The sequence below is a fragment of the Ruegeria arenilitoris genome (assembly GCF_013035425.1).
Taxonomy (GTDB): Bacteria; Pseudomonadota; Alphaproteobacteria; order Rhodobacterales; family Rhodobacteraceae; genus Ruegeria; species Ruegeria arenilitoris_A.
The window spans coordinates 244,438-689,452 of sequence record NZ_WQHX01000003.1 but is presented as its reverse complement, the minus strand read 5'-3'; the positions used below and the strand labels follow the sequence as shown (position 1 = coordinate 689,452).

The window sequence follows — 445,015 nt, the reverse complement described above, 5'->3', positions numbered from 1 at the left end:
TCCGAAGCTTGTCCGACCCGTACGGATCCGTGATCGCCGCAACAAGCGGATCGCGGTATCTGTGATTTTGATGTCTGTCAGAAGTTGCAACGGGATCATCGACAGGCTTGCGGAGAACCGGTCGCGGAGAACGCTCGATCGGTGCAACAGAAGCCGTTCGGTAGGCACGATTTGAGTTTCGCTTGGCTGACCGGGTAGGCTTCTTGCCAAACAGCTCTTCTACGTCCCGCTTGAACTCTTTGCCAATTTTAGCAAATGCCGATTCGTTTGCCTTTTTGGGCTTGCCACTATTGCCGTTGGAATTCTGTTTAGTAGCATTTCGACCACTGAGGAATTTAAAGCCACCTTGTCCATTAGACTTTGTTTTGCGCTTCCCTTGGTTTTTGGAATTTCCGGATCCGTTAAATAAGGCCTGCAAACCTTTGGAATTGTCAGATTTGCCCTTGGCGGACTTGCCCCCACCAGACTGGCCTTTATCAGAATTGCCTTTGCCAGAATTGCCCTTGCCGGATTTCCCTTTACCGGAGTTGCCTTTGCCGGAATTGCCTTTGCCAGCGTTTCCGTTGCCCCCTCCGTTGCTTTTTCCTTTTTCGCTTTTGGCGTATGCAGCGTCTGGAGAAAGTGTGAAGCTGGCAACCGTTCCGTACGTAAGACATATCGAAGTGGCTGTCAGAAGCGACGTGAAAGTGGTGCGGATGTTTTTGCGCGTCATGTTCTTCCCCCAGGTCATCCCACGGCAACCTAACATCAAACTCAAGGAGCAACCAATAATTCGGAAACTAGGTTTCCAACGTGGCCTCAGCGGAGGGTAATACTTTCATTGAAGGCTTATTGTTTTCAAATTGGATACAGTCAACTAAGTGAAATTGCACTGAGGCTACCTATCGCGTCAGTTCCCGCATTCCCTGTTCAAGCCCGGCCAAAGTCATAGGAACCATACGATTATCAAAAATTTCCCGAATCATTGCGATGGAGTGTGTGTATTCCCAGTATTTTTCCGGAACCGGATTTATCCAGAGGTTTGAACTCCACTGCTCGCGTGCGCGCTGCAGCCAAACCTGCCCAGCTTCTTTATTCCAATGCTCATTGGCCCCACCGGGATAAGCGATCTCATATGGGCTCATCGACGCATCCCCAACGAAGATACACTTGTAGTCCCCACCATAAGTTCGCAGAATTTCTTGGGTTGCGGTCTGGTGATCCCACCGGCGGCGGTTGTCACGCCAGACGCCTTCGTACAGACAGTTGTGGAAGTAGAAGTACTCCAAATGTTTGAACTCGGTACGCGCGGCCGAGAACAACTCTTCCACCACTTTGATGTGAGGGTCCATCGAGCCGCCAACGTCCAGGAACAGCAGTACTTTGACAGCGTTGTGACGTTCAGGGCGGGTTTTAACGTCCAGATATCCATGTTCGGCTGTCGCGCGAATGGTTCCGTCCAAATCCAGCTCTTCCGCAGCGCCCTCCCGCGCCCAACGTCGCAGGCGTTTCAAGGCTACTTTGATGTTGCGGGTCCCCAATTCAACTGTGTCGTCCAGATTCTTAAACTCGCGTTTATCCCAAACTTTGACAGCACGCTGGTGGCGGCTTGCTTTTTGACCGATGCGAACACCCTCAGGATTATAGCCATACGCTCCGAACGGCGAGGTTCCGGCAGTCCCTATCCATTTGTTGCCGCCTTGATGGCGATCTTGCTGATCTTTCAAACGTTCGCGTAGTGTTTCCATCAGCTTTTCGAAACCGCCAAGCGCTTCGATCTCAGCTTTCTCTTCGTCTGAAAGGTGCTTCTCGGCCATTTTAGCCAGCCACTCTGCGGGGATATCGACGGCATCCAGGACTTGTTCGAATGTTATTTCGGACAACCCTTCGAAACTGGCGGAAAAGGCCCGATCAAACTTGTCGATGTTGCGCTCATCTTTGACCATAGAAACCCGGGCCAAGTAATAGAAAGCTTCAATATCGTAGGTGGCTAATCCTTTTTTCATACCTTCAAGAAAGGTTAGGTATTCCCTTAGTGATACAGGGATGCCAGCCTTCCGAAGATTTTTGAAAAATGGCAGGAACATCCGGCTAGGCCACCATCCGAGCGATGACCAGGGAAAGGACCAGCCCAATCAATGCAAAGGCGATTCCGTACCCAGCTGCATATTGCGCAATATCCGCGCCGCTACCATTGCGCTTTCGCGCAGCCCGGACTCCCAGTAATGCGCCCGCAACAGCCAACCCAAACACAACCAGCATTTGTCGTCATCCATCTGAATTTCGTGATACGCTCTGGCCGATCTCCTGCGTTACCGACCGCACGACCACATCTGAACCAAAGCCGTACCTTGCCCACCCGATACTGTCCAGCCTGACAGTACGTGCCTGGTCGAAACGGCCGGCCTGACGAAGTGCTTCGGATTTCAACAACATTAGCGTGGCGAGCAATGCTGCGTTCTCTGCTTGCGTCATAACGTCAATTGCCCGGTTTATTTCCGGCAAAGCATCGGGGCCTCGTCCTTGCGCCAACGCATAAGCTGCCGTCTGGGCTGTTATGTGAGCGCGATGAACCTCGGTTCCGGGGGTCGCGTTGAGATATTGTAGCGCAATCGCGTATTGCCGTCGGGCGCCTTCAGGATCATCAAACTGACTCATCCTGCCCATAAGGTAATGCGGATAGGCGCGGCGTTGATCTGTCCAGCCCTTGCTCTGCCCGATCCGGGCGGCTTCTTGTGCCGATCTGACACGGCGGGGCGAAGGTGATCCTGGACCAAGCGCCCGTTGAACCGCATCAATCCACTCCCTAGGGGTGTCAGACTGTGGCTGCGGTCGGATGCTTTGGCCTTTTGGGTTGAGTCTGCGCAATAGGTTTGGAAGGGCCGAGGTTACCTGTTCTTTAGTCATACCACTGCGAAGTTCAGGAGAGTATGTTGCGCGTAAGATCAACATATCGAAGCCGGTCAGAATGGTGTGGAAATTGTCATCGTTGAAGACAGAGTCCGGCAAATGATAAAGGTCGTTCAACGGCCCTAACGCTTGCGCCACCTCTTCGTGCAAACAATCGCGCACCTCTTGAGGACTGACGTCGTAGGGTATGAAGACCCCGATCCGTTCGCGGCTACGCAGTTCGGTCCAGTTGCTTTTGTTTTTGCGTCGGTCGCGTCGGTATTCTTCGAGGCTGGAGGAGTTTGGCACCACAAAACAAGCCGCTTGCGGCAGAATGCGGCGAATTTGCCTTTGGCTCACGGCTTCGATTGTGATGTTGGCCTGTCCTTCAGACACTTGTTCTATTTGTATTCCGGCTTCACGCCGCAATCGGGACAGAAGGCGTGAAAGATCTGTTTGCATTGACGCCGTAGGGGTTCCTGTCAGACGTACAGTAATTGGCTGATCGAAACGCGTGAATACTGGTAATTCAGCGCCGCTTTCTAGTGCAAAATGCAGCGCAACGAAGTCGGACGCGATGTTCACGTTTGATCGCACTGGGGGGATTGGCCGCGTCGAGGAAAAAGTTCGGGTTGGCGGCAATGCGGCTTCAACTATTTTTTCCCGGGTGGGCGGTTCAATTGTGCTGACCTGGCTGCACCCCGCCAGAGCTGCCGTCGCCAATGCTGCGAACAAGCGCATCATGATCTTTGATACTTGATAAATGGTGTCAGTTTGCCAACGCGATCATAGAGTTTCCGCGCGGTGTGATTGAATTCCTGTGTAAGCCAATAAACCGTTGGAGCGCCTAGCCGGTCAGCTTCTTTGTAAACCGCCTCGATCAACGCACGACCAACACCTTGTCCACGCGACTGGGGTCGTGCGTATAAATCTTGCAGGTAGCAAACGCTTTCTTCTTTCCACGCATGGCGGTGAAACAGGTAATGCGTTAATCCCAGTAGGTTGCCATCGGACTCGGCCACAAAGCATGAAAAGTCGTTTGGGTCATCCCCCAGCAGACGTGAAAACGTCGTGTCGTAAGTCGAGTCAGGCACGGTCGTTTCGTAAAATGCCAGATAGTCACGCCACATCCCGGCCCAATCACTGCGATCTTCGGGGCGCAAAGGGCGGATCAAGGGTGTGTCGGGCAAAAGGCAAATCCTGTACTCAGAACAAATCCCCGACGTTGCCGGAGCAATTAATTTAGGATGCTGACATTCGGTTTGGTCCAGCGCAAGTCATGTTCATGAATTGATACGCGGATTGTTGCGTGGTCACCGCTTGCTGCGGGCCATAAAGGCCAGCCTTTCAAAAAGGTGCACGTCTTGTTCGTTCTTCAGCAATGCACCGTGCAATTTCGGCAACGCGTTGACACCGTCGCGTTTCAAGTCCTCGGACGTCAGATCTTCGGCAAGCAGCAGCTTGAGCCAATCCAGCACCTCTGAAGTTGAAGGTTTCTTCTTGAGGCCCTGGGTCTCACGAATTTCATAGAACTGGGTCAGGGCGGTAGTAAGCAGTGCGTCCTTGATTCCCGGATGGTGAACTTCGACGATCCTGCGCATTGTCGACTCGTCCGGGAAACGTATGTAGTGGAAGAAACAACGGCGCAAGAAAGCGTCGGGCAGTTCCTTTTCGTTGTTTGAAGTAATGATAACGATTGGGCGGTGCTTTGCTTGTACTGTGTCGCCAGTTTCGTAGACGTGAAACTCCATCTTATCGAGTTCTTGTAGTAGATCGTTTGGGAACTCAATATCGGCCTTGTCGATCTCGTCGATTAACAAAACAACCTTTTCTTCCGCTTCAAAAGCCTGCCACAGCTTGCCTTTGCGGATATAGTTCGAAACGTCATGCACGCGTTCTTCACCCAGCTGACTGTCGCGTAATCTGCTGACGGCGTCATATTCATAAAGGCCTTGTTGGGCGCGCGTTGTGGATTTCACATTCCATTCGATCATTTTCAAACCCAGTGCGCCGGCCACCTGTTTGGCAAGCTCAGTCTTTCCGGTACCCGGCTCGCCTTTGACAAGCAACGGACGTTCCAGCGTGACAGCGGCATTCACTGCGATGTTTAGATCGTCGGTGGCAACATATTCTGCTGTGCCTTGGAAACGTGCCGTCATAAGTGCCTCATTCGATTTCGCATCTATCGCCTGCTGGGTTACAGTTGGACGGTCTCTTTTACAAGCGGGCCGCAACGTAGGGTTGCCGCTGATGATCAGGTTGTGCGCGCATACAATTTGATTCGCCTGTGATTTGCTCTTCTTTCGTTTTCAGTTCGCCTTGAAAACGCCCCGTAGATTCCACAGAAAAACAGACTTTTGTGTATAAAAGTCTCACTATTAGATCGGTTTAGGAAACGACGTGGTAGTCCTACGTTTGTGTAGTGACATTCCTACGTCCGTCAGATAAACGCTGCGCAGAAGGGGGTGCCAAATGTCAGGTGAAACGACCGCGACCGACGTTTCTGGCCATACCGAAGGAGCCAATATGAAGCAGGAAGTTTTTCTGCCGGAAGATTACCGTCCGGCAGAAGATGAACCTTTCATGAATGATCGTCAGCTTGAGTATTTCCGCCGCAAGCTGTTGGATTGGAAGAATGAACTTTTGGCGGGCAGCCGCGACACGATCGAAGGGCTGCAGGACAACACCCGCAATATTCCGGACGTTGCCGACCGCGCGAGCGAGGAAACCGATCGCGCGCTGGAATTGCGAACCCGTGATCGCCAGCGCAAGCTGGTCGCCAAGATCGATGCAGCATTGCGTCGGATCGATGAGGGAGAATACGGATACTGTGAAAAAACAGGCGACCCGATTTCGTTGAAGCGTCTCGACGCGCGACCCATCGCGACCATGACGTTGGAAGCGCAGGAGCGTCATGAGCGCCGTGAGAAAGTTCACCGCGACGATTGATTGCTGTATTGCAGGAATTGAGAAACGCCGGAGCCTGTGGCTCCGGCGTTTTTTGTGGGATACTTCAAATTTATGAACGTAGCTGATTTGAAATTTGCCGTAGTCGGGGCTGGTATCGGTGGTCTTGCCGCGGCAATCGCACTGCGTATGTTGGGTGCGCAAGTTGTGGTTCTTGAGCAAGCGCCTGAATTAACGGAAGTCGGGGCCGGGCTGCAAATCAGCGCAAATGGCATGACCGTGCTTCGCGCCCTTGGTGTAGTCAAAGAGTCACCTGAGCAGGCCCAAATCTCACACGGTACAGTTCTGCGTGATTATAAAGACGGGAGATTCATTAGTCTGATTCCCCAACCCTTGGCCGGACCGACTTATTACTATCACAGGGCCGATCTTATAGATTTGCTTTTGAAGCGAGCATACAAGGAAGATGTTGAGATCCGGCTGAAAACCAAAGTTCAAAATATAAATGAAAGTTCGGGGCCGGTTGAAATTCGTCTGCCGAATAGTCAGCCGCTCAGAGTCGATTGCTTGATCGCCGCTGATGGTGGACGCAGCGAAATCCGCGCCACTTTGAACGATCAAGAGCGTCCGAGATTCACAAATCAGGTTGCTTGGCGAGCCACCATTCCTTGGGATCGCAATCTCAGTTCACCGAAGGCCCATCTCACTATGGGGCCAGGGCGTCATATAGTGACCTATCCGCTGCGTGATCAGAGCCTTCTGAACATCGTCGCGGTCGAAGAACGTTCAGACTGGCGAGAAGAAGGGTGGCGTTTGAAGGGTGACCCGGACGAACTGCGTGCTCGTTTTTCCGACTTTGGTGGAAATGTGCGCGAGGTTCTTCAAAAGGTGCAGGAAACCTATCTATGGGCACTGTTCTTGCGTCCAGTTGCCGGGAGTTGGCAGAATGGGCGGGTCGCCCTTTTAGGTGATTCTGCGCATCCGACATTACCGTTCATGGCGCAAGGGGCTTGCTTGGCACTCGAGGACGCTTGGGTCTTGGCGCGATCTTTTGAACGGACCACTTTGGCTGAAAGTCTTGAAAAATACGAACATGCTCGATCAGCAAGGGCGCGCCGGGTTGTCGACGTGGCATCGGCAAATGCACGAAACTTCCACCTGAGCGGCCCTATGCGCTTGGCTGCACAAATACTTCTGAAAGCGGTGGGCCCTAGAATGGGTCGCCGTTATGACTGGATTTACGACTACGACGCCACGGCATAGAACGTTAAAAGTCCAGATCGACCCATACCGGTACGTGGTCCGAAGGCTTTTCGTGTCCGCGAATCTCGGCATCGATTTGGCAGTCGCGCATCAGATCAGCTGCTTGAGGCGTGAGCAGGAAATGATCGATACGGATGCCATCGTTTCGGTTCCATGCACCGGCCTGATAGTCCCAAAATGAATAGTGTTCGGGTCCTTGCGTCACAGCGCGAAACGCCTCGGTGAACCCGAGGTTCAATATCTTGCGGAAGGCTTCGCGGCTCTCAAGGCGGAATAGTGCATCCTCGCGCCAAGCGTCGGGGCGTTTGGCGTCTTCTGCCTGAGGGATAATGTTGTAATCACCGGCCATAAGAGCAGGCTCTTCCGCAACCAAAAGGTCGCGGGCCCGATCATACAATCGGTCCATCCACGCGAGTTTGTAGTCATATTTCGGTCCCGGTGCAGGGTTGCCATTCGGCAGGTAAAGGCCGCAGATGCGCAAAGCTTTCTCTCCCACAATGGTGGCCTCAATCCACCGCGCTTGTTCATCTGCATCGTCTCCGGGAAGTCCACGGCGGACATCTTCAAGTGGAAGCTTTGAAAGGATTGCGACGCCGTTAAAGCTTTTTTGACCATGGGTTTCGACGTTATAGCCACGCCCTTCGAATATCTCTCGCGGAAAGTTTTCGTCAACTGATTTGATTTCCTGAAGCAAAACCACGTCAGGCTGTGCTTCGTCGAGCCAGCGGGGTAGAGCCTCGGCTCGCGCTTTTATGCCGTTAATGTTGAATGTGGCGATTTTCATGCGCAATCCTCCGGCTAGCTACCGGTTGATCTATCTCTCAACCAAACGGTCAGGGCAAGATCACATTGAAAATGATGTACCACATCCGCAGGACGAAGTTGCGTTGGGGTTTTCAATAACAAACCGTGCGCCGATCAGTTCCTGCGTGAAGTCGATTACCGCATTTTCCAGGAAGGGCAGAGAAATTGAGTCGACAATGACTTTCTGGCCGTTACCTTCCAGGATCAGATCATCTTCCGTCGGTTCGTCCAGCGCAATTTCGTATTGAAAACCGGAACATCCGCCGCCTTCTACCGCGACGCGCAATGCCTGCCCTTGATCGGCTGCGCCAATTTCGGCAAGGCGATCAAAAGCGCGATCTGTAACTGTAGGAGGCAGATTCATGCCGGACTCCAAAGGTTTATTTCCTCTACTTCTTCCAATATAGAAATTGCAAGGACAGGCGACAAGGACAAGACCTTTGGACAGAGCGGGTTTTGCCTCGGACCCGGGTCGTTCGCGAGGGCGACTTGTGGCCGAGGAAGAAAGCAGTTTCCGGTCATGCTTTCAGCGTGATCGTGACCGCATCATTCACGCGAGTGCTTTTCGGCGCCTCAAACACAAGACTCAGGTGTTTGTTGAGCACGAAGGCGACAGCTATCGCACACGTTTGACTCATTCCATCGAAGTTGCGCAAGTTGCTCGTACTATTGCCGGAGCTTTGGGTCTGAACGTTGAGTTGACCGAAGCAGTGGCTTTGGCGCATGACCTTGGCCACACACCGTTTGGGCACACGGGAGAGGATGCGCTGCACGTACTAATGGAGCCCTACGGTGGGTTTGATCACAACGCTCAAGCCATTAGAATCGTTACAAAGCTTGAGCGTCACTATGCGGATTTCGATGGGTGTAACCTGACATGGGAATGCCTGGAAGGTATCGCAAAACACAATGGCCCTGTATTGGGTCAATTGCCTTGGGCGCTGGCTGAATGCAATTCTGACTTCGATCTGGAGTTGCACACACACGCAAGCGCTGAAGCCCAAGTTGCGGCGTTGTCCGACGATATTGCGTACAACAACCACGATTTGCTGGACGGGTTACGGGCAGGGTTGTTCACTGACAAAGAAATTCAACAATTGCCGATCGTAGACGCTTGCTATGCTAACGTCGATCGAAAGTATCCCGGACTGGACGATTATCGCCGCAGGCACGAAGCGCTTAGGCGCGTTTTTGGTGTGATGGTTTCCGACGTGATCGAGACATCGCGCGAGTTGATCGCGTGTTCCGGCGCGCAGTCTGTCGAGGATATCCGAAATCTGGGATATCCAGTGATTCAGTTTTCGAGCAACTTGTGGGCCAAGCTCAAGGAAATCCGCGCGTTTCTGTTTACCCGCATGTACAGGGCACCCAGTGTCATGGGTGTGCGAGCTGAGGTCAGCAAGGTCGTCCAAGACCTGTTTCCAATTTACCTAAACGATCCCAAACAAATGCCGTCGCGCTGGCACGGAGATATCGAAGCCGCTGGTGATGAAACCGCCCTTGCGCGGATCGTTTCGGATTACATTGCTGGTATGACGGATCGATTTGCCCTGCAGGATCATGCAAGACTAACCGGAACTTGATCATTCGACTTCCATACTGGCCGAAGTTACGCGAAGTTTAGGCGCGCATTGACCTTGCCGTGATGCGTGTTAAACCGCCGGGCAAGTAAAAGGACACCCGAAATGAACCTGTTTTCCGAGATCCGCGGCTTGGTGTTGGACGCGCTGGCGCAGATGCAGTCCGAGGGAGCTCTGCCCGAAGGGTTGAGCTTTGATAACGTGACGGTCGAGCCTCCGCGCGATGCCGCCCATGGTGACATGGCGACCAACGCTGCCATGGTGTTGGCCAAATCGGCCCGGATGAAGCCACGGGACATTGCGGAGGCGTTGGCAGGAAAACTGGCAGATGATGATCGTATCAGCAGCGCAGAGGTGGCTGGACCGGGTTTTTTGAACCTGCGGCTGACTGTTTCAGTTTGGCAAGCCGTGCTGGCAGCAGTTCTTGAAAAAGGTGCGGATTACGGTCGCTCCGTCATGGGGCACGGGCAAAAGGTAAACGTCGAATATGTTTCGGCCAACCCAACTGGCCCACTGCATGTCGGTCATACGAGAGGTGCGGTTTTCGGTGACGCGTTAGCAAGTCTTTTGGCCTTCTCAGGCCATGATGTGACCCGCGAATACTACATCAACGATGGCGGTGCTCAGGTGGATGTGCTGGCGCGGTCCGCATATGAACGTTATCGCGAAGCAAATGGGTTAAGCCCAGAGATCGCCGAAGGGCTATACCCCGGAGATTATTTGATCCCAATCGGCAAGGCGTTGAAAGAGAAATACGGTGATAGCCTGATCGACAAGCCCGAAAGCGAATGGCTGGAGCATCTGCGCGCCTTCGCCACCGATGCGATGATGGATTTGATCCGCGAAGACCTGAAGGCGCTGGGTGTCGAGATGGACGTGTTTTTCTCAGAAAAGTCGCTCTATGGCACCGGCCGTATCGAGGCGGCGCTGCAATCGCTGACTGAAAAGGGGCTGATTTACGAGGGTGTATTAGAGCCGCCCAAGGGCAAAAAGCCGGAAGACTGGGAGCCGCGCGAGCAAACTCTATTCAAATCTACGGAACATGGAGACGATGTCGATCGCCCGGTGAAGAAATCGGACGGCAGCTGGACCTATTTCGCGCCTGATATCGCCTATCACTATGACAAGGTGTCACGCGGCTTTGATGCGCTGATCGATGTGTTTGGTGCTGACCATGGTGGCTACGTCAAGCGGATGAAGGCAGCTGTTTCAGCTCTTTCCGATGGGAAAGTTCCGCTGGATATCAAGCTTACTCAGTTGGTGAAACTGTGGAAAAACGGCGAGCCGTTCAAGATGTCTAAACGGGCAGGAACCTTTGTCACCCTCAGGGACGTGGTGGATCAGGTCGGCCCGGACGTGACACGCTTTGTCATGTTGACCCGTAAGAACGACGCACCATTGGACTTTGATTTCGACAAGGTGCTGGAGCAGAGCCGCGAAAACCCTGTGTTCTACGTTCAATACGCCCACGCCCGTGTGATGAGTGTGCTGCGTAGGGCGGCGGAAGCCGGCATTGCCGCGGACGACGCCACGCTGTCTGCTGCGGATTTGAGCAAAATTGACCACGTTGCAGAGCTGACTGTAGCCAAAAAACTGGCCGAATGGCCACGTTTAGTTGAAATCGCGGCGCGAACTAATGAACCACACAGGATTGCCTTCTATCTCTATGAACTCGCAGGAGATTTCCACGCGCTTTGGAACAGGGGCAATGACGAAACTCAGCTGCGCTTTATTCAAGATGGCGATGTGGCCACAAGTCAGTCAAAAATCGCATTGACCCGGGCAGTTTCTGTTGTGATTTCAGCGGGCTTGGGTATTCTTGGCGTTACTCCGGCGCAGGAGATGCGGTGACAAACATCGCCCGAACCGTCGGTCTGAGGTAGGCAAGAAATGACCCGCGCGCCAAATTTTGGGCGCGAAACGGGCAGTGAGGCGGACATGGCGAGTTACGATTCCTCGGGGCAATTGCGTCCTGAGCAAATGAATTACCCGAATCAGTTGTATTCGCGGGATGCTCCGAACTATCCCGACGACTTTGATGGCTATGAGGAAACGCCGCGCGGGACAGGCAGTTTGGCTCGAATGGCCAACTTTCTGGGTGCAATGGCGTCTCTGGCTTTGGTCGCCGGGGTCTCGGTTTGGGGATACCAATTAATTATGCGGGACGTCAGCGGAGTGCCCGTAGTGCGCGCGATCGAAGGACCGATGCGTATTCAACCCGAAAATCCCGGTGGGTCACCAGCTGATCATCAAGGGCTAGCGGTTAACACGGTGGCGGCCGTGGGTTCGGCTGCGGCTCCTGCAGATCGATTGATCCTTGCCCCACGCCCTGTATCACTGTCGGACGAGGATGCTCCGATGGGCGATTTAAAGCCGACGAAAGCTGTTCATGTTGTCGAACAGGAGATTTCCAAAGAAGAGGCCGCCAAGCTGAGGCAGAACGCTGTTGACGCGCTAGTTGCAGAACTGGCGGGGAAGGTAGCGAATTCCGAGCCGTCAGCAGAGCAGGGCGTTCAAGTTGCGTCTTTAGCGACGCCCGAAGAGGAACCGGCCATCGATCCTGCAGATCTGGCTGCTCAGCTGCCTGACCCGGCGATTGCAGCCTTGCCTGGAGTGCGTAGATCATTGCGACCTCACTCTCGACCAGCTCGTAGTACGACGCAAGGCGGGATATCACCTAGCAGTGGCACCGAAACCTCGATTAATGCCGCTGTAAAGGCAGCAGCAGGGTTGGATGTTGATCCCGAATCTCTTGCCAAGGGCACGCGTCTCGCTCAGCTTGGTGCATATGAAAGCGATAATGTGGCTCGGGAGGAATGGAATCAGGCCGCTGCAAAATTTGGCGAGTATATTAAGGGGAAGCAAAGAGTTATTCAGAAAACTTCAAGTGGAGGGCGGACGTTTTATCGCCTGCGGGTTCTTGGTTTCGATGATCTGAGTGAATCACGCCAGTTTTGCGCAGCGCTAGTGGCGCAAGGGGCGGATTGCATTCCGGTTGCCGTGCGGTGAAATTTGGCGCTGCTATCACGGATGCTGAAGGCACGCGGCTAACGCCTGAAGAAAAAAGATTGTTTCGTCGGATGAACCCTTTTGGGTTCATCCTATTTGCTCGCAACATCGAAACTGCAGATCAAGTTCGCTCTTTGTGCGGCGATTTTCGAGAAGCTGTGGGACGAGATTGTCTCATAACGATTGATCAAGAAGGCGGTCGTGTACAACGCTTGCGCGCGCCCTTGGGTCGTGAATGGATGCCGCCTTTGGAGCACGCTAAAATTGCCGGCGACATTGCAGAACGGGCGATGTATCTGCGATACCGCTTGATCTCGCAAGAGCTTTTGTCGCTTGGAATCGACAGCAACTGCGCGCCCATGGTGGATGTCGCGCGGGCGGAGACTCATGCATTTTTGCGTAATCGTTGTTATGCTGAGGATCCGAAGCGAGTTGCTCAAATTGGTCGCGCGGTGGCGCAAGCCCATTTGGATGCAGGTGTTTTACCGGTGTTGAAACATATGCCAGGCCATGGGCGCGCGACTTTGGATAGCCATCATGATCTACCGCATGTCGACTTGCCTCTGGAAGAACTGCAAACGGATGATTTTGCGCCGTTCCGAGCGCTCAAAGATTTACCTTTGGGCATGACTGCTCACTTGGTCTACGACCAAATAGACTCTCAGCCAGCCACGCTTTCTGCTCGGATGATGGCAGTTGTCCGCGAAGAAATCGGGTTTGATGGGCTGATTATGACCGACGACATTTCAATGAAAGCGTTGCGCGGTACGCCCGCAGAAATCGCTGCTCAGGCAATAAGCGCGGGATGCGACGTGGTTCTGCATTGTAACGCTTCGCTGGCTGATCGAGAAGCAGTACTGGAGGCTGCGGGGGAAATGACCGGTGAGGCGCAGGCGCGTGCAGAACGGGCGCTTGCAATGCGATCACTGCCGCAGGCGCTTGACATCCAGGCCGCCGAAGCGGAACTATCTCGCCTAATGGGCGGGCAGGTATATGTCAGATAACCTTATCAGCGAAGACCCGATTTCGGTCGCCGATCGTCTTGCGGCCGAAGCGCTGATTGTGGATGTTGACGGGTTTGAAGGCCCGTTGGACGTGCTTTTGATGTTGTCCCGTACACAAAAGGTCGACTTGCGGAAAATCTCGGTTCTGGCGTTGGCCCAGCAATACCTTGCCTTTGTTGAACGCGCTCGCGCACTACGGATCGAATTGGCCGCCGACTATCTTGTGATGGCGGCCTGGCTCGCATTCCTCAAATCCAGGCTGCTTTTGCCTCCCGATCCCGACGAAGACGGACCTACGGGTGAGGAGCTTGCCGCACATCTGGCCTTTCAGTTGGAGCGTCTTCAGGCGATGCGGGACGCTGCCGCACGGCTAATGGCGCGCGACCAACTGGGACGCGATTTTTTTAAGCGCGGGCAGGGTGAGGACGTCACGCGTATTCGAACTGTGACGTATTCTGCGACGCTGCTGGATCTGATGCAGGGGTATGCCCGCATTCGCACTCGGGATGAATTTCGTCCTTTCGTTATGGATCGCGACGCTGTCTTCACCATGGAGCAGGCGTTAGAGCGAATGCGGCCATTGATAGGTTTTGCCGGGACGTGGACTGATATGGAGACCTATTTGCCAGAAGGATGGGACACCGATCCCGTACGCCGAAGGTCGGCAACTGCTGCTACATTTGCGGCCTCGCTGGAATTGGTGAAGGAAGGACATATGGAAATGAAGCAAAGCGACACCTTTGCTCCGATCCAATTGCGCAAGAGGACTGAAACCCGTGACTGAAGCCCCGCAGGACGAAGGCACTGGCACTCTTTTCGAAGCGCCTCCGCTTGCTGAACAAGAGCGCATGGTCGAAGCTGTTCTGTTTGCCAGCTCTGAACCAGTGACAATTGCTGATTTAGAAGCACGTATGCCCCACGGCAGCGACGCGGCGCAAGCGATAGAAATGCTTCAGAAACGTTACGAAGGACGTGGCGTGCGTGTGGTCAAGGTTAGCGAAGCTTGGGCTATTCGTACTGCACCAGACTTGGGTTTCCTAATGCAAAAGGAAACCGTGGAAACCCGCAAACTTAGCCGCGCAGCAATCGAGACACTGGCTATTGTAGCCTACCATCAACCGTGTACCCGCGCCGAGATCGAAGAGATTCGCGGTGTTTCAGTTTCGCGCGGTACAATTGATCAATTGCTGGAGATGGAGTGGATCAGGTTGGGTCGTCGTCGAATGACTCCGGGTCGTCCGGTCACTTTTGTGGTGACGCCACAGTTTCTTGACCATTTCGGACTGGAAAACGCTCGTGACTTACCGGGGCTTAAGGAGCTGCGCGCAGCCGGGCTGCTTGAAAACCGACCACCGCCAGGTGCTGCGCCGTTGGGTACGCCAGAGGAAAGTGAAGATGACGATCAATCGGAATTGTTTGAGGAAGATTGATCAACTCGCACCTTTTGAGCCGCAAAATCGTCTTTCTTGAGGTAAGAAACGGGAAGAATAATGAATGCCAATAGAATTATCGATATGATTGTGCGCCAAGTTATGCGACGCATTGTCAAAAGCGGGGTCGATAAGGGGTTTGAATGGGCAAGTAGGGCAACAGATGCCCGCGCGCATTCTAATCAAGATCAAGCGTCGAATGCATCTCGCAATGGACCGCACAATTTAAAACGCCAGAAACAGGTCATGCGGCAAACACAACGTTTGTCCCGCAATGCGCGGCGTTTCATGAAATTCTAAGGGTTAATCGACGGACCTAAAGTGCTTGGATAGCTTTAGGCCCTGTCCCTGATAATTCGACGCGATCCCCGCTCCGTACAGCTGAGTAGGTAGTTCGGCCATTCTCTCGTAAACCAATCGGCCCACGACCTGACCATGTTCCAAAACAAACGGAGCTTCATGGCAGCGCACCTCAAGAACTCCACGTGATCCGGCTCCGCCAGCAGCCGCGTGACCGAAGCCCGGGTCAAAGAATCCAGCATAATGCACGCGGAACTCACCCACCATCGCCAGGTAGGGGGCCATTTCTGCGGCGTACATTGGCGGGATATGCACGGCCTCACGGCTGACGAGTATGTAGAAAGCACCGGGGTCTAGGATGATGCGGCCATCATTTGTGCGTACTTCTTCCCAATAGTCCTGCGGATCATATCCGCCGATGCGGTCGAGGTCGATTACCCCAGTGTGCGGCTTAGCGCGATAGCCAACCAAGTCGGTATCTGGCAATTGCAGGTCGACAGAAAACCCCAGCCCGTCTTGAATAACTGCAGGGCCGTCAACCAATGGGGACTCAGCATGCAAAGTGGTTAGCTCATCGTCGCTTAGTACCGCCTGTCCTTGCCGGAAACGAATTTGGTTAAGCCGCATTCCTGGACGAACAAGAACCGAAAATGATCTTGGGCAAATTTCGGCATAAAGCGGTCCGGCGTATCCCGCCGGAACGCGGTCGAATTCAGTTCCGCCATCGGTAATAGTACGGGTCAGCAAATCGAGGCGACCGGTAGAGCTTTTTGCGTTGGCGACAGCGTTGACGCCTGGCGGTAGCGCGAGCGACTCAATCAATGGAACAAGGTAGACGCATCCTTTTTCCAGTACCGCGCCGTCCGCGATATCGATTCGATGCATCTCAAATTCGCGAAGGCTGTCTTCGACCGTGCGGCCTTCGCCAGAGAGGAAAGAGGCTCGGACCCGATAAGCTATTGTTCCAAGTCGTAAATCCAGGCTGGCTGGTTGGATTTGTTCGGACATGACTGCGGGGTTAGCGGTAATTTCACCGCAGTCTATCATCGCTTGAATCTGCTGGTTCGCGCACACGCCTGTCATTCTGATCCCTCCTTACACCAGAGTGGGACCTGGCCTGTGTGCCGTATACGCCGGTGTGATTTGGTCGGGCTAGCAGGACTTGAACCTGCGACCTTCCGTCCCCCAGACGGACGCGCTACCAGGCTGCGCCATAGCCCGACGATGGGGTGTACATAAAGACTTTCCCGGCAGGGGCAAGAGGAAAACATCGCCGTTATTGTTATCCCGCTGCCCGGCCATCGACCCGATCCAGCCAAGCGCGGAGATCCCGTGCAATGGGGGCGATCCGATTCAAAAGATCATCGTCAAACTCTGATCGATTCCAAGCAAGTGCTGCAACTCCACTTACTACCGGCGGGGCGCCGTCAGCGTCTTCCATAGGCGATGTGGTTGCATCAGCGCCAGGGGAGGTCGTTTCCTGCGATACAGCTACATTCGCCTTTCGGGATGGCCGCTGGCTTTCTGTATCCTGCAGGTCCAGTCGGATTTGCTCTGCAGAGGGTGATGGTTTGGTGGCAAAGGGTACCACAGTCGTATCTGCCGTAACCTTTTCAACTGCGGCTTCGTCGATGTCGGGTGAAAGTGCAGCGACGTGGGCGACACCCTCTTCACGCAGAATACGCTGTACGCCTTTGATGGTAATACCATCATCATGCAACAACTTCTTTATTCCGCCTAATAACCGCATGTCATTGGGTCGATAGTATCGACGACCACCAGCTCGTTTGACAGGTTTGACCTGTGAAAAGCGGCTTTCCCAAAATCTTAGAACATGCGCCTGTACGCCGAGCCAGTCCGCAACCTCACTTATGGTGCGAAATGCGTCGGGTGACTTGCTCATCTCTTTGGAACCTCGGGCTTACTTGCGGTTCCCAGCGGCGACGCGATCCTTCATCAGGTGCGACGGGCGGAACGTAAGGACACGGCGTGGTTGGATAGGAACCTCTTCGCCGGTCTTAGGATTGCGACCGATGCGAGCAGTTTTATCCCGAACGCTGAAAGTACCAAAAGACGAAATCTTTACCTGCTCTCCACGCACTAATGCGTCGGACATGTGGTTCAATACGCTTTCGACGAGTTGAGCACTTTCATTGCGTGAAAGGCCAACCTCACGAAAGACGGCCTCGCTTAGATCCATTCGGGTTAGTGTTTTGTCACCCATGCCAATTCCCCTGTTGATAGCAAATCATACGGCGATGCAAAATTCGCTGTCAATATCAATGAATTGCAGGTGGCTGTGTAAGCTGGTTTGTGCCGGTTACCAACGCAGTGCGATTGCACCCCACGCCAGACCGCCGCCAATCGCCTCAGTCACGATCAAGTCGCCCGGTTTTATCTGGCCCCGTTCTTTGCCAACCGACAACGCCAGCGGAATTGAAGCCGCCGAAGTGTTTCCGTGGTCCTGAACCGTTACCACAACCCGATCCATGGGTACGCCCATCTTTTTAGCGGTACCCTGAATGATTCTAATATTGGCCTGATGGGGCACTATCCAGTCGACATCGTCATTATTCAATCCCGCGCGATCCAGCGCGGTTTCCGCAGTTTTCGAAAGCTTTTCAACGGCATGTCGGAAAACCTGATTGCCTTGCATGCGAAGATGTCCGGTAGATTGCGTCGAAACTCCACCATCCACGTAAAGCAGGTCTTTGTAGCGACCGTCTGAATTCAGATCGATCGCAAGTATGCCGCGATCCTGCGAAGTTCCTTCCCCCTCCTGCCGTTCGAGAACCAAAGCGCCTGCGCCGTCGCCGAACAGGACGCATGTGGATCGATCAGTCCAGTCCATAATTCGGGAAAATGTTTCCGCGCCGATTACTAGAACGCGTTCCGCCTGACCCGACAGAATCAGTGCGTTGGCATTACTAAGAGCAAAAACAAATCCAGCACATACCGCTTGCACGTCGAACGCAAAGCCCCTGGTCATGCCCAAACGAGCTTGTACCATCGTTGCGGCAGACGGAAAGGTTAGATCGGCAGTGGAAGTCGCCAAAACAATTGCATCGATGTCGTCTGCCACAAGCCCCGCATCCTTCAGGGCGTTCTGGGCCGCGAATGTCGCTAGGTCCGAAGTGGTTTCGTCATCTGCTGCAAAGTGTCGGCGTTCGATCCCAGAACGGGTTCTTATCCATTCATCCGTCGTGTCCAAGGTTTTTTCAAATTCAGCATTCGGGACAACACGTTTGGGCAGGTAATGCCCAACACCTACAACAACTGAACGGCCTGCCATGCTCGGGTACTGCCTTTTTGTTATTCTTCGAACTGCGATGCAGATTGCGCGGCATCTTGTGCAAGCGCGGCTGTGGATGCAACCCGTGCCGCCAATTTTTCAGAGAAGCCGGATTCGGCCAATGTAAAGGCCAGCTTGATCGCGGCGGAAACTCCGGTTGCGTCGGCGCCACCGTGCGACTTGATCACGGTACCGTTCAAACCCAGAAACACGCCTCCGTTTACACGACGCGGATCAATCCGTTTCTTCAGGCGGTTCAGTGAAGTGATCGCAAGGATCGAAGCCAGTCGCGATAGCGGGGAGTACTTAAATGCCTCGCGCAGCAAATCGCCGATCAGGCTAGCCGTGCCTTCGCCAGTTTTAATCGCAACGTTGCCAGTAAACCCATCAGTTACAATGACATCGGCCTTGTCACCCGGAATATCACTGCCCTCGACAAAGCCGACAAAATCGAAATTTGCCTGCTCTGCAAAATCCGAAATCATGGCGTGCGCTTCTTTCAGCTCTGCCCGACCTTTGTGCTCTTCAGTGCCGACGTTCAACAATCCGATCCGTGGACGAGCCAATGACATGCCGTTTCTTGAATAAGAGGCGCCCATCAACGCGTATTGCAACAGGTCCTTGGCATCAGCTCGGACATCTGCCCCAACATCGAGCATCACATTGAACCCCTGCGGGTTGCGCGAAGGCCACAGTATGGCGATGGCGGGGCGGTTGACACCCGGTAGTTTGCGAAGGCGCATCATCGATAACGCCATCAATGCGCCAGTATTTCCGCAAGATACGGCACCATGCGCTTCGCCTTGCCGTACAGACTCCAGCGCGGACCACATGGATGTTTCCTTACCGCTGCGGACGACCTGGCTGGGCTTGTCTTCCATCGTGACAACATCTGGGCAATCACGAAAAACGACGCGCCCATCAAGAACACGCCGTTTTGAAACCAGTTTGCGCAAAACGCTTTCGTGACCGTGAAGTACGAACCCGATCTTGGGGTTTATGCTTGCAGACTTGGCTATGCCTGCAACAACGACCGCCGGACCGGAATCTCCGCCCATAGCGTCAACCGAGATGACTGTCCTTTCGGTTTGCGTGGGCTGGTCCGTCATACCTTGGCCGATGCTCTGTCGGGCTTAGGCCGCGTCTTCATCCAAGTCAATTTCATCAGCCTGCGCAACGACTTCACGATCGTCATAGTGGCCGCAGGAAGCGCAGACATGGTGCGGGCGTTTCAGCTCGCCGCAGTTCGGGCATTCGTTCGGGTTAGCAGCAACCAGAGCGTCGTGTGCGCGGCGGTTGTTGCGACGCGACTTGGAAACTTTGTTCTGTTGGACGGCCATGGTCTCAACCTTTGTCTGACTGGGGCCTGCAGATTCGCTGCTGGCCGGGTTTCGTTCTTCGTTTTTCTCTTGGTTTGACGCGCGTTTAGGCGACGAGCGCCGCGATGTCCAACCTAAATTCCGATGAGCGCGCGAAAATACTGCGATTCTCGGCATGTTCAAGCGATTTTTCTGAGCGACTGCTATGACAGGAAATCAAGGCTCTGTCACTCGTCTTTTTTTAAAGCATCGCGCAGACTGGCCAACCCAGCAAAGGGTTTGACTTCCTCGTCCGACATGACCTGCTTCCCAGGTTCTGTAAAGGAGCTTTGGCCAAGGGCGGCATCTTCTTTCCTTGGATATTGGGGCAGCGCCAGAGACAAGGCCTCGGCCATAACTGTTGCAAGGTCAATGTAGGGACCAAGTGCCTCGGTGTCGTCATCTTCGGGCATTTCGAATTCAGGTTCGTCCGGCTCGTCCCATTCAGCAAGAAATACCCGGTGAACCGGGGTTTCGATACGAGTCGTCACCGGTTCAAGGGTGACAACACAAGGTTGGGTCACTGTTGCACCTAGTTTCGCATTCAAAACCCAATCCCGTTTACCCTGCGTCCGTACGTTGCCGACAAAGGAAAGCTTTCGTAAACCCAAAAGGTCCAGATCCCGTTTCAGCCTTTCCAATTCGGTGGTTCCCGGGCGCAATTCAAATGGCGTGGGGGCGTTCTGCGGCAGATCGGCGACACGCAATGGGTTGGTTTCGGTCATTTGTGACCCTTTCCTGTGTTGAACCACGGCAATGGTTTCTGTAATCGGATAGAAGCCGTGCGAAGCCAAGGCAAGAGGGTGTGAATGTTGAAGGTGACTAACAAAGCGAAACCGGTGATCAGGGCGCTGGCCGTTGGCAGCGTACTGTTGACGGTTGCCTGCACCCCGATTGTAAAGAAGCACGGTTATGTCCCGCCACCCGAAGATTTGGCAGAAATCAAGGTAGGCGTCGATACACGAGACACAGTTGTTGAGACGATCGGTGCACCCAGTTCGTCCGGTGTAGTGCGGGATTCAGATTATTATTATGTGTCGTCACGCATTCGCCACTATGGTCCAAAGCGCCCCGAGGTGGTGTCGCGCGAACTGGTAGCGATTAGCTTTGACCAGCGTGGGATAGTCCGCAACGTCGAACGTTTCGGTCTTGAGGACGGGGTGGTCGTTGTGCTCGATCGTCGGGTGACCGATTCCAGTGTCCAAAACAAAGGTTTCCTTCGGCAGCTGCTGGGCAATATCGGCAACTTCAACCCAGCGAATATTCCCGGGGCTAACAACTAATTTTGCCCACTGGCTTGTGATTTCACAGGGTCGTCACATTTTCTATGTTAGGGACGCGACAAGGACAAACAGGTCAGCAACCGTGGGGAATGCGACCATGGCCACAGCAGATGTCTTGAACAAAGGTCGGTATCTTGCAAGGCAAGCGCAGTCGCCGCAGGATATTGCGGCAGCTCAGGAGTTGAGGACGCTGGCCTTTGCGACCAAACAAACCGACAGCGACGTTTTTGACGAAATGTGCGATCACATCTTGGTCGAGGATACGCGATATGGCGGGTGTTTGGTTTGTTGCTTTCGCATGCTGACAATGCACGAAGGCACGGAAATCACGAATAGCTATTCTGCGCAATACTACGATTTAACAGCGCTTCAAAATTTTAGAGGCCGAATGGTCGAGATGGGGCGCTTTTGCATTCACCCTGAATGGACCGACCCAGATATTATACGAGTCGCGTGGGGTGCGATGACTACCTTTGTTGATCAGAACGATGTTCAATTGCTGTTCGGATGTTCGTCGTTTGAAGGCATCGAAACTGATGAGTATCTGGATGCGTTCGCAATGCTCAAACAAAAGCACCTTGCGCCCAAGCGCTGGTTGCCGCGGGTTAAGGCGCCTGATGTGTTTCGTTTTGCCGCACGTTTGCGTCGGCTCCCGGACGCGAAAAAAGCTATGCTTCGAATGCCCCCCTTATTGCGCACCTATCTGATGATGGGAGGTTGGGTGAGCGATCATGCCGTAGTGGATCGGCATATGAACACGTTGCATGTATTCACTGGTCTCGAAATTGGGGCCATTCCCCCGACTCGCAAGCGCTTGCTTAGGGCCGTATCAGGTTGAACCCAGAATTCGGGAAAACGAGCCGCTCGGGACGTTGACGCTTTCGCTTTGCCGTATTAGCTGGCAGGCATGGCGAGAATTCCTTTGTTGCAGATGTCCGGCATTTCGCTGACCTTTGGGGGCGAGCCGTTATTTTCCGGTCTGGATCTGGTTGTTCAGCCCGGTGACCGCGTTGCGTTGGTGGGCCGTAACGGATCAGGCAAGTCAACTTTGATGAAAGTGATGGCTGGGTTGGTCGAACCTGATCATGGGCAAATAGTGATCCCTCCAGGAAAATCCGCTGGCTACATGGAACAGGATCCGGAGATGCAGGGGTTCGCGACGTTGGGCGATTATGCTTCCAGCGGTTTGGAGCCGGGGGAACTTTACAAGGTCGAACGGGCTGGCGAAGGCTTGAAATTCGAACCTTCTCGCGCGGTTGAAACGGCTTCGGGTGGCGAACGGCGACGGGCAGCACTGGCAAAGCTTATGGCCGAAGCACCCGATTTGATGCTTCTGGACGAACCAACTAACCATCTGGATATTGAAGCGATTGCTTGGTTGGAACGCGAATTGGGCGCATCACGCGCGGCCTATGTACTGATTTCCCACGACCGCGCATTCTTGCGAGCACTTACCCGTGCAACCTTGTGGATTGACCGCAGTGTCGTGCGTCGAAAGGAACAGGGTTTTGAGGCATTTGAGGCCTGGCGGGACAAAACTTGGCAAGAAGAAGATCAGCAGCGGCACAAGTTGAACCGCCTGATCAAATCAGAAGCCCGCTGGGCGGTCGAAGGCATTAGTGCCCGTCGCAAGCGAAATCAGGGTCGTGTACGCGCATTGCAGGCTTTGCGCGCCGAAAAAGCCGCACAGATCAAGCGTCAAGGGGCGGCCGCTATGTCTCTGGAGGCGGGGCCCAAATCCGGTCGCAAAGTGATAGAGGCTAAAGGGTTGGCGAAGAGTTTCGGCGACAAAAAGCTCGTCCGAAACTTTGATCTGTTGGTTCAACGCGGTGACCGCGTGGCATTTGTCGGCCCTAACGGAGTGGGGAAAACAACGTTACTGAAAATGTTGCTTGGGCAAGAGGAGCCTGATTCTGGATCAGTCCTTCTGGGCACCAATCTGGAGATCGCGGTTTTCGATCAGGCAAGGGCCCAGCTGGATCCTGAAATGTCGCTTTGGGATTCCCTGACTGGTGATCCGGAAATGCGGGTCTCAGGCAAGGCTGATCAAGTCATGGTTCGAGGGCAACCAAAACACGTCGTCGGTTATCTCAAGGAATTTCTGTTTGACGATCAACAGGCAAGGGCTGCGGTCAAGTCTTTGTCCGGAGGTGAAAAAGCCCGGTTGCTGCTTGCAAAGTTGATGGCAAAGTCATCCAATCTGTTGGTGCTCGACGAGCCAACCAACGATCTGGATGTCGAGACGTTGGATTTGTTGCAAGAGCTGTTGGATGACTTTGACGGCACCGTCCTTTTGGTCAGTCACGACCGGGATTTTTTGGATCGCGTTGCGACTACTACTATTGCGATGGAAGGTGATGGCCGCGCTACGGTTTATGCCGGCGGGTGGTCAGACTATGTCGCGCAGCGGGGTGACATTTTTCAGAAAACCACAGTTAAGGCAAAGTCTTCGAAGCCAAAGGTTCAACAAGAATCTAAACCCAAAGCAGGCTTGTCGTTCTCAGAAAGGCACCGGCTTGAGAAACTACCTTCCGAAATTTCTCGGCTGGAGGCAGAAATTGCCAAGTTGGAGGAGTTGATGTCGGATCCAGACCTGTTCAATCGTGAACCTGTGAAGTTCGAGAAGGCAACTGACGCACTGGTTGCGAGGCAAGAAAGACTGCTTGCGGCCGAAGAGGAATGGTTGACGCTCGAAGAAAAGGCCGAGGGTGCGTGAGCTTTCGATCTTAATGTCAGGCGATCACTGAGACGTTCCTTTTTCTGTCGCGACCAACTGTTTGGCAGGCCTAAAAAGGCCGCAGCGCGTGCTTTTCGGTCGTACCTATAAATATTTCAAGCGCCCAGCACTCTGCACTTTCGCGCGTAGCCAGTTGTTGAACATTATCAACGCATTCGCAGTGCGCCGTCTATGCGGATTACCTCTCCATTCAGATAACCCATTTCAACAATGAAAGCGGCTAAACGCCCGTATTCACGCGGGTCCCCCAACCGAGCCGGATTTGGGACGTCAGCAGCAAGCTGGGCCTGAATATCTTCTGGTAATCCGGCCAACATGGGTGTCATGAAAATACCCGGTGCAATGGTCATAACCCGTATCCCGCTGGACGCCAGATCGCGTGCCATCGGAAGCGTCATGCCGACTACGCCACCTTTGGACGCTGCATAGGCAGCTTGCCCCTTTTGGCCGTCAAAAGCGGCGATGGAAGCAGTATTGATAATCACACCACGAGCGCCGTCCGGGTCAGGGCTGTTCTTGACCATTTCGGCCGCAGCAAGTCGCGAGACGTTGAAAGTGCCCGCGAGATTGATGTCAATCGTTCGCTGAAATGCGTCCAAAGGGTGTGGCCCATCTTTGCCCACTGTTTTGATCCCATATGCGATCCCGGCGCAGTTTACTGCAGCGGTAATCTTGCCCATGCTCTCCGCAGCCAACGAAACAGCTGCGGCAACCGAAGTCTCATCAGTGACGTCGGTTTCGGCAAAATAGCCACCGATCTCGGACGCGACACTACTGCCGCGTTCAGCATCCCGATCCAGAATTGTTACTTTCGCGCCGTGTTCCGAGAAGTAACGAGCTGTTGCTTCACCCAGGCCAGACGCGCCGCCGGTGATGATCACAGCTGTATCGGAAAGTTCCATGTTTCTCTCCTTGTTGGATATGAACAGATGTTCATTAAATGCATCTTTTGGGGCGTGTCCACAAAATTGAAGCAAGCTTATCTTGAAGGAATCTTCAGCGATCTTTCATGTTTGCTTCACGCTCGGTCACCACCTCGGCACAGAACAGCCTGTCCCAGTCGGGATTTTTCAGCCAAGAGGTATGGAAATGTCAGAGAGTTACCGAAAGGTTCTGGGCGCAGCTATCGCCGCGCCAGCACTTGGCGCAATGATGCTCGGCAGCGCAGAAGCTGCACAAGACGTTTGCGATTGGCGAACCGCTCGTAACATCGCAAGCAGTGGGAATTACGCCGCTTTGTGTGACTGCACGCACGTAACGCCCAGCTTTATTAAGCGGTTGCAAAACAGGGCGGACTTCAGTGACACTTTGCAAGCAACGTCAGCGCAATGCCCGGGGCTTACCGAATTGTTGACTGATCTTCCAACAGCCAATCTAACAAATGCTCAAGCCGCTGGAACCGGCGGTGAAAACCGGGACTCTGACAGAGATGATGTCGAGCTGAGCGCTAATGGAGAAACCGGTGATGGGCAATACGTTGGCAACTCTGGTGGAGAAAGCTTCGGTGAGGGCAATGGTGCTGGTCCAAGCGACGGCGGCGCTAATAGCGGCGGGAATTCCGAAAACGACGGAGAAAATGACGTTGGGGGAAGCAACGAACCGGGTAACGACGACGATGGAACCGGTGAAACTGGAGATGGCACCGACAATGGAAACGACGGCCCCAGCATTGGAAACGACGGACCTAGCAAGGGAAAAGATGGCCCCGGCCAGGGGAAAGACGGACCTGGAAAGGGGAAAGATAGCCCCGGGAAGGGCGCCGGAAAAGGTGGAAATGGTGACAAGGGCGGCAAAGGCAAAAAATAAGATTTGCGACCCTAAGAAAGCACGCGACTCGCAAGAAAACAAAAGTGACCACCTCATTAAGTGGTCACTTGCTGTTTTAACGCTCCGGCAAGAAGCTATCCCAGCTGAACCAGCGCATGCCGTTTTTTACCGGCGCTTAACTTAACGGGTGAGGACAGAATTCCTTGATCGATCATCAAGCCGGCGTCAGTTAATGGAGCATCGTCAAGTTTCGCTCCGTTTTCGGCAATCAGGCGCTTGGCTTCTTTCCCAGATTTGGCGAGCCCCGATTTGACTATCAATTGAACGACCGAAATCGGTAACTCTTCTCCGGATAACGTCAAAGTTGGCAAGTCGTCTCCAACACCACCTCGCTCAAATACTTCGCGGGCGGTGGCTTCAGCATTGATTGCGGCGTTGGTCCCGTGCAGTAGGCTAGTAACTTCATTCGCCAAACGGATCTTTGCCTCGTTTATTTCTGATCCCGCCAGTGCCGCTAGACGATCACACTCGTCAACTGGCAACTCGGTGAAGATTTTCAGGAACCGACCAACATCAGCATCTGTTGTATTTCGCCAGAACTGCCAGAACTCGTAGGCCGATAACATGTCTCCGTTTAGCCAAACAGCACCCCCCTGTGACTTACCCATCTTGCGGCCGTCACTAGTTGTAAGCAGTGGAGTGGTCAGTCCATAGATTTCATGATCCAACACACGGCGTGTCAGGTCTATGCCGTTTACGATGTTTCCCCATTGGTCCGACCCGCCCATTTGCAGCACACAGCCGTAGCGGCGATTTAGCTCAAGGAAGTCATACGCCTGCAAAATCATGTAGTTGAATTCGAGAAACGAGAGCGACTGTTCGCGGTCCAACCTAGATTTCACCGATTCAAACGAAAGCATCCGGTTGACCGAAAAATGCCGTCCAATGTCGCGCAGGAAATCAAGGTAATTCAGATCGTCCAACCACTCGGCATTGTTGAGCATCAAGGCTCCAGTTTCGCTGTCGTCATAGGACAGGTACTTTGAGAATACTTGCTTCATGCCCTCGATATTGGCGTCGATCTGATCAGGACCTAAAAGGGGGCGTTCGTCTGAACGGAATGAGGGATCACCCACCTTTGTTGTGCCCCCGCCCATCAACGTAATTGGTTTGTGTCCAGTTTTTTGTAACCAGCGCAGAACCATGATGTTCATCAGGTGGCCCACGTGAAGCGACTGCGCAGTGGCATCATAGCCGATATAGGCAGTCTGTACCCCGCTTATCAGTGCTTCATCCAGGCCTTGATAATCGGTGCAGTCGGCAAGAAAGCCGCGCTCGATCATCGTGGCGATGAAATCCGATTTGGGGTGGTAGTTCATGACGCTCAACAGGCCTTTTGTTTTGGCCCTTTCGGCAAGGGCAGGTGGAAGTTATAGGTCAGTGGAAATCAAACCAGACCCGCCTGTCCACACGAATAGGGCAAAGTTTCGTTGGACATTGTTTCCTAATTCCTTATGTCTTCACGAATGTCCAGTCACTACTCGAGACATGTTGTCCAGTGTCAGATCTGGGGCAAGGAAATACCTAAACATATTCTCAAAGAAATAGTGGCAGTCATCACCCCCTAACACCCTTCCCGATCCTCGCCTAGGTGATTTACCAGAGCTTGAAAGGAAATTTGGGTGCAGTGGCTATGCAGAATATCCAAAGGTCACTAAACCCAACGGGGATTTGGGTTCTGGTCATGTCTTTATTAACTAGACTAGCGTTTCGGATGGAGGTTCCTGCCGCAAAGTGGGCGTTCACCGAGATTGAGTGAGCAACCGCCTTGAGCCCAAAAGCTGAAATTATCGGTTTCAACGGATCGCGGACACAGCAGCATGTAGGGTGAAAAGGCCCGAAAACTGTCCCACCTGGGCAAATCAAGCGATACACACGAGGCGCAAAGTTACCTGCAGACCTAGACTGGACAGATATTGGTGATTTGGACAAGTGAAACCTTCCTGCTTCTGGCAAAGGAAACAGATACATTCGTGTCGACAATTAGATCCTCGAAGTTACAGATGATCTCAACACAGTGGTTGAAGCCATTGGTATAGTAGATAACTTACTGAAATACGTAAGGTGGTCGGACAAAAAGTGGACTTCACCGATTGACGTACTTGCAGCGCGATTTTAGTGGAGAATATTTGCAATCTCCGGGGCCTTGGGTTCAAGGTTACTAATCCTCTTGATGTCGCAGTATGTTATCATTGGGTTGATGCAGACGTTCGCAGCGCCTACGGGCGTTTGATCCGAACGAACGACTACTGTGCGGGCAAAGCTGACGTTATCAATGATCAGCCAAAAGTTCTGTGCGAAATATAAATTTTATCAATAAGTTGGCGCGGGTATCATCCAGACTGCCGACGTGGTTCATCTCCATATCTTAGTGGACCCAACGTTGGGAAGCGTCCTCGTCCGCTGCGCGGATAAAGTGAGCTTTAGCAGCGCTTGTTCGAACGACGTTTTTACGCACGCGGGATGGACATCGCCTCTGCGGAGGTATTGCGCAGATCGCCTGCAAGGCTGAAGGTGCGAGCATGGCAACGGAATTAAAATTCTCCTTCGCTGCGCTGACCTTTCCAGCTAGACGGCACATCCGGGTGTTTCAGGTCCACCAGTTTCTCGATCGTTTTGCGATGGGTTTGACGGTCGCCGTTGTTGCACTGGCGTTGACCGATCGAGGCATGAATCTCTTCCAGATTTCGCTTCTTTTTGGGGTTTACTCACTGACAACCATGGCGATGGAACTCCCGTTCGGCGGATTGGCCGACAACATTGGACGAAAGCCAGTCTTTCTGGCCGCGGTCGTCGCCAGCGTGGTTTCACTCGCTCTCTTTCTCTCGACAAGCGATTTCTATGTTCTAGCGCTCTCGTTTGTCTTCATCGGTTTTGGACGCGCATTGCGGTCGGGCACGCTCGACGCTTGGTTCGTCGAAACCTTCAAAGCCGCTGCGCCGAATGTGGATGTTCAACCTGCTCTTGCAAAGGCGCAATGGGCCAATGCCATGGGCTTGGCGGTGGGGTCTGTTTTAGGAGGCCTTTTGCCCGATCTCTTTGGCTCGGTGGCAAAGAGACTGGGTGTCAGCATCTATGATGTGTCTTACGCGGCGAGCCTAGCAGTGATGCTTGGGGTGTTCGTCTATACCCTGTTTTTTATTGTGGAAAAACCGCGCCCGTTGAATCCTCATGCTCTGAAACAGGGGTTTGCCACTGTGCCCCTGGTGATCAAAGATGCAACTCTTCTCGCATTGAGACATCCGGCGTTGTCGGTACTTTTGGCAGCGCTGGCGTTTTTCCTAATGGCGACCAATCCAGTCGAGGTGATCTGGCCGACCCATGCCAAGCCAATGTTGGAGGAAGGCTATGCAAACACTATCATTGGTATCCTGACCGCTGCCTATTTCTTCTCAATAGCTTTCGGCGCGTCGCTGTCCCCTTACATCAGTCGGATTTTCAGACGGCGGCACGCAATTGCACTTGCGGCGGCTTTTGCTTGCATGGCGGGCGTTCAGATCGCATTGGCTTTACAGGACAGTATCGTCGGCTTTGTGACGGTTTTTATCATCTATTCCGTAGTCCTTGGTGTTTCTGAAACGCCAGCCAGCAGTATTCTTCATAGATGCGTAGAAAACAGCCAGAGATCTACAATGCTGTCTCTTAGATCGCTGATACAACAACTTGGAGCAGCTTTGGGCCTGATTTTGGCCGGCGCTATTGCTGAGGTCTACTCCACACCCACGGCTTGGATGTTTGGCGCTGTGTTTCTCGTCATGTCCGTGTTCCTAATCGGCATCTTAGCCAAACGGCTTACCGCCAAGATTGAATAGCCGCCATTTGCGCGACTTGCAGCATTCGACAATTTGAGCCCAATGCCAACGTTCAGTGAATTCGCTCTATGTCATCTTTGCGGACTTTCCTGCCCTTGGTGATGATCGATCAAACGTCTGCCTTGTAGTGCTTCAGAAACATCGTGACACAATCGTCCAGTACGTCCTTCGGCGTCGGGTTCTCGCCGAGGAAGAACTCAGGCCAGAAGAAGAAATTTTTCACAAGCGCAAGAAGTTGGTTGGTTGCAAAGGCCGGATCGGCCTTACGGATCACACCAGAATCCATTGCTTCGCTTATCAGCCTCGTAATTGGGTAATCATGTGTGGCGGTTTCTTTGAAGAATTGCCGAGATCGATCAAGGTCACGGATCAATTCTGAGATGACCATCCGATTTAGTCCGATGGCCGTCTCTTCAGTGATTACCCCAATGTAGCGCCACAAGGCCTCCTTCAATTGCTCGACGAAGTCGCGGTCCGGGTCATAGGGCACGGGCTCCATGCTCCGGTTCTGTTCCACCATGATCTGTGAGATCGCCTCAAACAGTGCTTCTTTGCTCTCGAAGTGATTGTAGAGAGTGCGACTCGATACGTTGGCTCTTTTGGCAATTGAGGTCGTCTTCGCCCCCAGAAACCCCTGCTCTTTGAACTCATCAATGGCCGCATCAATGATATCTTTTCGTTTTTTTTCAGTGCGTTTCAAGATTTCTACCCCAAAAAGTAAAAAGATTTGTTTACAAATGCCATCTTCCAACCATAAGTAAACACAACAATTTACTTTAGCAAGGCGCAAAGCTGCCTGACCCCGAAAGGACCAAGACCATGACGACCCAAAACCTCACCGCGGGCAAAAACAAAGTCACCTTCAAATCCTTTGGCGTGGATCTGGCGGGCGATCTGTACCTGCCCGAAGGCTTTGATGAGGCCAAGACCTACAAGGCCATCGTGGGGGCCAGTCCGTTCCCGCAGGTTAAGGACCAAATCCCGGCAACCTACGGACCGGAAATGGCCGCACGGGGCTTCATCTACCTCGGTTTCGACTACCTCGGCATGGGCTCGTCCCCTGCGCTGCCCGGGGAGCACAAGCAATCCCGTTACATGTTCCGGCTGATCGAAAACACTTGGGACGCCGTGTCTTACCTCGGCACACTGCCGTTCGTTGAAGAAGTTTACGGTCTGGGCGTCTGCCAAGGCGGTTCAATCATCGCATCGGCTGCTGTGACTGATCACCGAATTAAGAAGATAGCTATGGTGTCCGGTATGATGGCGGCGGACGCCTTCCAGTGGGCCGACCGTGATGCAGCGAACCAATTGATCGCTTCCGCGAATGCGTCAACGCAGAAGATGTATGAAACTGGTGAGCCGGATTACGTTGCGCCGTTCGGACTGAACGACGAAATGTCCCGCGAAGAGTTCGTTGACGCGGCCGCCTACCCTGCGATGGCTGGCGAGACCTATGACTACTACGGCCGTGATGGTGCAAAAGGTCCAGTTGCGGTTGCAAACTTCACGAACATGCACATCGGCGATCAGCCCATGCAGTCGCTGATTTCCATCGGTGAAGCCTATGCAGACAAGATTGCGCAGCCCTCACTTACCATCTACGGCACAAATGCCTCCACAGCGTCCTGCTCAACTCAGTTTGTAGAAAAGCTAACGAATGAGCACGAGGAACTGGCGTTTGATGAATTCTCCCATGTGGACTTCTACTACAAGCCCGAGGCAGTGAAGCTTTCGACAGATGCCGTGGCGGAGTTCTTAAACAGGTAAACAGTTGAGGCAGAGGTCAAAGATTGGTCTCGGCATATTCTGCGATAAGCGGACAATGGGTTCATCGCGGCATTTGCGAAAAAGGCCTCAATACGGACGCTCGATGCATTCGGCGAGAACGACTGCTGCGCGGACAAAGCTGCCTGATGGTGATGCAACGCAACCTTTGCGAACCCAACTAGAATCTACATTCCTACCCAAGCGACACCAGTCAGAGGGCTGCGTTTCGGTCTCGACGGGCCGGCGGGTGTGCATGCGGGCAACGTTTCTCATGTCTGCACCCAGAGTTTGTAATCGTCGGCTTTGAGTTTCGGGTGCCGCCCCCAATTGTACAAATGGTCGAACAGGTCATCCAAAGACGGATCGGGAAGTGCAACCTCGTTCTCAATGCCGTGGTAGAGAACACCGTCTTTCCAGTATCCCAAATCGTAATAGTTGGGACCTTCGTCTTCTTCATCTATACGCGGGTCATCGTTGTCACGGAACAGACCGAACACAGCGCCTGCCACTATCCGTTCCAGCATGGTATCGGTGTCATTGTCCCAGTTGGTTGGATGAATTGAGAAACGGTCGTGTTCGCCATCTGCTGAGTCTAACCGATATACTGGGTCCAGCGAGTAGGGGTCTTCCTCGTTAATTTCTAGTTCCTCTCGCCGCTTTCTGCATTCGTGTTGCAGTTTAACTAAAAGATCGATGGCGTAGGTTGCGGCAGCGAAAGCCTTACCCACTTCATCATCGTCCATTTTGTCCCACTTTGCCTTGTCGCTTGCGTCTTCGATAAAATCTGAAGCGAATTGTAACTTTCCTTCGAGAGTCTTTAATTCTGCCGCTTCATCGCCATAGTTATGGACAAAACCTACCAAGCGAGGTTTCCCACGGGCCGTCAATCCTTCGGCGCGGCGTTTATCGCGCAATGCCTGCACACGACATTTGCTGCTGCAATAGATGGCGCGGGCGTTGGTAATGGCGTTTTCGCATTTAGGGCAGGTTTTACTCATTACCCTTTACCTTTCAAGCGTTACACATCACGTGAAACGGTACGTAGTTTCCGTTTTTCGTTACACAAGAGCGCGCAACACTTCTATCCAAAAATCTCTCAAACTCAAAAGCGCGGTTTCCGCGTTTTTCAATGAGGGCAACAAAGTTGGTTGCGGAAGTGATGCCGTCAATCTTTGCGTAACCTTGGCCTGATACGCAGTTGTCAGGCTTTTTTGCGTCGACGGTATCCGCTCGCTAGTTCCTCAACTAAAAAAACTCTCGGCGTTTGTGAATAAAAGCGGGTAGTGGCTGTTCGATACCACGCCATCAAGTAAACGCGCCGCAAGACACATTTGGTTTTAGGGTTCCATAGTTTTGCATAAATGACTTTGATGCTGCTGCGCCTAACCTGAATTGTTAGGCGCCTGGTGAAAGACAGCTCCCCTTTTTTGGTAGGGCTAGGTTTCAAAACGTTGTTCGGTTAATTTACCAAGTTTCAGATTGCTTGCGACATTCATCGTGTTTTCGCTCTTTTTGCAATGGGCTAAGAGGTCCGAGGCACACTTTAACAGCCTTGAGCGAATCGAAGAGACGGCCCAACCACATCATCGTGGCGATGGAGCCCCCCACTTGGGGTGTTAGGTCAAATTGTGCCTCGGGATTGGTGTTTCTGGGCACTGTATGTGCGGCGAAATCACCAAGCAAAAGGTCCCAATTCGCAAATTCGAGTTGGTCTTGCCGATGTTCGATTGTTTTTTACAAACCACCGATTGGTAAACTGCGAAACAAATCTGTTGAACCCAAGCCGCGATCGAGAAAATATGTGTGATATTTGAGTTTAATCGCCTTGCATCGTGATCCTGCCAACGTGCAGTTTGTAAGCGCCGCGTCGTAAGGTTGTGTGCGTTGACGGCCGACAAAGGATATTGTCACCAGACATGCAAAAAAAACACATCAGATGGAACACCAAAGGTTCGGGCCCGGTGCGAGCATTGGGGGCTATGTCCGGTACCTCGCTTGACGGAGTGGACGCTGCGGTTGTCGTGACGGATGGTGAGTCGATTTTTGGCTTTGGCCAAACCGGCTATCGGGCTTATTCGGACTCCGAGCGAGCAACTCTTAGGGCCGCTTTGGAACGTTGGCATGGACCTGAAGTTGATGCTGCAGCGCTAATGGTTACACAGGCCCATGCCGAGGTGCTTTCGGAATTCGAGGATGTCGAGTTGATTGGGTTTCACGGTCAGACGCTTGCACACGAACCGCGCGGTCGTGGAACATTGCAGGTTGGCGACGGGTTGGGGCTTGCCCAGGCTTTGGGTCTGCCAGTTGTTTGGGACTTTCGCAGCGACGACGTTGCTCTGGGTGGCGAGGGAGCACCTCTTGCACCGTTTTTCCATTTTGCTTGCGCGAAATGGATTGGTGCCGAGGAGCCATTGTGTTTCCTGAACCTTGGTGGAGTCGCAAATCTCACATTTGTAAACCCGTCATTCGATAACCCAGAAGAACCCGGCGCTTTGTTGGCATTTGACACAGGGCCAGCAAATGCGCCTGTGGACGACCTGATGCAGAAGCGCCTTGGATTGCCCATGGACAGAAACGGCGAGACGGCTCGTGGCGGCGATGTAGAAACCGGCGCTTTGGAATTATTTCTAGCTGAGCCCTATTTTTCTCGGATACCTCCTAAGTCTCTGGATCGGAACGATTTTTCAGAAATGATTGAATTGGTCAAAGAGCTTAGCAATTCCGATGCAGTGGCTACACTCACAGCAATGTGCGCAGCGGCCGTTGTTCAGGGGATGGAGCATTGCCCAAAGGCACCCAAACGCGTGCTGGTGACAGGCGGAGGGCGGCACAACCCGGTTCTAATGGAAATGTTACGCGTGTCGCTGGATTGTCCGGTGTTGCCGGTCGAAGCAGTGGGCCTGGATGGAGATATGCTTGAGGCTCAGGCCTTTGCCTATCTGGCAGTGCGCGTCGCCCGTGGTATGCCAACCTCATGCCCGGGCACTACAGGAGTTAAAGCTCTGGTTGGGGGTGGGACCGTCAGCGCTCCAGAGCGTGCATATAATCAGCGGTAAATTCCGAATACCCATTAGACGTGGACTTCAAATGCTGATGCGTCCATTTGTGAAGCTCAGGCAACTGATGGAATGGAACGTTTGGAAACGCGTGGTGTTCCGCATGATAGGGCATGTTCCAGGCAAGAAAACGGATCACCTGATTGGTGAATGTGGTTCGGGAATTTTCTAGCATGTTGGCAACTGGCGGGCATAGGCCATGCTCTGCTAAAAGATAAATGCGTAGAAACGGCTGGCCGAGAAGTACAGGCGCGAGCCACAAATAAAAGAGCGCCGGTGAGAAAAACAAGCTAAAGCCCGCAAACACGTATAAGACCAAGATTATTCGGGCCTCGATCCTGATTTCGCGATAGCGACGCTTTGGCAGGTATTCAGTTTCTATCTGGCCCAACGCGTTCTTGGCGAGCGTAATCATCATACCAGACCAGTAGTGCCACCCGCTGAGGTAGACGAACATATTGCGCCAATTGTCAGGTCTGGGCTTGCCGCCCAGTTCCGGATCCTTTTGCGGATGGTTCGTCCACTTATGGTGCGCAAGGTGGAAATACCGAAACCATGTAAAAGGCAGGCAGATTGGGAAAGAAACAAAATGCCCCACAACTTCGTTGAACCATTCCGATTTGAATGGGGTTTTATGGGTACACTCATGGCTGAGCGTGAACAGAAACACCAAGAGTATTCCTTGAGGCAACATAAGCAGAGGCCAAAATGGTATTTCTAGAAAAATGCCGGTACTGGTTAAGCTCAGTAGCGCAAGGTAGGCAGCAAGGTGCTTTAATCCAACAACGTTTGAACGTAGCTGCAGTTGATCTTTCGCTTCGGCAGGAATTGCGGCTATCAGGGCGCGATGATCCATGGATTTAAGCACGCGGAATGTCAAAATCTGGTTTGGCCAGTTCGAAGCCGCCGAATTCGAATCCAGGCGAAACCGCACAACTGACAAGCGTATATTTCCCGGTGCTGCGTGCGGCTTGCCAATGACTTTTTGGGACAATCAATTGGGGGAACCCTTGGTCAAGGTCTGGCGTTAAAACGTGGTCATGTGCGGGGCCTTGACCCGTTTCGCTAATTGACAAAATCAACGGCGCCCCTACGTGAAACAACCAGATTTCGGTGGCGTCGACCTTGTGCCAGTGGCTTCGCTCGCCCGCCTGCAGCAGAAAATAAATACATGTGCCAGTTGCGCGACCGGGATTATCAGCTCTCCATGTTTCGGAAAACCAGCCACCTTCGGGATGACGTTGCAGGTTCAGACGTTCGATGATTTCTTGTGCTGTCATTTCGGGCTCTTTAGCATGGTCGCGTTTATACACGAGGCTGCATTATCAGGTATGGCATTTGTAGCCCCGGACCATATGTTTACTGCATGACCCTAACGATCCCATTTGACAACAGTTATGCACGTTTGCCGAACGCATTTTACGCGCGCCAAGCACCTGTGCCTGTCCAGGCACCCCGCCTTATTGCCTTTAACGCCGATTTGGCGCGCATCATGGGGGTATCGCCCGGGGACGTTCAGGAAATGGCCGAGGCTTTTGGTGGAAACAAAATTCCTGATGGTGCCGAACCTTTGGCCCAGTTGTACTCAGGACATCAGTTTGGGCACTACAACCCACAATTAGGCGATGGTCGCGCCGTGTTGCTGGGTGAAACAGTTGGATCAGACGGGGTTCGACGGGACATCCAACTGAAGGGATCAGGACCCACTCCGTTTTCCCGACAAGGTGATGGTCGAGCGTGGCTGGGACCGGTTTTGCGTGAATATGTTGTGTCCGAAGCAATGCACGGATTGGGTATTCCGACGACGCGCGCATTGGCTGCGGTGGAAACAGGCGAATTTGTGCTGCGCGAACGCCCGCTACCCGGAGCTGTTCTGACCCGCGTGGCCCAAAGCCATCTTCGGGTTGGTACGTTTCAGGTTTTTGCGGCCCGCGGGCAATTGGACAGTCTGCAAAAACTGACGGAATATGCCGTATCGCGCCACTATCCTGATGCCGACGGACCAATGGGGTTGCTGCGGTCCGTCCGGGATGCGCAGGTAAACTTGATTACACTCTGGATGGGCGTTGGCTTTATTCACGGGGTAATGAACACCGACAACTGCTCGATAGCTGGTGAGACAATCGATTATGGCCCTTGCGCGTTCATGGACAGTTACCATCCAAACACCGTTTTCAGCTCGATTGACCAAATGGGGCGTTATGCCTACGCGAACCAGCCGGACATCGCCGTTTGGAACATAGCTCAACTGGCGACTGCTTTGATCCAGCAAATGCCAGACAAAGAGGCCGCTGTTGAGGAGGCGACAGGTATTGTTCACGCTATGCCAGATTTACTCCAGCAAAAGTGGCTTGATCGCTTTCGTGCAAAGATTGGTCTGACGAACCAAAAAGACGGGGATTTGGAACTTATTTCCGGCCTCTTGACCAGGATGGCAAACAATCAAGCCGACTTCACCAATACATTCCGGGCGCTTGGCACCGAGCAAGCGCGCGATCAGTTCACTGACCCTAATGTTTTCGATGACTGGTCTGAAAGCTGGAGGCAACGAATTCGTCACGAAGAAGGCCCATCAAGCGTGATGTTGAAGGTAAATCCAGCGTTCATACCGCGCAATCACCGTGTAGAAGAAATGATCGAAGCAGCAGTGCAAGGCGACTACACTCTGTTCCACCGGTTAAATTCAGTTCTGGCTCATCCATACAGCGATAACCCTGAGGCAGCTGATCTAAAACGCCCTCCTACCGAAAATGAAATTGTTCAGGCGACGTTTTGCGGAACTTAGTCAGGGCTTCGGTTGGTATTCACTGCGGGGGTAAAATCTGCGACATTTTGTGGAAACTATTCAGAACGGAACTTGTGCCCAAATGACGTCTGCGCCGACTTTGCGACTGGCCAGCTACAATATCCAAAAATGCGTTGGCCTTGATTTTCGCCGACAGCCGCAGCGTATCATGCAAGTGCTGGATGGATTGCAGGCGGATATTGTCGTTCTGCAAGAGGCTGATAAACGATTACCCCCGCGTCCGGCTGCCCTTCCGCATTTCATGCTGGACGAGGCGGGTTGGCAGATCGTTGACCTGGGCGGGGCAGGCAGCCTGGGTTGGCATGGCAATGCGGTCATTTGGAGAGGGCAGGGCATTGAGGTGAGGGAAACCGGCCATCATGAACTGCCGGGCTTCGAACCTCGCGGCGCCGTGAGGGTAGAGTTTGAAACCCAGATAGGACCGCTGCGGGTAATGGGAATGCACTTGGGCCTGCTTCACGCGTCGCGCCGACAGCAAATCACCCATATCCGACGCTTTGATGCCGATTTGGATCAGATGCCGACCGTTTGGGCCGGGGATTTTAATGAGTGGTCGCGTCAACCCGTTCTTGATCATTTGGCCCCAGATATGCAGTTTCTGCCACCCGTACCCAGCTTTCCTGCGGCTCAGCCGCTTGGCGCTTTGGACCGCATAGCCTTGGGGCAGGGCCTAGAGGCCAGCGGACATGGCGTGCATGATGCCCGACCCGCGCATATCGCTTCGGATCATCTGCCAGTATGGGCGGATCTAAAAAGAGGCCCATGAACTTCTGGTGGACGCGATCGAAATCGACTGTGGTGAAACCAGAACATACATATTAAGACAGAATCCCGAATAATCCCGAGGATCCGAATGTCCGACACGATCATCGCCCGTTGCGAAGCCAAAGGCCTTCGTATGACAGGTCAACGCCGAACCATTGCGCATGTGCTACAGCAGAGCGAGGATCACCCGGATGTCGAGGAACTTTACGCCCGTGCTTCTGCTGAGGATTCAGGAATATCCATCGCGACTGTTTATCGCACGGTTAAACTGTTTGAAGAGGCAGGGATTCTCGAGCGCTTGGAATTCGGCGACGGTCGCGCCCGGTACGAAGATGCGGAACGCGATCACCATGACCATTTGATTGACGTGCAGTCCGGCGAAGTGATCGAGTTCGTGGATCCTGAAATAGAAGCCTTGCAGGAAAAAATCGCAGCCAAGCTGGGGTATAAGTTAAAGGGCCATCGGTTGGAACTTTACGGTGTACCGCTGGACAAGGATTGATTCATTGAGAAAAGCGATGGGTAGCATCATTTTAATTCATTGAGCTCGCTGCAATACCGCTTGTCGCATTTTGCCATATAAGGTTCTTGTGCCCCTGAGATGTCGGATTCTAGGCATAACAACTTGGGCACTTTGATGGACAATGTAAAAGGCATATTGCTGATCGTCGCTTCTATGGCGGCCTTTTCGCTTGAAGACATGTTTATCAAGCGTTTGCTGGATAGCGTTTCAACAGGGCAGATCATGGTTGTTTTGGGCGTGGTCTGTGGGCTTTTATTGACGGCATTGTCCATTGCGACACGCAAGCGAATCTTCGACCCTATGGCGTGGCAAGTTTTGCCTTTGGCCCGGGCGGCTTCCGAAGGCCTCGGTGCTATTGCTTTCGTGACCGCGTTGGCGGTGGTCGAACTGTCAACCGTAGCGGCGGTGTTTCAGGCGACGCCTTTAGCGGTAACTATGGGTGCGGCTCTTTTTTTGGGCGAACAGGTTGGATGGCGTCGTTGGTGCGCGATTGGTGTCGGGTTTATTGGTGTCATGATAATCATCCGACCCGGACTGGCGGGCTTTCAGCCCGAGGCTCTTTTCGTTGTTGCGAGCGTGGTCGCCATTGCCGCACGCGACCTCATCACACGTAAACTGGATAGTCGCGTGGCTACGTCTGTTGTTGCTTTGCAAGCCTATGTTGCAGTCGGTGTAATTGGTGTGATTTTGGCGACATTCTCTGCTCAACCATTCACTCCGATCCAATCTGACCAGATCGGGTTCTACATTGGCGCAATCGGGTTCGGAGTATTGGGATATTGCGGAATCGTGGTTGCCATGCGGACAGGAGAGGCCTCGGCCTTGACACCCTTCCGCAACACCAGATTGGTTTTTTCGATCGCTGCAGGAATGCTCATGTTTGGTGAGCGTCCGGATTTTCTGACTTTGACCGGTGCGGTGTTGATTATTGGGTCTGGGATGTACACGTATTTTCGCGAGCGCAAGCTGGCGCAAGCGTTCTTGGTTTCGGGCTGACGGCTCGTTGCGGGAAAGAGCAATCGGCATGTTGCTACCGCAAACGGTCGGAATGTGTTGATGTTAGCGATAACAAAGCTGGTTTACTTTTCGCCCGGTGGTGCTATGAGGCATGCAACCGAAGGCATCTTTAGGGATCGGGATCATGAGCACAATTATCGACATCCACGCACGCGAAATTCTGGACAGCCGGGGAAACCCAACCGTCGAGGTCGACGTGATCTTGGAAGACGGCACCATGGGCCGCGCCGCCGTACCATCGGGTGCATCTACTGGAGCTTATGAGGCGGTCGAAAAACGCGATGGCGACAAGTCGCGCTATCTGGGCAAGGGCGTGCTAGAGGCGGTGGCTGCCGTAAATGGCGAGATTGCCGAGGAACTGGTTGGTGTCGACGCCACCGAACAAGTGGCAATCGATACCGCAATGATCGAGCTGGACGGAACAGGGAACAAAGGCCGTCTGGGCGCCAATGCAATTTTGGGCGTATCGCTTGCGACTGCCAAGGCTGCTGCGGACTTTACGACTCAGCCGCTGTACCGTTACGTCGGAGGCACTTCGGCGCGTATTTTGCCCGTACCCATGATGAACATCATCAATGGCGGTGAACACGCGGACAACCCAATCGACATTCAGGAATTTATGATTATGCCGGTTTCGGCCGCGAATATCCGCGAGGCCGTGCGCATGGGGTCCGAAGTCTTTCACACCCTAAAAAAAGAGTTGTCAGCGGCAGGACTGGCAACTGGTGTCGGGGATGAGGGTGGTTTCGCCCCAAATATCGCCTCTACCCGCGAGGCTTTGGATTTCATCCTTAAGTCCATTGAAAAGGCAGGATTTAAGCCGGGTGAAGAAATCCATCTGGCGCTGGATTGTGCCGCGACCGAGTACTACAAAAACGGGAAATATGTTCTGTCCGGTGAAGGCAAAAGCCTGACTTCAGAGGAAAATGCGGAATATCTTTCTGCATTGGTCAATGACTATCCGATTATCTCGATCGAAGATGGCATGTCCGAAGATGACTGGGATGGCTGGAAAGCTCTTACAGACGCTATTGGAGGACAAGTACAACTGGTGGGGGACGACTTGTTTGTCACCAATCCGACGCGTCTGGCCGAAGGGATTGAACGTGGGTGCGCAAACTCGATGCTGGTCAAGGTTAACCAGATCGGTTCGTTGACCGAGACACTGCGTGCAGTCGATATGGCCCACCGCGCGCGCTTTACGAACGTCATGTCGCATAGGTCCGGCGAAACTGAGGATGCAACGATTGCGGATTTGGCCGTTGCAACTAATTGTGGTCAGATCAAAACAGGTTCTCTGGCGAGGTCCGACCGACTGGCGAAGTACAACCAGCTGATTCGGATCGAGGAGTCATTGGGCGAAGTCGCTGAATACGCTGGTGCTTCTATTCTGAAACGCTGATCTAATTTATTTCTCATCGAGAAACCGGCCCGTGCACGTGCGGGGCCGGTTTTTTATTGTTCGCGTCTCAGCGGAAATGGACCTGCAATCCCGAAAACTTCTGAGAAGATTGGCTGCTGCGGAAATATTTCGGTACACTTGAAGTTAGCCGCTTTGATATAGGAACCATTCTTACCTGGAACACGATTAACAATTCATTTCGAGGACATTTAGATGACTACGATGAAGCGAATATTGGGGTTTACGGCCCTTTACCTTCTTCCCCAGGCAACTTTGGCCGGCCCCCCGCCCGAAGCAGTATGCGAGCGGATGGTTGCGGATGATCCCAGCGGCCAGATCACGATGGAGGAGTGCCTGTGTACCTACCAGGTTGCCGATCAGGTTCTGGACGACGACATTAAAGAACTGCTTTTTGATGCTTGGTACACAGGCAACAACAATACCGAAAAGTTAAAGCAGCTACCAAATCCGGATCGCGTCAGTAAGCAATTCAGCAGAATGGAGCGGGCAATGAAGCAGAATTGTTTGTGACTTAGGCCAAAGAGTACGAATTACCGGATTTGTTCAAAATATTCTTCCTATCGAGCGATTATGTGTGAACTTGTTCCTATTTGACTAAGCTTGGATCGTTTATTCTGAATGTATTGCAGAAAGGAGAACGCGATGTCTGCTTCAAGAATCCTTCTCGTAATTTCAATGCTTTCCGTTGGAATTCTGACCGCTTGTGCAGGTCCAGGCACCTATCCGATAACAGGCATGGAGGTGTCGCAAAATGATCCAGTTCAGGAAATGTACAATCCGGGTCTAATATTCCGCGGTGAATCTCGCTAAAACCTTTTGCTCATTAGCATATAACGGTCACGAGGTTTGAAACCCGAACGTAGATAAAGGCTTTGCGCAGTTTCGTTGGCGCGATCCACTTCCAGGTGCAAAGCCGTCAACCCGGCTCCTGACAGTGCTTTGGGGAGGTCGTGCAAAACTTCGGTGGCGATACCGCGTCCGCGGACAGCAGGCCGAATGTAAATCTCGTCGACAAATGCATCCATTCCGCCAAATTCTACTGACCAGCCGAAAGTTATGATTATGTACCCTAGAGGTGCGCGGCTTGGACCGATCAAGTAGATGCATCCATGCGGAATACCTTCCAGTAAGGGCAGAATCGCCTTTTGCTGTTTGTCTTGGTCCTGGTCGATGCCGTGCTCGGCGTGGAAAGCTGTTACCAGGTCCATCAAGCGATTTAAGTCTTCTGGGCGGGCAAGCTTCAACGCGGCGCTCATAGTCGCGCCAGCCGTTCTGTAAGCAGTGCAAAAAAACCCTCGGCATCCACTTCACCCATGAACATTGCGTTCGGTGGATGTTTGGTTACGCGCCACCAGTCGGCCACTGTCATTCCCATCGTCAATTCAGACTGGGTTTCGATCTGCACATTGATATGTCGGCCCGAAAAAAGGTCGGGCCGTATCAGATAGGCTGTGACACATGGGTCATGTAATGGCGCCCCTTCAGAGCCGTATTTTTCCTTGTCGAACCTCTCGAAAAAATCGGTCATCTCAGCCACAGCGTGCCCGACTTTTGAATTCAAGGCGCGAAAGGCCTCATTTCGTTGTTGTGTAACCAGCGCATCGTGGGTGACATCCAGCGGCATGACTACAATGTGCGCACCTGAATTGAACACAACTTCAGCCGCTTCTGGGTCAACGTAAATATTGAATTCGGCGGCAGGGGTAATGTTGCCAACTTCAAAATAAGCCCCTCCCATAAGTACGATTTCCTGAACGCGGTCGACGATATCCGGGGCCTTTTGAAAGGCCGTGGCGATATTCGTCAGTGGACCCAGCGGGCAAAGTGTAACAGTCCCCGACTCATGCACACGCAGTGTTTCGATAATAAAATCAACCGCATGTCCATCTACCAGCGGCATCTGCGGATCTGGTAGGACTGGTCCATCAAGGCCAGTTTTGCCATGAACATGCTCAGCCGTCACCAACTCACGGTTCAGGGGACGATCGCACCCTGCATAAACAGGAATGTGGGTATGATCAGCAAGTTCACAAACAATTCGCGCATTCTTAGCGGTAAGTTCCAGTGGCACATTACCTGCCACAGCGGTGATGCCGAGAACCTCGATTTCCTCCGGGCTTGCCAGCGCTAAAAGGATTGCGACGGCGTCGTCTTGTCCGGGGTCGGTATCTATGATGATTTTGCGCGGTGCCATGCTTTGTCTCCGGGGTCTTGAAGGGCGGACACTCGCAAGTGCCATCGTTCTTGTCCAGTCTGTTCAAGCGTCGGATATCGCCTGCACAGGCGGGAGTTTGCCGTTGGCGCGATGCTCTTCGGTTTTCACCTCATCCCAAAGCGCATCCATTTCTTCTAACGTGCTGTCTGAAGGCATCTTTCCGTGATCGGCCAGTCTCGCCTCGACCTGTTCGAACCTACGGGTGAACTTGGCATTGGTTCGGCGCAAGGCCGCTTCGGGTTCGATCCCCAGATGGCGGCCAAGGTTCACAATTACAAACAAAAGATCGCCGAATTCGTCTTCGAGAGCATCCGAATCCATGCTGTTCCGGGCTTCCTCGAGTTCGGCTGCCTCTTCGGTGATTTTGGCCAGCACATGGCTGGTGTCTGGCCAATCAAAGCCCACACGCGCCGCCCGTTTTTGCAGCTTATGCGCTCGAAGAAGGGCAGGCAGATTGGCGGCGACACCGTCCAACGCGCCCTTCTGTTCCTTGCCTGCACGCTCCGCCGCTTTAATGGTTTCCCAGTCGCGCGTCTGTTGATCGGCAGATTTTTCTCGAGACTCATGGCCGAACACATGCGGATGGCGCGTAACCATCTTGTCCGACATTGTGCGCACGACGTCTTGAAAGGTGAAATGTCCCGCTTCTTCAGCCATTTGGGCATGGAAAACCGATTGGAATAGCAAGTCACCCAGTTCACCTTTCAGTTCGTCCCAAGCCTGCCGGTCGATAGCGTCTGCTACCTCGTATGCTTCTTCGATCGTGTAAGGCGCAATAGTGGAAAAGTCTTGTTCAATGTCCCACGGACAACCGGTTTTCGGATCACGCAGGCGGCGCATAATTTCCAATAGACGCTCGATACCTGCTTCGCTGTCGTGGATCAGCGGATTTTCAACCATTGCGAACCCTTTCGTTCCGGTGTCAGATGCATCAATTCCGCAGTAAAGATCAGGAGTCCAGCTTTGATGCCCGTCTTGAGCCGAATTGCAAACAACGCGGCCGTTTGTAGGTCATCGACATACCAGGATAACTCGCTAAGTTGCGTCGCCCCGGGATGCAACTTTTTCGATGAGGTCGAAGCCGTCGGTTTCAGAAACCCAACGCAGCTGGGCAAAAGCGTACAGCCTTCGGGCTGATTTCACAGATGAATAGGACCCTAGGGAAATGTCACTAGAAGATTCTAAGAAATTCGTGGACGAGGCATTCACCAATCCCGAGCTAAAGGGGTTGTCTCATGAAAACACGTTCGGCGGGGCAACTTCGTTTCTACGCCGCCTTTACACCAAAGATCTGGCCGGGGTGGATATTGCAGTTACAGGTGTGCCTTTTGATCAGGCCGTTACCAATCGCCCAGGCACGCGGCTAGGTCCACGTGCGATCCGTGAGGCCAGTACATTGCAATCGCCTGATGAGCCTTATGGCTGGCCTTTCAATGCTTTGAGCGACTTGGCAATCGTTGACTATGGCGACATCGCTTTCGATTATGCAAATATTCCTGACTTTCCTGACACTTTGACAAACCATATCCGAACCATATTGGAGGCCAATGTCGCGTCCGTCACCTTGGGCGGTGATCACTACATCAGCTTCCCGATTTTGAAGGCTTATGCCGAGAAATTCGGACCGATGTCCTTGCTTCAATTCGACGCTCATACTGACACATGGGCAGATGACAACATGGAACGTGTGGATCATGGAACCATGTTTTACAAAGCAGTTAAGTCAGGGATTGTGGACCCAGCCCGGTCGGTTCAAGTCGGCATACGGACCAATAATGAAGATACGCTTGGGGTGAATATCATCGACGCGCGTGAAGTTTATGAGGCCGGACCAGCCGCAGTTGCAAAAAAGATCAAAGGCATTCTAGGTGGCCATCCAGTTTACCTCAGCTTTGACATTGACTGCCTTGATCCAGCCTTTGCACCAGGAACCGGCACCCCTGTTTGGGGAGGGCTCAGTTCCATTCAAGCCCAAATCATTCTTCGTGACGTCGCTGGCATTAATATAAAGGGTGGGGACGTTGTTGAAGTCTCGCCTCCGTTTGACACATCTGGTGCAACCGCGGTTGCAGGAGCACATGCTGCCACTCAGATTATTTGCCTTCTTGGTTGGAACAAGCTGACATAGCGGCATAAACATTGACAATTTATGCGCTTGTTCGACCAAGCCTTAACTATTGGTTAGCCATGAGTTGGGTATCGCTGATGAAAAGCGGTCAGCCCGGACAGGAGAGATTATGACAACGACCAAATTCAACCAACCGATCAGTGGAAACGATTTGGCACGGTTCTCCGGGCCGAACACGTTCATGCGTTTACCGCAGGCTTCCTCGCTTTCCGGGCTGGATGTTGCAATACTGGGTATCCCGATGGATATCGGTACTTCATGGCGGTCTGGCACTCGGTTCGGGCCGAAACAAATTCGCAGTGAAAGCGCAATGATCAGGCCGTACAACATGGCTACTTCTGCTGCCCCGTTTGAAAGTCTGCAAATTGCGGACATAGGGGATTTGGCGATCAACACATTTTCGCTAACCGACAGTCTGTCAATCATAAAGGAAAGCTATGAAGGGATTCTGGAACAGGGCGTAATCCCTGTGGCCATGGGCGGGGATCACTCAATTACCTTGCCGATCTTGCGAGCAATTGCAGCCAAGCACGGACCTGTCGCATTAGTTCATGTAGACGCACATGCGGATGTAAATGATGAGATGTTCGGTGAAAAAGAAGCTCATGGCACCGTTTTCAGACGCGCTTACGAGGAAAAGCTGATCGACCCGGACAAGACTTTTCAGATTGGGATTCGCGGTTCCGGTTACGCGGCCAGCGACTTTACCGAGGCGCAGGGGTGGGGATTCCGCCATTTTCCAGCGTGGGAGTTGTGGCAGCAGAACCTGACGGAGATTGGATCACAAATCCGTAAGACAATCGGAGACCATCCGGTTTATATCACCTACGACATCGACAGTCTGGACCCAGCATATGCGCCGGGAACTGGAACCCCAGAGATCGGAGGGTTAACGACACCTCAGGCGCTGCAACTGATCCATGCATTGGGCGGAGTAAACGTTGTTGGGTGCGATCTGGTCGAAGTATCGCCTCCCTATGATCCGTCTGGCAACACCGCATTGACTGCTGCGAACCTGCTTTTTGAGCTCTTGTGCATATTGCCGGGAGTAACGTTACGATAAGGGTTGGTATTACTCCTTGTTCCGACAGTAATTCCCAATAGTTTTTTACAAAGCGTGCGACAGGAATGTTCAAGTTGGGCCTTTTTTTATTTGTGGGGTTAGTAGTTTTGGCCGGCGCTTACGTACGGTTGGCGCCCTCGCATCCGGACCGCTGGCACGTGGCACCGTTGGGTAAGGCTGACCGAAACAATCGGGGAAGCGTATTCCGCGTGATTGAAACCGGACCGAACGGGCTTGCGCGCTTGGATGCAATCGCCCGCGAAACGCCGCGTACTCGAGTGCTTGCCGGGTCGGTGGACGATGGGATGGTTACCTACATAACTCGCACCAGAGTGATTGGATTTCCTGACTACACCACCGCTATGCAGGATGGAAACACCTTACGCATCCGTGCACGGTTGAGATTTGGAAGATCAGATTTTGGAGTTAACCAGGCTCGGGTCGACGGGTGGTTGGCTTTGCTGCAACCCTGAAGACAAACACCCTTCCTGAACCTCGCGCCACATTGGGACGTTCAACGACATCTGGCATTGAGCGGTAAACATACGGCCATCAACCTGCAGACATATCAGTTCACCCAATTCGATACGGCTGCCGGATTTGTCGGTGCAATAACAGTCCTGAACTTTACCCCCTGGACCGATAACATCGGCAACCGCAGACGTCGCGAAAAGGGTCAAAAAAAGGACAAATCGTTTCATACCGCGAACCTTAGCACACTGACGGCACTTGACCCAAGCCCCCGAATGATAGACACCGCCCGGATGATCCCCGAAGAACGTCTTGAGCAGATCACCCAACGTTTTCAATACCTCGAAGCAGCCATGGCCGATGGCGCATCGGGAGGGGATATTGCAGTGTTGGCCAAAGAATACTCAGACCTCAAGCCTGTGGTTGATCAGATCATGGCGTGGCGGCAACTGGTAGCAGATTTGGCCGAAGCCGAAGAGATGTTGTCCGATCCCGACATGAAGGAATTGGCAGAAGAAGAAATTCCAGGCCTTCAGACTCGTATCCCAGAAGCCGAGCATGCTCTACAACTTGCGCTTCTGCCTAAGGACGCTGCAGACGCGCGACCAGCTATGCTGGAAATCCGCCCCGGTACGGGTGGTGACGAGGCAGCATTGTTCGCCGCAGATTTACTGCGAATGTATCAACGCTATGCGGAAAATCACGGCTGGAAATTCGAGATCATCGAAGAGCAGGCGTCAGATCTTGGCGGAATCAAGGAAGTCGTAGCCCATATCAAGGGTGACAATGTCTTTGCGAGGATGAAATACGAATCAGGTGTCCACAGAGTGCAACGGGTGCCGGAGACTGAAAGTGGGGGCCGCATCCACACTTCCGCGGCCACGGTTGCAGTTTTGCCCGAGGCCGAGGATGTGGACATCCAGGTCGATGCCAATGACATTCGTATTGATACGATGCGTAGCTCAGGTGCCGGGGGTCAGCACGTAAACACAACCGACTCGGCAGTTCGGATAACCCATTTACCGACCGGTTTGGTTGTAACCAGCTCTGAGAAATCTCAACATCGCAACCGCGAAATCGCGATGCAGGTACTCAAAACCCGCCTGTACGATCTGGAACGCCAGCGAATTGACAGCGAACGCTCGGCTGATCGCGCTAGTCAAGTCGGGTCGGGGGATCGGTCCGAGAGGATTAGAACATACAACTTCCCCCAGGGCCGTATGACGGACCACCGGATTAACTTGACGCTGTATAAACTGGATCAGGTTTTGCAAGGTGATTTAGACGAAGTCATTGATGCGTTGACCGCGGACGATCAGGCGCGGTTATTGGCCGAGATGGCGCAATGATTGCCGCCCTGACAGCAGCTCAGGCGATGGTTGCGGCAACGGCACGTCTGCGCGCTGCAGGTGTGCCCGATCCGGCTCGGGATGCTCGGCTTCTGCTGGCACACGCAGCAAGGATTGAGGCCAGTCGGGTTACGCTGATCGCGCCCGAAGAGCTGGCTCCGGATATAGCTGAACGATACGACACGCTGGTTTCATTGCGCGCGGTTCGGGTCCCGGTATCACATTTATTGGGTGAGCGTGAGTTCTATGGCCGCGACTTTCGTGTCAGCCGCGACGTTCTGGATCCGCGCCCAGAAACCGAAACGCTGATAGAGGCCGCGTTGAGCGAACCGTTTGACTACCTGCTTGATTTGGGCGTCGGTTCGGGCTGTATCCTGATCACGTTGTTGGCAGAGCGTGCCAGCGCGGTAGGTGTTGGCGTCGATCTGAGTGAGGCGGCTTGTCTGCAGGCCAGTGCCAATGCAGTATTGCACAACGTTCAGGAACGGGTCGAAATTCATCAATCGGACTGGTTTGCCGATGTCGATGGGGTTTTCGACCTGATTGTAGCGAATCCACCTTATATTTCGTCGGATGGGATGCGGGAACTGTCCCCCGAAGTCCGAGAGCACGAGCCGCGCATGGCTTTGACAGACGAAGGTGACGGATTGGGCGCCTATCGCATAATCGCCGCGTCGGCCCCTGATTATCTATTGCCCGGCGGACGGATTCTTGTCGAGATTGGGCCCACACAGGGGGCTGCGGTTTCTGCCTTGTTTTACGCAGCGGGATTGGCGGATGTTCGCGTGATCCCCGATCTGGATGGTCGTGACCGGGTAGTTGGGGCAAGATTACCTCATTGAATCGCCAAAGTGAGGCTGAAAAGCGCCGGTTCATGTAAAAAAGCTGCGAAATTTTTCATAAACCCCTTGTCTGAAAGCTCAGGACATGCTTACTCAGTGTAGTCGGAGAGGCCGACGCTTTTGCAGCGAGCCCCTGACATCAAGCCCAAAAAAGTCGACCACACGTCACGGCAAATGCCTCAGAATGATGTGAGTTAAGGGTCGGCAGACAGCGAATTGATAAGGCTGACGTAAAGTAAGATGAGATCCTCTAAATCCCGCTCGCGGGCCAAGAACAACCGAAATCGTCCATCTGGTGGCAATGTCGTAAACCGTGTTTTCGACAGCTCTGGGCCAGAAGGTAAGGTACGTGGTACCCCGCAGCAAATCATCGACAAGTACAATCAGCTTGCGCGCGATGCCCAACTGTCGAATGACCGTGTTGCTGCGGAAAACTTTCAACAGCACGCCGAACATTACCTGCGCTTGCTAGGTGAGGCGCAGCGCGAAATCGAAGCGCGTCGAGAAGAGCAAGAACGGCAGAATCGTGAACGTCAGGCCGAGCGCGACCGCGAACGGGCGGAGCGCCAGGAACGTGAAGCTGCGCGCCAGGCTGACCTGGCCGAAGCGCCGCAACCAGATGTCATGGACTTCAACGCTGAGCAAGCGGTACCTGAAAGCGGTTTGGTTGAAACGCCTGAAAGTCAGGATGCGACCCCGGCGGCATCTGAGGAAAAAGAGCGTAAGGAAAAACCAGTACGGCGACCGCGCGCTCGAAAGCCAAAGGCTACGCCAGAGGAGACCCCTGCTGACAACGGAGATACTCCGGAAGCGGCAGAGTAAGCCCGACCAGTTTATATGCTCGAATGACCTTGGTTTCCGTTCCGAGGTCATTTTGATTCATGATTTGCGGATTTCTCGCGCCAGTGCGCAAAAAGACTCCAGCGGGATTTGTTCTGCGCGATCGGTAGGTTTAATCCCTGCGGCGATCAGGCGGTCCTCGATATCAGGGGCCACGCCTTTGAGGGACGCACGCAGCATTTTGCGTCGTTGATTAAATGCAGCGGCGACGACTCGCGAGAGTGTGGCCGCGTCAGAAGGAAAGCGAGGTTCCGGCAGCGCTTGAAGGTGAACGACTGCGCTTGAAACCTTCGGTGGTGGAGTAAACGCAGAAGGCGGCAATGACATTGCAATGCGGGCATCTGTCCGCCACTGCGAAAGAATCGCCAGTCGACCATACGCCTTGCTGCCGGGTTGCGCTACAATCCGATCTGCAACTTCGCGTTGGAACATTAGCGTTAAGCTCTGCCAAAATGGCGGCCATTTTGGTGGTGTCAACCAGCGGACCAAAAGTTCTGTCCCTACATTATATGGCAAGTTGGCCGCGATCCGGACCGGCGGCCTAAGATGCGCCAATGGATCAATTTCCAACGCGTCTCCATTGATGACCTTTAATCGACCCGGATATGCTTCGGCTATTTCGTTCAACGCAGGAATGCAGCGGGTGTCTTTTTCAACCGCGACTACTTTACGGGCACCCTCGGCCAATAACCCTCGGGTCAGTCCGCCCGGGCCGGGACCTATTTCCAAAACATCACATTCAGCGAGGTCCCCAGCCTGACGGGCAATTTTGGCCGTCAGATTTAGATCCAACAGGAAATTCTGGCCTAAAGATTTTCGAGCCGACAGCTGATAGGTCGCTATGACGTCTCGCAGCGGGGGTAGGGTGTCGATTGCGCTCATGTTCGACTTACCTTTGCGCTGGGCTGAGCCATTGCGCCAGAAAGTCTTTGTCGCAGTAAAAAGATTTTCTGACCGGACGTAAAATCATTGGGTTTGCGACATCTTTTGTGCAAGACGCAGAGCTTCAATCAAACTGGTGGGGTTAGCGACACCTTTCCCGGCAATGTCGAGTGCAGTTCCGTGATCCGGCGAAGTGCGAATAAACGGCAATCCCAGCGTGACGTTAACACCGCGGTCGAAATCCAGTGTTTTGATCGGGATTAAGGCTTGATCATGGTACATGGCAATCGCTGCATCATATTTCGCGCGAGCGGCGGCGTGGAACATGGTGTCTGCGGGATGTGGACCGCTCACGCTGTAGTCGCCGGGGGCCAGCTCTGCCAATAATGGGGCAATCCAGTCCAGCTCTTCAGTGCCCATTTTGCCGCCTTCGCCTGCGTGCGGGTTCAATCCAGTGACGGCTATACGAGGATTTGGAATGCCGAACTGAGACTGCAGGCCTTTGGCGGTGATTTCAATTGTGTCAAACAACACATCTGGGGTGAGGGCATTGGAAACTTGAGACAATGGGATGTGGATCGTGGCTGGGACGACGCGTAGTTGGTCACTGGTCAACATCATTACCACGCGGTCACGACTACCGAGGGCCGCCAGAAATTCTGTATGACCTGGATAAGAAAACCCCGCGCCGTCAATGAGAACTTGTTTGTTGATAGGCGCTGTGCATAGCGCAGAAGCGGATCCGGATTGCACCAATTCGACGCCTCTTTGTATTGCTTCCACCACTCGGGGTGCGTTTGTTGGGTTTGGGTGCCCCAGTACGTTAGGTGCTGGGAAATCCATCTGCAGTACAGGCACGGCGTGTGAACTTACTTGTTTTGCATCGGCAATGTTGTCTAGGCGAACAAACGGGGCACCTTCAGGTAGATGGTCTGCATCACCAATATAGACAAATGGGCAGCTGTCTTTTAGTTCGCCCCACGCTTTTGCCACAATCTCGGGCCCGATCCCAGCTGGTTCGCCGCAGCTAAGTGCAATGGGGCGTATCATTGTTCTACAATTGTGGCATCTGCGCGAAGCTGTTGCAGAAGGCTGTCGGCAAAAGCTTCCAACCGTTGTTGTGTTAATGCGTTTGCTACGTCAGTACGCGAGGTTTCCTCGCCCATGTCTCGGGTTCGACTGCACAACATCAGAAAAACCAGCGATTGACCGTTGTTGCGGGTCAGCGTCGTAGATACCTCGTTCGCGTCAAGTTTTGCCAGCTCCAAGGAAACGTCTCGCGGGATTTCAGAAGGACTGGCTGAGATTCGTTCAAGCACCCCGGCTGGTTGCCCTTTTGCAATTCCATAAAGATCGTCGCAGGTGTCGATGTTTTCTTTCAGCTCTGCGGCCCGGGCCAGGCCTTCCGCTGTGCGGCCACCAGGCATGAAATACATCGCATAATCGATCTTGGAGTACTGCGGAGTGCCCGTTGCCACCTCGCGAATGCCGCGAAGCTGAAACAAGGCGATTGCATTGGGCAACGTCAAAGGATCGGTAATCTCGCCGTTTTGAAGACCCAAAATGACAGGTTGTAACGCAGGCGGCAGGCTTGTGATCGCCAACCATTCCAAACGACCGCCGTTTTCCCGAGTTGCAGCTGCAGAATATTGTGTTGCAGCGGCGGAAAACGCGTCTTGCCCAGAAACCTGCGCAATTTCTTCTGCCAATGCTTCGACTTGCGGCAGCGTTTGTGGCGTCACAGGGATAATTATTTCTGACATCAGCACCTGAAGCCCGCCGCCGCCACCTTGTCCCATTGCGCGATCGATTTCCTCGTCGCTGGGACGCGCCTGAGAAATAAATCGAGAACTTATGAAATCCCGCCACGAAATTTGATCGGCAATGAAGTCCCGTACGGTTTCCTGTGCGATGCCAGCATCACTCAGTAACCGCAAGAACTGTTCCGATGAAAGATTTCCGCGTGCTGCGAATTCGTCAATCCCGTTTTGAACATCTTCTGGGGCGGCTTGAATGCCTGCCTCACGCATCGCCTGTTTGCGCAGACGGTCGTCGATCAGTGCTTGACGAACTTCGTCATCGCCACTGCCTGGCACGCCCAAAATCTCGAGAAACTGTTGCCGCTGGTCCAGTTCATACCAAGTCACGATGTCCTGATTAACCCGTATCGCCGGAGAGAACAGGCTTTGGCCTTGCACCGGGTTGGCCGCAAAAGGCACTAGCACGGCGGTAAGCATTGGCAATACCGGAATGCGGCACCAAAGGCGAAGCGCTTCTATGAAACTTGAGATCAACTGCATGTCTTCTTGTACTTCTTGCCACCGCTTTCAACAGAGTATCCGGTCATGGCTAGGGTAAAGCCGAATTCCGTCGTAGGCTCAATACTCGATGTTGAGGTGAAACGTCGAGTCAGGGTCACGCCAAATTGCACGCATTCGTTACGGTACGTTACGCCAAGCCCAGCTCGGATTGGTTCGGACTCGCTGAAATCATACCGAGCATAAGCCGTGGTCCGCCAGTTTTGATCGATACGGTACCCACCGTTCAGCCAAAGCTCAGAGATTTCATCGCCACCGGTTTCCACCGGATCCGGTTCCAGCCAAACATAACTTCCGCTCAAAGAGGTGCCACCCTTTGACCAAGCCGTTCGAAGCTCTGCCTTACTAAAGCTTAGATCTGAGTTGAGTAGTCCGCGGGCTGCAACGGTCAAACCCTTGCCGTTTCGCAACTGCCCAGCCAAAAGCAGATCAGATGTTGTACCCTGTAAGCCAGAGCTTAGAGTAAAATCTGGATCGGCTTCTGATCGGAAGACCTGCCCGACTGTGGCCAGAGCCTCCCATCCGTTCGAGCGGTACCTAGCCCAATTCAATCCCACAACGGCCGTTGCCGAATCTTCTCGCCGATCCACGGCCGGAAAACGCGAAAGAGACAACAGGTTTCCCTGATCGAATTCCTGAAATGTACTTTCGTCATTTGGCACATCTGAGTCCGACACATTAGCCCATCCCAATTGGACTATCGGTTCCAGAAATTGCCGCGCGCCGTTTTGTTCGCGCCGAACCATCGGATACCGCAAAGTCAAAGCCGCACGAGGGGCCGTGCGGGTGACGTTGCTGGGAAACGCGCTGTCATTTCGGATATCGAAGGTGTCGATCGCTGCGCCCAAGCGAACGTCGGTTCTTAGGCCCGTTACAAAAGTCCAACTGCGAACCCATTCTGCGTCAAATGTTGCTCTTGCAATATCACGGCCAATTACGTCCTCGGTGCTGGTGCGCTGGTGTGCGTGACCTATAAAGGCTAGCTGAACCTCGCCGCCAACCGACTTAGGAAAGTAGCGCTTTCGATAATTCAGATCGAATACGCGGGATGGGATCTCATCCTGTGGTTCGCGATCACGCAGCGATTCATAGTGAATAAATCCTGTTCGAAATGCCGTATCGCGCCTGATCCGTTCCACGGCTATTTCGCTGCGCAGTCGATCAGGGTTGAATGGGGTATAATCTGCAAGATATGCGTCGTCCGACGTGGTTCGGATATCGAATTTCAGCCGGTACCCCTTTCCAAGGCTGAACTGGCCATCTGCAAAAAAGTAACCGCGATTTTCATCCGGTCGTAAATCATCGCGCGTGAAAGCACCACGCAGGCGAATTCTGCCTCGCTTAAAGGCCTGTCGATATCGAAAATACACTGTACGCGTATTAGACGATATATACGGGGTCAGCGTCAGATCTTTGTGATCCCCTAGCCGGATGAAGTAGGGAACACGAATCCCGGTTCCCAATTGCGAAGTAGTCCGGATCGATGGGGTAAGAAAACCTGTTGCACGCTCTAGCGTCGGGTCGGGCAGGCGCAGGACCGGAAAATAAAATACCGGTAAGTCCATGATGCGAAGCTGAGCGCCTTCAAAATATAGCTGACGCTCGACCTGATCATGGGTAACTTTGCGAGCCCTGATTTGCCAAAGTGGTGATCGACCGTCGGCACATACATGGCAGGATGTTGCTGCGACTTTACTGAACTGAGTGTATCTGCCAGCAGCGCGTACGGCTTGTACAGAAGCGATCTGTATCTGCTGGTCAAATACCATCCGTGCGCCGGTTAGCAGCCCGTTTTGAATCTCGCTATCCAGCTCAGCCGAGTCCGCGAGAAGGGTTGTCTCTCCAGCCTCATCAAGGCGAATTGGGCCAGTCAGCGAAAGAGAACCTGCCTCACGGTCGTAGACAACACTTTCAGCAGTCAACTTAATGTCGCCTTGATAGGCTTCGACATTGCCTTCGGCGACCAGTTTGTTGTCTGGCGTGATGAATATTTTGTCAGCCACCAGCAGCGCGGGTGTGCCCGCCGCGGTATCGGAGGTTTCCGGGTTCCCACTGTCAGATTGAGCCGACCCCTCTGTAGGCTGGGACAGGATCAAAACACCGCTGAGAAGCAGCGACAGCAATGAACGCATCAGCCGTCCTCCACATGCAGCAGCAACCCGAGTGAAAGAAAAATTCCGGCAATGGGTGGCGCCCAAGCCGAAATCATGATCGGCAATTGTCCGTTTTCGCCCAAAATTTGCGCAAAATTTCGCACGAAATAGACGGAAAACCCCAGTAGTACTGCTGTAAGAACGGCGATGCCCGTGCCGCCAAAACGCACGTGGCGCATAGTAAACGCTGCTCCGATAAGAACCATCGAAACCAAAAACAACGGTCTGGCCAACTGCGCCTGTAGCCAGACCTCGTACTGTTTGGTCGAAAACCCAGCTTCGCGAAGATCGCGTATCAGTTGGGGCAGATCATAAATCGAAACAGAGTCTTGCCGCCCCAACCTGTCTATGATTTTGTCCCGCGTTAAAGTGGTAGGCAGGTTCAGTGTGTCATGGGTGACCGAGGCCGCTTCGGGATTCAGATCGTCCTGAATTGTCCACACCTTTGCTTGCTGCAAGGCCCAGTGGCCATCTTCCAATACTGCCTGATCTGCGGTAATCTGCTCGGTCGGAATTCCGTTGGGTCCAAATGCAATGACTGTCACATCTCGCAGGCCAAGTCTTTCGCCGTTTAGTGTGCCCCGGGCGTGAATGACGGATTGCCCCGTATTTGTACCCTGCCGCAGCCATAGCCCCTCTCGACTGATAGACAGGGTCGAATCACCGTTGTTGCGATATCCGTCCGATAGTCTTCGAAACTCTTCAGAAGTGGCAGATGCTATTGGGTTCAGCAAGGCAACAGCAACCGCGCCGATCAATAGTGCCAGTACTGCTGGCGCAACGAGCACTCGGAGACCAGACCTTCCAATAGCCCTCGTAACGACAAGCTCCGAGCTGCGTGCCAAACCGACGAACAACGCAATGGTGGTCAGAATTACTAAAAGCGGAAGCATCTCACTTATCGCGGCGGGTGTATTCAGCAATGTAAGCTGGAGTAATTGCCCAAAGGACAGATTTGCATCGTCGAAACGTCGTACCTGCTCCACCAAATCAATCAGGATAATCAACGTGAGAAAAATGCCGCCAATCACAAAAAAGTTTTGCATGAAGCGGCGGGCAAAGTAACGGTCGAGGATCACGCCTGCGCCCCCGATCCAGCTTGAACATTGGCAAACGCCCGGCTCGCGTCCCGGCATAAAGACATGCGCGACGGCCTATTGCTGCCGATTGGTCTCAACTTTGTTCCCCCGAGCCTGCCGGTTATTTTCCGGAGACCTTAATGCAATTGCCGGGCGGGGAAAACTGCTATCTGGTCAACCGGGGCGGCGCGAGCTAGGTCTTGGTCAACACATTCTTGAGGAGCATGATATGAGCAGTCTGGTACCGGTGCGTTTTCAACCCTTCGACTTGGATTTGATGGCAGAGGCAAACGGGCGAGTTGTGGTGATCATTCCGTCCGAGGGGAAATTGGGGCCAGCCGCACGCCGGGCCAACCGTTTAACCAAGGGCGCGGTTGCCCGGATGGTGGCAAGCGAGCGCTTTGAAAAGGTGAAAAACGGCGATGTAATCACGCTGGCATGGCCAGGTGGTATGCAGGCCGAAGCGCTTGATATCTTGGTGTTGCCGCGTCGTCCGGAGCAAGCCGAAGCGCGCAAAGCCGGCGCGAAAGTCGCCAAACTGGCGGGCGCAAAAAGTGTGTTGGTCATGGCAGGTAACCAGATGCAAACTGACCAACTTGCACTTGGCATTGTTCTGCGAAGCTATGATTTCGATGCGCACAAAACCAAGGTCACCGAACCGGTTAAGGAAATAACCATCAGCCACAATAAACCCGAAGAAGTAGAAGCCACGTTTGAACCTCTGTACGCGGTAGCGGACGGGGTGCGTATGACTCGCGATTTGACCAATGAGCCAGCGAATATCTTAACCACCTCCGAATTTGCAAATCGCTTGGCTGAAATGCAGGACTTAGGCCTTGAGGTCGAAGTTTTGGAAGAAGACAAATTGGCCGATCTTGGTATGCGCACGTTGCTAAGTGTCGGTCAGGGCTCGGTCAGTCCTTCAAAAGTTGTTGTGATGCAATGGAAGGGCGGAGACACCGATGATGCGCCGCTCGCTTTGGTGGGCAAAGGTGTTGTGTTCGATACGGGCGGAATTTCGCTAAAGCCTGCGGGTGGTATGGAGGACATGACCATGGATATGGGGGGTGCCGGCGTTGTTGCGGGCGCTATGCGAGCCCTTGCCAAACGAAAGGCCAAAGCCAACGTCGTGGGTCTGGTAGGTTTGGTGGAAAACATGCCGTCGGGCAACGCAACGCGCCCGGGTGACGTGGTCAAATCAATGAAAGGCGATACAGTTGAGATTATCAACACCGATGCAGAGGGCCGCTTGGTCCTTTGCGACGTAATGTGGTACGCGCAGGATCGGTTTAATCCTGTGGGAATGATCGATCTGGCCACTCTTACTGGGGCTATCATCATTGGTCTGGGGCACGAAAACGCGGGTGTGTTTTCAAACAATGATGTGTTCTGCGACGCCTTTCTAAAGGCAGCCAAGGACGAGGACGAAGGCGCGTGGCGGATGCCGTTGGGCAAAGCATATGACGATTTGTTGAAATCCCGCATAGCCGATATGAAAAACGTGGGTGGTCGTTCTGCAGGCTCGATCACTGCCGCACAATTTCTTCAGCGCTTTGTGAAAGAAGAAACTCCTTGGATACACTTGGATATTGCCGGAGTCGCGTCAGTCAGCACCGAGACATCTTACGCTCCGAAAGGTGCAACTGGTTGGGGTGTTCGTGCACTGAGCCGTTTTGTCCAAGACAACTTCGAGTAACACGATGGGCGCCGTCTATTTCTATCACCTGACCCGACACCCGCTGGAAAAAACGCTGTCGGTTCTTTTGAACAAGGCGCGGCAAGCGGGGTGGCGGATCGCAGTGCGAGGGACAGACCCTTCGCGTTTGGATTGGTTGGATGAAAAGCTGTGGCTGGGTCCCGAAGAGACATTTCTGCCGCACGGTCGGGCAGGGGGGCCACACGATGCTGATCAGCCGATTTTGCTGACTTCAGATCAGAAGGCTGTAAACGACCCAACCTGCGTCATGACGGTGGATGGGGTTGATGTTGATCCAGGGGAGGTCAATAAACTTGAACGGGTTTGCGTTTTGTTCGACGGAAACGACGACGCTGCGGTGCAAAAGGCGCGTGACCAATGGAAAGCTTTGACCGAGGCGGGGTGTTCCGCGCAGTATTGGTCCGAGGCTTCGGGTCGATGGGAAAAAAAAGCCGAAGCCTAATCTATTTAGCCAAAAGTGAATTTTAGGAGACATTCTGATGGAAATGAAACCTCTGGGTCGCACCGGTATTATGGTGTCGGATTTGTGCCTTGGCACAATGACGTTTGGAACACAGACCTCAGAGCCGGATGCGCACCGCCAAATGGATATGGCCTTGGCCGCTGGGATCAATTTTATCGACGCCGCCGAGATGTATCCGGTCAACCCGGTCGCGAAGGAAACCGTAGGACGCACGGAAGAGATTTTGGGTAACTGGAATGCCGCCAATCCTTCGCGAAGGGGCGAATGGGTTCTGGCCACCAAACACTCAGGCGAAGGATTTATGCATGCCCGAAATGGCGCGCCGATCTCGGCCGAGACCATTCCAGAAGCCATTGAAGGCTCTTTGAAGCGGTTACAGACCGACTACATCGATCTTTACCAGTTTCATTGGCCCAACCGGGGCAGCTACATGTTTCGCCAGAACTGGCATTACGATCCTTCCGGAGGCAACCGGGATGTAGTGCTTTCGGAAATGCGTGGATGTTTGGAGGCGCTTAAACAACAAGTGGAAAAGGGGAACATCAGGGCCTTTGGCTTGTCTAACGAAAGTGCGTGGGGCACGGCGCAATGGTTGCGGTTGGCGGATGAAACAGGAGGTCCCCGGGTAGCATCCATTCAAAACGAGTATTCGTTATTGTGCCGGCTATTTGATACCGATCTTGCGGAACTTTGTTTGTTTGAAGACGTTGGATTAATGGCTTTTTCACCTTTGGCCGCAGGTTTTTTGAGCGGTAAATACCAAAATGGATCGGTGCCGGACGGTTCTCGAATGTCCTTAGTGCCTCAAATGGGTGGTCGAAAGTCTGAGCGAGTGTTTGATGCAGTCTCAGCCTACCTTGAGATCGCTGATCGCCATGGTTTGGACCCGGTGCAAATGTCTTTGGCCTGGTGTCAGGCGCGGCCCTTCATGATGTCGGCGATTTTCGGAGCAACTACCGAAAACCAATTACAGCATATTCTTAACGGCGCGGATCTTAAATTGTCGGGCGAAGTACAAGCTGAAATTGCCGAGGCTCACAAAGCGCACCCAATGCCATATTGAACCAGGCGACATTGGTGAACCCGGCCGGGATTGATATGCCCAACAGCGCGATGTGTTGATTGCGTCTCAGTGAGGCATCGGTTGGTTGCTTTCTTGTCGCAGGTCCCTTGCTGAAACACCATGTGCGGTACGAAACGCCCGGGCAAAGCTGGATTGCGAAGAAAAACCAGTTGCTTGCGCCACATCCATCAACGGCATCTGACTGTCGGTTACAAGGCGCCGTGCCTCCGCTAACCGTAGCTGCAGATAATGGTCTTGTGGCGTAGTATTATAGCGTAATCGGAACTGTTGTTGCAACGAGCGAGGGCTCGTGCTCAAAGCCGTGGCAATTTCCGCCAATGGTAAAGGATCGCTCAGCGCAGATTGCATCAGAATATTCGCCCTTGCCGTTAAAGTCGTATTCAGATTTTCTGCACCGACCTGTGCCACCGCTTGTTTTGGGTTAATCGCGATGTCTTGCTGAAACACGGCGGACACTCGACTGGCGAAACCAGCACCCAATCGGGCGGCCAAAATTTTTACAACTAAATTTATGGTGGCTATCGACCCACTGGAGGTCAAACGGCCAGGTGAGATTGTGAATGGATCGGTACTGATTTCAACCAAAGGGAATCGAGCGGCGAAAGGTGCTTGATCTTCAAGCCGAGGGGTCGCTGCGTGGCCATCCAGTAATCCGGCTTCTGCCATTAGCCATTGCCCACCATCAATTCCGGCTATCGTTGCGCCGGTGTCGGCAATGCGTTGCAATCCGGCCAACAGACTTGGGTTGGCCTGCCGAGCAATTTGAAAACCAGCAATCACTATCAACAAGTCACATCGACGCAAACGCGCCAACGGAACCCCCTGAACAGGCAAGGCGCTTGTCAACATTACGACCTCCGGCGTGGGTGTTACATAATCCCAGTCAAATACCGGGTGGTCTGCTAGCCGGTTGGCAGCGCGCATTGGGTCGACGACTGAGGCAAAGCTAAGCGTATTGCACTCATCCAAGACGAAAACGGCTGTCTTCAGAGCGCGATGTTCGGGTTCAAGGATACTTTTAGCGGATTTCATCAAGTTCGATTCGCATTTTGCCAAATTCTGACACCAAGGCTGCGTCGGATTCGGACGGTAAAGCAAATCGGAATCGGGGGAGAAACCTGGGGATAAGGTGTAGCAGAACACTGTATGTTTTGGGGATAACTAAATCGTAGAACAGTCAAAGCAACACGAACCGCGCGACCCCTCGGTCGCGCCCACTCTTTCAGTTCAAAGTGGGTGCGCGTTACCCTTGGTTGGGTCCACGAATCTGGCGAATAGTTTGGCGAACTGCCTGCCAATCCTTCGCTTCTTGTTGGTTTCCGGCAGCCTCACATTCGCGCATCTTCTTTGCGGCCTCAGCTTCGGCACGGTCGCCATGAGCTGAATACAATGCTCGCGCATATTCGGCGGTTTTGAGTGCGTCCATTTCTGTCATCCTCCGTTACTTGGGCGGAATACCCGAATGTTCACGCATGGCGATTATACTACAGGTGTGAAAGGATCGCATCATTTGGGTTTTGCTTCGGTAAATATCTTCTGGCGCAGCCGCCTGAGGTGGGCTGGGAAGTCCCTGGCAGTCATATCAGCTTCACGCACTAACGTATCAAAATGATGGGTAAAAACCTCGATCCTGTTGCGATCGCGAAAGGCCATGTAATGACCGCCAGTGTAAAACGCGCATAACATCGGGCCAAAGATTGTCATGGGTGCTGAATAGAGACGTTTGGCGTCAAAGAGATAGACGCGCAGTCGCGGATAAAGTTGTTCGCAAAGTTCCAGCATGTGATCAATTTGATCCAGCCGGTTATCGAGTGACAACCCTTCGTAATAACCTGTGGCATGCACCAAGCTATGAATTTCATACAAAGGCATGGCGATTTCATAGTCTGACTGAGCGCTGCGCATCCACTCCAATCTGTCGGCGGAAGCTCCGATCGCCTGATCCGCTGTACGGCCTAAATGAGGCGCATATTCCCACTCCAAAACCGCACGCGTTTTGAGCATATCAGGCATGTTTGCGGGTACATACCTGACTTTGTATCCCGCGGCCTCGCGGTGCCACTCGAAAATCCGTTCGTCGACAAGCGCTCGCGGGGCCTTGGTCAGCGTTAATGAACTTGCCAGTAATTCAGCGGCACTTTCCGGTCGGTCGGACAAGCTAAGCAGCCAATCTGCCGAGACTCCTAAGGCTGACGCGCAGGACCCCACCACGTGAGCATTTGGTAACCGAGCGCCAGAGTCAGTAAGTAGTTGCGAAACGGTGGACCGATCCACAGCGATGCTGCGGGCCAGAGCGCTTTGGCTGACATGTCGATTCTCCATGGCCCGAGCCAGCCGCAGGCGAAACTGCGCAGCACGATCGCGTTTGTCCACTTTTTCCGTCATTCGCAGATAAATATCACATTTGATTAGTTATGTTAATCATATTCAGAATATTCAATTTTTAGGGCGATATGTAACGTTTTAATTAACAAAACAATAATGGGGTCCGGAATGGAAACGCGTCGAAGATCGGTCGTGAAAGCAATCGTTTGGAATGCGATGGGATTGGTGGTCATGACCATTGTCGGCTTGATCGCCACGGGTTCAGCCGCCGTTGGGGGCGCTGTTGCCGTGGTAAATACGGCCGTTGGGCTGACAATGTATGTGTTCTATGAACGCGTCTGGGCGAACATATCGTGGGGGCGCAATGGTTGAATCTTCGACTCCAAAATCGCCAGAGTGGGGCACATTCGTCCTAATAGTTGCATGTTATTTGTCTTGGATGGCAGTCGTGTTTTGGCTGGCAGATTGGTCTCTTTTGCTGGCGGTCCCGACGATGGGATTAGTGGCGGCTATGCATTCTTCACTGACACACGAGGCACTGCACGGACATCCATTTCGAGCCAAGTGGATGAATGAGACGCTGATGGCTCTGCCGCTGACATTATTCGTCCCATTCAACCGTTTCCGTGACCTGCACTTGGCTCATCACCAAGATGCAAATCTGACTGATCCATATGACGACCCAGAGTCGAACTATCTTGATCCAAAAGTCTGGGCTTCCTTGTCCCAATGGCAACAGCGATTGTTCAAGATAAACAATACTCTGTTAGGGCGCATTACTCTTGGCCCTGCGATCGGACAATCGGCTTTTTTACGCGAAGAATGGAAAGGGTTTTTAAACGGGGATCGTGCAGTTCTGTTGGCTTGGGCCTTGCATATTCCGGGCGTAGTCATAGTGCTATCGATCGTGGCGTATTCATCGATGCCAGTTTGGACTTTTGTCTTAGCGGCTTATCTCGGCCTTGGATTGGTAAAAATCCGGACGTTTCTAGAACACCGCGCACATGAGAAGTCCCGTGCAAGAACAGTCATCGTCGAGGATAGAGGGTTTCTTGCTTTTTTGTTTTTGAACAATAATTTACACGTCGTTCATCATATGAATCCGTCCGCTCCGTGGTACCGGTTGCCTGCGTTGTACCAAACAGGCAAAGAAAGGTATCTGGCTTGTAACGAGGCGTATGTCTACCGTTCATACGGGCAAATTTTTCGCGAATACTTTTTGCGGACAAAAGATCCTGTGTCGCATCCTCTCTGGCCAAAGCATTGATTTGAGGACAAAAGGGTCTCCATGAGCTTATGGATTCCCGTCACAATCGCTGCAGCAATATTCCAGACTGTGCGCTTCATGCTGCAAAAATCTCTGAGCAGCGTGAAACTGTCAGCCGCAGGTGCGACTTTTGCCCGATTTGCCTATTCCATGCCCGTCGTCGTTTTGGCACTGGGTATTGCTTTGCTGGCGACCGATCATAGCATACCTGCTCTCAATACGAGGTTTTGGCTCTTTGCAGTAATAGGTGGGACAACGCAAATTCTGGCGACGATCTGTGTCGTGGCTTTGTTCAAACAACGTAACTTTGCTGTCGGCATCACTTTCAAGAAGACCGAAGTCATCCAGACGGCAATTGTCGGATTTATCGTTCTTGGGGATGAGGTTTCAGCAGCAGCGCTGTTGGCAATATTGCTTGGCCTTTTGGCAGTTTTGCTACTGTCGAAATCACCGGGCGGCGATTTGGTTTGGTGGAGGAACCTTACAAACCGCGCCTCGCGACTCGGTCTGGGTTCGGGGGTTTTGTTTGCCTTTTCATCGGTCAGTTATCGCGGCGCCTCGCTGGAGCTAGGGGAAATTGATGCTTGGTTTCGCGCTCTGGTCACTCTTGCCGTGGTCGTGACCTTTCAGTTTATAAGCATGGCATTGTGGATGCTGTGGCGCGATCGGGCCGAATTGCATGCTGTTTGGCAAACCCGAAGAACTGGAGTCTTCGTGGGACTGACCAGCTTAGCTGGGTCATTTTGCTGGTTTCTGGCGTTTACGCTTCAAAACGCGGCTTACGTCAAGGCGCTTGGGCAGATCGAACTGATCTTCAGCCTGCTCGCATCCATTCTGTTTTTTCGGGAAACCGTCACCCAACGAGAAATCGCGGGTATGTCATTGTTGGGTTTATCGATACTCGCACTAGTGCTGGCAATTTAGCTTGCGCGACGCTCGTCAAAGCTCAGCGCGATAAAACTTGGCAGGTGATCGCCCATACCGATAACTGCGGGTCCACTTTCTTCGCGCCTACCACGTGGTTTAGCCTCTTTATCTCTTTTTCGGTCACTCTTTTTGCTGTCAGAAGCTCGCGACTTCTTTTCGGTTTTTTGCGTGTCTTCCTTGGGCTCTTCGATCTTAACCGGATTGTCGATATGTGGAATTTCTTTCTGGATCAGCTTTTCGATGGCATCCAGTGCCTTTTCATCACGTTTCGAACAGATTGTAACCGCCTTGCCCTCGCGCCCTGCGCGACCCGTACGGCCAATCCTGTGCACATAGTCTTCGGCATGGCTGGGAACGTCAAAGTTGAAGACATGGCTGACCGAAGGGATATCCAGCCCTCGTGCAGCCACGTCCGAGGCAACCAGAAGGCGCAATGAACCGTCGCGGAAGCCATCCAATGTCTTCATTCTTTGGGACTGGTCCAGATCACCATGAATGGCAGCAGCATTGTATCCGTGTTTTTTCAATGACTTTGCACAGATATCTACATCTGTTTTGCGGTTGCAAAAGATTATAGCGTTCGTGCAGCTTTCACCTTCGGCATCGATCAACGCGCGCAGAACTTTGCGTTTGGCACTTGCTTCGCGGTCCCGACGGCCGCCTTTAAACATCACGACGCCTTGTTCGATAGTCTCAGATGCGGTTGCCTGACGCGCAACCTCGACCCGGGCGGGGGCAGAAAGGAAAGTATCGGTAATCCGCTCGATCTCGGACGCCATGGTTGCAGAAAAGAACAGGGTTTGGCGCGTGAAAGGAGTCAGTGAGAAAATGCGCTCGATATCGGGAATGAACCCCATGTCCAGCATACGGTCGGCCTCATCCACCACCATGATCTGCACACCGGTCAGAAGAAGCTTCCCTCGTTCAAAGTGGTCCAGTAAACGTCCGGGAGTTGCAATAAGAACGTCTACACCGCGGTCGATCAGTGCATCCTGTTCCTTAAAGCTAACACCGCCAATCAACAGCGCCTTGGTCAGTTTAAGATGTTTGGAATAGGTATCAAAGTTCTCAGCTACTTGTGCTGCCAACTCCCGTGTCGGACAAAGCACAAGCGAACGTGGCATGCGCGCGCGTGCTCTTCCACGAGCCAGCAACGTGATCATCGGTAACGTGAAACTGGCGGTTTTTCCTGTACCAGTCTGTGCGATGCCCAACACATCTCGCCCTTCTAGTGCGGGCGGAATCGCACCTTCCTGGATTGGTGTAGGCGTTTCGTATCCGGCTTCCTCAACGGCTTTGAGGACCTTTGGGTTCAGGTTCAGTTCGTTAAATTTTGTCATCTATGTCCGGTTCATGCGGACACTATACCTGGCCCGCGCGTCTGTGAGTGTGCCGGGCCCGGATGGCCACGTGCATTTTGCACGGTTCGGCTTGGGCGGGACATAACAAAATCGTCAGGAAGGGTCAAATGAAGTCATTTTAACTTGGCCGTGGCGCGGCCAAAACAGGATTTTTTGCAACAATTCAGGCGGTTCCGGGAAAATGTTTCTTGGCTTCTGCAGGCAAAAGCCGTGTCGCCGCACGCCCAGCGGCGTTCTTACAAATGTGCCTAATTCTGCCTTTCAAGGATTCCGTCGTAGCAACTGCTAAAATTCGCTGACGTGATCCAGAATACTATTTCGGTTTTTGTAATGCTGTATTCGACCGAAGATGCTGCGTGGATCGTACATTACCAATTTCAACATTCGGAAACCCAATGGACGCAGCACAGGATCGTTTTCAGCATACCGCCACAACCGCGCAAGCAATGTTCTGTCCAGATCACCAGTACGCAGCGAGTATCCCGGCATATCGAAAGCCAGAGGAAGCTGGTCGTGTTCTTCTCTGCCGATATCGAATGCCTTGTCGCAGGGTTGCAGGGATACACGCCTCTCGCTGTCATGTAGCTTAATAAGATCGAAAAGAAGGCTTAGGCTTTGCCCTCCGAGCCGTTGTTCGATAGTTTGGCCGTGATCCGCGAAGGTTGTCGCGCTTGAAATTAGCCACCGAACGGGCAGGTCCCCAGCCAAAACCGCACCTTTTTCCGACCAAAGTCTAAGAAAAAGGTCCCGTGCCTGAGTTGGAGCTGGCGCACGGCGCAAAAGCGCGACGCAAATCGCATGAGTTAGTAAAAGTTGCGACTGGCCCACAAACTCCTGTTGCAAAGAATGCAGCTTTTTACTCGCGTCCCTGCGATTGTCGAATATCGCTTTCGGGTCTGGTTCGGCCACACGAAGCTCACTTAAATTATCCAAGTCGACGTCTGGGACGGGCAACACCTTTTCAGGAAAGAGATAAGGCGCCTCCCGTCGTTCCAGGTGATGCATTATCGTATAGAACCCGCCGGGATAGTTTTCCTGATCGATGTCTTGCATGACCGAAACCTATATTCGAGCGCGCTGCCCTTGCAAGGTGGTTCAGGTCATCATTTCCTTGGTCGCAGTGAGGCTCAGCAGCGGAAAATCACGTTCGACTCGGTCGATATCCCATTGTAACCGTGTAAGATAAACGATGTCGCCATCGTGATCATGCGCTATGTGCTGTTTGTTGGCATTCACGAACTTCTCAACCTCGGCCTTGTCACCACTTACCCACCGGGCCGAAGTGAACTGAGACGCTTCGAACCTGACTGGCAGGCCGTATTCCATCTCGATCCGGCTGGCCAGAACCTCGAACTGAAGGGCGCCGACAACTCCAACTATAAAGCCCGATCCGATGGAGGGCTTGAATACCTTTGCAGCACCTTCTTCAGCGAACTGCATCAAAGCTTTTTCTAGGTGCTTCGCTTTAAGTGGATCGCCCGCCCGGACGCCTTGAAGTAGCTCGGGCGCGAAGGATGGTATACCTGTGACACGCAGTGCCTCGCCTTCTGTCAGCGTGTCGCCGATGCGAAGCTGACCGTGGTTAGGTATTCCGATGATATCACCGGCCCAAGCTTCTTCTGCCAGTTCGCGGTCCGAAGCCAGAAATAGCACCGGATTTGAAATTGCCATCGGTTTTTTTGACCGTACATGCGTCAGCTTCATGCCGCGTTTGAAGTGGCCAGAGGCCATGCGGACAAAGGCGACCCTGTCGCGGTGCTTGGGATCCATATTGGCCTGAACCTTGAAAACAAACCCCGCAACCTTCTTTTCATCCGGTGCGATCTGGCGGGGTTCGGCTGACTGCACCTGGGGTTGCGGTCCATAAGTTCCAATGCCCTCCATAAGTTCCTTAACACCAAAGGAATTGATGGCTGAACCAAACCATATGGGCGTCATATGACCTTCGAGCACGGCCTGCGGGTCGAGCTTGGGCAACAGTTCCCGTGCCATTTCAACTTCTTCCAGCAGCTTTTCCAAAAGGTGCTCGGGCACATGCTTTGCAAGCATTGGATCGTCAAGCCCTTCGATCTGAATGCTTTCTGCCACTTTGTTGCGGTCGGCTCGGTCCATCAGCTCTAGCCGATCGCGCAATATGTCATAGCAACCGATGAAATCCCGGCCGACGCCGATGGGCCATGAGGCAGGCGTGACATCGATTGCCAACATCTCTTGGATTTCGTCAATAATCTCGAAGGTATCGCGGCTTTCACGATCCATCTTATTACAGAAAGTTAGAATAGGTAGGTCGCGCAAACGGCAAACCTCAAACAGTTTTTGCGTTTGGCTTTCTACGCCCTTAGCGCCGTCAATCACCATCACCGCCGCGTCAACTGCAGTCAGGGTGCGATAAGTGTCTTCGGAAAAGTCACTGTGGCCTGGGGTGTCAACCAGGTTGAAGCGGAAGTTGGCGTAATCGAAAGACATAGCCGAGGCAGACACTGAAATGCCCCGATCCTTTTCCATTTGCATAAAGTCGGACCGGGTGCGCCGTGCCTCGCCTTTGGCGCGTACCTGACCGGCCATCTGAATGGCGCCACCATACAGAAGGAATTTTTCGGTAAGCGTCGTCTTGCCCGCGTCAGGATGGGAGATGATCGCAAATGTTCGGCGTCGGGCGATCTCGGGCGGTAAGACGGGTTGGTTCGGGGCACTATCAAGCATGAGCGGGCATATAGGCGGGGAATCCTGCCGAAGCAAGACAAAGGGGGTGTTCCGAATCAGATGGCTATGCGAAAAAGAACATATAGTGAACAAATTTTGGAGTAGGCTGATGAATTTGAAGGAAATCGCAGATGAACTCGTTGCTGGATGCAGGGAAAACCGGGCGAAAGCAAATTTGGACAAGCTATATGCCGTGGACGCTGTGTCGGTAGAAGCAGCGGACATGCAGGGCATGGGACGTGAGGCGCATGGTCTGGACGCGATACGCGGAAAACACGATTGGTGGGAAAACTCGACCGAAGTGACGGGAGGTTCTGTAAGTGATCCGTTTTTACACTGTGATGATCGGTTTGCGGTGATTTTCGAAGTGCAAGGCTCGATGAAGGAAAGCGGTGAAGCTTTCGATATGCGCGAAGTAGCGATTTATTATGTTTCCGACGGCAAGATCGTGCGTGAGGAATTTTTCTACTGATTTTTGAACAACTAACAACTCGGCCATTCTGGTCTTCGTCGTCGGGCCGGTGCTAGTGTCCGGCAAACAATGATTGGGAGGATCAGAATGGATTTGGGTATTCGCGGAAAACGAGCACTGGTTTGTGCCAGCAGCAAAGGTCTTGGGCTTGGTTGCGCAGAAGCGTTGGCGGCGGCGGGTGTTGATCTTGTTATGAATGCGCGAGGGGCCGAAGCGTTAGAAGTATCGGCGGATCGGATCCGAAGTGAACATGGCGTTACAGTTAAGACAGTGGCCTGTGATGTGACTTCTGCAGATGGGCAGGAACAAGTTATCCAAGCGGCAGACGGCGTCGATATTCTGGTAACAAACGCTGGCGGTCCGCCGCCGGGAATGTGGTCTGACTGGGACCGCGAAGACTTCATCATGGCTCTCGACGCCAACATGTTGACACCGATAGCATTCATGAAAGCGTTGCTGCCAAATATGATGGAAAATGGTTGGGGTAGGGTCGTAAATATAACCTCGCAGTCGGTGCGGGCACCAATCGCTGTTTTGGGTCTTTCGAATGCGGCACGTACCGGGTTAACGGGCTATGTCGCAGGCACCTCACGTCAAGTGGCGCCCATGGGCGTCACTATCAATAACCTTTTGCCAGGTATTCACGATACTGACCGGGCGAATTCACTGGACAGTGGCGTTGCGGCGCAGAAGGGGATTTCGATCGACGAAGCACGTGCCGATCGCGCCGCTACGATACCAACTCGGCGTTACGGGACGCGACAGGAGTTCGGTGCCGCTTGCGCATTTCTTTGCTCCAAACATGCAGGTTTTATCGTTGGACAAAACATCCTGCTTGATGGCGGGGCGACCAATATTACGATGTAACCATGACACAGAATTTCTCTCTAAAAGATCAATTATTTAATGCCGATACCACTGGGTATCTGGCCGGGCTATTCGCGGCGGCGGACCCGGCCTTTGATGCGGCGACATTTGAAGCACGGGTTATGTCGCGGCTAACGGAACTCGAGTTGAAAGAGCGGATGGTCTGGATAGCCGAGTGTCTGGCGGAAGCAATTCCAGGTGATTTGCCCGATGTAGCGAAAGTGATTCTTAAGGCACTACCTCCGCCACTGGACCCAAACAAGACGGACGATGACTTTGGAGATTTTATCTTTGGCCCGATTGGCGACTGGGTCGTTGCCGTGGGTTCGGACCACCCCGAACTGGCGTTGGATGTTTTCGAGGAGGTAACCCAACGTTTTTCAATGGAGTTGGCAATCCGCCCTTTTTTGAACAATCATCCCGATCTTGTTTTGAGGCGCATGCAAGAATGGGCTCAGCATAACAGTTATCACGTTCGGCGACTGGTCAGCGAAGGTACCCGTCCGCGTTTGCCTTGGGGGCAAGCGGTTGGGCTGGGCCTCTCCGATCCGCTACCACTGCTGGATCGCCTCCACAGCGACAACGCGCGCTATGTGACACGATCTGTCGCCAACCATTTGAATGACATAACAAAAAAAGACCCTGATCTGGCGTTGGATCGGTTGCAGGAGTGGCGTGAAGCGGCACGGCAGGACGATGATGAACTACAGTGGATGACTTCTCATGCATTGCGCGGGCTAGTGAAATCTGGCCATCCTCGTGCCATGAAGATGTTGGGCTTCGATCCTGACGCGGACATTTCTGCGAAAGTTCAGGTCGACGGTGAAGCTCGGATTGGCGGAGCGTTAGAGTTCACTGTAGAGCTATCAGGGGATAAGGGCCAAGGGGTTCTTGTTGACTATATCATTCATTTTCAACGCCCTGGTGGGAAAATCTCGCCTAAAGTTCATAAGCTGAAGCAAGCGACTTTGACTGATGGAAATGTGACATTGCGGAAAGTCCACAAACTGAAAGGCAATGCCAGTACTTTCACGCTCATACCCGGTGCGCATCGGCTGGAAGTTCAGGTCAACGGACGTATTCTAACTGCGGTGGATTTTGAACTTTTGGACTGATCCACATTATTTTTTCTAAAGCTTCTAGCTGCTTAGCGAGTTTTCGACCCTTTGGGGATTGTCAAAATCTGCAAAGCTTTACTATCTATTTCGCCCGGACCTTAGCGATACCGATTGCCTGCTGCTGACAACTTGCACCTGCGGGGCGGTGTTGCTATCCCCGCTCAAGCCCGATTGATTTGATCGGTAAATGCAACGGGGTCCATCGGTGACAGAGAACGCAGCTCCTCCTCGGCTGGAAGTCCACAATCTTGTTGCCCGTTTCGGTGGGCGGACTGTAGTCGATGGTGTGTCTTTAAGCGTGCACGCCGGTCAGGTGACTTGCCTGTTGGGGCCATCAGGTTGCGGAAAATCTACGACGCTACGGATGATTGCCGGTGTCGAGATTCAAAGCTCGGGCGAAATCTACGTCGACGGCAAGCTGGTGTGCGATACAGTTTTTCGCGTCCCGCCTGAGCGCCGTGAAATCGGATTGATGTTTCAGGACTTTGCGCTATTCCCCCATCTTAGCGTCGGCGACAATGTAGCGTTTGGTCTTTCGGGCACCAAAGACGCCAAACGAGCCAGGGTCGAAGAATTGTTGTCCCGTGTAGACCTAATGCGTTTCGTGGACGGGTTTCCGCACCAGCTATCAGGAGGCGAGCAGCAGCGAGTGGCATTGGCGCGCGCCCTTGCGCCACGGCCGCGCATAATGCTGATGGACGAACCATTTTCGGGTTTGGATAATCGTTTACGCGACGGAATTCGGGACGAAACACTGGCGATCCTGAAAGAAGAAGACGCGGCCGTTTTGTTGGTGACGCACGAACCCGAAGAGGCCATGCGGATGGCGGATGAAATTGCCTTGATGCGGGGAGGCAAGATTGTCCAACAAGGGGCGCCATATAACGTCTACACCCGGCCGGTTGATAAGGCGGCGGTGTCATTTTTCAGTGATATCAATGTATTAATTTCGAAAGTTAACGGCGCTTTGGCACAAACCCCGTTCGGTCAATTCCTTGCACCCGGGGTGCCTGATCAAACAGATGTCGAGATTGTTTTTCGTCCCCAACACGTTCGACTGGATTTCGACCGCAACGGCAAGGGTCCGTCTCCTACGCCAACGGACGGGGTCGCCGCCCGAGGTGTGGTTCAGCGAGCGCGGTTTCTGGGTAATGAAAGTTTGGTTGAGTTTCGGATGGACTACGACGGCTCGATCTTAAAAGCGACCGTTCCGAATGTGTTTGTGCCAAATCCAGGCAGGGTCATGTGGCTTACAGTCCCACGAGATCGGTGTTTCGTCTTCCCGGTTTGACGCGGCAGAGCGATGATTTCCTTCCAAGTGGTGCTTGAAAGCCTCAGATTGCCTGTGCGGGTCGCTTGCCGCGACGCTGGGCCGCGTCTATCAAGAGGAAAATTCGAGGCTGAGGCAGACACCATGCGTATTCTTCTAACCAATGACGACGGCATCAACGCGCCGGGTCTGACTGTACTTGAGGCCATAGCTGGCAATCTGGCGGGGCCAGATGGCGAAGTCTGGGTTGTTGCTCCTGCCTTTGAGCAATCAGGAGTGGGTCATTGCATCAGTTACACTCATCCAATGATGGTGGCAGAACTGGCTGAACGTCGTTTTGCGGCCGAAGGGTCGCCTGCAGATTGTGTGCTGGCTGGTTTGCACGACGTAATGAAAGACTGCCCCCCGGATCTGGTATTGTCAGGAGTAAATCGAGGAAACAACTCAGCAGAAAACGCTTTATATTCCGGTACGTTGGGAGGCGCAATGGAAGCTGCCCTTCAGGGCGTTCCGGCAATTGCCTTGTCGCAATATCTTGGTCCCCGAAACCGCGAGTTAGAAAATCCGTTTCAAGCAGCATCTTCCTTTGGGGTTGAATTGATCCGTCGTATTTTGGAAGCCACCCCTGCAGGACAAGAGGATTACCGCTTGTTTTATAATGTAAACTTCCCACCTGTTCCCGCCGACGAAGTCGTAGGGACACGTGTCGTACCGCAGGGTTATCGCCGTGACACCAGATTTGGCGCCGAACCACACATGTCTCCATCGGGCAGGCGATTCTTATGGATCAAAGGCGGAAATCAGCACAATCCAACCGCGCCAGGCACGGATGCAGCGGTCAATTTAGATGGTTATATTTCTGTCACTCCGATGCGGGCAGATCTGACGGCCCACGATACACTTGAGGTGCTTAGGGCAATAGAATGAGCGGACTCGACCCGGAAAAGACTATGCAGTTTCTGTTTTCACTGCGATCTCGCGGTGTAACGGACGCCCGCGTGCTGGCGGCAATGGAACAGATTGACCGGGGATTGTTCGTGAGAGGTTTGTTTTCCGAGCGGGCTTATGACGACACACCTTTGCCAATTGCGTGCGGTCAGACAATCAGCCAACCATCGGTGGTGGGGCTTATGACGCAGGCATTGAAGGTGAATCCCCGCGATACGGTGCTCGAAGTCGGGACCGGGTCGGGATATCAAGCAGCTATTCTCTCAAAACTGGCTCGCCGGGTTTATACGGTCGAGCGTCACAAGCGTCTGGTTCGCGAAACAGCCCAGTTGTTTCGCGAGATGGGCCTCACAAATGTGACTGCAATGTTGTCTGATGGATCCTTCGGCCTTCCTGAACAGGCCCCATTCGACCGCATTATTGTTACCGCTGCTGCCGAAGATCCGCCGGGGCCACTCTTGGCGCAGCTGAAAATCGGCGGTATCATGGTTTTGCCCGTAGGCCAATCGGACGCGGTTCAAACCTTGATCCGGGTTACCCGCACCGAAGAAGGTCTTGACTATGACGAGTTGTTACCCGTTCGGTTCGTCCCCTTGCTTGAGGGGTTGGGAAAGGACGAAGCATAAAGTTTGTTGGGAAATTTTCGCCAGAACCCCGGACAAAATGGGGCAGGTGTTGAGGACAGAAAAATGAGAGCAGTTTCCAAATCAGCTATGTGTCGCTATGCGATGGGTACAGCCATTCTAGCCCTGTTGGCTGCGTGCGAGGGGCCTTTCGACTATGATCTGCGCGGAAATGTTGGCGGTTTTTCCACCGCAGATGCGGCATTGGCAGCAACGGCAAGCCGTCCCGCTCCGGATTCGCGGGGCGTAATCACCTATCCCAACTATCAGGTCGCAGTCGCCAGATCGGGGGACAGTGTGCGTGACGTCGCCGTACGTATTGGCTTACCTGAGGCGGAGTTAGCGCGCTACAACGGGCTTCAACCCAATGATCCCCTCCGCGACGGCGAGGTTCTAGCGCTTCCGCGGTCAGTTGGGGCCAGCAGTAATGTCGACATAGCTGCAGTTGCCGGCACAGCGATCGATGAGGCGCCAGAAACTGGCGGGGTTCGAACAACTACGCTTGAACCCGCGCAGCCGACACCTGCTCCTGCGCCAGTACCGGCTGCAGGCCCTGAACCAATCCAACACAAGGTTAAACGAGGCGAAACCGCCTACACAATCTCGCGCCTGTACCAGGTGCCTGTAGAGGCTTTAGCCGAATGGAACGGGCTGGGGTCCGATTTCATGGTGCGCGAGGGGCAGTTTCTCTTGATCCCAATTAAGGATCAACCTGCACCGCGACGCGAGGCGGCTGCTCCGGCAGCGACAGCGACAGCGATTACTCAGCCTGGTGAGGGATCGCCAACGCCGACGCCACCCAGTGCGACCCAACCGTTGCCGGAAGAAAAGGTGAAGCCACTGGCGGAATCCACGCCGGCCCCTGACGTTACTGCGGATGCTCCGACTAATAGTGGATCATCGGCATTGTCGCTGCCTGTAACAGGCCGGATCATTCGTACTTATGAAAAGGGTAAGAACGAAGGCATTGATATCGCTGCAGCACCCGGTACATCGGTTACTGCTGCCGAGGCCGGAACAGTGGCCGCAGTGACAGCCGATGCGGATCAGGTGCCCATCATTGTTGTTCGACACAAAAACGATCTCTTGACTGTCTACGCTAATGTCGAAGGTATCACTGTTAAAAAAGGCGATCGGGTTAAGCGAGGCCAGAAAGTTGCTGCGCTACGTGGCGGAGAAAACGCTTACGTACACTTCGAGGTGCGTAAAGGATTCGAATCTGTTGATCCAGAACCCTACCTAAAGTGAGGCGAATGATCTGATTTACCATTAAGTGTTAAGGTGTTGATCGCTGATATTAAAGCTCAAACATTTGGATCATAATCGTTCAGACGTTTTCCGGGTTCGTCGGCGAATACTTCCTGCAAAGGTGTTATCGTTTCTATTAAGTCTATACGAAACACTCGGAAATTAGTCCTCAACTCGCACCATGCGGTCAAAGTCCACACGCGGCCCCAGTATTCCATGTGTAACGGTCTAATGGTCCTGTCAGTCAAAGCTCCGTCTATGCGGCGGTAAGATAAGCGTAGTTTTTGTCGGGTTTTTATTGCAGAACGGATCGGTGCCATATGTGCTAACCCGCGTGCTGCGTCCGCAAAGGGATAGACCGCAAACTTCCACGCATCAGCTTCGGCCACAACCTGCGTCGGCAAAACCGCATCAACCTTTTCCGCCAACGACTCTGCCGCAGCTTTTAGGTCCGGGTCGGCCGCCTCAGCCACGATTGCCATGCCGAGGTTGAGCGCTTCAAGCTCGGCAGGTGTCAGGTTTAATGGTGGTAGGGTAATTTGCTCGCGCACCATGTATCCCAAACCGCGCTCGCCTTCTATTGGAACACCAGAAGCTACTAGGGTGTCCATATCTCGATAAATGGTGCGAACCGACACCTCTAGCCGGTCCGCGATATCTTGCGCGCGGTGGAGTTTCCCGTTGCGCATTATCTGGATAATATCAAAAAGACGGTCAGTTCGACGCATCAGGCGCCTTTCCGATCGACGTTATGCGTTCATTTTCCATAAAACGTGCTCGTGTCGCATTTCCATATTTTCCGGGTCAATCGCTGCCATCATCGCGGCAGCACAGTCCTGATGCATAAATTGCTCGGCGGCATCTTTTGCAGAATTCGCATCCGTCCAGACGACATAGTCGGTCCATCGACCATCTGAACCCATGCTCAACTGTCGATGCACAAATCCAGGTGCGGCTCGCACAAATGCTTCGGATGCCTGACTGAGTTTGACAAATTCTTCCTGTGAAGTGCCATTCGCAAGTGAAAAGGTGACGATTTCTGCAACATGGGTCATTTTATTCTCCTTGGACCAGGTTTCGATGCCCTGTTTCTAGCCACACCCAACTGACATAAACCTGTCAGTTGGAAAAATCGAGTCCGTTCAAAATGTGGAATCAGGTGAAATTTGAGTGAGGATTCGCTCCTGTTCTCTTTCTTGAGCGTGTTTAGCGGCGTAAATACATGCAGAAATAGAATTTCCGACGCATCTTGCGTCGTCTGACAGGAGAAGAAAAATGCTCAACAATATAGGTCTTCCCGGAATCTTACTAATAGCCGTTGTCGTGCTGGTACTTTTTGGCCGCGGTAAGATCAGTTCCCTTATGGGCGAAGTCGGTAAAGGCATCACCTCTTTCAAGAAAGGTGTCAAAGAAGGTGCGGAGGAGCTGGAGCAGGACGCATCCGAATTGGCGAAGGATGTCACTCCAGAGACAGACAAAGACAAGGTCTAAGAGCTTATGTTTGATCTGGGCTGGACCGAGCTTCTGGTCATCGGCATCGTTGCGCTGATCGTTGTGGGTCCTAAGGATCTGCCGGTTTTGTTCCGCAATGTCGGCCGTTGGATGGGTAAAGCCCGCGGAATGGCGCGCGAGTTCAGCAATGCGATGAACGAAGCAGCGGACGAGGCTGGGGTAAAGGACATCAAGAAGGGCCTCAACGCTGCCACTAACCCCGTTGGATCCGCTGTAAGCAGCGTCAATGAGGCTGCAAGAGACGTCGCAAAGAGCTTGGATCCGACTAAGTTCGATCCCGACAGCGAAACTGGAAAATTGGCTGCCGAACGGGCTGAGCAAGCAAAGAAAATTCAGGCATCCACCGCCCGAGCTGCTGCAGAACGCAAGGCCAAGGAAGCTGCGGAAGCTCTGGCCAAAGCTGAAGAGGCTGAAGCCGCACTTAACAGTGAAAGCAAGTCATGAGCAAAACTGACGAGATCGAAGACTCCTCGGCCCCATTGATTGAACATCTGGCTGAGCTGCGGACGAGATTGATTCACTGCGTGATCGCATTCCTGATTGGTATGGTGATATGTTTCTCGGTGGCGACACCGATTTTCAACTTCCTTACCAATCCGCTTTGCGAGGTTTTGGCCGAACGTGGGCAGGATTGCGGGCTGATTTTCATCTCGCCACAAGAAGGCTTTTTTGTAGCTATCAAGGTATCGCTTTTGGGCGGGTTCATCCTTGCATTCCCATATATTGGGATGCAGATGTGGCGGTTCGTGGCGCCCGGCCTGTATCGCTCGGAAAAGAATGCATTTCTGCCATTTATGCTGGCCTCACCATTCATGTTCCTTCTGGGTGCAAGTTTTGCCTTCTATGTCGTGACACCGCTGGCTTACGACTTTTTCTTGGGTTTCCAGCAGTTCGGAGCCGAAGGTGAAGTTGTTGCCGACGGAACGAATGCTGCACCGTTGAGCGTGGTTTTCCAGGGTTCAGCACAAGAATACCTTAACCTTACTATCAAGTTTATCGTTGCTTTCGGCCTTTGCTTTCAGCTGCCGGTTCTTCTGACATTGATGGGCAAGGCCGGCTTAGTAAGTGCTCAGGGCTTGGGTGAGGTACGCAAATACGCCGTGATTGGGATTCTTGTTCTGGCCGCGGTGGTGACGCCGCCCGACGTCATTACACAAATAATCCTATTTACCGTGGTTTACGGTTTGTATGAGGTCTCAATCTTTTTGGTCGCGCGTGTAGAGAAAAAGCGCGAAGAGCAACTGCGCGCTGATGGCTACTACGATGACGAAGAAGCCGAAGCTGATGCGGACCTCATGCATAGCGAAGAAGACACCAAGTAATCAGCGAATTGATTTTTTTGCTGGCGCGCCGAATGAGGCGCGCCTTTTTCTTTTGCAAGTCTTGTTGCCCCGTCTGGAACGTGGTTTGAACTTAGCAAGACTGGACCGGAGAAACCCATGGACAACAAAGCCTTGAATCGCATCGCCGACGCGCTCGAACGGATGGCACCCGCACCTTTGGCCGCCCCAAGTTTCGCTACTGCGCCAGCGTTTGTCTGGCACGTTGATCCGGACCGCTTGGAACCTGTGGCAGACGTTAACCGGGTCGATCTTGATTTGTTAGTCGGCATCAACCGTTCACGCGACACTCTGCTGGACAACACGCGCAGGTTTGCCGCAGGATTCAAGGCGAACAACGCGCTTCTTTGGGGCGCGCGTGGTATGGGAAAATCAAGCCTTGTCAAGGCTGTACATGGCACTTTGCAACCTGAGTATCCGAGCCTGAAACTGGTGGAGTTGCAGCGTGAAGACATGAGTTCGGTCGCCCGCCTGCTGAACCATCTGCGTAACGCAAAGTTCCGTTTCATTCTGTTCTGCGATGATCTGTCATTCAGCCATGACGACCAGCACTACAAGTCACTTAAGGCAGTGCTGGATGGCGGCATCGAAGGGCGCCCCGAAAATGTGGTTTTTTATGCTACTTCGAACCGCCGCCATTTGATGCCGCGCGATATGATCGAGAATGAACGCTCAAGCGCCATCAACCCATCCGAGGCAGTCGAGGAGAAAGTCTCACTCTCAGATCGATTCGGCTTGTGGCTTGGTTTTCATCCATGTGACCAAGACGAATACCTATCTATGATCGATCGATATTGTGCTGCATATGGCGTAGCCGTTGATGCGGAAACACTTCGTGCTGAAGCTATCGAGTGGCAGGCGACGCGCGGTGCCCGATCAGGCCGCGTCGCGTGGCAATTCTTCGTCGATCTCGCAGGTCGTCACGGCGTTCACTTAGATTGAACAGGAACGTCACTTTTATGAACGACCAGCAAGGCTATTGTGATCTAATTGAGTGTCTTCATAACAAAGACAAAAGCCGATTGGCTTCTTCTGCGGTGCTACTCAACACATCACGATCTTCGCCCGGATGAAACCGCGCACGAACTGCCGTAGGCATCGGCCTCGGCTCGACAATCGAAACTCGGGGGCCGGTGCGCTCAGTTTCTAATGACCAACTACGCGCAAGAGACATCTGAGCGGCTTTTGTGGCCCCGTAGATGCCGTAAAATTTCTCGCCTGCTTTGGGGTCGTCGAAGAAAACTGCGTGGCCGCTTTCACCCAGCAGCGGTGCTACGAAAGGAATCAACACTGATGTCGCGGTGGCGTTGGTATTCAAAGCCTTGAACCATTCCTTGGCGTCGATGAAATGCGCTGGCGTCAATGCCGAGGTGTGTATTGCCGTATGCAGCCACAAATCAACTTTGCCCCAACGATCGTGAATACTGCGGCAAAGCGTTGACATCGCGTCTGGGTCGGTGATGTCCATTGGTGCCAGCGTAGCCGAGCCGCCCTTGGCTTGAATACGGTCATCCAGTTCTTCCAGGCCGCCGGTGGTGCGGGCCACCGCGACAATGTGGTATTCGGGCGCCAACGCCTCGGCCAAGGCTGCGCCCAGTCCGCGTGATGCACCCGTAATAAGGGCGATTTTGGTCTGATCTGTCATGGGCGGGGTTTGAACGCCCGCGCGAGAAGCGTCAAGACCGGATCAGCCTCCTGGGATAGCAATACGCTTAGTTTGGCCGCTTTGTCGCAGCATTACACCGTGCTCATCGATCGCCATTACCGTGCCAGAGGCGATGCGACTGCCAGTTTCGACCTCTTTCACACGGCCCGACGACAGGCGCACTAATGCACGCATATTTCTTGCAGGCCCAAAGACGCCCAAGACTGAGACTGAATTCTTTTTCAACGCGCCCCGTTGCGTGGCCGCGCTTTTGACGGTTTTGTTTGCCATGAACTGCCATCGGGCGGTGCCCGAACCCTTGAGTGAGTGGTTTCGGCGCATGCCGTATCAAAGGGCAAGGTGAAACAAAAGCCGACGGTATGAGAACAGATGCCGACACTTCAGGATCTGTCCCGAACACGTTGCAATTGCGTCGAGTTCACCGGAAAGGCGTAAGCGGATTGTCACCAACTGTTTGGTTTCGCGATGTCACATGTTTAGGTGACACCGGATAACCAGTTCGATCGATTCGCAAATGCGCAGGGTTAAATAACCATTTTAGCCCGAGACGAGGTTGGCGGCATTCCAGGATCCACCGAGGACCTGCATATCCTTCTTCTTTTTGCTGACGCGTGTACTGTTTTCCAGGTTGTCCAGATAATCGTCGCTTACGCTACCAGTGACGTAATTTCCGTCAAAACAAGAACAATCAAACGCCTCGATTTCTGGGTTGCCCTCCTTGGCGGCCCAGATCAGATCATCGAGATTTTGATAGAAAAGAGCATCAGCCCCAAGTTCCCGGCGAATATCCTCGATCTCTTTGCCATTTGCGATCAGCTCATGCTTGGTCGGCATGTCGATGCCATAAACATTAGGGTACTTTACCGGCGGTGAAGCGCTGGCGACGTAAACCTTTTTTGCACCCGCTTCACGACACATCTGGACGATTTTCTTGATAGTATTTCCTCGCACGATCGAGTCGTCGATAAGCAGTACATTTTGATCTTTAAACTCCAAAGGAATGGCGTTCAGCTTGCGGCGAACGGATTTCTGCCGTTCTTCTTGACCGGGCATGATGAAGGTGCGCCCCACATAACGGTTCTTAACAAGACCCTCTCGGTATGAGATGCCGGTTGCCTTGGCCACTTCCAAGGCGACCGGCCTTGCGCTATCGGGGACTGGAATGATCCGGTCGATCTCTAATCCAGCCGCTTCGATCTGCCTTGCAAGGGTTTGCCCCATGCGCATCTGGGTTTTGTAAACGGATACCCCATCCAGCAATGAATCTGGTCGGGCGAGATAGACATATTCAAAAATACAGGGCGTCAGCCTGCCTTCGACCGCCTGGAACTCATGAATGTTTCCTTCAAGGTCGATCAGGATCGCCTCACCTGCGCGGAGATCGCGAAGTTTTTCAAAGCCATTAATTCCAAATGCCACGTCTTCAGATGCAAAAGCGTAATCATCGCCGTCGCCTTCTGCTTCGCGTTTTGCAACCGATAAAGGGCGTATTCCATAAGGATCACGAAAGGCCAACATCCCAACGCCGGCGATCAGACATATGACTGAATAGGCGCCCTGAATCCTCTCCATAGTCATTTTGACACCCGCAAAGATGTTGCGGATTGGGTCGGAATTTCCGTTTACCTTGATTGCGTCGGCCACCTTGTCAGCCAAAACGTTAAGCAGGATTTCTGAATCGGAAGTTGTCCGAAGATGGCGGCTATATTTGCCAGTCACTTTTTCGCGCTGTTCTGCGGTGTTGGTAATATTACCATTGTGGACCAAGTAGATGCCGTAAGGCGCGTTCACAAAAAATGGCTGAGCTTCGGCTGCACTAAGCGATCCCGCAGTGGGATAACGAACATGGCCAATCCCAACCTTGCCCAACAGAGTCTCGGCATCCGTTGCGTTAAACACATCCTTGACCAGTCCATTGGCTTTTTTCTCGCGGAAGAACTCACCGTTGTAAGTCACAATGCCAGAGGCATCCTGACCACGATGCTGCAACATCAGCAGCCCGTCATAGATTTCCGCAAAGACATCATGCGTCCGGCTTGCGATCCCCAATATCCCACACATATACGGGCTCCAATTAAAATGACGGCTTTACGTTGATTTGGTTTGGCCTTCGGGGCCAATAGGTCTGTGCTGCATTTGTCAAAGTTCCGTTGGGCAGTCGCAAGTCGCAACATTGTGTACGCACAAGGTCAATCGCTCCGATTCCGTGGCGGTTTCGGGTTTGACATAATGCCAATCGCACCCAATGTCATCAAAGGATCACAATCATCCGTCGCTACAGCTTGTTGGCCAAGTTTTTGCCTGCTGACCGGTGGAGGTGACAAAACTCACTTCTTGTGCTGTCATGTGCTTACAAGTGCCGAGCAGTAACAGCCTTTTATTTAGGTGGGACACGAAAATGTGGCAGCACAAACAAGGCGCAAAGAAAGAAGAAGCAGTGAAGCGACGCTGTCATCGATGCCGAGGCATGGGCCGGGCACCCTGTGAGATTTGTAAAGGCGCCGGCGAGGTGGCCAAGAGCAGGGATATTTATGGCAAGCCCATAATGACACGATGTAACGGCTGTTTCGGGTTAAAGAGCATCCGATGCGCGGTTTGTGGTGGCGACGGGTTCGTCTGAAAATATAAAAAGTCCAGCGAGAACTGGGCTTTATTGGCTTTATTTGAACTATCTTTACTCGCTGGGCGTGCTTTCAGTCGCGCCTTCCTGGGGCGTTTCAGCTGCGTCGCTTTTTAGTCCTCCATCAGAGGTGCAGCTAGCCACCAACTCTTCGTACTGAGCGGTAATCCAGCCCAACGCCGCCTCGGGGTTTTGCTCTTCTATCTGATCGCTGAATTGTTCGAAAACCTTGGCCGATCGGCTTTCATCGACGATCGTATATGACTGACCGGTCATCACCGTGTCGTAGACGAAAAACGCGATTGCAACCAACAGAATGCCCCGGGCGATACCAAAAAAGAACCCTAGAGCTTGGTCCAAACCGCCAATGGCAGATCGCTGCACCAGCGACGAGAATAGGGGTGTAAATATGCTAACTACGATTAGCGCCACCGCAAATACAGCAGCAAACCCTGTTATGACCGACAGTTCGCAACTGTCACGAAGGAAATCGCCGACAACTGGAATCTCTTTAACCAGGGGAACGACCTGCGGCGCAAAGATAAACGCCAATACAGCAGCGGCTACCCAGCCAGCAATGGCAAGAACCTCGCGCAGGAAGCCGCGAGAATAGGCCAAAAGGCCCGACACCACGACGATCAGGGCAACGACCCCGTCAATAATTGTAAAACCTTCCATGGCCCTCGCCTGTTCGTTTTCTGCCCCTCAAGGCGCGACTTTAACCTGCTCCGAAGGTTTCGCCAACAAACCCAACCAAATCAGACGGTCGGGTGAGTGTCAGACCTGCCACAGTACCAGCTTTCCCGCCAGCCGGAGCAATTGCTGCTGTGAAACCAAGTTTTTGCGCTTCTTTCAACCTGTTTTCGGTCTGAGGAGCTGGTCTAAGTGCCCCAGATAGCGAGATTTCTCCGAAAACGACAGTATCTGATGGCAGGGCCTTATCCTCGCGGGCGCTCAATAATGCGGCTGCCACCGCAAGATCCGCAGCAGGTTCCCCAATTTTCAACCCGCCAGCAACGTTTAGGTATACATCCAGGCCAGCAAACGGGATACCACAGCGCGCCTCTAACACTGCGAGGATCATCGCAAGACGCCCACTGTCCCACCCGACGACTGTGCGGCGTGGTTGCGAGTGAGGCGAAGGCGCAACGAGCGCCTGCAACTCTACCAGGACAGGACGTGTTCCTTCGATTCCCGCAAACACAGCCGACCCGGGGCTTGGTGTGCCGCGTTCGGATAGAAACAGGGCTGATGGATTAGTTACCTGTGCCAAGCCCTTGCCAGTCATTTCAAAAACACCGATTTCGTCAGCGGGACCAAAGCGGTTTTTTACCGCGCGAAGAATGCGGAATTGGTGGCCGCGTTCGCCTTCGAAATAGAGTACCGTGTCGACCATATGTTCCACTACACGTGGACCGGCAATTTGGCCTTCTTTCGTGACATGACCCACCATGACGACTGAAACGCCATGGCGTTTGGCAAAAGTGGTCAATTCATGCGCTGCAGCGCGCACCTGACTGACCGAACCCGGCGCGCTATCAACATTGTCGGCCCACATGGTTTGGATCGAGTCTATGATGGCGAGACCAGGCTTCTCTTTCTCAAGCGTGGTAAGGATGTCGCGCAGGTTGGTCTCTGCTGCCAATTGGACAGGTGCGTCTTCCAAGCCTAGCCTGCGTGCACGCATTCGGACTTGGGCGCTGGCTTCTTCTCCTGAGACATAGATCGTTTTTATGCCGGCGCGGGCAAATCGTGCGGCTGCCTGCAACAACAGCGTGGATTTGCCGATCCCAGGATCGCCACCGACCAACAGCGCCGAAGCCGGTACCAAACCACCGCCCAGAACCCGATCTAACTCGTCCACCCCGCAAAGAGTGCGAGGAGGCGGTGTTTCCTCAGTCGACAAATCCGTGAGTGCAATAGACTGACCGCGTTTACCACCGAGTGATTTTTTTGTAGGGCCAGCTGAAAGTGGGGTGTCTTGAGTAATTGTGTTCCATTCGCCGCAGGCGTCGCAGCGCCCGGACCAGCGGGTAGACGTAGCGCCGCAGGCCGAGCAGGAGAAAGAAGTCGTTTTTGCCATGCGGCCCTTGGTGCCCGAGGACGGTCAGTTCTTCAAGCCCTAGCAGGCTTTCATAAACAACCAGTGAATCGCTTTTTCATTGCACCATTGGGGCCGAAGCGGATGCATCTATTCCGCTGCCCGAGGCGGGGACATTGCAATAACACTGGATGCACCTGAGTCTTGGCTATCGGGCGACGACTGTAACTGAGCAGAAAGCTCCGGAAGCAACTCAAACAATTCGTCTCTCAGGCGTTTCAGTTGCGACTTAGCAATTGATTCCTCGATCTCAACGTCGTGGGTCCACTGTCGCAATTCATGTTGTATGGTCTGGGCGTCCTCGATCCGCCGTTGAAATTGCTCTATCTCTTCTTGCCGCTGCTGCAGGAACGTACGGGCACGAGACACCTTGGCATCGCCGTATGTTTCGGCCAACTCCTGACTGACTTGGCTCATCTGGGCCGCCAATTCCAGAATTTCAGGCTCAAGCGATTGAAGATCAGGATGATTTCGCAGGAAAGCCATGCGCTCTTTTACTGCGTCGAACTCTGATCGCAGAGAAAATGCACCGCTGCGGTCAGCAGCGTGAGCCATCTGATATGCACCTGCAATATCATACATGTTCATTGCAAACTTGCGATGGTTGTTCTCTAAAGCCATCATCCGAGCATTTGCCGGAAGATAGAAGGCCAGCATCAGAACCAAGCAGGTCAGTCCAATCTGAATATAAACACCAGCGTCGATGGCTGAACCGACCCCAAAACCTGCGTGCATTGACAGCCATGGCAACACACCAAGTGCAGACAGCATGGTGACGGAAATTGCGAAGAACGCCGCCGCGCAAATTAGGAAAAATGTGAATCTAATAAAGATATGCTGACAACTTAAAGTAATTGCGTGGAGGGCCGACATTGCCGCATCTCCCTTTTAAAACCGTTACAAAACAGGTCAAAGCGGAGGCGACTTCAAACGCGCAGTTGATCCGCCAAGGACCCTTTAGTTACTAAAAACACTGCTGCTCGAAGTGGTGGAAGAATACTCAGTTCAGTGTTTTCAATCAATTAGGTCTGCACATTTCGTGAATTGGATGTCATTTCCGTAACGTAACCGAGCGCGATTGATGCCAGAATACACCCGGTAAACAGATACAACCCCCAAGCTGTTTCGATTGTGGCGTAAGAAATGCCCTTGGCCAGCGTGATATAAAGCGCAATGAGAAAAATATCTGCCATAGCCAGTTTTCCTAGGATATTGAGAGCTGGCTGAACACGTGCATCTAATAAATCCCATTGGATAAGTGCAGTGCCTATCGTTTTGATATAAGGAGCGAAAAGGGCAAAGACAGTTACGACCAACGCTAGGAATATGTCCGATTTCCACAAGGACTGAAGGCCAGTTATGACGCTGATTTCGCTGAGGCCAAATATCGGCAAAAGCCCTGCGCGCATCAGTGGGGCGAACCATGCGATGGGATAAAGGATCAGGAGAGAGAGGGTGGCGATCTTTAGGATTCCGCTTCTCCAGTTTTGTCTTCGATTTGTTTCGGGGGTGCTGGAAGTCCAAGCGGTTCGTCAGGCTCTCCTTCGGCTACCAGGAAAATTCTCTTAAACAAATCCACTACGGGATTCAGGTTCTTGGCGCTTTGACCTGCCACGGCGGTCACTTCAGTTACACCTGCCAACATGACATCCAAATCACTAATCTTCTTGTTGATCTCGGATTGGAGTTTCTCAAGCCGGTTTAGAAGCCTTCGCTTATGCTTCTCTTCGAATGCACTTGAGGATCGAATTTTCTGTCGAGCCTCATTTATGTGCCCTTCAATTTCTTCGACTTGCTCTTTGGTTAAGCGAACAAGATGGTTCTCATAATCGACTGAAACGCTTCTGGACCCCTTAAAAATCTTAAAGGTCAATTCTAACTGTTGGATTTGAAAAAGGACCCTGTCACATGCTTGTTCAACGCTTTCGGCTTTAGACGGGTCTAGAATTTGAATTGGTTGCCCCATTTGTTTTGCGAGCTCAATGGCTTTTCCATATTGCTCAAACAATTTTCCCGCAATCTGCGAAGCATGGGCATAGTCTTTTGTGCCGCCCAAATGTCCGCCGTTAATCCTCTTGATCTCAAGAATAACATCTTCCAAGTCTTCAAACGGATCCATCTACTTCCCTTAATCTAGCGAACCGCCTCAATCGGCCCCTCAGCACTGCCGCTAATGAATTGCTCGACATAGGGGTCGCCCGAGGCATCCATCTTCCCGACGGGTCCTGTCCATTGAATAACTCCACCGTGCAGCATTGCCACGTTGTCGGCGATTGCGCGAACCGAGCTCATGTCATGGGTAATTGTCATCGCCGTAGCGCCCATCTCCGTGACAATTTCGCGGATCAAGTCGTTGATTACCCCGGCCATTATAGGATCCAAACCGGTCGTGGGCTCATCAAAAAAGATGATCTCGGGTTCGGCAGCGATTGCGCGGGCAAGACCAACACGTTTCTGCATCCCGCCGGACAATTCTGATGGGAACCGGTCTGCTACGTCAGATTTCAAACCTACGCGGCGCAATTTATCGATGGCGATCTCACGGGCGTAGTCGGCCGGGCGTTTAAGTGGACCACGCATTAGCCGGAAGGCGACGTTTTGCCAGACAGGAAGCGAGTCAAACAGGGCAGCCCCCTGAAACAACATGCCAAAACGGGCCAGAAACGCGTCCCTGTCGCCTTTTTTAGCATCCTTACCATCAACATAGATCATTCCGCTGTCGGGTTGGATAAGGCCAAGGATGCATTTCAATGCCACAGATTTACCTGTGCCTGATCCGCCAATAATAACCATCGATGTTCCTTTGGGGATATCTAGGTCCATGCCTTGTAAAACATGATTGTTACCAAAGGCTTTGTGTACGTTCTCCATCCGGATCATAGCGAGAAGAACACTCCTGTGAGAACAAAATTGGCTGCAAGTATCAGCACGGCTGCGGATTCGACCGAACCTTTGGTGGCCCGGCCTACACCTTGCGCACCTCGACCGGAAGTCATGCCGTAGTAACAGCCCATGATTGCAGCGATAAGACCAAACGCCGCGCCTTTGACCAAAGACGAGACAATGTCGCGTGTTTCTAGAAACTCCACCGTGTTTTTCAGGTAGGTCGCCGGGTTGAAACCCAGATTCTGCGTGGCTACCGTATAGCCCCCAGCTATTCCAATTACATCACCAACCGCGACCAACGCAGGCACAGTGATCAGGGCGGCAAGAATACGCGGCGCGGTCAGATATTTCATTGGGTGGGTTGATAGGGTGATCAGCGCGTCGATCTGCTCGGTTACTTTCATGGTTGCAATTTCAGCAGCGATCGAAGACGTCACCCGTGCCGCGATCATCAACCCGACCAATACAGGACCCAGTTCCCGTACCATTCCAATTGCGACGATCTGAGGAACCACCGCTTCAGCATTGAAGCGCGCCCCACCAGCGTAGATTTGCAGGGCCAGCGCCCCGCCTGTGAATATAGCGGTGAGCCCTACGACCGGCAGGGACAGCCAACCAATATTCAAAAGCGCGATTGCGAATTCACGAGGGTAAAAAGGGGGTCGGAAAATATGCGAGATCGATGCCAGAGCAAATATGGTAACGCGCCCGAAAGCGGCCATCATAGTCAGAATCGCTCGTCCCAAACCGCCCGGCAGGGAGAGAAGATTCATTCCACATAGCCTCTGGAATAGCGGCTGCCCATAGAGGTCAGGATTTCATAGCCAATGGTTCCGGCAGCTTCGGCCAGGTCATCAACGGTCTGATGTCCATTTAGAATTCGAAGGCGATCAGGATTGTAGGGCAAATCAGTAACATCCACGGTGATAAGGTCCATTGAAATACGTCCTACCACCGGGCAGGGCTGATCACCAGCAAAGGCGTCAATTCCGCCGCCAATGGCACGATGCAGCCCATCAGCATATCCTGCGGCGACTGTCGCTATTCGGGATGGGCGGCGCGCAGTCCATGTGTTGCCGTAACCCACCGTCTCACCAACATCCACCCGGCGGGTCTGAATCACTGGCAAGTCGACTGTTACAACAGGTTTGGCTGCGGCAAAGGGCATCCCCCCGTATAACCCAATTCCCGGGCGGCAAAAGTCAAAATGGAACTCTGGCCCCAACAAGATTCCACCAGTTGCCGCCAGTGACCGAGGTGCCTTCACTCCATCTGTCATCTGTTTGAAGGTCAGCAGTTGCTGTTTGTTCATTGGGTGATCCGGCTCGTCTGAGCATGCCAGATGTGACATCACGACCTCGGGGTTCATCGCTAACGCCTCGTATCGCAGTTCGGCCCAATCGGCCGGCTCAAGCCCCAAGCGGTTCATGCCGCTATCCAACTGAATACCGAAAGGATGACCAGGCAGTGCCCCGGTATGCCGTTTGAATTGCTCGGGCGAGTTGATCAACGGTGTGAGGCGGTGGTTGCGCAACAGATCAGTGTCACGTTCCATGTGGCCAGAGAACACGGCGACCATAGCATCAGGTCCTACCGCTTCTCTTACAATTGCACCTTCTTCTGCGGCGGCCACGAAAAACTTTCTAACACCTTCCTCAGCCAAAGCCCAAGCCACCGGTTCTGCACCCAATCCATAGGCATCAGCTTTGACCACGGCTGCGGTCTCAACACCAGTCTTGGCGTCGAGAGCACGCCAGTTGCTCGCCAATGCGTGAAGGTTGATCGTAAGATGTGCAGTACTCATGGCCTCGTTCATGACATCGGAGTTGCGTAGGTCAAGAGGAAAGGCGGCGAAAATACTGACGATTTTCGGGTGGAATTTGAACGTTAAGACCCGATGTTTAAATGAAATAAGGCGCTTGCTAGGACCATGCCAAAAACCAGCTGATTTGCCGATTGTGCAAGCTTAATGATCAAAGGTGGAAAGCCACCATAATCGTTCACGATTCTTCAATATCGATATATCACAATTTAAACGTGTATTGCCGTAGGTTGCGACAACAATGGCTTGTTGTTGAACGCGTGCCGCTCCACCAGCTTTTTCTGGCGGCTTCCGTCTGGAATGTAACTGGCCGCGACCATGACCGAGCGTTTGGCTATATCGGGAAACAACAGCACAAGTTCGTGCCGAGCTTCTTCCGACACCGCTGCCATCACTAGAGGCCCGAAAAACAGGCTTTCAGTGGGGGCACCTTCAGCAAAAAGTGTAACGTGTTGGTCGAAAACCAGATGGTAATAGATTACCTCGGTGGCGGTAACGTCTAAGTAGATACCCGGCAAGGTCGTCAAACGGATCGCTGAAACCAAAACTTTCCGTGTTCCGAACATGCGTTGCGCGATGGGCGAGTCGGTCAGCATTCGGTGCTGGCGCGACACACGTAGATCGCGATGGGGCAGCCCCTTACCCAGCGCGCCTGCGACTATGCATACAGGACGCAGTTTGGGCGTCCTGATCAATTCAGAATGTCGCAATGAACGTGAAAGGTTCAGCCGAAGTGTGTGCAACGTGCCATCCGTTGCTACTACACGGTCGCCTGGCGTCAGTCTTTCAACCGGTACCTCACCATTATCGGTTAGAATAGAAGTGCCTTTTGTAAAGCATGGCGCGCGGGGATTTGGATTGGGATCAACAAAAAAATTTGTACCGTCAAAAGAACTGAGGGACGAGGTCGAGTCGTTTCCATTTGTTCCAACCTGCGTCGAGGTCTGACCGTCCGCAGGACCCTCGGTGGCGGTAACCTCAGCGTCCAAGGAAACAAAACTGATTAACGACTCGTCATCGGATAAAGACATCGCTCCAAACCGATTTATGCGAGCGTTGACGACATAGTAGTCAAAGCTTCCGACAGTGGTCATCGTGCCGTCGCTGACATCGGTTGAACTGCGCAAGGACCCATTTTGGTTGTAAATACCTACCGATAAATCAGACACGTCGGTTCCAGTTGGAACGCGTATCTCGACGAAGTCCTCATTGGGATTGAATCCCGGACCGTTTCTGTACCTGATTTCCGAAATGATGGCTGGCAAGTCCGTTCCGCCTCAACGGTTTCCGCGGTCTACACCGCAATTCATCGGCAAGCCTAACACGACGAAAGTTAACCAAATATAAAGCGAATTGTGCGCGTTGCTTCGCGCAATAAGCCCGGAAGTAACGAAACTAGTATCCCTCGATCTCTCCGCCTTGTTGCCACGGTTTGACCAGGTTACCGAACCGCGTGAATTGAGCCTCAAATGATAGTTCAACCGTTCCGATGGGGCCGTGGCGCTGCTTGCCGACGATGACTTCGGCCTTACCATGCAAGCGCTCCATGGCCTGTTTCCACTCTTCCATTTTCTCCAGTTCGTGGTCGCCTGGCTTTTCGCGCTCTTTGTAATATTCCTCCCGGAACACAAACATCACCACGTCGGCATCTTGCTCGATCGAGCCCGATTCCCGAAGGTCGCTGAGTTGAGGGCGCTTGTCGTCACGGTTCTCAACCTGGCGGCTAAGCTGGGAAAGCGCGATTACAGGAATGTTGAGTTCTTTTGCAATCGCCTTCATACCCATAGAAATCTCGGCGATCTCGTTGACGCGATTGTCGGACATTCCCCGACAAAGTTGCAAATAGTCGATTACAAGTAAGTCCAGCCCATGCGTTCGCTTCAGCCTTCGAGCTCGAGCCGCAAGTTGTGCAATTGGCAGTGCAGGCGTGTCGTCAATAAAAAGCGGGCAAGCCTCGAGTTCTTTCGCGGCATCTACGAAGCGGCGAAATTCTGCTTCGGTCATGTCGCCCTGACGAATTTTGTGACTGGAAATTTCAGACGCTTCCGCCAGAACCCGGCCTGCAAGTTGCTCGGCGCTCATCTCCAACGAGAAAAATCCGACAACGCCGCCGTCGATCGCGCCTTCGCTGCCGTCTGGTTTCGTGCCACGCTTATAGGCTTTGGCCACATTGAACGCGACGTTTGTAGCTAACGATGTCTTGCCCATTGACGGCCGACCTGCCAAAATTATCAGGTCAGAGGGATGCAAACCGCCCAACTGCTTGTCCAAATCGGCCAGACCGGTGGATATCCCCGCCATGCCGCCACCGCGCTGATAAGCTTCGTTTGTGACGTTGACGGCTTCTGTGACCGCCTTGAGGAAGGATTGAAATCCCTGTTCGGTCTGGCCCTGCTCGGATAACTGATAAAGCTGCTGCTCTGCCTCAACGATTTGTTCTTTTGGCTCGCTCGATACATCGACCCGGGCCGCCTTGTCCGAGATATCGCGGCCCAACCGGATTAACTCTCGGCGGATCGCCAGGTCGTAGATCATTTGGGCATAGTCATGTACCGCAAATGCGCTGATAGAGGCGCCGGCCAGCTTTACAAGATAGGCGGGGCCACCCAGCTCATTTAGGCCTTCATCCTCAGCCATAAATGACTTCAGAGTTACAGGTGACGCCAAAGCATTCTTGGCGATGCGAGTGGCTGCAACTTCGTAAATACGAGAATGAACCGGGTCAAAAAAATGCTCAGCGCCGATAACCGAGGCGACCCGGTCATACAGGTCGTTATTCGTAAGGATTGCTCCCAGAAGCTGTTGCTCGGCTTCTATGGAATGCGGCATAGTTTCCGGGTTTTGAATTTGCGCTGCCGCTTGTTCGATACTGCTGATCTCGTTCATTTTGTCCCCGCTGCCCACGGTGTTCTTTACACGCTAACATGGCGCGTCGGCTATCTGGAAATACCTGTGGCTAACTACGGATAAAGCCTTGGGATAACTTTTGTAATACCAACGGTTCCAGATTAGCTGTCCACCATTATGTAGCATGTGAGCCATATGTCACTACATATTGTTCGTTCGGTATCGATTCTAACCGCATTATCCCCAAACAATTCACAACTGGCTTAAGTGGATTTTTGCGCCTCTTGCCACGCGCGAGGGTCGTTAAGAAAGGCCTCGACGCCGCCAAGTGTTTCTTCGTCAAAGGCTTTCTGCTCTTTGGCTTCGGCCAGAACGTCCCACCAAGTGCAAAGGCTATGTAGCTGTATGCCGTGATCACCCAGCGTTTTCTCGGTTTCCGGGAATATGCCATAATAAAAGATGACGGCAGTGTGGCCGCAGGTTGCGCCGGTTTCACGGATCGCATCCACAAATGACAACTTCGAACCCCCGTCAGTGGTCAGGTCTTCGACCAGCAGAACGCGCTCACCTTCATTCATCGCGCCTTCGATCCGGGCATTGCGTCCATAGCCTTTTGGCTTTTTGCGGACATAGGTCATTGGTAAGGCCAAGCGCTCGGCAACCATGGCGGCAAACGGGATGCCAGCAGTTTCGCCCCCGGCAATATTGTCAAACGCCTCAAAGCCCGCATCACGCATGACAGTGACCGTCAAGAAATCCATAAGGGTCGAGCGTATGCGCGGATACGATATCAATTTTCGGCAATCGATGTAGGTCGGGCTGGGCAGGCCAGAAGCAAGAGTGAACGGCTCGCGTGCATTGAAGTGAACCGCTTTGATCTCAAGCAGCATCCGAGCAGTCAGACGCGCGATTTCGGTGCTATCGGGGAATGAACTGGGGATCATTGAGAAACCTCGAGATAAAATGACGTTGCGGGCAGATAGCCTGCCAGTGGGTCCAGTGTCGAGAGGGGTTAGGCCTAAAAGAAAAGCGGACCTGCAAGAGGTCCGCTTTGCCCTAGCGGGCGGACAAGCAGCCAAGGTGGGCTTAGCTGCTCATGTCATAGGCGCGCTCTCCGTGTACAGAGAGGTCCAGCCCGTTTGTTTCGGTTTCCGCGTCTACGCGAAGCGGGGTGATCAGCGCAACCAGTTTGACCAGCACAAAAGTCGCAATCGCGGTATAAACACCCACTATGACCAATCCACCCAATTGTGCGGTCCATGCCCCAAGGCCGAAAAGTGCGATCATTAATGTTCCAAAGATGCCACCGACGCCATGCACCGCGAATACGTCCAGAGTGTCGTCGATTTTCAGCAAGTTGCGGACCACATAGACCGCCTCCTGACACAGAATGCCAGCGACACCGCCGATGATCAGGGCCTGAACCGGACCTACATACCCTGACGCCGGAGTGATCGAAGCAAGTCCAGCAATCGTTCCAGTAACGAGGCCGACCATTGACGCCTTGCCAAATCGGATTTTTTCCCAAAGCGCCCAAGTCAGCGAAGCTGTGGCAGCCGACAAATGAGTTACTGTCATGGCCATTGCCGCGCCACCATCTGCCGCTAATTGCGAGCCGCCGTTAAAACCAAACCAGCCTACCCAAAGCATTGCGGCCCCCACCATAACAAAGCCGGGGTTGTGCGGGGGGGTCGTGCGGTTTCGGCGCGGGCCCAAGACTACTGCGATGATTAACGCAGCCAAACCTGCAGTTTCATGAACTACGATGCCGCCAGCGAAGTCACGCACACCAATTTCGCCCAAAATGCCGCCATCAGTCAGCATTCCGCCACCCCAGATCCAATGAACAACTGGCGCGTAACACAACAACATCCAAAGGGCTGAAAAGGTCAGGACGAACCCAAATCCGACACGTTCGACGTAGGCGCCGACGATCAACGCAGGGGTTATGATGGCAAAGGTCATCTGGAACGCAAAAAACAGAACCTCGGGAAGGGTGCCCGAAAGGCTGTCAGCATCAACACCGTTTAGGAAGGCTTTTCCAAAACCGCCCCAAAATCCTGATTCCCCCGGCCCAAAGGCAATTGAGTATCCTGCTGCCAACCAAAGGATACTCATCAAGCAAGCAATCGAGAAACAATGCATGAATACACTCAGCACGTTTCGGGCGCGGACGAGACCGCCGTAGAAAAGGGCAAGCCCGGGTAAAGTCATGAATAGGACCAAGGCGGTTGCAACTATGATCCAGGCGGTATCGGCTCCGTTCATGGGCCGCTCTCCTTTCCTCGTAATCAGCGCCGTCGCGCAGAAAATCCGCACCTAAAAACGGCAAGTGAGTGATTGAGCGGCTTTGAAGCGGAGTGAAGCCGGGGAAAAAAGAGGCAACGGCCAAAAAAGTCGCCTAAATTGAATGCTTTTTGCAATGTGGTGATAAAATTTGCGTCAAAGTGAAGTGTCTGCACTAATTTTGAGCAAAATGGGAAAGTCCAATTAGTAGCAGTTCGAGGGCGTGATCGCGGGCGCCTTTTCGTACGGAGGCACGCCCCAACGCGCCAAATTCAATCGTCTCTGTGTGTGTTGATTGGCCCCTGCGAGACAAACCAAAACATACTCGGCCCTCGGGTTTGAATTCTGATCCGCCCGGGCCAGCGATACCAGTAACGGAAACCGCAAGCTGCGCCTTAGAGTTTTGCATGGTGCCTTCGGCCATTTCACGTGCGACTTGCTCTGAAACGGCGCCGAACTTTTCGAGCGTTTCTGGGCGAACGCCAAGCATTTCTTGTTTGGCGACGTTTGTGTAGGTGACAAAGCCTCGTTCAAACACTGCTGAACTACCGGGGATATCAGTTAGCGCCGCGGCAACCATGCCTCCGGTACAGCTTTCTGCAGTGGCAATCATGACACCTAGTGCGTTGGCTTGGTTTAGAATTTCAACTGCGATCATAAGCCCAAAACTCCGTGCGCAACACCCGCAAGAAGTGTTACCCCGATTGCCGCAAATATGCCGGCAATCACGTCGTCCAACATTACGCCTATTGCATCACTCCGACGGTCGGCCCATCCGACAGGGCCGGGTTTCGTAATGTCAAACAGCCGAAACAGGACAAATCCCGCAATCCATCCCGGCCAAAGTTGTGTGATTTCTATCCCATGGGTCCAAGCTGGAAAAGAGATAGCCCACACGGCGATCAGCTGACCGGCAACTTCATCGACAACGATTTCTGAAGGGTCGTGATTTTCTTGCCCAGCCGTCATCTCACGAGTGGCCCAAATACCTGCCGCAAAAACGATAAGTGTCACCAGAGCCAACAGCGGAAAACCGCCCAACTCATGCATGGCCCAAGCCAAAGGCAATGCGGCTAAAGACCCCCAAGTTCCTGGCGCCGGTCGCAGATATCCAATCCCGCAAACCGTCCCAACCAGACGCGCGACGTTCACGGTTTCACCACGCATACGGTGGCTAATGCTGCGATGCCTTCGCCGCGTCCGGTAAAACCCAAACGCTCGGACGTCGTTGCCTTTATAGAGATCTTGTCCAATTCCAAGCCCATAATTCTGGACATTTCTTTTTGCATCTCAGGGGCATGCGGGCCGATCTTGGGGTACTCGCAAACCAGCGTACAATCCACGTTGGATAGTCGAAATCCCATCTGACCTGCCAATTCTACTGCATGCCGCAAAAATATCTCGCTGGCTGCACCTTTCCACTGAGTGTCTGACGGGGGAAAGTGACGACCTATGTCACCCTGCGCTAACGCTCCATATATTGCATCGGTTACGGCATGCATTCCGACATCCGCGTCCGAGTGGCCCTGAAGTCCGCGATCATGCGGAAGTTTTACACCGCACAGAACCACGTGGTCGCCGTCACCAAAACGATGCACGTCAAACCCGTTGCCCAACCTTACGTCCATAGCTGCTCCTAAAATTTGCTCGGCCCGGGCGAAATCCTCGGGATACGTAATTTTGATATTATCGAGGTCACCCGGCAATATGGCGACTTCCAAGCCTGCTGCGCGTGCAACTTCAACATCGTCCGCAGCGCTTCCGGAATGAGAGGCATGAGCTGAAACGATGGCGTCGTAATGAAATCCCTGCGGCGTTTGAGCCGCGTACAATCCGGTCCGATCCTGAACTCCGGTTACGACAGACCCGTCACCAGTCCAGAGTGCATCCGTCACAGCCAACCCAGGTGCAACTGCAATATGGGTTTCCAATGATGACAGTATGTTTGTTATCGTGTCAGGGCCGACACAAGGGCGCGCTACATCGTGGATAAGTACACGCTGAACGCCCTTATCGGAAAGTGCGTGTAGTCCGCTTCGAACAGAATTCGCACGGTCGTCTCCGCCAGCGGCGAGAATAATGTCGCTGTCCCTGAATTCGTGCCACGCACTTTCATCATCAGGCGATAGTACAAGTACAATGTGATCGACAAGGTCGGTAAACCGCTCGATTGTCCAATCTGCGACGCGCCGACCTGCTAGGATACGCCATTGTTTTGGCGTGCCGTCTCCTGCGCGTCGACCGCGCCCTGCGGCGACAATTATTGCTGCAGTTTTCATGCGCTCGTGGCCTCCTGATCGTTGGGAATGTTTAGGGCGCGGTGAATGCAGAGGCAATCACCTGCGATAATGTGATTAAAAATTAAGCAACTGATGATTTTGCGGGCTTGTAGCGCGGGGATTTATTGTTCATATGCTCCGATTTCTATATCAAAACTCCAATTGCTCAAGGATTAGGCACGTTGACACTGCGTCTTGCTGAAAAGGACTTGGCCTTCCCGGTGCTTCTGGCGCCCATGGCTGGAATCACCGACCGACCTTTTCGCGATCTCGTAATGCGCTTTGGCGCTGGACTGGTGGTGAGCGAAATGGTTGCAAGCCAAGAAATGGTCCAAGCGAAACCCGGTGTCAGGGAAAGGGCCGAACTTTCAGCCGATGTTGAAAACACCGCTGTCCAATTGGCGGGGCGTGAAGCGTATTGGATGGCTGAGGCTGCCCGACAGGTTGCTGACCGCGGCGCCCGGGTAATTGATATCAACATGGGATGCCCCGCAAAGAAAGTCACCAACGGCTATTCCGGCTCGGCATTGTTGAAAACGCCGGACCATGCACTGACGCTTATCGAAGCTGTGGTTTCGGCGGTTCAGGTTCCAGTGACTTTGAAAACTCGTTTGGGGTGGGATGATAATCTTTTGAATGCTCCCGATGTTGCACGCCGCGCACAGGATGCCGGAGTCAAAATGGTAACAATACACGGACGCACCCGCTGCCAGTTTTATAAGGGACGCGCTGATTGGAAAGCCATACGTTCTGTGAAAGATGCAGTTTCAATTCCGGTCATTGCCAATGGTGACATCGTTGACGCGGCTGCTGCGCGCACCGCGCTTTCACTCTCAGGTGCAGACGGAGTGATGATCGGTCGTGGGGCGCAAGGTAGGCCATGGCTTTTGGCTCAGGTATGCAATGAACTTTTCGGTGCGCCCGAGCCTTACATTCCTTCAGGCATTGAACTTGTTGAAATGGTTCAAGAACATTATTTGGCGATGCTGACGTTTTATGGTACCGAACTCGGTCTGCGCGTCGCACGCAAACACCTCGGCTGGTACATGGATGAAGTGGCCACGCCCGCCGGTCTACGTCGCGCCGTTCTGACCTCACGAGATGAAAAAGAAGTACTGAGGCTTTTGGTTGACGCGTTATTGCCCGACCGAGAGGTCGCTGCATGACTTCGGATCAAAGCATTTGGGCATCTCTTCCCGTCCCGGCGTTCATAATAGATGCCGAGGATCGAATTTCTGATGTGAACTCTGCGGGTGAGGGTTTTCTGAACGCCTCACGCAAGTCCGTTCTGGGGCATCCCGTCTGGGATCAGGTCGCCGTGGACGCTCCGTTGGAGGCCGCTTTTCTGAGGGCACGGCAGCAAAGCTCACCACTCTTTGTCAACGATGTGGATGTTGGTTCGGGTAACCGGGCGCCCTTGCAATGCGCATTGCAAATCGCGCCCCTGATGGGACATCCGGGTTCAATGATAATGATAATCTCACCACGCGAACTTGCGGGTCAGATGACCAGAGGGAACACGGTAAAGTCGGCGGCTCAGTCCGCGATCGGCATGGCAGAAATGCTTGCGCATGAAATCAAGAACCCCCTGGCTGGAATCACAGGTGCGGCACAGTTGTTGAGCATGAATATATCGGCTCAAGACCTTGAATTAACGGATCTTATTGTTGCTGAGAGCCGCCGAATCGTAAAGCTTTTGGAACAAGTCGAGCAATTTGGCAATCTGTCCGAGCCGGATTTCAAGCCTGTGAACATACATGATGTACTGGACCGCGCCCGCCGATCCGCTTTGCTTGGATTTGGCGCTCACATGACCATTATCGAAGATTACGACCCTTCGCTGCCTTTGGCTTATGGTGACCCGGATCAATTTCTGCAGGTAATTTTGAACCTGCTGAAAAATGCATCCGAAGCAGCCGATCCAAAGGGCGGAAAAATCCGTCTTCGAACGTATTTCGAGCATTCCTTCCGACTGCGACGCAGCGACGGATCGGGACATTCATTACCGTTGCAGATCGAGATTATCGACGACGGTCCGGGTCTGCCTGATAAGATCCGAAGCGATATTTTTGATCCTTTCGTCTCGGGCAAGGAAAACGGGACAGGGCTTGGGTTGGCATTGGTCAGTAAGATCATTTCCGATCATGACGGCTGGATTACAGCGGACTCAGTTCCTGGGCGTACCGTTTTTCGGCTATCGCTGCGCCGGGCGCCGCGTGATGAAAAAATTATGGAGAATAACTGATGGATGGCACAGTACTGGTTGCCGATGACGACCGCACGATCCGAACAGTTCTAACACAAGCGCTGACCCGTGCAGGATGTAAGGTTCACGCGACGTCTTCGCTGACGACTTTGATGCGTTGGGTCGGTGAAGGCAAGGGCGATGTGGTGATTTCAGATGTGGTAATGCCGGACGGTAATGGTCTGGAAATGCTGCCTAAAATTGCAGAAGATAGGCCTGGTCTTCCAGTCATTGTGATTTCGGCGCAGAATACGATCATGACCGCCATTCAGGCCGCCGAGGCGGATGCATACGACTATCTTCCCAAGCCGTTCGATTTGCCGGACCTGATGAAGCGCACTGCGCGCGCGCTAGATCAGAAACAGCGTAGTCAGCCTGAGATCACACATGATGGCGAGGATCGGCCTGATGACCTGCCACTGGTCGGTCGAACCCCAGTCATGCAGGCGTTATATCGTCTGGTTGCGCGCGTCATGAATACAGATTTGTCGGTAATCATTTCTGGTGAAAGTGGAACCGGTAAATCTTTGATTGCGAAGGCTATTCATGACTTCTCGGATAGGCGTACTCTGCCTTTTGTCACGGCAACGGCTGCGGATCTGAGTGATCTTGAAGGACCTGCCCGGGTGATGGCGCGAGTGCGCGGCGGAACGCTGTTAATCGACGAAATCACGGATATTGGCGACGAAATTCAGGCGCGTATCGTCCGAATGATGGATACACCCGGAGATCACGTGCCTCGATTTATGGCTACCAGCCAGTCAGACTTGGCCGACGCGATGGAACAGGGGCGAGTTCGGCAGGATCTTTACTACCGCCTGAGCGGCGCCACGATTCATGTGCCCGCGCTTCGTGAACGAGTTGATGATGTTACGCTGTTGGCAGACCATTTTTTGGCTCGCGAAGAAAGGGACAGTGGGACAAAGCGTTGGCTCAGCCCTGAAGCGGTGGAACTCGTCCGGCGTTACTCTTGGCCAGGCAACGTAAGGCAATTGGAAAACGCCGTTCGCCGTTTGAGCTTGACCAGCCGTGCTGACGAAATCTCGAAGCTGGAGGTCGAGATGGTTTTGGGTTCACAGCCCGAAGCTGAGCCGGTTTTGGGCGACGGTGAGCGCGAAAAACTTTCTTCTTCTGTTGACCGTCATCTGCGTCGCTACTTTGATCTGCATGGAAACATTCTGCCCCCTCCGGGCCTGTATCAGCGGATTCTGCGCGAAGTCGAGGCGCCCTTGATCGAAATTGCGCTCGAGGCAACGGGTGGCAATCAGGCAAAATGTGCTGATTTGTTAGGTATTAACCGAAATACTCTTCGAAAAAAGATTACAGACCTCGATATTCAGGTGACACGCCGCCGCAAACTGATGTAATATGGCCACACAAACCGTGGCATCCGGGTCCGACCCGGGCAACGACCACGAGATATGGCGGTTAGCTGCGCAAGCGGCACATCAGAATGAGGGCAGAAGGTGGCAACCCGGGCACACAGCCGGTCAATCCTATCGATCAATCAGTGGCGTAAGTCACGGAGATTGCGAAATATTGGCAGCCTCGGCCTGGTTATTCTGGGTCCCATCCTTACACTTGCGACATACCTTGTTATCGGTCCATTTGATCTTGGCGCGACGGCCCCAACACTCCGTCTGATTCTGTTAGCCGACCTTGTGTATGTGCTGGTTGTCGCCGCGCTGGTTTTAAGCCAGCTGGGGAGTCTAATCGCGGCCCGTCGGGCAAAATCCGCGGGATCCCGCCTGCATCTTCGTCTGATCGGAGCTTTTACGCTCCTGGCATTGGTTCCCACAGTAACTGTGGCCATCTTCGCTGGTTTAACAGTCAACATCGGCCTCGAGGGCTGGTTCTCTGACCGGGTTCGTCAGGTTGTTGGTTCTTCTCTTACTGCCGCAGAGGCATACGAGCTGGAACACAGACAAGGCCTGACGCAGGACGCTTCTGTGCTGGCCCGGTTTTTGGACAATGCGAGGGCACTGGATTTCTACATTTCCGACGCAGAGCTGCGTGAGGTTTTGGCGCAAGGGCAAGCACAGATTCAACGCGGTTTAAGAGAGGCCTATGTTATCGACGGCAGTGGCGAAATCCGGGCGCGGGGTGATCGTTCCTATTTATTCAATTACGAAGAACCTACACCTGAACAGATTGCTGAAGCCGACAATCAAGGTCTTGCCATAATAGATGATTGGAATAACAGCGAGTTTCGCGCCCTTGTTCCCCTGAGAGCTTACGCTGATCGGTATCTATATGTAAGTCGCGAAGTTGACGGCCAGCTTCTGACTCTTCTGGATGACACAAAGGAAACAGCCCAGTTTTACCGACAACTTGAAAGTGAGCGAGGCAGGGTACTATTCGAATTTGGGCTTTTGTATCTTGGTTTTGCGGTCATCCTTATTCTCGCGGCGATGTCTCTGGGGATGTGGTTCGCCGAGCGGCTGTCGCGCCCTGTTGGGCGATTGACCACGGCTGCACAGCGCGTGGGTGCCGGCGACTTAAGTGTTCAGGTGATTGAAGAGGCCAGCGACGACGAGATTGCGATGCTGGGACGCTATTTTAATCAGATGACCCGGCAGTTGAAAGGTCAGCGGGACACGCTTCTGGAAAACACCAGACAGATCGAGCGTCGCCGTCGTCTGTTTGACTCGGTCCTGAGCTCCGTCACCTCCGGTGTTGTAGGAGTGGACTCAGATGGGTGCGTGACTTTTGTGAATCGCTCTGCCGAAAGACTGCTTGACTGGTCCAGAGGAGAGCAACATTTGGCCATCGGAATTGCAGTCCCCGAATTTTTGCCTTTGTTCGAAAGCTTAAAAGACAGCGGGCAAGAATCAATTCAGGGTGAGATTAAGGTAACTCGAAAGGGGCGCTTAGAGAATCTGCTGGTGCGGATGGCGACCAGACGCGGCGAAGATGGTCGTCTTGAAGGCTATGTCGTGGCCTTTGATGATGTCACTGATCTGGTAAGCGCACAACGAATGGCTGCTTGGGGTGATGTGGCGCGCAGGATCGCACACGAGATCAAGAACCCACTCACACCGATTCAATTGAGTGCCGAACGGATAAAACGCAAATTTTCCCGCAAACTCGACGAAGAAGACTGCAAGAGCCTTGAGGCGATGACTGACGTCATTGTGCGTCAAACAAATGATCTGCGACGTATTGTGGACGAGTTTTCCAAATTTGCACGTATGCCTGAACCCGACCGGAATAACGAAAATGTGGTCGACCTTGTTCGCGAAGCCGTCTTGCTGCAGCAGTCTGGTCAACCGGGCGTACAAATCAAAGCGGACCTTCCAGATCAACCGGTGCAGGCTGATGTTGATGCAACGATGTTGAACCAAGCATTGACCAACGTGATCAAAAACGCGGGTGAAGCGATTGAAACACTGAAAGAAAAAGGTGCGCCGGAAAATCTGCTGCCGCAAATCAAAATTGCGATGTCCGTTGACGATAACGGGACACTGATCACCATCGCGGACAACGGTATTGGTCTGCCAGAAGACCGGGCCCGGCTGTTTGAACCTTATGTAACTACCCGCGACGAGGGGACGGGTCTGGGCCTGCCCATTGTCAAAAAGATAATCGAAGAACACGGCGGTGCGCTGACACTTGAAGATGCGCCCGTCTTCGACGGACAGGACCATTTTGGCGCAATGGCTGTCATCCGTCTTCCCGGGGTCGGAGAGACCCCGACCAATGCGCCTCAGAAACAGGCGAAAAAAACCAAACCACTGAAAGCAGGCTAAAAGATGAGTGACATTCTGATCGTAGATGACGAACGCGATATTCGCGAACTGGTGTCCGACATTCTGGAGGACGAAGGCTATTCAACCCGGTTGGCCGGGAACTCGGACGAGTGCATGACGGCCATAAATTCCGAACCCCCGGGGCTGTTGATCCTGGACATTTGGTTGAAGGACAGCCGGATGGATGGCATTGACATCCTGAAGGCGGTGAAACGCGATAACCCTGATGTTCCGGTTGTTATCATTTCCGGCCATGGCAACATCGAGATCGCGGTCGCTGCCATCAAGCAAGGTGCTTACGATTTTATCGAAAAACCATTCAACATCGACCAGTTAATGGTAGTTATTCGGCGCGCGATGGAAACGTCTCGGCTGCGCAGAGAGAACGCTTCGCTCAAGCGTAAGGAAGTCAGTAGTTCGGACATGATCGGAAAATCCGCCGCCTTCCGAGCAATGCAGAGCCAATTGGACAAAGTGACAAAGTCGAACGGTCGCGTGATGCTGAGCGGGCCGGCGGGGTCAGGCAAAGAAATCGCTGCGCGCTATATTCACGCGCACTCCAATCGCGCGAATTCACCCTTTGTTACTGTCAACTGTGCTGGGGTCGAGCCGGAGCGGATGGAAGAGGTTCTTTTTGGACGTGAAACCGCAGAACGCGGTGTGGAGTCCGGCTTGTTGGAAGAAGCTCATGGAGGCGTAATCTATTTCGACGAAGTGGCCGATATGCCTTTGGGTACTCAGTCCAAGATTCTACGTGTTCTTGTCGACCAGCAGTTTCAACGGGTCGGCGGCACCGACAAAGTGCGGGTCGATCTTCGCGTCATATCGTCAACGAACCGCAATCTCGAAGAGGAAATAGCGGCTGAACGTTTCCGAGAAGAACTGTATCACCGCCTTAACGTCGTTCCAGTCGCCGTGCCTTCGTTGGAGGAGCGCCGCGAGGATATTCCTGTGCTAGCGCAGCACTTTATTGGGATCTGTAATGAAACACAGGGCTTGCCGATGCGAGAATTGTCGGATGAGGCTGTGGCCTTGCTGCAGACGATGACTTGGCCCGGCAATGTTCGACAGCTGAAGAACCTGATCGAGCGCGTTTTGATACTGGGCGATGGTACAGGTCCGGTAGAAGCACGGGAATTGCCAAGCGAAGAGGAAAAGTCCGACGAAACAGGGCGCGTTGTTTTATCCGGAGCGTTGGCGACTTTGCCGCTGCGAGACGCGCGCGAAGCCTTTGAACGCGAATATTTGCTGACTCAAATCAATCGGTTTGGCGGCAATATAAGCCGCACAGCCAGCTTTGTCGGTATGGAGCGGAGCGCATTGCATCGCAAACTGAAGTCTCTAGGCGTTGTTACGTCGAATAAATCCGGTGCAAGAGTGGCGCAAATTGACGAACCGGAACCAGCAGAATGATCTATCGAAATTAACAATAGAGATTTTTGACGGAGTTTTGCGTCGTGACTAAATCAACCAGTTGGATGTCTGGTCGGTACGGTGAAAGTGAAGATTTGGTCAGCGACCATCAATTATCAAAAGGCCTCGTGCTAGAAACACGCGGCTATCCCGCATTCGGCTTGCGTTTGAAGCGATTGCGCAGATCTATCGGGTTGAAGCAATCCGCCCTGGCCGACCGGTTGCAGGTGAACCAAACCACTGTGTCGCGATGGGAAAGTGGATCACAAACACCGTCCCCGAAGACTCAACAATCAGTGTTTTCTCAGTTCGAATCGAGAAAGACAGAAGACGAAGTTTTGAGGCGACTTGTGATGAATTCGAAAGAGTGCGTGCATCTGGTGGACGAAGCCAGCCACAAATGCCTCGCTTATTCCGCCAGCCGTGCGCAGGACTGGCGGACGAGCCAGCACGCTTTGTTGGGAGTGTCGCTCTGGCAATTCGCAACGGATGAAATCCGCTTGGCTGAGACTGAGTTGGCCAACGAAGGATGGTGGGAACTTCACGCGCCGCTACCTAAGGCTTTCATAACATCTGAGGCGGTGCACGACAGAATACGCATCTGGGCCGGCGAAATCGTGTGGGAGCGACTTTACCTTTCTGATGGCACTCCGGTGCGGTTGGTAACTAGTTCCCGTGCTGCGTCCGCATAATTTATGCGTTCCCGAGGCTGCGCCGTATCGATAGAACCGCCTTATGGCACGTTCATTTAAAGTTCTATTTCAGGTCGTTCTGCTTTGGATGGCAGGGTTGGGAGCGGCCACGCAATTTGCCAAAATCGCGGTTCCGTTTACCGAAGTTGCGTCGCTGTATCCCGAATTTGGCGACGCTATTGGTTGGCTGTTATCGATCGTGAGCTTGATAGGCGTCATTCTCGGTGCCCTCTCGGGCTCAATAACCACCTGGATTGGCCCCTCGCGGCTTTTGATTTTTGGCCTTGTCCTAGGAGGGCTAGTTTCTCTTTTTCAAGCGACGGAACCCGGTTTTTACGTCATGTTGGCCAGTCGTGTCATCGAGGGGATGTCTCACCTGGCAATTGTAGTTGCCGCGCCAACGATCATGGCACAAATCACGGTAGGACGTGCACGCAACGCGGCGATGGTATTGTGGAGTACTTTTTTTGGCGTCGCTTTCGCACTAAACGCATGGATCGGTCTACAAATTGTCGATCAATTTGGGCTGTCAGTATTTTTCGCGTTGCATGGCGGTTTGATGATTTTAACCGCAGCAATCCTGGCGTTGTGCCGCATTAGAATCGATTTGGGAGAACCGGGCGAATTCAATTGGGGCTGGCGCGCTTTGTTAAGAGCGCATGCGCGGATCTATAGCTCTCCTCGGGTGGCTGCTCCTCCGATCGGATGGTTTTTTTATACCCTGACTTTTGTCTCGCTTCTCGCAATCTTGCCCGGTCAGTTCCAAGGAAATACTGGTTCAATAGTGGCAGGTTTGATGCCGCTGGCCGGGATTGTTTTGTCTTGGCTGGCTGTGCCGTTGATGTTGACCTATCTGACCAGCGTAGCTGTGATCAATTTGGGCTTTGCCCTTGGGATCGCCATAATCGGTGCCGCTTTTTTGGGGTCTCCGTTAACTTATGTCGCCATCGGTTTGTTTGCGGTTCTGGGTTTGGTGCAAGGTGGCAGCTTCGCTGCTGTCCCTGAATTGAATGGCTCTGCAGAGACGCAGGCTTTGAGTTATGGGGCGATGGCCCAGATGGGTAATTCCGGTAACCTGCTGGGTACGCCTGTCCTGTTGGCTGTTTTAGGACTAACCGGAGTGGATGGAATGCTTGTTGCAGTTGTTGGGTTTTACCTGGCCGCGATTGGTGCCCATCTTTGGCTGGCGCGTCGACGGATGGCTGCTTAGAAAGAACGGCCGCTACCCAGTTTGCCCTGGCGTGATGATCTGAAATGACCCGTCATCAAATTTGACAAAACACGATGCCGAGTTGAGCGGAGGCAATGTCGTTGTTCGTACCGCTGCCACCCTAGATTTAACCGCTTGTTTGCAGGGTGGGAGGCTTACCGGACGAAAGCCTTTCTTTGCCATACATTGGGCCTCGACCGTGTCGCGAAGTCCTTTATTTACGTCCACCGTGTAAATTCTACCCGGCTCCCACCAACCGGGAGTTCGATAGCAGCGTCCTCTGCCGTCGCAATAAGACCGACCCGGCCAATAGACTGGTGGGCTTTGTCGTACTTGGTTTGCTACGGGCGCGTCTTTTAAGGCCTGAACCCGGCATTCCGTCGTCTCAGATTGCATGCGTGAAACGCTTTCCCCTTCGCGGTAATACAACGACAACGGTCCGCAGGCCGACAATGTCAGCAGGCAAACAAGTGTGGGCAGCATTGATTTCATACACTTACATTGCCTCATCAAAGTAGCCATGACAATTCAATTGACCGCTATGTGGGCATCTGTCATTCAAAGATTTCAGGCAGAAGGGCCAGAAACATGAAGGTCATCATTTGCGGCGCTGGTCAGGTGGGCTGGCAAATCGCGCGGCACCTTTCGGGTGAACTGAATGATGTGACGGTGGTGGATAACAATCCCGATTTGGTGCGCCGCGCGACCGAAACACTGGACGTTCAGGGGATAGCGGGTTTTGCCAGCTATCCCGATGTGCTGGAACGGGCAGGGGCTCGCGATGCAGACATGATTATCGCCGCTACCCATTCTGACGAGGTGAACATGGTCACCTGCCAGATGGCGCATTCCGTATTTTCGATTCAGCGTAAGATCGCCCGTTTGCGGTCGAAATCCTATCTTCAGGCCATCCATTCTGATCTTTACCGCCGCGATCACCTCCCGATAGATGTGGTGATCAGCCCTGAACGCGAAGTAGCCGCCGCTGCGATGCGCCGTTTGTCCGCGCCGTCCGCATTCGATACCGAAATTTTCATGGACGGTAAGGCCCAGTTGCTGGGTATTCGCGTTGATGAAGACTGTCCAATCGTGAACACACCCTTGAGGCAGTTGACGGACTTATTCTCTACGCTCAGCTCGATAGTTGTTGGGATCCGGCGCGAAGGCTCGCTCTTTGCGCCAGAATCCGAGGATCAATTGTTCGTAGGTGACGAATGCTATGTCTTCACAAGCGTTCAGGATGTGGAGCGCACGATGGAGGTGTTCGGAAAACTTCAGGGTAAACAAGACCGCGTCGTAATCGTTGGCGGCGGGAATGTTGGGCTTGAGGTCGCGCGAACGCTGGAAGAACGCGAAAGTCGTGTAAGGGCCAAGATTATCGAACGTGACCGTGCCTGCGCCGAAATCGCCGCCGAAGCATTGGAACGAACAATTGTTCTGCACGGCGATGGTCTTGACTCTGCGCTTCTGCGCGAGGCTGGTATCGGGCGGGCCGATGCGATGCTGGCGGTTACCGACGATGACCGGACCAATATGCTGGCGGCTGTGCGGGCAAAAGGCGAGGGCTGCGCACTTGCCATAGCGTTGATTAATGACCCGAGCATGGTTGCCCTGATGGGGCCACTGGGGATCGACGCCTATATTAACCCCAGGGCGACAACCGTAAGCTCAATCCTTCGTCACATTCGTCATGGTCGCGTGCGGCAGGTTTATTCTATAGGCGATGCCGAAGCCGAAGTTATTGAGGCCGAAGTTCTGTCAACTTCCCCTATGGCTGGTCAAAGGCTACGTGACATAGATTTTCCCGAGGGTGTTTTGGTCGGTGCTGTACACAAAGGAGACGAGGTTTTACGCCCTACTGGCGGTCTTCGCATTGAAGAAAAAGACGTGGTTGCCATCTTTGCTCTGGCCAAAGATGTGCCAGAGGTCGAGCGCCTGATGCAGGTTTCGATCGACTTTTTCTGATGATCCGGGTTCGACAGCAACGGCACGGTGTTTTGCGGCGGTTGCCTCTTTTGCTGATGATTTGGGGTATCGTATCCTTTGCAATGTGGATTCCGGCCATTTATGCGCTTGCTCTTGATGACCACGATACATCGCGTTCGTTTTTTTACTCCGGACTGCTGGGTTTATTCATCGTTAACCTGATCGCCCTGGCACAGATGAATCGCAGACCTCGCCGCGGCACGCTTGGGCAATTGGCTGTTCTGCTGGCCTCGTTTACGATCCTGCCCCTTTTCCTCGCCATCCCATTCCATGATGCGTTGGGCACCACCAGTTTTCTGAACGCATATTTCGATATGGTCAGTGCATTGACTACGACTGGGGCTGATTTGTTTGGCGACCCGACCCGATTAAATGCGCCGCTTCATTTATGGCGGGCACTTGTCGGCTGGTTAGGTGGGCTTTTGATGTGGGTCGCAGCGGCGGCGATTTTGGCTCCTCTTTCATTGGGCGGGTTTGAGGTGACGGCAAGGGGCCAACCGGGGCGTCCTGTATCGGGCGTCGCGCAAAGCGAGAAAACGGATCCGCGCGGTCACCTCATCCGTGTGACGCGTACATTGACTCCGGTATATGCTGGATTGACCGGAGTGATTTGGATTCTTTTGCTGATAGCAGGCGAACAAGGACTGACCGCGGTTTGTCATGCTATGTCAATCATGGCAACGTCAGGCATCTCTCCGGTCGGGGGCTTGGAAGGGTCTACTGCGGGCATAACCGGCGAGTTAATCTTGTTCCTGTTTTTGTTTTTTGCCTTGTCGCGCCTGACCTTTTCGGCAGATACGGCCACGACTGGTTATGCGCGCCTTGATAAAGACCCTGAACTTCGCATTGGTATCCTCATCGTACTTGTCGTCGCGATGCTGCTTTTCTTTCGCGTTTTGGCTGGTGTCACGGAGATTGGATTGCAGATTACGGCTGGTCAGGCCTTGCATGTGATCTGGGGAATGCTGTTCACAGTGATGTCATTTTTGACCACGGCAGGGTTTGAAAGCGCCAACTGGAACGATGCTCAACAGCTTTCCGGTCTGGGAACACCCGGCTTGGTCCTGATGGGTCTGGCATTGATCGGTGGTGGAGTAGCCACGACAGCGGGCGGGGTGAAGCTATTGCGGGTATTCGCGCTATATCTAAATGGCAAACGCGAAATAGACCGACTTATTTATCCTTCGTCGGTTAGTGGAGAGGGTGGCGGTAATCGCCGAATTCAAAGCGATGGCGCATTCATCGCCTGGATATTTCTTATGCTATTCGCGCTGAGCCTAGCTCTGTTTGACCTTTTATTGGCAATCACCGGAGTCGGCTTTGAACATGCTATGGTACTCAGCGTCGCCGCGCTGAGTACAACCGGACCGCTGATTGAGCTTGCTACTGACGTTCCCATCCGCCTCATCGATCTTTCAGCCGGGGCCAAACTGACGCTTTGCGCGGCTATGATTATTGGACGTCTGGAGACATTGGCGATCATTGCATTGATAACGCCGACACTGTGGCGCGATTGACAAGGATTAGTGCCGCAATCTTCTTGCACAATTTTTCGTCTGGAATATCTGTGCTTGCCACTCCATACTCAGCCAGAGGGAGCGCGTTGGTCCGCAGCGCGTAGCAAGAAAAATGGCGAGATTATAAAAATATGGCTTCGGACAGACAGAATCTGCAGGACGCGTTCCTGAATAACGTACGGAAAGCAAAAGTCCCGGTCACGATTTTCCTGATCAACGGTGTGAAATTGCAGGGCGTGATCACTTGGTTTGATAATTTCTGCGTATTATTGCGCCGCGACGGACAGTCGCAGCTTGTGTATAAACATGCGATTTCCACCATTATGCCATCGCAGCCGATCAGCTTGTATGAGGGCGAAGACGCCTCTTGATGGAACATGACCGGGCGCGCACCCGAGCTTGGGTGTTGCATCCCGAAATCAAAACAGATGAACAACGCCGCATTCCTGAGCCCGCGTTGGAAGAAGCGGTTTCGCTTGCTGCCGCTTTGCCCGATTTAGTTGTAATCGGGTCCGAAATCGTGCGCCTGCAACGTGCCCAACCCGGTTTGCTGTTCGGTAGCGGCAAGATTGAAGAATTGGGCGAAACGTTTCGTGAAAGTGAGATCGAGCTTGTATTGATCGACGGCCCGGTAACGCCTGTGCAGCAACGCAATTTGGAAAGAGCTTGGAAGGTCAAGATTCTTGATCGAACCGGCTTGATCCTGGAAATATTCTCTGATCGCGCAAGAACACGCGAAGGTGTGCTGCAGGTCGAAATGGCCGCGCTTAGCTATCAGCGTACGCGTTTGGTTCGCGCATGGACCCACTTGGAGCGGCAACGGGGCGGGTTGGGCTTTGTCGGTGGTCCGGGGGAAACCCAGATTGAGGCTGACCGCCGTGCAATTGATGAGCAGCTTGTGCGACTGCGCCGTCAGCTACAGAAGGTTGTTAAGACCCGAACATTGCACCGGGCTGCGAGGGCCAAGGTGCCTTACCCAATTGTCGCTCTAGTCGGTTACACCAACGCAGGCAAGTCCACATTGTTTAACCGCCTGACTGGTGCGGAAGTAATGGCAAAGGATATGTTGTTTGCCACTTTGGATCCGACCATGCGTCGGGTTGAGTTGCCGGATGGGCCCGAAGTTATCCTTTCGGATACTGTGGGATTTATTTCTAACCTACCGACCGAGTTGGTCGCTGCGTTCCGCGCTACTTTGGAAGAAGTGTTGGGTGCTGACCTGATCGTACACGTTCGGGACATTAGTCACGAAGAGAGTGACGCTCAGGCGCAGGACGTGGAGACTATTTTAGACTCATTGGGCGTGGATGAAGGGCGCCCGAGGCTTGAGGTTTGGAACAAAATAGATCTGCTGAGCGAGAACGAACGCGAAGCCGCTTTGGCGCGGGCGGAACGCGATCAAAAAATTTTTGCCATTTCGGCGATCACTGGAGAAGGTCTCGAAACTTTACTGGCGGAAATCGCTACGCAATTGCAGGGTACCAGACACGAGAAAACATTAAAGCTTAGCTTCGCAGAGGGAGACAAACGCGCCTGGCTTTTTCGGCAAGATGTTGTTCGCTCAGAAGAACAAACCGATGATGGGTTTGTTATTAACGTGCTTTGGACCGATAAACAGGCGGCGAAGTTCGACGGTCTTTGATCCAAGGTGCCATTTTGAATTTATTGAATGCGAATGAGGATGGAATGGCAAAAGTATACCTTCAAGGGTTCTTGGACGTACCTGAAGATAAATTGCAGCAGGTGCGGTCTGCTTTGCCGCGGCATATCGAGCTGACACGCGCTGAGCCTGGGTGCATTTCCTTTGAAGTTGTCGAAGATACCGTTCAACCAGGCCGTTTTAACGTTTCGGAAGTTTTTGAAAATCAGGAAGCTTTTGACGCTCATCAGAGCCGAACCAAAGCTTCGGATTGGTTTACAGTCACCCAGGGTGTCCCGCGCGACTACACAGTGAAAGTGGAAGAGGGCGAATAGGATGCAGTCCAGCGTCCACTAGCCATCAATCTGTCGCTGGTGATCATCCGAGTCGAACCATCCTAGCGATGATTGGACCTTGTGTTCGGCATCGAGTTCCCATTCTTCCCATCCACGGGTAACAACGCGGTTGCCGGTCTTGGCGTGGTGTCCCTCCAACGTCCAGACGAAAATAGCGTGTGTGCCCGCCCAGCGCATCATGTCGCATCGGACTTCTAGATCAGGAAACTCGCTGTAAAACCCGCTCGCCATGTCTGCAATAGCCGCACGGCCTTTAATGGGGTCACCGCGATTAATCGTAATGTGACCATCTTTAGCAAAGAACGAAGCTACGGCCTCGGGATCGCCAGAACTCCAAGCAATGGCATAGTCCCTTGCCAAATTGTTCAGCAGATCCCGCATGCTGGCCATGCTCATTCCCCCTATCCCTCGTTGCGGTTAGACTAGGCGATTGGATGCGCTTTCGTCCACGACATAAGCTAAAAGGGGCGGGGAATTGCCGATTTCTTCAGCGTGGAGTCAGCAACGTGATTCCAACGGCCGCAGCACGTGCCAGTCCGATGTCCAGTGACATTGGAATATACTCTCCTCGCCGCCACAATTGAGCCTGATCATCGTAATAGCGAGAAAGGAAATGGCCGGATTGGCCCGTAGCCGTAATGAAAACCGAACTGTCAGGATCAGCAAAGTCGTACACGCCCCGATAGCCTGCACCGTGCACATTTTGAAATGGATCCGGCCCTCCGCCAGAAGTACGCCCTCGCAGCAAGGTGTTGTCTCCGCCGCTTGTGGACTGACGAATGTTGACGAAATAGCGAAGCAGCGGAACCTTTCCCAAGACGGTGTGATCGTGGGTTGCCTGATGCGCGTCGCCCCAACGAAGAGATTCCAGGGCGCTGCCATAGCGTTCGGATATCCAGATAAGTGCATCGTCCAATGCCAACCGAGCCATGTCGGTGCAATTCTCGATCGGGGCGCTTTGCTCTACATCGCACCAGACGGAGGCACCTTCGATGTCGCGATAGACGCGCTCGATGAACAGCGGCTCGACATGCTTGAATTCGGTGGCCAAAGGACCGAGCTCATCCGAGATCAACCGGATTTGAAGCGCACGAAGCCACGCTGCATAGATCAAAGGTTCGGGAAGGTGCTCATTCATCTCACCATTCCAATTTGCCAGCAAATCCAAGGCAATCTGGCGCTGACGTTCCAGGGTACCTTCTGGCGCGGACTCACCAGTGAACCATAAATCGGCGCCAACCAACGGCAACAGAGAGCGGGCGGTGAAGCTTACAGTATCCAGCTGCGCCTCGATAAAGCTGTCGCGTGTGTGTACTTCGCGGGATTGCATTAGCCTTTCCCAACGGTGAACCCGTTGTGAATCGCCCCATTCATAAGAGACGTGCAATGGAAACGGTCGGTCGATTACTTTGTTGTTTGTATTTCCCAGAACGCCACCGACGGGCGCAACAAACTCGGGATTGTCCGCGTAGGGCAGGCGGCCTTGCCATCGATTTCTGGCTAGCCATCCAGGGGTCGGAATGCGCCCCCGACTTTGGTTGTTAAGATCGCGCCGGGGCATAGCGCCAATCACCTTCATTCCGATTGTCTCCTTGTCCACCAGCGACAAGTTCTGCGAAGGCGCAATGAAATCTTCGGCAATTACAATAGCCTGACGCACTGAATCTGCGTTCATTAATGCCATGGACGCTGTCATTGACGTGTCCCTGGCGCTAAGCGCGGTCCAGGATAGCGAAGCGACGTGACCCGGCGGGGTGATAGTCTCAAGATCGTAATGGGTTCCTGGCAGTACCGGACCGTTTTCGGTCCAGCGTAGCGTTAGAGTAATCGGGGATTCGTCTTTGATTTCTATGATTGATGGACGGGCTCGAAACCGTTGATGGCCATTGGGGGTCAGGTATTCTTCGGGATTTTCGGGGTTTAGTTTTTCAATATGTACATCCTGATCGTCCAGGTAGGACGATGTGAGACCCCATCCCAGCCGGTCACTGCGTCCAGCCATGACGGCCGGAACGCCGGGAATTGTGGCTCCGATAACGCCTCCTTTGGCCAGTTCCAGCCGGGCCAGATACCAAACGCCCGGTGCCGTGAAACCTAGATGCGGGTCATTGGCAAGAAGCGTGCCGCCGCTGGCCGATCGAGAGGGCGCAGCGGTCCAAGCGTTGGAAGCACCAGATAGACCCCGGCCGGAAATAGGAGAGAGAGGCGTTTCCGGCAGAACCGTACCTGAGGCGAAACGGGGCAAGTTAGGAAACAGATGGGCATATTCCGGCAATGCGGCGATGCCTGGGCCGGGGACATCCGGCAGAACATCTGTCAAACGCTGAGGATCATCCAACATAAGCGACGTGCGCGCGCGCAGTACTTCATTCTGCAAGTGACCCGATAATTGCAGCGCCATTAGCTTAATTACTGCAATACTGTCGCCCGGTTGCCATGGCGATACTGGAGCGTTGAACAGGAACATCTCAGGTGCTCCGCGCCCCAGTGCCATTTCGTTGATTTCATCCAACCTCGCGTTTACTCCGGCGGCATAGGCCTGTAACGCAGCCTTGGTATAGTCATCTTGGACATCGAAGGACCTGTGCGCCAGTCCATAAAGATCAAGCCTTCGCAATAACTTGTCGATGTGAACTGTGCGTGCGCCGAAAACCTCAGATAAACGCCCCTGAACTGTTCGGCGCAACATGGTCATCTGCCACAGCCGGTCCTGCGCATGTGCGTAACCCAAACCAAAGAACACGTCCGGATCGGTTTGCGCCAAAATATGGGGAACATTGGCGGTGTCACGCACAATTTCAGCGGGTGCGTTTATTCCCGCTACTTCAACAGTCTTGTTGTAGGTGGGTAGGGACTGGCTGGCCAAAAAATAAACAAGACCTACGGCCGCCAATATCAGCAAAATTAGACCTGTCGCAATCCGTACTAGCCAACGAAAAACAAGCCCCATTCCTGCCCCACATTCCCAATCCGTTTTCGGTGGGTCGAAGATTAGTAGAACCCCGACTGAACCGAAAGAGTTTTACCGTTCGCATCGAACTCTGGACCCAAAAATTTGATGAACCCCGCCAAATAGTCCGGCGAGGCTCATCAACGAGGGGTCTTGCTGCTTGGGGTTATGGAATAATACGCGTATATTTGGTGCCTTCGACTGTGGCCCCGAACAACAGTCCGGCCTGACCGAATATCGCCGCAATAACGGGTGTTCTTAATGTTGTTGTGGTCGCTGACAATGTGCTGCCTGTTGCATCAACGACATAACCAATGTCTGCGCCAGCGGTCCAACCGCTCGAGCGACGAAAATCATTCAGTGCATCTTCGGTCATGAAGAAAAGTACATGCGCATATTGCTGCGCGCCAATCTGTAGACCGGCAGTGCCTTTGACTGCGGAATAGTAATCGACAGTTGCCCCCTGAATACGCAACGCGCCCTGGCCAAAGCCGCCGCCAAAGAAGAATCCAGCTTCGGTTATCAGAGGCATAACCAGCATGCCGTTCGATTTGTCGGCAATTTCGATTGTGTTCGGGTACTTGGTATACATTTCGTTCAACGTCGCATCGACGCGAGCGTCAATTTTGGCCGCATTGGAATTTCCAACGCCATTGCCACATGCGGCCGTAAATGTCAGACCTGCAATGCCTAAGGCAAAGCCACGACGGTTCAGTCGAGGGAAATTGGAACTGCTCATATTTTTTCTCTGTGTAACTGCCTGATTTGCCGGGTGATCCCGATCTTATGTGCAAGAGTACGCCGAATACTGCGCCATGTCACGGAAAAGCTGCATCCAGCGCCCAGTGAATCGGCGAAAAGTTGCGTGGCAATGGTGATTTAGCCTTGCAAGGTTCTGGCCGCTTCAGGTGCGAAATAGGTCAAAATGCCGTCGCAACCGGCGCGTTTGAAAGCAAGAAGGCTTTCCAACATTATTTTTTCACCGTCGATCCACCCGTTTTGGGCGGCGGCCTGAATCATGGCAAATTCCCCTGACACTTGGTACGCGTATGTTGGCGCTCCGAAGGTTTCTTTGACCCTTTGGCAAATATCCAAATAGGGCATGCCGGGTTTTATCATGACCATGTCAGCGCCTTCTGTCAGGTCACGTTCGATCAGGCGCAGAGCTTCGTTGGAATTGGCAGGGTCCATCTGGTAGGTTTTTTTGTCACCCTTCAACGCGCCAGACGCGCCGACGGCATCACGAAACGGTCCGTAGAAAGAACTGGCGTATTTTGCTGCATAGCTGAGAATCATAACGTTATGATGCCCTGCAGCCTCAAGCGCGCGACGCATCTCGCCTATTCGCCCATCCATCATGTCAGAGGGACCGATGATATCAGCACCGGCCTCGGCCTGCGCCAACGTCATATTGACCAAAGCTTCGATAGTTTGGTCATTCACGATTTCACCGTCAACGACATACCCATCATGACCATTGATATTGTAGGGGTCCAGAGCAACATCCGTCATTACGGCAAGATCAGGCGCAGCTTTTTTAACGGCGCGAATGGCTCTGTTTGAAAGGTTGTCTGGGTTCCATGCCTCTGCGCAATCCTCGGTTTTCAGAGACGCATCGGTATAAGGAAAAATGCAGATTGCAGGTATACCTAAAGCCTGTGCTTCCACAGCTGCCTTTGCGACCAAATCAACAGACCGACGCTTGACGCCAGGCATAGAATGCACTGGCTCCTCTACGCCCTCTCCGTCACGAACGAAAACCGGCCAAATAAGGTCATCAGTAGTCAGCGTGTTTTCCCGGACCAGCCCTCGGATCGCTTGTGATTTGCGCGCGCGACGGAAACGGGCCAGAGGATACGGTGCGATGGTTGGTTTCATTGCGCAGTCTCCTTGAACATTTTTGCATTGGGTGGCATGAATTCCATGCAGTCTCAAGGGTGCCAATGATCGCGTCGGCAAGACAAACCCTACTGAAGGCCGTGAATAAAGGGCTGACGCTTGGACATATACTCTTCGATCTTTGAACTCATTGATATGCGCAGCTTTTCGAATCTGTGGTTTTGGATCGCATTGGCTGTGCTATGGTCTTCCGTTAGTCATTGGATCATGGGCGTGCCCTACGATCTGGTCGTACGCGCGCGACGTGTCAAAGGTCAATCCGAACAAGACTTGTTGGATATCGTGCGCATAAATTGCAATCGGTTACTTTATGTAATGGAAGTTTCGGGCCTTGTGATACTTGCGCTCGGTTGTTTTGTTTTCACTGGTCTGGCGATATTGGGTTTTTACTACGGCGTTGAATTTGCGCAGGCGCTCTTTTTACTTTTGTTTCCATTATGTTTCGTGGGCGCAATCAACCTTTCGGCTGCTCGTAAGTTGAAGACGCTGGAACCAACACTCGAAAATGTGTCCAAAACCCTGACACGCTGCAGGGTCTTCACACAGATGATTGGTGTGGTTTCGATACTGGTCACATCGCTTTGGGGTATGTATCAGAACTTTTCCATCGGCGTTCTGGGTTGGTAGAATCGGAAAGGCATGGCAATGAAGGCTCCGATCCATGTGACGGTCGGCGGCGCTCCCGAAGGGTTTGACGCGCAACTTGTTCTAAAGGAAATCCATCGGTCAGGCGGCCCGGTCCTCCACATTGCCCGCGATGATAAGCGTATGGAGGCAATGCGGGCCGCGCTTGCGTTTTTTGCGCCGGAGATGCCGGTTTTTCTGTTTCCCGGATGGGATTGCTTACCGTACGACAGGGTTTCTCCCAATGCGGACATTTCAGCCGCCCGCGTTGCCACACTTGCCGCGCTCGTTCACAAAATGCCCCGGCAATTTGTTCTGCTGACTACGCTAAATGCAGCGACACAGCGAGTTCCCGCCCGGGGCGTTTTGCGCGAAGCAGCCTTTACTGCCCGAGTTGATCACCGCATTGACGAAGATGGCCTTCGGAGTTTTTTGGTGCGTATGGGGTTCACTCAGAGCCCAACAGTCATGGAACCTGGAGATTACGCTATCCGCGGTGGAATCTTCGATATTTTCCCTCCGGGAGAGTCTGGTCCGGTGCGGCTGGACTTGTTTGGCGATGTACTGGACGGTGCGCGTCGGTTTGACCCCGTGTCCCAACGCACGACTGAAAAGCTAGACGTTGTTGAATTGGCTCCTGTTTCAGAGATTATTTTGGACGAGACGGCGATAACGCGGTTCCGGCAGAATTATCGCATCGAATTCGGCGCGGCAGGTACCGACGATCCGCTTTACGAGGCTGTCAGCGCCGGTCGCAAGCACCAAGGGATGGAGCACTGGCTGCCTTTTTTTCACGACGGGCTGGAAACTCTGTTTGACTATCTTCCAGGAGCGACTCTGACACTGGATGACCAGGTCACACCAGCACGGTTAGCAAGATGGGATAGTATAAAGGATCAGTACGAGACGCGACGTATGGCGTTGGAGAACCGGTCGCGAATGGACACTGTCTACAAGCCGGCACCTCCAAATCTGCTGTATTTGGATGACGCAGCGTGGGAGGAGGCGGTCGGGGACCGACGTGTCATGCAGTTCAGTCCTTTACCACAGGCCAGTGGGCCGGGTGTGATTGACGCAGGTGGACGAATTGGTCGCAACTTTGCACCCGAACGCCAACAAGAGAACATCAGTTTGTTCGCTGCGCTGGCAAGTCATATCAAAGACCGGATGGTCCATGGACCGGTATTGATTGCGTCATACTCAGACGGTGCACGCGAACGTTTAAGTGGATTGATCGAGGATGAGGGGCTGGCCGAAACAATTCTGGTTTCAGACGGTTCAGGTGTGGGGAAACGCGGCCTTCATTTGGCCGTTTGGGCTTTGGAACACGGGTTCGAATCTGATGATCTGACCGTAATTGCGGAACAGGATGTGCTGGGGGACCGCCTGATCCGAGCACCAAAAAAACGCCGCAAGGCTGAGAACTTCCTGACAGAAACGCAATCACTCAGTCCCGGCGATCTGGTCGTTCACGTAGACCACGGTATCGGTCGCTATAAGGGAATGGAGGTTGTTACTGCGGCAGGTGCGGCTCACGAATGCTTGTTATTGGAGTATGCCGAACAATCAAAGCTGTACTTACCTGTCGAAAATATCGAGCTGTTATCAAAGTATGGCCACGAAGAAGGATTGCTTGATCGCCTGGGCGGCGGGGCTTGGCAGGCCAAAAAAGCCAAACTAAAAGAACGCATTCGCGAGATGGCGGACAAGTTGATCCGCATTGCGGCTGAACGCGCGCTGCGCAAGGCGCCGGTTATGGACCCACCGCCACACGCATGGGAAGAATTCAGCGCGCGCTTCCCTTATCAGGAAACTGACGACCAACTTCGTGCTATTGCCGAAGTTATGGAGGATATGCATTCCGGCGCGCCGATGGATCGTCTGATCTGCGGCGATGTTGGCTTTGGAAAGACCGAGGTTGCCATGCGTGCCGCCTTTGTCGCAGCAATGTCAGGTGTGCAGGTGGCAGTTATTGCTCCAACAACGCTGTTGGCTCGGCAACATGCAGCCAGTTTCTCAGATCGTTTCCGGGGTTTTCCGTTGGAAGTTCGGCAATTGTCGCGCTTTGTTTCAGGCAAAGCGGCCCAACAGACCAGGGATGGTTTGACTCGCGGCACAGTCGATATTGTCATCGGTACGCACGCTCTGTTGGCCAAGGGTATTAAGTTCAACAACCTGGGTCTTCTTATTATCGATGAAGAACAGCACTTTGGCGTCGCCCACAAGGAAAGACTTAAGCAGCTGCGTAGTGATGTTCACGTGCTTACGCTTACTGCCACACCCATCCCTAGGACCCTGCAACTGTCGTTGACCGGGGTTCGGGATTTGTCAATCATTGGCACCCCGCCCATCGACCGACTTGCGATCCGGACATACGTCAGTGAATTCGACGCCGTAACAATTCGCGAAGCGTTGCTGCGCGAGCACTACCGCGGCGGGCAGAGCTTTTATGTCGTTCCGCGTATTTCAGACCTGCCTGAAATCGAAGATTTTCTTAAAGAACAACTCCCTGAACTCACTTTCGTAGTCGCGCATGGTCAGATGGCGGCGGGCGAGCTCGACGATCGAATGAACGCATTTTATGATGGAAAATTCGATGTGCTGTTGGCGACGACCATTGTCGAAAGCGGATTGGACATACCCACGGCAAACACAATGGTCGTGCATCGCGCGGATATGTTCGGGCTTGCCCAGCTCTATCAAATACGCGGCCGGGTAGGGCGATCAAAGACGCGAGCGTACGCATATTTGACCACCAAACCACGCACACGTTTAACACCAGCTGCCGAGAAACGCCTGCGGGTTTTAGGGTCGCTTGATACGTTAGGGGCCGGATTTACGTTGGCATCGCAGGATCTGGACATTCGCGGTGCGGGCAATTTGCTGGGAGAAGAGCAATCCGGCCAGATGCGCGATGTAGGGTATGAACTTTACCAGTCGATGTTGGAAGAAGCTATTGCCAAGATAAAAGCAGGCGAAATGGAAGGTTTAAGCGATGCTGATGACCAATGGGCTCCGCAGATCAATCTGGGCGTTCCGGTATTGATCCCAGAGGAATACGTGCCCGATCTGGATGTGCGCCTGGGCCTTTATCGCCGTCTGTCTTCTCTTTCCACAAAAGTTGAGCTCGAGGGGTTTGCAGCTGAACTGATCGACCGTTTTGGCGCACTGCCAAAAGAGGTTAACACGCTTATGTTAGTCGTACGCATCAAGGCGATGTGCAAACGCGCTGGAATCGCCAAGCTTGATGGCGGGCCAAAGGGTGCAACCATTCAGTTCCACAACGACAAGTTTGCATCCCCCCAAGGATTGGTCGAGTTTATCCAGAACCAACGTGGTTTGGCTAAGGTCAAGGATAACAAGATTGTTGTTCGTCGCGATTGGAAAAAGGATAGCGATAAGATCAAAGGCGCTTTCGCCATTGCACGAGATCTGGCGGAAAAAGCGAGAGCTGAGAAGAAAAAGACAAAGACCTAGTCGCCAGTGACAAAACTACAAAGCTGCCAGTCGCCATCTTCTGATTTAACAATTGCAGCACGATAGCCGATCATGGACCAAAGATAATCTTTGTGCATGAAACCTGTGGTCCCATCGGTCAAAAGAACTTGCTGATAATCTGAGTCAGGCTGAAATTGCGGTACGATTATAACTTCATGACTAATAAGAGCGCTGATCGACGCGCCTTGAAATGCACCTGTACGAAGTGAAACATTTTCACCAGTCACAAAATAGGTAATCGCAGGATCTAAGCGGGCGGGGAGCGTGATTTGCCATTGATGCGGCATCCAGAATTCTCCCTGATCGTCAAAGTATCCCGGTTGCGACAACGTGTTTTGCAATGCAGTCCAATACGCATCGATTTGTTCGCTGGCTTCAACGCCAACCAGTCGATCTGCCCCTTCAGAATTCATAATCAAATTGGCGCGTAACTCGTTGGGTCCACCTTCGCCACCGTGACTGAGGTAAATTTCAGGACATGCCGATGCAACGACTGCTTCGATGTCGCGAGCTTGTATCTTTGCCAGCAATTCGGCACGGAATGCGACCAGAGTTGCATCGCGGTCTGCCTGGTCCACTGGCGGGAATGTCTGACGATCTGCTATGGCTGAAGTGCAAATCAAAGCAATCGCCACGGCAAATTTCAGTTTCATTCTGCGGCCTTCATAGCGGCCTGAGCGCAAAAACAAGAGGCTGCGACAGCGCGATCCGCGCGGGCAAGAGCAAGGTCAAGACGCTGCTTGATTTGCTTAATTTCAAGGTCCTCTCCTCGCGCATTAAGGCAATCATGCAGACCCTTTAAGCTCCAAACGTTGTCCGGGTGGATCGATGCACGGCTTAGTTCGCCGCCCAGCCCCAAATCCTCGCGGTAGACGATTTCAGCTTCTGCAAGGTGCCCTTGTTCGAATAGGAGTGCGCCCAGAGCGTGACGCGTTGGCTGCATCCAGCCCCACGGCTCGTCATAGGGCAAAGTATCGTCCAGTTCGACAGAACGCCGTAAATGCGAAAATGCGGACTCGTAATTTCCCTTTCGATACTCGATTTCACCGCGAAGCATTTCCGTAGCGATTTCAAGAAGATCAATGACTCTGTTATTGTGAAGTCGTCGCGTTTCGGGCACCCGAACCTTGGCGGCAAGGAACCGTTCTTCTTCCTCTTCTGCATCAGCGATATGACCCGTAGCGGCAAAGGCTACCGCCCGGGCATAATGTGTTGTTGCAGTCAGAGTGCGGTACAAATCTGGATCCGACGGTAGTTTCAACGCCTTTGCTTCGTCCCATCGACCAAATCTAACTAAGATATGGGGACCCATTGACATGTAGCTTTCAAAGTAATCTGCCATGGGTGGGCTTTCGATCTGCAACATCTTTTCCGGTGTCGTTTCCCAAAGGCCTTCATTGGCCTGCCAAGCCGGTTCGATCTGACCCAGAAACAGCGCACCGTAAATTGCAAAATGGTAATTGTGTTGGCGATACCCGGTGTAGATGTTGAATGCACCTTCGCGCTCATAATACTTCAAATCTGCCACCGAAGCTTTTTCGTTCCAGTAGACAACATCGTGGTAATGGCCGCATAAAACATCAATGTGTGTGGGCATATGAACCAGATGGCCCGCATCAGGCACCAATGTGCGTAGGACATCGCCGGCTTTAAGAGCTTTTTCTGGGGTCGGGGACATCTCCATCAGGTGTACGTACAAATGCAAAAGTCCGGGATGGGTCATGGCGTCGGGGTCGTCCGACATGGCCTTTTCCAAAGCATCTTGGGCCTCCAACGTAGCTGCGCCATCAGCTGGTTGGCCGGTTTTCAGGTCCCACATTTTCCAAGGGGTCAGATTCAGCAAAGCCTCGACATAAATCGTTCGTAGGTCCAGATGATCAGGCTGGGCGGAAAACGCAGAGCGCATGGCATCTGCATATTCATAATCCCATTGATGCATGTTCTCGATTGGTTCGCGCTGAGGGTAGCGGGACGGCAACGCCTGAATAAGCGCTTGTTCAACCGGTGAACACTGGTCGATCAGCCTCAAGGCCTGTTGAGTCGCATCAAAAGCGATGGCCAGAGCCTTGGCGCGGCCCTGATCATCACGCAAATCCCATGGTAAGTTGTAATTTGGGCCAGCGGCGTACGCTACACCCCAATGAGCCATCGCGCAGTCCGGATCGGCGTCAACTGCGCGTTGAAAGCATGCGACTGCCTCATCGTGGTTATAGCCATAGGTCCAAACCAGGCCTCGGTCGAACCAAACCTGCGCCTCAGACGAAGAGGTCGTTACGGGACAAGTGTAAGTCCCCAGATCATAATCGTAACTCATTACAACTCCCTCCCCGGAAAACAGGGTCAGGATAACGCGATTCCGCGTTCATGCACAGATCAGGCCAACAATCTGTCTTCTATCCGACCCATATGCAGCATCAGCACAAAACCGAAAACACACATGGTAAGAATCGCAATTGCCAACGGAGCGATCGATCCGTCGAACAGCAAACCGACTGGCGCGGCAATAGCGGCGGCTAATACTGTTGAAACTGCTCCGATTACCGAGGCTGCCATGCCTGCGATATGTCCCATGGGTTCCATTGCGATGGCGTTCAAGTTGCCCAAGGTTACGCCCGCTAAAAAGAAGACAGTCGTCTGCCAAAACACGAACAACGCAAATGAGCCTTCTGGAGTTAGTGCAGATGAGTTCAGCAGGATCACAGCCAGTGTGATGACCGCTTGCGACCCCAAAGCCCACGTCACGATACGACGCATCCCAACCCTGATTACAATTGCTGCATTCAGCAGGCTGGCTGAACCAGAAATCAAAGCGACAAAGCCAAACCAAAAAGGAAAGCTGTCGGCACGGTCGTGTATCACGTCATAGATTGGCTGGACCATCGTTAGCATGGTAAACAAAGTACCCAAGCACAACGTTTGAACAAAAATCGACAACCGAACCGTCGGGTGCAGAAACATTTCTTTTACTGCCGCTATGATCAAAGGCAGGCGGAAAGGGCGGCGGTTCTCGGCAGCAAGTGATTCTGGCAACCGCATGGTCATCCAGATCAGTATGATTGTGGCAAATAAGATAAATGAGACGAATATAGAGCGCCATCCGAACAGCGCAATCACACCCGCGCCCAGCATTGGTGCAATTGCAGGGACCAACGTAAAGATCATCATTGCTATCGAAACGATGCGCGCCATTTCGCGTCCCGAATACAGATCGCGAATGATCGCCATCGCGACGATACGGGGGCCGGCGGCCCCTAGCCCTTGCAAAACCCGGGCTGCCAGTAAAACTTCCAGTGAAGAACTGGCCCACGCAATGACCGACGCAACAACATAAAGCGACGCACCTGCGTAAATCACCGGCTTGCGACCAAGAGCATCCGAGATCGGACCGGTAAAGAAAGTGCCAATACCCATTCCTAAAACGAATGATGTTAAGATCAGTTGTGCCTTATTCAAATCAGTGGGGCTGAGTTGCGCTCCGATTTCCGGCAGCGCAGGCAGCATCGAATCTATCGAAAAGGCAATCGTGGCGAACATCATTGCGATAAGCGCAATGAACTCACCCCGTGACATGCGGCTGGTCATCAAACACTCCTTCCGGTCCGCGCTATCATGGTGAGGCGGGTGGAACTAGGTCGGAAAATGCACAGTGATATGTGTTATTCTGCAGATGAAGCCTCAATTTGAGACATTATCTCATCAATCACTTTCCCCCATAACTCAGGAGGTTGCGCACCTGGTACGGCATGCTGGTTCGCGACAATGTAGGTGGGAACCGAGTTTACGCCCATCTGCCGCGAGTGCTTGTCGCGATCACTAATGTCTTCGCGGTCGGCGTCTGATTTCAGCAGTTTTTGCACAACCGCTGCATCCATACCAACGCTGTCTGCCACATCGGCCAGTACCTCGTGATCGCCAATATCTCGGGCCTCGACAAAGTAGGCCTTGAAAAGTGCATCGACGACAGCATCCTGTTTGCCCTCGATCCCGGCCCAGTGGATGAGCCGATGCGCGTCCAGCGTGTTCGGCGTACGTTTCATGCCCTCGAAATCGATAGACAGGCCGGCTTTTTCGGCATGTTCTACAACGGGTGCATATGCCTTCACAGCGCCATCCTTGCCGCCGAACTTTCGTTCAAGGTATTCCCGGCGATCCATACCTACGGTGGGCATGTCGGGATTAAGCTGAAATGGGTGCCATTCAATTACAAAGGGGTGGTTAGGCACGGCGGCCAAAGCCTTGTCCAAGTGCGTTTTGCCGATATAGCACCAAGGGCAGATCGGGTCGGACATGATGTCAAGTTTGACGGTCTGGCTCATTCAACAGATGCCTTAAAATAGGCCGGCAGGGCGCGGCGCAGGAGTTTGCCATTGCCCCCGGTGGGCATGGCTGAGAGGTGAACAAAGGCGCGCGGCTGTTTATAGCGCGCCAGCTTTTCGGAGACATAAGTGCGCAACGCGTTTTCGTCCAGCTTTTCTGGTCCAGTATAGAAGACAGCGATAATGGCCGAGTCCTGCTTGACCTCAACCGCGGCGGCTCCAACTTGGGTAATGCCGGGATAACGCGCCAGAACAGCTTCCACTTCGACCGGCGATACGCGGTACCCACCAGCGTTCATCATATCGTCATCTCGACCCAAATAAGTGATCTGTCCGTCCACGGCCATCGCACCCTGATCTCCGGTTAAAAACCACTCGCCTTGCATCTTTGCTTCGGCTTCGTTGGGGGCATTCAGGTATGTAAGCATCAAACCAGGGTCTTCACGGTGAATGGCAATGGTGCCCTCTTGTCCTTGTGGAACGGGACCGTTCGGACCAACGATTGCAATGCGACGACCCAGTTGCGGCCGTCCAAGCGCTTCATCCCGGGCGGGGTGTGATGGGCTGGATGAGATAAAAGTCGAACACTCGGACATCCCGTAAGCTTCGTAGAGCTCCGTCCCTGTAGATTTGCTCCAATGTTCATGAAGGTGACGGGACAGCTTTTCGCCCGCGCATAACCCATGACGCAAGTCGGGCATTTCAGGCAGATTAGGATTCTGCAGGAGTTTCCTGAAAACTCCGGGTGCAGCAGCAAATATTGTGGCGCGATGCGCCTGCAACAGCCTAGGCAGATTCGTTAGATCAGTACCTGGTTTGGGGATCAGGGCAGTCGCGCCGATAGTCCACGGGTCCATTAGCCCAGTACCTAAAGTGTATGTCCAGTTGAACGCTCCTGCATGGCACAAGCGGTCCGTTTCGCTAAGACCGTACCAACCATCAACCATCATCTGCCGTGCCCAGATCGCCCGATGCGCATGGGCAACCGCTCGGGGCTTGCCCGAAGTGCCAGAGGTGTAGATAACATAGCAAAGTCGGTTCGGATCACCCATTTCGAATTCTGCTGGCGACAGGTCACGCATACTTGCGAGTTCGTCTAGTGTAATCTGGTAGGTATGAGGTGCGCAGGCAATTTCCGGGTCGCGTAGAACAGCGGTAGGAGAAAGATCTTCGATAATCTGTCCGGTCTCTGTCTCCGTTAACTGAGACGATGTCGGGATCGGCACGATCCCCACCGCGATGGCCGCAAGGTAAGCGATTGGAAATTCGACGCTGTTGCCTAGGCGCAAGAGCACCAAGTCGCCCGGGCGCAGCCCAGCTTTTAGTAACCCTGTGCCTGTTCCCAAAATCGCCGACTTTAGTTCCCGATAACTCCAGTCTTCAGAGCCGTCATTTCGCAAAATAGAAAGGGCCTTTTTCTCGGCATGTTCTTCGGCTTTTCGCAATACATGCGCTGCCATGTTGAATGGAGCGGGGCAGGGCTTGGCAGGACCCTGATCAAAAACAGAAAGCATGAGGTCTGGCTAACTCGGTAGCTGGCGCGTTGCAAGCACGTCGCGCTGGCCCTATAGAGTTGGCTATGACGACAAGTGATCCGAAATCCCTAATTCGAATTGCGCGCGACAGTGGCGAGCCGGCGCACATTGAGCCGCTGGATCTTGGAGCGCGAGTCCGCGAGCTTCGCAAAGCCCGCAACTGGACGCTGGAACAGGCGGCCAGCCAGGCGGGCCTTGCGCGTTCGACGCTTAGCAAGATCGAAAACGGGCAGATGTCGCCGACATATGACGCCCTGAAAAAGCTTGCTACGGGTCTAGAGATTTCAGTGCCGCAGCTTTTTACTCCGCCGCAGCGCGATCAGGTATTGGGGCGAATGGCTGTCACCAAGATGGGCGACGGAACTGCCCATGCCACCACCACTTACGAGCATGAACTTTTGGCCGAAACTCTGACCAACAAGCAAATGCTGCCATACCGCGCTCGTGTTCGGGCGAGGTCAATGGAAGAATTCGATGGTTGGGTGCGCCACGACGGTGAAGAATTCCTTTACGTTCTGACAGGGGTCGTCAGGCTGTATACCGAGTTTTATGAATCGGTTGAGATGCGACGAGGGGACAGCGCATATTATGATGCCAGCATGGGCCATAATGTCGTTTCCGTCAGCGACGAAGATGCCACCATCCTTTGGGTAACGTCGCTGGCTTAGCGAGCCGTAATCTCTCGCTTCAATCCCTCGGTATATAGAAAGTCTTCAAGCTCTTCTCGGGCTTCGGTGACTGTTAGGTGGTGACGCTCAGCCAAGTATGCTTCGAATTGTTTGCGATCCTTGCGCATTGTCGCCATGTCTTTGTCACGCAGGTTCGGAAACCTGAGTTTCGCGCGTGAATACAAAGCGCTCCAGTCTTGCGTAAGATCAGCCCAATTCAGCATTTGCGAGCCTTCCTTATGGCGGTTTTCAGGACTGCTCTCCCCTCAACTAGCGTACGAATGCGCGGACACTCCTGCTGACATGACAAAATGTCGCAGCTCTTTTCGTCTGCTAGGTCGACGAAATACCCCCTCAACATGGATCAAAAAAGCCGTATAAGTCTGTTTTTAGGTGAGCGGGTGTAGACCCCTCAATCCGCGGGATTGAATAGCCAGTTCAGGACTATGTGTCCGATAAACACCGCAAAAATTTGCATTAAAATGAACATTGGAATGTGACCGGGATATATGCCAGCAAAGGTGTCTGTAAGGCCTCTTGCGATTGTTACGGCCGGATTAGCAAAACTTGTGGATGATGTGTACCAGTAGGCGCCCGTAATATAGAGACCCACAAGCGCTGGTACCGTATCCGGTTTGTGCCGAATTCCGCCGAAAATTACAAAAAGAAGGCCCAGAGTCGCGATAATTTCTGAAAACCATTGATGCGAACCAGTGCGATGCAGTGTCTCCGAGGTTTGTAGGATTGGCAGGTCAAACATGTAGTGACTGGCCCAGACGCCGATGATTCCACCTGCCAACTGAACTAGAATGTAGGGGGCAACCGCTTTCCACGGGTGTTCACCTCGCATGGCAAAGGCCAATGTCACGGCTGGGTTGAAATGGGCGCCAGACACGGGGCCAAGGGTGGCGATTATCACAAACAGGATACAACCCGTCGCAATCGCATTGGCTAAAAGGGCCAAGGCAACGTTCCCTTCCGACAAAGTCTGGGCCATGATTCCAGAGCCGACCACGCCGATCAGCAGAAAGGCAGTGCCAAGGAATTCAGCAAAATACTGTCGGGCTTGCATTACAGATTTCCTAGGATTGCGAGTGTATCAATCGGTCATCCGGCCGATATCGTCCACTTTGTGTTGTAAAGAAATACGATCAAGGGTCTCAAATGGCAGGCTGACAAACGCTGTGATCCGATTGCGCAATAATCCGTAAGTTTGCTGAAAGGCCAGTTTCTTTTGCGCATCTGTTCCTTGTGCTTTGACCGGATCGGCCAATCCCCAATGGGCGCTCATCGGTTGGCCGGGCCATGTGGGGCACGTTTCGTTCGCGGCGTGATCGCAGACCGTGAAAACAAAGTCCATCTTTGGCGCGTCAGGACCAGAGAATTCCTCCACCGATTTCGAGCGCAAACTGCTTGTATCGATATCCTTTTGCTCCAACAGGTCCAAAACCGTAGGGCTTGGGGCATTTGAAGGAGCAGTTCCTGCGGAATAAGCGCGGAATTTTCCGTCACCTTCCGAATTTAAAATAGCCTCAGCCATGATTGAGCGGGCAGAGTTTCCGGTGCAGATAAACAGCGCGTTTAGTATGCGATCCTTGCTGGTCATTACGGTGTCTTTAGTTGCTTGGAGGCAGAGATCTGGGCGGTTTTGGCAGCAATTGCCTAGTAGTTGATCGAACAGACCGCGAATTGCTGGCAGGTTTGCGCTGTACTGAAGCGATGTGCCGTCGCGGGCCTGCTGGATAAGATCTGCAGACTTCAGTGCGTTGAGATAGGTTGATGTCGTGTTTGGCTTGAATGATAGCGCCGCTGCGATTTCACCTGCCGGCACCGAGTCTGGATAGCGGCGCATCAGCAACTGAAACAGCTCCAGCCGCTTTGGATGCGCTAGGGCGCCTAACTTGTCCTGCAATTTTACTTCCATATTTCACGAATTATGGAAGTAAGAGGCCGCTGTCAATCCTCGTACCACCAGACCTGAGGCATATATTCCGGTCCATCGCCATAAATTGGAAGCGTATCTGGAAATTTAAGTTCTTTGGCGTGGGCGATCCGACCGACGTCGAAGCTCCAGATCGGTATCACATAACGGCCAGTTGTAAGAACACGATCCAATGCTCGTGTCGCGGCCACGAAGTCTTCGCGATCTTCCGACGCCAACATTTCGTCGATCAGCCCGTCAACGGCCGATGAGGTCACGCCCATCAAATTCCGCGTGCCCGGCGTATTCGCGTTTTCACTCCCCCAATACAAGCGTTGTTCGTTACCCGGCGATAGGGAAAGCGCACGGCGGAATACTGTTATTTCAAAATCATGCTCAGACGTTCGTCCTGCAAATTGCGCGCTGTCGACCAATTCCGTCGTTACTTTGATGCCAAGCCGCTCCAAGGCGCGCGCATAGATTTCCACAGCTGTTTGATTGTCCGTATCACCTTGTTGTAGCAGAACTGAAATCGATAACGGGTCGCCGTTTTGATTGCGCAAAACTCCGTCTTGAATTGTCCAACCTGCTTCTGCCAACAGCTGTGACGCTTTCCTGATATTGGCCCGGTTTCTTGCCGATCCATCGCCTTCAGGCAATGAGTAACCCTCCAACGCGCCCGGCGGCAGGTCGTCGGCATACGGTTCAAGCAGCTCCCTTACGCGACCTGTGGCCGGACCAGGTAGCATGGCAAGATCAGATCCCGAGAAATACGAGGTGATACGGGGCTGTGCGCCTCCAGTGATCGTGTCGTTTATGAATTCAAAGTTGAACGCGAGCATCAATGCCTCACGCACTCGCCAATCGTCAAACGGAGCTTTTCGGGTATTCATCACAAAACCAGTCATGCCTGATGGTTTGCCATGGGGAATTTCGGTTTTTACGATGTCTCCGCGTTGGGCCGCAGGGAAACCATACTGCGTTTCCCATTTGTCAGCGTTGAACTCGCGCACAGCCGACAGCTCTCCGGCTTTGAACGCCTCAAACAACACGGTGCCATCTCCGTAAAACTCGATGCGAATGTCATCAAGGTTCATGGTGCCGCGGCGAAAAGGAATGTCGGCGCCCCAATAATCGGGATTGCGACGCAAGTTGACGTAACGCCCGGCCTCGTAGTCATCGATAACATATGGGCCAGTCCCGATTGGGACGTCATGCAGCTGAGCGTCAGCGAATTCTTTACCGTCCCATTGTTCCTTTTTCAAAATCGGGCGCAGTCCAGCGATCAGGGCCAGTTCCCTGTCCGGTTCATTGAAAGTAATTCGAACACTGCGCGGTCCCGTTTGTTCGATGCTGTCGATCTTGCCCCATAACCCGCGATAGCGTAGATGGCCTTGTGTGCCTAGCGTTTCATATGACCAGATAACATCGTCAATTGTAACAGGGCTGCGGTCCGAAAAACGGGCTTCTTCCCGCAGTGTAAATTCCACCCAAGACCTATCGGGTGCAGTATCAACTGATTCGGCTAACAAACCGTAAAGAGTGAAGGGTTCGTCCCAAGATCGGCCCATCAGCCCCTCGTGCGTCCAAAATCGCAATTGCCAGGGAGAGGTGCCTTTCTGGACAAATGGATTCAAACTGTCATACCCGCCAGTATTGCCGAACACGACCCTACCGCCCTTAGGCGCATCGGGGTTCGCATAGGGTAGAGACACAAAATCCGGTGGTAGGGCAGGGTCTCCATACATAGCTATGCCATGGGCCGAATCTGCGTGCGCGAAAGTCGCGGAAAAAATCGGTGCGATTCCCACGATCATTGATCGGACGCGGCAGAGAATATTGGGGCTCATTTTGGAAACAATCCTGCTCTGGCCTTATTTTGTTTGAGATTCATCGTACCCATGATTTTTCATATTATCAAACTTTTAGCTTGGATGACGGCGCGGAATTGCTTATAAAGGATGCACTGCTCGATAGGTTTCTTGCCTGTATGAAACCTGCCTCAATAACTTAACGCCCGCTTCGTGCGGGCGTTTTTTTTGGCAATAGGGTTGGTGCTGCATGTGGCAAACTGCGGCGACGTTTCCCCGTTTTCTTTGCAGGTGCAGCATGGCACTGTGTTAGTGAATCGACTCTGTGGGAGAGGTGGCATGAGCCTGTCAGGAAAAACTGCAATCATCACCGGTTCGAATTCGGGTATCGGTCTGGGTGTTGCGCGGGAACTGGCCAAAGCCGGAGCGGACGTGATCCTGAATTCTTTTACTGATCGCGATGAAGACCACGCACTGGCTGCCGGCATCGCCCAAGAAACGGGCACCAACGCGCGGTACATAAAGGCAGACATGTCCAAGGGCGAGGAATGCCGTGCACTGATCGAGCAAGCAGGTTCCTGCGACATCTTGATCAACAATGCGGGTATTCAACACGTCGCGCCGATTGACCAATTTCCAGTCGATAAATGGGACGCGATCATAGCGATCAATATGAACTCTGCCTTTCACACGGTGGCAGCTGCTCTACCAATGATGCGAGAAGCGGGTTGGGGGCGCGTCGTCAATATTGCCTCGGCCCATGGTTTAACGGCATCTCCCTACAAGGCGGCCTATGTGGCGGCAAAACATGGCGTAGTCGGCATGACCAAGACAATTGCCTTGGAAACAGCGCAAGAGCCGATTACCTGTAACGCGATCTGCCCCGGTTACGTCCTGACTCCATTGGTCGAGGCTCAGATCCCTGACACAATGAAAGAATACAGCATGAGCCGGGAGGACGTGATTAAGAACATCATGCTAGAGCGGCAACCATCCAAAGAATTTGCAACGGTCGAACAACTTGGCGGCACGGCGGTTTTTCTATGCTCGGATGCAGCTGCACAGATCACGGGTACGACGATCTCGGTTGATGGGGGCTGGACAGCTTTGTGACGATCTAAAGTTGCTTCCTGTGATCACTGTTTTTGGTTCCGACGGCGTATCCACAATCGAGCTTCCAATGGAATTTGGAATTGTTACGGGGGCGCGAAGTTGAAACGAATAAATCTGGCATTGCAGGGCGGCGGAGCACATGGAGCCTTCACATGGGGTGTTTTGGACCGGCTGCTGGATGAAGAAGACATTGAGGTTGCGGCTATCACGGGAACCTCTGCCGGTGCCTTGAACGGTGCTGCCTTTAAATCCGGAATGGTTCATGCCGGGCGCCAAGGCGCACGGGACAATCTGGACGGTTTGTGGAAGCGTATGGGAGCCATTGGCGACATGCGAATTGCCCTTTGGATGCGCGGCTTGGAACCTGCGCATATTGCGCAAGCATTGGAATATTCAGTTCCATTCTCAATGGCCGACACGTGGTCCCGTCTCGTGTCGCCGTACGCCTACGGTCCATTTTACCGCAATCCTTTAGAGCCGGTAGTAGACCGATTCAATTTCGATGAAATATGTGCAGAAGATGGGCCTGGCCTGTTTGTTTGTGCGACCTGTGTCCGGAGCGGCAAGATTAGGGTGTTTACTGGGCAGGAAATCTCGACGGATGCAATATTGGCGTCGGCTTGTCTGCCGAACTTGTTCAAGGCAGTTGAAATTTTTGATCCGAAATCCGGTAGAACTGAGGCATATTGGGATGGCGGGTATACTGGAAATCCGGCTCTTTACCCGCTGTTCAACGGGGACTTGCCAGACGATGTTGTTATCGTGAATATCAATCCGCTAGAGCGGGACGAGGTGCCAAAGACGCCGCAGCAAATTCAAAACCGCATCAACGAAATCAGCTTTAACTCCTCACTGTTCAGAGAATTGCGGGCAATTAGTTTCGTGCAGCGCCTACTACAAGACGGTAAGTTGAAAGCCGGGGAAATGAGCCGTGTTCTCATCCACATGATCGCTGATGATGCCTTGATGAACGACCTTTCGGCGGCAACCAAAATTGTGCCGAACCCAGTTGTGTTGCACCGCCTGAAACACGCGGGTCAGTCCGCTGCCGACGCCTTTTTGCGCAACCACAAATCCGACTTGGGCGAGCGCAGCACTGTCGACCTTCCTGCCATGTTCGGCTGATTATTCAGGCGGTTGCGTGGGGTCCTTGTCGTTGGGATAGACAAGCCCAGCCGAGATTACGAGTTTTGCCGCGTCTTCAATCGACATATCTAGCAGGATAACGTCTTCAGCTGGGAAAAACAGCAAGAAGCCGGACGTTGGATTTGGGGTGGTCGGGACGAAGACGCTTAACAACTCTCCACTGGTTTCTGCGCGTGTACTGACTTCGCCGCGGGCTGTAGTCGAAACAAAGCCGATGGCCCAAATTCCCCGGCGTGGATATTGGATCAGGCAAGCTTTTTCGAATGATCTTTCGGTCTGCGCAAATACGGTTTCCGAGATTTGTTTGATCCCGGAATAAACAGACCGGACGACAGGCATGCGATCCACCACACTTTCGGCAAAGTGTATTAGCGACCGGCCCAAAATGCCCTTGGCGATCCATCCAACAATTATCGTGAAGAAAAGGAAAATAATGACGCCGACGCCGCGCAGATTAATGCCGACATATTCCTCGGGTTGGAAACGCTGCGGGACCAGTGGCAGAACAGCGCTGTCAATCCATCCCACAACAGACCAGATTAGCCAAATCGTCAGCCAAACCGGGGCGATCACGACGATACCCGTCAAAAAAGACGCGCGAAGACCGGCTAACAAACCGGGGCGGCGATGAGGCTCTTCGTCGAATGGTGTGTTCATTATGTTTCTGGCTATGTAGTCCTGAGTGATTTGAGAATTTAGTTAAGCAGTTCCGGGCATCGGTACAATAGGGCAGACTTATGCGTCGTGCGCTGACAAAGCTGTCGCTATTCTGGCGGCAAGCCGCGCGTTGTTGCGGACCAGCGCAATATTTGCGGTCAGTGAACGTCCCTCGGTCTGCTCGAAGATTCGCTGCAACAGATAGGGCGTAACTCCTTTTCCCGTGATCCTGTGAGCGTCAGCATCAGCTTGTGCCGCCGCGATGATTGGGGCCAATTCCTTGGCAGGAATCTGATCAGCATCGGGAATCGGGTTTGCCACCAGTTGCCCACCCGGAATGCCCAAGGCGCGGCGCATGGCATGTGCCTTGGCGATTTCCTCGGTGCTGTCCATACGCAGTGGAGCTGCGAGGGGAGATTTGGCGGACCAGAACGCGGGAAACTCGTCCTGACCGAACGCGATGACCGGCACGCCTAAAGTTTCGAGAACTTCCAGAGTTTTGGCCAAATCAAGGATCGCCTTTGCCCCAGCAGCGACAACCGTAACCGACGTTTGTGCCAGTTCATGCAGATCGGCGGAAATATCAAAGGTCGTTTCCGCCCCTTGATGAACACCACCTATACCTCCGGTGGCAAAAACTTCGATTCCAGCGAAACGGGCAGCAATCATCGTGGCGGCAACAGTCGTCGCACCAGTCCCCCCACCGGACATGCATGCCGCCATGTCCGCACGCGAAATTTTGGCAACTCCCTGAGCGCGACCCAATTCTTGCAACTGTTCGGACTCCAAGCCCACGTGCAACTTGCCATTGAGAACGGCCATCGTGGCAGGCACAGCACCTGCATCGCGGATGTCCTGTTCGACTTGTGCGGCCACCTCGATGTTCTGCGGGTGGGGCATGCCATGAGTAATAATGGTGCTTTCCAGCGCGACAATCGGTTGGCCAGCTTCTTTGGCGGCTCGGACTTCGGAGGAATATTGAATGTCGATCACAGTGGTGTTTCTCCGGAAACGTAAGTTGCGGCGGCTTTCAAGGCTCGGCTTAGCGCCATGGCCTCATCTGCTCCGCCGGATTCGGCGGCAATATGAGCAGCCATGAAAGTGTCGCCCGCGCCGGTAACGCGGGTCACCAAAACAGACGGAGGTGTTTGGGTTAAAACTCCCGATGCTGATGCGACCGTTGCCGAGTTGCCGCCATCGGTAACCAAAACGCGTAGAGCGCCACGATCCAACAGACCTTTGGCCGCGCTTTCTGAATCGGTGAAGTCCCGCTGACACAGTAATCCCGCTTCCTCGAGATTTACATATAGCGTCGCTCGGGCGTGCTTCAGAAAAGGAAGCAAGCGCTCAGCCTTTCCCGGAGAGGCCGGAGCCACGCGTAGATCGGCCCGGGCAAAAGCAGCGCCTTGAGCGATTTCTTCAAGCAAGTCCTGTGTCAGATTACCGTCCAGTGCGATTTGGCCTTCGAATGGAGCGTTCTCATGTCCCAATGGTCCACGGATTACAGGATGCAAAATCTTCCGCCCCGCAGCCTCGAGCGAGTGCGCATCAGCAATCGCAGCAATTAGGCCGTTGGCGCCTTCGACAGCCATGTAACGATCGGTTGGCAGGTCTTGTGAGCGGTAAATGTAATCCGTCACCATGCCGAGACGGGAACAGGCACGGACCAATTCATCGCCCTCGGGATCGCGGCCCACATTCGTCAGAAGCGTAGGGGTCATTCCAAACCGAACAAGCGTCATTGCGATATTCAACGCCACGCCACCGGGTAGGCGGGTGATCCGACCCGGCACGTCCGATCCATGGCGCATGGCGCTGGCTGAACGGCCAATTACGTCCCAGAGAACGGAGCCGATACACAGAATGTTTCTGTTCTGTCTCATGAAGTTGTCATGCCGCAGGCCTGGTTAAGGCGCAAGTCAGAATGGATAATTTCAGGCTTGGTTCAGCCGATTGCTGCGATAAGCGTGTTCAATTCGATCAGCGGATCATCTTTAGACCAAATTTCATCCCCGATACCAAAGAAATCTGTGCAGGGTGCCAGATCGCGCATCAGACTCGGTGTAAGGCCGCCTTCAGCCACAACAGGAACTTCGATCATTTCCGACCACCAATGAAACAAATCGCGTTCTGCACGCGTTCCGTCGCCCAAATTTTCGCCGCCAACCGGACCAAATGCAACATAGTCTGCCCCGGCCTCACCTGCCGTAATGCCATCATGGTTGGATACGCCGCAGAAACTACCGACGATTGCGTCCGGGCCCAGCTCTTTGCGTGCCGCGCGTACGGATCTTGCACCGTCATCCAGATGCACGCCGTCCAAGCCTAATCTTTGCGCCAGCAGTACATGGTTTGAAATCACCAGCGCGACATCGTGGGCGTGCGCAACCTCGCGACAAGCATCCGCCGCCCTTGCGATCGCCTCTTCGTCATTGCCCGCCAGCGCCAAACGTATACAGGCGATTTCAGCCCCGTCCAAAACGCGCGCCAACTGGTCCGGGAAATTGCTTAGCGTTATCGCCGGAGGCGTAATCAGGTAAATCTGCGGCTGCTCGGGGGGTTCCATCGGGGTCCTTTGCTTTTTAGTCTCTGGCGGGGTTTAGCGGATTGCAGCGGCGAAGCAAACTTTTATGGCGATGTGTTTGTGAATTGCACTCTAAACGCCTTGCTCTGTTGCGATGCGCCGACTACAGCAGGCGTGGTTTTAATTAGGTGAGCTATGCCCAGCGACAAATCCCAGCCTTCATTCGTCCTTGTACGCCCGCAGATGGGCGAGAATATCGGTGCCGCTGCGCGCGCGATGTGGAATTTCGGGCTGGACAGGATGCGGGTTGTTGCGCCTCGCGACGGCTGGCCCAACCCAAGGGCAGTGGCAATGTCCAGCGGCGCAGGTCGACTGCTGGACGAAGCTCAGTTGTTCGATGATCTTTCCGGAGCTCTTGGCGACCGCACTTATGTTTTTGCAACGACTGCACGACAACGTGGTCTGACCAAGCCCGTTTTCAGCCCAGAAAAAGCGATGCGGATCGCGGCAGAGAAAGTGGCAGACGGTGAGAAGGTTGCGGTATTGTTTGGTCCTGAACGGGCCGGTCTTGAAAACGAAGATATTGCCAAGGCCAACGCGATCATCTCAGTACCCGTTAATCCGGAATACGCTTCGCTGAACTTGGGGCAATGCGTATTGTTGACTGCTTATGAATGGATGCGTCAGACGGGCAACGTGGTGCATGAGTCGACTGATTTGGGCAAAGGCGACTGGGCAACAGGCATCGAGGTCGAAAAACTGGTTGAACACTACGAGGATCGGCTGGAGGAAGCAGGGTTTTTTTACCCGCCTGAAAAGGCCGAAGGTATGAAGGTCAATCTTCGCAACCTGTGGTCGCGCATGCGGATGACCCGCGCAGACGTTCAGATGCTACACGGGATCATGCGTCAGATGGTCCGGTGGAAGGACAAGGGCTGAGGCTGGACCTCAGGCACCCTTGGCCCTAGCTTGCACAAAAAATTGTGACAGATGAGGACGGCATGAGCGGCAAGCGCAGCATCTTCGAAGAAGTCTCGGAAACCGAAAAACAACAAGCCGTTCAACCTGGCATGATCGACAGGGGACGCGGCGGAGCTAGGCAAGCCATCCGGGTCTGGTTGATGATCCTGTTCGCATTGGTCGTAGTGATGATTGCCGTGGGCGGCCTTACCCGCCTGACTGACAGTGGCTTGTCGATAACCGAGTGGCACCCCATAACCGGAGCGATCCCGCCATTGAACGAAGCCGATTGGCAGGCGGAATTCGAAAAATACAAACAAATCGACCAATGGCGTATTCAAAACCAGTGGATGGAACTGGATGATTTCAAATTCATCTACTGGTGGGAATGGGGCCACCGACAGCTGGGTCGCGTTATCGGCTTGGTTTGGGCAATTGGTTTTTTCGGGTTCCTTTTTGCGCGGAAAATCCCAATAGGTTGGACTGGTAAACTTTTGATTCCAGGAGCTTTGGGTGGTTTTCAGGGTGCGGTCGGATGGTGGATGGTAGCATCTGGTGTGACGCAAGGCGAAGGAATGATCGCCGTCGCAAGCTATCGCCTTGCTGTGCATCTGGGTTTGGCGTTCGTCATTCTCGGCTTCCTGGCATGGTACATCTTTGAACTTGGGAGGGATGAACGTGACTTGATGCAAGCACGTCGATCGAAGGAAACAAAGTTGTTTTCATTGTCCACAGGGTTGATGCACTTCGCTTTCCTTCAGATTCTTGTCGGCGCTTTGGTCGCCGGTATAGATGCCGGGCGAAGCTATACAGACTGGCCCTTGATCGGCGGCCAATTATTGCCACCGGATGCAACCATTCTGGACCCGATGTGGCGAAATTTCTTCGAAAGCCCTGGGTTGGTTCAGTTTGTCCATCGATGCTTGGGATACCTGCTTATTATTTTCGCGTTTGTGGTTTGGCGCAAAGGTAGCGCAAGCGCACATCTCCAGACCCGATTTGCATTTAACGCAGCCTTTGCGGTTCTGTCCCTACAAGTCGTCGTTGGTATTATGACCGTTATCTATGCAGCGCCGTGGCAGATCGCTATCTTTCATCAATTTCTTGCTGTCGTTGTTTGGACGCTAATATTGCGAGCCCGTTTCCTAACAGCTTATCCAATAGCAACTTCGCTTCGTGGAGCATAACCCAATGACAGCTTTTGAAGACCTGATGGCCTATCAGCGTGAAACTTCTGCCTTGAACCAAATTGCAGGTCGATTGGGGTGGGATCAGGAAACGGTTATGCCTCGCGGCGCCGCTCCGCAACGGGCTGAAGAGATGGCGGCGATCGAAGCGGTCTTGCACGCGCGTCGATCTGATCCGCGCGTGGCAGAATGGTTGCACGAGGCCAGAGCGGAAAGCGAAGCAGGTAAGGCTCAACTGCGGGAAATCCAACGGGCATATGACCGTGCCGTAAAGGTGCCCGCAGATTTGGCAACGACGATCGCACGCGTTACATCCTCGGCTCAGGGCACATGGGCGCAAGCTCGGGCGGATGAGAACGTCGGAGCATTTCTGCCAGTTTTGGAGGAAGTAGTATCGTTAAAGCGTGAAGAGGGCGCGGCATTAGCGCAGGGCGGAGATATCTACGACGCGCTTGTCGAAGACTATGAGCCGTATACAACTGGAAGTCAGATTGCGACAATCTTTGATCAGATGAGGCCGCGCCTTGTCGCTTTGCGTTCGGCAGTTTTGGATCGTCCTGAACCGCAATCACTCAGCGGCGGTTTCGATGAACTGGATCAGATGCGTTTGTCACAGAAACTGGCAATTGCGTTCGGTTACGATCTGAACAGGGGGCGAATAGACAAGGCGGTGCATCCATTCAGCTCTGGCAGCGGTTCGGACGTTCGTATCACAACCCGCACCAGTAAAAGTGACCCTTTCAACTGTTTTTACTCGACCATTCATGAGGTTGGCCACGCAGCTTACGAACAGGGTATCGATCCGGCTTTTGCGTTGTCCCCGCTGGGCCGAGGTGTCTCGATGGGCGTTCACGAAAGCCAAAGCCGTATATATGAGAACCAACTAGGGCGGTCGCGGGCCTTCACAGGATGGCTTTACGGGCAAATGGTCGAAGTATTCGGAGATTTCGGAATTGAAGACGCTGACGCGTTTTATGCAACGGTAAACCGCGTACACAACGGATATATCCGAACGGAGGCGGACGAGGTTCAATACAATCTTCACATAATGCTTCGCTTTGACCTTGAGCGGGCCCTGATGGAGGGCGACTTGCAGGTTAGTGACCTTGAAGCCGCTTGGAACGAACGCTTTCTGGCAGATTTTGGTTACGCAGTGGACAAACCTTCAAACGGGTGCCTGCAGGATGTGCATTGGTCGGTTGGCCTGTTCGGCTACTTCCCGACTTATTCATTGGGGAACGTTTACGCCGGGTGCCTATATGAGGCGTTACGCAACGCGGTTCCCGATCTGGATCTGCAACTTGCCCAAGGTGACACATCGGGTGCTACCGACTGGCTGCGCCTGCATGTTCAACGACACGGTGGGCTTTATGCTCCACGTGAAGTCATAACCCGGGCGAGCGGCTTTGAGCCGGGTCCAGAGCCATTAATGAACTATCTCGAACAGAAATTCGGAGAAATTTACGGGCTTTGAATTCGCCAAAAATTTTCGGTTGCATGACATGGTCAGCGCGCGTTGTGCTTAACGAATTCATGTGGGTTTAAGAATTGAATACGCGCGAGATGACTTCTTCGCACAGCGACAAATACGCCTTGCTTGCATTACAGTTGCGCGCAGTCACTGTAACAGGCGCTCGGTAAATTCCCATTCGTTCTACCTCCGACGCAAATGGGATTTGCGTTTTGAGGAATCGCTTTCCGTAGGTTCTTTTCATATCTTCAATCGTGTGTCGGTGCAGTGTTTTCGTCTTTTGCACCATAGAAAAAAAGCAAAGAAGTTTTTTTATTGAAAGATCGTTTTTTTTAAAGAACTTCACCAATTGGTGGAAGGTGCGCTGTGACAGGATCGATGGAATAACCGGTACAAGGATCGCGTCGGCCGTGCGCAATATGTGTTCGGCAAAAAGCGACAAGTTCGGCGGGCAATCCAGCACGACGACTTCATAGTCGAATTGGACGCCCGACAAAGCTCTATCCAAAGGGGATTTTCGCTCGCACATCTGTGACAAAAGGATGTCAAAGCCACGATAGCTCTGGTTCGCCGGTAACACATCAAGATTTTCAAAATCGCTTTCTCGAATGGCTTGATTCAGCCGCTTTGTGTCATCAAAGAACCGTGCATTTGTAAGTGACTTCGACGGCTTGAGGCGAAAATAAAACCCCGAAGCCCCTTGAGGGTCGAGATCACACAGTAACGTCCGGACGCCAGCCAAGGACAACGAATAAGCCAAGTTGACCGCTGTCGCAGTTTTACCTACACCGCCTTTGTTGGAATAACAGGCAATGACCTTCATGTCGGATCGCCTCTCAAACACCCCAAAACGAAACATAAATTAACTTAATGCCAGAGTTTCGGTGCGTATCGCGCGATATGTCAACGTGGTGGTTGTAAAAATCCGGTGTTTCTTAGGTATTCGACAAAGGTTTGCGCCAATTAGGATAAACCAACGCACCAAAATCGAATTTGTTCTGCTTCTGTTGCTTTATTCTTCCGCGTCCTCTTCGCCTTGATCAGCAATCCACGCAACGCTGACGACTTCTTCGCCTTTGCCAGTGTTGAATACCTTGACACCGCCAGCCGAGCGCGAACGGAAGGAAATTCCTTCGACGGGCACTCGGATCGACTGTCCTTTTGACGTCGCCAACATGATTTGATCGTCGATTTCAACAGGGAACGACGCAACAAGCTCGCCGCCGCGCATTGCTTTGTCCATGGCTGCGACACCCACTCCGCCGCGCCCACGGACCGGATAGTCGTGGCTGGAGCTTAACTTGCCCGCGCCGCCAGCTGTGATCGTCAGTATCAAGTTTTCGGCTGCGGACATTTCGGCATAGCGGTCTTGCGGCAATACGCTGTCAGCATTGCCTTCATCTTCATCAGTTTCGGCCTCGTCTGTCACTCCGGCCATCAAACGGCGCATTTTCAAATAGGCGGCTCGCTCGTCCGAGGAGGCTTTGAAATGGCGGATCACCGACATCGACACAACACGGTCGCCGTTAGACAGTTTTATTCCTCGCACACCTGTGGATTTACGCCCTTTGAAGACACGCACCGCAGTAGTCTGGAACCGAATCGCGCGACCCGAATTGGTGACCAGCATCACGTCGTCATCTTCGGAACAGATACGCGCGTTCACCAGTTCGACGCCGTCAGGCAAATCCATAGCAATTTTGCCGTTACGTTTTACATTAGTGAAATCACTTAGCGCGTTCCTTCGCACGTCTCCGGCGCTGGTGGCAAAGACGATTTGCAGGTTATCCCATTCATTATCCGGTACATCCACAGGCATGATGGCGGCGATAGAAACACCCGTGGGGATTGGCAGAATATTTACGATAGCTTTGCCTTTGCCGGTGCGCCCAGATTGCGGCAGGCGCCAGGTCTTGAGCTTGTAGACCATCCCATCGGTGGTGAAGAACAACAGCTGTGTATGGGTATTAGCAACGAAGAGGGTGGTGACCACGTCTTCTTCCTTGGTCTGCATTCCCGATAGACCTTTGCCACCTCGCTTCTGAGCGCGGAAATCTGCGAGAGGGGTACGTTTGATGTATCCGCCCGATGTAACTGTCACGACCATGTCTTCGCGCTCGATCAGATCCTCGTCTTCCATGTCGCCAGACCAATCGACGATTTCGGTGCGTCGGTCGACGGCGAACTGATCGCGCACGTCGCGCAGTTCGTCTGCGATTATTGACATAATTCTTTCGCGCGACGACAAAATATCCAAGTATTCTTTGATCTTGGCAGCCAGTTCTTCCAGTTCGTCAGTAACCTCTTTGACACCCAGTTGCGTAAGGCGCTGAAGACGCAAGTCAAGGATGGCGCGAGCCTGAATTTCAGTCAGGTTATAAGTGCCGTCGTCGTTCATTTTGGACAAAGGATCGTCGATCAGACGTAGATAACCTTCGATGTCCGCAGCAGGCCAACGGCGTGTCATAAGCTTTTCTCGCGCTTCGGCCGCATCGGCGGAAGAGCGGATAGTGGCAACCACTTCGTCCACATTCGAAACGGCAACGGCAAGGCCACACAATATATGGCTCCGTTCACGTGCCTTGCGCAGATCATACGCGGTACGACGGGCGACTACATCCTCGCGGAAATCAATAAACGAAGTCAGGAACCGTCGTAGAGTTAGCTGCTCGGGACGCCCACCGTTCAGCGCCAACATGTTGCAACCAAAAGATGTTTGCATAGGCGAAAAGCGATACAGCTGGTTAAGCACGACCTCGGGGGTCGCGTCGCGTTTCAATTCGACAACTACGCGTACACCGTTGCGGTCGGATTCGTCCTGTACATGGCTTACGCCCTCGATTCGCTTTTCACGAACGGCTTCAGCGATCTTCTCTATCATTGCGGCTTTGTTCACCTGATAGGGAATTTCATCCACGACGATGGCGTAGCGATCTTTACGCAGTTCTTCGACCCGTGTTTTTGAGCGGATGATAACACTACCGCGCCCCTCCAGATACGCCTTACGTGCGCCGGACCGGCCTAGCATCACACCCCCGGTCGGAAAATCAGGCCCGGGGACATATTCGATCAATTGTTCAGACGTAAGATCCGGATTGTCGATAAGAGCCAACGTGGCATCTATCACTTCACCAAGATTGTGCGGTGGTATGTTCGTCGCCATACCCACGGCGATACCACCTGCGCCATTGACCAACATGTTCGGGAAACGCGCAGGAAGGACAGTCGGCTCTTTGTCCTTGCCGTCATAATTGTCCTGAAAATCGACTGTTTCTTTCTCGATATCCGCAAGTAGAGAGGCCGCCGGTTTGTCCATGCGCACTTCGGTATAGCGCATGGCTGCGGGGTTATCGCCATCCATCGAGCCAAAGTTGCCCTGACCATCCAACAGCGGTAGCGACATCGAGAAATCCTGCGCCATTCGCACTAGCGCGTCATAAATCGCGCTGTCGCCATGCGGGTGATATTTACCCATAACGTCGCCGACTGGGCGCGCGGACTTACGATAGGCCTTGTCGTGCGTGTTCCCGGTCTCGTGCATCGCATAAAGAATACGCCTGTGCACGGGCTTCAGTCCGTCACGCAGATCGGGGATCGCGCGGGACACGATAACGGACATCGCGTAATCCAGGTACGATGTACGCATCTCGGATTCGATTGATACCGTGGGACCGTCGTAAACAGGGCGTTCCGGCGGTGTTTCATCCATGTTTTCAGGAATTTCTGGCGTATCGCTCACGTAAACTGCCCGTTCTTTGTGCAGGGTCTATATCTTGTGGATGCACCTTATCAGACCTGGCACATAAGGTGCAAGCAAGCAACAGTTCTGTGTGCAAAAAACCCCGTAACATCAGAGTAACATATTGTTAAGTAAGAATTAGGTGGTCGAAGTGTTACGCTAAAGGGACCTGGCAAAAAAATCGGAGGTCTGCATGCAGCAAAGCGAAACCGAATTGATGCTCAAAGGCTATGGACTGACGACAGCTGAATTTTTCTACCATATGCCTGACTACATTCATGTCTTGAACACGTTTGTTTGGCAGGAATACGATCTGGCACCTGACCACCCAAAACTATTCGATTTCATCGATTTTTGGCAGAGAGAGATCGAAGGGCCGCTGCATTCAGTGCGGTTTACACATCGCAAAATGATTGCGCCAGGCGAATGGCGAAATGTAGTGGGCGAATTCAGGGTCAACTGAACGGTCAACAAATGATATTTAGCCTGTGCTTTGCAAGGCCTGTTACCTTTTCACGGATGTGGGTTATTGTGTCGATCAAACCGATGATCCAGTCAGGAATCGTATCATGTACAGAGTACTGTTTCTTATCTTCGCAGCCTGCATCAGTAGCCCTGCATCCGGACAAGGCCTGCTAGACAAAATCAAAAAAGGCGCCGAAAATTCAGCCGATGCTGTAGGCCGCGGGGCGGAAACAGTCGGAAACACAATCCAAAAAGGTGCCACCGCCGTCGACCAGACAATCGACTCCACCACTGAACTTTTGTCAAACGAGGCGACACCGGAAGAAACGCGCGTCAAGTTGGACGCTATGGCCGACCAAATACTGAACCAGCTGCTTGCTGAAAACCCAGAAGCGAGCTCGTTGTATGAAATTGCTGCGGGGTATGCCGTATTCGACTCTCGCAAGGTTACGGTGTTTCCGGTCTCGGCTGGCTATGGGCGCGGCGTAGCTGTTTCAAAGGTTACTGGACAGCACACGTATATGAACATGGGTTCTGGCGGTGTAGGTGCGGCCGTAGGCATCGGCGGATTCGAATCAAAATTCGTGATCATGTTCGAAACGCCTGCGGACCTCGAGAATTTTATTACTTATGGATATGACGCGACTGCTGAAACGGGTGCGATGTATGGCGATGAGCGCACGGCCGAAACCGTAAGGTTCACTGATGGACGCTCTTTCTTTGTTTTGAATAAGAAAGGGTGGAGGGTTTCAGCGGGTGCCTCCGGAACGAAATTCTGGAAATCTCCAGAATTGAACTGATCAGCCTGAGCAGCTGGCGCCGCCCAATACGCAGAATTTGGCGCAATGCGGGTGGTTCAGGTGCACATCTTCTTCGGCTTCGGCCAGGGTTGTTCCCATCTCGAACTCTGGGGAATAAGGAAGCAGAGTACAGGCCGAAACTGTTGGCTTTTTTGCGCCTTTGCGTTTTATTACCATTCGTGAACTGGCGCACATCACCGCTTCAGGCGATTTCCCTAAAATACTCCAGCACTTGGTGGTGATTTCAGGGACTTCTACAGTTTCGTCAATCTCGGGAAAAAGAACTGTCTTCGACGGATCATTGGCATCGATAGAAAATCCGTATTCAGAGAAAAATTTAGCGTATCCGATTCGACTGTCTTTTTCGGAATCGCCCCATACTGACCGTCCTGCAACCGCCATATTAAAACCGTTGTCGCGCAGCCATTTCATTCCGCTAACCGTTTTGGCAAAACTGCCGCAGCCGCGTTCCTCGTCGTGAAGATCCGGCCTGTAGTGATCGACCGAAATTCGAAGTGTAAGCTTGGGGCCGTATTCACGACGCAGCTCCAGAAGACCGGTGCGCATCTTTTTTCGCATCATGGGTGCCATAGCGTTTGTGAGGATCAGCACCTCGTACCCGCGTTCTAACGCGGCTCGAGCTATTTCTATCATCTCAGGGTTCATAAATGGCTCGCCACCAGTGAATCCGATCTCACGTACAGGCCAGTTTCTGGCTTCGATCTGGTTGAGGTAGTCATTCACTTCGGCAGCGGAGATATAAACCAACGCGTCATTGGTTGGGCTACTGGCAATGTAACAATTAACGCATTCGATGTTGCAAAGCGTTCCGGTGTTGAACCAAAGCGTTTTGGGATTGGTCAACGCAACTGACGCCCTAGTCTGACCATCTGCAGTTACCAATTTGTTGCGAAATTTGCCAATATTGGCAGTCTGAGTGGCAGTGTCTTTCATTATAGATTCCGGTTCGTTGCAACGGTTCGACAGGTCTAATCGTTTGCTGCCTAAGGTGAAAGACAACTGCGCCGGTTCTGACAGAGTTTTGATGAGTGGGAGCATTAAATATGATTGCGCTAACATTGGACATGGCCAAGGGGGTAAGGTAAGGAAAAGTCATGGTTTCTCGCGTCATACCTGTCGACCCGTTCGATCTGATCATATTCGGTGGCACCGGCGACCTGGCGCAGCGCAAGATATTGCCGGCAATGTTTCGTCGTTTTTGTGCGGGGCAATGGCCAACTGACGCCCGTATCATCGCGATTGCGCGACGAAATCTCGATACTGAAACGTTCCGCGATATGGTGGCGGAACAGTTGCGGGGTTTGGTGCCTGCAGACGATGCGTCAGCGCTTAGCAGGTTCTTCGAGTGCCTTGACTACCTTCGACTAGATGCACACCGCGAAGACGGCTGGGATCAGCTCGCTAAAATGGTTCAGAGTGATCGTATTAGGGCATTCTATTTTTCTGTGGGACCAGAACTTTTCGGCCCACTGGCAGAAAGACTTCACAAGAACGGCCTTACCAACGAAACGACAAGGATCGTTGTGGAAAAGCCATTTGGTCACGACTTAGCCAGCGCCAGAAGCCTGAATGCGACGCTGGCGACGCATTTCAAAGAAAGTCAAATTTACCGAATTGACCATTACCTGGGAAAAGAGACTGTTCAGAATCTGATGGCCGTTCGGTTTGGCAATATGCTTTTTGAACCACTATGGAACAGCCAGTATGTCGACCACATTCAGATTACTGTAGCAGAAACCGTCGGAATCGATGGGCGGGAAGAGTACTATGAACACGCAGGGGCAATGCGTGACATGGTCCAGAACCACTTGATGCAATTGTTGTGCCTGATCGCAATGGAGCCACCTGCCAAGTTTGACCCTGACGCAGTTCGGGATGAGAAACTGAAGGTGATCCGCGCGTTGGATTTGGTAGAACCGCATCACATTGTGCGCGGGCAGTTTTTGGCAGGACCACAGGGGCCGGGATACCGAGATGTGGTTGGAAATCCACGCTCAACCACTGAAAGCTATGTTGCTCTGCGCACTCATGTAAGCAACTGGCGGTGGGCCGGGACTCCGTTCTATTTGCGAACAGGCAAAAGACTGGTTGCACGGTCCTCAGTAATCAATGTGATGTTCAAGGATGCACCGCATTCGATTTTTGGCGAAGACGCAGGGCGCCACGCCAACGTATTATCGATCCGGCTGCAGCCAAACGAAGGCATCACACTCAAAGTGACGATCAAGGAACCGGGTCCGGGCGGGATGCGTTTGGTGGATGTCCCTTTGGACATGAGTTTCGCCGAAGCGTTGGGGCCGGAAAATCAAGATCCTCCGGGCGCGTATGAACGGTTGATCATGGACGTTATTAGGGGAAATCAAACACTTTTCATGCGCGGGGACGAGGTTGAGGCGGCGTGGGCTTGGACCGATCCGATAATCGCCGGATGGCAAGCACGTGGTGATGTCCCTAAACCTTATGACAGCGGCAGCACTGGGCCCGGCGACGCCGAGTTGCTGATGAAACGTGATGGTCGCCATTGGCAAGGAATAAAGCCATGAATTTTCAGGAATATCCCGACCGCGACATGCTGGCAATAGATGTTGCCAACGCGCTGGCCGGTGACATCGAGTCTGCGCTTTTGCACAATGAAAAAGTTGCCTTGGCGGTTCCCGGTGGAACCACGCCAGGGCCGATATTTGACGTTTTGTGTGCCGCTGATCTGGAATGGGAACGTGTACGGGTAATGCCCACAGACGAAAGATGTGTGCCAAACGACGATGCACGTTCAAACGAAAGGTTGATCCGTGAAAGGTTGCTGACCAACAGAGCATCGGTCGCGGAGTATGTCCCACTCTATGTATCCGGACGGAACCCCGAAGATGCACTGGCCGAGATTGAAACTCTGATTGCACCGGTTCTTCCGCTTTCGGTTTTGGTGCTTGGAATGGGAGAGGATATGCACACCGCTTCGCTTTTTCCGGGGATGCTGGGCTTGGAAGCTGCACTGGACAGCCACGCGCCCATCCTTTCGATCGCTCGAACCGAGGTGCAGCCGGAGCCGCGCATAACCCTTACGGCACCGGTGTTGGATGGGGCTTTGTCCAAACACCTGGTCATCTTCGGCGCATCCAAGCGCGAAGCGCTGGACCGAGCAATGGGCCTTCCGCCCGAGGAAGCACCAATCGCAGCTGTACTCAGCGGCATGACCGTACATTGGGCGGAGTAGTAAACATGCAATTGGAACCCTTGAAAACTTTGGCAGCAAAACATTCAAACCGACGCATTCTGGATCTGTTTGAAACCAACGGGGATCGCGCTCAGAAATTCTCGGCTTCGACTGGGGAACTGCTGTTTGACTACTCCAAAACCGGAGTTGACGACGAAATCCGGGCTTCGTTGATCCGTCTTTGCGATGAGGCTGAGCTTGCTGAACGCCGTGATGCCATGTTCGCGGGCGAAAAAATCAATGAAACTGAGGGTCGGGCGGTGCTTCACACCGCACTGCGTAACCTTGACGGAGGTCCCGTCAGAGTTGATGGGCAGGATGTGATGCCCGGCGTTCTTGAAACGTTGCAACGCATGCGCGTCTTTGCGGAAGAGGTCCGGGGTGGCACGACAAAAGGTGCAGGGGGCAGCTTTACCGACGTCGTTAATATTGGGATCGGGGGTTCTGATTTAGGTCCTGTGATGGCTACTAACGCGTTATCACCATATCATGACGGACCACAGTTGCATTACGTCTCGAATGTGGATGGCGCCCATATTGCGGATACTTTGCGAGCACTTGATCCAACACGAACACTGGTTATCGTCGCTTCAAAAACTTTTACAACAATTGAAACCATGACCAATGCGCGCACGGCGCGCGCCTGGATGGTTGATGGGGGTGGCGATCCGGCACGTCAATTCGCGGCAGTTTCCAGTGCCTTGGACAAAACAGAGGTTTTTGGGATCCCTTCAAAGCGTGTCTTCGGGTTTGCCGATTGGGTTGGTGGCCGATACTCGGTTTGGGGACCAGTAGGCTTGCCGGTAATGATCGCTGTGGGCTCAAACGCTTTCGACTCATTTTTGCGCGGCGGACAGGCCATGGACCTGCATTTTCAATCGGCGGAGTGGACAGAAAATTTGCCGGTCATGTTGGCTTTGGTTGGCGTCTGGCATCGACAGGTATTGGGCCACACAAGCCGGTCAGTCTTACCGTATGACCAGCGCTTGCTGCGCTTACCCGCCTATTTCCAGCAATTGGAGATGGAGTCGAACGGTAAATCTGTCGCTATGGATGGAAGTACGCTGACTATTCCTTCGGGGCCTGTCGTTTGGGGTGAGCCGGGCACCAATGGGCAACATGCGTTTTATCAACTGATTCATCAGGGTACCGACACGATTCCGTGTGAATTCATGGTCGCGGCTGAAGGGCACGAGCCGGAACTGGCGCATCATCATCGCCTTTTGCTGGCCAATTGCCTTGCGCAATCCGAAGCCTTGATGCGCGGTCGAACATTGGATGAAGCGCGCGCCCAAATGATGGAAAAAGGTTTGCAGGGCGACGAACTGGAAAGGCAGGCGCGTCATCGCGTGTTTTCGGGTAACCGACCTTCCACTACCCTGATCTATCCAAAGCTCACACCATTTGTTCTTGGTCAGATCATTGCACTTTATGAACACCGCGTGTTTGTCGAAGGCGTCTTGCTTGGCATCAACTCTTTTGATCAATGGGGCGTCGAATTGGGCAAGGATCTGGCGACTTCGCTTGGTCCGATTGTGGATGGACAGGTTAGTGCTGATGGCAAAGACAGCTCAACTGCAGCATTGGTTGCTTATGCCTTGCGGCACCGCGATTGAGCAAAAACTGCAAAAGTTGGCAGCGATCAAGTAATTGCGCATTCTCTTATTGTCAGACAATTAATTCCTTGGCAGGTTCAATGCCAAGGAAACGCCTGTTGGTAGCTCGGAAATATTCGTGAACTTCACAGGCATAAGGTGTAGCGCGTTCGAAAGGACAATTGCGCCAACAATGGGAGGACGTCCATGCTGGGACAGATGATGACGCAGCCATTGCTGATTTCGTCACTGATTGATCACGCCGAACGCTATCACGGTGGCACCGATATCTATTCGGTTGAAGGGGGCGGAAATGTCACTCAGACCAGTTGGGCGCGAGTTGCGGAAAACGCCCGACGGTTAGGGTCGGCCTTGACTGCGCTGGGCCTGCAACCACAGGATCGTGTCGGGACGTTAGCGTGGAACAACCGGCGGCATCTTGAGATTTACTTTGGTGTGTCGGGCGCTGGTTTCGTTTGCCACACGGTCAACCCAAGACTGTTTCCCGAACAACTGACATATATTATCAACCACGCACAGGATAAGGTGCTTTTTTTTGACGCAACATTTCTACCTCTTGTAGCTGCGTTACATGAACAACTGAGCGAAGTTCAACATTTCGTTTTGATGGGGCCACGAGATGAAGCGGTCCTTACTCAGGTGCCTGACGTGAAATTCTACGACGAGTTGATCAGTTCTGGGGACCCGGGCTTTGAGTGGCCCACTTTCGATGAGAACACTGCGTCGAGCCTTTGCTATACCTCAGGTACAACTGGCAACCCCAAAGGTGTGCTATATTCACACCGCTCGACCTTGTTACACAGCTTTGCCTCAAACACACGGGATGTTATCGGGTATTCGGCTATGGACACGGTTATGCCGGTCGTCCCAATGTTCCATGTCAATGCATGGGGATCGCCGTATGCATGCGCCATGTCGGGTTCGAGGATGGTTCTGCCGGGTCCCGATTTGCATGGTGAGGCGCTGGTAAACCTAATCGACACCTATGGTGTCACCTTAGCTATGGGCGTACCGACCATCTGGCAGGGGCTTTTGGCGTTTGCGGCCAAATCCGGCTCAAAGCTGACGACTCTTGAACGGACGGTTATCGGTGGTGCAGCTTGTCCGCCATCAATGATCGAAACATTCCGCGAGAGATACGGCGTCGATACGGTTCACGCTTGGGGTATGAGCGAAATGAGCCCGCTCGGTACCACAAACTATCCGATGGCAAAGCACGATGATTTACCTATCGAAGAGCAGCACAAGCTGCGCGAAAATCAGGGACGTCCGCCGTATGGCGTCGAGTTAAAAATCGTTGACGATGACGGCAACGATCTACCGCACGACGGAGCAACACAAGGTGACTTGATGGTCCGAGGTCATTGGGTGTTGAACAGTTACTTCCAAATGCAGGATCAGCAATTGCTGAGCGATGGTTGGTTCGCAACCGGTGACGTCGCCACATTGGATTCTGACGGATACATGACTATCCGGGACCGGTCTAAAGATATCATAAAATCAGGGGGGGAATGGATCAGTTCGGTGGAGTTGGAAAACATCGCCGTCGCACATCCTAAGTTGGCAACTGCGGCGGTCGTCGGCGTACCGCACCCGAAATGGGATGAAAGACCACTTCTAGTTGCCGTAAAGGCAGAAGGTGAAGAGCCCAGCGAGGGCGAGTTATTGGAATTCTTCGACGGCAAGATTGCCAAATGGCAAATACCGGACAAAGTTGTTTTCGTGGATGCGTTGCCCCTGAATGCAACCGGAAAAGTCCTAAAACGCAACTTGCGCGCCGACTTTGAGGATGCCCTGAACGGGTAAAGTTGAAAGATGGCTCCGGCGGTAGGGATCGAACCTACGACCAATTGATTAACAGTCAACTGCTCTACCGCTGAGCTACGCCGGAACGGTCCGCGCCGTATAGCAATCCGGTTTGCTCGCGTCCAGAGGGCGTAGAGAATTTTAAAAGAAAAAGCGGCGCTTTTTTTGGTAAGAGAAACAACGTGGTTTTTTGATACAAGCTTGAAAATTGGCTCCGGCGGTAGGGATCGAACCTACGACCAATTGATTAACAGTCAACTGCTCTACCGCTGAGCTACGCCGGAACTGACGCGCGTATAGCAATCCGGATTCTGGTCGTCCAGAGGGGAAGCGCCTCAAGCGAAAAAAAACTTTAGGTCACGTCAACCTGTTGAAAACAGCGTTGACTGACAGCTCGGGTTCCGGGTTGACGATGGATCTTTCCGTCAAATCGACCAAATGCGCAAAGACATTTCGTTCTGCGGCTGGCAGAAGGGCTGCAGGCGTATCCAAATAGATGCGCTGGGCCAGATCTTTGGCCGTCGCTGTATGATCTTCGAGCGCCGCCAGTATTTGTTTCTCTCGACCCAATCGATGTTCGATCAACCAGTCTAATCGGGCGGCTGGATCAGTGACAGGTGCTCCGTGACCTGGATGAAAAACGGACCAACTTCGTGCTCTCAGCTTATGACATGATGCCATAAAATCCGTTAGATCCCCATCCGGGGGCGAGACGAGTGAACTAGCCCAACCCATCACGTGGTCTGCAGTAAAGCACATATCATCCAGCGCCAAGGAAATATGATTGCCCAGATGGCCGGGCGTGTGGATTACCTCGAGCGCCCATCCGTCGCCTTTAACAATTTCTCCGTCAGTCAACTCTTTGTCCGGGCGAAAGCTTGCATCAATGCCTTCACCCCCGCCAGCAAGCCACTGTTTGGCAAGCTGGGTCATGATAGCGCTACGTCCGGCCTCTGCTCCGCCGAACGCCAGAATCGGGGCGCCGGAGTGCCGAGACAGCGGCGCGGCCAAGGGTGAATGGTCCATGTGGCTGTGCGTCACAATAATGTGGCTAATGTGCTGACCGGGCTTGAGTGCGCCCAGAATCGATTTCAGATGGGCTTCACTTGGCGGGCCCGGGTCTATTACCGCGATGTCTCTTTCGCCAACTAAGTAAGTGTTGGTGCCTCGATAGGTCATCGGAGAGGGATTGGGTGCCAAAATTCGTCTTACGCCATGCGTCAAGGTGACAACCTCGCCAGGTTGGGCGTTGAAATCATCGGGAGCCTGCATTCTGACCTCTTTCTCTTACCCAATCGGCTCGTTAGGTTTAGCGCATGTCTTCGCACTGGCTCAAACCATATATGCCGCGCAGCCTATATGCCCGGGCAGCACTAATCCTTGTTGTGCCCGTTGTTGTAGTGCTTCTGGTCGTCTCTATCGCGTTCATGCAAAAGCATCTTGAAGATGTGACCGCCCAGATGACGCGAAATGCTGTGCGAGAAGTGAACCTTGTAACAGATGTCATGCAAGGTGCTGAAACTCAGCAAGAAGCGCTGGCAGCGGCACAGCCGGATATGGAGGCCCTTCAAATGACGGCCAGGTTCTTGCGTCCCAACGAAGAGCCTGAGGTCGGAAAGCGCCGTTGGTATGATTTCATTGCTCCGCAACTTGTGAATGAGTTGCGCGGTGCATTGCCTGAATTCGTTGCAATAGCATTGCCCCGGGGGCAGCCGGTGCGACTGTATCTTGCAACGGACCTTGGAATTCTGGAATTGGCGTTTGAGCGCAGGCGATTGTCGCCTGTGGCGCCCCACCAACTCATCGTCACAATGGTGTTCTTTGCCGTTTTGATGACTTCGATTTCGTTCCTGTATATGCGAAATCAGTTGCGCCCTATTACCCGGCTGGCGGAGGCGGCCCAAGCCTTTGGCAGAGGACGAACCGTGCCGTATTCACCCAGTGGTGCAATCGAAGTACGGGCAGCGGGCAATGCATTTGTGGACATGCGAACTCGGATTGAACGACAGATGGAACAGCGCACTCTTATGCTGTCTGGTGTCAGTCACGATTTACGCACGCCACTTACGCGGCTCAAGCTGGGTCTGTCGCTTTTGCCTGAGGATGAATCAGCGCCGTTGATGAACGATGTAAATGAGATGCAATCCCTACTGGATGCGTTTCTTGAGTTTTCGCGCGGCACAGCCGAGGGTTCTCCCGAAAACGTGGACCCGGCAGTTTGGTTGCGTCAGATAACCGAAGACGCTTTGCGGGTGGGTCACAGTGTAAAATTGGTATCTGTTGAAGGGCAGGGGACAGTATCGTTCCGTCCCATGGCAATGCGTCGTGCAGTTGAAAACCTTATCGGGAACGCCGTCCGCTATGGTACGTGTGCAGAGGTCAGTTTGAAACTGACGCCAAAATCCATGCGCATCCGCGTCGAAGATGACGGCCCCGGAATTCCAGTCGGACAGCGGACCGAGGCCGTCAAGCCGTTTACACGGCTGGATCCTGCCCGAAACCAAAATCTGGGCAGTGGTGTGGGATTGGGACTTGCAATCGTCGCTGACATCGCAAGAGCACACGGAGGCGCATTGAGGCTAGGTAAAAGCGAAAACCTCGGCGGTTTGTGCGCCGATATCATTATTGGCAGGTGATTTTTGAATCTTAGTAATGTGGTAGGCCCGGAGGGACTCGAACCCCCAACCAAAGCGTTATGAGCGCTCTGCTCTAACCAATTGAGCTACAGGCCCGCCTGAGCGCCCTGCGTATCACGATCACGGCCCGCGTCAAGCCTGACCGTTGCAACAAGTCGCACAATCGAATAACTCGCGCCCAACGTAAAACAAAGGGATAGGCCATGACAGCGGGCAAGAACGGAATAACCTATGCCGACGCCGGCGTGGATATTGATGCGGGAAACGCGTTGGTTGATCGAATCAAGCCAGCAGCTAAACGCACCAACCGCCCTGGTGTAATTAGTGGGTTGGGTGGGTTTGGAGCGTTGTTCGACCTTAAGGCGGCAGGTTATTCAGACCCAATTCTCGTCGGCGCCACAGATGGCGTTGGCACTAAATTGCGGATCGCAATTGATACGGGCTTGGTCGACGGTGTTGGAATTGACTTGGTCGCAATGTGTGTCAATGACCTGATCTGTCAGGGCGCTGAGCCGCTGTTCTTTTTGGATTATTTTGCTACCGGAAAATTGGACGCCGACACTGCGGCACGAATCATCGAGGGTATCGCCGAAGGGTGCGCGCAATCAGGATGTGCCTTGATCGGTGGTGAGACGGCAGAGATGCCGGGTATGTATCCCGAGGGTGATTTTGATTTGGCCGGTTTCTCTGTTGGCGCGATGGAGCGGGGGGCTGCTTTGCCCGAGGGTGTGAAAAAGGGCGACGCGCTATTGGGCTTGGCCTCTGATGGGGTTCATTCCAACGGATACTCACTTGTTCGTAAATTGGTTGAGATGTCTGGGCTGGATTGGACCGACCTGTCGCCCTTTGGCAGCGGGACGTTGGGCGAAGCGCTGTTGACGCCAACCCGGTTGTACGTGAAGCCCGCACTTTCGGCGATCCGGGCGGGCGGAGTGCATGCCTTGGCGCATATAACAGGTGGCGGGCTAACCGAAAACTTGCCCCGCGTTCTGCCTGACACAACGGGTGCGGAGATCGACCTTAAGAGTTGGGATTTACCGCCGGTGTTTAAGTGGATGGCCAAAATAGGTAGTATTTCTGAATCAGAAATGCTCAAGACATTTAACTGCGGAATTGGCATGGTCGTCGTTTGCGCGGATGAACGGGCTGACGCGCTTTCTGAATTGTTGTCAAGTACGGGAGAGACTGTGGTTCGCATTGGAACAGTGACGGATGCTTCCGGTGTTACCTACTCAGGCAGCTTGTCGTGAAACATAAACGTGTTGCCATCTTGTTGTCTGGTGGCGGTTCAAACATGGTTGCGCTAGCAGACAGCATGACTGGCGAACATCCGGCGCGGCCTTGTTTGGTATTATCCAACGATCCCACCGCAGCTGGTTTAAAAAAGGCGGCAGATCGGGGGATCCCCACATCAGCGGTGGATCATCGCCCATTTAAAGGTGACCGCAGTGCTTTCGAAGCCGAATTGCGGAAACCATTGCAGGATGCTCGCCCGGATATCGTGTGCCTAGCGGGGTTCATGCGAGTTTTGACCGGCGATTTCGTTTCCGAGTTTCAGGGCAAAATGCTTAACATTCATCCGTCTTTGTTGCCAAAATACAAGGGCCTCAACACTCATGTTCGTGCAATTTCAGCAGGCGATGCCGAACATGGTTGCACAGTGCACGAAGTAACTGCCGCGCTGGATGACGGTCCGGTTTTGGGGCAGGCGCGGGTGCCGATCAATGTCGGAGATACTCCCGAAACGCTTGCAGCTCGAGTTTTGGTTTGGGAACACAAGCTTTATCCGGCTGTCCTGAGACGCTTTGCCGTCGGAGATAAGACGCCTGTTCAAATGCCCTGAGGTCGTTCGGGTGATTTACACGGCCCTACTGTTCGGCCTATGGTCGCCGTCAACGCTCGGAACGAGGATAAACAGACGGGCAGTCACTAATAACAAGAGCAAGAACAGAACCGCGCATGAGAACATTGAAAACGACGCAAGAGTTGGCCGATTTCTGTGCGGTCGCTTCCAAGCACCCATATCTGACACTCGATACCGAATTCCTGCGCGAGCGGACGTATTATTCCAAGTTATGCCTGGTACAGCTTGCCTATCCGTCGGAAGACGAGGACAGCGCAGTTCTTGTAGATCCATTGGCGGAGGGCATGTCGCTGGAACCTCTTTACGAACTTTTCAAGAATGAGAAGGTCGTCAAAGTCTTCCATGCCGCTCGTCAGGATCTTGAGATTTTTTGGTTCGAGGCTGGAGTTTTTCCGACGCCACTTTTCGACACCCAAGTAGCGGCGATGGTTTGTGGCTTTGGCGAGCAAGTCGGTTATGAGACACTGGTGCGGAAAATTTGCCGAGAAGGTGTCGATAAAACTTCGAGATTTACTGACTGGTCGCGTCGCCCGTTGTCTGACGCGCAAAAGACATATGCATTGGCCGATGTGACCCATCTGCGCAAAATTTATGAACATTTGGCAGCTGAATTAGAAAAATCCCGCCGCAGTCATTGGGTTGCAGAAGAGCTGCGGATACTGACACAACCGGAAACCTACAACGTTCGCCCTGAGGATGCATGGCGTCGTGTAAAGACACGAACAAACTCCGGTAAGTTTTTGGCGGTGGTGCGCGAACTTGCCCATTTCCGTGAAGGTTATGCGCAAGACAACAACGTTCCTCGAAGCCGTGTATTTAAAGATGATGCCTTGATTGAGATGGCGTCAATAAAGCCAAGGACACCTGCTGATCTGGGTGGATCGCGACTTCTCTTGCGAGAAGCCCGCAAAGGACCAATAGCAGATGGTATTCTTGCTGCCGTGAAGCGCGGTATGAACTGTCCTGCCGACGCCTTGCCCAAAGTGGATAACAGTCGCGACAAACTAAAGGTCAATCCGGCGTTGGCCGATCTGCTGCGAGTGTTATTAAAGTCGAAAACGGAAAGTTCGGGCGTGGCCGCAAAGTTGATCGCATCCAGCTCCGAATTGGATCAGATAGCTGCAGGAGAACGGTCGTTGCCAGCGATGTCAGGTTGGCGGTTCGAGGTCTTTGGAGAAGATGCGCTGAAGCTTTGTGAGGGCAAGATTGCCCTTGCTGCAAAAGGTCAGTCAGTTCGAGTGGTGTCACTTTAACTCGCGTCTCAACGACGGCGAGACTCCAGCGCGTTTTGCTGCCCCACCACTCGAATCAAGCGTACCCCTTCCAGATCGCGTCTGCCGAGCGTGATAGCGTCAGACACCATTCTTGAACGTGGGGTTCCTTGAGCCGTCGGGGAGATGGGGTAATTGACCCTGAACGCAAATTCCAGGATGCCGTTCTTGACGTTTTCATCGTTGTCAATTCGTGTCAAACGAGCGTCGTAAGCGCCCTGCCGCGAGGCAGTGCCAGCCGCGTAGACGATGGCACCTGTTGGGGTTTGATCGATCTGCATTTCATCAACAACAGCAATCAGAACGCTTCTGTCATCCGGGTCATTTCCGGTGATAAACTCCTCGCCGCTAGCGTTGTCCGGGATCAGAGCGTATTCCTCGCTTGGTTCCACTGGTGGTGAAGAGGTTGTGCTGCTGCCAAACCAGTTTGAAGGGTTTGCGCGCGAATTCCTCCAACCGCTGCAGGCGGAAAGAAAAAGGGCAGAGACCAAAAGAACAGAAATAGTTTTATGCATGGGTCCAACATTTTGCGCGACTTGATTTGAAACGGGTTAGCGCAAATTCCAATGCTTGAAAAGCCACGGCAGGGGCTGGACAGCGGGTCAAGCGGGGCATAGGTCACAAATGTTACCGCGACACGCAAGGATAGCCCAATCATGGCAACAGCAGCTTTTGAAGAGATCGTTGAAGATTTCGAGTTCTTGGACGATTGGGAGGATCGGTACCGGCACGTGATTGATCAGGGCAAGGCGATGGAACCTTTGGATGAGGCCTTTAAGGTACCTGCCACCAAAGTAAAAGGGTGCGCAAGTCAGGTGTGGTTACACCCGGTGATCAACGACGGGAAGTTTCACTTTGATGGTGATAGTGATGCAATGATAGTTCGCGGACTAATTGCAGTACTGCGTTCCCTTTATAATGGATTGCCTGTTTCCGATGTTGCTTCGGTGGATGCAGCTGCTGAATTGGCGCGGTTGGGGCTTAACGATCACCTATCAGCGCAACGTTCAAACGGCTTGCGTGCGATGATTGAGCGAATTCGTGAAGTCGCGCGAGCGTACGTTTAACATCTTGCGAACTACTTCGGCACAGAGCGTTTTGCCCAATCAGAAAGTGTGGTTTCCAGGTCGCCGTAACCAGTCATCCGACGCTCGAACGCCAAGCCCATTTTGTCGGCACATTCCATCGCACGCCGGGTAAGGTCAGGATCTTCGGTTTGGGCCTGAAAAACTAACTTAGTATAGTTCCCAAAATACATGTCGCGAAGTTCTGGGTGGCGGTCCAATCCTAATGGTTTCCATACAAATGCGTCGAATTGGCGAGCGAGGAAATCTGTTAAATAAAAGGCGGTTGCTTCATCTTCCTGATGCTTGGAAAAGGTGTCATTTCCCTCGAAAAAGGAATAACAATGCGGGCCTTTTACCATCTCGACCCCTAAACGATCACAGGCCTGTTGCAATAGACCACCTGTTCCGCAATCTGCGTAAACCACAAAAATCTGGTCGTAGCTGTCGCGGTGTTTGCTCACCGCGTCCTCAACGGCCTGTGTGATTTTTTCTGGATGAATGTGTAAAATCGCGGGAAGGCAGGTCAGTGACATGTGGTCCCAACCGTTGCGCTTTTTTAGATCAAGAATCTCCCGTGCAAGGGCACCGCATGCCAGCAGCAATATTCCGCCGGGCCGCCCGTTGTCGGTATAGCCTTGTGTTGTCAGGCTTACGTCATCGGGCGGGCAGTGATTTTGCATGGTCTAATCCGACAATTGCTACAGCTTCAAATTACATACGCCGAAACCAGGCACATCCGGTTTCGGCGTATTTCGTTCGTCGGGTAGTGCACGAATTACGGGCGCACTTCGCGATCGAACTCGGTTAACCGGCCAATTGGTTATGCCTGCGCGACACAAACTCTTTGGCGGTTTCTACGGCTACGGCTGCATCGCGGCAGTAAGCATCCGCTCCAATAGCCTTGCCGAACTCTTCGTTCAGCGGAGCGCCGCCGACCAGCACGATATAATCGTCGCGCAGGCCCTGTTCCACCATAGTGTCTATGACAACCTTCATGTAAGGCATCGTCGTCGTCAGCAGGGCTGACATTCCAAGGATGTCTGGTTTTTCCGTTTCCAGGGCTTCAAGATAGTTTTCAACAGGGTTGTTGATACCCAGATCGACCACTTCGAATCCTGCGCCTTCCATCATCATTGACACCAGATTCTTTCCGATGTCGTGGATATCGCCTTTGACCGTTCCGATAACCATTTTCCCCACACGGGGCGCGCCTGTTTCCGCGAGTAACGGCTTAAGGATCGCCATTCCGCCCTTCATAGCGTTTGCGGCCAGCAAAACCTCGGGCACAAACAGGATGCCGTCACGGAAGTCGTGTCCTACAATGGTCATTCCGCCAACCAGAGCCTTGGTGAGGATGTCGTATGGCACCCATCCACGCTCTAGCAGAATGTTAACGCCTTCTTCGATTTCTTCCTTCAGGCCATCGTAGAGATCGTCGAACATCTGTTCGACAAGCTCGTCGTCATTGAGTTCGGACAGAACGATGTCATCTTCATCGGACATGGGGCAATTCCCTGAGCTGAGCGGGCCGGAGGCCCAAAGTGGCAATTTTTACTGTTTTGGCCATTTCGCCGCATCTGTACTGTGACGATTGCGACCTAGGTCGATCTGAGACCGACCTATACGGTAAATTGTGAACCAATGCAGTGGAATTTTGTGCATGGTTTTCGTGCATAGATTTCAATTTCTTCCGGAATGACATGCGGTTGGAACGACGTTCTTTTTTGCGCGAACCCGTTCCGACCAGATACTTGCGTGGCATGTCAGAATCGTCTATCAAAAAGAACAAAGAAAGAACATATGACAGCCTTCGCAAAAACCAATGGGCGTGGGACTGCCTCGAACCAAGCGGGGCGTTTCGAGCGCTATACTACGACTGCAGTGCGTGAAGATTGCAGCATCGAGGAAGACTTGCCAACATTGCGGACCGAGGTTCGTGACGAAACCGCTCGAAGCCTGATCACTTACAACAGATCACCTGATCTTCCTTTCGATCGGTCAATCAATCCCTACCGAGGTTGCGAACACGGTTGTGTTTATTGCTTTGCACGGCCTTCACACGCTTATTTGGGCCTTTCGCCCGGGTTGGACTTTGAGACCCGCCTGATTGCTCGACCAAACGCTGCCAGCATTCTGAGGAAAGAGCTTTCCCGGCGCAGCTACAAAGTATCCACGATTGCCTTGGGCACCAACACTGATCCGTATCAACCGATCGAGAAATCTCGAGAAATAACAAGGAGGTGTTTGGAAGTTCTAAACGAATTTCGACACCCGATCGGAATTGTGACAAAAGGAACTCTTGTCGAACGGGACCTTGATATAATCGCGCCAATGGCGCAAAGCGGGTTGGTTCGCGTGGGAATATCATTGACAACGTTGGATTCAGATCTGTCTCGGCAAATGGAGCCGCGCGCTCCATCTCCGCAAAGGCGGTTGAAAATGATCGAGCGACTATCGCGAGCTGGTATTCCGGTGCGTGTTATGACATCACCGGTCATTCCAGGACTGACAGATCACGAACTGGAAAAATTGCTTGAAGCGGGGCGGGATGCGGGCGCGGATGCGGCCAGCTGGATTATGTTGCGCCTTCCTCGGGAAGTTTCCGAGCTATGGCAACAATGGTTGCAAGAGCACGTGCCGGGCAGCGCTTGCAAAGTTATGGCTCGGCTGCGGGAAATGCATGGCGGCAAAGACTATGATCCGCGTTGGGGCCATCGCATGAAAGGTGAAGGCGAGTATGCCGAGGTCATTTCCCAAAGATTTTCTATGACTTGCAAAAGGTTGGGGATAAAAGTTAAATCGTCACCGCTAAGATGTGATCTGTTTTCGGTTCCACCGCAGCCGGGTGACCAGATGGCTCTGTTTTAAGGGACCGATTTAGAAGATTATACCAACTCCGGCAGCGAACCCGTTCACTGTGTCACTTCCGTAATAGCGCACCATTAAGCGGGTGGTGGAAACCCACGGAACTAATCTGTACGACAGGTCAACTTCGATCCCGCCGCCGACACGCGCCAGCCAGTTTGTTCCTAACACCATGGATTGGTTGCCGATCAGGTAGAAATAAGAAAAATCGCCCACCAAACGCACAAGGCAATCAAACATGCGCACGCCCGTTGGAAAACGATGACGAGCCCAGAACACGGCATTAGATGCAGTTGATTGCACTAATAGATCTTCGTCATCGCCGATTGGCCATTATTCAATATCGGTATAGCGAAAGCTGGCCTCGAATTCGCGTTCATTTGAAAGTGGTCGGTCATAGTCGATCGTAAAAGATCCGCCTGCGCCGCCAGCCCAAAGTCCACCGATTTCGAGGAAATCACCCTCTATCCCCAACCTGTCTGCGACGACCTAAGTCACAATAGTTACATCCGATTGCGTTCGCCCGATTGTGATATGTGCCATTGGCACGAACCGCCAGCGTTCGCTCAGATCAAATTTGTAACCTGTGCCGCTCTTCGCAGCTGCGCTCGTCCATTTAAGAGGTAATGTCGTTGTTTCTCCCGCAACTGAAAAGAAACAGTACCGGATCATGCTTTGCGCAGCCGATATAACCCTCAAGATAAATTGTTACGCCCAAACTCAAACGAAAACCGCCCCCAATATGGACAGACTCAAAATCATAGTCACGGTTATCCATGTTGGACTGAAGTGAAATTGCGTTGGCAGAGTTGTCCAGAATGCCGGCCAGTCGCAAAATAGCTAAGGAGCCAGCAGTATTTTCCCGCGGAAACTCCTTAAATGCGCTCTCAATAATTTCCTGAGCACCCGCGATACGGGTTAACCCCAATGCGCCCATCACGGCAAATATCAATGTTTGATATTTCATTGCAACACGGGACTTGGCTAAGGCCGTTACCATGTGCAGGATGCATCGTTCGGCAAAGCGGCTGATTTGGCCGATCGCAAAAATTCAAGTCTCAGACTGCAATTTGGTGAATCAAGGCGTTGAAAAGAAAAAAAGACCTCGAGAAAATCGAGGTCTTTTTGGTGCCTAATCGGTTGGGCCAATCAGCGGTTTTCAATATCCACATAATCACGCAGCGTCTCGCCAAGATACAGCTGACGCGGGCGTCCGATCTTGTTCTGAGGGTCCGCAATCATTTCTTTCCACTGGCTGACCCAGCCAACTGTGCGAGACAGCGCAAAGATTGGCGTGAACATCGATGTGGGGAAACCCATCGCCTCTAGGATGATGCCTGAATAGAAATCCACATTCGGGAACAGTTTCTTTTCGGCAAAATACGGGTCCTGTAAAGCTTCTTTTTCAAGTTCCTTGGCGACCTGCAGCTTTGGATTATTTTCGACACCCAGCAGGTCAAGAACCTCGTCGGCGGATTGCTTCATAACTTTGGCACGCGGATCAAAGTTCTTGTAAACGCGGTGGCCAAAGCCCATCAGGCGGAATGGATCGTTCTTATCCTTAGCGCGGGCGATGTATTCGGGGATGCGGTCAACACTGCCGATTTCTTCCAGCATTTCCAAGCAAGCTTGGTTCGCGCCGCCGTGGGCCGGACCCCACAGGCATGCGATGCCCGCAGCGATACATGCGAACGGGTTCGCGCCGGACGAAGATGCAAGGCGGACAGTCGAAGTCGACGCATTTTGTTCGTGGTCTGCGTGCAACGTGAATATACGGTCCATTGCGCGGCTGAGGATTGGGTTGACCTCGTATTCCTCGGCCGGCACGCTGAAGCACATGCGCAGGAAGTTTGAAGCATAGTCCAGATCGTTCCTCGGATACACGAAAGGTTGCCCGGTGTGGTATTTGTACGCCCAAGCAGCAATCGTCGGCATCTTGGCGATCAACCGATGCGAGGCGACCTCACGCTGTCGCGGATCCGAGATATCAGTCGAATCGTGGTAAAAAGCCGACATGGCGCCGACCACACCAACCATAATAGCCATAGGGTGCGCATCCCGGCGGAAACCGCGGTAAAAATACTGCATCTGTTCGTGCAGCATTGTATGTCGCGTAATGGTGGTTTCGAACTGTTCCAGATCTTTTGCTGCTGGCAGTTCCCCATAAAGAAGGAGATAGCAGACTTCGAGGAAATGTGATTTTTCAGCTAGCTGGTCAATCGGGTACCCACGATGCAACAGCTCACCTTTTTCTCCGTCGATATAGGTAATTGTGCTGTCACAGCTTGCTGTAGAGGTAAAGCCCGGGTCGTAAGTAAACACCCCCGCCTGACCATATAGTTTGCGGATGTCGACAACATCTGGTCCTGCTGTGGGCGAGTGGACCGGAAGCTCGTATTCTTTGCCATGGACAGTCAGTGTGGCGGTGTTTTTGCTATCGGTCATAATGTCCCTTCCTCATTCATGCGCGGATCGGATCGCTGTCCGAACTTGCGGGCAACGGCTGCGCTTGGTCACGCAGTCCGGGTGTTAACGAGGCAGCGTTACCCGATTGTGAAGATCAGGTTTAATTTGCTGCGTCAGAAAGCCGTGCCAAGGTTTCTTCCTTCCCAAGCACGAGCATCATGTCAAAAACCGAAGGTGTAACAGTCCTCCCAGCTAGCGCAGCCCGCATGGGACCCGCCAGCTTGCCGAACTTTACCCCTTTCGCTTCGGCGAACGCGTTGAGGGCTTCCTCCAGTGTGTTCCGGCTCCAGCTAACATTTTGCAACTGCGGCGTCAATTCTTCCAGTATACCATCGGATACATTCACTAATGCCTTTGCCGCTTTTTCATCGGGAACAATCGGCCGCCCGGTTAAAACAAAATGCGCTTTTTCAATAAGTTCAGGAAAGGTGCGTGCGCGGTCTTTAAGGCAATACATTGCCCGTTCCAGATCACTCGATTGTGTCTGAGTAAGAGGCGTAAGCCCCGCGGCGGCAAGATAAACTTCCAATTCTTGCCGCAACGCAGCATCATCCGAAACGGCAATATGCTGACCGCAAAGATTTTCAAGCTTTTTCAGGTCGAACCGAGCAGGGCTTTTGCCGATTCCGTCCAGATCGAACCATTCAAGTGCTTGTTCGTCAGTGAAAAACTCATCATCGCCGTGGCTCCAACCTAACCGCGTGAGATAGTTGCGCATTCCGGCAGCCGGATACCCCATCGCCTGATATTCCTGCGCACCTAATGCGCCGTGCCTTTTACTAAGCTTTTTACCATCTGGACCGTGAATAAGTGGTATGTGCGCCCAGATCGGAACCGGCCAGCCCATCGCTTCATAAATCATCATTTGCCTTGCGGCATTGTTCAAATGGTCATCGCCGCGGATTACATGGGTAACGCCCATGTCATGGTCGTCTACAACGACCGCCAGCATATAAACCGGTGTCCCGTCAGAGCGCAGAATGATCATGTCATCCAGCTGATCGTTTCGGATGGATACATCGCCCTGAACCTGGTCTTGAATTACCGTTGTGCCTTCTTGTGTTGCCTTTATGCGGATCGCAAACGGCGCGTCAGGGTAGGTGGAAGGGTCTGCGTCCCGCCAAGGGCTGCGAAAGAGTGTAGATTTACCTTCAGCCCGTGCCTGTTCGCGAAATGCTGAGATTTCTTCCTGGGTAGAGAAACACTTGTAAGCCTTACCTTGTGCCAGCAGTTGATTGGCCACTTCGGCGTGGCGATCCGCACCTTCGAACTGACTTATGACATCTCCGTCGTGATCGAGTCCAAGCCATTCCATACCTTGTAAGATAGCCGCGGTTGCTTGTGGAGTTGAGCGTTCGCGGTCGGTGTCTTCAATCCGCAGCAGGAATTTACCGCCTCGGCCACGTGCATACAACCAGTTGAACAACGCGGTGCGTGCTCCGCCGATGTGTAGAAAGCCGGTGGGAGAGGGGGCAAAACGGGTGACGACCTGATCGGACATGGGGTGATTAACCTTTTGGTAACCGCAATTAGCGTAGAGTTTGCGCCTGTCTAACGAGCACGAAGGACGGGGGCAACCATGCGTGTTCTTGCACTGGTCGAGGCCGCAATGCTGCGCCAGCGCGGGCACTTGATTGTCTGGTCGCCAATATGCGTTGCGACGGGTATTGGGCTGTACTTTTCCCTCCGGTTCGAGCCTGATGTGCATGTCTATGCTCAGCTAGTATCAGCGATTTTTCTCGGGGCGTTTTGCAGTTGGAAATTGCCTACAGCTTGGTCACCCGTCGCGATTGGAGTGGCGCTGATTGCATTTGGATTTTTGTTGGCCGGTGGACGAGCCCATTTGGTATCAGAGCCGGTTTTGAAGTGGCGTTACTATGGCCCGATTGAAGGTCGAGTCGTATCTCTCGACCGTTCGGCGTCTGACGCTTTGAGAGTAACCTTGGATCAAGTTCGAATAGAAGGTGTGCCAGTCGACGAAAGGCCAAGGCGTGTTCGAATTTCTATGCATGGGCCAGCCACTAACTTGTTGCCCGGTCAAAGGATAATGACGACCGGTCATCTATCTGCACCACAAGGACCCGTCGAACCTGGCGGTTTTGACTTTCGTCGCCACGCTTGGTTTCAACGCCTTGGTGCTGTTGGTTACACCCGTGTTCCTGTTTTGACCATCGCCCCCGCGAGCGCGGCCAATGGTGGTGTTCCCGTTACATATTGGCGAATATCCATATCAAACCACGTGCAGAACCTTCTCCCCGGTGAGGTCGGTGGATTTGCCGCGGCTGTCACGACTGGAGACCGCAGCGGGCTGCGGAGTGATACGCTCCTGAGTCTTCGAGCGTCCAACTTGGCCCACCTTCTTGCCATATCCGGACTGCACATGGGGCTACTGACAGGCTTTGTATTCCTTGCATGCCGGGTTGGGTTTTCTGCTGTGCCGGCGGCGGCGCTTCGTTTGCCAGTAAAGAAACTGGCCGCTGTATGCGCGATGGTATCGGCAACGATCTATTTTCTACTGTCAGGGGGCAACATAGCCACCGAACGGGCGTTTGTTATGGTATTAGTCATGTTTGGGGCATTGCTGCTTGACCGCAGGGCAATATCTTTGCGCGCTGTGGCTGTCGCAGCCTTGATTGTGCTGGCGATGCGTCCGGAAAGCCTTCTCGGTCCGGGTTTTCAGATGTCATTCGCAGCCACCACAGCTTTGGTAGCGGTTTTTGGTGCTTTGCGAAACCAAGATCTGGTGTCCGGCCCGAAATGGTTAAAGCAGTTCATTGGCCTGATTTTGTCTTCGGCCATTGCTGGCTTTGCGACTGCTCCAATTGGAGCTGCTCATTTCAACACCATGTCGCACTTTGGTTTGTTGGCGAACCTGTTATCAGTCCCAGTTATGGGGGCGATTGTTGTTCCGGCAGCAGTACTTTCGGCCTTTTTGGCTCCGGTTGGGCTGGAATGGGTGGCGTTGACTGTTATGGGGATCGGTTTGAAGTGGATTCTTGGGGTGTCCGAATGGGTGTCGGGCTTGCACGGGGCTCAGGGCTATGTAATGAGCCCCCCGGACTTTGTCCTACCGGCACTTTCATTAAGCATTTTGTGGGTCATCCTTTGGCAAGGTCGCGCCCGTTGGGCAGGGCTGGTTCCGGCCATGGCGGTGATGACGCTCTGGGGGCAGGGGACCCGCCCAGATGTTTTGGTTGCGGGCAATGGTGGCTTGATTGGTGTCATGACAGAGAACGGACGCGCATTGAGTAAAAGCAAGGGCAATGGTTTTGTTGCGTCGGTCTGGTTGGAAAACGACGGAGATGGGGCGGATCAGAAACTTGCGGCAAAACGATGGCCTGGCGAACCGGGGCTTGTTCAAAGATACCAGACTGAAGGTTTGGAAATAGTTCACTTAACAGGCAAGCGGGCAGCTCAAGATTTCAACGAGTGCCGGCCGGATCAAATTGTGGTATCGCCTGTCGCTTTGCAATTAAGTGGCGGTTGTCGGCTGTACGACTCTGAAAAACTCGAGAACACAGGAAGCTTGGCCCTAAGCAAAGGACGCCTAGTCACCAGCAATGAAGCTTCTGGAAGGCGCCTTTGGTCTTTAGGGTATTCAGGTCAATAGCTACGGATTAACCCCACAAGACGGCCCTGAACTTTGACTTTATCCTCGGGTAGCACACGTGTTTCGTAAGCTGGATTGGCTGCTTCAAGCGCGATGGCTTGGCCACGTCTGAAGAAACGTTTCAACGTCGCTTCTTGATCGTCCACCAAAGCGACAACTATGTCGCCGTTGTCGGCTGCTGATGTTTCTCGGATCACCACAACATCGCCATCGTTGATGCCCGCATCGATCATAGAGTCTCCACGAACCTCCAATGCATAGTGTTCCCCATTACCGGAAACCATTGATCCGGGGACGGCTACACGGTGCGATACGTGGCTGATTGCTTCGATTGGAACACCTGCCGCAATGCGGCCCATGACGGGCAATTCCATTGCATCCACAGTTATTGGTTCAAAATTGGCTGGACGCATACCAGAAGGCCTGTCGCCATCAATAACACGCGGTTTGAACCCGACCGTGGGCTCACCCCCCAAACTTTCCGGCAGCTTAACAATCTCGATCGCGCGTGCCCGATGTGCGAGCCGCCTGATAAATCCGCGCTCTTCCAACGCTGTGATCAGGCGATGAATGCCGGATTTGGACCTGAGGTCCAATGCGGCTTTCATTTCGTCGAAACTGGGTGGAACACCATCCGCCTGTACGCGTTTATGGATGAATTCCAGCAAATCCAACTGCTTCTTGGTCAGCATCGCTCACACCTCGTCGCTCATGCGTTTTCTTTTGTTCTACGCATGTTCACGTTTTGTGTCAATATTTTTGAGAAATCCCTAAATCGGTAGATAGGAAACTTCTTCCCCTTTTGAGCGGGCAGGATCATGAGGCGCGCGGACCAAAAGAGCATTTGCTTCAGCCAAAACACTCAACAGCGAACTGTCCTGATCGGCGCACGCCTTGATGCCGGTTTTGTCCACAATGGCACGCATATAATGTTCGCGCGGACCGTTTTGGCCGACTGCCTCTGTAAGCGGAGCGGTTCGGAATGATTCCAGAACATCTTCAACACCCAGCATGCGTCGTATCATGGGCACAAGAAATAAGTACCCGCAAACCATCGCACTGACGGGATTTCCCGGTAGGCCAACCATGGCTGCACCGTTGATCCTGCCTGCCATCAATGGTTTTCCCGGTCGCATACGAATTTTGTAAAATGATCGCTCCATCCCGAGGTCCTGCGATACATCTGCTACCAGATCGTAATCACCGACCGAGGCACCGCCTATAGTGACGACCAGATCAGCACCTTGAGCCAGTGAAAACGCCGTCTCCAAAGAAGACTTTGTGTCTTGAGCGATTGGCAGTACCCTGACATGCGCGCCAACTTTCTCCAGTAACACCTTGAGACCAAATGTATTTGAAGCGATTATCTGATCAGGCCCGGGTGTTTCTCCTGGCATGACCAATTCATCTCCGGTGGAAATTAATGCCACAACGGGTTTGCGGGTCACTGGCACCAAGGCAATGTTCATCGCGGCCATTAGTGCGACGTCCTCTGCACGAATTTTACGAGGTGCCCTGATCGGCGTTCCGGCTTTAAAATCCACGCCGGCAGGACGAACATTGGTTTTTGCACCCGGACCATCAGTGATGGTGATCAGGTCGCCGCTCCGTGTTGTGTCTTCTTGAATGACTACGAAATCCGCGCCGTCAGGCATGGGCGCACCAGTAAAAATTCGCACAGCTTGACCCGCGCCAACCGAACTTGAATACCGTCGCCCTGCAGCGGCTTCGCCAACGACTTTGAAAATGGCATGCAGTTCCACTTCGACCGATTTGACGGCATAACCATCCATGGATGATGCGGGAAATGGAGGCTGATCGCGGGTTGCACGAACGTCTTGAGCCAACACTCTACCAGCGGCCTCTGACAGTGGCACCGTTTCTTCCGGTAGCCGGTCAACCAATTCAAACAACAGCGCGCGGGCCTCGTTGACTGTTATCATTCCGCCTCGTAACGTCCTGATTTTCCGCCGTCTTTCAAAAGCACGCGAACGCCGCCTATCTCCATGGCTTTGTCAACGGCCTTTGCCATGTCGTAAACGGTCAAGGCTGCGGTTGTGACTGCGGTTAATGCTTCCATCTCGACACCGGTCTGGCCAGTAGTTTTAACCGTCGCTTCGACCTGAACGCCTGGTAAAGACGGATCCAGCGTCAATTCAACTGCAACCCGAGTTATTGGCAGCGGATGACACAACGGGATTAGATCGGGCGTTTTCTTGGCCCCCATAATCCCGGCAAGACGAGCTACGCCCAGAACATCACCCTTTTTTGCTCGGCCTTCGGAAATTAAATCAAAGGTTTCTGGGGCCATTCTGATGTAACCAGCTGCGACAGCAACTCGGTCAGTTATTTGCTTTTCGGTCACATCAACCATATGTGCCTGACCCTTGGCGTCGAAATGGGTAAGCGCCATCACATCACCCCTGGAACAAGAGGGTTAGCTAGCAGAGTGCGGGTTGCCGATGCGACGTCATCCTGACGCATCAGACTTTCGCCAATCAAGAAGCACCTTGCGCCATAGCGCGCAATTTCTGCAAGATCAGCTGGTGTGCTCAGGCCACTTTCACAGACAATTGTTCGGTCGGCCGGAACCAATTTTGACAACCTGCGCGTCGTGTCCAGACTTGTTTCGAAAGTCTTTAGGTTTCGATTGTTTATTCCGATCAAAGGGCTTTTTAGGTTGGTTGCGCGGTGTAGCTCTGCCTCGTCATGCACTTCAATCAGAACATCCATACCCCAATCAAACGCAGTTTGTTCCAACTCAGACGCCTGAGAGTCACTGACAGACGCCATGATAATCAGAATACAATCGGCCTCAAGCGCACGTGCTTCGATCACCTGATAGGGGTCATACATGAAATCCTTGCGAAGCGCGGGCAAAGAACAAGCCTTGCGTGCAGCGGTTAGAAAGTTCTTGGCACCTTGAAAGCTGGGCGTGTCGGTCAAAACTGACAAACAGGCAGCACCTCCTTTTTCATATGCCTGGGCCAGAGCGGGTGGATTAAAGTCTTCTCGGATCAAGCCTTTGGAAGGGCTGGCTTTTTTGACCTCCGCAATCAAGCCATAACCGCGACGGGTCGCTGCCGAAAGCGCGTCGGCGAAACCGCGAGGCTCAGACGCGCTTTCCGCTTCGGATTCAAGCTCATCCAATGATTTTCGCGCTTTGTCTGCTGCGATCTCTTCCAGCTTGTAAGCCTTGATTTTGTCCAGAACTGTTTCGGTCATGCAGCTTCCTGTGTGATACGAGCCAACGCGGCTATCTTGTCTTTCGCTTTGCCGCTGTCGATGCTTTCGGCGGCCATTGCAACGCCTTCGCGTAACTCCGATGCAGCGTCGGCCACAACCAATGCTGCTGCCGCGTTCAGTAACACCGCGTCGCGATAGGCAGATGGTCTTCCATCGAGAAGTGCGCGGAATGCAACAGCGTTTTCTTCGGGTGTTCCACCGAGAATGTCCTCAAATGAATGTACGGGCAGTCCGGCGTCTTCGGGATGAATTTCTGCTTCCTTGACAGTTCCATCCTCGACCGAGGCAATCCAGCTTACCCCGGTGATGGTCAATTCGTCTGTTCCATCTGATCCGTGAACCAACCAAGCGTGTTCGGTGCCGAGCAGGCCAAGGGTTTCGGCCATTGGTCGTATCAGGTCTCGACTGAAAGCGCCCGTCAACTGGCGTTTAACACCAGCGGGATTGGTCAGGGGGCCGAGAATATTGAAAATCGTCCGTGTCCCTAGTTCCTGCCGTGTCGGCATCACATGAGCGATCGCGGGATGGTGCATAGGCGCCATCATGAAACCTATTCCCACATTTTTCAAAGCCTTTTCAACGGTTTCTGGTCCAACCATAACGTTGATTCCCAGCTGGCTCAGAGCATCTGCAGCCCCGGATTTTGAGCTTAAGTTTCGATTGCCATGTTTAGCAACGGCGACTCCAGCCCCGGCGACAACAAACGCTGTCGCCGTCGATATATTAAGAGTTCCTTTTCCATCTCCGCCCGTACCGACAATATCCATCGCTCCGACAGGTGCTGACACGGCATGGCACTTGGCTCGCATAACGGCAGCGGCGGCCGCATATTCGTCAACGGTTTCGCCACGCGTGCGCATGGCCATTAAAAGTCCACCGATTTGGCTGGGCGTTGCAGCACCTTCGAACAGTATTTGAAAGGCTTGCTCTGCTTCTGACCGCGTCAGTGGCCTATCCGCTGCGGCGCCGATCAACGGTTTCAGGACGTCGCTCATGCCGGGACTTTCATCTCATTCAAAAAATTCTTCAGCAGAGCATGACCGTGCTCGGACGCAATGGACTCGGGATGAAACTGCACACCATGAATGGGTAAATCCTTGTGCTGTAGTCCCATGATCGTTCCATCCTCGAGCTCTGCCGTTATTTCCAGACAGTCCGGTAGAGAGCCTCGATCTACAACTAGCGAATGGTAGCGCGTTGCTTCGAACGGAGTTGGAAGGCCTGCAAACAATCCTTTACCGGAGTGGTTAATCTTGCCCATCTTGCCATGCACGATCTCATGGCAACGTACGACCTTACCGCCAAATGTCTGACCAATCGCCTGGTGACCTAAGCACACTCCCATCAATGGTGTTTTGGTTTCTGCCGCCGCCTCGGTCAGCGCCAGACATATACCGGCTTGATCGGGGTCGCATGGTCCCGGGCTTAGCAGGATACCGGCCGGGTTCATCGCCATTGCTTCTTGAACATCCAAGGCATCATTGCGGCGAATGACCATTTCGGCGCCCAATTCACCCAAATAGTGGACAAGATTGTAAGTAAACGAGTCATAGTTGTCGATCAGCAGCAGCATTCCGGCACTTATCTTTGAATGAGGCAATTGGGGCTGGCGATGCAGGCCCAAGCCAAGGTATAATGTCGGAATATACATGCTCAGGCTTGTGCGCCAGCGTCAAGGGGACATCCGTTCCGGACCGGTTGTGCAAGTGAGCACCGCTACAGACGGTGCCCGAGCGATTGAGGCAATAAACAAGGCGAGAGGCATGTTAGCTATGCGGGGATTTTACGGTGGGATGTTCGCCGGGGCTGTCTCGGTTTTAGCCTTGGCGACTGTGGCGTCACTATATACGCCGCTTACAACAAAACCCGAGGTGTCAATCGTGGCGCCAAAAGCTTCTGAGGCACCAACCCCCTCAGAAGACGCGGATTTGCAGATTCAGGGAAAAGACGCCGATTTGGTTGAGCTGGCACCTAAAGCTCCAGATGACCCAGAAACGCAATCAGATACACTTGCCGGCCTTTCGGGTATAGAGTTGCAGCCTGATACTCGACCGACAACTGGGTCATCCCCTTCGAGTCCTCAAGCGCCTGATGCGCCTGCGGCGCAGCCTGTGACAGTCGACTCTGATACTCCGGCATCGATGCCGAACCCAGCTCCGACTCCAACTTCACCTGAGCTAGATACCGATCTTGAAATTGCTGCAGAAAACTTGCTGCCCCCGGAACAAAAGCCCGAAGTTGCAACAGAGCCAGACCTAACAACTTCCTCGGCTCAATTGACGCCTGAAGCGCAAATCCCGGTAATCGAAGAACCAGAAGAACAATCAGTTCAGGCGCCTTTGTCTAAAGAGCCAGAAGCCAGTGGTGAACAGGTTGCCGCCGTGCAACCTGATGACACTCCTCAGCCCGAAGCACAAACACCTAAAGTCGAGGAGGATATCGCGGTCGATGAAAACCCGATCGCGGTTGAGGGTGAAGAGGACACTCTGCCTCGCAATCAACCACGAATCATTTCCTTGCCGCAGATTTCACCAGAGCAACCGTCTGGCACGCGGGTGGGCAAGCGGATTGTGCCTTTGACAGAACGTGACCAAGCGACTGAGGAGCAGGCCGAAGTTCAAACTCTTGCGCCAGGAAAACCAATAGAAGAATACGCGGTGGCCTTTGAAAACCCAGAGGCCAAACCTTTGATGTCGATTATCTTGATCGATGACGAAGGCGCATTTGGGGCCGAAGCACTTAAGGATTTCCCATATCCGCTTAGCTTGGCAGTTAATCCATCCGACCCAAAGGCGGCGGAAAAAATGGCGCGTCACCGTGAGGCCGGGTTCGAGGTATTGGCTCTTATCGATATGCACACTGCAGCTAGCGCGCAGGACGCAGAGGTGTCTTTGGCAGTTTGGTTAGAGGCGCTGCCAGAAACTGTCGGTTTATTGGAAGGTGTTGGAACGGGAATTCAAGGTAACCGAAAATTGGCAGATCAGGTTGCTGCTATCGCCGGTGATACCGGTCGCGGGTTGGTCACACAGGATAGCGGGCTGAACACAGTTCAGAAATTAGCTGCGCGAAACGGTGTCCCGTCCAGTGTCGTTTTCAGAGACTTTGATGGTGCCAGTCAGGATGCTCAGGTTATACGCCGTTTTCTGGACCAGGCTGCATTTCGCGCCAGTCAGCAAGGTGCTGTTGTCATGTTGGGTCGATTGCGCCCCGAGACGATTTCAGCCCTGTTGCTTTGGGGACTCGAGGATCGCGGCAATCGGGTTGCTATGGCGCCGATATCTGCCGTCATGATGAGTGAAGTTCAGCGAAACTCGGGTTCGGCCGAATATTAAAGATTAGGTCAATCAATCTTATCTGTTGCCGTTCCCACTGAAACGCGCCGCTTCAGCCGCAGCATGGCGGATTGCATTTGATTTGTGCACGGTCTCCATATATTCCGCTTCCGGGTCGCTGTCATACACGACACCCCCACCAGCCTGAATATATAACTTACTATCCTTCACTATGGCTGTCCGTAGTGCGATGCACATATCCATGTCGCCGCCCGCACTGAAATAACCGACACCGCCGCCGTAGACGCCTCGTTTCTCTGGCTCAAGTTCGTCAATGATTTCCATAGCACGTACTTTGGGTGCCCCCGAAACAGTGCCGGCCGGCATTCCGGCAAAGAACGCGTCCAGCGCATCTTTGTCATCCGCAAGTTCACCAACGACATTGGAAACAATATGCATTACGTGGCTGTAGCGTTCGATAATAAATTCTTCGGTCGGGCGAACAGTTCCAATCTTGGCTACACGGCCCGTGTCGTTTCGACCAAGATCCAAAAGCATAAGATGTTCTGCGAGTTCCTTTTTGTCAGCCAACAGGTCAATTTCATTGGCTTTATCTTCTTCCGGGGTTGCACCGCGGGGGCGAGTGCCTGCGATCGGTCGAATTGTCACTTCGTTGCCAAATACACGCACCAGAATCTCTGGGCTGGCGCCGATCACCTGAAAGCCGCCAAAGTTAAAATAGAACATAAAGGGCGAAGGATTTGTTCGCCTAAGCGAGCGGTATAAGGCAAATGGGGGTTGCGGGAACTCTTGCGTCCAGCGTTGCGCTGGTACGACCTGAAAAATGTCTCCAGCCCGAATGTATTCTTTAGCCTTTTCAACTGCTTCCATATACCCTGATTTGGTAAAATTCGAAATTGGGGGCGCGATCTCGCGGGCTTCACCCAAATCTCGGGTTTCAGAGGGCATTGCGCGTTCCAAATCGCGGACCGCGTCCATTACCCGCTCGGCCGCCTGTGCGAAAGCCGCCTTGGCAGATTGTCCGTCACTTACCCAAGCGGGCGACACAACCGTAACTTCACCTTTTACGCCATCAAGAACCGCGACCACTGACGGTCGCAGCATGATGGCATCGGGCAGCCCTAGCGGATCAGGGTTAACGTCCGGCAGATATTCAACTAACCGGACCATATCGTACCCCAGATAACCGAACAGGCCTGCCGCCGCCTGAGGAAGGTCAGACGGTAAGGTAATGCGAGATTCGGCCAGCAGATCGCGCAGATTATCCATGGGATTCCCGGCCTGCTCCGAAAACGCCTCGGCGTCGAAGCGGGCGGATCGGTTAATGGAGGCGGTTTCCCCCTCGCATCGCCAGATCAAGTCAGGTTTCATACCAATGATCGAATATCGTCCGCGTACCTCTCCGCCAGTCACAGATTCCAGCATGAACGCGTCCTTTTGCGCGCCCGCCAGTTTGAGCATCAACGACACAGGAGTGTCTAGGTCAGCAGCAAGACGTGTGTATACTACTTGATTTTCGCCCGCTTCATAGGCGCGCGCGAAACTGTCGAAGTCGGGTGTCAGATCCATAGTCAACCCCGGTTAATAGCTTGCCTGAACGGCGTTCAGCGCTTGCTGGTCCACGACTGGGCGCGCACGTGTCTGAGCATCGCGCACATAGATGTCAAAGATATTTTGCGCCAAGGCCTGGTTCATTTGCGCTGATAGAGCATCTTGCATCTGGCGCTGCTCATCCGTCTCCGCGGGGGGCAACACGTCATCAAGACGTACAATCAAAGCAGTCCCAGCGCCTGGAATGACACGCAGTTCTCCAGGCTCCATTTCAAATACTTGCGTCATGAAATCAGCAGGAACATCATCCAAAAAGGCGGTACGTGTCAGGGCGTTCTCAACCCGGAACGGCAAGCCGGTGTTCGTAAAATCACCATCTGTTGCGAGCGCTGTAATAACTGAACCCGCCTGGGATTGCAGCTCTTTGGCGATCTCATCCTGCACCCAAGCTCCGGCTACTCGAGAGCGGGCGCTGTCCAGTGGTTCAGGTCGGGGTGGAAGAACTTCGTTCAAGCGCAGGGCAAAAATCGAGCCGTCTTCCAAAAACGCTACTTCGGGAAAATCCCCCTCTTGCACGGCTTCTGCAACAGAACGGAACCCGTCATACGCAGCTATTCCCTGATCGCTTTGCTGAGTCCAGTCGATTTCGCCGAGTTCCATTTCGGTTTCGTTGGTCAGCTCTTCCAGGGTCGCGCCGCCTGCCAGTAGGTCGTTAATATCTTCGGCTTGAGCTTCGATTTGGCGACGAGCTCTGTCAGCGGCAAGTTCCTCGCGCAACTCAGCTTCGGCCTCTGCAAATGTGACGATGTTTTCTGCCAATGATCCGTTGATACGGAATAACGCTGGTCCCAGTTCAGACGGCAATGGGCCAACTACATCATCGATTTCTGCAGCAAAGACGCCTTCGGCCGCCTCACCCAAATCATCACGGGTCACATCTCCCAAGTCGACATCGCTCAGTTCCAGTTCCCGGTCGCGGACCAGTTGTTCAAAGCTTGCCCCACCGACCTCAAGCTGCGCTAGAGCTTCTGTTGCAGAAGTTTCGTCCGAAAAAATCAGACGTTCGACCAACCGGCGTTCAGGTTGTTTGAATTGGTCGGATCTTTGATCGTACAGGCGTTTTACCGAGTCCGCGTCAACTTCTACTGAGTCCAACAGCATTTCCGGCGACAGGATTGCGTAGGTCAACTTCTTTGTGTGGGGCAGGGTAAAGCGGTCAGTGTTTTCATCATAATATGATTGTATCTGTGCATCCGTTGGTTCTGGCACAGGCGTTTCTAAAGTGTCGGACGAAAGAGTTGCGACTGTAAAGCTTCGGCGAGCAAGTACATAGTTCGACAATGCCTCGGTCATAGTACGCGGCATATCCACCCCGCCCATCACAGCACCCTGAACAATGGTACGCGCGGACTCTTTACGTAGGTCATTCTCGAATTCAGTGTCGGTCAACCCTACTTGCTCCAGTTGAAATCGATAAGCTTCTCGGTCGAAGGTCCCGTCGACACCTTGAAACGCTTGAATTTGAACGATTTCTTGTTGCAGATTTTCGTCACCAATTGAAATGCCCAGTTGCGCAACCTCATTGTCCAAAGCAGCGAGCGCAACAAGACGGGACAAAGCCTGCTGATCCAGTCCAAGTTGGTGGGCCTGTGAAATCTGCAGCGGTTGACCGGTTTGCGCTTCTACCGCGCGGATTTCACGCTGCAATTCGCGGACATATTCGTCGACTGAAACACTTTCGTCCCCGACTTGAGCCACGGTTCGAACGGTGCCGGTCAAGCTGGTCGCCCCAAAGCCTGCAAGTCCCAACATCAAAAGGCCCATGAGGATCCAAACAAAAGTTTTTGACAGATTTTTCATGCCTGCGGCCATGGTGCCCTCGTGTTTTGTGTTGGCAGTACTTGCTCGGGTCGGTTGCGGCCCTGAATACGACGCACGTCGCCGAGGAGCAAGCTTAGAAGGATAACGCCTCGAAACGATCAAAAAGTCTGGATATGCCTTCCTTGTCGAGATTGGCAAAAGCGATCCGCAACTGTCTTTTCCCGTCTGGATCGTCGACGGGCATGAACATTGTACCGGGCAGCAGTAGAACACCAGCCTCGACAACAAGTCGTTTGGCCAGAATGTCGGAACTCAGATCGAAAGGGTGTTCGAGATATGCAAAATAGGCGCCCAAACCTAAAAGGCGCCATTCTTTCGCAGACAAACGGGGCATCTGTTGCAAGATCAAAGCTCGTCGGTCCAGTATTTCGTTTCTCTCTTCAGAGACCCATCGGGACAGGTTTTGCATCCCCCAAAGCGCAGCGAACTGACCGATTTGACTTGGACAGATAGCGATCGTATCCAAAAACTTCTCTATCTCAGACAACAGAGCAGGGGCCGAGGCAACCGCTCCGACACGATGACCAGTTAACCTATAGGCCTTTGAAAACGAATACAAATGTACCAGAGTATTGTCCCAGCTTGGTTGCTGGAACAAATCATGAGGCGGGACGGAGCGACTGTCGAAATCGCGATACGTTTCATCAACAAGCAAGTGAATACCAGCCGACCGCGCCAGTTCAAAGAAATCCATCACCAGATCAGCTGGGTATTCCACGCCACCGGGATTATTCGGGGTAACCAAAACAATGGCTCGGGTTTTTTCAGTAATTAGTTCCCTTGCCTTGTCCGGATTCGGCAAAAGACTGTCGCCTGTAGCCAGAGTGACAGCCCCGACGCCAGCCATATCAAGCCACATTTTGTGGTTGAAATACCAAGGCGTTGGAAGGATTACTTCATCCCCTTGGTTCGAAATTGCCGAAATCACAGCGGAAAAGGCCTGATTGCATCCCGAAGTGATTGCGACCTGATTTTTTGAGATATCCGAGGCATAGTGGACGCTGATCTGAGAGGCCAGCTCAGCACGCAAGTCGTCATTACCTAAAACCGGTCCGTAAAGATGAGCGCTGTTATCACGCAACGCGAATTCGGCCATTGCCTGACGCAGAGCAAGCGGAGGCGGGTCAACTGGTGCAGCCTGACTGACATTGATCAACGGCCGATCAACCGTGAATGACACACCCTGCAACCATCGTGATGCTTCCATCACAGGTGGCGCAAATGTTGCCGCTGTGCGCGTGAGTTTCATTTGCTTCCCATGTCCAGAAACTCGTCCGAAGATTTCGTCGTTGACCGAATCTTAATCCGTTCCGCGATAGGGTTCGACATATTGCAGGGCCATATCCCAGGGCAAAAAGATCCATGTATCCTGGCTGACTTCGGTAATGAAAGTATCAACCATTGGGCGACCCTTGGGTTTGGCGTAAACCGTGGCAAAATGCGCGTTTGGATACATCTCACGCACCAATTCCAGAGTTTTTCCGCTGTCGACCAGATCGTCGATAATCAGAACGCCGGTGCCGTCACCCATCAAATTGGCATCAGGCGCCTTAAGAATTTCGGCCTCTCCACGAGTTTGGTGATGATAAGATTTGACGCTGATAGTGTCGACTGTGCGAATATCCAGTTCGCGGCTGACGATCATGGCTGGCGCCATTCCACCGCGAGTAATGGCGACCACGGCCCGCCATGCCCCGTTATCTGGGCCCTGTCCGTCTAGCCGCCAAGCAAGCGCACGAGAATCGCGATGCAGTTGGTCCCAGCTTATGTGAAAGCCTTTTTCGTGGGGTAGGCGGTCCTTTGCGCTCATTAATTTTTATCCCTTTTCAACATCCGGAGCATCAACGGCTTTCATGCCGACTATATGATACCCCGAATCCACGTGCAGGTTCTCGCCAGTTACGCCGCTGCTGAGGTCTGACAGCAGATACAACGCAGACTTTCCAACATCATCGATTGTTACATTCCGGCGAAGGGGCGAATTGTACTCATTCCACTTCATTATGTAGCGGAAATCACCGATTCCGCTGGCGGCCAGAGTCTTGATTGGGCCGGCGGAAATCGAGTTCACGCGGATGCCGTCCTTGCCCAAATCCTCGGCCAAGTATTTGACCGATGCCTCCAAAGCCGCCTTGGCGATACCCATTACGTTGTAATGCGGCATCACCTGCTCAGCTCCGTAATAGGTCAAGGTAATTGCGCTGCCGCCTTCACCCATCAGTTTTTCGGCTCGCTGCATTACAGCTGTGAACGAATAGACCGATACATCCATTGTCAGGTTAAAATTTGCGCGGCTGGTGTCGACGTAGCGACCGCGAAGTTCGTTCTTGTCCGAAAAACCAATCGCGTGAACAACAAAGTCCAACTTGCCCCAGGTTTTTTCAAGCGCATTGAAAAGGTCGTTGATCGAGCTTTCATCGCTGACGTCGCAGGGTAGGACGATTTCGCTTCCGAGCTGTGCCGCCAATGGATCAACCCGTTTTTTTAAAGCATCACCTTGATATGAGAAGGCAAGCTCGGCTCCAGCTTCGGACAGAGCCCGAGCTATTCCCCATGCGATTGATTTGTCATTGGCCAGTCCCATGATGAGGCCGCGTTTTCCGGCCATCAACTGATTTGACATGTTCGGTTCTCCGCCTGTCTTCGCGTTGTGTTGGATTGGTTTATGCCATTGATTGCCTTGCATCAAGGCCATGCACTCTTGCTCGTAGCGGGTTCTCGCCTTAGTGTCGGGAACAATTATTTCCAGGGGATGGAAATGAACGAGCAAAGTGGCATTTTCGCTGGCACCGATCCGTTTAGCATTGCGGGACGGTGGCTGGAGGAAGCTGAAAAGACCGAACCTAATGACCCAAATGCGATTGCGTTGGCAACCGTAGATTCAAGTGGCTTACCAAATGTTCGAATGGTTTTGTTGAAAGAAATCGAGGAAGATGCCTTTGTTTTCTATACAAATTACCATAGCACTAAGGCAGGCGAGCTTGATGAGTCTGGAAAGGCGGCATTCGTGATGCATTGGAAATCACTACGGCGTCAAATTCGGGTACGTGGCACAATCACGCGCGAAGACGGACCACAAGCAGACGAATATTACGCCTCGCGTTCTCTCAAAAGCCGTCTGGGTGCGTGGGCATCACGACAGTCTGCGCCGCTAACGAGCAGGGCCGCATTGATGGCGGAAGTGGCCAAAGTTACTACCAAATTCGGACCCAACCCGCCACGCCCGGACTTTTGGGGCGGGTACAGGCTGATTCCAGTGGAGATAGAGTTCTGGGCAGATGGCGCTTTCAGGTTGCACGACCGTTTTCAGTGGCGCAGAACTGCCCCCGGTTCCGAGTGGCAAGTGCAGAGGTTGAATCCATGACAGTCATGCGCAGCGAAATGCAAAAGCCCGAAATCATAGATTTTTTTCGACTTGAAATTGCAATTCATTTGCATCAACAACAGACCCCTGACGATTTGCTAAATTTCGTGATGGGAACACAGTGCCAGAAGATATGAGCAGCATGTACCGCGTTCGTGGACACGTCAAATGGTTCGACCCTGCTAAGGGTTACGGATTTGTTGTGTCCAATGAAGGTGGGCCCGACATTCTGCTGCATGTGAATGTTCTGCGTAATTTTGGGCAAAGCTCGGTTGCGGATGGCGCAGGCATCGAAATCATGACCCACCGTACGGACCGCGGTGTTCAGGCCGTTGAAGTTATTTCAGTGGATCCGCCGGATCGGGCTGAAACTTTAATGCTGGCTGATTTTGCCGAGTTGGATCCGGATTTGATTGCGCAAACCCCGCTAGAGGCGGCACGCGTCAAGTGGTTCGATAAGGGCAAAGGATTTGGGTTTGCCAATGTGTTTGGCAGTAATGAAGATGTATTTCTTCATATTGAGGTTTTGCGCCGGTCGGGGTTGGCGGACTTGCAACCGGGTGAAGCTCTTGCAATGCGAGTCATTGATGGCAAGCGTGGGCGTATGGCCGCTCAGGTTTTGGCTTGGGAGGCAGCCCTGAACGGCTGATCACCGGAATGAAGAAATTCCTCCCGGCTTTCGCGATGCTTCTTTCGATTATCGGTTCGATGGCCGTAGCGGAATGTCGCGCTGACCAGGTTGAACTGCGGAATTCTCAGGCCCAAGTGCGATTCGATGTCGAATTGGCCAAAACCCCTCAAGAGCGTTCACAAGGTTTGATGTTTCGAGAAAGTCTGCCCAATCGGGCAGGGATGTTGTTTGTATTCGATCCTCCGCAACCGGTTGCTTTTTGGATGAAAAACACGCTCATCCCGTTGGACATGATTTTTACGGATCGCGCTGGTAACGTCACTCATGTGCACGAAGGCGCAATTCCTGGTGACCTGACGCCCATTGAAGGTGGTGATTCGGTCTACACTGTGCTGGAAATCAATGCCGGGCTTGCTGCGCGGTATGCTATTCGCCCCGGAACCCAGATGCGGCATGAAGTTTTTTCGCAAGGTCCTGCAATTTGGCCTTGTTAGGGCTTTTCAAATCCGAATGGCATCGTTAGGAAGGCGCACGGTCCGGGGCGTGGCGCAGTCTGGTAGCGCACCTGTTTTGGGTACAGGGGGTCGTAGGTTCGAATCCTGCCGCCCCGACCACTTTCCAACTATATGTGCCTAAATGGGCATTCCGCCGAACCGCACATATAGTTGGCTAAAATCCTTATCTAATGTCTCGCTTTGAACCGGAACTCTAAGAGTAGTTCCATCTTTCTGTGGAACCAGAAAGAATAGATCCGCATCGACGCGATATCCCAGCTGGTTTTTGGTCGAACTTAATCGTGTAACGATTCTTGGCAAATCCCGAGGGTGACCGTCGAAGGACAGAATCAGATATGCAGTTGCCTCGGGTGGCAATTGTTCACGGCATTCAAAACTGCCTTTTCCCATCCGCAAATAGTCTTCTCCGGGACCGTCGCACTGCGTTTGGAACGAGCTGAACATTTGCTTTGGATAGTCAGTGAACTGCGCACTGCGTGTTCCAATTGGATTATCTTGTGTTGTACAGGACACGATCAGGGCCAGAGCGGGAAGTGTTCGCAATGTACGCATGTTGAAATCGGTCCCAAGGCACTTTTTATCTGTTCCTTTGACTATTGCATGTGTTTTGGATGCGCCGCGATGATTCTCTGTGACGTTCGTTAATTGTGCGTTAGGTGATCATTTGCTCGTAACCGTGGCACAAAAAACGAGAATTCCATTTGCCAATTCGGTAAGTCCTTGTCCGGCAGCCTTAGGAAGACCTGTGGAGGAATCGCGCGCCGGCAGGTTCCCGCCGATCTCTCTGAGTTGGTCAACAGAAAAGATTCCAAAAATCTCAAAAAAGTCCGTTGACCAACTATGGCAAGATACGTCAGATTGTATAGGCCGAAGCATGCGCCACTAAATCTAGTAGATAATGACTGGAAAAAGGCGACGGGCGAGGGACTAATGCATACCTATCTACGTGCAACCGTTTTTGCGGTTTTGCGCTGTTATGAACAGCGGTTGGTCTTTTGTGCCCAAAATTCTGACGGCAGCGGGCGGCACTCCGCAAAACTAATTAAAAGTGCCGGAAACTTAAAATAATTGCCCGGGGGCAGCGGACATGAAGATTGAGAGAAAATTCACCAAACCTGGTCAGGACGCATACGCAGAACTGGATTTTGTGTCTGCAACGTCCGAGATTCGGAATCCGGACGGGACAATCGTATTCCGTTTAGATGAGATTGAAGTTCCGTCAAGCTGGAGCCAGGTTGCCAGTGATGTCATCGCTCAGAAATATTTCCGTAAGGCCGGTGTGCCAAACCGTTTGAAGAAAGTAAAAGAAAAGGGCGTTCCCGAGTTTCTGTGGCGCTCTGTGCCAGCCGAAGATGCGGAATTCGACGGAGAGACGTCATCCAAGCAGGTTTTTGATCGTTTGGCGGGCGCTTGGGCCTATTGGGGCTGGAAAGGCGGCTACTTCACAGACGAAGAAGACGCTCGCGCCTACTTTGACGAAATGCGTTACATGCTGGCAACGCAGCGCGCCGCACCAAATTCTCCGCAGTGGTTCAACACTGGTCTTCACTGGGCATATGGAATCGATGGACCGGCGCAGGGGCACCACTATGTTGACTACAAAACTGGTAAACTGACCAAATCAAAATCTGCATACGAACATCCACAGCCCCATGCGTGCTTCATCCAGTCGGTCGATGATGACCTGGTGAACGAAGGGGGCATAATGGACCTGTGGGTGCGTGAAGCGCGCTTGTTCAAATATGGTTCTGGTACCGGTACCAACTTCAGTCACCTGCGTGCAGATGGCGAGGCTCTGTCGGGTGGTGGCAAATCTTCGGGTCTCATGGGTTTTCTCAAGATAGGCGACCGCGCCGCTGGCGCGATTAAATCAGGTGGTACGACCCGTCGAGCAGCAAAGATGGTGATCGTTGACGCAGATCACCCGGACATCGAGCAATTTATCGAATGGAAGGTGATTGAAGAGCAGAAGGTGGCCTCGATCGTTGCCGGATCAAAGATGCACGAGAAGATGCTGAACGGAATTTTCGAGGCCATTCGCTCTTGGGACGGCGCCCAAGAAGATGCCCATGATCCCAAGAAGAATATTTCCCTGAAGTCCGCGGTTCGCGCGGCAAAGAAGGTCGCCATTCCAGAGACATACATAAAGCGCGTTCTCGATTATGCCAAACAGGGGCATGACAGCATAGAATTTCCTACCTACGACACAGACTGGGATTCGGAGGCTTACAGTTCGGTTTCGGGCCAGAACTCAAACAACTCGATCCGAGTGACCAACGCGTTTTTGACTGCTGTGGAGAAAGACGCTGATTGGGAGCTGATCAATCGGACTGACGGCAAAGTCGCCAAAACAGTGAAGGCTCGCGATCTTTGGGAAAAAGTCGGTCACGCTGCATGGGCATGCGCCGATCCGGGCATTCAGTTCCACGATACTGTAAACGAATGGCACACTTGCCCCGAAGATGGCGAAATCCGCGGTTCGAACCCGTGTTCGGAATATATGTTCTTGGATGACACGGCATGTAACCTTGCATCAATGAACCTTCTGACCTTCCTCAAGGACGGAGAATTCCAATCAGCAGATTACATGCACGCAGCGCGGCTTTGGACGCTGACCTTGGAAATTTCCGTGACCATGGCGCAATTCCCATCGAAGGAAATAGCAAAACTCTCATACGATTTCAGAACCTTGGGTTTGGGTTATGCCAATATCGGTGGTCTGTTGATGAACATGGGATACAGTTATGACTCGGACGAGGGGCGGTCCATCTGTGGCGCTTTGACAGCAATCATGACCGGTGTTGCTTATGCGACCTCAGCCGAAATCGCAGGCGAACTTGGTCCTTTCAAAGGTTATGAGCGGAACGCAGACCACATGCTGCGCGTCATCCGCAATCACCGCCGAGCAGCACAGGGCGTGACCGAGGGTTACGAGAATCTGGCGGTGAAGCCGGTTGCGCTGGATCACCAAAACTGCCCAGACAAACGTCTGGTCGATTTGGCTATGTCGGCATGGGATGAAGCGCTTAGCTTGGGTGAAAAGAATGGGTATCGCAATGCGCAGGCGACGGTAATCGCGCCGACGGGCACTATCGGGCTGGTCATGGATTGCGACACAACGGGCATCGAACCTGACTTTGCTTTGGTGAAGTTCAAAAAGCTGGCCGGCGGTGGTTACTTCAAAATTATCAACCGCTCGGTACCCTCAGCGCTGGAAAAACTGGGCTACTCTTCGTCCCAGATCGAAGAGATCGTGTCTTACGCGGTCGGCCATGGCACCATTGGCAATGCTCCTGGGATCAACCATACCTCGCTAACGGGTCACGGTTTTGGACCGAATGAACTGGGTAAAGTGGATGCCGCACTGGAAAGCGCCTTTGACATTCGGTTTGTCTTTAACCAGTGGACGCTGGGCGAGGATTTCTGCACCGGTGTTTTGGGCATCCCGGCCACTAAGCTGAACGACCCGACGTTTGATTTGCTTCGGCATCTGGGCTTTTCTAAAGCTGATATCGACGCTGCCAACGACCATGTCTGTGGAACTATGACTCTGGAAGGCGCCCCGCATCTGAAAGAGGAACATTACGCGATCTTCGATTGTGCCAACCCGTGCGGCAAGAAAGGCAAGCGTTTCCTTGGGGTTGATAGCCACATCACCATGATGGCGGCAGCACAGAGCTTCATCTCGGGCGCGATCTCGAAGACGATTAACATGCCGAATGATGCGACCATCGAGGATTGCCAGAAAGCTTATGAACTCAGCTGGTCTCTGGGCGTAAAGGCCAATGCTTTGTATCGCGACGGTTCGAAACTCTCTCAGCCGTTGGCGGCAGCGCTGGTCGAGGATGACGATGAGGCGGCTGAAGTGCTGGAGAGCGGATCGACGCAGGAAAAAGCTGTCGTTTTAGCCGAGAAGGTGATCGAGAAGGTTGTCGTCAAGGAAATGATCCGCAGCCACCGGGAAAAGCTTCCTCATCGCCGTAAAGGATATACGCAAAAGGCTATTGTTGGTGGCCACAAGGTTTACCTGAGAACGGGTGAGTTCGAAGATGGTAAACTGGGCGAGATCTTCATCGACATGCACAAGGAAGGCGCTGGCTTTCGTGCAATGATGAACAACTTTGCCATCGCGGTTTCGGTCGGATTGCAATATGGCGTCCCGCTTGAGGAATTCGTTGACGCTTTCACATTTACCAAATTCGAACCGGCTGGAATGGTTCAGGGTAATGACTCAATTAAGAACGCGACCTCGATCTTGGATTACATATTCCGTGAATTGGCTGTGTCGTATTTGGATCGCACCGATTTGGCGCATGTGAAGCCTGAAGGCGCAACTTTTGACGATATCGGTAAGGGTGAAGAAGAAGGCGTTTCGAATATCTCTGAGATCAGTGACAGCGCTGCGTCTAAGTCCTTGGAAGTTCTAAAGCAAATCAGCTCAACCGGTTATCTGCGTAAGCGGTTGCCGCAGGACTTAATGGTTTTGAACGGCGGACAGGCTGGTGTTGAAGGCATAACAGAAACAGCTGTGCAATTCGAAGCAACGACTGAAACCACCGTAGCAAGCAATATGGATGCGCGGACCAAAGCCAAGATGCAAGGTTATGAGGGCGACCCATGCGGTGAGTGCGGAAACTACACTTTGGTTCGCAACGGCACATGCATGAAATGTAACACCTGCGGAGCAACCAGCGGGTGTAGCTGAGAATAGCACCCCGGCAATGGGGTGTAGGGACCGTGATTTTCCCCCCGGATATCCGGTCCCGACGAACACGGACTAAGGCGCCAAGACTTACCGTCATCGCCTTTGTCCACTCGGTCGGCATGCCCGTGTTGGCCGGGAACAGGGTGGGGCGGAATTTTGCTCCTTCCCACTCTTTCAGGGGCGGGTGCGCTCGCCCCATACGCTGTCCAGGCCGCAGGCAAAAAATACCGGGCGGTCAACGAGATGAGCCTGGAACGCGAAACTCTTTGGGGGCCCTCGGCCCCCATTTTTCTTTTTCCCAAATCGATTCGAATATTCTGGCAACACTTCGCCGGGTTTTGAAAATGGCGTAGGGCAGGAACCGCCGAAAGACCTACTGGCAATTTCGTCCAGCGGTTGATTGCAAACCCGACTCATTCAAACAGGCGGAGAATAGCGCGAAATCCGCTCTTTGGTATCGGTGGGGTGACTGATTGGTGTAAATCAAAATTCCTGTGTTTGTCCGGACGACGTCAAATTGGACTTCATATAGGAGGCAATATCATGAAACCGCATAATCTGGCTTTCATTTCAGCGATTGCTCTGTTGTTACCAGCGTGGTCTTTCGCTCAGTCAAGCGTCGACACGAACGGAGATGGCGTTCTAACACTCGAAGAAGTGCAAATCGTTATGCCCGAGATTGATACCGATAGCTTTGCAGCGATGGACGCAAACGGGGACGGAACGCTGGATGCTGATGAAATCTCAGTTGCGCAAGGGGCAGGTCTTCTTCCGCCAAGCAACGGCTGAAACCAGCAGGCGGCCTAATCGAATATAGGCCGCCTGTGATCAACGGGTCATACAGGTAAGTGAATGTTAAACTTGTCGCGCAGATCAGAATCCAGCGCCGGATCAAATCGTGCTGGCGACGGCGTTGACAAGATTTCGTTTTTGCGGGCTATGGCCTTCTCGACAAGATCGGGTTTTCCCAGTTCCGCCCATTCTTTTGGAGACGTGCGGTCACCAAAACTTGGATAAACATAATCCAATTGCATCCGGCCCAAAGTTTCGTCCGTGCCCAGGTAATGGCCAGGACCTTCCAGACAGACTTGAGCTATCTGATCCAGCGCAAGCGTGTCGTCGGAAACTTCTATCCCACGTACACAGCGCTGTGCTTGGCCGATTAGGTCATCGCTCAGTATCAGTGACTCGTGGCAGAATCCTAGCAACGAAGAATGCATACCAGCAGCCTCGTAGACCATGTTCAAACCAGCCAGTCCGGTCATCACGTTTGAACACATCTGCTCCCAACCAGCCTGCATATCAGGAAGTTTCGAATCCGAGGCACCAGCAGCGGCACCACCGGGCAGGTCATAGAATTTATGCATTTGGGCACAACCGGCGCTCAGCAGCGCTTGTTCTCCGGACCCTACGGACATGGCACCTGTGCGCAAATCCAAACCAAATGGCCAAGTCCCAAAAACCGCAGGAGCTCCTGGACTTATCGCATTTACGTAAACCAATCCGGCCAGGCATTCAGCGGTGGCCTGAACGATGGCGCCAGCGATAGTAGACGGCGCCGTCGCGCCTGCCATGCCAGCGGACAAAAGCAAAATCGGCATCCCTGCCTTTACGCACTCCTCCATCACTTGGCAGCTTTCCGTCGCGAATTTCATTGGCGGAACGACAAAGCAATTAGTGTTGGATACAAATGGGCGTTCCCGCCACTTTTCTTCTCCGCCCGCGATCATGTGAAGCATTTCGACAGCCGGCGCGACATAACCGGGATCAGTAAACGAGGTTCCGACATGCTTGAACGTGCCTGAACAACAAGCATAAATTGTGTTTAGGTCCATTTCCAAGTTGTCAGTAATGTCTCGGCAGACCATCGGGCGTTGAACGAAATGGATATTGTCCAGCTGTTCGCAAATACGGGCGGCATCGTGCAAATCCTGAACGGTGGAGTCCCTGTATTCCCGTCCTTCCACGTCTACCATGTGCACCGCCGCTCCTGCGGTGCCGTAGTGAACCCGGCTGCCTTTTAAAACCAAGTCTGTTTTGCCGTCCCGGCTGTACAGAGTTACAGTTCGGTTTGCCTTTGCAAGGACATCTTCGACGACCGAGGGTGGAAAGCGTACGCGGCCATCTTCGCCCAGTGTACAACCAGCATTGACGAGGTATTCGATCCCGCTTGCCGGGGCATCTGCCAATCCGATCGTTTCCAGGGCCTGAAGGGCGGCTTTGTGGATACGCTCAAGATCCTTCGAACCAAGGGGTTTGTATGTGCCACCTTCCATGCCGGGGCGAACTGGCCGCAGATGATCGGGCAATGCAGAGGCGCGAGCTGCGCGTCGTGCGGCGCGACCACCGCTGCGAGAGGTTGTGCGGGGCTGGTCGTTCATGTCGGTGTTCCGATAATTGGGTCAGGTAAAAATGATCAACAGGTTATAACCTGCCGAGGCCGTCCCCGCGCAGCGCGTCCCCGATCAGCACCGATGGTGCGACTGATCAGGTGAATTTTCGACGTATCGTTTTGCATCCGCTTCCTCAACAAGGTGCATAAACTATTCAAATTCATTTTGACAAAATCTGTTCTGTTTACGACCTGTATTCCAGAATCTTCAGTTGGCGAGCGAGTGAATGTGGTCCGCACCACACAGTCAGCATGTCGTGCTCAAAGTTTTTACCTGCAAAGTTAGAAATCTGTTACGATAGGAATAGTTATTAGTTCAAAGGCCATAATATTTGCGATTTTTTGGGCGCCCCGGCCAATGTTTGTCTAAGCGCCCGGCCCGGCACAGGATGTTCGGAGGTCTGCGTGAAGGCATTGAAGGCTACACTGACCGCGTTGATGTTGACGGGTGTTTCACCCGCTCTGGCCGAAGATTGGACGGGGCCGTTCGTTGGGTTCAGTTTTGGCTATGCGGATGCAGATGGACCCGGAGGCGTTGGGGGCAGTGATTCTGCATTTGGTCCGTTTATCGGGTACGATTACGACTTTGGCAGTTTCGTGTTAGGCGGTGAGTTAGAATACAATCGCTTAAATTTAGATCTCGGTGAAGGCGAAGGCAGCTTGGATGGCGTTTCTCGCCTAAAATTGCGCGGAGGTTATGACTTCGGTTCCGCGCTAGGCTACGTCGTGGTCGGGACGGCCCGAGCAGATACTTCGGGTGACAGTGACACTGCCGCTGTTTACGGTATCGGCGTTGCTTACCCGGTCAACGATCGGTTCGTCATCAGCGGAGAAGCACTGCGACAAGACTTCGATCTCGATTCCCAGCCTAGCGGAAGTGTCGATACCAATGTGTTTAATTTGCGCACGACATTTCGGTTCTGACCGTCAACCCGCACCCCTGTTTTCGGCCAATTGAGCGGCGAAATCACATATTGTTTGCAACGCACTGACAAGTTTCTCATCGGCAATCGTCATGGCAACGCGAATGTGGCCGGCTGCCGCCATGCCAAAGCTTTCGCCGGGCATAACAGCAATTTTATGGCTATCCAGCAAAGCGTTGGCAAAGGAATCACCGGTCAATCCAGTTGCTTGGATATCTAACATAAGATACATAGCCCCCTGCGCCGGGATTAAGCCGACGGTTTGCTGACCGCCAAGCACTTGCATAGCCAGTGACCGACGACGCCGAAAAGGCTCAGCGATCTTTTCTTCAAGCTTGTGACCAGAGTTCAGAGCGAAACTGGCTGCGTCCTGAATAAATCCGGGTACGCCATATGTTGTGTTCGTCGCCAGATTGATAAGGTGCTCTACGACTTCCTCCGGGCCTATGATCCAACCGCATCGTGAACCAGTCATTGCGTGAGATTTTGACATCGATCCGACGACTAGCGTGCGTTCAGCCATGTCAGGCAATGCCCGTGGCGAAAGGTGATTACCTTCCCAGACTTGGGTGTCATAGACTTCGTCTGAAACAAGCCACAAATCACGGTTTTTGCAAACGTTAGCAACTGCGTTGAGCGTGTCCTGTGAATAAACGACCCCTGTGGGGTTGTTGGGCGTGTTGATCAGTAACGAGACGGCGCCCCCTGCAAATCTTTCGATTTCGCTTTCTCGTGGTTGAAAGGCGTCCATCGCATGAGTTTGCACTGGTCTGGCTATCGCTCCCGCAGCGCGGATTGTCCCGGGATAAGTGGCATAGTAGGGGTCAAGAAACAGGCCGGTATCGCCTGGGTTACACACCGCTATATGAGCTGCGAATAATGCCGCCTGTCCACCTGGTGTAATGAGTACGTTATCCCGGGTTGTTTTTACGCCCGTTCGTATCTGGACGCGTGCCGCAACTGTATCACGTAGCAAATCCGTGCCTGGTACCATCGCGTATCCGGTGTGACCACCACGCGCAGATGCGTCCATTGCATCGAGAATCACAGGGTCTGTGCCGATGTCATGCTCGCCAATAGTCAATTCCGTGATGGCCTGACCTTCGGAAATCATCCGGCGAGCACGATAAAACACATCCCATCCGTCAGAGCCGCCTTCGGTCAGGTTAGTTATACGATGCGACAGCTTCATCACGTGCTCCGTTTGCCTTCTGACGCGAATGGGTCAGAGAGGCGAGGATTTGTCAATCAGCTGCGCGGCGACAACGTTGCTTGAAGCTTTTTCGTCAGCGAAGCCCGGACCAGATCATACGAAACCGTCAGCCGATGGCGCATCTCTTCGGCGTCCGTGTCCCACGACAAGCGAATCCAGCTACGGTGAAAATACGGGGCTTTAGTGGCTATACCGGCATCAATGAGCATTTGTGCGGTCTCAATATCTGGGGTCTTGACGGAAACCCCATCGCCCACAGTGCCAATACAGGCAAACATCTTGTCGCCAACTTTCCACGCATCGTGCCCGCCACCCCACGGATCGGACAGTTCGGCGCCGGGCAGTTCAGCGCAAATGGCATTTACGGTTTCGCGGCTCATTGCTTCCAAGTTGCCGACTTACGTTGCGGAACTCAAGCCTTGGCTCGGGGAAGTTGCCGTGGTATGCCGTGGGACATGAACCCGATGAAATGCATCATTATCTGCTGCATTACCCGCTGAAGTATCAAGCGGGTCGGTTTCTTTCGTTTTCATTTCTGAGACAAGTTGCTAAGCCCGCGCCAGCGTGATGCACGTACGCTGTTTTAGGAGCACGACCCGATGACCACGATTAAACTGCACAACACAAGGACGCGGGCAAAGGAAGAATTTGCGCCGATCGACCCTGATAACGTGCGGATGTATGTCTGCGGTCCGACGGTTTATGACCGGGCGCATCTGGGTAATGCTCGTCCAGTGGTGGTTTTTGACGTCCTTTACCGACTGCTGCGCCGTGTTTACGGAGCACATAAAGTAACTTACGTTCGAAACTTCACCGATGTGGATGACAAGATAAACGCGGCTGCGCTGTCCCGGCAAAAAGCTGGCGCCAAGGGATCGTTAGAGCAACTGGTTCAAGAACGTTCAGACGAAACAATCGGCTGGTATTTGAACGATATGGGTGCCTTGGGTGCGTTAGAACCCAACGAGATGCCTCGTGCGACCGAATACATCGATCAGATGATCGAGATGATCCAGGACCTGATTTTCAAAGGCCATGCTTATGCGGCTGAAGGGCATGTTCTGTTCGCCGTGGACAGCTGGAAGAAAAATTACGGCAAACTGTCGGGTCGATCCGTTGATGATATGATCGCCGGGGCGCGGGTTGAAGTTGCGCCTTATAAAAAGAACCCAATGGATTTCGTGCTTTGGAAACCCTCGACGGACGAACTACCGGGTTGGAATAGCCCTTGGGGTCGGGGCCGTCCGGGTTGGCATATAGAATGCTCGGCCATGGCTTACGAGTTGCTGGGAGAGAGCTTTGATATCCACGGTGGCGGTAACGACTTGATGTTCCCACATCACGAGAACGAGATCGCGCAGAGCTGCTGTGCGCACCCCGAAGGAGAGTTCGCTCGGATCTGGTTGCACAATGAAATGTTGCAGGTCGAAGGTAAGAAGATGTCAAAATCACTTGGCAATTTTTTCACCGTTCACGATCTGCTGGATCAGGGCATTCCTGGCGAGGTGATCCGTTTCGTTTTCCTACAGACGCATTATCGCAAACCAATGGACTGGACCGAGAAAAAGGCGCGTGAGGCCGAGTCGACACTGCGAAAATGGCGGGCGCTGACCGCAGGTATTGAACCCGCTTCCAGCGTTGCTCCTGCCGTAATCGATGCGCTGGCTGATGACCTGAATACAGCGGGTGCCATTGCGGAACTTCACCGTTTGGCTGCGGACGGGGAAGCGGCCAAGCTTTTGGCGAGTGGGCAACTTCTGGGTTTATTGACGATGGATTTGGGTGCATGGGCTAAGGCTGATGAAACCGATTTTACTTCTTACAAAGAAAAACTCGTCACTGCGCGGACAGCAGCGATGGCCAGCAAGGATTTCTCCGAAGTGGACAGGTTAAAGGCGCTTTTCATTGCAGCGGGATTGGAAGTTAGGATGAGCAAGGATAGCGTCGAATTGGTACCGGGTCCCGGGTTTGACGCGACCAAGCTGGAGGAGGTCTGATGTCTGAAAAAGATAACGGCAAAACCCGCCTTTACCTCTACGATACGACGCTGCGCGACGGTCAACAGACACAAGGTGTGCAGTTTTCCACTTCGGAAAAGACACAGATCGCCTCTGCACTGGATTCATTGGGTATCGACTATATCGAAGGCGGTTGGCCAGGGGCAAACCCGACTGACAGCGCCTTTTTTGATGCTGCACCTAAGACCGCGGCGCGACTTACTGCGTTTGGGATGACCAAACGTTCGGGTCGTTCAGCCGAGAATGATGAAGTGCTGGCAGCAGTAACGAATGCTGGCACGCAAGCTGTTTGTCTGGTCGGAAAGTCGCACGATTATCATGTGACAGATGCGCTTGGACTGTCGCTGGAAGAGAACTTGGAAAATGTCCGGGCCTCAATTGCGCATGTCGTGGCACAAGATCGTGAAGCGCTCTTTGATGCCGAGCATTTTTTTGACGGTTACAAAGACAACCCAGAATACGCGTTGCAAGTCTGTCACGCCGCGTTGGAGGCAGATGCGCGTTGGATCGTGCTTTGTGACACCAACGGTGGCGCTTTGCCATCTGAGGTGGGCCGGATCGTATCTGAAGTCATTGCATCCGGAATCCCAGGAGAAAAGTTAGGAATCCATACCCATAACGACACGGAAAACGCGGTTGCTTGCTCTCTGGCTGCTGTCGATGCAGGGGCAAGGCAGATTCAGGGAACACTGAATGGGTTAGGCGAACGCTGTGGCAACGCCAACCTGACCTCGCTGATACCGACTTTGTTGTTAAAAGAGCCGTATTCCACGACTTACGAGATTGGGGTGAGCTTAGATGCACTTGCTGGTCTGACCCGGATCAGCCGAATGCTGGACGACATTTTGAACCGGGTTCCAAGCAAGCAGTCGGCTTATGTCGGTGCTTCGGCTTTCGCGCACAAAGCAGGCCTTCACGCCAGTGCGATCCTCAAAGATCCTGCTACTTACGAGCATGTCGATCCTGCGAGCGTTGGAAATGCGCGAATCATTCCAATGTCTAACCAAGCCGGGCAGTCAAATTTACGAAAACGCCTTACCGAAGCGGGATTGTCGGTGGAATCTGGCGACCCTGCGCTGGGACGTATTTTGGAACGTATTAAGGTCAGGGAGGCAGAGGGGTATTCCTATGATACCGCGCAAGCCAGTTTTGAGTTGCTGGCGCGGGAAGAGTTGGGGCAATTACCGCAGTTTTTTGAAGTTAAGCGCTATAAGGTCACGGTAGAGCGTCGCAAGAATAAGTATAACAAAATGGTCAGCCTGTCCGAGGCGGTTGTCGTCGTGAAAGTGGATGGCGAGAAAAAGCTTTCCGTCAGTGAGTCATTGGATGACAGTGGCAGCGATCGAGGACCTGTGAACGCTCTCGCCAAGGCGCTCGCTAAAGATTTGGGGCAGTATTCGCGGATCTTGGATGACATGCATCTGGTTGATTTCAAGGTTCGTATCACGCAGGGCGGAACCGAGGCCGTGACACGTGTAATCATCGACAGCGAAGATGGGCAGGGGCGTCGTTGGTCGACCGTGGGTGTCAGCGCGAACATAGTCGACGCTTCGTTTGAGGCATTGCTGGAAGCGATTCAGTGGAAGTTGGTGCGCGATTGCGAGTCGCGAACGGCGGCTGCGGAGTAGCTGTGCAATTTGACAATGACACCAAGGCTTGTGCCGCTCTGGTACATCGCGCCGATCCCGACCGTTTCATGGCAGCAATGGCCGCCCCTGTAGCAGCGCGCTCCGTGCTATTTCCAATTTATGCTTTGAACGTGGAAGTCGCCCGCGCTCCGTGGGTGACGCAAGAGGCGATGATAGCAGAAATGCGTCTGCAATGGTGGCGGGATGCGTTGCGCGAGATAGCCGAAGGTCCAAGCGTACGAAGGCATGAGGTGGTTACACCTTTGTCACGAGTCCTTTCACCACACCTCGCGGAAAAACTGGACGAGTATGTCGCTGTAAGACGTTGGGATATATATCGGGATCCGTTTGAGGATGATGCGCATTTTGACGCGTACATCGATCACAGCGCGGGAACATTGATGGTCGTTTCCGCCCAAACGTTGGGCCCTGCAGACGAAAAAGTTTTGCGAGACTATGGTTATGCCGTTGGGGTTGCTAACTGGCTTCGTGCTATCCCTGAACTTGAGGCGCGTGGGCGAATTCCGTTGTTGGACGGAACCACTGACGGAGTCAGGGCTTTGGCAAAAAAGGGGTTAGAAAAACTAAGAAAGGCTAGGGCGGCACGAACTGCGATATCTGACTCTGCACGGCCAGCTTTGAATGCAGGTTGGCAAGCCGACTGGGTGCTCCGTCGGGCCTTTACCAAACCGCAAGTGGTTGCCGATGGCGGCTTGTCGCAAAGTGAGGCACGACGAAGGTTGTCCTTGATAAGACTTACATTAACAGGCCGATGGTAGAGTCGATCAGGCCGTCCTCGCACTTGAAGGCTTGAGTACGAGCCAGAGCAATGCTGCTCCGGCAAGGGTTAGCAATGGGATCATAGCCAGATTTACGGCCGTCCAACCCTCGATAGGCGATCCGCCTGAACAGTTCATCAACCCGCCCGACGCCAGTGAAGCGAACGTGACGCCCCCAAAAACCAGCAGGTCGTTTAACCCCTGCATCCGGCCGCGCTCATGCTCCGAGTGGGAATCAGCAAGCATGCTGGTGGCTCCAATGAACCCGAAGTTCCATCCAACGCCCAATAGGATGAGCGCAGCAAAGAAATTGCCCAACTCGACGCCCTGAAGTGCTACTGCACCCGCGCCAGCTAGAATGGCAAGGCCTAAAGCCATAACTTTCTCTACACCGAAGCGCGCGATCAGGTGGCCGGTAAAGAAACTGGGAATATACATGGCCAGTACGTGAGAAGAGACGATATCGGCGGCATTACCAGCAGTATATCCGCAGCCAACAACAGCCAAAGGAGTCGATGTCATTACAAGGTTCATCAATGCGTAAGAGACCATTGCGCAGATCACCGCCACCGCGATGCGCGGTGTTTTCAGAAGTTCAATTCTGCTGCGCCCCCTCGGCGCATTTGGTGCTGGTTGGTCTGGTGTCGGAATGTCGAGAAAGAAGAACAGAACTGCGCCAAATGCATTTATAGCAATCACGGCAACATATGTTCCCAGAAAAGGGATGACGTATGATTCAGAAGTCAACTTTACAATTTGAGGGCCTACCAACGCCGCCAAAAGACCACCAGCCATGACATAAGAAATTGCCTTGGGTCTAAAGGCGTCCGAAGCGGTATCGGCCGCGGCGAAGCGATAAAACCCGTGTGCGCTCATATAAATTCCGGTGAACAGGCTTCCCAACAAGAAAACTGGAAACGAGCCCAGATAAAGGCCGTATGCGCCGATCCCACCTCCGCAAGCGCCAGCAGTTGCCCCAATCAGGAATCCCGCCCGGCGTCCCCATCTTTGCATTATTGCCGAGATAGGAGTAGCTGCGAGCATCGAACCGAGAACAATGAGCGATATTGGCAATGTGGCCAAACAGGCATTGGTGGCCAGTGACTGCCCGGCCAACCCACCCACAATAAAGACCATTGGCATTTGGGCGCCAAGAACGGCCTGTGCAGCCACCAAAACCGTTACGTTGCGTTTGGCTTGATCATCGTTAGGGGGAGAGGTGGTAGTCATGCTCATGTGCCAATGCGTATCTGCGAAATCTGGCAGGCACAAGCCGCTTGCATCTGCGACACGGTGCCCTAACGTGCGTCGCAATTATTGGAGAATTGAAGCATGTCTGTCGGGCGAATAATCGAGACGCCGGATTGTGTCGCTGAGGGAGCCGATTGGCTGGCTGCAGCCTGTCCCCGCATGGCCTACGCCATGCGGCAAACAGGGCCATTGCCGCTTCGTCGTCGTCCTGATGGGTTCGCAGAATTGCTTAGCGCGATCGTAAGCCAACAGGTCAGCGTGGCCTCTGCAAATGCGATCTGGAAAAGGTTGCAGGACGCCAAGTTAACTGGGCCGCGCAAGATTATGTGGGCCACGGACGAAGACTTGCGAGCAGCAGGGTTGAGCCGACAAAAGATTCGATATGCTAAGGCTTTGGCGGAAGCCAATATAGATTTTAAGGCTTTGAGAAATGCGTCGGATGACGAGGTTGTCGATATACTTACCCAAGTGTCAGGCATAGGTGTTTGGACCGCCGAAATATATGCCATGTTCTCCTTAGGTCGTGCGGACGTTATTGCTCCGGGAGATCTGGCTTTGCAAGAAGCCGCCCGCATCCTTTATGACCTACCGGAAAGACCAAAGGATAAAGAGCTACGTAAAATGGCCGAAGCGTGGTCTCCGTGGCGGTCGGTTGCGGCGAGGGTTCTGTGGGCCTATTACCGAGTAGCCAAGAGCAGGGAAGGGATCAGATGACCAGGGTATTGAACGCGCTCAGAAAAGAGCCTGTTTCGGGCGACACTCGATCGGTTGTGGTGTTCGTGCATGGATATGGCGCGAATGGGGCCGATCTGCTGGGTTTGGCCGATGTTCTGGGAGAGCATCTACCGGAAACCATGTTCGTGGCCCCTGACGCGCCAGAACAAATCCCTGGTATGCCCAACGGGTATCAATGGTTTCCAATCCCATGGATTGATGGGTCATCAGAAGAAGAAGCGCGACGCGGCATGGATATGGCCGTTGATGACTTCAATGCATTTCTTGATGCGTTGATGGTGGACGAGGATGTGCTTCCAGAACAAGTTGTCCTGTTCGGGTTTTCGCAAGGGACAATGCTAAGCTTGCATGCCGCGCCTCGGCGAGAAGATCCTGTGGCCGGTATAGTGGCTTTCTCTGGCCGCTTATTGGAACCTGACATGCTGACCGACGAAGTCGCCAGCCGCATGCCAGTCTTGTTGATACATGGAGATATTGATGACGTGGTGCCGCCTCAATCCCTTCCGGAAGCTGCCGAAGCATTGCAAAGCGCAGGATTCAAAGAAGTTTACGCTCATGTGATGAAGGGTACCGGGCACGGTATTGCCCCTGATGGCCTAAGCGTGGCGCTGGCATTTATGCGCGACAAGCTCAGCTTGTAATGATAGCGATCCGTCCGATGATGTCAGAAGATCTGGCAGAGGCTCGCGGCGTTTGGAACAGGAACATCGTCTCAGGCAAAACGACGGCATATGAAGCCCCATTATCAATCGCGATGTCTCTAAAATTTTGTATTTGCGGATCAACTACTGTTTCTTGCCGAGCGGCGTTGGATGAGCGTGTGACCTTTGTTGGTTTTCAATGGCTAGGCGTTCCGTTGCGCGGCGGCAAACCCTTAGATCGGAAATCCAATCGATTCAAACTAAAGAAGGACAGGCAATGTTGATTGTAACCGGCGTAGTTGAAGTTGACCCAGACGGCATTGAAAATGCGAAAGCAGCAGTAAAGGAAATGGTTAGCGAAACCGTTAAAGAACCCGGTTGTATCCTCTATGAGTTCAGCCAGATTTTAGGACAGGACAATCGCTTTCGTGTATACGAGGAATGGCAGGACCAAGCAGCGCTGGACGAACATTTTGCCACGCAGCATATGCAGAATTTTCGCAAGGCTTTGAGTGAGGTGGGAGTGATCTCAAGGGAGATCTATCGCGTTGTTGGTGGAGAAAAACTGCCGCTGTAACGAGAATTAATTTCTTTACCGCTTTGGACGACGGTCGCGCTTTCTTACGCCTTGAATGGGTGACGCCTCTGGCGCCGGCAGAGTTTCCCAAGAGCCGGATTCCAACCCGTCAATTGTCCAATTGCCGATCCTCGAACGGATCAGTCGCAGGGTCGGGTGCCCAACTGCCGCGGTCATGCGCCGTACCTGCCGATTGCGTCCTTCACGCAATGTCAGTTCGATCCAGCAATCAGGTATTGACTTGCGCACACGAATTGGCGGTGTGCGCGGCCACAAACCGTCAGGCTCTTCAATCAAGCGAGCTTTAGCAGGGCGGGTAATCCCATCTTTCAACTCGACCCCGTTTCGTAATGCTATTAACGCGGCCGTGTCTGGTATGCCTTCGACTTGAACCCAATAGGTTTTTGACATCTTATGCTTGGGGTCTGAAATCTGCGCCTGAAGCCGTCCGTTGTCGGTTAATAGAATTAACCCTTCGCTGTCTCGGTCAAGCCGTCCGGCGGGGTACACGCCGGGAAGATCGATGAAATCAGAAAGTGTCTGGCGCGGTAGGCCCGCATTGGCGCGGTCCGTGAACTGAGGCAGAACGTCGAATGGTTTATTGAAACGGATGAACCAGGACATGATCTTCGCCATAGCCTGCGTTGAACCGGCTTGCAACCTGTGGATAACTGTCATGTTGGTGTTAGGGATTCGTCTTAACCAGTAACCGAGATGTTGTGGAAACTCAGGGCTTGTCAGAGTTTTAACACGATATATAGTTGAGAAAAGGCTGGGGCGGGTGTTCCCCGCTCTGACGTCTAAAACGGGCAGTACAGAGCGAGGAGCGATTCTGTTATGGACGGAGACTTCAGGACCGAATTTGTCAGGGAACCCGGCGCGCTCAGGCATCATCCGGCATTGGTTCTGAATGCAGACTACCGTCCACTATCCTATTACCCATTATCACTTTGGCCCTGGCAGGAGGCGATTAAAGCAGCTTGGCTGGACCGTGTTGATATTGTGGCCGAGTATGACGAAGTAGTCCGCAGCCCCAGTACCGAGATACGAATACCCTCGGTGGTAGTTCTAAAAGACTACGTAAAACCCAGAAAGCGCGTGGCCTTCACGCGCTTTAATTTATTTCTAAGGGACGAATTCAAATGCCAGTATTGCGGCAGCAGGGGTGAATTAACCTTTGACCATGTGGTTCCGCGTGCAGCAGGAGGGGTGACCAGTTGGCAGAACGTTGTGGCGGCCTGTAGCCCCTGTAACCTGCGTAAGGGATCTAAATCGTTGCGTCAGGCTGGAATGTCGCTCAACAGACCTCCTAGGCAGCCAGATGCCGAAGCATTACGGAATATTGGACGCAAATTCCCACCAAACCATTTGCACGAAAGCTGGATCGACTTCCTTTACTGGGATGCCGAACTGGATCAATTGTAAAGTCTATCGGGCTCGCCACGCTGCGATCCAAATCAATGCTAGTCCGGCGGATGTAACCGCGTTCCAACCAGCCATTGACAACCCCAAAAATTCCCAAGGAATCTCATCGCACCTCACCAGTGGCGCGTTCATGATTTGATCAAACAAATCCTGCTGTGACAGCGCTCCTACGTCTCCTGAAGTGCACGTGGATGGGCCTTGCCATAAACCCTGTTCAACTCCAGCATGGAAAATTCCTATCCCGGCGGTAGTCAGCGCGGCCAAAGCGCCCAAAAGGTAGGTCAAACTCAAACTGGGGACGGCGAAAGCGAGGACACCCAGAAGGACCGCAGCGCCATGCGGATAACGCTGCCAGATGCACATTTTGCAAGGTGACAATTCACCAATATATTGAAAACCCCAAGCAGCCAAAAGAAGAATGGCCGAACCACCGGAGGCTAATATCACCAGTATTCTTCTGCGACTCATAGATATTTCACCAAAATGAACCCACCGATCAAAAGCCCAATGAAAAGTGTAAAGACTAATCCAAGCCGCTTTTCGATGAAATCGCGTATGGGTTCGCCAAATTTCCATAACAGACCCGCGACGATAAAAAATCGCAACGCGCGCGCAAGTATAGAGGTCGCAATGAATGTGCCCAAAGGCATTCCTGTCCAGCCGGACATGATCGTAATAACCTTGTAGGGAAATGGAGTGACGCCAGCTGTTAATACAGCCCAGAAACCGAAATCATTAAAGCGGTTGTTGAACTCCTCCACGGCCTCAGCTTTGCCCATGGATTCAAGGATAGGCTGACCAATGCTTTCATAAAAAAATGCGCCAATTGCATAGCCAAGAAGACCACCGAGTACAGAAGCAACTAGTGCGACCGAGGCGATTAACCACGCGCGGGAGGGACGCGCCAGAACCATGGGAATCATCAGAACATCTGGTGGGATCGGAAAGAATGAGCTTTCGATAAAAGCAACGATTGCTAATGCCCAAAGGGCATGCGGATGTTCGGCCAGACGAATGGTCCAGTCATAAAGCGATCGCAACATAAGAATTAGAATTCCATAACCAACTTGGTGCAAGCCAAACCACGCACTTGCGAAACCGTCAACCTGCAGAGGAAAAACAATCTGCACATGGTTGATTTTTGCCTCTGGACCTTCCGGATTATGAAGGATAATCCAGTGTTCGTGGCCCAAGTGGCGGAATGGTAGACGCAGGGGATTCAAAATCCCCCGCCTTCACGGGCGTGAGAGTTCGAGTCTCTCCTTGGGCACCACTGATTTTTCTACCAAAATCCCAATAAAACATGGCGCTTAGGGCTTAACGCCCGGCGCGTCATGGGATTTACACCCCCCGACCAGTGACCCCCCACGACCCGTCGTGACCCCTGCAGTATCATGCCTCAACAGTGACTCATCAGTGACCCGCCCTTGTGGGGGCGGTGTGAATCACTATGTTTGGGGGGTGGCCCGGCGGCGTTGGAACCGCCAGCCGGGCGCGACATAACCGTCACTGCTTAAGGACAACGGCCATGCCACAACTTAAATCGGATACCCGCGCCCAAGTTGCAAGCCTCATCGAAAAGGCCATCGCACTGGGTCCGCGCAAGGAGCTGCGCACGACGCTGCTGCGCGCCCTTGAGATCGCCACCGGCGACGCACCCAAGGAACTGACGCAACTCCACTACGACCGCCTGGGGCGCGGCGCGCGGCTCACAGATCCGCAGCGCCCCGGCCTGATGATGAAGTCCAGCAAGACGGGCCTCAAGCGCTGGACGTACCGCGTACAGGCGGAAGGCAAACAGCGCGAGATCACCCTCGGCCACTACCCCGAGATGTCGGTCGCCGAGGCGCGTGAGAAATGGGCCGACATGCGCGCCCAGCGCAGTGGCGGCGAAACGTTGGACAACATGACGGACACCACCGTCGAACAACTGGTCGATCACTACACCACGTGGGCCAGCGAGAACCTGCGTTCATGGCAGGCCAACGACCGCCTGTTGCGGCAACACCTGCTGCCGGGCCGTGAGGCCATCACACTGGCCGAACTGGACATCGACCATCTGAGCGCCCCGATCACAGCTATTCAGGCCAAGACACCCCAGCAGGCGCGCAAGTTGCGTTCAGCCATCTCAGGCGTCCTCGCACAGGCGCGCAAGGCCGGCCTGCTGCCCAAGGGCTTCGGCATCACCCCCACCATGCTGCCCGAGGTGGACAGCGCCAAGGCGCGCACGTGGCACCCCGGCACCAAGGACCTGCGCGCCTTCCTCGCCGCAACCGCCGATATGGGCGACATCGGGCAGGCCCTGCGCCTCATTGCCCTGACGGGTACACGCCTGCGGGAGGCGGTCGAGATGCGCTGGGACGAGGTCGAGGGCAACCGCTGGACCATCCCGGCGGAGCGCATGAAGGCGAAAAGGCCCCACGTGGTCATACTGTCTGACGCGGCGATGGCTGTTCTGGACGCCCGGCGCGGCACCGACAGCCCGTTCGTGTTCCCCGCCGTCAACGACCCCCAGCGCACCCGCAGCGCGGACAATGTGAGCCACGCATGGGCGGATAAACGCGGCGAGGCGGGCCTGCCCAGCGCGTTCACGATCCACACCCTGCGCAAGGCTCTGGCGACGTGGGTGGCCGAGAGTGGTGGCACACGTGACATCCGCGACCGCCTGACGGCCCACACGCTCGCGACGGGCGTGGACGCCCACTACAACCAAGCGGAACTGACAGCGCCCGCCGCGGAGTGGTGGCAGCGCTGGGCGGATCACCTCGCCGTGATCGAAGGTCAGAACGTGTGCTGATCGGGGAGGGCCGGGCATGAGTGAGAAAAAGTCCCTCATTTATTCGGAAATGGAACTGGACCCTCAACATGAGTATTTTGTCCACTTGTATGAGGTGCCATTGGACGATGAGGAAGCGCTGCGCGAAGCCGTTGAGGCGATGCAGTTGAACCTCTACGAGATGACAGAAAAGGCTGTACAGCCGCAGCGCGCGTCGGCTCAGGCAGCGCGACGCAAGGCGGAGAATTTTGCCGCGCTCTGCGCAGTTGTCGACGCCCCGGAAAGGGCTGGTTGGCTGGAGAAAGACTTGCTGGACGCCGCCGCTGAGCAGGCCGTTTTATCAGTGCGGATGCAGGAGCGCCTGACCCGATACATACGGGCGCGGCGGCGGGGTGCGGCCCCCGAAACAGCGGTCTGGGTCAGTGAGAAGGGAAACTGGCGCAAGTTCATGGCAGTCCTGAAAGACCTACCCAAATAAAAAACGGCGCTACCGCGGAAGCGCCGTTTTATATTGTTGCTGAGCGCGATTTCGTGCGTAGCCTTCGGTGTCATCACTCGAACCGAGAGGTGACACATGAAAAAGAAAACAGGCCGACGCGGTGTTCCTGATCGCGAAGCCGCATACCCACTCCACCCAATGCCGGATTGTACGGTCCTCGAAGCGGCGGCGCTGATGCGTTGCTCGCCCAGCACAGTGTATCGCCTGATCAATGCCGGGGAGATCGACGCATATAAGCGCGGCGATCGGACGCTGATCGACGGCGAGAGTATTTTGGCCCTCAAAGAACGCAACCGCATCAAGCCGGGCGAATTCCCGGAGGCGGTGGCCTGATGACCGGTCGCCGCAAGACACCACCCCGACCGACAGAGAGAGACATCCTCGTCCGCATTGAATGCGCCCAGCGCCTGGGCTGCGCCGTGGCTGTCCACTCGGTGCAGGAAGAAAACGGACTCCGCAAGGTCGCGACAAAGCACGGCCTCCCGATCCCGGCGTTCAAGCATCGAATTTTGGAGGAAACGTAAAGAACGCCGCTCCAGCGGGACGGCGCTCACAAAAAAAAAAAAAATCAAATGGTCTGCCAGCGACCATTCGGATCCCACCGAATATTTAGCACGGGCAGACCCTCCGACCAAGAGGGCTGTAATGCAGTTCCACCGATCATGAATGACCATCGCTACAAACGCGCCCTGCGCGATCTGGCCGAACGGTTCGGCTGCGATCTCGTGGCCAGCACACGCGGCTATCGCTTCGAGAGGGGTCTGCGCGCCGTGGCTGCGTCGCGGAAACCCCGAAGGCGTCGGCAGCACCTCGAGACGCTGGAGCGGGTGCCACGGCTGGGCGAGACCCGAGAACTGGCCCGCGCTGTTGACGAGGCGCTGGGCGAGTTGAGCGCCGAGATAAATGCGGTTCTGAGGGGCGAGAAGTAACCCGATCAGTAACCGGTGGGCTTCAAGCCGCACAAAAACAGACAGAAGCGGAGGATCTGAGATCCCCCGGCCATAATTAGGAGACGGAAATGGCCCCTAAAGACATCGAGACGACAACCAACGCGCACGAGAGCCTGCGTGGCCGCTGTGAGGGCGATCAGAATGGTCCCGATGCGCTCGTCGTAATGCGTTGCACAGGAGGCAAAGCCGCGAACAAGGTCTTTGACGTCGTGGACGGTAAGGTCATCAAGCAGGCCGCAGCGAACGCGCCTCACTACAGGGGCCTGCAAATTCCGGTGCCGGATCAGGCGGCGATGGTGGAGGTGCTGGAGATAGTTGGGCGCGACCCGCAGGCCTGCCTCTGTGTGGGCCGATTTGTGGATGCGCCAGTGGGTCCATTTGACATCCTGAGTGCCAAGGCCATCGAGAAAGCAGGCGGCACGGGAGCGGGTTGGCATCAGCTTGATGATGGCCTGGCAATTAGCCGCGCGAAGGCCAACATGCGGCCCTCGTCGTGGCTGTTGTTCGATCGAGACTTTACCGATGATCAGCCCGAAGAGCTGACCTTTCACGACACCGAGGAATGGTGGAAGGCAATGTGTCGGATCGCACCGGGTTTGGAGGGCGTTGGACGTATTGACTTGCCCTCCTCATCGTCGCGCCTGATTGATGACGAAACGGGCGAGGCAGTGTTCACGTCGCCATCCAGCCACCATTACGTGCAGATGAAGGATCCCGACGACCTGCCGCGCTTTGGCGCGGCACTCCTCGCTCAGGCCATGCTGAGGGGCGTCGGCTTCAGGCGGCGGTGGGGCGATCATGCGCGGAGTTGGTCGATTTATGACCCAACCACGCTTTCGTGGGAGAGGGTCAGCTTCGATGGCGCGCCAGTGTCGAATGTGGAAGGCACGCACATAGGGCCGCCTTGCGTCGTGATCGGTGCCAAGGGTGGGCGCTTTGACAGCAGGACGGTTGAAACGCCAGAGGGCGAGGAGCGCACGACCTTGGCGCGAGACCACAGCCTGACGATTACCACCCGCGAAAACAAAGCCGGGCTGCGGGTTAGCGTCTTGGAAGATAACGACGCCCTCGCGCTGTCATCCAGCGTGACAGTCCAACTGCAAGGCAGGGAGGTGACGCACACACTGACGGATTTGTGGCTGAAATTAGCGGGCATGGATCCAGACACCAAGTTGCGGGCGCAATCACCCTTCAGGCCATCCGACAGTTGGGCGGCGCTGCTGCGCCTCGACAAGAGCGGGTCGCCGTTCGTGTATGACGTCGGGCCTCATGTGTTGTTTCGCCTGCGCAACGGCGATCGGGCTGGCCTCCCCGTGGCTGTGTTTCTTGCCGAAGCCCAGCGCCTGAAGGATGCGATCCGCGACGACGGCACTGGGCGAGAAAAAGCCTTTCGCCTAATCCAAGCCACTGCCTACGCCCTGGGCAGGCATGAAATGGAAGAGACCGACGAAGAGTGGACGCAACTCCTCAACCTGGCTGCTGGCGTCTTGAGCGGCGGCAAGCGAGATCACCGCGCCAAGATCAAGATGTGGGTAAAGCGAGCCTCTGCCCAGGTACGTGGGCGGGAGGCGGTCCAGAGCGACGGCTTGCCCATGCTGCATGACGCGCTGCATGACATAAACCAACGGCATGGCGTGGCAATGTTTGGCGGCAAGACGGCTATCGTTACTGAACGTCAGGATGAATTGGGAAACTGGCAGATGTCGCTCATCTCACCCAGTGACCTGAGAACGTACATGGCCAACCAGTATGCCATCGAGTTGACGCAAGATGGCCCACGGCGGGTGGAGATCCTGCCCAGATGGATGAGTTGGCCTCAGCGCAATACGTTTGATGCGGTCCAGTTCAAGCCAAGGGCGTCAGTACGCGAACATGGGCGCACCATCCAGCAGGGCGGAATTTACAACATGTGGCAAGGCTACTTGGCTGAGCCATTCGACCCTGAGGGGGATCAGGAGGTGGGTGATGCGTTGGAAACGATCCTCGACCACTTCTTTCAGGTTTGGGCCGATGACGATTTGGAGAAGTACGAGTACCAGTTGGATTGGATAGCCACAGCCATTCAGTTTCCCGAACGGACCAACCTGCCAGTGTTGGTGCTGAAGTCCATTGAAGGAACCGGCAAGGGCATGGTCGTTGACGGCCTGCTCATGCCGATCTTTGGTGTCCACGGAATGGTCGTCAGCAGGACGGAAGATCTGACGGGACGCTTCACCGGCCACCTGGGCCTGAACGTGCTGTTGAGCATGAATGAGGCGCTGTGGGGCGGTCAGAAGAAGGAGACGGGCGCGTACAAGGCCGTCATCACCGATGAAATGCGCGGGATGGAATTGAAGTACAAGGATCGGATCCAAGTCCCGAACTACACCAAGGTCATAATGTCATCGAACGATGTTTGGTTTGCGCCCCTTGGCCTGCAAGACCGGCGGCATGTCGTGTTTGAATGCTCCGCTAAGTTTGTGGGTGACGTGGAGTATTTCAAACGGCTGAGGCGGGCGATCGAAAAAGCCCGCGGTGCCTTCCTGCACATGATGCTGAACCGGGAGGTCGACGCGGATGAAATTCGCAAGCCGCCAAAGTGGAAATCCGAGGCGGCCGTGACGGCCACGTTCAAGTCATCCGACAACGTCGCAGCCTGGCTGTACTCATTCCTGAGCAGCGGTCAGACGTTCACGGATGTCCACAGCAGCAGCGGATACTACGCGGTGGACGCGGCCACGGGTGGCCTGCGGACGGATGCCAACTTGAACCGGGTTTACGTGGAACTATCACCCAATGAGCCTGTGCGCCTGCCTGTGGCCGTCATCCACGCGGCGTATTCGAAGTGGGTGCATGACCATCGCGTTCACGAGAAACCCTCAAGCAATGAAGCATTCTGGGCCAGCGTGGATGCCCTGCTCGGCGACGCAGTGTCGAAGCCAAAGACGATGCGCCTAGGCGGAGCTTCAAATCCAACGCGCGGCAGGAACTTCGAGGCACTGCCCAAGCTGAGGGCCGCGTTCCAGGAAAGTGTCGCTCAACCCCTCATCTGGGAGGAAACTGACGATGACGCCTAAAAGCCGCGCACTCACGCGGCCCTGTGATGCGGTGTGCCGGCTTGGCCCGGCAACCCGTCACCGATTTTTCTCTTACTTTCTAAACTCTTATTCTATTTGTAACGACTGTAACGAGGTAACGGGTAGTAATATAGAAATAAAAGAGGATGTGTGTTTTGGATTTATAGGGAGTAAAAAAGAAAGTGTTTCCTGTGAAAGTTTTTTGTCGTTTTTGGGCGTTACGGCGTTACACTCGTCTAAGTTGTTGTTTATAAAGGATTACTACCCATTACACGCCCGATACACCCCGCTACAGGCGATACACACCCAGAAACGGGTGCGCGCATGAACCGGCACGAGCGCAGAAAGGCCGCATCCAAGGCCCGCAGGAAAGGCGTCACGACGGTCGAGATCACGCCGCTCCTCGGCGAGGTTCTCAGCCTCAACCCGCACGGTCTGGAGGTCCTCGTCCAGAACCTCCGGTCCATTGAGACGGGCGAGCGCGACTGCATGACCTGCGGCGCGCCGTGGACCGAGGATCGGTTGCCCGTCCTGATGGCCCGCGTCCTGCCGGGCCGGAAACCCAAACACGTCATCGTCGGCGCCGCCTGCCAGTACTGCAGCGACCGCCTCGGCATCGAGGGGGTGGGCCGGGCAGTGGCGGACTATCTCGGCCTTGGTGTCGACTTCGTCACCCACTACGACCACGGAGGATCAGTCCAATGAACCGGCCCATTCTCACTCTGAGCATCCCCAAGCGCGACCTGCGACCCAAGGCCGTCCATGAAGCGTGAGAAATTAACCTAAGCACTCGTCGTCGCGGATCGTTTGGCTACTGCGCTGGGCGACCGGTAGTGGGTTGACTATTGCGGCGCCTATACGGGCTCTCCGGGGGACAAAGGTAGGTCTCTGGGCTGGGTTTTGTCAGACTAGAGAAATTTCCGAAAATGCCCCCCCACCTGAAAAGATCGCTGGGGCCAGTGGAGCTAGGCCTCCCCACAGCCCGTCACCCCTTCCTAAAAGTTTTTTCGATTTTTTTTTTTTTTTTTTTCGAATAAACAACCTCAGACAACGGCAGGCTGATCGCTCTCGCGTCTCCAAGAGCTGCCATTCATCTGAAGTTCAGTAGATTGACGTGTCGGCAAAGAAGCCACATCCGCACAATAATCCAAAATGAGGCCCAACTGATGCCAAATCTCTGTGGTGACTTCGCGATGCAGAGGTCAACTCTGCAACCTCCCTGTTGGACTGGCCGGCGCGTTTGCGCCGGTCTTTTTCTTCTCAGTCACGTGCCCTCAAAGTCGACGTATTTCTTAAGGCCACTTTGGGCTCGGTGTGGTCATTCGCTGAATTGCCGCGAGCGACCGCAATGCGGACTAAGCAGACCTTAGCAAGTCGATATTGAATGGTGGCTTTGTCATGCAGGCCGGCGCTGTCTCGGCTACTCGTATTGTACAATCACCGACAGAAAGTCTTCGTCACTTGTTACAACTGTATGGTGACCCTTGCCGTACTTGTCTTCCATATGCCAAACGTCGCCTGGCCCAATATCCCTGTAGTCGCCATCGCTCGCGGTCACTCGTACCGCGCCAGAAAGACAAATGAGCTTTTGAGCGACAGGTGTAGGATGAATTGGTTGATCCCAACCTTTCTTAAGCCTCAAAAACATGGTTTGCGTAGCCGCCTCGGGCTTTGAAATCTCGATTGCTTTTGCAGGCGGTGCGAATGTTTGCTCCTCAAGTTCAACTTCGATGTCTTTCCAATGGCTTTCGCCTTGGGCGTCTGAGTACAACTTTTTGAATTTCACTTTATTGCCCTTCCTATTTGAATTGCCTTAAATCAACACCGGACATTGTGACGAAAAGCAGCAAATCTCAATTTGGGCTCCGATGCTGACGATCGCCTGAATAGCGAGCGAACGCGCATAAGAATTTGCAATCCCATTGTTAGTGAATTGAGTGTTCTAAGACAAACCGAATGACACGAGCCTCCGGCTGTAACAAGATGGTGGCGGAGGTGTACGTCATGGCGGATGTTTTCGACCGCATTGCAGATTGGCTGCAAAAACTGGCTTTTTTTGATGCTGATCTTGGTGGACTAGTCGAGCAGTTAAGTAACAGGCTGATCGATGGTGGCGTGCCGGTCACGCGTGTTTCCTTGGGCCGCCTGATGATGCACCCTGTAATCGGATTGCTCGATGCAACGTGGGATGCCTCGAACCATCGTATTGAATGGACTGTTCTTCCACGCAGCTCAGTAACGGCTGATCTCTTCGACAAAGCACCCTTCGGAGAGAATTCGAAATTGGCAAATGAGATCGCGAAACAACACTTTAACAAGAAAGTATGGGAGTTGGCGGACGGACTTGCGAACGGAACAATCCAGTTTCCTTTCATGCGAGCAAATCTGACTGACCAAGCGACCCGTGACAAATTTCCGCTATTTCGAAAACTCGCTGAAGCAGGTGTCACCGATTACGTCGTATTCAGTGCACCATTCGGCAATCGTACTGTTGTCTTTGACGGAGAGATTGAGTGGGCTTTGGGCGCATCTGTTTCTTTTGCTACAAAGCGTCGTACTGGTTTCACGGACCGTGAGGTAGATGGTCTGTCGCGGCTATCTTTACCTTTGCTTGGTGCAGCGCGTGTATTGACGGAGCAGTTCTTGGCAGCTGAGTTGATGGAGGTCTATCTTGGCAAGGCGTCCGGTCGATCCGTACTTAACGGTCAAATAGCCCGAGGAGATGTCAGCAGAATTAACTGTGCTCTCTTGTTCAGTGATATGCGCGGCTCTACAGCTTTGAGCCAGCGCTTGTCATCGGAAAAATATGTCGCAACCGTTAACCAATTCTTCGATTGTGTCGGTGGGGCGGTACACGATCACGGGGGAGAAATTCTCAAGTTCGTTGGCGATGGGTTGCTTGCGATCTTTCCCTTTGATGGTCAACGAAGGCTACCCGAAGACATGTGCGAAGCAGCCCTTTCCGCGGCGCGCGAAGCGTTTCAGAGGAATGAAGAACTTGATCCATCAGACCGTGCTGAATTTGGCGTTGGGTTGCACACGGGCGCGGCTGTCTACGGCAATGTTGGCACTGAGAAGCGCTTGGATTTTACGGTAACTGGCACATCAGTCGCGATTGTCAGCAGGTTAGAGGGCCTGACGCGAAAACTGGAGGGGCGGCTTTTAGCAACGGGCGATTTTGTGAACTTGGTATCTGAAGAGCCGCAAAAATTGGGGGCGCATTCTTTGCGCGGTTTTGATGAAGACTTAGAGGTCTTTTCTTACGAAACTACCACGTAACACTCAATTGCATTAGGCTTTTGGCAAACATTCGTTTTGGCGCGTATTGAGGCGGCGGCACTAGAATGACAACGGTCTGCTTTTGGGCTCGAAGCACTCATTCGCAGCGCTAGCCGAATTGTCTGCTCTGCGGACGAATCTGACATTCGTTGCCAAGCAGAACTGCTTGAGCGTTTGAATAACTTCTCCACAAATAATGACACCTAAGTTGCGAGCAATTTTGAACGGTATCAAATTTCGGCGACGCGCAGTCAGTGGACCCTATTGACTCAGATCAACGCCATAGCTCTCATTCACACCAGAATGCTGGAATGCAAATTCGGGCCTTTGCGTTCCGAAGGTTTTTGCTGTCGGCATTTGACGGGAGGGAATTATGTACGTTTTACCTACACGGACAACCACGTTCTTAAGTTTAGCGCTATTAGCGGTACCTGTGGCAGCACATTCTAACGACTGGAACTTCGAGGCCACGCTTTATCTGTTCATGCCTGAAACAGAAACATCACTAGATACTTCACAAGGCAACATTGACGCCACGCTTAGTTTTTCAGACGCGCTCAGCAACCTAGATTTTGCTTTTATGGGTACAATCGCGGCCAGCAACGGTCGATGGAGCTTGCTAGCTGACTACAACTATACCGACATTTCGTTCGGAGACGACACTCCGGGCCCTGCCTTCTCTGGATTAGACACGTCACTCAAGACACAGTTTCTGAGCGGTTACTTGGGTTACCGTGTCTATGAAGATCCGACGGTACAGGTAGACATTGCCGGAGGTTTCAGGTGGTTTAGTACAGAAACCCAGTTCACGCTTTCACCCGGAGCTCTGCCAGGGCGTACAACCACTGTAGACGCGGACTGGACAGACCCCGTTATCGGAGCCCGCGCTCGATTTGAACTATCAGATAGGTGGACCGGCACTGCGTTTCTGGACTATGGCGGCTTCAGCAGCGACAGCGAGACCTGGCAGGTATTGCTGACCGCGGATTACTCAATAAACGACAGATGGATGATTAGAGGCGGATACCGTTACATCACGTTCGACCACGAGATCAACGGCAACGACTTTACATTCAGTCAGTCTGGGCCAGTCATCGGTGCGACATACCGCTTTTGATTAGTAGTGTTTTAGCGGGTGCTAGTTAAACGATGGCGTCTTTTCAAAGTGGTTCAGGTTTTCTGAGCATCGCTTAGTTGTCCTTGGTCAGCTTTTCCTTGGCAGCATTCAATGCTTTTGCAGATGTGAGTATTGACAGGTCGGTGCTTCCAATTGCGCACCCACCCGCGAAGAGCTTTGTGGAACTGGACGTGCGCAACACTGAGCCACCCGAACTTTTTGCGGTGACGCCCCCCGAAGGTGCTCCAAATGTTTTGATAGCACTGGTCGACGACTTGGGCTTTGCTCGCACGTCTACGTTCGGTGGACCGGTGACGACACCGACATTCGATCAACTCGCCGCGGAAGGAGTGCGTTTCGTAGATTTTCACACTACGGAGGATTATTCACCAACGGCTCCAAAAGTAGCGGACAGTCTTGTGACTTACTTTGGTGCTACGGTCGTGCAGCAGGTCTTCCACGTTTCGAAGCGAAACAGGAAAACAAATATACAGCATCACGGCTAGACGAATTACTCGGGAATGGTTTTGAAATACTCAGATGTCGATCATTTTTTCATGCGCCAAAGCCACGGGAAACCCCGCCTGCTTCAAGATAAGTTCTTCCGACAAGGCCTGGCGCTCAATTGTCAGAAAACTGAATCGTTAATGTCTGATCGGCTTCAAGAGACAAGCTGACTCCAGTCTCTATCACGCGCGCTACAATCGTCACACACTTGGAATTGACAAGCTGCACGTCATTCCGCCCAATTCCAGGCAGGAATCCACCAACTACACCTTGGTAGTGACCTATGAAGTCTTCCAGAGAATCTAGTCCGTAAACATCCCCAGTAATATAGCCGGTTCTGACCCCAGTTTCCCCAAACTTTATTCCACGAGCAGAAAAGGAGAACTCCTGACCATTACTGAGTGTAAGAACTCCCTCCCCCCAACGATATCCGACAAAAAACGACTGAGTTTGTCCGTCAAAGGTAAATGACGCAGTTTTTTCAAGATTTTCTGAGCACTTCGGTGGAGAGGCTTGAGCAAAAGCGGGTGCAGCGAATTGAAACTGAATGCAAACTGTCATCGCCGCCAAGGACGCCATTTTTGCCAACAATAGTTCTTTACACAGCATTATGCGCTCCGGTGCAGTTTCAAATTTTAATTCAGGTATAGTGAGTTTTAGTTTTGGCCGCCTGTCAATATTTTGATGGCGCCGTCAACGCCGACGCCAATGGTTTGTCCAACGGTCAAATTCGGACGATTATCGACGCTGCTCCCTTCCTTAAGGGCGTCGCCAAGAAGTTTCACTACTTCAGGTGAATCTTTGTACTTAGCGTGCGAATAGGTACTTTCGTCATCAACCTCACTTAAATCAATCGCAATTACTCCCAACCTGTCCAATTCTGTCGCCGGAACTTGCCCAAGACGTTTGATGCCTCCGGCTACTCTGCGGCTGGCTTTGAGCGCCTTATCGTCAGATGCAACCAATACCACCATATTGTATCTGCCGGTCGGAAAGCTTCTTACTTGAGACAAAAAAACATCCCAATCGATATCTGGTGCAGCCAGCACAACGTTTCTTACTTTTTGCGTTGGGTTCAAACCCGTAGTGATTGCTGCCTGACGCGCTGCCTCCATAACGAGCAAAGTACCCATGGAGTGAGCAACGACATCGTAGCTATCAATGCTCGGTAACTGCAGAACGGAAAACATGCTCGTCAGGTGATCTCGTGCAGCGAGAACACTGTTGATATCATAAACATACTTCAAAGTCTGTCCGCTCGACGCCCAGGAAAACAGTAACGGTACGCCGTCGTATCCGGAGTCTTCGACAAACTGCGAAATCTGAAGTATCGCAGAAGACATATCTGTGTTGTAGCCGTGTACGAAGAGCAAAATCTTTCGATCTTCAATTGCCCTAGAATTGAGATAGTTCGAAAGCGCATCTTGAAATTGCGATGTTTGAACAAAGCGCTCAGGTTGGCCGATTACAAAGTGTTGTCTGGGATCCGGTGGCAATTGTTTGGGCAATTCAATTTGACCCGGCTTATGCCCAGGCGGGACAAATACATCTACTGATGCAAAGCCAAGATTTTGGCTACGCTGGCCGGAAAAAAGCTCTCCCGGAACATCCGATGCCATCCTAGACGTCGCAATAAAAATTCGATGTTGACTTAAATCTGGTACTTCGGCGACTGGGACGCTCGTCTCAACGCCCACAAGGTTTTTAGGACCAGAGCAGGATGCAAGGAACAAGAATAAAATTCCGAACAAGACGAAGCGGGCGGCAACTTCCCTGGATGCGCTGAAACAGATGATAAAGAACCTGTATTGAACCAAGGTTAGGTCCTCAAATTAGTAGAATGCTGAACTCCCGAACCTTTATATCGCGGAGCGTTTCTTCGTCTATCTTATTGATTGCAAGGCATTCGCCTAATGCGATCATATAGTATTCTTATATGGTGTAACATTGGATGTTTTGCTTAGAGTTGGGCAGCCATGTCTGATTCATCCAAGTTCGTTTTGGATGCTTCAAGGCCCTCACTTTGTTTGCATTCGGGCGAGAAACTTCACCTACTTTAGCGAAATACGGAAAAACGAGACGTTCATCAGCGTTACATAAGGCGCAGCGCACGGCCTTTAGCAAATCGAATGATTCAGCGTGGCAATCATTGTAGACAGAGTAATCTGTGCTGTTAATCTTGTTTTAACCGCCTCAACTAAATCAATCATTGTCGGAGAAAATATGAAATACGATCGCATTCTCGCAATACTGGGGACAACTTGTTTTGCGGTTTTTGCGACTGCCACGTTCGCTCAAGACAGTCCAATTATACATGACGCAGAGCACATGATCTTGCTAGGGCAACACGGCGAGCGTTGGGCGGAAGAGGATGCGGCTATAACGGAGCGTCTAGCTAAAATCCGCGAGTCAAATGGTGGTAAGCCGCCGAATATTATTAACATCTTGCTAGACGATGTTGGCTTCGGTGAAATCGGAATGCCGGATATGGATGTGGTTCGCGGCTATTCTACACCACGAATTTCACAACTGGCGAACGAAGGCATGTCGCTGATGAGGATGTATACTGAGGCGTCCTGCACACCCACTCGCGTTGCCATGATGACTGGGCGCTATGCGGTTCGTACCGGAACAACGGAAGCAAAAGCAGTCGTAGCCGGTGATGGATTGTCTGCCTGGGAGGTCACGCTCGCTGAAGTATTAAGTCAGGCAGGTTATGAAACTGTCCATCTAGCAAAGTGGCATCTAGGTGACATTGAGGAGTCGTTCCCAATCAATCAGGGTTTCGACTACGCGGAGTTCCCGATCCACCAGCAGGGACAGATGGCTGTTATGAATGAAACAGCAGAGACCGAAGGGATGACAATGGGTCAGTCTCGTAAACTTCGGGCAGATACATTTGAACTGGACCGAACGTTCCGCACTAACCCAAATGCCATGGTATATGGGGTCGTTGGCTCGAAAGGAGGGCCTCTTAAAGAGGTGAATTTTAGAGAGGGAGAGGTTTTCACGCAAGACCATTACAACCGGATGGAAGAAGGTTATAAGGACAGCGCTCTGCGCGAACTCGAACGCCTCGCCGGTGGTGATGTGCCTTTCTTCCTACAATGGTGGCCACAAAAGCCGATTTCCTTAACTCGCAGCGACATTGAACAGGCTCAGACGCTGAACGGTGGACCGATGGCGGAATCCATTCATATGGTCGATGGTTGGATCGGTGAAATCTTGGACAAGATGGACGAGCTAGGAATTTCAGATAATACGATTGTCGTAGTCACCGGAGACAATGGCCCGTTCATGCAATATGCCGATAAGAGCGGGCAATCCGACAGAATTTACCGTGGCGGCAAGACTGATCACCTCGAAGGGGGTGTGCGGACAAACTCCTTCATTCGCTGGCCGGCCGGTATCAAGGCCGGCGTCCGTGTTCAGGACATTATTCATATCACAGATTTCTACACGACCTTGGCGCGCTTTGCTGGGGCGGACGAGTACATTCCGCGAGATCGTCTCGTAGACGGGTTGGATCAATCCGCAATGATGTTATTGGGCGAAACGCACGGACGGCGCGATTATGTTTTCGTGTACGAAGGACCACTTCTTAAATCGATCGTAAAACAACAATACAAATTTCATCTTCCAGAACCCGGCTCAAATCCCATCGCGGCACCAATTTTCGATCTGTATAAAAACCCACGAGAAGATCGACCGCTAGACGCTATTTACTATGGCGTTGGATTTGGTGTTCCGTTCGTAAACATGATTAAGCGACATCTGGGAATGAAGGTGCAATACCCCGACCGCGAACAGGCCACTGATACGCCGTATGGAGGTATCGAAAACCTTCGCCCGGAAACCCAAGCACTGGTCCAAAGAATGAATGCTTTGAAACCAAAATAACCTTATATCAATGGTGAAAATGCTTTGCCAAACGCTTGAACTCACTGCTATGGCGTTAGCCTTCGCCGCTTGGAGAGCGCCGGTGCACGGGCGTCGGCTTGGCATTGCAAAGACTTCTTTCATCGTTGATTCTTGGCAGCAAATGAGATCATTGAGTGTAGAAGTGTGGCTTGCATTCTCGGTTTCGACGCGAATTGATTATCTCGCAGTGGAAAAGGTGGTACCCGGTGGCCGCTGAGTATCTTTGGATCTGGCCGGTAGCATTTGCTCTCGTTTTTGGCGGAGGCCATTATTTAGTTCGTTCGATATACACAGAACCAATTTCAGGCGAACTGCGGGATTTTTTATCTACGGCCGGATTTCGTATAGGGACCTTACATGCTCTAGTTGCTTCTTTAGCGTTTAGTACGATCGCCGCAGAACAGCTTGAGTTTTCTAAAACAACAGAATCTGAGGCGCTTGCAATCGAGAGGATGTTTTTGATTTTGTTAGAAATTGATGGGTTAGAAGCGCATCAAGCACGCAAACATCTGACAACATACTTAGAAGAAGTCATCTCGGTGGAAATTCCATTTCTTGGAGGCGAAACTGTAAGTGCAAAGGCGTCGATTGCTTTACAAAAGTTCGAAGCTGCACTGCGAAACGTTGTCGCCATTAACGCTGATGATCCCTCTGCAGGATTCCTTTTCGAGGAATTGAGAGAAGTTAAGAAAGCAAGGGGGCAGCGTTCGTTCGACAACTTTCGACCTTTGCCTGCTGCAATAAAGTTCGTCGTGATTCTTGGCTTCCTAGGCACACTGGGTTGTTTTCTTGGATTTCAACGCAATTTCGCGACATCTACCGGTATCGCCGCATTTTCTGCAATAAATGGGGTCATAATCGGCGCTCTGTGGATGTCTCAGTATCCAAATTCGGTATATGAGCGCTCCATTTTATTGCCATTCGAAATAGTTAATCAGCGCACATTTATTGCGATATCCAACTAACAGGCCAAAATGTTCGCACTGTGAGCTGAACGGATGGCTTTCACCGTAGCCAAACGTTCAAGGATATTGGTGGTTCGGCTTCAAGGCGGTCACGCTGCGGCGGTGCAAAAGTAGTTCGTCCCTTTTTGAAGTGACTGCCTTGGGCTCGGTGCCGACATTCGTTGCACAAGGCATAAGTGACTGCTCTGCGGACGAAGCTGTCATCGCAGATATGTTGGGGCTCTTCACCGAGGATTAAGCGAGGCAAACTCCGCTAGAAATCCGTCGCGCAAAGATTAAAAAGCCACCCTTGCTTGGCTTGAACTAGCATCGCGATGACTTCCCGGCGCAGATGCTCCATCTGCTCCAAAGTGCCGCCTTCGTCTTTGTAAACCAAAGCTGCGAACCCAACCACGTCAGTTGCCAATATTGCGGCCTGTATTCATTCGATGTTACCTCAGGTTCTTGATCTGGGAGCACTTTATCGCTGATGAGTTCCTCCTCCTACCGGACGAGAAAGTTGGAGGGCTGACTTTGTCAGCTTTCGTTTACTGTGACAGCCAGGATTGAAATCTTGCATCAAGATCATCTCGGTAGTCCGCCCACCATTCGTAATTGTAAATGAGGGTATTCTCTCTGTTCCGCGGATCTGTCGGCATGTGCTGAGCCATTTCTATGCCTAGCTCAGCATGTTTACCGACCAGTGGCGCAGAGGATTTCCGCGCTGGGCCATAGGGGATATATTTTGCTTGATCGGCAAGGCGTTGCGTATCTGTCGCAAAGCCAACGAAGTCCAAGGCGTATTGTATCCGTTCTTCCGACAAGTTGGCTGGTATGATCCAGCCATCGAGGTCGAAGACCTGCGCGTCCCAAAGCATCGCAATTGGTTGGCCTTGCTCCTCGATTACTGAAAAAAGCCGCCCGTTATAACCCGACCCAAAGACCACTTCGGCATCGGCCAAAAGTTGCGGCGGCTCAGCTCCTGCTGTCCACCACACGACCTGGTCTTTGATCTCATCGAGCTTTGCGAACGCCCGGTCCTGTCCTTCTTCCGTCTCTAGGATCTCGTAGACTTCGTCCTTCGGAACTCCGGAGCACAAGAGTGCCCATTCAAGATTGTTAATGGGACGCCTCTCAAGAGTTCGCTTTCCAGGAAAGGCCTCAAGGTCGAAAAAATCGCAGACATCGTCTGGTTCCGCCCCATTCCAATCAGCCACGTCAGTTCGGTAGCCGAATGCGGTAGAGTAAACGACTTGTGGGATGAAGCAGTCTGACACAAGCAGACTTCCGAAATCCTCGGATGCTGGTGTGCCGTCTGGGGCAGGCGGAAGCATTTCATCGTGGACGATCTTAGTCGCTAGTCCTTCGTCGCAGAGACGGATCGCGTCGGATGCAACCACATCAACAAGGTCCCAAGTGGTGTTGCCCGCTTCCGCCATGGCGCGAAGCTTGGCAACCGCCGAGGCAGAGCTTTCGTCCCAGACGAAACTGACATTGGGATTTAGCGCCACGTAGGGCTCGGCATAGGCCTTCTGCTGGCTCATCTGGTAGGCGCCTCCCCAGGACACAAGGGTGAGCGCAATTGGACCTTCTGCAAAGGCTACACTAGCGGCGAAAGAGGTCGCGATTGCTGCTCCTAGTAAGAAGTTACTCTTCATGTCGCATTCCTCCTTTGGCTGGCCAGGGCATTGGTCTTTGTTGGCTCTCTAAAGGTACATGGTAGCCGAAATCAGTAAAAATTGGGAGATATGGTTCTGGAACAAGGAAGGGGCAATGCTGCCGATCAACTGAAATGAAGTCGAAATGAACGTCTTTTAGAGTCTGAGTAGGGCAACCAGCCTAATATTTGATGTCCGCTTTGGGCTCGAAGCAGACTTTCGTTGCAACTTGATTGAACGTCTACTTTGCGGACAAAGCTGTCATTCGTGAGAGACGTTCGAGTAACTGGTGAAGCTCATAATTGACTTAACTGCCTAGAGAACGGACTTTGTCTGGGGGTGAATTTGCGTGGCTTAAGAAAAATGGCGATCTCGATAAAACTACTATCTGACGACCTTGGCTATGAGGAAGCTCGCGATCTCTGCCGTGAATGGCTGGAATGGCATTGGGAAAACTACCCATCAGATTGGCCTGTCGAAGGAAATCCCATGGAACCCGAGCGCTTCAAAAAAGTGCTTGAAGACATGCCAAACTTGCACGCAAGGCCGCGAGGCGGCATCTTTGTGGCGTCCATTGCCGACCAACCGGTAGGCTGCGTTATGTACTCTGAACAATCCGCCCTTGTTGCCGAATTCAATCGCATGTTTGTTAGCGAAGCTGGCCGTGGGCACGGAGTTGGTCGCCGTCTGCTGGACGCGATGTTCAATCAAATGATTGAAGACGGTTACCAAATGGTTATGTTTACGTCCGCTAAATTTCTGACACACGCCAAAGCCATGTATGAGAATGTCGGTTTCACCAATAGGCCTCATCCTGAAGGTTTTCCCGACGAGTGGATACCTTACACTTACTGCATGGAACGTTCGCTCAGGGATTGATGCAGCAATTCGGGAAACGTGCAGTTCCCCCTGACTTTGGGCTAGGTGCCGACGTTCAGTGAGTTTCACTAAATGTCTGCTGTGGTGCGGACTTACCAGACGGTCAACTATCGCGCTGCTTCGAGGATGATTGAAACCACTTCACTTTCAAAAGACAGTGGTCTCGGTTAGCTTAAGCTAAGAAATTTGTTTCGATTGCTGGGTTGACCGGCCTCGCAAGAGCACACTGTGTTTTTAACGTCGGCAACTGGCGGGAGGAGACGCACGTGGGATTCGTATCAATGCGGTCAATCAGCCATAAACTTCTTCATTGGATGAGCGCGCTGATCGTGGCTTTGCCCAGCGGCGCAGTCGGTCAGTCTGACACAGCAACAATTCCTCGGATTGGTTTACTAACCTGGTCGGCGTGTGAAGAAGCGTGGCTATCGAACAGTTCCGGTCCTTTCTTGCGAGGGTTGGGCGAGTTTGGATACAAGCCTGGCGAGTCCGTTTTGATCGAGTGCCGTAGTGCAGGCAAAAGTTATGACGGACTATCGGAGGCGGCGGCCGACCTCGCAAAACTCCCATTAGATGTCATTGTCGGAGACTCGGAGCCGGTGGCCCACGCTGTGCGCACCGAAACGTCGACAATCCCGATGGTGATGATCATTAGTGGCGATCCGGTGGACGGGGGTCTAGCACAGAGCCTTGCAAAACCGGGGGGTAACGTCACGGGCGTCACCTACTATGCCACGGAACTCACCGCCAAGCGGCTGGAACTCCTGGCAGAGTTGCTTCCAGAACTGACAAATGTCGGCGTCCTCGCCAATCCGAATGTGGCTTACATGCCATTTGAAGAGGATGCCAAACGGGCCGCTTCCCGGCTAGGTATTACCGCAACAGTATACCAGGTTCGTGAACCTGACGATATAGTAGAAGCGTTCTTGCGGATGAAAGCCGACGGCGCTCAGGCCGTCTTCGTGCTGCCCGACTTGATGCTCGCTAATCAAGTTACAAAGATTGCCGAACTCTCTCTGGATCACGGTTTGCCGTCGATGGGTTGGGGTGGCTGGTTCACGCCAGCTGGCTTTTTGATGGCCTATTCTTCGGATTATTACACGATGATCCATCGGCTCGCCTTCTACGTGGACCAAATCTTGAGTGGTGCAAATCCGGGCGACTTGCCAATTGAGCAACCAACTACTTTCAGCCTGTCGATCAACATGAAAACGGCAGAGGCCCTTGGTGTGGAAGTGCCGCAAGGTTTGTTACTGTTGGCGGACGAGGTGATCGAATGAAACGCGACTGCAAGCCAATTGTTACGATTGGTGCCGCGTAGTCGTGAAAGGTGCAAGGGGAAAACCACGTCGGTCTTTGTTCCGAAAATATTTCCTGGTTTTGTTTATTGTCGTGAGCGTTCCGCTTCTGACCACTGGCCTAAGCGACGCATGGTTTGGCTATCGCGATCAACGCGCCTTGCTCAACTCTCTTTTGCGGTCGGAGGCGAATTCAGCAGCCTCACGGATTGAGACTTTTCTCGACACTATCAAAAACCAACTCAGTTGGACCGTTCGGCTAAACTGGTCAGCGGATACTCGGGATCAACACAGATTCGACGCTTTGGGAGTTCTTCGCCAGGTTCCGGCTGTTATCAGCATTACGCTGGTAGATGGCGACGGGGTCGAACAGCTCTTTTTGTCACGGATCGACCTGAACAGGATCGCGAGCGGAATTGATCGTTCCCGTGATCCAGCGGTGTCTGGAGCGCGATCCACACAGTTATGGTACGGCCCGGTCATCTATTACCAAGGTTCAGAGCCGCATATGACAATTGGCCTGTCTGGCAATCGCAAGGCCGCAGGCATCGTGGTCGCCGAGATCAATCTGAAACTCATCTGGGATGTGATATCGGCAATTAAAGTGGGAGAAAACGGCCAAGCTTTTATTTTGGATGAAACCAATAAGCTTTTCGCACATCCAGACATCAGTCGGGTGCTACGTGGCACTGATGATGAGACCTTGATAGCTATGCGCGATTTGCGAAGGGCAATTGATGAGGCTGAAGGTGAAGCGGTCGTCGCCAAAAACATTTCCAATGGAAATGTCGTAATTGCGATGTCGGCCGTCTCAGGAACGGGATGGGCAGTTTTTGTCGAGCAACCGCTGTCCGAAGCCTTTGCTCCAATCTATTCCGCCCTTTGGCGTACAGCAGGGCTGATGCTCGCGGCCGCCGCGTTCTCTGCATTGCTTGCCTTTTGGCTCGCTCGGCGCATGGCTGGTCCCATTGGTGAACTAGAAAAAGGCGCGGACCACATCGGCGCAGGCGACTTTGACTACCGGATCGAAATCGCCACGGGCGATGAACTCGAACTGCTTGCGAACCGGTTCAACCTAATGGCCCGAGGTCTCGCTGTATCTCAAGAGCGATCAGAAAGGATCTCTAGACTAAAGCGATTCCTGGCACCGCAAGTCGCCGAGTTAGTTGAAAAGTCAGGGGACGAAAGCGTGCTAGCGGGGCAGCGTGCGGAAGTTGTCGTGGTCTTTTGCGACCTTCGCGGCTTTACCGCATTCTCCGCCGGATCCGAACCCGACGAGATAATGCAGGTGTTATCTGACTACCATGAGGCACTCGGTTCCATCATCACGCGCTATGAGGCCACGTTGACGAACTTTTCAGGAGACGGGCTGATGATTCTTGTAAATGCGCCGGTACGGTGTGCAGAGCCAGCAATACGTGCAGTGGACATGGCAATTGAAATGCAGACGGAAATTCAAAAGCTCGTCACCCAGTGGCGTTCCCGAGGTTACGAACTCGGGTTCGGAGTTGGACTTGCGATCGGCGAGGCAACGGTCGGTCGAATTGGGTATGAAGGTCGCGTCGAATACACTGCCATTGGTAACGTCGTGAATTTGGCTTCGAGACTGTGTTCATCTGCTGACAATGATCAGATCCTCATTGATCCCGTATTGGCGGAGACCGCGCGTGGAAATTTTTCTTTGGTTTCACTCGGTCGCCGCAGATTCAAAGGTTACGAGAAACAACTAGCCGTATTTAGCGTTTCCCATAGTTAGTTTAAAATCCCGTCGGACTAGGAACTGGGTTTCTAGCGCTGACGCCGAGGGAATGGCAGGATGTTAACGCGACGCTGTTGTCATAAACCCCACGACCATGTGAAGCCAAGTCACTGGATCGTCTGATGACAGAGCATCAGAGTAAGCCTTAAGTGAATTCTATGGAATTGGTATTTGCATATGGTGCGGGTCTGCTGACCCTAATCAACCCCTGCGTCGTGCCGGTGTTGCCTATTGTGATCGCCACCGCGTTTCAGTCGAGTAGCTTTGGGCCCGTCGCCCTGTCCGCGGGGTTGAGTTTGTCGTTTGTGAGTTTGGGCGTCGGTATCACCGCATTTGGACAGGTGCTAGGGATCGACATCGACACGATTTCTAAGGTCGGGGCCGGACTGATGGTGCTGTTCGGTTTGGCGCTCTTAGTTCCGCAGGCCGGGGCGGTTCTGGCTGGAGCAACGGTTGGACTTTCCTCACAAGCTGATGCGCAAATCGAATCGCTCGACCGCAGCGGTCTGCGTGGGCAATTCCTTGGTGGGCTGCTGCTAGGCGCTGTCTGGAGCCCTTGCATCGGTCCGACACTGGGCGGAGCAATCTCGCTTGCGTCACAGGGCGAGGGACTTCTGCGCGCCACTGCTATCATGGTGTTCTTCGCCGCAGGCGTCTCGACGCTGATCCTTGGGCTTGCCTATGGCACTCGCGGCGCCTTCGGGCGCTACAATACACAACTTCGCGCGCTTGCGCACAGCAGCAGGCCTATCCTTGGAGTGGCCTTTGTCACCGTAGGCCTGGCATTATTGTTTAACCTTCACCACATGATCGAGGCCTGGCTGATCGGTGTTCTGCCTGCATGGTTGATCGATCTCTCAGTCTCTTTGTAACAACGATCAAAGGAGCCCACTCATGGATCGCCGTCACTTTCTCGTCTTGACCGTCGGTGCAGCGTCTTTGCCGTTTGCCGGCAAGGCAGCCCCGCTGGAATACGAAGCTGGACTATTGGAAAAACACCTGAAAACCGGAGATACTGTGTTTCTGGATTTCAAGGCCAGCTGGTGCAGTACTTGCGCTGCGCAAGAGCGGGTCATCAATACGCTGAAATCGGAAAACTCCGATTACGAGGCCAATATTACGTTTATCGACGTTGATTGGGACGACTATGGAAAATCGGAGCTGGTCAAACGCATGAAGATTCCGCGCCGTTCGACACTTGTCGTGCTGAAAGGGGATCAGGAACTGGGCCGCATAGTCGCCCAGACGGGTAGATCACAAATCAAGGCGCTGATGGATACTGCTTTGGAGGCCGCGACTGCTTGACTTTGAACTACTGGGAAGAACCGTTGGCAACCCAGGCCTATCGGTATCAGTGGCTATTTCTTCAGTAGAGCAAACTGGAGCTTCTGGCGCTAATCTTCGCCGTTACTTTCGGCCCTTTGCCGCACATTTGCTACTTAATCGGTTAAACTACCTCCCTCGTAAACCCATTTGATGGCGGCGGGGTCCGGGCAAATCCGGCTACCGACCTCGCGCAGGTGCCGGGAAATTTCGTCCGTCATTCCATCCATTCTTGCCTCGCCGACAGCGCCCTTGCGGATCATGGCTCCGGAATTTAGAATTGGGATCTCTGAGGCCGTACGCCCTTCAAACTTTTCCTCATTCGCTTTCATCCATGGGAAGGATGTAAATTCCAGTACATTAGCCCATTGTGCTTCGCTCAGCTCTTCACCAATGAATTCGGCAATTTTTCGAATTGATCCGTGGTGGTCGCTCTTCATGTCAGTAAAATGCAGGAACAAAACATTTGCCTCATTCCGGAGCGGCCACCACGCGGCGAGAAAGCCAAAGATCGCGCCTTGCATACCGTTGGCGTCAATCACATCAGAATAGAAGGATGGAAAGTCGGGTCGACAAAGGGCTTCTCTTGGCACGCCCCAGAGTTCATACCATGCGTCCGAGTGCTTGTTCAGGAATGGCCTGAATGAAACGAGGGCCTCCTCCGGATTTCGCATGATTACGACATATTTGACGTCGGTGCCCGACCCGACGCTCTGAAACGGCACCGCAGGTGGCGGCGAATGCGTCTTGAAAGCGCGGCGCGTGTTGGTTGGCATGGCTGTTACCCGTTCAACCACGACTTCCTGGGGCTGCCCGGGGAAGGCCAAAAATTCAATCCAAGGCACCTCTTCGTAGACGTCTCGAAAATCATCAGTCCCGCCCGTTAATAACTGATGAACGATGTTCATTGTCCAGGTTGTCCCGCTTTTAATTGGAACAGAAATCACCACATCACCGTCCCTCCAAGCGATCTTTTGTTGAATTTCCGGAACTATCCATGGTGGCCCTGAAGGTGGGGCGGCGTCTTCTGGGGCGGCGTTCATTATAATTGACCTCTCATTGGCCTCTCTTCGGTCGAGAGGACTAAACCACTAACTTACCCCGTAAGAGCAGACTTTTCCAAATCCCGCGCACTAGGACCACCAAGGTAGATGCGTCATGACAAAAAATGACGGGCAACGAACAGCTCCATTTTCACGCCACTCAGGTTCAATAATAAAAAAAACCGGAGCGGGCTGACAGCAGGCGGTCGCTGAGTTTTTTCGCATGTCTGCTTTGGGCTCGACTCGGTCATCTGAGTGATTTGGTCAGATGTCCCCTAATGGACGGATAGCAGACCCAACGTTGCAAAACGCCAACGTCTGCCTTGCGGACGGAGCAGCCGTTCGACCGCTTAGAGCACGACCCGGTCACCTGACCGCGGGAAGGCGTTACGATTTCGTCAAGCCCGCCAAACGTAATCCCTCGATCAAATGGTCGATGTACTCATCGCACTGAGCAAAAAACAGAGTGTTTCGAAAATCATCTTGAGTGAGGTTAGGCGCATCCGTTTTGAGCTGATCCACAGCCTCCTTGGCCTTTGGGTCGCCTAAATGACCTAGAGCAGATGTCCTATAGAGACTGGCCCATATCATCGCGTTCGGTTGAGCAAGCGCCGCTTCCGCGGACAAGACCGCGGAAGTGTAGTCTTTCAAACTCAGTTGAGCAAAGGCGCGTGCAAAGAAGAATGAGGTGAGCTGTGGATCCTGCGGTGACAATCGAATTGCAGTATCAAAGCAGGGAAGCGCGGCCGTCGCGTCGCCGCTGAATACAAGTGCAAAGCCAAGTCCATGATACATCTGTGCAAATGCAGGACTAAGTCCGATTCCAGTTGTGAACTCTCGGATCGCGCCGGGGTAATCGCGTTTTAACTGCAAGACCCGGCCGAAAGTGAATCGTGCTCGGACGTCCCTGTCGTCCAACGTGATGGCACGTCGCGCATACCGTTCGGCTTCAGAAATCGTTTCTTCAACGTCCCGGGCGTTCAAGTTCCAAGCATCGTAGCAAAGCTGATAAGCTAGACCCGCATGTGCGGCCGCGAATTCGGGGTCAGCGGCTATCGCGTTCCTGAAGCATTCACGTGCGATTGCAGCGTCTTTTGGAGTGAACTGATAAAGACGCCACATCCCGCGATGATATAAGTCCCAAGCGCCCAAATCATTGACCGGTTTTCGCTTTGAGCGCTCACGTTCGACATGTTCTAGTTCGGGCTGTATTCGGGCGGCGATGGTCTGCGAAATCTCGTCCTGCAGATCGAAAATATCATCGAGAATCCGATCGTACCGATCAGCCCAAATGTGTGTGCCCGCTGCAGCATCCATAAGTTGCACTGAAATCCGTACCCGAGCACCTGCTGTACGCACGCTACCTTCTAGCACATAGCGAACTCCTAGATCCCGGCCGATATCTTGCAAATCCATTTTGGCGTCGAGAAAGCCGGAGGTTGCATTCCGCCCTTTGACAGATAGCGACGTAAACCGCGTGAGTGATGCAACGACTTCCTCGGTGACACCATCTGCCAGGTAATCTGTTTCGTCGGTGCCAGACATGTTTCGAAACGGCATGACCGCAATGCTCGGCCGCGCAAGTTCGTTGACATGAGTTGTCCGCCCAACTTCGATTGAACCCATTTCCTGATCGTCTATGAGATGAGCGCAATAGACACGAACAGGCCGGAGAATGTTCTTGAATTCCTGTGGGCCCAGATCTTCAAACAACGTTTTAGAGCGGGAATTTACTTCAGCATGAACCTTCTCAGAAACGGCTATGCCTTCAGGTGGCGACAGCCCTTCTAAACGAGCCGCGATGTTCACGGTGTCACCATAAACGTCACCATCTTCGATGATGATCTCCCCTTGATTGACGCCGATCCGCAAACGAATGCGCTTCTCCTCTGGAAGATCAGTATTCCGCTCAGCCGTTTCCGCTTGGATTTTCCGCGCACAATCCAACGTCGCAGTCGCGCTGGTGAACTCGGCGATGAAGCCGTCTCCCATATACTTCACCAAGCGTCCCGAGTTCGCTACGATCGCCGGTTCGATGATACCGCTCTTTAGCTCGCGCAAAATACCCAAGGTACCGTCCTCATCAGCCCCCATCATGCGGCTGTAGCCAACAATGTCGGCAGCCATTACAGCTGCGAGCCGACGCTCCATGAAACGTATCCTCTCCTGTCATCGGGCTTACGAGCCTATGGATCGCGAAACCATTACATCAGCATCGAATTCGTTCAAGTCGAGGTGCTCAACATCTCGAGACAAAGTGCGGCTCGGAAAACCAAGTAAATGGTAGGTTTGCCTGTCCGCATTGGGCTCAGAGCGGTCATTCGCTCTACTTGGCAGGAGCGTCCGATATGCGGACGAAGCCGCCGTTCCTGCAAACTCAGCGCAAACTGTTTGTGTTCGAACAATAGAAAATTGTCGCCGCAAATTTTTCTCACTCTTTTCTCATTACAAACAAGTATTTTTTGCATCTATGAACCTCAGCCTTAACTCTGGCGGATCGTTTAGATGGCAAAGAAACACGAAGGAAATATTCTGGCAGGCTGCCTTGTGTGGTTTACTATCCTTGTTGGCATGCCGTGGGCAATTATTAAGACTGGCAGTATTCGGGACGCCTTTTTGCTTATTTTTTTGCTCTATGTGCTAGCGGGAATTGCCTATGGTGTCGTGGTCATCATTATATCAGGACAGGAACAAGCTATATTGGGTCGGCATCAAACTAAAGCCCGTGCCCAGATGAAAGATGAACTTCCTGCATTAATTGACAGGCACGCTGCTACTCTGGAACGCAACCTGAGAACCGCAATCGTAAAAAATGACTATGGTAAAGTACTTTCCGACGATCAGGAAAAGAAGATTGTCGAGTTCTTGGATAGCGTGCCGCTTTCATTCGACTGGGAGCAAATTGAAACGGAAGCCATTGAATTTACGAGAAGACACTTGCGAGATAAGAGAATTCGTCAAAAGTCTCAGGGTGTCGATTTTGAAGATTTGCCAACGGACGGCATAGACTTTGAGTTCTGGGTTGCAGACGTATTTCGAAAATTTGGCTGGGAAGCAAATGTCACTCAGTCTGGTGGCGATCAGGGGCTGGATATCATAGTCAAGAGAAATGGCGTTTCGGCGGGCATTCAAACCAAATTGTATAACTCACCCGTTGGCAATAAGGCCGTTCAAGAAGCCCATGCCGGAGCGAATTTTTACGGCCTTAAGAGAGCAGCTGTACTCACGAATGCTGGCTTCACAAAAAGCGCGAAGGAGCTTGCTGAAAGCACTGGTGTCATTCTGATGAGCCACTATGACATCCCCATAGCCCACGAATTGTTTCCGGCGCGGTAGGCTTCACTTTAGAATTTGTGCCAAATTTGTTGATGACCGCACCAAATTTGCCAATTAGCTGAGTGATTTTGTCAAACGACCGCTCAGGGCTCGGTGCAGACATCTGACAAAAAACGTCGGATGTCCAAGGCGAGATGGTAAGCGGACATTCAATGATCGGAACTCTCTCAAACACCGTGCCGTTCAAAGACTAGTATCAGACTTTTCTCCTACGCCCGATCTGACGATTTCCATCTCATCTGAGGCATAGGGCTTTAGCAGTTCAAAGGCCTGCGCTGCGCTGCCATCCAACTAGGCCTCATAGTCACTAGAACTGAGTATGACTGGCATTCTTTGCGGATGTATCGGACGCACAATGTCATTCGCCGAGGTGGTTATCACAGTATACGCAGGAACCTCTTCTGGGCCTTCTTTGCCTTCGTATTGCGATACTTGCCACATCCCGGCAAACGCAAATGGTGGGCGAGCCTCGGAGCCCTTGAGCGCGAACCAGTGGTATGTGGCTGGATTGCGCCCTTGCACCTCGCAGAACGAACTTGCAGGTACGAGACAACGGCGCTCTTCGAAGCTGTTCTTCCACAGCCCGCTCTTCAGGACCTTGTCGTCCCGCGCATTGTTCCAGGCATGAGGTTGCAGGATGGCGCCAGTCTTTTTTGATTTCTTGGTCGTTCGAAACCCCCAGAACAGAGACACGAGTTCACGCGCCCCGTCTTCGTCTTTCCTGACGATGGGCGCCATGTGCATTGGGTAGATTGCTGGAAGCGGTTCCGCATTTCCGAGCCTGTCTTTTTCTACAGCGACGTCGAATAGCTGCCGCATCGCATCTGCCGGGGTCGTATTCGAATAGAGGTTACACATCAGTCTGCCTCACTTACCTCAGCCTCTCGGATAAATAGGTGGCGAACAACAGTTCAGCCCACGATGCCGGAAGCCACGGCTACGCTAATCTTGAATGCATTTGTACAGCATCCCTAGGAGATTTGAGAGAGAGACACATAAATGCGGGCACCTATACGACCTTACCTGGTGCGTCTATAGAGTGCGCAAATGATCGCAATTTGGCATCCATTATGCTATAAAAATAGATACTTATCACTTGGCGCCTTCACTTTCTGAGAACAGAGGAGTCCACTGTGCCAACACCTCTCTTCAAGCCCGGTCATTCTGGTAATCCCGGCGGACGACCTAAACTGGATCCCGAGACAAGAAAGTTGATCCAGTCGAACGGCGAGATCGCTGTGAAACGCATGAACGATCTTTTGTCGATGGACGAACTCTTCAATCGCATAGATGGGAACGGCGAATTTGTATCGGGAAAACTCTCTGGCAAAGAACAAATCGCCTTGCTGGCCTTAGCTCAGGACCGAGCATTTGGACGCGCTGATGGCGTTAGCATCACCCATACCCACAGCGGAACAGTCGGCATGAGCGTCAATCCAACACAGCGGCTCAAAGACATCAGCGACCGCCTTCCAGAGAGATTGGCTCAACAGAAGGTGATTGAGTCAAAACTGGATGATGACGAATAGTCTCCAACCATCACGTAGCTACTGCCGGGTTTAGAGGTTTGGGTTTGTGCCTACAGGCCATGCGCCCGCGCACGTAAGCCCCCTCGAGTTGACGACCCCTTATTGTATTTGATAAAGAATGTGCCCTTTTCCAAAAAATTAGGAGGACCTGCATATGTGGGTAGCATTCTCGACGCCCGAGGGTTCGGGCTTTTTCTCTGCCGTCGCCAAGGATGAGCGCGGCAACATCAGCGGGCCGTACATGGGCTCTCGCGTCTGCCTGCGGTTCCGCCGCGCTCAGGACGCAGACCTACTGCGACCGTACGGCATGGACGGCCACGTTATCGAAACGCCGGGCGGCGACTATCGCTTCCGGACGTTCATCCCACGCAACCACCTCGCAACGACGATGCACAATCTCGCCGACACCATGAACTACCCGAACTTCAAGGACAGCATACCCTCAAGCGACACAGCCCTCTTGGACGCCTGCCACGATGTGTGGGGCATCATGGGCGACCTGCAACCCGGCGGGCCATACGGGATGGGGTGAATGAGGATATTATCTGCCGTAATGGGACCGGTTCAGTGACGCGAGTGGTAAAAAATAAATAAAATCGGTTATTAACGCAGGATTCAAAATCCCCCGCCTTCACGGGCGTGAGAGTTCGAGTCTCTCCTTGGGCACCACAATAATCCTTTAAGTTTATTAATATCAGTGGGTTGTGTTGTAGCAGTCCTTGTTAGACCCCCATATAGTCCCCCATACTATTTGTGGCGTATGAGTTACTTGATCTTATAGAATCGACAACAACGGATGTCCTAGATCGAATTAGTCCACCGTGAAGTTAACTGTGAGGCGGTCGGTACCCACCTCATCACCATCCTGTTTCCGCGGCAAGGCTTTGGCATGCCCAAATGGAATGAGAAACAGCGCAATCTTGATAGCCTTGTCATGATTGCCCTTATCAACCGCGCCTTTCAGCTGCCCAAACAAGTATTGCATCGGTTCAACGTAGTTTCGACGCAATGCTAAATCTTCATACCGTTTCATACGGTTACGCTTGAGTTTGTCCCGCTTTGACATGCGAGGATCATAACTATCCAACGCCTATTAGGAAAGAAAAGACATTCGTTCTGCCCGCAAAGCTGACGTTCGCGTTAAGTGCAGCGAAGGTCTGCACTGAGCCCATACTGGAAGTGCTCAGGTCTGAACCCTCGCAGGTGCAGCAATATCACCGACCTAAGACATCATCTGCGTCGCAGAGAGAAAAGCGGCCATTCGTTCACAGCACGAAGAAATTTGAGACTTTGATGTCTGAGTCGCGGACTTTGCCCTCATCTAACGCTCCAGAATCGATGTCGGTTGTTCTGAAAGCCCTTAGATCGAATTTAATTCAAGCATGATTGTTGAGCGCTTCGATTCCACTATTGATGTTCCCTGACATGCTAACGCAATGCCCGTCGGCTCTTCAGCGGTTCCTCGGCCACTGCAGCGCGTTGCAGAAAGAGCAGTTCGCCCAACATCTCGCGGACCGATGCTTTTGAAGGGGTAGGTTCCAGAAAGTCAAACAGACGCAACAAATTTGCCGGGTGTTTTACGACCAATGCTGCCAAACGCTCTTTCGCGGTATCGACCTCATAGGCCGCAATCATTTGCGCCGCGGCTTGCGTTGGGGTCAGCAGAGCATAATCTTGTGGCCGCATGGATGTTTCTCGCAGCGCGTCAAACGGCGATGCACCAAGCGCACGGAATTTCGGCATATGAATGCGTATGTCAGCAGCGCGGTTCTCAATCACCGAACCGGATCGCTGAAAATATTCGAAAGGGGCGAGTTTTTTCAATGCGCGTCTTCGCATCGGGGCGGACAAGATATCAAGATCTGCACGATCGTAATGCAAATCGTCAAAGACGGAGATCAACCGCAGTCCCGCGTCGGCTACCATCAAGTAAGGATCGGCGTTCAGTGCCGCGACCATGTCGGCAGAGTTTGCATGCTGCTGCGCGGCTTCATAAGGTACAACCGCGTAAGTCTTCCGGTCAAAAAGACGTTTAAGTTGATCTATCATCAAGTCGAATCCTTCATTCGCTTCGACGCGACGATCCTCCACTAGTAGTCGCAGGCAAACAGATAGGCTTTACGAGGTGCAAAAGAACCCTAATTGCTGAGTAGGAATCCTCAGGTAAAACTATCATGCTGCAAGACAAGAAATCAGAAACCGATGCCGAGCGGCGAAAGGCGCTGCTGCGGCGCTTGTTATCTGACCTGAGCCGGTCCAATCCCGAACTCTACTATCAGTCGACGAGCCAGATTTCTCGGTTGCTGAAAGATCATATTTCTGATGGCAAATCGCTAAACGGAGAAGATCGCAAACTTATGGAACCGCTCACCTGCCGCGACCTCGAAGTCCTCCTTAGTCTACATTAGCGACAGAAGTCCCAGTCTTTCATTTTAACGCGCAAATAACCACAAACGCGGAAAAACAGTCGTTCGTTTATCTTGCAGCATCAGTCAAGTTGAGCGCGAAACCGTAAAGCTGGAAATTTACGAAGGCATGCCTTGCAATACATGCTGGGCTGTTGCGACAATAAGCGGGTCTCGGCGTTGAACTTAAAGATGCTTTGACCATTGCTGAACAGATAGACATCTGACCACCCTGCGAGCGGTCGAAATGTCCGCTCGCAACCTCAAACTAGTCATCTGACCAAATCTCTCGGATGTCCGCGTTGAGCCCAAAGCGGTCACCTTATCTTTGGAGCTGTCGGCGGATTGGTTGACCGGAATCAGCCTCTATTCTGAGTTCACCATTCTCAACAACTAACGTGCCGTTTACGAGAACGGTTTGTACACCTACGGCGGGTTGGTTCGCGTTTTCGTAGGTGGCTAGATCCGCCACTGTCTTGGGGTCAAAGACGACAATGTCAGCATCCATTCCAACTTGCAGGCGCCCTTTCTTTCTCATTTGTGGAACGAAGTTCTCAAGCGTTTGAGCTGGCATCAAGGACATCTTGCCAATTGCTTCCTCGAGCGACAGCAAACCCCGTTCGCGCACATAAGACCGAAGGATTTTGGTAAACGCTCCAGCAGACCTTGGGTGACTGAAAACGTTGTCGGGAAGTGGCCAATCACTCCCCTCATAGTTCAGAACAGCGCCGCTTTCGTCTAAGTAGGACCAGAACACTGCATCCGACGCAATCATAACTGCTGGGTGGGTAACGGATGCGTCCAGTAGCGCGAGCGCATCAGGATCATTCTCGTCCAGAAAATGCCATGTGACAAAGGTGCCAGGCTCGTTGTTCTGATAATCGGCGAGTTCCTCTTCGGTCATGCGATCTGCGCCCAATTGAAAGTTCTGAGCCGTGGAGCTCATGCGTTCTCGCCATCCGTCGCCTGAGAACATCGCGGCTCCTACAACTGTGTTCGCGGCGCCATAAGGATAGGCCTCTACCGTGATGTTAATGCCTTGAGCCTGCGCACGTTCAACCAAATCAAGGGTGGCGTGAATGTCTTCCAATGAAGAACTGTTGATATGACAGATATGCATGTGTGCGCCTGTAAGCGCGGCGTTCGCAATCAATTCTTTTATTGCCTCAAAAGACCCCTGCGGTTCCAAATTCGATGCGTACCGCACGTGCGTATAGGTGGCCACGCCGTAGTCGGCGGCCATATTTGCCAAAGCAAAGTACTCTTTTTGACCGTATCCAGGCGCGTATCCTGCGTTAACGCCTATACCCAATGCCCCCTCTTTCAATCCTTGCTCGACTAAGTCCAACAACTCCAACATGCGAAGCGGATCGGCGATTTCTGTTTTCCAATCGTCGAACCTCTGCGCATCTTGAAAATAGGATAGTTCGGCAACAGGCCCTTCACCCGTGAAGGCAGCTATTCGGCCAAACGTCCAAGCCGCAGAAGCCCCATAGTTCAGCGGCGTCTGCTGCCGTTCCATTTCAGCATACCAATCTGCAATAGGGAGGATACCGGACTCCAACTCCAGAACAGTTGTTACGCCTTGCATCGCCTGCATGCGCATGTCGCCCAAGTTCATGCCGTGTGCATGCAAATCGATGAACCCCGGCGCGACAACATGATTAGTTGCATCGATCTCTATTGAACCGTCCATGGCGAACTCGGAGATCGCGGATATCTCGCCGCCGTTGATCCCGAGATTTCGGATGGCGTCCAATCCTGTCTCAGGATCGATGACACGCCCGTTCGTTATGACTATATCGTAATCCTGCGCCGAGCAGGTCGTGGCAATCGCCACAAAAATTGCAGAAACAAATGTGCGGTACATGACCTGATCCTCCGTGTCTCCAGCGTACGGCGATCAAGGAACAGATCAATTCAATACTTTGCCTAAGTCTGTTTAGTCCGCACAGCGGACGCTCATGCCGTTTGCGGCGAAAGGGTTGAAAACGCTGATCACACGAGTAATTGAGGGCACACTTGGGTCTAATGCGCAAAAAGAGACAATTCTAATCAGTTGATTTAAATCAGTGATGTCTTAAGAATTGGTTGCAGAGTTAAGCGCAAATCGAAGCTTTTGGGGAGGAATGGATGCCCAGACCGTTAAAACTTCGCGCTATGGCTACAGGACTTGTATGCACTGCATTAGCTGCATGTGGGGACAGCGATAGTTCTTCGGAACCAGCGGTAATACCGTTTTCGGGATTCTCTAACGTACCCGAAAACGGAACCGTCGAGATAGACGGGGAAGCGGTAACCGCAAGGTATGTCGCCGATCCTTCGACGGGTGGAGTGACAATTGAGGATCAAACAGGTCCGTCGCCAAGTACCACACTCGTAACGACGAGGAACGGTGTTGTGGTAGCATTGTCTTCGGCTGCATCAGGATCGTCCGTTTCATTTGACACTAGTAACGGCGACACAAGGGTAGATACTCCTTTAGTGACCTCTTTTGTAACAGCCGACGGTCAAGACTTAGCAACTTATGTAGACCCAGAAAGAGCCGGTTACGAATACCAGACATACGGTGCTTGGGTTACCGGAGCTGGCACCGGCTCAGGGACTGCGGGTGCCGGAAGTTACGGTTTGAAAACAGAAGCTTCGAACATTCCGGTTGGAGCTACAGCGACGTATAGAGGTGTAGGATTGGGTGTAGCCCGTCTTTCAGATGGTCAGCCTTACCAAACGGTGTCGTCCGTTACTGTAACAACTGATTTTAATACAGCAACAATCGGTAGTTCAGATACGTCAGCGGTGAACTTGAACACTGCAACTACAACTAATGCACCAGAATTGGACTTTAGTGGCTCAGGTTCGGTTAATGGGTCAGAGTTTACTGCCTTGGTGTCGGGAGCGGGTACCGCTGGTACGGCACAGGGACAGTTTTATGGACCTTCAGCTAACGAAGTCGGAGGTACTTTCGCTACCACTGGCCCTGGTGACGTTTGGCATATGGGAGCGTTCGGAGGAAACTGAGTATAGTGCCAGCCGAGCAGGCAGATAGGTAAAAAATAGATGCGGCTAACTTAATTGCATTGAAATATCGAAAATGGCTCAACTGATCGAGCTAATACGCGAAGGGAGCCTATCAGTTCGTCAATTAATTCGATACCGTCTTGAAACCGCAATGAAGTTATTCTGGTTTGCTGCGTGTACTATTGCATTTTTTGTTGCTGTCGCTTGCGAAGTTGATGCATCGGCGACTGAGCAGGCAGCAATTGAAGCCCAGTTTCAAGCAGGGCTCTCTGCCACTCGAAGTGGTGACTACAATACAGCTATCGCCATTTACCAAGGCATCCTGGCCGAAGACCCAAACCTGACACGCGTACGTTTGGAATTGGCGCTGGCTTATTTCCTCAGCGAACAATGGCGTCGATCACGATCTGAGTTCTTTAAGGTTCTTTCAGGCGACATTCCAGAACCTGTTCGTCAAAGGGTATTGGTTTTCATCGCCGAAATAGACGCACGGCGTGGATTTGAACTGAATTTTCAGTTTGGCCTCAAAAGACTCGGATCAACGCGAAATTATGACACCGACGAAATCGATCTGGATTTTTTCGGTTTTACGGTTCCGGCTACTCTGAACCGGCCCAGCGATTCTACCTATGGAGTCGGGTATTCCATTTCAGCATTGTGGCGCAAAGGTTTAAACGGCTATTCGACCGCTGATCGTCGCGCCGTCATAGGCTTCGGCGAGGTGTTCTCATTTGGAGACCTGTCTGATGAAAAGGCCTTCCGTGATATAACTATCGGTCTGCGCGGCGGAGCACGTTTTGTTTTCCCGCAAACAACGCTCGTCGTAAGCCCTGTAATTTCAACTCGTTACATCGCGGATGAGCACTTTGAAGATAGGTTGGGTTTGGAAGCAGGTTTTGAGACAAGGAACTTAAATGCATTTTCACTTTTTGGATCAATTTCTGGTTTCAAGCTGGAAAACAAGATTGATGATACATTTAGCGGTAGCTCCTTAAATGCAAGATTTGGAGCGCGTCGCTCTTTTGGGGGCAAAAGCACAATCGGAACGGCTGTTTTTGCTGAAAGTAAATCCACAGATCGCGATATAGACACCTACCGGCTTGTAGGTCTGGAAGCATTTGGGTCATTTGACTTGGGCGCCGGACTAGTCATAGAGCCGCAAGTCTACATTGCAAAAAAGTCGTTTTCAGAAAGCAATCCGCTCTTTGTGGGTGATCCAGACGAAAATCAGTATGGGGCGCGCATTAGGATCGAGAAGCGCGACATAATTATCGGCAACGGGGTGATACCATTTTTCGAAGCCAACTACAAAAGAGTAAACAGCGGAATCGCAGCATTTAGCTATGATGAAACCATAGTTGAAATTGGCTTAACTAACACATTCTGATACTTACAATAACGTTGACTTGGATTCAAAGAAGGGGCGCCTCCAAACGTGATGTCAAGGAATAGAATCCGGAAGGACCGCTGGTTGAGATCTAGGAAGGTGCTTACGCAAACATCCTTCTAGTCGAAGGCAATCCTTTAGACGATGTTTCGTTCACGGTTGGTGCAGCGAACATCCTTCTCGAAAGTAAGTTTGGACTGATTGCCAATGATTATCTTGTGTTACCAAAACGCTATTTTTGAACGTCAGCAACAATCGGCAGCTTTGTCCGCAAACCAGACTTTTAGCAGATTTCAGCGAACGTCCGCTGCCGTTCAATGCAGACCTTCAGGCGAAAATTCTCGGAATGACCACCAACAATGACCGCTGTCCGTTCCTAAGCCGTCATCTGACTGAAAAACTCAGATGACTGCCTCGAGCCCAAAGCAGCCGAAGTGCCGGCAATATCCTACGTCTCAACAAGGGTGGTTCTTCGGCAGCTACCTTGGAAGGAGTTTCGTCTGCGCTGCGCTAGTTCGCGGTATAGCGCAGGAGATGACACACCGATCTCTTCGGCAACACGCTTCCAATGGCCAACGGCCGGTTCGCCATGGAGCTCTAGCCACGCGTCAAGCCGGTCAGCTACACGTTGCAGCCTAAGGATTTCGACGCGTGCTCTTTGACTTTGCAGTTCGTGAGATTGTGCTTTGATAAATTCGAGCGCGGCGTCTGGCTGGTCTGCCAAACTTCGGAGGAGAACCTCTCGCTGCAAACAGGCAACGACGGTGTGCTCTTTTGCAATGGCATCGCAATGGTACTTATCGGCAAACAGAGAGGCTTCAGCGATAATCGTACCTTCAGAGGCTCTGTGAAGCGTCAACGCTGTGCCGTCCGCCAACGGTCTTTCCAATGCTACGGTCCCAACCCGGACCAAGAATATCGAGCGGATCGACTCGTCGCGCCTGAACAATACACCGCCCGGTTCGATGGTTCGTTCTCGCGCGTCACCAAATATGGACTGCAATGCTGACATGATAGGTATCATACAGAACTGAGTAGCATTCTGGTAAGGTGTTTCCAGAAACAACTCGGGAGCTTCCTATGCGAACTACGATACCGATTGCCATAACGATGCTCGCCGCAAGTACAATGATAAGCGTTGCAGAAACCAATCACGACACCAGTTCGAAGAAACACAAAATGCACATGCACGCGCAAATGCACGGCGGAACCGGACTGAAAGAACCGGGCCAAGGCGCATTTGCGGCCTTGTCAGAGGTTGTGCGTGTTCTTGAGGTAGACCCGGAAACGGATTGGTCAAAAATCGATTTGTCCGGGTTGCGCGAACACCTTGTTGACATGGATCTGCTCATAACCGGATCGGTCGTGGACGAGACCGTACTGCCAGACGGACTTCGTGCATTCGCCACAGGCGATGCCGACACGCTAGCCTCGTTGAAACGTATGGTACCAGCGCATGCCGGTCAGCTGGCGCGCGATGATCGATGGACCGTATCGGTTCAGGAAAGCGACGAGGGCGTTGAGCTGACAGTTACCAGCGAGGATGACGCCGTCGTAGCGCGGATCAAGGGTCTCGGTTTTTTCGGCTTGATGGCGAGCCAGGATCACCACCGCGAACACCATCTAATGATGGCACGTGGCGAGGATGCGCACGCGCATTAATCACCAAGAGACGTGCGCCGCCATAGTTACTTGCAATCAATCGCGTGCGGCGCGTAAGCGCAGTGTCTTCGCCCATGATAAGATGAAGACCCAATCGGCACGGTATCAAAGCTTGGATCTGTCTCCTTTTTATAAAACGGGCCACTCCTTCGCAGCTTTGCGCTAATACGCACCTTTGCCTCCAATGACAGCGAGAAATGTGCGAAAAAGAATCCGGACGTCCGTGCCAACGGAGCTTCTGCGAACGTAATCGAGATCAAGCGCAATCATTTCTTCGAAGCCAATGTCCGCTCGGCCAGATACTTGCCACAAACCGGTAATGCCAGGCAGAACTTCATGCCGTCCGTGCGCATAGTTCGGATAGGCAGCCACCTCGTCGACAAGTGCTGGGCGAGGTCCAACCAGTGACATGTCCCCACGCAATACATTGAATAGCTGTGGAAGCTCGTCCAAAGACCAGCGCCTGATAAAACGGCCGACATGCGTGATGCGAGGATCACATTTGACTTTTAAACAAAGCCCGTCACGGTCGCTCATGCTTGTAACTTCTGCGCGTCGTTTTTCCGCATCCTGGTACATCGAACGAAACTTCAGCATACGGAAAGTGCGACCGTCGCGACCCACCCGGGTTTGCACGAAGAACACCGGCCCGCGCGAAGTACTTGCCACAGCTACGGAGATCATCAAAAGGACAGGCCAAATGGCGAGGAGACCCAATGCCGTCAATGAAACGTCAAGAATGCGTTTCGCTCCGATTGAATGCTTTTTTTTGCGCTGCAAAGTCGGTTCGATGCTGATCATCGTCATTTCAAATCTCCAGTTCTCAAGAAATTCAGGTGTGGACGGCGACCCAAGGGTCCCCTCGCAGCGCGTTTCGCATCACGGCCACGCTGCCATTGCGCGGCAGTTCATAAAGGCGGTCTATTTGGGCGAACACATCTGCGCGCACGTCCGAAGGTGCCATTGCGAGTACGCCGACATCGGAGTTTGACAGGATGAGTTGTGCGGAGAGACGGTCTTTCAGGCTTCCCGCAGAAACGATAACGACGTCGAAGGAGTCTGAGGCTTGTTCAATCGCGGTCCTTACCATGGGCGCGGACACCATTCGATCTTCGAGTGTCCCTGGCGTTCCTTCGGCCAGCTCCCATAGCCCGTCAGTTTGAGCGTTGGCGCGCGGTTCAGATGCTTGTCCCAAAAGAACGTGTTGCCAGCCGGTGGCGGATATACTTGTTCCAAGTGTAACTGATCCGATCTCAGGACAGCCGGAAAGTAAGTCAACTGCGGTATCTGTACGGCGCATGCATGCCGCGTGGTACGGCTTTGCCGTTTCAGTTGCGGCAGGGTCCCCTGGGGCAGAATATTGGGCAACTGCCAAAACAACCAACGGCTACAGGATCGAGTTGGCAGGCAAGCAGATCATAGATGATTGGGAAAGTGCTGCCCGCGATTGGTTTGGGCTACCGGATGCCGAGGCCACCGTAGTAGAAGATCCAAAGAGGGGCTCGTACAGAATCGCGCTTTCAGACGGACAGAGCATATCGGCAGCGCTCTTCGTCTCCCGCCAACCTATCACACTAATGCGAGACTATTTGGCAAGCTTTCCCAAGGTGACTCCTCAGCAGATTTTGTCTGGCCGTTCCTCTGCGTCTTCAGAAGATTGTGGACCAATTGTCTGTTCCTGTTTCGAAGTCGGGCTAAAAACCATAAGCCGTGCCATTCATGACCAGCATATGATCAGTGTGGACGATATCGGAGATGCCCTTCAGGCTGGAACGAATTGCGGGTCTTGCCGGCCAGAGTTGGCTGACTTGCTCACCGAGCATTCGAAATCAAACCACAACAAACCGCAGAACTGCCCGCAAAAACAATCAGCGTAGATTCAAGGTTGTTTGTACGGGGAATGCGGTCCGCTTTGATTGGCTTTCAAAGCAAGCACGGATTTCATTCACTCTATAGAACAGATCCAATTGGACCTTTCTGACCGGTGCGAAAATTTGGTCCGACGGTAGCTTCGCCCTGCGCTCCGGATCTACACTCCTGTCCCAGTTTCGCGTTTGCGGCGAATGTCTCCTCTGACGCGCCGCACAATAGCTAAAACGATCGAAGTCGAATGGCAGGTTAGGGTTGTTTGTTGATGTAGAAGCTTGCGGCCAGATTGTCTGGTTCGTCCGCAAGCCGGTCGTAGCCAAGATTTGGGAGAGCGACCGCTTTTGGTGAGAGCGGTCGATCCTGGTCGAAACTCCGAATTTTCGGGGGTGAACGTCCGCTCAAAGCTGCCAATCGGTCATCTGAGTAAATCCGTCAGGTGAATGGGTTGAGCCCGAAGCGGGCATCAATTGAAGGAAGATTTTGAGTGCCGAAACACCAGCGGAGTGACGCCGAATTGCTTGCTAAAAGCACGAGAAAAGTGGCTTGCCGTGGAGTAATCAAGTTCAAACGCTATTGAAGATACTGTAGCTGAAGTCTCCACCAATAGTTTGGCTGCCTTCCGCATTTTGGCGTCCACGCAAACGGAGCGGAAACTGGCACCGGACCCTTCAATTTTCCGTTGTAGGGTTCGCCTGCTCATACCCATGATCCGTGCTATGTCATCCAGGTTGACATGCTGGCTTTTCCCAAACGGCAAATACGACGATCAGGTCGACAGCCTTTCCCAAGCGCTCTTTGCGATCAGCCTCCGGCTCCCACAGCTTCGGCATTGCTCAAGATATAAAGGGTAGACGTTGAATTATTATGTCCGCTTTTTCCACATAGCAGAAGCTCATGCCGAGTGCAGCGAATGACCGCTTCGAGCCCAATGCGGTCAATAATTTGAACAAAAATCTCACAACTCAAAAGCGACGACGGAGCCGCCAGTGCCCTTCAAACTGAAAGGGCCAGCCGGACGCAGGTCAAAATCAATCTGGTGGGCAGTCCCCTAAGAAATCAATATCTGATCATCTTTTGCTTCTTCACATAGGCGCGTAGCTAAATTCGACGCAGGTCCAATCGTCGAATAATCGCGACGAACCTGAAAACCGATTTGGCCTAATGTTGCTGTTCCCGTACCAATTGCGAATCTCTTAACGAGTTTGGCAGTCCGAAGGGTGGTATTGCCGTATAAAACATCTTGGTTTGTTAGAGTTTCTAGGTAGGTCTATTAGGATGCAGCCGGCAACGGTTCCTTCTTAGCGTGCTGTTCGCGCAGCACGTTTTTTTGAACCTTCCCCATAGTGTTTCGTGGTAATTCCGTGACGAGTTCGTAGCGACGTGGATGTTTGAAGCGCGAAAGCCTTTCCCTGATGGTTGCCGCAATCTGATCCGTGTCAAGTTTTACGCCTGGCTCAGCAACCAGAGTGGCGATGATCTTTTCCCCGAAGTCGTTGTCGGGGATCCCGAAAACCGCCGATTCCAGAACGCCATCGATGTCGTTTAAGACGTCTTCGATTTCTTTGGGGTAGACGTTGTAACCACCGGTAATGATAAGGTCCTTTGACCGGCCCACAATCGACAGGTAGCCATCCTCGCTGTATTGACCCAAATCACCGGTCATGAAAAAGCCGTTTTCACGTAGTTCCGCCGCCGTTTTCTCGGGCATCTGCCAATAGCCTTTGAATACATTGGGCCCACGTACTTCGATCATTCCTACGTCGCCCAGTGGCAATGGGTCCCCGGTTTCAGGGTTGGTCACAATCACTTCGGTGCCAGGCAGAGCCATGCCGACGGTTCCCGCGCGGCGTTCACCTCCATAGGGGTTCGAGGTGTTCATATTCGTTTCGGTCATGCCGTAGCGCTCTAGGATGCGGTGGCCTGTACGCATTTCAAACGCCAGATGGGTTTCTGCCAGCAATGGGGCTGAACCAGAAATGAACAGGCGCATGCCTCGTGTGATCTGTTTGGTGAAACCGTCATCTGCCAGTAATCTGGTGTAGAAAGTTGGGACCCCCATCAGAAGGGTCGACTTGGGCAATTCCTCCACGATAGCGCTTGCGTCGAACTTTTCCATCAGCCGAACTTTGGCACCGGCGAGCAGCGACGTATTCATCGCTACGAAAAGTCCGTGCGTGTGAAAGATCGGCAGCGCGTGAATCAAACGGTCGGTGTTGGTGATACCCCACAATTCCACGAGAGTTTGGGCATTAGACAAAAGATTCTGATGGCTCAGCATTGCGCCCTTGGAGCGACCCGTGGTTCCCGACGTATAAAGCAAAGCTGCAAGGTCATCCGGGGCGCGACCCACGGTTTCAAACTCACAGGGCTGTGCGTCAGCCTCGCGGCTCAGGCTCGAAGTATCGCGGCCGAGGGTCAGCAGCTTTGCGCCAAAGCGAGTCGCCAGTTTACCGATCTCAATTTCGTTGGTGCTGTCGCAAACGATCATGGAAGGTTGAGCATCGGCGGTGAAATATTTCAATTCTGCCAACGTGTAGGCATTATTAAGCGGCAGGTAGACAGCGCCTGCCTGAACCGCAGCAGCGTATAGCGCGATTGTATCAGCCAGCTTTGGGGCCTGCACAAGGATGCGGTCTCCTGGAGAAACTCCGCTGTTCTTCAAAACATGCGCGATCTGCGCGGCACGGTTCAGAAACGCGTCATATGACACCAACTGACCGTCATCGAGTTGAAGAAACGGAGCCTTGTTTCCCGCGTGGTTGGCAAACAAGCTGTCGTAGAGAGTGTTAGTCACGCTGTATTTTCCTTTGGTCTGACCGCAAGTGCTGCGGTTGAAGCCGCGCGCACGGAACGCGAGGTTTCGATGGTGGCGTGAGTCGCAAATTCTTCGTGGTGACGTTCTGTCTTGTTCAAATCGTAGAGGTAATTGACCATTGCGCCGCCGGATTGGGATCGTCCGTTCTGCGACAGATCGGCCTCGGCGTGCAGTTCATGAAGCTCGGCCCCATTACCCAGGTGGAAGCGAGCCACGGGATCCAGCGGCATCCCATCTTCGCGCTTGGCGAATAACAGGTATCGGGCGGCCATCGCCCGAACGTCCTGCGGAGGGGCTGTTCCCGCAAGTACGGCTTCAGCGGCATGGCCATGCTCGGGGTGCCCTGTTTCGCCAGCCAACCACCGGATCATCCCCGGTATCGGAGACAAGGTCACAAATGTGTCGAGGCCCGGAAGCTCGCGCGAGAGTTCCGTCACAACCTGTTTGATCAACAGGTTTCCAAAGCTGATACCCAATAGACCTCGTTGGCAGTTTGAAATTGAGTAGAACGCTGCGACTTTTGCCTGTTCGGGTTCGATCGGTTCTCGAACTTCGGACAAAAGTATATCAATCGCGTTCGGAATCTCAGCCGTCAAAGCAACTTCGACAAAAATCAGCGGCTCATCCGGCATTGCTGGATGAAAAAACGCGAAACAGCGACGGTCGGGCGGGTAAAGCCTGCGCCGCAAGTCGTCTAGATCGTTAATCTGATGAACCGCCTCATACGCAACGATCTTGTCCAGAACGCGGGCTGGTGTATCCCAACTGATTTGTTTGAGGACAAGAAAACCCCGGTTGAACCAACTTCGCAGCAAATGCACGAAATCTACATCTGTGCGTTTGAGTTCGGGGTTGGATCTGAGAAAACTCAACAGGGCGACGCGCATTGCCACAAGCTCATGCGTCGCGCCAGAAGGTTGATTCAGCCGGCGCAGCAGTTCTTGCCGTCGGGGTTCGGCGGCCTCGCTAAGCCTTTTATAAAGATCGACACTTCTATCTTTGGCATAGCGGCGCGCCATTTCAGAAAGCTGATCCGCGTCTAACTCAAGCTGGTCATTCAAATAGGTGAAGAAGTCCAGTTTTTCCGGGTCGTCTAAGGTTTGGTATCGATCTAGGATCGTGGATGCGAGTACGAAGCCCGATACTTCACCCTCTGCTGACAAGAGTGCTTCACACAGCTCTGATATGGATCGCTTGTCATCTTTTCCCCGCTTCTTGCCGGGGCGGTCGAACAATTGATCAAGCAGATCGCCCAGAAACCAGTTCCGCTGCATTTCATGACTCCATCTGACTGCTCAGATACTCACCGGTTCGACGGTAGTGATCGAGCAAATGCCGCTTAGCGCCTTCTGCGTCGCGATCCAGTGCCGCGTCTAGAATTTCCTGATGCTCTGCGTTGATATCGCGCTTTTTGTAACTCGACACACCAGCCGCCAGATAACGATAGCGGATGTTCAGGTCGTAGAGCTGCGAGCAATACCGTAACAATAAAGGAAGCCTCGCATTGTCCAACAAGGCCATATGAAAAGCCTTGTGTGCGTCTTCAAAGTCGTGCGCCCCTTTTTGGCCCGCCTTTTTCATGTGGTAGTGCCGCAAAACTAGCCTATCTTCCCAGGCTGAGTCTGCATTGGCGATGGACGCGCGCAACGCGGTTTCTTCAAGATTGCATCGCAACAGAAGGATTTCCTCGAAGTTGCATTTGCTTACCGGTGCCGCCCTGAAACCGCGCTGGTCAATTCTTTCCACCAACATGTCCGATGTCAAAAGGCTTAGTGCTTCGCGAACCGGGCTTGCGCCGGTGTCCAGCAGCCCGCGGAGCTGCTCGATCTTAAGCTTTTGACCGGGCGGCAGCTCGCCAGTCAGGATCATTGCTCTCAGCCTTCGATACGCACCATGAGTGGCGGATGTCTCTTTGCCCTCGGTATCAAGCATGGCGTCCATGTCTGACTTTCCCTTCTTCGTGGCGCAATCTCATGGGAGCTCTTAGCTAAGAGCGCTCATTCCAGTCGATAGTCCGACTGAGATGTTCAGTGAGCCTTCGTTTATCATCCATCGCCGAAGCACAAAGCTGCGCGCCCCGCTTTTGTGCATCGGGTCATCTTCTGCCAGCTTTCGGGCGGCTTCGAGACAGTCTGCCCTATAGATGATGAGACCCATCCCCTGCATATGCTCACCGGATTCATCTGACATTGGCCCAGCAAAAGCCAACTGCCCGGAACGCTCAAGCTGTGCCTGATATGCCAGATGATCTGGAAGAGATGTCTTTACGTCTTCCGGCGCTTTGGCAGGTGTGCTGTGCGCAACGTAAAGCTCCAAAGCAAGTGCGCCCCGGCCTTTCGCTTCTGATTTGTAGTCTGCCCAAGCAACCATTGGCGTCTCCTCAAAATATCGATATTATTTGACATATGACAAAATAGTCGGCAAAAATCAAGCGAACTGACATGGATGGTGAAAATGAAATACCTAGTGGGAGAGACTTCGGAAGGCACAGCGGTTTTTGTCGTGAGCGGTGAAAACGCTGTGAATTTAACGGCTTTGGATCCCGCCGTCGGTTTCGATTTGATGGGTTTGATAGCCAATCCGGAACTGGCCGACTCACTGGCCGATAAAATCGCCGAAGCAGACAGAGTGGCCGTGTCTTCTATTGTGCCAGCCTTGCCCGTGGCGGCACCTGGCACGATTATTTGCATGGGGTTGAACTACACCGACCACATCAAGGAGGGCGGCTACGATATACCGGAGTACCCGACACTTTTCATGCGAGGGAAAAACTCAATCATGGCGGCAGGGCAGCCTATGGTGAGGCCAGCCTGTTCCGAGAAACTCGACTACGAAGCCGAGCTTATGTTGATCGTTGGAAAACGTGGCCGCCATATCTCGGAAGCGGACGCGCTGGATTATGTTTTTGGCTACACCGTGTTTAACGATGGGTCGCTGCGGGATTATCAGCGTAAAACAGTTCAATGGACGCCCGGCAAAAACTTCGATGACACGGGTGCGATCGGCCCTTTCACCGTAACGCCTAAAGACTTGCCCGAAGGAGCATCCGGCCTGAAAATCGAAAGCCGTGTGGGGGACGAAATCCTGCAAAGCTCGAACACCGCCAACATGATCTGGGGGGTTCCTCAGGTCATCGCGACAATCTCGGAATATACCACTCTCGAGCCCGGTGATCTGATTGCGTTGGGTACGCCACCAGGTGTTGGTCACGCCAAAAAGCCTAATCCACGTTGGTTGAAGCCGGGTGAAACCGTCGAGGTCGAGATTGAGGGCATCGGCATATGCGCCAGCCCCGTCATCGACGAAAAGGACGCCAAGTCTAAAGTGGCCGCAGCATGAGCGCACCAACCGGGGCAGAATTGGATGCACTTCGCGCCAAAGCGCAGCAAGATCATCGCGATCTGCGCGAACGTATTCCCCGTTTGTCGGATGATGCGATCGCCCTGATCTTACGCGAGTCAAGGTCCCACTATGCATGGACTGACAAGCCAGTTTCTGACGAATTGCTTGAAGAGATATACGACATCGCGATCAACGGCGCGACCAGCATGAACACATTGCCTGCCCGCTTTGTTTTCGTGAAAAGTGCCAAGGGTAAAGAGCGGCTTGCCAAGTCGTTGAAACAGAAGAACGTGCCTAAAATGATGGACGCTCCGGTTACTGCCATCATTGCGTATGACATGGAGTTCTGGAAGGAACTGCCCTTTCTTTTCCCGCACGAAGATCGTCGGCCCCTGTTTGTGGACAATCCGGAATACGTGGCCGACACTGCGTTTCGCAATGGTACTCTGCAAGGTGCCTATTTCATGATCGCAGCCCGGGCCGTCGGGCTGGACGTTGGTGCCATGTCGGGTTTTTCAAACAAGATCGTCGACGAGGAATTCTTCGCGGGCACGACGCTCAGGTCGAACTTTCTTTGCAATCTGGGCTACGCCGATGAAACAGGTTTGTTCCACAAACTTCCACGATTTCCGTTTGAAAAGGTTTGTTCTTATGCATGAGGAAGCGCTGCCGTGGGTATGAAAGTGAAACCCGTCGTGACTTACCGCACGACAGCGCGGTGCCCGACACATGCGCGCACTGAGATACCAATACGCGATCTGGATATGGTTATCGACGAACCAGTCGAGCGGGGCGGGACAAATCTTGGTCCGTCTCCGACTGAAACCGCGATGGTAGCGCTGATCGCCTGCACCAACGTCATCGGGCATAAAAACGCGCGCCGTTTGGGAATTGATCTTGGCACTGTGACAATCGACGCGAAATGCAGGCTGGATCGGCGCGGTGTCCTGATGGAAGAAGAGATTGATGTTCCGTTTCCCGAAATTGAACTCACCGTGAATTGTGAGACGCCGAGCAGTCAGGATGAGCTGACACGTGTGGGCAACGAAACAACCAAGTATTGCGCCATCGCAAAACTGTTCGAAGCGGCAGGCACCGACCTGACCGTCAACTGGGTCAAAGCAAACTAGTGGAAATTGAAAGACCCATCTTTCTGGGAGGAGAGACAATGAAAAACTGGACCAAGCGCAATCTGCTGGGTGTTGCCGTGGCAAGCACTATGGCATTGTCAGTTGCGGCAGAAGAGACCATTTCAGCCGTCGTAATTGATGGTTACCCGGATCGGGCCTTGTGGGTGAAAGAATTCACAAACTTTTTTATTCCCGAAGTGGATAAGCGGTTGGCCGAGTCCGGCAACTACAAGATGAACTGGCAGGAGAACTATGGCGGTTCAATCGTGAAACCCAAAGGTGTTCTGGAAGGCATACAGCTGGGTTTGGGGGACATTGGCATCGTCACAACCATCTTCCATTCATCCAAGCTGCCTAGCCAGGGGATCTCGGGCTCGACACCATTCGTTGCGTCGGATGCCCGCGCAGTGGCCAAGGCAGTTGACGAGATCGCGCGAGAATACCCGGCTATGCAGAATGAGTTCGCTGCGCAAAATCAGGTCTATCTGGCGACGGGCGTTGTGCTCGACACATATCAGATGTTCTGCTCAGAGCCGGTCGAGAAAGTTGCAGACCTTGAAGGACGCAAGATCGCGGGTGCCGGCCTGAACCTGCGATATCTCGAGGGTATCAAGGACGCGGCTGGTGTTCGCGGAGGCCTCACTGATTTCTACAACATGGTTCAAACCGGCCTTGTCGATTGCGTGATGATTTGGCCGGAAGCTTCCAAGACGTTCAAAATCGTAGAAGTAGCCCCTTACATGTTGAAGGCAGACCTTGGCGCGGTGAATACAAAAACAGTCACCGTCAACGCCGATTACTGGGCAAATCTGCCCGACGAGGTCAAAGACGTACTCCAGGCCGTGGCTATCGATTACCGTGACCACGTGGCAGGCATTGCAATGGATCGAGCCGCAGCGTCACGAGATGCCTTTGTAGAAGCTGGCGGATCGATCATTGAAATCTCGGACGAAGACCGCGCTGCGTGGGCAAATTCGATGCCCAATGTTGCGCAGGAATGGGCAGCAACGCTGAATGAGAACGGCGAGCAGGGTACAGATATGCTGGCCGCTTATCTCGGCAAGCTTCAGGATGCCGGTTTCACTGGTGTGCGCGACTGGACGGCCGAATAATCGTTCGGCGACCCGAGAAAGGGACCAGACATGCTGAAGACCGCAGTTGCCGTCCTGTCGCGGGTCGCCAATTCGCTTGCAATCACTGCCAACGCCTTGGGCACGCTCGTCGTCCTTGCATTGGTGGTCATTCTGAATGTCGACGTCGTTGCGCGCGGGCTGTTTTCGGCTCCGCTTCGAGGCACTTACGAAATGGTGCAGTTTTCGGTCGTGATGATTGTTTTTCTGCAATTGGCCGACGTGGTCAGAGTGGACCGGCTGACACGTTCGGACGGTTTCCTGAACCTGATGCACCACCGCCGCCCCGGCCTGACAGCAAACCTGAGGCGCATCATAAACGCCATCTCAGCGATCTTCATGGCATTGATTGCCTATGTGACCTTCCCTGAATTTCTTCATATGTGGGAGACGCAGGACTACTTCGGAGTTCCGGGTCTTTTCACACTCCCATGGTGGCCGGTCAAATTGGTCATCGCGTGCGGCACTGCGCTTGCCTGCATGATTTTCCTGCTCAAGGTCGTCACGGCGCAGGACCGCCCGCAACTTGTCCGCACCCCTGAACATGATGAGGCTGCAGAATGACGCCGATTGAGATTGGCCTGATCTCGGTCGTCGCTATTGTCTTTCTGATTTACGCAGGCGTATACATTCCGATTGCTCTGGGCGTGGTTTCGTTCGTGTCGATCTGGCTGATGCGGGACAACTTCACGCTTGCGCTCAACCTGCTGAAAGTTGCGGTCGGCGACAGTGCGATGGAATACAGTTTCGCGACCATTCCCCTGTTTACCTTCATGGGGCTCATCGTCTCAAAGGCCGGGTTGGGCAGTGACATCTATGAAGTCATGACAATGCGGTTTCGCAAGGTCAAAGGCGGTATTGGAATGGCAACCGTTGGAGCCAACGCCGTCTTTGCCGCAGTTACAGGGTCGTCAATTGCGTCGGCATCCGTATTCACCAAAGTCTCGGTCCCTCAAATGATGGCGCAGTCTTACAATCCGCGCTTCGCCGTCGGCGTGGTGGCTGGGTCCTCAGTTTTAGGCATGATTATCCCGCCTTCTGCTATGCTGATTATCTATTCCTTCGTCGCTGAACAGTCCGTAGGGGATATGTTCCTGGCGGGGGTTATTCCAGGGATTATGCTGGCAATCGCTTATGTCGGCGCGATTTGGGTCATGGGGCGATTCACGCCGGCGTTCGTTGGAGGGCGGGTCGTCGACGACACCGAATGGATGTCCGGGCGCGAGGTCGCGTCCAAGACCCTGCCGACAGTGTTCATCATCACCATCGTGCTTGGCGGGATCTACACAGGATGGCTAACGGCGGTTGAGGCAGGTGCAGCCGGGGCGCTGGTTGCGCTGATCATCGCAGTATTGCGCAAGTCCATGTCTCCGAAGGCATTCTGGAACGCGCTCTTAGAGACCGGTCATATCACGGCTGCGATCCTGTTCCTAATCACGGCCGCGTCGATCTATAGCCGGATGCTGGGGCTGGCGGGGCTGCCCAATCAGTTGCAGGACTTGCTTGCGGGGAATTCGGCGTCCTTCTGGGCGATCATGCTGCTTTACGTACTGCTGATGTTGTTTCTGGGAACTTTGCTGGACACGGCATCAATCATTCTGATCGTTGTCCCGCTGTTCCTGCCCATGGCTGAAGCCCTTGATATGTCATTGATCTGGTTTGGCATCGTCACCGTTGTCGGCGCTGAAATTGGGCTTTTGACTCCACCTTTGGGCATATCGTGTTTTGTCATTAAATCCACGATCAACGACGACCGGATATCACTCAAGGACGTGTTCATGGGCGCACTTCCCTTTGCGTTTGTGATGCTGATCGTTCTGTTCATTCTGATCGAATTCCCCATCCTCAGCCTTGCCCTGATTTAAGGAGGCCAAGATGCGCTCTGTTACCAAAGACAATATCACCGACGTGTTCATGGGATACCTGTCCAAAGACACCGATCCGAGGATGCGTGAAATCATGGGATCTCTGGTCAAACACCTCCATGATTTTGCGCGAGAAACCAACCTGACGCATGAAGAATGGCGCGCCGGAATCGCGTTTCTGGAAGGATGTGCCGCAGTGGAAACAGAGGACCGGCATGAATTTGTGCTGGCCTCGGACGTTCTGGGCCTGTCGTCGCTGGTGGATATGCTGCACTCCAGCCCTGATGCGACCAGCTCATCCGTATTGGGGCCGTTTCACGTCTCTGGCGCGCCTGCTTTGCCTATCGGTGGCGACATGAAACGCGACTACGGTGGGACGGTGCTGCTTGCAGAAGGCGTCGTACGTGATACAGAGGGCAATCCGATTGCCGGAGCTGAGCTCGACATCTGGCAAACGGCACCGAATGGCCTTTACGCCAGTCAGGATGAAGAACAGGACACATATTCTTTTCATGGTCTGATGACCACTGGTGAAGATGGTCGGTACGCGTTCACCACTGTGAAACCAGTCGAGTATACCGTACCGTCAGATGGGCCCGTCGGGGATATTCTGCGGGCATGTGGCCGCCATCCGTGGCGACCCTCGCACCTGCATTATATCGTCAAGGCACCCGGCCACCGATCTTTGGTGACCGAGATTTTCCCCGACAACGATCCCTATCTGGATCAGGATACGGTGTTTGGCGTTCGGGACGATCTGGTGATGACCTATGTGGAACGACCAGCTTCAGAATTTCCCGATGGAATGGAACTTTCCGGAAAGATTGCCGAACCCTTCTTGCACGTGTCTTTCGACGTGAGGCTTGCCAAAATCTGACCGTTATTGTGGATGTTTGATGCGCTGAGACATACCTTCATCATAGGTGCAGCGCTGTTCTGCGGCGCAGCGATCGCTGACGAGCGAAAGTACAAGGATTGGCCATGTTTCTTCTTTTGCTAGTTACGTTCGTGACAGGACTCGTCGCTAACACGAGCGCTGCGCAGACGCCGCCTTCGGTTGATGAGGTCGCGAATTACGAAGGTCTCTTCTCAGCCGCTCACACCGGCAATGAAGAAGTGATCCGGCAGCTCGTAGCGGCGGGAGCAAACGTCAACGCGCGGGACTCGCGAGGACGCACGCCAGCTCATGTGGCAGCCTTTGCTTCAGAGGACGAAGCGTTACGTGCACTTGCTGAGGCCGGTGCCGACATGAATGCGCTTGAGGGTCAGGCCTACGACGTGGTCACTATTGCTGCCGTTGCAAACGATCCAGAATTGATGACGCTCGCAATCGAGTCAGGCAACGATCCCGGCCTAACAACCAGCCCCTATGACGGAACGGCTCTCATAGCGGCCGCACATCTCGGTCATGTAGAGATTGTCCGACGGCTAATCGCCGCTGGCGCGCCTTTGGACCATGTGAACAATCTGCACTGGACGGCAGTTATGGAAGCCGTTGTGCTTGGTGACGGCGGCTCGGATCATCTTGCAGTTCTGGATGCGTTGTTGGCAGCGGGTGCTGACCGATCGATTGCTGATCGAAACGGAACTACGCCACTCGAACATGCCGAACTGCGCGGATTTTCTGAGATGGCAGATCGGCTAAGAAAAAAGGACTGAAATCAATCAAGCAGGCTGAAGTAGCGAGTTTCACCTGAAACGCGCCAATGGCAGCTTGGATAGAACAGGCATGATTTCAATGTCTTCTCGTGGTAGGGTGGTGACAAAGATGAATACATCCCACGGATATTGGCAAGATGGACACGATTGGTGAAATTGCGCAGGACAGCCATAGTACATTCGTTTTCGCGAGGCGTGGTTTTCTTGCTGCGTCAGGCTTTGGCGCAGTGACAGTCGGACTGTGTGGCTCCTTCGTGGGTCAAACTTCTGCGAGTGAGGACGACTCGATACCACAACCTAGTGATCCCAACCATGCCAAATTCATGGAGCGCGCTTTCGAGATGCGTCAGTATGCAATTGACCACGGAGATCAGAAGTACGGTGCAGTTGTGGTGCGTGACAACGTTATTATTGGCCAATCATCGAGCAGGGTCGTCTTGGATCAAGACCCCACCGGCCATGCTGAAATGGCGGCGATCAGGGACGCGGCGCGCCGTCTCAACGACCGGGATTTGAGCCAAGCGGTCATGTACTCATCTTCCAGGCCATGCCCCATGTGTGAAGCAGCGGCCTTTTGGGCTGGGGTTCGTCACATGTTTTATGGCCGGGAAATAAGGAGCGCAGGTACTCCAACGCTCTGCAGTTTGTAAGGTTATAAGCAACCAGCGAAGTTTCTTGTCGCGTTCGCATACTACGGCGGGAAGTCTTGGACCCAATGCGGGCCTTTGTGCAATCTGCAATGAATGACCGGACCGAGAAAAAAGCGGACTAAAAACGCGCAACTTTTAAAGCTGAGGAGAACACATGAATAGCAAGTCAATTGCCACAACAACGTTATTGCTGGCTGTGGCATCTTCCGCCTCGGCGGAGTGGTCGTTCAGTTCCGGGTCCAACCCCAATGCATTTATTCAGACCGGAAACATGACACTGGAACTTCAGTGTGACCGTATCCGGTTTGCTCCGGCTGGATATGAGGACAGCCAGGACATTGTGGACAAACAAGGGCTTTCCATTCGTTTTTTGAAGAACGGCGCAACCGAAGTTGGTGCATTTCAGGTTGGCGCTGATAACGCTGCGTTACAGATCGTGGACAATTATCCTGTCGAGATCAATTTCAATAGTCAGCAGGACTATGATTTCGTACTGGACCAGCTCGCGGCCAATGCGTCGGTCAATCTGTCGATGATTGACCAAGACGTCAGCTATGGAATCATTGATTTACAAGGTTCTAGCGCGGCAATTCGGTCGCTTCGTTCTGCGTGTGATACGGATGCCAGCGACAGAGCTTCCTACGAGGTACCCGAAGGCATCGTCTATTGTGGTGGTGGAGCGATAAAACGCCAGATCGAATATGTAATTCTGGACAATCCGGATGGGGAGTGGGACGCGCGAGTGACGGTCAACGGCGATTCAATAAGAGCCATGACCGCCTACAGTTACTTCGGAAACTCTAAGCCGCCGGCCGGATTTGTCGTGGCGCTGCTTGGAGAGGACAGGTCCGAGTTTCTGATATTTAGCGAAGGCCCGGCAAATTGGCTGGAATATGGGGACTACAGATATGATAAGTGCAATTGATGCCGCCTTCCAACTGGCTTCCCAAAAAATGCGTCAACTGAAAGGCTTGTTTGCCAGCATTTTTCTGGTTTCGAGTCTTGTTTGGATTTCACCAGCTTTCGCGGCTGATATCTCGCGACTTCCCTCCGGTTTGCGGGCAAAGGTTGATCTGGCGGTAAAAGCCTGCACGAAGTTCAACGACGGTCAGTTTGACTTAGATTGGGGCGCGGTCGAAAGGGTCGACCTCGATGGAGATCTACATCACGACTGGGTTCTGAATGAGTCCGGTTTTGCATGTTCGAGCGCTGCATCTCTTTACTGCGGAACCGGCGGATGCATGTCGCACTTTTGGGTTAGTGAAGAGGTGCACTCCCTGCTCAATCAAGGCTGGAAGGTTGTTGACTTCGGAGACCAACGCGTTGTCGTTGCGGACATCCATGGATCCAATTGCGGCGGAATAAATCCGACGCCATGCGTCACGGCCAGCGTTTGGGATGCCGAAGCCAATACTTGGCGTTCGTCAGCTGGCAATTGGGAGTAGGCTTCAATTGGTGTGAGCCTAAGTCCCGTTTTCCGACCACAAGCCCCCACATTCAACCACACGGGCGTCTTTCACCGCTACGCCACCCAGCCTCGAAAGCGGACGTTCATGCACCCCGCAGCGAATGATTGCAACGAACCCCAGGCGGACGGGTACAAAAAGAGAATACCCTCGTCAGTGGTTTTAAAGCTTTGTCAGTGGAGTCGGTTATACAGAAATCGCACTTAAACAAATCAGGTGTTTGATGCAGCTATTTGATCTGTCTAAAGGTTAATCCGCCGCAAAACAGTAGAAATAGCCATTTCCACCGGTGGCCCGAAGCGCGTCAGGAGAACAACCGCGACTACCATGAGCTGCGTTCCAAGACGTATTTCCCCCGCCATGGCGATCGTGATGTCCTACGGTTGCCGAACCCTCGCCATTCGATGTCCAATTTGCGCATGTCTTGTCTCCTTCATGCCAGGGGAAGTAGGCGGTGCCATCTGCCTGAGTACCGGTCAGAATGTCGTGTTCGTTAGGACTATCGCCGCGACCTTTGATTGTGTTTCCATTCTCGTCAACCGCAGTCCGGTAGTAGATGTTTGGCAAGATGTGTAGCTGATCAAGGTCAGAAGCTATCAATTCACCATTTGCATTGTACCAAGGGCCTTGACCGATGCGACTTCTGGCGGAAATTCCGCGTTCTCCTTCTTCCTGTGTTGACAAATATGCACGCCATTGACGGTCACCGGCCCCGGCAGCCGCGGCGAGGCTCTGGCAATGGGTGTCTGCGCCTTCAAGGCCTCCAAGATTTCCACCGTCGCCAAGGCCAGTAGACGTAACAAAGAAACCCATCGGATGGGAAACATTTGTACCTTGGGCAAAGGCTGCTCCAATTGTGAGGCCAACGGCTGACGCCACCGTAGACAATACGCGTAAATTCATTGTTTTTACTCCTTGATTTAATCTATTGCGAATAATGGAGTCGGCATTGATCATACAGCCGAGTTTGTCACCACTAGTGGAAGCCAGCAAACCTCCTCGACAATTGACGAAGCGCTACTAGCGGAGTTTCAAGCTTCAGATTCGACATAAACCTAGACCTGTTTGTCCATAAAACGGTCATCGTCGAAAATTTGGCAAACGGTCTCACGGAGTCGCTGTCGGAGATAGTAAGACAAACATTTCTACTTCCGTTCCTTTAGTGTAGTTGAGATTTGGTCAAAAAAAGTTAGGGCATTACCTCTTGGCAGCGTAGTATGAAACTTTGCGTTCTAGGTAGGCGAGGAATTCTGAGATAGTAAAGGCCAGCGCGAAAAGCACGATAAGTACTGCCCAGAAATGTCCCATAAGGAAGTTGGCCGAATACAATTCGAAAAGGGCGCCGAAACCGACAATTGAAATTAGCAATTGTCCTATAATTACACCTTTCACGGCTCGGATTACTCCAATACGAACTCCTCCTAATATCTCAGGAAGTGCGGCCCAAAAATAAATTTTGAAGAACGCATCAAACGGCGAGGCTCCAAAACTTTGCGCCATTTCTACCAATGAGCGGTTTATCTGTTTTACCCCCGCGCGAGAGTTCAAGATAATGATCCAAACTGCAAAAAGTGCCGTTGTAATGATGATCGATTTCATTCCGAAACCGAAAAGTACCATAAGAACAGGCACAAGAGCTGTTAATGGAGCGCTAAGAAAAACGTTGACCCACGGGAGCAAGAGTTCATCCAACAATCGGCTTTTACCCATAAGTATTCCAACTGGTATGCCGATTAGAATGGCTGCACCTACCCCTACCAAAAACGCGTAGGCTGTTTGAGCCAAAGCGGTCTGAAATGCCGTAGTACCAATCATCGAAAACAGTGTCGTGACGACTTCGCTGAGCGGTGGGATAAAAAAGGTTAATCCAGATTGTCCGACAATTTCCCAAAGCAAGCCCCAGATTATAAGGGATGACATCCCTGGAAGCCGGTATCCTAAAACTATCATACTTGCCTCATTCCACGTAACTGCGCAGGGATGCCCAAATATTGTCTACAATATCAAGGTATTCTGGGTCCCTGCGGATGTTGTCGACGCCCTTGTCCCGGAAGTTCGATGGTCTGATCACTTCCGAAACGCGGCTTGGCCGGGGCAACAGAATTGCAATCTGATCCGACACATAAACTGCTTCTTCAATTGAGTGGGTCACGAAAATGAATGTCTTGTTTTCGTTTTGCACCAGACCCAAGAGGTCTTCTTGAAATTTACGACGGGTCTGTTCGTCAACTGCCGAAAATGGCTCGTCCATCAAAAGAACGTCGGCGTCAACGGCAAGTGCCCTTGCCAAACCCACACGTTGACGCATGCCCCCCGACAGTTCGTGAGGATAGCTGTGTTCAAAGCCCGCGAGTCCAACATCCTTGATGTACTTTTCTGCGATAGCCTCTCTTTCGGATGTCCCGACACCACGCATCTCCAGCCCGAATGTGACGTTTTTTAGAACCGATGCCCAAGGCAACAGGGCAAAGTCCTGAAACACAAAGGCACGGTCTGGACCAGGTGACGCAACGGGTTGGCCGTTTACAAACACTTCGCCTGAGGTTGGTTCCAATAATCCTGCGATTATTTTCAGCAATGTGGTTTTGCCACATCCTGATGGCCCCAAGAGGGATGTTAATTGTCCCTTTGGAAACTCAAGAGACAAATCTCGCAGCGCTTCTACGGCACCGTAGTTCTTTGAGATATTTCGAACTGAAACAGCGCTTTCGATGGATTCCGCCACCGGAAGAGGGGTTACTTCTTTAATCTGAGACATAGCCACGTTGGTTTCCTTTGAAGAGAACCGTTTCTGTTTTTTCCAACAAATTCAAAAACAGAACCGCAAGTAGGATGATCGAGAATATTGCCGCATACATGCTGGGGTAATCGGCAATGGAACGGCTATAAGTGATGATATCGCCAACGCCAGTTGGCGTGATTTTCAATTCAGCGAGTATGGCACCGATGAAGCCTGCTGAGACCCCCAAACGCAAACCAGCGAAGATGACTGGCGATGCAGCGGGTATAACAATACGCAGCAAAATCGAATGTTTCGGGGCAAGAAAGGAACGTCCCATCTCTTTGAATGACTCGGGTGTGTTTCGTACGGCGCTGCTGGTGTTCAAAACGATGACTGGCATTGCCATAATGCAGACGACAAGGACTTTTGAGGTCAGCCCGATTCCATAGGCAAGGACCAAAAGAGGTATCAATGCGGCAAGTGGCGCTGCCTGCATTACGATGAAGATTGGAGAAAACAACCAGTCAAAGAAATTGCTCAACCCAACCCAGAGGCCGACTGCTATTCCGATGAAAGCCGAAATTACAACGCCGACAACTAATGGCTGAAGGGTTTCAGCGTAGGCTTCAAAAAGTACACCGCTACGCGCCATATCGAACAATGCGCCCATAGTTTCTGTGAACGTCGGAAATGCGTAACTTACCGGGATTAGGCCTGCTATTTGCCAAGCGCCGCACAAGATCAGTGCAGAGAGAATTTTTAACTGCAGAGCACGATTTGGCATTTACTGATGCCTCTCAATAGTCAGAAACTTGTATGCACCACGCCCTGACTTGGGCGTGGTGCTATGTGACTGAATGTCAGTTCGTCGCCGCGTCCAGCGGGGCAAGGTACCAAAAGTCCTCGATGTTCAACTCGTCTGGCGTTCCCTCGAGCTGCCCAGCAGCGGAATACCACTCCATATCTGCCGTGGCAGCGGTTCGACCCCCGCCATCAGGATCGTAAAGACCGCCTTCGACTGCATCGGTGTAAAAGCCATCCAGTTCCGCAAGAATTTCCTCAGGCAGCTGACCAATTGGTCCATCTGGATTGGTTTCACGTCTGATAACCGTTGGATCTTCGTGCATATCGCGCCATGTGCTAACCAATGCGTTCACGAAAATCGCAACGTCTTCTTCGTTCTCTTTTATCCAGTCCAGATTGGCAAACAGGGCTTCGTCGCTGGCTTCAACTTCAAACATTTCGAGCACGTTGAAGTTTTCTGCGGCGTCGCTGCGCATGAGTTTGTTTTTATTGGACAGGTCGATAATCGTGGCATCTGCCCGACCACCAAGCAGTGCTGCAACTCGATTGGACGAACCCGGGACATAGGAACGTTCACCGAATTTGATGTTCATCCGATCCTCAATCACATTGGCAATTGAATCCGTGCCACCGCCTCGCGAGTGCAACAAAATCGGTTCGCCGTTTAAGTCCTCAAGCGATGAGTACTTTGTGGTTGTGACGGGGAAAAACTTTAGTTTGGACAACTGAAAGATTATGCGAAGCGGCGCCTTGGAGCGTTGCATCGCAGAATAAGGCGTGCCGAAACCAATATCCATCTGACCGCTTAGAACCGCTTGAATCGCAAGTTCCTCATCTGAGAACGCGGTCCATTCGTAGTCCAAGCCATTGGCTTTTGCTCGGTCAAGAGCAACAAAAAATGCAGCGAGCTCATCCGATGGAGTTTCGGCCAACGCGATCCTGATTTTGTCGGCATATGCAGTGCCGGACGAAATGCTCACCGCTAGCGGCAACGCCAATGCGGCTGAGGCTAACCTTTTCAGAAAACGTTTCATTTGTCTCCTCCCTGAGAATTAGTCGTAAATTCTGAACCGGCGTTTGATGTTATGCTCTTTTGCCGGCAGTTGTTTTTCGCTCACTCCTCTCCAAAAAGTCGGGTTGATACGGAGTTCAAATGCTCGCGCATGGCTGCATGAGCGGCAGAAGCGTTCCGTTCTTGAATGGCCGTCAATATCTGATTGTGTTCTTCGAAACTCGAATGGTTGTCAGGCGGGCGAACTGAAGTTCGAACAACCGTGTTCCATGCAACTGCCCTTCGGACTCCATTCAAATGATCAAACAAGGACAACAGCAGACCATTCCCCGTTGCCTCAGCAATGGCGCGGTGAAAGGCATCATCCTCGGCTTCATATTCATCCCAAGTTGCAGCGGCTGCAGCCCGATCGCGCGCTGCCTTGAGGCCAGTCACCGATTTCTCGGACGCATTGACCGCCGCTTCTCTCGCAAGCGCGGGTTCCAATGAAAGGCGCGCCCTCATCAATTGCACAGGCGTTACTGCTTCGCTTAAATGCTTTAGTTGGCTATTGCCGGTCTGAAGGCCACGGGCAGCAATAAACGTGCCTTTTCCGACATGACGCCAGATGGACCCTTCGTTTTCCAGCGTTCCGAGCGCCTTCCGGAGCGCCGACCTGCTTATGCCCAAGCGACCGATTAGATCTCTCTCAGATGGCAAACGATCACCTGGAGAATAATTGCCTTCTTCGATGAACTTGCGCAGGGCCGCGACCGTATCATTGATCTCGATCAATTCGAATTTCATGACTGGCGCATCTTCCATATTGGGCAACCAATTTTCCTAAATTGGTCTGAATTAACCAAACTTTTGACGATATAGCAATGAAAAATCGATATTTTTAGCAATGGTTGGAATTGATTTCAAGATTGGTCTACGTTAGATGCATACTTAAACCTGCTGCTATTCGGAGATATTTATGGCTAATTTTGTGATCGATGCACCCGAGAGTGTTGCCCTTCCAGTTGCTGGCACCGATGCACTCTTCCCGGTTCGGCGGGTTTACTGCATTGGAAGAAACTACGCGGCACACGCTATCGAAATGGGGCATGATCCAGACCGAGAACCGCCTTTTTTCTTCCAAAAAAATCCGAATAACCTCGATCCTTCGGGTAAATTCCCTTATCCACCGCACAGCTCGGACGTACACCATGAGGCTGAAATGTATGTCGCGCTAAGATCAGGCGGTACAAACATCTCTGTTGATCGGGCGTTGGACCATGTTTTTGGCTATGGGCTTTCCCTCGACATGACACGTCGTGATCTTCAGGGTCAGATGAAAAAAATGGGTCGTCCCTGGGAAATTGGTAAGGCCTTTGAGCGCTCCGCACCATGTGGACCAGTTCACAGGGCATCAGAAGTTGGTCACCTCGACAAAGGTGCATTGAAACTCACCGTAAACGGAGAAACCCGGCAAGAAGGAGACCTCAACCAAATGATATGGAAGGTCCCTGAAATGATTGCCTACCTGAGTGAATACTTCGAACTTGCGGCGGGCGACGTGATCCTTTCAGGAACGCCTTCCGGCGTTGGTCCAGTTACGCGCGGCGACGTAATGGTATTGACCATTGAAGAGCTCGACAGCCTGACGGTGACCGTAACTTAGCGAAGTACCTGCCGGACTTGTGCCAAAAACGAACTGAAAGTCTAGTACAACGGATCCAGGATGCCGCAACTAATTGCTGATTTGATCACGCCGCACGAAGATACTGCCAATTCCATTGGCGCTCCCGGTAGATCTTGGTTGAGCTATCGAGGATTAAGGGAACTAAGCAGCCGGATCGCCGAAGCTTTGCACCAAATTGGAGTGGGTCGAGGAGACCGCGTGGCAATCGTATTGCCAAACGGCCCGGAGATGGCCACCGCTTTCATAACCATCTCACAAGTGACTACGACGGCGCCACTTAACCCAGCCTACACCCAAGAAGAGTATGCCTTTTACCTTAAAGACCTGAATGCCAAGGTGCTCCTTGTAGACGAAAAGGAAGACGGTCCCGCTGTCTACGCCGCACAGGAACTTGGAATTGGTATCCTGCGGATCGCACATGACGTATCCGAGCCGGCCGGAGAGTTTTCCATATTGCCGAGCGATCCTATTGGAATCGCGGACACATCTTCGCCAAATGAAGACGATGTCGCGCTTATCCTTCACACTTCTGGAACAACCTCACGCCCGAAAATAGTGCCGCTGACACAGGCCAACATTTACGCTTCGGCGCGAAACGTAGCTTCATCCTTGGAGCTGAATTCTGACGATTGTTGCCTCAGTATTATGCCACTTTTTCATATACATGGGCTAATTGCAGCTGTCGCCGCTTCTGTTGGTTCTGGGGCTCAAATAAGTTGTACTAATGGCTTCAACGCGCTCACTTTTTTTTCACATGTAGCAGAGGTCAAACCGACTTGGTACACGGCAGTACCGACAATGCATCAAGCGATACTTGCTCGATCCAAACGCAACCAAAGTATCATTGAAAATTCGAGATTGCGCTTTTTGCGCTCTTCATCCGCTTCGTTACCGGCACCAGTGATGGAAGAGCTTGTTGAAACTTTTGGTGCGCCAGTAATCGAAGCTTATGGAATGACTGAGGCCGCGCATCAAATGTGCTGCAATCCGCTTCCCCCCCGGCTTCAAAAACCCGGATCAGTTGGAATACCAGCTGGCCCCGACGTCAGAATCGCGGATGAGGTCGAAGACATCCTGATTGCTTCAAACGAAATCGGAGAAATAGTAATAAGTGGCACGAACGTGACACTTGGTTACGAAAGCAACCCTAAGGCAAATTCAGAAAACTTCTTCGAAGCGGATGGAAAACAGTGGTTCCGTACTGGCGACCAAGGTTCATTTGATCAAGAAAACTACCTTTGGCTAACTGGTCGACTGAAGGAGATAATCAATCGAGGTGGCGAAAAAATCAGTCCACTTGAAGTTGATGCAGTACTACTAAGTCACCCCGATATTGTTCAGGCCGTTTGCTTTGTCGTTCCCCACGAAAAATTGGGTGAAGACATTGCTGCGGCAGTGGTTCTTGCCGAGGGTGCGATGGTAAAGGAAAAAGATATTCAAGATTTTGTTGGGTTTCACGTTGCTAAATTCAAAGTACCGGCAATCGTAATAGTGCTCGATGAAATTCCAAAAGGCGCAACCGGAAAAGTCCAAAGGATTGGTTTGGCTGAAAAACTTGGAATTGCAAAGGTTCAGATATGAAGATTTGTATCTTTGGTGCCGGTGCCATAGGAGGTTATGTAGCTGCAAAACTCGCTCAGACCGACGTTGATGTGAGCGTCGTAGCTCGCGGTGCACACTTGGCTGCGATACAAGAAAATGGGCTGACCCTTCTTGAGGAAGAGCACAATCCGATAAATGTAAAAGTGAACGCTTCCGAAAACGCAGAGGACTTCGGGCCACAAGACTATGTTTTTGTAACTTTGAAAGCGCATTCGGTTCCATCAGTTGTAGGGGCCATGCAGCCGCTGATATCAAACACCACGACCATTGTAAGCGGTGTAAACGGAATACCCTGGTGGTATTTCCACAAACTGGATGGCCCGTACGAAGGTACCAGGCTTAAGTCTGTCGATCCAAAAAATACCCAATGGGATGGTCTCGGGCCCGACCGGGTTTTGGGGTGCGTGGTGTATCCTGCGGCAGAGGTCATCTCTCCTGGCTTAATCAAGCATGTAGAAGGCAATCGCTTCTCTTTGGGCGAGCCCGATGGCTCCAAGTCCGAACGCTCCACTAGACTTTCGGCTGCGTTAGCTAGCGCAAAACTTCGCGCGCCAGTGCGCCCCCGCATAAGGGATGAAATTTGGTTAAAACTCTGGGGGAACTTATCGTTCAATCCCATTTCCGCGCTGACGAAAGCAACACTTGATGTTTTGTGTGCTGACCAAGGAACTCGAACAGTAGCGCGTCAGATGATGCTAGAGGCGCAGGAAATTGCGGAAACCCTAGGAGTTAAATTTCCGATTAGTGTGGAAAAACGTATTGATGGTGGCGCTGCCGTCGGTGCCCACAAGACATCAATGTGGCAGGATTTAGATTTGGGTCGGCCAATGGAAATCGACGCTTTGATCACCTCAGTGCAAGAACTAGGGCAGCTCACTGGCACACAAACTCCCACAATTGACACTGTTGCATCCCTTATAAAGCTAAGAGCACGAGTTGCTGATCTTTATTAATCCCCATTTCGGACGGTCTTGTCAGAAGAACTTCGCTTGAGCGGGTCAGGCCGGTTTGCGCCCAGTCGTCAACAAATAAAAGTACTCGGTAAAAGTTACACTGCCCATCAATTCGTGTGCTAGGTCATGGTTTCGTACCGTGATGGTGTCGTGAGTTGCTGTCGAAATGGATGTTATTGCCTTCCCGGCTTTAGGAGATGGAACGGCACCTCGCCAATCGAATGGCTTAAGAAATCAAGACACAAGTAAATCGAACAGCCCAAGTACAGTTATCCGAAGTGAAGGTTCTGGAAATCCAGTCGCTGAAAACGGAAATGACCGGCAACTTTGTCCGCGAAGCGGAACTTCCAGCAGTTTTCTTGAATGACCGCTTTCCGCAGAAGCAGACGTTCAAGCCTACGAAATCGCGGCGACGTTTTGCGATGTCTGCTTTCACCAAGACCGGACGTTCAAGATAACAGGGTCTATGTCCGAGTTGCGGACTTAGCTGCCGTTCGCCTCGGCGCAGCAATATTTCGACAAACACAAGGTTCATTTGGTGACAAAACCGATGCAGGTGAGCTCGTGGTCTGAGTGAGGCCGAGCTTTTCTATTCGCACATATTTTTGCTTAAGAAAGCAGCACTCTTGCTTCCAGACGTGAAACCATACCCCTTGAACCTGCTACAGTGCCGTATCGTGTGATGCCGATAGTCCAATGCTCGGAGCGCCTGAGACATACTATCGACCTGGTCATCATATTTTCCTTTCGGAAAAGCTGCCACTTCCGCTTTAAAGGCCTCCAACCAATGCGCGGCCTTGGGCAGGCGCACTTCACCCGCCTCGATTTTTGCGGATTGGGCGATCATCCGCTCCACCTTGCCTTTTTCCGGTGAGAGCCAGTTTGCCTCTGGGGCTCCCTTCTTCACAAGATCAGGCTTGAGGGACAGTCCGGTTACAGCTTTCTCGATAACGATCAGGTTCGGCTTCCATTTCTTGCGCAAAAGAACTGCGGCATCGACGATTTCCGGGTAGAGACACTGTTGGCGATGCACGTCTAGCAAGTCGACATAGTTGCCAATGATGCCCCAGGTTGTGCAGACGGTATAGTCGTTCGAATCGCCTGGAATGGCCGCTGTGTCCCAGCTTTGAATCACTGCCTCGTACTGCGCCCGAGGCAGCAGCTTTTCGTAGGTTTTGAACCATTCCAGTTTGACGAGATTACCGCCCGGCAGAACGGGATGCTGCTGATATTCGGCTTCAAAAGCCAACGTTCCGATCTCTGCTTTGATCGCGGCAAGCTCCTCCAGACCGACGCGATCCGGGTCCAGTGGTTCACCCGGAAACCGGGTGTATTGCATGTTATCGCCGAGGTCGAACGTTTGCTCTTCGATAGTGATCGCCGGCATGCTCACGACTTCCCAATTGCCGGTCTGCCGCAAACGTCCCAGAAGATCGTCTTCATGCAGGCGTTGACCGACCACGACAATTGCGCCGGTTTTGGGATCGTCCAATCGTGTTGCAATGGTCTCCTTGTAGACTTGCCAGGCCGAGTCTCGCGCTGTCTGAGAATGTGTGTCCTGGGCCTTCAGAACATCGTCAAGAATGACGATGTCGCCTCCTTTGCCAGTCAGCGTGCCGCCCATCGAGGTCGCAATCCGAAACCCTTTCTGCGTCGTGTGATACTCGGCAACAGCGTTTTTCCCGGGGTCCAGAGCAAGCCCCGGAAAGTTTGCCTGGTAAAATGGTTCCTGCATCAGACTACGGCACTTCAGACCGAACGATTGAGCCAGATCCTGCCCGTAGCTGATGCACACGATGCGTTTTGTCGGATCCCGCCCAAGGACCCACGCGGGAAACGCAACGCTGGCGATGGTTGATTTCAGATGTCGCGGCGGCAGTTCGATAATCAGACGGCGGACTTCGCCTCTGGCCACCCGCTCCAGAGTACAGCACAAGGCTCGGACGTAATGCGCGGAAGACAGCGATCGGCCCGGGTTCAAAGTTCGGAACGACCGGCCCAGAAACGACCTCAGCCGCGACCGGATTAGCACTCTGTGTACATCATTCGGAACCATCAGAGCCTCCTGCCGAATGTGCCCGACGGACCTCATCCAGCCAGTCGAGTTCTTCCATCAACGACGCGTAATCGTCGTCATCAAACGGAACCTCTGCCACCGCGGCGGTTGAGCACACGTTGAGCCTTGAGCGTCAGAGCTTGGTCATTTCGATCAAAGTCAGGATCAAGGTGGTGCCTTGCACGATACACAAACGGCTCGGCATCATTGAAGTCAGTTAAGACCAACACGATCTGATCTTGGGTTGGGTAACTGCCCTCCGCGATGATCTTTAACAAAGAGAGAACGCCTCGCGGAGAAAAGTAAATCAGCCTCAGCGTACTGATTAAATCACGAATCCTTTTTTGCTGGCGTTGATCACTTCGCTGAGCCGAATCGACCCGTGCGAGATCTGCAAGTTCCCTGGCGCCCTTAAGCAGTTCAACAAGTGATATGACTTCCGTTCGCGAGACCCGCCATTCAATTCTAGATTGCACGAAACCCAACAGGGAATCGCGCCGATTCCATGACTCAACCCTTCTCCACAAAGTTTCAAGCAACATGCTGTTATTAAAATATTTTCAATCCACCTCCAATCTTACCACCCTAGCAATAAAATCCATAAAACTTGCTGAAACTAAATAGCTAAAACCCCCGCGCGACTTTTCCTTCTCGAAATTCTTCCCACCAGCGCCCTTGAAATTACCTACATTCACGTCCTTAAAACAAACGTGACTTGATGATTGCAGGCTACAACATTCTTTGCACTACGCTGTTCCACCTAGTCTAGGCGCACAAATATCCGCTTGCGCCTTTGTCTGATTTACATTTCTGACGCGATATACAGAGGCGCGCGGCATTAAACTTTGTTTCGCGGCAACTCCCCAATTGAATACCGATCCGGGCCGTGCATGGGCTGCAATGCAACTAGATACCTTCCCTTAGATGCATGGCTCGGCGCATCTCGTTTTCGTTGAAAGTGCTTGAGAGAGCGCCGCAGTAAGTGCTGGCGACCTGATCGGCGATACTGCGTAGCGCGGCCTGACTGAGACGAACATGAAAGCCGTCTTGCAACTGGTTTCCGACGCTAGAACGAAGCAGGAAGTTGAAAGCGCACAGAGAATCATTGTGCAGAATGGGTAAAACAAATCTGCCATCGCATTCGGATATTGCGCGGTGCAGGGCCGCGACAAACTCGTACGCAGACCAAGAACCATTAGCATCTTTCAGCATAGACATGTCGTCAAACTCAGAAGGTCGTTCGAGTGGACGACGCGGGGTTCCATTTAGACTAAAGGCAACGTCAAACGGCGTTTCCGCGAGCCAAACAAGATATCTTTCGATGTACTCCAAGAGTTCGTTACTGCCGTGTCGGGCATGTAAGCTTTGATGGACTCGAATGATGATCGAAGAGAACAGCGTGAAGGTTTGCGTCAATTCGTAATCACGGCGCACGCTCGGGAGCATAGACCACATGCGTTCGACAACGGTAAACTCCAATTGGGCCGGCGTCATGTCGAATTCTCCTTTTGGATCTGATCAAGGCGACACTCAGTACCGCTATGCTTACCTCATGTTGTGGCGTCACTCAGACCAGCTTTAGCGGCTGTGAAGAGTTCGGATCGGAACGCTCGCAAGCGATCAGCCAATAAAATGGACTTTGCAATTATCGACTTCGCGTCGCTGATAGTGTGGACAAGTTGAATAGATATTAGGTTTTGTTTTTTTCGTGACGAAAGCAAACAAGAGAAGTCACAAACCGCAGGAATCAGAAGGTGCCCATCCACCGTATTTCCGCCGCGTGCGAGCTCGAACAGCCCAGCTTTTACCGCCAGTACCCGAGAGATCGCCACCATGTCGTCAGGAATTTTAGCAAACTTTCGCGAAGCATATGGGTTTCGAAGAGAGGTTTTCATTCTGGTTAGTTTAGTACCGAGATAGCGCCTATTGGAAGGGTAACCGCGATTGCTTTGGCATTCAATTCATCCATGACACCCCGCGGGCATCACTTTGGACCTGAAAGAGTGTCCATTCTGAACTCAACTGAGTCGTTTGACTATTTTTCCCTTGTGGCTGGTGAATGCCGCCGAATGGTCGTTTATCAAAGAAAACCTAATTCAGTCTTGAATAACCGCCTCGCGAGACTTCAGACGCTAGCCAAGAATTCGACAATTGCCAGCTTGCGGACAAAGCAGCCATTCGCTGCACAGCGGTGTCGCGAATGCGCTCGAACGTTAGCGAGCTCACCATATTTCTTTGTGGAGACCACCAATTTCTTCTTTTGTCGGAACACGAGGGTTGTTGTTCGGCGATCCTGTTTCAAGAGCTTGCTGCGCCATTATCTCCAACATGGCCTCATCGGCGTCATGCCCCAACGCTCTCGGCGACGGCACCGCTAGATCGGTGTTCAGGCTGCGTAATCCGTCGACCAATTTGGCGCAAGCGGTGGCATCTGTATCCCCATCTTCGGCCATGTCCATAATCCGCGCGCGGGCCGAATAGCGTGCAGGTGCAGCAGCTACTGAAAAAGATGTTACGGTCGGCAAAAGCATTGCATTTGAAAGTCCATGGGCCACATGAAAGTGGGCGCCTATCGGACGGCTCATTCCGTGCACCAAAGCAACTGAAGCGTTGGAAAATGCCATTCCCGCCTGAGCCGCCGACAGTGCAAAGGCATCGGTATAGGGAAAGGCACGGCGGCTGACATAGGCTTCAATTGCGTGGGTCAGACTATCGACCGCTGTGTTGGCTGTGATTCTTGCAGGTTTTGTCAGGCTGAAGCTCCAGTCGATGATTGCCGCTGTCGCGACGCAGGCTAGCCCTGAAAGGTAATAATTCTCCGGGCTCTCGGTGTCCGTGATGACACACCAACGCGTTAACACAGAACCGGTGCCACCCGTTGTAGGTATTAAGATGATGGGCACGCCGCAGCGGTCGATTTGAGCAGGCTCTTTATAATCCCGCACATGCTCTGAGTTCACGCTCATGAACGAAACCGCCTTCGCCGTTTCCATAGGACTGCCGCCCCCAAAACCGACTACACAGTCGTAGTCACCCGACTGTAGGGCGGCGAGCCCGGCGTCGACGCACACATCTGTCGGGTCTTCAACGACCTGATCAAAGAGACCCCACACCATGCCTGCGCCGTCCAAAACATCGGTAAGTGTCGACAGATGCAAGTTCGCCACCTTGGCGTCGGTAATAATCAACGGTCGCGACAACCCCAGTTGTTCAAGAACCTCTGCAGTTTCTTTGGCCGCGCCGCCAATCCGAATAATGCGAGGCGATTGCACTCGCCCGAGGGTACCGGTGACCATAAGAAGCTCCCCTGTAACCACAGAAACCTGAGCGTTCAAAGCGAACAAGAAAATTCGAGGCCGGGCAACGGCCATTCCTCCTTACGCATTTAGACCAAATTCTCCGACCTATTGCGCAATAGCCGGTTCAAAAAAGAAAGTTCTTGATCGGATTCGTAGCGGCTAAGCGTTATAGCGCGATAAATCCCGTTCAGCTGACTGTTTAAGAACGATTACAAGACCTTAATGCTGACAATGCCAACAACTGCCTTGCGGACGAAACGGACGTCGCCGACGAAGCGAAACCAGCCACTACTTCGACTTCAGAAAATAGATGGCGGGGTGCCGAGGTTGTTTCACCCCGCGCAACACTCAATCGAGTGTATTCTTGTAGACCACGCCATCTTTCATGATCAGACGGATGGTATCAAAGCCGCGATCTCGAGGAGCGGCATCAAACCATTGCGGGTTGGCGCCCAAGACTGACAAATCCTCTAGCGGGTTGCCATCTACAAGCAGAATATCTGCGTAGGCACCGGCTTCAATGACGCCCAACTTGTTTGGGTACGGATTGCGTCTTCCCGTCAGTTGCGCGAGTTCGCCGCCCGTCGAAGTCGCGGCAACGAGGAACCCATGATTTCCGAACAACTCGGCAAAATAGTATTTCTCGAAGTCTCGATGTGCCCGTCCAAACCCGATCGTCGACAAAACCGTGTCGACGTTATGCACGATCTTCGGATTGTACTTCTTGATGTAAGAGACGAGATTCTCCGATCCTTCAAGATACGCTTCAAGTTTCGGTTTTACTGTCGGCATCGCATAGTTTGGATGGCCCAAAAGTTGCGGGTCCATTCCCGCGACATTCAACGCCCAGAAAATACCTTCATCCGCGATCCGCTTCACGGTTTCCTCGGTAACCATCTGGCCGTGTTCCAGAGATTTGACCCCTGCGTCCAATGCCATGGACACGGTTTCATCCGTATAGGCATGCACTGTGACGTAGGTGTCAAAGAAAGACGCTGCTTCTACCGCTGCAGCAATCTCGTCGACGCCATAGGCAATTGACCACAACGGGTCGAGTTCAGAGGAAACCCCGCCACCTGCCATGAGTTTCAAAAAGCTAGCGCCATGAGCAAAATTCAGTCGCGAAGCCTTGCGTATTTCGTCAATCCCATCCGCAACGTATGACATGTTGAGCCTAGCGCCCATATCCTCAGGAATTGTTTCAAACGACCTTTGAACCGGGTTGCGCCAGTCGCCGTGTCCAGATGTCGGCCCAATCGCAGCACCCGCCGTGTAGATGCGAGGTCCCTCAACGACGCCTTGATCGATCAATTCACGCAGACCACTCCCCATTCCGCCCGTATCGCGTATCGTCGTGTACCCATCATACAGGTAGTCGGCAGCGTTCTCTGTCGCAACGGCACCGATTTGGTCCCATTTTGCAGCCTGCAGTCCGGCAAAAGTCTGAAAGACGCCAGTAGCATAGATATGCGTATGACTATCGATCAATCCCGGCATCAGCGTTCGACCGCCGCCGTCGATGATCCGCGCATTTGCGACCGCAAGCGGCTCAGCGGATACCTCCGCGATGAGGTTGTCCACAACAAGAACGTTGGCATTCTCGATCCGCTGCTCATTGACACCATCGAAGACGTGGACGTTCGTGAAAAGGATCGGAAAGTCTTCTTCTTGCGCAACGCCTTGTGACGCCGAAAGTCCCACAATGACAAACGCCGAGGCGGCCGCAACGGTCTTGAGTGATGCAGATGGATGGAATTGGACGCCCATCAATATATCTCCCTGATTTGTAAATTCTGACCTTGAGTGTAGGTTAGCAGAAAGTAGAGAATTCACGTGTTGTCATTTTTGGACAATTCCGAATTTCTCAGTCCAGTAAGGATAACTCATTGAACAAATCCAAGACTGCACTAACGACGCTTCCTGTGATGCAGTCGAAGTTTCTGGCCGAGGTCATTGACCGAGCCTGTAAGTTGGGTGCGGATCGCAATCAAATATTGAAGGGGTGTTTGCTGCGACCGACAGTCTTTGATGAGCCGAGCCAATCCATTCCGAGCGCCTGCGTCTATCTGGCCTCAACGCAGGCAGCGGTTCTGTCGGGAAATCCTTACCTTTGCGCGGAGATCGGACGAGAGTATGAGTGGAGCATCGGCTTCGTGCCTCCGACCACCATGAGCAACACGCCCAGCTTGGGTGATCTGCTGGTGGCCTGGATGCATTTTGTTGAGACAGTACAAGTCTCGATGCGCTACCAGCTCATAGTTGATGCAGAGCGCGCCAATTTAGTCGGCAAACGCTTCCTCAAGGCGTCGCAACCGCCCGGGCAAGCCGACGCTTGGGATGTTGTTGCATGGTCGGAAATGCTGAAAACGAGATTAGGAACAGTTTGGGATCAAAGCGACGTTGAAATTCATGTGTTTGATCCTCACGCTATCCCAGAAGAATTGGTGCCGTCATCCAATGTGAAGAAAGGCGATGCTTGGGGGCTGAGGATGTCATTCCCAGCAGCTTGGCTTATGCAACAATCCCCGTTTCCCAGAAACACTGAGCCGGATAATACTTCCATGCAGCAACAACCGCTGGACTTGGTTGCGCTGTTTCGGGTGTTTGACTATTCTGATTGGCCCGGTTTGGACGGGCTAGCCGAGTTCGCGGGGACGCATCCGAAGGCGCTGCAGAGAGAACTCGCCCAACACGGCACCAACGGCGCGGAACTCATTGATCGCGCAAAGGAGCATCTCGCTGATCTTTGGTTGAGAGAAGAAATACGCACCATCACTCAAATCGGACGGGACCTGGGGTACAAGAATGCCAGCGCATTCACGCGCGCCTGTCATCGCTGGTTTGGCGCCTCTCCTGAGAAACTGAGGCGGCGGTATGCTCCAGTGGCGCAGGAGCAGTTTGCACCTTTCTGAACTGGTTACTTAGGGTTCAACTCGGACACCTGTGTCATTTGGTCAGGTGTCCGGTTCCACACAGCGGGCAGACATTGAGGCCGTTCGGGGTGATCTAGTTATTGAGTTCTCACCCATGTCCGTTAGCATTAATGCAATACAAATAACACCAGAAACTTAATTCAAAGAATGATTGGCAATGAAACGTGACACCATTTATTCTGTAAATTACAGATTGATTAACGGAAATTATCTGTCGATCCCGAACTAGCTGCGAAATTCTTTCGCGCCAAGAACGACTCGAAGACGCCGGACGATTTCACTAGGAAAATTTAGGAAAGAGTTTTTGTATTTTTAAGAAAATCCATTGAGTAACTCAGCACCGCTCACAGAGTGTGAAATAGCCATAATTTTGAAAAATTTTGATATGTGTATTTTTTTAGCCACAAATAAAATAGGAATTTATTTTAAGCTTTGCTCCGCCCCATTTTTGACTATGATTTTAGAAAAACATAAAACAACAGCAGTTAGTACAGTAAAAGAGAAAACCATGAAAGCGCGTCTGCCAAACTATTTTTCATTTAGTCAAGCAAATGACTTGGTGAGAATTGGAAGGCAGAACGATGGAGGTTATCTGGTTTCAATGTCAGATATTGAAAAATCCGATTTATTAATTGGGTTAGGAATTTGTGATGACTGGAGCTTTGAAAATGATTTCATAAGACATAAAGATGTTGAAGTCATTGCCTACGACGCTTCCGTAAATTTTCGCTTTTGGCTCAAGCGTGTATTTGTCGAGACTATAAAAAACTCATTTAGCCTTTATGGCGTAAAAAAGTGATTTCATATAGGAAGTTTTTCAAGGAAAGCGTAGGCACATAAAGAAATTTTTTTGGCTATCAACACTTAATGAATCTCATTGCACATTTTTCGAAGTTTTAAATGAAGCAGGTAATAAAAACGTTTTTCTAAAAATTGATGTTGAAGGCTCTGAGTACCGATTCTTGAGTGACATCTTGAATAATGAAGACAGAGTTACCGGTATGGTTATAGAGTTGCATGATTGCGACATTCATCTGAATGAAATTCAAGAATTTATAAGAAAATGTGGACTAAGTTTAGTTCATATAAACGCAAATAATTACGCCCCAATTAGATTGGATGACAATTTACCATTAGTTCTCGAGCTAACTTTTAGTAAACACGCAGAACTTTCAAACTCTTGCACGTTGCCTCACAAATTAGACATACCAAACAATAAAAATTCACCAGAATACGAACTGCTAATAAGTGATAATATCTGATTCAGTTCGAAGTGGTCATTTAAAAGTTTTGTTGGCTCTCTAATTTGAGACAGAATTTTTTTGTTTATCAAGTCGCCGTAACACCCAGTACTTTTTTACGCAATTCAGAATTTGGCTTAGTAGTTAAAAGAAACATATTGAAAAACTATTGCGCGATAGAAAAAAACTGATACTGTTTAATTTTCAGAAGAGTTGCACATGCGACTACGCAACAAGCTTGAAAATGGTAAGAGATTATTTGCACCTACTCATGCAAAAAAATGCAACAAAACATCTCACATACTCCTGATGAAATCAAAGGCCAGTGGTTTGTAGGTCGCCGGTAAGTATACCCTAAAAATCCACACCAAGCGTGGACCAACTCGCCAAGCAATTTATCGGTTCCGCGCCGATACGACCGCAAAGGATATGACAAAACAGGCAGTATCACGCACCATAGCGGGCTACCGAGGCCAATCTATGCGTCGGCCAATTCAACAACGTCTGACAATTCGACGGCAACATCTTCTGTGCCCCAATCTGTCGCGTCGAAGGTTTCGGATGCGACGACCTTTAGATCAGTATCGACTTGAAACTTCCCCTTTACGTTCGGAAGTCCAAAGTCGTCGTTCTTTTGAACCTCAGCCAAGCCAATCTCGCGAGCCCTTTCTGGGCTGCTAGCTTCTACTTCAAGGATGGCTATGCAATCAACTGACAAGACTGCGCGGTAGTAAACTGGAACTGAGTATTTTTGCATCTGGATTACCTTTGAACTGAACCGAAGGTTCCGCACCCCTGCATGTTCTGTAATCTTGTATGGGCATAAAATTAGCTGACCGAGCCGCTAAACAAAAGCCTTTTTAAGCCAACCCAAAGATCAATGGATTTTTGAATTTTCGGACGATGCCGCCATTCGTTGCGCTACAGGAACCGCAAGTCGTTTCAACCACGGCAATCTTCATTTTAACCTGAAATCTCAGCCGGGCGCATTCGCGCTTGAGTCAGATCAGCATCGCGGTGGCAGTCGCGATTCTTCATAAACGAGCTCCTGTATCGGCCAACTTAGGCGTCGGACCATCTGGCGAAAAGTTCACGCTTCGCTGCGGCATATTCCACCCTGCTCGATCATAGCCATTTCCGCGTAACATTGGGCTTCGTTTTTGGGACCAAAGGCGAGTGACCGCTTTGCGAACTAAGCGGACCGTGTTTGCTGTCCAACAAGTAACTGCTTTGGACAGCAAGTACCGTACCGATATAGGTCAGTACATTGTCTGGCGGTACTCTCGCTCCAGATTTTCGTCCAACCTAAGTTGCTCCTCGGGATCGGAAGGCGCGACAGATGTTTGATCCAGTATGATCTTCATTAAAGAAGGAACGTCCTCACGATTCTGATGCTGACTTGGATCCCAAAGGTTTGATCGGCGAAGGGCTTTCGCACAATGAATAAAAACTTCATCAACATGCACCGCGATGGCAATTTGGGGAACACGTCCATTTACGGCCATCGTGGAAAGCAGGTCGGGATCACGCGTGAGTTCCGCGTGACCATTTACCCGCATAGTGTCATCAAATCCGGGCACTAAGAATAGCAGGCCAACTTTGGAATTGGTCAGAATATTTGAAAGCGTATCTAGCCGATTGTTACCCGGTCTGTCGGGGATCAAGAGGGTCTTGTCATCCAATATCTTTACGAATCCGCGGGGATCACCTCTGGGACTTACGTCTGCGGACCCATCCGGTGATTGCGTTCCGATGCAAACAAATGGAGATCTTTCAATAAACACCCGGGCGTGATCATCGATATGTTTTAAACACTTTTTGACAGCAATTTCCTGCGTTGCTGAGAATTGCGACCTCAGATCACTTTCACTACGAACTAGGAAGGCAGTATTGAGTTTGCTGTTTTTGGGCATCTTACCTCCAAATACTGCTCAGATAAAAACCAGGGAACAATGTGTTTCGGTGAAAAGCTTAAGGTGCGAGTGGGCAAGGAGGCAAGTTGCAGGACCGGTCAAATTGGGCTCGATGCGTTCATCCTCGCAATTTTGTTAGATGTCCGCTCAAGGGTGGATAGCAGACCTAGGTTTTCAAAGCGCCAAGGTCTACTCTTAGAACAAAGCGACCGTCTACTGCAGTGCGGTCCTTCCAATCCAACGACAGGGCTATCACTTCGAAATATCGATTATTGACCGCAAACGGCGAGTACCAGATTCTTAGATCTGGTCTTCTTCGAAAGGCCTTAATCTTTTTCTTGGCAATATTTGGCCCCCGGACTAACCGGGGACTTCAATTTCGCCCGATGCACGGTACCAACTAGGGAAGTAGTACCGTGTCGATTGCGTGGATTACGCCGTTGGAAGCTGTAATATCAGGAGAAATGACGTTTGCTCCATTAATTTTTACGCCGTCGGTTCCATCAGCTGTCAAGGAGCCACCCTGAGCGGTTGTAAGCGAACCCTTCTGCCCGGCCAGAGAACTTGAGGGGAAGTTACCGGGAACGACGTGATACGTTAGGACAGAAACAAGCTGGTCCTTGTTTTCCGGTTTCAAAAGGTCATCAACAGTACCGGCTGGAAGGGCAGCAAAGGCTTCATTGGTCGGAGCAAATACTGTAAATGGACCGTCACCTTGCAATGTTTCCACCAATCCTGCAGCTGAAACAGCCGCCACAAGTGTCGAGAACTGGTCGCTGGACGAGGCTACATCGACGATATCATCCCCTCCGGTGGAGCATCCTGCAACAAGGGCAATCAGGCCCGCAGCAACGGTTGATTTCAGAACAAATCTACGATTCATGGGTGTTTCTCCTTTTGTTCTCGAGTCGGTCCTACGAACCGATTGAGCCAGTAGATATCATTTCCGCGGCTAAACCATTTCTTACGGCACACTATAGGCCCGGTTGCCAAACAACGATCTTTTGGTTCTTGGTTTAACCCAATCAAGATTCGGACAGTCCTAGTTTTATGGTTTGTGTCTGAATTTCTGACGTGGAACTGTTTCGCTATGGGTAACATTGAAGACGCAAATTGTTGTTTTGTCCACTAAGACGATTCCAAATTCGCAGTAAATTCGACAAAATCCCAATTTCGTTTCCCCCATTTTAAACAAGCGCTAATTTGTTCTGGAAACGTTGTAATGAGTTTTGTGTTTTGACTGAGTGTTAGGGTGTTTGAGTTTCACACCCAACACCCCTCAAAAAGCCCCACGCCTCCTGTCCCACCCAAGCGAAGGCGTGGGGTTTTTATATTCAACGTTGACCGAGGCATCATCAGTTGAACATTTGCTATGCGCAAATGACCCCGAACAATCCCACACATCTAAATTGCAAGCCAGAACAGCAGCGGGATTATCTTTCCATGAACAGTTTGCAGTGTCAGTGGGCGTCGTTGCTTGAGTGGTTGGCGACGAATGGTGCGAAAGCACCTGCGCTTTCATTGCGTAGGGAACCACAATTGAATGGACTGCTCCGGAACATATAAAACCCGTGCTGCCAATTTTACAGGGGACAAGGCAACACGGGCTGTCTGCGGTAGTAACCGAACACATAGACCAGAAAAAAAGTCCGCGTTACCGAAGGACGGTTAAAAGCGGGTTCAAGTTGACAGTGCCGCCGATAGCGGCATGGGAAATGTCACATTTGGAGTGTGACTTAGGTCAGCTAGTTTAATCAGGTAATTAGACCAACACGTATTTTGGGCAATTCCCCAACACTGTGCGGTCAATCTAAAAACACGGCGTCATCCCCACCCAATGCCGTGCATGCGGCCAGTAGCCATGGGTAATGTGCGCAGCGTTCACCAGCCTGATGACACATAGATTTGGCAGGTATTCAAAAGACTTTGTCGTCTGAGAGCAAGCCGAACAAACGAAGGGCCAATAACTGGGGCCTGAACACGTTGAATTATATCGGATTTCCCGTGGGACGGTAACGCAACCTCAACAAGTGATGCCCCCGCCCGTTGAGATAGCCCACGGGAAAGGGTGTCGGGTCAGTTATTAAATGCACTGAATCCGGCACCCGCCAAAGCACCTGCTTCGGTTTCTCTGAAATGCGATCAACGTTTTCCTTTTCCAGCCGCACAAAGTTATTGATCGCCTTCCGCGTTTCTGCCCATTTTTTGACTGCATCCCATTCTTGTAAGCTGGATTAACTTTTTCTAAGTGGGCAGGACCTACTCTGGCAAACCCGTTGTAAACTAAAGGCAACTTTTTCTGCAGAGCAGACATTGGTGTTTCGAAACGCTAGGTCTAGTACCCGTTCCTTAGCGGACATTTGACAAAATCTATTGGAAGCCTGCGTTGAGCCCGAAACTGTCAGCCAAACAATATTCCTCGCTCTGAGAGCAGTTCGTCTATAGTTTCTAAGTTGAGGAAACCTTTATGGGAAAGTGGCTTATGCAAAAATGTGTGAAACTACGCCCCGGCGACACATATTCTGGCAAACAAGGCTTTAATTATTTCGAAGGAATCGCAAAGGAAACCGTCGGCAGTAATAAAATATGCATGCACCTGCTAACAGTTCCACCGGGTGGACGAGCTAAAGCCCATAAACACGAATTCCACGAAACCGCTATTTATGTCATTTCCGGCTCGGCAAAGATGTATTGGGGCGAAAAGTTGGAGCACGTGATGGAAACAAATGCAGGGGACCTAATCTACATACCCGCCGGCGCTCCGCATCTACCTTACAACGATGGCGCAGAGCCAGCCGTGGCGGTTATTGCGCGTACTGATCCGAATGAGCAGGAAAGCGTCGTACTGCTACCAGAACTTGAAAAACTGGTGCCTAATTAATGCAATCTTTCTTCTTATTTGAGCTTGATCACATTCCTGTCCGCACGTCGGCTTTTCAATCAGTACGCGATCGCCTCACCGGTGGGATCGAAGGTTCAAAGCCCTAAGCCACAACTGCCGTCCACGGCTCACGCTATCACAACGAACAAAAGTTATAGCCATCAATTATGATTGAATTATTAGAGGATTTCCAGCGAACCGTGCTGACCTCCCACCCAACTGCCTGGTGACAAATATGACGAGTGCGGGCGAAAGATCATGCTTGTATTTCCCTATATGTGGATCATGTCCCTGAATACATACTTGGGAATGTCATCTCGTTTGAGTTCTATTTCCGCCAACTCATGGTCCGAAAGATTGTTTAGCCTTTCAAATTCAGCGGCGCGAGACTGGACCATCAAGTAAGAGTTGAAACCTTGGCCTAGCTTCACAAAGAAGTCATCAAGGGTTCGCATCAGGCGGTCAGTGTTGGGTTTATTATTTGTGGCTGCGACAGAGTAATCAGTCATTTGGAAACCTTTCCACAGTTGAACTAGGTTTCCTCCCATATTGAAAAGGTAGCTTTGCTGCGGTGCAGAATCAAGTATTTTGGGCCACGTGGGGAATACGTTTACGCCAACAGCAGCGAAGCCATAACTTTAAATGTCCCGTAAAACAGTCACCATTTAACGACCGGGAAGAATAGCGGCTTTGTCCACAGGGCAGTCGTTCATACCACGTGCAGCCATGGTTCGTATCGAGTGTTTACTAGACCTTCACCGTTCTTGGTTGCTTTGCTCGCGCAGCAAGTTGCCATGCGCGCAAACCGGTGATTAAATTCCGTTAAGTCAAAGGCGCCGATGCGAAATTTTGCGCACATTTCAATTTGCGTCTTACGGTTTTCTATCTATCAGCCAGTAAGTTACGCCCAACGCAAGGCCAATCGCTGCGTAACCAAGAAAGTATTGGGGCTCCAAATTTTTGTCGTCAAGTGTGATGATTTTTCGAGCTACCGCCATTAAGGCTGTCGCGACAACAAGCTTGATGTGGATGACGTCGGCAGTCAAATAGAGAGTAATATTTGTATAAATCTCTATCGCGATAAGAACGACCAGCACAGCACTGAAAACCGCGAGAAGATCGCTGACCTCTAAGATATAAACAGGTGGTTCCAACAACTTCTGAAATGTTGTGAAACCAGCGTCAATAATAGCCAGCAGGATGATGCCGAGCATTAGCACTGACAATGCCCTAACGCCGTGACGGATCATGCGGTTACACCATCGAACGATGGCATCTTCGTGATCGGGGTCTAGTTCCACATGTGCCGGGGTGGGTTTGTTCTCTTCACCACTCACTGTCGTCTCCAATTCCGATTTAGATCGCCAGCGCGGCCAGATTCAACCGGATGCATCGCCCGCTTTGGCGTTTACGGAACTCTCTCATAAAAAGGGTGTAGTTTTCTAGGTCGATGTGTTGGTCGCTAAAACTCCCCGATGGACGCTAAGCAAACCTTCACAGTAACTTGCGAGGGCTGGTGGAAGTTCGTTTACAGAAATTGAACGTTGTCGAGGACGCGACAGGTTTAGAGAGTGGAAACGTGCGTTCGAGCAGAGCTGCCATAGCAAGTGACAAGTTTGACTCAGGGGAACCCGCAGGTAATGCTGCAGATTGGCCGAACATATTCGAATGGTTTCAAATAATGACTATAGTTTCAGTACTGGCATTTCTCCCAGCTATGCTTACAGCCTTGTTGGCTTTCGGAGCGTCCGCTCAAGACAGCCAGCCGCGAACCCTGTTTGTCAATGTCGACGTTTTTGATAGTGAAAATGCGGCGGTCATTGAGAACGCCAACGTCCTTGTCGAGGGCAATTTGATAGCCAAGGTCTCGACCGATCCAATGGAACCGAACAATGCGGTAGTCATTGACGGTCAAGGACGGACTTTGATCCCAGGCCTGATAGACGGTCACAACCACATCATGCTTCCGACCTCGCCCTTGGCCTTAGCATATAACCTTCACTGGTCATACACGGGCGCTCTGGTAACGCGCGAAGCGGAACGAATGCTGATGCGGGGCTTTACGACGTTGCGGGATGCGGGCGGCCCATCCTACGGCATAGCCCAGGCCATAGACGAGGGGATCGTTCCCGGACCGCGCATCTTTAGTTCAGGACACTGGATCGGTCAAACGTCCGGCCACTTCGATTTCCGTTTATACAATGACACCCACCACAGACAACGAAGTGATCGTACTGTTTTTGAGCGGGAGTGGTCGTTCATTGCCGACGGAGTATCTGAGGTACGGGCGGCCACTCGCGAGGTGCTGCGCCTCGGGGCAACTCAGGTTAAGATCAGTCTGGGTGGAGGCAACTCGACTCCATATGATCCTCTGGATACAACCCACTACAGTCCCGAAGAAATTCGCGCCGCTGTGGAAGCTGCTGAGGACTGGAACACATACGTCATCGTTCACGCTTACACTGATGAGTCTGTCATCCGGGCACTTGAAGGCGGGGTAAAAAGCATCGATCACGGCAACATGATTTTTGAGGAGGAGACCATTCGCGCCATACGCGACGCCGGGGCCATCCTCAATCCGCAGTTTCTGATCTTCACACCGGATGAGAACATGTTGGCTGCAGGCGATCCCGCTACTATCGAAAAGGGAGCGCCACTGCGCGATAATGTCGAAAACTATGTGGCTTTGATCAAAAAGTACGACCTTCCGATTGCTTTCGGTGTGGACCTGTTCGGAGCTCCGGAGTTGATGGCAATGCAAAACCTTGAGTTCGAGCGCCGTGGTCGTTGGTGGTCTGGGGCAGAAGTCTTGCAACAGGCCACATATAACACGGCAAAACTTGTGGAGATGTCAGGACCGCGAAACCCATATCAGCAAGGCCCGCTTGGCGTGATTAAAGCGGGAGCATATGCAGATTTGATACTTGTTGAAGGCAATCCGGTTGAGGACATCAATCTGTTGGTCGACCCAGAAGCGAACTTTCTGATTATCATGAAGGATGGCATTATTTACAAAAACGCGTTCGGAGGCTGATTCAATTCAAGATGCGATTGAATCTTCGGTGACCGCCCTGTGGACACTGCGGAAGTCCAATCCCATAGATCACATTTTCAACGTCTAAAGGTCCAACGCACAAGAGCCGTGATCGCAATGCCGACCCAAAGCACTTCAATCAAAATTGCTCCCGCATTAGGTCGATACCAGAGCGACAAAAGAATGAGCAGAGCTCCTGAAAGGTTGAGGAGATTGAACCCCGGCTTGCGCGCATCGACCCAGCCACGAGAGACAGCTAAATAAGCGCCTGCAATCAAAAGCGATCCAAGCACGCCAATCCAGTCGATTAGGGTAAGTTCGGCAATCATTATGTAAGTCTAAATCCAAAATAGGCTCTTGACATTCAAAAAATGCCGTTGGAAATAACGGGCCACCTTTAAATAATTGTTTTCCACCCAAAGCATTTAGCTGACTAGTTCGTTCGAGAATGCTCTTTTTTTCAGACCATTGAAGCAGCGGACCCTGGAGAAATCCGCGCGAGTTTATTGCAGGATCCATTCGTCGAGAGCTTACACAATGCCTCGCATTCTGAACTGACCCAACACGTGCCCGACCCGGAACCTTTACAACGGCTTATATCGAATGATCTAATGGTTTATGGTGAATTGTTTTGAAAGAATCCTTTAACAAGGCGGGCTTCCAGTGAAACATAAATCGCTTATCTATGGAGCTGTGGTATTTGCGGCAGTATTTTTTGTAGGCTGGATTACTGGAATGGGTGGTTCATTTCTGCCAAATCTGGGCTTCAGTATCCTAATGGGGGTTTTCGCCGCCATTTGCTTTTCACTGGTCACGAGGTTCGGGAAAAATCGTTGACCGCTGAGCCTTCGAACGGTGTAAGCGCAGCCTCTTAAACAGCTTGGAAAAACGCCTAAGCGGTTTTGGAGCTTTTATACTGCATTTCATTTTTGAAACAAACTAACGGACAGTCTTTGCTCGGCAGCGCTCGGTTTTCCAAAAATGGACGAGATACAGTTGCGTCGTCGCAAATCAGGCGCATTGCCCATCACGCTTTCGACTTATGTAACAAGCCATCCCATGATCGATCTTTGAAACTCCTAAAATCTTAATGACCTATCTACGAGTTCGCAAAGCAAGCCTTTCACGGTTCAGGGTGTACAAACCTGTTGCAACAATGATCGCTGCGCCCAGCCAGGTCCATGAGTCTGGCAGTTGCCCGAATACGAAGAAGCCATAAATGGTGCCCCAAATGAGCAAGCTGTATTGAACAGGAGCCACAACGACTGCCTGAGCAGCGTCCAGCGCCATAATGACGAGGACTTCGGCTGCGGCTGCTAGGACCGCCATGCCCAACAGCAAAACCAAATCCAACCCGCTCGATGGTGTTTGCCAGACAAAAGGTAATGGAAGGGTCAAAAGACCCCAAGATACGATGGCTGTATACGCAACCGTAGTTCGTGTTCTGTCTTCGCCAGCAAGTATTCGCGATAATACCTGTCTCATGGCAAAAGCGGACGCGGCAACTATTAATAAAATCGACGCTGGATGGATAACACCCATTCCGGGCCTGATAACGATTAAAGTTCCAAGAAAACCAATCACGACCGCAGACCATCTGCGGATACCCACTTGCTCACGCAGAATTAGCGCTCCCATTACCGTCACGATGAAAGGCGCAACGAAAGTAATCGCAACTGCGTCCGCAAGGGGAACATAGCTTACACCAACAATGAATAGCGTTGCAGAACATGCCGCCAAAGCGCCACGTCCGATTTGAAGTTTGGGGTTTTTCGAAGACAAAACCCCCGTGCCCTGAATTGAAATCAAAACGACAACCCCCAGAAACAACCCGAGTTGGCGGAACCACACGATCTGTATGGGGTGGACAGTTTCTGTAAGGAACTTTCCCATCGTATCAACGGCAGAGAACAGAAACATGCCAAAGGCCATTAAAGCGATGCCACGCACACTGTCCGTTTGCCGTTCAGGCAGAACCTCTTTTTTCTGAATAATGGGTGTGATCGCCATAACAGACTCCAATAGAGCAGCCTTTGAAAAGGAGCTATTGAATTCTACTGTCCCGAGGCCCGTTTACGTGTCAGTTGAACGCATCCAACGCGGATTTAACCAATTTCTCGACGCGTTCCATACTTTTCGGATAACCAAGCACTTCGCGCGCAACTGATAACAGGAAAGGCTGCACCGCAGCCTAACAACTTATGACAGCGGGGGTTCGATGCGAAACCTGAGTGGACGAAAGCTTTCTGCCAGTTCGACCGTAAAGTGCTCACCGTTAACCAAAATCGCATGCAGTAATCGAACTGAACACACTTCTTTGCATGCGCAAATTGCCATATGTTTGGGTTACGCCAACTTGGTATAGGAAACCAAAATCTTACTATGAAGTCAGGCTCTCCCTCTCAAATTAGATTTGATGGCCATGTTTTTTTTCACATCGGCCCGCATAAAACTGGAACCACCTCAATCCAGACATTCCTGCAGAAAAACTCAGGCTCTTTGAAAGAACAAGGAATATTGTATCCGACCGGCGGCAGAAGGTTTTTGAACGGACCTGAACTTAGCGATCGAAGTCGTTTGTTAATTTTTCATCATCCCTTGGTAATGGACCTCTTCGACAAGAATACGGATAAAGTCACTGCTCACGTCCAGGCGATTCAGAGCGAGATAGATGAACATCAACCCAATCTGGTGGTAATATCCTCTGAAGTGCTTGCGCGACCGGCCGTAACAGGCTCGTTCGTGTACCAGGACTTGCGCCGCATATTTGTCAATGCCGATCGGTCTTGGGTTCTATACCTTCGGCGGCAAGATGATCTGCTAGTTTCACTTTTTACCGAGGGCTTGAAGCGCGGGGGGAATCCTTGGCCTAAATCAATACTAGATTCTGAAAGTGTTGATGCTCTGGATCATAAAGCCAGGCTACAAAAATTAGAATCTGTAATAGAATCTGACCGCCTCATTGTTAAATCGTTCGAGAGAGAAAAACCAAGCATCGTTGAGTCCTTTCTTGATGAACTAGGTGTGGATTTTACTGATGACTTCAGCTTTGCAGAAAAAGAAAGGCAATCCGCATCGGCGCGAGCAATTAACCTTCAACGCCTCGCAAATTGTTTGCCGTTCGGATCAGCGCGATTTCGTAGCTGGGCCTTGCGACTTGATCGTTCAATGACAAAACTTGGCTTTGAAAGTAGCAGTGCGCACAGTTTGCTGAATGACCACGATAGGGTCAAACTTCGGCATAAGTATCAAGCTACAAACTTGTACGTCGAGAACAGGTACTTTGTTGAAAAGGAATCTGGTCTTTTGATTGATGACTAGGAGAAGCAGTTCGATGTGACCTCCATCCATGGTGCCATCGATTATAGAGATGCTTCCAAATGAGTTTTTCGGAATTTGCATAATGCTTTGGATGTATTTTTTTGTTCAGAACTTCTTTTAAAAGTTCTTGTTTGTAGGCGCATATTGCGTCGCAGGCGGCATATCTATGCATCCGCTGAATTCAATTCGATCCATTGACTAGCATTAACTGCTTGCCGGCTTGCTGATAACGCGAGCAGGAATTTCAACGCGCTTTAGAAACAAGCCCAGCGAAGTCGATCATTCAGTATTGGCGAACGCAAGATTCGTAAAAAGAGAAGGCAATGTTAAGATTCTATTTTCGCCAAAACTTATCGGTTTTCCCAAAGCTCAGATTCCGACAACTTGGTCCTTGAGGCTATACAGAATATACAAAACCTCTTCTTGTTCCCGCTGACCAACATTGTTTTCTTTCAGGGCGTTCATAGCGTCGTCTAGAACCGCGACAAACTCATCTCCGCTAATGTTCATATGTTGATGCGCCGTGATCATGTCTTTTCCTGAATAAATCTCAGGTCCGCCAGAACCAGCTATGAAGAAGTCTCCTGCCATTTGTTTGAGATGTACCATATCGGTTCCTGCAAATCGCGCTGCGACAACCGGGTTTCTGGAGTGATTGTCGACCAGAACGTCGGCTATTCGTCGTATACCGTCCGTTCCACCCAGTCGATCGTATAACGTGGCAGTCATAGTGCACCTCTTGTATCCAGCGTACTTTGAACAATCCTTTTCAAGGACGCTAGCATGGTATGCTGATAGAGGCCAAATCTCTTGAATTTTGGCTGCGCCAATGATCGTAGCTCACCTCCAAATTTGATGCGCAATTTGGACCTCAAGAGGATGGTTGCTGGACGTGCTCCCAACGACTGCTGTGCGGACAAGCTGATCAGTTGTTTAACTAGTGCGAGTAACGGTGCCTTCCTAATATCAACCGCGGCCATACTTCTTGGCGATTTGCAGTGCTTTGCTGGGTTAATCAATCAACACTTGTTCGAATTTGCTGTTGGGCCCGACGACCGGGTCCAGGACAAGCACAAGCCGGGTTTCTCCGGAACCTTCAATCGGTGGCGAACGGTGCAAAAGTCCCGACTTCGGCTGCTCAGGCCAGCGCGTTCCGCGCAACAGAATTGGAGTGGCAGTAGGAACAGTGAAGACGCGACTCGGATCTGCTCCGTTGCTGGAGACACCATATTGTGTGCCCGTCCCGCGGTATGTACAAACGAGACGCGCAGTTACGGCATCAATGTGAAACCTGCGACAGGCGTTCGTGGTCACGACATCTAAGCGCAGGCGCAGCCATTCCGTAACCATTACATTTGCGAAGATGTCCGATAGTGCATCCACATCCTCAATCAGGCGATCACATTTGGTTCCCTTTGGAGTTTCCGCTGCTTCGCATATCTCAGAAACTGCCTGCCGAACCGCTTTCGGGCGCAGGATCAATCGTGCTTGGGGCAGGTATTCTGATGGCAAGCCGTCAATCCAAGATTGAAAGCGGTTCAAAGGCTTTCGACGCCAAAGCACAGCGGCACAACCTGGATGATGAATCGTTGTCAGACCCTCTGGCGTTTCTGCGACTCCAGCTCCGATTGCCGCGTCCTTAACGGCTTCTCGAGCATAAATCATGCTGCCACCTCGGCGCGACGCCACATTGGAAAGGGATCGGGCAGGTCCGGTAAATCATCTGGTCGACCCGCAACAAGCGCAGGAAGCAATGCCGCGTCCAGCCGGGCTTTCAACGCGGGCCAATCGATACCGGTCCCGATAAACACGATTTCCTGGCGCTGGTCACCACAGGGTTCTTGCCAATGTACTTGCATGTACGCCCGTGCGCTTTCGTGATCAGGGCGTCGATCCTCTGGAACAGTGGCCCACCAAGTGCCAAGCGGTTTGACCGAGGACAGAGCGCCGGCAAGTGAAAATTCCGCTACCCAATCTGGGCGGGTGGCAATCCAGAAATGCCCCTTGGCCCGGATCACGCCGGGCAATTCACCGTTGAGTACGGCCATAATCTTCTCGGGCACGAAAGGTTGCCGTGCTCGATAGACGAAGCTTTTCACCCCGTATTCCTCGGTTTCCGGAACATGGTCCGCAAACCCGTAGAGTTCTTTGGCCCACATCGGATAGCCGCATATAGCCAAACTGATAGACATATAATCTACGGTGTGAGCTCTCTCGGAAGATTAATCTGACAAGTTCCAACAAACTCGGCAGATGTCGCTATGGCTAGAGCAGAAACACAATCAATCCGCGCTAGTTTATGCCGATCCCGATATCAAAGGTAACCGGTTGAGAACCCTCGTTAACAACCTCAATTACGTGCTCGCCCGATTGCCATAGCTGGCCTTGATATGGAGTGTCCGAAGAAATCAGGTCTAACAGCAAAGAGCCGTCGGGATTAAATATTTTATAGTCCAAAGCTCCGCCGCGTGATCCGACGTTTACGTTCAGAAATTGACCATCGCTTGCGCCCAGGACGTAGCGAACCGTGGTATCCGCTTGTAGTGTCGCACTTATGGTGGTGCCGCTTGTGCCTGCGTCGAACTTTACAACCTGATCCCCAGATACTGTCAGCGCTGACGCAGGCGCTCCGTCCATCGCGCCTTCTCCATCGTCGCCCTTTTCGGCGTTTTCATCAACGCGCCGCAGATCAGCAACTTCGGGCCCAGACCAAACGATGCATTCGTATTCAAAACCATTTCCATCGCGAAGCCGCACCATAATGGCGGCTTCGCTGAATTCTTGACCAAGAACCTCTCCACCGACATTCCCGAAGCGGGATATTAACTCATCAATACAAGCGTTCGCCTCGTCAGAGATATCTGAAAGAGCCGGCATGGGGAGTACGGCAAATACCAATAAGCATTTCCTCAACATCGTAAATTTCCTTTCGGTCAGTGGCCGGATTACCTCGGCGTGTCGACTAATTGTCCGAGCTTGAAATTAACTGAGAGGTGGCTTTGTTCAAAAAGCGGCCCCAGATGAATCTCGTTCTAAGCTTCCGGATCCGCCGAAGATCGGTTGAGCTCTGCCAGTTCTTCCCAAACAGCTGCGGGGATTGGCCATTCCGCCCATTCCATTGCCTGTTGTACGTGCTGAGGCCACGTGACTCCGCAAACGGTCGAGGCAATATCTTCGTCTTGCAAGGAATATTGCAGGGCCACTGCGCCGGCTGGAATATCATGGCGCGCACAAATCTCTTCAACCGCGCGAATTGGTTCAAGAATTTCGTCATTCGCCGGTCGATAAACGTAAAACCGATGCAGCGCACTCCCCCGTGCCAAAGCACCGCCAGAGAAAGGTGCGGCATTTATGACTGAAACACCCCGGGATCTTGCGAGTTTGATCAATGGTTCCGCGTTATCGTTTACGAGAGTGTGCCTATTGTGTGTTAAGACAACGTCGAAATCCCTGTCCTTCAAAATTGGCATCATGACATCGATCCGCCCCGCAGCGATCCCAACCGCTGTTGCCAAGCCTTCCTCTTTGATACGGAATAACTCGTCGATAGCGCCACCGCTTGCCGTAACCTCGGATAGATCGTTGGAATACTCGATATCGTGAATGTGAAGAATATCAACGCGGTTGACACCCAGCGCCTCCAGACTCTCCTCGAATGATCTCCGAGCTTGAGATGCATCGAAAGCACCTGTTTCCATATTCCTATCCAATTTGGTGGAAAGAACTCGACCATCCGGCCACCCACCAAGTTCGCGAATGACTTTTCCAATACGCTCCTCACTGCGCCCCATCGCATAGCATCGCGATGTGTCCAGAAATGCATTGGGTACAGAAAGTATTGCCCGAATTGTATCAATCGCGCGATCTTCATCGACTTCGTAGCCGTATATTTCGGGAATACTTCCCAGGCCGGTCGACCCAAACCCTATGCGAGGAATTTTTATTCCTGTCGTTCCAATTTCACGCAACTGTGCCATGCCAACCTCCCCAACGGCTCAGGACATTCATCAATGTTGCTCGAGCAACTTCTGATAAACAAGTCCAATTTACTGCACGACATTCGACGAATGACCAAGCTGGCGTGACGCGAATTTCTGCGTTCGCCAGCTTCAAACCGTACAAGCTCTGTCTCAAAGCTCTCGGTGCCCACATACTGTCAACGAGCAGCGGATCGCAGACTTTTCAAATCTCAGCATCAATGGCTTGCGCAGTCATCTGGCAAGCGGTCCACGTTCGGTAATCTTGTCTCCCACGAGGGCGATATGGTTGCAGCCAATCCCAAATTTACCTTTATGGAGTTGCAAAATTCGAACAATCCCAAGAAGCTTTTATTGGCTCCGCGCCCTGTAAAAACGGAGTTGACGGCGCGACAAGATTACTGTGCCGCTTAGGAGTTACGCGCGCCCCACTCCTACATTTTGACCTGCTTCGGAGCGCCATTTCTTACCCGTAAGCCGGAAGTATATGCCGATATGTTCGCATCTCGGCTGAAGAAAAGCGGGGCGCGCGCATGGCTGATAAACACGGGCTGGACCGGTGGTGGAGCCGATACTGGGCACTGGATGCCTATCGCGGCGACACGGGCATTGTTGCAGGCCGCCATGGACGGCACGCTGTCAGATGGTCCTTTTGTCAATGGCAGCGTCTGGACCACTCGAATTCCGTCGAATGGTCCAGACGAGGCAGCACGATTTCTTCACCCAGAGAATACTTGGGCCGACAAACAGGCATTTGAGATCGCAGCTAAGTCCTCGAGGGACAAGATAACAGATCAATTGGATAAACTTGGGTTGGAAAATACCCTGATCCGCGAAACTTGCTCAGTTTGAAGGGACATAAATCAGTCAGAGCTGGCTTGGATCGCGGAACAAGTGTGCTTGGCAATCCTGATAGTAAGCAAAGAAGATGGGTTCTTCTGTCCCAAAGGCTCTGACTGGTTTGTGACATCAAAGAGAAACCGGGTAAGTTGGTTGATCTTTCAGCCAAAGGTTTGATCCACGAAATCTATTGCCCACAACTGCATCATCCGCAGCAACTTTTACCCTCTTGGATAGGTGGACAAGCAACAGTTCCATAGGAACAGTAAACACAGCAGTCTCCGGTCAATGGCTTCAAAATAGTCTTGCAAGACTTACACTCGTAAAACCACTGACACGCATTTGTCGGCATTGCTTCGACTGCCGAGTGGCCGCACTTTGGGCAAGTAATTTTACTTTCCAAGATCATATTCAAATCGTTCTTTTTCGCACATCATTGCAGATGAGAAGTTATTTTGACTGTTTCGCTTTTTACCGCAAGCGTTGAAGGTAACACGCGACCTTGGATCGCCGCTGTTATCGGCAAGGCCCACAGTTATGGGTGCCTTCGGAATTCATAAATTTCTCGTGCAGGAATTTTGTTAAGGTGTTCTAAAAAGCCGCGTGTCGGTCCGATTTGGAACACCAAGGACCATTTGCCCGCGGACCTATCATATTGAAAGATAATGCGATGCAAATTCAGAAAGACGCTGAAATCCTACAACCTCAGGACTGGACCTTTCCCGTGCCGATCGCCTACGGCCCAGGTCGATTAGCGGAGATTGGCGAAAGGTGCGTCGCGCTTGGTGTCGCAAGGCCGTTGATTGTCACCGATCGCGGAAGCCAGACCTTACCCTTTCTTTCTAAGTTACAAGGCTCACTGACTGACTCCGGCATATCTTCGGATGTGTTCTTCGACATTTCGCCTAACCCACGCGATGACGAAATCGGTGCTGGTCGTGATTTGTTCAGGAACGGCGGTCACGACGCGATTATTGCGATTGGAGGCGGCAGCGCAATGGACGGCGGAAAGTCCATATGCCTGACTGCAAACAACGAGATTGATCTATGGGCTTTCGAGTTTGAACAACCTGTTCCCGAGATTGCATCAAGCAAGCCCTTCCCGACCCTAATAACCGTTCCGACAACGGCAGGGACTGGTGCCGAGACCGAAAGCACCGCAATGGTCACGCATGTCAAAAAAGGTATGAAGTTCTGCGTCTGGCACCCGGACTTAAAACCGTCTCTTGCACTTCTGGATCCAGAATTGACAATCAGCCTTCCACCAGATTTGACGGCTTGGACGGGCGCAGACGCGATGACACATGCGATAGAGGCTTATCTGGTCCCCGGGTTCCATCCACTGTGCGATGGACTTGCATTGGAGGGTTTGGCGCTTGTGTCCGCCTGGCTTCCGATTGCCGTACGTGAACCCGAGAACATGGCCGCCCGTGGAGGAATGCTCATGGGTTCATGCCTGGCCGGGATTTCGTTTTTAAAAGGTCTCGGCCTTGTCCATGCCATTTCGCACATGGTTGGGGCAGAATTTAACACGCAACATGGGCTGACAAATGCGATCATCCTGCCAGTCGTGTTGCGGTTTAATCTCCCCGGCATGGAACCAAAAGTGAAAAGGATGGCATATGCGATGGGGCTTAACGACCACTCCATAGAAGCCTTCATAGCGGAGGTTGAACGCATATTGGATGACATTGGAATACCAAAGTCTCTGAGTGCTATTAACGTTCCCTTGGATTGTTCCCAGCGCATTGCGGGAAAAGCAAAAATGGACAGCGCGGCAGCGACAAATCCCCGAACAGCCAGCGTGGATGAGATCCGCGCCCTCACCGAGACCGCAATATTGCAAGCGCGCTAGACCCTCGACTTGGGTCAAAATCTAACGACACCCCAGACCTGCAACCGGGCATAGGAATGAAGCGATATCGAACCCAGCGCAGCGCTGTATTTCAGATAGCGAAGCATAAGAACGGCAGATCACCTACACTCACCGAGATGGCAATTTTGACATTTGAAAATACCTTCAAGCAATGTTCCGCCATTAGATGCGATAAAAGCGTTTCGAAGTTTTTCGGAAAACATCGTCCTGTAAAGAGCTTGGGGTCAGTTCAAAATGCCTTGAAACAACTTCTTCATAAGTGGAACTGAGGCTATCGACAGGAAAATTCGATCCAAACATGCAGCGATCGGCGCCGAACTGCGATAAGCAAGTTGAAAAGATTGGCGAAACACTTTTGGCGTTCCAGTTTTGGTCGAACATTCCGAGGCCAGAAAGCTTGCAGTAGACCTGCGGCAAGTCAGACAAAGATTTCAAAGCTTCGGCCCACTTAAGAAGCCCAGATGATGTCCGGTCATATGGGGATCCGGCATGGCAAAGCGCGACCTGAGTATCAGGAGCATTCGCAAGAACGTCCGCCGTTTGATCCATGAGTTCAGGCAACAATTGAAGGTCAAATGAAAGACCGCGTGAACCCAATTGTCTAAGGCCGGACAAAAACTTTGGATTGTGGAGCAGCGCGTTCGTACCTGTTTTTGCATCTTCACCCGGAGCGCGACCGATAATCTGGCGAACGCCGCGTACCGACGATAAGGTTTGAAGACGATCGAGTTGTTCCTCCGAATCATCAGCGGTCAAATCGCAATACGCAACTTGAACTAACGGCCAATCCTGGAACTGTTCGGCTATGGACTGCACCCATTGAGCTTCGGCCCATGGATCGACTGCGCCGACTTGGATATGCACCGATGCCGCGACGCCTTGAGCTTCGGCGTCAACCCGGAATTCCGGCAGCAAGTAGTCCCGTTGGATCGAAGAGGGGTCGCCAAAAAAGCGAATGACACCTTTCTCCATTAGCCAAGGATAATTCACTGCAGACAAATCCCATAAGTGGTGATGTGCATCTATCCGCATGGCGTTTCGATCCCAGTGGTGCGTGCCAGAATATCGACGCCTTGCCCCTTCCAGAAGTGTAGAAGATCTATGAAAATCCAATTTTCGGCAAGTTTGTCACCGGCGCGACGATAGATGTCGATCACTCTGAATTCACTTGCTTTACCCGTCGCTGGCATACCCATGAACCCACCGGTGGGAACGGCCGTGAAGTTAGGCCATCCGAAAAAGCCGCCATAGCGACCCTCGGCAAGGCGGCAGACATGTTTTGTCTTTGTCCGGTCTTTGAAAGAGGCGCGAAAAGGGCCGGAATGTTGCATGGAATAGCGTTCAATCGTGTAAGTCGCGCCAATTCCTTCTGGCCCCCACCAGATCATGTCATCATGCCAGCTTCGGGCTAACTCGTCTTCAAGCGACAACCCACTGTCCCACTGACCCAGATCTGCGATCATCGCATTTATTACGGCCATGGTCTTCTTGCCCTCTTCAACGGGTTGCTCACTAAATAACAAGCCGTCGTGGGTTCTCGGGCCGGGTTGCAGCAAATGCGCTGCGGTCTGAGGGGGAAACGGGTTTTGCCCTGCTTGCACCATCAGGTGTGGTATATCGAAGTACATCGCCGTCTCAACGATCCGTTCTTCGACTATTTTGTAGAATGCGCAATAGCGCAGGAATGCCAATTTGCCTGTTGGACGAATATCCAACCACGGTTGGTCGAACAGCCCCATTAAATTCCCCATGGACACGACCCAGATGTCAGCATCATCGCTCAGCGAGTTTTGTCCGGCGAACATGATATCTATACGGTTCTGGAGATTCGTAATACTGCTTTTGAGCGGCTGCCAGAATTGCAGAGCCACCTGTTCCGCCCCGTTGATTTGGTTGAATGGCTGAAAGCCATGCCACACCAAATCAGAAGCGCAGAATTGTGACATTACAAATTGAACTTCCTGCTCTTTGGCAGAGTCCAAGGCGGCGTGAAACGCCGAAACCAGTTTTTTTTCCGATTGAAAACTCACGGTATTTACCATTTTAATCAGCGCTTTACGAACGGCGGGCTATCGAATTGAGTCGGCCACAAACAACATTCTTGCATACGTATGCAAAAATGTCTTGCCAGAAATGATGAGGCAATATTACAGTTTTGCAAACGTATGCAAAACGAATCCTTCCCGGGAGTAGGCACTATGGCAGAAATTCAACTGCGCAATGTCGGTAAACGCTGGGGCTCTTTTGTCGGGGTCCACAATTTCGACCTGACAATTGCGGATAGAGAGTTTCTGGTTCTTCTGGGTCCCTCCGGTTGCGGCAAGACTACTACCATGCGGATGATAGCCGGCTTGGAAGATGTGACCGAAGGCGACATCATGATTGACGGCAATGTAGTTAACGATCTGGAACCCAAGGACAGAGACGTAGCGATGGTGTTTCAGAGTTACGCTCTTTACCCAAACATGAACGTTTATGAAAACATCCGCTTCCCGTTGAAGGTTCGCGGTATCGACCCTTCGACCCACGATGAAAAGGTGCGCCGCGCCAGCGCTATGGTCGAGTTAGACGACTTCCTCCACCGCAAGCCTGCGGAGTTGTCGGGTGGTCAGCGGCAGCGTGTGGCACTGGCCCGCGCAATTGTCCGCGAACCTAACGTGTTCCTGATGGATGAGCCGTTGTCCAACCTGGACGCCAAGTTAAGGGTATCTACCCGGGCGCAAATCAAAAATCTCAGCCATGAACTGGCAGTGACAACGATCTACGTGACCCATGATCAAATCGAGGCCATGACCCTTGCTGATCGCGTAGTAGTCATGAAGCAGGGGGTGGTGCAACAGGTCGGAAGCCCGACCGAGATTTACGACCGCCCTGCAAACACTTTTGTGGCCAGCTTCATCGGGTCGCCTGCGATGAACCTGATGGAGGGCGAGGTAAGCGGCAGTGTGTTCCGTACCGAACATGTCGAAATTCCGGTAAATGCTCCGGACGGACCGCTGACGCTCGGATTTCGCGCCGAAGATGCAAGCCTTGCCGATAGTCAAGGTCAGATCACGGCTCCGATCTATACACTGGAGTTACTGGGCGATGCGACCATGATCTCGGTGCGTGTTGGCGGCGCGCTGGTTTCAGTCAAGGCTGACAAAGCATTTCGCGCCGAGATTGGCGAAACAGTCTCTTTCTCGGTGCCGACAGAAATCTGTCACCTCTTCAAAGCTGGAAGCGGTGCGCGGATCGGGGACTAGCCCCATAAACTGTCCTCACGGGCAAAACACCGGTCCGGACGTCGACGACGGACCGATCCTGACAGGGAGAAACGCATGAAAATCAAGACGATCCTATTGGCAGGTGCTGTGTCCATCGCCGCTGGTGGTGCATGGGCCGATTGCACCTTTGAAAACGAAGTGCCGCTGAAATCGCTTTCGGCTGGCTTTGAAGCGTGGAAAGCCGTCACAGATGCGATGGCAGAGTGTGGTAATTTCAGCGCCTCGCTGGACCAGGAATTCCGCGAAAAACAACCCGAAGCTTTTGCGGCTGACCCAGCACTTTACCAGATCGGCGGCGTATCGAACGCCACTCTGGTGCCTTTGCTGAACGCGGGAACGATCCGGCCGCTGGATGATCTGGTTGAGAAATACGGCCAGGACTTGCTGCCAAACCAGCTGATCAAAGTGGATGGCAAAACCATGGCGATAGCCATGATGGTGAACGCGCAGCACCTGATGTACCGGGACGATGTTCTGGCAGAATTGGGCATAGAGGAACCCAAAACCTACGCTGACGTTCTGGCCGCAGCAGCCAAGATCAAAGATGCTGGAGTGATGGAATACCCAATCGGCGGAACCTTCAAGACCGGTTGGAACTTGGGCCAGGAATTCGTCAACATGTACTTGGGTGAAGGTGGTTCGTTCTTTGGGGATGGCAATATGCCGGCTATCAACAACGAACAGGGAGTTGCGGCCCTTGAGACGCTTAAATCGATGACCGAGTACATGGACCCGGAATATCTAGTCTCCGACTCAACCTACGTGCAGCAGCAGTTTCAGCAGGGCAAGATTGCCATTGCAAATCTTTGGGCCAGCCGCGCGGCTGCCATGAATGATGAGGCTGAAAGCCAGGTCGTTGGCAAGGTGACTATGTCAGCGGCCCCTATGGGTTCTGCAGTACCAGCGACCACAATTTGGTGGGACGGTATCGTCCTGGCATCGAACATGAGCGATGAAGAGGCTGACGCTGCCTTCCGCGTAGCTATGGAAGGTATCGACGGTGATATGGTCAGCGCCAACAATGATGCGGCGGTGTGGCTTAACCCGGCTTACGCGGCTGGTCCGCTGGCAGCAGGAGCTGCAGCATCTGCTGAAGCCGGTGCCAAGCCATATCCGGCATCTGGTCCGATGGGCATAATGCACACAGCGTTGGGTAACGGTCTGGCCGATTATCTCACTGGCGCAAAGGACGCGCAGACTACATTGGCCGATATCGAGGCGGATTATGTTACCGCTGCAAAGGAAGCTGGCTTGATCAGCAACTGATCCTTCCACGGGGAGGGCTTCGGTCCTCCCTCGCCCTGTTCCTGAGAACCATGAGAAAGGCAGAGCCATGAATTTCCGGACATTTGCCGCCTTTGTCGGCCCTTCTGTCTTTATGATGCTTCTCTTTATCGCTTTCCCACTGGTCAGCGTGTTCAAACAAAGTTTCTATGTCACTCAACCAATCTACGAGACGGTCGAAAAGGAAACCTGTACACCCGGTTTTCTGAAACAAACTTGCGTGACGGAACAAGTTTCGCAGCCGAAATTGGATGAGCATGGTGAGGTGATCACGCAAACCCAATATGTCGGGCTGCAAAGCTATCGCAATGTTCTGGAACCGGAACGGGCATGGCGCGCGATAAGCGACGGTAATTGGCACGTTTTGTCGACGATAAACTTTTGGAAAGCGCTGCGTTTCACTCTGACCTTCACCTTGATCACACTGCCTTTGGTTGTTGGTTGTGGGCTGGGGATAGCAATTTTGATCAACAACGCGGCCAAATCAATACGTGGACCGGTGATATTCATTTCGCTCTTGCCCTTCATCATCACGCCTGTGATCGGTGTGCTGTCGATCAATTGGCTGTTCCGTGGTGATGGCATTCTGACCGCACTGATTGAATGGTGGCTAAACCGCGATATCGCTCTGTTTGCGCAGGCTTGGACAATCGAAATTCTGATGATGCTTTATCGCGTTTGGCACGTGGCGCCTTTCGCCGCCATCGTTTTCTATGCGGGTCTACAAACCGTCAATCAGGACAGTCTGGAAAGCGCGGTGATCGACGGCGCAACCCGTTGGCAGCGTTTGAAATACATAGTCATCCCCCACCTGATGCCTTTGATTATCTTCGTGTCGATGATCCATTTGATGGACAGCTACCGCGTTTTCGAAGAAATCGTAGGTTTCTCGAGCCAAGGCTATGTCATCTCATTGCAGTGGCTGACTTTCGACTACCTGACCCCGGATCAGGCAGGCAACCGGTCGATCAGCCGGGCTTCGGCCAACTCGATGCTAACCATGATCGGTGTTGTTATCCTACTTATCCTACCGCTGCGCCGCACTTGGCGTGATCATAAAGGGGGTCATTAATATGTCCTCTCGCGCACTTCGCCAGCCATTCAGCTTACGCCTGACTTCGAACGTTTGTCTGGCGCTTTGGTGTCTGATTGCGTCCTTCCCGATCTTTTGGATCGTTGTGATGAGCTTCAAGTCACCAGTGGACGCCTTCGATAGTAATGCGCTGAACGTTATTTTCGGCCCGGCAACCTTGGGTGTCGGCAAAGGTCTGTCACTTTTGGACATTATTTTTGGTGTGGCGGTTATTTGGGCAACGATCATTGTCGCAACCAGGACCCTTCCATCTTTGGTGAAATCCTACACTAAACCTGGGCAAGAATGGTTTGGTTGGCTGATTGGTGTGCTGACTTTGCTATTGGGTTTTCTACTGGTTTTCTTTGTTATTTTGCCAACGTTTCTTGCCTTGCTCAATCCGTTGTTTGGCCCGCTTGGACGCGACATTCTTGGCCTAACAACCGAGCACTACAAAACTGTCTGGATAGACCGAGGGTTCTCGAACAACTTTAAGAATTCACTTATTGTCACCACTGGAGTTGTAACGGTTTCACTGACTGTTGGAACTTTGGCGGGTTATGGTCTGGCCCGGTCTGGGTCCACGCTAGCTTTCTGGATTCTTATCGTCGCTCTGGTGTTCCGCGCACTGCCCCATTCCGTGCTTGTCGCAGGTTATCTTCCGGTCTTTATCAACTCTGCCGAATGGCTTAGCCCGATACTGGGCGACAATGCGCCAACCCTATATGGCAAGCCGTTCGCCGTGATCGCCGTGCTTGTCGCCATCAACCAACCGTTTACGATTTGGATGCTGAGGTCATTCTTCCAGAACATTCCGGCTGAATTGGACGAGGCCGCCCGTGTTGATGGTTGCAGCCACTTTCAGGCCTTTCGCAGGGTCATCATGCCTGTGATGTGGCCTGGCGTTATTACGACCGGTTTGTTTAGCTTTCTGCTGGCTTATAACGATTTTCTTGTAACCGCGCTTCTACTGGACGCACAAAACCAAACCATGGTTCCGGCAATTGTGGGAATGTTCAACCGTGAGACGACTACAACAGATCAGGTTGTTGCTGTGGCCGCTGCGGTATCGATCACCGCGCCACTGATCTTCCTTGTACTGATATTCCAGCGCCAGATCGTGAGCGGCCTGACGGCTGGGGCGGTCAAAGGTTGATGAGCAAGAATGCAAGACATAACGCTATGTCGCGCCATCCGGCGCTGAACAGGATGCCGAGGGATTTTCTGAGATTTGGGGTCAAACATCCCAATCCCTCCTACTGGCAACCTGAAAGGACAAAGACATGAAAGGTTCCCGTCCTGAACAAGCGGTTCTGACCCGCGAAACGGACATGAGCAAAACCGAAGACACGCGCCGCGTTATTGAAACCATGGTCGACGGTTTAAACGACCACCGCATTGACGACATCGGAGAATTCTTCGCCCAAGGCTTCCGCTGGATGGGCAATCAGGGCTGCGGCACAAAGGTGGGCCTGCAGGAATTTCAGGACAACTGGCAGCGCCCGTTTCAGGCCGCATTCTCTGACAAGACCTGCATTGACGAGGCACGCCTGTACATGGGCGAGTGGGCGGCAGCCTTTGGCCGTCAGGAAGCCACTCATTCCGGCGAGTTCCTAGGCATCGCGCCCACCGGCAAGCGGGTCGAGATCCGATATATGGACTTTTGGAAAGTCGTCGACGGCAAGATCGTCGACAACTGGGTGAATGTGGATTTCGCCCATGTCGCCGCGCAGCTAGGCGTGGATGTATTCAAAGGTGAAGGCTGGGAAGCATTTGACCGGGGAGAGAAAGCTCCGCCCCGGCCCGACAACTGAGGATTAGCACCATGGCAATCGAATATTTGAAACGCGGCAAATCCGACGAGGACCGGGCAGAAGATGACGCCAAGACCCGCGCTGTGGTTGAAGCAACGCTGAAAGACATCGAAGCCCGCGGCGACGCAGCCGTGCGTGAGTTGAGCGAGAAGTTTGACAACTATTCGCCGGTGTCATTCCGTCTCAGCCAGAAGGAAATCGATAGTCTTATTGGACAACTGACGGATCGTGAAATTGCCGATATCAAATTCGCGCAAGAACAGGTACGTAATTTTGCGCAGGCGCAGCGGGATTCAATGTTGGACATCGAGGTTGAAACTCTGCCTGGCGTCATATTGGGTCATAAGAACATCCCTGTACAATCTGTTGGATGTTATGTGCCTGGTGGAAAGTTTCCAATGGTGGCCTCTGCCCACATGTCCGTGGCTACCGCCTCAGTTGCTGGTGTTCCTCGGATCATCGCTTGTACACCTCCCTTCCAAGGCAAGCCAAACCCGGCGGTGATTGCAGCCATGCATCTCGGCGGTGCGCATGAAATCTACGTTATGGGCGGCATTCAGGCGATCGGCGCAATGGCTTTGGGAACCGAGACCATTAATCCCGTTCACATGCTGGTGGGTCCCGGCAACGCTTTTGTCGCAGAGGCCAAACGCCAATTGTTTGGTCGCGTCGGTATAGACCTGTTCGCGGGGCCAACCGAGACAATGGTTATTGCGGATGAGACAGCAGCTGATGCGGAACTCTGCGCGACCGATCTGCTTGGTCAGGCTGAGCATGGCTATAACAGCCCCTGCGTTCTGCTGACCAACTCACGCAAATTGGCCGAAGATACCATGTCCGAAGTCGACCGTTTGCTGGGTATCCTGCCTACAGCTGGCACCGCGAAAGTGTCATGGGACGAGTATGGCGAAGTGATCGTCTGCGACACGTATGACGAGATGCTGAAGGTCGCCGATGACATCGCCTCGGAACATGTTCAGGTAATGACCGACCGCGACGACTGGTTCCTTGAGAACATGACTTGCTACGGTGCTCTGTTTCTTGGTCCGCGTACAAATGTTTCAAATGGCGACAAAGTGATCGGAACAAACCATACATTGCCAACAAAAAAAGCCGGGCGCTATACCGGTGGGCTTTGGGTGGGAAAGTATCTGAAAACTCACAGCTATCAGAAAGTACTGACCGATGAAGCGGCGACGCTTATTGGTGAGTATGGCTCGCGCTTGTGCATGCTGGAAGGTTTTGTTGGCCATGCCGAACAGTGCAACGTTCGCGTGCGTCGCTATGGCGGTATCAACGTACCCTACGGCGAACCCGCCCCCTACCGGGACGCCGCAGAATGAGTGACAAGCACACACAACACAAAGCCCTGATCGCACCACTCAGGGCGGCGATGTACGACTTTTCCGAGGCCGGTGTACGCAAAGCGTTGGCCGAAGTGACAAGCTCAGACGCCGCGTTCCACCTGTGCCATCCTTTTGGCGACAGCACAGGCAGTGATGCTTTTTTCGATTGCGCCTATAAGAACCTTTTGGATGCCTGGCCTGATTTAGAACGTCGTGACTACATTGTCATGGCCGGACCGGACGACGGTGGAGCTGACTGGGTCGGCTGTGGTGGCTACTATACGGGTACCTTCATCGGGCCTTGGCTGGATATCCCGCCCACCGGTCATCAGGCAACCATGCGGTTTCACGAATTCTACCGTTTTGTAGATGGCAAAGTCGTTGAGTTTCAGGCACTTTGGGACATCCCCGAAGTAATGATACAGGCCAAAGCCTGGCCAATGTCCCCGAGCCTGGGTCTCGAATGGCATGTGCCCGGTCCAGCCACTCAAGACGGTTTTGTTCCGGGGCCCTACGATGAAGCTAAGGGCACCAAGACCTGTCAACACATAATAGAAATGCTTGAATTTCTAAAAAGACATCCATCCCAAGGTGGCCCCGAGGTGATGGAGATGGAACGGTTCTGGCACCCTCGCATGAACTGGTACGGCCCTTCGGGTATAGGGACCGGCCGTGGTTACGCTGGCTTTCGAAACTGGCACCAAATTCCATTCTTGAATGGCATGCCGGACCGCGGGCAGTACGTTGATGACATAATCTACCATTTCTTCGGTGATGGCGAATATGCCGCTGTGACCGGCTGGCCTAACATGATTCAGACGGTTACTGGTGACGGCTGGATGGGGATTGTTCCTTCAGGAAAAATGATCACCATGCGGAGTCTCGATTTCTGGCGACTTGAAAACGGCAAGATCCGCGAGAATTGGGTTCTGGTCGACCTTCTTGACGCCTACCGACAGCTTGGTGTCGACGTCTTTGCCCGATTGCGAGAATTCAACAAGGCTCGCAACATAGGTCGCATCGATGTTCCCGATGGAATGCACTGATGACCGAATTGCCACGTACCCCTTCGTTTTCCCTTAGCGGAAAGACCGCCTTAGTAACCGGCGCTTCGTCGGGCATCGGTCAGGGCTGCGCGGTAGCTCTTGCCGAAGCAGGTGCTCACGTCGTTTGCGCCGCCAGAGGCAAGGAGCGATTAGATGAAACCGTTGCGGCATTGCAAAGGCAGGGCTGGTCGTCCGAGGCTGCGGTCGTAGATCAGGGTGATCTTATTGCCCTAAATCGGATTTTTGAGGGCCGTGTATTCGACGTGGTAGTGAACTCTGCTGGTATCGCACGACATAGTCCGGCGATTGAGACTACGCCCGAGGATTTTGACGCCGTCGCGGACGTTAATCTGCGATCAGCCTATTTCCTGTCGGCTTATGCCGCCAAGGCCTTGATGGCAGCAGAAAAGCCAGGGTCAATCATTCACATCTCAAGTCAGATGGGCCATGTGGGCGGGGTTGACCGGGCGCTTTATTGCGCAACCAAGCATGGCCTCGAAGGTATGGTCAAAGCTATGGCCATTGAATGGGGCAAGCAGCGAATTCGCATCAACACAATTTGCCCGACATTTATTCGCACACCCTTGACGCAATCCACGTTTGAAAATCCTGAACGCGCTGCGTGGATTATGGAGAAGATCAAGCTGGATCGCGTGGGCGAGGTCGAAGATATCATGGGTGCAGTCACTTATCTTGCTTCCGACGCTTCTGCTTTGGTTACAGGCACTTCGATGCTGATCGACGGAGGTTGGACGGCGGACTGATGGTTGAAAAGGTGACATCACTTCAAGTTGCCCAACTTGCCGGCGTCAGCCAATCCGCCGTCAGCAGGGTGTTCACACCCGGTGCTTCGGTCAGTAAAAAAACCGAAGATAAAGTGCGGAAGGCGGCCGCTAAGTTGGGGTATCGCCCCAATGTTTTAGCCCGCGCGATGGTATCCGGCAAAAGCCGTATCATCGGATTGGTTGTCGGCTATCTGGACAACTACTTCTATCCCGAAGCGCTCGAAAAACTGTCGAACGCGCTGCAGGAACAAGGCTATCACGTTTTGATCTTCATGGCTTCTCGCTCGGCTGGGAATATCGACAATGTGATGGACGAAATCCTCGATTATCAGGTCGACGGGGTTATTTTGGCGTCGGTCCCGATGTCGTCGGACATAGCGATGCGCTGCCAGCAGGCTGGGGTTCCGGTTGTGTTGTTTAACCGCAGTCAGGATATCGAAGGCATCACCACTGTTACTTCCGACAACTACGCTGGGGGTCGCAAAGTGGCCGAGTTCCTTATTGATGGGGGGCATGAAAGGATAGCCTATATCGCGGGTTGGCAAGGTGCTTCGACCCAACGCGACCGCGAAGCTGGTTTCCGAGCCGCGCTTACAGAGGCCGGGCGAGACCTTTTCGCTCATGAGGTCGGTGATTTTCACACCGAAAACGCCCGCGCTGCGACCCGACGAATGTTTGATGTTGCACCAGACAAACGACCCGATGCCGTCTTCGTCGCCAACGATCACATGGCACTGGCTGTGATGGACGTCATACGTTTTGAACTTGGCCTAAACGTACCCGAGGATATCTCAGTCGTGGGTTATGACGATGTACCGCCTGCCGGGTGGCCCGCCTACAATCTGACTACAATCCGACAGCGGGCCAATCTAATGGTGACCGAAACTGTTGACGCGCTTTTTGAACATATCGACACCCCGGAAATGGCCGAGCCTCGCAAGGTGGCCATTGATGGGCCACTGGTCGTGCGAACCTCGGCCCGTTTGCCAAAAGGGTGGGCCCCACAAAGGACAGAAACATGAAAGGCTTTGATCCCAAATTTCGGGATTTTCCCGACTATATCATTGGTATCACAAAGGTGATCTGGGAAGACCGGGGTATCTCGACCCTGCATGAGTATTACAGTGACGATATCGTCGTTCGTTCACCCGGGTCGGTTGTTCTGGGTAATCAGAACGTTATCGGCGCAACAATGGCGACGCTGGCCGAGTTTCCGGACCGGCAGCTTTTGGGCGAGGATGTAATCTGGTCAGGTACACCGGAACAGGGCATGCTAAGCTCGCACCGGATCATTTCAACCGCTACGCATCTGGCCGAAGGCGTATACGGTAAGCCAACGGGTACCAAGCTGCGGTACCGGATTCTTGCCGATTGTCACGCAATCAACAATCAGATCAACGACGAATGGCTGATCCGCGATCAAGGTGCAATTGTGCGTCAGATGGGTTGGGACCCAAAGGAATATGCGGCCGACCTCATTGAACGTGAGGGCGGGGCGGATAACTGCGTCAGGCCACTGACCCCGGAAACCGATCAGCCCGGACCTTATGAAGGACGAGGCAACGACAACGATTGGGGACAACGTTACGCCGACATTCTGACCCGGATCATGAACGCCGATATGGGTGCGATCGAAGCAGAGTATGACCGCGCCGTGCAATCCGAATATGTGGGCGGTGTCACTGGCCACGGTTGGGGTGCAGTAGACCGGTTTTGGATGGGACTTCGGGCCTCTTTCCCGAATGCGGAGTTCAAGATCGAACACCAGATTGGCCGCGATGACACGAACATGGCCCCTCGTGCTGCTTTGCGCTGGAGCCTTTGGGGTAAGCATGACGGCTGGGGGGTTTTTGGCGTACCGACTGGCGCACAGGTCTATGTGCTTGGCATCAGCCACGCCGAATTTGGCGAGTTGATCGCCGGCCACCCGCTGCTGCGTCGCGAATATACGCTGTTCGACGAAACTTCGGTCTGGAAACAAATTCTGCTGCAGGGTGGAGAAAGCTGAGTGACCGTAATCGTTTCATCTCTGAATAACAGTCGAGCGGCGCGGCGATTTCATACGCATCGCGCATCACTGCGTGCACGTCGGCTGAACAATCGTCCTCCGGGAGGGGCGGGAGTTGATCCCATCGCCCCAATTTCCAAGGAGACAATCTAATGAGCACCATCACACAACGTATCGTCCGCTATGGCGAACTCCAGCCCTGCAAAACGGCGTTTATTGACGCCCACACACCGGGCAGCGATCAAAAGGAAAACTTCACCATCATCGGCGGTGGCGTTTCCGAGTCGCCAGACCAGCATGTGCACATCACCGATAAGATAGGCTTCAACATTGGGGCAGCTGGGCAACCTCCGAAATGTCGCAACTCTTTGCACAGCCACACAACTGCCGAAGTTTTCTTTGTCGCCAAAGGGCGATGGCGGTTTTTTTGGGGCCGTTATGGCACAGCCGGCGAGTTCATTGCCGAAGAGGGCGATATCTTCAATATCCCAACCGGCATTTTCCGAGGGTTCGAAAATGTCGGCCAAGACTATGGAATGATCATGGCGATCCTGGGCGGCGACGATGCGGGGGGCGGCGTCACCTGGGCGCCGCAGGTAATCGAAGACGCGCAGGAGCATGGGCTGATGCTTGGTGACAATGGCGTTTTGTATGACAAAAAAAAGGGTCAGGAATTGCCGCACAACGTACGACCGATGCCTCTTCTGACCGAAGAGCAACTAAAAGAGTACCCAGAGGTGCCGGTCGAGGATGTAGTCGGAAAGTATGTTGCGCGTTATTGGGACCTGATGGCGCTGTCGGCGAACAAACCCGCTCGGGTGATCGGCGAAAATGCTCTGATCAAAGACAAACCGGGGTTCGAAGTCGATTTCCTTGGTCGGGGTTCCTCGGTAACCGAACCAGTCACGGCCGAAAAACCAGTAGTTCTGATGCCCGCGAGTGGCCACTGGCGTATTTCGGTGGATGGTTACGAGACAACGTTGTCCACTGGTGATACCGCTTTGGTCTTGCCCGGTGAGTCTTATAGCGTTCAACCGTCAATGACGGGACAGGCAGGTTTGTACCGGATTTCGGCTACTGACGACCCGGCTGGAGCTACTTGGACAGAATGAATGTAAACCCGAAAGACACGCACGCCGTGTACGAACGGCAAGCCACAGAATTCGACAAGCGACGTTCCAAAGCTCTGTTCGAAGCGCGTTGGCTGGCGCGTTTCACCGCCAGCCTGAAACCGGGTGATCACGTATTGGACCTTGGCTGTGGCTCGGGAGATCCGATCGCGCGCTGGTTCATGGCAGAGGGTTTTGCTGTCACAGGCGTCGACTTCTCAGAGGCGATGCTAGCCATAGCTCGGGAACGTTGGCCTGATGGCGATTGGCGACATGCAGATATGCGTGAGTTTGAGTTGGAACAGCAGTTCGACGGCATCATCGCATGGGACAGCTTTTTCCACCTGACGGCAGATGAACAAAAGAACTGCATAGCTCGTATGGCGCACCATTTGCGGCCGGGTGGGATGCTGATGCTGACGGTTGGTCCTCGTGCTGGAGAGGTAAGCGGCACTGTTGGGGAAGAGCTTGTATATCATGCGTCTTTGTCACCAGCAGACTACGCCATTTGTTTGGAAGAAAACGAATTACGAATGACCGGTTTTCTGGCCGAGGACCCTGAAACCCAAAGCCGTACTGTTCTTATGGCGTGCAAAATTTAAGGAGACTCTTATGACCATAAAGACCACACATGTAGGGTCCCTGCCCCGAACTCAAGAGGTGGTGGATTTCATCTTCGCCCGGGAAAATGAGGAGTCCTACGATATTGATGCCTTTGACGGTTGCATGGCTGATGCAGTTTCAGAGACGGTGCGCAAACAGGTTGAAGCCGGGATCGATATCGTTAGCGACGGTGAAACTTCAAAGATTTCATACGCTACGTATGTCAAAGATCGTTACACCGGTTTCTCGGGAGATAGCCCGCGCAACGCGCCCGCAGATCTGAAGATGTTTCCAGGCTTCCTTCAGCGGTTGGCAAACGATGGAGGCACTCCTCAGTATGCTCGACCTATGTGCACCGGTGAGGTGCGTTCAAAGGGGCAAGGTGAGTTGCAGAAGGACATCGCCAACCTCAAGGCCGCAATGGCACAACATGGGGCAGATCGAGGTTTCATGAATGCAGCCTCGCCAGGTGTGATTTCCCTGTTCCTGCAAAATGACTTTTATCCGACACGGGACTCCTATTTGTCCGCTTTGGCCGACGCCATGAAAGAAGAATATGAAACCATAGTAGCAGCTGGGCTGGACCTTCAATTGGATTGCCCCGATCTGGCATTATCGCGCCACATGCTCTTTACAGATCTGTCGGATGACGAGTTTGTCACGATTGCCAATTTGCACGTCGAGGCCTTGAACCACGCACTTCAAAATGTACCTCAGGATCGCGTTCGTGTGCACATTTGCTGGGGCAACTACGAAGGTCCGCATTGCTGTGACATCGCAATGGATAAGGTTTTCAACACTCTGATGTCGACGAAATCCCGATATGTCCTTTTCGAAACCTCGAACCCGCGCCACGCGCACGAATGGACTGTATTCCGCGACCGGAGGGGCGAAATACCTGAAGACAAGATTCTAGTGCCTGGGGTGGTCGACACCACCACAAATTTCGTGGAGCATCCAGAACTGGTAGCCCAGAGGATCACTCGTTTTACCGACATCGTGGGCTCAGACCGGGTAATCGCAGGCAGCGATTGCGGATTTGGAACATTTGCAGGTTTTGGTGCCGTCGACCCTGAAATTGCCTACGCCAAACTGGCGACGCTGGTCGAGGGGGCAAAGCTGGCTTCGTAATGACACCGCTGATCTGCTTACCCGGCATGATGTGCGATGCTCGCCTTTTCGGTCCTCAGATCGAAGCGTTGTCCAGCAGAATGCCAATAATGACCTTTCCGCTGAGCCAGCAAAATAGTGTCGAGGCGTTGGCAGCAGATATCCTGAACAATGCACCGCCCTTGTTCGCTCTGGCAGGTTTATCGATGGGCGGTATCGTAGCCATGGAGATTGTGCGTCAAGCCCCGGAACGAGTGTTGCGACTTGCGCTTCTTGATACAAATCCGCTGGCTGAATCACCTGAGGTGGCTGCGCGCCGTGGACCCCAGATGGCAGCAGTGCGCAAGGGTCGCTTGTGGAATGTGATGCGCGATGAGATGAAACCGAAGTACTTGGCTGACGGTCCCCGCCAGGGGTCGATCCTTGATCTGTGTATGGTTATGGCTACAGATCTTGGTCCGGACGTCTTCCTGCGTCAATCGCAGGCGCTGATGGATCGTTCGGACCAAAGCGAAACCCTTTCCGCTTATTCTGGAAAAGCCTTGGTCCTATGTGGCCAAGAAGACGGGCTTTGCCCTGTCGAGCGGCATCAGTTGATGCATGATCTTATGCCACGCAGCACTTTTACAATTATTGATGGCGCGGGCCATCTGCCCACACTGGAACAACCAAACGAAACAACAGCGGCGCTGGTACGCTGGTTGGAGAACACATGACACCGTCCCTTTTATCTTTGCTCCGTAAGATCGACACGCCAACTGTCTGCAATGCCATTGAGGTGGCGCAAGGCAAGCGTGGGTTCAATAGCTTCACCCGCCGTACCATGTTGTGTTCCGCGCCTGAAGAACCCGCAATAGTCGGATACGCCCGCACTGCAAAAATCGCAGCGGTCTATCCCCCGAAAGAAGCTCCGGACGTCATCAAGAATCGCCGAATGGATTACTACAAATATATGTCTGAGGCACCCGGCCCCAGCGTCGCAGTTATCGAGGATGCGGATTATCCAGATTGTATCGGTGCCTTTTGGGGTGAGATCAATACCTCGGTCCACAAGGGATTCGGTATGTCAGGTGTAGTGACCAACGGCGTTATGCGCGATCTGGGCGATTTACCCGAGGGGTTCCCAGTTGTCGCCGGTTCCGTCGGGCCAAGCCACGGTTTCGTCCATGTTCGTGAGATAGACACACAGGTATCAGTTTTTGGCCTAACGGTACGTCCAGGCGAACTTATTCATGCCGATCGTCATGGTGCATTGGTGATACCTACTGATATCGTCGATCAATTAGAAACCGCAATCCAAAAGCTGTTGACGACGGAACGCATTGTCTTGGACGCCGCCCGCCGGGCTGAGTTCAATTTTGAAGCATTCGAAACCGCGTGGTCGGCTTTCGAGAAAGCCAGGGTCTGAGTTCGGTTGTTAAAAGAGCGCGCCGCATTAGTCGAAGGTCTCCGCCAGTGTGGATTTGGGATCAACGGCATTTGCCCGTATTGCTGACACCCTTTGTAACAAACTGAACAATTTACTTTATGGACTATGCCTTTGCTCAGTTTTTGGGCGGTTCATAGGGATCAGGTGTTCCTGGTGGAATTGGAGGGTACTCCTGAAATGTCGCAAGGTGTTCCTGCAGTTGTGGTAGTGCCTGTTCCACCGCCCACGTATGCGGAAAAAGCACGCTTTCGCGCTCATGCGGATCATTCAGAAGGTTATACACCCTGGGGGTATCGTAGGACTCGGTTGCGCCGAATGCTGTTGTGTTTTCTTTGAACAGGACCTTCCAATCCTTCCATTTGACACCGAATATCTGCTCGCCCATGTAGACGATCACGCCTTCTCGGTTGGAATTCGGCTGGGCCCCAAGAAAGAACTCAGATTGGTCAATGCCATCAAAGGCCCGGTCTTCCGGCACCTTGCCGCCTGCAAATGCTGCAAGCGTAGGAAACAGATCCATCGAATGGACGACATCGTTACTAGCTGAACCAGCAGGAATCTTCCCGGGCCACTTGATAGCGAAGGGAACGCGCATGCTTCCTTCGAGGCTTGTAAAAAGAGTACCGCGCCACGGTCCTGCGGTACCGTGTACTGCTGGGACAGGCGAGACGTTGGCATTTCCAACCGGAAGCGCTTCGGGGCCGTTGTCAGCAGTAAAAATAACCACCGTGTCGTCGGCGATGTCCGCCGCCTCAAGCGCATCAACTATACGTCCGATATAGGAGTCTGTCTGGCGAAGAATATCTGCCCAAACCCCGTTTCCAGTTGCTCCTTCGAACTCTTCGGAAACGATGTTTGGATAGTGGGTCTGCGTATAAGCAAGATAAATGAAAAACGGCGCGTCTGCCTCGCTCTTGGCTTCGATGAAATCGATGGCTTTCTTTGTCAGGTCGCCGTCAATTTCGCCGCGATAGTCCAGATCATAGTCGCGTGCTACTGTCGCTGGTTCGCCCGCAACGCCCTGCATCACAACAGGCTCTTCCATGTTTGCTTCGGCAAAGCCCGGTAGCGATCGCCAGACTGTGACATCAGTGGTCTCAACACCGTAAAACTCGTCGAAGCCCTGGTTCGTCGGAAAGCGTCCTTCGGTCCAGCCGAGGTGCCACTTGCCAAACATGGCGGTACTATACCCCGCATCCTTGAGCATCTCAGCCATCGTTATCTCCCATTGAGTCAAGCCGTAGACGCCGCCTCCCAGTGGGACTGTATGATTACCGCTGCGGATGCCGTAACGCACCGTCATAGTTGCCGCGCGGGAGGGAGTACACTGGCTTTCCACGTTGAAGTTCGTAAGCCTCAGTCCTTCAGCCGCCAGCGCATCCATTTCAGGAGTGGCTGTGCCACGGATTATGCCGCCGCCGTTGAACCCCGGTTCACCCCAGCCAAAATTATCCAAAAAAATAAAGACGATATTGGGCCTGTCCTGAGCCAAAACAGCAGTGCCCAGATGAAGAGACAGAAACAGTGAAAATATTCGCAAAAACCACTTCATGACGACGCCCCCAAAACACACAACAACCCTGAGACTGACGAATAAGGTGACTGACCGTCAAGAATGAACTTCCGGTTTAGGTCCGATACGGTCATTCACCGTCGTTTCCCGGGTAAAGTTTGACGCATCATCACCAGCTCAACTTGTCCAACTTCCACAAGAATTTGACTAGGCGCCAAAAGAAATGAAGTGGCGGGTCGCCAATTTCAGACTCACAAAACCGGCAAATAGGGCCGCCCTCTCTAAACAACACTCGAGGTTACGATGCTATCTCGTCAAAAATTCCTACTATCGCGGTTCAATCAGATTGTACCAGACGCAACCGCAACCCTCGTCCGGCAAAGCCGCAACGGCAATGTGGTCCCGCGCCAAGCGCTGAAGGTGTTATTTGGTTTCCTTACCGCAGGGTTGGTCACGTTTGTTCTGTCCCCGTTCATCTCAGCATTTGCTGGCTTTGTTTCGAGTGACCTGACTTCCTACGCGGAATCGTTCCTCGCTCTTTTCACCGGACTTGGCGTATTCTGGGTCACAGCAGCGATCGTGCTTAAAGGGTCGACGCCTCGCGCGTGGTTTGGACGGGGACTTATCTGTATTGGAACCGCGCTTATAACGACACCGATCGGGCTGTCGGTCCTGTTCGCAATATACTTGCAAGACTGGATATCAGTCATATCCGGGACCGCTATTCAAAATGCAGGTACAACTGTGGCATCACTGTTTGGCGGTGTCGTCGTCGCGAATGCCCTCGCCTTGGGACTGGTCTTAGGATGTGTGTCAATGCTGTTTGGGCGATTGCTGGTGCAAGAGCACACTGAATCACCTGTCCGATACTGCAAACCCCAGTCATTCGCCTTATCCGATAAAGGATCGGCACGTGGGCTTTCATTGGAGCAGTCACAATGAACCTGGCCATCAATAACCATTTTCACAGTAATGAATCAGAGCCTTTAACCATGGACCCAATTCGCATCCTTATCGTTGCACCGGACGAAGCGCGTTCAGCAATTCAAGAGCTTGCAACACAGCTTGTAGGAGCTGAGATAGTTGGTGTTGCCTACAATCTAAGAACGGCAAAACAGATATTGGATCGCACGCAACCCGATTTGCTTCTGGCCGACGTAATGCTTCAAGGACTGCGTAGTATTGACGTAATTTCATATGCTTCTGCGACATTGCCAGATCTCAAGATCCTGGCGCTTAGCCCAAGCGACCCACCTCATGATCGCATTATCCTCGCCATTCAAGCCGGCGCACTTGGATATATTTGCCGTGCCGCTGGAGGCGATGAAATGCAAAGTGCAATAAACGAAGTGCTTGAAGGAAACTATTACCTGCCAACTGACACAACTATCGACGTTCTCAAGGACGCAGCTCCCGAGCTTGCCGCTTCTGCAAAGGAACGACTGAGCTTCATGTTTCAGGCCTTGCTCGGGTTCATTCCCGCAGCAGGTCTAATCGCGGCAGTCACAGGTTTTTTGTGGCGCGAGTATTGGGGTCAAATTGGCGTTCGCGTGGTTGATATAGGCGTTGATGCAAGTACGCGAGTCACCGAATTCGTACTAACTTTTCTGGTGCTTCTGGGAATTCTCGGCCCACTTCACTTTGTTGATAATTGGCGAGAAGCATTGAAGTCATGGGCAAACCGTCGCCCGCGACTTCGAAAGATAACCAAAGACTTTAAACCAGTGAAAATTGGAAAAACCACGATTGGAGAGATCGCGGCAAATGAAAAAGTTCAATGGCTAGCGGTGGCTGCGATCGTTCTGTCGGTCACGATTCCATTGGATTTCTCAGGTGGCAGAATTCTGACAATTATAATTGGCGCGGTGGTTGCGCTGGTGATGCTCGCAAATTTGTTCTCGTTGGAGGACTATCTGCCAGATCTGTTGCGCCCATCCAAACAACAAATAGGGAAAGCGTTGGTAATCGATGGTATGTTATTCTTGGTCCTGTTGCTTGTATTGAGCGCCGAAGTTTTCCTTTTGGGGCCCGACCTTCGCGAGGACGGATTGCATGGGTTTCTTGCACCCAAGGTTCTTGACCTTTCTGCCCGGCCGGTAACACTCATAGACCTGAATGAAAAATTCGAACCCATGCAAGCTCTTTACCTTGGTGGCAACGCAGATCTGTATGTTCTCTATGACCCCTGCGAAAAAGTTGTTCGAATGATCCCGGTTGGTTCTTCGCGGGTGGAACATATCCCTCAGGTCCAGTGCTAGTTCGCGTAGATGATCATATGCTTGGGTTCGAAATAATAACTCGGAACCTCTAATTCCAACATTGCGGTTGAAGCATAGCTTGTGAGGCAGACCGTCGGATCGAGCGACGATCGGACTGACTATTTGACACGCTGCGGCAATCCCGGATTATAGGTGAATGTCGAAAGTACAGCGCCCTCCGAAACCTCAACCTCGCCCCTACCTTCCAAGCTCCGAACGCTATGACCAAATGGTCTATCGCCGTTGTGGACAATCTGGCCTCAGATTACCCGCGGTCAGCCTCGGGCTTTGGCACAACTTCGGTGGAGACACGCCGCATGAGTTAAAGCGCGATTTGTGCCGGACTGCATTTGATCTTGGGATCACACATTTTGATTTGGCCAACAACTATGGCCCACCGCCGGGATCCGCCGAAGAAGCTTTTGGTGAAATCCTGAAGACCGACTTCGCAGGCTATCGAGACGAACTTATTGTGTCCACAAAGGCGGGATATGAAATGTGGCCGGGCCCTTACGGCGAGTGGGGCTCGCGAAAGTATCTTGTGGCGTCGTGTGACCAATCGCTCAAGCGTATGGGCCTCGATTATGCAGACATTTTTTATTCCCACCGATTTGACCCGGAAACCCCTTTAGAGGAAACCATGGGAGCCCTGGATTACATCGTGCGGTCAGGGCGGGCGCTTTATGTCGGTATCTCAAGTTACAATTCCGTTCGAACACGCGAAGCACTTGCAATTCTGGAAGAACTCGGAACGCCGTGCCTGATCCATCAACCATCTTACAACCTTCTCAATCGGTGGGTCGAGCATGACGGGCTTTTAGACACATTGAAGGAAAGGGGCGTGGGATCGATTGCATTTACGCCTTTGGCGCAGGGAATATTGACGTCGAAGTATTTAAAAAGCATTCCGGCTGGCAGCCGGGCCACACAGGGCAAATCCCTTTTGGACGGAATGATCAACGATCGATCTTTGGCGAGCGTTAAGGCGCTAAACGAAATAGCACAAGCACGCGGACAATCTTTGGCTCAGATGGCGATTGCTTGGGTTCTTCGAGGTGGTCAGGTGACAAGTGCACTGATTGGAGCATCACGGCCCGAGCAAATCGCGGATTGCGTTGGCGCAGTCCACAATTTGGACTTCACCGAAGAAGAACTCTCCATGATTGACGAAGTCAGTTCGGAAGAGGAAATTAATCTATGGGCCCGATCCTCTGAAACTGAATAGATATTAACAAGTAGACACCGTGAAATCCCGTATTTGAGACACAGCACCGCTTGAGATTTTGCTGCGGTTTCCAAGCTAACCCAAACTCGCTTTACCGTACTAAACTCTGGCTGAGCGGTTACAATTCTTTTCTGAAGAAATGATTCAAGGTTTAATTGGCCTGCATAGCCACAACGAACCTATTGGCCGAATAGCTGATCCGATTCAGGAAAAGATCGAAACGAAATTAGCGTTTAGGCTACTTTTGACTCGAATTTGAAGGGATGTGGAACAATGACTACACCGGAAGACAGATTAAGGGAAATCGGTCTCGAATTACCCGCGCCCACCAAGGTACCTGACGGGCTGCATCTCCCCTTCTCGTTCGTGAACATAAGGGCCGAGAGAGTTCTTTTTTCTGGGCACCCCAAAAATGCGAAGGACGGAAGTATCGCCGGACCGTTCGGATTGCTGGGTAGCGATCTGTCGACAGAACAAGGGTACTTGGAGGCTCGGGAGGTCGCGCTCACGGTTCTGTCGAACATAAAGGCCGAGATCCGTGATCTTTCCCGAATTGTCGGTTGGTCCCGCGTGTTCGGGATGGTGGCCTCTGCACCCGGCTATACCGAGCAACATCTCGTCGTGAACGGATTTAGCGACTTGGTCGTCGATGTATTCGGTTCAACCGTAGGTCGGCATGCGCGATCCGCCATCGGGGTTCCTTCGCTGCCTCTTGGTTTTGCGATGGAGATTGAGGGCGAGTTATTGATCTCTCCCTGACTTTCGCCGGTCAAAATGACAGCCCGTATCTCCAACCGCTCATGATGAGGCTAGCGAAGTTGTCCGGATTGGGGTTGAAAAATAGACTTCCGTTGCCAACAACGAACTTGCAAGCGATTGTTTCGTAACACTCACAAGTCTTCTTTTAGGAACTCGTGGGGCGGCACGCTGAACCGACAACCCCCACTTAAGCCAGTTTAAAAGCTAGTACCTTCTCAAATCTGAAGCGTGCCGCCCACATCGTCAGAATGACATTGTGGCAAAAATGTGTCCACAGTACACTTAGAAACATACTGTTCGCCATGTGGAAACCAGCGGCAGTTTTGAGGATACTCTTCTTGGGTGTGACGAAGCTTTTCGACCGCCTCGCTGCAAGCAGATGGCTAATTCCAGCTTGGGCGAAAGTTATCCGCACCTAAGCTGACAATCCGCGAAGTTTGAACGTAATCAGGGTTTGTTCAGCCAAAGGGGTCTTCGTCACGGACTTATCAAATGAACCGCACTATCCGTATTGCAAAATCCGGAGAACGCTTCCGGAGAATACAAAATTGCCAAGCTAACCTTTGCCGGCAAGCAACTGAACCGCCAAGGTCGCGATCGTTCGGGCGAACTTGGCGGAACCGTCGGTACATTAGTCGATAGTAATGTCACCTGTGATCGTATTCGCAAACTTTCCGGTGTCCGGATCCGTCAGGGAAGAGAATGTACCGCCGCCACTGGCGCTGGTCCACTTTCCCGAACCACCGGAAACCGACCAATTACCCGTCAAAGCCCCGTCGGCCCCCAAGCCTGTTGCTTCCCAGGCCATGACCGCTTTTTCACCGGAAGCGGTGTCGAAGACGCAGTTGCCCCCACCGGAAACTTCAGTCCCCATAATTTCGACTGCACCGAAGCAAGGGCCGCTGGCTCCCTCAAGTGGATGTCCGGGCTCAACCTCGAACATTTCGTAACTTCCACTGGTGCGCATTACCATGTGTCCATCGGCGATAGGCATCGGTTCGTTTGAGCTGGTGCCTATTCCGACCGCGCCGCTGCTGAACGTTTCGGCATAAGCTGGACTGATCGACACAATTGCCGCAATGACGAGAAAACGCATAACAAATACCTCCCTAAACGGTCCGCCTTAAGCCAATGAAGTGAGGCGGATAGGACAGTTTAGCACAGGCAAGGCTTAATCCCTAAAAACGACCACTCACCTAAAGTCCGGGCGCGATCGGAAGTCCCAATTAGTCTGCATAGCGATCGCTTGTTAGAGCGAAATAATCATTATTGGGTCAGCCGTTGTTCGTCACCCAGCATATTCAGATCAGTCAATGACTCTGATCTGATCTTGGTCGCCTCAAAAAGAAGAAAAGTAGCAATAATTAGCTCTAGCCCATCCTCCAACGTCGCCAGAGCAGGCTCGATGAATGGATGCGCAGTGTTACTGGCGTTTTCAAATACCGCATGCAAGAAATCGAGCCCCACTCCGACCGCGCCAAGCGCTATTACGAAACAGGTAAATTGAAAGATCGCTTTGCGAAGTTCCCCTGACGCACGACGGAACGCAAACCAAAGGGAGCCGAAGACAGGAATAGCGATACATACTGCTGCAAATAATTCACCGACGTCATCGGCCTCGACGCCAGCGAATTGAGGAAACACGTTCAGCCCTGCAACAATGTCGCCAATAGCCTCATGAATCTCCAGAGCATCATCCAGAAACAGAAGGCTGATGGCCAGCGCGACCCATCTGGCTGGCCCCTTCGTCCGCCAAAGTACAAAGCTTGCCAGACCCAGCTTTAAGATCATCCAAAGACCGGCAAAGCTTGCTTCATCGGTGAGGTCGGCCATCGATGGGATACCGGTCCGATATCCTGCAAGCACAGCAGCGGCGAAAAACACGTGAGTACCAATAAGCACGCCATCAGCGATTAACGAGCGATACAGTGTGGTCATAATCAAGACAACCTCGATGGCTGCGTTGACCTAACTTACCACAGTGTCATAAAATTTTCACCTAAATGTTACAATCGCCTTCAAAGCCAAATTATGCGAAATGCATAAAGAGATGGTTAGACTTCGCCTAACGGAACACCGAACGCAGTAATTTACACACACGAATATGCACTAATGATCTAGTTGCCTTCGTTTTCACTCACGTTGGCTGCCGCTCGGCCCAACCTGCAAAGATTTTCTCAAGCGCTACAACTACGTAATAAAGAACGATGCCCATAAAAGCGAGAGCTATGAGAACGGCAAACATCAAAGGATAATCTGAATTCGTTTTACCGCTGTCGAAGAGGGCTCCAAGACCACGTCCGTGCGGCGACACTATCTCCATAAGATTCGTGCCGATGAACGCCAGCGTTACCGCCACTTTGAGCGCTCCAAAGAACTCTGGCAAAGTCTTTGGAAGCGCAATCTTCCAAAAGACCGTTGCCTGACTAGCCCCAAGAGAGCGCAAGATATCGCGATACTCGGGCTCCAGCGTGGACAAGCCTATCGAAACCGAGACGGCGATCGGGAAGAACGAGATCATGAAGGCGATCAGAATTGTGTTGAAGTCATGTGCGCCCACGAAAAGAAGCGCCACAATTGGCACTACCGTCGCCTTCGGAATGGCATTAAAGCCGACCAGGAGTGGATAGAGCGCGTCGCGCATAGTTCGTGAAAAGCCCATAACCATGCCAACAAAAATACCGAAAGCAACAGCGATCAAAAGCCCGACAACTGTACGCCAAAGCGTCTGCCAACCCATGACAAGGAAAAGTTCCCAATACCGCGAATAAGCAGCTGGCAGATCCGAGGGAGCCGCCATGATGTAGTTTGGCCACCCATTGACCCAGACCAAAAGCTCCCAAAGCGCCAGAAAGACGACCATTGCAATTACCGGGACGGCGATTTTGCGGAGTGTCATGCCCCGACCTCTTCAGAGGGTGCACGACCCTGTGCGATCTCGATCTGATGCCGTAGGATATTGAGCCTGTCAGCAGCTTCAGGCGTGTACAAATCATCAAGCTCAGGTGGGCCATTGCGTGGGATGTTCATTACGTATTGTGTCTTTGCAGGACGGCCTGAAAGCACCACGACTTGATCAGCAAGAAAGATCGACTCGCGCAGGTCATGTGTAATCAGGACGCCAGTAAAGGGTTCTTCCGCTTTGAGTGAATGCATCGTCTGCCAGAGATCTTCGCGTGTAAAAGCATCCAAAGCGCCAAAGGGCTCATCCAAAATCAGAACTTCGGGCTTGTGGATTAGAGAGCGGCAGAGCGAGGCCCGCTGGCGCATGCCTCCCGAAAGCTCCGACGGACGTTTGTCTTCGAAGCCCTTCAACCCAACAAGGTCGAGAAGGTGCAATGCCCTTTGTTCCTGCTCGGTTTTCGACATTTTTGTGGGGACGATTTCAAGGGGTAACATAACGTTTTTCAGGATCGTCCGCCATTCCAGAAGCACTGGGTTTTGAAATGCCATACCCACGGTGGAACGGGGGGACTGCACGCGCTCTCCGTGGAGCCAAACTTCGCCTCTGTCCGGTTTCATGAGGCCGGCAATCAGGCGGGTGAGGGTAGACTTCCCACAGCCGGAGGGCCCGACTACGGCGACGAAGCCGCCCTCGGGTACAGACACGTTCAGGCCATCTAGGACCGGAAGCGGGCCCGCGTCCGTCGCATAGGCGTGATGAACGTCTGTAATGTGGATAAGTGGTTTTGTCATGAGAATTGATTGCGCGGTCCGCTGAGCGGACCGCGCCCGTAAAACTTACTTCAAAGCAAATCCACCTTCAGGGAGATAGGCGTCAGTGAAGTATAGCGATGCATCAGGTGTGTTCTGAAACTCATAAGTCTCGCCCAGCTGTTCGATTGCCTTCTTCATACGGGCGGCGTCGATTCCGCCCATCCCGTTTGCTTTAACGTAATCGGTCGCAACGTTCTGTTCGATCGCCATCTGAAGACGCTCTTGCTCTAACCCCTTATCGGCCGCAGGGTTCCGCTGCACCAGTGAATCAATGCCTGCGGCCGGGTCGTCGATAACGTCTTGCCAGCCGGCTGCTACCGCGCGCAGGAAGCCACGAACCTGTTCGCTGTTCTCGGCAGCCCAGTCGGTGTTCACCAAGATAGCGTTGCCATAAAGCTCAAGCCCATGGTCAGCCATCAGGATATTCGAGATATCGTCATCGGCAACACCCAGACGTTTCAGGTTCACGACCGACGAGAAAGAGAAGCCTGTAATTGCGTCGACATTTCCTTCGGCAAGCATTGGCTCTCGGGTTGGAAAGCCGACGGGTTCCACCGTCACGGAAGAGGGATCAATGCCTGTTTCCTGGGCAAACACGGGAAATTGCGCCCACGCGCCATCTGGTGGAGGAGCTCCAAGAACCCTACCTTCAAGGTCCTTCGGTTCCGAGACGCCCAGACTTTTTCGTCCAACGATTGCGAATGGCGGCTTGTCATAGATCATCATTACAGCGGTTACAGGCGCACCGGGGTTTTGATCCAAAAACTTGATGACCGAGTTTATGTCACCAAAACCCATCGGGAAGGCACCAGTGGCGATTTTTGGGATTGTCTGAACAGAACCCGAGCCCGCCTCAATGTTAACCGAAAGGTTTTCTTCAGCGAAGTGACCGTTGTCTATAGCTGCGAAATAAGCGGCCGAGGGTCCCTCGAATTTCCAGTCCAAGGCGAAAGGTACTTCTGTCTGGGCATTTACGACGGTTGCAGCAAAAAAACCGCTCGCGATGACAATAGCGCGGTGAAACATAGGGCAGCATCCTCCTGTTGGTGGTGTTTGGATTAAACGAACACCTTCTCGCATCGAAGGCTCAAATACACTAGTACGCACGCGCTTACCATGGCTTAGGCATCGAGCATTGTTCCAGAAATGGGCAAGAAGACATTGGATTGCCTGCCGTTTGAGCGGCAGAGAGTAAGCTTCATCTTCTGACATAGGCATCAGAGCGCAGAGTAAAGTGTCAGTCGACATTACCAACAATGTATTCGTGGCTCTTTATGGTCCAATTAAGTGAAACGCCGCGCATGGTGAATACCAACGATCAGGACTTCAACTACTTTGGCAACGATTAAGGGCCTGTTTTTGATCCAACTCAATCCTGTCAGATTTCGGCGGTGATAAATCCAGTCCGTGAAATGAGAAAGGATTTTAAGTTGGCCACGACATCATACCCAGAACTGACGAATGCGATTTCAACGCAAGTCGGTCAATTGCGAAAGAACATTCCCAACACAATGAAGGGCTTTTCTGCGATGGCGCAGGGTGCAACATCTGATGGCTCCCTGGATGAAAAAACCAAGGAACTGGTTGCAATGGGGATCGCAATTGCTTTGCGTTGCGACGGGTGCATCGGTTTTCACACTAAAAGCCTCATCCGTCTTGGTGCCTCTCGCCAAGAATTTGAAGAACTTCTGGGCGTCGCAATCTATATGGGAGGCGGTCCATCCCTTATGTATGCGGCGCAAGCGCTGGACGCTTGGGAACAGTTTGGAGGCCTGAGGAAATAGACAGATCGTTCGTTAGTCAACGCCAAAGTGCCAGGTTTTGGGACTTCAAATGCGTCCGGTCGGTTCACCCAATAAGCGCAATGGGTAGTCGGTTTGTTGGATGCGCGACCCTTAGGTTAAATCAAAATCATGCGCGTTTGCAGTGCGTTAGATGATATTCTCCTGAAAGTCGCTGTGAAGGAATCGAACCGAAACTCGAAATTTCTGAATCTTTCTTCAAAGTCCGCTTTGGCAAAACTGGGAGGATAGCACCTTGTCCGCAATTCCGCTAGAAAGGCCAATCAAACCCCGTTGCCTTTTCAGACACGTCCCACAGCTTCGTCATGACAACCTTGTCATAGGCGTAAGGTTCCAGAGTGCCCTTACCCACAGGGCCGACAAATTCCATGCGGCCCGTGGGACCGTAAAGAGCGCGCTCTTCCAAACCGTCTTCGGTCGCGCACATAACTTCCGGATAGGCACCTTTTTCGGCGGTTTGAACCATTGGCGACTTGGTCATCAGCCACCAAATAACCCGCGTTAAAAACCCACCGCTGGTGCTGATCAATGATGTCACGGAAGATCCTGGTTGACAAACATAGACCTCCACAGACTTGTTCGCGGCCTTAAGACGATCTTGCAGTTCATAGGCGAACATCATTTGCGCTAACTTGCTTTGGCTGTAGGCGGAATTAGCGCTGTAGTTCTGGTTCCAGTTCAAGTCGTCAAACTTTATTGTCTGCAGACCCATCTTATATCCAAGGCTTGCGACGACCACGATCCTGCCCCGAGATTCTTCTATACGCTCGAACAGCATGCCGCACAGTACAAAATGGCCGTAGTGGTTGGTTCCAAGCTGGCTTTCGAACCCGTCTTTGGTGAACTGCTGTTTCGGCACCTGAGCAATGGCCGCATTGCAGATTAACGCATCGACTCGGGGAACGGTCTTCAGCACTTCTTTTGCCGCTTCGCGTACGCTTGCCAAGTCTGCAAGGTCCATTCGGATAAAGCGCACATCGGCCTCTTCGCCGAACTCCTGTTTAAGCTCCTTAATAGCGGCGGTCGATTTCTCTTCGTTGCGATTCAGCATTACGACCTTCGCGCCTTTGGACAGCAGAATTCGCGAAGCCTGGAAACCCGTACCAGCATTGGAGCCGGTGATGATAAAGGTCTCGCCTGCAAGCGATCCCAATCGCTCCTTGGTCCAGCCGTCAGGTCCGAAATGGGTGTCTTTCAATATCTTATCCTTTCAGCAGAAGCTGATGGCCGCAATTGCGTGTTTTACGCTTAGAGAAAGAAATTAAATCTCAGGGGCCACCAAAAACAGGGCAGATCGTCGCGAATACTTGCCTGATTGTCTCAGGGTGGTTGCTGGGACCAAACTCGCAGCACTAGATTGTTCAAATGAGCAAACAAAAGATCAAACGCCTCATTGAAAGACTGATACCTGAGGACGGTCTAACAGAAACAGGAGTGAAAGGTGTAAAGCTGTTCCGGGCCAGCACCCCGGTCCCTTGCGCCCCAGCGATCTATGAGCCTTGCGTGATTGCCATAGTGAATGGAGCCAAGGAAGCTGTTCTGGATGGCGAACGACATGTCTACGACGATAGTCAGTATCTGTGCTGCCCGATGTCTATTCCAGTGCAAGCGGGGACGCCAGCCGCATCGCCGGACAACCCACTTTACGGCTCTTACATACCCCTGGATCAACGCATTATGACCGAACTGACGATGGAGATGGACAATGCCGGAGGCAGCATTCCGATCGCGAAGGGAAACCTGCCAACACGGGCAGTCAGGTTTGCGAACTGGGACGACATGTTTTCAGATGCGCTGTTCCGGCTACTTCAACTGGGACAGAACGAAGTGGACGCCGCGGTTTTAGGGGACGCGCGGCTGCGAGAACTATATTATGCTATTCTGCTAGGCGACGCCGGAGTTTTCGCAAGGCAGGCTTTCGGTGCTGGCAATGCCATAGCACGATCCATTACGCATGTGGCATCGAACATCGACTCAGCGATCTCGATAGACGATTTGGCGGCTCGCGCGGGAATGAGCCGGGCCGTGTTCCATCGGAAATTCAAACAAGTCACGACAATGTCCCCTATCCAATTTGTTAAGTCCATGCGCCTCAACAATGCAGCGATGAAGATTGCCGGAGGCATGACCGTGAACGAAGCTGCAATGAGTGTCGGCTACGTAAGTCCCTCTCAGTTCAGCCGAGAGTTTAAACGTGCGTACGGGCAGTCTCCCAAACAGTGGAGCAACGCCCAACAACTCCCCTTGGGGGTTGCGTAACGCCTGCATCGACTGGTCCGATTTAACAAAATGCGGATTTCATGCGATACAAAATGTCCAGCGGTCTTGTCCCCGGCGCATTCATTCAAAGGCTACCCTTGCACGGCATGTTCTAGCGATGTCAACACCCGGCCAAACCGCTCCTTCTTCCCCAAGTTGCAAGTAGACTGTTGAGTAGTTTGTGCAGGAAGTGGGTACCGGGATCCTTCAATCGGCCTTAAATTGTGGGAACATTTGGATAATTCGCTCGGCGGCAAGAGAGTTAGTGGCCGCCGACCAATGGCAGTTGTCTCCGAAATCTTCGACATTGGTTTTGTCGCTGAAGTCAATGCAATTCAATCCCAGTTCCGAGCAATCAGTTTTTGTACGGCTGAGCACCCAATCTCCGTACGCACCATCCTGCGGATGAGCGCAATGCGGAATCAACAGAACAACCAAAGACGCCCCTTCAGCAGCAACCGAGTCACGCAGTTCCGAAAGCACCGCGCGGCTGAGGTCTCGACGTTGCTCGAGCATTTGAACCGGATAACCCGAGGCTTTATCCAAGAACTTTCTCAAAGACCATTGAATTAGGGTCGGCAATCGCCACAAACTGACGCCTTCAACAAGATCATCGCAATTGCCCACTGCAAACGCCTCAAGACTACCATCCGGCAAAAGATCATATCCCGGTTTGGGCAAACCGCGAATTCGATGAGCGTTGCGGTGAAAATTGTCCGAAAAATAACCTAAAACAACGAGATCCGGTTTAAATGCGCGCGCCTCGCTCTCCCAATACATCAAGGCTTGATCTACAGCAAACCCGTTCACGCCAAAATTTAAGACGCGACGCCCGGTCAACTCCTGAAGGCGCGACGAATAGGTCGCACTGTCCGGCAAACCCAGACCATAAGTAAATGAATCCCCAATTGCCACTATCGGTCTGGAAGCGGGGAATAAGACGCGCCCAGTCGAATTGCGGTAACCGTTCTCGTCATGCGAGGTTGCACCATTCGAGTACCCGCGTCGCATCCGCCACCCAAGATTCTTGTCGATTTCGAGATCTCCATGCTCGGGCGCAGAGCAACCTTCAGTCTTTCGCAAAGCTCGCCAGTAATCTGCCTCCCAGCCGTAACGGAACGTTTCCGCTCCGAACGATAACCGCAACAGACCTTCGGCGATGGCTGTTGCAAAGCAGACACTTATCAAGACGAGAGCAAGGTTCTTAGCAAAATTTCGCATTTGGAATTCCCTTGTTAGGGCAGCACTTCAAATTCTTTCCGGGCCAATACACAATTGAGGCTCGATCACCATTTTAAGTAAATTTCGAAATATGGCCATTAGGAACAGAGGGATAGGTAGAGTGATCAGACTGAAGATACGGGGGATAGTGTTTTGCACTGAGTGATCAGTTACCATTCTTAATGTTTGCCACAATCAGTTTCGCACAAAACTATGACCAGGTCCCATTGGGCGGGTGAGTTATCGATCCCGATGCTTTTGCGTCTTTGGATGCTTCCATCACGCACCGTTCAGTAATGATCTCGCCTTTGACCCGGTATTTTGGTCTTCCTTTGACGAGACCGGCGCAGTTCGAAGTTACGAAAGTGAAGACTGTATTTCGGGATGTGCGCCGGCATTGTCGTATTTGGTCCTGCAGCCCGGGAAAATCTGGCTAAATTTTAGAACGCAAACCGACCTGCTGATGGCGTGCAGACAGTCCTTGTGAATGGAATTCGAGTCATAAATGCAGGCAGTCTGGTGATTGGCGCCAGCTCGGGAAAACCATTCCGCCGAAGTCTCGAATAAGGAGACGCCCGCCCTGACGACAAACCATTCCACCATTGCTGGAATATCATGAACTGTATCTGAGTATTTTTGAGCAGGTCGCCGTCATGCATGCATTGGTTTGCAAGATACGCTTGTAAAGGGCACAGTGGTTTTGATGTCGGCACAATGGTCACGTGAACGACTATTGTCATACCACTGTCGTGCAAGACATCCACAAATCGCGTCGCCCAACACTCTTGAAAGGTGTCAGATGTCCTTTTCCAACCTCAGTGCAATTTCTCGTCGTAAGTTTCTCGTAACAACCAGCGCCAGCGCCGCTGCGATCTCGTTACATCCTTTTTCCGCGTCAGCAGCCAACAATCAGGCTCATTTAAGGATCATGGAGACAACGGATATCCATGTGCACGTTTTCCCGTACGACTACTACGCGGATAAACCGCGTGACACAGTGGGCCTTTCGCGAACAGCCTCAATCATCAATGAAATTCGCGCGGAGGCGACGAATTCCTTGCTAGTCGACAACGGAGACTTTTTGCAGGGTAATCCTATGGGCGATTATATTGCCTACGAGCGCGGCATGAAAGAAGGCGACAGCCACCCAATTATCAACGCATTCAACACCGTGGGGTATGACGCTGCAACGCTGGGCAACCACGAATTCAACTATGGGCTGGATTTCTTGGATAAATCTTTGGCCGGAGCCGACTTCCCCGTTGTTCTGGCAAATATTGTAAAGGAAAAGGGTGGAAATCCCCGCGACGACAAAACGCTTGTTAAACCTTACGCCATACTAGATCGGGAAATCGAAATGGGTGACGGGGCCAGACATCCGATCAAGATCGGCGTGATCGGGTTTACCCCTCCGCAGGTCATGAACTGGGATCGCAAGCATCTTGAAAGCAACGTTCAAGCCCGTGACATTATCGAAACGGCACAGGCCTACATGCCCGAGATGAAGGAGCAAGGCTGCGACCTGGTCATTGCCTTGTCTCATTCGGGAATTGGTGCCGCTGAACATTCTGATGGAATGGAGAATGCATCGGTTGTTTTGGCCGGTGTTGACGGGATTGATGCGTTGGTAACTGGCCACAACCACCTTGTATTTCCGTCAGAGACATTTGCCGATCGTCCCGGTATTGATGTCGAAAAGGGAACCCTCATGGGCAAACCTGCTGTAATGGGTGGATTTTGGGGTTCGCACCTTGGTCTTTTAGACCTGCTGCTTGAGCGCGACGGGAATGAATGGCGCGTCGTTACAACAACTTCAGAGGCACGCCCGATCTCGAAGCGCAATGAGGATCGTTCAATCACCCCCTTGGTCGGTGATGATCAAAACGTGCTGAATTCGGTAGCCGACGATCACGATCAAACGCTGGCATATGTCCGGCGGGCGGTCGGAAAGACGTCGGCCCCGTTGCATAGTTACTTTGCGCTTGTCGCAGATGACCCCTCTGTCCAAATCGTGTCGATCGCACAAAAATGGTACGTTGAGCAGATGCTTAAAGGGACAGAACATGAGGGGCTACCCATTTTGTCAGCCGCAGCGCCGTTCAAAGCAGGTGGCCGCGGTGGACCAGATTACTATACTGATGTTCCGGTGGGTGACGTCGCAATAAAAAATGTGGCGGACCTCTATCTGTACCCGAATACAGTGCGGGCAGTTCGCATAAACGGGGCGCAGGTTCGCGGTTGGTTGGAACGTTCGGCAGGTATGTTCAATCAGGTTGAACCGGGCTCGAAAGACGCCATTCTGCTCAACCCGTCTTTTCCGTCATACAACTTTGATGTGATGGACGGCGTTACTTATCAGATCGACTTGTCGCAACCATCCCGCTTTGGACCAAAAGGTGAAGAGGCAAACCCCGAGGCTGCTCGGATCGTGAACCTGCAGTTTAACGGAACGCCAGTTACAGACGATATGGAGTTCATCATTGCGACCAATAATTATCGTGCTTCAGGGGGGGGCTCTTTCCCAGGTGCGAAAGGCGACACAATCGTCTTTGAAGCCCCAGACACAAATCGAGATGTGATTGTCCGCTATATTGTCGAAAAAGGCACGATAGACCCCAAGGCAGATGCCAACTGGTCATTCGCCCCGATTGAAGACACCACGGTCCTGTTTGAAACCGGACCAAAGGCGCGCGATTACATAAATGACGTCAAAGGTGTCTCAATCGAAGATGCCGGTGACGGTGCCGATGGCTTCGCTGCATTCCGTATCAAGCTGTAGCTACTCCAGGACAAACTCCCGTCGTTGACGGCTAATTTAAATACGGCAATTAAAGTCGGCAGCTTTCATTGAACTCACCAACTTGGTTCATAAAGCTGTCGATATTCATGTTTGTGAGTCTTTAAAAATTACGTATTTGATAAATTCATTTAAATAAATCCATTCAATTTATTGTCAAAATTAATTACCAAGCAAAAAAGGTACGTTAAAAACATTAAACCCAGACATAAGCGTCAAACGCGTTGAATCTTTTCAAATTCCTTTATTCGATCAATTAAATTAGTAGAATAGAGGAATTAGGACAGAGATTACGGGTTTTCTAGTTATGATTCAGGAGAATAATTTATGTCTGAGTATTCTGATGCTCAATCACGCTGGATAGGTACATGGCAAAACCAAAAGGGTTCTGTCATGAGAATTCGGGGCGTCGTAACAGAGAAAACTGGTACGCCTGACGATACCGAGCATTTTCGGATAACCGGGACTTATCAAACGGCAAAGGGCAGCATTCCCTTTAATGTCAAAAGCCCGCTCAGCGGGTATGTAACGCTGGATCAAATCACATTTAGTGTAAGTTTCAGGTACTTTGCCGGAGACAGGGACATTCACTCGCTTACAGCATGGGCGGGACAAATTTTACCTAACCCAGACAACCCGGCCAGAGAATCTTTGCAGACGCTTTGGAATTTGGTGCCCAATCTTGCAGACGGAGAACATGAGGACCAGTATGGGTGGGTAATTGCCTGGTCGGGAACCGACCGTTTCACGCGACTAAGCAGCGACCCTGATCACATTGTTGTTGAGCCGAGTTGACCAGACAATTATTGCAAACGTCCGAGCTAATCCATGGGCTGGATAGGGTTTGAGAAACTTGAAACGGAACCGATCCAGCGTTTTAATGAAGTGTTGGATCGCATTTCCCGAGCCAACCTTCGGCCACTTGATTTGTTGCCAGCTAAGCGGCTGCTCAATTCATCAAGTCCAATATGTGAATAATGCTGCCACTCTCTTCGTGAACTCACGAGCCATGTCTACTGGAGAAGGCGACGAGTCTCACACGATAACTGACTTTATGCCCGATATCGTTGTCACGTTTAGGTCCAGAAAGATTGCTATCTTGTTCAAAATAATCACAGCGCATAAGCAATATAAAGAATGCGATAGCCGAAACAGCGCCTCAGCTCCCTGGATGAAAACGTGGCGATAATTTACCATTTCGGCCAATGGAAGTGCGTCTTAGTGCATTCAAATCAGTTGCACGATTCGGTTATTGAGAAACATGGTGCCCGGGGGCGGAATCGAACCACCGACACGAGGATTTTCAGTCCACTGCTCTACCCCTGAGCTACCCGGGCACCGGAACGGCTTCCGCCGTTGGGTGGAGGCGTTCTATGACTTGGCACTGGCAGTGTCCAGAGGCTTTTTCACATTTTTTCAATGTGGCTTGGGTACCCCAGGCACGTTGGCCTCAACGTCTGCTTCCATGTCCTCTTCGCGCTGCGAAGGAACAGCGTAGGACCCGTTTAGCCATTTTGCCAAATCTATGTCCGCACAGCGTTTTGAACAAAATGGGCGGAACTTTTTCAATGTGTCCTCTCCACAGATCGGGCAACTCATTTCAGCGTCTCCGAAACTGGTACGCGACCACGTTTTCGCTGCAATTCAAAATGACCAAGAGGTGTCCACCCGGCAAGGATCGTTTCCTCGGGATCGGATTTAAACGCCTTGCGCAATGCGGCCTCAAAGCCTCGGCGATCTTTTTTTGGCATAGGTGCAAGATCCAAAGTAACCTGACCACCCAAACCCCGAACTCGCAGTGCGCGAGGCAAGGTTTTGGCGCATGCAAAATTGGCTTTCGTGCCTGCGGCCAGCGAAGTGTCACGGCCTGTGTTCACGTCAATCGCGACCAAAGCCCGTGTGGGTTGGATAAAGAGCGAACCGCCGCCCGGCAATGGTTCAAAAACGCCCAAAGCAGCGTCCAAGGCGTCCAGAACCCCATATGCTTCGAAACCTCCAGGTCGCGTCACGACTTCGGCCGGATCAGTCCAATCGCGCCAAGCCAATATATGTGGGTCGTCGCCATCGCTGAGTGTTTCACATTCACTTCCGATGTCAGACATGACTTGCTCAGCCTGCGCGCGCATGGCTGAAATGTCTTCCGCAATCTCTTCTGGATCAGATGTCAGGCAGCAAGAACGAAGGATCAAACCGTAGGGGCTGTCCGCCATCTGAGTATGTGCGATTTCCAACAATTGGTCGCGAAGCTCTTCATCTTGAATGCGGCGCGAGATGTTCAAACCTGGCGCATCTGGCGTCACTATCGCATATCGGCTTTTGAACAAAAGGCGGTTGGTAACCGGGATTGCCTTTCCTGGCTCTGCATACCCCGTGACCTGCACGAGGATGTGGGAGCCCGGTGCCAGTCCTTTGACCTGACGCAGAAAAACTGAACCGTCAGGTGTCGTCAGGAACATGCCGCCCTGCCCTTTCACAGGTCGGTCTGCCCGCGCACGATAGATTGTACCGACGGGCGGAGCGTCCGCAGCGATCAGAAAGTCCTCCAGAACGCCATCCACCATCAAAGCGGCGGCTTTGCGTCCTTGAATCTCGTCCAGAACGATTGTGCGACCCTTCATGGCGCCTCTCGGTACAACGGATATCCAACACCTTGCAACAACGCAGCGGTTTCAGCCAGAGGCAGCCCAACGATGCCGGTGAAAGATCCGGAAATCCATGGAATGAGTGCCCCAGCTGGCCCCTGAATCGCATAGGCACCTGCCTTGCCCTTCCAGTCGCCAGTCGCGAGATAGGCATTAATCTCTTTATCCGAAAGGCGTTTGACTTTTACTTGGCTGATCACATCCCTTTGCAAAACCTTATCGCCGCGCCGCACAGCAACTGAGGTGATCACCCTGTGCCGACGCCCAGACAAAGAATGCAGAAATTCCGCGGCTTTCCCGGCATCTTCTGGCTTTCCCAAAATGCGGCGACCCAAAGCAACAGTAGTGTCCGCGCAAAGGGTTATGTCATCATGGTCTGCGGGGACAGCAGTGACTTTGGCCCGAGTAATTCGGTGGCAATAGCGAACAGGTAATTCCCCTTTCATCGGCGTTTCATCAATGTCGGGCGCAACGATGATATCGGGTATTACACCAAGCTGAGACAGCAGGTCCAGCCGCCGTGGGCTGCCCGATCCAAGAATGAACGCCATTGAAAACTGCGTTACTTAAAGCGGTAGTTGATCCGACCCTTAGTCAGATCATAGGGGGTCATCTCGACCTGTACTTTGTCACCAGCCAGAACTCGGATGCGGTTTTTGCGCATCTTACCTGCTGTATGTGCGATAATCTCATGGCCGTTTTCCAGCTCGACCCGAAACGTCGCATTAGGCAGGAGTTCCTTCACGACACCGGGAAATTCGAGCGTATCTTCCTTGGCCATGTTATCTCCATCATTACGTTGCACCCGCAGAATCTGCGGAGGTGTGCGCCTAAATGAGCGTATTTGGGCGCTAATTCAAGGGCGGAATCACTTAAAGAGCACAGATTGTGACCGAATCGACTCGGGGCTGCTGTTCGATCCAATGTGCCCTGTTCAGCACTCTTCCATCCGCTCGGACGTTGGAAATGGCAGTCAGATCAACCTCGGCATATGTCCAGCCGGGTTGGTTCATTGTGCCCTCTGCCAAGACACCGTTTGAAGGGAACCCAACGTCAGGCGGCCCAAACACGCCGCCCATCCCTGTATTCACATCGACCGACTCCGACCACGCATATTCGCCGACCAAAGAAGACATCACCGAAACACATTGGTTTTCCAACGCGCGGGACATCGCCCCTATGCGAACGCGCCAATATCCGGAAAGAGCTTCGGTACAGGACGGTACAAGGATCAGATCCGCGTCCTGCAGGGCACGTCCCAGCAAAGGGAACTCGCTGTCGTAACAGATCAGAATGCCGATTTTACCCAATGCAGTATCGAACAGCTTAAGTGGCCCGCCCGCTGCAATGTTCCACGTTTCACGTTCGAAACGGGTCATGATCTGCTTGTCTTGGTGCTCGTGAACACCGTCAGGTGCGTAGAAAATGGCCCTGTTGACCGGGCGGCCCGAACCATCCAAGACCGGAGCGGAACTGCCCAGAATATAAACGTTTTGCTCCTGGGCGAGGCGTCTGTGCAGTTCGATGGTTTCTTCGACTCGTTCTGACACAGCATGGATGGAGCGTTCCAAGTCGCGGGCAACGTCAATCCCTTCCAACGTGGACAACTCCATTGCACCATATTCGGGAAACACCAACAGCTGTGCGCCGTGTTCGACGGCGTCGTCGACCCAGTGCGCCAGCTTATCTTCGTACTGCGCCCAGCTTTCAAGCCAGTCAAGCGGATATGCGGCGGTGGCGACTATCATCACAGTTCCCGTAACCAGAATTGGAGTGGCTTTGCGGTCTCGTTCCTATTGCCAATATCCTTCCACGAAAACTGAGCGACAACCCCCTGGATTGGCTGATACCCTCTCGCACGCCAAAACGAATCCAACGGTCGGTAATTCTTAGGGCGCATTGGGTGCTCCTCAGGCCGTTGAACGCTGCAAAACGCCGATTTGGAGAATCCCAGATGGCGGGCATGTGCTTCGCGTAGATCAAAGAATTTGTGACCGACTCTCTTGCCACGATAATCCTTCAACAACACAGATTCCGCGCAGTAGAAAATCTCGCTCAAATCAAACGCTGTTCCTTCAAATGCGGCTGAAAAATCCTCTGAATGGTCGACCAGCGGGGACCCTGTTGACGCACCAACCAAATTTTCTCCATCAAACGCGCCAACAATAATGGCTTCTTTGCTATCGCGATAAGATTGCAAATATATTCGTTCATATTCCAAGTCGCCGTCATAAAGGTATGGCCAGTCGCGAAAAACCTCGATCCGCAACTGCGCAACTTCGACCAATGCATCCTTCAATGCAGAACCGGTCAATGGCCGAACTTCGATCACTTCAACCATTGGAAACCTGCCTGATCCAATCAGACAAGTTGTAATAGGTCGTTACGCGGGTAATCTTTCCCTTGCTGAGGTCAAAAAAAGATCCTGCGGGCAAGCGATAGGGCTGGCCATTCGCCGCGGGCAACCCATCATCTGTTTCCAGATATTTGCCGTTAACGACGAACTCTGCGGCTCCGCGTGAACCGCCTGCGGCCTCGAATATCACAATATCAGTCAGGTTTTCGCTGTAACAGCGGTTCATATGAGCGCAGAACGCTGCAAATTTTTCTTTTCCGACACGTATCTCACCTTCATTGACATGGTGTGCGATATCTTCCGTAAGGCAATCCAACATGCCTTCGACATCACCGGCATTGAAGGCTTCAAAGTAGGTCTTGATAGTCGCGCTCATTGTAGCTCCGTCGGGTCGCCCCATTTTTCCTTTAGGTGATGGATGATCTGATCCCGGGTCTGACGATAGTGATGCAGTTTTTGTTCGCGTGTGTCACCCATTCCGGTTGGGTCCATGATTGGCCAGTACTCGACGTCCAAATGAAAAATCCGGGTTAATTCCAATGCTTTTCGTTGGCTCGCTGGTGAAAGTGCGACGATCAGGTCAAAAGAGCTCAGATCGTCGCCCCAATCTTGCATCTCATCAAATGAACGGGACCTGTGGCGGGACAACTCAACATCGATTTCCTGACAGGCCGCGATGCAGAAACCGTCGATCTCCATGTCGTTGTAGACACCGGCGGATTGAACATACGTCCCGGTGCCATAAAACTTTTTCATGATACCCTCAGCCATGGGAGAACGAACCGCGTTGTGGTCACAACAAAACAGGACCGACTGCGGCAAGGGTTTCACGTGTCAGCCCCCAAAATGCAATACGCAGATTAGCGTGAACAACCGGCGCGCAGTGTCGGTATCGACCTCTGCCTTTCCTTCAAGTCGTTCCTGCAAAACCCGGCTACCTTCATTGTGGATGCCACGGCGCGCCATGTCGATCGTTTCGATCTGGCTGGGCGGCAGTGATTTGACCGCGTCAAAATAGCTTTCGCAGATTTGGAAATAGTCTTTGACAACCTGCCTGAACGGGCCAAGCGACAAATGAAACTCAGCCGCCTTTTCTTCCTGTTCGGTGGAAATATCGAAAACCAGCCGCTTATCCCGTATTGACAACTGAACATGATATGGACCTTGGGGCACGGCCCGATCATCCCGTGCTGGCAAAGAGAATGAGTTTTCTTCTAGCAGATCGTAGATCGCTACCTTGCGCTCTTGCTCGATCTCCGGCGTCGGAGGCGGAAGGTTTCTGTCGTCCAGTTCGATTTGTGAAATGCGGGTCATTTTCAGGTTGGTCCAGTCAGTTCGGATCAGAAGTATATCAACCGTTCCGGCGGGGCAATGGACTGCCGCGACGTCTTAGCCGTTCAGTCGATCTAACCTTGCTTGCACCGACAAACCGTGCGCCTCGAGACTTTCGGATCGGGCCAATTGAGCGGCTGCAGGGCCGATGGCGCGTAACGCCTCGGGCGTCATCTGGCTGAGCGTCGTGCGCTTGAGAAAGTCCATCACGCTAAGTCCTGAGGAAAACCGGGCCGATCGAGCCGTTGGCAAAACGTGGTTCGGGCCGCCAACATAGTCTCCGATCGCTTCCGGCGTGTATTGACCCAGAAAAATAGCCCCTGCGTGAATAGTCTTGGCGCTTAGCGTATTTGGATCTGAGACACACAGTTCTAAGTGTTCCGGCGCGATGCGGTTCGAAAGGTTGGCGGCCTCATCCAGATCACGCGCTACTATCACGGCGCCAAAGTCACGCCAGCTGGCACCGGCGATTGTGCGGCGCTCCAGCGTTTCCAATCGCCTCTCAACAGCTTGGGCAACGGCCCTTGCGAAATCCGCATTATCGGTAATTAAGATGGACTGGGCGCTCTCATCGTGCTCCGCTTGGCTCAGTAGGTCCAACGCTATCCAATCTGGATCATTGTCTTTATCGGCTATGACAAGAATCTCGGAAGGCCCGGCAATCATGTCGATTCCAACCTTGCCGAAAACCCGCCGTTTCGCAGCGGCAACAAAAGCATTTCCCGGGCCTGTAATCTTATCCACTGGAGCAACGGTTTCAGTCCCGTAGGCCAACGCTGCGATAGCCTGAGCGCCGCCAATTCGATAAATCGTGTCCACCCCAGCCAGCTTTGCCGCAAGCAAAACCATCGGATTGACCTGCCCATCTGGCGTTGGAACGGTTATAGCCAACTTCTGAACGCCAGCCACTTTCGCTGGGATCGCGTTCATCAAGACCGAAGACGGGTACGAAGCCAGACCGCCCGGCACATACAAGCCGGCAGCAGATACAGCAGACCACCGCCAGCCAAGCGTCGCACCATTAGAGTCAGTCCATTGTTGGTCTTCCGGCATCTGCTTCGAGTGATAATCCCGAATTCGCTCGGCAGCCATTTCAAGTGCGTTGTAATCATCGTCTGATACAAGATTTGTAGCAGAGCTGATCTCATCTGCACTGAATGCCAGGGTCTCTGGCGTCAACTCTAGCCGGTCAAACTTGGCAGTGAATTCGATCACCGCTTGGTCACCCCGATTACGCACATCTTCAATGATCTGCGCAACAACTGCATCAACGTCCGGGCTGTCTTCGCGTTTAGCAGTCATCAGCGCCTGAAACGAAGCTTCAAACTCAGGTGAACCGGTGTCGAGAAAGGCAGGCATGGCATATACTCTCAAGCGTTTAGTCGGGTCTTAAAGCCCGAATTGGCCACCCTCAACCCTCGGTTGGGCAAGTGCTGCAATTTGCCTTCCGAAGATAATGAAAAATGCGAGATCTATTCCGGATGGCGCGGCACATGGCCAGAGGGAGCCTGATAAGGGCGGGTTACGTCCTTCAGTGTGGCATCCACCGCTTCGACACGCAGTTTTATCGCTCCGTCGCCCGCCAATGTCAGTAGTATTTGACCAGCTCCATCTTCACCCGGCTCGAAATCGATCGACAACAAGGACAGGATCATATCCTTGTCGTTTCGATCGATACCCTGACTGGCGACTGAAAGGACTGAGGCGAACATCAATACCGATTGAACACGCTCGAAAGAACGGCCACGTTGGGCTGCGGCATCCTTATCTTCCCACCGGAAACGGTTCAGCAGCAGTGCAAATTGACGGTCTGCAGGCCGCCACTTCATCTCTGTTACTGGAAATACAGCATCCTGCGAAAGTGTCGAAATGACCTGCAAATCATCCGCGTCTTCCGCACCCAAATTCAGCGGGGCTTCGCGCCCGTCTTCAAAACTCGCATCGGTCATTGGCTCTTTATCCGTTCAATCTTTGCGCCCACGCCTTCCAGCTTTCCCACGACATGTTCGTATCCGCGGTCCAAATGATATACTCGGCTGACCGTCGTTTCACCTTCGGCTGCCAAACCAGCCAAAATCAAAGAGACCGAGGCCCGCAAGTCGGTCGCCATTACAGGTGCACCTTTTAGCTGATCGACGCCAGTGACCTTCGCCGTGCCGCCGTGAACTTCGATCTGTGCGCCCATGCGAACAAGTTCCGGGGCATGCATGAAGCGGTTTTCGAAAATGCGTTCCTCTAAAACAGAAACTCCTTGGGCTGTGCACATAAGCGCCATCATTTGTGCCTGCAGGTCGGTCGGAAACCCCGGAAACGGTTCGGTAATGACGTCTACCGATGTCACTGGCCCATTCTTGCGCGACACCTTTAGACCTTTGGCGGTCTCCGTAATACTCACGCCAGCCTCTTCCAACTTGGACGCAAAAGATTCCACCAGCGATTTCCGCCCCCCTAACAATTCGACCTCACCGCCGCAAATTGCGGGAACCAGCATATAGGTGCCAAGTTCGATCCGATCAGAAACAACCTGATGCGTGGCGCCATGCAAACGGTCGACGCCTTGAATCTCGATGGTTGATGTCCCCTCACCCGCAATCTGGGCTCCCATTTTGCGCAGACAATTGACTAAATCCACGATTTCAGGCTCGCGAGCTGCATTCTTCAGAACAGTCGTGCCCTTGGCCAGAGTTGCGGCCATGACAATGTTCTCAGTCGCTCCAACGGAAGCAAAACGCATCTCGTGCACGGCTCCCTTCAGTCCCCCCAAGGCCTTGGCGTGCAGATACCCGTCTTTCAACTCAATCTCAGCACCCAAAGCTTCCAGCCCTTCGACATGCAAATCCATGGGCCGAGCACCAATCGCACATCCACCCGGCAAAGAAACCACAGCCTGCCCAAGGCGCGCCAGCATAGGGCCCAGAACAAGATTGGAAGCCCGCATTTTCCGCACGATGTCGTAGTCTGCCGTATGGCTTGTCAAATCATGGCTGGACATCGCCAAGACCTGTCCATCCTGCAATGACGAGACCTCTGCACCAAGCGACTGCAGTAGTTGCGTCATTGTTTTGATGTCGCTCAGCCTTGGCGCGTTTGTCAGCGTGAGTGGGTCTTCGCTCAGTAAGGTCGCAGGCATAAGGGTCAGGCAGGCATTTTTTGCACCCGCAATCGGTATCTGACCACTGAGCGGCCCATTGCCCGTAACCAATATCGAATCCATTTGCTCTTATTCCTCATTCTGATCCGGCTTAGCCTCTGCCGCCGCACGCGCCTTTGCCTGCGCTTTTCGCCGTGCAAGGTTGGCTTTCAGCGCTGCTTTCAGCCGATCTTCACGCGCACCGTCTGACTTGCCGAGTTTTTTTTGTGAAGTTTTGTCTGCCATTACCTTTCTCTACAGCAGAGACAAAAAACCGTCCAGACACCCTTGCGCGACGTTTCTTTTGAGTCTAATCACCCGCCCACAGTGCTGCTGTAGCTCAGAGGTAGAGCACTCCCTTGGTAAGGGAGAGGTCGAGAGTTCAATTCTCTCCAGCAGCACCATGAAAATATCACTTATCTGATCGCCCTTTCCACGCCCCCGTTCGCAGCAGCGCGCTTATGCATTGCGCACATCATCGCTCAGCAAAAGTGCGGCAAGTCTTAGGCTGGTTTAAGGTTGGATTTATCGTCATTACAGTAGACGGGTTTTCGGCTGAATGTATGACCAAAGATTGCAGAAATGTTGTGCACTTTCCTACACGACAAAAGTGTTAGCCTCTGTTATCGATCAGCAATTTCAGCGCTTGCGGCATCTCCAACAGGTTAGTTTGGAATGCTCAACCGCAATTCACAGATTTTTGGACAATCGTTGATTGTAATACATTATTCTGGGTTGGCGGCACCGATAAAACGCTGCCGCCATACAAATCTTAACGCCCTTCGAACTTATCTAGAGCATCAGGATAATTCCTGTCATTCCGATCTGTACCGTTTGTACTCTTTGATGACGCTGTGCCTCCGGAAAAGCTTCCAGCGTTGGTGCTGTCGGGTCCGTTACCCCAACCGTTATCGCCTCTTATAGTTGGTTCCGGATCCGGATCTGGCTCTTCTATAACTGCGAAAGCAGGTGCCGCTAGGATCATTGATGCCGTAAATGCGCTTATGATAGCTATTTTAGTCTTTTTCATAATTTCCCCCAAAACTGGTTAAAACACGGCAACTATGTAATCTAAGTTGCCAAGGTTAAATGTACTCAATAATTCGTTTTTGTCTATTTTTATTGTAAGAAGTTGGTCTGCAAACAATATTTGAAGACATTAACGAAGTAGCTTCTTAGTCGAATTGATCATCGCGATTTACGGTATCTAATAAGACTAGTAGGTTTTGCTGAGAAAAACCAAAGTCACCGTTTTTTCAGCATTGAAAGCCAATTGCATATTCTTTGAATAGTTGAACGAAGACAATGGCCTAAAAGCAAAATGCCTTTTTGTTTTTTACCTTATTAAGGCGGTATATATCTGTGCTGCGATGCCCCGCGTCAGCCCCCTCTTAAGCGTTGCATCAGATAAACCTCACTGCCCTCCGGAATTGGTTCGGTCAAACCCGTGGCAATGACGCGGCCATCGACGGCGATTGACACACCAGCGTCAATCGGGCCCTTCAGCTGAGGATGGATACGCACGAGTTCGCGCAACAATTCTCCGGTCGTGCGCGCTTGCACCTCAACAACTTGCTGGCCTCCGGTCAATGAGCGGAGACCAGACCAGAGATGAACTTCAACCATTGCCCTTCAGCGCGGCCAAGATGCGCGGCGGTGACATAGGCAGTTGCCGCATCCGCACACCGGCTGCATTTGAAACGGCATTGGCGATAGCCGCAAGAGGCGGAACAATCCCGGTTTCACCGACCCCACGAACGCCAAACGGATGGCCAGGGTTGGGTACCTCGACAATAACTGTATCGATCATTGGAAGGTCACTGGCTACCGGAACGCGATAGTCAAGGAATATCGAATTTTGCAATCGACCGTCTTCGCCATAAACATATTCTTCGTTCAGCGCCCAACCGATGCCTTGTGCCGCACCACCTTGAAATTGACCTTCAACATAGGAAGGGTGGATGGCTTTGCCCGCGTCCTGAATAACCGTGTAACGCGTGATGCTGGTCTTTCCGGTTTCAGGGTCGACCTCGGCGTCCACAATGTGAGTTCCAAAAGAAACACCGGCGCCTTCTGGAGTGGCTTCGAAATGGCCCGAGATAGGACCCCCTGTCGAGCCCATGTCTGCGGTAATATCTGCCAATGGCATCGGATCGAAGTCACCTGCGTTGGAACCCGAGGGTACTGCGCAGCCGTTTTCCCATTTTACAGCATCGACAGGAATACCCCACTTTGCCGCCGCCCGCTCACACAGCTTTTCGACGGCATGATGGGCGGCCTTGATCGTAGCCAAACCTGACGCATAAGTCACGCGGGAGCCGTGGCTCACGTCGTTGTACCCAAGCGTCGCTGTATCGGCGATAGTGACCCGAATATTCTCATAAGGAATGCCCAGAACTTCAGCGGCCATCAATGCCATCGAGGCCCGAGAGCCGCCGATATCCGGCGTTCCGACCATCAACTGGGCCGATCCATCCTCGGACAGCGCCAATGAGACCGAGGTTTCGCCGCCGTGGTTAAACCAGAACCCGCAGGATATTCCACGACCTTGCCCCGGTTTAAGCGGCGCTGAATAGTGAGGATGCGCCTTCGCAGCTTCGAGCGTTTCGACCAAACCAATACGTTCGTATCTGGGGCCAAAGCTGGCTTTGGTACCTTCGTGTGCAGCGTTTTTCAGTCGTACTTCGACGGGGTCAAGACCCAGTTCATTACACATCTCGTCAATCACCGATTCAACGGCAAAAGCCGCCATTGGCGCACCCGGCGCGCGATAGGCGGCTTGCTTTGGACGGTTTGACATCACGTCGTAACCGGTCTGTTTGACGTTGGTCAGATTGTAAGGGGCGAAGGCGCACATCGCCGTTAAGTCGCCCGGTGCGCCGGGGAAAGCCCCACCCTGAAGACGGAATACGCCCTGAGCGGCTGAAATTGTGCCATCCTTCTTCATACCGATCTTTACATCCATTGAGGCAGATGAGGTCGGACCAGTAGCTCTGAAGACTTCGGACCGCGTCATCACGATCTTCACAGGGCGATTGGCCTTGCGGCTCAACGCAAGTGCGACGGGTTCGATGAAAACGGTGGTTTTACCGCCAAACCCGCCGCCTATCTCGGATGCCGAAACGCGCAGTTGCGCGGTTTCAATCCCTAACAGTGCAGCGCAGGTTTTTTGGGCGATCCAGTGACCTTGCGTCGTGCACCACAGCTCACCTTTCCCATCGTTGCCGAGCGATGCCAGACACGCGTGAGGTTCGATATAACCCTGATGGGTCGCTTCTGTTACAAATCTATCCTCGATCACAAGATCGGCTTCGGCAAAGCCGGCCTCGACATCGCCATGTCCACTTTCATGATAACGAACGACGTTTGGGTGCATCCCTTCAGGAACAGAATAATCAGCGGCGCCCTCCCGAATGACCGGAGCATCCGGGGCCATTGCCTTGTCTACGTCGGTAACATGTGGCAGCACTTCGTATTCGACGTCGATCAGCTTTAGTGCATCACGCGCCGACAGTGCTGAAGTCGCAGCGACCGCCGCAACTGCGTGACCGTCGTACAGCGCCTTATCTCCCGCCATAACATTTTCTAGAACATTCCAGAATTCGCCCTCAAGCCCCGGTTTAAACGGTACTTTGGCAAAATCAGCGCGGGTTACTACCGCCTTTACGTCCTTATGCGCCTCGGCCTTTGAGGTGTCTATCTTCACGATCCTGGCATGCGCATGCGGTGAACGAAGTATCGCTCCATGCAACATCCCTGGTGCATAAGCGTCTGCCCCATATTTGGCGCGTCCGGTAACTTTGTCCAAACCATCCGGTCGATCCGGGCTTGTGCCAACAAAAGTGAATTGAGATTTGCGATCGTCGAGTGCCATTACGAAGCCTCCCGCATTTCAGCCGCCGTCTCCATAACGGCGCGAATGATCTTGTCGTAACCCGTGCAACGGCAAAGATTGCCTGCCAGCCAGTAACGAGTTTCTTCCTCGGTCGGGTCCGGGTTCTTTTCCAGCAGCGCTTTGGCTGCAACCAGTATACCCGGCGTGCATATACCGCATTGCAGCGCCGCGCGTTCGATGAATTTTTGCTGCAGCGGATGCAAAACTTCACCATCGGCAAGGCCTTCGACGGTTTCTATTGTCTTCCCTTCGGCCTCGACGCCAAGCATCAGACAGGAACAGACAAGACGGCCATCGACCGAAACCGAACAAGCGCCACAGTCACCGGTACCGCAGCCCTCTTTGGCGCCGGTAAGGTTCAGCTTGTCCCGCAGACAATCAAGTAGGGTTTCGCGTGGGTCGCAAAGGAATTCAACTTCATCCCCATTGACCTGAGTAGTTACGTGAAACTTGCTCATGCTTGTTCTCCCTTCGCACGGGCATAGGCGATTTTAGCGGCACGCTTTGCGAGAACACCCGCGACTTCGGTACGGAACTCAATCGTGCCCCGTTTGTCATCAATCGGGTTACACGCTGCTGTGGCCCCAGCGGCCAGTGCTTCCAAAGCTTCACCATCAAGCGAGGTGCCGATGATCGCGTTGGCGCAATCTTCAACCAGTAAAACGGTCGGCGCAACTGCACCGAGCGAAACGCGCGCCTCGGTGATCTCATCACCTTCCAAACGCAGATTAACCCCGACACCGACGACGGCAATGTCCATCTCGGTGCGTGGGATAAAACGCAGGTACGCGTCACCACCACTCTCTCCTCGGGACGGAATGTTTACTGCAGAAACTACCTCACCCTTGGTCAACGCAGTTTTCCCAGGACCAGTTGGGATGTCTTCCACTGCTACCTCTCGGTCGCCTTTCGGTCCGGTTACGGTCACCGTCGCCCCAGCAGCGATCATGGCTGGAACGGAATCAGCGGCCGGAGAGCCATTGCACAAGTTGCCAGTAAGCGTTGCGCGACCTTGCACTTGGGTCGAACCGATCAGGTCCATTGCTTCGACCAATCCGGGCCAGTCGTTACCCAAATCGGGATGTTCGCTCATCTCGGCGCCTGTCACTGCGACACCAAGCGTCCAGCTACCGTCAGCGTTTCGTGTAATGTCCCGCACGCCATCTATTTTCTTGATGTCGATCAGCGTGTCAGGCGTCACAAGTTCCGAACGCAGCTGTACCAGAACATCTGTACCACCTGCTAAAAACCGAGTGATTCCCGTCGCCTTGGATGCCAGAGCCGAAGCTTCTGCAAAGTTGGCGGGGCTGTGATAATCCATGAATTTACCTCGCACCTGTGGATCAGGGTCTACTTGGGTTCGGAGGGGACGTTAGTGCAGCATTCGACCAACGTCCATGGCAGGAGCGACCTATTTTTTACCGCAGCGACCCCTGACCGAAAAGGGCTCTAAAGATCGATCTCGATAACACCTTCGTTTAGGGCAGCTCGGCTTTGGCAAAGGATGATTGCGCCTTCACGTTGTTTGTTGGAAAGAACGAAATCTCGATGCTGGACATCGCCAGAAATTAAACCGCATTTGCAGACACCGCATATTCCATCCGAGCACTTTACGTCCACATGGATACCCGCTTCGTTCAGCACTTGTGCCGCATTCTTGTCTGCCGGAACAACCAGTTCTCGTCCTGAACGCACCAAACGCAGCTTGAACGGGTGATTTTCATATTCAGGTTGCTCAGGAACTGAAAAATACTCAAGATGTCGGGCTTCCTCGGGAAAACCCTGGCGTTCCGCAGCCTGAATGACTCCATCCATGTAGCGATCTGGTCCGCACGTATAAACGTGCCAACCTTCTCGGTAACTGCCCAGAATAACATCCAGGTCGGCGCGCGTGCCTTCATCAGAAAAGTGATAATAAACCTGATCCGCCCAAGGCATTGCGGCCAAGTCCTCCAGATACCCTGCCGCATCCCTCTTGCTGGCCGAATAGTGTAATTCAAACGGAAGCTGCAACGCATGCAAACGATGGGCAAATGCAATCATCGGCGTGATCCCGATTCCACCACCCATCAAAAAAGTTTTTGATGCGGTTTCCTCAAGTTCGAAATGGTTGATCGGTTTTGAAATGAAAACCTTTCGGCCCTCCTGAAAAATTCGGTGTAAAAGCGCGGACCCGCCCCGCCCTTCATCCTCGCGAAGGACGCCGATCTGATAGATGCTTCGGTCGGACGGGTCACCAGACATGGAATATTGCCGCAGGAATTCTGGGGCCACCAAAACATCCAAATGCGCCCCCGCTGTCCATTTGGGTAATGGTTTGCCATCCAAGGCAGAGAACTCAAATTTAGTCACATCTGCAGTCATTTTGTCCGCCAGGGTCAGCTCGACCCTCATGACCGGTGCATCCCCTGCAATTCGATAGTGATGGACAACCGAAAGATCACCATCCGACTTTCGAGCCTTATATTCCTTGGCCGAGACCATGTCCCGATACGCGGCGATACCTGCTTCGCGGTCCATTGCAAAAGGGTACGGCCATGGGTGCGGTGCCAGATTCGCGGGATAGACGGCCAAGGTCTGATCCTCGTATTTCAGGTCCAAATCCCTTTGCAGGTCCCGCCGATTTAGCGGATTAGCCGATGGGCGATAGGCCCCGTCAGCTTGCAGTTCGTTATCCCACCACCACTTCTTGATATCATTCAAGCCACCATTTCCGACGGCGTCATCCAATTTGGCCAGCACAGGTGCGGCGGCAGGGACATTCATTGCCGCCCATCTAAAGGGACGTTCTTTGAAAATACCTTCAAGGTTCCACGGGCAGGTTTTCATGCACCGCCCGCACATGGCGCCGCCCGGCGTCGTGATCCTATACGTGGCACATTTTTGACTGTCGGACTTCCAGATCTCATAGCCGTTGAACATAAGTTTTGGTCCTGCCGTAATTGCCCCAGAAGGGCATTCACGGGCGCATTTGTTGCAACTTTCGCAAAACGATTGCAGGCCAAAGTCGATAGGTTTGTCATGATTCATCGGCATATCGGTCGTAACCACACCCGATTTCAGGCGAGGGCCCAAATAGGGGTTTAGAATAACCTCACCGATCCGGCTGACTTCGCCCAATCCTGACAGCAGCAGCAACGGAGGTTGCAGAACCTCACCATCCATCACCGTGTGGGCTTTGGCCTTATATCCAAGGTTGCGGATTTGTTGGGCTATCACCCCACCGAGCAGCGAAAACCTCAAATACGCGCGCATAGACTGGGCAACGCTTATCCAATCGTCGCCGCTTGCGCCTTCCATTGTCTCATAACCCTGGTCAATGATCATACTGACCGCCTGATCATGGGGCGGCTTAATCTCTTCTCCGGTTGCGTCGTGAGAATACCAAGTCCACTCGGGGCATCTGCTAAGGCCTACGGCATCGGCACCCAGGAAATAACTGGCGGCCTTGATGTTTTCGGCATTTCTGACCGGATCTGAGGGTCTTACGTCATTGGCGCTTTCGCCGTCCTGTAAGAGAACAAAAGCACCCAATGCCCGACGCTGCGCAAAACTCGGCGCCGACTTGCGAACATAGTAACCACCTTTCGCACTGTCCTGCAGCGCCTTGCCCATATCACCAAATTGGGCGCGCGCGAACATGTCTGCCCGCTTGGGTACGCGCGCAACATTCTCTTCGTCGATATACGTTGTCGGGTTGTCGACTCGTTTGAGTTTTTCAAAAGGATGCGCGCCGTCCACATACCTCCGCTTGGCATAAGCGTCTCGGTTCAACGCGTTCTTGGCAAATCCGACACCCAGCCACCAAGCCGGTCCTTGCGTACGAAACCAAGGCTGCTGTGCCAGCGGACACAAAGGTTGATCATGGGAGAGTTCCAGTTCTGTCGTTACGGCGGCGAGGCCAAAGCTTCGGCCCAACCAAGGCGCAACTAGCTCGCCGTTTTCGACCGAAGCCAGCCCTGCAGCTACTGCCAACTTGCCTAAATCAACTTCTGACGACATGGATGTATGAGCCCGCGCGTCAAATCCCAAAAGTCGGATGTAATTTGCTATGACGACTGCATTTTCCGTGGCCCTCAGGCAGGCTCGGTGATCCTGAGCATCCAATATCCAGTCAGAGCCAGGTTCAGACGGTTCCGGGTCCCGGTGATGTTCATAAAGAAAAACGATTGAATGCCTGTGGTTCTCTATCGAGCCAGGTGCAGCTTCCATGCTCTCTTTTAGATCAGCCATTATGACATCGATGCCCGAAGCCAACGTTTTTGTCTGACGAGTTTTTAACGCATTAGCCAAACGGTCGATATCGGGATTTCGTCGCGGCTCGGGTAGGAACGCATCAGATGGCAATGGACCGCACCCCATCATCGATGCATCATTGAAGTAACCAAAGGCTTTTAAATGATTTGTTCGCTCGACCGGATCGGTTGGGATTTCTGAAATCACTGGATTAACAATTCCGTCTCGGATGGCATCCATCATGGCCTGAAACTCACCCATCGCGTTTACGATGTTTTCAGGACGCTCAGGTCGATGAAAGTTGAGACGCCGCATGGGTTTAACCTGCGACAGATCCGGCATCCGAGATTGCCGCGCCAACCGTTCCAACGGATACGGCCCCATGTGAACGGGGCGGTTTTTGTCCGAGAAAAAACGGATACCCATCGCGTGCCTCCTGATTGTTATCGTGACGTATCCCGCCGTAGACAGCAAAACCATTCATAGATAATCATAGATGGTATGAGGAAAATTGATTTTACTGAATTGGATGGAAAGGTTTTACGGGTCTTTCTGACAATTTTACAGGAAAGTTCGGTTTCAAAAGCAGCGGATCGGCTTGGGGTCACGCAGTCGGCGATCAGTCACACACTATCAAAGTTGCGACAAATTTTGGGAGATCCATTGTTCGTACGTTCGGGACAAGGCTTGACCCCGACCGAACGCGCGTTGGCGTTGAAAGACCCGGCGCAGCTTGTTCTGGATGGAATGCGTGCACTGACCCAAGAGCGACCTTTTGATCCTTTGTCTGAACAAATCAATATTCAGATCGCTGCTAACGACATGCCACGTGAGTTAATTTTTCCCGATCTCCTGCGTTCTGTCCGCGCCGAGAACGTCCGATTGAGATTGGAGTTTATATCTTCCGGAGTACCAGACCCTGAATTGCTACGAAGTGACCGGTGTCAGATGATGCTGACGCCGCTGCCGCCAGATGGTCCAGATATCTTTCAAAAGCGGCTCTTGACCAGCCCTTTGATGATATTTTTTGACGCCAGCAGACGCGATCCGCCGGACAGTTGGGAAACTTATTGCCAAAGCGAGCATGTCGACGTTCGTTTTGCCGATGGTCGCAGCGCCCGCAGCGTTATGCGCGGCGTCGACCAGAGCCAGATTAACCCTGCAACGGTGACACTGCCCCATTTCAACGCGATCCCATCGTTTGTAAAAGGCAGCGATTTGATCTCGACGGACACAGCACTGATGAAGAAGGGACCCCTGGCAGGTTTGGATTGCGCAGAACTCCCGTTCGATTGCGAACCTGTGAACATATACATGGTTTGGCATCAGAGATCCGCGAATGATCCTGCGCATCGCTGGTTGCGCACGCGGGTCGAAGCGATTGCCGCCAACCTTCAAGCCTGAGAAAGAAGCCAGTCGCGCATAAGCGAAACAAGTTCGGGTTGGCGGGGCTTTAGGGGGGCAACGACGAAAAAAACAAGATCGTCGAACAAGGTTTCATTCAGTGGTTGAACAAGCTCGCCTGAAGCGAGCTCAGATGCGACTAACGCAGCGTTCGCCAAAGCCACTCCCTGCCCCGATACTGCCGCATCAATCGCGAGGCTTGTTTGACTAAAGCTCATCGTCCTAGCCCGACCCGCCACTTCGACCCGTTCAAGGAACAGCGGCCACAGACCATGTGAGTCGGTTAGTAAGGTAAAACGCATCAGGTCATTTGGAACGGAAATTTGGTCGCCCAGCGAGGGGTTGCACACGGGAATGAACTCGTTCGAAAACAACGGCTTTGCATTGAAGCCGTCGCCAATTGGCCCGCGGCTTTGCCGAACAGCAATGTCCACACCATCTGTTCTGAAATCCGCCAAACGCTCACGCGCATCTACTTGCACCGCTATTTCCGGGTTCTTTCTTATAAAGTCGTTAAGGCGCGGAACGAGCCATTTCGACGCAAAGCTTGGCGTGACGGAGATAGTTATTTGGCGATGGCCCGATAGGTCGTCCACAGCTTCTTCGATCAACCTAAATGCCCGTCGCAACGGAGAATGAAAACGACGACCAGCCTCGGTCAATCTCAGTCCGCGGGGCAACCGTTCGAACAGGGCCTGCCCTAGTCGGGCCTTCAGCCCACGAACGTGCTGTGCAACTGCACCCTGAGTGACACCTAGCTCAGCAGCGGCCAAACGGAAATTCAGATGCCTTGCCGAAGCTTCAAAGGCGCGAATGGAATTGAGTGGGGGTAGTGCCGAGATGACCTTTAACAGTAGTTTTTCTACAGCATAAAGTCAGAAGAACTGATTGGTCAAACGCCCGCGCAGATTGCAAAATGCCGACAAACAAGGAACGGAGAAAAACAAATGACGAAAGTGGCATTGATCACCGCAGGCGGCAGTGGAATGGGCGCTGACGCGGCACGTAGGTTGGCGACAGACGGTTTCAAAGTTGGAATTTTGTCATCCTCGGGCAAAGGCGAGGCATTGGCCGCACAATTGGGGGGCGTGGGGATTACGGGGTCGAACCAATCCAACGATGATCTGAGAAAACTGGTCGACGCGGCAATGTCACATTGGGGACGTGTAGATGTTTTGGTCAATTCAGCTGGCCACGGCCCAAGAGCGCCCATTTTGGAACTGTCGGATGAAGACTGGCATGCCGGTATGGAAGTATACTTTCTGAACGCGGTTCGTCCGACCCGGCTGGTGACGCCAATAATGCAAGAACAGGGTGGCGGTTCAATCATCAATATCTCGACCTTTGCCGTCTTCGAACCCGACCCGGTATTTCCGACATCCGGCGTGTTTCGAGCAGGACTTGCGGCCTTTACCAAGCTTTTTTCTGACAAGTATGCGGCTGAGAACATCCGAATGAACAACGTCCTGCCCGGGTTCATCGACAGCCTTCCGGAAAAGGAAGAATTCCGCGCCCGCATTCCGATGGGTCGTTATGGCCGCAGTTATGATGAGATTGCCTCGGTTGTTTCCCTGCTGGCCTCTGAAGGCGGTGGATACATCACCGGCCAGAATATTCGGGTGGACGGTGGCATAACGCGATCAGTGTAATCCGCTAAGAACGTGCCTTGAACAGGTGAGTAAGCGCTGCGCCGGTCTCAAAAAAAGTCCGGCGCGTCCGCGTCCATGACTCATTGTATTGAGCCACTGGTGCAATTGGCAACCGGGCCAGGTCATCCTTCAACAGGCTTTCGGCCATCATCCTGCCGAAAACCGTGCCCGGCCCGATCCCGCGCCCAGAAAACCCGTGCACAGCCAAAACATTTGGGCCGAGTTTTATAATCTTTGGTAAATGATCAGAGGTCATAGCAATTCTGCCGTGCCATTCGTCAACCAAGGGCTGATCCGCAAGCGAAGGAAAAAGCGCGGAAAGTTTGCGCCTAACCCAACCACGATGAAAAGAGCGCCCAAAACTGCTCAAATCACCCATTCCGCCTATAATAAATCGACCATCCCGATCCATACGGAACGATGTCATAATCAACTCGGTATCCCAGCATCCTTCACCACCTGACAGTATGCAGGCACGAAGATTTTCGGCTAGTGGGGCTGTCGCGTATTGAAAAAAGTACATCGGAACATACTGCGGTCGCGTCAGATTTAGGTTTTGATGATAAGCGTTTGTGGCCTGAATAACGGCCTTGGCGTGTACTGTACCATTCGACGTGGCCAAAACCCAATGGTTATCCAGATAATCAAGCGACAGCACCGCGCTTTGTTCAAATATCTGTGCACCTGCCTGCGACGCTGCTCGGGCCAGTCCCACACAATAAGCCAATGGCTGGATCGTCCCCGCACGCGGGTCAAACAGCGCCGCTTGAAACTGGTCGCTGCCTGTTTTGGATTTCGTATCTTCTGCGGAAATCAATTCTACTGGCGCTCCGGATTCTTTTAATTGGGCATACCGTGACTTGAGATCCATCTCGCCCACCTTTGAATGGGCGCAATGCAATGTTCCATTTTGAAGCGGATCGCAATCGATTTGATGACGTTCGATCAACTTAAAAACCTCGGCAGGGGCTGCCGCCAAAAGCTGAATTAGCCGATTCCCAACCTGTTCTCCCAGGCGTTCGCGGATTTTCTTCGGAGGCAGCCAAAGCCCCGCGTTTACCAACCCTACGTTGCGACCAGAACCGCCATGACCGATCTCTTCCGCTTCAAGTAGGCAAACCTCAGCACCCGCCTTTGCGGCTGTAAGGGCTGCAGAACAGCCCGTGTAACCGCCGCCTATTACTGCCAAATCAACCGAAACACTCCCGGTTAATGAATTCGTTTCGACCTTTTCAGCACAGGTCTTCCGCCACAACGAATGATCAACAGAATTCACAGACAGATAGTTCCCTGCATTTCGCGCCGACAATTGAAACAAATTCAACCGACTACAAGTGCTCTTTGGTCTTCCCGGCCCATCGCCACAAGCAGGTTTTGACTTTCCTGCACTGCCAAGAACGCTGCTTTATCTTTCATTCCTCGCCAATTTGCCAGAACCAATGATTGGGCGACTGCTCCACCCAGCGTTGTTCCGGGACCTGTTACGATGAAAAGATCCGGTGCAAATTCCCGGGCCGCTGTTTGTACAGCGCGCGTGAAATCATAGGCTTCAGTCACCTGATACCCCAAGGTGTAGTCCCTCAGCTTTTGCGTATCGACCGCGCCGGGCCACCAAATTTTGCCACGCCCATCAATGATCGGACGATTGGGTTGGGTAAATTTTATCTCACTGAGAACCGCCTGTCCTTCCGCCGCGACGGGACTTTGTAGCTGAGTATGGAAGGCCGCGTGGTTGTGAAGACGCAGGGGAAATCTTTCCTGAACAACAGGTTGCGATTCCGCAAAGTCTGTCAAGCCTGCATCATTTCCGGCCAGAACCAACATTCCACCCAGATCAATTGATAATGCCAGTGTATGTCCCTGCACATTATTTATTCGAGCGACTTCCTTCAAAATTGATGCTTTGCGAATGGGGTCATTCACCCAATCATCACCTACAAGCGGATAAACTAACTGGCCCCCAATCAAATTGGCCTGCATTAACGTGCCCATTGTATTAGCGACGCGGAAACCTTCCGCTGCGCTCAGTGCTCCCGCCGCGGTCAGCGCACTGTACCATCCCATGGAATTCCCGGTAACGGCGACTACTTCGATGTCGCTAGCCAAATTCTGCGAATCCGCCAACGAGGCTGAGAATATCAGTGCGGAGGCGACATCTCCGCGTGAATATTTAGCGGCAGAGAACCTATCTGCACCGTCCAAGCCCGTTATTGTTTCTTGCCCGTTCTCGGCTCGTATGGCGTCAAAGCCTTTAAACAGAGCCATCCGGCTTGGGTGATTGCGACGAAGATAGCCCAGTTCGGCCTTGTTATATGTCCCCCGTCCAGGACAAATCACGACGGCGGTTCGGGTCATATAGCTTCTCCCGTCAATTCCAAAGCTGCTTTCACTATGCCTTTGCGTGAGGGCAGGGTCGCCGCATAGGCTGGCCCTGTTGCGATAAAGCTGTCTTCGGCAACTACGCGTCCAATCGGAATATGAGACTGTTCCTCGCAGAATAAGGTCATCAAGCCTTCTGATTGACTTCCAGTTCTGCGGCATTCATCGACGATCAACACGTGTCGACAATCCTTGGTGGCTGTTAAAATTCCTTTAGTAGGCAATGGCGCTAGCCAACGCATGTCGATAACACGTGTCTTAACACCAGCGGTCTGTAATTCCGGTAAAGCCTGTTGCGACAAGTAGTTCCCGTTGCCATAGGTCACAATCGCCAGGTCGGTACCGTTTCCATGCACACCAACCTGGCCCAGTGCGATCCGTTGTTCCGACGACGGATAAATGGTCATCCACCCCCCGTCCTGAGGCTGGTGAAGATCACGCATTGGGTAGAGCGCTATTGGTTCCACAAACGCCACGACGCGCTGTTCTTCGCGGGCGAGCCGCACGCATTCCCGCAGCATTTTTGCCGCGTCTGCGCCGGTCGACGGACACGCTAAAATGACCCCAGGAATATCCCGCAAAACAGCAAGTGAATTGTCATTGTGAAAGTGTCCGCCGAAACCTTTCTGATAACCGAGTCCGGCAATACGAACCACCATTGGATTGGTAAATTGTCCATTCGAGAAGAATGGAAGCGTGGCCGCTTCACCTCTGATTTGATCCTCAGCATTGTGCAAGTAAGCGAGGAACTGAATTTCTGGGATCGGGATAAATCCATTATGCCCCATTCCAATTGCCAATCCCAAAATGGCCTGTTCATCCAACAAAGTATCGATCACTCTATCAGCGCCGAAACGTTGCTGCAGTTTTTGCGTAACACCATACACTCCGCCTTTGCGTCCCACATCTTCGCCCATACACACGATCTCAGAATGTTCCAGCATCAGATCAGTCAGCGCCCAGTTGATCAGGCGGCTCATGGGTTGCGGTTCGTCCAAAGCGCGCAGGTCGTTTCCAAAAGCGTCGGCTCGCGCCTTGGCGCCCGGTCCATTAGTGGGCTTGCATGGACGTTTAGGAGGAATCAAACTTTTCATGACCTCCTGTGCATCGGCCAAGTGCGGGCGCGAGGATGCTTCAGCCGCGATCCGTTTGGCTCGCGCACATGTGTCTGTATAGATTCTCAACGCGTCATCGGGAGAGAGAGCCTCGGCTTGATCCATTAATCGGACCGAGTGCAAAAGCGGGTCATTGGCCTCGTCCGCTTCGACTTCGGATTTGCTTAGGTACGTTGTTGGCATATCTGCGCCTGCGTGACCATAAAGACGAACAGTCTTTAAGTGCAGGAATGCAGGCTTTCGCCTGGTGCGTACGTATTCTGCAGCCTCTTTGGCGACGGCATAAGTCTCATAGATATCCAACCCGTTGGCCTGAAAATACTTGATGCCAGGTCGATGCTGCATAGAAATCTGAATCCAGCCTTTAGGCGTTTTTACCGATATTCCAATTCCATTATCCTCACACACGAACAACAATGGCAGAGGTGTCGACTGCACGCTTGTCCACCCGGCGGTGTTGATCGCCCCTTGCGCAGTTGAGTGATTTGCAGAAGCGTCCCCAAACGAACACATGGCAATACCGTCTTCAGGCAACTGCCTATGCTCGGGAGCGTTTCGCCGAGCCGCGCCCAGCGCATAGGCCGCACCGACCGCCTTTGGGAGATGGCTGGCTATTGTCGACGTCTGTGGCGGTATCATCAACGCCTTGGACCCAAGAACCTTGTGGCGGCCGCCGGATGTCGGATCTTCGCATGAGCAGGCAAAACTCAATAGCATATCCCAGGCGATCTGCTGGCCCGGCAATTGTTCGGCACGCGCTATCTGAAACGCCGCATCCCTATAGTGCAAAAAGGCGATATCGGTCGGTCGCAATGCATGGGCTACGGCGGCCATCCCCTCGTGACCCGATGAACCGATCGTGTAGAAGCCCTTACCTTCTTTCTGCATAGTCCGGCTTGTTTGATCCAACGCACGACTAAGAACCTGCGACCGGAATAGAGAAACCGCATCTTCTTTGGATAATCCTGATACAGGGGCGTTCCCGTGCGGAAATTCACGGTTGGCGACCCGGTTCAGGAAGTTCTGGTGAACGATCTGGGCGCGATCCATGGCATACCTCAATTTCAGCAGTGCATCGTTAGCCTTAATAACGCCTGCAACAATTCGTCATTGGTTTTTCCCTGCCAGTCTAAGCAGTTTGAGTGATCTGCACAGTTACCACCATACAGATACTGACGGCACGACAAGCAAGGTCGCATGTTTGTCATGGCTCTGGCCGACGTCAAACACCAGTGATATTGCATTCAAAAGGTATGAGGATTTGTCATATGATAGCGCCCCGTCGTTTCCTTCCATCAATTTCATCCCTGCTGGCCTTGGAGGCCGTGGACAGATTGGGCAGCGCTTCTGCAGCCGCGCACGAGCTTTCGCTCACGCAAAGCGCCATCAGCAGGCAACTTAAGGCTGCTGAAGACCAGTTGGGGATCGATTTGATCGAGCGCAGTCAAATGCGCCTGCAACTGACACCCGCCGCAAAAGACTATGTTGAAACCGCCCGGTCCTCATTGAAGGATCTTGCGCAGGCTGCCTTACGCCTTACGGCGAACCCGGCTGGTGGTTCTTTAAACCTGTCGATCCTGCCTGCATTTGGAATGCACTGGCTTGCCCCACGATTACTTGACTTTGCGCAAAGTCATCCAGAGGTGACCGTGAATTTGGGTACAAGGCTAAAACCTTTTGATTTCTCAAATGAGCATTTTCACGCAGCAATACATTTCGGACGTAAAGACTGGACCGGTGTGAGTTACCTGAAAATCATGCGAGAAGAGGTTTTACCCGTCTGTTCACCCGCCTTGGCCTTGCAAGGCTTGAACACCTTGGAAATGTTGCGTGATGCGCCACTTTTGCATTTGGATACGCGCGCTGACGCCTGGGAGCAGTGGTTTTCAACACAAGGCCAAGCGGTCCAAGGCTTACAGGGAATGCTGTTTGATCAATTTTCAACCATGGTTCAAGCAACCATCCACGGCCTCGGTGTTGCGCTGCTTCCTACATTTTTAGTCAAGAATGATCTGTCTGAAGGGCGGTTAAAGCTAGCGTGGAATGCACCCGCCATCAGTCTGGGAGACTACTATCTTGTATGGCCTAAGGATCGAGCCTTGCCCGAACCAGTCAAGTCGTTTCGTATTTGGCTGGAAGGACAATTGTCAGATAAATCACACCAGTGACAGACTATTGGCCTACCGATCGATCAACTAGTTTTGCCTATGTCGTACCGGCACCTTAGCGTTCAGTTCAGACATCTAATGATCGGGCAATTAGCTCTTTCATCACTTCATTTGTCCCGCCGTATATCATCTGAACTCGCGCATCGGCGTAAAGTCTGGCAATCGGATATTCCATCATGAACCCGTATCCGCCAAACAGTTGCAAACACTCGTGCATGATTTCGTTTTGCACTTCGGATCCCCAGTATTTGACCATTGACGCCGTAGCGGCATCCAACTTTCCGGTTTCAAGCTTGGCAATACACTCATTCACGAAACTGCGTAGAACTTCCGCTTTCGTTTTGCATTCCGCCAATTTGAACCGTGTATTCTGAAAGTCCATTACGCGCTGACCAAAAGCCTTCCGCTCCTGCACGTATTTCACTGTTTCGGCGATGGCAAAATCGATTGCACCCAAGGCCATTATGCCAATCGTCAATCGCTCCCACGGCAATTGGGTCATCAATTGATAGAACCCCTGACCCTCTTCCGGACCGAGCAGATTGGTCATAGGAACTTTCACGTCCTCAAAGAACAGTTCAGCAGTATCGTTGCCTTTCATTCCTAGTTTTTTAAGGTTCCTGCCCCGGCGAAAGCCATCTGCTCCATCCGTTTCGACAACTATCAAAGACACTCCTTTGGCGCCCAAAGCCTTGTCGGTTTTGGCCGTAACAATAATCAAGTCGGCAGACTGACCGTTCGTTATGAATATCTTCGACCCGTTTATACAATAAGAGTTGCCATCCTTGTCCGCCGAAGTGCGCACAGCCTGCACATCCGATCCTGTACCAGGTTCAGTCATTGCTAACGCACCGATCATTTCGCCGGAGGCCAGTTTAGGCAGCCACTTCTGCTTTTGTTCCTCGCTGCCGTAAGCGTCGATGTAGTGTATCACGATAGATTGGATGCCATAGCCCCAACCTGCGTCGCCGCGCGCGCTTTGTTCATAAAGGGTTACCGCATCAAAACCCATTCCCCCGCCAACGCCGCCATATTCCTCGGCAATAGCACCAGCCATCAATCCGGCCTGCCCGGCTTTTTCCCAAAAGGCGCGATCGACCACTCCCTGCTCGATCCAAGCCTCGACATTGGGCACAAGCTCGTCGTCCAGAAATCGGCCGGCCATGTCAGCATACATCCGATGTTCTTCAGTAACCCAAGCGGCGGAACTGGTGAAAAGTGGCATCGCAACCTCGTTCATTGGCGTCAACCAAAGCTAACCTCACCTGCGATTCCTTCCAATCCGTATGACGTCGTGTCGGAGGATTGCAACGTAACGTTTTTTAAATCAGACGGTTAAGTGATCACGAAAACAGTCTTGTCGATGACAATACCGTGGGATTCGGCTTGATTGCGGAGCAACGCACGCCTTATTCGAGTTACGTATCCGAGCACTCTAGTCTGCAAAGGAAAATGATCATGCCCCGCGCCTTTTCAGAACTGACATTCACGCCTTCTGTCCGCGCCCATCAAGAGCGCATGGGATCGGCGGAAACTTATAGCAAATTCTTGGAAACTGGCCCGCAACAGGGTCATGAAATCGGTCCGGCAGAGCAGGCGTTTATTCAGGCCCGGGATGGGTTCTATCAAGCCACCGTATCAGAAACTGGCTGGCCGTATGTTCAGTTTCGTGGCGGACCGGTTGGTTTTCTAAGAGTCCTGGATTCAAAAACGCTCGGCTACGCAGATTTCTCTGGGAACAGACAATATATTTCACGCGGCAATTTGGACGGCAATGACCGCGTTGCCCTGATCCTAATGGATTATGCCAACAAAAAGCGGCTCAAGGTTTTAGGGCGCATGACATTTACAGAAGGTCCTGGCGCTGCCGCCTCCCTTTACCCAAATGAGGCAGAGGCTAAAGCGGAACGTTCGGCTATCATCCATGTAGAAGCCTTAGACTGGAACTGTCCGCGCCATATCACACCGCGCTTTACCGAGGCCGAACTGCGCCCGCACTTGAACGAGTTAGGTAAGCAATTGGCCCAACTTCAGTCAGAGAATGAAAAGTTGAAGGCTGAGCTCGCAGAGCTGAAGGGCCCGAACGACATTTAAGTTACAAAAATATGCCATTGACCCTTGACCTTCCCGTCACTGGAAGCCCCATTTGAGGCAAAAACCTAGTGTCAGGACGACTCGGATGGTTGATCAAAACCAAACTCAATTGAAAGTTTCAGGGATGAGCTGCGCGTCGTGCGTTGCGCGTGTGGAAACAGCGCTATGTAACGCTCCCGGTGTAAAGGCGGCGTCTGTAAATTTTGCCAATGGAGTCGCGCAGGTCACATACGATGGAGCATTCTCGGCTATCACGAATGCTTTGGATGAAGCCGGTTATCCCGCGAAGTCACAGAAAATCGATTTAAAAATCGATGGTATGAGCTGTGCGTCATGCGTTGGTCGGCTCGAAAACGCTCTGAAAGACAGACCCGGAGTTTTGAGCGCCAGTGTGAACCTGGCCACTCAGCGTGCAACTGTGACCTTTGTTGAAGGAGCCTGTGACCCAGCATCTTTGGTGCGGGTCGTTAAGGAAACCGGGTATTCAGCGTATCAAGCGCAGGACGTCAAACCAGATCAAGGTTTTGATACGCAATCGGATGAAATACAAACGCTAACTAGGACCACGGTGATTGCCGCAGCGCTTGCTTTGCCGGTCTTCGTATTGGAAATGGGTGGCCATATGGTCCCCGCCTTTCATCATTGGATTCAAGCCACGATTGGCGCCCAAAACAGCCATCTGATCCAGTTTGCCTTGACATCCGTGCTGATGACCGGTCCCGGGCATGTGTTTTTTGCCAAGGGTTTACCCTCATTGTTGCGCGGCACACCTGACATGAATGCGCTGGTCGCATTAGGTACCGGAGCAGCCTATCTATATTCGATAGTCGCGACTTTCTTGCCGCAAGCTCTGCCGAAAGGCACTGCTAATGTTTACTTCGAAGCTGCCGCGGTAATCATTGTTCTGATCCTGCTTGGACGACTGATGGAAGCCCGAGCCAAAGGAAAAACCGGTGCCGCAATCCGAAAGCTGGTTGGCCTTCAACCGAACACTGCCCGTGTTCTTCAGGACGGTTTATGGGTGGATAAACCCATTGAAAAGGTGGCAGAGAACGATGAGTTGATTATCCGCCCCGGCGAACGAGTTCCCGTCGACGGAGAGGTCTTGGACGGAAACTCTTACATCGACGAAAGCATGATTACGGGCGAACCAGTTCCCGTCGGGAAAACCGTCGGGGAACAAGTGGTTGGCGGGACAGTGAACGGTACTGGTGCGCTGCAAATTCGGGCCACGCGCGTTGGCCAAGACACAGTTTTGGCGCAAGTAATTCGTATGGTTGAACAGGCTCAGGGTGCCAAGCTGCCTATCCAAGGGCTGGTCGACAAAATCACGCATCGTTTCGTTCCCGTCGTAATTGCGGTTGCTGTTCTTACGGTCCTGGCATGGATGATACTTGGACCGACCCCTGCGTTACCGCTTGCGCTTGTTGCCGGAGTGTCGGTGTTAATCATCGCCTGTCCTTGCGCGATGGGTCTTGCGACGCCGACATCGATCATGGTCGGAACGGGGCGAGCAGCGGAATTGGGTGTCCTTTTTCGAAAGGGCGACGCACTACAGACCCTTCAGCAGGCCCAAGTAATTGCCATGGACAAAACCGGGACGCTGACGCTTGGCCGACCAGAACTTACCGAGTTTGTCGCTGCAGATGGTTTTGAACGAACACACGTGCTGCGGCTGGCCGCCGCGGTCGAAGCGCAATCCGAACATCCGGTCGCGAATGCTATCACTCGAGCTGCCCCAGCAGAGCTACCGGAAGTTACCGAGTTTCGCTCAATCACTGGGCAAGGCGTCAGTGCCCGCGTCGAAGGACAGTCTGTTTTGGTCGGATCCGGGCGCTTTATGGCGCAGAACGGGGTGGACCTAGCTGCTCTTAACCATGTCGCAGAGGTGCACTCCAAGACTGGTGCAACGCCACTATTTGTCGCAATTGACGGCAGCGCAGCTGCCGCTTTAGCGGTTTCAGACCCGATCAAACCCGGCACACCGGAGGCGTTGAAGGCACTGCGCGCAATGGGATTGAAGCTTGTAATGATTACCGGGGACAACACCCTGACAGCAAAAGCGTTGGCCCAAACTTTGGGAATCGATGATGTAACGGCCGAGGTTCTGCCAGGAGGTAAACAAAAAGCCATAGCAGAGCTGCAAGGCCGGTATGGAACAACGGCTTTTGTCGGAGACGGAATTAATGACGCGCCCGCATTAGCGGCCGCAGACATCGGTATTGCGATCGGCACAGGAACCGACGTAGCTATTGAAACCGCTGATGTAGTATTGATGTCCGGCGATTTGCGCGGGGTCGCAAATGCATTGGATATCAGTCATCGCACAATGCGAAATATTCGGCAAAATTTGGGGTGGGCATTTGGCTACAATATCCTGCTTATCCCAGTAGCCGCAGGTGTGTTGTACCCGTTTGGCGGACATTTGCTATCACCCGCATTGGCCGCTGGCGCCATGGCGCTGTCTAGTGTGTTCGTTGTTTCCAACTCCCTGCGTTTGCGCCGGGCGCAAGTTCAATTGCCGGAGCCTGATTCACCACTTGCAACGCAGGAGGTTACATCATGAACATCGGAGACGTATCGCAACTGACAGGATTGCCCGCAAAGACGATCAGGTACTACGAGGATATCGGACTGATCAAACCTTTGCGTGACGACAACGGCTATCGACGGTTCCGTAATCAGGATGTCCACAAGCTGAATTTTCTTGGGCGCGCTCGCGCGTTGGGCTTTACCATTGAAGATTGCCGGACCCTGCTGGCCCTTTACGAGGATGAAACCCGTGCCAGTGCAGATGTAAAGCGCATTGCCCGCCAGCATCTCGGACAGATCGAGGCCAAAATTACTGATCTCAATGCAATGCGTGACACGCTAAGCCACCTAATAGAGGCCTGCGCCGGCGACGACCGACCAGATTGCCCGATACTTCAAGATTTAGGAGGTAAACCCTGAAGCGGGGTTGCCCTTTGTACCACCGTTTGATTTGTCGGTTCCGGATTCCGCAATCGGGTTTTCTTAGTCAGGAAACCACTGCTCACTCGGAAGGATAATCAAGTGGCAAAAATCGCGTTCTTGGGCCTTGGGGTCATGGGTTATCCAATGGCCGGTCATCTGCAGGCGGTTGGCCATGAAGTTACCGTTTTCAACCGTACTTTGGCGAAGGCAGAGGCTTGGGTCGAACAGCACGGCGGCTCTGCGGCAGCCACACCAAAGGAAGCCGCACGCGGGGCAGAATTTGTCATTGCCTGCGTAGGAAATGACAACGATCTGCGCGTTGTTTGCGCCGGCGAGAATGGCGCTTCTCTGCCGCTGACAAAGCTGGTGGATCAGTTTTATAAGGATGTTCAAATGCTGGGGGGCGGACGCTGGGACACCTCGGCGCTGCTCAAACGTTTAAGGGCAATGGATTAGCACATGAATGGAACGGAAGATCATTGGGCGAAAGCCCTGCGGAGCCACTGGGGGCTTGACGCTCGGTTAACCCGTTTGGACGGGGAATATGACCTAAACTTTTTGGTACACGCCAAGAACGGTCAAGATTATGTGCTTAAAGTCATGCGCGTCGACTGCCAACCAGAATTGGTAGACCTACAAATCAAAGCGCTGGACCATTTGGCAACATCTGCACCGGGCCTACCATTTCCCAAGGTTTTTCCGTCACTAGACGGCTTAGAACTGCCGTCAATTGGGGATGAGCAAGGTCAACCGCGCCTTGTTTGGTTGCTCGAATATCTTTCAGGGCGTTGTTACGCTGACGCTAAACCTAAGACCACGGACCTGATCCTGAAACTCGGCCGGGTTTTGGGGGCAACGGATCGTGCTTTAGAACAATTTTCGCACAATGGTTTAAATAGATCGGATTTCAAATGGGATCTTGTACAAGCAAGCTGGATTAGGCGCAAATTGGATATAATAACCAACGCTGATCGACGCGAAATACTTCAAGACATTGTGCGGGACTTCACCAGAATATCCGGCCAGTTGAACCGCCTGCCGAAACAGGCCATTCACAACGACGCAAATGACTACAACATTCTGGTCCAAGGAGAGTTGAGCGAACGCCGCAGCGTCTCGGGTTTGATCGACCTGGGCGACATGTGCGCCGCACCACGTGTTTGCGAGCTGGCCATCGCCGGGGCATATGTGGTCCTTGACCATCCAAAACCGGAACGTGCTCTTGCCTCTCTGGTTCAAGGCTATCATGCAGCCAACCGCCTGTGCGCCGAGGAGATTGATCTGGTTTGGCCGCTACTACGGATGCGACTGGCTGTCTCGATTGTCAATTCAACATTGATGGCAGCTGAGCACCCGGATGATCCCTATGTAACGATCAGTCAGGCACCGGCGTGGCGCTTTCTCGAAAGCGACAATGTCAATGAGGGGCTTATGTCAGCCCGCCTTCGCGCAGCTTGCGGTTTACCTGTGGTCGACGGTGCAGAACGCATACTAGCCTATCTGAACGCGCATCGCGGACATTTTGCAAAGATGTTCGAAGTGGACTTGAACGAAGCTCCCATGGGGTCACTCTCGGTCGAAAACTCCACCTGGCCGCAAAATCCGTTTCATATGCCTTTGGATGAGGCAGCCCGTGTAGGTGAAGAGTTTGGTGAAGGTTTCTGGCTGGGCTATTACAATGAACCCCGATTAATTTATACCGAACCCGGATTTCGCAAGGGGCCATGGAAGGCCTCTGACCGTAGGACTGTTCATCTGGCTGTTGATGTTTTTGCACCGGCAGGTACCGTCTTGCACGCACCGGTCAGTGGGCGCGTCGAAGCTGTTGAGAACCGGACGGCACATTTGGACTATGGCGGCGTTGTGATCCTGCACCATGAAACGCCAGAAGGTGATCCATTCTATACACTTTACGGTCATTTGGACTCCGAAGCTTGCGCGCGCCTGAAGCCAGGTGATCCTGTTGCGCAAGGCGCAGCATTTGCACGCTTGGGCAATCCCTCCCAAAACGGCGGCTGGGCGCCGCACGTTCATTTCCAGCTCGCCCTGACAACGGATGGTATGCAAACCGATTGGCCCGGTGTGGGTGATCCGGACGAGTTGGATCTGTGGCACGCCGTTTGCCCCAACCCGGCTGCCCTGTTGAACTTGTCAGACGAGAAGGTTTTTTACCGCCCGACCGACAAGTTGTCCGTTCTTCAGAATCGGCAAGCACATTTCGGCGGCAACCTGTCTTTGACTTACGACGACCCTGTAATGCTGGTTCGCGGTTGGAAACATCACCTTTTCGACGAGTGGGGGCGACCATATCTGGACGCTTACAATAACGTTCCGCATGTTGGACACGCGCATCCCCGCATTCAATTGGTCGCGGCGGATCAGCTGAAAAGGATGAATTCAAACACCCGATATCTGCATCCTGCGCAAACCGCATTTGCCGAAAAACTGCTTTCAAAACTGCCGGATCAATTCGAAGTCTGTTATTTCGTCAATTCCGGTTCTGAGGCGAACGAGCTGGCTCTGCGACTGGCACGAGCACATACCGGCGCCAAAGGAATTGTTACGCCTGACCATGGATATCATGGCAACACCAATGCTGCGGTCGCGATATCGGCTTACAAGTTCAACAAACCCCGCGGAGTAGGAAAGGCCAACTGGGTAGAGCTCGTCGAAGTGGCCGACGACTATCGCGGCTCGTTCCGCCGCGACGATCCCGTACGTGCCGCCAAGTTCGCGGATTTGGTAGACCCTGCAATTGCATCCCTTAAACAGAAGGGACACGGGCTGTCAGCATTTATTGCTGAAACTTTCCCTTCAGTTGGGGGCCAGATCATTCCTCCCTCTGGTTATCTGTCTGCAGTATACGAAAAAGTCCGAGTTGCTGGCGGTGTTTGCATAGCCGACGAAGTTCAGACCGGGTTGGGACGACTGGGAGAGTTTTACTTTGGCTTTGAACATCAACAGGCGCTGCCGGATGTCGTGGTGATGGGTAAGCCTATCGGCAACGGCCACCCTTTAGGAGTCGTGGTCACGACCCGTGAAATCGCCGAAAGCTTTGACAATGGTATTGAGTTCTTTTCCACATTTGGTGGATCAACGTTGTCGTGCCGTATCGGAAAGGAAGTTCTGGACATCGTCGATGACGAAGGACTGCAGGAAAACGCCAGCTTAATGGGGGCTCGACTGAAGGACGGGCTAATCAATTTGCAAGATGGGTTCTCGCAGATCGGTGATGTTCGCGGTATGGGTCTGTTTCTGGGGGTTGAACTAGTCAACCTTGATGGAACCGAGGGGACCGAGATTTGTGGCTATGTAAAAAACCGTATGCGCGACCATCGAATTTTGATCGGAAGCGAGGGACCAAAGGACAATATTCTCAAAATTCGCCCGCCTCTGACCATAGGAGCCGAAGACGTCGACATGATCCTTTGGGCCATGCGCAATGTGTTGTCTGAGATCGGAGACTATGTGCCAGCAGCTACCTGCGATCACGATCATCATCATGCTGGATGCAGTTGTTGCTAGAACGCAAATCCCCGGAGCGAGGGCCGGTGATTTTCCCTGTATTCCAATGTGCTGTGATTGACAAAGGTTTCTGGCCGATCTTCAATACCCGGAGCGTGGATGTTATTCACCGCAGCGCTATCCCAAATTCCTCGGCCAACGAGGAAAGAGCTGGAGAATAATCAAGCCGAACGACGAGGGACGCCATCGTCATGGCGTCCTCGCGTTCACCTTCTGCACCTGCCGCGATCATCGGAGCAAAACAATTTTCTTCTGCGCCTAGACATCCGCATTCCGTACCATGCTGAACGAAAGTTCTTCGGCCATGTTGGGCACACAACGGTAACATATGGTCCAAGGTCGAAATCGCGGCACGCCCTCGACTGGTACTTAACGCGATGGCGAAATCTCTTACTGCATTTGCACAGCTCTTAGCGCATTGGCTCCAAAGGCGCAGATACAGGACAGCTCCAGCCTCGATAGGCGTCAAATCTGACAGTCGACCAACAACGGTACCACCGCAGGAGAATTTAGCGCTCACTTTGTAAGGATCAGTTTGCCCGCGCGCGTTATGCGCAAGGTATAAAGCTGTTCGCCTAACTCGATATGGGCCAATTTGCCGCCATTGGTCAATTCTTCGGCTTTGTGGGCTGGCAGCATTGAGACAGCGTAACTTTTTGAAGGGTTTGGGTTTTGCGCGTTCATGGGTGACATCTCCGGATGCATGGTTGGCGAAACGCCGAGTCCAATCTTTTTCCCGATCTGGCTAACCCTGAACTGGGCTGGCTAATTGCTCATGATTTATTTCTGATAAAAACAGTAAGATATGTCAAGAGCCCGATTTGTTAAATGTGAATTGCATGGTTGTAACCAGCTTGGTCAGCAAATAGTCAATTTGAGGCTGGTTGTTACAAGGGGGTTTTCTATGTCCGCGCGGGTGGTTTTCGATCTTGATGGAACGCTGGTCGACAGCGTTGCTGACCTAACCGCCGCAGTGAATCAAATGTTGACCGACGAAGGTGTTGATCCCTTGCCGCTGGCAACGGTAAAGCGGTTTGTAGGAAATGGATTACCTAAACTGGTCGAACGCGTTATGGTCCACCGGGGATTACCCAGTCAAAAACATCCCGAACTCAGCCGAGCTACGTTAACCCATTACAATGCGGCACCGACTCAAAGAACAACAGTTTATCCCGGTGTTACAAAAGCCCTAAGCAGATTGGGCAATATGGGCTGTGCCTTGGGTGTCTGCACCAACAAACCCGAAGCGCCGGCGCGTCACATACTTGAAGCGTTGGAACTGTTACCGCATTTTGACTCGGTGGTTGGCGGAGATACAGTGAACAAGTGCAAACCTGATCCGGAACATCTAAACGCCTGCTTCAAAGCGATGCCAAATATTGGCCCGAGTATCTTTGTGGGCGATAGTGAAGTGGACGCCGAAACCGCAAAACGGGCCGATGTGCCCTTTCTTCTTTTCACAGAAGGATACCGTAAGTCCTCAATTGCGGAGCTACCACATCTGTTGGCCTTTGATCATTATGCGGACATGCCGGATTTGTTGTCACAGATCATAAAAGAAGGAAACTTTAACCCGTAACTTCAATGTATAAGAGGGGCCGGCCAAGGGGGTTTAGAACCAGCCCCTCATCGGGGAAATCCAGTGAAAGTGGTTAAGCCCACCGGGATTCTTCGATATCTAAGTCATTACTACACCAAAGCGATTTTCGAAATTAGGGAATTCCCGTAGAGGTAGTTTTTGTTTGACCCTGATATAAGGAAGTGCGGTCGAACGAACGTTATGTATCGACACATCCGGCTATTTTCCGAAAGTGCCCGTTTAACCGCGAGAGCAGTGCGAAAGTGATATTTCAGTTATGTTGGTTGCAGGTTCCAACCTGATCCAACAATTGACCAAACCCCTGAACCGGCTCAAAGATTTCCAACATTTGCATCGCTTGAAACACCATCGCCTGGTTCGAACAGATCACCGGTTTTCCCAACTCTTGTTCAAGTTGGGACAGCACTTCGACGCTCCGCATGTCAGTGCATGACATAACGACGGCATCGGCTTCAGGGTGATCAGCCCGCAACCCTAACTCAAGTACGCGGCTTGTTCCAAGAGCGCCCTGCCCCTCATTGTCCAAGGTCTCGTCAACTTCGGAACGGGCTACGGTCCGGATTCCTGCTTCGTCAAGGAATTTCACGGCCATATCATTGATTGCCTTTACATACGGCGATGCGAATCCGATACGCCGCGTACCTAGCGTTTTCAGGGCATTCACCAGTGCGCCAGCAGCTGTCACCGTTTTAGCCCCGCTGCTGGATCTGATCCGCTCCGCCAAGGCGCTGTCGAATTGCAACCCATGGGTCAAGGTCGCAGAGGTACAACCATAAATAACAACATCCGGTTTGACCCCCATCAAAAGCCGTAGTGGTTCATCCAGGTCAGCGGCTCCCAACCCGTGCATTTGTTTTTCATCCGGGATTTTATCCTCGTCGTAGCCGCCCATCCGACCAAAGTGTAGCGATACTCCCTCAGGGCACATCATCGCCATGTCCGGTTCAAGATTGGAGTTTGTAAACGGAACTAAAACGCCAAAACGCGCGCGGCCTCGTGAGCTTTTCATCGGGCGTGTTCCTTTTTGCATTGAGCAAGAATGGAAATGGCCGCTTCGTTGTCCTGTTTGGCCCCAATGGTCATTCGCAACGCATGGGGCAATCCGACGCCGCCTTGTGGCCTGACAAGGATGCCATTGCGTCTCAACGCAGCTTCCGCATTTTGCGCAGTTTCCGGATCGCCCATATCGATAAGGACAAAGTTTGTGAAACTCGGAAACAAGTCGAATCCAGCGTCCTTGAGTTTCGTGGTCGCCTCTTCGCGAAGTTGCGTTGTAATCTCGCAGGTTTCACGCATGTACTTTTCGTCTTGGACGGCTGCTATCGCCGCGGCCTGCGAGACGGCGCTTACATTGTTCGGATTCATGACCTTTCGCATTTCGGCTGCGACGGCAGGCGGAAACAGCCCCCACCCGACACGAAAACCGGCCATTCCATAAGCTTTAGAAAATGTACGTAAAATAACCGTATTTCCAGAATTCACCATATCGAAACATGATTCACCCAGGTGATCGGCAAACTCGCCATAGGCTTCATCGACAACCAACAAAATGTCTGGGCGCAGGCCAGCGCGTAATCGTTCCAACTCCCCACCGGATATCCGGGTTCCCGTTGGATTACCCGGATTCGCGACAAAAACGATACCTGTGTCTGCTACGACCGAGTCAAGAATAGCTTTGACGTTTACCGTCAAGAACGACTCTCTCGCGATGTCAAAACGGGCATTTGCCATTTGCGTTGCTGATCGAAAGAATGGGTAAGCATATTCAGGCGCCAATATAGAACGGTCGGGTCCTGCAAACACGCGCGCGATACAACCGATCAGGTCCAAGGACCCGTTGCCGCACAAAATATACTCTGCGTTGAGTTCATGATGCTGCGCCAATGCAAGCCGCAATTCCGTCCAATCAGGATCCGGGTAAAGCATTGACCTTGTCAAAACCGACGATGCTGCTTTGACCACTTTTGGGCTTGGTGGGCGCAGGCTTTCGTTCTGAGAAAGCGAGATCAACGTATGATCATCCCCAGCAGGGACTTTTACCAGAGTATATGGCGCCATGCGCGCGACGTGGGGCATAGGCTGGGTCATGGCGTATCACCATAGCTGGATTTGGCCGCATCTGCGCTGACAAGCCCGGCTTCGATATCCCAACTCAACGCGTTACGACACCTGTCTTGCGGCGCCCCATAACCCCCGCCCCCGGGAGTTTCGAAAACCAACGTTTCACCCGCCTTAACCCGCAATTCTCCTTTGCCGGGCAATTCTTCACCACTGCGGCCTATCCGAACACGTCCTGCGGCACCATCCTGACCGCCATACCGCCCTTTGGCCGGGTTCAGAATGCGCTCTACCGACAAAAACACCAGAAAGTCCTGATCAGACGACGCGCTAATTTCTATGTGTTGCCCCAAACCGCCACGAAAGCGGCCTGCGCCACCGGAATCCGGCCGAAATTCACGACGATGAAATAACACTGGCGCTACCGACTCGGTGGTTTCTATCTGGCTTCCCCAGACACCACTGGGAAATGCCGTCGCGGACAGTCCATCCAGTGTGGGTCTTGCCCCAGTACCGCCGTTAAAAACAAGCTCAAGCGCAAACTGCTTATCACCAAGGTCCGGGGCCTCGGGGACATTGCGCAACGGCAGATCATACATGCAGGACGCCCCCTCGGCAGGGACAAGTTCAGGCAACGCCTGTGACAAACATCCAAAAACAAGATCGGGCGTCATCTGACCCAGCGTATGCCGCATAGCAACAGGAGCAGGAGGCTGGGCATTCAGAATACAGCCCTTCGGGCCGGTCACTTGAAAGGGCGCAAGCGAACCTGCGTTGTTCGGGATATCCGGCCCGATGATGCAACGAAGTGCGAACACAGAATAAGCTGCAGCATAATTCAAAGGCACGTTGATACCCTTGTCTGAACACCCTGACGTACCGGAAAAATCAAGCAACAGGTGGTCCTTTGCAATCGTCAGAGAGGCATGCAATTCGATCTCGGCACCGTAACCGTCTACTTTGAGCACGTGTCTCCACGTGCCGCTTGGCAACTCCGAGATGGCTTCGATGGTACCACGGCGCGAAGTTTCGATGACGTAGTCAGACAACTCGTACAGATCCTTCAAACCAAACTCGACCATCATCTGGTGCAGCCGGGCTGCGCCAGCCTCGCAACAAGCTATCAGCGCGTATATATCTCCTTCGTTGGCAATCGGCTCGCGTGAGTTCGCCTTGACGATCTCAAGCAACAGATTGTTTACCTTGCCCTCATCCACCAATTTGCACGGCGGAATCAGCAGACCTTCGTCATAAATGTCCGAACCTTCCGGCCCCATGCCTAAACCACCCAGATCCACCAGATGCGATGTGCAAGAAGTAAAACCCACAACCTTGTCATCGAAAAATACAGGCATCATGAGCAAGAAATCGTTCAGATGTCCCGACGCGATCCATGGATCGTTCGTCATGTAAATATCGCCGGGTTTCATATCCTGAATCGGGAACCGGGTTCGCAATGTTTTGACCGCTTCGGCCATCGTGTTTATATGCCCTGGCGTCCCGGTCACGGCCTGCGCAACCATTCGACCGTGAAAGTCAAATATTCCGGCCGAAATATCACCACACTCTCGTACAATAGGGCTGAAGGCGGCACGGACCAACGCCTGTCCTTGTTCTTCCACAACGGCCAGCAACCGGTTCCACATCACCTGCAATCGCGTCTGCGAAGTTCTCATGTGCGTATCTCCTGGGTTCCCGTTAGCCAAATGTTTCCGACTGTATCTATCTGCGCCGTAAAATCCGCGCTAACAAAGGTGGTGGTTTGTGGTTCGACAATCAGCGCCGGACCCGAGACAATGTCGCCTGGCTTGAGTGCTGATCGTTCGAAAACACCGGCTTTGCACCAAACCCCGGAAATGTCGCAAAGGATATCGCGCGTTTCCCAAGCGTCGACAGGTTGACCTTCGATCATGTTGGTATGTTTTAAAGGCGCTGGAACCGGAGCGGAAACGGTAAGCCCCCAGTTTAACACCTCTATCGTCATACCCGGTACGATGCGCTTGAATTGCCCAATATATTCTGACTCAAAGTCGCTACGCAGATTTTCGAGGTCGTCAAAGGTCAGCGTCCTGTTTGGCAACTCGACCTCAATTTCGTGACCCTGACCGTGATACCGCATAAACGCCACCCGCCGGGTTCGCAAAGTTGCGTCCGGCGCGCCCGCGCGCACGACCTCTTCTGCTTCGTCATAAAGGTCCGCGAAGAAACTGTTCAGCTTAAATAAATCAAGCGAATCTATGGTTGTGTAAAAAGATCTGACGATTTCAAAGGAAACTGGCGCAAACAAAAATCCAACTGCGGACCCAACCCCGGGATCACGCGGTATCAAAATGCGCCTAACCTGCGATCGCCTTGCGACACGGGTCGCGTGCAACGGTCCGTTGCCACCAAACGCAATCATCAAACGAGCGCTCAGATCCTTGCCTGACTCTACTGCATGCATACGCCCAGCGCTTGCCATGTTCTCGTCTACGATCTCGCTGATCGCAAAAGCTGCGTCATCTGTTTCCATTGACAGCCTCGAACCTATATGGGCCGACACAGAGCGATCTGAGGCAGCGCGATCAACTTGCAGCCGTCCCTCAGCGAAACGATCCGGATCAATATAACCTTGAGATATATCTGCGTCGGTCACAGTTGGGTTAATGCCCCCTTTGCCAAAACCGGCCGGGCCCGGATCGGAGCCTGCGCTTTGCGGGCCGACGCAAAGCCGGTTCAGCCTGTCCAAACTGGCAATTGACCCACCACCTGCACCGATTTCTATCATTTCGATTACAGGAATTCGGACTGGCATCCCTGAACCCTTGATAAATCGTTCGGCGCGCGATATTTCGAATTTCCTCGCTGTTTGGGGGCGGAAATCATCAATTAGACAAAGCTTGGCGGTTGTGCCCCCCATATCGAAGGACAGGACTTTTCTCACGTCGACTTCTTCGGCAATTTGTGATGCAAGGATGGCCCCGCCCGCTGGCCCGGATTCAACCAAACGAATTGGCAGACGAGCCGCCGTTTCGACTGTTGTCATCCCTCCACCCGCAGTCATCATCAAAATTGGGCATTTCAAACCCTCAGCGGCAAAGCGCGCCTTAAAGTCAGCCAAATACTTGCCCATCAACGGCTGAATGTAGGCATTCGCAACAGTCGTGCAGAGCCGGTCGAATTCACGTGCCTCTGGGCTTACTTCGTGACTTAGTGAAACCACAAGGTCCGGCACGTTTTCAGTCAACAGCGCGCGCAATCGCAACTCTTGCGCAGGGTTTGCGTAAGAGTGCATGAGGCAAATGGCTACAGCCTTGCAATTCAATCTTTGCAGATCAGCGACCAGCCTTAACACTGCACCTTCGTCAAGTTGCGTCAGTTCCTTTCCATGGGCATCCACGCGTCCTCCGATTGTCAGTGCCCGAGTACGCGGCACAAGCAAATCTGGTTTGACCAAATTGATTGCGTATTGAGAGTAACGTCGCTCGTATCCAATCTCGAGGATGTCCCTGAAGCCCTCGGTCGTAACTGTGGCTACCCTTGCCCCGCGACGTTCAATTAGCGCGTTGGTTGCCAGCGTCGTGCCGTGGATCATACCGTTGATCTGGCTCCAATCACGACCTGCCTCTTTCAGAACCGAACGCGCACCTTCAATGGCACCCACGGCTGGCTGATCAGGTGTCGTCGGAGTTTTGGTTGTCGCCAAAATCTGCGAGGGTCCTTGAATTAGAACGGTGTCGGTGAACGTTCCACCGATATCGATTGCCAAACGCAATCCGGAATCATTGCTCATTAGAAAGACTGCTAGCTAAAACTGAAAAGCGGCTCAAAGACCGATTGCCCAACGGGTGTCTAAGCCGCCAGGTTAAGTAACAAGGTCGGATCCGGTATCCCGGCGCATCATTGGATGTTGAATAAAGATCATAACGGCCATGATCCTGTTACTTTTTCCGTAACAAGCATTGCACGAGATATGGTTGGATCGTCAACAAAATCCTTTACGCCACGGCGCAATCCGCGATTCGCGTGGAAAATCCGATGCTCCATCAACTTCTAACCCGCTGGACAGCACATGCAGGCAGAATTACCGTAATACAATCAGTCCAACAGGAGGTTTGCGCCCATGTCCAAGATGCTTTCGCTTACCGCGGCTTCGTTCGCATTGTTTTCCACGACCGCATTTGCAGACGGTCATTGCGCGGCGGGTAAAACGCTTACCGACGGCAAATTCACCATAGCAACAGGAAACCCCGCCTACTTCCCCTGGGTTCTGGACGATGCGCCCGAAAGTGGCGAAGGGTTCGAGGCAGCTGTAGCTTATGCCGTAGCCGAAGAAATGGGGTTTGCTGCGGAGGATGTCGTTTGGGTCAGGTCTTCTTTCGACGAGGCAATTCAACCGGGCGCTAAAGAGTTTGATGTGAACATGCAACAATACTCAATCACGCCGGAACGGGATCAGGTCGTCGATTTTTCATCTCCTTATTACACGGCGCCAATGGCCGTGCTGGTTGGTTCCAATGCGACGGACACGGAGCCCACGTTGGAGGCCCTGAAAGGATTGCAATGGGGGGCAGTCGGTTCGACGACGGCGGTGCCAAAACTGGCCGCAGTCATCGAACCAGACAATGAGCCGCTGCTTTATGGCGACAACGCTGACGTCAATGCGGCCATGACGGCCAATCAGATTGACGCGGCACTGTTTGACTTGCCGACTGCGTTGTTTCTCAGCGCCGTCATGATCGAAGGCTCCAAAGTCATCGGTCAGTTCCCTGCTGACGAAGGCGACAACCCTGATCATTTCGGGATGCTGATGGAGGAAGGTAATCCGCTGAAGGCCTGTGTTGACGAAGCTATTGCCGCCATCGCCTCAAACGGAAAATTGGCAGAGATCGAGGCAAAATGGCTGCAGGACACCACTGGTGTTCCCCTAATCAAATAAGATGGCAAGATCAAAGGCGGCGGGGATAACTCGCCGTGAACTCTACGAAGCGCAGCAACGACGGCGTTCTATTTTGGTTGCTGCGACAAGCACCATAATCGTCGTCGTTGCCTTAGTCGTTCTGGTTCCGATGGCACCAGGATGGGGAAAGGTACAGCAGAGCTTTTTTAACGGCGAAGTGCTGGCAAAAACTTTTCCCAAACTGCTGGAAGCGTTTCGTATTAATGTAATGATCTTTGCGTGGTCGGCTCCTGCGATTGCTGTACTTGGTTTGTTGATAGCTTTAGCCCGCGACGCGAAATCCCCGGCACTTTTTCCTTTGCGTATATTTGGCGCTGCATTTACGGACATCTTCCGCGGTGTGCCAGTCATTTTGACTGTATATCTCATCGGCTTCGGCATACCGGGCCTTGGCCTGCCAAGGCCGTGGAATTCACCTTACATCTGGGGTTCGTTGGCTCTGATACTCACTTATTCAGCCTACGTGGCAGAGATTTTCAGATCCGGCATTGACAGCGTTCACCACAGTCAGCGCGCAGCTGCTCTGTCGCTGGGCCTTTCCGAGAGGCAGGTTATGCGGGATGTGGTTCTACCGCAGGCCATCCGCAATGTCGTTCCTTCGCAAATGAACATGCTTATCGCATTGCAAAAAGACGTGTCATTGCTTAGTTTCATTGGCCCCGTGGAAATTTTCCGTCAGGCCGGCGTGTTCAAGTCTTTGCTCGCAAACTTCACTCCTTACGTTGGTGCCGCCATCATTTTCCTAATCGTAACGATCCCGGCTACGCGTTACGCCGACCATCTAATGGCACGCCAGATGCGAGAGAGACGCTGATGGCAAAACTTGAGCTACGAGGCGTCGTGAAACGGTTTGGCGACGATACAGTTTGCGATGGGATTGATCTGGATGTGGAAGAGGGACAAATGGTTTGTCTCATCGGTGCATCCGGGGCTGGAAAGTCCACGCTTCTGCGCTGTATAAACCTGTTGGAACCTATCGAAGACGGCGCCATTTTCCTGGATGGCACAGACATTTCCGTTCCAGGGCTTGACCCTCAGTCGGTACGAGCAAGGATCGGAATTGTTTTTCAGAGTTTCAATCTGTTCCCTCACATGACGGCGATTGAAAATGTTATGCTCGCGCCGCGTCGGGTGCATGGAAAATCACGCGCTGAATTGTTACCAGAAGCCGAGGCGCTTTTTGCCAGATTTGGCCTTGCCGACCGGATGCATAACTACCCGGATCAATTGTCAGGTGGACAACAACAAAGAGTGGCCATTGTTCGGGCCCTGGCCATGCAACCTGAAGTGATGTTGTTTGACGAAATCACCTCGGCCTTGGATCCGCAACTGGTTGGTGAAGTTCTTGACGTGTTGCTAATGCTGAAAAAGCAGGGAATGACAATGGTGATGGCCACCCATGAAATGGGATTTGCCCGCGAAGCGGCGGACAAAGTGGGTTTCTTGCAAAACGGGCGTATAGTTGAAGAGGGCCCGCCAGAAGTACTATTTGAAGCGCCTCAACAGGAAGCTACCCGCACTTTTCTTGCCCGTGCATTGAAGTGACTACCATTGGCTGAGCCGCTTTAATCTTGCTACTGGGCCGGGGAAAAGCTCTCCGTAAAATCCAGCACAGATATCTTGTGATCAAACCGCTGTTCAATCGCCGTTCATTTATTCTGTTTTATATGCGGGCAGTTTGGACAACGCTGATTTTAGAGCGTCACCCCACCCGTCCGAAATGGTTCGGAAATATGCGTCATCTGCCTCGAACCTAGTTCGCTTGCCAGCAGCAAAACTGTCTTCGTCGTAGAAGGACAGATCAAGCGGTGCGCCAACGGACAAGTTGGCTTTGATGGTTGAATCAAAACTAACCAGTAATAACTTTACGGTTTCGGCAAAGCTCATTTCCGGATCGAAAGCCCGGACCAAAATCGGTCGACCGTACTTGGTCTCCCCGATTTGGAAAAACGGGGTATCTTCACTTGCTTCTATAAAGTTTCCTTCGGGATAGATCAGAAACAACCGCGATGGTCCGCCTTTGATCTGACCGCCCAAAATCATGGTGGCGTGGAACGCGCTATCGGCCTGCTGGCCCGCGCAGCCGTGCTGTTCAATAACGTCTTTGAGTGTGTCTGCAACCAACTGAGCGACCTGAAACATTGTTTCCGCCTCAAGAATTGACGGCGAACGATCAGCAGGCGCCTTTGTCCTTTCTTCCAGTAGACTTACAGTTGCCTGCGTTGTGGCCAGATTGCCGGCCGTCAACAAAGTAATGAATCGCTCGCCCTCGATCGTCCAGTTGAACATCTTGTTAAAGGTGGAAATGTTGTCTACACCAGCGTTGGTGCGCGTGTCAGACATGAAAACCAACCCGCGGTTCAGCCGCATCCCCACAGCATAGGTCATTCTTTGTCTCCGTTACTGCTGTGCGACTTGCAGCTGTACCGTCAACTGCTCACCCGCTGCCCCAATTCTACTTCCTATTATCGGTGCAGCCTGTGAGTAGTCTAGCCCCGTTGCAACACGAACATATCTGTTGTCGGGGGATATCCCGTTGGAGACGTCAAATCCAACCCAACCTAGTCCTTCAATATGCACTTCCGCCCAAGCGTGGGTCGCATCTTGTAGCTCGGTTTCATTCATCATCAGATAGCCTGACACGTAGCGCGCAGGCAAACCGAGTTGGCGTGCGCCGCTAACAAAAATATGCGCGTGGTCCTGACAAACTCCGCTGCCCGCTTCGATTGCGTCCTCAGCGCTCCAGTCCGGATGTGAACTTCCGACCTTGTATTCAACACGATCCCTGATGGCATCTGACAGTGCATGAAGCTGCTGGACAAGTTCGCCCTGCGGTAGCGATCTGACCATTTCAGCGACACCTTTGCCCGGTTTTGTCTGGCGTGTGCTGCGTTTGAAAAGCCAAAGCGGTGTTGACCCTTCGTGAGGCCCAAGAATACCGTGCGTATCTTCAACCTCGACTACACCTTCCGAAATCAAAGACACACTCTTTGTGTTTGGTTCAAAACAAACCAGCTCGACAGTATTTCGATGATAGTCCTCGAAAGTCAGTTCCTTGCGCCCGCCCTCGACGCGGGTATCCCAACTTTGGATAGTTTGATTGCGGAAAGACTTAGGGGTTTTTCTAAGTTGCTGCAGACCAAACGGAACTGGCGCATCAAAGTCATATCTGGTTTCGTGTTTGATATGCAGTTTCATGCTCTACTCATAAAAGCGATAGTCGATTTCAACTTGGCGACTTAACATCGAAAGGTCGTTCAAAAATTCTTGTATGAACTCATGAAGCCCGAACTCAAAAATTTCGGAGATATCCTTGTCCATATACTTTTGGAAAAGCGCATCGGAGCCTTCGCAGGACGGACCAGAAAATCCGTAGTCCTTTTTTAGATAAAAAAGGTTTTCCTGAATTTTGCGGCAACAGAAATGAAGACTGCGTGGCATTCGCTGATCGAGGATCAGAAAAGCGGCTATGTCCGAAGGCGTCGTCTTTTGGCCATGCGTCATCCGGTATCCACCCCCTGCACCGACTGATCGCAGGATGCTTTCCCACTGGATGTTATCCAAAGAGGATCCGACTGAAAATGCTGTAGGCAAAAGGACATAATACTTGACGTCCAGGATGCGCCCTGTGTTGTCGGCGCGTTCAACGAACGTACCCAACCTTGTAAAGTCAAAGATGTCATTGCGCAGCATTGTACCAAGATTCGCTCCTCGGACCAAAGCTGCCTGATGACGAACCAGTTCCAAGACACCGGGCAAATCCCGCTCGTTTACTCGGCGTTTCATGACCGCGTCGATCTTCATCCAAGTGGCATTGACCGCGCTCCAAACGTCGTGCGTTAAGGCGGTTCGCACAAGGCGCGCGTTGTCCCTTGCCTGTTTGATGACGGACCGAACCGATGAAGGGTTTTCAGCGTCCCGCAAAACCCAATCAACAGCATTGTCTTTGGTTACCTCGTCATACTTTGAATGATAGCTGTCCAGAACACCCGCGGTTTTCAGAACCGACGCCCACTCTTCGATCGAGTTTTGGGCTCGGGTCAAAGCCATACGTTGCCCGGTTTCAAGTAATCTGGCGGTGTTTTCAGCTCTTTCCAGATAGCGGGACATCCAGAACAACCCGCCTGCGGTTTTTCCCAGCATGGCTTAGTCCTCCAGAACCCAGGTATCTTTGGTGCCGCCACCCTGGGAGGAGTTCACGACCAAAGAACCTTTCTTCAGAGCCACCCTCGTCAACCCACCAGGTGTAATTTTGATGCCTTCGGGTGAAACAAGAACAAACGGGCGTAGATCAACATGTCTGGGTGCCAAACCTGATCTGGCAAAGATTGGGACGGTCGACAACGACAACGTTGGCTGTGCTATGTAGTTGGACGGCCGCGCCCTGAGCTTGTCGCGGAAAGTCGCAATCTCTTTCTTGCTGGCAGTGGGGCCAATCAACATACCATAACCACCAGAACCATGTACTTCCTTGACCACCAGATCTGCCAAGTTGTCCAGAACATAGGCAAGCGAGTCGGGTTCGCTGCATCTCCACGTTGGAACGTTCTTCAAAACTGGCTTTTCGCCTGTATAAAACTCCACGATTTCAGGCATGTAGGAATAGATCGCCTTATCGTCAGAAATTCCGGTTCCCGGCGCATTTGCTATTGTTATTCCCCCAGCGCGATAAACGTCCAAAATACCAGGTACACCCAGAGCACTTTCTGGGTTAAAATTCAAAGGATCAAGAAACTCATCATCTACCCGACGATACAGAACATCTATTGGACGATACCCTCGCGTGGTGCGCATGCAAACGCGCCCTTTAACGACGCGCAGGTCGTGCCCCTCAACCAATTCCACTGCCATCTGGTCTGCAAGAAACGCATGCTCGAAATATGCAGAATTGTAGATACCCGGTGTAAGAACTGCTACAGTCGGCTCCCCTTCGGCGCAATCTGGTGCGCAAGCCGCAAGGGACCGTCGCAAGTTTAGCGGATAATCTGAGACATTCCGGACATTCGTCGCGCTGAACAACTCGGGGAACATCTTGAGCATCGTTTCCCGGTTTTCGAGCATGTAACTTACGCCAGACGGGGTTCTGGCATTGTCCTCCAATACGAAAAATTCGTCGGGTCCCGTGCGGACCAGATCAATCCCTACAATATGCGTGTATATTTGCCCGGGCGGTGAAACACCCAGCATTTGCGGAAGAAATGCCTCGTTTTCAGCTATCATTGCAGCGGGAACTCGCCCTGCCCGAACAATTTCCTGACGATGGTAGATATCATAAAGAAACGCATTGATGGCTCGAACACGCTGTTCAATACCACGTTCCAACCGCTGCCATTCGCGACCGGAAATTACCCTGGGAACGATATCGAAAGGAATTAAACGCTCTTCAGCTTCTGACTTGCCGTAAACGTTAAACGTAATGCCCGTCAGTCTGAAAACCTCTTCCGCTTCGCGTTGTTTTGCCCGCAACCGCGAAACATCTTCGGCATCAAACCAACGGCCTATCTCTTCATATGGTCCGCGGAGTGATCCGTCACTGTTGTACATCTCATCAAAATATTCACTCATTCGAGAAGTTTGACGAACACAACGCAGTTTTCAAGTAAAACGGACTGAAAAACAGAATTGCTTTCTGAGTTGCGTCTATTTTTGAGGCTGTCGGCCAAGGCGTAAAGCGAAGAAAAATCGAGCTGAACTGCAACGCTGTGTATAGTCCTAAAAAACTGTTGGAGGATACGAATGAACCATTGGAAATTACTGGTTCAAATAGTTTGTGCGCTTGCTCTTGTCGCATGTGCCCCAAAAGTTCGCACTTACGAAAAGACAGTGACAAGCTCTGTTCCCACAAATTCGAACAGCGCTTTAAGTCAAGCCGCCAACAGACTTGGAGACCCAAAGGACGGGCGATCCGGAGTAAAGCTGATTAATGATGGAGAACAAGCACTGGTCTCAAGACTTTTGTTGGCCGCCGCTGCAGAACGATCGATCGATGCGCAATACTACCTTTTGCACAATGACCCAACGGGGCACCTTTTTGCGGCCAGCCTTTTGCAGGCGGCTGACCGAGGTGTTCGCATTCGGCTGTTGCTGGATGATATGGATACCTCCAGCTATGACGCTATGACAGCTGCTCTGGACTATCACAAGAATATCGAGATCAGGCTGTTCAACCCCTTTTGGCGGGATCAGAGCCTTCTTGTAGCCGGGCTGACGGACTTTAAACGCATAAACCGCAGGATGCACAACAAGTCGATGACTGCCGACAATGTATTCACCATCGTGGGTGGGCGAAACATAGGTGCCGAGTATTTCCTGGCCCAGGAAGAAATGAACTATGCTGATCTCGATGTATTGGCAGCCGGGCCCGTGGTTGAAGAGGTCTCTAAAAGTTTTGACGCCTATTGGAATAGCGAGTTCGCCGTACCCGCGCGTGTGGTTGTTGGAGAGCCTGAAACATTTGGTCTTAGCGAAGCCCGTGAAAGGCTCCATGCCCTTGTAGAAGAGGCAAAGCAAACCCAATACGGAGAAGCTTTGAGAAAATCCGCCAAGGAAAACTTCGCAGATGGCGCATTGGCTTTGGATTGGGTTCCGGCGCGGTTATACGCGGACCCGCCTTCCAAGGCTGCGGGCGTTGACAACTCTGACCCAATTCTCGCGTCTCAACTGCTCCCGTATTTTGAAGATGCGCGGGATGAGGTGAATATAGTCTCCGCATATTTCGTGCCCCGCAACAACGGCGTCAGATGGATGACCGAACTGGAAAACCGTGGGGTCGACGTAACGGTCGTAACCAATTCGTTGCGCTCTAACGATGTCGCGCCAGTCTATGCCCATTACGCCAAGAAACGCCGGGCACTGCTGCGCGGTGGGGTGGATTTATATGAATTGAGACCCGATGCTTATCAGGTTCAACGGCGCGGAATTAATTGGGCGCAATCCCGCTCGGGTTTGCATTCCAAGGCCTTCGCGATTGATGACCGTTATCTATTCGTAGGATCGTTCAACTGGGACCCACGCTCGGTAAATATCAACACTGAAATGGGCATCCTGATAGACTCGCCTTCATTGACCGCTCAAACCATGGGTGCGCTGAACGAAGTACTGCCTGCTTACACTTATCGGGTGACTTTGGAGAATGCCGGTCAGCTTAAGTGGCAAACTCGCGATGAAGACGGCACAATCTTGGAATACGACTCGGAACCGACAGGCTCGGCCTGGGATCACATCGTTTCCGGTTTACTCGCAATTTTACCCATCGGATCGCAGCTTTGATCTAGCGCGAAAAAAGAGAATTGGACCTTTGTCGACAGCCGCACGCGTGCCATTCGGTATTTTGGAAGGGACAATGATTTTGAAGTATTTCAGACTCTATGCCGACTTATCGGGCGAAAGCCGAGAAAAACGTGTGGGCGACGTATGGCACATGGAAGACAGAGGTGGGCACGGTCACCATACCAAAGTTACAAGCGAAAGTGACTTTGAGGCCGCCATCATCCAGTACGAATGACAATTGAAACCCAGTGCAATCTCGATCGGTGTTTTTGTGTAAATAGCCTCTAAATTCTCTCGCTATTTTGCTGTCGTTACTAGCAAGCGATTTCCGGGTATACTGTCCTCGGAATATGCGACCGAACACGATGAAGCCTGACTGAAGTTCTTGAAACAACAGGCGCGGGGGAAACGGATATGGAACAACGACTTTCGGCGATACTGGCAGCCGACATGGTTGGCTACTCGCGCTTGATGGAAGCGGACGAATTGGGGGTCTTGTCCCGACAAAAAAAGTATCGCCGCGAGTTGATCGACCCAGAGATATCTCGAAGCCGTGGGAATATCGTCAAGACGACCGGAGACGGTATGCTGGCCACATTTGAATCGGTTCAAGATGCCGTTCAATGCGCGGTTAAAATTCAGCAATCCATGAACCTTAACGAGACAGATCTTGACGACGATCAAAGAATCCGTTTTCGCGTTGGTATCAATTTAGGCGATGTAATTTTCGACGAGGGCGATATTTTTGGCGACGGTGTTAACGTTGCAGCGCGCCTGGAAGGATTGGCTGAACCGGGTGGCGTTTGCGTTTCTGATGTCGTGCACCAGGCTGTTCAAGACAGAGTAGACGCCGCATTCCGCGATATGGGTGGGCAAAGGGTAAAGAATATAAGCCGCCCAATTCGAGTTTGGCATTGGTCCCCGCAAGCAAAACCATTGCGAAAGGCTCCGGATGTATCTCTTCAGCAAAGAGTAAAGTTCTGCAAATCGAGCGACGGCGTGAATCTCGCGTGGGCCTCCACCGGACAGGACACCCCCGTTTTGAAAGCACCAAACTGGTTGAATCATATTGAATATGAGTGGACTAGTCCGGTTTGGGGGGATTTCCTTTCAGAAATGTCCAAACTTTGCCGGCTGGTTCGATTTGATCAGCGGGGCAATGGTCTTTCAGACTGGGATGTCGACGACATTTCAGAGGATCGAATGATCGACGACATGCTTGCGGTTGCCGACGCCGCAGGTCTTGAACGTTTCGGACTGCTGGGTATCAGCCAAGGTTCGGCCTTTTCCGTCAGATTTGCAGCAAGATTTCCCGAGCGTGTTAAGTTTCTTATTTTGCTGGGCGGTTATGTCCGCGGCCGAATGATGCGCGGCGATGTCGAAGCTGAACAATTCTACAACGCTTCCCGGGCGATGGTATCAGCTGGTTGGGGTTCCCCCAACCCAGTTTATCGCCATTTTTTTACCTCGAGCTATATTCCGGATGCCACACCGGAAGAGGGTGCCAGTTTTGACGAAATGCAAAGAATCTCTGCAAGTCCGGAAACCGCCCTGCGGATCATGGAAATGAACGCTTACACCGATGCACGCGTGGACGCCCGAAGCCTGAAGGTTCCGACGCTGGTGCTACATGCAAAGGGCGATATGGCAGCACCAATCAGCGAAGGGCGTGAAACCGCTCGGGAAATACCAACCGCCGAGTTTGTTGAGCTACCCGGAGCTAACCACTGCATGATACGCGGGCATTCCGGGTTCGATGAGTTTTTTCATGAGATTGGCCCATTCCTAAAAGACCACTCTGATTAAGCAACAAAGTTGCCATTCAGACAAAACAAGGCATTTCTAAATTTAGACATTGAACCAGCGATTATCAGAAAACCGGGACGTGATCAGCGACCTCACTTTTTAAGGAGAAAACAATGTCATACTTTCCCAGAAGACACTTCTTGAAAATGGCGCTTACCGGTTCGACCGCGATGGTTCTTGCCAATCGCGCAATAGCGCAGGCTATTTCACTTTCGGATGTTGGGGCCGCGATCATCGGCATCGATACGGCTACGATTTTTGTCGCTCGAGAAATTGTCACACTCGATCCTGATCAACCTACTGCGCAGGCCGTTGCGATCGTCAATGATCGTGTTCTTGCCTCAGGTACTCTTGAAGAAGTGCAGGTCTTAATTGGAGATCGGCCGCATGACCTTGACAGAACCTTCGAGGATCATGTCATCGTTCCCGGTTTCATTGCACAGCATGATCACCCCATCTTGGCAGGCTTAACTATGTCATCGTTGATCCTCTCTATTGAAGATTGGGATCTTCCCGACGGGAATGCGACCGCCCTAGAAGACAAAGATGATTTTATGACCCGGCTGGCGAAGGCGGAATCTGAACTAAGCGATCCTTCTGAGCCATTACTCACATGGGGGTACCACGCGGCGTTCTACGGTCCGCTCACACGCTCTGACCTCGATAGCATTAGCGGTGAGCGGCCGATTTTTGCTTGGGCCAGGTCTTGTCACGAGTTCGTTCTGAATTCTGCGGCATTGTCCAAGGCTGGTGTGACGAAGGAGCTGGTTGGATCCTGGTCGGAAAGCGAACAGTCGCAATCCAACTTTGAAGACGGCCATTTCTGGGAACAAGGATTGTTTGCGGTCCTTCCGAACATCGCACCTATGATCGCAAATCCGGACAAGTTTCGTTCAGGCTTGCTGACGATGCGTGACTATATGCACGCAAAGGGCGTCACATTCGGAAATGAACCCGGCGGTATATTGGCGAAACCTATTCAAGACGCGGTCAATGCTGTGATGTCCGCCCCGTCGATGCCGTTTAGATGGACGTTTATCCCTGATGGCAAAAGCTTGGTGGCAACCTACGAAAACGACGCTGACGTGATCCAACAAACCAAGGCGCTGGTTGATTGGTATGGTGGCATGACAAGCATGGTTCCAGACAGCGTCAAACTGTTTTCTGACGGAGCAATATACTCTCTTGCGATCCAGCTTCGGGATCCTCCCATCGGCGATTATCACGGAGAGTGGATGATGGACAAAGACGCCTTTGAGCGTGCTTTTAGCGTCTATTGGGACGCAGGTTATCAAATACATGTGCACGTCAACGGAGACGCCGGTCTCGACCGAGTTCTGAACACATTGGAAGACAACCTGTTGCGCAACCCGCGATTTGATCATCGTACAGTGATTGTGCACTTCGCAGTAAGCGCACCGGATCAGGTCGATCGGATTAGAAGGCTTGGCGCCATCGTCAGTGCAAACCCTTACTACGTCACAGCACTGTCGGACCGCTATGGTGAAACAGGTCTGGGATCCGACCGCGCCGATCAGATGGTTCGGCTGGGGGATTTGGATAGGGCAGGAGTATCATGGTCCTTACACTCAGACATGCCTATGGCACCGGGCGATCCGCTGTTCTTGATGTGGAGTGCGGTAAACCGGGTCACCAGCTCGGGCCGGGTCGCAGGCGGGAACCAAAAGGTTTCAGCAGAAGAGGCGTTGCGTGGGGTGACAATAAATGCCGCTTATTCGCACCATCTGGAAGATGAGCTTGGCAGTATCGAACCGGGAAAGCTGGCTAACTTCACCATTCTGGAGGAAAATCCGTTGGCCGTGGATCCAATGGCAATAAAAGATATTGTGGTTTGGGGCACAGTTATGGAAGGGCGTGTACAGAAAGTTGGTGAAGTTTCCGTCGACGAAGCACGCTTGAACAACGGTGTAATTCCCAGCCAATCAGAGTTTGCGAAACAGGCGCTAAACCACGCCCTTTCCGTGGTTCATAATCATCTTTGATGTGAAGCAGTGTTTTCGCCAGAATTGAGACTTTCAGTGGGTGGTGCTGTTTGGACGCCCCGGATAACTCAACGGACTAGACCCGCGATGGTCAAGTCAACCTCGGAAGCTAGGCGTTTTCTAAGCTGCCACAAAATCCAGAGCATTTTTGAACTCATCGGCGATATCCAAACTAGGCAAAAGCCTGAGTCTACACCGAAACGCACAATCTAAGCTGCTTTTCACTCACTTCCGATTTTGTCCCCTGAAGAATTGGGCTTCCACGCGCTAGGACAAGAAAGCTGTCGCCTAGCGCGTACGCGAAGTCAAAATATTGCTCGACCAGAACGATTGCCATTTCCCCACGGTCGCGAAGCAGGCGGATAACCTCACCGATCTGCTTGATAATATTTGGCTGTATCCCTTCGGTCGGCTCGTCCAGCAATAAAAGCTTGGGCTTGGTAATAAGTGCTCGTGCAATTGCTAGTTGCTGTTGTTGTCCGCCAGATAAATCGCCGCCTCGACGTGCTAGAAAATCCTTTAGGATCGGAAATAGCTCGAAAACAAAATCCGGGAGCCGACGATCGCTGCGCGGCAAACACGCAAACCCGGTTTCCAGATTTTCTTGTACCGTCAGAAATGGAAATATCTCGCGCCCCTGAGGAACATAGGCCACGCCTTTCTTTGCAAGGTCATAGGCGGTCGTCTTTTCTACGGGTTCACCGTCAAGAGAATAGGTGCCGCCACTTCGCGGGTGCGTTCCAGATACGGCTTTCAGCAGGCTGGTTTTACCAACGCCATTGGTGCCCATGACGCAGGTCACTTGCCCTCGGCGCGCAACTAAGTCTACGCCATTTAGGATTTGGCTACCCCCATAGTGAAGAGACAGATCCGAAACATTCAACAAATCAGCGCCCAAGGTACACCTCAATAACTTTTTCGTTGCGGGTTACATGATCCAGTGAACCTTCGGCCAGAACCGAACCCTCATGGAGCACGGTGACTTTACAATTGAGCCTGCGCACGAACTCCATGTCATGTTCAACGACTACGACCGCTCGGGTTTTCGCTGCCTCGACCAAAATTTCAGTCGTGTGCTCCCTTTCCGCTGGTGTCATTCCCGCAGCTGGTTCATCCACCAAAAGCAGCCTAGGGTCTTGCGCAAGCAACATCCCGATTTCCAACCACTGCTTTTGCCCATGGCTCAGCTCGCCTGCCTTACGGCTCATTACCTTTGCCAAACCGATTTCATCGGCCAGTTTAGCAACTTGTTCGTGATCTCTTCGGCTCGGATGAAACCGCAGAACGGCAAGCGGCCCGCGATTGTTCTTGAGCGCCAGCATCAAGTTTTCCTGAACGCTCTGATCTTCAAAAACAGTTGGGCGTTGAAACTTGCGCCCAACACCGGCCCGGGCGATCTGACTTTCGCTCATCGACAATAAAGAGACGGGTTTGTCACCCCAATAAACATGCCCCTCATCCGGCTTTGTTTTGCCGGTTAAGATGTCCATGAAAGTTGTCTTTCCAGCACCGTTAGGGCCAATAACGGCGCGCATTTCCGTCGAGCCAATCTGGAACGTGAGATTATTGATAGCCTTAAAACCATCAAATGAAACGGAAACACCCGACACTTCAAGAAGGTTGCTCATTCCAACGCTTCCTTTTCCCGCAAAGCACCTGCGTCCGGACCCAAATCGGCCCCATGGCGTTCCGGCGACCGGTGTTCAGTGAATCTGTCTATCAACCCACCTATGCCCTTTGGCGCAAAAAGTGTGACTGCGACAAACGATAAGCCCAGAAGGATAGTCCACCAATCGACCCATTGGATCGTGAAGAAACCAAGGGAAACATCCGGCGCCTGGCCGCCTGTGAACCACGTCGAAAGAAGCGAGACGAATGCAGCCCCGATCACGGCGCCGTAAAGCCGCCCGCGCCCGCCTATAGCAACCCAGACAGCGAGGTATATGGACGCGATCGGCGCGACCTCGGCCGGATTGATAATCCCGGCCTGTGGGTAATACAGCGCCCCGGCAATGCCACAAATCACGGCAGTGAAGGAAAAAACAAACAGCTTGTAGGCTTCGACTGAATATCCAAGAAAACGCACACGGCTTTCGTCGTCTCTGATCGCGCGCATGACTGAACCGAACTTACCTGACACGACCCATGCACAAAGCAGATACCCAAGGCCAAGAGCAAGCGCCGAAGCCCAAAAGAACAGAATTGAGATTTGCGATTGGGGAACCGCCTCCAGCCCTGGTAAATTTTGTAAACCGGAAAGACCGTTATTGCCCCGCAATCCGCTGTCGTTCTGGAACAAGTACAGGGACAATGCCAAAGTCATCGCTTGGGTCAAAATAGACAGGTACACGCCAGTCACTCGACTGCGGAAGGCCAGCCAGCCAAATACCAGCGCCAAAAGCCCGGGTACGATCACGATTGCTGCCATCTGCAGGGGTAGTGAGTGCGCAAGGGCCCAAACGGGCGGAAACTCGGACGCACCAACTACACCAAATATTTGGGTGGCTATACCATCTGAAATTTCCTGCGGCGTCGGAGGTAACGCCGCTGCTGAAAGACTTTCGCGCACAATAACTTCGGTGCGCGCATACATCAGCCACATTCCGATCGCATAGCCGCCGATGCCGAAAAACGCCATATGACCAAGAGAAAGGATACCCGTGTATCCCCAAACAAGATCCATTGCTAATGCAGCTAGACACAGGCAAAGGGTTTTGCCCAGGGTTTTTATGAAACTAGTCGAAACGACACCAATGCCAAATCCTTCACCAAGAACTGTCACGCAAATCGTGAATAAGGAAAGGATCGCCAAAAAAATCGCAACCGAAGGATATCGCATCACGAATGGTTTTCGGGTTGGGGCGCCAGCGGAGGTGATGTCTACCATGTTACACCTCCGCCGCCCGACCCTTGAGCGCGATGATACCGCGAGGTCGGAACTGTATGAACAGTATTATGAACAGGATCATGTATGTCTGAGCCGCCAAGGTGTTCGAAGGATTCAACCACTCGATCCCCTTCTGCAATGTGCCAACCATAGTCGCGCCTAATAGTGTGCCCCAAATGTTGCCTACCCCGCCTACGACAACAGTCATGAAGCTTTGCACAATGTAGTCCGACCCCATTTCCGAGGTGACTTTTGCGTAAAGTCCAATTGCCACCCCAGCGATACCTGCGATCCCGGATCCAAACCCAAAGGTAAGCATGTTGATTTTGTCAGGGTTGATACCCATCGAAGCCGCCATCCGTGGGTTTTGTGTGACCGCGCGAACTTCCAGCCCCATACGGGTGCGGTTCATCACAAACAGGAACAGCGCCAGAAAGATTAGAGCCAGCACGAAAATCGCAATCCGGATATAACTGATTGAAACAATGTCATTGATGACAAATGACCCATCCAGCCAAGCGGGCGCAGTAAGCGGACGGGCCTGAGTTCCAAAGATGTTTTTTGCCAGTTGCTGCAGCGCTATCGATACACCAAATGTTGCCAACAAGGTTTCTAACGGGCGATGATACAGCCAGCGGATTACCAGCCGTTCCATTGCAACTCCCGCTGAAAACGTCACCAGGAATGCACTGGGAATGGCCACAAGAATAGATATCGTAAAATCCGGTATGAATAGCTGAACGACATAGCCAGTGTAAGCACCCATCATTATGAATTCGCCATGGGCCATGTTGATAACTCCCATGACGCCAAAGGTGATCGCCAGGCCGATTGCGGCAAGAAAGTAAATCGATCCGAGTGAAAGAGCGTCAAGGATCAGGTCGGCCGTTCTATTCAGGGCCACTTGTGTTTCGATATTGTCCAATGCCGCTTGCGCGGCCAACGCCACGGGAAGACTTGCACCCACATAGGTTCTAAAGAATTGGTGCTTTTCTATCTCGGCTGCCTTCTGCGCATTTGTCACCAAAGGATCGGCGAGCCCTTGCTGGGCCAGTAGCTTATAAGCGGTTTCCCTTGCTGCAACGTCATCCAAAGTGGCGACCTGAATGCCTGCAACAGCAGTGCCTTCAATATTTGCAATCAGCGTTTCCTTGACAGCTTGTGGGCTGACTGTTGCAGGGGCCAGTTCGTTTTCAACCAGAAAAGAATAAGCTTGTGATTCTGTCAGTTCATCCGAACCAACTTCAACAGGAATGCTGCCTTCGGGAACAACTTCCCCAACTTGTATTTCAGTCGCGATTAAAGGGTTTAGCGCTGCGCGGACTTCGACACTTAGGTCGCCATCAAAACCTTCGATCGCTGAAATTCGCGCTGCTTCGTCCTCGTCGAAACGGATGGTCAACAAACGTTCCAGCCGCGTTTTACGCAGTCTTATTGCTGGATCTTCTTCGCCTTCCAAAGACCCGCGCAATGCGATCAAGTGGCTTGGTTGAGCATCACGTTCAATCGCGGTCAAAGCAGTTTGCCGGTTTTCCGGGATTGGGTCATTCAACTGAAACTGAACCAAGGCGGCAGCGATCATACTGCGAATGCCGGAGTTCGGCTTTAGCTGCTTGAAAGTTTTCTTGTCTGCTATCCCAGTTTCTGAATTGTCAGAGACATCAAAGGTCTGCAGCCCACCGTTTGCCTTAACCGCAAAAACAAACAGACCACTCTCTTTGTTGACCCACATTTCTTTCGCTTGCCAACGTTCAAGAACCACCTGAGCTTCGGGAAGTCCGCTTTGGGCCAATGCATCAATTGCGGGGCCGATCGTTTTGCGCGAAGACTTCACGATCGCCTCGGAGTGGGACTGAAGAATAAGCTGAATCGGGGCGTCTGCGGATTGGGCCGACACCAGGGTCGGAGCCATCAAAATGATTAGCAGAAGCAAAGCCCGCTGGATCATAAACAGCATGGAAAGTGACCTCAGAGTGGTGCCCCAAGGCGCAATGCAAACGCCTTGGGGAATAGGTTTCAGATCTTAGTAGTTGGACTTGATCTGCACGCAGCTCTCAGTTTCTGTGTTGTACATTCCGCAGCCCAATTCTTTCCAATCGGACTTTAGAACGGCGGATTCCGGCAGGTAATCGGTCCACGCGTCGCCAGGCACCTCTTCGGTCTGGCTAATGATATCGAACTGGCCGTCTTCCTGAATTTCACCGATCAACACCGGTTTGGCCAAGTGATGGTTCGGCAGCATTACGGCAGTACCTCCGGTAAGGTTCGGAAATTCCTGACCATACATCGCCTCGCGCACGGCATCGACCTCGGTCGTTCCGGCCTCGGTTGCCGCGTTCACCCACATGTTGAATCCAATGAAATGGGCCTCCATCGGGTCATTTGTCACGCGGTCCTCACCCATACGCGCTTTCCAAGCTTCTACCCACGCTTCATTTGCTTCGCTGTCCGCCGACTGAAAGTAGTTCCACGCCGCCAGGTGACCGACTAGGTTTGTTGTATCAAGTCCTGCCAGTTCTTCTTCGCCAACCGAGAATGCAACGACAGGAATGTCGTCAGCCGAGATACCTGCGGCCGCAAGCTCCTTATAAAAGCCGACGTTTGCATCGCCGTTGATTGTCGAAATAACGCCAACTTTCTTTCCGTCTGCGCCCAGCGCAACCACATCAGCCACAATCTTGGACCAGTCAGAATGTCCGAACGGAGTGTAGTTCACAAAGATATCTTCAGCGGCAATACCTTTTTGCTGAAGATAACTTTCAAGAATGTTGTTTGTGGTTCGCGGGTACACGTAGTCGGTACCCAAAAGCGCAAATTTTTCAACTTCGAGCTCTTCTAAAAAGTAATCAGTCGCCGGAATGGCCTGCTGGTTCGGTGCCGCGCCGGTATAAAAGACGTTCTTCGAGCTTTCTTCACCTTCATATTGAACCGGATAGAAAAGAAGGCCGTTCAATTCTTCGATGACTGGCAACACAGATTTGCGCGAAACGGAAGTCCAGTTGCCAAAGATTACGTCCACTTCGTGAACAGTAAGCAATTCACGTGCCTTTTCAGCGAACAGTGGCCAATCCGAAGCTGGATCGACAACGACCGCTTCCAATTCGCATTCCAAAAGCCCACCGGCTTCGTTTTGCTGTTCTACCAGCATCTCCATCGTGTCTTTCAGCGTGGTTTCCGAGATCGCCATCGTACCAGACAATGAATGCAGAACGCCGACCTTGATCGGACAATCCGCCAAAGCTGGCAAAGCAGAAGCCAACAGAACGGCAGCGGTAGTTTTAAGAGTATTGTGCATCAGCATTTCCTTGTTTGCGATGCGCAGCAGGGTTGCTCGGAACGCGAAAACACCCCATATACCCCCTACGCATATTTGCGGAGTGCGAGGGTGTCATCAGGTTCCTAGGCCGGGCACCTTCGCACAATTCCAAAGCCGAATTTCGGCGCAACTCTGTCGTATTCACTTACGCGACTACGAGTAAGCCACGTAAGCGAGGATTTCCGGAAGTTTCAGGTGATCGCTTAATTTTACAGCATTGCCGCAACGCAGGCCTAATAATGCGGCATCGCAGCAACGGTTTGGTTCAGGTTCCACCAAGCAGCAACAAATTGCACTGATACAAGAGACGAGCCGCAGTTCTCCGCGCCGCTGTCGACGTTGCCGCATCCGAACCAAAGGTCCCAGTTTGTAAAAGAGCCGAATGCGCATGTTTCGCATTCACGCGATGGCTCAAAACGTGTTGCGCATTATCGGACTCGATTGTCGCATTCAGCAGGGAAACAAATCCCTTTCTTTTCATTTCATACTGTTTTGCGTTGGGATCATCCAAAAGCCAGGCGTGCTCAATTTCCGCTGAATACCTGCCAGCGCAGCTTGCAAAGGATTTCACCAGCTCATCGTCAGCATAAAGATTTGCAGCTGACACGCAGAGGAACACCGACGACGCAATCAAAGTTTTCAAAACGCCCATGAATTCAGCATTGCGCCTGAAAATCTGATCGTCAAGAAGGCATTTGTGAAACCGCATGGCTGGATGACCGCCCATTGCAGAGCGTGATCAGTCCCCCCAGTGGCGCTCAACGAAAGCCGTGAGTTTCGACGGCCTTTGTCCGTTTAAATCGCCAAGTACTCTTCTCGAAGCTGACTGTTTTCCAGAACTTCATTCGCGGTTCCATCAAACACGATGCTGCCTGTATCCAGAATTATCGCACGATCGGCCAGTTCCAGTGCACGGATGGCGTTTTGTTCGACAATAATGGTTGTCATCCCCTGCTGCTTCACGTGAATGAGTGTCTTTTCGATCTCGTCGACGATCACCGGCGCCAAACCTTCATACGGTTCATCCAAGAGCAAAACCTTAATATCTCTTGCCAATGCCCTTGCAATCGAAAGCATCTGCTGTTCACCGCCTGACAGCGTTATTCCTTCTTGCTTTCGGCGTTCGCCAAGACGGGGGAACAGTTCGTAAAGTCGCTCCAGCGACCATCCGACAGGAGGCGCTATTTGCGCAAGTTGCAAGTTTTCTTCCACGGTCAAACCGGGAATAATCCGTCTGTCTTCTGGCACCAGACCAAGACCGGCCGCCGCTGCTTCATAGCTGGTCATTTTGTGCAATGGCTGGTGGTCCAGCCAGATTTCCCCGTGCTTGACCTCTGGTTCACCGACCCGCGCAATCGAGCGAAGCGTCGATGTTTTTCCAGCACCATTTCGCCCCAACAACGCAAGTATTTCGCCTTCGTGCACGTTAAAGTTCACACCCTGAACGATGTAGCTCTCACCGTAGTAAGAGTGCATGTCCCACACTGAAAGAAACGCGGGCGCGGTGCTGGCCATGTTGGCGTCTTTTGAAAAGTCAGGTTTTTCGTTCATTGCTTTTCCTCACGCTGCTTCGCCCAGGTAAGCTTCTCGAACTTTCGGGTTTCCGCGGATATTTTCAGGAGTGTCTTCGACCAGCGGTGTTCCCTGCGCTAGAACGGTGATCCGTTCAGCGAGGCTGAAAACCACGTGCATGTCGTGTTCAATAATCGCGATTGTTATGTCACGTTCATCTTTGATCTGCTTTAGCAAATCAATTGTATTGTTGGTGTCTGCCCGAGCCATACCTGCCGTGGGTTCATCCAACAAAAGCAGGCGGGGGTTTTGGCTCAGGCACATGCCGATTTCCAAACGCCTCTTGTCCCCACGCGACAGTGCAGCGGCGTGCATCTGCCGTTTGTCCGCCATATTCATTTCTTCAAGAACAGATTCAGCTTGTTCTACAATGGTTTTCTCGTTGGCGATTGTCTCATAAGCGTGCATCCGAAACGCGCCATCCCGCATCGCAAAGATTGGAATAAGCATGTTTTCCATAACAGTGAGTTCACCGAAAATCTCAGGCGTCTGAAACACGCGGCTGATGCCCATTTGGTTAATCTGATACGGCTCAAGTCCAAGGACGGAAGCATTGTCAAACAGAACTGTCCCGGTATCGGGCATCAGCTTGCCCACGAGGCAATTCAGCAAGGTGGATTTACCTGCTCCGTTCGGGCCGATAATCGCATGAACTGAGTTTTCTTCGACGCTCAGGTTCACGTCCGTCAAGGCTTTTAACCCACCGAAACGTTTGCTGACGTCTTTGACTCTTAAGATTGCCATTGTCGTACCCCTTATTCCGCTGGTTCGGTTTTGCCCGACTTAGTGTCGTCGGTTGCAGTTTTTTTGTTTTTGAACCAGTTGAGCATGCGCTGGCCGCCTTCCACGAGACCGCCGGGTAGATAAATGACCACCAGCATGAACAGGATGCCAAGGGTCAAGTGCCACCCCTTACCGATAAACGGATGGATGAGGAAAACAACCGCATCCTCCAATCCATCAGGTAAGAACGCAAACCAGCTGTGCAGGACGTTGTCGTTGATTTTCGAGAAAATGTTCTCGAAATACTTAATAAAACCTGCACCCAAAATCGGGCCTATCAAAGTGCCGGTGCCGCCCAGAATGGTCATGAGCACAACCTCACCCGAGGCAGTCCACTGCATCCGTTCTGCACCAGCCAACGGGTCCATCGCCGCCATAAGACCACCGGCCAAACCCGCGTACATTCCCGAAATCACAAAAGCCGCAAGCGTATAGGGTTTGGAATTCAAACCGGTGTAGTTCATCCGCTGTTGGTTCGATTTCACCGCACGCAGCATCATTCCAAATGGCGACCGGAAGATACGGATGGCCAGATAAAACACCACCATCATGACAACTGCGCACAGGTAGTAACCCGCGTTAAAGTCAAAGCTCCAAGCGCCAACATCCATAGTGTAGGTGGCACGCATAGGCAGACCGAACAAATGCGGCAGGTCGGGTGAATTGGCCCCCTGCAAGATTTGCGGATCGTCCGCGTAAACCTGCAAACCGGTTTCGCCGTTTGTCAGATTAAACTTTGGGTTCGACAGGACTGAATATGCCAGAGCAAAGCTCATTTGCGCAAAGGCCAGAGTCAGGATCGAAAAGTAAATCCCCGACCGGCGAAGGCTGACAAAGCCGATCAGCAAAGAAAACAGCCCAGCGACGACAACACTAAGCGCAATAGCAGGAATAACGTTGTAGCTGAGCAGCTTGAACATCCAAACTGCCGAATATGAGCCGACCCCCAAAAAGGCCGCGTGACCGAAGGACAAATAGCCAGTCAGGCCAAAAAGGATGTTGAAGCCAATTGCAAAGATTCCGAAGATCACAAATCTCTGCATCAGGTCCGGATAGCCCGCGTTGAACTGCGCCATCGCGCTGCCTTCTGGGAACGGGTTCAGGATGAAAGGGGCCAGCAATGTCAGGAGGCCGACAATAATCAGGAGGCTTGTGTCTTTTTTGTTTAGTCCCAACATATCTTATTCCTCCATCACGCCTTTGCGGCCCATCAGCCCGCGCGGCCGCGTGAGCAACACGATGATGGCAACAAGGTAGATGATGATCTGGTTGATGCCTGGGATTGTAGTTGTAGCCCACGTAGTCGATGCAAAACTTTCCAGGATGCCCAGCAGAAATCCGGCGAGAACCGCTCCGGGCAGCGATCCCATGCCGCCAACAACAACAACGACAAAGCTAAGAACCAGAAAATCCATACCCATGTGATAATTTGGCGGATTAAGAGGTCCGTACATGACCCCCGCCAGCCCTGCGACGGCAGCGGCAATCCCGAACATGATTGTGAAACGACGGTCGATATTGATCCCCAGCAATCCTACTGTTTCACGGTCCGCCATCCCGGCCCGCACCACCATCCCAAAGGTTGTAAATTGAAGGAAAGAGAATACCGCGCCAATAATCGCAACGGCAAAGCCAAAATAAACGAGTCGCCATATTGGGTATATTATCGCGTTCGGGTCAAAACCTACCATAACGCCAAGGTCGATCGACCCACTCAGCGCATCTGGCGGAGGTGTCTGAATTGGGTTTGCGCCAAAGAAGTACTTCACGATTTCCTGCAACACGATCGCCAAGCCGAAAGTCACAAGAATTTGGTCCGCATGAGGACGTTTGTAGAAATACTTAATCAGGCCCCTTTCCATTACGTAGCCGACCAACAGCATGATGGGAATCGCAAAAAGGATGGCCAACGGAACGGACCAATCAATGATTGCAGCGCCGACTTCTGGTCCGAACCAAGCTTCAACATAGGGCGTTTCCACTTTCAGCGGATTACCAAGAAAATCCTGCTGAGATTCATCAACGACTTCGAAACTCAGGTTCATAAGCTTTTGCAAGGTCACTGCGCAGAACGCACCGATCATAAACAAGGCCCCGTGGGCAAAGTTCACGACCCCAAGCGTGCCGAAAATCAGTGTCAGACCCAACGCGATAAGCGCATAAGCCGAACCCTTGTCCAGCCCGTTCAGAATTTGCAATAGGATGGCGTCCATTGCCCCACCTCAAGGTTGGTCAGCGTTATTTGAGTGGTCAGCACGAGGAAAAGTCACCCGGCTGAGAGTGTCTGGCCGCCTATCAGCGACCAGACGAAGGCCAAAGACCTTATGCACCCGGGTTGCACTCGCCGAGATCGCCACCGGCGAACATCGGATGCTCCGGATCGTACTCAACCTGTGCACGCGGAGTGATCTCAACGATTTCCAGTGTGTCGTACTCGTTTGTTGGGTTCTGGTTACCCCGCACCACAAGAACGTCCTTGAAGCACTGGTGATCCGCACCACGGTACCATGTGGGTCCGTTGCCCAGCCCGTCGAATTCAAAGTCTTCCAATGCTTCGACAACACCGCACGGGTTGAAAGTACCTGCGCGTTCAACCGCATCTGCATAAAGCAGCGTCTGTGCATAGCAGGTCTGAGCCGAGTTCGACGGAGGCTTACCATATTTCTCGCCGAAGGATTTTACAAAGGCCTTGGTACCCTCATCCTGCAGCTGCCAGTTCCAGTTCATCGAACCCAGCACACCCTTGATGTTTTCGCCTGCACCAGCAGCCATCAATTCAGAGTAAAGCGGCACAACGATTTTGAAGTCTTTTCCGTTGGCCACCTTGTCCAGCAGACCGAACTGGATCGCGTTGGTCAGCGAATTCACCATGTTGCCGCCGTAGTGGTTCAAAACCAAAACATCCGCACCCGAGTTCAGAACCGGCGCAATGTAGGACGAGAAATCCGTTGATGCGAGTGGTGTCTTAACCGTGTTGACCGTTTCCCATCCCAGAGCTTCGGTCGAAGCAACAATCGACTCTTCCTGGGTCCATCCCCAGTTGTAGTCTGCCGTTAAATGGTAAGCGCGACGCTCATTGCCCATTTCTGCCGCCAGAACCGGCGCCAGTGCGGCACCCGACATATAAGCGTTAAAGAAATGGCGGAAGCCATTTGCCTTCTTGTCCTTGCCAGTGGTGTCGTTGGCATGGGTCAGGCCGGCCATAAAGATCACGCCCGCCTCTTGGCATAGGCCCTGCACAGCAACGGCCACACCCGAGGATGAACCACCGTTGATCATAATTGCGCCGTCTTTTTCGATCATCGACTTGGCGGATGCACGCGCGGCGTCTGATTTGGTTTGAGTGTCTCCGGTTACGAACTCAACTTTCTTTCCAAGGATTCCGTTGCCCTGAAGGACCTTGGACGAGAACGTGTTCAGGCACCCACCGTCGCCTTCACCGTTCAAGTGCTCAACGGCCAACTGCTGCGCAAGCAATTCATCGTTGCCCTCTTCGGCATATGGGCCGGTCTGCGGGACGTTGAAGCCCAGTACAACCGACGATCCGGTTGGCTCGTTCGTGAAGGCTGCCGCTGATGAGGCGGTAAAAATTGTTGGCAGGGCCAATCCGGTACTTGCGACCGCACCAGATTTCAACACGCCGCGGCGTGTGACATTTTTGTTAGTCATAAATTCCTCCCATTTCCATTCCCCACCTTCTGGCTCCTCTTCCAGCTGGTGAGAGCGCACACTTGTGCAAGCCGATTATGGAAACGGGTCAGAAAATTTCACAATAACTGATTAGTTTTGATGGAAAGTTTTGTAAACGAATAAACAAAACTTCTGATATTTTGTAAATTTTTTTTGAGTTCGTCACTCAATGCACTGAAAAGCATTCGTTTACTTGCTAACCACTGTTGTTGAGATATGGCACCCTGGACAATCAAGTACGCGTAGGCAGTCTCGCGCGAACTCGGAGGACATACGATTTTCAATCTTCCCACCGACGAGCAGCCTGCCATCCCTCCACGGGGAACTAAAACATTTTGAACTTTTCCTGCTGTCTCAGGCAACCGCAAAGCCCAAGAGAAGGCCAGCAATCCTAAATCTGATCGGCTTATTGAACGTATTCGTCGTAGTCTTGTTTCAATAAGATATCGGCTTCTTCGCTTGCACTAAGAACGAGCTCTGCATTAGGCAAATCGTTCTTTAATGTCTTTTTCAAAGCCGTTTCAGCGTCCAGTCCATGATTTATCCACCGTTGCACGAGTCGCTCCTGTAGAACCTCCATTGTCGGCCCAACAAAAACGCTTGCACTAAACCGGTCTTTCATGAACCTCCATGGTTCGGCCTTTAACAAAAGATAATTCCCTTCGACGACTACAATTGGAGTATCCGGCGAGATTGCAACGGCATTTGCAATTGAAAGGTCCATTTGACGATCAAATTTAGGATGGAACGTTTCTCGGTCAGCCGCCTCAAGTCTCCGAACGGTTTCGGCGAAACCGGCTGCATCAAATGTCTCGGGCGAACCTTTTCTTGCCAATAGCCCACGCGACTCAAGCAGCCGATTGTCTAAATGATATCCATCCATCTCTAACAAGGCTGCGAAAGGCGCACTCTCATTGCGCTCGCAATTGAGCGCCCGAACCACCGCTTGGGCCAAAGTCGATTTACCGGAGGCTGGAGGACCAGCGATCGCGACGACGGTTCTTGTTCCGGTTCGCAGCTTACTCTTGACCAAATCGCAGACTATTTTCGTATCACGTTCAATCAAGCTGCATCCTCGCTTGGCGGCTCTTTAGCACCTGTCATGAACGCAACTGCGTCAGACATCGTATAGTCCTTTGGATCAATGGTGCAGAGCCGCTTGCCCAGCCGATGCACATGAATACGGTCTGCAACCTCAAAAACATGTGGCATGTTGTGGCTTATAAGGATAATCGGAATTCCCCGCGCTCTTACATCTTGAATCAGTTCAAGAACTTTCCGGCTTTCCTTAACTCCGAGAGCTGCAGTCGGTTCATCCATGATTATGAACTTGGAAGCAAAAGCCGCGGCGCGTGCGACGGCAACACCTTGGCGTTGCCCGCCAGATAGGGTTTCGACCGCCTGATTGATAGACTGCACGGTCATCAACCCTAGTTCGGTCAACTTTTCCCGGGCAAACTTTTCCATCGCGGGGCGATCCAACTGCCGCAGAAATTTACCCATGAAACCGGTTTTTCGGATTTCCCGACCCATAAACATGTTGTCAGAGATTGATAACGCCGGCGACATCGCGAGCTGTTGATAGACGATTTCGATCCCCATATTTCGGGCGTCAATCGGAGAGGTGAAGTTGACTTTTTTACCCTCGATCAGGATTTCCCCCTCGTCTGGGATAGTAGCACCGCAAATCGCCTTTACGATTGACGATTTGCCAGCGCCGTTATCCCCGATGACAGCCAGAATTTCGCCTTGTCTCAATTCGAAATCAGAGTGGTCTATTGCGGTCACGTGGCCATAACGCTTAACGATTCCGCGGCCCTGTACGACAGGAGTGTTGTCCGACATCAGCCCGATACCTTTCTGATCCATTGGTCCACCGCGACTGCGGAAATGATGAGAAGCCCGATTAGCAGGTAGGTCCACTGCGCGTCTGCGCCAAGAAGCCTGAGCCCCAGAGTGAACACTCCGACAATGAGTGCGCCAAACAATGAGCCGAGAATTGAACCACGCCCGCCGAATAGTGAAATACCACCAATCACAACCGCAGTGATGCTTTCGATGTTGGCTAATTGCCCGGATGTTGGAGAGACCGAACCGATCCTCCCGATCAGTGCCCAACCTGCAAACGCGCAGATCAACCCGGAAAGCATATATACAGACATCAAAGTTTTGTGGACGTTAACACCCGAAAGTTCTGCCGCCTCTGGGTCGTCGCCAACCGCGTAAACATGGCGCCCCCAAGCCGTGTGCCTTAGCGCATAGGCGAGCACAGCAATCAAAACGAGCATAAAAATCACACCGACGGTGAATGTCGCTCCGCCAATGCTGAACTTGGTTCCAAAGAATTGCAGGAATGGCGCGCTAGCTTCGATGTCCTGACTACGGATCGTCTCGTTCGCTGAATACAGAAAATTTGTGGCCAAAACGATCTGCCACATTCCGAGTGTAACGATAAACGGAGGCAGCTTAACCCGACTTACAAGCCAGCCATTTATCGCGCCTATTGCCGTGCCAATTGCAAGCCCGCACAACACGGCAACCGGAACCGGAATACCGTAGCGGAAAGAAAACTGACCCATAATTACGGAAGAGAAGACCATTATTGCGCCGACGCTGAGATCAATTCCCGCGGTCAGAATAACAAGGCTTTGTGCGGCGGCAACAATGCCTACGATTTGAACCTGCTGCAGGATCAATGTCATCGCGAACGGAGAGAAGAACTTCGAACCTAGAAGCACGCCGAAAATCACAATTGCACCAACCAGGACAATCAACGGAACAAAGGATGGATTGACGTGGAGGATGTGCTGCAACTTCCCGACGAAGCCTACACGATGGCTCTCAAACTCTGCGATCGCTTCTTTACCGCTGGCAGCAGATTCAAATTCCTGGGCGCCTTGGTTTGCTTCTGACATATCTCCCCCTTTTCGCGGCGGGCTTTGCGGCCGACGAACTCATCTTACAGGAAGTTTCAATTATTGTGTGATGCGAATAGCGGGGTGCTTTTAAGCACCCCACCCAAAGACTAGGCAATTAACCCCAGCAGAGGTCCAAACCTTCGGATACAGAGATAGACTCCACACCATCAACCGGTTGATCGGTGATGAGGGCAACTCCGGTATCATAAAAGTCTTTTCCAGGAGTATTTTCAGGCTTAACGCCTTCCTCAGCCCACTTTTTGACCGCTTCAACGCCCAATGAAGCCATCAACAACGGGTATTGCTGGCTGGTGGCACCAATTACGCCTGCTTCTACGTTCTGAACGCCGGGACAACCGCCATCAACAGATACGATCAACACATCGTTTTCACGGCCAATGGATTTCAGAGCCTCATAAGCACCTGCAGCCGCCGGTTCATTAATTGTGTGAACAACGTTGATTGTCGGGTCCTTTGCAAGGAGGTTCTCCATAGCGCGGCGGCCACCTTCTTCGTTGCCATCGGTCACGTCACTGCCAACCAGTCGTGGGTCAGTTTCATCGCCAATAACATTCGGGTCAGCCAAGTCTACGCCAAAACCATCCAAGAATCCTTGGTTGCGTAATACATCCACGGTCGGCTGGCTGACGTTCAGATCCAAGGTCGCGATTTTCGCGTCCGCTGCCGCGTCGCCCATTTTGGCCTTTGCCCACTGTCCGATCAACAAACCAGCCTTGTAGTTGTCAGTCGCGAAGGTCGCGTCAGCAGAGTCAATTGGGCTCAGAGGTGTATCAAGGGCAATAACGAGCAGACCTGCATCTCTGGCTTGTTGTACTGCAGGGACAATTGAGCTGGTGTCTGAAGCAGTCAAAAGGATACCCTTGGCCCCATCAAGAATACAGGTTTCGATGGCCTGCACCTGAGTTTCATGGTCACCGTCAATTTTTCCTGCGAACGCCTTCAGAGTCATTCCAAGCTCTTCAGCTTTGGCAGTGGCACCTTCCTTCATTTTCACAAAGAATGGGTTCGTGTCAGTTTTCGTAATCAGGCAAACAGTTTCACCCGCGGCCTGAACGGATGACGTTCCAATCGCAAGAGCAGCAGCTGACGCGGCAAAATAAAGTAGCTTTTTCATGGTTTCCTCCCGGGTAATGTCCTTGAATGCACCGAAGTCTCCGGCAATGACCCACTTTTATACGTTACGCGGGTCTGAGCATAGGAAAGGTGATTCTGGCGCGCCTGTCAATAAATAAATAAACTTGATTTATTAATTAGAGGTGTCATCTTTCCAAAGGGATAGGAGCTGATTATGGTCGGTTTCATGGAGAAAGAGACGCTTGTAAAATTAACTGGTGGGGTGAACCAAAGCGGTGTTCGCGACCACAACGAGCGTCTGATTCTCACAGTTTTACAAAGGCATGGACCCACCCCGGGCGCTGACGTTGCGCGTCTGACCGGCCTGTCCCCTCAGACCGTTTCCATAATTCTACGAAAGTTGGAGAAAGACGAGATTCTCAGGCGCGGCACGCCAATCCGAGGAAAAGTAGGCAAACCATCGATACCCATGGAGCTTAATCCAGATGGGGTTTTGTCTGTTGGAATGAAGATCGGACGGCGGAGTGCTGATCTTCTTTTAATCGATTTTGCTGGCAATCCGCGTCGGCAGTTCTCGATTTCCTACGACTACCCCTTTCCCGAAACAGTGTTCGGATTTCTTAAAAGCGGGCTAACTGATTTGCTGGCGGATGAACCTGACAGGCTCCGCCGCCGCGTTTGTGGTATCGGGATAGGGACACCATTTGAACTTTGGCGGTGGCATGACTTAACAGGCATCGCTGCTGAAAAGTTCCGGTCTTGGAAAGACGTCAATTTCTTTTCAGAAGTCGCCAAGTTCAGCGATCTTCCGGTGTTCGTGGTCAATGACGCAACGGCCGCTTGTCACGCGGAACATCTTTACGGACGTGGAGGCGAATACCGTGACTACTTTTATTTCTTTATTGGATCGATGATCGGTGGAGGTGTTGCGCTGAACGGTACAGTATTCGAGGGAAATCAGGGAAACGCTGGCGCATTAGGAGCTATGCGCACGACGAGCCCGTTGGGTGAAAGCCAACAACTCATTGATGTCGCATCGCTGCACCTACTTGAAGATCGCCTGATCCAAGCGAATGTCGACCCCGCAATCCTTTGGGTCAAACCTCAAGACTGGAGCAGCATAGCACGGTACGTGGACCCGTGGATCGGTAGCACTGCGCAAGAGCTTGCAAAGGCTGCGCTTTCGATCTGCGCAGTCATAGATTTCGAGGCCATTTTCATAGATGGCGCCTTCCCAACGGATGTTCGCGAGGAACTGGTTGCAAGGGTTAAGCGTTATTTGGCCAACCAAGACAAACGAGGGCTGATACCTCCGCGTGTGGAGGCCGGTTCAGTCGGCGAAAACGCTCGGGGCATTGGCGCTGCAAGCAGTCCAATTTTCCGCCAATTCTTGCTGAACACAAATGCTGGCTTATCAGTATCCTGAACCACAATACGGTCATCACTGCTGTTTGCAAATTCGCACTCATCCGCCTGAACGTGAAAAAGAATTAACCCTTCACGTCAGCGAAATACGCCTTTACGTATTAACCGTACAAAAGAATAACTACCCTTTGGGCAACGGTGGGAGTCATCCCGCCGCAGGGTTCTTTGAATTTCGGTTTTTTTAGGGAGCGACCATGCTAAAAACTGTCGACGGGTTTGACCGTATCGGAGAAGAGAATGCGTTTGCAGTACTTGCCCGAGCAGGCGCGCTTGCAGCTTCCGGAAAGGACGTTATTAACCTCGGCATCGGTCAGCCAGATTTCCCCACTCCGCCAAATATTGTCGACGCTGCCATCAAAGCGCTTCGCGATGGGCACCACGGGTATACCGACGCAACTGGTATTCTCCCGTTACGTGAGGCTGTTGCTGCTGATCTGCATCGCCGTTTTTCCGTCGACGTAAACCCCGGAAATATTTTGATCGTACCTGGTGGAAAAGTAACCATGTTCTCTGCCATTTTGATGTTCGGAGAGCCAGGCGTTGACATTTTGTACCCAGACCCCGGTTTTCCGATTTACCGATCGATGATTGAGTTTACTGGCGCGCGTCCTATCCCGGTGCCCATACGCGAGGAAAACGGTTTCGCATTCTCAGCAGAAGAGACGCTTTCCCTTATCACGCCCCAAACGCGCTTAATTGTCCTCAATTCGCCAGCAAACCCCTGCGGTGGTGTCACGCCCAAGGCAGAGGTGGACAACCTGGTCGCTGGGTTGATGGATCGACCGGATATCGCGATCTTGAGTGACGAAATATATGACCAAATGCTTTATGACGGCGAAGAACACGTAACCCTGCTTAGCTATCCGGAAATCCGGGACAGGGTAATATTGCTAAACGGGTGGTCCAAGACCTATGCAATGACCGGATGGCGTTTGGGTTATTCGGTTTGGCCGGACGAGCTTTACCAAAAAGCCAGAAAACTTGCAGTGAACGCATGGTCTTGCGTCAACACTCCAGCTCAGTTTGCGGCCCTCGAAGCGTTGACGGGCCCTCAAGACGCTGTGGGCGAGATGTTGTCTGAGTTTAATGCGCGGAGAAAGCTGGTTGTCAGACTTTTGAACGATATTCCAGGTGTCAGTTGCATCACGCCGAAGGGCGCGTTTTACGCGTTTCCCAATATCTCTTCGACCGGTTTCAAAGCCAAGGAATTGGCTTCGGCACTTTTGGAGGGGCCCGGGGTTGCAACTATCGGCGGACCAGATTTTGGTATTCTTGGCGAAGGTTACATCCGCTTGAGTTACGCAAACAGCCAAGAGAATATTCGCGAGGCTCTGAACAGGATGAAAACTTTCATATCGAGCGCATAGAGGCTGGTTTCCCTGCCTTTAAATGTTTGTACATTGAGAATTCCAAGGGTTGCGTTCGATTTAGCCCGTTTTCCAAACGCCCAAATTCCAAGGCTATTTATTTACCCCATTACGTTGTGCAACAAAGTCAACCAGATGCGGCACGTAATCCTCAGCTCCATCTCCGCCAGCAGAGCACGCCATCGCAAAACTGTTCTTGATTGCATTGCCGATTGGGTTTGCCATTGCAGCCTCATCCGCCATCGCCTCAAGATATCGCAAGTCTTTTAGCGCGTTTTTCATCGTGAACTTGTGCGAGTCTCTGTTGCCCTCTACAGCGTAACCCATGAAAGTCTGATAAAATCCGCAATCCATACGGCTGCCGCGAATAACCGAGTCGAATTGCTCTGTCGAAATCCCAACTTTCTCTGAAAGAGCCAGCGCTTCTGAATACAATGCCGCATAGCCCAACGACAGGAAGTTGTTGAGCAGTTTCATTTTGTGGCCTGAACCGATCTGACCCAAATGCACGACTGACTTGGCCCAAGTCTGAAAAACAGGCAGCAATCGCTCAAATACATGTTCGTCCGCCCCGACCATGGTCGCAAGTTCCCCGGCTTCGGCTTGAACCGGAGTGCCACCCAATGGCGCGTCTGCCATATGGCAACCCCTGGTCTTTAATTGCTTAGCTAAGGCGACCGTTGAATTTGGGTTTGATGTCGAACAATCGACCACCACCGCTTCTTCACTAAGAGTTGGGAGCAGCTCTTCCACGATCGCTTCAACCTGCGGTGAGCCGGGCGCGCAAATGTGAATTACGGTGGATTGTATTGCGAGGTCGGAGAGCGATTTTGCCTCTTGTGCGCCTTGCGCTAACAAGTCTTCCATGGGTGCGCGGTTTTTGTGCGCGATCAACGTCAACGGGTAGCCGTTTTTTAACAAGTTTTTTGCGATGCCGTGCCCCATTAAACCGACACCGACAAAACCTATCCGCTCTTTGCTCATACTATTCTCCCCCCGAGACTTGTGATTAATACTTTAAGCTCACGCCCCACTTTCACAATAACCGAAGAAACAGCTATACGGATTTCTCGCGCCGCCATCATCCACTGAATGGATGGAACCAAATCAAAAATTTGACTTCCTCATTCGTCCAAGGAATCTCCAAAAATCTGCTTCAGGGTTGAGACGTTAATCCGCAAATCCGGAATAGCGACCGATATTACCACGTGACGCTCTAAGCCAAATGAGGCGCTTTGACCTTATAGCTTCGGTTTTTCGCGGAATCATGCGATCCTGACCGCACTATTCAAATAATTTTTCAGGGAGTGAAAGATCTGCAGTTTCTGCGTTCCATTGCAGTACTTTCCTCATTTGCTATTGGCGCCTCAGGCGCCAGTGCACAGGAGAAACCACTGAATTTTCTTATGATATGGGGCGATGACATCGGATATTGGAATGTCAGCGCCTACAACCAAGGTATGATGGGTTATGAAACACCCAACATTGACCGAATTGCCAAAGATGGAATGCTGTTTACGCATTCCTATGGCGAACAGTCATGTACTGCAGGCCGTGCGTCTTTCATCACCGGGCAGTCTGGTTTTCGGACTGGTTTATTGAAAGTTGGCCTTCCCGGGGCAGCTGAAGGCATGGATGCGCGGGATCCGACTATCGCCGAGTACCTGAAATCCAAGGGCTATATGACAGGTCAGTTCGGTAAGAACCACCTTGGTGATCGGGACGAACATCTACCAACAGCACATGGTTTCGACGAGTTTTTTGGGAACCTCTATCACCTCAATGCAGAGGAAGAGCCAGAGAACCCGGATTACCCCAAAAACCCGGAATTCCGGGAACGCTTTGGTCCGCGTGGGGTTTTGAAAGCCACTGCAGACGGGCAAATCGAAGACACAGGACCTCTGACGCGTAAGCGAATGGAGACCATCGACGAAGAAGTCACCGCTGGCGCGCTAGACTTCATGGACCGGGCTGTTGAACAAGACACCCCATTCTTTCTTTGGTGGAACTCAACTCGAATGCATGTCTGGACCCATCTCAAAGAAGAAAGTGAGGGAGTTACCGGTCTTGGAATTTACCCTGACGGGATGGTTGAACACGACGGTATGGTCGGGCAATTGCTCGACAAGCTGGATGAGTTGGGCATCGCTGACAACACGGTCGTGATGTATACAACCGACAACGGCGCAGAGGTGTTTACTTGGCCCGATGGGGGCACGACGCCGTTCCGCGGTGAAAAAAACGATAACTGGGAAGGCGGTTTCCGGGTGCCATTGATTATCAAATGGCCGGGCGTGATCGAACCTGGACGCAAATCCAGTGACATCATCAGCCATCTCGACTGGTTCCCAACAATAATGGCAGCATTGGGCGATGCCGATATGAAGGATCGAATGCTGACTGAAGCGCCGTTTGGCGATGGGAACGAGCCGGTCCACCTCGATGGCTACAACTTTTTGCCTTATCTCAGCGGCGAAGTCGAAGATGGTCCGCGGAAGGAATTTTTCTACTTCTCGGACGGAGGCGATTTAATGAATCTGAGATACAACCGCTTCAAAGTTGTTTTTGCCGAACAGCGCGCGCATGGATTTGATGTTTGGCAGGACCCACTTGTTCAGCTGCGGTTTCCAAAATTGATTGATCTTTATGCGGACCCGTTTGAGAGGGCAGAGCACGAGTCAATCGGTTACGGTCGTTGGCGTGCAGAGCGAATGTTTGCGTTGGCTCCGGCACAAGCATTTGTGGCGCAATTCCTTCAGACCTTTGAGGATTACCCACCACGTCAAGAACCAGCCAGCTTCTCAATCGATCAAGTTTTGCAAAGCCTTCAGCGAAACCAAGGCGGTTAAATTGACCATGCAAAAACATAGTGGGCGGCGGCATTTTGCTGTCGCCCGTCAATTATGACAATCCAATGCGGCTAGGGGGCACTCCATGTATAGAGATCACCAAGTGTCAGCGTATGCGCGAAACAAGATGGTCGAAATTAAACCAAGGTCAGACCAACCCCGGAAATCAACCAAGAGATCAAGATAAAATTGGATTGCGTGCCAATCCTGATTTTGCAGGATAAATTAAGCGTTTTCTTCCGAAATAATTTCGTCAGCAACACGAAGTACATCGTTCAAAAAGTCGTCGATGTCCTCGCGTTTTGTGCGGTGGTTGTTGAAAGCGCAACGAAGGCCATGCTTGCCGTTTACCGTTGTGTCAGAGGGTACTGCAAGTCCGCGCTCTTGAAGGCGTAGCATGATCTCCGTGTTCAGGGTCTTTGCCGCTCCTTCGTCGGCTGCAACGTGTCTAAAACACACAATGTTTAAATTTACCGGAGCGACCAATTCAAGCTGAGCATGCTGCTCAACGCGGTTGGCCATATACCGCGCATGGGAAATATCCTGCGATATGATTCTTCCGAACTTCGCGGCGCCTTGTTCCTTGAACGCCATCCAGATTTTCAGCGCGCGGAAGCCGCGACTAAGTTCTAAGCCATAATCTGCAAGGAATTTTCCGGCAATCATACCCCGCTCTTGAAGTTGCAGGTACGGACCGTGCATTTCAAATGTGGCAAAATGGGCTTTGGGCTCTTTGATCAGTACGGCCCCTGCCTCGAACGGAGTATGAAGCCACTTATGAGGGTCGATGGCAACGGAGCTCGCCCGCTCGATCCCGGCTACCAGATCGGCATACTCTGGGGCCAGTCTCAGAACGCCCCCAATGCAACCATCCACGTGAAACCAAAGGCCTTCGTGATCGCACAGATCCGCGATTGAAGCCAGATCATCTATTGCTCCGGTATTTGTAGTACCAGCCGTCCCGATCACACAAGCTGGCTGCAATCCCTTCGCCCTGTCTTCGACAATCGCGGCTTGCAGCGCGTCGATCTGCAGCCTCTGATGCGCATCTGTCGGAACTTCCACCAGCGCTTTTGACCCAAGGCCCAAAATCTCCAAAGCTTTCTGATGGCAACTGTGTACTTGATCCGAAGCATAAAAACGCAAAGGTCTACTCAATTCGGCGACGCCTTTTTTGCGGACATCGTAACCGGCAGAGAGATTCCGGATTACCGTATGCGCGACGAGGTTCGCCACCGACCCACCGCTGGTTAAAGTGCCGCTGGCGCTTTTGGGAAAACCCGCAATCTCTTTTAGCCAATCTAAGACTTGCTGCTCAACCTGGGCGGCGCCGGTATTTCCGCCTCCAAGATTGGTGCCCTCAACAGCCGCAAGAAAATCACCTAAAGCCCCTGTGAAGTTGCTGGACCCCATGTACCAACCCCAAAAACGAGGGTGAATATTGCCCATTGGGTAAGAGCGCACAGTCTCCTTATATTCCTTGTAAACAGTTTCCAAAGGGCTGGGGTTGAGCGGCAACTCATCTTGGAAAGTGGCCCTGACTTCTTCTGGCATGGCCTGCCATACAGGGCGTTCTCGGACACGCGCTAAGTGGTCGATGGCCTCGTCCACCATTTTGTGGGCAAGAGCACGGCTAAACTCCCATTCATCCGGATCGAGACTTTCTTCTTTGTTATCCCGCATATGCCGCCGCTCCCTAACTGAATTTGAACGTGCTGGAAGAACGTGCTCAGTGCAAGAAAATCGTTGTCTGACAAACATCCTGCCGAAGGCCAAGTTTGGCCCTTATACTTGAAAGCAGCTTTTAGTCGGACATCCCAGCGTACATTAAAAGCCGCTAAGGTGCCGGCGGAATCAACTCCTGACGTTGAAGAACCGTAAGAATGTCCAGAATTGTTGAAGGGCTCACATCCACGGATCCTTCAAGAACAACACCAAGGCCACCATCACCGATCTCTCGCGGGCCACCTTTGTCGTAAGTCGGATCCAACGACGCAAGTTCTGGTGGAAGCTCCGGGCAAAGCGGGCTTTCATTCAAAACAAGATCAACTGCTGCCAACATCAGTTCCTTAACCGACTCAAGCGTATCTTCCTCCAGAACCTGCTCGCGATTTAACTCGGGGGCCGCGAGAGTAAGATCAAGAAGCTTGAAATAGGCGCAGTTATCCCGCAATTCGACGGTTGCGGCAGTGGACATGTTTGCTGACAATGCGTTTTTCTCTTCGCCTCGCTGAAAGTCTCGGTCACCGGTGCGGCTGCATTCGAAGATTGTTATGGTGACGTCCCCATCTAAATCAATTGCATCGCCTTCAGCCAAAAAGCTTAGACCATCCAGCCTTACCTGCAGGCCGCAATTGTCGATTATTGCGTTATCGGCCAAGCGCTCCGGTACAATCTTTTGGATTTCACGAAGATCGAGAAGAGCATCCACCCCTACCCTTGTCGGGCCTACCGCACTTAAGCCCAGATCAAGTTTATATGGCAGTTCCGTTTCCCGCACTGGAACTGAAGCATCAAAGACAAAATTCACCTGCTGCGCGCTCGATGCGCCTGCACCAAATACGAGAGTCACCAAGACCGGAACGACAAACCAAAGTCTCATTCAGCAAACTCCAATACACCAAGCTCTTTGAGCTCTCCAAGCAACTTAACTATCGTATCGGCACTGACATCGGCAGATCCAACAATAGCTGCGCCCATCCCGCCAGGAGCAATTTCGCGAGTACCGCCCGACTCGTAATTCGGATCGAGAACCGAAAATTCTTCGGGTAACGGCGGACAGACAGGGTTTTCGGCCAAAAATTCGCCACCCTTTTCCAGGACCGCGTTATTGATACGTTCAGTCAAACCGAAAAGATTGGAAATACCGCCGATCAAGCCGCGCGGATCAAGGTCAATATCTTCGATGCTGAATGTCAGGCATTGGCCTTTAACCTCTGCCTTGCCGATCGCGACTGCATCCACGGTTGCACCGAAATAGCGCCATCCCGGTTCCTCGCGACGGTTGCACGTTGAAAATTGGGCGCGGGCAGAACCTTTGACCTGCACAGTGTCACCCTTGGCGGTGACATCTTGAATTTCGAGGTAAATTTGGCGTTTACAGGTCTCTTCCAATGGGCCCTTCAGTATTTCGGGTGCCTTGTCCTGCAATCCACGCAAATCCATGAAGGCCTTCAAACGCAATCTGGTAGGACTGGATTCTTCGAGACCACCATAGACAGTGAAGGGCACTGGAATGTCACGCAGAGGTACCTCTTTGCTCAGCTTTATCTGGAAATCGCCAGCGTAGGTGGCAGGATCGATCCCAGCCAAAGCATTCGCAGAGTTCCTTGTAGTAGCGTTGGTTTGTGAACTGGTTTCAGCCAAGTTGCTCTGATCTTGGGCCTTGCTACTGCACCCCGGTAACAAGGCGAACAGAGCAACAATAAGCAACCCTCTGTTCAGTCGAGACGATGCCATCTGCGTTCCCCCTATCCCGATCATGCTGCCCCCAATTGCCTCAGGTCGTGCCGGACGCACGGCATGAATCTCTGTCGAAATTAACCGCTTGACTAACGAAGGCCAACACTGGACTTCGATTCAGCTCCAATTTTCATCGGTTTAGCGTCGCATTTTATTCAAATTTCCAGTAGCGGACACAGCGCGCTGAGCGGCCAAACTGTTCCCAAACGCCTCCTACTTGGTTTTTTAAGTTGGCAATGCCGCCTAAGCAGAGAGTCTGAAAGTCTGGTTGGGTAGCTCTCTTCTCGCAGCGGTCGGGTGGGCAAGTCTACTTGGTTTAGCGGAACTGAATTGACTTAAGTATCGATTTTCATGGGGTCGATCTTCTAAACGGCATTGGGCTGGACTGATCTTGTCATCGCACCTGAAAGAACGGAAATGCCAAGTACTGGCCGATAGGCTGTATCGTTCTCTCGCTCAACTTGATAACAGAGAAACGACCCGATCAGTTTCGGGCCTTCGTCGTGACTGCCGCGGCAACTGGATTACAAGAGAAAGACCTGTTGGGCAGGATTGCGTATTTACCGCTGTCAGTGACCCTGATGCAATGTCATCTTCGATCAAACACAAGTGCCCCATCAAAATGCCGGCGCCCGCCTTTGCCTCTTCGACCGCGAGGCTATAGAGCGAAAACTGAGGGCCGCTATTTTCGTCGCGCATATGAAAACCATTGCTTTGCAACCACTTGGGCCAATCACCTTTCCAAGTCTGATCGTGTAGCAGTGGAACATCTTGAAAACCATTTGGGCGTTGCGCGCGCAACAAAACTGTAGGCGCGCAAACTGGGGTAATCTCATCTTCACAGACGACAATTTGATTTGGTGACCCGTCAGGCAAAGCAAAGAATATCGACAGGTCGAAAAGTTCGCGCGAGAGGCTTGGTGGTGTTTCCAATGCGGTGACAGAAAAATTGATGTTCGGAAGTTGCGCTCTTATCCGGCGAAGCCGTTTGGGTAGCCAAAGTTGAGCAACTGCGGGCAGAGCTGCGATGTGAAATTCCGCCTTGGGCTGGAGGTTCCGCAAAGCTCGTGCGGCATCGGCCAAGCGATCAAACGCCTCGTTAAAGTCAGCAATAAGCAACTGCCCTTCTCGCGTGAGTTCAACTCCTTGGGCATTACGGCGGAATAGCGGCGTTCCAGCCCAACCCTCCAAGGCTTTGACATGTTGAGAGATCGCCCCTGGTGTGACGTTCAACTCTTCGGCCGCTGCAACAAAGCTGACATGACGCGCCGCTGCCTCAAAGGCGCGCATTGCGTTCAGAGGAGGCCCCTTGGGGCGTTTCGGAGCAACGCTCATCTTACTAGCCATAGTTTTTCTACGCCAAGAAATAGCAAATCTGCTTTGCGATGTCACGCGACAGCCGTCAATGTGGGAAAAACAGGAGAACGTCAGATGACACTTGCACAAAGAGATTGGGTGCCTGCCGCAAGCGAAACCTTGATTCAGGACATCGCTACAAAGTCCGCGTCGACAACGTCGGGCGATCTTTTGGCCCGGCTTGCGCATCTGGCAGAAGAAAACCTCCGCATTCACGAACAAGAGTGCTTTAACCTCAACCCGGCAACGAATGTGATGAACCCCAAGGCCGAGGCGCTTTTGTCATCGGGAATTGGGTCACGGCCTTCGTTGGGCTACCCCGGTGACAAATATGAAATGGGTTTGGAAGCGATTGAAGAAATCGAAGTCATCGCAGCTGAGCTTTGCGCCGAGGTTTTTGATGCCCAGTTTGCCGAAGTTCGAGTGCCCTCAGGTGCAATTGCCAACTTGTATGGCTTTATGGCGACTTGCCAACCCGGTGACACTATTATTGCTCCGCCCGCATCAATCGGTGGGCATGTGACCCATCATTCGTCCGGCTGTGCTGGGCTATTTGGTTTGCGCACCATCGAGGCTCCGGTCAACGCTGATGGCTACACCGTTGATCTGGACCATTTGCGTGACCTGGCCAGAGCCGAGCGACCCAAATTGATCACGATTGGCGGTAGTTTGAACCTTTTTGAACATCCAGTGGCCGAAGTGCGCGCAATTGCGGATGACACCGGCGCCAAGGTCATGTTCGATGCCGCCCATCAGTGCGGCATCATTGCTGGGCGCGCGTGGTCCAACCCATTGAACGAAGGTGCCCACTTCATGACGATGAGCACCTACAAGAGCCTTGGTGGTCCGGCTGGTGGACTGATCGTATCCAATGACGCCGAAATAGCGAAAGCGCTGGATGCCATTGCCTTCCCGGGTATGACAGCCAATTTCGATGCCGCCAAAACAGCCGCGCTTGCGGTAACCATGCTGGATTGGAAAGACTTTGGGCAGGCCTACGCAAACGAGATGATCGCAATGTCTAAATCACTTGCCAAAGCACTTGATGCGCATGGCGTACCAGTTTTCGCCGGGACAAATGGCTTTACCAACTCGCACCAATTTGCAGTTTTGGCATCACCTTTCGGCGGCGGTCAGACGGCATCCAAACAGTTGCGAAAAAGCGGATTCCTCGCATGCGGTATCGGATTGCCCACGAAACCCGTTGAGGGCGATATGAACGGTCTTCGGATCGGTACACCCGAATTGGTTCGCTGGGGTATGACTTCGGATGATGCAGAGCGTTTAGCTTATTTGATCAAGCGAGGCCTGAACGCAGAGCAAATTCTGCCTGAGGTCTCCGCCTGGCGTGGTGAGTTTAACAGGCTGCACTTCGTGAACTGATCAGAACGCAACCACATGAAGCATGCCTCCGTATGACTGCGCTTTCTGCAAGCCGATAAGTCAAATGTATTCGGTCGGTGGCTGCTGTGACCCAGAGCGAACACGTTAACTAGGGTAATTGGACGAACGCTGCCAATGCGTAGCGACACTGGGTATTTCGTTCGGAAACCCAGTTGCGCGGACTGCCGACCCACTGACTAGGACCCAAAACACGAGGCCATTCGCTTAGTCCGGAAGCCCGGCATCTCGAAGCACGTTCATCACACGGTCGAGCGCTGCCGGATCCTTATACGGCTGGCTCTTGGCATAGTCGGACAAACGAAACGTAGGATCAATCGTGATGACTTCATCGGCAATTCGCCGTGCCGCGTCCCGATCCGATGCTAGCCCATAATCGCTGCAGAGAATGACGCGAGCGTCATTGTTCCTAGGATTTATCCTCAATGACTCTTTTGCCGCCGGAATCGAAAGCGCAACATCCCCGCAGTCCCGGTAAGCGGCAGCGAGAATGTCAATCAGCCATGCAGGATACACTTTCTCAAGATTAAGGGCTTCTTTCACACTCTGAACCGCTGAATGCGCGTCACCGCAGTAGTTCAACACAAGCCCATGCAAAGCGTGAGCCAAAGGGCAGCTGGCCCGAAGCCTTGCTCCGGTTTTACACAGCGCCAAAGCCTCTTCATACCTGCCTTCAAGCAGCAGCAGATGTCCAAATACGGCATGGCCAATACCATTATTGTCTTCGTATTCCATTGCTTTTTGCGCCCAACTGGCCGCCAATTTCATGGATCTGGCCCCGGGGTCGGTCCAGAAAAAGAAACCGTCCATCCAGTGTGTAACCGAAACGTAGCTCGGACCGACGACCGAGTCCGGCTGAACGCGGTATAGTTCTTCAAACAAACCACGAGCAATTGCATTGTCTTCCCGGTTCAATTCATAGAAGTGGCTTGCGCCTCGGTAATAGTACTCCACCGCTTCCGGACTGTTGAGTTTCCCGAACCAAATTCGGTTCCGTTCGTTTGTCGCCAGTTCAATGTTAAGCGCAGAGATAATCTGACGGGTGATTTCATCCTGAACCTGAAAAATGTCATCAAGAACTTGATCATAGCGTTGTGCGAAAATCGTTTGCCCTATTTCGACATCAGTGAGTTGAACCGTGACCCGAATACGGTTCCCGGCCTGCTGAACAGCACCCTCTAGGATGTAGCGTGCACCAAACTCGGCACCCACCGTTGGCGCAGACACGTCCTTTCCACGATAAGAATTCAGGGCCGGCGCGTGAACCAGAAAGAGCCCCGAAAGCTGCGTCAATGTAGCCGAAATACCGAATCTGAGGCCATCCGCCAGATAGTCTTTGTTTGGTTCGGACCCCATGAATTTGAAAGGGATAATCGCGATGCAAGGTCGCTCTGGCGGGTCAAATTCAAGGCCGGTTGAATTTCTCTGAGACGTTTCCCCATTCGTCTCTTCGACGGACACGCGGTAGGTACGTATGTGGCCTTCGATATTCTTAAGAGTTTTCTCCCCGTCAAACTCCACTGTATTCGTAATTTTTCCGGCAATCTGGTCGTATATCGTCCCGGAGATCAAAATACCCCCGGCATCAGCTAGTGCTTCGAGCCGCGACGCGATGTTTACGGCATCGCCTAAAAGGTTTTCACCTTCCACCATCACGTCACCCAGATTTATGCCAATACGAAAACGCATGACGCGTTCTTCCGGAAAGCCGGAGTTGCTCTTCTGAATGCCGCTTTGGATTTCAACAGCGCAGCGTACTGCCTCTACCGGACTTGGGAACTCAACTATCACGCTGTCGCCAGCCGATCCAAACACGCGCCCATTGTGGCTAGAAACTAAAAAATCGATAATCTCGCGGTGATCCCTAAGCGTTCGAAGGGTCGCTTCCTCGTCCGCATCCATTAGACGGCTGAAACCAACTGCGTCAGCTGCAAGTATTGTCGTGAGCCTTCGTTGAACTTGGTCGTCTGTCATCTTCCGGATTCCCCCGGACAAGATCCTGTATCGCCATTTTATGTTTCGACGGCCTTTGAGTCCATTGATGTGGGGCCGAACCGATTTCTGCCTTCCTATGAAGCGCTCAACGAGGAAACGTCGGTGAAACCGCGTTCTGCAGACGTGATTGGGTCAACAATGCACCGTTTGCCGCTGCGAATGTACACTGTCGTTGTTCAATAAAGCGAATTTGTCATGAAAACTGCGATAAAATTATGCAGCTTGGGTGATGGATGATAATTTTAGCCAGTTGTTATTTTTTACGAGTTGAAGATGGTAAGTCTAGGCAAATGGAAACAGTTCCCATCAGAAGGGCTTCTAGCGAAGCCTTTCTCGATTGGGCTTTTATCTCCGATATCTTTCAAAGCTGTTGTTGAAATAGTGGGACCAATATGCGTCCTGGCAGTTTTGCTTGCCTATGGCCTTCAAAGAGCGTCTGCCGCTAACTACGCATCTGTTCTTATGTGAAACTGACCAGTTTCATTATTTACACGAAATCAAAAAGACCACCGAGCCGGAGATGACGCCGTCTAGCTTCAACATAGACTGTTGTTGTAAAGTAAACTCGACGCAGAAACGCAACTGCGCCGAGCCTGTTTAACACTATTAATTGATCCAGCCGTTCACGACATCCATATTTTCGGCCACCCAGTTTTCGGCGACATCCCTTGGATCTTCTTCATCACGACCGATTTGCAGGATCCACTGGTTTACGACAGCGGGATCAAGCTGCATTTGGCTGAGGAACTTTGCGACCGGGGGGTTCCGTTCTTCAAGCGACTTGGAATACGCAACATAGATCATCGCGTCTGAACTCGCGCAGTCAAACTTTGACGTCTCCAGCCAGTCTTCGGCATCGAGATTGTGGTCTTCGCAGCCCTCGTAGCGCTCGGGTTCTCCGATAGGTGAAATTTCGTAAGCCGCGTGCACCCATTCTGGGGTCCAGTAGTAAAACAGGATCGGCTGTTCGCGTTGGATTGCGGTCTTTAACTGAGCCTTGAAAGTCGCATCAGGCAAGATTTCCGGCTCCCACAGCTCGTCAAGGCCATAGTCCTTAAACTTCACCTGCCACATGCGGGTGGATTTCCAACCGGCATCTCCGGCCCAGTACTCGCCCTTCCCGTTACCATCCTTATCGAACATCGCGGCAATCTCGGGCTTTTTGAGGTCATCGACCGTAGCAACCTGGTCAGCAAGGTACGACGGCACATACATCATCTGCGTTCCAAGGTAGGGTAGGTTTACACCAACTGTTTTCGCGCCGTCGACGTACTGGTCCCAGATACCCTGACGGTTTGGCATCCATAGATCAGTATAAACGTCAACCGAGCCGTCGCCCTTGTCCATACCAGCAGCGATGACCGAGCCGTCACTAAGACCTTCGACAATCTCGGCCTCGCTGCCAAGAGGCCCCTCGATTACGGCTTGGATGACATGGCCGATTGCGGTTGCACCAGTCCAGGTTAAATCGCCAATCTTGACTGTCTCTTGCGCCGAGGCTCCTCCGGCTGTGCAGAGCGCCACGGCGGCGACAAGGTTTGTCATTGGTTTCATGCTTCTCCCTTTCGATATGTCGCGCATTGGGCGCGGTTTACTGGCGAGTTGTATTCGCCTTTTGCACCACCCGGTCGATCATCATCGCGAGTAGGGCAATTCCAACGCCAGCCAGAATGCCCCGGCCGGTTTCAGTGTTCTCAAGCGCCTCGGTAACGATGTAGCCCATGCCGCCCGCACCAATCAGAGCAGCGACCACCACCATTGACAAAGACATCATCACCACTTGGTTGATGCCGGTCATGATAGAGGGCAATGCCAGCGGCAACTCGACTTTCGTTAAAAGCTGTCTGGGGTTAGCCCCAAAGGCCAGCGCGGCCTCCTTCGTGCTTTCGCCAACTTGCCGGATGCCAAGCGCAGTCAGGCGCACCATGGGTGGCATCGCGAATATGACAGTTGCTAGAATTCCAGGAGGCTTGCCAATGGAAAAGAATGCGATGGCCGGAAGCAAATAGACGAAGGATGGAATTGTTTGCATCACATCAAGTATGGGCGTCATGATCGCGTGGCCTCTTTGAGATTTGCCGACCCAAATACCAAGCGGCAGACCCACGACGACGCAGATGATCGATGCCGCAAGAACCAGTGACAGTGTATCCATCGCCGTCTGCCAGAACCCAAATAAAGCCAGATAGACAAGTGATGCAGCCACGAAAATTGTTACCCGCAGACCGGCCATCTTGTAAGCCATCCAAAGGAGCACACCCATGGTGATCGGCCAGGGCGTACCGACAGTGACCGAAGAAATCGCGCTGAGCATACCGCGCAGAAACTTGGTGATACCGTCAAAAAGGAAACCGTAAAAAATGGTCAAATATGCGATGCCGTCGTCGATTATCTGACTGACATAGGTGTTCAAGTTGATCGGTGGTGCGTCTTCGCGTGCTGGTTCGCGCAGAACGATACGATCTCCGTTTTCGTCGCGTGGAAAGGTGATCTTATCTGGTCGTTCTATCCAAAGAAGCGTCGGGAATTCGCCAATCACAGCGCAATCGAATTTGTTCTTGAAGCTAACCTCTTCTCCCCCAGCGATGGCGCGGGTTTGCTTGATACAGGTCCGTTCATCCGGCGCGAACTGGGTTGAACGCTAGAGCATTAGCGGCACGACCAACAGCACGATCAGGCCAGCAAGGACAAGGCGGCTTTTTTCAACGCCATTGTTGACAGTGTGATCGACCCGCCAGCGCTCATACTGCCGTGCATAAAAACGGTCAGCTATCCAACCAAATAGCAACCGGCCTAGGAAAAAGACCAGAATTGCGCCGATCAGGCTGGATTGGCTCCAGCCTTCGTAACGTTCAACCAGAAAGTCCTTGTCTGCGTTGTCTGCGGCGGCTTTGGAGTATTTAAAGACAAGCGCCAGGTTAACCGCGACGATCAGGTCGATTACGAAACCGATGACGAAAAGCAACCAATTGCCACGCAAAGCGGCCCAGACAAAGCTTCCAAGCATTGCTGCTTTGTTGACGTGCCAGCGGCCCAACACGTTTTTTTGGATTTTCAAAAAGGTGTCGGCATAGTACGCGCCGTTTGGGCCGGCAAATTCCAGGAAGGGTTTGCGAAGCTCCTGTTCGGTTGCCATAATCTTAGACCTCTCCCTTAATTCCGTGCAAAAGCGAGTCCTTCGTGACAACGCCTACTGGCTTGCTATCGTCCATGATGATGATTGGGTTTTCCTGATCGACGGCCAGCGACACCAAAATATCAAGGTTGTCTTCGGGCCCGGCTGTTGGACAATCCGATACGGGTGGCAGTTCCCGCCCATTCGTCTCGTATGCTGCGACCGGTTGCATCACTGTATGGGCGAAAACCAACTTCAATTTTGAGATTCCAGCCACGAAGTCAGCGACATAGTCATCCGCTGGTTTGGTCACGATCTCTTCAGGAGATCCGGTCTGTACAATCTCGCCATCTTTCATGATGGCAATACGGCTGCCCATGCGGATCGCTTCGTCCAGATCGTGAGTGATAAAAAGCGTGGTCTTTTTCATCGTCTTTGACAGTTCGAGGAATTCGTCCTGCAGACCGCGCCGGATCAGCGGGTCCAGCGCGCTGAACGGCTCATCCATTAAAAGGATATCCGGGTCCGCAGCCATGGCGTGGGCTAACCCTACTCGTTGCTGCATTCCGCCTGACAGCTCGCTTGGAAGGCGATCGCCGTAGCCTTCGAGATGCACAAGCTCGATGACCCGTTCTGCATGCTGTGCGCGGGTGAAGGCATCAACATTTCGCAGCTCAAGCGCAAAAGCCACGTTGTCGCGCACGGTACGATGCGGCAGAAGCGCCATGTTCTGGAACACCATTCCGATCTTGTCGGCACGCAGGATTCGAAGCTGTTCTGCGTCAAGCTCACCGACGTTCACACCGTTTATCAGTATCTCGCCGCCGGTTGGTTCGATAAGCCGGTTTATGTGCCGGACGAGAGTTGATTTGCCCGAACCTGAAAGGCCCATTATGCAGAAAATCTCTCCTTCTCCGACCGAGATTGAGACATCTTTCACACCGACAACGGCCTGATATCGCTCTAGCACTTCGGCTTTCGAAAGGTTTTCCCGGCGCACCGCTTCCATAGCCTCTGCTGCCCGGTCGCCAAAGATTTTCCAGACATTCCGCGTGACGACCACGCCTTCATTTTTCATGTTGTTCACGCGCGCGCCTTTTCTCGTTTGGGATCAAGAAACGGGATGTCGACGACCTGCGCCGGTAGCCGTTTCATGTGACCGTCAAGCTTCCCGACCTCCAACTCCGTTCCGATGTCGGCAGTTTCAACAGCCACCCGTGCCATCGCGATGGCATGCCCTAACTGGGGAGAGAAACAACCACTGGTTATTATGCCAACCTGCTCTCGCCCGATGAAAACGGCATCGCCATGCAAAGGTGGTTCATTACCCGTAAGGTGAAGTCCGACAAGCTTTCGCCGCACGGCGCCGGCATTCCGTTCCAGCGCAGCGCGACCAATAAATTCGGGCTTCTTGAAGTCCACCGCAAAGCCTAGCCCGGATTCCATCGCGTCGGCATCGGGCCCAAACTCGGCACCCGCGATCATCAGGCCGGCTTCTATGCGGAGCATTTCAAGGGCCTGCCCGCCCATCGGGACCAACCCGTGCGGCGAACCGGCTTCCATTAATCCGTCCCAAATCTCTACAGCGTCGTTTCGGTCGCAAAACAGCTCATAGCCAAGCTCTCCGGTGAATCCCGTCCGGCAAAGCATGAACATCGGCCCGTCACGGTCACGAAGCCGCGCTACCGTGAAACCGAACCATTTGAGATTCTCGAGCGAAGGGCGTGAAGGTTGGGTAAAGACGATATCCTTTAGGATATCGCGGGATTTCGGCCCCTGAATGGCAAGATTCACCATGCGATCACCGGGTGAGAGAACGCGCGCATTCAAACCCAGGTGTTTTGCTTTCTCCCGCAGGTGCAAAGCGGAATTGTCCGACCCACAGCACCAGCGAAAGGCGGTGTCCTCAAGCCGGAAAAGTGTACCGTCATCCAATACTGATCCGCGCTCGTCGCACATCAGGGCATAGCATCCGCGATGAACCGACAGCTTTGATACATCTCGCGTCAGGCATGCTTGCAAAAGGTCAAGTGCGTCTGGCCCTACTATGTCGAACTTGCGCAAACCTGACATATCCTGAAGAGTCGCTGCGCGTTTGCAGGCCCAGTATTCTTCAACTGCGCCGGTGGCGTCGTATTGCGTTGGCATCCAAAGATCGCGAGAGACGTGAAAAGACGACGTCAGCTTCGACGTCCGTGGATGAAACGCGGAATGTGCTGTCTTTTTCACTGCGTCCTCGGGGTTGGCACGCCAAGCAACAGAGTGCGTGATCGTGCTGTTTTCCTCATAAACTCGAACGTGCACGTCGGTTGGGTTCCACCCGTTGATGGGGTCGACATCGTCCGGACACGCCGTCGAAACGCAGACGAGATCAGTCAGGGCTTGCATCGCAACGTAGTCGCCAGGGCGTGACCATGCTTCGTCACTGGCGATCGCGTTATCTGCCCAGTCAATCCACGAGTTGAAGAAGAAGTTTATTGCCGGCCATGCTCGTCTACGCCCTATACCGAAGGGCTCGAAAGCGTCGCTAATGTTGTCTGAACAATTCAGGTGTCCCGGAAAACCACGCTCTTCGTACCCGCGCGCAGTACACGCAAGCGCAAACGTGTCATGCCGCCCGACGGTGTCCTGCCTAACCGCCAGAAGTGGCTTGATATCCTGATCGAAGAATTTGTCGTGCAAACCCGGAAGCGGATAAGCGCTGCGGGCCATGGTTCGAGAGACTGTCGAGTCGATATATCGTTCTATACCGGCATCAAGCGTATCAGCTCTCATCGCCATAAAGTCGGAACATTGCTGGCCCTCAACATCGATCACCTGTATGAACTGCCCTTTATTGACAGAATACGCTCTTGCCGTACCTCGTGTGACCCGCCATTCATCGACGATTTTACCAAGTGGTTCCGGCAGAGATGCTCTTTCAATTTGGTTTTCGGGCAGTTTGACCTCGACACGAAATGCGCCACCACCACCGGTTTCAATAAAACCCGGCGTCACCGGAGCTATTATGAAAACTCTGGCAGACCGCCGCATCCTGAAGATGTAATTTTCACCTGCTTCCGTCGAAGATTCGAAGATTTGGATGCCGCGCGACGTGTCAAGGCTTCCGCCCCGTGAAGTGACGAGCTCGCTCATCATTCGATTGTCATAGCTCTCGGTTTCCAATGGTTCCGACAATTCGCCCGGCACATCCAACGACGAAATGCCAAAGATCGGCTCGTCATCAGAAAGTGCGGTCAACCATGCCCGAGCGCCACCATCGACTTGAGTGATCGACACAACGGCGTCTTTTGGAACACGCAGTGTCCCGGCCTCACCAAAACCAATGTCGAGCCGCATGGTGCCTGGCTGCTTAAGCCCGGAATACCGGCGTCTTAGGACTTGCTGATCCGCTGGAACATTCAGCATGTTTCTTGCAGTGTTGGAGACATATCTCTTTGTACCTTCACTAGAGCTCCGCTTTGTAACCGGTTACATTTTTGGGTAAAACTTTAACGCGAGCATCTTGAATTCTTTAGAAATTGACATGTAACCGGTTTCAATGAACATAATTTGAAAGGATTCGTCAAATTAATTTGGAACTGGGCGTCAGCAAGATGAGAAAACCGCCGGGCAGGATCAGAGACGTAGCCAAAGAAACAGGTCTTTCGATTGCCACGATCTCTCGGGTGATGAACGGTTCGAAAAGCGTAAGTCCTAAAACCCGAAAGCGTGTACTTGAAGCATGCGAGCGGCTGGATTACCTCCCGAATCCCGCAGCTCGCGCACTTTCAACAAACAAGTCCAATACGATCGCAGCCATTATCCCAACAATTGAGCATTCCGTCTTTGCGAAGTTTATAGCCGGAATCGAACAAGCGCTTGGTACACGGGGCTATTCACTGGTCCTAGCCATATCAAACGGCGAAGACGAAGAAGAGTTGAAGGCAGCCCGCAAGCTTCTTGGCATGGGTGCCGAGGCATTTATCCTAAGCGGTGCAGCTCACAGCAAAGAGTTGCTGGATATGTTCCTAAGAAGGCAGGTGCCAATCGCGTTCACCTCAGTTTGGGACCCGAACCTCAAAATTCCAACTATTGGCTACGACAACAGCAAACTTGCCGCCGAGGCGGTCCGCTATCTGGCATCTCTTGGTCACCAAAGGATTGCAGTTTTTCATGGCCCGCTGAAAACCAGCGACCGAACGTTGGCGCGGCGTCAAGGAGCAGAAACAGTAAATACACCTTTAGTCGAGCTGGAGTTCCACGAGACCGAACTCAGCGTATCGGGTGGCCGCGTAGCGGTACGCGAGGTGTTACATGGCAAGGTAAGGCCTACAGCCATATTGTGTTTCTCTGATGTTTTGGCGCTCGGAGTTTATTTTGGGTTGAGAGAAGCCGGGCTAGAGGTTCCTGACGATATGTCCGTCATGGGGTTCGACAATCTGGACTGGGCAAAGGAAACACACCCCCCGTTGACCACCATCAACCTTCCCGCAGCCGAAATGGGTAAGGCAGTTGCCACGCAGATCATGGACCACCTTGAGACAGGCGTTCCGCTGCATCGAGAAAATCTGGATGCAGAAATTGTCAGACGGTCTTCGGTGAAAGAAATAAAATGACCTATTTCGACAGCGCGAATTGAGCGCCTAAAGCCTCGAATGACTGCCGTTGAGGCGTAGAAGCGTTATTTGAAGTTGAGGGATCACATCCGGTGACGCGTCCTCACAGAAATGAGGGGCACTACTAAGTGGCCTTTTTCTTCCTTTCCCGCGCAATCGAGCAGCTCGATTTTTTCAGCTCTGAAAACTACATGGGGTATCAGCGCGATGCCCACTTGATCGACGTCTGCAATCAACGCTCACATCTCGAGATTTGGTCATACCCAGTTTGCCAAAATCTTGGGGAACCGTCGGACGATGGCGACGGCAGTTTCACCACCAAAATCTTTATGACACTACGGCAACTTTAGGTGATTTCCGTTCCCAGTTTGGATAATTCAAAGAAATCAATAGCCATCCACTTTGTGACCAAAAAAAACCTTGGTCACTTCCTCGATTATATCCCATTCCAACCGCGTTCCGTCACGTACGAACAAACTTTCTCCTGCTCGCAGGACACATACTTCGCCGCTAATTTTGTTCGTCAACTGGCATCGTCCAGATAATATCGTCATAAGCTCATCGCCCTGCTCTGTGCATTCGAACACGCCCCTGGAGCAGCGCCAGATACCGGCCCGTGTCGTATCTCCGGGCCCACCAGCGTCAAGCCGACCTGACGCATATGGATTGCCAGAAACGATACGGTAGGCACTTTTAGGGTTGTCAAACGGCCAAGGTTCAAGAGCGCCAACATTATCGCCAAGTATGTATTTAATCATTTGTCTTCCGCCGAGCCATCACGTGGTGCATGACAAGATTAAGCACCTCGACGTCGTTCTGGTTGTACGTCTGATAGCGGAACCGGACAGTTCCCCGATCTGGCTTTGAGCGAGATGGGGTGAGCAACTCGACCGTGATACGCGCGCGAAGCGTGTCGCCCGGAAGTACGGGTGCGAGCCACCGCACCTCGTCCATGCCGTGGCCTCCCAGGTTGGTGCCGGTTAGCACACCAGTGTCACGAAACAGTCGGAAGGTGAGAGCTATTGTTTGAAAGCCACTTGCAACGACGCCACCGAAAATCGAATCCGTCGCCGCTACTTTGTTCACGTGGAATGGTTGAGGGTCATACGTGAGTGCGAAGTCGATTATAGAGCCTTCGGTAAGCGTAATCCCACCGGTATCAAAAACATCACCAACTGATAGATCGTCAAAGTATTTGCCGCTAATCATCTCGAAATAATAGGTAAATAGCAACTTGCTCGTCAATGCGGAACCTTATGAGTCGTCCGAGGGCCAGACGATGTAACAACCGCAGCGAACGTTTGGTCCGCGCCAAAATCAGACAGTAGACGAAAATAGGGTCGATTATTCGTGGTGGGTGCTGCAAACGAAACCGGGTGTAACGATAACGCGGCTGGTATTTAGCAAAGCCCAATACCCACTTTCGACCAGGCTGCCGTCTGGAAACATTCGAAAAACTATAACGCTGCTGCCGCTTTCCCCAAAGCGCTCTGATCTGTGACACGTTGCGGAGCCTTCTTTATGCTCGTTGCACTCTAGCCTCCATGATCGTTCGACCTCGTGGTCATCCCAAGTGTAGACACCTTGGTCACCAGCAACCGAGTATGTTTGGTTAGGACGGTCAGGGTGGATGCAACTCATTTCTAAAGCTTTTGCAGGAGCATACGGCGGCACCATCAGGGTTAATGCAAAAATCCAATTTCCCGTCTTTGTCATGTCGACAGATTGTGCCGATCATTCCAAGTACTGCAAGCCCATTAGGGCGTGATAAAGTTATTATTCATTAGTCTTTCTATTCGATTGGCCGCTTTCAAAATAACAACAGGAGATTTGGAAGTCGCTTATTCCTAAAGTTCTTGCGTACTTGGGGGTTGTTGCTTGCGTCAATCAAGATACCAGCCTTTCGCCAAGAATGCCCCGCAAGTGCGCTTCAAAGAAAAGAAGCAATATGGCTGTTCGCAATAAAGATGACATTCCTTGGCCCGAAAATTCTCGGGCATTGGTTGTCTAATTTAAATCTAGTCAGCAACAACCGCAAAAACTTCTACAGGCTCCCTGATACCCTTCATTTCCACCTCTCCCCGGCTTTCCGCTTGGATAGCGCCCTCAACTGCGGCCCAAGTGCGTGGAGAGATCAGAATCTCATCGTTCGCAGCCATGTCGCATAGCCGGGCAGCAGTATTGATAGATGTTCCGGAAGCGGTGTAGTCATAGCGCCCGGCCGAACCTACGATGCCGACCGTGGCGTAGCCAAAGGAAATACCGACACCAAAGCCCAATCGATGGCCCAGTTTTCTCCATTTGGCGCAGAGCTCTCGCATTTTTGCACGCATTGCCAGCGCGAGCTGCACTGCGCAGCCCGCGGGATCATCACAAGGGATAGGGTCATTGAAAATAATCATGATGCCGTCGCCGGCCCGCTGATCGACGCCGCCGCCATACTGGTCGATCAACTCACTCATTTCCTGATGATAGGTTTGGAGGATTTCGATGGTTTCCTCGGGTTCTGCGGCCTCACAGAACGCCGTGAAGCCGCGCATATCGCAAAACAAGGTCGCGATCAGAGCACGATGGGAGGACAGCATGCTATCGTCGCCCGCGCTCACTACAGCGTCAGCGACAGCAGAAGGTAGAAAACGTTTAAGGCGTCCCAAGCGTTCAAGTTCACCGACTTGGGATTTAACGCGGTCGCCCAATTCAGCGTTCAGGTTCTCGAGTTCTTTGAACTGCCTCACATTGTCAATCGCGATCACTGCTTGGGCAGCGAAAAGCTTTAGAATCTCAATATCGTCGTTGCTGAATTCTTCGACATGAAGTCGATAAAGAGCTATTACACCAATTGCGCGGTCGCCCTTGATCAGCGGAACGTATAGCAATGTGCGCATACGCTCCAGTTTCCAAGTGTTCTTCAATTGATTTGAAATCGCGGTGCCTTCCGCCAACGCTTCGATATCTGGATACTGGCGTACCTCCATGGAGCGAACTGCTTCTACCGAAAGCGAGGTTTCATCCTTCATCGAATGTGGATTCGCCCGAAGAAAGTCCACATACCCAGACTGCTCGACATTCGCGGCCGCTAAAATAAGGTGCCGGTCGTCAGCATCACGAAGCAGCAGTCCGGCATGCGGTGCACGACAGAGTTTGGCAGCGCGATTGATGATCGCATCGAAGACTGGTTGCTCATTGTCAGGGTTAAGGCTGATAACCTCCAATATCTCGCGGTTGGCCTTTTCCCGCATGAGCCGCTCTTGCACTTCGCGGAACTGGCGCACATTTTCAACGGCGATGACCGCCTGAGCGGCAAAGGTTACCACCAATTCAATTTCATCTTGTGTAAAGGCCTTCACCTCGCGTCGGAATAATGTGATGCACCCTATTGCTTCACCATCGAGCAGAAGTGGAACACCCAGGATGGTCCGCATGCCTTCGACTTCAACCATTGCGACCCGACCGGGATCACCTTGGCGGTAAAGGTCGGTATCCACCAAGTCTTCAACCTGTACGATTGAGGCTGTCCGCATTGAAACAGCGGGTACAAGTTTACTGTCCAAAAGACGCGTGGTCTTTCCCACGGTTAAATGACGCAATCCCTCTCCAAAATGTGCTTCCAGCGTCCAATGACTGCGCATGTCGTTCAGGATGACGAGATTGGCCAAGGGCGCTCCTGAAAGACGTGCTGCATTTTTCAGTATCGTTTCGAAAACAGGCCCGGAATCTGTTCGCGACGCGCTGATCGCTTGCAGTATTTCGCGCATTGCCGCTTCCCTTTCACGCAAGATCGCGACTTCGGCATTCACGCTTTCCAAATCTGTAGTCACCATAACCTCTGCTCAAAACCCGACCGGTTCGTTTCCAATGGGTACCACACTAACCACCACAGCTCATGCTACCAAGCTACCAGTCATCAGATTTCTATTAACATCAATGACCCGACCACCACGGCCGTGGCATAGGTGACCGGTTTGTCCGCAAGGCAGACATTGAGCGGGATTCACTGAACGTTCGCATTGAGCCCAATGCGGTCTTTCCGTTTTTCATCAGAACGCCTTACTTGCTGAATTCTCAGTAGCTGAAGCTCGTTTTGCAATTTCAATATCCTCAGTTAACCTTGCAAAAAACTGGCACGGGATCGGAGGGACACTCGTCATGAACAGTTTCAAGAAAGTTTGTGCTTTAGGGCTTCTGACTTTTTCTCAACCGATCCAAGCATTGGCACAAGAGCAGCCAACCCCGGAGATGCAGAAAGCAATCGAATTCTTCAGCCAAGCAGGAAATCCGGAAGGCCGATGGATTGAAGGCGAAACGATGGTTCCTCACGTCGAAGCCGCGTCCCACTTTAACGCAGCCATGCTTTACTACCCAGGAACTGAGGAATTGCAGGACAACGAGATCCGCGTAAGCTTCATGGGTTCGACATATTACCCATCACAGGATCAATCTGGGATGAGTATCTACGTCGAACTCGGAAATGGTGATCGTTTCGTTTTTGACATGGGGATTGGGTCATTGAGAAACTACAACAGCTTCTCCGTTCCCTTCAATACGATCAATCACGTATTCATTTCCCATCTTCATATGGATCATGTAAGCGACTTGCCTTACTTTACGATGTTCCGCCCTATTCAAGGCGGTTACACACCATTGAATATTTACGGCCCGAGCGGGTCAGAACCTCAATATGGGACGCAGCATTTCGTCGATAGCATGATGGCGATGACAGCGTGGCACCAGGATAGCTTTAATGCCTGGCCCATTGGTGAGGGCTATAACCCCAACGTGGTGGAATTCGACTACATGAATGAGGGTGGAACAGTTTATGAAGCAAATGGCGTCAAAATTACCCATTGGCCGACATCACACACCAAAGATGGTGCGACGAGCTATAGATTGGACTGGAACGGCAAAAGCCTTTGCTACACCGGCGATAACCGCCCGAACAGCCTGACCATAAAGTATTGCGAAGGTGTGGATATGTTGATCAGCGAAGTTCAAACAGCCACAGTGTCCGTTACATCTCGCGCACTTGGAATGCCAGCTGCAATGGCAGCATACACAATCGATACATCGCACACGCCAGCTTATGGCCTAGGTTATATTTGCCAGCAAACGCAGCCTAAAGTCTGTGTCGCCTCTCACTACAGCTATGATGATGTTTTCAACAACGAAACGGTCGCCGAAGTACGCTACCACTACCAAGGAGCGTTTGCGTTCGGAGCGCCTGATCTCGTTGTTTTCAACTTGCATGGTGACGGAAAAGTATGGTGGCGCGAGGGGGTAACGGGAGAATCCAATCAGGTTCCGCGTCCAGTATATACAGGCGACGAGATCACGTTCCCGGCTCCAAAACACCAAGTCTATGATGTGATAAATGAAACGATTGAGGCCAACGAGATCGACCCTGAACTCTGGTATCCACCTGAGAAGAAGCCAGAGCTTGTCCGTGAGTGGCCGTTGACCGAAGACATCACAATACCTAATCCGTTTGCCAATTGACGCGTAGCACATGCGTATCTTGGTAGCCCTGTTTGTTCTAAACTTCATGTCCTCGACTGGTTTCGCAGGTTCTGCTCGACCTGTGGATTGGAGTGACCTCGGAGACAGATTGTCGTCTAAAGACAACCCGTATTATGGGCTAACCGCGGATGAAGCCAGGTTAGTTGGGGTTCTCGTTCATACCAAGAACGCACGAACGGCAGGCAAAGTGTTATCTCCTAGAGCGCTGCAAGGAGAAACTCTCGCGATCTCAGCCTTGGAAAGTGTTGGAATAGACGGTCCTGCCAAAGTCGCTGATTTAGCTGCGTTTGGCGAAAAATTGAAAGCTAGTCGCAGCGAACTTAATGAAAGCCTTCTGAACCAATTCATAAAAATTCCAGGGTTCGTGTTGCCCCTGGACTTCGATGGCAGCACGATTACCGAGTTTGTTTTGGTTCCATTTGCAGGAGCTTGTGTTCACACACCGCCTCCGCCCCGAAACCAGATGATAGTAGTCAACTACCCTGAAGGTTTTTCGATAAATGGATTGTTCGAGGCTGTGGTTATTTCCGGACTACTGACCAGGGGTGACGCAACGCGATCCGTTGGGTTTTCCGATGGCGTTTCTTCACTCGATATTGGGTATCAGATGCAGGCCGTTTCTGTTGATCCATTGTGAAAATGGATGGTCTGCTCCAGTAAAATTTCGCTTATTCAAGCTGCATAAGCTTCGGATTCGCTTTCGGCCATTGTCAGTGGTTCGCCCTCCTTCCAAAGAGCCAACTCGCACTCCATTCCGTCAGGGTCTTGGAAAGACAAAACTTGTACTATCCCAAAATCCCGGACGCGCCCTTCGCTGGCGCCGCATTCAACGAGACGTTTACGAAGCAAGTCGAACGAACTCTCATCTGAGATGTTTAGGGCAAAATGATCGACATGCCCACGGGCAAAAATCTCGGAAAGCCCTTCTTCATGTTCGCTTTGCCAATTCACCTGAAACGGGTGCAGGCAAAAGTCGCAACCCATATCAATCAAAGCATGTCGCAGCATGCCTTCGTCCAGATCCAAACGCACTTCGGCTTCAAAGATGGTTGTGTAGAACTCGATAAATCGATCTACGTCTTTTGTTACGATTGTGACGTGATTGCATCCGTTTGAAAGTGTCATCGCGAATCTCCTTTAGTCAGGTTGCCTGACTAAATATAATCAGGCAACCTGACGATATGTCAAGGGGAAACGACTTGTCCGATTTTTCTGGTTCCGAAGAACAGCTCACCGAGCTGCAGGCCGATGGTATCGCGATGCTCCGCCAAGGCAGACCCGGCGATCCACCTCTTCAATTTTTGCTGTTTCATATGGCCGAGTGGATTGACTATCGGCACATAGCCAAGATCCAAGAGACCTTTCCCGATGGCCGCCGCACGTTCAACCCGGTTTTCATTCACTTGCCAGCGGACGGGTGTCGACTGACCGAACTGGCCCGCACGGCCAATATGACGAAACAGGCTATGGCCGAAATCGTCGATGAAATGATCGCTTTGGGCTATTTGGCCCGATTCCCGGACCCCAGCGATCGCCGGGCAAAGATCATCGTTCGGTCCCAAAAGGGACTAAGGGCGCACAAAGTGGCGATGGATGCCTTTGCAGAGATAGATCGTGAACTATCAAAACGAATGGGAAATGATCGCTTCAAGCAGCTGCGCATCGAATTGAAAAACGCCCTTGCTGCCATTACAGCCGCGGACAATGAGACCGATGAAATTTAGACGGATCGAGAGTGTTGTTTGCCTACGAAACTAGTGTTTGCCGTAAACTTTCGTTCCAACCGGTTTTCGAATCTCTGCCAGAAATTTTCATGCGACGACCCTATCGCCTTTTCATTCACTAAACGATATGCTGCACCGCAGAAAAACTCTTTGGAGGCTTAGCATATGAACGGTCGTATCATCTGTGTAGCACAGCAGAAGGGGGGCGCAGGCAAGACGACGCTAGTGACCAACTTGGCAATCACGTATTTATCCGAAGGCAAAAGCGTGGCTCTATTGGACACTGATCCCCAAGGCAGTCTTGGCAAATGGATGGATATTCGCGAAGAGACGCTGGGGGAAAATACAAACCTCCAGTTCGCAACCGCGACATCATACGGGATTTCACGCGCCATTCGTGGAGTTGGTAGCGAAGTCGATGTTATTTTGATTGATACCCCGCCCAAGGCTGACAGTGACGTTCGTTGGGTGTTGCGAGATTCGGATTTGGTGCTGGTGCCCGTCTCAGCCAGCCAGGCTGATGTCTGGGCAACCCATGATATCTTAGATTTGGCCGACCGGACTGGGAAACCAACGCATATCGTGATGAACCGAACACGTGTTGGTACCCGGGTAGGTGAACATGTCGCCAAATCAGTTGCCGAGCTTGAGGCAATGCAGCTGAAGTCATCACTGGCAAACAGAGTGATCTATGCAGAAGCTCTGGGCCGCGGTTTGGGTGCAATCGAAGTTAAGAAAACCGGAGCTGCCTCGGACGAAATACGTTCGCTCGCTCGTGAGGTGTCAGAAATTCTGGAATTGTAAGTTTGAGTTAAAATGACACATATTGTTGGCGGGTCAGCACTTCGGCGCTTGGTAGAAAACTCGAAGACAACCTAGGTAGATTGAGAACAACGTTGACGAGTGTCAATTACAATACACTTCCGGTACTGGCTCAATGCAACCGTTCACGGATTTTTCGTGATCACCCGTTACGCGAACAAACCCGTCTTTTGCATAGTAGTTGCTGCTTCGGGGTGAAAACGGCCTAAACGCGCATGAATTTGCATTTTCGGGTCACGGCTCGGCTTCGACTCCGCCGACAACCAAAGAAATTCAGCGAACACACCTAGCGAGGCGACAATCCAGCAATTCGAAGGTCGGTTCATGTTTTTGTGAGTTTAGCTGACAAACTGCGTCTATGTTTTTACTCCGGTTGCGAGACATCATTTCCGAATAGCCTACGATGTTGGCCACCATAAAAATTGCAATTCGTGAACCCTAAAATGTCATCCACATTCCACCTTAGCCAAGATGTTAGCAGGACAACCGAGTTGTCCTGACAATCGATATCTGCTTGGGGCTAGAAACTGATTTTTGAGCATTCCGGTCGAGCGTCGACTACATGCACGTGAAAGTCAAAGCGTCGATCCTTCGGCTGAAGTGAGCCAATGCATCGCATGCCAGCCCACATTTCGCTACTTTCCAATAGCCTTATTTTATAGTTAACGAACCAACCCGAGCTGCCGGGCTATAGTTGCGCTGTCATAATAGTCGCGACCCTCAACAACTTTCCCGTCTTTAACGCGCATAACCGAACAGTATCGAACTTCGGCTCGTTTACCTGTCGGCTGAAAATCTCCTAGGCTTGATCGAAGAATTCCTGTGTGGGTGCCCGTATTGCGAAACTCAACCGTGGCCCATTGTCCATCATCGCTGACGATGACGTTTTCCACTTTGCAAAGCCCATCCGGGAAAGCTTCACGCCAGCGATAGTAGTCGGCTTTGTATGCATCTTTTCCTGGAAGCATTTCGCCGCGGGCGACATCTTCGAACGCACAATCTTCGGCGATAACCTCCGCACCACGATCAGGGTCACGCATGTCCCATGACTCGTGGAATTGCCGGACAACCATTTCGGTAGGATGCATCGCTTAGACCCCTTTTTGATTTACTGCCTCAAATCTAACCCTCAACACCGCCAATTTATATGGTCCGCTTTGGGCTCGCCACATTCATCAGAAGATTTGGTAAGATGGCTGATTTGAGACGGATGGCAAACCCAACGTTGCGAGGTGTCCAACTCTGCCTTTCGGACAGAGCCGCCTTTGGACGAAAGCTCTTGATGTCCCGCACAAGGTGACAAAATATGGGTCGTATGGATAGTAATTTGGTTCTTACTGAACTCGACAAGACGATGCGCAAATGGCGGCACCATTTGCATCGGAACCCAGAGTTTGGCTTCGAGGAAAAAGAAACTGCGCGCTTCGTGGCCCAGAGGCTACGAGAGTTTGGAATCGAGGACATTGAGACAGCCGTTGGAAACACAGGCATTGTAGCAACGCTGCGTCTTGGGAACGGCGACCGTACAGTCGCACTTCGCGCTGACATGGACTGCTTGAAAATCCACGAAACGACCAACCTAAGCTATTCTTCGGAAAAACCGGGGCTGATGCACGCATGCGGTCATGATGGGCATACCACCATATTGTTGGGGACAGCAGCAATTCTGGCAAGTGAAGGTGGTTTCGACGGTACGGTAAAGTTTGTTTTTCAACCTGCCGAGGAATGGGGCCAGGGAATGAAGGCGATGATCCGTGATGGACTTGGGTCGCGTATACCGTTTGACGAGATTTACGGGTTGCACAACAAACCCGGTTTGCCAGTGGGATCGTTCGAAGTCCGACCCGGACCGTTCATGGGTGCGGAAGATGGTTTTCGGATTGTTGTGCGCGGAAATGGTGGGCACGCGTCGCGTCCCCACGATTGCAGGGATGCGATCTTATGTGCGTGTTCGATTGTGAGCGAGCTTCAGACAATCGTAGCTCGGGCGATTGATCCTGCTGAACTTGCTGTAGTTTCAGTGACGTCGATACAGGGTGACAATATCAAGAACGCTATCGCCAGTGAAGCCATCGTCGAAGGCGATTGCCGGCATTTCGATGACAATGTCAGTTTGCGGATAGAAGAAACCATGAGCCGCATCGCTGAAGGAATTGCTAATGCTCATGGCTGCTCTGTTGAGATCAAGTACGACCGTGTGTTCATCCCCTTAGTTAACGACGATCGTGCGACTGAGCATGCCTTGAAAGCTGCAGAAGCGGTATTCGGTTCCGCTAAAACAAACCCGGATGCCCCACGAATGGGAGCCTCCGAGGATTTTGCCTGGGCTTTGCGGATAGCTCCAGGCGCGTTTGTCAATATTGGAAACGGGGATAGCGCCCCCTTGCACAACCCCGAGTACGACTTCAACGACGATGCGTTAGCGCAGGGCGTCAAATGGTTTGTCGAGTTGGTACGACAACGCCTGCCCGTCACGTCATCCCGAAATTGAACCGTAGAAACTGCGAGGAAGGAAGACAACGGGTCATATCCGCTTTGGACTCGATGATGCCAACCGTAAAACTTCTTCAATGACCGCTTTGCGCAACAACCTGCCAGTCGTTGGATTTTAATCAAAGCTTCACGAACGCGCGATCCCTGTTGCAATGGCGACGTATACAAACAACTTACCTATCAGTTGGTAAGCAAAACCAAACTGCTCGTACACAGCGACACTAAAAGGAGACCAAACCATGCGCGTGAATGCTGACTTCAACAAACGTACCCTTGTGCGCTTCAACGAGAACGAATGGGTTGCTTCCCCTATGCCCGGAGTTGAGCGCAAAATGCTTGACCGGATTGGAGAGGAAGTCGCTCGCGCTACCACCATAGTCCGTTTCGCGCCAGGCAGCGCCTTCTCTGCCCATACGCACGACGGAGGCGAAGAATACTTGGTGCTTGACGGCACCTTTCAGGACGAGGACGGAGATTTTCCGGCTGGCTCCTACGTGCGGAACCCGCCGACTTCGTCTCATACACCCGCAGCACAGGACGGCGCGACGATCTTGGTAAAACTCCACCAATTCGATCCGACCGACCGTACTCAGGTGCAGATCGACACCGGTAATGCGGGCTGGATTGAAACGGAAGAAGGTGTTTCCAAGTTACCCCTTCACACAGATGTGCGTGAAACTGTTGCAATGGAACACTGGGATGCTGGTACGGTACGCACGCTTGATGCCTCTGGCGGGCTCGAGATTTTTGTGATCGATGGAAGCCTGAACGAGGGTGGCGATACCCTGTCCCGCTGGGATTGGTTGCGCCTGCCCGTCGGGGCGAGTTTCGAGGCGACCACAGGTGCAGAAGGGGCGCGCGTTTGGGTTAAGACAGGCCACCTAAATCACGTCGCCGAGCGCGTGGCATGAAGCCAGATGTAGAAATTGCCATCGTCGGCGCGGGGTTGTCGGGCCTCGCGCTGGCGCACATGCTGAAGCCTGAAGGACGCGACGTGCTATTGCTGGAAACGCGCGACCGCGCGGGCGGTCGCGTTCTCTCACAGGACGGTTATGATCTTGGCCCTTCGTGGATCTGGCCACACAACCACCGAATGCTGGCCCTGCTTAACAAGCTTGGGCTACGGGTATTTCCGCAACATAGCGATGGTCGATTGGTCTTCGAAGATGCGCAGGGGAATGTGCGCCGCGATCTCGACTTGGCCACGATGGGTGGCGCGCTGCGCGTTGCCGGCGGGCTCGCCCAGATAACCGACGCGCTCGCCCAGAGGCTTGGCGACAAGCTGCGCCTTGAACACCCGGTTCGGCGTGTGATCGAAGAAGACGGATGCGTCACCCTGAGCGGAGACGGGTTTTCATTGCGCGCCGACCGCGTGGTTTTGGCATTGCCGCCGCGTCTTGCTGCGCAGATGGGGGTGGTCGTTCCAGATGTGCCAACTTGGATGGCCGGGCATACCAAATTCCTTGCCGTCTACAACACCCCATTCTGGCGGGGTGCGGGCCTGAATGGTGACGCAATCTCGCATCAAGGTCCGCTGGCGGAAATACATGACGCTTCACCCCTGGACGGAACCGAGGGCGCTCTGTTCGGCTTTGCCGTGCCCGGCGCGGCTCGGCAATCCGGGTTCGAAGCGCTCGCGGTGACGCAACTGGGTCGCCTGTTTGGCCCCGAAGCAGCCGATCCTCGCGCCGTATTCTTCAAGGATTGGAGCGCCGACACGGCAACCGCCACTTCTGCCGACCTCAAACCGCCAACCTCCCATCCAGAGTATGGTGCACTCACTCCTTCCCAGAGGGTGATCTTTGCGGGAACTGAAACGGCGCCGTCGCACGGAGGGTTCCTCGAAGGCGCCCTTGAAGCGGTGGATACAGCGCACAGGGAATTATCGAGGACGATGGCATGACATCAGAAGAGAAGATCCTTGCCGCCGCCGAGGCGCGGGTCCGCACCGGCGGCTACAACGGCTTTTCGTTCCGAGACGTTGCACGCGACACCGGGCTGACCAGCGCAGGTATACATCATTACTTCCCTACCAAGGCGGACCTGGTCGCTCGACTTGCCAGGGATTACACGTCCCGTTTCCTTGAAACGCTGGATGAATGCCCGTTGGATACACGGGTCGGACGCCTGCGCACGCTATTCGCGGAAAGCCTGCGGCAGGACGGAAAGATGTGCCTTTGTGGTTTGCTTGCAGCCGAAAGCGGAGGTCTGCCTGAGCCGGTCACGGAGGCGGCCAAAAGGTTCTTTCAGGCATTGGCCGATCGACTTACCGGGGCATTTCCGGAAAGCGACGATCCGCATTCTGACGCATTAGCGGTGCTCGCTAAGTTGGAAGGTGCCGCATTGCTCGCGACTGTGCAGGATGATCCTGACATTTTCGAGAAAGCAACTTACGCTTTGACCCTTCGATGAGACCTTTTGCGATGACTGGAAGTTGGGCGCAGGAATGTCCTGGTCTGATTTGCGGACGATCCAGCCGCTAGTTACAGTGCGGTACTCAAAGGCCTTTGGAGTGGCCAACAGGCACCTTATGATTGAGTACTTTCGCACTATTCGTCAAAGCTTACACATCAGGTTGGAACAAACTGCGTTAAGACCTGAACAATACGCGTGGTTGCAGGCTTCCTGCTTTCGGCCTTTCAAGCTCCAGGCGGACGCCAACGTTTTTCGGCCTGTCGAGTTCGCGAATGGCTGTCTGTATAGCTTTGAACTCGGAAGTCGATGTACAGCGAATAGTTACGCGCGCGCCGATTGACTTGGCTGCGCGTACGCGTGCGATGGCTCCCTCCGGTGAGATATCTGCCATAGTATTAATTCGAGATACGAGCGAAGTTTACCCCGTTGCGCGTGGCGCTACCGAGGCAATAGATGGCAAAACGTCGGCTAAATTCCGGTTTCTCGATTTTGCTGATCAGAAACGGACGGCCAGCGACATCTTCGATCAGTCTTGGTGACATAACGCGTCCTAACCTTTAACTTTACCTATTAACAAATGCTGACACAGTTTGGCACGTATTCAAAAAAAGTTTAGGTCAGGTCAGCTTTTGCCAATTGATGTAGAACCAAAGGGTTCGATTGGACATCATTGTTGCTATTTTGCAGAATTTACTGCTTAAAACCAAAGCTTGCCTGCAATTCTCGAAACTTCAGAAAAACAGACTTTCCCTTCATCCCGCGCGGCATTTTTGTCCATAGTATTTTCGTTCTTGGTCGGTCGTGACCGGACGACAACTGTCGGGTTATCGAAACAGGCGGTAACATCAATGGATTGACTATCTGCTTAGGGCTCGATGCTGACAATGCTTCCGTTGGTTAGCGGATAACCGATAACTGCTTGTTGGTATTTTCAGCCACCAAATCGACTTCTTCCGCCGAGAAGCCAAAAGATGCGACCATCTTTCGATGTGCCCCCGACCCAAGGAACTCTGCAAGGAAGTCATCAACGTCTTTTCTCTTCGACGGAACGGCAGGTGCGAGTTTTCAACTCGATTGTTGAGCCACCTGCCCGTCAGTTCACCCAAATCTCTGAGCGCCGCCTTGTAGGATGCGAAACGATCTGTAACTACTTCTTCAGCGCAACAGTGCCGCTTCTTCAATTTCCTGAGGAACTTCAATGCTGCAGCTTTGTTTCAGCGTTTCGTGACAACGACCTACAGCACTGCACCTTCGTGATCGACTGCACGCCAAAGATAATGTCGCCGGCCATTCGCCTTCACGAATACTTCGTCTACGTGCCACTTCCATTTTGAGAAGGCTCGAAGTTGCTGGACCCGTTTGCGTCTAATCTCAGAGGCAAACATTGGGCCGAACCTGTTCCACCAGTAGCGGACGGTTTCGTGGCTGACATCGATCCCGCGTTCGTGCAGTAGGTCTTCAACATTGCGGAGTGACAGCGGAAATCGGATGTACAGCATCACCGCCAGGCGGATGATCTATGGGCTAGTTTTAAAGTACTTGAAGGAGGAAGGTTTGGTCATTCCTAAATGCTATGCAATCGACCTGCACGCCTCAAGACAAGTTCCTCTGACAAGACCATATACCGTATCAGCAGCAGTCCGGAGGATGCGCGTTGAGGCATACCGTGGCAGAGATCGAGACCATGGACCATGGGGCGCTGATCGCTGGCTGAGATTAAGCCTTCGGCACACCCGTCCCGAAACGACTCAGCACCGCGTTCCTGCGCCGGTTCCCGGCCTTCGAAATGCAGGCGCGCGAGCGAGGCGGCCTGCCCAAAGGGTTTGTCGCCAGGCTTGCCAAGGCGGCACTAGATGACCTGTCCCCCCCGAGCCCCGCACTCAAGCCCGGCTGTCGGTTGATCCGGGAATGGAATGGCCTGGCCCATGTGGTCGATGTTGTCGACGGCGGCTTTCTCTGGAACGGAAAGTGCTACACCTCACTGTCACCTATTACCCGGACCATCACCGGCGCTCGGTGGTCGGGGCCGCGGTTCTTAGGCCTGAAGAGGTCAGCCTGACCATGGGCAAACCTCGGATCCGCTGCGCCATCTACACCAGGAAGTCTTCCGACGAAGGGCTCGATCAGGACTTCAACTCTCTCGACGCCCAACACCAGGCCTGCGCCGCCTATATCGCCAGCCAGCGGCACGAAGGGTGGGTTGCTTGTAGGGCCAGATACGACGATGGCGGTATATCTGGGGGGGTGCGATTGAGAAGTCCGCTCCGTAGCAGCTCTTGGCCTATTTCAACACAGGTCTCGTGCAGATGGTGGTTGTTTAAAAAATCGGCCGCCTGACCCAATCCCTTGCCGTCTTCGTCAGGCTGGTTGTTCCTTTGTCTCCCCCACACAAGCCTTCAACACGGCCTCGTCCATGGGCCGGTTGACGCTCAACGTGCTCTTGTCCTTCGTCCAGTACGAGCGGGAGGTGACGGCCGAGCGGATCCGCGACAAAATCGCAGCTTCCAAGAAAAGGGGCCTTTGGATGGGCGGGCTACCGCCATTGGGATACGACCCACATTCAGATCCGAAGACCCAGGGCCTCACTCTCAACGCAAAGGAAGCGGACACTGTCCGGGCGATATCCACGCTTTACGCCAAGCTTGGCTGCCTGAACGCGGTCATGCGTCGCACCAACGAGATGGGCCTGAGCTCCAAGCTCCACCACTTTAAATCCAGTCGTGTTCAGGGCGGCACCCCGTTCTCTCGCGCGGCCAGATCTACGCGCTGCTTCGAAACCCGATCTACATTGGCAAGATCCGCCACAAGACGAAAGTCTAGGACGGGCAGCATGACCCCATTGTCGACGACGTGATCTGGGAACGGGTCCAGGCAAAGCTACAGGCTGCAAGCGCGCGACTGCGGGGTCGCAAACAAGCGTCCCTGCAATCTGGCGCGTTGCTCTCCGGAAAACTGCAAGATGAGACCGGTGATCGTCTAACCCCGATGCACACCCGGCGTCGTGGACGGCAGATCCGCTACTACGTCTCGAACCGGTTGATCTCGGGCGGAACCGATCCCCAAGGCTGGCGGTTGCCTGCGATGGCTCTGGAGCGAGAAGTAGCGTCTGCCATCGCGCGACATATTGATAAGCAAGCAAGCGACCATCGGATCTGCGCGACACCTGACCTACACCGAAACAATGCCTTCGGGGCAAAGGCACGGCCCCTCGCCCGTCGGCTGTCCCAGGGCGTGCCGGATCTTCTGCATGAGATACTGGACAAAGGGCGCATCCGGAAGAATGGCATAGTCCAAACGCCCTAAAAAAGCTAGAAAACAGGGAAAGAAGGATTGCGCTGACAGAGATGGGGGTAGGTGGCGGACCGAGGAGGGTTGAAATATTCTCTATTATTCAATTATTTACACTGCAACGATGCCCTCATGGGCCATTAAACAAATCAATGAGTTAGTACGGGTGGTGCAACATTATTCCGGGTCTCGGCTCGACGAAATTCAAAGTAACCCCCTTCGAGTGAACTTAAGTTCACAACAATTTTTACTACTTCGAACACCAGTTTTGCGCCGATAAGTCTCAAGACCAGTGCTGAAACGGCCCGACCAATCGAACTCTGCCACTGCCACATTCGCCGACTACGGTCTTCCTCCACGCCAACCTGACGTGGGCGCCGCTGATGTTTGCGCTCTAAAGCTGCCGTTCGAAAGAATGGATACGAACGGCTGCTACGCGGACTTTGCAGACATCCGCAGTATTGCTCCATAGGACCGCAGTCAGCCCGAAGCGGACCTACAAAATCCGACTTTGCAATTCTCGTGTTGCGGACAAGTTAGGCCGCGTACCGCCAAGGTCTCAGCGTCGCTAGCCACTGAACTCTGACAGTGGCTCCGCAACTACAATTGCTTAACACAAACTTTGCGCCAAAGACTGTTGCCAAGCTCTGTTTCAGTTCACTTTGCCTGACAACGTTTGTGTCGGCAGTTGTCCAAAGAGTGCTCTGTAGTCTCGCGCGAACTGACCCATGTGCCAAAATCCGTAAGCGTTTGCGATGTCCGATATACTCTCCTCTGGCGAGCAGGACACCAGTTCATGGCGCACAGCACCGAGACGGGCTCTTAGATAAAACTGCTTGGGGCTCACCCCATATGTTTCCTGAAACGCGCGACGAAGAGTGCATGCAGATACCTGAATATCTGCACATACTTCACCGATTGAAACGTTATCCATCAAATGGGCCCGCATGAACTCAACGGCTTGTTGTGCTAAACGGGTTCTATTTTTACTGTTTCGCCGATCACTCCATTCTTCGCCTACCACCAGCATTTCCAGAAGCTCAAAGATCATATCACTCTCTTCACTATCAGAGCTTGGTCCGGCCGCTGATCCAATTAGAAAGCGCGCTTTGTTTTTGACTAAGGAATGAAGCTTTCCAGCGTCGCTAACGAAAGATCTTAAAGCGTCATTTCGCACGGTGCTGATATCAAGACCGCAATCGTCGGCGATCCGTTGAGCCCTTCGGATGTTGATGCCAAAGGTCAGGCCTGTGAGCGTTGAATTGCTCACGCCTTCAAAAGGGTCTCCGCTACCAAAATTCATCAGAGCGGTGTCTGAGGGTGAGCCGTTAAGCCAAGTCCGTACACTCCCTTTGTCTGGTAAGCCAAACGCTAGAATGTCAGGGCGAGAAACACCAGTTTGGTACACAGCCTTATCAAACGACAAATCAATCATTTGAAGGTCAAGACCTGCCCAAACGGATACCGAAGAGTTCATAGTTCCCTCCTCAATTTGGCGTAGCTCAACATCCCATTGGGACAGCTCGCGGAATTGCGAAGGGTCCTGCAAAAAAAGTGTGTTTGGGGCGCAAGTTTTTTTGGGGGCTGATCGTTTTTTGATGTCGTCCATTCCGCCCCGCAGGTAGTTTTCATGAAATGTTATTCGAATATGTAGGCTTGGACAATTGCAAGACAAAGCAGACAAATCGAGAGGGAAGAGGTTCGGACGCCCATCGTTGCCTGACGATACTGCGCGAACCGAACGCGTCGTAACGCTGCTAACCAAAAGCGAAAAAGAGTTGTTGCGCTCACAGGCTGAAGACAGCGAACTCTCCCTTTCAACCTTTTGCCATCATCTGATCCTTGAAGGTCTGAAAACAAGTAAATCATGAAACAGGGGTATCTCATGAAATCAAAACTGTTCCTCTCAGCGCTGGTCTTTACCGGCTCCGCTATCACGGCGGCAGCTCAGGACAGCAATATCGTGCATGATGCGGAATACTATGTCCTGAAGCAGCAAAACGAAGCCGTTTGGGTCGAGAACGACGCACAGGTTGACCAACTGCTGGCCGATTTTCGTGAGAAAAACGGAGGGAACCCTCCAAACATCTTCTACATCCTTATTGACGATATGGGTTTTGGCGACATGGGTATGCCCGAGATGAACGCGATACGCGGGTATTCGACGCCCAATATCAACGCGCTCGCAGAGGAAAGCATGCGGTTTGCGCGCATGTATACCGAGCCGTCCTGCACACCGTCGCGGGTCGCCTTCATGACGGGTCGCCAGCCGTATCGCAATGGGATGGGCGATACCGCCGTCGATATTTCAGGTTTTGGCCTTGCCGATGAAGAAGTCACAATTGCCGAAGTTCTGAAATCCGTAGGCTACAACACCTCGCATGTTGGCAAATGGCACATGGGCGACATTCAGGAATCCTGGCCTACTTATCAGGGCTTTGACTACGCCGCGTTCCCCATCCATCAGCAGGGCCAGTTGGCCATCTTCAACGAAGATGCAGCCAAGGAAGAAATCACCATGGCCATAGGGGAAGACAACTACAACTCCAAATACACGCTGGATGATTGGTTTCGCCCTGATCCGGGACACATGATTACCGGCCTCGAAGCTGTTATTGGCGGGGAGGTCCGCGAAGTCCATATGGAACCGGGTGAGAAATGGACCCAGGACAAATATAATGAAATGAACATCCGCTATCAGGCACAGGCGATGGAACAGTTGCGCCTGCTAGCAGAACGGGATGAACCGTTCTTCCTGCAATACTGGCCGCTTGTCCCTCTGTCGACAACGCGCACGACGAGAGAGGCGTTCACGACACCCAACGGCGGTACATTCGTTGAAAGCATGGAAGAGCTGGATGAATGGATCGGGGTCATTCTGAACGAAGTCGATGCGCTGGGGCTTAGGGACAATACCCTGATCGTTTTGATGGGCGACAACGGTCACTTCACCAAATATGCCCCCGGCAGTGGGTTTTCGCCGCTGGTCTTCCGGGGCGGCAAGGCCGATACGTCTGAAGGAGGCGTTCGGGTGGATGCGTTCGCCCGCCTGCCCGGCTTGATCGAGGGAGACTCGATTGTATCTGACATTATTCATATCTCTGATTTGTTCACGTCAATTGCGCGTATCGGCGGAGCGATGGATGCCATCCCCCGCGACCGGATCATTGACGGTGTCGATCAGACGTCCCTGATGTTTATTGGCGATACGCATGGGCGCAGGGATCATGTACTGATCTACTCGATCAATTCGCTGAAAGAGGTGGTAAAGGAACACATCAAACTCAAAGTTCCGGCCAAAGGTGAAAATGCTATCGTGGCCAAGTTCTACAACCTGTTCCGCGACCCCCGCGAAGAACAGAGCGTATCGACCGAGATCGGAGCATGGGCTGGACATGAGTTTAACCGCATTATTGCCCGCCACCTGAAATTTAAGGAAATGTACCCCGATCAACCGGCCGCGACTGGACGTCCCTATGAAGGTATCGTGAACCTTCGTCCTGAAACCGTCGCAGCGGTGGATGCCTTTGTCGCCAAGCGGGACATTCAGCCCGACTAAAGGGTGAAGCTGATAAGAGTAATGCAAGCCCCGCATCAGATAATGATATGCTTGATGTGGGGCTTGGCATCCACAACAAAAATTCTGGAAACAATATGAAAATCCAAGCGCTTGTCCTTGCATTGGCGACTGGCATTGTTGCGGCCCCAGCAATCGCCGATGAAAACGCTTCAAACCCTTTGGCCGCAGTTAATAACACGGACATCCGGTATCAGTATTTTGATTTGGGCAACGGTGCTGACAAGCAGGACGCCTTTATAGATGGCGCATACATGCTGCGGCCTGATCTGAAACTGAAATATGAGTTGCACTACAACTCAACGGATGTGACTGGAACTCGGTTCACTGACTTCGAGAAATTGAGCCTCAAAGCGATCTATTTCCCTTCTCAGAGACCGCTCAACGAAACGTGGGCCATCAAGTCGGCCATTGGTCTGGAGTGGATTCTGGACTTTGGCGACCCGGAAAAAGGGATCGGAACCGGGTCCGATCAAATTGCGCCTTTTGGCGGGTTCGCCTTTGCAAACACAAAATCAGGGCTGACGCTGATCCCACTGCTCCAGCATTTTGCTTCATACAATGGCCCGACGGACATAAACCAAACCGCGATGCGGTTGATTGCGCTACAACCGTTTGGCGATGGGTACTGGGCCAAGGCTGACATCAAAGCACCATATGACTGGGAGAACGATGCTTGGCCAGCGACCGCTGAGTTCCAGATTGGCAAGAACCTCAGTCCTGGCATCGCAATTTATGCTGATTTCCTAATCGGTATAGGTTCCGACCGCCCCTACGATAAAGGTGCCGGCTTGGGTTTGCGTTTCAACTACTAGTCCACCCACACCCAACCTCGGCGAAGATCATCTATGTCACAGTCCAGAACTCTGTTCAGCCATTTGTATTCTGCGCCTATCTTGACCCTTCCTGGAACTGCCTTGAGCCAATCCCTGCCCGCGCCGGGTTGGTAGGAAATAAATTGGCGTCACTCGCGCCGCATCATTCTATCTGGTCGCTCCGCTCTGAACTCGGGGAAGATCAATAGTCTCTAGGCGATCCGCTGAGATGGATTTGAACCTTGAAACTGAATCCGTTGTTCGCGCTTCTAATCCCCAACCAGCGATGCTTAGGCCCAGAGTTCTGAGAAAAGAGACTTCTATTACGATCTGTACCCAAGACTTTGCAAAGTCCGCTGTCTGCGCATTGCTGTCATTGGGGCATCGAGCAGCATCGGTCAAAGTGGGCTCGATGCGGCCATTCTTTGCGGCAAGCATGGTTGGCTGGTCGCAGCCCAAACCGGACATTCCAAACTAAACTTTGCAAATCCCGAGATGCGGACAAACTGCCGTTCGCTTTCATCCGCTCAATACCTGTATCCGGTATTCGAGCAAAACTGCTGATAGTATCGGCGGTATTGGATGAACAAGGAATCATAAGTCGGACCCATGGTTCAGTGCTCCCTTACCCGGCGGCGGAACACCGCTACTTTGAGGAATGATGGCCGATTGGAGCAATTATTCTTAAAAAATGGGATTTTGCCACCTTGGTCTCGCGCTAGAGGCAGAAATTGTCTACCTTTGATTTGAGGTGCCTATCGGATGAGTACAAAAAACTTGCTCGTGGATCAGGAGTTTTCTTTTCTTCAGGAAACTGATGCAGCAATGAGTGGTTGGAACATTGAGGCCGTCCAACTCAAACCCGGAATAACACACTCCAAGTTGCAGATCGTTCGCGTAGCGGACCTTCAAGTCATGCTAAATGAAGAATCTCATCCTTGCCATGTAAACTGGACCCATGACGGCGAAACAACAAGCTTTGCGTTCTATCGCCCGAATAGCGAAAACGAGATTTGGTGTGGCCTACCTGTAATAGCGGATGATGTTTTGATTACGTCCTCCGGTCGCGACCATGCAAGCCTGACACCAGCTGGCCTTAGTTCGGTTTTTGTGACCTTCGAGACCAACCTGCTAGACCGCTACGGGGTCCATGAACTTTGTCGAATTGACACGGCTCAGAATACGACAAACGGAATTGCAAAGCTTGGGACGACTGGACGGCGTTTACGGAAGTTACTGTTCAGCTTATTTGACCAACCGCATCTTTGGGATCAATTTTCACCCGATGATCTCCAAGATCACATCATGTTTTCGCTAGGTGACATGCTTTGTAGAAACAGCGAGAAGTCAAAGGATTTCGCAAACCTGAAAAGCGCCGCCACTTGGAAGACTGTTGCACGAGCCTTGGAAGCCATAAGTAGTTCCCAGCAGTTTTTTAGCTCTCGACAGCTTGCGGATGCGATTTGCGTTAGCCCTAGACTTTTATACCTGTCTTTCCGACAAGAGCTTGGAGTTTCCCCGGCAAAATTTATACGCTTTCGAAGGCTTCAAAACGCCCGGTTCGAATTGGCGATGGGCAACAGTCAGAGCACTTTGATCAAGCAAGTGGCAAGCAAACATGGGTTTCGCGATTTTGGGCGTTTCTCTGAGTATTACAAACGACAATATGGCGAGTTGCCGAGCGATACACTGAGAAAGCAGTAAGTTATTGGACGGCTATTCCGTCCTGGGTTCTCCACGCCCTTACTCGCCCAAAACCACGGTCAAAACTGGAAGAGCAAATTGAGCGAGAATTGCACAATTTGCGTATCCAAACCGTTCGATATCTTGAAAGCGACACGGCATAGTTAAACGAAAATGAATGTTAATACCTGATAGAGGACTTGTGCGCTGGCGGATCGCATTGCAGCCTTGAGACAGAAGACTTGTGGTAAATCAGTGTTCTAGGGACGGGGAATTGAAGATGAAAAAGAAGTTGTCACATCTCGTTATTGGTGCGCTGGCATACAGCTTTCTGCCTACGATTGCGCAAGCACAAGACGCCGGATGCGATGCAGCATGCGAAGCTGCCCGAAAAGCCGCCAACCCCCTCGCTGACATTCGCGCGATCATGACTGACAACACGGTAGCATTCAGAACGGGCACGGATGAGGAAGACAGTTATAACTTCCAGATTCAACCAGTCTACGCAGTTCCACTTGACGGCGCCAACCTGGTGCTAAGGGGCATTATCCCAATTCAGGGTGTTGCGCCGGGTGCAGTTCTACCGCCCGGTATAGGTGAACCCACCCAAAACTCCGATCTCGAATGGGGAATAGGTGATTCAACGGTTCAAGCGTTTTACGCACCGACACCTTCGGGCAATATTTCTCTCGGCTATGGGCTACAAGTATCTTTACCGACCCACACCGACGACGCGCTTCAGGGCGCGGGTTGGGGCGCGGGTCCGGCCTTCGTGATATTTGGCCAGGCAGGAGATTTGTCCTGGGGTGGTGTTCTTGCTCATATGTGGGGAGAAAGCGACTTCAGCACGACTATACTACAGCCGATCCTGATCTACGGCCTTGGTGGAGGTTGGTACTTTGGATATAACAATGTGATATCATATAATTGGAATGCCTCTAGCAGTGATGACGCCTGGTTAGTGCCATTGGGCCTAACGGTCGGCAAAACTATCATAACCAACGAGGAGAAGGGTACGGCACTGGACCTGAGCGCTGGATACTACGACGTTAACCAGTCTCCGACAGGCGGACCAAACAGACAGTTCAAATTTGGCATCTCTTTTTTCTTCTAAACAAAAAAAGAGAACAATTTGGAGCTAAAAAAGCCGTGCGCAATACGATTTCGGATAACGAAGTTACCACGACAGTGAACGTCTTAGTTTCAGGTTGGCGGCACGACCTCATTTTCGACGCAATGGCAGAAAACGAACTCTTAGTAATTTCACATTCTCGATCTGGTGAAACTTCGACCCGGATGTTTGGGGGTCGACAGCCACACTCAAACCCCAATTTTCGTAAAAATTGGATGGGAACCGTAAGATGAGTTTATTGCACGAAAGACTATTGGAACGCTGCAAGTATTGGGCTGCCTCGCTACACACCGAAATCGATAGAGGGCCACAGGGCAGTAGATCATCCTTCCCACTAGGCTCCTCTGAAAGCTAAGTTGAGGACATGAGAGGATGTCTAGGAAACCTAAAAACTTGCGTGTTCGGTGCCCGGAATGAGTAGTATTTGGGCGGTAGGAATACCTATTTTATTGGTTGATGTAGCAAACCCAGTTCTACTCGTGGCGATTGCATATGCTCTCACAAGGAGCCGTCCGATTGCAAAAAGCTACGCACTAATCCTGGGCCATACACTTGCCTACTTTCTGATGGGCATTTTAATCGTTTACGGATACTTTTTCCGCAGGTGCATCGTTGCAGTATCTGAATACCGTAGTTTCAGGTGTAGACGGTATCGCGTTGCCTCCTGAAGTTGCCGAACTCTCAGACACTGCGATAGCGACAGTAGGCCTCGTAGCGAAATGGGATACTCGCGACGATACGTTTTACCCGGTTAGCGGGAACAAAGTGGATCTGGCGCTGACCTACTCAAACGATGTTCAAAACGGGGATCTGTCCTACTACGGACTGAAGCTAAGCTACGACAAGTTTTGGCCCGTTAGCAATGAATCAGCTATCGCCTTCAGAGCAACGGCTTGCGAAAAAAGCGACCGCACTCCTTTCTTCGACAGTTGCCTTCTAGGTTCTGAAATAAGGGGTTTTCCATTGTTTGATGTTTATGGAAATTCAATGCTTACAGCGCAAGCTGAATACCGAGGACGACTTTCTAAGCGATTTGGATACGTCGCATTTGCTGGTGGCGGCGAAGTGCAAAAGAACAGTATTTCCGTCGATAGTGGCTTCCGCTACGCTGGTGGTGTTGGTTTGCGCTACCGAGTAACAAAAAAACACAAACTGGATTTTTCCATAGACGCGGCAGTTAACGACGACGGCGATGATTTTCTGTATTTTTATGTTGGCCAAAGATTTTAAGTCACCTTTTTTAGAAACCGGACAATGAAGGAAAACCCATGCGCTTGCTATCTGTACTTATTGCAACGGCTCTTTTCTCAACCGGAGCGGTCGCTCAGACAATCGAAAGGATAACAAAAAACAACGAAATCCGGTTTGGTTTTCGAGCAGACGCTGCGCCACTATCTTACCTCAACGACCAAGGTCGACCGTTTGGCTTGTCACCGTTGATCTGCGATCAGGTCGCGCAGAGGCTTGCGAAGAAACTTGAATTAAAGGAATTAAACGTCCAGTTCATTCCTGTCGACGCCAAGGATCGTTTCGACAAAATTGCCTCCGGAGAGGTCGATGTGCTTTGTGGGGCTGCGACCATAACACTTTCCCGTCGCGAAGTTGTTGATTTTTCGATTCCAATTTATGTCGACGGCACGTCCATATTGTTGCCAATCGAGGCTGAGGGCACCATGAGTGCGCTAGCGGGTAAGAGGGTTGGCATGAGAAGCAACACAACAACAGAGGCATCCGTTCTCAATTCCTTCGAAGCGGCAAGTATCGATGCAAATATGGTAAGGTTCGCCTCACACCCAGACGGCATCAAGGCTCTGCGAGACGGCGAAATCGATGCGTATTTTGCAGATCAGTCGATTTTATTAGTCAACTACATTGCTGCCGGGCTAAAGGGTAAATTCAAGTTATCCCAAGAAATATTGACGATAGAAAAGCAAGGATTAGCGATACCGAAAGGAGACTATGATTTTCGATTGCTTGTAGATCGTATTTTGTCAGAGATGTATGCTCAAGGTTCAATGGAGGAGATTTTCCGTATTGCCTTGCCGGGGATTGAGCCCAGCGAAGCATTGAAAGCTCTGTATGTAATCGCCCCTACCAATCCATGAGACGTATCGCATAAGAAAGTTTTTTTTTGCGTGTTAGTTTCGCACTGCGACTTAGGCTAATTTATCCCGCAGAGCGAACGTTGGACAAAGTTAAATCAAGGTCTGCTCTTGGAAATTGAGAACCCCCTAGAAGAAATCTTCGAAGGGACCGCAGTCGCAAGAGCCCACCAGATTAGGGGTCGGGCCGTATTCTATTCAACACTTTCGGCTTGGTCTGTATGCGACGGTCTACCGGTATTAGTGTCTACGCGTACAGAAGACCGAAAGTTATGGGTCACTGGGGCCTAAAGATCAGGGCGCGAACACTTCAACTAAATTCGCGTTTAGTTTGTAAGCGGATTCCACGTTTGACTGGCCGTCGTAGAACACAACGTCGCTAACCCTGCTTTCTGCTAAAAGTTCCCCTTCGATCCAAAACGCTTCGAAAATCGACTTGAATTCAACGCCACCGGGGTAATCAACATGAATGATCTGGTTCGGCGGCTGCGAAGGTGTGTGAACGCAAGATCCAGCGACCGGGACAAATAGGAACTCAGTGACAACTCGTCCGCTGAGTGCAAGCGGTACTATGTACCCAGGTAGCTTGATCGCCGTACCCAGCTTTTCTAAGTTTGGACCGCGCCCGATTGAGTTGTTATGCGCAATGATCTTTCGGCGTTCGAGCATCAGCTTTTCTACGTCGACTTCATTCGCCGCCAGAACACCTGTGGCTGCATTGTATTCTTTGATAAAATCAGGATCAGAGCGCGTAGCGGTTCCGGACGTTCGCCAACGAACTTGCGTTCTCATTGCGTTCAACAACGGATCCGGCAGGGTTTCAAATGGGGCTTCCAGAGACTTCAGGGTTGGCTTCAAGTCAAGCCAGCTATCCGCTACTTGTTTCTGAATAAATCCATCCATCACAGTGGAGTTAGAAGCATAAGTAAAATCATGCGCGCGCCGAGACATGTCAAAACGCTTCGCCCCTGAAGGAGACGTTTGGGCAGCAGGTTCTGGTGAACCTTGGGCAACCTCCGCCTGAGCAGCATTCACATCCGCGAACGCGAAAAAAATAACTACCAGAGCGATCAAGTTGCTTGTCATTTCAGAGCTCTAAAGTTTCCTATTTTAGTAGCGTTGCAGCCTAGTTCATCGCACTGGCCCACTTTCCAAAGGCACGTTCATTCCCGCGTTTCAAAGACCATCTTCATGTGTGAATACTCCGCCCTTCATCGTGGCTACTATCTTCACATCCGCGATATCAGAAGGAAGCACCGAGAAAAGGTCATCTTCTAGAATAACCAGGTCGGCATACTTGCCAAACTCCAAGCTTCCGATCTTGTCCTCCATCCTCGCTTCATACGCACCACCAAGCGTTGCGGCGTATATACATTGGTCGAGCGTGAGAGCCTGATATACTGGTGGGAAGATACGATCATCGTCCGGATTAGACGGATCGCGCCGTGTAACGGCTGCTTCGCATAAGGTTAGTACACCCATGAGGCTAGGATCGGTGCTGGGAACGTCTGCGCCTATACTGACGGGTGCGCCTGCGTCCATCAAAGTACGGATGCGTTGAAATTCGGAAACGGTCCTTTCGAGGCCCATAATTTCCATGGCACCGTCAAGCCCACCGCCCCAAGTCGTGCCCCAAATCGGGGTGATATTGGACAGGATATTGTGCTGTATGATGCGTTCAATATCATCTGGATGCGCAAAAGCTAAGTGTTGAAGCGAATTGCGGGCTTCGGTGTATCCAGCTTTCTGAGCGTTGACATATGAGTCAACAGTTTCGCGAACGGTTTTTGAGCCATCAACATGCACAGAGACGTCAAGTCCGGCTGCGTTTGCTTTGAGGACAATTTCATCTGTTAGGGCAGCCGATACACCTCGCACTGCCGTTTTTTCAGGCAGGTCCAGCCACGGCTCAAGCATGACCGATGCATGGCTTGTGTGAACCCCTTCCGGGTGTATCTTAATTCCAAGCACGCGAACGTCATCGTTGTCGAATGAAGACTTCAGCTCCAAAGTATTGGCAACCGCCTCGTCCGCATCGAAATCGTCGCCTTTGACAAGGGTCATCATCAAGGTACGAAGCTTGAGTGTGCCTTCGTCAGCTTGTGCTTGCAGGATGTCCAGCGCCACTCGGGTGTCATCGTAGTGTTTCGCCTGAGACTTGATATTTGGTGTAACCAATCCTTGGTTGATGTAGGTGGTGTAGCCAAATCTCGCGGCCAAATCATAAAGCTCTGTTTGGCTCTCTGGGATCATCGTATCTGGCTGCCATGCACCAGATTCCACATAGGCCCCCATCCACGCAAATTCTTTCGCGTAGCCTGTTGGGTTACCCTCGTCATCTCTTACAAAATAGATCAAACCCGGAACTGGGTCGGGAGTGTCTTTGTTCACGCCTCCCATTTCCATAGCTTTGGTGTTCAGCCATGCGTCATGAATGGTGTAATCTTGCAGGAACACGGGTCTGTCAGGTACAATCGCATCCAAATCGGCAGCCGTGAACTCACCGCCCATCAGAGTCGCATTCCATCCAATGCCACGGATAAACTCCTCTTCGGGATTGGCGTCCGCGTACTCTTTAATTAAAGTGAGATAATCCTCTTTGGATTGACCAGAGCCCAATTGGACACCCAATTGCGTCCACCCTGATGCGACAAGGTGTTCGTGGCCGCTGACAAAGCCCGGCAGCACCGTTTGTCCCTGAAGGTCGATGACTTTTGTTTCTTCTCCAATCAGGGATTGGACTCCATCATCGGAACCAACGTAGAAGATTTGCGTTCCCATAATAGCAACTGCTTCAGCCTCAGGCCGTGATGCATCCATAGTGTAGATGTTGCCATTCAATAAGACGGTATCAGCGGTTTGGGCTACAGAGTTTGTGGCGAAAGAGGTCAATAGACCGACTGCTATCATCATCCACTTCATCATTCGCACTCCCAACCCGAAGAAAAGACTAATCAAAGCATGAAACATAATGTCTGCATGTCAAATAAATTTTCTTCGCCTCACTCCTTGTCAGAGGGCTCAGCAGC

Annotated in this window: 425 protein-coding genes, 8 tRNA genes and 8 pseudogenes; 205 read left to right on the top strand and 236 right to left on the bottom strand. The window is 52.5% G+C overall.

The genetic code is table 11. The features are described 5' to 3' along the window. From GOV45_RS12455 to GOV45_RS12430, 6 genes and pseudogenes are all read right to left on the bottom strand, one after another. Positions 1-712, bottom strand: a pseudogene (locus GOV45_RS12455) (hypothetical protein); the annotation flags it as partial. A 169-nt stretch (positions 713-881) separates the two neighbouring features. Next, a complete protein-coding gene (locus tag GOV45_RS12450; RefSeq protein ID WP_170478015.1) occupies positions 882-2,066 on the bottom strand; it encodes a vWA domain-containing protein in 1,185 nt (394 codons plus the stop codon). A 4-nt stretch (positions 2,067-2,070) separates the two neighbouring features. Further along, positions 2,071-2,241, bottom strand: a complete 171-nt coding sequence (locus tag GOV45_RS12445; RefSeq protein ID WP_170478012.1) for a hypothetical protein — start codon at positions 2,239-2,241, stop codon at positions 2,071-2,073. A gap of 6 nt (positions 2,242-2,247) precedes the next feature. Continuing rightward, positions 2,248-3,612, bottom strand: a complete 1,365-nt coding sequence (locus GOV45_RS12440) for a DUF2927 domain-containing protein (RefSeq protein WP_170478009.1) — start codon at positions 3,610-3,612, stop codon at positions 2,248-2,250. Continuing rightward, positions 3,609-4,058: a GNAT family N-acetyltransferase gene (locus GOV45_RS12435; RefSeq protein WP_170478006.1), complete on the bottom strand. Its 450-nt coding sequence runs from the start codon at positions 4,056-4,058 to the stop codon at positions 3,609-3,611. The genes GOV45_RS12440 and GOV45_RS12435 overlap by 4 nt, the downstream gene beginning before the upstream one ends. A gap of 123 nt (positions 4,059-4,181) precedes the next feature. Next, a complete protein-coding gene (locus GOV45_RS12430) occupies positions 4,182-5,027 on the bottom strand; it encodes an AAA family ATPase (protein ID WP_170478003.1) in 846 nt (281 codons plus the stop codon). Between the two features lie 367 nt (positions 5,028-5,394). Between GOV45_RS12430 and dksA the strand changes: the two genes are divergently transcribed. Beyond that, the gene (dksA, locus tag GOV45_RS12425; RefSeq protein WP_170478164.1) at positions 5,395-5,817 is read left to right on the top strand and encodes an RNA polymerase-binding protein DksA; all 423 of its coding nucleotides are present in this window, start codon (positions 5,395-5,397) and stop codon (positions 5,815-5,817) included. A 72-nt stretch (positions 5,818-5,889) separates the two neighbouring features. Further along, positions 5,890-7,038: an FAD-dependent monooxygenase gene (locus GOV45_RS12420; protein ID WP_170478001.1), complete on the top strand. Its 1,149-nt coding sequence runs from the start codon at positions 5,890-5,892 to the stop codon at positions 7,036-7,038. Between the two features lie 4 nt (positions 7,039-7,042). On the opposite strand, the gene xth is transcribed toward GOV45_RS12420, so the two are convergent. After that, positions 7,043-7,822, bottom strand: a complete 780-nt coding sequence (gene xth / locus GOV45_RS12415) for an exodeoxyribonuclease III (protein ID WP_170477999.1) — start codon at positions 7,820-7,822, stop codon at positions 7,043-7,045. 60 nt (positions 7,823-7,882) lie between these two features. After that, a complete protein-coding gene (locus tag GOV45_RS12410) occupies positions 7,883-8,206 on the bottom strand; it encodes a HesB/IscA family protein (protein ID WP_170477997.1) in 324 nt (107 codons plus the stop codon). A gap of 76 nt (positions 8,207-8,282) precedes the next feature. Here GOV45_RS12410 and GOV45_RS12405 point away from each other — a divergent pair, with 76 nt between their 5' ends. From GOV45_RS12405 to scpB, 6 genes are all read left to right on the top strand, one after another. Continuing rightward, the gene (locus GOV45_RS12405; protein WP_170477995.1) at positions 8,283-9,425 is read left to right on the top strand and encodes a deoxyguanosinetriphosphate triphosphohydrolase; all 1,143 of its coding nucleotides are present in this window, start codon (positions 8,283-8,285) and stop codon (positions 9,423-9,425) included. 102 nt (positions 9,426-9,527) lie between these two features. Beyond that, the gene (argS, locus tag GOV45_RS12400; protein ID WP_170477994.1) at positions 9,528-11,273 is read left to right on the top strand and encodes an arginine--tRNA ligase; all 1,746 of its coding nucleotides are present in this window, start codon (positions 9,528-9,530) and stop codon (positions 11,271-11,273) included. A 39-nt stretch (positions 11,274-11,312) separates the two neighbouring features. Beyond that, positions 11,313-12,431: an SPOR domain-containing protein gene (locus tag GOV45_RS12395; protein ID WP_254447989.1), complete on the top strand. Its 1,119-nt coding sequence runs from the start codon at positions 11,313-11,315 to the stop codon at positions 12,429-12,431. Next, positions 12,428-13,435, top strand: coding sequence for a beta-N-acetylhexosaminidase (nagZ, locus tag GOV45_RS12390; protein WP_170477991.1), 1,008 nt, complete (start codon positions 12,428-12,430; stop codon positions 13,433-13,435). Before GOV45_RS12395 ends, nagZ begins: the two co-directional genes overlap by 4 nt. Then, complete coding sequence (locus tag GOV45_RS12385) at positions 13,425-14,219, top strand: segregation and condensation protein A (protein ID WP_170477989.1); 795 nt, start codon at positions 13,425-13,427, stop codon at positions 14,217-14,219. The genes nagZ and GOV45_RS12385 overlap by 11 nt, the downstream gene beginning before the upstream one ends. Beyond that, positions 14,212-14,865, top strand: coding sequence for an SMC-Scp complex subunit ScpB (gene scpB / locus GOV45_RS12380; RefSeq protein ID WP_170477986.1), 654 nt, complete (start codon positions 14,212-14,214; stop codon positions 14,863-14,865). Before GOV45_RS12385 ends, scpB begins: the two co-directional genes overlap by 8 nt. Positions 14,866-15,168: 303 nt before the next feature. Here scpB and GOV45_RS12375 read toward each other — a convergent pair whose 3' ends face one another. The 8 genes from GOV45_RS12375 to GOV45_RS12340 all read right to left on the bottom strand — a co-directional run bounded on the left by GOV45_RS12375 (position 15,169) and on the right by GOV45_RS12340 (position 20,540). Further along, on the bottom strand, positions 15,169-16,248 hold the full coding sequence (locus tag GOV45_RS12375; RefSeq protein ID WP_170477983.1) for a 2'-deoxycytidine 5'-triphosphate deaminase: 1,080 nt from the start codon (positions 16,246-16,248) through the stop codon (positions 15,169-15,171). Positions 16,249-16,309: 61 nt separating this feature from the next. Next, positions 16,310-16,386: transfer RNA gene (locus tag GOV45_RS12370), tRNA-Pro, on the bottom strand. A gap of 61 nt (positions 16,387-16,447) precedes the next feature. Continuing rightward, positions 16,448-17,068: a MerR family transcriptional regulator gene (locus tag GOV45_RS12365; RefSeq protein WP_170477980.1), complete on the bottom strand. Its 621-nt coding sequence runs from the start codon at positions 17,066-17,068 to the stop codon at positions 16,448-16,450. 18 nt (positions 17,069-17,086) lie between these two features. Further along, positions 17,087-17,389 (bottom strand): integration host factor subunit alpha, encoded by a 303-nt coding sequence (gene ihfA / locus GOV45_RS12360; RefSeq protein ID WP_008755922.1) that lies wholly within the window; start codon positions 17,387-17,389, stop codon positions 17,087-17,089. Between the two features lie 96 nt (positions 17,390-17,485). Then, positions 17,486-18,457, bottom strand: coding sequence for a beta-ketoacyl-ACP synthase III (locus tag GOV45_RS12355; RefSeq protein WP_170477977.1), 972 nt, complete (start codon positions 18,455-18,457; stop codon positions 17,486-17,488). A 20-nt stretch (positions 18,458-18,477) separates the two neighbouring features. Then, positions 18,478-19,566, bottom strand: coding sequence for a phosphate acyltransferase PlsX (gene plsX / locus GOV45_RS12350; RefSeq protein WP_170477974.1), 1,089 nt, complete (start codon positions 19,564-19,566; stop codon positions 18,478-18,480). Between the two features lie 24 nt (positions 19,567-19,590). Then, positions 19,591-19,797: a 50S ribosomal protein L32 gene (rpmF, locus tag GOV45_RS12345; RefSeq protein WP_008756996.1), complete on the bottom strand. Its 207-nt coding sequence runs from the start codon at positions 19,795-19,797 to the stop codon at positions 19,591-19,593. 206 nt (positions 19,798-20,003) lie between these two features. Beyond that, on the bottom strand, positions 20,004-20,540 hold the full coding sequence (locus GOV45_RS12340; RefSeq protein ID WP_170477971.1) for a YceD family protein: 537 nt from the start codon (positions 20,538-20,540) through the stop codon (positions 20,004-20,006). A gap of 84 nt (positions 20,541-20,624) precedes the next feature. On the opposite strand from GOV45_RS12340, the gene GOV45_RS12335 reads away from it, so the two are divergent. The 3 genes from GOV45_RS12335 (at position 20,625) to GOV45_RS12325 (ending at position 23,814) form a co-directional block, all read left to right on the top strand. Beyond that, positions 20,625-21,098, top strand: coding sequence for an outer membrane protein assembly factor BamE (locus GOV45_RS12335; RefSeq protein WP_170477968.1), 474 nt, complete (start codon positions 20,625-20,627; stop codon positions 21,096-21,098). Positions 21,099-21,195: 97 nt separating this feature from the next. Then, on the top strand, positions 21,196-21,936 hold the full coding sequence (locus tag GOV45_RS12330) for a GNAT family N-acetyltransferase (RefSeq protein WP_170477966.1): 741 nt from the start codon (positions 21,196-21,198) through the stop codon (positions 21,934-21,936). A 69-nt stretch (positions 21,937-22,005) separates the two neighbouring features. Further along, complete coding sequence (locus tag GOV45_RS12325) at positions 22,006-23,814, top strand: ABC-F family ATP-binding cassette domain-containing protein (protein ID WP_170477963.1); 1,809 nt, start codon at positions 22,006-22,008, stop codon at positions 23,812-23,814. A 167-nt stretch (positions 23,815-23,981) separates the two neighbouring features. Here the strand turns inward: GOV45_RS12325 and GOV45_RS12320 are convergent, their stop codons facing one another. Continuing rightward, on the bottom strand, positions 23,982-24,737 hold the full coding sequence (locus tag GOV45_RS12320; RefSeq protein ID WP_170477960.1) for an SDR family NAD(P)-dependent oxidoreductase: 756 nt from the start codon (positions 24,735-24,737) through the stop codon (positions 23,982-23,984). Positions 24,738-24,924: 187 nt separating this feature from the next. Between GOV45_RS12320 and GOV45_RS12315 the strand changes: the two genes are divergently transcribed. Next, positions 24,925-25,641 carry a hypothetical protein gene (locus GOV45_RS12315; protein ID WP_170476637.1) on the top strand — a complete coding sequence of 239 codons (717 nt, stop codon included), beginning with the start codon at positions 24,925-24,927 and terminating at the stop codon, positions 25,639-25,641. 95 nt (positions 25,642-25,736) lie between these two features. On the opposite strand, the gene tyrS is transcribed toward GOV45_RS12315, so the two are convergent. After that, entirely contained in the window at positions 25,737-26,981 is a 1,245-nt protein-coding gene (gene tyrS / locus GOV45_RS12310; protein ID WP_170477958.1) for a tyrosine--tRNA ligase, read from the bottom strand. Positions 26,982-28,184: 1,203 nt separating this feature from the next. Here tyrS and GOV45_RS12305 point away from each other — a divergent pair. Then, a complete protein-coding gene (locus tag GOV45_RS12305) occupies positions 28,185-29,474 on the top strand; it encodes an MFS transporter (RefSeq protein ID WP_170477954.1) in 1,290 nt (429 codons plus the stop codon). Between the two features lie 109 nt (positions 29,475-29,583). Here GOV45_RS12305 and GOV45_RS12300 read toward each other — a convergent pair whose 3' ends face one another. Beyond that, the gene (locus GOV45_RS12300) at positions 29,584-30,225 is read right to left on the bottom strand and encodes a TetR/AcrR family transcriptional regulator (RefSeq protein ID WP_170477952.1); all 642 of its coding nucleotides are present in this window, start codon (positions 30,223-30,225) and stop codon (positions 29,584-29,586) included. A gap of 68 nt (positions 30,226-30,293) precedes the next feature. On the opposite strand from GOV45_RS12300, the gene GOV45_RS12295 reads away from it, so the two are divergent. Next, positions 30,294-31,241: an alpha/beta hydrolase gene (locus tag GOV45_RS12295; RefSeq protein ID WP_217362457.1), complete on the top strand. Its 948-nt coding sequence runs from the start codon at positions 30,294-30,296 to the stop codon at positions 31,239-31,241. Between the two features lie 269 nt (positions 31,242-31,510). Here GOV45_RS12295 and GOV45_RS12290 read toward each other — a convergent pair whose 3' ends face one another. Beyond that, a complete protein-coding gene (locus GOV45_RS12290) occupies positions 31,511-32,239 on the bottom strand; it encodes a hypothetical protein (RefSeq protein WP_170477949.1) in 729 nt (242 codons plus the stop codon). Between the two features lie 918 nt (positions 32,240-33,157). Between GOV45_RS12290 and GOV45_RS12285 the strand changes: the two genes are divergently transcribed. Further along, positions 33,158-34,297, top strand: coding sequence for an anhydro-N-acetylmuramic acid kinase (locus GOV45_RS12285; protein ID WP_170477946.1), 1,140 nt, complete (start codon positions 33,158-33,160; stop codon positions 34,295-34,297). Here the strand turns inward: GOV45_RS12285 and GOV45_RS12280 are convergent. Beyond that, entirely contained in the window at positions 34,263-35,153 is an 891-nt protein-coding gene (locus GOV45_RS12280) for a fatty acid desaturase (protein WP_170477943.1), read from the bottom strand. The two genes, GOV45_RS12285 and GOV45_RS12280, sit on opposite strands and share 35 nt — an antisense overlap. Positions 35,154-35,157: 4 nt before the next feature. Next, entirely contained in the window at positions 35,158-35,577 is a 420-nt protein-coding gene (locus tag GOV45_RS12275; protein WP_170477940.1) for a cupin domain-containing protein, read from the bottom strand. Positions 35,578-35,663: 86 nt separating this feature from the next. On the opposite strand from GOV45_RS12275, the gene GOV45_RS12270 reads away from it, so the two are divergent. The 7 genes from GOV45_RS12270 to GOV45_RS12240 all read left to right on the top strand — a co-directional run bounded on the left by GOV45_RS12270 (position 35,664) and on the right by GOV45_RS12240 (position 41,641). Continuing rightward, positions 35,664-37,082 (top strand): protein adenylyltransferase SelO, encoded by a 1,419-nt coding sequence (locus GOV45_RS12270; protein WP_170477937.1) that lies wholly within the window; start codon positions 35,664-35,666, stop codon positions 37,080-37,082. An 82-nt stretch (positions 37,083-37,164) separates the two neighbouring features. Continuing rightward, positions 37,165-37,869 (top strand): endonuclease/exonuclease/phosphatase family protein, encoded by a 705-nt coding sequence (locus GOV45_RS12265; protein ID WP_170477934.1) that lies wholly within the window; start codon positions 37,165-37,167, stop codon positions 37,867-37,869. Positions 37,870-37,956: 87 nt separating this feature from the next. Next, positions 37,957-38,370 carry a Fur family transcriptional regulator gene (locus GOV45_RS12260; protein ID WP_170477931.1) on the top strand — a complete coding sequence of 138 codons (414 nt, stop codon included), beginning with the start codon at positions 37,957-37,959 and terminating at the stop codon, positions 38,368-38,370. A 135-nt stretch (positions 38,371-38,505) separates the two neighbouring features. Then, entirely contained in the window at positions 38,506-39,387 is an 882-nt protein-coding gene (locus GOV45_RS12255; RefSeq protein WP_170478156.1) for a DMT family transporter, read from the top strand. A 145-nt stretch (positions 39,388-39,532) separates the two neighbouring features. Continuing rightward, the gene (gene eno, locus GOV45_RS12250) at positions 39,533-40,810 is read left to right on the top strand and encodes a phosphopyruvate hydratase (RefSeq protein ID WP_170477928.1); all 1,278 of its coding nucleotides are present in this window, start codon (positions 39,533-39,535) and stop codon (positions 40,808-40,810) included. Positions 40,811-41,023: 213 nt separating this feature from the next. After that, positions 41,024-41,341 carry a hypothetical protein gene (locus GOV45_RS12245; protein WP_170477925.1) on the top strand — a complete coding sequence of 106 codons (318 nt, stop codon included), beginning with the start codon at positions 41,024-41,026 and terminating at the stop codon, positions 41,339-41,341. A gap of 132 nt (positions 41,342-41,473) precedes the next feature. Continuing rightward, complete coding sequence (locus tag GOV45_RS12240; RefSeq protein ID WP_170477922.1) at positions 41,474-41,641, top strand: hypothetical protein; 168 nt, start codon at positions 41,474-41,476, stop codon at positions 41,639-41,641. Here the strand turns inward: GOV45_RS12240 and GOV45_RS12235 are convergent. The 3 genes from GOV45_RS12235 to mazG all read right to left on the bottom strand — a co-directional run bounded on the left by GOV45_RS12235 (position 41,638) and on the right by mazG (position 43,946). After that, the gene (locus GOV45_RS12235) at positions 41,638-42,087 is read right to left on the bottom strand and encodes a GNAT family N-acetyltransferase (protein ID WP_170477920.1); all 450 of its coding nucleotides are present in this window, start codon (positions 42,085-42,087) and stop codon (positions 41,638-41,640) included. The two genes, GOV45_RS12240 and GOV45_RS12235, sit on opposite strands and share 4 nt — an antisense overlap. Then, positions 42,084-43,025, bottom strand: a complete 942-nt coding sequence (locus tag GOV45_RS12230) for a nucleoside hydrolase (protein ID WP_170477917.1) — start codon at positions 43,023-43,025, stop codon at positions 42,084-42,086. The genes GOV45_RS12235 and GOV45_RS12230 overlap by 4 nt, the downstream gene beginning before the upstream one ends. Positions 43,026-43,088: 63 nt before the next feature. Then, positions 43,089-43,946, bottom strand: coding sequence for a nucleoside triphosphate pyrophosphohydrolase (gene mazG / locus GOV45_RS12225; RefSeq protein WP_170477914.1), 858 nt, complete (start codon positions 43,944-43,946; stop codon positions 43,089-43,091). A gap of 265 nt (positions 43,947-44,211) precedes the next feature. On the opposite strand from mazG, the gene speB (GOV45_RS12220) reads away from it, so the two are divergent. The 3 genes from speB (GOV45_RS12220) to GOV45_RS12210 all read left to right on the top strand — a co-directional run bounded on the left by speB (GOV45_RS12220) (position 44,212) and on the right by GOV45_RS12210 (position 46,710). After that, positions 44,212-45,174, top strand: a complete 963-nt coding sequence (gene speB / locus GOV45_RS12220) for an agmatinase (protein ID WP_170477911.1) — start codon at positions 44,212-44,214, stop codon at positions 45,172-45,174. Positions 45,175-45,283: 109 nt separating this feature from the next. Beyond that, positions 45,284-46,237 carry an agmatinase gene (gene speB / locus GOV45_RS12215; RefSeq protein WP_170477909.1) on the top strand — a complete coding sequence of 318 codons (954 nt, stop codon included), beginning with the start codon at positions 45,284-45,286 and terminating at the stop codon, positions 46,235-46,237. A gap of 65 nt (positions 46,238-46,302) precedes the next feature. Beyond that, complete coding sequence (locus GOV45_RS12210; RefSeq protein WP_170477906.1) at positions 46,303-46,710, top strand: DUF1499 domain-containing protein; 408 nt, start codon at positions 46,303-46,305, stop codon at positions 46,708-46,710. Here GOV45_RS12210 and GOV45_RS23315 read toward each other — a convergent pair. Further along, positions 46,651-46,938 carry a hypothetical protein gene (locus GOV45_RS23315; RefSeq protein ID WP_254447988.1) on the bottom strand — a complete coding sequence of 96 codons (288 nt, stop codon included), beginning with the start codon at positions 46,936-46,938 and terminating at the stop codon, positions 46,651-46,653. The two genes, GOV45_RS12210 and GOV45_RS23315, sit on opposite strands and share 60 nt — an antisense overlap. Positions 46,939-47,001: 63 nt before the next feature. On the opposite strand from GOV45_RS23315, the gene prfA reads away from it, so the two are divergent. The 3 genes from prfA to GOV45_RS12195 all read left to right on the top strand — a co-directional run bounded on the left by prfA (position 47,002) and on the right by GOV45_RS12195 (position 49,721). Next, positions 47,002-48,057, top strand: a complete 1,056-nt coding sequence (gene prfA / locus GOV45_RS12205) for a peptide chain release factor 1 (protein ID WP_170478154.1) — start codon at positions 47,002-47,004, stop codon at positions 48,055-48,057. Beyond that, positions 48,054-48,899, top strand: a complete 846-nt coding sequence (gene prmC / locus GOV45_RS12200) for a peptide chain release factor N(5)-glutamine methyltransferase (protein ID WP_170477905.1) — start codon at positions 48,054-48,056, stop codon at positions 48,897-48,899. The genes prfA and prmC overlap by 4 nt, the downstream gene beginning before the upstream one ends. Positions 48,900-49,139: 240 nt before the next feature. After that, complete coding sequence (locus GOV45_RS12195; protein ID WP_170477902.1) at positions 49,140-49,721, top strand: DUF4167 domain-containing protein; 582 nt, start codon at positions 49,140-49,142, stop codon at positions 49,719-49,721. A gap of 57 nt (positions 49,722-49,778) precedes the next feature. Here GOV45_RS12195 and rsmA read toward each other — a convergent pair whose 3' ends face one another. From rsmA to lptG, 5 genes are all read right to left on the bottom strand, one after another. Beyond that, positions 49,779-50,621: a 16S rRNA (adenine(1518)-N(6)/adenine(1519)-N(6))-dimethyltransferase RsmA gene (gene rsmA, locus GOV45_RS12190; RefSeq protein WP_170477900.1), complete on the bottom strand. Its 843-nt coding sequence runs from the start codon at positions 50,619-50,621 to the stop codon at positions 49,779-49,781. 84 nt (positions 50,622-50,705) lie between these two features. After that, on the bottom strand, positions 50,706-51,671 hold the full coding sequence (gene pdxA, locus GOV45_RS12185; protein ID WP_170477897.1) for a 4-hydroxythreonine-4-phosphate dehydrogenase PdxA: 966 nt from the start codon (positions 51,669-51,671) through the stop codon (positions 50,706-50,708). Further along, positions 51,668-52,921: a peptidylprolyl isomerase gene (locus GOV45_RS12180; protein WP_170477894.1), complete on the bottom strand. Its 1,254-nt coding sequence runs from the start codon at positions 52,919-52,921 to the stop codon at positions 51,668-51,670. The genes pdxA and GOV45_RS12180 overlap by 4 nt, the downstream gene beginning before the upstream one ends. Further along, positions 52,912-55,071, bottom strand: coding sequence for an LPS-assembly protein LptD (locus GOV45_RS12175; protein ID WP_170477891.1), 2,160 nt, complete (start codon positions 55,069-55,071; stop codon positions 52,912-52,914). The genes GOV45_RS12180 and GOV45_RS12175 overlap by 10 nt, the downstream gene beginning before the upstream one ends. After that, a complete protein-coding gene (gene lptG / locus GOV45_RS12170; RefSeq protein WP_170478151.1) occupies positions 55,071-56,171 on the bottom strand; it encodes an LPS export ABC transporter permease LptG in 1,101 nt (366 codons plus the stop codon). The genes GOV45_RS12175 and lptG overlap by 1 nt, the downstream gene beginning before the upstream one ends. A gap of 229 nt (positions 56,172-56,400) precedes the next feature. Between lptG and GOV45_RS12165 the strand changes: the two genes are divergently transcribed. The 3 genes from GOV45_RS12165 to GOV45_RS12155 are packed head-to-tail and all read left to right on the top strand — an operon-like array spanning position 56,401 to position 59,414. After that, on the top strand, positions 56,401-57,867 hold the full coding sequence (locus GOV45_RS12165) for a leucyl aminopeptidase (protein WP_170477887.1): 1,467 nt from the start codon (positions 56,401-56,403) through the stop codon (positions 57,865-57,867). A 4-nt stretch (positions 57,868-57,871) separates the two neighbouring features. Beyond that, positions 57,872-58,330 carry a DNA polymerase III subunit chi gene (locus GOV45_RS12160; protein ID WP_170477884.1) on the top strand — a complete coding sequence of 153 codons (459 nt, stop codon included), beginning with the start codon at positions 57,872-57,874 and terminating at the stop codon, positions 58,328-58,330. Positions 58,331-58,367: 37 nt separating this feature from the next. Continuing rightward, the gene (locus GOV45_RS12155) at positions 58,368-59,414 is read left to right on the top strand and encodes an aldo/keto reductase (RefSeq protein ID WP_170477882.1); all 1,047 of its coding nucleotides are present in this window, start codon (positions 58,368-58,370) and stop codon (positions 59,412-59,414) included. A gap of 66 nt (positions 59,415-59,480) precedes the next feature. On the opposite strand, the gene GOV45_RS12150 is transcribed toward GOV45_RS12155, so the two are convergent. The 3 genes from GOV45_RS12150 to GOV45_RS12140 form a co-directional block, all read right to left on the bottom strand. Beyond that, the gene (locus tag GOV45_RS12150; RefSeq protein ID WP_170477878.1) at positions 59,481-60,467 is read right to left on the bottom strand and encodes a GlxA family transcriptional regulator; all 987 of its coding nucleotides are present in this window, start codon (positions 60,465-60,467) and stop codon (positions 59,481-59,483) included. A gap of 211 nt (positions 60,468-60,678) precedes the next feature. Beyond that, positions 60,679-60,861, bottom strand: coding sequence for a hypothetical protein (locus GOV45_RS12145; protein ID WP_170477875.1), 183 nt, complete (start codon positions 60,859-60,861; stop codon positions 60,679-60,681). A gap of 80 nt (positions 60,862-60,941) precedes the next feature. Next, positions 60,942-61,820: a helix-turn-helix domain-containing protein gene (locus GOV45_RS12140; protein ID WP_170477872.1), complete on the bottom strand. Its 879-nt coding sequence runs from the start codon at positions 61,818-61,820 to the stop codon at positions 60,942-60,944. Between the two features lie 108 nt (positions 61,821-61,928). Here GOV45_RS12140 and GOV45_RS12135 point away from each other — a divergent pair, with 108 nt between their 5' ends. Genes GOV45_RS12135 through GOV45_RS12125 form a run of 3 tightly spaced genes read left to right on the top strand, consistent with a single transcriptional unit; the run spans position 61,929 to position 63,951 of the window. Then, positions 61,929-62,132 (top strand): DUF2061 domain-containing protein, encoded by a 204-nt coding sequence (locus GOV45_RS12135; RefSeq protein WP_170477869.1) that lies wholly within the window; start codon positions 61,929-61,931, stop codon positions 62,130-62,132. Next, positions 62,125-63,027: a fatty acid desaturase gene (locus tag GOV45_RS12130; RefSeq protein ID WP_170477866.1), complete on the top strand. Its 903-nt coding sequence runs from the start codon at positions 62,125-62,127 to the stop codon at positions 63,025-63,027. Before GOV45_RS12135 ends, GOV45_RS12130 begins: the two co-directional genes overlap by 8 nt. Positions 63,028-63,048: 21 nt before the next feature. Beyond that, on the top strand, positions 63,049-63,951 hold the full coding sequence (locus GOV45_RS12125; RefSeq protein ID WP_170477863.1) for an EamA/RhaT family transporter: 903 nt from the start codon (positions 63,049-63,051) through the stop codon (positions 63,949-63,951). Here the strand turns inward: GOV45_RS12125 and GOV45_RS12120 are convergent. The 3 genes from GOV45_RS12120 to GOV45_RS12110 form a co-directional block, all read right to left on the bottom strand. Beyond that, positions 63,948-65,294, bottom strand: coding sequence for a DEAD/DEAH box helicase (locus tag GOV45_RS12120; RefSeq protein WP_170477860.1), 1,347 nt, complete (start codon positions 65,292-65,294; stop codon positions 63,948-63,950). The genes GOV45_RS12125 and GOV45_RS12120 overlap by 4 nt on opposite strands. A gap of 306 nt (positions 65,295-65,600) precedes the next feature. Continuing rightward, the gene (locus tag GOV45_RS12115; protein WP_170477858.1) at positions 65,601-66,368 is read right to left on the bottom strand and encodes a hypothetical protein; all 768 of its coding nucleotides are present in this window, start codon (positions 66,366-66,368) and stop codon (positions 65,601-65,603) included. A 42-nt stretch (positions 66,369-66,410) separates the two neighbouring features. Continuing rightward, positions 66,411-68,018 (bottom strand): peptide chain release factor 3, encoded by a 1,608-nt coding sequence (locus GOV45_RS12110; RefSeq protein ID WP_170477855.1) that lies wholly within the window; start codon positions 68,016-68,018, stop codon positions 66,411-66,413. A 109-nt stretch (positions 68,019-68,127) separates the two neighbouring features. Between GOV45_RS12110 and GOV45_RS12105 the strand changes: the two genes are divergently transcribed. The 7 genes from GOV45_RS12105 to GOV45_RS12075 all read left to right on the top strand — a co-directional run bounded on the left by GOV45_RS12105 (position 68,128) and on the right by GOV45_RS12075 (position 74,564). Then, complete coding sequence (locus GOV45_RS12105; protein WP_170477852.1) at positions 68,128-68,490, top strand: nuclear transport factor 2 family protein; 363 nt, start codon at positions 68,128-68,130, stop codon at positions 68,488-68,490. Positions 68,491-68,577: 87 nt separating this feature from the next. Continuing rightward, on the top strand, positions 68,578-69,357 hold the full coding sequence (locus tag GOV45_RS12100; RefSeq protein ID WP_170477849.1) for an SDR family oxidoreductase: 780 nt from the start codon (positions 68,578-68,580) through the stop codon (positions 69,355-69,357). Between the two features lie 2 nt (positions 69,358-69,359). Beyond that, entirely contained in the window at positions 69,360-70,472 is a 1,113-nt protein-coding gene (locus GOV45_RS12095) for a hypothetical protein (RefSeq protein WP_170477847.1), read from the top strand. 208 nt (positions 70,473-70,680) lie between these two features. Beyond that, on the top strand, positions 70,681-71,766 hold the full coding sequence (locus GOV45_RS12090) for an ABC transporter ATP-binding protein (RefSeq protein WP_437436520.1): 1,086 nt from the start codon (positions 70,681-70,683) through the stop codon (positions 71,764-71,766). A gap of 123 nt (positions 71,767-71,889) precedes the next feature. Then, complete coding sequence (surE, locus tag GOV45_RS12085) at positions 71,890-72,672, top strand: 5'/3'-nucleotidase SurE (RefSeq protein ID WP_170478148.1); 783 nt, start codon at positions 71,890-71,892, stop codon at positions 72,670-72,672. Continuing rightward, positions 72,669-73,319 carry a protein-L-isoaspartate(D-aspartate) O-methyltransferase gene (locus tag GOV45_RS12080; protein WP_170477842.1) on the top strand — a complete coding sequence of 217 codons (651 nt, stop codon included), beginning with the start codon at positions 72,669-72,671 and terminating at the stop codon, positions 73,317-73,319. The genes surE and GOV45_RS12080 overlap by 4 nt, the downstream gene beginning before the upstream one ends. A gap of 63 nt (positions 73,320-73,382) precedes the next feature. Further along, positions 73,383-74,564 carry a M23 family metallopeptidase gene (locus tag GOV45_RS12075; protein ID WP_170477838.1) on the top strand — a complete coding sequence of 394 codons (1,182 nt, stop codon included), beginning with the start codon at positions 73,383-73,385 and terminating at the stop codon, positions 74,562-74,564. Positions 74,565-74,620: 56 nt separating this feature from the next. On the opposite strand, the gene GOV45_RS12070 is transcribed toward GOV45_RS12075, so the two are convergent. Then, positions 74,621-75,292, bottom strand: coding sequence for a helix-turn-helix transcriptional regulator (locus GOV45_RS12070; RefSeq protein WP_170477835.1), 672 nt, complete (start codon positions 75,290-75,292; stop codon positions 74,621-74,623). A gap of 21 nt (positions 75,293-75,313) precedes the next feature. Further along, a complete protein-coding gene (locus tag GOV45_RS12065) occupies positions 75,314-75,619 on the bottom strand; it encodes a hypothetical protein (RefSeq protein WP_170477832.1) in 306 nt (101 codons plus the stop codon). A gap of 220 nt (positions 75,620-75,839) precedes the next feature. Here GOV45_RS12065 and GOV45_RS12060 point away from each other — a divergent pair, with 220 nt between their 5' ends. The 4 genes from GOV45_RS12060 to GOV45_RS12045 all read left to right on the top strand — a co-directional run bounded on the left by GOV45_RS12060 (position 75,840) and on the right by GOV45_RS12045 (position 78,358). Then, on the top strand, positions 75,840-76,055 hold the full coding sequence (locus GOV45_RS12060; RefSeq protein ID WP_170477829.1) for a twin-arginine translocase TatA/TatE family subunit: 216 nt from the start codon (positions 75,840-75,842) through the stop codon (positions 76,053-76,055). 6 nt (positions 76,056-76,061) lie between these two features. Beyond that, on the top strand, positions 76,062-76,520 hold the full coding sequence (gene tatB, locus GOV45_RS12055; RefSeq protein WP_170477826.1) for a Sec-independent protein translocase protein TatB: 459 nt from the start codon (positions 76,062-76,064) through the stop codon (positions 76,518-76,520). Then, the gene (tatC, locus tag GOV45_RS12050; RefSeq protein ID WP_170477823.1) at positions 76,517-77,398 is read left to right on the top strand and encodes a twin-arginine translocase subunit TatC; all 882 of its coding nucleotides are present in this window, start codon (positions 76,517-76,519) and stop codon (positions 77,396-77,398) included. The genes tatB and tatC overlap by 4 nt, the downstream gene beginning before the upstream one ends. Before the next feature lie 117 nt (positions 77,399-77,515). Continuing rightward, the gene (locus GOV45_RS12045; protein ID WP_170477820.1) at positions 77,516-78,358 is read left to right on the top strand and encodes an ATP-binding protein; all 843 of its coding nucleotides are present in this window, start codon (positions 77,516-77,518) and stop codon (positions 78,356-78,358) included. Between the two features lie 58 nt (positions 78,359-78,416). Here GOV45_RS12045 and GOV45_RS12040 read toward each other — a convergent pair whose 3' ends face one another. From GOV45_RS12040 to GOV45_RS11955, 18 genes are all read right to left on the bottom strand, one after another. After that, positions 78,417-79,061 carry an SDR family NAD(P)-dependent oxidoreductase gene (locus tag GOV45_RS12040; RefSeq protein WP_170477818.1) on the bottom strand — a complete coding sequence of 215 codons (645 nt, stop codon included), beginning with the start codon at positions 79,059-79,061 and terminating at the stop codon, positions 78,417-78,419. Between the two features lie 42 nt (positions 79,062-79,103). Next, positions 79,104-79,403: a hypothetical protein gene (locus GOV45_RS12035; RefSeq protein WP_254447987.1), complete on the bottom strand. Its 300-nt coding sequence runs from the start codon at positions 79,401-79,403 to the stop codon at positions 79,104-79,106. Positions 79,404-79,619: 216 nt separating this feature from the next. After that, positions 79,620-81,143: an amidophosphoribosyltransferase gene (purF, locus tag GOV45_RS12030; RefSeq protein ID WP_170477816.1), complete on the bottom strand. Its 1,524-nt coding sequence runs from the start codon at positions 81,141-81,143 to the stop codon at positions 79,620-79,622. 613 nt (positions 81,144-81,756) lie between these two features. Then, positions 81,757-82,380 carry a CvpA family protein gene (locus GOV45_RS12025; RefSeq protein ID WP_170477813.1) on the bottom strand — a complete coding sequence of 208 codons (624 nt, stop codon included), beginning with the start codon at positions 82,378-82,380 and terminating at the stop codon, positions 81,757-81,759. A 40-nt stretch (positions 82,381-82,420) separates the two neighbouring features. Beyond that, entirely contained in the window at positions 82,421-83,785 is a 1,365-nt protein-coding gene (gene radA / locus GOV45_RS12020) for a DNA repair protein RadA (protein ID WP_170477810.1), read from the bottom strand. A gap of 108 nt (positions 83,786-83,893) precedes the next feature. Then, positions 83,894-84,574 (bottom strand): DNA repair protein, encoded by a 681-nt coding sequence (locus GOV45_RS12015; RefSeq protein WP_254444625.1) that lies wholly within the window; start codon positions 84,572-84,574, stop codon positions 83,894-83,896. A 251-nt stretch (positions 84,575-84,825) separates the two neighbouring features. Then, the gene (locus GOV45_RS12010; protein WP_170478142.1) at positions 84,826-85,275 is read right to left on the bottom strand and encodes a paraquat-inducible protein A; all 450 of its coding nucleotides are present in this window, start codon (positions 85,273-85,275) and stop codon (positions 84,826-84,828) included. Further along, the gene (locus GOV45_RS12005; RefSeq protein ID WP_170477805.1) at positions 85,269-85,922 is read right to left on the bottom strand and encodes a hypothetical protein; all 654 of its coding nucleotides are present in this window, start codon (positions 85,920-85,922) and stop codon (positions 85,269-85,271) included. Before GOV45_RS12005 ends, GOV45_RS12010 begins: the two co-directional genes overlap by 7 nt. Before the next feature lie 14 nt (positions 85,923-85,936). After that, on the bottom strand, positions 85,937-86,683 hold the full coding sequence (locus tag GOV45_RS12000; protein ID WP_170477802.1) for an ABC transporter ATP-binding protein: 747 nt from the start codon (positions 86,681-86,683) through the stop codon (positions 85,937-85,939). Further along, on the bottom strand, positions 86,680-87,462 hold the full coding sequence (locus GOV45_RS11995) for an MlaE family ABC transporter permease (protein WP_170477801.1): 783 nt from the start codon (positions 87,460-87,462) through the stop codon (positions 86,680-86,682). Before GOV45_RS11995 ends, GOV45_RS12000 begins: the two co-directional genes overlap by 4 nt. Then, positions 87,459-88,493, bottom strand: a complete 1,035-nt coding sequence (gene alr / locus GOV45_RS11990; protein ID WP_170477798.1) for an alanine racemase — start codon at positions 88,491-88,493, stop codon at positions 87,459-87,461. Before alr ends, GOV45_RS11995 begins: the two co-directional genes overlap by 4 nt. A 227-nt stretch (positions 88,494-88,720) precedes the next feature. Further along, a complete protein-coding gene (locus tag GOV45_RS11985) occupies positions 88,721-89,776 on the bottom strand; it encodes a Hint domain-containing protein (protein ID WP_170477796.1) in 1,056 nt (351 codons plus the stop codon). 130 nt (positions 89,777-89,906) lie between these two features. Beyond that, entirely contained in the window at positions 89,907-91,397 is a 1,491-nt protein-coding gene (locus GOV45_RS11980; RefSeq protein ID WP_170477793.1) for a replicative DNA helicase, read from the bottom strand. 224 nt (positions 91,398-91,621) lie between these two features. Beyond that, positions 91,622-92,302, bottom strand: a complete 681-nt coding sequence (locus GOV45_RS11975) for an orotate phosphoribosyltransferase (RefSeq protein ID WP_170477791.1) — start codon at positions 92,300-92,302, stop codon at positions 91,622-91,624. A 142-nt stretch (positions 92,303-92,444) separates the two neighbouring features. Next, the gene (locus tag GOV45_RS11970) at positions 92,445-93,626 is read right to left on the bottom strand and encodes an ammonium transporter (RefSeq protein WP_170477788.1); all 1,182 of its coding nucleotides are present in this window, start codon (positions 93,624-93,626) and stop codon (positions 92,445-92,447) included. Between the two features lie 193 nt (positions 93,627-93,819). Then, entirely contained in the window at positions 93,820-94,302 is a 483-nt protein-coding gene (locus tag GOV45_RS11965) for a CinA family protein (RefSeq protein ID WP_170477786.1), read from the bottom strand. Continuing rightward, positions 94,299-94,811 carry a phosphatidylglycerophosphatase A family protein gene (locus GOV45_RS11960; RefSeq protein ID WP_174823640.1) on the bottom strand — a complete coding sequence of 171 codons (513 nt, stop codon included), beginning with the start codon at positions 94,809-94,811 and terminating at the stop codon, positions 94,299-94,301. Before GOV45_RS11960 ends, GOV45_RS11965 begins: the two co-directional genes overlap by 4 nt. Continuing rightward, positions 94,793-95,923, bottom strand: coding sequence for a bifunctional 2-C-methyl-D-erythritol 4-phosphate cytidylyltransferase/2-C-methyl-D-erythritol 2,4-cyclodiphosphate synthase (locus tag GOV45_RS11955; protein WP_170477783.1), 1,131 nt, complete (start codon positions 95,921-95,923; stop codon positions 94,793-94,795). Before GOV45_RS11955 ends, GOV45_RS11960 begins: the two co-directional genes overlap by 19 nt. A gap of 182 nt (positions 95,924-96,105) precedes the next feature. Between GOV45_RS11955 and dusB the strand changes: the two genes are divergently transcribed. From dusB to GOV45_RS11920, 8 genes and pseudogenes are all read left to right on the top strand, one after another. Next, positions 96,106-97,089, top strand: a complete 984-nt coding sequence (dusB, locus tag GOV45_RS11950) for a tRNA dihydrouridine synthase DusB (protein WP_170477781.1) — start codon at positions 96,106-96,108, stop codon at positions 97,087-97,089. Further along, positions 97,086-98,168 (top strand): two-component system sensor histidine kinase NtrB, encoded by a 1,083-nt coding sequence (locus tag GOV45_RS11945; RefSeq protein ID WP_170477778.1) that lies wholly within the window; start codon positions 97,086-97,088, stop codon positions 98,166-98,168. Before dusB ends, GOV45_RS11945 begins: the two co-directional genes overlap by 4 nt. Continuing rightward, on the top strand, positions 98,168-99,535 hold the full coding sequence (locus tag GOV45_RS11940; RefSeq protein ID WP_170477776.1) for a response regulator: 1,368 nt from the start codon (positions 98,168-98,170) through the stop codon (positions 99,533-99,535). The genes GOV45_RS11945 and GOV45_RS11940 overlap by 1 nt, the downstream gene beginning before the upstream one ends. A 99-nt stretch (positions 99,536-99,634) precedes the next feature. Next, complete coding sequence (locus GOV45_RS11935; protein ID WP_170477773.1) at positions 99,635-101,917, top strand: sensor histidine kinase NtrY-like; 2,283 nt, start codon at positions 99,635-99,637, stop codon at positions 101,915-101,917. Between the two features lie 3 nt (positions 101,918-101,920). Beyond that, a complete protein-coding gene (gene ntrX / locus GOV45_RS11930; protein ID WP_170477771.1) occupies positions 101,921-103,330 on the top strand; it encodes a nitrogen assimilation response regulator NtrX in 1,410 nt (469 codons plus the stop codon). A gap of 65 nt (positions 103,331-103,395) precedes the next feature. Beyond that, positions 103,396-103,605, top strand: a pseudogene (locus GOV45_RS23310) (helix-turn-helix domain-containing protein); the annotation flags it as partial. Between the two features lie 78 nt (positions 103,606-103,683). Then, positions 103,684-104,022, top strand: coding sequence for a hypothetical protein (locus tag GOV45_RS23305; protein ID WP_254448001.1), 339 nt, complete (start codon positions 103,684-103,686; stop codon positions 104,020-104,022). Between the two features lie 43 nt (positions 104,023-104,065). Beyond that, positions 104,066-105,232, top strand: coding sequence for an MFS transporter (locus GOV45_RS11920; protein ID WP_170477767.1), 1,167 nt, complete (start codon positions 104,066-104,068; stop codon positions 105,230-105,232). Positions 105,233-105,244: 12 nt separating this feature from the next. Here the strand turns inward: GOV45_RS11920 and GOV45_RS11915 are convergent, their stop codons facing one another. Further along, positions 105,245-105,724, bottom strand: coding sequence for a hypothetical protein (locus tag GOV45_RS11915; protein ID WP_170477765.1), 480 nt, complete (start codon positions 105,722-105,724; stop codon positions 105,245-105,247). A 96-nt stretch (positions 105,725-105,820) separates the two neighbouring features. On the opposite strand from GOV45_RS11915, the gene trkA reads away from it, so the two are divergent. The 5 genes from trkA (at position 105,821) to GOV45_RS11890 (ending at position 110,709) form a co-directional block, all read left to right on the top strand. Further along, entirely contained in the window at positions 105,821-107,197 is a 1,377-nt protein-coding gene (gene trkA / locus GOV45_RS11910; protein WP_170477762.1) for a Trk system potassium transporter TrkA, read from the top strand. After that, the gene (locus tag GOV45_RS11905; RefSeq protein WP_170477759.1) at positions 107,197-108,735 is read left to right on the top strand and encodes a TrkH family potassium uptake protein; all 1,539 of its coding nucleotides are present in this window, start codon (positions 107,197-107,199) and stop codon (positions 108,733-108,735) included. The genes trkA and GOV45_RS11905 overlap by 1 nt, the downstream gene beginning before the upstream one ends. 131 nt (positions 108,736-108,866) lie before the next feature. Next, positions 108,867-109,106, top strand: coding sequence for an RNA chaperone Hfq (gene hfq / locus GOV45_RS11900; RefSeq protein WP_010440340.1), 240 nt, complete (start codon positions 108,867-108,869; stop codon positions 109,104-109,106). Continuing rightward, complete coding sequence (gene hflX / locus GOV45_RS11895; RefSeq protein ID WP_170477757.1) at positions 109,106-110,377, top strand: GTPase HflX; 1,272 nt, start codon at positions 109,106-109,108, stop codon at positions 110,375-110,377. Before hfq ends, hflX begins: the two co-directional genes overlap by 1 nt. 44 nt (positions 110,378-110,421) lie before the next feature. After that, complete coding sequence (locus GOV45_RS11890; RefSeq protein ID WP_170477755.1) at positions 110,422-110,709, top strand: putative quinol monooxygenase; 288 nt, start codon at positions 110,422-110,424, stop codon at positions 110,707-110,709. 18 nt (positions 110,710-110,727) lie between these two features. Here the strand turns inward: GOV45_RS11890 and GOV45_RS11885 are convergent, their stop codons facing one another. The 4 genes from GOV45_RS11885 to hemB form a co-directional block, all read right to left on the bottom strand. Next, positions 110,728-111,126 (bottom strand): nuclear transport factor 2 family protein, encoded by a 399-nt coding sequence (locus GOV45_RS11885; RefSeq protein WP_254447985.1) that lies wholly within the window; start codon positions 111,124-111,126, stop codon positions 110,728-110,730. Positions 111,127-111,217: 91 nt separating this feature from the next. Then, positions 111,218-113,680, bottom strand: coding sequence for a penicillin acylase family protein (locus tag GOV45_RS11880; RefSeq protein ID WP_170477752.1), 2,463 nt, complete (start codon positions 113,678-113,680; stop codon positions 111,218-111,220). A 166-nt stretch (positions 113,681-113,846) separates the two neighbouring features. After that, positions 113,847-114,419, bottom strand: a complete 573-nt coding sequence (locus GOV45_RS11875; protein ID WP_170477751.1) for a YSC84-related protein — start codon at positions 114,417-114,419, stop codon at positions 113,847-113,849. 140 nt (positions 114,420-114,559) lie between these two features. Then, on the bottom strand, positions 114,560-115,558 hold the full coding sequence (gene hemB / locus GOV45_RS11870; RefSeq protein WP_170477748.1) for a porphobilinogen synthase: 999 nt from the start codon (positions 115,556-115,558) through the stop codon (positions 114,560-114,562). A 120-nt stretch (positions 115,559-115,678) separates the two neighbouring features. Here hemB and GOV45_RS11865 point away from each other — a divergent pair, with 120 nt between their 5' ends. Both GOV45_RS11865 and mfd read left to right on the top strand, forming a co-directional pair. Beyond that, positions 115,679-116,206 carry a component of SufBCD complex gene (locus GOV45_RS11865; protein ID WP_170477746.1) on the top strand — a complete coding sequence of 176 codons (528 nt, stop codon included), beginning with the start codon at positions 115,679-115,681 and terminating at the stop codon, positions 116,204-116,206. Between the two features lie 18 nt (positions 116,207-116,224). Beyond that, entirely contained in the window at positions 116,225-119,680 is a 3,456-nt protein-coding gene (gene mfd, locus GOV45_RS11860) for a transcription-repair coupling factor (RefSeq protein WP_437436521.1), read from the top strand. Here mfd and GOV45_RS11855 read toward each other — a convergent pair. The 5 genes from GOV45_RS11855 to GOV45_RS11835 form a co-directional block, all read right to left on the bottom strand. Next, positions 119,677-120,354, bottom strand: coding sequence for an SH3 domain-containing protein (locus GOV45_RS11855; protein WP_170477741.1), 678 nt, complete (start codon positions 120,352-120,354; stop codon positions 119,677-119,679). The two genes, mfd and GOV45_RS11855, sit on opposite strands and share 4 nt — an antisense overlap. Beyond that, positions 120,351-122,015 (bottom strand): tetratricopeptide repeat protein, encoded by a 1,665-nt coding sequence (locus tag GOV45_RS11850; protein WP_170477738.1) that lies wholly within the window; start codon positions 122,013-122,015, stop codon positions 120,351-120,353. The genes GOV45_RS11855 and GOV45_RS11850 overlap by 4 nt, the downstream gene beginning before the upstream one ends. 59 nt (positions 122,016-122,074) lie before the next feature. Next, on the bottom strand, positions 122,075-123,283 hold the full coding sequence (locus GOV45_RS11845) for a multidrug effflux MFS transporter (protein WP_170477736.1): 1,209 nt from the start codon (positions 123,281-123,283) through the stop codon (positions 122,075-122,077). A gap of 74 nt (positions 123,284-123,357) precedes the next feature. Continuing rightward, positions 123,358-124,017: a DsbA family oxidoreductase gene (locus GOV45_RS11840; protein ID WP_170477733.1), complete on the bottom strand. Its 660-nt coding sequence runs from the start codon at positions 124,015-124,017 to the stop codon at positions 123,358-123,360. Beyond that, positions 124,014-125,531: a class I adenylate-forming enzyme family protein gene (locus tag GOV45_RS11835; RefSeq protein ID WP_170477732.1), complete on the bottom strand. Its 1,518-nt coding sequence runs from the start codon at positions 125,529-125,531 to the stop codon at positions 124,014-124,016. The genes GOV45_RS11840 and GOV45_RS11835 overlap by 4 nt, the downstream gene beginning before the upstream one ends. Before the next feature lie 65 nt (positions 125,532-125,596). Between GOV45_RS11835 and GOV45_RS11830 the strand changes: the two genes are divergently transcribed. Beyond that, positions 125,597-126,220: a helix-turn-helix domain-containing protein gene (locus GOV45_RS11830; protein WP_170477731.1), complete on the top strand. Its 624-nt coding sequence runs from the start codon at positions 125,597-125,599 to the stop codon at positions 126,218-126,220. On the opposite strand, the gene GOV45_RS11825 is transcribed toward GOV45_RS11830, so the two are convergent. From GOV45_RS11825 to GOV45_RS11810, 4 genes are all read right to left on the bottom strand, one after another. Beyond that, positions 126,217-126,444 carry a hypothetical protein gene (locus tag GOV45_RS11825; RefSeq protein WP_170477728.1) on the bottom strand — a complete coding sequence of 76 codons (228 nt, stop codon included), beginning with the start codon at positions 126,442-126,444 and terminating at the stop codon, positions 126,217-126,219. The two genes, GOV45_RS11830 and GOV45_RS11825, sit on opposite strands and share 4 nt — an antisense overlap. A 188-nt stretch (positions 126,445-126,632) precedes the next feature. Further along, positions 126,633-127,292 (bottom strand): aquaporin, encoded by a 660-nt coding sequence (locus GOV45_RS11820; RefSeq protein ID WP_170477726.1) that lies wholly within the window; start codon positions 127,290-127,292, stop codon positions 126,633-126,635. A 27-nt stretch (positions 127,293-127,319) separates the two neighbouring features. After that, the gene (locus tag GOV45_RS11815; RefSeq protein ID WP_170477724.1) at positions 127,320-128,144 is read right to left on the bottom strand and encodes a helix-turn-helix domain-containing protein; all 825 of its coding nucleotides are present in this window, start codon (positions 128,142-128,144) and stop codon (positions 127,320-127,322) included. Between the two features lie 32 nt (positions 128,145-128,176). Further along, a complete protein-coding gene (locus GOV45_RS11810; protein ID WP_170477722.1) occupies positions 128,177-129,991 on the bottom strand; it encodes an extracellular solute-binding protein in 1,815 nt (604 codons plus the stop codon). Between the two features lie 300 nt (positions 129,992-130,291). On the opposite strand from GOV45_RS11810, the gene GOV45_RS11805 reads away from it, so the two are divergent. Both GOV45_RS11805 and GOV45_RS11800 read left to right on the top strand, forming a co-directional pair. Continuing rightward, positions 130,292-131,065, top strand: a complete 774-nt coding sequence (locus GOV45_RS11805; RefSeq protein WP_170477718.1) for a 3-hydroxybutyrate dehydrogenase — start codon at positions 130,292-130,294, stop codon at positions 131,063-131,065. A 99-nt stretch (positions 131,066-131,164) separates the two neighbouring features. Beyond that, on the top strand, positions 131,165-132,190 hold the full coding sequence (locus GOV45_RS11800) for a patatin-like phospholipase family protein (RefSeq protein WP_170477715.1): 1,026 nt from the start codon (positions 131,165-131,167) through the stop codon (positions 132,188-132,190). On the opposite strand, the gene GOV45_RS11795 is transcribed toward GOV45_RS11800, so the two are convergent. The 4 genes from GOV45_RS11795 to GOV45_RS11780 all read right to left on the bottom strand — a co-directional run bounded on the left by GOV45_RS11795 (position 132,191) and on the right by GOV45_RS11780 (position 135,434). Further along, a complete protein-coding gene (locus tag GOV45_RS11795) occupies positions 132,191-132,868 on the bottom strand; it encodes a DUF502 domain-containing protein (RefSeq protein WP_170477710.1) in 678 nt (225 codons plus the stop codon). Between the two features lie 78 nt (positions 132,869-132,946). Further along, positions 132,947-133,861 carry a pseudouridine-5'-phosphate glycosidase gene (locus GOV45_RS11790; RefSeq protein ID WP_170477707.1) on the bottom strand — a complete coding sequence of 305 codons (915 nt, stop codon included), beginning with the start codon at positions 133,859-133,861 and terminating at the stop codon, positions 132,947-132,949. Next, positions 133,858-134,751, bottom strand: coding sequence for a PfkB family carbohydrate kinase (locus tag GOV45_RS11785; protein ID WP_170477704.1), 894 nt, complete (start codon positions 134,749-134,751; stop codon positions 133,858-133,860). The genes GOV45_RS11790 and GOV45_RS11785 overlap by 4 nt, the downstream gene beginning before the upstream one ends. Positions 134,752-134,813: 62 nt before the next feature. Continuing rightward, positions 134,814-135,434, bottom strand: a complete 621-nt coding sequence (locus GOV45_RS11780; protein ID WP_170477701.1) for a thiamine phosphate synthase — start codon at positions 135,432-135,434, stop codon at positions 134,814-134,816. Positions 135,435-135,587: 153 nt separating this feature from the next. On the opposite strand from GOV45_RS11780, the gene GOV45_RS11775 reads away from it, so the two are divergent. The 3 genes from GOV45_RS11775 to GOV45_RS11765 all read left to right on the top strand — a co-directional run bounded on the left by GOV45_RS11775 (position 135,588) and on the right by GOV45_RS11765 (position 139,013). Then, entirely contained in the window at positions 135,588-136,331 is a 744-nt protein-coding gene (locus GOV45_RS11775) for an RNA methyltransferase (RefSeq protein WP_170477698.1), read from the top strand. Positions 136,332-136,393: 62 nt separating this feature from the next. Then, a complete protein-coding gene (ctaA, locus tag GOV45_RS11770; protein ID WP_170478130.1) occupies positions 136,394-137,539 on the top strand; it encodes a heme A synthase in 1,146 nt (381 codons plus the stop codon). A gap of 4 nt (positions 137,540-137,543) precedes the next feature. Next, positions 137,544-139,013, top strand: a complete 1,470-nt coding sequence (locus GOV45_RS11765) for a carboxypeptidase M32 (RefSeq protein WP_170477696.1) — start codon at positions 137,544-137,546, stop codon at positions 139,011-139,013. Positions 139,014-139,080: 67 nt separating this feature from the next. On the opposite strand, the gene GOV45_RS11760 is transcribed toward GOV45_RS11765, so the two are convergent. Together GOV45_RS11760 and gyrA are read right to left on the bottom strand one after the other, a co-directional pair. After that, positions 139,081-139,833, bottom strand: a complete 753-nt coding sequence (locus tag GOV45_RS11760) for a ParA family protein (protein WP_170477693.1) — start codon at positions 139,831-139,833, stop codon at positions 139,081-139,083. A gap of 189 nt (positions 139,834-140,022) precedes the next feature. Next, a complete protein-coding gene (gyrA, locus tag GOV45_RS11755; protein ID WP_170478127.1) occupies positions 140,023-142,719 on the bottom strand; it encodes a DNA gyrase subunit A in 2,697 nt (898 codons plus the stop codon). A 223-nt stretch (positions 142,720-142,942) separates the two neighbouring features. On the opposite strand from gyrA, the gene GOV45_RS11750 reads away from it, so the two are divergent. After that, positions 142,943-143,212 carry an usg protein gene (locus tag GOV45_RS11750; protein ID WP_170477691.1) on the top strand — a complete coding sequence of 90 codons (270 nt, stop codon included), beginning with the start codon at positions 142,943-142,945 and terminating at the stop codon, positions 143,210-143,212. A gap of 106 nt (positions 143,213-143,318) precedes the next feature. Next, positions 143,319-144,014, top strand: coding sequence for a hypothetical protein (locus tag GOV45_RS11745; protein ID WP_170477688.1), 696 nt, complete (start codon positions 143,319-143,321; stop codon positions 144,012-144,014). Here the strand turns inward: GOV45_RS11745 and GOV45_RS11740 are convergent, their stop codons facing one another. Beyond that, the gene (locus GOV45_RS11740) at positions 144,015-144,968 is read right to left on the bottom strand and encodes a radical SAM protein (protein WP_170477686.1); all 954 of its coding nucleotides are present in this window, start codon (positions 144,966-144,968) and stop codon (positions 144,015-144,017) included. Between the two features lie 161 nt (positions 144,969-145,129). Between GOV45_RS11740 and zwf the strand changes: the two genes are divergently transcribed. The 4 genes from zwf to GOV45_RS11720 all read left to right on the top strand — a co-directional run bounded on the left by zwf (position 145,130) and on the right by GOV45_RS11720 (position 150,668). Beyond that, positions 145,130-146,578: a glucose-6-phosphate dehydrogenase gene (zwf, locus tag GOV45_RS11735; RefSeq protein WP_170477683.1), complete on the top strand. Its 1,449-nt coding sequence runs from the start codon at positions 145,130-145,132 to the stop codon at positions 146,576-146,578. Continuing rightward, the gene (pgl, locus tag GOV45_RS11730) at positions 146,575-147,246 is read left to right on the top strand and encodes a 6-phosphogluconolactonase (protein ID WP_170477680.1); all 672 of its coding nucleotides are present in this window, start codon (positions 146,575-146,577) and stop codon (positions 147,244-147,246) included. Before zwf ends, pgl begins: the two co-directional genes overlap by 4 nt. Before the next feature lie 5 nt (positions 147,247-147,251). After that, entirely contained in the window at positions 147,252-148,862 is a 1,611-nt protein-coding gene (pgi, locus tag GOV45_RS11725; protein WP_170477677.1) for a glucose-6-phosphate isomerase, read from the top strand. A 186-nt stretch (positions 148,863-149,048) separates the two neighbouring features. Beyond that, positions 149,049-150,668 (top strand): long-chain-fatty-acid--CoA ligase, encoded by a 1,620-nt coding sequence (locus tag GOV45_RS11720; RefSeq protein ID WP_170477674.1) that lies wholly within the window; start codon positions 149,049-149,051, stop codon positions 150,666-150,668. 10 nt (positions 150,669-150,678) lie between these two features. Here the strand turns inward: GOV45_RS11720 and GOV45_RS11715 are convergent. From GOV45_RS11715 to GOV45_RS11705, 3 genes are all read right to left on the bottom strand, one after another. Further along, positions 150,679-150,753, bottom strand: a tRNA-Asn gene (locus GOV45_RS11715). A 124-nt stretch (positions 150,754-150,877) separates the two neighbouring features. After that, positions 150,878-150,952: transfer RNA gene (locus tag GOV45_RS11710), tRNA-Asn, on the bottom strand. Between the two features lie 73 nt (positions 150,953-151,025). Then, complete coding sequence (locus GOV45_RS11705; RefSeq protein ID WP_170477671.1) at positions 151,026-151,940, bottom strand: MBL fold metallo-hydrolase; 915 nt, start codon at positions 151,938-151,940, stop codon at positions 151,026-151,028. 44 nt (positions 151,941-151,984) lie between these two features. Between GOV45_RS11705 and GOV45_RS11700 the strand changes: the two genes are divergently transcribed. Next, positions 151,985-153,304 carry an ATP-binding protein gene (locus tag GOV45_RS11700; protein ID WP_170477670.1) on the top strand — a complete coding sequence of 440 codons (1,320 nt, stop codon included), beginning with the start codon at positions 151,985-151,987 and terminating at the stop codon, positions 153,302-153,304. Positions 153,305-153,323: 19 nt separating this feature from the next. On the opposite strand, the gene GOV45_RS11695 is transcribed toward GOV45_RS11700, so the two are convergent. Further along, a tRNA-Ile gene (locus GOV45_RS11695) sits at positions 153,324-153,400 on the bottom strand. Positions 153,401-153,507: 107 nt separating this feature from the next. Here GOV45_RS11695 and purM point away from each other — a divergent pair. The 3 genes from purM (at position 153,508) to rnd (ending at position 156,421) form a co-directional block, all read left to right on the top strand. Further along, positions 153,508-154,554, top strand: coding sequence for a phosphoribosylformylglycinamidine cyclo-ligase (gene purM / locus GOV45_RS11690; protein ID WP_170477667.1), 1,047 nt, complete (start codon positions 153,508-153,510; stop codon positions 154,552-154,554). Continuing rightward, on the top strand, positions 154,551-155,147 hold the full coding sequence (gene purN / locus GOV45_RS11685; protein WP_170477666.1) for a phosphoribosylglycinamide formyltransferase: 597 nt from the start codon (positions 154,551-154,553) through the stop codon (positions 155,145-155,147). The genes purM and purN overlap by 4 nt, the downstream gene beginning before the upstream one ends. A gap of 116 nt (positions 155,148-155,263) precedes the next feature. Continuing rightward, on the top strand, positions 155,264-156,421 hold the full coding sequence (gene rnd, locus GOV45_RS11680; protein ID WP_170477663.1) for a ribonuclease D: 1,158 nt from the start codon (positions 155,264-155,266) through the stop codon (positions 156,419-156,421). Between the two features lie 8 nt (positions 156,422-156,429). On the opposite strand, the gene GOV45_RS11675 is transcribed toward rnd, so the two are convergent. Further along, positions 156,430-156,831: a hypothetical protein gene (locus GOV45_RS11675; RefSeq protein WP_367648670.1), complete on the bottom strand. Its 402-nt coding sequence runs from the start codon at positions 156,829-156,831 to the stop codon at positions 156,430-156,432. 264 nt (positions 156,832-157,095) lie between these two features. On the opposite strand from GOV45_RS11675, the gene GOV45_RS11670 reads away from it, so the two are divergent. After that, positions 157,096-157,506, top strand: coding sequence for a SufE family protein (locus tag GOV45_RS11670; RefSeq protein ID WP_170477657.1), 411 nt, complete (start codon positions 157,096-157,098; stop codon positions 157,504-157,506). 11 nt (positions 157,507-157,517) lie between these two features. Here GOV45_RS11670 and GOV45_RS11665 read toward each other — a convergent pair whose 3' ends face one another. Both GOV45_RS11665 and GOV45_RS11660 read right to left on the bottom strand, forming a co-directional pair. Further along, the gene (locus tag GOV45_RS11665) at positions 157,518-158,186 is read right to left on the bottom strand and encodes a DUF1638 domain-containing protein (RefSeq protein ID WP_170477655.1); all 669 of its coding nucleotides are present in this window, start codon (positions 158,184-158,186) and stop codon (positions 157,518-157,520) included. Positions 158,187-158,310: 124 nt separating this feature from the next. Beyond that, on the bottom strand, positions 158,311-159,009 hold the full coding sequence (locus tag GOV45_RS11660) for a corrinoid protein (RefSeq protein WP_170477652.1): 699 nt from the start codon (positions 159,007-159,009) through the stop codon (positions 158,311-158,313). 297 nt (positions 159,010-159,306) lie between these two features. Here GOV45_RS11660 and GOV45_RS11655 point away from each other — a divergent pair, with 297 nt between their 5' ends. Next, positions 159,307-160,374, top strand: a complete 1,068-nt coding sequence (locus tag GOV45_RS11655) for a PA0069 family radical SAM protein (protein WP_170477649.1) — start codon at positions 159,307-159,309, stop codon at positions 160,372-160,374. Positions 160,375-160,383: 9 nt separating this feature from the next. On the opposite strand, the gene GOV45_RS23300 is transcribed toward GOV45_RS11655, so the two are convergent. The 4 genes from GOV45_RS23300 to gltX form a co-directional block, all read right to left on the bottom strand. Beyond that, positions 160,384-160,674, bottom strand: coding sequence for a hypothetical protein (locus GOV45_RS23300; protein ID WP_254447984.1), 291 nt, complete (start codon positions 160,672-160,674; stop codon positions 160,384-160,386). 313 nt (positions 160,675-160,987) lie between these two features. Next, positions 160,988-161,371, bottom strand: coding sequence for a hypothetical protein (locus GOV45_RS23295; RefSeq protein ID WP_254447983.1), 384 nt, complete (start codon positions 161,369-161,371; stop codon positions 160,988-160,990). A 149-nt stretch (positions 161,372-161,520) separates the two neighbouring features. After that, on the bottom strand, positions 161,521-162,816 hold the full coding sequence (gene gltA / locus GOV45_RS11645) for a citrate synthase (protein ID WP_170477646.1): 1,296 nt from the start codon (positions 162,814-162,816) through the stop codon (positions 161,521-161,523). Positions 162,817-162,937: 121 nt separating this feature from the next. Next, positions 162,938-164,338, bottom strand: a complete 1,401-nt coding sequence (gene gltX / locus GOV45_RS11640) for a glutamate--tRNA ligase (protein WP_170477643.1) — start codon at positions 164,336-164,338, stop codon at positions 162,938-162,940. 78 nt (positions 164,339-164,416) lie between these two features. Here gltX and GOV45_RS11635 point away from each other — a divergent pair, with 78 nt between their 5' ends. Beyond that, positions 164,417-166,447: a ComEC/Rec2 family competence protein gene (locus GOV45_RS11635; protein ID WP_170477640.1), complete on the top strand. Its 2,031-nt coding sequence runs from the start codon at positions 164,417-164,419 to the stop codon at positions 166,445-166,447. Here the strand turns inward: GOV45_RS11635 and lexA are convergent. The 6 genes from lexA to GOV45_RS11605 all read right to left on the bottom strand — a co-directional run bounded on the left by lexA (position 166,441) and on the right by GOV45_RS11605 (position 171,266). Next, positions 166,441-167,139 carry a transcriptional repressor LexA gene (gene lexA / locus GOV45_RS11630; protein WP_170477637.1) on the bottom strand — a complete coding sequence of 233 codons (699 nt, stop codon included), beginning with the start codon at positions 167,137-167,139 and terminating at the stop codon, positions 166,441-166,443. The genes GOV45_RS11635 and lexA overlap by 7 nt on opposite strands. A gap of 78 nt (positions 167,140-167,217) precedes the next feature. Then, positions 167,218-168,390, bottom strand: a complete 1,173-nt coding sequence (locus GOV45_RS11625; RefSeq protein WP_170477634.1) for a molybdopterin molybdotransferase MoeA — start codon at positions 168,388-168,390, stop codon at positions 167,218-167,220. Further along, positions 168,387-168,860, bottom strand: coding sequence for a cyclic pyranopterin monophosphate synthase MoaC (gene moaC / locus GOV45_RS11620; protein ID WP_170477630.1), 474 nt, complete (start codon positions 168,858-168,860; stop codon positions 168,387-168,389). Before moaC ends, GOV45_RS11625 begins: the two co-directional genes overlap by 4 nt. Beyond that, positions 168,860-169,672 (bottom strand): indole-3-glycerol phosphate synthase TrpC, encoded by an 813-nt coding sequence (trpC, locus tag GOV45_RS11615; RefSeq protein ID WP_170477627.1) that lies wholly within the window; start codon positions 169,670-169,672, stop codon positions 168,860-168,862. Before trpC ends, moaC begins: the two co-directional genes overlap by 1 nt. Then, complete coding sequence (gene trpD, locus GOV45_RS11610; RefSeq protein ID WP_170477625.1) at positions 169,669-170,688, bottom strand: anthranilate phosphoribosyltransferase; 1,020 nt, start codon at positions 170,686-170,688, stop codon at positions 169,669-169,671. Before trpD ends, trpC begins: the two co-directional genes overlap by 4 nt. Continuing rightward, positions 170,685-171,266 (bottom strand): anthranilate synthase component II, encoded by a 582-nt coding sequence (locus GOV45_RS11605; protein ID WP_170478124.1) that lies wholly within the window; start codon positions 171,264-171,266, stop codon positions 170,685-170,687. Before GOV45_RS11605 ends, trpD begins: the two co-directional genes overlap by 4 nt. 133 nt (positions 171,267-171,399) lie before the next feature. Between GOV45_RS11605 and GOV45_RS11600 the strand changes: the two genes are divergently transcribed. Then, complete coding sequence (locus GOV45_RS11600; protein WP_170477623.1) at positions 171,400-173,025, top strand: divergent polysaccharide deacetylase family protein; 1,626 nt, start codon at positions 171,400-171,402, stop codon at positions 173,023-173,025. 18 nt (positions 173,026-173,043) lie between these two features. On the opposite strand, the gene trpE is transcribed toward GOV45_RS11600, so the two are convergent. From trpE to fabI, 5 genes are all read right to left on the bottom strand, one after another. Further along, a complete protein-coding gene (gene trpE, locus GOV45_RS11595; protein ID WP_170477621.1) occupies positions 173,044-174,555 on the bottom strand; it encodes an anthranilate synthase component I in 1,512 nt (503 codons plus the stop codon). Between the two features lie 12 nt (positions 174,556-174,567). Next, positions 174,568-176,409 carry a peptidyl-prolyl cis-trans isomerase gene (locus tag GOV45_RS11590; RefSeq protein WP_170477618.1) on the bottom strand — a complete coding sequence of 614 codons (1,842 nt, stop codon included), beginning with the start codon at positions 176,407-176,409 and terminating at the stop codon, positions 174,568-174,570. Between the two features lie 82 nt (positions 176,410-176,491). After that, positions 176,492-177,667, bottom strand: a complete 1,176-nt coding sequence (locus tag GOV45_RS11585) for an aminotransferase (protein WP_170477614.1) — start codon at positions 177,665-177,667, stop codon at positions 176,492-176,494. A 51-nt stretch (positions 177,668-177,718) separates the two neighbouring features. Then, positions 177,719-178,228 (bottom strand): xanthine phosphoribosyltransferase, encoded by a 510-nt coding sequence (gpt, locus tag GOV45_RS11580; RefSeq protein ID WP_170477611.1) that lies wholly within the window; start codon positions 178,226-178,228, stop codon positions 177,719-177,721. A gap of 6 nt (positions 178,229-178,234) precedes the next feature. Continuing rightward, positions 178,235-179,041, bottom strand: coding sequence for an enoyl-ACP reductase FabI (gene fabI, locus GOV45_RS11575; protein ID WP_170477608.1), 807 nt, complete (start codon positions 179,039-179,041; stop codon positions 178,235-178,237). Positions 179,042-179,176: 135 nt separating this feature from the next. Here fabI and pdxH point away from each other — a divergent pair, with 135 nt between their 5' ends. The 4 genes from pdxH to GOV45_RS11555 all read left to right on the top strand — a co-directional run bounded on the left by pdxH (position 179,177) and on the right by GOV45_RS11555 (position 181,027). Next, on the top strand, positions 179,177-179,782 hold the full coding sequence (gene pdxH / locus GOV45_RS11570) for a pyridoxamine 5'-phosphate oxidase (protein WP_170477605.1): 606 nt from the start codon (positions 179,177-179,179) through the stop codon (positions 179,780-179,782). Positions 179,783-179,903: 121 nt separating this feature from the next. After that, positions 179,904-180,431: a cold-shock protein gene (locus tag GOV45_RS11565; RefSeq protein WP_170477604.1), complete on the top strand. Its 528-nt coding sequence runs from the start codon at positions 179,904-179,906 to the stop codon at positions 180,429-180,431. 8 nt (positions 180,432-180,439) lie between these two features. Continuing rightward, positions 180,440-180,907, top strand: coding sequence for a DUF192 domain-containing protein (locus GOV45_RS11560; protein WP_254442616.1), 468 nt, complete (start codon positions 180,440-180,442; stop codon positions 180,905-180,907). A 43-nt stretch (positions 180,908-180,950) separates the two neighbouring features. Further along, a tRNA-Pro gene (locus GOV45_RS11555) sits at positions 180,951-181,027 on the top strand. 18 nt (positions 181,028-181,045) lie between these two features. Here the strand turns inward: GOV45_RS11555 and GOV45_RS11550 are convergent. Next, positions 181,046-181,480 (bottom strand): hypothetical protein, encoded by a 435-nt coding sequence (locus tag GOV45_RS11550; RefSeq protein ID WP_170477601.1) that lies wholly within the window; start codon positions 181,478-181,480, stop codon positions 181,046-181,048. Positions 181,481-182,015: 535 nt separating this feature from the next. Here GOV45_RS11550 and GOV45_RS11545 point away from each other — a divergent pair. Beyond that, the gene (locus tag GOV45_RS11545) at positions 182,016-185,633 is read left to right on the top strand and encodes a vitamin B12-dependent ribonucleotide reductase (protein ID WP_170477598.1); all 3,618 of its coding nucleotides are present in this window, start codon (positions 182,016-182,018) and stop codon (positions 185,631-185,633) included. 543 nt (positions 185,634-186,176) lie between these two features. After that, complete coding sequence (locus GOV45_RS11540) at positions 186,177-186,422, top strand: EF-hand domain-containing protein (RefSeq protein WP_170477595.1); 246 nt, start codon at positions 186,177-186,179, stop codon at positions 186,420-186,422. A gap of 47 nt (positions 186,423-186,469) precedes the next feature. Here the strand turns inward: GOV45_RS11540 and GOV45_RS11535 are convergent, their stop codons facing one another. Beyond that, on the bottom strand, positions 186,470-188,014 hold the full coding sequence (locus tag GOV45_RS11535) for a trimethylamine methyltransferase family protein (RefSeq protein ID WP_170477591.1): 1,545 nt from the start codon (positions 188,012-188,014) through the stop codon (positions 186,470-186,472). Between the two features lie 416 nt (positions 188,015-188,430). On the opposite strand from GOV45_RS11535, the gene GOV45_RS11530 reads away from it, so the two are divergent. Further along, positions 188,431-188,949, top strand: a complete 519-nt coding sequence (locus GOV45_RS11530; RefSeq protein ID WP_170477587.1) for an outer membrane protein — start codon at positions 188,431-188,433, stop codon at positions 188,947-188,949. Between the two features lie 3 nt (positions 188,950-188,952). Here the strand turns inward: GOV45_RS11530 and GOV45_RS11525 are convergent, their stop codons facing one another. Both GOV45_RS11525 and GOV45_RS11520 read right to left on the bottom strand, forming a co-directional pair. Continuing rightward, positions 188,953-190,140: a pyridoxal phosphate-dependent aminotransferase gene (locus tag GOV45_RS11525; RefSeq protein WP_170477584.1), complete on the bottom strand. Its 1,188-nt coding sequence runs from the start codon at positions 190,138-190,140 to the stop codon at positions 188,953-188,955. Between the two features lie 56 nt (positions 190,141-190,196). After that, a complete protein-coding gene (locus tag GOV45_RS11520; RefSeq protein ID WP_170477582.1) occupies positions 190,197-190,541 on the bottom strand; it encodes an MmcQ/YjbR family DNA-binding protein in 345 nt (114 codons plus the stop codon). 219 nt (positions 190,542-190,760) lie between these two features. Between GOV45_RS11520 and cysS the strand changes: the two genes are divergently transcribed. Genes cysS through GOV45_RS11505 form a run of 3 tightly spaced genes read left to right on the top strand, consistent with a single transcriptional unit; the run spans position 190,761 to position 194,586 of the window. After that, on the top strand, positions 190,761-192,158 hold the full coding sequence (gene cysS / locus GOV45_RS11515) for a cysteine--tRNA ligase (protein ID WP_170477579.1): 1,398 nt from the start codon (positions 190,761-190,763) through the stop codon (positions 192,156-192,158). After that, positions 192,158-193,807, top strand: coding sequence for a citramalate synthase (gene cimA, locus GOV45_RS11510; protein ID WP_170477576.1), 1,650 nt, complete (start codon positions 192,158-192,160; stop codon positions 193,805-193,807). The genes cysS and cimA overlap by 1 nt, the downstream gene beginning before the upstream one ends. 2 nt (positions 193,808-193,809) lie before the next feature. Further along, positions 193,810-194,586: a squalene/phytoene synthase family protein gene (locus GOV45_RS11505; protein ID WP_170477573.1), complete on the top strand. Its 777-nt coding sequence runs from the start codon at positions 193,810-193,812 to the stop codon at positions 194,584-194,586. A gap of 6 nt (positions 194,587-194,592) precedes the next feature. On the opposite strand, the gene GOV45_RS11500 is transcribed toward GOV45_RS11505, so the two are convergent. Further along, complete coding sequence (locus GOV45_RS11500) at positions 194,593-195,822, bottom strand: MFS transporter (RefSeq protein WP_437436519.1); 1,230 nt, start codon at positions 195,820-195,822, stop codon at positions 194,593-194,595. Positions 195,823-195,918: 96 nt separating this feature from the next. Between GOV45_RS11500 and GOV45_RS11495 the strand changes: the two genes are divergently transcribed. The 3 genes from GOV45_RS11495 (at position 195,919) to GOV45_RS11485 (ending at position 197,790) form a co-directional block, all read left to right on the top strand. After that, the gene (locus GOV45_RS11495; protein ID WP_170477566.1) at positions 195,919-196,551 is read left to right on the top strand and encodes a DNA-3-methyladenine glycosylase family protein; all 633 of its coding nucleotides are present in this window, start codon (positions 195,919-195,921) and stop codon (positions 196,549-196,551) included. Beyond that, positions 196,548-197,213: an alpha/beta hydrolase gene (locus GOV45_RS11490; RefSeq protein ID WP_170477563.1), complete on the top strand. Its 666-nt coding sequence runs from the start codon at positions 196,548-196,550 to the stop codon at positions 197,211-197,213. The genes GOV45_RS11495 and GOV45_RS11490 overlap by 4 nt, the downstream gene beginning before the upstream one ends. Positions 197,214-197,490: 277 nt before the next feature. Then, entirely contained in the window at positions 197,491-197,790 is a 300-nt protein-coding gene (locus tag GOV45_RS11485) for a putative quinol monooxygenase (protein ID WP_170477560.1), read from the top strand. 15 nt (positions 197,791-197,805) lie between these two features. On the opposite strand, the gene GOV45_RS11480 is transcribed toward GOV45_RS11485, so the two are convergent. After that, positions 197,806-198,414: a pseudouridine synthase gene (locus GOV45_RS11480; protein ID WP_170477557.1), complete on the bottom strand. Its 609-nt coding sequence runs from the start codon at positions 198,412-198,414 to the stop codon at positions 197,806-197,808. Positions 198,415-198,627: 213 nt separating this feature from the next. Between GOV45_RS11480 and GOV45_RS11475 the strand changes: the two genes are divergently transcribed. Next, positions 198,628-199,215 (top strand): HNH endonuclease, encoded by a 588-nt coding sequence (locus tag GOV45_RS11475; RefSeq protein WP_170477554.1) that lies wholly within the window; start codon positions 198,628-198,630, stop codon positions 199,213-199,215. Between the two features lie 3 nt (positions 199,216-199,218). Here GOV45_RS11475 and GOV45_RS11470 read toward each other — a convergent pair whose 3' ends face one another. Next, positions 199,219-199,683, bottom strand: a complete 465-nt coding sequence (locus GOV45_RS11470) for a disulfide bond formation protein B (protein WP_170477552.1) — start codon at positions 199,681-199,683, stop codon at positions 199,219-199,221. Continuing rightward, a complete protein-coding gene (locus GOV45_RS11465; RefSeq protein WP_170478118.1) occupies positions 199,680-200,258 on the bottom strand; it encodes a YqaA family protein in 579 nt (192 codons plus the stop codon). Before GOV45_RS11465 ends, GOV45_RS11470 begins: the two co-directional genes overlap by 4 nt. A 144-nt stretch (positions 200,259-200,402) precedes the next feature. On the opposite strand from GOV45_RS11465, the gene GOV45_RS11460 reads away from it, so the two are divergent. The 7 genes from GOV45_RS11460 to GOV45_RS11430 all read left to right on the top strand — a co-directional run bounded on the left by GOV45_RS11460 (position 200,403) and on the right by GOV45_RS11430 (position 207,201). After that, positions 200,403-200,488, top strand: a tRNA-Leu gene (locus GOV45_RS11460). A gap of 255 nt (positions 200,489-200,743) precedes the next feature. Beyond that, positions 200,744-202,012: a tyrosine-type recombinase/integrase gene (locus tag GOV45_RS11455; protein ID WP_170477550.1), complete on the top strand. Its 1,269-nt coding sequence runs from the start codon at positions 200,744-200,746 to the stop codon at positions 202,010-202,012. Between the two features lie 16 nt (positions 202,013-202,028). Continuing rightward, the gene (locus tag GOV45_RS11450; RefSeq protein ID WP_170477548.1) at positions 202,029-202,469 is read left to right on the top strand and encodes a hypothetical protein; all 441 of its coding nucleotides are present in this window, start codon (positions 202,029-202,031) and stop codon (positions 202,467-202,469) included. A gap of 96 nt (positions 202,470-202,565) precedes the next feature. After that, the gene (locus GOV45_RS11445; protein WP_170477546.1) at positions 202,566-202,823 is read left to right on the top strand and encodes a helix-turn-helix domain-containing protein; all 258 of its coding nucleotides are present in this window, start codon (positions 202,566-202,568) and stop codon (positions 202,821-202,823) included. A 329-nt stretch (positions 202,824-203,152) separates the two neighbouring features. Then, complete coding sequence (locus GOV45_RS11440; RefSeq protein ID WP_170477544.1) at positions 203,153-203,419, top strand: hypothetical protein; 267 nt, start codon at positions 203,153-203,155, stop codon at positions 203,417-203,419. A gap of 89 nt (positions 203,420-203,508) precedes the next feature. Continuing rightward, on the top strand, positions 203,509-206,496 hold the full coding sequence (locus GOV45_RS11435) for a DUF5906 domain-containing protein (protein WP_170477542.1): 2,988 nt from the start codon (positions 203,509-203,511) through the stop codon (positions 206,494-206,496). A 324-nt stretch (positions 206,497-206,820) separates the two neighbouring features. After that, the gene (locus GOV45_RS11430; RefSeq protein ID WP_170477540.1) at positions 206,821-207,201 is read left to right on the top strand and encodes a hypothetical protein; all 381 of its coding nucleotides are present in this window, start codon (positions 206,821-206,823) and stop codon (positions 207,199-207,201) included. 715 nt (positions 207,202-207,916) lie between these two features. On the opposite strand, the gene GOV45_RS11425 is transcribed toward GOV45_RS11430, so the two are convergent. Continuing rightward, a complete protein-coding gene (locus tag GOV45_RS11425; RefSeq protein WP_170477538.1) occupies positions 207,917-208,282 on the bottom strand; it encodes a cupin in 366 nt (121 codons plus the stop codon). Between the two features lie 170 nt (positions 208,283-208,452). On the opposite strand from GOV45_RS11425, the gene GOV45_RS11420 reads away from it, so the two are divergent. From GOV45_RS11420 to GOV45_RS23620, 3 genes and pseudogenes are all read left to right on the top strand, one after another. Beyond that, positions 208,453-209,775 (top strand): adenylate/guanylate cyclase domain-containing protein, encoded by a 1,323-nt coding sequence (locus GOV45_RS11420; RefSeq protein ID WP_170477535.1) that lies wholly within the window; start codon positions 208,453-208,455, stop codon positions 209,773-209,775. A gap of 373 nt (positions 209,776-210,148) precedes the next feature. After that, positions 210,149-210,892 carry an outer membrane beta-barrel protein gene (locus GOV45_RS11415; protein WP_170477532.1) on the top strand — a complete coding sequence of 248 codons (744 nt, stop codon included), beginning with the start codon at positions 210,149-210,151 and terminating at the stop codon, positions 210,890-210,892. Positions 210,893-211,017: 125 nt separating this feature from the next. Then, positions 211,018-211,263, top strand: a pseudogene (locus tag GOV45_RS23620) (arylsulfatase); the annotation flags it as partial. 18 nt (positions 211,264-211,281) lie between these two features. On the opposite strand, the pseudogene GOV45_RS23615 reads toward GOV45_RS23620, so the two are convergent. The 3 genes and pseudogenes from GOV45_RS23615 to GOV45_RS11400 all read right to left on the bottom strand — a co-directional run. Next, a pseudogene (locus GOV45_RS23615) lies at positions 211,282-211,415 on the bottom strand (IS6 family transposase); the annotation flags it as partial. Between the two features lie 98 nt (positions 211,416-211,513). Further along, the gene (locus tag GOV45_RS11405) at positions 211,514-211,969 is read right to left on the bottom strand and encodes a hypothetical protein (protein ID WP_170477526.1); all 456 of its coding nucleotides are present in this window, start codon (positions 211,967-211,969) and stop codon (positions 211,514-211,516) included. A gap of 86 nt (positions 211,970-212,055) precedes the next feature. After that, entirely contained in the window at positions 212,056-213,018 is a 963-nt protein-coding gene (locus tag GOV45_RS11400) for an alpha/beta hydrolase (RefSeq protein ID WP_170477524.1), read from the bottom strand. Positions 213,019-213,622: 604 nt separating this feature from the next. Here GOV45_RS11400 and GOV45_RS11395 point away from each other — a divergent pair. Together GOV45_RS11395 and GOV45_RS11390 are read left to right on the top strand one after the other, a co-directional pair. Beyond that, a complete protein-coding gene (locus GOV45_RS11395; RefSeq protein WP_170477521.1) occupies positions 213,623-215,299 on the top strand; it encodes a sulfatase-like hydrolase/transferase in 1,677 nt (558 codons plus the stop codon). 227 nt (positions 215,300-215,526) lie between these two features. Beyond that, positions 215,527-216,285, top strand: coding sequence for a hypothetical protein (locus GOV45_RS11390; protein WP_170477519.1), 759 nt, complete (start codon positions 215,527-215,529; stop codon positions 216,283-216,285). A 253-nt stretch (positions 216,286-216,538) separates the two neighbouring features. On the opposite strand, the gene GOV45_RS11385 is transcribed toward GOV45_RS11390, so the two are convergent. Both GOV45_RS11385 and GOV45_RS11380 read right to left on the bottom strand, forming a co-directional pair. Then, positions 216,539-216,691, bottom strand: coding sequence for a hypothetical protein (locus tag GOV45_RS11385; RefSeq protein ID WP_170477516.1), 153 nt, complete (start codon positions 216,689-216,691; stop codon positions 216,539-216,541). A gap of 121 nt (positions 216,692-216,812) precedes the next feature. After that, complete coding sequence (locus GOV45_RS11380) at positions 216,813-217,922, bottom strand: extracellular solute-binding protein (RefSeq protein WP_170477513.1); 1,110 nt, start codon at positions 217,920-217,922, stop codon at positions 216,813-216,815. Between the two features lie 363 nt (positions 217,923-218,285). Between GOV45_RS11380 and GOV45_RS11375 the strand changes: the two genes are divergently transcribed. The 5 genes from GOV45_RS11375 to GOV45_RS11355 all read left to right on the top strand — a co-directional run bounded on the left by GOV45_RS11375 (position 218,286) and on the right by GOV45_RS11355 (position 223,160). Further along, on the top strand, positions 218,286-218,801 hold the full coding sequence (locus GOV45_RS11375; RefSeq protein ID WP_170477511.1) for a GNAT family N-acetyltransferase: 516 nt from the start codon (positions 218,286-218,288) through the stop codon (positions 218,799-218,801). Positions 218,802-219,067: 266 nt separating this feature from the next. Continuing rightward, positions 219,068-220,078: an ABC transporter substrate-binding protein gene (locus GOV45_RS11370; protein ID WP_217362456.1), complete on the top strand. Its 1,011-nt coding sequence runs from the start codon at positions 219,068-219,070 to the stop codon at positions 220,076-220,078. Positions 220,079-220,190: 112 nt separating this feature from the next. After that, positions 220,191-221,852: a cache domain-containing protein gene (locus GOV45_RS11365; RefSeq protein ID WP_217362455.1), complete on the top strand. Its 1,662-nt coding sequence runs from the start codon at positions 220,191-220,193 to the stop codon at positions 221,850-221,852. Positions 221,853-222,013: 161 nt separating this feature from the next. Next, positions 222,014-222,727: a cytochrome c biogenesis CcdA family protein gene (locus GOV45_RS11360; RefSeq protein ID WP_170477505.1), complete on the top strand. Its 714-nt coding sequence runs from the start codon at positions 222,014-222,016 to the stop codon at positions 222,725-222,727. Between the two features lie 22 nt (positions 222,728-222,749). Further along, a complete protein-coding gene (locus GOV45_RS11355) occupies positions 222,750-223,160 on the top strand; it encodes a thioredoxin family protein (RefSeq protein ID WP_170477503.1) in 411 nt (136 codons plus the stop codon). Positions 223,161-223,294: 134 nt separating this feature from the next. Here the strand turns inward: GOV45_RS11355 and GOV45_RS11350 are convergent, their stop codons facing one another. After that, positions 223,295-224,221 (bottom strand): sulfotransferase domain-containing protein, encoded by a 927-nt coding sequence (locus GOV45_RS11350; RefSeq protein ID WP_170477500.1) that lies wholly within the window; start codon positions 224,219-224,221, stop codon positions 223,295-223,297. Between the two features lie 387 nt (positions 224,222-224,608). After that, positions 224,609-226,372, bottom strand: coding sequence for an adenylate/guanylate cyclase domain-containing protein (locus GOV45_RS11345; protein ID WP_170477498.1), 1,764 nt, complete (start codon positions 226,370-226,372; stop codon positions 224,609-224,611). A gap of 354 nt (positions 226,373-226,726) precedes the next feature. Between GOV45_RS11345 and GOV45_RS11340 the strand changes: the two genes are divergently transcribed. Continuing rightward, complete coding sequence (locus GOV45_RS11340; protein ID WP_170477495.1) at positions 226,727-227,557, top strand: restriction endonuclease; 831 nt, start codon at positions 226,727-226,729, stop codon at positions 227,555-227,557. A gap of 291 nt (positions 227,558-227,848) precedes the next feature. Here GOV45_RS11340 and GOV45_RS11335 read toward each other — a convergent pair whose 3' ends face one another. Beyond that, positions 227,849-228,415 carry an SOS response-associated peptidase gene (locus tag GOV45_RS11335; protein ID WP_254447982.1) on the bottom strand — a complete coding sequence of 189 codons (567 nt, stop codon included), beginning with the start codon at positions 228,413-228,415 and terminating at the stop codon, positions 227,849-227,851. Positions 228,416-228,690: 275 nt separating this feature from the next. Here GOV45_RS11335 and GOV45_RS11330 point away from each other — a divergent pair, with 275 nt between their 5' ends. Continuing rightward, entirely contained in the window at positions 228,691-229,086 is a 396-nt protein-coding gene (locus GOV45_RS11330; protein ID WP_170477491.1) for a hypothetical protein, read from the top strand. Between the two features lie 154 nt (positions 229,087-229,240). Further along, a complete protein-coding gene (locus tag GOV45_RS11325; RefSeq protein ID WP_170477488.1) occupies positions 229,241-229,618 on the top strand; it encodes a hypothetical protein in 378 nt (125 codons plus the stop codon). Between the two features lie 279 nt (positions 229,619-229,897). On the opposite strand, the gene GOV45_RS11320 is transcribed toward GOV45_RS11325, so the two are convergent. Both GOV45_RS11320 and GOV45_RS11315 read right to left on the bottom strand, forming a co-directional pair. Continuing rightward, complete coding sequence (locus tag GOV45_RS11320; protein WP_170477485.1) at positions 229,898-230,152, bottom strand: hypothetical protein; 255 nt, start codon at positions 230,150-230,152, stop codon at positions 229,898-229,900. Between the two features lie 362 nt (positions 230,153-230,514). Next, entirely contained in the window at positions 230,515-231,135 is a 621-nt protein-coding gene (locus GOV45_RS11315; RefSeq protein WP_170477484.1) for a hypothetical protein, read from the bottom strand. A gap of 125 nt (positions 231,136-231,260) precedes the next feature. On the opposite strand from GOV45_RS11315, the gene GOV45_RS11310 reads away from it, so the two are divergent. Continuing rightward, on the top strand, positions 231,261-231,494 hold the full coding sequence (locus tag GOV45_RS11310) for a hypothetical protein (RefSeq protein ID WP_170477481.1): 234 nt from the start codon (positions 231,261-231,263) through the stop codon (positions 231,492-231,494). Between the two features lie 319 nt (positions 231,495-231,813). Here GOV45_RS11310 and GOV45_RS11305 read toward each other — a convergent pair whose 3' ends face one another. After that, positions 231,814-233,361, bottom strand: a complete 1,548-nt coding sequence (locus GOV45_RS11305) for an amidohydrolase family protein (RefSeq protein WP_170477478.1) — start codon at positions 233,359-233,361, stop codon at positions 231,814-231,816. 263 nt (positions 233,362-233,624) lie between these two features. Here GOV45_RS11305 and GOV45_RS11300 point away from each other — a divergent pair, with 263 nt between their 5' ends. Further along, positions 233,625-234,509: a transferrin-binding protein-like solute binding protein gene (locus GOV45_RS11300; protein WP_170477475.1), complete on the top strand. Its 885-nt coding sequence runs from the start codon at positions 233,625-233,627 to the stop codon at positions 234,507-234,509. Positions 234,510-234,582: 73 nt separating this feature from the next. Then, a complete protein-coding gene (locus tag GOV45_RS11295; protein ID WP_170477473.1) occupies positions 234,583-235,896 on the top strand; it encodes a tetratricopeptide repeat protein in 1,314 nt (437 codons plus the stop codon). Positions 235,897-236,344: 448 nt separating this feature from the next. Here the strand turns inward: GOV45_RS11295 and GOV45_RS11290 are convergent, their stop codons facing one another. Then, entirely contained in the window at positions 236,345-236,920 is a 576-nt protein-coding gene (locus GOV45_RS11290; RefSeq protein ID WP_170477471.1) for a Crp/Fnr family transcriptional regulator, read from the bottom strand. A 56-nt stretch (positions 236,921-236,976) separates the two neighbouring features. Between GOV45_RS11290 and GOV45_RS11285 the strand changes: the two genes are divergently transcribed. After that, on the top strand, positions 236,977-237,558 hold the full coding sequence (locus tag GOV45_RS11285; RefSeq protein WP_170477468.1) for a hypothetical protein: 582 nt from the start codon (positions 236,977-236,979) through the stop codon (positions 237,556-237,558). A gap of 162 nt (positions 237,559-237,720) precedes the next feature. On the opposite strand, the gene GOV45_RS11280 is transcribed toward GOV45_RS11285, so the two are convergent. Beyond that, positions 237,721-238,365, bottom strand: a complete 645-nt coding sequence (locus GOV45_RS11280) for a sugar transferase (protein WP_170477465.1) — start codon at positions 238,363-238,365, stop codon at positions 237,721-237,723. A 25-nt stretch (positions 238,366-238,390) separates the two neighbouring features. Next, on the bottom strand, positions 238,391-238,858 hold the full coding sequence (locus tag GOV45_RS11275; RefSeq protein ID WP_170477463.1) for a hypothetical protein: 468 nt from the start codon (positions 238,856-238,858) through the stop codon (positions 238,391-238,393). On the opposite strand from GOV45_RS11275, the gene GOV45_RS11270 reads away from it, so the two are divergent. Beyond that, positions 238,857-239,435 carry a (2Fe-2S)-binding protein gene (locus GOV45_RS11270; protein WP_170477462.1) on the top strand — a complete coding sequence of 193 codons (579 nt, stop codon included), beginning with the start codon at positions 238,857-238,859 and terminating at the stop codon, positions 239,433-239,435. The genes GOV45_RS11275 and GOV45_RS11270 overlap by 2 nt on opposite strands. Before the next feature lie 455 nt (positions 239,436-239,890). Here GOV45_RS11270 and GOV45_RS23610 read toward each other — a convergent pair whose 3' ends face one another. The 5 genes from GOV45_RS23610 to GOV45_RS11245 all read right to left on the bottom strand — a co-directional run bounded on the left by GOV45_RS23610 (position 239,891) and on the right by GOV45_RS11245 (position 244,612). After that, positions 239,891-240,133: a helix-turn-helix domain-containing protein gene (locus GOV45_RS23610; RefSeq protein WP_367648674.1), complete on the bottom strand. Its 243-nt coding sequence runs from the start codon at positions 240,131-240,133 to the stop codon at positions 239,891-239,893. A 564-nt stretch (positions 240,134-240,697) separates the two neighbouring features. Next, positions 240,698-242,221: a malonate--CoA ligase gene (locus tag GOV45_RS11260; protein WP_170477458.1), complete on the bottom strand. Its 1,524-nt coding sequence runs from the start codon at positions 242,219-242,221 to the stop codon at positions 240,698-240,700. After that, positions 242,218-243,516, bottom strand: a complete 1,299-nt coding sequence (locus GOV45_RS11255) for a malonyl-CoA decarboxylase domain-containing protein (protein ID WP_170477456.1) — start codon at positions 243,514-243,516, stop codon at positions 242,218-242,220. Before GOV45_RS11255 ends, GOV45_RS11260 begins: the two co-directional genes overlap by 4 nt. Position 243,517: 1 nt before the next feature. Further along, complete coding sequence (locus tag GOV45_RS11250) at positions 243,518-244,183, bottom strand: GntR family transcriptional regulator (protein WP_170477453.1); 666 nt, start codon at positions 244,181-244,183, stop codon at positions 243,518-243,520. A 42-nt stretch (positions 244,184-244,225) separates the two neighbouring features. After that, a complete protein-coding gene (locus GOV45_RS11245) occupies positions 244,226-244,612 on the bottom strand; it encodes a YciI family protein (RefSeq protein WP_170477450.1) in 387 nt (128 codons plus the stop codon). Positions 244,613-244,696: 84 nt separating this feature from the next. On the opposite strand from GOV45_RS11245, the gene GOV45_RS11240 reads away from it, so the two are divergent. The 11 genes from GOV45_RS11240 to GOV45_RS11190 all read left to right on the top strand — a co-directional run bounded on the left by GOV45_RS11240 (position 244,697) and on the right by GOV45_RS11190 (position 253,463). Then, positions 244,697-245,581, top strand: a complete 885-nt coding sequence (locus GOV45_RS11240; RefSeq protein WP_170477447.1) for a fumarylacetoacetate hydrolase family protein — start codon at positions 244,697-244,699, stop codon at positions 245,579-245,581. Then, positions 245,578-246,243 (top strand): malonic semialdehyde reductase, encoded by a 666-nt coding sequence (locus tag GOV45_RS11235; RefSeq protein ID WP_170477444.1) that lies wholly within the window; start codon positions 245,578-245,580, stop codon positions 246,241-246,243. Before GOV45_RS11240 ends, GOV45_RS11235 begins: the two co-directional genes overlap by 4 nt. A gap of 18 nt (positions 246,244-246,261) precedes the next feature. Next, positions 246,262-246,714: an OsmC family protein gene (locus tag GOV45_RS11230; protein ID WP_170477441.1), complete on the top strand. Its 453-nt coding sequence runs from the start codon at positions 246,262-246,264 to the stop codon at positions 246,712-246,714. A gap of 38 nt (positions 246,715-246,752) precedes the next feature. Beyond that, positions 246,753-247,826, top strand: a complete 1,074-nt coding sequence (locus GOV45_RS11225; RefSeq protein WP_170477439.1) for a C4-dicarboxylate TRAP transporter substrate-binding protein — start codon at positions 246,753-246,755, stop codon at positions 247,824-247,826. 30 nt (positions 247,827-247,856) lie between these two features. Beyond that, on the top strand, positions 247,857-248,408 hold the full coding sequence (locus tag GOV45_RS11220) for a TRAP transporter small permease subunit (RefSeq protein WP_170477436.1): 552 nt from the start codon (positions 247,857-247,859) through the stop codon (positions 248,406-248,408). Further along, complete coding sequence (locus GOV45_RS11215; protein WP_170477433.1) at positions 248,405-249,709, top strand: TRAP transporter large permease; 1,305 nt, start codon at positions 248,405-248,407, stop codon at positions 249,707-249,709. Before GOV45_RS11220 ends, GOV45_RS11215 begins: the two co-directional genes overlap by 4 nt. Before the next feature lie 10 nt (positions 249,710-249,719). After that, a complete protein-coding gene (locus tag GOV45_RS11210; RefSeq protein WP_170477431.1) occupies positions 249,720-250,586 on the top strand; it encodes a dioxygenase in 867 nt (288 codons plus the stop codon). A gap of 104 nt (positions 250,587-250,690) precedes the next feature. Further along, positions 250,691-251,368 (top strand): ankyrin repeat domain-containing protein, encoded by a 678-nt coding sequence (locus GOV45_RS11205; RefSeq protein WP_170477428.1) that lies wholly within the window; start codon positions 250,691-250,693, stop codon positions 251,366-251,368. Positions 251,369-251,505: 137 nt separating this feature from the next. Further along, positions 251,506-252,018 carry a nucleoside deaminase gene (locus GOV45_RS11200; protein WP_170477425.1) on the top strand — a complete coding sequence of 171 codons (513 nt, stop codon included), beginning with the start codon at positions 251,506-251,508 and terminating at the stop codon, positions 252,016-252,018. 154 nt (positions 252,019-252,172) lie between these two features. Next, positions 252,173-252,943 carry a hypothetical protein gene (locus GOV45_RS11195; RefSeq protein WP_170477422.1) on the top strand — a complete coding sequence of 257 codons (771 nt, stop codon included), beginning with the start codon at positions 252,173-252,175 and terminating at the stop codon, positions 252,941-252,943. A 28-nt stretch (positions 252,944-252,971) separates the two neighbouring features. After that, a complete protein-coding gene (locus GOV45_RS11190) occupies positions 252,972-253,463 on the top strand; it encodes a hypothetical protein (RefSeq protein WP_254447981.1) in 492 nt (163 codons plus the stop codon). A gap of 270 nt (positions 253,464-253,733) precedes the next feature. Here the strand turns inward: GOV45_RS11190 and GOV45_RS11185 are convergent, their stop codons facing one another. From GOV45_RS11185 to GOV45_RS11160, 6 genes are all read right to left on the bottom strand, one after another. After that, positions 253,734-254,387 (bottom strand): hypothetical protein, encoded by a 654-nt coding sequence (locus tag GOV45_RS11185; RefSeq protein ID WP_170477417.1) that lies wholly within the window; start codon positions 254,385-254,387, stop codon positions 253,734-253,736. Between the two features lie 294 nt (positions 254,388-254,681). Further along, positions 254,682-255,404 (bottom strand): ABC transporter permease, encoded by a 723-nt coding sequence (locus GOV45_RS11180; RefSeq protein WP_254447980.1) that lies wholly within the window; start codon positions 255,402-255,404, stop codon positions 254,682-254,684. A gap of 37 nt (positions 255,405-255,441) precedes the next feature. Further along, the gene (locus GOV45_RS11175) at positions 255,442-256,242 is read right to left on the bottom strand and encodes an ABC transporter ATP-binding protein (protein WP_170477411.1); all 801 of its coding nucleotides are present in this window, start codon (positions 256,240-256,242) and stop codon (positions 255,442-255,444) included. Continuing rightward, positions 256,229-256,990, bottom strand: a complete 762-nt coding sequence (locus GOV45_RS11170) for an ABC transporter permease (protein WP_170477408.1) — start codon at positions 256,988-256,990, stop codon at positions 256,229-256,231. The genes GOV45_RS11175 and GOV45_RS11170 overlap by 14 nt, the downstream gene beginning before the upstream one ends. 76 nt (positions 256,991-257,066) lie before the next feature. Further along, positions 257,067-258,044: an ABC transporter substrate-binding protein gene (locus GOV45_RS11165; protein ID WP_170477406.1), complete on the bottom strand. Its 978-nt coding sequence runs from the start codon at positions 258,042-258,044 to the stop codon at positions 257,067-257,069. Positions 258,045-258,124: 80 nt separating this feature from the next. Then, on the bottom strand, positions 258,125-258,808 hold the full coding sequence (locus tag GOV45_RS11160) for a FadR/GntR family transcriptional regulator (RefSeq protein WP_254447979.1): 684 nt from the start codon (positions 258,806-258,808) through the stop codon (positions 258,125-258,127). 172 nt (positions 258,809-258,980) lie between these two features. Here GOV45_RS11160 and GOV45_RS11155 point away from each other — a divergent pair, with 172 nt between their 5' ends. From GOV45_RS11155 to GOV45_RS11145, 3 genes are read left to right on the top strand one after another with little or no spacing between them, the layout of a single operon-like run. Further along, on the top strand, positions 258,981-259,667 hold the full coding sequence (locus tag GOV45_RS11155) for a fumarylacetoacetate hydrolase family protein (protein ID WP_170477403.1): 687 nt from the start codon (positions 258,981-258,983) through the stop codon (positions 259,665-259,667). Between the two features lie 60 nt (positions 259,668-259,727). Continuing rightward, positions 259,728-261,269, top strand: coding sequence for an acyl--CoA ligase (locus tag GOV45_RS11150; protein ID WP_170477400.1), 1,542 nt, complete (start codon positions 259,728-259,730; stop codon positions 261,267-261,269). Further along, positions 261,266-262,243 (top strand): 2-dehydropantoate 2-reductase, encoded by a 978-nt coding sequence (locus GOV45_RS11145; RefSeq protein WP_170477397.1) that lies wholly within the window; start codon positions 261,266-261,268, stop codon positions 262,241-262,243. The genes GOV45_RS11150 and GOV45_RS11145 overlap by 4 nt, the downstream gene beginning before the upstream one ends. A gap of 589 nt (positions 262,244-262,832) precedes the next feature. Here GOV45_RS11145 and terL read toward each other — a convergent pair. The 6 genes from terL to GOV45_RS11115 all read right to left on the bottom strand — a co-directional run bounded on the left by terL (position 262,833) and on the right by GOV45_RS11115 (position 269,365). Continuing rightward, positions 262,833-264,299 (bottom strand): phage terminase large subunit, encoded by a 1,467-nt coding sequence (gene terL, locus GOV45_RS11140; RefSeq protein ID WP_170477394.1) that lies wholly within the window; start codon positions 264,297-264,299, stop codon positions 262,833-262,835. 80 nt (positions 264,300-264,379) lie between these two features. Next, the gene (locus tag GOV45_RS11135) at positions 264,380-264,841 is read right to left on the bottom strand and encodes a hypothetical protein (protein WP_170477392.1); all 462 of its coding nucleotides are present in this window, start codon (positions 264,839-264,841) and stop codon (positions 264,380-264,382) included. 364 nt (positions 264,842-265,205) lie between these two features. Beyond that, a complete protein-coding gene (locus GOV45_RS11130; protein ID WP_170477389.1) occupies positions 265,206-265,793 on the bottom strand; it encodes a hypothetical protein in 588 nt (195 codons plus the stop codon). A gap of 56 nt (positions 265,794-265,849) precedes the next feature. Then, a complete protein-coding gene (locus GOV45_RS11125; RefSeq protein ID WP_170477387.1) occupies positions 265,850-266,194 on the bottom strand; it encodes a hypothetical protein in 345 nt (114 codons plus the stop codon). Between the two features lie 327 nt (positions 266,195-266,521). Then, complete coding sequence (locus GOV45_RS11120; RefSeq protein ID WP_254447978.1) at positions 266,522-267,670, bottom strand: iron-containing alcohol dehydrogenase; 1,149 nt, start codon at positions 267,668-267,670, stop codon at positions 266,522-266,524. 276 nt (positions 267,671-267,946) lie between these two features. Then, positions 267,947-269,365: a metal-dependent hydrolase family protein gene (locus GOV45_RS11115; protein WP_170477384.1), complete on the bottom strand. Its 1,419-nt coding sequence runs from the start codon at positions 269,363-269,365 to the stop codon at positions 267,947-267,949. Between the two features lie 119 nt (positions 269,366-269,484). Here GOV45_RS11115 and GOV45_RS11110 point away from each other — a divergent pair, with 119 nt between their 5' ends. The 3 genes from GOV45_RS11110 (at position 269,485) to GOV45_RS23605 (ending at position 271,793) form a co-directional block, all read left to right on the top strand. Continuing rightward, a complete protein-coding gene (locus tag GOV45_RS11110) occupies positions 269,485-270,510 on the top strand; it encodes an AraC family transcriptional regulator (protein ID WP_170477381.1) in 1,026 nt (341 codons plus the stop codon). A 346-nt stretch (positions 270,511-270,856) separates the two neighbouring features. Beyond that, the gene (locus GOV45_RS11105; protein ID WP_170477374.1) at positions 270,857-271,330 is read left to right on the top strand and encodes a hypothetical protein; all 474 of its coding nucleotides are present in this window, start codon (positions 270,857-270,859) and stop codon (positions 271,328-271,330) included. Positions 271,331-271,367: 37 nt separating this feature from the next. After that, entirely contained in the window at positions 271,368-271,793 is a 426-nt protein-coding gene (locus GOV45_RS23605) for an FkbM family methyltransferase (RefSeq protein ID WP_170478108.1), read from the top strand. A 457-nt stretch (positions 271,794-272,250) separates the two neighbouring features. Here GOV45_RS23605 and GOV45_RS11095 read toward each other — a convergent pair whose 3' ends face one another. The 3 genes from GOV45_RS11095 to GOV45_RS11085 all read right to left on the bottom strand — a co-directional run bounded on the left by GOV45_RS11095 (position 272,251) and on the right by GOV45_RS11085 (position 274,568). After that, positions 272,251-272,529 carry a hypothetical protein gene (locus tag GOV45_RS11095; protein ID WP_170477373.1) on the bottom strand — a complete coding sequence of 93 codons (279 nt, stop codon included), beginning with the start codon at positions 272,527-272,529 and terminating at the stop codon, positions 272,251-272,253. 502 nt (positions 272,530-273,031) lie between these two features. Beyond that, positions 273,032-273,685: a pyridoxamine 5'-phosphate oxidase family protein gene (locus GOV45_RS11090; protein WP_170477370.1), complete on the bottom strand. Its 654-nt coding sequence runs from the start codon at positions 273,683-273,685 to the stop codon at positions 273,032-273,034. A 400-nt stretch (positions 273,686-274,085) separates the two neighbouring features. Then, positions 274,086-274,568 (bottom strand): fasciclin domain-containing protein, encoded by a 483-nt coding sequence (locus GOV45_RS11085; protein ID WP_170477367.1) that lies wholly within the window; start codon positions 274,566-274,568, stop codon positions 274,086-274,088. A gap of 1,599 nt (positions 274,569-276,167) precedes the next feature. Between GOV45_RS11085 and GOV45_RS11080 the strand changes: the two genes are divergently transcribed. Beyond that, on the top strand, positions 276,168-276,566 hold the full coding sequence (locus tag GOV45_RS11080) for a cupin domain-containing protein (protein WP_170478105.1): 399 nt from the start codon (positions 276,168-276,170) through the stop codon (positions 276,564-276,566). Positions 276,567-276,838: 272 nt separating this feature from the next. On the opposite strand, the gene GOV45_RS11075 is transcribed toward GOV45_RS11080, so the two are convergent. Both GOV45_RS11075 and GOV45_RS11070 read right to left on the bottom strand, forming a co-directional pair. Continuing rightward, positions 276,839-277,075 (bottom strand): DUF1127 domain-containing protein, encoded by a 237-nt coding sequence (locus GOV45_RS11075; protein ID WP_170477366.1) that lies wholly within the window; start codon positions 277,073-277,075, stop codon positions 276,839-276,841. Between the two features lie 363 nt (positions 277,076-277,438). Continuing rightward, positions 277,439-277,903 carry a phosphate-starvation-inducible PsiE family protein gene (locus GOV45_RS11070; protein ID WP_217362454.1) on the bottom strand — a complete coding sequence of 155 codons (465 nt, stop codon included), beginning with the start codon at positions 277,901-277,903 and terminating at the stop codon, positions 277,439-277,441. 344 nt (positions 277,904-278,247) lie between these two features. On the opposite strand from GOV45_RS11070, the gene GOV45_RS11065 reads away from it, so the two are divergent. Further along, positions 278,248-279,600, top strand: a complete 1,353-nt coding sequence (locus tag GOV45_RS11065; protein ID WP_170477363.1) for a metal-dependent hydrolase family protein — start codon at positions 278,248-278,250, stop codon at positions 279,598-279,600. A 77-nt stretch (positions 279,601-279,677) separates the two neighbouring features. Here the strand turns inward: GOV45_RS11065 and GOV45_RS11060 are convergent, their stop codons facing one another. Then, the gene (locus tag GOV45_RS11060) at positions 279,678-279,929 is read right to left on the bottom strand and encodes a CBU_0592 family membrane protein (RefSeq protein WP_170477360.1); all 252 of its coding nucleotides are present in this window, start codon (positions 279,927-279,929) and stop codon (positions 279,678-279,680) included. Between the two features lie 334 nt (positions 279,930-280,263). On the opposite strand from GOV45_RS11060, the gene GOV45_RS11055 reads away from it, so the two are divergent. Next, a complete protein-coding gene (locus tag GOV45_RS11055) occupies positions 280,264-280,437 on the top strand; it encodes a hypothetical protein (protein WP_170477357.1) in 174 nt (57 codons plus the stop codon). A 258-nt stretch (positions 280,438-280,695) separates the two neighbouring features. Here GOV45_RS11055 and GOV45_RS11050 read toward each other — a convergent pair whose 3' ends face one another. Then, positions 280,696-281,610, bottom strand: a complete 915-nt coding sequence (locus GOV45_RS11050; protein WP_254447976.1) for a DMT family transporter — start codon at positions 281,608-281,610, stop codon at positions 280,696-280,698. A 327-nt stretch (positions 281,611-281,937) separates the two neighbouring features. On the opposite strand from GOV45_RS11050, the gene GOV45_RS11045 reads away from it, so the two are divergent. Further along, positions 281,938-282,921: a hypothetical protein gene (locus GOV45_RS11045; protein WP_170477354.1), complete on the top strand. Its 984-nt coding sequence runs from the start codon at positions 281,938-281,940 to the stop codon at positions 282,919-282,921. A 369-nt stretch (positions 282,922-283,290) separates the two neighbouring features. On the opposite strand, the gene GOV45_RS11040 is transcribed toward GOV45_RS11045, so the two are convergent. From GOV45_RS11040 to GOV45_RS11020, 5 genes and pseudogenes are all read right to left on the bottom strand, one after another. Further along, positions 283,291-283,650, bottom strand: a complete 360-nt coding sequence (locus tag GOV45_RS11040; protein WP_170477352.1) for a group I truncated hemoglobin — start codon at positions 283,648-283,650, stop codon at positions 283,291-283,293. A gap of 282 nt (positions 283,651-283,932) precedes the next feature. Beyond that, positions 283,933-284,586, bottom strand: coding sequence for a DUF1826 domain-containing protein (locus GOV45_RS11035; protein ID WP_170477349.1), 654 nt, complete (start codon positions 284,584-284,586; stop codon positions 283,933-283,935). Continuing rightward, a pseudogene (locus tag GOV45_RS11030) lies at positions 284,583-285,086 on the bottom strand (GTP-binding protein); the annotation flags it as partial. The pseudogene GOV45_RS11030 and the gene GOV45_RS11035, both read right to left, overlap by 4 nt. Positions 285,087-285,213: 127 nt before the next feature. Beyond that, the gene (locus GOV45_RS11025) at positions 285,214-285,798 is read right to left on the bottom strand and encodes a hypothetical protein (protein WP_170477344.1); all 585 of its coding nucleotides are present in this window, start codon (positions 285,796-285,798) and stop codon (positions 285,214-285,216) included. A gap of 155 nt (positions 285,799-285,953) precedes the next feature. Beyond that, positions 285,954-286,898 carry an aldo/keto reductase gene (locus tag GOV45_RS11020; protein ID WP_170477342.1) on the bottom strand — a complete coding sequence of 315 codons (945 nt, stop codon included), beginning with the start codon at positions 286,896-286,898 and terminating at the stop codon, positions 285,954-285,956. A 438-nt stretch (positions 286,899-287,336) separates the two neighbouring features. Here GOV45_RS11020 and GOV45_RS11015 point away from each other — a divergent pair, with 438 nt between their 5' ends. After that, positions 287,337-287,750 carry a phosphoenolpyruvate carboxykinase (ATP) gene (locus GOV45_RS11015; RefSeq protein WP_170478094.1) on the top strand — a complete coding sequence of 138 codons (414 nt, stop codon included), beginning with the start codon at positions 287,337-287,339 and terminating at the stop codon, positions 287,748-287,750. 193 nt (positions 287,751-287,943) lie between these two features. Here the strand turns inward: GOV45_RS11015 and GOV45_RS23285 are convergent, their stop codons facing one another. Next, positions 287,944-288,147, bottom strand: coding sequence for a GDCCVxC domain-containing (seleno)protein (locus GOV45_RS23285; RefSeq protein WP_254442549.1), 204 nt, complete (start codon positions 288,145-288,147; stop codon positions 287,944-287,946). Positions 288,148-288,408: 261 nt separating this feature from the next. Here GOV45_RS23285 and GOV45_RS11010 point away from each other — a divergent pair, with 261 nt between their 5' ends. After that, positions 288,409-289,593 carry an iron-containing alcohol dehydrogenase gene (locus tag GOV45_RS11010; protein WP_170477339.1) on the top strand — a complete coding sequence of 395 codons (1,185 nt, stop codon included), beginning with the start codon at positions 288,409-288,411 and terminating at the stop codon, positions 289,591-289,593. Positions 289,594-289,776: 183 nt separating this feature from the next. On the opposite strand, the gene GOV45_RS11005 is transcribed toward GOV45_RS11010, so the two are convergent. Both GOV45_RS11005 and GOV45_RS11000 read right to left on the bottom strand, forming a co-directional pair. Continuing rightward, the gene (locus tag GOV45_RS11005; RefSeq protein WP_170477336.1) at positions 289,777-290,646 is read right to left on the bottom strand and encodes an amidohydrolase family protein; all 870 of its coding nucleotides are present in this window, start codon (positions 290,644-290,646) and stop codon (positions 289,777-289,779) included. Further along, positions 290,637-291,656, bottom strand: a complete 1,020-nt coding sequence (locus GOV45_RS11000) for an ester cyclase (protein WP_170477334.1) — start codon at positions 291,654-291,656, stop codon at positions 290,637-290,639. The genes GOV45_RS11005 and GOV45_RS11000 overlap by 10 nt, the downstream gene beginning before the upstream one ends. A gap of 156 nt (positions 291,657-291,812) precedes the next feature. Here GOV45_RS11000 and GOV45_RS10995 point away from each other — a divergent pair, with 156 nt between their 5' ends. From GOV45_RS10995 to GOV45_RS10925, 15 genes are all read left to right on the top strand, one after another. Then, positions 291,813-292,859 (top strand): ABC transporter ATP-binding protein, encoded by a 1,047-nt coding sequence (locus GOV45_RS10995; RefSeq protein WP_170477332.1) that lies wholly within the window; start codon positions 291,813-291,815, stop codon positions 292,857-292,859. Between the two features lie 75 nt (positions 292,860-292,934). Beyond that, entirely contained in the window at positions 292,935-294,146 is a 1,212-nt protein-coding gene (locus GOV45_RS10990; protein ID WP_170477330.1) for an ABC transporter substrate-binding protein, read from the top strand. Between the two features lie 67 nt (positions 294,147-294,213). Continuing rightward, a complete protein-coding gene (locus GOV45_RS10985; protein ID WP_170477327.1) occupies positions 294,214-295,236 on the top strand; it encodes a carbohydrate ABC transporter permease in 1,023 nt (340 codons plus the stop codon). 1 nt (position 295,237) lies between these two features. Next, entirely contained in the window at positions 295,238-296,392 is a 1,155-nt protein-coding gene (locus tag GOV45_RS10980; protein WP_170477324.1) for a carbohydrate ABC transporter permease, read from the top strand. A gap of 127 nt (positions 296,393-296,519) precedes the next feature. After that, positions 296,520-297,050 carry an ester cyclase gene (locus GOV45_RS10975; RefSeq protein WP_170477321.1) on the top strand — a complete coding sequence of 177 codons (531 nt, stop codon included), beginning with the start codon at positions 296,520-296,522 and terminating at the stop codon, positions 297,048-297,050. Between the two features lie 11 nt (positions 297,051-297,061). Continuing rightward, entirely contained in the window at positions 297,062-298,393 is a 1,332-nt protein-coding gene (hisD, locus tag GOV45_RS10970) for a histidinol dehydrogenase (protein ID WP_170477318.1), read from the top strand. Continuing rightward, positions 298,390-299,442 carry an ester cyclase gene (locus GOV45_RS10965; RefSeq protein ID WP_170477316.1) on the top strand — a complete coding sequence of 351 codons (1,053 nt, stop codon included), beginning with the start codon at positions 298,390-298,392 and terminating at the stop codon, positions 299,440-299,442. The genes hisD (GOV45_RS10970) and GOV45_RS10965 overlap by 4 nt, the downstream gene beginning before the upstream one ends. Next, complete coding sequence (locus tag GOV45_RS10960) at positions 299,442-300,206, top strand: SDR family NAD(P)-dependent oxidoreductase (protein WP_170477312.1); 765 nt, start codon at positions 299,442-299,444, stop codon at positions 300,204-300,206. Before GOV45_RS10965 ends, GOV45_RS10960 begins: the two co-directional genes overlap by 1 nt. Continuing rightward, positions 300,206-301,249 carry a LacI family DNA-binding transcriptional regulator gene (locus GOV45_RS10955; RefSeq protein ID WP_170477310.1) on the top strand — a complete coding sequence of 348 codons (1,044 nt, stop codon included), beginning with the start codon at positions 300,206-300,208 and terminating at the stop codon, positions 301,247-301,249. Before GOV45_RS10960 ends, GOV45_RS10955 begins: the two co-directional genes overlap by 1 nt. Then, positions 301,246-302,235 (top strand): nuclear transport factor 2 family protein, encoded by a 990-nt coding sequence (locus tag GOV45_RS10950; RefSeq protein ID WP_170477308.1) that lies wholly within the window; start codon positions 301,246-301,248, stop codon positions 302,233-302,235. The genes GOV45_RS10955 and GOV45_RS10950 overlap by 4 nt, the downstream gene beginning before the upstream one ends. A 152-nt stretch (positions 302,236-302,387) precedes the next feature. Next, positions 302,388-303,347, top strand: a complete 960-nt coding sequence (locus GOV45_RS10945; protein WP_170477305.1) for a cupin — start codon at positions 302,388-302,390, stop codon at positions 303,345-303,347. After that, positions 303,344-303,946, top strand: coding sequence for a class I SAM-dependent methyltransferase (locus tag GOV45_RS10940; protein WP_170477303.1), 603 nt, complete (start codon positions 303,344-303,346; stop codon positions 303,944-303,946). Before GOV45_RS10945 ends, GOV45_RS10940 begins: the two co-directional genes overlap by 4 nt. A gap of 10 nt (positions 303,947-303,956) precedes the next feature. Next, complete coding sequence (locus GOV45_RS10935) at positions 303,957-305,078, top strand: cobalamin-independent methionine synthase II family protein (protein WP_170477298.1); 1,122 nt, start codon at positions 303,957-303,959, stop codon at positions 305,076-305,078. Beyond that, a complete protein-coding gene (locus GOV45_RS10930; protein ID WP_170477295.1) occupies positions 305,078-305,773 on the top strand; it encodes an alpha/beta fold hydrolase in 696 nt (231 codons plus the stop codon). The genes GOV45_RS10935 and GOV45_RS10930 overlap by 1 nt, the downstream gene beginning before the upstream one ends. Next, entirely contained in the window at positions 305,770-306,465 is a 696-nt protein-coding gene (locus tag GOV45_RS10925; RefSeq protein WP_170477293.1) for an RraA family protein, read from the top strand. Before GOV45_RS10930 ends, GOV45_RS10925 begins: the two co-directional genes overlap by 4 nt. 136 nt (positions 306,466-306,601) lie before the next feature. Here GOV45_RS10925 and GOV45_RS10920 read toward each other — a convergent pair whose 3' ends face one another. Further along, a complete protein-coding gene (locus tag GOV45_RS10920) occupies positions 306,602-308,038 on the bottom strand; it encodes an arylsulfatase (RefSeq protein ID WP_170477290.1) in 1,437 nt (478 codons plus the stop codon). A 264-nt stretch (positions 308,039-308,302) separates the two neighbouring features. Between GOV45_RS10920 and GOV45_RS10915 the strand changes: the two genes are divergently transcribed. The 4 genes from GOV45_RS10915 to GOV45_RS10900 all read left to right on the top strand — a co-directional run bounded on the left by GOV45_RS10915 (position 308,303) and on the right by GOV45_RS10900 (position 312,241). Next, a complete protein-coding gene (locus tag GOV45_RS10915) occupies positions 308,303-308,941 on the top strand; it encodes a hypothetical protein (protein ID WP_170477287.1) in 639 nt (212 codons plus the stop codon). Then, positions 308,938-310,257 (top strand): response regulator, encoded by a 1,320-nt coding sequence (locus GOV45_RS10910; RefSeq protein WP_170477284.1) that lies wholly within the window; start codon positions 308,938-308,940, stop codon positions 310,255-310,257. Before GOV45_RS10915 ends, GOV45_RS10910 begins: the two co-directional genes overlap by 4 nt. 157 nt (positions 310,258-310,414) lie before the next feature. Continuing rightward, on the top strand, positions 310,415-311,482 hold the full coding sequence (gene mgrA, locus GOV45_RS10905) for an L-glyceraldehyde 3-phosphate reductase (protein ID WP_170477280.1): 1,068 nt from the start codon (positions 310,415-310,417) through the stop codon (positions 311,480-311,482). Between the two features lie 273 nt (positions 311,483-311,755). Next, positions 311,756-312,241: a RidA family protein gene (locus GOV45_RS10900; RefSeq protein WP_170477277.1), complete on the top strand. Its 486-nt coding sequence runs from the start codon at positions 311,756-311,758 to the stop codon at positions 312,239-312,241. A gap of 631 nt (positions 312,242-312,872) precedes the next feature. On the opposite strand, the gene GOV45_RS10895 is transcribed toward GOV45_RS10900, so the two are convergent. From GOV45_RS10895 to GOV45_RS10875, 5 genes are all read right to left on the bottom strand, one after another. Further along, positions 312,873-313,337, bottom strand: coding sequence for a hypothetical protein (locus GOV45_RS10895; protein WP_170477274.1), 465 nt, complete (start codon positions 313,335-313,337; stop codon positions 312,873-312,875). A gap of 170 nt (positions 313,338-313,507) precedes the next feature. Further along, on the bottom strand, positions 313,508-314,179 hold the full coding sequence (locus tag GOV45_RS10890; RefSeq protein WP_170477272.1) for a hypothetical protein: 672 nt from the start codon (positions 314,177-314,179) through the stop codon (positions 313,508-313,510). Between the two features lie 199 nt (positions 314,180-314,378). After that, the gene (locus GOV45_RS10885; RefSeq protein WP_170477268.1) at positions 314,379-315,140 is read right to left on the bottom strand and encodes an ABC transporter permease; all 762 of its coding nucleotides are present in this window, start codon (positions 315,138-315,140) and stop codon (positions 314,379-314,381) included. After that, positions 315,137-315,937: an ABC transporter ATP-binding protein gene (locus tag GOV45_RS10880; RefSeq protein ID WP_170477265.1), complete on the bottom strand. Its 801-nt coding sequence runs from the start codon at positions 315,935-315,937 to the stop codon at positions 315,137-315,139. Before GOV45_RS10880 ends, GOV45_RS10885 begins: the two co-directional genes overlap by 4 nt. A gap of 45 nt (positions 315,938-315,982) precedes the next feature. Continuing rightward, positions 315,983-316,984, bottom strand: coding sequence for an ABC transporter substrate-binding protein (locus tag GOV45_RS10875; RefSeq protein ID WP_170478091.1), 1,002 nt, complete (start codon positions 316,982-316,984; stop codon positions 315,983-315,985). Between the two features lie 386 nt (positions 316,985-317,370). On the opposite strand from GOV45_RS10875, the gene GOV45_RS10870 reads away from it, so the two are divergent. Further along, entirely contained in the window at positions 317,371-317,742 is a 372-nt protein-coding gene (locus GOV45_RS10870) for a carboxymuconolactone decarboxylase family protein (protein WP_170477263.1), read from the top strand. Between the two features lie 268 nt (positions 317,743-318,010). On the opposite strand, the gene GOV45_RS10865 is transcribed toward GOV45_RS10870, so the two are convergent. Further along, positions 318,011-318,958 carry an SDR family oxidoreductase gene (locus tag GOV45_RS10865; protein ID WP_170477261.1) on the bottom strand — a complete coding sequence of 316 codons (948 nt, stop codon included), beginning with the start codon at positions 318,956-318,958 and terminating at the stop codon, positions 318,011-318,013. 167 nt (positions 318,959-319,125) lie between these two features. On the opposite strand from GOV45_RS10865, the gene GOV45_RS10860 reads away from it, so the two are divergent. Next, the gene (locus GOV45_RS10860; RefSeq protein ID WP_170477258.1) at positions 319,126-320,019 is read left to right on the top strand and encodes an AraC family transcriptional regulator; all 894 of its coding nucleotides are present in this window, start codon (positions 319,126-319,128) and stop codon (positions 320,017-320,019) included. Positions 320,020-320,226: 207 nt separating this feature from the next. On the opposite strand, the gene GOV45_RS10855 is transcribed toward GOV45_RS10860, so the two are convergent. Further along, a complete protein-coding gene (locus GOV45_RS10855) occupies positions 320,227-321,240 on the bottom strand; it encodes an SGNH/GDSL hydrolase family protein (RefSeq protein WP_170477256.1) in 1,014 nt (337 codons plus the stop codon). Positions 321,241-322,039: 799 nt separating this feature from the next. On the opposite strand from GOV45_RS10855, the gene GOV45_RS10850 reads away from it, so the two are divergent. Then, positions 322,040-324,019, top strand: a complete 1,980-nt coding sequence (locus tag GOV45_RS10850) for a bifunctional 2',3'-cyclic-nucleotide 2'-phosphodiesterase/3'-nucleotidase (protein WP_170477253.1) — start codon at positions 322,040-322,042, stop codon at positions 324,017-324,019. 345 nt (positions 324,020-324,364) lie between these two features. After that, positions 324,365-324,832 (top strand): avidin/streptavidin family protein, encoded by a 468-nt coding sequence (locus GOV45_RS10845; protein WP_170477250.1) that lies wholly within the window; start codon positions 324,365-324,367, stop codon positions 324,830-324,832. Positions 324,833-325,299: 467 nt separating this feature from the next. Here GOV45_RS10845 and GOV45_RS10840 read toward each other — a convergent pair. The 14 genes from GOV45_RS10840 to GOV45_RS10775 form a co-directional block, all read right to left on the bottom strand. Continuing rightward, positions 325,300-325,374 (bottom strand) — tRNA-Phe (locus GOV45_RS10840). A gap of 79 nt (positions 325,375-325,453) precedes the next feature. Then, positions 325,454-325,636 carry a DNA gyrase inhibitor YacG gene (locus GOV45_RS10835; protein ID WP_170477247.1) on the bottom strand — a complete coding sequence of 61 codons (183 nt, stop codon included), beginning with the start codon at positions 325,634-325,636 and terminating at the stop codon, positions 325,454-325,456. Beyond that, a complete protein-coding gene (locus tag GOV45_RS10830; protein ID WP_170477244.1) occupies positions 325,633-326,655 on the bottom strand; it encodes a ribonuclease E/G in 1,023 nt (340 codons plus the stop codon). Before GOV45_RS10830 ends, GOV45_RS10835 begins: the two co-directional genes overlap by 4 nt. After that, positions 326,652-327,230: a Maf family protein gene (locus GOV45_RS10825; protein WP_170477242.1), complete on the bottom strand. Its 579-nt coding sequence runs from the start codon at positions 327,228-327,230 to the stop codon at positions 326,652-326,654. Before GOV45_RS10825 ends, GOV45_RS10830 begins: the two co-directional genes overlap by 4 nt. 11 nt (positions 327,231-327,241) lie before the next feature. Beyond that, positions 327,242-327,460 (bottom strand): translation initiation factor IF-1, encoded by a 219-nt coding sequence (infA, locus tag GOV45_RS10820; protein ID WP_005978431.1) that lies wholly within the window; start codon positions 327,458-327,460, stop codon positions 327,242-327,244. Positions 327,461-327,551: 91 nt separating this feature from the next. Beyond that, positions 327,552-328,427 (bottom strand): carbon-nitrogen hydrolase family protein, encoded by an 876-nt coding sequence (locus GOV45_RS10815; RefSeq protein WP_170477239.1) that lies wholly within the window; start codon positions 328,425-328,427, stop codon positions 327,552-327,554. Further along, on the bottom strand, positions 328,427-329,020 hold the full coding sequence (locus GOV45_RS10810) for a GNAT family N-acetyltransferase (RefSeq protein ID WP_170477237.1): 594 nt from the start codon (positions 329,018-329,020) through the stop codon (positions 328,427-328,429). The genes GOV45_RS10815 and GOV45_RS10810 overlap by 1 nt, the downstream gene beginning before the upstream one ends. Continuing rightward, positions 329,013-329,411 (bottom strand): ketosteroid isomerase-related protein, encoded by a 399-nt coding sequence (locus tag GOV45_RS10805; protein ID WP_170477234.1) that lies wholly within the window; start codon positions 329,409-329,411, stop codon positions 329,013-329,015. Before GOV45_RS10805 ends, GOV45_RS10810 begins: the two co-directional genes overlap by 8 nt. Further along, a complete protein-coding gene (locus tag GOV45_RS10800; RefSeq protein WP_170477231.1) occupies positions 329,408-329,866 on the bottom strand; it encodes a low molecular weight phosphatase family protein in 459 nt (152 codons plus the stop codon). Before GOV45_RS10800 ends, GOV45_RS10805 begins: the two co-directional genes overlap by 4 nt. A 3-nt stretch (positions 329,867-329,869) precedes the next feature. Further along, a complete protein-coding gene (locus GOV45_RS10795; protein ID WP_170477228.1) occupies positions 329,870-330,349 on the bottom strand; it encodes a UPF0262 family protein in 480 nt (159 codons plus the stop codon). Between the two features lie 75 nt (positions 330,350-330,424). Next, a complete protein-coding gene (gene hisD / locus GOV45_RS10790) occupies positions 330,425-331,726 on the bottom strand; it encodes a histidinol dehydrogenase (RefSeq protein ID WP_170477226.1) in 1,302 nt (433 codons plus the stop codon). A 113-nt stretch (positions 331,727-331,839) separates the two neighbouring features. Beyond that, positions 331,840-332,316 (bottom strand): DUF2948 family protein, encoded by a 477-nt coding sequence (locus GOV45_RS10785; RefSeq protein WP_170477223.1) that lies wholly within the window; start codon positions 332,314-332,316, stop codon positions 331,840-331,842. Beyond that, positions 332,313-333,581, bottom strand: a complete 1,269-nt coding sequence (gene murA / locus GOV45_RS10780; protein ID WP_170477221.1) for a UDP-N-acetylglucosamine 1-carboxyvinyltransferase — start codon at positions 333,579-333,581, stop codon at positions 332,313-332,315. The genes GOV45_RS10785 and murA overlap by 4 nt, the downstream gene beginning before the upstream one ends. A gap of 6 nt (positions 333,582-333,587) precedes the next feature. After that, complete coding sequence (locus GOV45_RS10775) at positions 333,588-333,743, bottom strand: hypothetical protein (protein ID WP_170477219.1); 156 nt, start codon at positions 333,741-333,743, stop codon at positions 333,588-333,590. A gap of 83 nt (positions 333,744-333,826) precedes the next feature. On the opposite strand from GOV45_RS10775, the gene GOV45_RS10770 reads away from it, so the two are divergent. Continuing rightward, positions 333,827-333,901, top strand: a tRNA-Thr gene (locus GOV45_RS10770). 368 nt (positions 333,902-334,269) lie between these two features. Here GOV45_RS10770 and GOV45_RS10765 read toward each other — a convergent pair. The 6 genes from GOV45_RS10765 to GOV45_RS10740 all read right to left on the bottom strand — a co-directional run bounded on the left by GOV45_RS10765 (position 334,270) and on the right by GOV45_RS10740 (position 342,054). Beyond that, positions 334,270-334,527: a hypothetical protein gene (locus tag GOV45_RS10765; protein WP_170477216.1), complete on the bottom strand. Its 258-nt coding sequence runs from the start codon at positions 334,525-334,527 to the stop codon at positions 334,270-334,272. A gap of 350 nt (positions 334,528-334,877) precedes the next feature. Beyond that, a complete protein-coding gene (locus GOV45_RS10760; protein ID WP_170477213.1) occupies positions 334,878-335,123 on the bottom strand; it encodes a MoaD/ThiS family protein in 246 nt (81 codons plus the stop codon). Then, on the bottom strand, positions 335,116-337,371 hold the full coding sequence (locus GOV45_RS10755) for a xanthine dehydrogenase family protein molybdopterin-binding subunit (RefSeq protein WP_170477210.1): 2,256 nt from the start codon (positions 337,369-337,371) through the stop codon (positions 335,116-335,118). The genes GOV45_RS10760 and GOV45_RS10755 overlap by 8 nt, the downstream gene beginning before the upstream one ends. Next, on the bottom strand, positions 337,371-337,850 hold the full coding sequence (locus tag GOV45_RS10750; RefSeq protein WP_170477207.1) for a (2Fe-2S)-binding protein: 480 nt from the start codon (positions 337,848-337,850) through the stop codon (positions 337,371-337,373). The genes GOV45_RS10755 and GOV45_RS10750 overlap by 1 nt, the downstream gene beginning before the upstream one ends. Beyond that, the gene (locus GOV45_RS10745; RefSeq protein ID WP_170477204.1) at positions 337,847-338,713 is read right to left on the bottom strand and encodes an FAD binding domain-containing protein; all 867 of its coding nucleotides are present in this window, start codon (positions 338,711-338,713) and stop codon (positions 337,847-337,849) included. Before GOV45_RS10745 ends, GOV45_RS10750 begins: the two co-directional genes overlap by 4 nt. Positions 338,714-338,841: 128 nt before the next feature. Continuing rightward, positions 338,842-342,054 (bottom strand): reductive dehalogenase, encoded by a 3,213-nt coding sequence (locus GOV45_RS10740; RefSeq protein WP_170477201.1) that lies wholly within the window; start codon positions 342,052-342,054, stop codon positions 338,842-338,844. 75 nt (positions 342,055-342,129) lie between these two features. On the opposite strand from GOV45_RS10740, the gene GOV45_RS10735 reads away from it, so the two are divergent. After that, entirely contained in the window at positions 342,130-343,032 is a 903-nt protein-coding gene (locus tag GOV45_RS10735) for a LysR family transcriptional regulator (RefSeq protein WP_170477198.1), read from the top strand. On the opposite strand, the gene GOV45_RS10730 is transcribed toward GOV45_RS10735, so the two are convergent. After that, positions 343,023-343,847 carry a LysR substrate-binding domain-containing protein gene (locus GOV45_RS10730; RefSeq protein WP_367648673.1) on the bottom strand — a complete coding sequence of 275 codons (825 nt, stop codon included), beginning with the start codon at positions 343,845-343,847 and terminating at the stop codon, positions 343,023-343,025. The two genes, GOV45_RS10735 and GOV45_RS10730, sit on opposite strands and share 10 nt — an antisense overlap. Positions 343,848-343,979: 132 nt before the next feature. Between GOV45_RS10730 and GOV45_RS10725 the strand changes: the two genes are divergently transcribed. Beyond that, positions 343,980-344,681, top strand: a complete 702-nt coding sequence (locus tag GOV45_RS10725; protein WP_170477195.1) for an SDR family oxidoreductase — start codon at positions 343,980-343,982, stop codon at positions 344,679-344,681. Positions 344,682-344,685: 4 nt separating this feature from the next. Here the strand turns inward: GOV45_RS10725 and GOV45_RS10720 are convergent, their stop codons facing one another. From GOV45_RS10720 to GOV45_RS10710, 3 genes are read right to left on the bottom strand one after another with little or no spacing between them, the layout of a single operon-like run. Beyond that, the gene (locus GOV45_RS10720) at positions 344,686-345,957 is read right to left on the bottom strand and encodes an NAD(P)/FAD-dependent oxidoreductase (protein WP_170477192.1); all 1,272 of its coding nucleotides are present in this window, start codon (positions 345,955-345,957) and stop codon (positions 344,686-344,688) included. A 44-nt stretch (positions 345,958-346,001) separates the two neighbouring features. Continuing rightward, positions 346,002-347,036 carry an ACP S-malonyltransferase gene (locus GOV45_RS10715; protein ID WP_170477189.1) on the bottom strand — a complete coding sequence of 345 codons (1,035 nt, stop codon included), beginning with the start codon at positions 347,034-347,036 and terminating at the stop codon, positions 346,002-346,004. After that, a complete protein-coding gene (locus GOV45_RS10710; protein WP_170477186.1) occupies positions 347,033-349,225 on the bottom strand; it encodes a dehydrogenase E1 component subunit alpha/beta in 2,193 nt (730 codons plus the stop codon). Before GOV45_RS10710 ends, GOV45_RS10715 begins: the two co-directional genes overlap by 4 nt. A gap of 218 nt (positions 349,226-349,443) precedes the next feature. On the opposite strand from GOV45_RS10710, the gene GOV45_RS10705 reads away from it, so the two are divergent. Next, positions 349,444-350,343, top strand: a complete 900-nt coding sequence (locus GOV45_RS10705) for a LysR family transcriptional regulator (protein WP_170477183.1) — start codon at positions 349,444-349,446, stop codon at positions 350,341-350,343. A gap of 67 nt (positions 350,344-350,410) precedes the next feature. Here the strand turns inward: GOV45_RS10705 and GOV45_RS10700 are convergent, their stop codons facing one another. Beyond that, positions 350,411-351,568: an acyl-CoA dehydrogenase family protein gene (locus GOV45_RS10700; RefSeq protein WP_170477180.1), complete on the bottom strand. Its 1,158-nt coding sequence runs from the start codon at positions 351,566-351,568 to the stop codon at positions 350,411-350,413. A 233-nt stretch (positions 351,569-351,801) separates the two neighbouring features. On the opposite strand from GOV45_RS10700, the gene GOV45_RS10695 reads away from it, so the two are divergent. The 5 genes and pseudogenes from GOV45_RS10695 (at position 351,802) to GOV45_RS10675 (ending at position 358,917) form a co-directional block, all read left to right on the top strand. Further along, positions 351,802-352,437 (top strand): pyridoxamine 5'-phosphate oxidase family protein, encoded by a 636-nt coding sequence (locus tag GOV45_RS10695; protein ID WP_170477178.1) that lies wholly within the window; start codon positions 351,802-351,804, stop codon positions 352,435-352,437. Between the two features lie 85 nt (positions 352,438-352,522). Then, positions 352,523-355,003, top strand: a complete 2,481-nt coding sequence (locus GOV45_RS10690) for a heavy metal translocating P-type ATPase (protein WP_170477175.1) — start codon at positions 352,523-352,525, stop codon at positions 355,001-355,003. Continuing rightward, complete coding sequence (gene cueR / locus GOV45_RS10685) at positions 355,000-355,389, top strand: Cu(I)-responsive transcriptional regulator (RefSeq protein WP_170477172.1); 390 nt, start codon at positions 355,000-355,002, stop codon at positions 355,387-355,389. Before GOV45_RS10690 ends, cueR begins: the two co-directional genes overlap by 4 nt. Positions 355,390-355,491: 102 nt before the next feature. Continuing rightward, positions 355,492-355,737, top strand: a pseudogene (locus GOV45_RS10680) (NAD(P)-binding domain-containing protein); the annotation flags it as partial. Between the two features lie 114 nt (positions 355,738-355,851). Continuing rightward, entirely contained in the window at positions 355,852-358,917 is a 3,066-nt protein-coding gene (locus tag GOV45_RS10675; RefSeq protein ID WP_170477165.1) for an aminotransferase class III-fold pyridoxal phosphate-dependent enzyme, read from the top strand. Positions 358,918-359,023: 106 nt separating this feature from the next. Here GOV45_RS10675 and GOV45_RS10670 read toward each other — a convergent pair whose 3' ends face one another. Together GOV45_RS10670 and hemP are read right to left on the bottom strand one after the other, a co-directional pair. Continuing rightward, positions 359,024-359,437 (bottom strand): hypothetical protein, encoded by a 414-nt coding sequence (locus GOV45_RS10670; RefSeq protein WP_170477162.1) that lies wholly within the window; start codon positions 359,435-359,437, stop codon positions 359,024-359,026. Then, positions 359,434-359,601 (bottom strand): hemin uptake protein HemP, encoded by a 168-nt coding sequence (hemP, locus tag GOV45_RS10665; RefSeq protein WP_170477159.1) that lies wholly within the window; start codon positions 359,599-359,601, stop codon positions 359,434-359,436. Before hemP ends, GOV45_RS10670 begins: the two co-directional genes overlap by 4 nt. A 220-nt stretch (positions 359,602-359,821) precedes the next feature. Here hemP and gph point away from each other — a divergent pair, with 220 nt between their 5' ends. Next, entirely contained in the window at positions 359,822-360,496 is a 675-nt protein-coding gene (gene gph / locus GOV45_RS10660; RefSeq protein WP_170477156.1) for a phosphoglycolate phosphatase, read from the top strand. A 271-nt stretch (positions 360,497-360,767) separates the two neighbouring features. Here the strand turns inward: gph and GOV45_RS10655 are convergent, their stop codons facing one another. The 4 genes from GOV45_RS10655 to GOV45_RS10640 are packed head-to-tail and all read right to left on the bottom strand — an operon-like array spanning position 360,768 to position 366,347. After that, complete coding sequence (locus GOV45_RS10655; RefSeq protein ID WP_170477153.1) at positions 360,768-361,526, bottom strand: maleate cis-trans isomerase family protein; 759 nt, start codon at positions 361,524-361,526, stop codon at positions 360,768-360,770. Further along, the gene (locus GOV45_RS10650; RefSeq protein WP_217362453.1) at positions 361,523-362,605 is read right to left on the bottom strand and encodes a pyridoxal phosphate-dependent aminotransferase; all 1,083 of its coding nucleotides are present in this window, start codon (positions 362,603-362,605) and stop codon (positions 361,523-361,525) included. Before GOV45_RS10650 ends, GOV45_RS10655 begins: the two co-directional genes overlap by 4 nt. Continuing rightward, positions 362,602-364,251, bottom strand: a complete 1,650-nt coding sequence (locus GOV45_RS10645; RefSeq protein ID WP_170477151.1) for a hydantoinase B/oxoprolinase family protein — start codon at positions 364,249-364,251, stop codon at positions 362,602-362,604. Before GOV45_RS10645 ends, GOV45_RS10650 begins: the two co-directional genes overlap by 4 nt. Further along, a complete protein-coding gene (locus tag GOV45_RS10640) occupies positions 364,248-366,347 on the bottom strand; it encodes a hydantoinase/oxoprolinase family protein (protein ID WP_170477149.1) in 2,100 nt (699 codons plus the stop codon). Before GOV45_RS10640 ends, GOV45_RS10645 begins: the two co-directional genes overlap by 4 nt. A 330-nt stretch (positions 366,348-366,677) precedes the next feature. On the opposite strand from GOV45_RS10640, the gene GOV45_RS10635 reads away from it, so the two are divergent. Genes GOV45_RS10635 through GOV45_RS10625 form a run of 3 tightly spaced genes read left to right on the top strand, consistent with a single transcriptional unit; the run spans position 366,678 to position 369,059 of the window. Next, complete coding sequence (locus GOV45_RS10635) at positions 366,678-367,493, top strand: ABC transporter substrate-binding protein (protein WP_170477147.1); 816 nt, start codon at positions 366,678-366,680, stop codon at positions 367,491-367,493. 1 nt (position 367,494) lies between these two features. Next, a complete protein-coding gene (locus GOV45_RS10630; protein ID WP_170477146.1) occupies positions 367,495-368,328 on the top strand; it encodes an amino acid ABC transporter permease in 834 nt (277 codons plus the stop codon). Continuing rightward, positions 368,328-369,059: an amino acid ABC transporter ATP-binding protein gene (locus tag GOV45_RS10625; RefSeq protein ID WP_170477145.1), complete on the top strand. Its 732-nt coding sequence runs from the start codon at positions 368,328-368,330 to the stop codon at positions 369,057-369,059. Before GOV45_RS10630 ends, GOV45_RS10625 begins: the two co-directional genes overlap by 1 nt. Positions 369,060-369,167: 108 nt before the next feature. On the opposite strand, the gene GOV45_RS10620 is transcribed toward GOV45_RS10625, so the two are convergent. From GOV45_RS10620 to GOV45_RS10605, 4 genes are read right to left on the bottom strand one after another with little or no spacing between them, the layout of a single operon-like run. Then, the gene (locus tag GOV45_RS10620; RefSeq protein WP_170477144.1) at positions 369,168-369,902 is read right to left on the bottom strand and encodes a proteasome-type protease; all 735 of its coding nucleotides are present in this window, start codon (positions 369,900-369,902) and stop codon (positions 369,168-369,170) included. A 12-nt stretch (positions 369,903-369,914) separates the two neighbouring features. Beyond that, positions 369,915-370,712: a transglutaminase family protein gene (locus tag GOV45_RS10615; RefSeq protein ID WP_170477143.1), complete on the bottom strand. Its 798-nt coding sequence runs from the start codon at positions 370,710-370,712 to the stop codon at positions 369,915-369,917. Between the two features lie 3 nt (positions 370,713-370,715). Continuing rightward, the gene (locus GOV45_RS10610) at positions 370,716-371,657 is read right to left on the bottom strand and encodes an alpha-E domain-containing protein (protein ID WP_170477142.1); all 942 of its coding nucleotides are present in this window, start codon (positions 371,655-371,657) and stop codon (positions 370,716-370,718) included. 3 nt (positions 371,658-371,660) lie between these two features. Further along, a complete protein-coding gene (locus GOV45_RS10605) occupies positions 371,661-373,079 on the bottom strand; it encodes a circularly permuted type 2 ATP-grasp protein (RefSeq protein ID WP_170477140.1) in 1,419 nt (472 codons plus the stop codon). 171 nt (positions 373,080-373,250) lie between these two features. Here GOV45_RS10605 and GOV45_RS10600 point away from each other — a divergent pair, with 171 nt between their 5' ends. The 4 genes from GOV45_RS10600 (at position 373,251) to GOV45_RS10585 (ending at position 378,592) form a co-directional block, all read left to right on the top strand. Then, on the top strand, positions 373,251-374,783 hold the full coding sequence (locus tag GOV45_RS10600) for a phospholipase D family protein (protein ID WP_170477137.1): 1,533 nt from the start codon (positions 373,251-373,253) through the stop codon (positions 374,781-374,783). Positions 374,784-374,856: 73 nt separating this feature from the next. Next, positions 374,857-375,018 carry a hypothetical protein gene (locus GOV45_RS23165; protein ID WP_174823638.1) on the top strand — a complete coding sequence of 54 codons (162 nt, stop codon included), beginning with the start codon at positions 374,857-374,859 and terminating at the stop codon, positions 375,016-375,018. A 179-nt stretch (positions 375,019-375,197) separates the two neighbouring features. Continuing rightward, positions 375,198-376,589 (top strand): alpha/beta fold hydrolase, encoded by a 1,392-nt coding sequence (locus tag GOV45_RS10590; RefSeq protein ID WP_170477135.1) that lies wholly within the window; start codon positions 375,198-375,200, stop codon positions 376,587-376,589. Positions 376,590-376,702: 113 nt separating this feature from the next. After that, positions 376,703-378,592, top strand: a complete 1,890-nt coding sequence (locus GOV45_RS10585) for an amidohydrolase (RefSeq protein ID WP_170477131.1) — start codon at positions 376,703-376,705, stop codon at positions 378,590-378,592. A gap of 190 nt (positions 378,593-378,782) precedes the next feature. On the opposite strand, the gene urtE is transcribed toward GOV45_RS10585, so the two are convergent. From urtE to GOV45_RS10510, 15 genes are all read right to left on the bottom strand, one after another. Continuing rightward, entirely contained in the window at positions 378,783-379,478 is a 696-nt protein-coding gene (urtE, locus tag GOV45_RS10580) for an urea ABC transporter ATP-binding subunit UrtE (protein WP_170478085.1), read from the bottom strand. A 1-nt stretch (position 379,479) separates the two neighbouring features. Next, positions 379,480-380,220 (bottom strand): urea ABC transporter ATP-binding protein UrtD, encoded by a 741-nt coding sequence (gene urtD / locus GOV45_RS10575; protein WP_170477128.1) that lies wholly within the window; start codon positions 380,218-380,220, stop codon positions 379,480-379,482. After that, a complete protein-coding gene (urtC, locus tag GOV45_RS10570) occupies positions 380,217-381,479 on the bottom strand; it encodes an urea ABC transporter permease subunit UrtC (protein WP_170477125.1) in 1,263 nt (420 codons plus the stop codon). Before urtC ends, urtD begins: the two co-directional genes overlap by 4 nt. Before the next feature lies 1 nt (position 381,480). Continuing rightward, positions 381,481-383,436 (bottom strand): urea ABC transporter permease subunit UrtB, encoded by a 1,956-nt coding sequence (gene urtB, locus GOV45_RS10565; protein ID WP_437436518.1) that lies wholly within the window; start codon positions 383,434-383,436, stop codon positions 381,481-381,483. A gap of 66 nt (positions 383,437-383,502) precedes the next feature. Then, positions 383,503-384,774 carry an urea ABC transporter substrate-binding protein gene (gene urtA / locus GOV45_RS10560; protein WP_170477123.1) on the bottom strand — a complete coding sequence of 424 codons (1,272 nt, stop codon included), beginning with the start codon at positions 384,772-384,774 and terminating at the stop codon, positions 383,503-383,505. Between the two features lie 286 nt (positions 384,775-385,060). Next, positions 385,061-385,447, bottom strand: a complete 387-nt coding sequence (locus GOV45_RS10555; protein ID WP_170477120.1) for a hypothetical protein — start codon at positions 385,445-385,447, stop codon at positions 385,061-385,063. Between the two features lie 143 nt (positions 385,448-385,590). Beyond that, positions 385,591-386,346: an ABC transporter ATP-binding protein gene (locus tag GOV45_RS10550; protein ID WP_170477117.1), complete on the bottom strand. Its 756-nt coding sequence runs from the start codon at positions 386,344-386,346 to the stop codon at positions 385,591-385,593. Positions 386,347-386,355: 9 nt separating this feature from the next. Further along, positions 386,356-387,111 carry an ABC transporter ATP-binding protein gene (locus GOV45_RS10545; RefSeq protein ID WP_170477114.1) on the bottom strand — a complete coding sequence of 252 codons (756 nt, stop codon included), beginning with the start codon at positions 387,109-387,111 and terminating at the stop codon, positions 386,356-386,358. A gap of 11 nt (positions 387,112-387,122) precedes the next feature. Continuing rightward, entirely contained in the window at positions 387,123-388,328 is a 1,206-nt protein-coding gene (locus GOV45_RS10540; RefSeq protein WP_170477112.1) for a branched-chain amino acid ABC transporter permease, read from the bottom strand. Between the two features lie 3 nt (positions 388,329-388,331). Beyond that, entirely contained in the window at positions 388,332-389,363 is a 1,032-nt protein-coding gene (locus GOV45_RS10535) for a branched-chain amino acid ABC transporter permease (RefSeq protein WP_170477109.1), read from the bottom strand. A 109-nt stretch (positions 389,364-389,472) separates the two neighbouring features. After that, on the bottom strand, positions 389,473-390,819 hold the full coding sequence (locus GOV45_RS10530) for a substrate-binding protein (RefSeq protein ID WP_170477107.1): 1,347 nt from the start codon (positions 390,817-390,819) through the stop codon (positions 389,473-389,475). Positions 390,820-391,246: 427 nt separating this feature from the next. After that, a complete protein-coding gene (locus tag GOV45_RS10525) occupies positions 391,247-391,906 on the bottom strand; it encodes a hypothetical protein (RefSeq protein WP_174823637.1) in 660 nt (219 codons plus the stop codon). Beyond that, entirely contained in the window at positions 391,903-392,709 is an 807-nt protein-coding gene (locus GOV45_RS10520) for an ATP-binding cassette domain-containing protein (RefSeq protein ID WP_170477105.1), read from the bottom strand. Before GOV45_RS10520 ends, GOV45_RS10525 begins: the two co-directional genes overlap by 4 nt. Next, a complete protein-coding gene (locus GOV45_RS10515) occupies positions 392,685-393,755 on the bottom strand; it encodes an ABC transporter permease (protein ID WP_170477103.1) in 1,071 nt (356 codons plus the stop codon). The genes GOV45_RS10520 and GOV45_RS10515 overlap by 25 nt, the downstream gene beginning before the upstream one ends. A 118-nt stretch (positions 393,756-393,873) precedes the next feature. Then, a complete protein-coding gene (locus GOV45_RS10510) occupies positions 393,874-394,893 on the bottom strand; it encodes a sugar ABC transporter substrate-binding protein (protein ID WP_170477101.1) in 1,020 nt (339 codons plus the stop codon). 186 nt (positions 394,894-395,079) lie between these two features. On the opposite strand from GOV45_RS10510, the gene GOV45_RS10505 reads away from it, so the two are divergent. After that, on the top strand, positions 395,080-396,279 hold the full coding sequence (locus GOV45_RS10505; RefSeq protein ID WP_170478076.1) for an ROK family transcriptional regulator: 1,200 nt from the start codon (positions 395,080-395,082) through the stop codon (positions 396,277-396,279). 193 nt (positions 396,280-396,472) lie between these two features. Then, complete coding sequence (locus GOV45_RS10500; RefSeq protein ID WP_170477099.1) at positions 396,473-397,645, top strand: pyridoxal phosphate-dependent aminotransferase; 1,173 nt, start codon at positions 396,473-396,475, stop codon at positions 397,643-397,645. A gap of 93 nt (positions 397,646-397,738) precedes the next feature. On the opposite strand, the gene GOV45_RS23600 is transcribed toward GOV45_RS10500, so the two are convergent. Then, positions 397,739-398,659 (bottom strand): NAD(P)-dependent oxidoreductase, encoded by a 921-nt coding sequence (locus GOV45_RS23600; protein ID WP_367648672.1) that lies wholly within the window; start codon positions 398,657-398,659, stop codon positions 397,739-397,741. A 293-nt stretch (positions 398,660-398,952) separates the two neighbouring features. Between GOV45_RS23600 and GOV45_RS10490 the strand changes: the two genes are divergently transcribed. After that, positions 398,953-400,494, top strand: a complete 1,542-nt coding sequence (locus GOV45_RS10490; RefSeq protein ID WP_367648669.1) for an arylsulfatase — start codon at positions 398,953-398,955, stop codon at positions 400,492-400,494. A gap of 225 nt (positions 400,495-400,719) precedes the next feature. On the opposite strand, the gene GOV45_RS10485 is transcribed toward GOV45_RS10490, so the two are convergent. From GOV45_RS10485 to GOV45_RS10470, 4 genes are all read right to left on the bottom strand, one after another. Continuing rightward, positions 400,720-402,177: a pyridoxal phosphate-dependent decarboxylase family protein gene (locus GOV45_RS10485; protein ID WP_170477095.1), complete on the bottom strand. Its 1,458-nt coding sequence runs from the start codon at positions 402,175-402,177 to the stop codon at positions 400,720-400,722. Positions 402,178-402,331: 154 nt separating this feature from the next. Then, entirely contained in the window at positions 402,332-403,096 is a 765-nt protein-coding gene (locus GOV45_RS10480; protein ID WP_170477093.1) for a hypothetical protein, read from the bottom strand. Then, on the bottom strand, positions 403,093-403,953 hold the full coding sequence (locus GOV45_RS10475) for a hypothetical protein (protein WP_170477092.1): 861 nt from the start codon (positions 403,951-403,953) through the stop codon (positions 403,093-403,095). The genes GOV45_RS10480 and GOV45_RS10475 overlap by 4 nt, the downstream gene beginning before the upstream one ends. Positions 403,954-404,412: 459 nt before the next feature. Then, positions 404,413-405,291 carry a LysR family transcriptional regulator gene (locus GOV45_RS10470; protein ID WP_170477090.1) on the bottom strand — a complete coding sequence of 293 codons (879 nt, stop codon included), beginning with the start codon at positions 405,289-405,291 and terminating at the stop codon, positions 404,413-404,415. A gap of 96 nt (positions 405,292-405,387) precedes the next feature. On the opposite strand from GOV45_RS10470, the gene glyA reads away from it, so the two are divergent. After that, positions 405,388-406,695 carry a serine hydroxymethyltransferase gene (gene glyA / locus GOV45_RS10465; protein WP_170477088.1) on the top strand — a complete coding sequence of 436 codons (1,308 nt, stop codon included), beginning with the start codon at positions 405,388-405,390 and terminating at the stop codon, positions 406,693-406,695. A gap of 225 nt (positions 406,696-406,920) precedes the next feature. Here the strand turns inward: glyA and GOV45_RS10460 are convergent, their stop codons facing one another. The 6 genes from GOV45_RS10460 to GOV45_RS10435 form a co-directional block, all read right to left on the bottom strand. Beyond that, positions 406,921-408,687: an adenylate/guanylate cyclase domain-containing protein gene (locus tag GOV45_RS10460; RefSeq protein ID WP_170477086.1), complete on the bottom strand. Its 1,767-nt coding sequence runs from the start codon at positions 408,685-408,687 to the stop codon at positions 406,921-406,923. A gap of 627 nt (positions 408,688-409,314) precedes the next feature. After that, entirely contained in the window at positions 409,315-410,262 is a 948-nt protein-coding gene (locus tag GOV45_RS10455; RefSeq protein ID WP_170477084.1) for an ABC transporter substrate-binding protein, read from the bottom strand. A gap of 37 nt (positions 410,263-410,299) precedes the next feature. Further along, a complete protein-coding gene (locus GOV45_RS23595; RefSeq protein WP_170477082.1) occupies positions 410,300-411,247 on the bottom strand; it encodes an ABC transporter permease in 948 nt (315 codons plus the stop codon). Between the two features lie 102 nt (positions 411,248-411,349). Next, positions 411,350-411,844, bottom strand: coding sequence for a hypothetical protein (locus GOV45_RS10445; RefSeq protein ID WP_170477080.1), 495 nt, complete (start codon positions 411,842-411,844; stop codon positions 411,350-411,352). A gap of 4 nt (positions 411,845-411,848) precedes the next feature. After that, positions 411,849-412,901 carry a quaternary amine ABC transporter ATP-binding protein gene (locus tag GOV45_RS10440; protein WP_170478070.1) on the bottom strand — a complete coding sequence of 351 codons (1,053 nt, stop codon included), beginning with the start codon at positions 412,899-412,901 and terminating at the stop codon, positions 411,849-411,851. Positions 412,902-412,906: 5 nt separating this feature from the next. Further along, positions 412,907-415,231 (bottom strand): DUF1989 domain-containing protein, encoded by a 2,325-nt coding sequence (locus GOV45_RS10435; RefSeq protein WP_254447974.1) that lies wholly within the window; start codon positions 415,229-415,231, stop codon positions 412,907-412,909. A gap of 188 nt (positions 415,232-415,419) precedes the next feature. On the opposite strand from GOV45_RS10435, the gene GOV45_RS10430 reads away from it, so the two are divergent. Further along, the gene (locus GOV45_RS10430) at positions 415,420-416,421 is read left to right on the top strand and encodes a LacI family DNA-binding transcriptional regulator (RefSeq protein WP_170477079.1); all 1,002 of its coding nucleotides are present in this window, start codon (positions 415,420-415,422) and stop codon (positions 416,419-416,421) included. Positions 416,422-416,807: 386 nt separating this feature from the next. Here the strand turns inward: GOV45_RS10430 and GOV45_RS10425 are convergent, their stop codons facing one another. The 4 genes from GOV45_RS10425 to GOV45_RS10410 form a co-directional block, all read right to left on the bottom strand. After that, on the bottom strand, positions 416,808-417,179 hold the full coding sequence (locus GOV45_RS10425; RefSeq protein WP_170477077.1) for a cupin domain-containing protein: 372 nt from the start codon (positions 417,177-417,179) through the stop codon (positions 416,808-416,810). Beyond that, positions 417,172-417,630 carry a MaoC family dehydratase gene (locus GOV45_RS10420; RefSeq protein ID WP_174823636.1) on the bottom strand — a complete coding sequence of 153 codons (459 nt, stop codon included), beginning with the start codon at positions 417,628-417,630 and terminating at the stop codon, positions 417,172-417,174. Before GOV45_RS10420 ends, GOV45_RS10425 begins: the two co-directional genes overlap by 8 nt. A gap of 135 nt (positions 417,631-417,765) precedes the next feature. Further along, positions 417,766-418,137 carry a hypothetical protein gene (locus GOV45_RS10415; protein WP_170477075.1) on the bottom strand — a complete coding sequence of 124 codons (372 nt, stop codon included), beginning with the start codon at positions 418,135-418,137 and terminating at the stop codon, positions 417,766-417,768. Between the two features lie 302 nt (positions 418,138-418,439). After that, complete coding sequence (locus tag GOV45_RS10410; RefSeq protein ID WP_170477074.1) at positions 418,440-420,242, bottom strand: GAF domain-containing protein; 1,803 nt, start codon at positions 420,240-420,242, stop codon at positions 418,440-418,442. Positions 420,243-420,567: 325 nt separating this feature from the next. Between GOV45_RS10410 and gntH the strand changes: the two genes are divergently transcribed. Continuing rightward, positions 420,568-421,914, top strand: a complete 1,347-nt coding sequence (gene gntH / locus GOV45_RS10405; protein WP_170477072.1) for a guanitoxin biosynthesis MBL fold metallo-hydrolase GntH — start codon at positions 420,568-420,570, stop codon at positions 421,912-421,914. Positions 421,915-421,924: 10 nt separating this feature from the next. Then, a complete protein-coding gene (locus GOV45_RS10400; protein WP_170477070.1) occupies positions 421,925-422,572 on the top strand; it encodes a DUF3299 domain-containing protein in 648 nt (215 codons plus the stop codon). 35 nt (positions 422,573-422,607) lie between these two features. Here GOV45_RS10400 and GOV45_RS10395 read toward each other — a convergent pair whose 3' ends face one another. After that, complete coding sequence (locus GOV45_RS10395; protein WP_170477069.1) at positions 422,608-423,060, bottom strand: VOC family protein; 453 nt, start codon at positions 423,058-423,060, stop codon at positions 422,608-422,610. A gap of 74 nt (positions 423,061-423,134) precedes the next feature. Between GOV45_RS10395 and GOV45_RS10390 the strand changes: the two genes are divergently transcribed. Next, positions 423,135-423,659 (top strand): MarR family winged helix-turn-helix transcriptional regulator, encoded by a 525-nt coding sequence (locus GOV45_RS10390; RefSeq protein WP_217362452.1) that lies wholly within the window; start codon positions 423,135-423,137, stop codon positions 423,657-423,659. 165 nt (positions 423,660-423,824) lie between these two features. Next, positions 423,825-424,463 (top strand): ParA family partition ATPase, encoded by a 639-nt coding sequence (gene parA, locus GOV45_RS10385; RefSeq protein ID WP_170477067.1) that lies wholly within the window; start codon positions 423,825-423,827, stop codon positions 424,461-424,463. Between the two features lie 680 nt (positions 424,464-425,143). On the opposite strand, the gene GOV45_RS10380 is transcribed toward parA, so the two are convergent. Beyond that, on the bottom strand, positions 425,144-425,569 hold the full coding sequence (locus GOV45_RS10380) for an ester cyclase (RefSeq protein WP_170477065.1): 426 nt from the start codon (positions 425,567-425,569) through the stop codon (positions 425,144-425,146). Positions 425,570-425,787: 218 nt separating this feature from the next. Here GOV45_RS10380 and GOV45_RS10375 point away from each other — a divergent pair, with 218 nt between their 5' ends. The 5 genes from GOV45_RS10375 to GOV45_RS10355 all read left to right on the top strand — a co-directional run bounded on the left by GOV45_RS10375 (position 425,788) and on the right by GOV45_RS10355 (position 429,928). Beyond that, positions 425,788-426,972 carry a M20 aminoacylase family protein gene (locus GOV45_RS10375; RefSeq protein ID WP_217362451.1) on the top strand — a complete coding sequence of 395 codons (1,185 nt, stop codon included), beginning with the start codon at positions 425,788-425,790 and terminating at the stop codon, positions 426,970-426,972. Between the two features lie 241 nt (positions 426,973-427,213). Beyond that, on the top strand, positions 427,214-427,885 hold the full coding sequence (locus GOV45_RS10370) for a cupin domain-containing protein (RefSeq protein ID WP_170477063.1): 672 nt from the start codon (positions 427,214-427,216) through the stop codon (positions 427,883-427,885). Then, on the top strand, positions 427,882-428,877 hold the full coding sequence (locus GOV45_RS10365) for a flavin monoamine oxidase family protein (protein ID WP_170477062.1): 996 nt from the start codon (positions 427,882-427,884) through the stop codon (positions 428,875-428,877). Before GOV45_RS10370 ends, GOV45_RS10365 begins: the two co-directional genes overlap by 4 nt. Continuing rightward, positions 428,874-429,386: a TetR/AcrR family transcriptional regulator gene (locus GOV45_RS10360; protein ID WP_170477059.1), complete on the top strand. Its 513-nt coding sequence runs from the start codon at positions 428,874-428,876 to the stop codon at positions 429,384-429,386. The genes GOV45_RS10365 and GOV45_RS10360 overlap by 4 nt, the downstream gene beginning before the upstream one ends. Before the next feature lie 275 nt (positions 429,387-429,661). Next, entirely contained in the window at positions 429,662-429,928 is a 267-nt protein-coding gene (locus GOV45_RS10355) for a hypothetical protein (RefSeq protein WP_170477057.1), read from the top strand. Between the two features lie 471 nt (positions 429,929-430,399). Here GOV45_RS10355 and GOV45_RS10350 read toward each other — a convergent pair. After that, positions 430,400-430,906 (bottom strand): annotated as a pseudogene (locus tag GOV45_RS10350) (IS6 family transposase); the annotation flags it as partial. Positions 430,907-431,175: 269 nt separating this feature from the next. Between GOV45_RS10350 and GOV45_RS10345 the strand changes: the two are divergent. Both GOV45_RS10345 and GOV45_RS23590 read left to right on the top strand, forming a co-directional pair. Continuing rightward, the gene (locus GOV45_RS10345; protein WP_254447973.1) at positions 431,176-431,448 is read left to right on the top strand and encodes a DUF2924 domain-containing protein; all 273 of its coding nucleotides are present in this window, start codon (positions 431,176-431,178) and stop codon (positions 431,446-431,448) included. Positions 431,449-431,802: 354 nt separating this feature from the next. Next, positions 431,803-431,850 (top strand): annotated as a pseudogene (locus tag GOV45_RS23590) (hypothetical protein); the annotation flags it as partial. Positions 431,851-431,949: 99 nt separating this feature from the next. On the opposite strand, the gene GOV45_RS23585 reads toward GOV45_RS23590, so the two are convergent. Further along, on the bottom strand, positions 431,950-432,096 hold the full coding sequence (locus GOV45_RS23585) for a hypothetical protein (protein ID WP_367648675.1): 147 nt from the start codon (positions 432,094-432,096) through the stop codon (positions 431,950-431,952). A 278-nt stretch (positions 432,097-432,374) separates the two neighbouring features. Between GOV45_RS23585 and GOV45_RS10335 the strand changes: the two genes are divergently transcribed. Further along, positions 432,375-432,692, top strand: a complete 318-nt coding sequence (locus tag GOV45_RS10335) for a hypothetical protein (RefSeq protein WP_170477055.1) — start codon at positions 432,375-432,377, stop codon at positions 432,690-432,692. A 637-nt stretch (positions 432,693-433,329) separates the two neighbouring features. Here GOV45_RS10335 and GOV45_RS10330 read toward each other — a convergent pair. Beyond that, a complete protein-coding gene (locus GOV45_RS10330) occupies positions 433,330-434,154 on the bottom strand; it encodes a helix-turn-helix domain-containing protein (protein WP_170477053.1) in 825 nt (274 codons plus the stop codon). Between the two features lie 408 nt (positions 434,155-434,562). Here GOV45_RS10330 and GOV45_RS10325 point away from each other — a divergent pair, with 408 nt between their 5' ends. Then, the gene (locus GOV45_RS10325) at positions 434,563-436,236 is read left to right on the top strand and encodes a sulfatase-like hydrolase/transferase (RefSeq protein ID WP_170477051.1); all 1,674 of its coding nucleotides are present in this window, start codon (positions 434,563-434,565) and stop codon (positions 436,234-436,236) included. Between the two features lie 95 nt (positions 436,237-436,331). After that, on the top strand, positions 436,332-437,069 hold the full coding sequence (locus GOV45_RS10320; RefSeq protein ID WP_170477049.1) for a hypothetical protein: 738 nt from the start codon (positions 436,332-436,334) through the stop codon (positions 437,067-437,069). 168 nt (positions 437,070-437,237) lie between these two features. Here GOV45_RS10320 and GOV45_RS10315 read toward each other — a convergent pair whose 3' ends face one another. Further along, positions 437,238-437,507: a hypothetical protein gene (locus tag GOV45_RS10315; RefSeq protein ID WP_170477047.1), complete on the bottom strand. Its 270-nt coding sequence runs from the start codon at positions 437,505-437,507 to the stop codon at positions 437,238-437,240. Positions 437,508-437,831: 324 nt separating this feature from the next. Here GOV45_RS10315 and GOV45_RS10310 point away from each other — a divergent pair, with 324 nt between their 5' ends. The 4 genes from GOV45_RS10310 to GOV45_RS10295 all read left to right on the top strand — a co-directional run bounded on the left by GOV45_RS10310 (position 437,832) and on the right by GOV45_RS10295 (position 441,989). Continuing rightward, positions 437,832-438,773, top strand: a complete 942-nt coding sequence (locus tag GOV45_RS10310; protein ID WP_170477045.1) for a helix-turn-helix transcriptional regulator — start codon at positions 437,832-437,834, stop codon at positions 438,771-438,773. A gap of 259 nt (positions 438,774-439,032) precedes the next feature. Then, positions 439,033-439,866, top strand: coding sequence for a hypothetical protein (locus GOV45_RS10305; protein ID WP_170477043.1), 834 nt, complete (start codon positions 439,033-439,035; stop codon positions 439,864-439,866). A 630-nt stretch (positions 439,867-440,496) separates the two neighbouring features. Then, a complete protein-coding gene (locus tag GOV45_RS10300) occupies positions 440,497-441,114 on the top strand; it encodes a BamA/TamA family outer membrane protein (RefSeq protein ID WP_170477041.1) in 618 nt (205 codons plus the stop codon). A 38-nt stretch (positions 441,115-441,152) separates the two neighbouring features. Beyond that, the gene (locus tag GOV45_RS10295) at positions 441,153-441,989 is read left to right on the top strand and encodes an amino acid ABC transporter substrate-binding protein (RefSeq protein ID WP_170477039.1); all 837 of its coding nucleotides are present in this window, start codon (positions 441,153-441,155) and stop codon (positions 441,987-441,989) included. Between the two features lie 291 nt (positions 441,990-442,280). On the opposite strand, the gene GOV45_RS10290 is transcribed toward GOV45_RS10295, so the two are convergent. Continuing rightward, positions 442,281-443,072 carry a DUF3299 domain-containing protein gene (locus GOV45_RS10290; protein WP_170477037.1) on the bottom strand — a complete coding sequence of 264 codons (792 nt, stop codon included), beginning with the start codon at positions 443,070-443,072 and terminating at the stop codon, positions 442,281-442,283. Between the two features lie 90 nt (positions 443,073-443,162). Next, entirely contained in the window at positions 443,163-444,911 is a 1,749-nt protein-coding gene (locus tag GOV45_RS10285; RefSeq protein WP_170477035.1) for an amidohydrolase, read from the bottom strand. Positions 444,912-445,015 lie beyond the last annotated feature (104 nt).

What these genes read in the sequence shown, in the direction of transcription:
- GOV45_RS12450 (WP_170478015.1), bottom strand. Translation starts at nt 2,066, where the DNA reads ATGTTCCTGCCATTTTTCAAAAATCTTCGGAAGGCTGGCATCCCTGTA.
- GOV45_RS12445 (WP_170478012.1), bottom strand. Translation starts at nt 2,241, where the DNA reads ATGCTGGTTGTGTTTGGGTTGGCTGTTGCGGGCGCATTACTGGGAGTC.
- GOV45_RS12440 (WP_170478009.1), bottom strand. Translation starts at nt 3,612, where the DNA reads ATGATGCGCTTGTTCGCAGCATTGGCGACGGCAGCTCTGGCGGGGTGC.
- GOV45_RS12430 (WP_170478003.1), bottom strand. Translation starts at nt 5,027, where the DNA reads ATGACGGCACGTTTCCAAGGCACAGCAGAATATGTTGCCACCGACGAT.
- dksA (WP_170478164.1), top strand. Translation starts at nt 5,395, where the DNA reads ATGAAGCAGGAAGTTTTTCTGCCGGAAGATTACCGTCCGGCAGAAGAT.
- GOV45_RS12420 (WP_170478001.1), top strand. Translation starts at nt 5,890, where the DNA reads ATGAACGTAGCTGATTTGAAATTTGCCGTAGTCGGGGCTGGTATCGGT.
- xth (WP_170477999.1), bottom strand. Translation starts at nt 7,822, where the DNA reads ATGAAAATCGCCACATTCAACATTAACGGCATAAAAGCGCGAGCCGAG.
- GOV45_RS12410 (WP_170477997.1), bottom strand. Translation starts at nt 8,206, where the DNA reads ATGAATCTGCCTCCTACAGTTACAGATCGCGCTTTTGATCGCCTTGCC.
- argS (WP_170477994.1), top strand. Translation starts at nt 9,528, where the DNA reads ATGAACCTGTTTTCCGAGATCCGCGGCTTGGTGTTGGACGCGCTGGCG.
- GOV45_RS12395 (WP_254447989.1), top strand. Translation starts at nt 11,313, where the DNA reads ATGACCCGCGCGCCAAATTTTGGGCGCGAAACGGGCAGTGAGGCGGAC.
- GOV45_RS12385 (WP_170477989.1), top strand. Translation starts at nt 13,425, where the DNA reads ATGTCAGATAACCTTATCAGCGAAGACCCGATTTCGGTCGCCGATCGT.
- GOV45_RS12375 (WP_170477983.1), bottom strand. Translation starts at nt 16,248, where the DNA reads ATGACAGGCGTGTGCGCGAACCAGCAGATTCAAGCGATGATAGACTGC.
- GOV45_RS12365 (WP_170477980.1), bottom strand. Translation starts at nt 17,068, where the DNA reads ATGAGCAAGTCACCCGACGCATTTCGCACCATAAGTGAGGTTGCGGAC.
- ihfA (WP_008755922.1), bottom strand. Translation starts at nt 17,389, where the DNA reads ATGGGTGACAAAACACTAACCCGAATGGATCTAAGCGAGGCCGTCTTT.
- GOV45_RS12355 (WP_170477977.1), bottom strand. Translation starts at nt 18,457, where the DNA reads ATGGCAGGCCGTTCAGTTGTTGTAGGTGTTGGGCATTACCTGCCCAAA.
- plsX (WP_170477974.1), bottom strand. Translation starts at nt 19,566, where the DNA reads ATGACGGACCAGCCCACGCAAACCGAAAGGACAGTCATCTCGGTTGAC.
- rpmF (WP_008756996.1), bottom strand. Translation starts at nt 19,797, where the DNA reads ATGGCCGTCCAACAGAACAAAGTTTCCAAGTCGCGTCGCAACAACCGC.
- GOV45_RS12340 (WP_170477971.1), bottom strand. Translation starts at nt 20,540, where the DNA reads ATGACCGAAACCAACCCATTGCGTGTCGCCGATCTGCCGCAGAACGCC.
- GOV45_RS12335 (WP_170477968.1), top strand. Translation starts at nt 20,625, where the DNA reads ATGTTGAAGGTGACTAACAAAGCGAAACCGGTGATCAGGGCGCTGGCC.
- GOV45_RS12330 (WP_170477966.1), top strand. Translation starts at nt 21,196, where the DNA reads ATGGCCACAGCAGATGTCTTGAACAAAGGTCGGTATCTTGCAAGGCAA.
- GOV45_RS12325 (WP_170477963.1), top strand. Translation starts at nt 22,006, where the DNA reads ATGGCGAGAATTCCTTTGTTGCAGATGTCCGGCATTTCGCTGACCTTT.
- GOV45_RS12320 (WP_170477960.1), bottom strand. Translation starts at nt 24,737, where the DNA reads ATGGAACTTTCCGATACAGCTGTGATCATCACCGGCGGCGCGTCTGGC.
- GOV45_RS12315 (WP_170476637.1), top strand. Translation starts at nt 24,925, where the DNA reads ATGTCAGAGAGTTACCGAAAGGTTCTGGGCGCAGCTATCGCCGCGCCA.
- tyrS (WP_170477958.1), bottom strand. Translation starts at nt 26,981, where the DNA reads ATGAACTACCACCCCAAATCGGATTTCATCGCCACGATGATCGAGCGC.
- GOV45_RS12305 (WP_170477954.1), top strand. Translation starts at nt 28,185, where the DNA reads ATGGCAACGGAATTAAAATTCTCCTTCGCTGCGCTGACCTTTCCAGCT.
- GOV45_RS12295 (WP_217362457.1), top strand. Translation starts at nt 30,294, where the DNA reads ATGACGACCCAAAACCTCACCGCGGGCAAAAACAAAGTCACCTTCAAA.
- GOV45_RS12290 (WP_170477949.1), bottom strand. Translation starts at nt 32,239, where the DNA reads ATGAGTAAAACCTGCCCTAAATGCGAAAACGCCATTACCAACGCCCGC.
- GOV45_RS12285 (WP_170477946.1), top strand. Translation starts at nt 33,158, where the DNA reads ATGCAAAAAAAACACATCAGATGGAACACCAAAGGTTCGGGCCCGGTG.
- GOV45_RS12280 (WP_170477943.1), bottom strand. Translation starts at nt 35,153, where the DNA reads ATGGATCATCGCGCCCTGATAGCCGCAATTCCTGCCGAAGCGAAAGAT.
- GOV45_RS12275 (WP_170477940.1), bottom strand. Translation starts at nt 35,577, where the DNA reads ATGACAGCACAAGAAATCATCGAACGTCTGAACCTGCAACGTCATCCC.
- GOV45_RS12270 (WP_170477937.1), top strand. Translation starts at nt 35,664, where the DNA reads ATGACCCTAACGATCCCATTTGACAACAGTTATGCACGTTTGCCGAAC.
- GOV45_RS12265 (WP_170477934.1), top strand. Translation starts at nt 37,165, where the DNA reads ATGACGTCTGCGCCGACTTTGCGACTGGCCAGCTACAATATCCAAAAA.
- GOV45_RS12260 (WP_170477931.1), top strand. Translation starts at nt 37,957, where the DNA reads ATGTCCGACACGATCATCGCCCGTTGCGAAGCCAAAGGCCTTCGTATG.
- GOV45_RS12255 (WP_170478156.1), top strand. Translation starts at nt 38,506, where the DNA reads ATGGACAATGTAAAAGGCATATTGCTGATCGTCGCTTCTATGGCGGCC.
- eno (WP_170477928.1), top strand. Translation starts at nt 39,533, where the DNA reads ATGAGCACAATTATCGACATCCACGCACGCGAAATTCTGGACAGCCGG.
- GOV45_RS12245 (WP_170477925.1), top strand. Translation starts at nt 41,024, where the DNA reads ATGACTACGATGAAGCGAATATTGGGGTTTACGGCCCTTTACCTTCTT.
- GOV45_RS12240 (WP_170477922.1), top strand. Translation starts at nt 41,474, where the DNA reads ATGTCTGCTTCAAGAATCCTTCTCGTAATTTCAATGCTTTCCGTTGGA.
- GOV45_RS12235 (WP_170477920.1), bottom strand. Translation starts at nt 42,087, where the DNA reads ATGAGCGCCGCGTTGAAGCTTGCCCGCCCAGAAGACTTAAATCGCTTG.
- GOV45_RS12230 (WP_170477917.1), bottom strand. Translation starts at nt 43,025, where the DNA reads ATGGCACCGCGCAAAATCATCATAGATACCGACCCCGGACAAGACGAC.
- mazG (WP_170477914.1), bottom strand. Translation starts at nt 43,946, where the DNA reads ATGGTTGAAAATCCGCTGATCCACGACAGCGAAGCAGGTATCGAGCGT.
- speB (WP_170477911.1), top strand. Translation starts at nt 44,212, where the DNA reads ATGTCACTAGAAGATTCTAAGAAATTCGTGGACGAGGCATTCACCAAT.
- speB (WP_170477909.1), top strand. Translation starts at nt 45,284, where the DNA reads ATGACAACGACCAAATTCAACCAACCGATCAGTGGAAACGATTTGGCA.
- GOV45_RS12210 (WP_170477906.1), top strand. Translation starts at nt 46,303, where the DNA reads ATGTTCAAGTTGGGCCTTTTTTTATTTGTGGGGTTAGTAGTTTTGGCC.
- GOV45_RS23315 (WP_254447988.1), bottom strand. Translation starts at nt 46,938, where the DNA reads ATGAAACGATTTGTCCTTTTTTTGACCCTTTTCGCGACGTCTGCGGTT.
- prfA (WP_170478154.1), top strand. Translation starts at nt 47,002, where the DNA reads ATGATCCCCGAAGAACGTCTTGAGCAGATCACCCAACGTTTTCAATAC.
- prmC (WP_170477905.1), top strand. Translation starts at nt 48,054, where the DNA reads ATGATTGCCGCCCTGACAGCAGCTCAGGCGATGGTTGCGGCAACGGCA.
- GOV45_RS12195 (WP_170477902.1), top strand. Translation starts at nt 49,140, where the DNA reads ATGAGATCCTCTAAATCCCGCTCGCGGGCCAAGAACAACCGAAATCGT.
- rsmA (WP_170477900.1), bottom strand. Translation starts at nt 50,621, where the DNA reads ATGAGCGCAATCGACACCCTACCCCCGCTGCGAGACGTCATAGCGACC.
- pdxA (WP_170477897.1), bottom strand. Translation starts at nt 51,671, where the DNA reads ATGATACGCCCCATTGCACTTAGCTGCGGCGAACCAGCTGGGATCGGG.
- GOV45_RS12180 (WP_170477894.1), bottom strand. Translation starts at nt 52,921, where the DNA reads ATGCAGTTGATCTCAAGTTTCATAGAAGCGCTTCGCCTTTGGTGCCGC.
- GOV45_RS12175 (WP_170477891.1), bottom strand. Translation starts at nt 55,071, where the DNA reads ATGCGTTCATTGCTGTCGCTGCTTCTCAGCGGTGTTTTGATCCTGTCC.
- GOV45_RS12165 (WP_170477887.1), top strand. Translation starts at nt 56,401, where the DNA reads ATGAGCAGTCTGGTACCGGTGCGTTTTCAACCCTTCGACTTGGATTTG.
- GOV45_RS12160 (WP_170477884.1), top strand. Translation starts at nt 57,872, where the DNA reads ATGGGCGCCGTCTATTTCTATCACCTGACCCGACACCCGCTGGAAAAA.
- GOV45_RS12155 (WP_170477882.1), top strand. Translation starts at nt 58,368, where the DNA reads ATGGAAATGAAACCTCTGGGTCGCACCGGTATTATGGTGTCGGATTTG.
- GOV45_RS12150 (WP_170477878.1), bottom strand. Translation starts at nt 60,467, where the DNA reads ATGAAATCCGCTAAAAGTATCCTTGAACCCGAACATCGCGCTCTGAAG.
- GOV45_RS12145 (WP_170477875.1), bottom strand. Translation starts at nt 60,861, where the DNA reads ATGGACGCACTCAAAACCGCCGAATATGCGCGAGCATTGTATTCAGCT.
- GOV45_RS12140 (WP_170477872.1), bottom strand. Translation starts at nt 61,820, where the DNA reads ATGACGGAAAAAGTGGACAAACGCGATCGTGCTGCGCAGTTTCGCCTG.
- GOV45_RS12135 (WP_170477869.1), top strand. Translation starts at nt 61,929, where the DNA reads ATGGAAACGCGTCGAAGATCGGTCGTGAAAGCAATCGTTTGGAATGCG.
- GOV45_RS12130 (WP_170477866.1), top strand. Translation starts at nt 62,125, where the DNA reads ATGGTTGAATCTTCGACTCCAAAATCGCCAGAGTGGGGCACATTCGTC.
- GOV45_RS12125 (WP_170477863.1), top strand. Translation starts at nt 63,049, where the DNA reads ATGAGCTTATGGATTCCCGTCACAATCGCTGCAGCAATATTCCAGACT.
- GOV45_RS12120 (WP_170477860.1), bottom strand. Translation starts at nt 65,294, where the DNA reads ATGACAAAATTTAACGAACTGAACCTGAACCCAAAGGTCCTCAAAGCC.
- GOV45_RS12115 (WP_170477858.1), bottom strand. Translation starts at nt 66,368, where the DNA reads ATGCAAGACATCGATCAGGAAAACTATCCCGGCGGGTTCTATACGATA.
- GOV45_RS12110 (WP_170477855.1), bottom strand. Translation starts at nt 68,018, where the DNA reads ATGCTTGATAGTGCCCCGAACCAACCCGTCTTACCGCCCGAGATCGCC.
- GOV45_RS12105 (WP_170477852.1), top strand. Translation starts at nt 68,128, where the DNA reads ATGAATTTGAAGGAAATCGCAGATGAACTCGTTGCTGGATGCAGGGAA.
- GOV45_RS12100 (WP_170477849.1), top strand. Translation starts at nt 68,578, where the DNA reads ATGGATTTGGGTATTCGCGGAAAACGAGCACTGGTTTGTGCCAGCAGC.
- GOV45_RS12095 (WP_170477847.1), top strand. Translation starts at nt 69,360, where the DNA reads ATGACACAGAATTTCTCTCTAAAAGATCAATTATTTAATGCCGATACC.
- surE (WP_170478148.1), top strand. Translation starts at nt 71,890, where the DNA reads ATGCGTATTCTTCTAACCAATGACGACGGCATCAACGCGCCGGGTCTG.
- GOV45_RS12080 (WP_170477842.1), top strand. Translation starts at nt 72,669, where the DNA reads ATGAGCGGACTCGACCCGGAAAAGACTATGCAGTTTCTGTTTTCACTG.
- GOV45_RS12075 (WP_170477838.1), top strand. Translation starts at nt 73,383, where the DNA reads ATGAGAGCAGTTTCCAAATCAGCTATGTGTCGCTATGCGATGGGTACA.
- GOV45_RS12070 (WP_170477835.1), bottom strand. Translation starts at nt 75,292, where the DNA reads ATGCGTCGAACTGACCGTCTTTTTGATATTATCCAGATAATGCGCAAC.
- GOV45_RS12065 (WP_170477832.1), bottom strand. Translation starts at nt 75,619, where the DNA reads ATGACCCATGTTGCAGAAATCGTCACCTTTTCACTTGCGAATGGCACT.
- GOV45_RS12060 (WP_170477829.1), top strand. Translation starts at nt 75,840, where the DNA reads ATGCTCAACAATATAGGTCTTCCCGGAATCTTACTAATAGCCGTTGTC.
- tatB (WP_170477826.1), top strand. Translation starts at nt 76,062, where the DNA reads ATGTTTGATCTGGGCTGGACCGAGCTTCTGGTCATCGGCATCGTTGCG.
- tatC (WP_170477823.1), top strand. Translation starts at nt 76,517, where the DNA reads ATGAGCAAAACTGACGAGATCGAAGACTCCTCGGCCCCATTGATTGAA.
- GOV45_RS12045 (WP_170477820.1), top strand. Translation starts at nt 77,516, where the DNA reads ATGGACAACAAAGCCTTGAATCGCATCGCCGACGCGCTCGAACGGATG.
- GOV45_RS12040 (WP_170477818.1), bottom strand. Translation starts at nt 79,061, where the DNA reads ATGACAGATCAGACCAAAATCGCCCTTATTACGGGTGCATCACGCGGA.
- GOV45_RS12035 (WP_254447987.1), bottom strand. Translation starts at nt 79,403, where the DNA reads ATGCGCCGAAACCACTCACTCAAGGGTTCGGGCACCGCCCGATGGCAG.
- purF (WP_170477816.1), bottom strand. Translation starts at nt 81,143, where the DNA reads ATGTGTGGGATATTGGGGATCGCAAGCCGGACGCATGATGTCTTTGCG.
- GOV45_RS12025 (WP_170477813.1), bottom strand. Translation starts at nt 82,380, where the DNA reads ATGGAAGGTTTTACAATTATTGACGGGGTCGTTGCCCTGATCGTCGTG.
- radA (WP_170477810.1), bottom strand. Translation starts at nt 83,785, where the DNA reads ATGGCAAAAACGACTTCTTTCTCCTGCTCGGCCTGCGGCGCTACGTCT.
- GOV45_RS12015 (WP_254444625.1), bottom strand. Translation starts at nt 84,574, where the DNA reads ATGCTGTCTGCACTTGGTGTGTTGCCATGGCTGTCAATGCACGCAGGT.
- GOV45_RS12005 (WP_170477805.1), bottom strand. Translation starts at nt 85,922, where the DNA reads ATGGATCCGTTTGAAGACTTGGAAGATGTTATTCTTGAGATCAAGAGG.
- GOV45_RS12000 (WP_170477802.1), bottom strand. Translation starts at nt 86,683, where the DNA reads ATGATCCGGATGGAGAACGTACACAAAGCCTTTGGTAACAATCATGTT.
- GOV45_RS11995 (WP_170477801.1), bottom strand. Translation starts at nt 87,462, where the DNA reads ATGAATCTTCTCTCCCTGCCGGGCGGTTTGGGACGAGCGATTCTGACT.
- alr (WP_170477798.1), bottom strand. Translation starts at nt 88,493, where the DNA reads ATGAGTACTGCACATCTTACGATCAACCTTCACGCATTGGCGAGCAAC.
- GOV45_RS11980 (WP_170477793.1), bottom strand. Translation starts at nt 91,397, where the DNA reads ATGAACGAGATCAGCAGTATCGAACAAGCGGCAGCGCAAATTCAAAAC.
- GOV45_RS11975 (WP_170477791.1), bottom strand. Translation starts at nt 92,302, where the DNA reads ATGATCCCCAGTTCATTCCCCGATAGCACCGAAATCGCGCGTCTGACT.
- GOV45_RS11970 (WP_170477788.1), bottom strand. Translation starts at nt 93,626, where the DNA reads ATGAACGGAGCCGATACCGCCTGGATCATAGTTGCAACCGCCTTGGTC.
- GOV45_RS11965 (WP_170477786.1), bottom strand. Translation starts at nt 94,302, where the DNA reads ATGATCGCAGTTGAAATTCTAAACCAAGCCAACGCACTAGGTGTCATG.
- GOV45_RS11960 (WP_174823640.1), bottom strand. Translation starts at nt 94,811, where the DNA reads ATGCGTGGTGAAACCGTGAACGTCGCGCGTCTGGTTGGGACGGTTTGC.
- GOV45_RS11955 (WP_170477783.1), bottom strand. Translation starts at nt 95,923, where the DNA reads ATGAAAACTGCAGCAATAATTGTCGCCGCAGGGCGCGGTCGACGCGCA.
- GOV45_RS11945 (WP_170477778.1), top strand. Translation starts at nt 97,086, where the DNA reads ATGACTTCGGATCAAAGCATTTGGGCATCTCTTCCCGTCCCGGCGTTC.
- GOV45_RS11940 (WP_170477776.1), top strand. Translation starts at nt 98,168, where the DNA reads ATGGATGGCACAGTACTGGTTGCCGATGACGACCGCACGATCCGAACA.
- ntrX (WP_170477771.1), top strand. Translation starts at nt 101,921, where the DNA reads ATGAGTGACATTCTGATCGTAGATGACGAACGCGATATTCGCGAACTG.
- GOV45_RS23305 (WP_254448001.1), top strand. Translation starts at nt 103,684, where the DNA reads ATGAATTCGAAAGAGTGCGTGCATCTGGTGGACGAAGCCAGCCACAAA.
- GOV45_RS11920 (WP_170477767.1), top strand. Translation starts at nt 104,066, where the DNA reads ATGGCACGTTCATTTAAAGTTCTATTTCAGGTCGTTCTGCTTTGGATG.
- GOV45_RS11915 (WP_170477765.1), bottom strand. Translation starts at nt 105,724, where the DNA reads ATGAAATCAATGCTGCCCACACTTGTTTGCCTGCTGACATTGTCGGCC.
- trkA (WP_170477762.1), top strand. Translation starts at nt 105,821, where the DNA reads ATGAAGGTCATCATTTGCGGCGCTGGTCAGGTGGGCTGGCAAATCGCG.
- GOV45_RS11905 (WP_170477759.1), top strand. Translation starts at nt 107,197, where the DNA reads ATGATCCGGGTTCGACAGCAACGGCACGGTGTTTTGCGGCGGTTGCCT.
- hfq (WP_010440340.1), top strand. Translation starts at nt 108,867, where the DNA reads ATGGCTTCGGACAGACAGAATCTGCAGGACGCGTTCCTGAATAACGTA.
- hflX (WP_170477757.1), top strand. Translation starts at nt 109,106, where the DNA reads ATGGAACATGACCGGGCGCGCACCCGAGCTTGGGTGTTGCATCCCGAA.
- GOV45_RS11890 (WP_170477755.1), top strand. Translation starts at nt 110,422, where the DNA reads ATGGCAAAAGTATACCTTCAAGGGTTCTTGGACGTACCTGAAGATAAA.
- GOV45_RS11885 (WP_254447985.1), bottom strand. Translation starts at nt 111,126, where the DNA reads ATGAGCATGGCCAGCATGCGGGATCTGCTGAACAATTTGGCAAGGGAC.
- GOV45_RS11880 (WP_170477752.1), bottom strand. Translation starts at nt 113,680, where the DNA reads ATGGGGCTTGTTTTTCGTTGGCTAGTACGGATTGCGACAGGTCTAATT.
- GOV45_RS11875 (WP_170477751.1), bottom strand. Translation starts at nt 114,419, where the DNA reads ATGAGCAGTTCCAATTTCCCTCGACTGAACCGTCGTGGCTTTGCCTTA.
- hemB (WP_170477748.1), bottom strand. Translation starts at nt 115,558, where the DNA reads ATGAAACCAACCATCGCACCGTATCCTCTGGCCCGTTTCCGTCGCGCG.
- mfd (WP_437436521.1), top strand. Translation starts at nt 116,225, where the DNA reads ATGAAGGCTCCGATCCATGTGACGGTCGGCGGCGCTCCCGAAGGGTTT.
- GOV45_RS11855 (WP_170477741.1), bottom strand. Translation starts at nt 120,354, where the DNA reads ATGAAACTGAAATTTGCCGTGGCGATTGCTTTGATTTGCACTTCAGCC.
- GOV45_RS11850 (WP_170477738.1), bottom strand. Translation starts at nt 122,015, where the DNA reads ATGAGTTACGATTATGATCTGGGGACTTACACTTGTCCCGTAACGACC.
- GOV45_RS11845 (WP_170477736.1), bottom strand. Translation starts at nt 123,283, where the DNA reads ATGACCAGCCGCATGTCACGGGGTGAGTTCATTGCGCTTATCGCAATG.
- GOV45_RS11840 (WP_170477733.1), bottom strand. Translation starts at nt 124,017, where the DNA reads ATGAGCCAGACCGTCAAACTTGACATCATGTCCGACCCGATCTGCCCT.
- GOV45_RS11835 (WP_170477732.1), bottom strand. Translation starts at nt 125,531, where the DNA reads ATGCTTTCTGTTTTTGATCAGGGTCCTGCCAAGCCCTGCCCCGCTCCA.
- GOV45_RS11830 (WP_170477731.1), top strand. Translation starts at nt 125,597, where the DNA reads ATGACGACAAGTGATCCGAAATCCCTAATTCGAATTGCGCGCGACAGT.
- GOV45_RS11825 (WP_170477728.1), bottom strand. Translation starts at nt 126,444, where the DNA reads ATGCTGAATTGGGCTGATCTTACGCAAGACTGGAGCGCTTTGTATTCA.
- GOV45_RS11820 (WP_170477726.1), bottom strand. Translation starts at nt 127,292, where the DNA reads ATGCAAGCCCGACAGTATTTTGCTGAATTCCTTGGCACTGCCTTTCTG.
- GOV45_RS11815 (WP_170477724.1), bottom strand. Translation starts at nt 128,144, where the DNA reads ATGGAAGTAAAATTGCAGGACAAGTTAGGCGCCCTAGCGCATCCAAAG.
- GOV45_RS11810 (WP_170477722.1), bottom strand. Translation starts at nt 129,991, where the DNA reads ATGAGCCCCAATATTCTCTGCCGCGTCCGATCAATGATCGTGGGAATC.
- GOV45_RS11805 (WP_170477718.1), top strand. Translation starts at nt 130,292, where the DNA reads ATGAGCCTGTCAGGAAAAACTGCAATCATCACCGGTTCGAATTCGGGT.
- GOV45_RS11795 (WP_170477710.1), bottom strand. Translation starts at nt 132,868, where the DNA reads ATGAACACACCATTCGACGAAGAGCCTCATCGCCGCCCCGGTTTGTTA.
- GOV45_RS11785 (WP_170477704.1), bottom strand. Translation starts at nt 134,751, where the DNA reads ATGAGACAGAACAGAAACATTCTGTGTATCGGCTCCGTTCTCTGGGAC.
- GOV45_RS11780 (WP_170477701.1), bottom strand. Translation starts at nt 135,434, where the DNA reads ATGGAACCCCCCGAGCAGCCGCAGATTTACCTGATTACGCCTCCGGCG.
- GOV45_RS11775 (WP_170477698.1), top strand. Translation starts at nt 135,588, where the DNA reads ATGCCCAGCGACAAATCCCAGCCTTCATTCGTCCTTGTACGCCCGCAG.
- ctaA (WP_170478130.1), top strand. Translation starts at nt 136,394, where the DNA reads ATGAGCGGCAAGCGCAGCATCTTCGAAGAAGTCTCGGAAACCGAAAAA.
- GOV45_RS11765 (WP_170477696.1), top strand. Translation starts at nt 137,544, where the DNA reads ATGACAGCTTTTGAAGACCTGATGGCCTATCAGCGTGAAACTTCTGCC.
- GOV45_RS11760 (WP_170477693.1), bottom strand. Translation starts at nt 139,833, where the DNA reads ATGAAGGTCATTGCCTGTTATTCCAACAAAGGCGGTGTAGGTAAAACT.
- gyrA (WP_170478127.1), bottom strand. Translation starts at nt 142,719, where the DNA reads ATGGATGAAACACCGCCGGAACGCCCTGTTTACGACGGTCCCACGGTA.
- GOV45_RS11750 (WP_170477691.1), top strand. Translation starts at nt 142,943, where the DNA reads ATGCAGCAAAGCGAAACCGAATTGATGCTCAAAGGCTATGGACTGACG.
- GOV45_RS11745 (WP_170477688.1), top strand. Translation starts at nt 143,319, where the DNA reads ATGTACAGAGTACTGTTTCTTATCTTCGCAGCCTGCATCAGTAGCCCT.
- GOV45_RS11740 (WP_170477686.1), bottom strand. Translation starts at nt 144,968, where the DNA reads ATGAAAGACACTGCCACTCAGACTGCCAATATTGGCAAATTTCGCAAC.
- zwf (WP_170477683.1), top strand. Translation starts at nt 145,130, where the DNA reads ATGGTTTCTCGCGTCATACCTGTCGACCCGTTCGATCTGATCATATTC.
- pgl (WP_170477680.1), top strand. Translation starts at nt 146,575, where the DNA reads ATGAATTTTCAGGAATATCCCGACCGCGACATGCTGGCAATAGATGTT.
- pgi (WP_170477677.1), top strand. Translation starts at nt 147,252, where the DNA reads ATGCAATTGGAACCCTTGAAAACTTTGGCAGCAAAACATTCAAACCGA.
- GOV45_RS11720 (WP_170477674.1), top strand. Translation starts at nt 149,049, where the DNA reads ATGCTGGGACAGATGATGACGCAGCCATTGCTGATTTCGTCACTGATT.
- GOV45_RS11705 (WP_170477671.1), bottom strand. Translation starts at nt 151,940, where the DNA reads ATGCAGGCTCCCGATGATTTCAACGCCCAACCTGGCGAGGTTGTCACC.
- GOV45_RS11700 (WP_170477670.1), top strand. Translation starts at nt 151,985, where the DNA reads ATGTCTTCGCACTGGCTCAAACCATATATGCCGCGCAGCCTATATGCC.
- purM (WP_170477667.1), top strand. Translation starts at nt 153,508, where the DNA reads ATGACAGCGGGCAAGAACGGAATAACCTATGCCGACGCCGGCGTGGAT.
- rnd (WP_170477663.1), top strand. Translation starts at nt 155,264, where the DNA reads ATGAGAACATTGAAAACGACGCAAGAGTTGGCCGATTTCTGTGCGGTC.
- GOV45_RS11670 (WP_170477657.1), top strand. Translation starts at nt 157,096, where the DNA reads ATGGCAACAGCAGCTTTTGAAGAGATCGTTGAAGATTTCGAGTTCTTG.
- GOV45_RS11665 (WP_170477655.1), bottom strand. Translation starts at nt 158,186, where the DNA reads ATGCAAAATCACTGCCCGCCCGATGACGTAAGCCTGACAACACAAGGC.
- GOV45_RS11660 (WP_170477652.1), bottom strand. Translation starts at nt 159,009, where the DNA reads ATGTCCGATGAAGATGACATCGTTCTGTCCGAACTCAATGACGACGAG.
- GOV45_RS11655 (WP_170477649.1), top strand. Translation starts at nt 159,307, where the DNA reads ATGACAGCCTTCGCAAAAACCAATGGGCGTGGGACTGCCTCGAACCAA.
- GOV45_RS23295 (WP_254447983.1), bottom strand. Translation starts at nt 161,371, where the DNA reads ATGGTAACGGCCTTAGCCAAGTCCCGTGTTGCAATGAAATATCAAACA.
- gltA (WP_170477646.1), bottom strand. Translation starts at nt 162,816, where the DNA reads ATGACCGATAGCAAAAACACCGCCACACTGACTGTCCATGGCAAAGAA.
- gltX (WP_170477643.1), bottom strand. Translation starts at nt 164,338, where the DNA reads ATGTCCGATCAGGTCGTCACCCGTTTTGCCCCCTCTCCCACCGGCTTT.
- GOV45_RS11635 (WP_170477640.1), top strand. Translation starts at nt 164,417, where the DNA reads ATGCGTGTTCTTGCACTGGTCGAGGCCGCAATGCTGCGCCAGCGCGGG.
- lexA (WP_170477637.1), bottom strand. Translation starts at nt 167,139, where the DNA reads ATGCTGACCAAGAAGCAGTTGGATTTGCTGGAATTCATCCATAAACGC.
- GOV45_RS11625 (WP_170477634.1), bottom strand. Translation starts at nt 168,390, where the DNA reads ATGATAACAGTCAACGAGGCCCGCGCGCTGTTGTTTGAATTGGTTGAC.
- moaC (WP_170477630.1), bottom strand. Translation starts at nt 168,860, where the DNA reads ATGGCGCTTACCCATTTCGACGCCAAGGGTCAGGCACATATGGTTGAT.
- trpC (WP_170477627.1), bottom strand. Translation starts at nt 169,672, where the DNA reads ATGACCGAAACAGTTCTGGACAAAATCAAGGCTTACAAGCTGGAAGAG.
- trpD (WP_170477625.1), bottom strand. Translation starts at nt 170,688, where the DNA reads ATGAGCGACGTCCTGAAACCGTTGATCGGCGCCGCAGCGGATAGGCCA.
- GOV45_RS11605 (WP_170478124.1), bottom strand. Translation starts at nt 171,266, where the DNA reads ATGCTGCTGCTGATCGACAACTATGACTCGTTTACTTACAATCTTGTC.
- trpE (WP_170477621.1), bottom strand. Translation starts at nt 174,555, where the DNA reads ATGGATCTGACACCCGACTTCGACAGTTTCGCGCGCGCCTATGAAGCG.
- GOV45_RS11590 (WP_170477618.1), bottom strand. Translation starts at nt 176,409, where the DNA reads ATGGCCGCAGGCATGAAAAATCTGTCAAAAACTTTTGTTTGGATCCTC.
- GOV45_RS11585 (WP_170477614.1), bottom strand. Translation starts at nt 177,667, where the DNA reads ATGAAACTCACGCGCACAGCGGCAACATTTGCGCCACCTGTGATGGAA.
- gpt (WP_170477611.1), bottom strand. Translation starts at nt 178,228, where the DNA reads ATGAGCGCAAAGGACCGCCTACCCCACGAAAAAGGCTTTCACATAAGC.
- fabI (WP_170477608.1), bottom strand. Translation starts at nt 179,041, where the DNA reads ATGTCAAATCAGTTGATGGCCGGAAAACGCGGCCTCATCATGGGACTG.
- pdxH (WP_170477605.1), top strand. Translation starts at nt 179,177, where the DNA reads ATGAACGAGCAAAGTGGCATTTTCGCTGGCACCGATCCGTTTAGCATT.
- GOV45_RS11560 (WP_254442616.1), top strand. Translation starts at nt 180,440, where the DNA reads ATGAAGAAATTCCTCCCGGCTTTCGCGATGCTTCTTTCGATTATCGGT.
- GOV45_RS11550 (WP_170477601.1), bottom strand. Translation starts at nt 181,480, where the DNA reads ATGCGTACATTGCGAACACTTCCCGCTCTGGCCCTGATCGTGTCCTGT.
- GOV45_RS11545 (WP_170477598.1), top strand. Translation starts at nt 182,016, where the DNA reads ATGAAGATTGAGAGAAAATTCACCAAACCTGGTCAGGACGCATACGCA.
- GOV45_RS11540 (WP_170477595.1), top strand. Translation starts at nt 186,177, where the DNA reads ATGAAACCGCATAATCTGGCTTTCATTTCAGCGATTGCTCTGTTGTTA.
- GOV45_RS11535 (WP_170477591.1), bottom strand. Translation starts at nt 188,014, where the DNA reads ATGAACGACCAGCCCCGCACAACCTCTCGCAGCGGTGGTCGCGCCGCA.
- GOV45_RS11525 (WP_170477584.1), bottom strand. Translation starts at nt 190,140, where the DNA reads ATGAAGCTGTCGCATCGTATAACTAACCTGACCGAAGGCGGCTCTGAC.
- GOV45_RS11520 (WP_170477582.1), bottom strand. Translation starts at nt 190,541, where the DNA reads ATGAGCCGCGAAACCGTAAATGCCATTTGCGCTGAACTGCCCGGCGCC.
- cysS (WP_170477579.1), top strand. Translation starts at nt 190,761, where the DNA reads ATGACCACGATTAAACTGCACAACACAAGGACGCGGGCAAAGGAAGAA.
- cimA (WP_170477576.1), top strand. Translation starts at nt 192,158, where the DNA reads ATGTCTGAAAAAGATAACGGCAAAACCCGCCTTTACCTCTACGATACG.
- GOV45_RS11500 (WP_437436519.1), bottom strand. Translation starts at nt 195,822, where the DNA reads ATGAGCATGACTACCACCTCTCCCCCTAACGATGATCAAGCCAAACGC.
- GOV45_RS11495 (WP_170477566.1), top strand. Translation starts at nt 195,919, where the DNA reads ATGTCTGTCGGGCGAATAATCGAGACGCCGGATTGTGTCGCTGAGGGA.
- GOV45_RS11490 (WP_170477563.1), top strand. Translation starts at nt 196,548, where the DNA reads ATGACCAGGGTATTGAACGCGCTCAGAAAAGAGCCTGTTTCGGGCGAC.
- GOV45_RS11485 (WP_170477560.1), top strand. Translation starts at nt 197,491, where the DNA reads ATGTTGATTGTAACCGGCGTAGTTGAAGTTGACCCAGACGGCATTGAA.
- GOV45_RS11480 (WP_170477557.1), bottom strand. Translation starts at nt 198,414, where the DNA reads ATGTCCTGGTTCATCCGTTTCAATAAACCATTCGACGTTCTGCCTCAG.
- GOV45_RS11475 (WP_170477554.1), top strand. Translation starts at nt 198,628, where the DNA reads ATGGACGGAGACTTCAGGACCGAATTTGTCAGGGAACCCGGCGCGCTC.
- GOV45_RS11470 (WP_170477552.1), bottom strand. Translation starts at nt 199,683, where the DNA reads ATGAGTCGCAGAAGAATACTGGTGATATTAGCCTCCGGTGGTTCGGCC.
- GOV45_RS11465 (WP_170478118.1), bottom strand. Translation starts at nt 200,258, where the DNA reads ATGTTGCGATCGCTTTATGACTGGACCATTCGTCTGGCCGAACATCCG.
- GOV45_RS11455 (WP_170477550.1), top strand. Translation starts at nt 200,744, where the DNA reads ATGCCACAACTTAAATCGGATACCCGCGCCCAAGTTGCAAGCCTCATC.
- GOV45_RS11450 (WP_170477548.1), top strand. Translation starts at nt 202,029, where the DNA reads ATGAGTGAGAAAAAGTCCCTCATTTATTCGGAAATGGAACTGGACCCT.
- GOV45_RS11445 (WP_170477546.1), top strand. Translation starts at nt 202,566, where the DNA reads ATGAAAAAGAAAACAGGCCGACGCGGTGTTCCTGATCGCGAAGCCGCA.
- GOV45_RS11440 (WP_170477544.1), top strand. Translation starts at nt 203,153, where the DNA reads ATGAATGACCATCGCTACAAACGCGCCCTGCGCGATCTGGCCGAACGG.
- GOV45_RS11435 (WP_170477542.1), top strand. Translation starts at nt 203,509, where the DNA reads ATGGCCCCTAAAGACATCGAGACGACAACCAACGCGCACGAGAGCCTG.
- GOV45_RS11430 (WP_170477540.1), top strand. Translation starts at nt 206,821, where the DNA reads ATGAACCGGCACGAGCGCAGAAAGGCCGCATCCAAGGCCCGCAGGAAA.
- GOV45_RS11420 (WP_170477535.1), top strand. Translation starts at nt 208,453, where the DNA reads ATGACACGAGCCTCCGGCTGTAACAAGATGGTGGCGGAGGTGTACGTC.
- GOV45_RS11415 (WP_170477532.1), top strand. Translation starts at nt 210,149, where the DNA reads ATGTACGTTTTACCTACACGGACAACCACGTTCTTAAGTTTAGCGCTA.
- GOV45_RS11400 (WP_170477524.1), bottom strand. Translation starts at nt 213,018, where the DNA reads ATGGCATCGGATGTTCCGGGAGAGCTTTTTTCCGGCCAGCGTAGCCAA.
- GOV45_RS11395 (WP_170477521.1), top strand. Translation starts at nt 213,623, where the DNA reads ATGAAATACGATCGCATTCTCGCAATACTGGGGACAACTTGTTTTGCG.
- GOV45_RS11380 (WP_170477513.1), bottom strand. Translation starts at nt 217,922, where the DNA reads ATGAAGAGTAACTTCTTACTAGGAGCAGCAATCGCGACCTCTTTCGCC.
- GOV45_RS11375 (WP_170477511.1), top strand. Translation starts at nt 218,286, where the DNA reads ATGGCGATCTCGATAAAACTACTATCTGACGACCTTGGCTATGAGGAA.
- GOV45_RS11360 (WP_170477505.1), top strand. Translation starts at nt 222,014, where the DNA reads ATGGAATTGGTATTTGCATATGGTGCGGGTCTGCTGACCCTAATCAAC.
- GOV45_RS11355 (WP_170477503.1), top strand. Translation starts at nt 222,750, where the DNA reads ATGGATCGCCGTCACTTTCTCGTCTTGACCGTCGGTGCAGCGTCTTTG.
- GOV45_RS11350 (WP_170477500.1), bottom strand. Translation starts at nt 224,221, where the DNA reads ATGAACGCCGCCCCAGAAGACGCCGCCCCACCTTCAGGGCCACCATGG.
- GOV45_RS11345 (WP_170477498.1), bottom strand. Translation starts at nt 226,372, where the DNA reads ATGGAGCGTCGGCTCGCAGCTGTAATGGCTGCCGACATTGTTGGCTAC.
- GOV45_RS11340 (WP_170477495.1), top strand. Translation starts at nt 226,727, where the DNA reads ATGGCAAAGAAACACGAAGGAAATATTCTGGCAGGCTGCCTTGTGTGG.
- GOV45_RS11335 (WP_254447982.1), bottom strand. Translation starts at nt 228,415, where the DNA reads ATGTGTAACCTCTATTCGAATACGACCCCGGCAGATGCGATGCGGCAG.
- GOV45_RS11325 (WP_170477488.1), top strand. Translation starts at nt 229,241, where the DNA reads ATGTGGGTAGCATTCTCGACGCCCGAGGGTTCGGGCTTTTTCTCTGCC.
- GOV45_RS11320 (WP_170477485.1), bottom strand. Translation starts at nt 230,152, where the DNA reads ATGTCAAAGCGGGACAAACTCAAGCGTAACCGTATGAAACGGTATGAA.
- GOV45_RS11315 (WP_170477484.1), bottom strand. Translation starts at nt 231,135, where the DNA reads ATGATAGATCAACTTAAACGTCTTTTTGACCGGAAGACTTACGCGGTT.
- GOV45_RS11310 (WP_170477481.1), top strand. Translation starts at nt 231,261, where the DNA reads ATGCTGCAAGACAAGAAATCAGAAACCGATGCCGAGCGGCGAAAGGCG.
- GOV45_RS11305 (WP_170477478.1), bottom strand. Translation starts at nt 233,361, where the DNA reads ATGTACCGCACATTTGTTTCTGCAATTTTTGTGGCGATTGCCACGACC.
- GOV45_RS11300 (WP_170477475.1), top strand. Translation starts at nt 233,625, where the DNA reads ATGCCCAGACCGTTAAAACTTCGCGCTATGGCTACAGGACTTGTATGC.
- GOV45_RS11295 (WP_170477473.1), top strand. Translation starts at nt 234,583, where the DNA reads ATGGCTCAACTGATCGAGCTAATACGCGAAGGGAGCCTATCAGTTCGT.
- GOV45_RS11290 (WP_170477471.1), bottom strand. Translation starts at nt 236,920, where the DNA reads ATGATACCTATCATGTCAGCATTGCAGTCCATATTTGGTGACGCGCGA.
- GOV45_RS11285 (WP_170477468.1), top strand. Translation starts at nt 236,977, where the DNA reads ATGCGAACTACGATACCGATTGCCATAACGATGCTCGCCGCAAGTACA.
- GOV45_RS11280 (WP_170477465.1), bottom strand. Translation starts at nt 238,365, where the DNA reads ATGACGATGATCAGCATCGAACCGACTTTGCAGCGCAAAAAAAAGCAT.
- GOV45_RS11270 (WP_170477462.1), top strand. Translation starts at nt 238,857, where the DNA reads ATGCATGCCGCGTGGTACGGCTTTGCCGTTTCAGTTGCGGCAGGGTCC.
- GOV45_RS11275 (WP_170477463.1), bottom strand. Translation starts at nt 238,858, where the DNA reads ATGCGCCGTACAGATACCGCAGTTGACTTACTTTCCGGCTGTCCTGAG.
- GOV45_RS23610 (WP_367648674.1), bottom strand. Translation starts at nt 240,133, where the DNA reads ATGGGTATGAGCAGGCGAACCCTACAACGGAAAATTGAAGGGTCCGGT.
- GOV45_RS11255 (WP_170477456.1), bottom strand. Translation starts at nt 243,516, where the DNA reads ATGCAGCGGAACTGGTTTCTGGGCGATCTGCTTGATCAATTGTTCGAC.
- GOV45_RS11250 (WP_170477453.1), bottom strand. Translation starts at nt 244,183, where the DNA reads ATGGACGCCATGCTTGATACCGAGGGCAAAGAGACATCCGCCACTCAT.
- GOV45_RS11245 (WP_170477450.1), bottom strand. Translation starts at nt 244,612, where the DNA reads ATGGTTGCTTGGGCAGACTACAAATCAGAAGCGAAAGGCCGGGGCGCA.
- GOV45_RS11240 (WP_170477447.1), top strand. Translation starts at nt 244,697, where the DNA reads ATGAAATACCTAGTGGGAGAGACTTCGGAAGGCACAGCGGTTTTTGTC.
- GOV45_RS11235 (WP_170477444.1), top strand. Translation starts at nt 245,578, where the DNA reads ATGAGCGCACCAACCGGGGCAGAATTGGATGCACTTCGCGCCAAAGCG.
- GOV45_RS11230 (WP_170477441.1), top strand. Translation starts at nt 246,262, where the DNA reads ATGAAAGTGAAACCCGTCGTGACTTACCGCACGACAGCGCGGTGCCCG.
- GOV45_RS11225 (WP_170477439.1), top strand. Translation starts at nt 246,753, where the DNA reads ATGAAAAACTGGACCAAGCGCAATCTGCTGGGTGTTGCCGTGGCAAGC.
- GOV45_RS11220 (WP_170477436.1), top strand. Translation starts at nt 247,857, where the DNA reads ATGCTGAAGACCGCAGTTGCCGTCCTGTCGCGGGTCGCCAATTCGCTT.
- GOV45_RS11215 (WP_170477433.1), top strand. Translation starts at nt 248,405, where the DNA reads ATGACGCCGATTGAGATTGGCCTGATCTCGGTCGTCGCTATTGTCTTT.
- GOV45_RS11210 (WP_170477431.1), top strand. Translation starts at nt 249,720, where the DNA reads ATGCGCTCTGTTACCAAAGACAATATCACCGACGTGTTCATGGGATAC.
- GOV45_RS11205 (WP_170477428.1), top strand. Translation starts at nt 250,691, where the DNA reads ATGTTTCTTCTTTTGCTAGTTACGTTCGTGACAGGACTCGTCGCTAAC.
- GOV45_RS11200 (WP_170477425.1), top strand. Translation starts at nt 251,506, where the DNA reads ATGGACACGATTGGTGAAATTGCGCAGGACAGCCATAGTACATTCGTT.
- GOV45_RS11195 (WP_170477422.1), top strand. Translation starts at nt 252,173, where the DNA reads ATGAATAGCAAGTCAATTGCCACAACAACGTTATTGCTGGCTGTGGCA.
- GOV45_RS11190 (WP_254447981.1), top strand. Translation starts at nt 252,972, where the DNA reads ATGCGTCAACTGAAAGGCTTGTTTGCCAGCATTTTTCTGGTTTCGAGT.
- GOV45_RS11185 (WP_170477417.1), bottom strand. Translation starts at nt 254,387, where the DNA reads ATGAATTTACGCGTATTGTCTACGGTGGCGTCAGCCGTTGGCCTCACA.
- GOV45_RS11180 (WP_254447980.1), bottom strand. Translation starts at nt 255,404, where the DNA reads ATGTCATCCCTTATAATCTGGGGCTTGCTTTGGGAAATTGTCGGACAA.
- GOV45_RS11175 (WP_170477411.1), bottom strand. Translation starts at nt 256,242, where the DNA reads ATGTCTCAGATTAAAGAAGTAACCCCTCTTCCGGTGGCGGAATCCATC.
- GOV45_RS11170 (WP_170477408.1), bottom strand. Translation starts at nt 256,990, where the DNA reads ATGCCAAATCGTGCTCTGCAGTTAAAAATTCTCTCTGCACTGATCTTG.
- GOV45_RS11165 (WP_170477406.1), bottom strand. Translation starts at nt 258,044, where the DNA reads ATGAAACGTTTTCTGAAAAGGTTAGCCTCAGCCGCATTGGCGTTGCCG.
- GOV45_RS11160 (WP_254447979.1), bottom strand. Translation starts at nt 258,808, where the DNA reads ATGAAATTCGAATTGATCGAGATCAATGATACGGTCGCGGCCCTGCGC.
- GOV45_RS11155 (WP_170477403.1), top strand. Translation starts at nt 258,981, where the DNA reads ATGGCTAATTTTGTGATCGATGCACCCGAGAGTGTTGCCCTTCCAGTT.
- GOV45_RS11150 (WP_170477400.1), top strand. Translation starts at nt 259,728, where the DNA reads ATGCCGCAACTAATTGCTGATTTGATCACGCCGCACGAAGATACTGCC.
- GOV45_RS11145 (WP_170477397.1), top strand. Translation starts at nt 261,266, where the DNA reads ATGAAGATTTGTATCTTTGGTGCCGGTGCCATAGGAGGTTATGTAGCT.
- terL (WP_170477394.1), bottom strand. Translation starts at nt 264,299, where the DNA reads ATGGTTCCGAATGATGTACACAGAGTGCTAATCCGGTCGCGGCTGAGG.
- GOV45_RS11135 (WP_170477392.1), bottom strand. Translation starts at nt 264,841, where the DNA reads ATGTTGCTTGAAACTTTGTGGAGAAGGGTTGAGTCATGGAATCGGCGC.
- GOV45_RS11130 (WP_170477389.1), bottom strand. Translation starts at nt 265,793, where the DNA reads ATGACGCCGGCCCAATTGGAGTTTACCGTTGTCGAACGCATGTGGTCT.
- GOV45_RS11125 (WP_170477387.1), bottom strand. Translation starts at nt 266,194, where the DNA reads ATGAAAACCTCTCTTCGAAACCCATATGCTTCGCGAAAGTTTGCTAAA.
- GOV45_RS11120 (WP_254447978.1), bottom strand. Translation starts at nt 267,670, where the DNA reads ATGGCCGTTGCCCGGCCTCGAATTTTCTTGTTCGCTTTGAACGCTCAG.
- GOV45_RS11115 (WP_170477384.1), bottom strand. Translation starts at nt 269,365, where the DNA reads ATGGGCGTCCAATTCCATCCATCTGCATCACTCAAGACCGTTGCGGCC.
- GOV45_RS11095 (WP_170477373.1), bottom strand. Translation starts at nt 272,529, where the DNA reads ATGCAAAAATACTCAGTTCCAGTTTACTACCGCGCAGTCTTGTCAGTT.
- GOV45_RS11090 (WP_170477370.1), bottom strand. Translation starts at nt 273,685, where the DNA reads ATGCCCAAAAACAGCAAACTCAATACTGCCTTCCTAGTTCGTAGTGAA.
- GOV45_RS11085 (WP_170477367.1), bottom strand. Translation starts at nt 274,568, where the DNA reads ATGAATCGTAGATTTGTTCTGAAATCAACCGTTGCTGCGGGCCTGATT.
- GOV45_RS11080 (WP_170478105.1), top strand. Translation starts at nt 276,168, where the DNA reads ATGCAAAAATGTGTGAAACTACGCCCCGGCGACACATATTCTGGCAAA.
- GOV45_RS11075 (WP_170477366.1), bottom strand. Translation starts at nt 277,075, where the DNA reads ATGACTGATTACTCTGTCGCAGCCACAAATAATAAACCCAACACTGAC.
- GOV45_RS11065 (WP_170477363.1), top strand. Translation starts at nt 278,248, where the DNA reads ATGACTATAGTTTCAGTACTGGCATTTCTCCCAGCTATGCTTACAGCC.
- GOV45_RS11060 (WP_170477360.1), bottom strand. Translation starts at nt 279,929, where the DNA reads ATGATTGCCGAACTTACCCTAATCGACTGGATTGGCGTGCTTGGATCG.
- GOV45_RS11050 (WP_254447976.1), bottom strand. Translation starts at nt 281,610, where the DNA reads ATGGCGATCACACCCATTATTCAGAAAAAAGAGGTTCTGCCTGAACGG.
- GOV45_RS11045 (WP_170477354.1), top strand. Translation starts at nt 281,938, where the DNA reads ATGTTTGGGTTACGCCAACTTGGTATAGGAAACCAAAATCTTACTATG.
- GOV45_RS11040 (WP_170477352.1), bottom strand. Translation starts at nt 283,650, where the DNA reads ATGACTGCCACGTTATACGATCGACTGGGTGGAACGGACGGTATACGA.
- GOV45_RS11035 (WP_170477349.1), bottom strand. Translation starts at nt 284,586, where the DNA reads ATGATTTATGCTCGAGAAGCCGTTAAGGACGCGGCAATCGGAGCTGGA.
- GOV45_RS11025 (WP_170477344.1), bottom strand. Translation starts at nt 285,798, where the DNA reads ATGCCGGCTCTTTCAGATATCTCTGACGAGGCGAACGCTTGTATTGAT.
- GOV45_RS11020 (WP_170477342.1), bottom strand. Translation starts at nt 286,898, where the DNA reads ATGGCACAGTTGCGTGAAATTGGAACGACAGGAATAAAAATTCCTCGC.
- GOV45_RS23285 (WP_254442549.1), bottom strand. Translation starts at nt 288,147, where the DNA reads ATGATCTTGGAAAGTAAAATTACTTGCCCAAAGTGCGGCCACTCGGCA.
- GOV45_RS11010 (WP_170477339.1), top strand. Translation starts at nt 288,409, where the DNA reads ATGCAAATTCAGAAAGACGCTGAAATCCTACAACCTCAGGACTGGACC.
- GOV45_RS11005 (WP_170477336.1), bottom strand. Translation starts at nt 290,646, where the DNA reads ATGCGGATAGATGCACATCACCACTTATGGGATTTGTCTGCAGTGAAT.
- GOV45_RS11000 (WP_170477334.1), bottom strand. Translation starts at nt 291,656, where the DNA reads ATGGTAAATACCGTGAGTTTTCAATCGGAAAAAAAACTGGTTTCGGCG.
- GOV45_RS10995 (WP_170477332.1), top strand. Translation starts at nt 291,813, where the DNA reads ATGGCAGAAATTCAACTGCGCAATGTCGGTAAACGCTGGGGCTCTTTT.
- GOV45_RS10990 (WP_170477330.1), top strand. Translation starts at nt 292,935, where the DNA reads ATGAAAATCAAGACGATCCTATTGGCAGGTGCTGTGTCCATCGCCGCT.
- GOV45_RS10985 (WP_170477327.1), top strand. Translation starts at nt 294,214, where the DNA reads ATGAATTTCCGGACATTTGCCGCCTTTGTCGGCCCTTCTGTCTTTATG.
- GOV45_RS10980 (WP_170477324.1), top strand. Translation starts at nt 295,238, where the DNA reads ATGTCCTCTCGCGCACTTCGCCAGCCATTCAGCTTACGCCTGACTTCG.
- GOV45_RS10975 (WP_170477321.1), top strand. Translation starts at nt 296,520, where the DNA reads ATGAAAGGTTCCCGTCCTGAACAAGCGGTTCTGACCCGCGAAACGGAC.
- hisD (WP_170477318.1), top strand. Translation starts at nt 297,062, where the DNA reads ATGGCAATCGAATATTTGAAACGCGGCAAATCCGACGAGGACCGGGCA.
- GOV45_RS10965 (WP_170477316.1), top strand. Translation starts at nt 298,390, where the DNA reads ATGAGTGACAAGCACACACAACACAAAGCCCTGATCGCACCACTCAGG.
- GOV45_RS10960 (WP_170477312.1), top strand. Translation starts at nt 299,442, where the DNA reads ATGACCGAATTGCCACGTACCCCTTCGTTTTCCCTTAGCGGAAAGACC.
- GOV45_RS10955 (WP_170477310.1), top strand. Translation starts at nt 300,206, where the DNA reads ATGGTTGAAAAGGTGACATCACTTCAAGTTGCCCAACTTGCCGGCGTC.
- GOV45_RS10950 (WP_170477308.1), top strand. Translation starts at nt 301,246, where the DNA reads ATGAAAGGCTTTGATCCCAAATTTCGGGATTTTCCCGACTATATCATT.
- GOV45_RS10945 (WP_170477305.1), top strand. Translation starts at nt 302,388, where the DNA reads ATGAGCACCATCACACAACGTATCGTCCGCTATGGCGAACTCCAGCCC.
- GOV45_RS10940 (WP_170477303.1), top strand. Translation starts at nt 303,344, where the DNA reads ATGAATGTAAACCCGAAAGACACGCACGCCGTGTACGAACGGCAAGCC.
- GOV45_RS10935 (WP_170477298.1), top strand. Translation starts at nt 303,957, where the DNA reads ATGACCATAAAGACCACACATGTAGGGTCCCTGCCCCGAACTCAAGAG.
- GOV45_RS10930 (WP_170477295.1), top strand. Translation starts at nt 305,078, where the DNA reads ATGACACCGCTGATCTGCTTACCCGGCATGATGTGCGATGCTCGCCTT.
- GOV45_RS10925 (WP_170477293.1), top strand. Translation starts at nt 305,770, where the DNA reads ATGACACCGTCCCTTTTATCTTTGCTCCGTAAGATCGACACGCCAACT.
- GOV45_RS10920 (WP_170477290.1), bottom strand. Translation starts at nt 308,038, where the DNA reads ATGAAGTGGTTTTTGCGAATATTTTCACTGTTTCTGTCTCTTCATCTG.
- GOV45_RS10915 (WP_170477287.1), top strand. Translation starts at nt 308,303, where the DNA reads ATGCTATCTCGTCAAAAATTCCTACTATCGCGGTTCAATCAGATTGTA.
- GOV45_RS10910 (WP_170477284.1), top strand. Translation starts at nt 308,938, where the DNA reads ATGAACCTGGCCATCAATAACCATTTTCACAGTAATGAATCAGAGCCT.
- mgrA (WP_170477280.1), top strand. Translation starts at nt 310,415, where the DNA reads ATGTCGAAAGTACAGCGCCCTCCGAAACCTCAACCTCGCCCCTACCTT.
- GOV45_RS10900 (WP_170477277.1), top strand. Translation starts at nt 311,756, where the DNA reads ATGACTACACCGGAAGACAGATTAAGGGAAATCGGTCTCGAATTACCC.
- GOV45_RS10895 (WP_170477274.1), bottom strand. Translation starts at nt 313,337, where the DNA reads ATGCGTTTTCTCGTCATTGCGGCAATTGTGTCGATCAGTCCAGCTTAT.
- GOV45_RS10890 (WP_170477272.1), bottom strand. Translation starts at nt 314,179, where the DNA reads ATGACCACACTGTATCGCTCGTTAATCGCTGATGGCGTGCTTATTGGT.
- GOV45_RS10885 (WP_170477268.1), bottom strand. Translation starts at nt 315,140, where the DNA reads ATGACACTCCGCAAAATCGCCGTCCCGGTAATTGCAATGGTCGTCTTT.
- GOV45_RS10880 (WP_170477265.1), bottom strand. Translation starts at nt 315,937, where the DNA reads ATGACAAAACCACTTATCCACATTACAGACGTTCATCACGCCTATGCG.
- GOV45_RS10875 (WP_170478091.1), bottom strand. Translation starts at nt 316,984, where the DNA reads ATGTTTCACCGCGCTATTGTCATCGCGAGCGGTTTTTTTGCTGCAACC.
- GOV45_RS10870 (WP_170477263.1), top strand. Translation starts at nt 317,371, where the DNA reads ATGAGAAAGGATTTTAAGTTGGCCACGACATCATACCCAGAACTGACG.
- GOV45_RS10860 (WP_170477258.1), top strand. Translation starts at nt 319,126, where the DNA reads ATGAGCAAACAAAAGATCAAACGCCTCATTGAAAGACTGATACCTGAG.
- GOV45_RS10855 (WP_170477256.1), bottom strand. Translation starts at nt 321,240, where the DNA reads ATGCGAAATTTTGCTAAGAACCTTGCTCTCGTCTTGATAAGTGTCTGC.
- GOV45_RS10850 (WP_170477253.1), top strand. Translation starts at nt 322,040, where the DNA reads ATGTCCTTTTCCAACCTCAGTGCAATTTCTCGTCGTAAGTTTCTCGTA.
- GOV45_RS10845 (WP_170477250.1), top strand. Translation starts at nt 324,365, where the DNA reads ATGTCTGAGTATTCTGATGCTCAATCACGCTGGATAGGTACATGGCAA.
- GOV45_RS10835 (WP_170477247.1), bottom strand. Translation starts at nt 325,636, where the DNA reads ATGAGTTGCCCGATCTGTGGAGAGGACACATTGAAAAAGTTCCGCCCA.
- GOV45_RS10830 (WP_170477244.1), bottom strand. Translation starts at nt 326,655, where the DNA reads ATGAAGGGTCGCACAATCGTTCTGGACGAGATTCAAGGACGCAAAGCC.
- GOV45_RS10825 (WP_170477242.1), bottom strand. Translation starts at nt 327,230, where the DNA reads ATGGCGTTCATTCTTGGATCGGGCAGCCCACGGCGGCTGGACCTGCTG.
- infA (WP_005978431.1), bottom strand. Translation starts at nt 327,460, where the DNA reads ATGGCCAAGGAAGATACGCTCGAATTTCCCGGTGTCGTGAAGGAACTC.
- GOV45_RS10815 (WP_170477239.1), bottom strand. Translation starts at nt 328,427, where the DNA reads ATGATAGTCGCCACCGCCGCATATCCGCTTGACTGGCTTGAAAGCTGG.
- GOV45_RS10810 (WP_170477237.1), bottom strand. Translation starts at nt 329,020, where the DNA reads ATGGTTGAAGTGATCGAAGTTCGGCCATTGACCGGTTCTGCATTGAAG.
- GOV45_RS10805 (WP_170477234.1), bottom strand. Translation starts at nt 329,411, where the DNA reads ATGAGCGCGACTATCAAGACCTACTTTGAAGCCTTCAATGCCGGTGAT.
- GOV45_RS10795 (WP_170477228.1), bottom strand. Translation starts at nt 330,349, where the DNA reads ATGACCCGCATTTCACAAATCGAACTGGACGACAGAAACCTTCCGCCT.
- hisD (WP_170477226.1), bottom strand. Translation starts at nt 331,726, where the DNA reads ATGCCTGCCTTTCTCGACACCGGTTCACCTGAGTTTGAAGCTTCGTTT.
- GOV45_RS10785 (WP_170477223.1), bottom strand. Translation starts at nt 332,316, where the DNA reads ATGACCGATGCGAGTTTTGAAGACGGGCGCGAAGCCCCGCTGAATTTG.
- murA (WP_170477221.1), bottom strand. Translation starts at nt 333,581, where the DNA reads ATGGATTCGATATTGGTTACGGGCAATGGGCCGCTCAGTGGTCAGATA.
- GOV45_RS10775 (WP_170477219.1), bottom strand. Translation starts at nt 333,743, where the DNA reads ATGGCAGACAAAACTTCACAAAAAAAACTCGGCAAGTCAGACGGTGCG.
- GOV45_RS10765 (WP_170477216.1), bottom strand. Translation starts at nt 334,527, where the DNA reads ATGAAAAAGACTAAAATAGCTATCATAAGCGCATTTACGGCATCAATG.
- GOV45_RS10760 (WP_170477213.1), bottom strand. Translation starts at nt 335,123, where the DNA reads ATGGTTGAAGTTCATCTCTGGTCTGGTCTCCGCTCATTGACCGGAGGC.
- GOV45_RS10755 (WP_170477210.1), bottom strand. Translation starts at nt 337,371, where the DNA reads ATGGCACTCGACGATCGCAAATCTCAATTCACTTTTGTTGGCACAAGC.
- GOV45_RS10750 (WP_170477207.1), bottom strand. Translation starts at nt 337,850, where the DNA reads ATGAGCAAGTTTCACGTAACTACTCAGGTCAATGGGGATGAAGTTGAA.
- GOV45_RS10745 (WP_170477204.1), bottom strand. Translation starts at nt 338,713, where the DNA reads ATGGATTATCACAGCCCCGCCAACTTTGCAGAAGCTTCGGCTCTGGCA.
- GOV45_RS10740 (WP_170477201.1), bottom strand. Translation starts at nt 342,054, where the DNA reads ATGGGTATCCGTTTTTTCTCGGACAAAAACCGCCCCGTTCACATGGGG.
- GOV45_RS10735 (WP_170477198.1), top strand. Translation starts at nt 342,130, where the DNA reads ATGAGGAAAATTGATTTTACTGAATTGGATGGAAAGGTTTTACGGGTC.
- GOV45_RS10725 (WP_170477195.1), top strand. Translation starts at nt 343,980, where the DNA reads ATGACGAAAGTGGCATTGATCACCGCAGGCGGCAGTGGAATGGGCGCT.
- GOV45_RS10715 (WP_170477189.1), bottom strand. Translation starts at nt 347,036, where the DNA reads ATGACCCGAACCGCCGTCGTGATTTGTCCTGGACGGGGGACATATAAC.
- GOV45_RS10710 (WP_170477186.1), bottom strand. Translation starts at nt 349,225, where the DNA reads ATGGATCGCGCCCAGATCGTTCACCAGAACTTCCTGAACCGGGTCGCC.
- GOV45_RS10705 (WP_170477183.1), top strand. Translation starts at nt 349,444, where the DNA reads ATGATAGCGCCCCGTCGTTTCCTTCCATCAATTTCATCCCTGCTGGCC.
- GOV45_RS10700 (WP_170477180.1), bottom strand. Translation starts at nt 351,568, where the DNA reads ATGCCACTTTTCACCAGTTCCGCCGCTTGGGTTACTGAAGAACATCGG.
- GOV45_RS10695 (WP_170477178.1), top strand. Translation starts at nt 351,802, where the DNA reads ATGCCCCGCGCCTTTTCAGAACTGACATTCACGCCTTCTGTCCGCGCC.
- GOV45_RS10690 (WP_170477175.1), top strand. Translation starts at nt 352,523, where the DNA reads ATGGTTGATCAAAACCAAACTCAATTGAAAGTTTCAGGGATGAGCTGC.
- cueR (WP_170477172.1), top strand. Translation starts at nt 355,000, where the DNA reads ATGAACATCGGAGACGTATCGCAACTGACAGGATTGCCCGCAAAGACG.
- GOV45_RS10675 (WP_170477165.1), top strand. Translation starts at nt 355,852, where the DNA reads ATGAATGGAACGGAAGATCATTGGGCGAAAGCCCTGCGGAGCCACTGG.
- hemP (WP_170477159.1), bottom strand. Translation starts at nt 359,601, where the DNA reads ATGAACGCGCAAAACCCAAACCCTTCAAAAAGTTACGCTGTCTCAATG.
- gph (WP_170477156.1), top strand. Translation starts at nt 359,822, where the DNA reads ATGTCCGCGCGGGTGGTTTTCGATCTTGATGGAACGCTGGTCGACAGC.
- GOV45_RS10655 (WP_170477153.1), bottom strand. Translation starts at nt 361,526, where the DNA reads ATGAAAAGCTCACGAGGCCGCGCGCGTTTTGGCGTTTTAGTTCCGTTT.
- GOV45_RS10650 (WP_217362453.1), bottom strand. Translation starts at nt 362,605, where the DNA reads ATGACCCAGCCTATGCCCCACGTCGCGCGCATGGCGCCATATACTCTG.
- GOV45_RS10645 (WP_170477151.1), bottom strand. Translation starts at nt 364,251, where the DNA reads ATGAGAACTTCGCAGACGCGATTGCAGGTGATGTGGAACCGGTTGCTG.
- GOV45_RS10640 (WP_170477149.1), bottom strand. Translation starts at nt 366,347, where the DNA reads ATGAGCAATGATTCCGGATTGCGTTTGGCAATCGATATCGGTGGAACG.
- GOV45_RS10635 (WP_170477147.1), top strand. Translation starts at nt 366,678, where the DNA reads ATGTCCAAGATGCTTTCGCTTACCGCGGCTTCGTTCGCATTGTTTTCC.
- GOV45_RS10630 (WP_170477146.1), top strand. Translation starts at nt 367,495, where the DNA reads ATGGCAAGATCAAAGGCGGCGGGGATAACTCGCCGTGAACTCTACGAA.
- GOV45_RS10625 (WP_170477145.1), top strand. Translation starts at nt 368,328, where the DNA reads ATGGCAAAACTTGAGCTACGAGGCGTCGTGAAACGGTTTGGCGACGAT.
- GOV45_RS10620 (WP_170477144.1), bottom strand. Translation starts at nt 369,902, where the DNA reads ATGACCTATGCTGTGGGGATGCGGCTGAACCGCGGGTTGGTTTTCATG.
- GOV45_RS10615 (WP_170477143.1), bottom strand. Translation starts at nt 370,712, where the DNA reads ATGAAACTGCATATCAAACACGAAACCAGATATGACTTTGATGCGCCA.
- GOV45_RS10610 (WP_170477142.1), bottom strand. Translation starts at nt 371,657, where the DNA reads ATGCTGGGAAAAACCGCAGGCGGGTTGTTCTGGATGTCCCGCTATCTG.
- GOV45_RS10605 (WP_170477140.1), bottom strand. Translation starts at nt 373,079, where the DNA reads ATGAGTGAATATTTTGATGAGATGTACAACAGTGACGGATCACTCCGC.
- GOV45_RS10600 (WP_170477137.1), top strand. Translation starts at nt 373,251, where the DNA reads ATGAACCATTGGAAATTACTGGTTCAAATAGTTTGTGCGCTTGCTCTT.
- GOV45_RS23165 (WP_174823638.1), top strand. Translation starts at nt 374,857, where the DNA reads ATGATTTTGAAGTATTTCAGACTCTATGCCGACTTATCGGGCGAAAGC.
- GOV45_RS10590 (WP_170477135.1), top strand. Translation starts at nt 375,198, where the DNA reads ATGGAACAACGACTTTCGGCGATACTGGCAGCCGACATGGTTGGCTAC.
- GOV45_RS10585 (WP_170477131.1), top strand. Translation starts at nt 376,703, where the DNA reads ATGTCATACTTTCCCAGAAGACACTTCTTGAAAATGGCGCTTACCGGT.
- urtD (WP_170477128.1), bottom strand. Translation starts at nt 380,220, where the DNA reads ATGAGCAACCTTCTTGAAGTGTCGGGTGTTTCCGTTTCATTTGATGGT.
- urtC (WP_170477125.1), bottom strand. Translation starts at nt 381,479, where the DNA reads ATGGTAGACATCACCTCCGCTGGCGCCCCAACCCGAAAACCATTCGTG.
- urtB (WP_437436518.1), bottom strand. Translation starts at nt 383,436, where the DNA reads ATGCTGTTTATGATCCAGCGGGCTTTGCTTCTGCTAATCATTTTGATG.
- urtA (WP_170477123.1), bottom strand. Translation starts at nt 384,774, where the DNA reads ATGCACAATACTCTTAAAACTACCGCTGCCGTTCTGTTGGCTTCTGCT.
- GOV45_RS10555 (WP_170477120.1), bottom strand. Translation starts at nt 385,447, where the DNA reads ATGGGCGTTTTGAAAACTTTGATTGCGTCGTCGGTGTTCCTCTGCGTG.
- GOV45_RS10550 (WP_170477117.1), bottom strand. Translation starts at nt 386,346, where the DNA reads ATGAACGAAAAACCTGACTTTTCAAAAGACGCCAACATGGCCAGCACC.
- GOV45_RS10545 (WP_170477114.1), bottom strand. Translation starts at nt 387,111, where the DNA reads ATGGCAATCTTAAGAGTCAAAGACGTCAGCAAACGTTTCGGTGGGTTA.
- GOV45_RS10540 (WP_170477112.1), bottom strand. Translation starts at nt 388,328, where the DNA reads ATGTTGGGACTAAACAAAAAAGACACAAGCCTCCTGATTATTGTCGGC.
- GOV45_RS10535 (WP_170477109.1), bottom strand. Translation starts at nt 389,363, where the DNA reads ATGGACGCCATCCTATTGCAAATTCTGAACGGGCTGGACAAGGGTTCG.
- GOV45_RS10530 (WP_170477107.1), bottom strand. Translation starts at nt 390,819, where the DNA reads ATGACTAACAAAAATGTCACACGCCGCGGCGTGTTGAAATCTGGTGCG.
- GOV45_RS10520 (WP_170477105.1), bottom strand. Translation starts at nt 392,709, where the DNA reads ATGGATCAGAAAGGTATCGGGCTGATGTCGGACAACACTCCTGTCGTA.
- GOV45_RS10515 (WP_170477103.1), bottom strand. Translation starts at nt 393,755, where the DNA reads ATGTCAGAAGCAAACCAAGGCGCCCAGGAATTTGAATCTGCTGCCAGC.
- GOV45_RS10510 (WP_170477101.1), bottom strand. Translation starts at nt 394,893, where the DNA reads ATGAAAAAGCTACTTTATTTTGCCGCGTCAGCTGCTGCTCTTGCGATT.
- GOV45_RS10505 (WP_170478076.1), top strand. Translation starts at nt 395,080, where the DNA reads ATGGAGAAAGAGACGCTTGTAAAATTAACTGGTGGGGTGAACCAAAGC.
- GOV45_RS10500 (WP_170477099.1), top strand. Translation starts at nt 396,473, where the DNA reads ATGCTAAAAACTGTCGACGGGTTTGACCGTATCGGAGAAGAGAATGCG.
- GOV45_RS10485 (WP_170477095.1), bottom strand. Translation starts at nt 402,177, where the DNA reads ATGCGGGATAACAAAGAAGAAAGTCTCGATCCGGATGAATGGGAGTTT.
- GOV45_RS10480 (WP_170477093.1), bottom strand. Translation starts at nt 403,096, where the DNA reads ATGAGACTTTGGTTTGTCGTTCCGGTCTTGGTGACTCTCGTATTTGGT.
- GOV45_RS10475 (WP_170477092.1), bottom strand. Translation starts at nt 403,953, where the DNA reads ATGGCATCGTCTCGACTGAACAGAGGGTTGCTTATTGTTGCTCTGTTC.
- GOV45_RS10470 (WP_170477090.1), bottom strand. Translation starts at nt 405,291, where the DNA reads ATGAGCGTTGCTCCGAAACGCCCCAAGGGGCCTCCTCTGAACGCAATG.
- glyA (WP_170477088.1), top strand. Translation starts at nt 405,388, where the DNA reads ATGACACTTGCACAAAGAGATTGGGTGCCTGCCGCAAGCGAAACCTTG.
- GOV45_RS10460 (WP_170477086.1), bottom strand. Translation starts at nt 408,687, where the DNA reads ATGACAGACGACCAAGTTCAACGAAGGCTCACGACAATACTTGCAGCT.
- GOV45_RS10455 (WP_170477084.1), bottom strand. Translation starts at nt 410,262, where the DNA reads ATGAAACCAATGACAAACCTTGTCGCCGCCGTGGCGCTCTGCACAGCC.
- GOV45_RS10445 (WP_170477080.1), bottom strand. Translation starts at nt 411,844, where the DNA reads ATGGCAACCGAACAGGAGCTTCGCAAACCCTTCCTGGAATTTGCCGGC.
- GOV45_RS10440 (WP_170478070.1), bottom strand. Translation starts at nt 412,901, where the DNA reads ATGAAAAATGAAGGCGTGGTCGTCACGCGGAATGTCTGGAAAATCTTT.
- GOV45_RS10435 (WP_254447974.1), bottom strand. Translation starts at nt 415,231, where the DNA reads ATGCTGAATGTTCCAGCGGATCAGCAAGTCCTAAGACGCCGGTATTCC.
- GOV45_RS10430 (WP_170477079.1), top strand. Translation starts at nt 415,420, where the DNA reads ATGAGAAAACCGCCGGGCAGGATCAGAGACGTAGCCAAAGAAACAGGT.
- GOV45_RS10425 (WP_170477077.1), bottom strand. Translation starts at nt 417,179, where the DNA reads ATGATTAAATACATACTTGGCGATAATGTTGGCGCTCTTGAACCTTGG.
- GOV45_RS10420 (WP_174823636.1), bottom strand. Translation starts at nt 417,630, where the DNA reads ATGATTAGCGGCAAATACTTTGACGATCTATCAGTTGGTGATGTTTTT.
- GOV45_RS10415 (WP_170477075.1), bottom strand. Translation starts at nt 418,137, where the DNA reads ATGACAAAGACGGGAAATTGGATTTTTGCATTAACCCTGATGGTGCCG.
- GOV45_RS10410 (WP_170477074.1), bottom strand. Translation starts at nt 420,242, where the DNA reads ATGGTGACTACAGATTTGGAAAGCGTGAATGCCGAAGTCGCGATCTTG.
- gntH (WP_170477072.1), top strand. Translation starts at nt 420,568, where the DNA reads ATGAACAGTTTCAAGAAAGTTTGTGCTTTAGGGCTTCTGACTTTTTCT.
- GOV45_RS10400 (WP_170477070.1), top strand. Translation starts at nt 421,925, where the DNA reads ATGCGTATCTTGGTAGCCCTGTTTGTTCTAAACTTCATGTCCTCGACT.
- GOV45_RS10395 (WP_170477069.1), bottom strand. Translation starts at nt 423,060, where the DNA reads ATGACACTTTCAAACGGATGCAATCACGTCACAATCGTAACAAAAGAC.
- parA (WP_170477067.1), top strand. Translation starts at nt 423,825, where the DNA reads ATGAACGGTCGTATCATCTGTGTAGCACAGCAGAAGGGGGGCGCAGGC.
- GOV45_RS10380 (WP_170477065.1), bottom strand. Translation starts at nt 425,569, where the DNA reads ATGCATCCTACCGAAATGGTTGTCCGGCAATTCCACGAGTCATGGGAC.
- GOV45_RS10375 (WP_217362451.1), top strand. Translation starts at nt 425,788, where the DNA reads ATGGGTCGTATGGATAGTAATTTGGTTCTTACTGAACTCGACAAGACG.
- GOV45_RS10370 (WP_170477063.1), top strand. Translation starts at nt 427,214, where the DNA reads ATGCGCGTGAATGCTGACTTCAACAAACGTACCCTTGTGCGCTTCAAC.
- GOV45_RS10365 (WP_170477062.1), top strand. Translation starts at nt 427,882, where the DNA reads ATGAAGCCAGATGTAGAAATTGCCATCGTCGGCGCGGGGTTGTCGGGC.
- GOV45_RS10360 (WP_170477059.1), top strand. Translation starts at nt 428,874, where the DNA reads ATGACATCAGAAGAGAAGATCCTTGCCGCCGCCGAGGCGCGGGTCCGC.
- GOV45_RS10355 (WP_170477057.1), top strand. Translation starts at nt 429,662, where the DNA reads ATGGCTGTCTGTATAGCTTTGAACTCGGAAGTCGATGTACAGCGAATA.
- GOV45_RS10345 (WP_254447973.1), top strand. Translation starts at nt 431,176, where the DNA reads ATGCAGGCGCGCGAGCGAGGCGGCCTGCCCAAAGGGTTTGTCGCCAGG.
- GOV45_RS10335 (WP_170477055.1), top strand. Translation starts at nt 432,375, where the DNA reads ATGCACACCCGGCGTCGTGGACGGCAGATCCGCTACTACGTCTCGAAC.
- GOV45_RS10330 (WP_170477053.1), bottom strand. Translation starts at nt 434,154, where the DNA reads ATGAACTCTTCGGTATCCGTTTGGGCAGGTCTTGACCTTCAAATGATT.
- GOV45_RS10325 (WP_170477051.1), top strand. Translation starts at nt 434,563, where the DNA reads ATGAAATCAAAACTGTTCCTCTCAGCGCTGGTCTTTACCGGCTCCGCT.
- GOV45_RS10320 (WP_170477049.1), top strand. Translation starts at nt 436,332, where the DNA reads ATGAAAATCCAAGCGCTTGTCCTTGCATTGGCGACTGGCATTGTTGCG.
- GOV45_RS10315 (WP_170477047.1), bottom strand. Translation starts at nt 437,507, where the DNA reads ATGCTTGCCGCAAAGAATGGCCGCATCGAGCCCACTTTGACCGATGCT.
- GOV45_RS10310 (WP_170477045.1), top strand. Translation starts at nt 437,832, where the DNA reads ATGAGTACAAAAAACTTGCTCGTGGATCAGGAGTTTTCTTTTCTTCAG.
- GOV45_RS10305 (WP_170477043.1), top strand. Translation starts at nt 439,033, where the DNA reads ATGAAAAAGAAGTTGTCACATCTCGTTATTGGTGCGCTGGCATACAGC.
- GOV45_RS10295 (WP_170477039.1), top strand. Translation starts at nt 441,153, where the DNA reads ATGCGCTTGCTATCTGTACTTATTGCAACGGCTCTTTTCTCAACCGGA.
- GOV45_RS10290 (WP_170477037.1), bottom strand. Translation starts at nt 443,072, where the DNA reads ATGACAAGCAACTTGATCGCTCTGGTAGTTATTTTTTTCGCGTTCGCG.
- GOV45_RS10285 (WP_170477035.1), bottom strand. Translation starts at nt 444,911, where the DNA reads ATGATGAAGTGGATGATGATAGCAGTCGGTCTATTGACCTCTTTCGCC.